Here is a 341,580-nt window from a genome sequence, read left to right as displayed (position 1 = left end):
ACGCGTGTATTTAGATACGCTACATAAATTATAAGCTGAACCTTTGGTAAAATGCAGTTAACTGTTGCTGAGCTTGGTTTGAAGGAATTAATTTAAAGTTAATTTTTTCGCCAGGCCTCATTTGGCTTAAGCGAAATAAGTCTGTTTGAATGATAGTGCCTAAAACTGGATAACCGCCCATGGTTTGCCGCTCTTTCATTAATATGATGGGTTGTTCGTTTTCAGGAAATTGCACCATACCATAAGTAACGGGCATTGATAGCAAACAATGGCTACGCAATTGTCTTGAAAGTAGTGACTCGGTAGCTGCTGGCTTTTGTAAATGGGTAACGCTCAGACGATACCCCATGCGATTACTATCAGGTAAAACACTATATTTTGTGTTCAAAAATTTTTGTTGCTGTTTATGGCCCATTTTTAGGAATAAACTGCTGGGTATCATACGAATGGTGAGTTCTTTTTGGGGATAAAATTGTTCAGGTAGGGCAGTTGGCGTATTTGAAGCTAATAGTTTGTCTGCTTTTTTCTCAGAAAGCTCAGTTAATGTTTTAGCTTGTGGTGTAAAAAATAATTTGCTGCCAACAGTTAATTTTTCTCCCATAAAGCCTAAGGCCATTTCATTTATTGTTTGTGCATAACTGCCTAGCCAAGGTTGTTGTGTTTGTTCACAAGTAAAACCTTCGAATACAGCAAGGTAACTATGCAAACCCGCTTTTGGCATTGCCAAGTCAAGTATATCGCCAGCCTGTAGATGAAAACTTTGCCAAGGTTTAATTGCAACATGGTTTATTTTAGCTTGGCAATCAGCACCTGTTATCGCAATTGTACAGGCAGATTTGGCTTCAAAATTTATTTGACCTAGGGTAATTTCGATTGCCGCACAGCGACTTTGTTGATGACCTTGTTCAAGCGAAATATCATTAGCCGTTAATTGCTCGCTAATCAATTTGTTGGCACTAAGAAAAGCAAATTCATCGGCGGCGCCACTGGCACTAAAACCTAAATGTTGGGCATTCAGGCGACCAAGATCTTGAATACTTGCCTGGCCATTGATACTGATAATTTCCAGATGATGTTGGCTCATGAATTTATACCTTGTTTTAGCGTAATAAATTCAGCTTTTGTGATGGCATAAAATTTTACATTTTGTCCAACGTTTATAGCGGCATTAAACTCACCATTTTTGCTTGTAAACATAGGCAGTGGCGTTAGGCCAATAACATGCCAACCACCTGGACTTTCAATCGGGTAAATGGCACTTTGCTGTTCAGCAATGGCAACCGCACCTTGAGGCACTTTTAAACGTGGCGAAGACTTTCTTGGTAAATGAAGCGCTGTCGGTAAGCTGGCGAGATAACAAAAGCCCGGTGTAAAGCCTAAGGCGTAGCCATGATAAGTTTGAGCACTGTGCTGTTTAATAACCTCGTCCACCGACATGTTACAGCGCTGTGCAACATCCGCTAGATCCCATTGTTGTTCAGTATCATAGTAAACAGGGATATTGATACAGTCATCATTTTGTTGACTTAGTTCTTTAGTTACTGGTTTATAATCACGACTCTTTACTTGGTTGTGTAAGTTATTTTGCTGATGTTTGGCTAGAGCACTAATTTTATCAATAAGCTGAGCACTGGTGGTTAATTGCAAGTTGAAATAAACCATTAAGCAATGATAACTGGCTACCGACTCTACAATCAGCGCATTTAATTGCTGGGTAATAATTGTTTGAAAGGCGATAATTTCATTATGTTGTGACAGTGATATTTTTGCTTGCCAGCTAAGTAATAACGCATTTTCCGCGACTACTTCAATGGTAATTTCGGTTTTATGCATATCGTAAATTTCAGCACTTTGTGACGCATTTTTCATTATATTATGACTTATGTTTTCTATCTTCTAATGACTTGTTACGCATTCATTTGTGCATTTTTTTGCGAGTCAATAGTTGCTCGCAAAGCTTTGATCATCGCCAAGGCATTGGGTGTATCGCCATGAACACATAATGCATCAATATGAAATTGTAAGGGTTTTTGGTTAACGCTGAGTAAAGGCTTATTGTTAAGCAAACTTTTACAACGGCTAACGACATCTTGATTGTTACTTAATACCGCTCCTGCTGTTGAGCGAGATACTAACAAGCCGCTATCGAGATAGGCGCGATCTGCAAAGGCTTCATAATAGAGTGAAATATGATGTTTGCTGGCAATTTGATCAAATTTATCGATGTCGCTAATTGCTTGTATCATTAAAGATAGTGCTTGAGTCGTTTTTTTATTTAATTGCGCAATAGCGATACACAAATTTTCAAACAACGCTATGTCTTGCATCATATCGTTATACAAAGCGCCATGCGGTTTAACATAGGAAAGTTGAGCATTTTCGGCTGAACACAGAGCTTGTAAAGCACCTATTTGATATTGCACATTGGCGATTAATTCGCGTTGAGATAAGTGCATTGACTGACGGCCAAAATTTTCCACATCGGGATAACTTGGGTGTGCACCAATAATTACCTGATATTGTTTTGCTAGTTTAATGGTTTTTTTGATCGTTAAGGGGTCTGAGCCGTGAAATCCACATGCGATATTGGCCATATCAATTAATGGCATAATATCGGCATCGTTATTCTCTTTAAACTCGCCTAAATCACAATTTAATTTCATAATACCTAGCCTTATTAATCATCAGCAATATGTCGACGCTGCCTTGCAGGGTGACTTATCACCACATCAGTAAGGGGAGTACAGCAACAACTTAAGATATAACCTTGTTGTTGTTCTTGGTCAGATAAGCCGTCTTGACAAGTTTGCTCTACTTCACCTTGCTCTAACATTACCTTGCAGCTGCCACACATACCGGCGCGACAAGAATATGGCAGTATTAAGCCTGCATCTTCGCCTTGCTCAAGCAATGTTTGGGTATTATTTCCAGTAATGGTTTTATTAAAGCTACTGAATGTTAGTACGGGTTTACTTGTTTTTATGCTCAAGACTGTTTCCTTTTCCAGTGTGGGTTTTATGTCATTTGAAGTGGGGTTAACCGACGACTTATTGCTGAGAGTAAAAGTAGGGGCTGTTTGGCGTTTTATTACTTCAACCTGATCACCCTGTTTAATTTGGCCTTGATTAAGTGCCACTAAATTTTGCCCAAATAAAATATCACCATTAGCTAATTGGCGAAATTTTTTGAGTGTTTTTAAAGGCTCTTGCTGTGGACTTTTTTCACCTGTTTCAGGGGTCACTGTGGTAAAAATACAGCGAGTGCAAGGTTTAGTTATTTCAAACTCTACTTCACCAATGCGAATATGCTGCCAAGTATCTTCAGCAAAAGCTTCACAGTTATTCACAACAATATTGGGTCGAAATTGTGCCATCGAAATTTTATGCGTTTCAGGCTTATACCGGTTATTTAAACTATCCAGCGATGCTTGTGAGAGCAGCAGTAAAGGGTAGCCGTCTGCAAATCCAACTTGGCTATTTTTGTTTTTCACGAAGCGCTGAGAATCAGCGCCAAAAAACAGTAATTGGCAAGGTTGTTTGAGATAACGAGTAAACCACTGATTAATGTTGCTATTGCATTGTTGTGCATTAATGGTGTCTTGCCACACAGTTACCGCAATATAGTTTTGGCTAAGTTGCTGGTATTCAATCACTAAAGCTGGCATATCTGGTGCCGTGATAATAATGCCCTTTGCCGTTAAGTTTGCCTGAATTAAGCACAAGTTAGGGTGCGTGCGCGCAGTGATAAACGCACCATTGTCGGTAGCAATAACAAAACGACGATCACAAGCTAAACCAAGCTCTTCAACCCAGCTATTTGACAACTCAATACCTGCACTAGATTTTATAGGATAAATATTGATATTTTGTAGAGTGGCTTGGCTCATGAGCTCCCTTACTATTTTAAATGATGGCGTTAATGGTAACGCTAATTTAGAGAATGATGAACTTAACTTTTCCAATTAAGCCATTCATATTGCGATAAGTGTTAATGCCCTTGATAGTGGGCAAAATGCCATGATTTTGCAATATGTATTTTTCTTAGATTAAGGTATATTGAGCCCATTGTAATTTAAACCTTAGCGCTAACGAGAAAAAGTTGTGTTAGTGCTAACAGAATGGGCTTTTATGCATCTTCATATCTTAGGTATTTGCGGTACTTTTATGGGCGGTATTGCCGCTATTGCCAAACAAATGGGTTTTCGTGTTTCAGGTTGCGATGCTAACGTTTATCCGCCAATGAGCACTCAGCTCGAACAATTGGGTATTGAATTAAAATCAGGCTACTTAGTGGAACACTTAGCAGATGAGCCTGATTTAGTTATTGTTGGTAATGCCATGGCACGTGGCAACCCAATGGTAGAATATATACTCGATAGAAAAATTGCCTATACCTCAGGCCCGCAATGGCTATTAGACAACGTATTGAAAGATCGCTGGGTACTGGCAGTTTCAGGCACGCACGGTAAAACCACAACCAGCTCTATGCTAACCTGGATATTACAATATGCAGGTATGGAACCAGGTTTTTTGATTGGCGGTGTGCCGCAAAACTTTGATTGTTCGGCTCGTTTAGGTAATGCCCCGTTTTTTGTTATTGAAGCTGATGAATACGATACGGCATTTTTTGATAAACGCTCTAAGTTTGTCCATTACCGTCCGAATACGTTAGTGATTAATAATATGGAATTTGACCATGCTGATATTTTTAACGATATCAGCGATATTCAACGACAATTCCATCATTTAATTCGCATGGTGCCGAGTAATGGCTTGGTATTGTCTCCGAAAAGTGAAACCGCGATTACTGAAACTTTAGCCATGGGATGTTGGACACCGACCGAATTTAGTGTTGACCAAGATCATCAATCGTCTGGCTGGTATGCAGAAAAATGTATTGCCGACGGCAGTGAATTTATTGTCAGTTTTGAAGGTGTAAAGCAAGGACAAGTAAAATGGGGTTTGATCGGCGACTTTAATATCGACAATGGCTTAATGGCCATCGCAGCAGCGCGCCATGCTGGTGTACCAACTGCTGTTGCTATTGAAGCTTTAGCAAGTTTTGTTAATACAAAACGTAGATTAGAGCTAAAAGGTGAAGTGAATCAGGTCAGAGTTTTTGATGATTTTGCCCATCATCCCACCGCTATTGCAAAAACTTTGGCAGGTATGCGTGCTAATGTTGGTAATAAGCGCGTAATAGCGATATTAGAGCCAAGATCAAATACCATGAAATCAGGTGTGCATAAAGACACCTTAGCTAACTCGCTTGCTGACGCCGATATCGTTTTTGTATATCAAGGTGAGAAAGTAAAGTGGTCGGTTGATGCATTAATTGCTGACTGTAAACAACCTTGTTTTGTTGGTGATAATGTTGACCAAATGGTTGTTAATATTATAAAGCAAACTAAAGCTGGCGATACACTAGTTGTTATGAGTAATGGCGGCTTTGGTGGTATTCATGAGAAGCTATTATCAGCACTTAGTAAGCTATAATAGCTAAGGGAATTGGTATTGGTAAATGAACTCATTATTTATTTAGCAAGTATAAAGACCATTAGCATTAATTAACGATATCTTTAAGGTGTAGGTTTGCAAAATATAGCAACAACAATTAATAACAGTACTGAGTTTAATCAGAAAATAACCTTAGCTATTACAGGTGCCTCAGGCTCTGCTTATGCATTAAGGTTATTAGAATGTCTAGTCGCGGCAAATTATCAGGTGTACCTTTTGTGCTCAAGTGCTGCGCGAGTAGTTTTTGATACTGAAGTTGGCTTAAAAATACCCGGTTCGCCCGGCGCCGCTAGCCAATTTTTTATTGACAGATTTAAAGCTAAACCCGAGCAAATTATTGTTTTTGGCAAAGAACAGTGGTTTTCTCCAGTTGCTTCAGGCTCAGCAGCGCCAAAAACTATGGTAGTTTGCCCATGTTCTACTGGGACGCTTGCGGCAATTAGCCAAGGGATGAGTGATAACTTGATTGAGCGTGCGGCCGATGTAGTGATTAAAGAGCGCGGGCAATTAATTTTAGTGCCGCGTGAAACACCTTTTTCAACCATACATTTACAAAATATGCTGACGTTATCGCAAATGGGCGTAACCATTATGCCGGCAGCGCCAGGTTTTTATCATCAACCTGAAACGATAAATGATCTGATTGATTTTATGGTCGGTAGAATGCTTGACCATTTACGTATCGAGCAAGCTATTATGCCGCGTTGGGGCTATCAAGCTGGTACAGTAAACAAGTAAAGCGAGCAAAGTTGGCTTTATGTAGTCGAACTTGTTATCGATATTGTGTAATTAAACAATATCGATACACCTAACAGCCTATATTTAAGTTAAGGCTTAAACAAAGGCGTTAAGTAAAGCAATAAGTTAATTGTTGGCTAGTCCGCGTTTACACTGACTTTGCTTTTTGCTTTGAGAATTTTAATATCAACGCCGTCAAGTAACAGCATAACGTCTGCAAGTAATCTTTTAAGTTCAGTAACTTCAGTGGGAATACTTTTTTTGATTTTTTGCACGTAAGCAATAGCTTCGCGATTTTGGATAACGTCCAATAAAGCGCTTAATGTCTCGGTATCATCTGGGTCAATTGCAGGTAATTTTTTCTCACTAGCTGCATTGTACAGAGCATAAGTGGCCACTAAACTTGCTTGTGCTTCTTCAAGTCTTTTCATTAAAAATCATTCCTTGTTTTTATTGTTATGTTATATAACGGTTCTATTTTAAAGCGCGAGCTAGTGCTTTATTAGAACCTTTAGCTACCATACTGAAAAATAAAAATATTGTCTATTTTTTCTGCATAACGGCTAAGTTGTCTGAGTAATCTATCTAGTACGTTGTAACAGGTATTGAACGGCAAATAATGACTATTTATCGCATTCGACTTAAGTTTTTTGTAATGATGTGTTCTAGTAAGGTTATAACAATAATTGATATAGCTGATCAGGTTAAATGTATGTCTAGATTTACTACTCGTATAACGTCACTCGCTCTTAGCATTGCACTTGTAACAGGTGCAAGCCATCAAGCTTTTGCTGAAAATAATACCCAAGCAACAGCCGACAAGGCCACAACCGAAAAATGGTCGGTAAATAATCCACAAGGTGAATTTACCACCGCCAACATTGATGTTCGCCAAGGTACATGGATGAATGTTGATATAAGCCCTGATGGCAAAACCATAGTATTCGATTTACTTGGCGATATTTACACTTTGCCTATTGAAGGTGGTGAAGCCACGGCATTAATGACCGATATTGCATGGCAAATGCAACCACGCTTTAGTCCCGATGGTAAACATATTGCCTTTACTTCTGACGAAGATGGCGGTGATAACTTATGGGTCATGAATGCAGATGGTAGCGCGGGCAAAGCAGTTAGTTCAGAAACTTTTCGCTTATTAAATAGCCCTGCATGGTCACCTGATGGTAACTATCTTGTTGGTCGTAAACATTATACCGGTTCTCGCTCGCTTGGTGCTGGTGAAGTTTGGATGTACCACAAAACCGGTGGTAACGGTGTTATGTTAACTAAACGCCCGAATGAACAAAAAGATTTAGGCGAGCCTGCATTTTCACATGACGGTAAGTACGTGTACTTCTCACAAGATGCCACCCCAGGAAAAACTTTCCACTACAGTAAAGATTCAGAGAAGGGCATTTATAAGATTAAGCGTTTAGATCTTGAATCTGGCGAAATTAAAGTCGTTGTTTCTGGTAAAGGTGGCGCTATTCGCCCTGTTCCTTCTCCAGATGGCAAATACTTAGCTTACATTAGCCGAGATGACTTCCAATCTAACTTGTATTTGTACGACCTAACCAGTGGCAAAGAAAGTTTGATTTTTGAAAATTTAGATCGAGATATGCAAGAAACATGGGCAATTCATGGCGTGTATCCAAATATGGCTTGGTTGCCAAATAGCTCAGGTATGGTGTTTTGGTCAGGTGGCGAAATTAACAAGCTTGATCTTAAAAGCAAGAAAACTACCGTTATTCCTTTTCACGTTAAAACCGAGAAAAAAATACAAACAGCGTTACGCTTTCAACAAGATATTGATCAAGACAACTTTGACGTAAAAATGTTGCGTGATGTTGAGATATCACCCGATGGCAGCAAAGTCGTTTATGAATCAATGGGGCACATTTATGTGCGTAGCATTGATGATGGTAAAACCAAAGGAAAAGCTAAGCGTTTAACTAAACAGAAATCGCATTTCGAATTAAACCCTAGTTTCTCTCGTGATGGCAGATCCGTTGTTTACAGTACCTGGGATGATAAAGAACTTGGCGACATTCGCATGGTTTCTTCACGCGGCGGTAAAGGGCGTGTGTTAACTAAAGAGCCAGGTAAGTACGTAGAGCCAAGCTTTTCACCCGACGGAAAAACTGTAGTATTTCGCAAAGTTGCTGGCGGGTATATTACTGATCCTACATGGGGTTTAAACCCTGGTATTTACACTGTAGATGTTAAAAAAGGTACACCTAAATTAATTACAGAATCAGGCGCATTACCGCACTTTGGCGCTAAAAATGATCGTATTTATGTTTTACGAAACGGTGAAACACCACAACTAGTAAAAGTGAGTTTGCAAGCGTCAGCTGGCGCAGAGAAAGAGCAAGCGGTTTACCAAGGTAAGTTTGCGACTGAGTATAAAGTATCACCTGATGGTAAATACTTGGCTTTTGCTGAACGCTTTAAAGTGTTTGTAACGCCGTTTGTTGAGCGTGGCCAAGTGATCGATATTGGTCCAAAAGCAAAAAACTTACCCGTAGAGCAATTATCATTACGTGCAGGCGAAAGCATAAATTGGAATGGCGCATCTAATGAAATTTATTGGAGCTTAGGGCCAGATTTATATCAAGCCAGTGTTGCTGGTTTGTTTGATATCACTAATGAATCTGAGGTTGCTGACGCTGATAACACAGCTGAACCGGTTAAAACCTATTTAGGTTTTAAAGAAAAAGCAGATAAACCTTCAGGTCGTGTCGCTTTTGTTGGCGGTAAAGTGATCACAATGGAAGGTGAGCAAATTATCGACAATGGCGTTGTGGTTGTTGAAGGTAATAAAATCATTGCTGTGGGTAAAAATGGCGAAGTGGATATTCCGTCGAATGCCAAAGTGATTGATGTTGCGGGTAAGTCGATTATGCCAGGTTTAATTGATGCGCATGCACATGGTCCACAAGGTAGCGACGAAATTATTCCGCAACAAAACTGGAAAAACTATGCGGGTTTAGCCTTAGGTGTAACAACGGTTCATGATCCGTCGAACGATACAACCGAGTTTTTTGCCGCTAGTGAAATGCAAAAAGCCGGCGATATTGTTGGGCCGCGATTATTCTCTACTGGTAGCATTTTATACGGCGCTACTGCAGCCGGTTATACTTCACATGTTGATAGTTTAGATGATGCGAAATTTCATATTGAACGTTTGAAAAAAGCCGGTGTGTTCAGTGTTAAAAGCTACAACCAACCACGTCGTAACCAACGTCAACAAATGATACAAGCCGCTCGTGAGGCAGAAATATTAGTGGTACCAGAAGGCGGTTCACTGCTGCAACATAACTTGTCGATGATTATTGACGGTCATACAACGTTAGAGCACTCTATTTCAACAGCAAAAATTTACGATGATATTAAGCAGCTATGGTCGCAATCTGAAATGGCTTATACGCCAACTATGGGCGTAGCCTACGGTGGTATTTCAGGTGAACATTTTTGGTATGACACCACAGATGTGTGGAAGCACCCACGTTTGAGCAAATATGTACCGAGTGAGTTTTTAGACCCGCGTTCAATGCGACGCACAAAAGCGCCACACCATCATTACAACCACCTTAACGTGGCAAAAGTTGCCAAAGAGTTACAAGATTTAGGTGTAGTTGTTAATTCTGGTGGTCATGGCCAACGTGAAGGTTTAGCTATGCATTGGGAAATGTGGATGATGGCACAAGGTGGCATGTCGCCATTAGAAGCTATTCACACAGCAACCATGTCTTCGGCACATACCTTAGGTTTAGATAGCCAATTAGGTTCACTTAAAGTAGGTAAGCTGGCTGATATTTTAGTTGTAGATGGTGATGTAAGCACTGATATTCGTTTATCTGACCGTATTGTTTACACTATGATCAACGGCCGTTTATATAATGCCGACACGATGAATGAAGTAGGTAACTACGATAATAAGCGTGCTAAATTTTACTTTGAAAAATAAGTTTTAAATTTACCTCTCTAAAATAGCTAGATAAAGTCCAGAAAATCTGGGCTTTATCTATTCAAGTTATTTCTGCTCACACCTTGCTTTAGATTCACTTGAGTAAAAGCAACACTTACATTTATTAATTCTAGCGTTGTTAAACAAGCCAATATATTTCGCTTAATTTTGCAATAATTGCCATGATAATTTAAGTAAACCCCTACCCATACTTGACATTAAATAACAGCAACTTAAAATCAAACTTGACTACATCAATAGGTAACTTGATGTATCTCATCGAATCAGCCGACTTATTTCGCGTATGTAAACTTTAATAAGTCGGCGCTTATAAACTAAGGTTTAGCTATCGCTGCGCTAAATTTTTTTATTGTTTAGGTGACGAAGTATTATGCTAAACCAAATTTTCGAATTGTTTCAGTATTCAGAGACTAGCCTTTTGGCGGTTTCATCACATAATCCATGGCTAGTATTACTGTCAGTAACGATCGCCATCTTCGCATCATACATGGGGTTTCAGGTTGCTTCCCAAGCATCAACAGCTTCAATTTTTCGTAAGCACGTCTCATTATTAGTAGGCAGTATAGTATTAGGCTGTGGAGTGTGGTCAATGCACTTTATTGGCATGCTAGCACTTGAGTTGTGCACTTCAGTTACCTATAAGTTTGACTTAACGGCTGTTTCTGTTTTACCGGCTATTGTGGCTTCATGGGTCGCCTTGAATTTGATTACCCGTGAAAATATTAAAATGTCGCAGTTGGTATTAGGTGGAGTGCTCGTTGGTGCGGGTATTGGCACGATGCACTATGTCGGTATGGCAGCCATGGATATGTCAGTACTCCTTAGGTACGACATTTTTATGTTTTGTCTTTCAATAGTGGTTGCTGTGGTGTTAGCCATATTGTCATTATGGATAAGTTTTGGGCTCAAACAGTTTGGTGACACAAGCTTAAGCAAAAACATGAAAATGTTGATATCGAGTTCTGTAATGGGCGCTGCTATTTCAGGCATGCATTATACAGGTATGGCTGCAGCGCGTTTTGTGTTGCCACCAGGTCTTGAGATATCTAACCAAACCAACGCTATTTCGCTTTATCTTACTTTAGGGGTAACTGGAATTACAGTTATTATTATAGGTATGGTTTTAGCTGTTAATGTGCTTTTTAGTTATAAAGACAAATCTGTGATAGCTGAGCGCAATGAAAAGCGATTAACCGCAATTATGGATACCGCTATTGACGGTGTCATTACTATCGATGCATCAGGTAAAATCATCAGTATAAATAAAGCGGTATCAAAAATTTTAGGGTGGCAGGAAAGCGAGCTGCTTAATAGCAGTATCGGTATGATCGCTCCTGAATCTTTCCAGCATAATTTTAATCAATATATCGACAACTATATTGAAACTCGCCATGCAAAACTTATAGGCTCTGAGCATGAACTGGAAATCATCGCGAAGAATCAAGAAGAAGTGCCGGTGCTTTTGTCTATTGGGCATGTTGAATTAAATGAACAGCATTTATTTGTAATTTTTATTTCTGATCTACGGGAGCGTCGAGAGATGGCCGCAGAATTACAGAAAAAAGATACACTTATTCATGCCCTATTAAAAAATATTCCTGGTATTGTTTATCGTTGTTTTGACCGTTCTGGCTGGCCATGTATTTTTCTAAACGATGAAGTTGAAAAAATACTGGGTTATCCAAAAGAAGATTTTTTAATGCCTGAGCCAAAGCGTAGTTTAGCTGATTTTATTCATCCTGAAGACCTAGATAGAATTGAGTCGACAGATTTACGCGGCCCAGATGGCTTTTGTAATGAACATAGGTTTATCGATCGATATGGCACAATAAAGTGGGTACTCGCTTATGGTCGTGCAAGTAAAATTGACGACAGCGATGAATATTATCTTGATGGCTTCATTATGGATATTAGTGAGCGAAAGCAGATGGAATCTGAGCTGGTTTTAGCAAAAGAAGTCGCTGAAAAAGCCGCTGAAACTAGAGCGGCTTTCCTCGCAAATATGAGTCATGAAATTAGAACCCCCATGAACGCAGTTATTGGCTTTAGTGATATCTTATTAGATGACGAACTTAGTGCATACCAAAGAAAGCATCTTGGCACTATTAATCAGTCTGCCAAATCACTGTTACACATTCTTAATGATATACTCGACAGTGCGAAACTTGATAAAGGTAAAACCCAACTTGAGTATCGTGATTTTTCACTTGTTGAAGAAGTTGATGCTGTTGTTTCTACTTTGTGGTTACAAGCACAAAGTAAAGGTTTAGCGTTAACCTTGAATATTCACCCGAGTGTACAAGAATTCTATAATGGTGCGCCTGATCGTATCCGACAAGTGCTAACCAACATTATTGGTAATGCAATCAAATTTACTGAACAAGGCACAGTAAGTATTGATATTTTTCAGGCGGAAAATCACATGATAACTTTTGTGATTAAAGATACTGGCATTGGCATGACAGCATCACAACTTGCTACGATATTTGAAGCATTCTCTCAAGCTGATGAATCGATGAGTCGACGCTTTGGCGGCACAGGCTTAGGTACAACAATTAGTAAGCAGTTAGTAGAGTTGATGCAAGGCAGCATAAGCGCGACGAGTGTAGAAGGTGTAGGTTCAGAATTTACCTTCAGCTTGCCATTGAAACCTGCGATTAAGTCGGTTGAAAACTTAACCTCACATAAAATGGCCGCGATACCTAAGCTACGTATCCTTGTTGTTGATGATATAGAGCAAAATATTGATTTATTAACGTTAATGCTCAAGCGAAATGGACATGAAGTAATAGAAGCCCGCGACGGTGAGCAAGCATTAGTGCAGATGCAAGAAAATGAACTTGATATTGTATTGATGGATATTCAAATGCCGAAAATGGATGGTCTAACGGCAGCCAAACAGCGCCGACAATTTGAAGCACTTAATGGTTTAACTACGTTACCTATTATTGCGTTAACCGCCAGTGTATTACCGCAAGATAAAGCCTCGGCAGAACAAGCCGGTATGGACGGTTTTGCTAATAAACCCATCGACATGCAACAAATTAATCATGAGATATTAAGCGCACTTAATTTAGACAATGTCGCTCAAGAAAGTCATCAGGATATAGCGAGCACGGCGTTAGTTATCGATGTTAAAAAAGGTATGGAACTTTGGGGATCAAGAACGACTCTTTACTCAGAGATATCTCGTTTTCTCAAAGATGCTAAAACAGACGTTGTTCAACTTGAAGATATGCTAGAGCAACAAAATCTCCAACAAATATCTATGATATCTCATAAACTCAAAGGCGGTGCAGGTAATCTTTCGCTTAATCGATTTATGCTGAGCTTAGGCGCTTTAGAACAGTCAAGTAATGATCACAATGTGGAGCTAATTGCTGAAAATATTGCGAAAGTTATTGCTGAACTTCACCAGGCGGTAAATTGCCTTAATAAAAAAGATATTGAGCAAGCAGCGGTGGCTTTGCAACCACTAGAAAACAGTGAAAATAGTAATGAAGAGCTGATTGAGATTTTGCAGCAACTTACCCCATATGTCAGTAATAATGAATTCAATGACGCGCTTTTGGATAAGCTTCAAAGCCATGTGTCTTCTAAAACTATTGAAATTAATAATATTATTGATGCATGTGAAAACTTTGAGTTTACTCAAGCACTTGAGCAAATTGAATCTTTGATTGAAACCCTTAAGCCAAGTTCGTCATAAAAATAAAGGAATAAACACAGTGCAAAAATCAAATAAAAGTATTTTAGTTGTTGATGATGAACCAACCAATTTGCGTGTACTTAATCAAATACTCAATGACAGCTATAAGTTAATTTTTGCTAAAAGTGGCCAAGAAGCTTTACGCTTGATTGAAAAAGAAGCCCCTAACTTGATTTTACTAGACGTTATGATGCCTGATATGACGGGTTATGAAGTTTGTGAACATCTAAAGCAAAAAAGTCAGTTTAAATCGATCCCCATCATCTTTATTACAGCATTAAGTGATCCTGAAGATGAAGCCAAGGGCCTAACTCTTGGTGCTGTAGACTACATCTCAAAACCTGTTTCGCCAGCCGTTGTTAAAGCTCGAGTTAAAACACACTTGTCTTTAGTTGATGCTGATGAACTTCGAAGTACTCGATTACAAGTGATCCAACGCCTGGGAAGAGCTTCTGAATATAAAGATAATGAAACAGGCATGCATATTATGCGCATGAGCCATTACTCTAAAATTATTGCTTTGGCCTACGGCTTCTCAGTAGAAGATGCCGATGATTTATTTAATGCCGCGCCGATGCATGATATTGGAAAAATAGGTATTCCAGATAGCATTATGCTTAAACCTGGCAAGCTCACTAATGAAGAGTTTGTTGTGATGAAAAATCACCCTGTCATAGGGGCTGAAATATTAGGCGAGTCAGACTCAGAGTTAATCGCTTTGGCAAAACTGGTTTCTTTAACACATCATGAAAAGTGGGATGGAACAGGCTACCCTAACCAGTTGAAAGGCGAAGATATTCCCATTGAAGGCCGTATCGTTGCCTTGGCAGATGTTTTTGATGCACTAACCAGTGTTAGGCCATACAAAGATGCTTGGACAGTTGAAGCAGCGATGGAGTTGATAAACAAAGAGAAAGGCAAGCACTTTGATCCGCAACTTGTGGAGATTTTTGAACCACTACTTGAGCAAATTCTTGAAATAAAAGAGCGTTGGAAAGACTGAGGGCTGTAATTTCTACTCGTAACAAATAGATACCGTTTTACGTAAGTCTAGGTATTTAAGTAACTGGTAGATAGCCAAATAGTCCTTAAATCGACAGAATGTTTGTTATATCCCATGTATGTAAATCCATTATCTTACTCTTAGTTAGGTTCTTTAAAGTAGCTAACTTTTGCAGAATGCAATTACTCTTGATGTCTATGGTCATGTAATTATAAGTTAGTTATTTCATTCCTGAGTTAACTTCATGCATTGTGAGCTTATTTAAATGATTAACTTCATTAGGCTTTTGGTTATACTGAAATTAACTAAAGATTTATAAAATCAGTAAAAAGGAAACGAGTATGGATAACAAGATATCAATTGGCATTAGTAGCTGCTTATTGGGTCATAAAGTGCGATTTGACTCGGGCCATAAAAACAACTCATACATAAATAATACCTTAAGTGAGTATTTTGATTTTATTCCCTTTTGCCCAGAAGTTGATATTGGCTTAGGTATTCCTCGTGAAACCATTAGATTAGTTCTGCTCGAGGATAAAGTGCATTGTGTAGGTTCAAAAAATCCGGATTTAGATGTAACAGAGCGACTTAAAGATTGTGCTGAGGAACAAAAAACATGGCAGCAAAACTTGAGTGGTTATATCTTGAAAAAAGACTCGCCTAGTTGCGGTATGGAACGAGTGAGATTATACAAAGGTGATATGCCTGATCGTATTGGTGTTGGAATTTACGCTCAAAAGCTCATGGAGAATTATCCAAATTTACCGGTTGAAGAAGAAGGGCGTTTGGGTGATGCAATATTGCGTGAAAACTTTATTCAGCGAGTGTTTATTTATGCGCGTTGGCAAAAACTAGCGGCAGAAGGTTTTTCAATAAAAGCGCTGAACGACTTTCATGCCCAACATAAGTATATTTTTATGAGTCATAACCAAGCTATGGCTAAAGAGTTAGGGCATTGGTTAGCGCAAGCCCATGGCGAAGTGCCTAGTGAAGTAATGCCGCAATACTTAACAAAAATGATGACGTTATTAAAATTAAGAGCTTCTCGAAAAGGTCACGTAAATACGTTACACCACTTGCAAGGTTATTTGAAAAACTTTATCAGTGCCGATGACAAAGCTGAGTTGGTTGATATTATTGATCAATATCGTAATGGTTTGCTGCCACTGATTGTTCCTATAACATTATTGCGCCATCACTTTAGACGTTTTCCAAACGACTACATTACCGATTCATATTATATGAAACCTCATCCTAAAGAATTGATGCTATTAAATAGTTTATAAAATGGCTTGAGGAAAGCGTATTGAAAATTGAAGTGGTTGAAAACCCAGAGACCGAGTTAATTGCTTTTTTAGATAAAAAAATAGCTGAATTTAACTGGGCTCATTGGGAGGTAAGTGAACGTAAAGCAATTGCAGTACAGCTAAAAGCTGAAAACGGTGATGTCATTGCTGGCGCCGCTGGGCGTACCTTCGGCGATTGGTTAATGATCAACACCTTATGGGTCTCTGAAACACTACGCGGCCAACAGGTGGGTAGTAAAATATTACATGAAATTGAACAGGCTGCGCAGGCCAGAGGTTGTAATAAAGCCTTACTCGATACCTTGAACTTTCAAGCTATGCCATTTTATGAAAAATACGGCTATCAAGTGCAATGGACACAGCAAGGCTATCCAAAAACTGGTTGCAGATATTATATGATGAAAAATTTAACACCTTTGCAGAGCGACTTGTAATTTATGTATAGCGGAAAATGCTTATGTGGCGCGGTTGCCATTAGCGTGCACGGAATAATAAGCGATATTATCCATTGTCACTGTTCACTTTGTCGGAAAAACTCTGGCACAGCTTATGCCACCAATGGCTTTGTGAATCGTACAGATTTTATTATCGAAAAAGGTCATTCAGCGTTAAGCGCTTTTTCTTTTAAGCCAGGACGTACGCGTTATTTTTGTCAACATTGCGGAAGCCCTGTATATAGCAGTAATGAAGCTGATAAGTTAAGGGTTCGTGTGCGGCTAGGCATATTTGATTCTGATATTGCCGAGCGACCGATATCGCATAATTTTGTCGACTCTAAAGCCAACTGGGAAGAGTTTAATGCTGATTTACCGCATTATTCGACCTTCGAGCCCAGCCGAATTAAATAATTAGTACAGGAAAATTTTTTGATGAATATTGTGTTATTACTGAATAATGATATAGCCAGCAATTTAGCGTTAAATTTATTATTACCCGCGTTAGCACCACATAATATCAAGGTGTTTTTATCGAGCAAAGTGGGTGGTAATTCAACACGACCGCAAGCACTGCAAGATTTAGCGAGATTTGAACAGCATGATATTTATCAAGCTTTAGAGCAGCTTCCAAAGGTTACTGCTCAAAAGCTAATGTTTAAAACTTACCCAGAAATTGCTCAGCACCACGGTATTCAAATTGAAACTTTAAATCAGATAAACGCTGAACAAGGGATAGAAAAAATTCAGGCATTATCCCCTGATTTAATTATTTCCATTCGTTATGGTGTTATTTTGAAAAACCCGATTATTGCCCTGTCAAAACACGGCGTTATTAATTTACATTCTGGTAAGTTGCCCGATTATCGCGGTGTTATGGCGACGTTTTGGGCATTGTTAAATGGTGATGAAGAGTTGTCGACCAGCTTGCATTTTATCGATGATAGCTCTATAGATACAGGCCGAATTATTAATAACTCAACGCTAGCGGTGCAGCAAAATAAATCTTATCTTTGGCATGTATTGTCTTTATATGTTGGCGGTTGCCAATTAATTGAACAAGCGATTGAAACACTAGATAACGACGGTAAAATTATCACTAAAAATCAGGGAAGTGCAGGTGAGTATTATACTTTCCCAAGCGCTGAGAAAATAACTGAGTTTAGCGCCAGATTTGGTCCATTGTATCAACCAAGTGACCTTGTTAATTTACTCACTTCATTAAAGCAAGGTGAGTAGCTAGCATTAATCATTGAGTTTGAGCTTAAGTTTAAATAAAAGGAAAAAATATGAGCATAGTACGGGTAAACGAATTTACTGCCGCAGCAGAGAAATCATCAGAACTTTATACATTTTTACAAACATTGGTGCCTTATATTTCATCTGCGAAAGGTTGTATTTCATGTGAATTGTTAAAACATAATGAGCATAGTGATCAGTTTATGATGATCGAACGTTGGGATGAAATAGAAAGCCATCAACTTGCCATTACCGATTATCCACAAGATAAGATGCAAGCCGCAATGAGCTTATTTGGTGCAGCGCCAAAAGGAACATACTACAAAGAAGGCTAAACCAGAAGCTAGGTAACCAGGACTCTGGATAAGCAGTACTTGCTCAATCCTCCCTTTTAAGCCATTACCTGCGTTAAAACGTCGATAAATAGCCCGCTATTCATAAACGTTTTGCCTTGGAAATGGCATAAAATGAAGCATTGATGGTGTAAATTCGTGATATTCACCTTACTATAGCATTTACTTTACCACCTAAGCTTTTGATTCACTTGAGTATCAAGTACTCATTATCCAGAGTTCAGGTTAGGCAATATTGTTGGTGATGTTATTAACAGGCTTTAGGCTATTTCTATTTTTTATGGAGCAAGATTAATATGTTAAAAGTGCTTTGGTTAACCTTGTTTTTTATTGTCTTAATTTGGTCAGGCATTGGGCCGAAAGACCAATTTACTTGGTTTTTAGAAGTATTACCGGCCATTATTGGCATAGTGTTAATGGCGATAACGTTGAAGAGTTTTCCATTAACGCGGCTACTTTATAACTTTATTTTATTACATTGTATTGTATTAATGGTTGGCGGACATTACACCTACGCAGAAGTACCGCTGTTTGACACTATTGCCAATTGGCTGGGCTCTGAGCGTAATAACTACGATAAAGTTGGGCATTTTTTCCAAGGTTTTGTTCCCGCTTTATTAGCGCGTGAAATTCTTATTCGCAAAGGTATTGTTAATGGAAAGGCTTGGCTAAATGTTATTATTGTTGCTATTTGCTTAGCTTTTAGTGCCTTTTATGAGTTAATTGAGTGGTGGGTTGCGGTTGCTTCCGGTGAGAATGCAGAAGCATTTTTAGGTACTCAAGGGTATGTTTGGGACACGCAATCAGACATGGCTTTGGCGTTAGTTGGCGCTATTATTTCATTGATTGTTTTAGCTAAATATCATGATCGCCAATTAGCTAAAATACGCGTCAAACCTTAGTGCTTTTATCTAACACTGTTACTGAAAAGTAAGCGCTTAACATTTAAGGTTACTCATGAAAGTGAAGCTATTATTTATAATTATTACACTATTTTCGCTTGTGGCTTGCAGCTCTTTTTCTGTGAGTAATCAAGGCGCAAAAGTTACTGTTGGCAAAAAGGTTGAACAACCTAATGTTATTGTGAATGGTCAAGTTAACGATATTGACAAGCCCTAGCGTTATAGCTGCTCTAGGGCTTTAATATTAGCTATGCAGGTAAGCTATGCAAGTAAGCTTTGCACTGCTGTTTTTAATTGCAGCGCTAGCGCTGTATTAGTTAATTGAGCTTGTTCGGCATCAAAGTTATCAAAAAAGCTGGGTACCGATAACGATGCTTTTACATCGCCTGCAAAGTAAGGCGCAGATCCTGTGGCCGCGGCTAATACGCTTGCTGCTCCGCCTGGTCCTGGAGAGGTTGAGAGTAAAAGCATAGGTTTGCTTTGAAAAAGTTTTTGATTGATGCGTGAGGTCCAATCAAATAAATTTTTATAAGCCGCGGTGTAACTGCCGTTATGTTCAGCAAATGAAATAATAATGGCGTCACTTGCTCCCAACTTGTCAAAAAAAGCTTTTGCCGCTTCAGGTTGGCCTAATTCAGCTTCTTTATCTTGGCTAAAAAGTGGCATTTCATAATCGTTTAAATCAAGCACTTCTAAATCAATATCTGTTTTAATTTCAGTAGCTAACTTGCCAGCGTACTGAGCAAGTTGTTTGTTAATAGATTTGCTACTGGTGCTGGCTCCGAATGCGACAATTTTCATATTTCTACCTTAGTTTGTGAGGTTTTTTAACGCTTTTAATAACATTACTCTACAGTGTGACAAAAGTTAGGTAAAATAGTTTTAATCGAATGTAGAACATAAACATTATTAACTGATCTTATTTAGGATAGCTAGTGTCAAGTTACGAAAAACGTCTCAACAAATATATCAGCGATTCAGGTTATTGTTCGCGCCGATTTGCCGATAAGTTAATCGAAAACAATCGTGTAACCATTAATGGCAAAGTGCCCGAGCTTGGCACTAAAGTGGTGTTGGGCGATAAGGTTTGTGTAGACGGTAATGAGATTAAAGCCAGTGCTAGTAATCATACCGACCGGGTTTATATCGCTTATAACAAACCCGTTGGCATTACCTGTACTACTGAGCGCCATGTTAAAGGTAATATTATTGATGCTATTGGTCATACTAAACGTATATTTCCTATAGGCCGCTTAGATAAACCATCAGAAGGCTTGATTTTTCTCACCAGCGACGGTGATATTGTTAATAAAATATTACGTGCTGAAAACGCCCATGACAAAGAATATATTGTCAAAGTAGACAAACCTATTAGCGAGCGCTTTATTGAGCGCATGTCAAAAGGTGTACCGATTTTAGGCACTATTACTAAGCCGTGTATTGTTAAACCTGAGAGTAAGTTTGTTTTTCGTATCATATTAACCCAAGGGTTAAACCGTCAAATTCGACGCATGTGTGAATACCTCGATTATGAAGTTACTGAATTAAAGCGTTCACGTATTATGAAAGTTGAGTTGGGTACTTTACGTCCTGGAGAATGGCGTGATTTAACCGCCAACGAAATGGCTGAAATTACCACTGCGGTAGCCGGATCGCGGAAAACAGCGCTTGATGATGATTATATTGAAAACGGCGCCGATGCAGGTAGTGATACTGAACAAACGAGTGACGAAGCACCGGCCAAGGTAAACATTGCTGATATTAAACATGCGAGTAAAAGCATTGTTTCTAAATCACCGGCGTCTTCACGTAGTTTAACGCGCATAGATGTTAACAAACCTGCAGAGAAGCCTGGTGGTAAAAAACGCTTAAGTTTGAAAAAGAAAGACTAGTAAAGCCCTGAACTTAAGGTGTGAACTTAAGCTATGAACGTAAGTGAGGATATTTAATGCATGTTCCTGAAAAGTGGCGTTTAGATAAGCAGTCAGATATTTATGCTTTTATTGAAAAATATAGCTTTGCTACGTTAGTTTCACCGTCATTACAATCGAGCCATTTGCCCTTAATGTTAGATAGCGATAAGCAGTATTTAATTGGGCATTTTGCGCGTAGCAATCCGCATTGGCGTGAGTTTGTTGAGGATACAAATCAACAACATTTAGTGATCTTTAATGGGCCTCATGGTTATATTTCACCTACCTGGTATGCCAATAAACCCGCCGTTCCAACTTGGAATTATGCGGTAGTTCATATTAAAGGCAGTGCTGAAATATTAAGTGCTGTTGAAACTGCTAAAGCGCTAGATTTATTGATGGCTAAATATGAACCTGCACTTCTAGACACACGCGAGGTAGTTACTCCTGAGTACCAAGAAAAATTAGCTCATGGCATTGTCGGCTTTAAAATTTCAATGGATGTAATTGACGCTAAAGCTAAGCTTGGGCAACATCGTACAAAAGCAGATCAACAAGGAGTAACGGCGGCCTTAAGTAAATCTTCATCCCCTGATCATCAAGCTTTGGTTAACTACATGCAAGCATTAAAGCTAGGTGTTGGTTAGCTAGTAAGTATTTGATAATTTGTAGTTATTTATAACTTAGCTATAGCTTAGTTATCACTTACCCAAAGCTTATCAAGGGCTTACTCAGAGCTTATCCAAGGTTTATACACAGCTTGTTTATTGCCGTCATATCTTCACTACACCAGTATTTAGCGAGTAATGTTTTAACCGCTAGTTTTTCAAATTCAATAAATTCGCCGGTGAATATTGGTCGGTTAATACGGGTGAATTTTTTGGCCAATCTTGCGTGGTAACCGTTGAAAGCATTTGACGGCTTATCTCAATAATATCAACATTAAAAGGCAATAAACTAGCGCGCAAAGCTAAAGCACGCTCAGCTATTTCATCGTTGTTAGGTAGCGGCTTAGCACTGGCTAATATAATGCGGTTGCTGTTGTTATTATTTTTAACATTGAAAAAATCACCAAATACAGATTTATAGGTCGCTGACTCGTAGTTATATAAGCGACTTACCGAAAATGTATTTGCTGCTAAAACACCGTTTTCACTGAGTAAATTTTTAACTTCTTGTAAAAATTCTTGAGTCATTAAATGCTCAGGTATGTAGTCACCGTTAAATGCGTCGAGAATAATCCAATCGTATTGCTGCTTTTTTATCGATTCGCGCTTTATAAAAATGCGTCCGTCTTGCGCTACCGCTGTAATGTGGTCGTTTTCGAAAAAACTAAAGTAATTGCGCGCGACTTTAATTACCGCTGGGTCAATTTCGACATTGGTAATAATCGCCTTAGGGTAGATCTGGTGTAAGGTGTTCGACATGGTGCCGCCGCCTAAACCAATAATTAAAATGCGATCAGGATTCGGGTTAATTAATAAACTGGAGAAAAGCATTTTAGTATAGTTAAAAACTAAGCGTTGTGGATCGTCAACTAACATACAGCTTTGTTGAGTTTTAGAGCTTCTAACGTTAAATTTTAAGCAGCGTAAACCTTTGTTCTCTTCCACTAATATATTGCGGTATAACGAACGCTCACTGTGAATAGTTTTGGCCAATGTTGGTGTGCTGACCATTGAGCCCATCACTAAGCCACTGATAATAACAAAGGTAAAAATAAACTTATTCATGAGCTGTGCCTTGCTGATTAAGTACATTGCTATCGCGACCATGCTTCTGTTGATTCACACGATTAAACACCATAGCACTAACGCCAAGTAAAATTAGTACCGTACTACAGACCATAATTATGTCGTTAACCTCGAACAGTAATACTAAATAGAAAGAGGTAATTATTGTGCCTAACGCACTGCCCAGTGTTGATACAAAGTAGAGAAACCCAGCGACCTGGCCGCTTTTATCTTTATCAGTAACCAGCAAACGTACGGAATAGGGCGAAATCATACCGAGTATTACGGTAGGAATAAAAAATAATGCCATGGATGCTAATAACGAACCATATCGTGTATCTTCAATGGCGAGAAATATTGCCTCCATTATCCATTGCGAAGAAAAAGCCACTGGCAATACAGTAATACCCGCACAAATAAATATTAATCCGTAACGGTTTAAAGAGGCGTTTTTTGTTGATAGCTTACCGCCGGCTAAATAACCCAATGATAAACTCAACATAAATACCGTAATGATACTGCCCCAAATATGTACGCTACTGCCAAAAAACGGCGCTAAAATTCTGCCACCTAACAGCTCAATACTCATGATACAAAAGCCACTACTAAAGGCTAATAAATAGATTAAAGGGTTTTGCCAAGGCGAATTATTATTATTTATTTTTGTCATTAACTTACTGCTTTATTCTTGGTATTTAATCGATAAGTTATCTTATACCAATTGAATTAAGAAAGTGAGTAATTATAAGTAGGTAACCTGAACTCTGGATAAGCAGCACTTGCTCAATCCTCCCTTTTAACCCTTTATCTGCGTTAAAACATCGATAAATAGCTCGCTATTCATAACCGTTTTGCCTTGAAAACGGCATAAGATGAAGCATTGATGGTGTAAATTCGTGATGTTCACCTTGCTATAGCATTTATTTCACCACCTAAGCTTTTGATTCACTTGAGTATCAAGCACTCATTATCCAGAGTTCAGGTTAGGTAATGTAAACTCAGAAAATCAGGTGAGCGAAATGTGCTTTGCGGATATCGAAATAGCACTTCATTGCTTAATAATAAAGTAGTCGAATATATCCTTGCTTGCTTGCTTGCTTGCTTGCTTGCTTGCTGGCTGGTTAGTGCGTAGTTAGCTATTAAAAATAGAGGGTTAGCATTGTGCTGAGATAAAGGTCACAGAACATAGAGTTTAGGAACAAAAAAGGCTTGTTAGAAAAACAAGCCTTTAACATGCATCAGACAGTAATTTTCAGCAATTTTAAAATCAAAAATTGCTTAGGTAAGTTACTCATGTAAGTTACTTATTTAGCCTTTTTATCTTTAGCAACCGTGTTGCTAGCTAATAGCGGCTTTAAGAATCTCGCGGTATGCGAACTCTTATATTTTGCCACTTGTTCTGGAGTGCCAGTAACCAGTATCTCACCGCCACCGCCACCGCCTTCAGGACCTAAATCAACAATCCAGTCAGCCGTTTTAATTACGTCTAAATTATGTTCAATAACCACTAAGGTATTGCCTTTATCACGTAAACGATGAATCACTTGTAGTAGTTGTTTAATATCGTGAAAGTGCAAGCCTGTGGTGGGCTCATCTAAAATATATAAGGTTTTACCGGTATCACGTTTTGATAACTCTTTCGCCAATTTAATCCGTTGTGCTTCACCACCCGATAAAGTAGTGGCTGACTGTCCAAGCTTAATATAGCTTAAACCTACGTCTACTAACGTTTGCAGTTTACGTTTTATTGCAGGAATAGGCGCGAAAAATTCAAAAGCGTCTTCAATGGTCATATCTAGCACTTCATGAATGCTCTTGCCTTTGTATTTTACTTCTAAAGTTTCACGGTTATAGCGTTTACTTTTACAAACGTCACAAGGTACGTAAACATCAGGTAAAAAGTGCATTTCAACTTTGATTAAACCGTCGCCTTGGCAAGCTTCACAACGTCCGCCTTTGACGTTAAAACTGAAACGTCCTGGCTTATAACCACGTGAACGCGACTCTTGTGTGGCGGCAAAAATGTCACGAATAGCGGTAAAAATACCGGTATAAGTGGCAGGGTTAGAACGCGGTGTTCTGCCTATTGGGCTTTGATCTATATCGATAACTTTATCGAGTAAGTCTAAACCTTTAATTTCTTTATATGGCGCAGGTTCTTGTGTGGTAGCACCGTTTAATTCAATGTGAGCTAACTTATACAAAGTGTCGTTGATCAGCGTTGATTTACCTGAACCAGAAACCCCGGTAATACAGGTCATTAGGCCATTAGGAATAACTAAGTCGACATTTTTTAAGTTGTTACCAGTAGCACCTTTTAATTCAACAACGTTCTTTTTGTCAAAAGGCACTCTGCTTTTAGGTATTTCAATACCTTCTCTACCGGAAAGGTATTGACCGGTTAGTGAGTCTTCACACGCAAGAATGTCATCAACGTTACCTTCTGCAATAATATGGCCACCATGCACACCTGCTCCAGGGCCAATATCAATTACGTAATCGGCAGCGCGAATAGCATCTTCGTCGTGTTCAACCACAATAACGGTATTGCCTAAATCACGTAAATGAATCAGCGTTTCTAGCAAACGTTCATTGTCACGTTGATGCAAGCCAATAGACGGCTCATCTAATACGTACATAACACCCACTAAACCCGCACCAATTTGGCTCGCTAAACGAATACGTTGTGCTTCACCGCCTGATAATGTGCCAGCAGCACGCGATAGGTTGAGGTAATTTAACCCTACGTTAACCAAGAAGCCGAGTCGATCACAAACTTCTTTAAGAATTTTTTCTGCTATTTGGCCTTTTTGCCCGGTTAACTCTAAGCCTTGGAAAAAAGCTAATGCATCAGCAATGGCATATTCTGCTACTTCAGGTAACGGCGTATCGCCAACAAAAACGTTACGTGCTTCTAGTCGTAAACGGCTACCATGACAATCAGGACAACTTTGGCTATTAAGGTATTTCGCTAACTCTTCACGAACCGCGTTTGACTCCGTTTCGCGATAGCGGCGATCCATATTATTTAAAATACCTTCAAACGGGTGTTTGCGAATAACAATGTCACCGCGATCGTTCATATATTTAAATTCTATTTCTTGCTTGCCGCTGCCTTTTAAAATTAATTGCTGAGTTTTTTTATCTAGCTCATTAAAGGCTAAATCAAGCGAAAACTGATAATGATCAGCCAAGGCTTGTAACATTTGAAAATAATAAAAGTTGCGTTTATCCCAACCCCGAATAGCGCCACCGGCTAAACTTAGTTCTGGGCTAGTAATAATTCGACTTTCATCAAAAAATTGCTGATTACCTAAACCATCACAGGTTTGACATGCCCCTGCAGGATTGTTGAAGGAGAACAAGCGAGGTTCTAATTCTTGCATGCTATAACCACATTTAGGGCAAGCAAAATTGGCAGAAAAGACTAATTCTTCTTTTTTAGGATCATCCATAAAGGCGACTTTTACTGTACCAGAGGTCAGTGAAAGGGCGGTTTCAAAAGATTCAGAAAGGCGTAATTGAATGTCTTCACGTACCTTAAGGCGATCAACAACCACTTCAATGGTGTGCTTTTTTTGTAATTCTAAGCTTGGTGGATCTGAAAGGTCACAAACTTCGCCGTCGATACGGGCACGAATATAGCCTTGAGCCGCGAGGTTATCTAATAATTTAGTATGTTCACCTTTACGGTCTTGCAACACCGGGGCAAGCACCATAACTTTGGTGCCTTCTTCTAGCGCTAATACGCGATCAACCATTTGAGAAATGGTTTGTGCAGCAAGCGGTAAATGATGGTCTGGACAACGAGGCTCACCAACACGCGCGTAAAGTAAGCGTAAATAATCATATATTTCGGTGATGGTTCCCACGGTTGAACGCGGGTTATGCGAGGTTGACTTTTGCTCAATTGAAATAGCAGGAGACAAACCTTCAATGTGATCCACATCGGGCTTTTCCATTAAAGATAAAAACTGGCGAGCATAAGCAGAAAGCGACTCTACATAGCGTCTTTGTCCTTCGGCGTATAAAGTGTCAAAGGCTAATGAAGACTTACCTGAGCCCGAAAGGCCGGTAATAACAACTAACTTATCGCGAGGAATATCTACATTAATGTTTTTCAAGTTATGAGTGCGAGCACCCCTGACTTCAATTTTTTTCATAATGACTTTTGACCAATTTAACGCCCGGGTTTGTGATACGAGATTATCGTAAACAAAGATCAGACTGAATCTAAATTATCTTATGTCTCAGTAACATTTTACATAATGATTAACGATATAATACGCGCTAAACTAAGTTGTTTTTATCGTTAATGATACCAAACGTAGCGTTGTTCTGAACATAAAGTTGGAACCGAATATTATCGCACAATTTTTAGTCCAAATTCATCTTAAATCTCTGTTTTTGTTCATTCGATTGCCGTGTTAATATGTGCGCGTTTATATCTTCCCTACAAAATTAGAGTTTAAGTTTCATGAGCGTATCCGGTTTAAATAATATCGAGAAGAAAGCCGCATTATCATTGGCGTCAGTGTTTGGCTTGCGCATGCTAGGCTTGTTTATGATCTTGCCCGTTTTTGCCATTTACGGTGAGCAACTTATTGGCTATAGCCCTATTTGGCTTGGCGCAGCTATTGGCGCTTATGGTTTAACGCAAGCTTTGTTACAAATTCCAATGGGAATTTTGTCAGACAAATTTGGACGTAAACCTGTTATTTTAACCGGTTTAGTCATTTTTTTACTTGGTAGTATTGTCGCCGCCATGTCAGACACTATTTATGGCGTGGTATTTGGCCGAGCTTTACAAGGAACCGGTGCTATAGCGAGTGCCATTCTTGCATTAGCGGCTGACTTAAGCCGAGAAGAGCAACGTCCTAAAGTGATGGCAACCATTGGCATGTTCATTGGTCTTTCGTTTACTATCGCCATGATTATTGGCCCAATAGTCGCACAAGCGTTTGGGCTAAGTGGCTTATTCTGGTTTATCGCCTTGTTAACGATATTTGCCATGCTGACCATTCAATTTATTGTCCCCAATTCTATAAATACCGCCCCTAAAGGCGACAATGTTGCTTTGCCATCAAAATTAGGCAGCTTAATTCGTGACAATCAATTGTCGCGTTTAAATTGGGGGGTATTTATTTTACACATGGCGTTAACGGCATGTTTTGTTACTTTACCCAAACAATTTGTTGCTAATGGTTTAGCGCTAGAACAGCATTGGCAGCTTTATTTACCGACGTTAATTGGCTCATTTTTCTTAATGGTGCCATTTATGATCATCGGCATGAAAAAGCAAAAAGAAAAGCAAATGTTTAGTGCGGCGGTTGCCTTGTTAACCTTGGCGCTATTATTACTTTGGTATTTACCGACTAGTTTGTTTAGCTTAGTTGTATTGGTAATGATGTTTTTTACTGCTTTTAATTACTTAGAAGCCACTATGCCGTCAATATTATCGCGCATAGCCCCTGCCGGTGTTAAAGGCAGTGTGATGGGGATTTATTCAAGTAGCCAATTTTTAGGAGCTTTTGCTGGTGGTATTTTAGGTGGCTTTGTTGCTGGCGAATTTGGTGAGCAAACTATATTTTTGGTGACCGGTTTATTTGCTTTAGTTTGGTTACTTTTAACCTTAGGTATGAAACCCTTGAAAAAATCGAAAGCTTATAGTTTTTCAACCAGTATTATTAGCGATGAAAAAGCGGTTGAAGTAGCACAAAAGCTGAGTGAAATGCCGGGTGTTATTGAAGCAACCATTATGCATGAAGAAGCTGTCGCTTATTTAAAAGTAGACGATAAAACGGCTGATCTTGTGAGTATTAAAGCGTTATTAAATCAATAAATAAAGGTTAATATTAACCTAGTTAGCCGGATAATAGGCTTTAAAATACCGCGGTGATGAAATCTGTAATATGCTTTTCGGCTATTTGCATATTAACTTCATCATCTAACTCTTTTCCGACTAATGCATTGCCTAACGGCGACTCTGGCGTAATAACGACAATATTTAAAATGTTATTGTTTGCCAGAGTAAGTTTACAACGATAACCACCGGCAACAGGTGCTAGAAAAAACCACTGCTGTTTATCTATATCTTTTTCTAATTGTATAACCGCACCAACATTTACTTTTAATTTGGTTTCTAATGCTTCAAGCGGAATACTTTGTAAGCGTTTAATAGCAAATTTTATCTCATCTACCCGCCTAGATTGACCTTCTGCCAAGTAACTTTGCTCTATGGCTAAGGTATCGTATTGTGTTTCTGCCACCGACTGATCGTCAGTAGCCGCTTTATGTGCGTTGTTAGCCGCAATTAAAGTTAACGATAACTCTTGCTGTAACTGAGCGGTTATTTGCTCAATAATTATTTTTTTGTCGATGTTAATATCGCTTCTCCAACGTACCGCTATTAATTTCTCAAGCGCAGCATACTCAAATTATAAAGAAAGTAAACTTGTGCTTTTCAAAGCAGATATTTTTTTATATACGCACTCCTATCTGACAGGTGTCAAAATAAAGCTTGAATTTTAGCTTACTAGCAGATATTTTATAATCTGATAAGTTTAAGCAAAAATATAAACTACCTTTATATTCCTTAGCTATAAATTAATATAACCATTAAAAGTGACTTAATATGAATGATAATGCTGCCTTTCCACATTTATTAGCGCCATTAGATTTAGGCTTTACCTCTTTAGCTAACCGAACGTTAATGGGCTCTATGCATACCGGCCTGGAAGAAGAAAAAGGTGGCTTTGACAAGCTCGCTGCATTTTATAAAGCTCGCGCTAAAGGCGGTGTTGGGCTTATTGTTACCGGTGGTATTAGTCCTAACATGCGTGGTCGCCTAGCTCCTTTGGGTTGTGAACTCAGTAAGTTTTGGCACGTAGCTAAACATAAAAAAATTACCGATGCCGTGCACGAATACCCAACTAAAATTTGTTTGCAGCTATTACATGCCGGTAGATATTCGTACCACCCATTTAGTGTGTCTGCTAGTAAAGTAAAATCTCCCATTAACCCATTTACCCCAAAAGCTATGTCGGTGCGCGAAATCAAAGGCACGATTAAAGACTTTGCCCATTCTGCAAAACTGGCGAAAAAAGCAGGCTACGATGGTGTTGAAATTATGGGCTCTGAAGGTTATCTCATTAACCAGTTTAGCTGTGTAAAAGTAAACAAACGTACTGATGAATGGGGCGGCAGCATTGAAAACAGAATGCGTTTAGCCATTGAAACTATTCGTGCTGTTCGCGCTAGCGCAGGTGACGATTTTATTATTATTTTCCGTTTATCTATGCTTGATTTAGTGGATGGTGGTAACAGCTGGCAAGATGTTGTAACCATGGCTAAAGGTGTTGAAGCGGCAGGGGCAACATTAATTAATACCGGTATTGGTTGGCATGAAGCTCGCGTTCCTACCATCTCAACATCAGTACCGCGCGCGGCATTCACTTGGATCACCGAGCGAATGAAAAAAGAAGTGTCAGTACCTTTAATTACCACAAACCGTATCAATACCCCTGAAGTGGCAGAAGAAATATTGTCTTCAGGACAAGCCGACATGGTATCGATGGCACGCCCATTTTTAGCTGATGAAAACTTTGTTGTGAAAGCGGCGGCCAATAAAAGTGATGAAATTAATACCTGTATTGGTTGTAACCAAGCCTGTTTAGATCACGTGTTTAGTCAAAAACGCGCCTCATGTTTAGTTAACCCAGTTGCTTGTTATGAAACTGAACTGACTTTTGTAAAAACCAATAACAAGAAAAAAATTGCGGTAGTGGGTGCTGGGCCTGCTGGTTTAGCGTTTAGTGTTTATGCGGCTCAGCGCGGCCATAGTGTTGAAATATTCGACCGTGGTAGTGAAATTGGCGGGCAATTTAACTACGCCAAACAAATACCTGGTAAAGAAGAGTTTTATGAAACGCTACGTTATTTCAATAAACAAATTGAGCTGTTAGACGTTAAGTTGCATTTAAACCAGCAACAAAGTGCAGAGCAATTAGCGGGTGCGGGTTTTGACGAAATAGTGTTAGCCACAGGTATTGTACCAAGAGCATTAGACATTAAAGGTATTGAACACGAAAAAGTTAAATCCTACATTCAAGTACTACGTGATAAAGAACCTGTGGGCAAACGTGTAGCCATTATTGGTGCCGGTGGTATTGGTTTTGATGTTGCTGAATTCTTGGTAGAAGAAGAGTCGCTAACCACCAATGCTGACAAATGGTTAGCCAGTTGGGGTGTCGACAAAGCCTATCAAGAAAATGGTGGGTTATCGGGTAAAATGGCACATGAAGCGCCAAATCGCGAAGTGTACTTACTGCAACGTAAAACCACTAAAGTGGGCGCGGGCTTAGGTAAAACCACTGGCTGGATCCATCGTGCAACCTTACAGAAAAATGGCGTACAAATGATAGCGGGTGTGTCTTACGACGAAGTAAATGATGAAGGCTTAGTTATTTCCATTGATGGCGAGCAGCAAACGTTGAAAGTAGACAATGTGATTATTTGTGCTGGGCAAGAGTCTGAGCGTAGTCTTTATAAGCAGTTAGAAGCACAAAACGTTAATGCTCACTTGATTGGCGGTGCAAATGTTGCTGCTGAACTTGATGCAAAACGCGCGATAAGACAAGCGGCAGAACTGGCCGCGAAAATCTAAGCTAATAACGCAATAAGTAAAACTGAAATGCCATGAGCCTTATATAATTAATGCTCATGGCAATTTATCTGAAAATTCAATAACTGATCACAAAGACAATAATTTAAATTGAAATAATCATTAACTTATCAAGGTCTAATGATATGCTTACAAAAAGCATTTTGTAGATAACTAATAGATAAGAGTGACTATGACGCTAATATTCAACCCCGCAATTGCTATTTCGAACTCACTCAGGTTTAAAGCTAAATTTTCTCTCTTAGCCTTAATGTTTTATCTGCCACTGATCGCTAGTTTCATTTGGATTGTTAAACAACAATTCCATAATCTCAATCAATATCAATTAGAATTATCGGGCAATACTCAGATCAGTGCTATCGTTGAGCTCGAACAAGCGGTTGGAAATATTCGTTTAAGTCAAAATCGTAGCAATGATATTACTCAGAAAATTGAGCAACTAACGTTGCCCGAAAATAATAAGCAAACCTTGCTTGTGGGTTGGCAAAACTTACGCGTTAGCGAGCGGAAATTTAATGACTTTTCGATGTTTTACGATAAAACATTCGCCGAGCGAGAAAACTTAGCAGCAGTAAGTGGTTTGTCGAGAGAGCCAGATCCACAAGCTTTTTATCTTGCTGAAGCGGCGTTGATAAGAATGCCTGCCTTAGTTGAATACACCGGCAGGGTTAAAGACTTAACAATCAGTATTATTAGTAATAACGGTTTTAGTGCTGAAACATATACTTTGCTAGTTGCTTTAGATAATCGTTTAGATGAACTACAGCTACAGTACGCAAAAACTATTGAACAACTTAAACGTGTTGCCCCTAACATGTTTAATAACTACTTATCGCAATATGAAAATGTAAAGCAATCGGTAGACAATTATCAGGCATTACTGCGTAGCGAAGTTATTAATCCTGATAGCATTCAATGGCGTGCCGCTCAAGCCAAAAGCTTAGGAGATGCGCAATACAAGCAGCAGCAAGAATTAATGGTTTTGTCAGATAAACTTTTAGTTGATCGTATTCAACAGTTAAAAAATAGTGGCGTGCAAGCATTGTGGTTATTATCGGTAATACTTGTGATTATTATGTTGGCGATAAGCTATTTATTGGTGGGTATTTACCAGTCGTTAAGTGAAAATGTAAATAAAATAAACTTAGCCGCAGAGCGATTAGGTAATGGTGACTTCTCATTTAATATTAGCAGCAGTGCGAAGGATGAGCTTGGCGATATTACTCGTCGTTTTAGCCAAATGCAGCACAAAATTCATACATTATTATCGAGAGTTGCTAATGATGTTTCGGTACTAAAATCGGCAGCAGCTAATATTAATAGCCTAACCGAAGCGATGGAAAAAAATATTGCCCTACAGCAGCAAGATACTCATCAAGTTGCTAGTTCTATTAATCAAGTTAATGATTCTGTGCAAATAATCTCATCAAATACGGCGGACGCTAAAATCCTGACAGAGCATGCATACACAAGTGTTAATCATGGTGAAGAAGTTATAAGTGATACTGCCAATGTAATCACCGCTATATCTTCTCAAGTAAATGCTTCCGCTGAAGTTATCAATGAGCTCGCGTTGCATAGTAGTGAGATTGGTAAGTTTGTTAATGTGATCAGAGAGATAGCAGATCAAACTAACTTATTAGCATTAAATGCCGCAATAGAAGCGGCACGAGCAGGAGATCAAGGTAGAGGTTTTGCCGTTGTTGCTGACGAAGTGCGAACATTAGCGGTTAGAACACAAGATTCTACCAGTGAAATTCAACGCATTATCGAACAGTTACAGTTAGGTACCGGCCGTTCAGTTGAAGCGATGAAAAATGGTGTTGAACAGGCTGAGCAAGGCGTTGAAAAAACCGCACTAGTGGCTGATGCCTTTCAACAGGTCAGTCAGAGTGTTACTGAAATAGTTTCAGCAACCACTCAAATATCAAATGCTGTTGAGCAACAACGAAATATGGTGATTGGTATTACAGGAAACACCCATGATATTGCTGAAAGTACTGATAATTTGTTACAGTCAGCTGAAGACGCCGCAAATGCCGGTGCTAATATTTCTCAACTTGCAGAAGATCTTGCGGTACAATTAGCGCAGTTTACTCTGAAAAAATAATTATCTAGGCAGAATGAATAATAATAACACACAGAAATTTTCCATTACGCACGCAGGCAACCGTTAATATGGTTGCCATTAATACTATGGTTGGGATAGCTGCTACAGATATCGAAATTGCCAATTCAGCTGCTGATTTTAAACAATTACTATTGGCAGAAATTTCCCAAGCCACCACTCGTATCTACATTTCTGCGCTTTATATACAAGACGATGAAGCCGGCAGAGAAGTGCTAGCCGCTTTATATCAAGCTAAGCAAAAAACGCCATCATTAGATATTTGCTTATTCGTAGATTTTCATCGTGCACAAAGAGGCTTAATTGGTGATAAAGAATCTGGCGGTAACCGTGACCTTTACTTAGCGCTTGAAAAGCAACACAAAGTATCTATTAAGATTTATGGTGTACCCGTTAAGCGTAAAGAATTACTGGGCGTTTTACACTTAAAAGGCATGGTAGTTGACAATGTATTGCTTTACACCGGCGCCAGTATTAATGATATTTATTTACAGCAAACAGAGCGTTATCGCCTCGATCGCTATTATCGTTTAAACAGTCAGGCTTTAGCAGATAACTTTTGTGAATACTTGCAACGCTGCTTTATTGAACCCGCATTGGCTCCGCTATTAAATCAAGGTGATGTCCCCAATGCAAAAAGAATAAAGCGTAAAATTGTTCGCTTAACTAAGTTATTAAAAGCGGAAAAATATAAAGCTTTTAACACGCAAAAGCCTGACAATAATATCGAAGATATTCAAGCGTCTATGCTGGTAGGTTGTGGCCGCCGAGGCAATCAGCTAAATCGCGCTATTAGAGATTTAGTGCGCAATAGCCAAGAGTCGTTAGTTATTTTTACCCCTTATTTTAATTTACCTAAGCCTTTGCTCAGAGACTTAGATGCGGCACTAAAACGTGGTGTAAAAGTTACTTTAACGGTGGGTGATAAAAAAGCCAATGACTTTTATAACCCTGATGAAACCACTTTTTCAACCGTTGAAATAGTACCTTATATTTATGAACGTTTACTGGTGAGCTTTTTATCTCGTCGTCAAAAATTTCTCGATAATGGAAATTTGTCACTGAGGTTGTGGCAGCATGATAGCAACAGCTTTCACTTGAAAGGCATAGTGGCAGATAATCGCTATCACTTATTAACGGGAAGCAATTTAAATCCTCGGGCTTGGTCGCTTGATTTAGAGAATGGTATTTTACTCGATGATGAAAAAGGGCAGTTAGCGGATAAGTTTAATGCCGAATTTCAACGTATTACCGAGCATACCAAAATTATTCATAATATCGCTGACATTGAAAGCTTGCATAATTACCCCGATAAACCGCGTAAATTATTAAAACGTTTACGAATGACGCAAATCGACAGGCTATTAAAGCGGTTCCTATAAAAACAGTATTTATAGCAAGTTGAATATTTAGTTGCTCATTTAAAATGTGAAATGAGCAACAACCACGTTATAAAGTTTATAAGCATAATAACTAGTGACCAAATTTTATGCCTGGTAATTATCTGTTTTTATGATTGTTAGGTATTACAGTGTTAATTTTTCACTGGTGCTATTCTATTGCTGAGCCGTTTATTTTAATGATATTAAAGTATCAAGCTGGGCGTGTTGATATTCCTCATCGTTAATGAAGTATTGCTTTATTTCGTTACCGGAAACTAACTTGATAATTTCTTGGTCATAATGCGCTTGTAGCTTTTGCCCTTTCTCTGATTGTGTAAAAGCTAAATATAAGCGCTCTTCTGGGCCAATGACTTTATGGCTATATTGGGTTTTAGGGTCAGCTAAACCTAAATTAGTGTGATAAGTAACAGCGACATCTACGCGTTTTTTTTCAATTAGCTTAGCAATATTATCGATATAATCTACACCATAAAAGCGGGAATTCTTAGGTAAAAACTTTTGTAGTTCGTAATCTTTTCTCCCTGCAATTGTTAATCCGGCCAGGTCGTTAGCTTGGCTTATATTGTGCTTACTTTGATCATAAATTGCATAGAGAGGGTATTCAATATCAAGGTGGTATTTGGGGAATAGTAATTGCCGATTTTTATGTTTATAACTTCCAACGATCATGTCTGCTCGGCCCGTTTCAACTAGGCTTAAAGCGCGACTCCAGCTGGTAGATATAAACTCTAATTGATAGTCTTTGCCATAAATTGCTCTAACAATATCCCAATATGTACCTGTGCCATCAGCATTGGTATATTCTTGCCACTCCTCGCTAGCAACTATTAGTACAGGTAATTGCTTAGCAGTAGCACAGTGGCTGATAAAAAAAGCAGCAATACATATAAGTATTTTATCCATAAGTTATTGATTTATTTCCATATAATTTATATTGTTTTTTATTGTTGTGACAAGCTGCTTTTTTGCACAATATTTACTATAAACTAATATAAAAACAGTACAACAACTATACTAACTCGTAGTATATATTTGTTGTGCTGGGTTATAGCTCATCCAAGAGGTTAATACGTACTTGTTTGATGAAATAGGTATATTTCCACGGTGTGTATGGGTAAAACCACATGGAGCAATAATCATGCTGCCGGCTTTGGGCTTAATAATTTTATTCTGATAATAAAACTCTGTTTCGCCGCCTTCTTCCACGTCATTTAAATAAATAATAAAAAGTAGCACACGATGCAATGCTTTGTTATCGCCTAATTGTGGGTATATTTCCGAGTGCCAATAGCCATAATTACCTTTACCTTGCTCATAACTTTGCGCGTTAACTGGCGCTAAATTAAATAAATACTTAATTAAATTAAATAAGTTTGGTTTGCCAACTTCTTCAAAATTATCAACAGTTAATAAAACCGGTTGTTTAGTTTTAGGGTGTTGAACTGTAAGTGCAATACCGCCAATTAAACTGAAAAAATATTGACTAATATAGTCGGTAATTTGCTTACTGCAAGCTTGTAAAATGGTTTGTAGTGCCGGCTGAAATTCAGCATGTTGATTAAGATAAATGTCTTGGCTGAGCTTTTTCGTTGTATCGACACCGCCGCCCGTTCTTCCTGCCACTTTATGTTTACTGTTTTCAAAGTCTTGAATGAACTTTGCACAAAATTCTGGGCTAAGCGCATTTGGGTATACTTCAATAAAATCTGTCATGTTTATTTTCTTATTATTAATCGTAGTGCAGCTAATCTGTGTTTAGCATACAACAAAGCGCTAGTAATTTAATTACCTTGTTGCAAAATCTCTGTAGAATGTTTGAATAAAGTATATTGTAAGGTGCATTTAGCAGTTTTAATTACTGGCTATCAATGCATACCTGATCCCAAAAGATGTAGAGAGTTATCATGATAAAAGAAAGTATAAAACCAAGATTTTGTGAAACTGATGGCCTAGGTCATATCAACAATACCGTAGTTGCACAGTGGTTTGAAGGTGCAAGAGATCCAGTTTTTAAATGGTTTACACCAGATTTAAGTTTAAGTAATTGGAAATTGATTTTGGCTAAAACCACAGTTGAGTTTCATGCAGAATTACAATATGGCGCTGAAGTAGAATTAAAAACGTATATCAGCCGGATCGGAAATAGCTCGTTTGATGTTTATCAAGAAGCTTGGCAAGACGATAAAAAGTGTGCTTCTGGCACTGCCGTTATGGTGCACTTTGATCATAAGAATAAAAAGTCTCAAAAAATTTCAGCGGCAACAATCGATACGATGAAAGCGAATTTTATTGAGCTATAAATTGCTAAAAGCTGCATTGTTGATATGTGAAACCGCCTCTATATATTATGGCTATCTAGCAAGTTAATAACCTCGTGATTGAGCAGTAATATATAGATTCAGGTATGTGGCAATTTAGACATAAGTGATAAAATATTTCAGAAAAATAGTGTAAACCTAGCGTAATTATTTACCCGTAGTGGTAGAATCTGAATATTGTTATTAAAAATAAATATTCTGAGCGAGCCCACGCTTAGGTAGTGTTAAATATGTAAAGTCTCACTTTACTGTAAATATAGGATTTTGTTCATGGCTGGTGTCAATAAAGTAATAATTTTAGGTAACTTAGGGAAAGACCCTGAAGTACGTTTTATGCCTAACGGTGGTGGGGTTGCTAACCTTACTATTGCAACTTCTGAAAGTTGGAAAGACAAGCAAACCGGTGAACAAAAAGAAAAAACAGAATGGCACCGCGTAGTAATGTTCGGTAAATTAGCAGAAATCGCTGGCGAATATTTAAAGAAAGGCTCTAAAGTTTATATTGAAGGCGCTTTGCAAACACGTAAATGGCAGAACCAACAAGGCCAAGATCAATATACTACTGAGATTGTAGTTCAAGGCTTTAACGGCACAATGCAAATGCTAGACTCACGTGGCGGTAGCGGTGCTGGCGCAGGCGGCTTTAACCAACAAGCACCTCAACAGTCTGGCGGTTTCCAGCAGCAAGCTGCAGCACCTCAACAAGGTGGTGGATTTAATCAGCAAGCAGCACCACAACAAGCTTATAACAAACCGGCACAACAAAGCGGTGGTTATCAACAACCTGCTCAACAGCAACAAAACTCTCAACAGTCTGGTGGGTATCAACAGCAATCTGGTGGATACCAGCAGCAGTCGTCTCAACAGTCAGGCGGTTTTCAACAAAATGCTCCTAAGGTAAACCCACAAGAGCCAACGATTGATTTTGATGATGATATTCCGTTTTAAATCATAGTTGATTCGGATATTACAACTAGAAAAGGTGAGCTTGTGCTCACCTTTTTTCGTTATATAGTTTTATTTTTTAGTTAAACCATACCAAGTTGAGTAATTAATTAGCTGTTCATTTTTAATTATAAAAACGAAGGCCACTTCATTAATCCAATGAGTATAAATTGATTAGCTGGATATAAATAAGCTAATAACTAAGAAAAGTAGAGGTATTGAATAGAGCGTAGGTTTATAGTTTAAAACGATTTGGTCAATTGGCTATTTAACCAAATTTTAGCCATTTCAATTGAATCGAAAGATTTGTTTTTTAACCCAGCTTGACTATAAGCTTTTTGAAAAATACTCTCGGCAATTGCCGGTGACTCGCTCAAACAAGAGTAGATTGCTAAAGCTTTTGTTTGACCAGTGCTAACAAGTTTTACATGATAATCTAAAGCGTTTTTTGTGGCTAATGGCAGGCCTCTTAAAATGAGTAATACTGCGAAGTTCTGGCTATCAACATTGTTAATAATAATGTTTGTAAGATCAACGTGCATTTTTTTAAAAAACTCTATATTCCATGGACCAGTCGCATCAATAGATATAATGTTTCCTTCTACAGTAAAGCTGCATTGTCCGTGTGGAAGAAAGTCTGCTTTCAAGTTGTTACCTATAGTTTATTAATTATGGCTTATCAATAGCTTCTTTAAAGCTATCTGTAAAGTTGGATATTGGAACTTAAAGTGGTTATTTAACAGTTTGGTCGGTAATACATTCTGCCCATATAATACCAAATCGGCGGATTCTCCTAATAATAATCGCAATATAAAAGCCGGTACTTTAAATAAGCAAGGTCGACTAAGTACAGCACTTAGGGTTTGAGAAAACTCTTTATTCGTTACTGGCATAGGTGCTGTTGCATTTATCGGCCCAGCGAGTTCAGTTTGATAAATTGTGGCTAATAACACGGCAACCATGTCATCAATATGTATCCACGACATAAATTGTTTACCACTAGCAATAGGACCACCCAAGCCGAGCTTAAAGGGTGGTAACATTTTCTGCAACGCACCACCATTATTGGCTAATACTATTCCGGTGCGAATAAGGCAAACACGTGTATCTTCTGATTGAGCTTGCTGCGCTATTGCTTCCCATTTTTGGCAGACATGATGACTAAATTCATCGTGTATGTTTTGATGACTCTCATCGATAGGCAAAGAGCCTTGACGGCCATAATACCCTATAGCACTGCCAGAAATAAAGCTATGGGGTGGTCTAATCGCTTGTTGAATTTTATCAACTAAATCTTGAGTTATTTTCCAACGACTTTGGCAAATAATTTGCTTTTGTTTACTTGTCCATCTTTTATCAACAATAGCTTCACCGGCTAGATTTACAACGACATCTAGATCATTAAAGTTAATATCGTTAAGCGAAGTCACTAACTCAATATGAGGCGGTAATAATTTTTTGCTTAACTCAATACTACGAGTTAATACAATAATGCGTTTAGCATTTAAGTGTTCGATCAGTGCTTGCCCTATTAGGCCACTACCACCGGTGATCAAAATGTTCATTGTGGCTCCTTAGTTACCTTAATTATACAGTCAATGTAAAATTAAGGATCACATACAATGTCGCAAGCTTGTATTGAACTATAGCAGATGAAGGTGGCCATAAATAAAATTAGAGCAATAAAAAAGCTCCCTAAGGAGCTTCTATTTACTACATAAGTAGATGATAAAACTTAGTAGTAGGCGTCTTCTTTGTTGTGTGCTTGAGGGTCTTCGATAATATCTTCAAAGCCGACTTCAAAACTGTTGTTGTTATCAGTATTTGCCATGTAAATGGTGCGGGTTGAGCCATCAATCCAAGTAACGGTGCCGCTACCTTTTTTACTACCGCATTTCATACCAATATGTATGTCGTTAAACTCCATCGTTTCCTCCTCGTTAATTGTCGAAAATTAAACCGAACTTTCGATTAAGCAAACACTGTTATTTGTTAGAATGATTAATATATTAATAGTTCAAATATTCCGCAAATAACGTGCTTTTTTTCGACGGGAACGTTTTATTATAGAGAGAAAAATATTCAAATCTAGTTATTTTTAAGGTTTGGTACTGATACCTAAAACTGCCTGCTTGCTAGCCCCTGTAACTGCTGGAATGTTACCGAAAATATTTTTATCAAATGCCAGTGCTAACCAGGCAAAAGCCATTGCCTCTAGTGAATCACTATTAATATTTTTTGTATGAGTATTCACTATTGAATGCTTGGTAAGTCTCTGTTTTAAAAGTGAAACCAAGTAGTTGTTCTCAATGCCACCACCACAAATGTATACGTCAGACTTCGTACTTAGTTGATGAATTTGTTGGGCAATACTTTCCGCGGTTAAAGCGGTTAGTGTTGCTTGAATATCTGCTGGTGACAACGTGCTATTATCAGTAAATTCTGCTAACCATTGGGCATTAAAATATTCACGGCCAGTGCTTTTAGGTGCTGGTTGAGTAAAGTAAGCGTCGCTTAACATTTCCTGTAATAAAATCGCACAAATGGTACCTGAACTTGCCCATTGGCCTTGTGGATCGAAGCGTCCTGATTGATGCTGTGAAAACCAGTAATCCATTAATGCATTACCTGGTCCGGTATCAAAACCTGTGGTTTTATGAGAGGCATTAGCAGGAAGAAAAGTAATATTTGCGATGCCGCCAATGTTAACCACAAACACGTCTTTTTCAGGTGAACCAAAAATTGCTTGATGAAAAGCCGGTACTAAAGGCGCGCCTTGGCCGCCTAACGCAATATCTTTTGTTCTAAAATCGCCAACCACACGTATATCGGTTAATAAGGCTAATGTTTGTAAACAGCCTATTTGCAAAGTAAAAGGTGATGTTATTTGTTGATTTTTAACAGGCCTATGGCGAATTGTTTGCCCATGACAACCTATTGCAGTTATATCTGTTGCAGACAAGTTTTCTTGTTTTAAAAAACTTAAAATAGCGTGTGAAAATTGCTGCGCTAACTCAACATTTAAACTGCCTGCGCAATCTATTTCATTGTCGCTGGCGTTATACAAGCGCATTATTTTCTGCTGAGTAGGGTTATCGTATGCTTGATAATAGCTAGCGAGTAAGTTCGCTCCGTTAGCGTGCTGAGCTTGGTTATGATCAAACTCAACTAACGCGAGATCAATTCCATCAGCGCTAGTACCAGACATTAGGCCGATATAGCGAACTTTATTACTCATACCATTACTCGCATCAGTACTCATATTAATCAGCGTTACTTGAATTAGCGGGTAAATCTAGCAACATATCTCTCGAACTAGCAAGCTCGGCAAGGCGCTGAGCTGCTATAGCATCAAATTTTTTCTTATATTTACTGCTAATAGGTTTAGCATCAGGCAGTTTTACTGTTCTTGGATTACGGTGCACGCCATTAAGTAAAAACTCGTAATGTAAATGCGGTGCTTCAGACATACCCGTTGAGCCAACATAGCCAATGACTTGTCCTTGTTTTACTCGCTCGCCTGCTTTTACTGCGCGTTTAGAAAAGTGTAAATACTTAGTCACAATGCCATTACCATGCTGAATAAAAACGTAATTACCATTGTATTTATTGTAAGTTGAATGGGTAACTTTACCATTGCCCGCTGCAACAACAGGCGTACCTCTTTTCGCTGAATAGTCGGTACCGTTATGTGCTTTCCAGCGCTTTTGAATTGGATGAAAACGCTTAGGTTTAAAGTTTGAACTAATATAACGAAAGTTTACCGGTGCACGTAAAAAAGCTTTACGCATGCTGTTACCTTCTGATGAATAATACTCATCGTCGGTAAAGCGAATAGCAGTAAATGTTTCTCCTTGGTTAATAAACTCCGCCGCGACTATTTTTCCAGTACCAATGAAGTCACCTTCAACATATTGATTTTCGTAGATAACATTAAAACTATCACCTTCGCGTATATCCATGGCAAAATCTATGTCCCAACCAAACACATTAGCTAAGCTGATAATTTGGCCGTCATTTAAACCCGCAGATGAAGCAGCGTTCCAAAAGTTAGATTTAATAATACCTTGGGCAATAGCCTCTCGAATTTCAACCGTTTTGCTTTCTTTGTAAGCGTGATATTGCTGATTTTGCAAATTAACAAACAAGGTTTCATTTTTAGACAACGGATACTCAAGGGAAACCAACGTACCTTCATTGTCTTTACCCATACGAATAATATCGCCAACGTTGAGTTTTTTTAGTAATTCGCTTTCTTCACCTTTAGCAGTAATAACGTTATAGGTTGTGGTAGCATTTAACCCATTTCGTTTGAATATTTTTGCTAGTGAATCGCCACTTCTTACCGTAACGGCTTGCCAAGTTAATTGAGCAGCATCTTCTTCAATATTACTGGGTAAATCGGGGGCAGGACCTTGGTTTATTTTTAATTCTTCAATTGGCGGTACTGGCAATTGAATGTTGTTAGTAACTTCAGCATGGTTACTTTGTTCAGGCATCGCAACTTGATGGCGTTCACCTATTTTAAATTCACCGCTATTGTTTGATGATACTTGCTTACTATTTTCTAACGGTACCATGAATAAAATCAGTACTATTGCAGCACATGACATAATTATTATTTGGTGCTGTTTTGGTAAGGCAAAATATAAATTTTTTATATTTTTCAAAAAGCTAAGACCCATAAATGACATTATAATACGAAAACTATCGTCTACTATAACAAAATAATATCATCGTAAACAATGATAGGGTTTTCACCACAGTTAAAATTACAGTAGAATTCGACAATAAATTATTCTTATTTAAAAAAATATCTTTGTTGGAGCCTAGTAAATGTCAGATGTAAGCCAAGCGTTTGCGGAATTAAAACGCGGTGCGGAAGAAATTCTGTTAGAAGATGAATTGTTAGAAAAGCTTAAGAAAGGTAAGCCGCTTAAAATTAAAGCGGGCTTTGATCCTACAGCACCTGATTTACATTTTGGCCATACAGTTTTAATTAATAAAATGCGTCAGTTTCAGCAACAAGGCCACGAAATTATTTTTCTAATTGGTGACTTTACCGGCATGATCGGTGATCCAACAGGGAAAAATGTTACACGTAAGCCGCTAACAAAAGAAGATGTATTAGCAAACGCTGAAACCTACAAAGAACAAGTATTTAAAATATTAGATCCTGCAAAAACCACCGTGGCTTTTAATTCTACTTGGATGGAAAAACTGGGTGCTGCGGGCATGTTAAAACTTGCTTCACGTCAAACCGTTGCACGTATGATGGAACGCGATGATTTTAAAAAGCGCTACAACGGTGGCCAAGCTATTGCTATTCATGAATTTATGTATCCGTTAGTACAAGGTTGGGATTCTGTTGCATTAGAAGCTGATGTTGAATTAGGTGGTACTGATCAAAAGTTTAATTTATTAATGGGCCGTGAGCTACAAAAATCTGAAGGCCAACGTCCACAAACCGTGCTAATGATGCCGTTGTTAGAAGGTTTAGATGGCGTACAGAAAATGTCTAAATCTTTAAATAACTATATTGGAATAACCGACGCACCAAACGATATGTTTGGTAAAATTATGTCTATTTCTGATGATTTAATGTGGCGTTACTATGAGTTATTAAGCTTTAAACCGATTGACGTTATTAATGGTTATAAAGAAGGTATAGCCGGTGGTGCAAACCCTCGAGACGTGAAAATTGATTTAGCGAAAGAGTTAATTGAACGTTTTCATGACCAAGAAGCAGCTGAAGCGGCACATCAAGAATTTATTAATCGTTTTCAAAAAGGCGCAGTACCTGACGATATAGCAGAAGTTGAAGTGACTACTGAAAATGGTGAAATTGCCATCGCTAATTTACTAAAAGAAGCCGGTTTAGTCGCCAGTACCTCAGAAGCTATGCGTATGATAAAGCAAGGTGCAGCGAAAATTGAAGGTGAAAAAATTGTTGATAACAAGCTAGTAATAAATGCCGGTACATCAGCAATCTACCAAGTAGGTAAACGTAAGTTTGCTCAGGTTAGCGTTAAGTAAAATTACTAAATGCAGAGCTTGATAAAAAAACCAGTAAATTTACTGGTTTTTTTTGTTAAAAATATAATGGCAATAAGCATTTATGTAGTATTCAGTGCTTATTTTAGAAGATAGCATTGGTGCTAAAGAGTTGTAATTTAGTAATAGCTAGGTAATCTAACATTATTATTTTTTAGTAGAGTTACCATGATAAATCATCGATTACTTAGCAGCTTAGCATTTCTTATTATCCTTTCATCTTGTTCTGTTACTCAAGTTGCTACTACGTCTTTTGGTGATGGTTTTGATTTTTCTGGAGTCAAAAGCTACAGCACGTATGGTCGTAACTCTACCTTCGGTGATTTACAAAATATTAATGGCGCGATTCGTAACAATATTGAATTAACAATTGAGCAAGGCCTTGATGAAAGAGGGTTGCGTTACCAGCATGTTGAAAGTGCCGATATAGTGATTGCTTATCATCTACTGAATAATAAAGTCGGTGAATTTAAACGCTATAATCAGCAAATAAAATATTGTGGTTATTGTTTAAATGCCGACAAAAATTCGCGTAGTGAATTAGAAAAAAAATTTAACCCAGGTAGTTTAGTTATTGATATTATTGACCCGAAACGCCAACGATCTGTTTGGCGAAGTGTATATCCGTTAAACTTTAAAGCGCAAGATAATAGCCAAGAAATTCATGATAAAATTAATCGCGCGATTAAAACTATGTTGCTCGACTACCCAGGTGGTAAAATACAAGTCAAAAATTAAATCTAAAAGGAGTGGTGACATAATGGCAAAATGGGTCGCTATTACACTGTTTGCGTTAACTTGTTTCATGGTTATTTTACTTAGCTTAGGCTACATGTTGTCTGAGAATGAAAAATCTACCACTGAGCTGAAAGAGCAATTAGCGCAACAGATACAGCTTAATCAGAAAAAAGTGCATCAACGAAATAACCTTAAAACTTATACCAGCAATGTTCAGGCTGATATAGCGCCAACGCAAACCGATGCTGAAATAATGCAAGCGTTTGAAAGCGCGCTTATCAACAACTTAACTTGCGTAACTGCAGCACAATGTCAGGTGGTGACAGTTAAATTTAAAAATACTCACTGTACCTTAGCCAGTAATATTATTGGTGCATCACAATTGAGTAAAATAGCCACGCACACCATTGCAATGGATAATTGCCCAAGTGTAAGTTCGCCCCATCAATTAGCTTGTCAGCAAAATGTTTGTAGTTTAGTTAAGTAATTTAACAGTGTGTTGTTCATGCTTCTTGTGTGAACAATAAATCTTGGCGGCGTGGTTGTCGTGTTTAATATAATTTGGGTATATAATAACGCATTGTTTTTTATAAATTGTATGTAATATGAATTTTCCAGATGACGAAACAGGCCAAGTATTAGCTGAAATGCAAGCTGCTGGTATTAATTTAACCGAAATGCATAACGTTGTGTTTTTCCAGTTATTTGAACAAGAGATGCAAGCAAAAGCAATGGTTGAGCATTTAGCCGCGCAAGCCCCTGACATGCAAGTAACAATTGAACCAGATGAAATGCCTAATGTTTGGGACGTAAACTGCACAGTAAAGATGATCCCAAGTTACGAGGCTATAGTGGCACAAGAGGCTGAGTTTGAATTGTTAGCCGCTAAATTTAAAGGCTATAACGACGGTTGGGGGGTTGAAGCTTAATAAGCTTAAACGTGGTACTTTACTTACCTCAATGCAATTCCATTAGCTTTAAAGGCCTGCCTTTAGGTTTGTAAATTGAGCAGATATATTAATATGGGGGGCTTTTTTACGGTTTTATAGAATTGATAAAAACCGTCAGAAAAATATCTATCATTACGTAATATTTGTGATATTAATAATACTCCAAAAATATCTGGCTAAGTTTTCATAAATTTAGCCTTCAGTAATAAAGTGTTATCGACACAAGGAGTGTTAAATCATGCTTAACAAATATTTATATTTCCCCCTGCTCGTTATATTAAGTGCTTGTGGAGCTAACCAACCGCCCCCATACCAACAAGACAGGCCCCCTGAAACTCGTGACCAATATAGTGGTGCAGAAGGGTTAAAACAGCAGCAAAAAGATCAAACTCACCTGATGAATAAAGAGTTAGCTGATAAATGTACTGCTGCCAAAATTGATTTGGCAATGGCAGAGCAAGAAAAAAACACTAAAGAAATTCATCAACAAATTGGTCTAATCAACAGTAATTGTGTTGAAGAAGAATAAGCTTATTTAAATTTAATTAAGTGCTTCTTTAGTAACGGGAGGTATTCTTTGGTTGCTCGCTTCTTAAGTGATTTTGTTTTTAATAATAGCTCTTTACCTGTTGATGAGATCACTTTGTGGTTTTTTATATGGTAAAGGTAAAGTAAATTGACTGGCGAAGTTCGCATTATTTTATTCATTTTAATTTAACGAATAGATATCTATCAAGCAGTTCAATATAATAACTTGCAATTGGCAAACGACTTTTAACTAAATCGTTGCTGCTTATCAACCTTCTATCAGTGAGAAGTTAATGACTTTGAACCTAAAAACTAACCGTGGTTTTACGCTAATCGAACTCGTTGTGGTGATCGTTATTCTAGGTATTTTAGCCGCGACGGCTGCGCCTAAATTTATTAATATTAAAAGTGATGCCGTTATTGCAAACCTTAATGCATTAGAAGGCTCTATAAAATCAGCAAATCAGCTGGTGTATTCAAAGTCTATTGTACAGGGGGAGCTTATTGGCGAGGGAGTTATTGCCCTTGGCACGCTCAACATTGATACCTTTTATGGCACATTAAAAGCTGACTCTCAAAATGTTGTTAATGCTATTGATGCGTCTTTTACTGTAATTTCAAACCCTACCGATTCATTTACTACTAACTGGGGAATTTATAAAGTGCCTAATGCTGGCGTACAAATTTTTCCAAATGGCTATGATATTTCAAGTGGTTGCTTGTTGTATTATATTGAAGCCGACGCAGATAATTCAGCATTTTATTCACAAACCACTAATGGTTGCTAACGCTGATAAATACTTGTTATTAACAACTATGCAAACAATAAACTAACTCACTGTATTGGCAGTAATGAGTTTCAATGTTTAGCAATCTCAGCTCTTCATGTCTAATACCAATTGATTTAATGAATCGATCAATTTTAAACGAGGATAAATTTTCAGTAGCAAGGCGCTTGATTGATTCTTACATGGATGTAAGTCATTAGAGCAATGTAGGAGCATATTGTCGAGCAATAGCAGGCTATTGGGATTGAAAGCAACGTAGATATTGGATATTTAAACCGCTTTATAATGATCGATTGTTTATATCAATTGGTATAAGTTATCCGTGGTGAAATTGCTTAAGTTAAAGCACGTAAGATAAAGTAACTTAAGAAAATATAAATTAGTTACCATTAAAAGTAGTAATTTTACTTACGGTTTTAAACGTTTACATTAATTGGCTATAAGCACATATAATGTCATCAACATTTTCTTTACCACCTTGTTGAATACGTTTGTAGTGATTAAGTGTTTTGGCTAAATATTGTTTAACTACATGTGCTTGTTGAGTGCTTTTTGCTTGCCAAATATCATCTCCTATAGGGCTTATAGGTTTATTTACTTTACTGTTAGTCTCATGACATGTTTTGCTTATTGTTGAGGCTAATATCACTTCATAATAGCGACCATTATCTGCTACTAGCGCTTCGTTTTTTAAACTGCATTGCAGTGCAATTAATTTTTTACGTAGAGCATATTGTTGATTAACAGGGCATAGTAAAAAGTCGATTTTAAGATCAGGAAACTGTTGGCAAATATCATTAATGAAATTAATCATTAAATCGCCACCAACACCGGCAATAATAACTAAGTGAGAGCCTTGATACTTTCGCAAAGGTAGTGTTGAAACATCTATACAGTGTGTTTGCCAGTGCGAAGTAGTATTTTGGTAGAACTGTTGTAATTTACTTTCTACACTAGCGATTAGCGCTGGCACTATATCTACAAAATGTACATTCGGCGCTGCTTGCTGTGACAATAAACTTGCCCCTAAAAAGCCATGATCACAACAACAATCCCAAATGTGGGTATAATCGCCAGTTACCATTTGTTCTATCTGCTTTAACCTTTTACTGAGTTTCAACTAACTTTTCCTAATCTCTTGTTATCTTATTGCATTGTAATGTTTTTATTCCACTTTGCTAGGTAGCTGACTTTAAGAAATATTGCCGTTCTGGTATTGAGAAAAATTTCTTGTAAAATAAGTGGGTAATTTTAAAACCCTTAGGTTGTTATGTTTACTGAAAACCCAGAAGACTTTATCAATAACTCATCAATCGGCATTCATGTGGTATCGACTAAAGGGATTATTGTTTATGCCAATGAATGTGAGCTTGACGTTTTAGGCTATAAAAAAAGCGAATATGTTGGACATCATGTATCAGAATTTCAGATTGATAGTGTGTGCTTATCGGATATGATGACACGATTAAAGCGCTTTGAAATGCTGAAAAATTACCCTGCAAAGGTGCAAGGTAAATCTGAAATAAAATATATTATTTATAACTCGAGCGTTTATGAAGAAAACAACGAATTTTTGCATACCCGTTGTTACGGTACTGAAGTTGATAAAGTCATTTATGACGTATTTGTCAAACATTGTGATTATATAAAGCAGTAGCCAAATAATGTCATTTGTTGTTGTAATCTAGTTATATTTGGTTAGTAATTTACCTTATCAATAGCGTTTTTTACTCACTAAAATATCAAGAGTCTGAGGTTAACCCTAAGCTATCTCTTAATTTTTCTAAGTTTTTATGACTACTGACGAATAAAAGTTTATCACCCGCGTTGAGCGACTTTACATCTGCGGGAATACTACATTTGTCGCCACTGTTTACCGTAACTAATTGGCATTGTTTCGGAAGTTCAGCATCAGCAAGTGACTTAGGGCAGTTTTCATCAAGAGTAAGTTCGACAAACTGAAGATCTCCATCTAAATAGGCCGACCTGAGCATACCATCGCGCATCTCGCTCATGTTGACTATTTCTCTTGTCAGTTGTTTATTGGTGAAAATAACACCGTCCATTTCAAGGTTATGACAAACCGGCTCAAGCTCGTCGTCTTCTACTCTAACAATTACTCTTTTAAAACCCATAGTTTTTGCAACCTGTGCTGCGAGTAAATTGTCGGTATCACTGTCAGAAAGGCATATTAAGGCATCGGTATTTTTCGCACAGGCTTCTTCTAAAAACTTAGGCTTAGCCCCGTCACCTAAAATAAAACCACAGTCGATATATTCACTTAACACATCAATTTTATCTTGATCTTTTTCTATAATAACCACTTCATGATCGCGCTTAGTGAGTTCTGCTGCACAGTGAGAGGCCAAAGAGCCGCCTCCGATAATTACCATTCGCATTGTGTTTAACTCCTTCTCTTACCTATCCAAGTTGCCGGGAGCAATAAAACAATAATAGCTACAGTTTCTACTCTTCCTAGTAACATGTTAAAAATTAATACCAGCTTTAAAGGGGTAGGTAGTTCTGCAGATGTTAAGCCGCTAGACACCCCAGCAGTTCCGAGCGCAGATGTTACTTCATAAAGAGACTCTATTGGCGGCATGCCATAACCCAGAAAGATTAACCAACTGCCAACGAGAAAGACTAAATAACCGCAAATAACTGCTAATATGTTTTCTATTGTTAAGTAGTCTACCCTTTTACCGTCTAAGCGCAAATGTAGCTGCGAATGTACACCACTGCTGGCGCGTCGTAAAAACATTTGCATGGCTTTAAACAATACTAATAATCGATAAATTTTTATGCCACCAGCGGTACTACCTATGCCGCCGCCAACAAACATACAAGCACAAATTAACAACATGGCAGCGCTACCAAAGGGTAAAATATCAGATGAAGAAAAACCGGCGGTTGTTATCGCAGATATGGTATTAAAATAAGCTTGTCCAATGCTAGCTTCACCTCCAGATAAGTTAACCAAAGCGAAAACGGCTAATGGTACAAAGGCTACCAGTAAAAGTAGGCATCGTAATTGAGGATCTCTGAAGCTAGCGCGAAGTGAAGATATAGTGGGACGATAATAAAGGTGTAATGAAATCGCGCCGAGAATTGAAATAATAGAAACTATCCACTGCTCGCTAATGCCATATGAGGCAAAGCTGTCGTCTCGGTTGGCAAAGCCACCGGTAGAAACAGCAGCCATTGCATGTACTATAGCGTCAATGAGTGAGCTACCAGCGAAAAGTAATGCACCAATACCTATAAAAGTTAATACAGCGTAAACCACTAAAATACGTTTAGCATGGCCACGCGTACCACCAATATGCGAGTCTACATCGGCAGCATCTGCACCAAACATTTTTGTTTCTATACCTGGTTGGGTGTGAATAGCGAGTGCGAGTACGATTACGCCTAAACCACCCACCCATTGCATCCAACCTCGTGCAAACAAAAATGCAATGGGTTTGTCTTCAACAGAAGATAGGGTTGAGAGACCAGTGGTTGTTACCCCTGAAACTGTTTCAAACCATGCGTCAATAAATGACATGTTGTATTGCAACATAGGCAGCGTAAAGAGTAATGATGAAGTAATAAAAACTAATGCAGCAACGGCGAGTGTTTCATTACGTTGGAGTTGCTTAACGCGCTTAATTTTCCGACTAAGGGCGTAACATATAGCGCATATTATCGCGATAGCTAAATAAGCCAGTGTTACAGGATATTGTCCACTGGCGAGTGATACGCTCATTGGAACCAACACCAGCAGCCCCATTAAACCGAGTAGTTCGAAAAGGTGTTTACATACTGCCTGAGGACGGGCCGCGAAGAGTAAACTTATTTGACCTTTAGAGCTGACATGAGCTGAACTGTTCGACAATTTTATTCCTTATTTCTATACGCTTAATTTTTGTTTTTATAAATGTCTTCTATTTAGTGTAAAGTAAGTTTATGCATTATGCTTTAAGATAACGCATGAGTTTATTAAACATATTCGTGATTTAAAAAAATAAATAACACTTAAGGATTAAATTTATGTTTACAGGTATTTTAGGACTTATACATTTAATTATCGCAATTTGGGCGATTCTTAGTATTTTAAAATCAAGCGCATCAACAGCAGAAAAAATTGTTTGGGCGTTAGTGGTATTGCTATTCCCTGTTATTGGTTTAATTATCTGGTTTTTAGCCGGACCCAAATAATAATCGCAGCTTCAAGATAAAAAAAACCAGTAATTCGTTGTTAGATTACTGGTTTTTTTGTTTTAAGTACACGTAATATCTAGTTTAAATATTGTTTGCTACTTTGTATTTTTATATTTAGCAGTATGAATAATAACAAGTGCAATGCAGCCTAATATTGCTGTAGCAATACCAATGGGCTTACCGTAATCGCTTGATAAATTAAAGCCTATAGCTGCGGTCATAATATAAGAAACGGTTACGGCTGTTGCGATAACTGCAGGTATACTAGTGATCCAATGGAAAGTACCGCGGTCAAATAAGTATTTCGTTGCAAGCCAAAGCACACTGGTAGATAGCAACATATTTGAGAAAGCAAAGTAACGCCAAATAACCGTAAAGTCGAGCTTTGTCATAAAATACGCAATGGTTAATATCGGTATGGCGAGCAATAATCGATTACGCATGCTTTGCGGTATATTAAAAGCGTCAACTATAGTTAAGCGCAGTGAACGAAAGGCTGTATCACCAGAGGTAATAGGGAAAACCGCTACGGCAATAATTGCCATAATTCCACCGAACACACCAAGATAACTATTAGCAACATGGTTAACCACTAACCCAGGACCACCAGCATCGAGCAGTGCTTTTAATCCGGCATAACCTTCAGGAAATGCCGCAATGCCGGCAAGTGCCCAAACACAGCCTACAACACCTTCACTGACCATAGCGCCATAATAAACAGGGCGTACATATTTTTCGTTGGTTAAACAACGAGCAATAATAGGGGCTTGAGTAGAATGAAAACCACTTATAGCACCACAAGTAATAGTAATAAACAGTAGCGGCCAAGTGGGTAAACCATCAGGGTTTGGTGTTAAAAAGTCGTGCGCATGATCGGCTTCAAAATAAGCTAAGAAATCGCCCGTCATGGGTAAATGTGGCGCATTTATTAAAAGTGCAATGGCGATTGAAATCGTCATAACAATCATTAATAAGCCGAAAACCGGGTAAAATTTAGTGATTATTTTATCAATGGGTAATAAGGTTGCTAAAAAGTAATAGCCTAGAATAGCCAATACCCAGAAAGTATTATTGGCTAAAATGGTGCCTTCAAAAAAATCTAAATTACTGAGTAAGCCCGCAGGACTCATGATAAATACTACGCCAACAAAAAATAGCAACATGGCAGTAAATATCAACATAAAGCCTTTGAAAATAACGTTGTAATATTTTCCTGCTATTTCAGGTAGGCTTTTGCCATCTTCCTTTATGCTCATAACCCCAGAGAAAAAATCATGAACCGCGCCACCTAAAACGTTACCGAGCACGATCCAAACTAAAGCGATTGGGCCATATAATGCCCCTAGTATTGGTCCAAATATTGGACCAACTCCGGCAATATTGAGAAATTGAATTAAAAAAGCACGAACAGGGTGAACAGGTACATAGTCAACACCTTCGCTAAAACGCTTTTGTGGTGTATCAACAGTGGAGTCTAAGCCTGCTTGTTTTTCGACAAAAGGGCTATAAAATTTGTAACCTAGTATTAAGATGGTGAGACAGATAAAAAAGATAATCATAAAGCTCGTTCTCTTGTGTATTTATATAATGAAGCGCGTGAGTTATCGCTAGATTTTGCACATTTTAATTAACCGGCGAACTGTAACAAAAGCCAAGGGCCTTAACAATAAGACGTTAGGCTAATATATTGTTTAAAAAATCTCATGATGTAAACGTTTTGTATCATATATAGACTCTTTTTGAACACACTTGCTTTAATTGTAGTTTTAACATGGTCGCTTAATCTATGATTATATTGTTTAGAGTTTATGCATTCATTATCTACAAGCTGTCATAATAAATATGTTGCTTGCTGCTATATAAATTACTTAAGATGGCCTTCATAGGAGCTTAATTAATCTATATTTTTATTAAGCTATTTTGACAGTTAGTTGTTAATTTAAGGAGTTGGTGATGCCGACAAATAAGCATAAACGAAAAGCTTCTGCGCATAATAAATCTAAAAAGTTAAAAAATGCTCAAACACCAGGCCTCATTACATCGCACCCGAAAATATTTATTTATGTTGGCTTATTCTTTATCGCCTTAGGTGCATATTTTATGGCATTTGAAGCTCAAAGTAATGCCATGTTTGGACTTGCTATGCTTCTGCTAGTTAGTGGAGCGGCTACATCTATATATGCTAATTTTTCGGTACCTAAATTGCGTAAATAATTGCACCTTATTATTATTATTTAACACCGATAGCGGCTTAGAAAATAAAAGCTATCGGTAAATTTCATGTTTATTAGTTATCACCTACCTTCGCGCTGAATCGTTAAGTTTATATCTGTATGACTTAACAATAGGTTAGCGTGCACTTTTATAGCCTTGGCGTTTATAGCTTCTGCTTTTTAAATTACCGCCCGTTGGTAAAAAATCACCTCATCACTAAATATCGGTCAAAAAAACCTTAAAGTCGTAAAAAACACTTCTCATTTACAGTTAAAATTCTCAACATTTTGAAATTTAAGGTAATAAAATTTGGAATGCTCTTTGCTAAAACATTTAAAGTAATAAAATTAAAAATTAAAGAGTTAGGTATGAATAAAAATGAAATCGCTGGTGTTGAGAGTGTATCAACACGTTCAAATGTTATTTTAGCCAATATCGCTAAATGTTGGTTTGCCGTTGCTGTTATCGGGCAATGGATTATGGTCTATTACGTCATTGCTCATTATGGCGGTGAATTACTTGCAGGTAATACTGATGTTTTGGAATCACCGAATGGTCATCAGTCAGGATTAATTGCATTGATTCTTCATGTAATAATTGCGGTAGTTACTATGGGTTTTGGCCCCTTGCAACTCATCCCCAAAATTCGAGAAAAATTTCCTAAATTTCACCGAATAAATGGGCGTATTTATCTCGTTACTATTTTTATCGGCAGCATTTTAGGGTTATACCTTGTTTGGGGTTATGAAAAAATGCCAGGTGGCCACGCTATGTTTGTTGCAATGAATATCATGGTGTTACTTATCATTACCTTTGCCTTTCTCACTTTACGCAATGCAATTGCGCGTAACATTGTACAGCATCGTCAATGGGCTTTGCGTTTATTTATGGTGGTGAATAGTGGCTGGTTTTTTCGTGTGGGCTTAATGGCTTGGCTTTTAATTCATCAGGCGCCAGTTGGCTTCGACCCAGAAACCTTTGAAGGTCCTTTTATTATTGCTTTAGCATTTGCACAGTACCTTTTACCACTAGCTTTACTGGAGCTATATTTTTGGGCGCAGCAGAAAACCGATTTAAAAGTAAAGTATGGCGTTTGCATAATACTTATTTTGGCAACGTTATTAATGGCTGTAGGTATTTTTGGTGCGGCGGCAACTATGTGGTTACCTAAAGTCTAAATTTTAAGTAACACGGTAATTATTATCTGCTTTATTGATTATTTTTTGCTGCCCTCGTCGGGTTCAATAATTTCAAAGGCTGGCAGTGTTACACGCCAATAAATGGCAGCTAAGCGTAAAGCTAAAGCCCCTAGTATTGCGCCTACGATGGCAAAGTGTTGTGGTAGCTCGATATAAGTAAAAAGGGTAAATAATGCGCCGCCTAAAATAGCCGCGGTGGCGTAAATTTCTTGTCGTAATATCATTGGGATAACGTTACAAAGTACGTCACGGATCATACCACCGGCAACGCCTGTTACCATGCCTAATAAAATGGCAACGGGTACAGCCGCGTCTAAGCTTAAGGCTTTTTCTGTGCCCAATACTGCAAATAAAGCAAGCCCAAAAGCATCGGAAACCAACAAGAATCGCTTAGGAATACGCTTCGGGCATCGTATAAAAATGATAGTGAGCGCCGCTGTAGCTAAAATAACATATAGATATATTGGATTTTTGACCCAAAAGACGGGGGTTTGAAGAATTACATCGCGAATAGTGCCGCCGCCAATAGCGGTAACCGCAGACAAAACAGCCACGCCAAAAGGATCAAGTTGATAACGACCTGCCATTAATGCCCCTGAAAAAGCAAAAACAATCACACCAAAGAGATCGAGCCAATAAAGTAATTCTAACATGTGAACAGACGCTTATTTTACTATGGGTAAGTCAGCTGCTTGCCAAGCATTCATGTCGCCATCAAGGTGGCGAAGATCGCTAAAACCAGCAGCGCGTAAATCATTTTCTGCGCTGGTAGCCCGGCGACCTGAGCGACAATGCACCACAACGGTTTGATCTTTATAAGCCATTATTTTGCTAAGGTTTGCGTTAATTTCATCATGGCTAATATTAATCGCACCAGCAATATGACCTTCAGCAAATTCATCAGCGCTGCGTACATCTAAAACAAGGGTTTTATTGGCAGGCGTAGCCATTAAAGTTAATAGGGCTTGTTGTGAAATAGGGGCTGTTTCCTCTGCAAAAGCGAGAAAAGTAAACAAGCTTAATAAAATAACCAAAGTTAATTGAGTAAGTTTCATAAAAACGCCTTGTATAAGTAAAACAAAGTTTAGATTAATGCCGACAGTTTACCTTAATTACTGTAATAACAAAGATCTTTAATTACAGGCGAACGAGCTAACTATTTCGTTTTAATGTTATTGAATAACACCAGAGATAGCATAAGAGGTAACAGCTAGAAGTAATACCAATAAAAGTAACAGATAGAGGGCATAATTTACCCGTTTACTGGCATGAATAATATCAGTGGCTTGCGGTTGTCTCGCGTGGTCATTAAAGCTAGCTTTGCGCACCTTGCTACCGCCATACATGGCAACACCACTGAGCTTTATTGCTAAACCTAAAGACAATATATGCAATAAAATACTGTTATTTGTTTGGAAAAATTTACCACGTATTAAACGCCAATAGAGCAAAGTATTTTGCCCTACAGTACCGAGTAAAATAACCAAAGCAAATATTCGCGATGGTAACCATTGCAGTAAATTTACAATATGGTTAATCGCAGCACCAAAGTGTACAAAACGATAAATTTTTATGTTCCATGCGTAATGCATTTCTAATAATAGTCGAAACGCTAATGCTGCTAATGGTCCAAAGAAAATAAAATAAAAACCAACACACACTAACAGTTGCGAACTCTTTAATACTTGCATTTCAATACAAGCTTTACTTATCCCTAATGGTGACATTTGTTCAGTATCGCGCAATAAAAGTGGGGCTACTTTCTGTTTAGCTTGGTAGGTATTGTTGGCAACTAGTTCGCGAGCAATGGCTTTATTTGTTGTTGTTAAGCCAAAGTTTCCTAAGGCGAAATAAAGTAAAAACGCTTGCCAAAGCCATTGTATTTCAATGAATACTTCAAATAACCACAAAATAGCGACTATCGGTAGTAAAGTAATGAGTATGGCGATTAAGCCTGAAATATTTTGTTGGCGCGCACTGTTACTCGGTTTACTTACTTTATCAGCCAGGCGTTGACAATAAAAATTGAAAAAAGCTAAGGGTTGTTGAGTAATAAACTGACTAACCAATGCTTTTAAAGCGATCACTAATAATAAGGTGATCACCGCAGAATACAAATACGGGCTAGTTAACATATTACTCAGGGTTTGCATTAGTTTAACGACTTTTCTTTTAGCGCATCAAGCATGCTGATAACTAACTTTGACGAGTTAACTGAGGCAGTTTCTAAATATGCTTCAAAAGATGTTGGAGACTCTTTTCCTGCAATATCAGACATTGAGCGAATCACCACAAATGGCGTATTGAATTGATGACAAGTATGCGCAATAGCGGCGCCTTCCATTTCAACAGCGGCCATGGTAGGGAAGTTGGCTCTAGCTTTCGCTATATCGTCATCTTTCGTCATAAATGTGTCGCCAGTGGTAATTAACCCGATTAAGGTTTGTACGTTTTCAAGCGAGCTTATGCCTATTTTTGCTGCTGCAACCAATTCTGGATGAGGAATATATGCGGGCGGGTTAGCGGGTAGTTGACCAATTTCATAACCAAAAGCGGTTACGTCGACATCGTGATAACGCACTTCTGAGCTAATAACAATATCGCCGACTTTAAGTGACTGTTCAAAACCACCTGCAGAACCCGTATTTACAACATAGTCAGGCTGAAATTTATCAATAAGTATTGCTGTTGCTAATGCAGCCGCAACTTTACCAATACCCGATTGTACAATCACGACTTCAGAGCCATTTAATTGTCCCTGATAAAAGGTATAACCTGCATGTGTTGATGTTTCGCAATTGTCTAATTTTGCTTTTAAAATGGCAACTTCAGGCTCCATTGCGCCAATAATACCTGCTTTCATTAATGTTAATCCTGTAAAAAATTTTGACGACTACAATGCGCCAGAGTTGATGGGCGGATTATAGCGCGACTTTTGCATATCAACAAAAAAAGCAGACTTATCTGTCTGCTTTACATGCGATGAACTACTTTTTTAATGAGGCAGTGCAGCGGCTTGATTTGCTGAAAGTTGCCCAGCTAATGCAGGGGTATCTTTTGTTAACATAGCATGCGCAGCTGTAGGCGATAATGCGCCAGTAGGTCTTGGGCGAGCTTTTACTAAAGGCGCAGGAATAATTCGGCCTTTTACTTGCGGTGAAGGTGCTTTATTACCTAATATTCGACTGTTAATACAAGCACGAATTTCATCTATGGTGTAATTGGCTTTTACTTTAATGCGAATATGCGGAATGGCTGCAGCTTCAAGTGCACCACTAACAAACCAATCTTTTTTAACTTTATAACCTTTGCCTTGTGTATCGACTAAATCTATTACGCCAAGCATCTTCATGCTGTCGCGTTCGCAAATTACAAAGTCTAAATACTTGCTATGAGCATTATTTGAGGCTGTTTGCCCTGCGCGTTTTGATACGCCATTACGAACGCTAACAATATCAGCTAGCTTTACACGATTGATAATACGGTATCTTGAGCCCATTGCTTGCTCAACAAGGTTTTGAAAGTTTTTTTCTGCGGGGGTAAATAGTGCAGTTTTACGATCGAAAGGAAAGGGAAAGCTATTATCGTTCAAGCGGCTCGCAAGCATACCAACAATAACAATTAGGCTGATCATGGCAAATAGAATAAGTTCCATATACATCTCCGGCAGTTCAATTTCTTGACGTTTATCTTAGTTAACTTGATAAAGCAAAAAATGAGCCAGAGATGATGCCACTAACACGTTAGTGAGTTAATAATAGTGATTATCGATATTGCTTTTATTAACTCACTGATTTTAAATGGTTAGTTTTCTAACTGATAAGAAGCTACTTTGGGTATTTCGCGGCTAATGCGCTATAAAGCTGTTGCTGAAAGTCGTCAGCACTCGTGTCGAGTGTAGTAACCAAGTTAGCTAGTACTTCGTTGTCTTCTTCACCGTGCCATATTTTGATGTAGCTGCCTTCTTTATAGCCATGGTCTTGACGGAAAAAGTTTAACGTGTTTTTTCCAACATATTGACGAAAAAGCTCATCTAAATCCATTGCCATTAAGCGCATACAATCAGCAAGTGCAATAGCATTAAATGCTTTGTCAGTGACGGCTGCAGAAGCAAGGCTTTCTAAGGCGATTTTAAAGTCTTGTTGGCCGCTGCTTTGGGTTAATTCGGTCGCTAAAGTTTCGGTAATGCTTTCTATTGAATCACCAGACATTAATCGTAAACTTAAGCCAAAATGGAAAATATCGACTAACTCTAATTGTACCTGAGCAACGTCAATTTCTTGGTGTTTCCACCATTTCCAACCGTGATGATCTAACATTTCGGCACACTCAACCCAAATGGCACGATACCATTCGTAATTGTTATCTCGCCAAGTCTCGCTAACACGTGAATTCATGGCATCTTGCATGGATAACATTTGGGTAATTTGGTTTTTTGCTGTGCTTAGTAAATCGCTCATGGTTTTCTCTATTCTAGTCAATTAGGTGGGTGATCAATTTTGGCTGTTGCAAGAATAAACTAATAAGCATTGGGGTTAAAGTCTTGTCCGATTAATGGCATCATATATTCATTAAAATTTATGTTGAGGTTCGGTTTTGACAGCACAAGTTACAGGTAAAGTTTCTAACGAAGTACAAAGTGAAGCAATGCGTATTGCTAAAGGAACGCAAAAAAAGTCACAAACCAAAGAGCAAACCAAATTAATTGCTCAAGGTATTGAAAAAGGTATAAGCGAGTATAAGAAACAACAAAAAGCAAAATCTCGTGAACGTGATAAACAGCGTAAAAAAACTGTGGCAGCAAAAGCTAATGCTCAAGTAACAGAGTCCACACCATTAGATAGCCAACAACAAGACGTAACTATGGGTAATAAACTTCTGAGTGTTTTACCTTGGCTGTTGTTATTAGCGAGTTGGGGGTATTTTTTACTGTCAAATTAGCTCCCGATTAACTCGCTAAGTTTTGCACCATTATCTTAATTACAAATATTAATAACAAAACTTAATGGCAAAAGACGCGTTTTCGCGTGTTTTGTATTGCTGCTATTGCTGCGCCTAAATAATACTTTTAACGCGGCGATAAATGAATACCCGCTATCATGCAACGAATAGAACCACCGGCGAGTTCTATGGTACTAACGTCAATCGGTACAAGCTTTGCACTTTTCTCTATTAACTTGCTTTGCTCAGTGGTTAAAGCATTATAGGCCGTTGTTGATAAAGCCAAAATTCGGCCATTAGAAGATTTTAATTCAATAGCGTTACCGCAAAAATGAGAAATTTGCGCTTCGCTCAGTTCAATAACGTCACGACCTGATGCTTGAAAGCGTTGAATAATTTCTTCTCGTCGCGGTGTGTTTGTGATCATACTCGGCGCCATTAAAACAAACTCTGTGGCAATACACATTAAAACGTTGGTGTGATAAACACTTTCGCCTGCGCTATTACTGGCATCAAACAACATAGGTTCATAATTAAAGTGCGTGCAAAAACGTTCAAGTGCTAATGAGTTAGCGCGTTTTGACTGCACGGCATAAGCAACACGATCAAGATGATCAAGTACCATGGCACCAGTTCCTTCGAGATAAATATGGTCTTGCTCTAATCCTGAGTAATCGACAATGTCTTGTACTCGATAGCTTTGCTTTAGCATGTCTATAATGTCGCTTCTTCGCTCTAAACGACGGTTTTGTGCATACATAGGATAAATAGCAATATGGCCACCACTGTGCGTTGAAAACCAGTTATTTGGAAACACTGAGTCAGGCGTTTGCGTACTTTCATCTTCAAACATATGTACTTTTATACCTTGGCTTTCGAGTATTAATTGCGCTTGGCTGATTTCTTTATAGGCCAACTCGGCAATGCGCTCAGGCGATTGAGTTAACTCAGTTGCCTGAAAGCTATTATCTGCCATGGTTTCTGGGTTTGGGAGGAAGTGATGCAGCCTGATCATGACAACACTGCTAGGCGCTTGTGGATTTATAATGCTCAACGGAGTTTTCTCAATTAAAACGAAAGTAAGTCGGTAGTGTAATTTTAATTTTTGTTAGTTAAAATGCCATTGTTACTATATTTTTGCGTTATTTTTTATCATTTTGTAAGGTTTAAATGTCATTATGTCAAATTCAGCCTAAGACCCTATCTGCACGATCAATTAGACCAACAATTAATTTCATTATTACGTGAAGATGGCAGAGCATCGGTGTCAACTTTGTCTAAACAATTAAAAGTATCACGCGGCACAGTACAAAATCGCATTGAGCGTTTAGTATCGTCGGGGGCTATTTTAGGCTTTACGGTTAGAGCACATGAGGCGATAGAGGCGGGGTCTGTAAAAGCTATTATGCTGATAGAGGTTGTTGGCCGTTCAACCACACAAGTTATTAAGGCACTAAAGGGCTTACCTCAATTGACTAAGTTACATACCACTAATGGCTCATGGGATTTAGTGGCTGAGCTTCACACCAGTAACTTGATTGAGTTTGACCATGTATTAGCGCAAGTTCGGATGATCGAAGGCGTACTCAATAGCGAAACCAGTATTTTATTAACCTCGGCTTAGTTACATGGGCTTAGCTCCACGGCCTTGTTATTTATTTAGCTTGATGAGTTTTAGCTTTAAAAATTAATACTGATAACGCGCGCTTAACCATGCATTGGTGTTGTTTTCGAGTTGCCCGAAAAAAGAAAAATCATTTCTACCAAAAAACACATTCGCGCCAGTACTAAATAACCATTGATCATTGTATTGATAATTAACTGAAGGTTTAAGGTAACCGTCTTTATCGCTAGGAGAATAAAAGGCAAACATTGAATAGGTGAGTGTTTGTCTTAGGGCGCGATAGTTTAGACGTAAAGTTAACAAATGACGATTTTCAGCCACACGTTGATCAGGTGTTTGGCTGTTGGCTTTCAATGCTTGATAGTGCTTAGTTCGCTCAAGATAATACTGCATACTGGCCGTTAAATTTTTTGCTAGCTCTCGTTCATAGCCAATTAAAAGTCTATGTTGGCCATTGGCGATCATATCATTCGTACCTTGATTATCTTCAGTGCTGTTATAGCTAGCGTACTCTGCATTGAAAATACCGCCTTTAAAAGGTGCTGATGCGCTAACTCCCCAGACATTAAGCTTTGGAAAATAACTTTGGTATTGCGAACTAACTTGGCTTGAAAGCTTCGTACCTTGTGGTGTTGGCCAATAACCTTGATAGCCATATAACGCAACTTCAACATTATTTAGCTGAGTTTTTAAGCGAGCTGACCATTGTGATTTATGATTTTTTTCGACTGAAAATCCATTAGCAGGGGCAATTATTTGCTGCACTTGTGGCGAATAAAATGAGAAGCGCTCGCCGTTAATATAGTTGTCTGAGGTAAATTCAGGTGTCCATACTAAGGAAAAACTCACCGCCTTATAAAACCAGTTAGTTCTGACACTGTTCGTTGGTGCCTTTAAGTATTCATCAGCGCGGCCAGAAAAAAATGACTGCCAATCTTTGGCAAATAAATCGTTGAGGAATAAGTAATCTCCCGTGCCCCAGGTTAATACTTGCCGACCTGCTTTTATGTCGACAAAACTAAACGGGCTGGCACTCAGGCTAAGCTCTCGGGTTTGAAAAATAGTTTTTGCGAGCACGTGGTCATAATAACTGTCGAGCTTGCCTGTGGCATCGAATAACTCATGGCTGTAGTCAATATTTACTCTAGCTCTTACTTCGCTAAGCGATGTGCTCTTTTGGCTAACATTAGCTTGTAAAAACTGCCCGTGAGCTGCTTCTATAAAACCTGTTACTTGCCATGGTGAAGCTTGCGGCTCATCTGCCCATTCGTCTGCCCAGTTATCGTTATTGGCATTGCTAGCACTTTCGCTATTTGCACTTGCGTTTACACTAACAAGTATCAACAACACATTAAGCAGTAGCGCTTTAATTCTCGCTAAATTACTAATAATCGTTCACCTTCTAAAATATTGCGTAAGTGACTAGTCTAACCACGCTTTTGGCGGTGTGCGCATACTGCGTTCACTGAAAATATTGTCAGGTAAGCCAAGGTTATATTTTACATTACGAAATTGCATTTCGGTGTAGCTGTTATTGTTCAGGTTAGTAATACGCGACTTTACTACAGTAGCAATGCCGTCAATTTCTTGCACTTGTAGTACTGTCATTTTGCGAATAGCACGATCGTTGTGATCATAATAAGTTGTTTCTATTGGGAGGGAATTCTGCTTATCAATTGTGACAACATAGTGATTAAACTCAACACTTTGTGGATCTTTTGGGATAGCTTTAATGGTATAGGTGCTGCTATCTTCACTGTCTAATGAAAAATTATCTTCATTAGGATTACGACCTGAAACATCTTCATAGTAAAAGTGCGAGCCAACAAAAGACGTACGTTTATCGCCAGCCGAAATACGTTTTACTAGGTCAAGTGCGGGTAAAAACAACCAACGATTGTCATCGCTTTGTAGCTGTTTTTCTACTCTAAATACCGTGTCTTTAACGTTACTTGGTTTTGAAAAAAACACCAACATCGTTTGATCACCAAGGTCTTGCACATCTTTGCGTAAAATGGTGAATTGTCGCATTTGGCGATTACCGTTTTCATCAACAATAATCATACGCGCTTCAGCACTGCCATCTTCGCCAGCATAATAAGAAGCGAGATTCGCGCGGTCTATTATATTTTTAACGGTTAAATTTTCGGTTTTATTCGTTATATTTATTGGCGTAGTTTTTATTGCTGAAATTTTACTTTCTTCAGCATGTAAGTGGCTTTGGCAGGCCAGAAATAAACTCAAAGTTAGCCAAAGAGAATGGCTATGCTTTATTGCTTTTATCATTTTATTACTTAATTTAATGCTCATAATATTGTCCTTATAAATTCGCTCATGCTTAACCGGCTTGGCGCTTAGTGGTTAACGTTAGTAAAGCTGGCAGCAATACTAAGGTCACTAAGGCAGATAAAATCATAATACTCGCTAAGAAAAAACCTACGGTGATATAAGGCATAAGCGGTGATAATAACAAAGGCGTAAAGCCAACCGCGATTACAATGGCATTGCGAGCAATAGCACGACTTGGCTCTTGAAACATCGCGCTTAAGGCGACACGTAGACTTTGCTTTTCAGCTTCAAGCTCGCGCACGCGTTGAATAAAATGTATAGCAAAATCAATTGATAAACCTAAAGTTAATGCGGATAAAACTGCAATGGGCATGTCATAAGCTTTACCAAACCAGCCGACTAATCCGTAAATCATGGTGATAGTAAAGGTCAGCGGTAACATGGCTAAAATACCGTACTTTACTGATCTAAAGAGCAACATCATCATGATAAATACAATCACAAAAGATGAAAGTAGGCTGTCTATCATGCCGCTAACCATAGCATCTTGCCAAACAACATTAAGGTATGATTTTCCTGCCCATTGATGCTGAACATTCAGTGGCGGCGGATTCTCGCTAATATAGGTATCTACCCAGTTAACTACCTTAGCCATGTGCTGATTGTCTCCGCTGGTCATTTGCAGCCAAAGCAGTGTGCGTTGAAAATCAGGGCTGACAAAGTGCCATAAATCTTGTGGGCGATGCGAAGATTGAAACTGCAACAAGGTTTGCGCGACTCCATTACTGCTACTTGGGATCATGAAATCTTTATCTTCGCCAGAGTTAAGTTCGCGATTTACTGTGCTAATAATATCGGTCAAGCTGTTTACCTTGCCTACATCACCATTATTAACTATAGCGCTTTGCAAATCAGCTAACCAATTTAACATCGCCGGGTCAGTAAATATTTTTTGTGAATTATTCGCCTGTTCGCTAATGTTATAAAGTTGTTCGAGCCAAGCTTGTTCCTCAACGTTAGCTGTAAAACTAAAGTCATCAAGTAGCATTAATAAATCTGCTGTGAAGAAGCTGTTTTTTAGATTTTTTTCACGCTTTAGCCATTGTTGATGAGCTTGTAAAATGGCTGTTTTGGTTGCGCCGTTATTCGCCGTATCAAGTATGCTATTAAAATTGTCTAGGGCAACTTGTTGTTGCAAGTTGTTATTACTAAAGACGAGCCATGCGTCATAGGTGCCGGCAAAGTGTTCATTAAGTACTTTATCGGCAATACGTATTTCATGATCTGCTTTGAACCAATTTACTGGGTTGTCGTTGATAATAATACGGTTAACACCCACTAAGCTGAGCACAAAAAAGGCAATAAAAGTGATTAAAATAAGTTTGGTTCGTTTAACTGAAAAAGCGCCTAGCTTTTCTAAACTGCTTGCTAATCGACCTTTTTTCTCCATCAGCTGAACGGCGCGTTGTAATTTAACTAATGTTTCGGGTTTCATACGAGCGATGTACGCGGGTATAAAAGTAATGGTTAATACAAAGGCCAATAAAATTCCGCTGCCGATGAAAGCGCCAAATACTTTCACTGGTGGAATAGGTGTTAGCATGAGTGAATAAAAGCCAACAGCTGAGGTAATTGAAGTAAATAACATTGGCTTGTATAAATGGTCCATGACTTTTTTTATGGTTTTTGAAGCATCATCGCCGGCTTTAAAGCGGTCAGCAAACTCTGATAAAATATGGACTGAATCGACCACCGCAATCGGCATTAAAAATATCGCGATCATTGACGACATAATATGCACGGTAAAACCAAAGCCAATTAAACTGCCCATAATAATTAATACTGTTGCCATGGCAACGATCATAGGGGCAATAATTAATGCAATATTACGAAAGAAAAACCAAAGTAAAAAGAAAATAGCTAAACCGGCAAGTGGCGCCGCTACGCCCATTTGTACAAACATTTCGTAGCCAAATTGATCTTCAGCAACGGGTAACCCTGTTATATGAAACGCTAAGTCGCTTTGTGTCACAGCTGAAATGTTAGTCGCTAAAGCTCGAATTTGCTCTGCAATAACATAGCTTTGGTCTTTAGAAATAATCGGTACATATATAGCAATAGCTTTGTCATCGCCAGAAACTAAGGTGTTACTTAACATGGGTAAGCGTTTAACGGCTTGCTGAATTTTTTCGCTTGCTTTTATTGTGGTGGGTGCTTGCTTCATAAGGTATTCGAATTGAATACCTTGACTAATTCCCTGCGCGTTGGTTAATTGACGAATATTATCAACAACGGTTAATGACAATAAATCGGAGGAGATAACGCCCTCTATTTTTAAAATATCGTCAGTTAATTGTTCGACTATTTGTAATGTGTTCGGGCTAAAAATTGTAGTATTGCTGACTAAACCCACGACGATCATATCGCGCATTAAAAAATCAGTTTTTATTTGATTATGAAAAATACGGGCAGGCGCTTCTTGGCTCAACATATTTTCGGGGTCGGTATCAATAATAATTTTTGGCAACATCGCTAGACTTAACAAAGTTATCAGTAATACTATGCAATAAATTACCAAGGGTTTTGTGATGGCAAAATTCAATATTCGTTTGTAATTCAAAACTTTTCCTAACCTCGATTGTTGAACAAAATATACAGGGCAAGTTATATTAGATAAATGTAATGTACTTTTATATTAGCAGTATCTAATGTAATATCCAACAAGAATTAAATTTAAGTGTTTTTTATAGCTAAAGTTAGCTTTTACAAACAATAACAGTGAGTGGTGTATGACAGAGTTAGCAGCAATTGATTTAGCTGAAATGCGAGCTAATGCAGGGCAGGCAGCTGATGTATTAAAAGCAATGAGTAATCAAAATAGGCTGTTAATTTTATGCCATTTGGGTGAAAAAGAAATGTCGGTAACTGAGCTAAATAACTTTGTAGATTTAAGCCAATCAAGTTTATCGCAGCATTTAGCAAGGCTACGCCAAGACAAGTTAGTGAAAACACGACGTGAATCACAGACTATATTTTACAGTATCGCTAATCCTTCGGTGGTGAAATTGATCAGTTTTTTACACAGTGAATTTTGTAAGCAATTATAATTAACCGATGAAAAGTTTAATCATGACTAAATAGTTTTTTCCTCACCATAGCGCGGTATGCTTTTGGCGTAATACTTAAGGTTTTCTTAAAAAGCCGAGTGAAATTTGCTTGGTCTTGGTAGCCCACTTGAAACGCAATTTCTTGAATCGATAAATTACTCGCAGCTAATAGCTCTTTTGCCGTTTGTATTTTTAGTTTTTGCCAATATTGTGTGGCATTAATACCAGTTGCTAGTTTAAATCTGCGGGTAAACGAACGCTGACTTATATCAAATTGCTGAGCAATATCATTTAAGGTTAATTCAGAGTTCAGATTGGTTTTCAGCCAGAATTGAATTTGACTAATTAATTCGTCAGGGTGGCGATCAACCGCTCCCTCCAAATAGCGTTGTTCTTCATAAGGTTTTCTTATTTCATGAGAAAAATTACGTTCTACTTGTTGCGCGGCATTTTGCCCATAAATTTGAAATATAATATGAACTACAATATCAGCTAAGGCATTAACACTGGCTGCGCAATACGTGCGTTCAGACTGGGTAATAAAAAAGTCAGGCTTGAGATCAACTTTTGGGTAATCACGTTTAAATTGCTCAACATAATGCCAATGGGTGGTAGCGGGGTGGTAATCTAAAATTCCGGCTTCAGCCATCAGGCACACGCCGGTTCCGCCACCTATTAATGTAGAGCCTTGTGCCCAAATATGACTCAACCATTTTAGCATTTTGGGTTGCTTAGCTATGGTTGGTCGAGGGTTACGCCATAAGCTAGGAATAAATGCAAAATCAGGGCGTTGAGCATGTTCAATGTCAGTATCGGGCATGAGTTTAATTAAAGCGCGTGTAGATATTGGCTGTATGGTTTCGGCAACCATTTGAATGGATAATCGAGGTGCATTACGGTTTTCTTGTAGCGCAACAGCCTCACCTGCTCTGAGCATCTCTACGGGTAAACTAACACTAGTGGTTAACATATGATCATAAACGAGCAAAGCAATGTTAATGGCGTTGGGTTTACTACGTTTAAGTTTTACTTTCATTATTATATGATGCTCTTTTATAGTTTGGCTATTTTGACATGTTTTATGGCTGTTTGTGCATATTATTTTTTTACGTTAACTCTTACACTGGCGTCATAAATATTAAGTGTTAATTTTAAAGAGATTTTTCATGACTGCGTTACCTATTATTATTGGCATGGGTGGCATTAATGCCGCTGGTAGAACATCATTTCATCAAGGCTTTCGCCGTATTGTTATTGATAAATTGAATGCTGAAGCTCGCCAAGAGACTTTTGTTGGCCTAGCAACATTAATGAATTTGTTAACTAGCCAAGATGGAAAGTTAATTGATGCTGAAGGTAGTGCGGTTGATAAAGCGAACGTTGAGCAGCGTTTCGGTGAAGAAATTTTAGCAGGTACTTTGATCCGTAAGATTGAAAAAGAACATTTTGATCCTGACGCAACACCTTGGCAGCAAAAGCTGACTATGGATGTTGGCGTTAACGGTATTGTATTTGAAACCCGTGCGCGTGATTTACCCAGCCCACTTCCACGCTCTTGGAGCGTAACTGAACTTGCAGATAAACGTGTTCGTGTTGAAATTGCTGGCGAAATTGAAGTTAAGCATGACTCAACTCGTGATAACCCAATAAAAGCCGCGGGACAATTTCCTACTGGTTTTAAACCGGCAAGCCTTTATAACAGTCGTTACCAACCTCGTGGTTTACAAGCCACTATTTTTGGCGCTGCCGATGCTATTCATTCTACGGGTTATAGTTGGAATGAAATTGTCGATAGAATTAGCCCAGATGAAATTGGCACTTACTCCGCCTCTGTATTTGGACAAACTCAAGCCGAAGGTTTTGGCGGTATGATGCAGAGCCGACACCAGGGTGAGCGTGTATCAACAAAGAATTTAGCGCTTGGTTTAAATACCATGTCGACAGACTTTATCAATGCTTATGTTACCGGCAGTGTTGGTACAACATTCACGTCTACCGGGGCATGTGCAACTTTTCTTTATAATTTAAAAGCCGCGGTACAAGATATTCAAGCGGGTCGTATTCGTTTAGCTATTGTTGGTAGTAATGACTGTGCAGTAACACCTGAAGTTGTTGAAGGCTTTGGTAATATGAGCGCATTAGCGAATGAAGAAGGCTTGAAAAAAATTGATGGTAATGGTGTTGCTGACCATCGCCGCACAAGTCGTCCATTTGGCGATAACTGTGGTTTTACTATCGGCGAAGCCGCTCAGTTTATTATTTTAGTCGATGATGAATTGGCACTTGAATTAGGTGCTAATGTTTTAGGATCAGTGGCTGATGTTTTTACTAATGCTGATGGCATTAAGAAATCGATAACAGCGCCGGGACCTGGTAATTACATTACTATGGCGAAATCGGTTGCTTTGGCTAAGTCTATTGTTGGCGAAGAAGCCGTTCAACAACGAAGCTTCATTCTTGCGCATGGTTCAAGTACACCGCAAAACCGTGTTACTGAGTCATTAATTTACGACCGAGTAGCGAAAAGTTTTGATATACATAATTGGCCAGTAGCAGCGCCAAAAGCTTTTGTTGGTCATACCATTGGCCCAGCAAGTGGCGATCAAGTGGCAATGGCCTTAGGCGTGTTTGCTCACAATATTATGCCGGGCATTACTACGATTAATAAAGTGGCGGATGACGTTTATAACGAGCGTTTAAACATTGCCACCGAGCATTGGTATTGTGACAATATGGACATTGCCTTTATCAACTCTAAAGGTTTTGGTGGTAATAACGCCACAGCAACTCTATTGTCACCTGCTGTAACTCTAGCTATGATGGAAAAACGCCATGGCAGTGAAGCGATAGCAAGTTATCATGCTAAAGCTGATGTTGTAGAGCAAGCGAGAATTAAATATCAAGCGCAAGCTGACAATGGTGACTTTCAAATTATTTATCGTTTTGGTGATGGCACGTTGATGGATGATGATCTTAACATTACTGATGAAGACATTAGTGTGAACGGGTTTGCGAATAAAATTGTGTTACCGACAATAAATCCATTCGCTGATATGACTTAACTATTATCATAGCTCAGTTAGTTTTCTTTAAAGCCCTGCAATAGTATTGACAGGGCTTTTGTATTTAATGCACTATAAAACCTCACAAAAAAATTCCCAGGCTGAAAGTAACCCAAGATAATTGCTTTTTAGGGTTTTACTGTTTAGCACACTTTTCTGAATGACTTGTTTATACTTTCGTTATTTAATGGCGATAGTACTGGTAAATATATATGACCATAGCGCCAATTAAGGTTGCTCTAAAGCTTGAAGAAGAAGTTGAAGTAGATAAAACCACGCCATTTCGTTCATTTTTATTAGCTTTGAGCTTAGGTTTACTCGGTGCTTTGCTTAATTTTTTCCCTATCGAGCTTGCTCATAGTATCGCTTTAGTTATTGGTAATCTTGCTTTCATTATTGCAGCCGCTTATCTTCGGCCAGCACTGACATTATTATGTGCATTTATTTGTGTTGCTCCGCTATTCATAATGTGGGGACATCCTTTTGGTTTTATAACCTTTGGCTGTGAAGCGCTATTTGTTTCTTATTTACGTGGAAGAGGTTGGTATTTACCAACGGCCGATTTCTTATACTGGCTAATTATTGGGATGCCGATAACGGCAATATTATTATGGATTAATGCTTCTGAGTCGCAAGAGTATTTGCTTTTTACTGTTTTTAAACAAGGTATTAATGCCGTTTTTTATACTGCATTAGCCGTTATCATGATTTTTGTTTTTAGCGATAAACTCAATGGTTGGGTAAAATCTCAACAACCTAAGTTACAGAAAAACCTTAAGCAGTATTTACATTATATTTTATGGATAATGTCAGCATTTTTTGTCGTAGGCGTTTGTCTTTTTTTAAGTCGAAATATAAATGACATACAGCAGCAGCAAATTGAAGACAAGCTTGAGATTAGTAGCCAATATTTAGGTCAAATTGTAGAGAATTATGTTGAAGATCATAAAAACGCGATTGTCCAAGCTTCCCTTGAGTTATCAAGTATTGAGCCAAGCCTCTATCAGGAAAATTTAGCTAAGGTACATCAATTATATCCAGGTTTTATCACTATGCTAGTGGCTAACAAAGAAGCGAACATAGTGGCAACCTCGCCTTTGTCTTTAATGACAAACTTACCTAAAGGTGTGGCGAATGTTTCAGATCGCAGTTATTTTGTTGAAGCATTCTATGAACAGTCAGTTTTTATCTCACCCGCATTTCTTGGCAGAGCATTTGGCTCTGATCCAATTGTTGCGATCAGCGCTCCTATTTATGGTGAAAATGAAGAACAGCCCATAGGCATTGTTGAAGGTTCGTTAAACCTTAACTTATTTAATAAAATTAATAGATATTCATTAAATGATCGTGAATTGGACGTAGTCTTAACCGATGAAAATGACAATGTTATCTATGCTGAATCGAATATCGCCACCACTAAATTGGCGAAATTAAACTTTACGCTTGACGAGACAGATATTAAACACAACTTAATCGTTCTTGGAGCTAATAATTCAAAAAACAAACGTTATTTATTCCGCAAAATTACACTCAATAACGGTTGGAAAATATTGGTACTTATTGAGCATAAACAAGTGCTAATGTTAATTGAACAACAATATTTAACTATATTTGTCTCGTTATTTTTAATTTTTATTTTAGTGGTTTTATTAGCAAATCAAATTGCCAATACTTTAAATAAACCGTTAGCTTTTGCTTTAAAAGAACTTGCACACGGCGATGGTAAGACAGGTTTTAAAGCAATACCTTATGATGCGCCGAGTGAATTTTTAACTTTATATGATGAACTACAGCAGTCAAAAACAAAACTACTACGACAGCAATTCATTCTAGAAGACAAAGTTAATAAGCGTACCCAAGAACTAAATAAAGCAAATATAGCGTTAAAAGAGCTAGCCAATAAAGACAGCTTAACAGGCTTGTATAATCGACGTTATTTGGAAAATAAGTTTAGTGAGCTACAAGCAATATTGTCACGTAATAATGCCGATATGGTTGTAGCTATGCTAGATTTAGATCATTTTAAACAGCTTAATGATGAATACGGACATTTGATTGGAGATAACTGCTTAGCCTATATAAGCGATGTAATGAAACGTAAGTTTGATCGTCGCAGCGATATTGTTGCTCGCTTTGGTGGTGAAGAATTTATAATTGTTGCGCAATCTAATGACAATAACGGCGTGTTACAGATGCTTGAGGAGTTTCGAGAAGAAGTCGAACAGCATAGTTTTCCTCATGATAGCCATAACTTTGTCAATATTACTATCTCAATTGGCACAATAACGGCTAAAGCAAAGCTTTCTGCTAATATTGACGACTGGGTTAGGCTCGCCGATGAACAGCTTTACCATGCTAAAAACCGAGGCCGTAATCAGTTATCTAATAATAACTTAACTGGTGCCAGCTTAAATTAAATAGCGATAAAGCCAAGTGTTTTTCTTATTATTTGCATATTAAAGCGTTAGCCATATTTACGTTATAACAAGTCTGGCATATAAGAATTATTGTTCCACTGCATAGAGGGATTGTCGTGGACTTTAAATGAGTGTGGAGAAGCAAGGTAATGATTTAAGTCACTTTAAAATGCAGTTTAAACTACATTTTAAAGTGATTAATGAAATGTCTAATGAATGGTTTGTGGAAACTTATGCTTCTTTCACTTGTGCTGTCATCACAAAGTCAAGAATACCAATGGCCGCTTTTCGACCTTGATCAATCGCAGTAACCACTAAATCTGAACCGAGTACCATATCACCACCAGCAAAGATATTTTCTTTACTGGTTTGTAAAGCAAAGTTAGTGTTGTCGGCGGCAATTACACGACCTCTAGCATCTACTTCTACGCCAGCATCTTTCATCCATTGTGGTGGACTTGGCATAAAACCAAAAGCAATAACCACAGCGTCAGCAGGCATGATGAACTCAGAGCCTTCAATCGCTTCTGGGTTACGTCGACCTTTAGTGTCTGGAGCTCCCAGTTGCGTTTTAATAAACTTAACGCCACAGGCAGCACCATTATCGTCAACGGCAATGTCAATGGGTTGAATATTAAATTGAAAATCAACACCTTCCTCTTTCGCGTTTTGTACTTCACGCGGTGAACCTGGCATGTTGGCTTCGTCACGACGATAAGCACAAGTTACTTCGGTTGCGCCTTGGCGAATCGAGCTGCGAACACAATCCATAGCCGTGTCGCCACCACCCAATACCACAACTTTTTTACCCGAGAAGTTTACATAAGGCTTAGCATTGGCATTGCCATCTTCTTGTGACAGCTTCATCAACTTTTGGGTATTAGCAATTAAGAAGTCTAATGCATTATAAACACCCGGCGCTGACTCATTTTCAAATCCGCCTGTCATATCTGTATATGTACCTAGCGCAAGAAATACTGCGTCAAATTCATTACTGATATCTTCAAAACTGATATCAACACCTACATTGGTATTCAAACGAAACTCAATACCCATGCCTTCAAGTATTTCTCTACGGGTTTGAATAACGTCTTTTTCTAATTTAAAAGACGGAATACCAAAGGTAAGCAAACCACCAATTTGAGCGTGTTTGTCATATACCACGGCTTCTACACCGTTTCTTGTTAATACGTCAGCACAGGCGATACCAGCAGGTCCTGCGCCTATAATTGCAACACGTTTACCTGTAGCAATAACTTGAGATAAATCAGGCTTCCAGCCTTGAGCGATAGCGGTGTCAGTAATGTACTTTTCGATATTGCCAATAGTCACTGCACCAAAGTCATCATTTAGAGTACAAGCTGACTCACAAAGCCTGTCTTGTGGGCAAACACGGCCACACATTTCAGGTAAACTGTTGGTTTCATGGCACAGATCAGCTGCTTCCATTATCTTTCCGTCAGTTACTAGTTCTAGCCACTGCGGAATATAGTTATGTACTGGACATTTCCATTCACAATATGGATTACCACAATCTAAACAGCGGTCGGCTTGACCTGCGCTTTGATCTTCACTCAATGGTTGGTAAATTTCGACAAAATTAATTTTACGCTGTTCTATCGCTTTTTTAGGCGGGTCGATGCGTTTAACGTCGATAAATTGATAAATATTTTTACTCATTAAAAAGCTTCTCCAATCGTGTTCTTATTATTGTGCTTGAACACGAAGTTCTGCAGATGAACGGCTACGATGACCCAATAGGGTTTTAACATCAACGGCCTTTGGCTTAATCAACTTAAATTGTGGTGCATACGAGTCGAAATTAGCTAAAATTTCTTCTGCTCTTAAGCTACCTGTTTCATCTAAGTGTTGATTAATAATGCCACGTAAATGTTCTTGATGGATATTAAGTTCGTCTATGGCTAACATTTCTATAGATTCGTTATTAAGACGTATTTCTAAATCGTCTTGTTCATCTAAAACATAAGCGAAACCACCTGTCATACCAGCACCGAAGTTAACCCCAACTTGGCCTAAAATAGTCACTATGCCGCCAGTCATGTATTCACAAGCGTGATCACCCGTACCTTCAATAACAGCATGACATCCCGAGTTTCTTACTGCGAAGCGTTCTCCTGCTCGACCGCAACCGTACAACTTACCACCCGTAGCACCGTATAAGCATGTATTACCCATTATCATGGTTTTGTGGCTTAAATATTCAACGCCTTTTGGTGGTTTAATGGTTAATTTACCACCGGCCATACCTTTACCAACATAGTCATTGGCATCGCCGGTTAATGTCATTTCTAGACCACCAGCATTCCAAACACCAAAACTTTGACCTGCAGTACCATTTAAAAAGACTTTAATTGGGTTTGCTGCCATACCTTGATCGCCATGTTGTCGAGCAATTTCACCTGACAATGACGCGCCAACTGAGCGGTCAGTGTTTTGTATGCTTAATCGGTATTCACCACCATCGCTATGCGCTATTGCGTCAGTAGCTAATGACAGTAAACGTTGATTTAACTCACCTTTATCGAACGGTTCATTTGTATCCGTTTGGTGTAATGCTGTATCTTCACCAGCAATTACCGGCGCAATAATAGGACGTAGATCTAGCTTTTGCTGTTTAGCGGTAATACCGGCTAAAGGCACAAGTAAATCTGTGCGGCCAATAATCGCGGTTAAGCTCTCAACGCCCAAACTAGCTAATATTTCACGTACATCTTGAGCAATAAATTTAAAATAATTCATTACTTGATCTGGCAAGCCTTTAAAGAATTGTTCACGCAGTACTTCGTCTTGAGTCGCAACACCTGTAGCACAGTTATTTAAATGACAAATACGAAGGAATTTACAACCTAGTGTCACCATAGGTGCTGTACCAAAACCGAAGCTCTCAGCGCCTAGAATTGCCGCTTTAACGATATCAATGCCAGTTTTTAAACCGCCATCAACTTGCAATCGTACCTTATGGCGTAAACCATTTGTGACTAGTGATTGGTGTGCTTCAGCTAAGCCAAGCTCCCATGGACAACCCGCATATTTAACTGAAGTTAATGGACTTGCACCTGTACCACCGTCGTAACCTGAAATAGTGATAAAGTCAGCGTAAGCTTTCGCTACACCTGAAGCAATAGTACCAACACCCGGGCCAGAAACGAGTTTGACTGAAATTACCGCTCTTGGGTTTACTTGCTTCAAATCGAAAATCAGCTGTGCTAAATCTTCAATCGAATAAATATCGTGATGCGGAGGTGGCGAAATTAAGGTAACGCCAGGTACTGAAAAACGAAGTTTTGCAATTAATGGTGTTACCTTATCGCCCGGTAACTGACCACCTTCACCAGGTTTTGCACCCTGGGCAACTTTAATTTGTAAAACGTCGGCATTAACTAAGTAATGCGGCGTAACACCAAATCGGCCAGAAGCTATTTGTTTAATGCGAGAGTTTTTAACCGTGCCAAAACGACGTTCGTCTTCTCCACCTTCACCAGAATTTGAAAAACCACCAAGACGGTTCATCGCAATAGCAAGTGCTTCATGTGCTTCTGGGCTCAATGCACCAATTGACATAGCGGCACTATCAAAGCGTTTAAATAGCTCGGTATCTGCTTCAACGGCTGAAATATCAATCGGTGTTTGGTCGTCTTTTAAGGCAAGTAAATCTCTTAATGCGGCCGCAGGACGATTGTTTACATGATCAGCGAATATTCTATAATCACTATAATCACCACTGCGCACAGCTGCTTGTAAGGTACTGACAACATCAGGGTTATAAGCGTGATATTCACCACCGTGAACATATTTTAGTAAGCCACCATGACTCATTTTTTGATGAGGTAAAAAAGCTTTTCGTGCAAGGTTAATGTTGTCTTGTTCTATATCTGCAAAGTCTGCACCTTGAATACGGCTAGGTAAATCAGGGAAACAAAGCTCCATAATGTTACTATTTAAGCCAATAACTTCAAAAAGACCCGCACAACGGTAACTGGCTATGGTGGAAATACCCATTTTCGATAATATTTTTAACAGGCCTTTATTAATACCTTCACGATAATTAACCACGGCTTCACGCGCAGTAAGGTCAATTTGTTTGTCTTCAACTAATTGTTCAATCGTTTCAAAAGCTAAGTATGGATAAACTGCTGTAGCACCTAAACCAAATAGTACGGCAAACTGATGCGAGTCACGCACCGAGGCAGTTTCAACAATAATGTTAGAGTCACAGCGTAATTGCTTGTCAACTAAACGTTTTTGTACAGCGCCAACAGCCATGGCAGCAGGCATAGGTAACATGCCTTTTGCTATATTACGGTCTGATAATATTAAGATAACCGTATTTTTGTCTCTCACTAATACTTCTGCTTCGTCACATAAACGAATAACCGCGGCTTCTAAGCCTTCTGCTTGGTCATAATTTAAGGCTAAAGTATCTGAACGATAATGCTCAGGATCTAGCTCACGTAGTTGTTTTAAACCGGTGTACATTAATACCGGAGTGGCAAATAAAATACGGTCGGCATGACCGGTTGTTTCATTAAAAACATTGTGCTCACGGCCAATACAAGTACCTAGTGACATAACATAGCGTTCGCGCAGCGGGTCAATCGGTGGGTTGGTTACTTGCGCAAATTGCTGGCGGAAATAATCATAAAGTGAACGCGGTTGGCTTGATAATACAGCCATTGGTGTGTCGTCACCCATTGAACCTGTAGCTTCTTGGCCATTTTCCGCTAATGTTTTTACCACTTGATGAATCTCTTCATAACTGTAGTTGAACATTTTATGATATTGAGCGATTTCTTGATCGCTAAAGATTCGTTGACCAATTAAGCGGGCATCGAGTTTATCGAAAGGCACTAAACGACGAATATTATTATCTAACCATTCTCGATAAGGGTGGCGAACTTTAAGTTCATTATCGATCGCGTTAGAGTTGAAAATTTTGCCCGTGTAAGTATCAATGGCAAGCATTTCACCTGGGCCTACGCGGCCTTTTTCGACAACTTCATCTTCACCGTAATCCCAAATACCCACTTCAGAAGCTAACGTGATAAAACCATCGCGGGTAATTACGTAGCGCGCTGGTCGCAGGCCATTTCTATCTAAGTTACAAGCAACATGACGGCCGTTGGTTACCACAACACCCGCGGGACCATCCCATGGCTCCATATGCATAGAGTTAAATTCATAAAAGGCTTTTAAATCGTCATCCATTAACGGATTACTTTGCCACGCAGGAGGCATTAATAACCGCATGCCACGGAAGAGGTCCATACCACCGGCCATAAATAACTCAAGCATGTTATCTAATGATGAAGAATCTGAACCGCTCTCGTTAACAAATGGAGCAGCATCTTGTAAATCAGGTAATAAAGGTGATTTAAAGCCGTGTGTTCTTGCTCGACTCCATTGGCGATTGCCTTTAATGGTATTAATTTCACCATTATGAGCTAAGTAGCGGAACGGCTGTGCTAAATGCCATTGTGGTGAAGTATTGGTTGAAAAACGCTGATGAAATAGGCAGATGGCAGTTTGCATACGAATGTCAGCAAGGTCTAAATAAAAATTCGGTAAATCTACCGGCATCATTAAACCTTTATATATAGTAACCAAGCAGGACAAACTTGCTACGTAAAAACGTTCATCATTGATGCGTTTCTCGGCACGTCGTCTTGCCATATATAACCGACGCTCAAGATCGCGATTACGCCAACCTGTCGGAGCATTAACAAAAATTTGTTCGATAGCAGGCAAATTGCCTTTAGCAATTTCCCCTAAAGTAGTGGTGTCAGTTGGAACTTCTCTCCAACCCACTAATGAAAGAGTTTCATTTGCTAACTCTTCTTCTAGAATTTTTTTACTGGCACTCGCTAAAACCGGATCAGGGTTAAGAAAAACCATACCTACAGCGTATTTTTTACCTAATTGCCAATTATTCTCTTCTGCGACAGCGCGAAAAAAACTGTCGGGCTTTTGCATTAACAAACCACAACCATCACCCGTTTTGCCATCGGCAGCGATACCGCCACGATGTTGCATACGGTCTAAGGCTTGAATGGCCGTCTTTACGAGTTTATGACTTGTTTCACCGTGTTGATGGGCAATAAGACCAAAGCCACAATTGTCTTTTTGATATGTATGATCGTAAAGTTGCATTATCTTTATCTTCTCCTAAAAGGCCTCGGCAGTTTGATTTAATGAGAATGGAATAAAATTATACTTAAAGTGCATAAATAGTCCCGAATTCTTAGCGAGGAACCCCTTACATTAAACATTTAATACACCAACGTCAATCTGAATAGAGTAAATGCTCGTAATTATTTTACATTTTTACTCGCAATATAAGAATAATAAGGCGTTAGTGTGATCATATCATTAAAAAAAGCTAAAAATATTGGTGTTTTATATCGATTTAAAAGTTTAATACTCAATATTTTGTAATTTTATTACATTACTGTGATGTAAAATAAAAAATACTTATAATATTTTGTATTCACTATTTATTCACTGTTATAAGCCGCTATTATATGGTTTTTAGCTATTATGTTGATTAAATACTTGTTCTACTTCGAAATAAGACGAGCTGAAAACCACGAAATAATGTAAGTCAGCGCATCAAGTAAAGATGAAAACATCAATTTTGTACAATAACAATTGTGCTTTAGTAACATATTAGCGTAATTTTTCTATTTTTATACTCAACAGCAGCTATCGATTTGATAACTGTTGAAATGTACGAGCGGATTTTTTTTGAGCTGAATTTTGAAGACAAAAAAAATCCCCTACTATCGAGATAGTAGGGGATTTTTAAGATTTAATGAGTTATTTAGTTATTTAGTTATTTAGTTATTTATTTAAGGTTGGTAACCGTCTGCTAACCCTTTGGTTGTTACACTGACAGCATCATGAGCATGTAATGACTCTAAATGATTAATACGTAACCAAAAGTCATCAAACTGCTCAGTAGCATTCATGGTGTACTGCAAACGGCGAGCAGCATCTTCACAAAACATTAAGTTTTGACCATTCAAACGAGCGAACTCTTGCTCATCTTCGCGTTTCACCGCTGCTTGTACTGGCGTTTTAAGTGAGTTTTCAATTGAATCAACAATATCGGTAATCGGGAATTCTGTTGTGGCGTTGTTTAGTTTAACTTTTACTTCAGCAACCGAACGTTGGCTATGTGGGGTTGCCACAATACCTTCAGTCGTACCAAGCCACTCATGTACAGAAGCTAAGTCGGCATCTGCTTGGTCAATAAACCTTTCTTTAAAGGCCTGTTGAATTAATTGACGAGCTAAAGCTGCAGAGCATGGACAAGTTGACGAGTAAGGAACATCAACCGTGAGCTCTATATCAAGTACACCTTTATTTAAACGGCCGGTAATAGTAACAGGGTATGCTTTCCAGCCTTGTTTACCACTGATTAAAGACTTGCGACGTAGATGATAATCAAAACTAAATTTAACTTTTGCGTTATCGCTAAGATCTTCATGGCTGCTGATAAAACCGTCTAACAAAGTCACTAAACTTTGATGAGTTAAAACATCCGAAGTTGAAAGTTCGTCAATTTGTAAATACAAGCGCGACATATGAATGCCTTTAGCTTTCGGCTCTTTAAGGTTTACAAAGGCATCGATATGGGCTGAAACCATACGTTCAGATTGGCCTTTTGAGGCAACCATGATAGGCATTTCTATATTACTCATGCCGACCCAATCCAAAGTCCCCTCAGTTTGTGCTGTGGTGTGATTTGCTATATCAGGCATTAATGTTGGCATTTTGACTCCGCTATTCGCTGTGCACTAAGTAAAGGGCTATCTATGGTAACTTCAGTACTTAGTAAAATTATAATCGGCATTAGTATCGTAAGAATTGCGATAGTTTTCACAAATATTTTGAAAAGTAGTGAAATATAATGCAGTGACCCTGAAAAAGGCGGCTATTTTGAACGAAATATCTGCTAAAAGCAATGTTTGTAATAGCCAGCTTGAGATTGTTCTAGTATATGGTAGTTGCAATTAATATCTGTTATAAATTGTTGCTTAATATGAAAATATGATGGTAATAATGGTTTTTTCAGTTAGCAGAAAAAATCATCCAATAAAAAAACGATATAGTTAAACTTTTTTGTTATATAGGAGGCTTCATGGGCGCAACTAAGCACCTAGATTTAACGTTAATAGATGGTTATTTAGAGGCGTTAGATATTAGTGTAATCAAGCAAATGTTAGATTTATATGTTGAACAGTCTTCATTGTATATGGTGGATATTCAACATGCGGTCAATAGTGATGATAGTAAAGCATGGCAAGAACATTGTCATAAAATGAAAGGATCAGCGGCGAGCGCAGGTTTAAAACTAGTACACCAAAAATTAGTTTATTTAGAAAAAACAGGTGAAAATAGTGATTATAAACAACAGCAGATTCAAGAGCTTTTAGCGCTTAATGGCGAAGCTATTAATGAATTCCAACAATGGTTGCTTGATAATTAATTTAATAAGTTAAAATTGTTGTAGTGATTTTTCAGAAAATTGAAATTTAAGTTCGCACAAGCAGGGTAATTAATACCCTGCTCAGAGCAGCTTAATCTATTTGACCAATAAAACGGTAACCTTCGCCATGTATTGTGTTGATTAATTCCTGAGCGTTTTCAACTGATTCAAAGTGCTTACGAAGGCGTCGAATAGTTACATCAACAGTTCGGTCATTTTCACGTAAATCTCTACCGGTCATTTCTTTAATTAATTGCTGGCGAGTAACAATTTTTCCCGCATTCGCTATAAGTAAACGAAGGGCTCTATATTCGCCACGAGGAATCGAGATTACGGTATTATCTGGCGTAGTAATTTTTCGTGAGTTACCGTCAAGTGACCATTGATTAAAGTTTACAATGGCGTTATTACCTTCACTTTGGCTTGATGACATTCGATTTAATATATTTCGTGCTCGAATAGTTAATTCGCGTGGGTTAAAAGGTTTAGTCAGGTAATCATCAGCGCCTATTTCTAAGCCTAAAACTTTGTCGATATCACTATCGCGACCGGTTAGAAAAATTAAACCTAAGTTATTATTTCGTGTTAATTCACGCGCGAGTAAAAGGCCGTTTTTTCCTGGTAGATTAATATCTAAAATGACTAAATTAATGATATTACTTTTTAGGGCGCGCTCCATGCTCTCGCCGTCTATTGCTTCTGACACTGTATAACCTTCAGCTTCAAATAAATTTCGCAGGCTAAAGCGTGTTACGTCTTCGTCTTCTACGATTAAAATATGAGGTTTTTGCATGTTCTTTGTCCAGTTCTGTCAGAATAAGCTCGTATTCTGATTGAGTTTAGGGTGTTTTTTATTCCAAGCTTTCACTCGTCAACCACCGAAAAGCAACAAAATATCGACTAATGTTATAGACGCTAATGTTATAGAAGCTAATGTTAAAAAACAATCAATAGCATAACAATAAAGCGGTTTTTATCGATATGTATACTTTGTGTAGTTAACCTGAGCTCTGGATAATGAGTGCTTGATACTCAAGTGAATCAAAAGTTTAGCTGGTAAAGTAAATGCTATAGCAAGGTGAACATCACGAATAGACATCATCAATACTTCATTTTAACGCAGATAATGGGTTAAAAGGGAGCTTTGAGCGAGTACTGCTTATCCAGAGTTCAGGTTAGTTAACAACAGTATAGATTTAGCTCTGGTTAAATTTAGTAAAGCAGTGGCTAAGATTTAAAATTTTTATACATAACAATTACCGTTCGCTTTTAATTGTTAAGCATTAATTAAACGGAAAATTTATTTCAATACTCACACCTAAATTTAATTCACTGCTCAGTACTATTGAACCACCAAGTGCTTGAGTAACTAAATTATAAACCAAGTGCATGCCTAATCCACTTCCGCCTTCACCACGCTTAGTTGTAGTAAATGGTTCGAAAACTTTATGTTTGATGGATTCATTTACACCGACCCCATCATCTTTAAAAAGAATGTTGAGCTGATTACTTAAAGACATAACAGTGATCGAAATACGTCCCTGATCTTTGCCTTCAAAACCATGTATAACAGAGTTCATAATCAAATTAATTAATATTTGATTAATAGGTCCAGGTTTACTCGTAATATTTAAACTGTCAGGGCAATCAATATCAATGATATAAGGCAAGCTATGTAATTGTGGCCTCAAAGTTAGCAGTACTTCATTTAATAACTCTTTTACGTTAAACGTTCGCGTGTCTTCACTTGATTGGTCAACCGCTACTTTTTTAAAGCTGGAAATAAGATCGGCAGCGCGATTAAGGTTGCGATAGATAATGGCAATATTCTCAGAGCCGTCATTCAAAAATTTCTTAAGTTGGCTAGATTTTAATGTTTTGTTGTCAAAAGCGGTTTTAATTTCATCTAATCTATCCGCTAATAGGGTAGAAGCGGTTACACCAAGGCCAATGGGGGTGTTTACTTCATGGGCAACGCCAGCAACCATATCGCCAAGCGAGGCCATTTTTTCACTTTCAACGAGCTGACTTTGAAACTGGTGTAGCTTTTCAAGCGTAGAAAGCAATTCTTGATTCGATTCTTTTAACGCTTGAGTACGTTTATTTATCTTGTTTTCAAGTTCTTGTGAGTGCTCTAAACTTTGTTGCTCAGCGGTATCTAACTTTAATATTCTTTTTTCCATGCGAGCAAAAAGAATATTGATATTACGCGAGAGAATATCAGCTTCGCGATAAGGCATAGCTTTACAAGCTTGTAAGAAATTTCTTTGTCGTGAAGCCTGTTGTACTGTGCTAGCCAATGAATAAAAGGGGGCGCTTAGATAACGCTCAAGCCGAAGAGCTATAAAAGTAGCGATTAAAGCAACGATACACACAACAATAAAACTAATGATTATTAACTGATCTCTGATCTGAGTCATATTTTCATTATTGCTTTGTAGGTATATATAACCAATTGTTGTATTTTCTGATTTGATCGGTTGCATATACTCTAAGTATGTATCTGTATATTTTGGTGTTTGTAAATTGATTATACTGCTAGATTTTTCTGCTATGGCCGTGCGTTGTTGATTACGCTTATAACTATAAAAAAGCGTCGGCTTTTCATCCTGGTTACCTAATTTGTAAATATGAAGATAATTTAAATTAGGGACATGCGAGGGCAGAGTGAAATTATCAAGTAAAGCCTGACGCTTAGCATTAATGATATAGGAAATACTTTCATTACCTAAAACATCTGCCCAATGTTTAATCTGTGAAACTGAGTTGGCCTTGAAACTATCGTTATATTTTAGGCTTACTATAGTAATGCTTAAAATAGATAACAATGAGATAGCACCTATGATAAATATCAGGCAGATTCGACGAATGGACCAAACAGGTTGGGTTGTTGGCATGAAGCACTATACTCAATTATTATGGTGATTAACTGATTGTAGAAAACCTTATTGCTTTCAACAATCATTTTGTCAGAGTTATTTTATTTTCTAGTATTTAAATAGCATTGATAAACTGCAAAACCTTTTTTAATAACTAAGGTTTTTGTGTCACCTATCGCTTTCTCCATAATGGGTAAATATTTTAAAAAACTATTCGCGACAACAGTAATACTACCTTTGCTGGATAGGTTTTGCTTGATCTGAGATAAAAACTGCTCTGTTGCAGCATAATGTGTTTTTACCCCTTGGTGAAACGGAGGGTTCGAAATTACAAAGTCATAGCTATTTTTAACATCAGATAAGCTATTTGAAGCAATATACTCACCACTTAATTGGTTTAAACCTAAGGTTGTTTGTGCCGAGTGCAATGCTAAGGCACTAACATCAACTAAGGTTAGTTTTGTTGTAGGATGCACGGTACCGATATAGGCTGCAATTACCCCAGCGCCACAGCCAAAATCTAATACTTTGCCGCTTATTATTTCAGGTAAATTTTCCAGTAAAACTTCGGTACCAACATCTAGAGAATTTTGACTAAACACACCAGGTAATGCGGCTATTTTTAGGGTTTTTTCTTGTACCTGAATTGAATAGTATTTATAAAAGCTTTGTAGATCGAAACTTGGTAGTGACGTTTTAAACTTAGCGATATACATTAAGCAATGTCGGGCAGCGTCGGCTTTATTACAATAATCAAGATAGTCTGTCCCAAGTTTGTCAGCCGATTTAACACCGCCTTTATTTTCACCAACAATAACGATAGTGGCATCTTCAGTCATTGAATTAGCTAACATTGCTAGGGTAAAAGCGAACTCAGCCTTGCTTTTAGGGAAATGAATTATCGCCATATCATGTTTGTGTTTGGCGGCATACTCAACACAAAAATGAGCACTAACCTTGGCATTATTTAATTGCTGACAAGCTTTATATTGGGCATAGTTTGTGTGGTAACTATCAATACTTGCTCCACTATGTTGGCTGAGGTATTGAGCAATAATACCGTGGTCCTCAATATTAACCAATAGAGGTCTTGTTGCTGATAAGCCGTCAATATTGCGTATTAATAATTGATTAATGTTACTCGTAGCCATTAAATTACCCGTCTTCGTGAAAGTATTGTTATTGTTTGAGCTTAGCCTTTTAAAGCGAGACGTGGCTGAGTAAACAAAATTATGTCAATGAAACTAAGTCAATAAAACTAAGTTAAATGAAACATATTGAAATGAATTATCTTATTTAAACATAATTCATTTATCTCGCTAAAATTAATATGTCATAATGCGGCGCATTCTACGCGAATAAAATTATCTCGCCATCATTAGTCCATAGGGAATTAACTATTTTTAATAAAATGTTATTGCGACTAAAAATAAAATGGTTACAAAGCCATTATCGAACAAAAATATTGATTTTTCGTTATTTTTTCATTGGACGTTTTTTAGGCCAAAAATCAAAAGCGGAAGTTTACCTTTCACTAAATGATCCACATAGCTTTATGCTAGTACAAATGCTATCTCGTTTAGAAACGAATTATCATCTTAATTTTAAAGTGCTTTTTATTTGGGGAACTTTACCCGGCATTACCATTTGTCCAAAACTATATCGTCAATGGGCAATTAAAGATGCTAATTTAACCGCAGCACAATTTAACTTAATTGAAATTATAGACGAGCCTACATCGGCTTCTTTAACCACAGGACAACAGGCTTGGCAATTACAAGTTAATAATATCGCCAATGCAGAGCAAATCTTTATAAATACTTGGGGTAATAAGTTCGAAGAGCACTTTCAAACCTCAACCCCGACTATTAATCATCAAGTTAAAAACCAACTTCGCTTAAAAGCAAAAGGGCATTACGCCCCAGCAAGCATTTTTTTTGCAGGTACTTGGTATGTAGGGGTTGAACGTTTATATCACTTTGAGCGCCTGTTAAAAGAGCTCCTATTAATAGATGAATTAAGTGAAGTGTTAATGACAACACAACCACTAGATTACGCTGTTAAGCCACAACCTTTTCCACATAAAATAGTGGATATTCATGCTGGCAAAACAGTGAGTGAGTCGGTTGCTCCGATAGTAATATATTTGTCTTTGCGAAGTCCTTATTCTTATTTGGGTTTTGTAAAAGCTATTGCTCTCGCAGAGCGATGTCAGGTTGAACTAGTCATTAAACCTATTTTACCGCTATTGATGCGTGGCGCGCCTCTTCCACTCGTTAAGCAAAAATATATTTATCTTGATGCTTTTCGTGAAGCTAAAAAGTTAGGTATTGAGTTTACCGGTTTTACAGATCCATTAGGGACTGGTGTTATTAATGCTTATCGTTTATTTGCTTGGGCGCAGCAACAAGGTAAAGCTGTAGAGTATATGTTGGCTTGCTTTAAAGCGATTTATGTTAGAGGTATCGACTTAGCTAATCATGAAAACCTTGAAGATATTTTTAAAGAGTTATCGCTAAATATCGAAGATGCCTATGCTTATCAAGAACAGCACGACTGGCAGCAGTGGGCAGACATAAACCAAATTGATTTAACTAACCTTAATTTATGGGGCGTGCCTAGCTTTAGTTACGGGAATGCTAGTTATTGGGGGCAAGATAGAATTCCAGCCTTGGAGAAGGAAATAAATTACCTTCGACATAGTTAACCTGAACTCTGGATAAGCAGCACTTGTTCAATGCTCCCTTTTAACCCATTTCCAAGGCAAAAAATGAAGCATTAATGGTGTCTATTCTTGATTTTCACCTTGCTATAGCATTTACTTTACCAGTTAAGCTTTTGATACTCCGTTTTAACCCATTGTCTGCGTTAAAAAGTCGATAAATAGCGTGCTATTCATCAACGTTTTGCCTTGGAAATGGCGAAAAATGAAGCATTAATGGCATCTATTCGTGATGTTTACTTTGCTATAGTGTTTACTTTACCAGCTAAGCTTTTGATTCACTTGTGTATCAAGCACTCATTATCCAGAGTTCAGGTGAGTTAAATTTAATTGTTAATATAGACGTAGAGCTCTATTGACTGTACTTATATTTAAATGTTTTAATATTGCAGTCCCTTATTCCAGTGAGATTAATCATCAAAGGTTAATTATCACTAATATAGGGCCAGAAGAGGAGCGTTAGCCAGGTAATTATTGTGAAGAGATCAAACTCTAGTGAGCAATAGTGAGGGGGTATAACGCCGAGGTAATTATATTTTTGATGATGTAATTATCGGTTGTTAAGACTTAATTATATATAGTTATGTTAAGTTTTTTATTTTACGAACTAAATGAGCTCGTAAAATACTAGGTTGAATCCTTGCAACTGTCACCTAATAGGTGGAGAGCTTCTGGCCTTTGTTAAGGCCAAATTTCGTCCTTGAAATTTTGCCTCTACAAGCGCCTATAAGTTCTCCGAACGACAAGAGTTCGAGAGAAATGAATCAAAACAATTCGAAAGAAAAACCACAAATATCAGATCAACCTTTGGTTTGGACTGCACTCATAACGCCATTATTTGATAATGACGAAATTGACTACGACAGTTTACACAAACTAGTTTTACAGCAAAACTCCGCCCAAAATGGCATTTTATTACTTGGCAGTACGGGGGAAGGACTGGCATTAACTGCGACAGAGCATTTAAGTATTGTTGAATACGTTTGTGCTATGGCGTTACAAGTGCCGATCATGGTTGCCGTTGGGGGTTATAACCTAAACGAGCAACTTGCTTGGATTGCCAAGTGTAATTCCTTGCCAATAGATGCTTATTTGCTTGGTAGCCCTATTTATGCAAAACCAGGTCCTGTCGGACAAAGGTTATGGTTTAACAGCCTACTTGATGCGGCTAACTTTCCTTGTATGCTTTATAACGTGCCTTCGCGTAGTGGTGTGGAAATTTCAATTTCGACACTGCAAGCATTACAAAATCATAAAAATTGCTGGGCATTAAAAGAAGCCAGTGGTGATCTTCATAAGTTACTCGCCTATAAAGAACATTGTCCTGAGCTAGCATTATATAGCGGCGAAGATGCCATGATGCCTTATCTTGCCGGCGCTAAGGTTAAGGGTTTAGTGTCTGTATGTGCGAACGTTTGGCCAATGGCAACTCGACAATATGTAGCGATGGCTTTAGCACATCAAAATGAGGGACTTTTCCCGCTTTGGCATAAAGCAATCGCCGCACTATTTCAGGTGGCAAGTCCCATCCCTGTAAAGGTGTTAATGGCTGAACTGAAAACAATCAGCAGTGCGCAATTACGCTTACCTTTATCTCATAAAGAAATTGCTGAGAAAAATGCCTTGCTTGAAGTAAATCAAACAATTCAACAATGGCTTGAGGCCAACGCTAATCATCCTTTAGCCCATGTACACTCAATCGAAAGCATTTGCAGTGTAAGCGAACTACATTATTCAACCCCCACTAACTTACGAGAAGTAAATTCATGAACTGGCAACAAACATTAGCAGACTTAGAAACAGGTAAAACTAGATCAGCACAACAAAATAACGATGGCTCTTGGCAAGTAAATACCGACGTAAAAGAAGCAATTTTAGCGGCATTTAAAGCAGGAGAAAATATTGAGTTTGACGGAGCATACAAAGGCTTTGTTGATAAACATAATTTACCTGCGCGTGAATTTACAGTCGCCGACCAAGTAAGAATGGTGCCGGGTGGTTCGTCAGTTCGTCGTGGTGCTTATATTGCGCCTGGCGTAATTATTATGCCGCCAGCTTATATTAACGTTGGAGCATTTGTAGATACTGGCACCATGGTTGATAGCCACGCATTAATCGGTTCATGTGCGCAAATAGGTAAAAATGTGCATGTTTCTGCGGCGGTACAAATTGGTGGGGTACTTGAGCCTATTGGTGCTAGTCCAGTAATCATTGAAGATAATGCTTTCTTAAGTGCTGGCGTAATTATTGTTGAAGGTATAGTAGTGAAAAAAGGTGCGGTGTTAGCACCAGGCGTATCTTTATCAGCTTCAGTGCCAGTGTATGATTGTGTAAACAACCTGATGTTAGATAAAGGTGCAGATATTCCTGAAAATGCGGTAGTTGTGCCAGGTACGCGCCCTGTTAAAGGCGGTTGGGCTGAGCAACAAGGGCTTAACATGGCTTGTGCGTTAATTATTAAGTATCGTGATGAAAAAAGTAATGCAGCTTTAGAGCTTGAATCTGTATTGCGCTAGGAACTAAAAATGACTGCAATGTTAAACAAAGCAACTCGGCCAAATTGGCTGAGAAATTCTGTTATTAAATCACTTATCGAGTATCAGCAAACTCAGCAAAGCGGTGCTGAGCTCATTGAAGATGAAGTTGGCTTTTTTCTTTATGATTTAGATTATCTAGAGCAGCATTTGTCCAAGTTGATACAACAAGATGTGATTAAACTTTGGTTTGCTGTAAAAGCCAATCCATTATCACGGGTAATTTCTACCTTAGCTGAACAAGGTTTTAATTTTGACGTTGCGAGTCAAGGTGAGCTTAGCCAAGTGTTAGGACAAAATATTCCTGCTGACAGAATACTTAATACGGGACCGGCAAAGTCAAAGCAGCAAATGAAAGCATTCTTAACGCAAGGAGTTAATACTTTTGTTGTTGAAAGCTTGAACCAATTGCAATGGCTGAACGAAGCAGCAAGTGAACTATCTTGCCAACCCCAAGTGTTACTTAGAGTTCAATTACAGTGGGCTGAAGGTGAGAAAAATCCATTAGGTGGTAATGAAGTCACCGCCTTCGGTTTATCTTGCCAAGAGTGGCAAACCATTAAAGTTACCGACTTTCCGGCTTTAAATATTAATGGCTTGCATATTTTCCAATGGGGAAACATGTTGAGCAATCAGCGCATGTTTGAACTTTGGTCACAAATGGTTGCCCCTTTGCTTTCATTGGCAGAGCAATTAGAAATGACGCTTGAAGTGTTAGATTTAGGCGGTGGCTTAGGCGTAGACTATTTGCAAACTGGGCAAAACTTAAGTTGGGAGCAAATAGTTGCTGATTTAGCAAAAATAAAAAAACGTGCTGGTGTAAGCGAACTTTGGTTAGAGTTAGGACGCTTTGCGGTTGCAGAAATGGGTTATTACGTTACATCAGTGGTTGATCGAAAACAAAATTTCGAGCAACAGCAGTTAGTACTTGCTGGTGGCATTAATCATCTAATTCGCCCTGCTATTACTGAACAACCTTTTCCTGTGGCTATGGTTCGAGAGTCAACAGCAAGCCCTAGTGCTTTTGATTTACACGGGCCGCTTTGTACCAGTTTAGATAAACTAGGAACTTTGGCAATAGCTAATGATGTGGGCATTGATGACCAATTAATTTTTGGTTTAGCCGGCGCTTATGGGTTTACTGAAAGTATGCCATTTTTCCTTTGTCATCCAATAGCGGCTGAATATGTTATTGAACAAGGTAAAATTGAGCAAATACGTGTAGCTCAACCGGCTACTTGGTATTTACGTTAGTATGGTCAACACCTAACTTAAGGTTAACTATGAATTTAATTAGCAAAGAGGTCATGCATGTTGGTGAAATGGCCAGTGGGGCAGCACTTACGGTACCCGTTTATCGCATTAAAGGTAGCGGCCAAGGGCCTAACGTGTATATTCAAGCCAATATGCATGGCGCAGAAGTACAAGGTAATGCGGTTATTTTTCAGCTGTTAGAGTTGTTAAAAAACATTGAATTAAAAGGCAGTATTACACTTGTGCCTTATGCAAACCCTGTCGGCTGCAATCATAAAAATGGAGAGTATACGCTAGGACGGTTTGACCCCATTACCGGGGTAAACTGGAATCGTATGTACCATTTTGACGAAAGTATTATTGAGCCGTTTGCTCAAGCGCATTTAACTCAGTCAAATGCCGAAATAGCGCAAGCTTTTCAAGCGTTAATGGTTGAGCAAGTATCACAAAAACTCAATCACACGGTATACGGAATTACGACAGGTCAACGTATTGCATACCAGCTGCAGTTGTTAGCGCATCAAGCCGATCTTGTCTTAGATCTACATACCGGGCCAATATCAAGTAAGCACTTGTATTGCCCTGATTATGCCAGAGCAAGTGCTGAGTATTTTGATATCCCCCATGTGCTATTTATCCCAAATGGCTTTGATGGCGCACTGGATGAAGCCACCTTTTGTCCTTGGTGGTATTTACAGTCAAAACTTGCTGAGTTAGGTCGAGATTTTCCGATCACAAAAACGGAGTCTAATCAGGGAATAAACGCGATTATTAAAGAGAGCTTTACGGTAGAGCTTGGTTCACAAGAGCAAATTGATTTAGATGTTGCCCATGAAGATGCGTTAGGTATTTTAAGTTATTTACAATACCAAGGTGTCATTAATACTGAGCAATATCAGCCCAAAGCCATGACAAGATATAGTTGTTTATTAGAGGACTACAAAGCGCTGTATTCGCCAATGGGTGGTATGGTGGATTATCTCGCTGAATTTGGAAAACCTTTACCTGCTGGTGAACCTTTAGCGCGGATTCTTCGCATGGACAATTACGGTGACGGCGATCCTTTGCACTATATCAACTTAGATCACAGTGTTATTCCTATTTTGCATTTTGCCTCGGCGAGTGTAAATCAAGGTACAGAGCTTTATAAAGTATTTAGTAAGTACAGTATTTTATAATGACCAAGATTTAAAAACAAAAACGCCTTGATTTTTGATAGTATCAAGGCGTTTTTTACATTGTTTTGGCATTTATATTGTTTTAAAAAACTACGTGCTCTTTTAAATAAGCAAATAAATCACGGTAATGCTTACCCACTTTTTCAGCTTTGTGCTCTTTTTTCGCCTGGCGCACTAGCTGCCTCAGCTTTTGTCTTTCCATGCTAGTATATTCAGCGAGTAATGCTTCAATAGGCTCATTACCTTCTGCGATAAGCTCATCACGCATCTTTTCAAGTTTTTCAAACTTAACAGACTCTTGCTGATGTTTATTTGCCATAACATCCATTGCTTGTTTTATGGGCTCAAGATCTGTTTCAGCTAATATTTTGGCAATGTGGCGAACATGGCGACGTAAAGCTTCATGCTTATTGGTAATTTTGTCCGCTAATAACATTGCGGCCTTCAAATCATCAGATAAAGGTAATTTGCTGCGTTGATGTTTCGACATTTTGACGAGGACAAGACCAAAATCTTGCAGTCGATGCATTTCGCGTTTTATTTCCGACTTACTTAGTAATTCTTCTTCTAATTCATCGATATCGTTAGCAGAGTGGGGCATAATGTTAAGTATTAAAGTGATAATTACCTATAGTATACAACAAAGCAGGAGCAGCAAAAACATTCCTGTAGTTTGTATCGATAAAATATGAGAAATAATTTACCTATGAGCGATTCTGATAGTATCCAAATGCAAATAGAACACGTTAAAAAGCGTGTAAATGACGCCATGTCTATGGCTAAATCACTGGGAGCCGATGGTGCTGAAGTAGCAATGAGTCGTCAACAAGGCTTGAGTGTGAGTACACGCCTAGGTGAAGTTGAAAATGTTGAATTCACTAATGATGGTGGTTTAGGGATTACTGTTTATAAAGGTGGTCGTAAAGGTAGTGCTTCAACAGCGGATTTATCTGAGAAAGCCTTAAAGCAAGCGATTGAAGCGGCGGTTAATATCGCAAAATATACTTCAGTTGACGAATGCTCGGGCATGGCTGATAAAGAACTCTTAGCCATGAATCCGCCAGATTTGGACTTATATCACCCGCAAGAGTTAACCACAGAGCAAGCTATTAGCTTAGCAAAAGAATGTGAAGATACCGCTTTAGCTTATGACAAACGCATTACTAATTCAGATGGTGCTACCTTAGCAAGTTTTGAAGGTTTTAAAGTTTACGGTAATAGTCATGGGCAAATCGTAGGCTACCCAAGTACACGTCACAGTTTAAGTTGTGTGATGATCGCCAATGAAGGTGATGATATGCAGCGCGATTACGCTTATACCGTTAGTCGTGAATTTAATGCCATGGAAAGTGCCGCTAAAATAGGCCAGCAAGCTTCTATCGAAGCATTGTCAAGATTAGGTGCGCGTAAATTAGCAACCACTAAGGTGCCTGTTATGTTTCGTGCTGATATTGCCAATACACTTTTTGGGCATTTTATCGCTGCGATTAGTGGTGGCAACTTGTATCGTAAATCGTCATTTTTAATGGATTCAATAGGCAAAAAAATCTTTCCTGAGTTTTTAAGTATTAGCGAACGTCCACATTTGAAAAAAGCTTTAGCCAGTGGCGCATTTGATGCTGAAGGTGTTGCGACTATTGATCGTGAAATTATTACTGATGGCAATTTAGCTACTTATCTTTTAACCAGTTACTCAGCCCGTAAAATGGGCCTACAAACAACCGGTCATGCTGGCGGAATTCATAACTGGCAACTTGGTATTCAAGGTGAAGGCAAAGGTGGTAATTTTGATGCGATGTTAAAAACTTTAGGCACGGGCTTATTAGTCACTGAATTAATGGGCCAAGGTGTTAATGTTGTTACTGGCGATTATTCAAGAGGTGCAGCAGGTTTTTGGGTTGAAAATGGTGAAATCGCTTATCCAGTGGATGAAATTACCATCGCCGGTAAATTACAGGATATGTTCTCAGGTATTGTCGCAATAGGTAACGATACCGATATGCGGGGTAGCATTCGCACCGGTTCAATTATTATTAATGAAATGCAAATAGCAGGAAGCTAACAAAAAAGTTTCAAGTTATGAGCTGTAAGCTGTCAGTAAAAGGCAGCTTGTCTAACGGATAGCTTTAAACTGAAAGCTATCTTTTGTATTTACTGAAAGCTGACAGCTTAAAACTGTCAGCTTTTTTATTACCCTAACATTAACGTTGCTGTGCCTAAAAAGGCGAATATACCTACTACATCGGTTACGGTTGTTAAAATAACACTGCCGGCTAATGCAGGGTCAATGTTCATTTTTTTCAGCATAAGAGGCACGGTAACACCAGCAATACCGGCCGCGGTCATGTTCATTAGCATCGCAAAAGCGATAATGGCGCCTAGCATAAGATCTTGCTGCCAAATGGCTACCACTGAAGCAATTAATACTGCCCAAATTAAACCATTAAAAAAGCCGATGGCTAACTCTTTATATAATAGTATTCGTGAATTACTTTCACCAACATGGCCAAGTGCCATACCACGAATAACTAGCGTTAACGTTTGATTACCAGCAACACCCCCCATACTAGGGACAAGCGAATTAAGCACAGCTAAAATAGCCAATTGATTTAAAATACCTTCAAACATACTCGAAACAGCAACGGCCATTAGCGCAGTAATTAAATTCACGCCTAACCAAATAGAGCGGCGTTGTGTACTTTTTAGCACTGGGGCAAAGGTATCGGCTTCGTCATCTAAACCCGCCATACTCATCATGGAATGCTCGGCTTCTTCACGAATAATATCAACGACATCATCGACTGTAATACGGCCAAGCAGGCGACCTTCGTGATCAATTACTGGTGCAGAGAACCAATCGTAACGTTCGAATAACTGCGCAACATCTTTTTCGTTTAGATCCGCGGTAATCGCTTGAATATCTTTATCTATTAGGTGTGAAATAATAGTTTCGGCTTTAGCGGTTACTATGGATGATAAAGAAACTGCACCGATGAAATGATCTTCACGGTCAACAACATAGAAAGAGTCGGTTGCTTCTGGCAACTTGCCGCGTAAACGTAAATAGCGTAACACCACATCTACCGTAACATCGGGCCGAATAGAAATGGTATCGGTATTCATGATACCGCCGGCAGTGTCTTCTTCGAATGAGAGCGCTGTTTCTACACGGCTGCGATCCTGCCAGTCCATGGCGTTCAATACTTCTTGATAAACAGTGTCAGGTAATGTTCTGAAGACTTCTGCTAAATCATCAACGTCCATACCTTCTGCAACGGCAGCAAGCTTTTCAGGGTTAATGTTTTTAAGAATACTTTTTCGAACTTCTTCGTTGAGTTCTTCGAGTACGTCACCATGATGATCAGCATCAATTAACTGCCAAAGCGCCATTCGGCTTTTGCTAGGAGACGACTCTAAAAGTAGGGCAAGATCGTATGCCGGCATGTCTTGCAGTAATTTTCTGACATAGACAAACATACCGCTATCGAGGGCAGTATTTACCTGTTGTAGGCGTTGATGACTGTATTCTTGTTCGGAAACTTCCGGCATATTTTTACCTTTTGCCGCTACAAAAATGAAAACTATTAAAGATAAATTTGTTGTCGGGTGTTATTTACGGCTGTGCTAATTACAGCTGACGTTGACCCAAACAGTTAAATGGCCTCAATTATAAAAGGCTATTATTAACGTTCTATTAAATGATGCCTATTGGGTAAAAATTCGATTAAATCAAAATGTAAAGTATTTCGATTTTTCAGGCAGCGCCTATTATGAATATGCTTGAGGTAATTCGATTGTGCTAAATTACCAACTTTAACGATAAGTTAGCTAATTCATTATTTTATAGGGTATCGAATGTTAATATTTAACGGGTTGAGTTTACCGTAATTTTTGATATTTCGCAGCTTTTTTATTGACTTAACAAAGTATTGAATTAATCGAAGTACTGTTATTCAGCTTCATCAAATTTATTACTAAACAGTTGGCAAACTTCATCGAGAGCAGATTCTGCATCTTCACCGGTGGCCACTACTTTAACGGTTTTTCCTTGCGCGCCGGCAAGCAACATCAAGCCCATAATACTATTTGCATCTGCATGATTTTCATCTAATTCAATAGTGACTTTAGCGGTGAATTTTTGGCTCAACTGTGCCAGTTTAGTTGCCGCTCGGGCATGTAGCCCAAGCTTGTTAATAATTAATACATTGCGACTGGCTTGTATATTCATCAGCGTTAGCTACTAGCAACAGGTAAGTCACGATGACGAGACTGTACGTCTTTACGTTCTTTACGCAGATTATTTGCAAGCAGTTCAGTAATATATACGGAACGATGCATACCGCCGGTACAACCAATAGCAATGGTAATATAACTACGGTTATTTCTTTCTAAGTGCGGCAACCAAGTCATCATAAAGCTATTAATTTGCCAAATAAATTTAGTGACTATGGGTTGGCTAGCGAGGAAGTCTTGTACTGGTTTGTCTAAGCCGGTGTAGCCTTTAAGTTCTTTATCCCAAAATGGGTTTGGTAAAAACCGTGCATCAAAGACATAATCTGCATCTTGTGGTACACCATGCTTAAAGCCAAAAGATTCGAAAACTACCACCATAGAACCCGATTTTTTACCTAAAACCCGTTCTCTCACTAAGTCAGCTAGCTGGTGTGGAGTTAATTGGCTGGTATTGATATATAAATGTGCACGACTTGCAATAGGTTCAAGCAGCTTTTTCTCTAACGCCATTGCTTGATCTAGGGCTATATTTTGTCTAATAAGTGGATGCAAACGACGAGTTTCACTGAAACGTCGAATAAGGTCGCTATCATCAGCATCGAGATATAGAAGGCTTAATTCAACGGCGTTTGGCAAATACTCAATAATTTCTGGAACATCGTTTGGATCAGCGGGTAGGTTTCGAACATCTAAGCTTACGGCAACAGTTTCATAATCATTAATAACGGTATGAATTAAAGCCGGCAATAAATTGACCGGTATGTTATCAACACAATAGTAGCCTAAATCTTCTAATACACGCAGCGCAACACTTTTACCTGACCCTGAACGGCCACTGACAATAATTAATTTCATTGAGGTTTAACTCGCCTGTTGAATTAACTGAAACAATTCTTGGTTATTTTGACATTTACGCACTTTTTTACAAAATTGCTTTTCACGAAATATTTTAGCAATACTTTGCAGAGTACATAGGTGATTCTGACATTCGTTTTCAGGCACAAATAGCGCGATAAAAATATCTACAGGGCGATTATCTATAGCGTCAAAGTCAATGGGCTCTTCTGTTGTAATAACAACGGCAACCGGTTGACAGGTATTGTCTATGCGTCCATGTGGTATTGCTATGCCATTTCCTATACCTGTTGTACCCATTCTCTCGCGCTTTACAAGGCTCTCTAAAAGCTGAAATGTATCATGTTCAGGCAATTTTTCGGCAGCCAGACTACTTAAGTATTCTAGAATACGTTTTTTACTGGAACCCGGAGCAGCACAAATAGTGCAGTCTAGAGTTAAGATGTCTTGCAACTTCATAAACTTATAAAACCTAAAGCGACATGGCGCTAATGTTTGTTGATTTTGCCTTTGTATTTCAATATTTGGCGATCTAATTTATCAATTAATGCATCAATTGAAACATACATATCATTATGCTCCGCTTTCGCATGTACTTCTGAGCCACTTAAATGCACCGTTGACTCAGCAATTTGATTTAACTTTTCTACGGTTAAAACCACATGAACATTATTTATATGTTCAAAATGGCGCTCCAGTTTCTCGAACTTTTCATTTACATAATCACGTAATGAGTCGGTAACATCGACATGGTGTCCACTAAGATTAATTTGCATATGCTTAATTCCTCTTTTGGGTGAATGCAACCGCCTACAGTAAGCTTTTACGTTGATTTGATGGCGGTATGGAAAGTGACTCTCGATACTTGGCAATGGTACGCCTTGCTACCTTTATACCTTGCTCTGCTAATACATCAGCAATTTTACTATCACTTAATGGTTTTGCAGGTATTTCTGCGGCGACAAGTTTTTTAATCAGTTCACGAATAGCAGTTGATGAACATTCACCACCATTTTCGGTACTTACATGGCTTGAGAAGAAGTATTTTAGCTCGAAAATTCCCCGGGGTGTATGCATATACTTCTGTGTAGTAACACGAGAAATAGTTGATTCATGCATATCTACGGCTTCGGCAATATCATTTAGAACCATAGGGCGCATAGCTTCAGGGCCATGTTCAAAGAAGCCTTGCTGGCGCTGTACAATACAATTAGACACTTTTAATAGGGTGTCGTTTCTGCTCTCTAGGCTTTTGATAAACCATTTAGCTTCTTGTAAATTTGAACGAATAAATTGGCTATCTGCAGATGATTTCATCGTGCGAGACATAGCTGCATATTGCTGGTTTACCGATAACTTTGGCGCGGTATCTGGATTGAGTTCAACGGTCCAGCGGCCATTTTTCTTTTCAACAGATACGTCAGGAATAACATATTGTTCTTCACTTTTGATTACGCTATCACCCGGACGAGGGTCTAAAGATTGGATTAAACGGATAACTTCGCGTAATTGATCTTCCTTTATGCGTAATTTACGCATAAGCTGGCGATAATCACGATTACCAAGTAAGTCGATAAACTCGGTAACGGCTAGTTTGCTTTCAGCGAGCCACGGCGTATCTTTTGAAAACTGGTTAAGTTGAATAAGCAAACATTCAGGAATTGAGCGAGCAGCTACTCCAACCGGGTCAAAAACATTGATTCGTTTCAGTACAGCTTCAATCTCGTCGAGCTCTACATCATCAATGCCAACACTTTCTAGTATTTCTTCTGCGCTAACGGTTAAGTATCCTGCTTCGTCTACGGCCTCAATAATAGCAACAGCAATGGCTCTATCGGTATCGCTAAAAGGAGTGAGCTCCATCTGCCAAATTAGGTGGTCTTGTAAGGAATCTTTAGTTTCACCCTGATAGGTGTAGTCTTCTGAAGCAACGCCCACACCGCCACTACTCGCACTTGCGCTGAAATTGTCATCCCAGGTTGTATCACCGTTTAATTCTTCAGGAATGTCAGTTTTTGCTAAGCCTTCTGAAGAGCTTATCTCATCAATTGTTGGTGCAGAGTCTTCGCTGCCATCTGATGATATTTCAGCACTCTCATTAACACCTGCAGAGTAACCTTCTTCGAGGTGATCAGGAGTACTTTCTGAATTATTATCTGGCGATTCGTCAACTTCAAGGAGTGGATTACTTTCAAGAGCTTCTTGAATTTCTTGTTGTAAATCCAAAGTTGATAATTGCAACAGCTTTATAGCCTGCTGCAATTGCGGGGTCATCGTTAATTGTTGTCCGATACGGAGTTGCAGAGTAGGACGCATTTACGTTTTCATTTCCCTGTTCAAGTACATGATAGTATTACCGCGTGATTATGTTACTCACTATAACGTGAATTGTTCACCTAGGTATACATCTCTTACGTGTTGATTTGCAAGTATTTCATTAGAGTTTCCCTCTGCGATAAGCTCACCATGACTAACAATATAAGCATGCTCACAAACATCAAGAGTTTCTCTAACGTTATGATCGGTAATTAAGATACCGATGCCGCGTTCTTTTAAGTGTAGGATAATTTTTTTTATATCACCTACCGAAATAGGGTCAACACCCGCAAAAGGTTCATCAAGCAGGATAAACTTTGGATCTGCAGCTAATGCTCGTGCTATTTCAACGCGTCTGCGTTCACCGCCAGATAAACTCATACCTAAGTTGTCTTTGATATGACTGATGTTAAATTCTTCGAGTAAATGTTCAAGCTTTTCTTCTCGCTCTACATCATTTAATGCTTTACGCGTTTGTAAAATGGCCATAATGTTGTCATAAACCGTAAGTTTACGAAAAATTGAAGCTTCTTGAGGTAAATAGCCAATACCTTTTCGAGCACGCTCATGCATTGGCAACAAAGTCAGATCTTCATCATTTAATACTATGGAACCACTGTCGTTATTGACTAATCCAACAATCATATAAAATGAAGTAGTTTTACCTGCGCCATTAGGTCCTAATAAACCAACAATTTGCCCAGCAGAAACTTTCATACTGACATTTTTAACGACTTTTCTGCCTTTATAAGCTTTAGCAAGTCCGGTGGCTGATAAGGTTGAAATAGACATTTACTCTTGCTTTTCCTTAGATTTTTTTGGCAATTCAGTTTTATTTTTAGGTTGTAGCACAGTTTCAACTTTGGCATTTTCTAAACTTTCGGCATTCACATACTCAGTTTCAAAGTTATAAGTAATTTTACTGCCGCTAACTTCACTGCCTTCTTGACGCAGCAAAGCATTACCAGAAATTACAACGGTATTTTTGTGTGGCTCATATCTAATTTCATTTGCTTGTAAGTTGATTGGGCTACCGTCTTGCAATGTCTGTTCAAAAGTTGCTGGAGAGCCTTTAGCAATATAAATTTTATTATCGCTTTCGTTTTGAGTGATTACCTGAACGAGCTCGGCATTAATGGTAAGCGAACCCTGGGAAATAATAACGTTATCAATATAACTGAATATTTTATTTTTTAGATCCGCAGCTTGTCGCGACGAAGAAATTTTAATTTCTTGGTCTACGTTGAATTTTTCTGCACTTACTAGCGGCATTAATATTACGCATGCAGTTATGCCAATAAGGCTATTTTTTAATTTTTTTATAAATGGTTTGTACATGTTCGGTCAATGTCATCTGTGTTGTGTTTAAGTCTACAATTAATCCTGAGCCATACATAGTAAATCCTTTACCTAATATTAAGATAGTCTGCTCTGAGCTGATAATATTCGTTTTAAGATCCATTTCTAAATTTTTTCCGTGTACTTCCTGTATTAAACTTTCTTCATCAGTCGCGATTAAACGTACGCGATTTTTTAATTTTACACGATTGTTGTTATACAGTGTGCCTTCATTAGCGCTTATCTGCCATGTTGGTTTGTTATTTTTTGGGTATAAGGTATAACGAGGGTATTCAAAATGGGTTACTTCTAGCTGCGCATAGTGCTCCATGCGTTGGGCTTCAACATTATAAGATAATGCGCCAGTCGACTTGTAAACGTCGCTGTTGAGGTTTTCAGCAATAAATTCTGGGTTATTAGCAACTTCTAGAGTGCTACTGGTTTCTTTCTTAGCTCCGAACCATTCAAGTAGGGCGTAGGTTGTTAACGCTAGGAGAAAAAGTGAAATTGTCGCAATGGTTATGCGATTCATATACTTGCACCTGTTGCATTGGCTAATGTACCTTGACTTTGCATGATAAGATCACAAGTTTCACGCACTGCACCAAAACCACCTCGGGTATAAGTGATGTAATCACACAGGTTTACTATAGCTGGGTGGGCATCATTAACCGCTATGCTAAAGCCAACATAATTAAGGCAGTCAAAATCAGGCATGTCGTCGCCAATGTAAGCCACTTGTTCGGGCATTAACTTTAATGAGGCGATCATTTTTTTCAATGCTGGTAGTTTGTTTTCTTCACCTTGCACTATGTGTTTAACGTTTAAGGCGCTCATACGAGTTTGTACAATGTTGGATTGTCTGCCTGTGATCACTGCAACATCAACACCACTGGCTCCTAGGGCTTTTATGCCGTAACCATCTTTGGTATGAAAAGCTTTTAGCTCTTCGCCATTGTTACCTAAATAAATGCGGCCATCAGAAAAAACACCGTCAATATCACAAACAAAGAGTTTTATTTTTTCTGCTTTTTGCCACGTACTTGATGCAACTTTACCGTATAAGCTATTCAAAATTACAACACTCCAGATTTTAATAAGTCATGCATATTCATTGCGCCAATAGGGTGATTATTTTCATCGACGATAATTAAACCATTGATTTTTTTATCTTCCATTATTTTTAATGCTTCAGCAGCAAGCATATCTTGTTTGGCAACCAATGGCTGCTTAGTCATTACACTGGTAATACTATCTTGATGAATGTTAATTTCAGCGTCTAGAATACGGCGCAAGTCGCCATCAGTAAATAAACCCACTAACTTATTCTGAGCATTAACCACTGCTGTCATTCCTAAACCCTTCAATGACATTTCAACTAAAGCATCTTTTATTTTAGCACTTTCTACTACTGTTGGCAGACGTTCATCTTTGTGCATTATGTCAGCTAAGCGTAATAATAACCTTTTACCCAGACTACCACCGGGATGGGATAAGGCAAAATCGTCAGCGGTAAAGCCGCGTGCATTAAGTAAGGCCACTGCTAAAGCATCGCCCATTACTAGGGTAGCAGTAGTACTTGATGTTGGTGCTAATCCCAACGGGCAAGCTTCTTGAGATACTTTTACGCAAACATGTGTATCGGCGAGTTTAGCCAGCGTAGAGTCAGGTTTACCTGTCATGGCAATTATTTTCGCACCTATACGTTTAAGCACAGGAATAATTGCTAAAACTTCACCTGTTTCACCAGAGTTAGAAATGGTTAATACAACATCGTCTATGGTTACCATGCCAAGGTCGCCATGGCTTGCTTCTCCTGGGTGAACAAAAAATGACGGTGTACCTGTACTCGCTAAAGTAGCCGCAATTTTACCGCCAATATGCCCAGATTTTCCCATGCCAATAACGATTACTCGACCTCGACAGCTAAACATTAGTTCACAAGCTTTTGCAAAATCGTCGTCGATATACTGTGTAAGCTCAGCAATAGCTTGTTGCTCAATGTTAATTACATTGAGTGCTAATTGTTTAAAGTTTTTCATTACATAAAACCAATTTCTTAGGCGTTAATTTGGCTAAAAAGAAGCACTTGATAACCAATGAATACAGCTAATAATAATAACCCTTTCGCGCGCGTGATGCGAAACTTTCCGCCACGGCTAAAACAAAGAATAAACAATAAGAATGTTGTTGCTAGCATAAATGGGGCGTCGCGACTTGCTGCCGCGTTATCAATATCACCCGGAGCAATTAAACCAGCCAGCGATAATACCGCTAATATATTAAATATATTTGAACCAATAATATTACCCAGTGCTAAGTCGTCTTCTTTTTTGATGATACTCATAATACTGGCAGCTAACTCAGGCAAACTTGTACCAATAGCAATTACGGTTAAGCCAATAACCAAATCACTAATACCAAATGCTTTAGCAATAAAAATAGAAGAATCTACAAGAAAGCTTGCACTTAAAGGCAGTAAAATCATACCAACAATAAGCCATATCACTGAGTGTTTAGTGCTCACACCATCAGGAACTTCTTGCTCGGCTTCGAGCACCATTTTATCGTCAATTGGATTTTCTTTTGCACGTTTTAACGTCACAAATAGCAAGGTTGCAATATAAACAACAAAACCAACGATCAAAATAAGACCTTCATTAAAGCTAAAATTACTATTAGCTAACATGTAGGTTGCGATGGCTGTAATAACAAGGATTAGTGGAATTTCGCGTTTAATTGTAGATGAAGACACTGTTAAAGGATTAAATAGTGCGGTTAAACCTAAGACTAAGGCAATATTGGTAATATTAGAGCCAATTGCGTTACCAATAGCGGTATCAGGGTTTCCTTGCAATGAAGCGGTAGCTGCAATCATCATTTCAGGCGCAGAAGAGCCCATAGCAACGATGGTTAAACCAATAATCATTGGAGAAATACCAAGGTTACGCGCTAATGCTGAAGCACCAAATACAAATTTGTCTGCACTCCACACTAAAATAATTAGTGAAAGTAATAAGATCAAAATTTGAATTAACATTCAAAACTCCTGTTGGGATAAATAAAATAGTTGGTAATTTCGCTGCTATGGTTAAGCTTTATATTTATGAGCTGGCATTGCCTAACTAGCTAATATACCTATAAACAGTTAAAAATTTCCGAATTATATATGGGTACTTTTGTATAAGCGCGAACAATTCATATTGTTCTTGAGTACTCACCTACATTTAACTTACTTACATAATAATTTATTTGTTATTAAAAATGGGATTATAAACCAATGATGTTGATTGATAACAGCCAATTAATAATCATTTAATGACATTATATTGTGCAGCGGGCAGTATAAACTTTTTCTGATATTATTGGCACACAGATTCAACATAATATTTGTGAAATATTTAGCTAGAACTTAAATTTACCTCGCTGTTAGCATTACACTCATGTTTTGTTTTTATAGTGCCGTGTATTTATAGCATTTACACAGGCCACGTTACATATGATTACATTTGCATACTTTTACTTACTCTTTTCCTATTAAATATTTATTAATTTGTAATGACTGACGTGTTGCGCTGCGTTAGAATTCTAAAATATAAGCAATAATTAACCTGGTGTTATCTCTAACAATATGTCTGAAACTTTAGTTAATATTAAAAACATGACTTTTAAGCGTAACGAACGTGTTATTTATGATGGCATCAGTTTGTCTATTCCTAAAGGTAAAGTGACAGCAATAATGGGGCCTAGCGGTATTGGGAAAACAACCTTGTTGCGACTTATTGGCGGACAAATAAAACCAGAATCCGGACAAATTTTATTTGACGGTCACGATATCCCTAAACTCTCTCGCAATGCTTTATACGAAGTACGTAAACGCATGAGTATGCTTTTTCAAAGTGGCGCCTTATTTTCAGATATGAGCGTGTATGACAATATCGCCTTTCCTATTCGAGAGCATACTGAATTAGCTGAAGATGTGATTGAGAAAATGGTGCTAATGAAATTAGAGGCTGTTGGCTTACGTGGCGCAAGAGATTTACGCCCGAGTGAACTCTCTGGTGGTATGGCTCGTCGTGCAGCACTTGCACGTTCGATTGCCCTGGATCCTGAGCTGATTCTTTATGATGAGCCTTTTGCCGGGCAAGATCCTATTTCGATGGGCGTCATAGTGCGTTTGATTCGTGAATTAGGCCAAGCTTTAGGGCTAACGTCGGTTGTGGTTTCACATGACGTACCTGAAGTAATGAGTATTGCCGATTATATTTATATTATTGCGGAACAAAAAATTATTGGTCAAGGTACGCCAGAAGAAATTTACGCTCAAACCTCACCATTAGTTCAGCAGTTTGTTAAAGGTGAAGCTGATGGTCCTGTACCATTTCATTATCCTGCTGCTTCCTACCGAGAAGAATTAATTGGCCAAGGAGTTGAAAAGTGAACCAACTACAACTTTTTGGTCGTACGATAATCGAGCAAATATCAGGTTTAGGTCGAGCGTTGTTAATGCTAGCATCTGCATTGATGCACGTGCCTAATCCGCGCAAAGGTTTTCCGTTATTAATGAAACAACTATATTCAGTAGGTGTTTTATCTTTAGTTATTGTTGTCGTGTCAGGCTTATTTATTGGGATGGTTTTGGCATTACAGGGCTATACTATTTTAGTGGGATATGGCGCTGAAGCTAGTTTAGGGCCAATGGTTGCTTTGTCATTATTACGTGAGCTTGGCCCTGTTGTGGCTGCCTTATTATTTGCTGGCCGGGCAGGATCTGCATTAACGGCTGAAATTGGTTTAATGAAAGCAACCGAGCAACTTTCTAGTCTTGAAATGATGGCGGTTGATCCTCTTCGTCGAGTTATTGCTCCTAGATTTTGGGCTGGTTTTATAAGTTTACCTTTATTAGCGGCTATATTCTCAGCTATTGGTATTCTAGGTGCACACCTTGTAGGGGTTGACTGGTTAGGTGTTGATAGCGGCACATTTTGGTCGGTAATGCAGTCGCAAGTATCATTTGAAAAAGACATTTTAAATGGCATTATTAAAAGTTTGGTATTTGCTTTTGTTGTGACTTGGATCGCTGTTTATAAAGGGTATTCTTGTGAGCCAACTTCAGAAGGTATCAGCAGAGCAACAACTTCAACTGTGGTACAATCATCACTATTAGTTTTAGGCTTAGATTTTGTATTAACCGCGTTAATGTTTGCAAATTAGAATAAGCAACGTGGTTATTTAGTTAAATAATATTTGAATTTGGTGGAAGACATGGCGTCGAAAAAAATAGAGTTATTGGTCGGATTATTTGCAGCTATTGGAATTGCTGCATTATTAATGCTAGCGTTAAAAGTAGCCGATAGCGGTATATCAGGCAGCGGTAGCACTTATCAACTGTATGCTAAATTTGATAATATTGGTGGCTTAAAAGTACGTTCACCAATAAAAGTGGGTGGTGTTGTTGTTGGTCGAGTCAGTAATATTTCGCTCGATAGAGACGATTACACACCGGTTGTTACCTTAGATATATTTTCTGAATATAATAATTTTTCAGAAGCAACTTCAGTGTCTATCTTAACCGCAGGTTTACTCGGTGAGCAATATGTTGGCTTATTGCCTGGTTTTATCGACGTATCTGTAGAGACTCTACAGCCCGGTGATTATATTGAAGATACTAAGCCGGCGCTAATACTAGAAGAGCTAATCGGGCAATTTTTATTTGGTCAGGGCAGTGGTGATTAATGATGAACAATTTGATCAAAACTTTTATTTTAGGTATTACCTTATTATCCAGTGCAGCAGGCATAAGTGCAGAGCAAGTTAATAAGAAAGACCCTTACGAAATGATCCAAAAAGTTGCTGATATAACTTTTACGCGCTTTGCGAATGAACAAGCAGCAATAAAAGTAGAACCTAATTTATTAAAAAATATTGTTCGTGAAGAACTAATGCCTTATATAAATTATCAGTATGCAGCGTATAAAGTTATTGGCAGCAACTTTAAAAAAACAAATAAAGAAGAACGAGCTAAGTTTGTTCCTGCATTTCGTGAATATCTTATTACCTCGTATGCACAGGTTTTTACCTTATACAATAACCAAAAGGTTGAGTTTTCCCCTGCAGAAGATTTTTCTGAAGAACGTGTAGTTTCTGTAAAAACCAGTGTTATAGAGCCAGGCCGTGAACCTATCGACATTTCTTTTCGGGTTCGTAAGCATAAAAAAACAGGCGAATGGAAAGCTTACGATATGGTGGCTGAAGGTATAAGTTTGCTTGACAGCAAACAGGCAGAACTCAGTAGTTTGATTCGTCAAAAAGGCTTACCGCATGTAACCGAAATGCTTAAAGAAAAAAGTAAGAGAAACATTGAGTTCAAACAATAATTTGAATGAGTTATTTTGTAGTATAAATAAAATAACGTATTAAAGGCTGTTAATAGATTAAAATGATAAATGTTCAACAAACGGATCAAAAAGCAATTTTTAGTGGTGCCTTAACGCGTGCTACAATAACCCGTACATTTGATAAACAATTCCGTCCATTGGTCAATGGTAAATCTATGACTATTGATTTGGCGAAAGTAAATCAAATTGATACTGCTGGCTTAGCATGGATCTTATTATTAATAGAATTAGCAGCAACTAAAGCTTGTGAAATTACTTTGATTAATTTGCCTGATGACTTGATAAAGTTAGCCAAATTAAGCGCAGTTGATACGTTATTACCGACAGAAAAAAATTAATCTAGACGCTATTTGGAGCAAAAAGTGGAAGTAAAAGATATAGAAAAACTCATTACCGATGCGGTTGAGTTAGACGAAATTCATGTAGCATTTGATGGTTCACAGTGCAAAATTATTGCCGTTGCTGATTTTTTAGGTGACTTGAGTCGTGTAAAAAAACAGCAAACAATTTATGCACCTTTAACACAAGTTATTAATGATGGTCTAATACACGCGGTTTCTATTAAAACGTTCACAACGTCGGTTTGGCAACGTGAAAAAATGTTTAACTTACCTCTTTAATACACCTAAACAAAAAAGAATATTCTCTTGGACGCATTTAAAATTATTGGTGGGCAACCACTACACGGTGAAGTAACTATTTCTGGCGCAAAAAATGCGGCATTGCCTATTCTAATGTCGGCATTATTATCCGAAACGCCAGTTACATTTTCCAATGTACCAAAACTTAATGATATAGAAACAACCGTTAAACTTTTGTCTCAATTTGGCGCAAAATGCCATTGGGTAAGTGAAAGTAGTTTGATGATAGACGCCAGTAATATTGACCACTGTCGCGCGTCTTACGAGCTAGTAAAAACAATGCGGGCTTCTATTTTAGTGCTAGGGCCTTTGCTTGCTCGCTTTGGTCATGCCGAAGTGTCTCTACCTGGTGGCTGTGCGATTGGGGCTCGACCTGTAAACCTTCATATTCATGGTTTAAAGTTAATGGGCGCAGATATAGACGTTGAAAATGGTTATATCGTTGCTCGCAATGCCGGTCGACTTAAAGGTGCAACCATTTTTATGGATACCGTTAGTGTTACTGGCACAGAAAATTTAATGATGGCAGCAGCGTTAGCAGATGGCGTTACTATTATCGAAAATGCAGCGCGTGAACCTGAAATTGTTGACTTAGCTAATTGCTTAAATAGTATGGGAGCCATCGTTTTAGGTGCCGGTACCGATACTTTAACCATTACAGGTGTAGAGAAATTACAAGGTGAAAGCTATTCAGTGATGCCTGATCGCATAGAAACAGGTACGTTTTTAGTTGCGGCAGCTGTAACACAAGGCAAAGTAAGGTGTTTAAATACTGATCCTAAAGCTTTAGATGCTGTACTGAGTAAGTTGCAAGAAGCGGGTGCGTCGATTACCACAGGTGATGACTGGATCGAACTTGAAATGACCTCTAGACCAAAAGCGGTTAACATTCGCACTGCGCCTCACCCAGCATTTCCAACTGATATGCAGGCACAGTTTGTTGCATTGAATGTTATTGCTGAAGGTACTGCAACTACAACAGAAACTATTTTCGAAAATCGTTTTATGCATGTGCCTGAGCTACAGCGAATGGGTGCTAAAATTAGTCTTGAAGGCAATACGGCTATTAGCACGGGGGTTGAGCAATTAAATGGAGCTCAGGTTATGGCAACAGATCTTCGAGCCTCTGCAAGCTTAGTGATTGCCGGTTTAATTGCCACGACAGAAACCCAAGTCGATCGCATTTATCATATTGATCGCGGCTATCAAAAAATTGAAGATAAACTGCAAGCATTAGGTGCAAATATTACACGAATTAAAGCCAGTTAGTTTGTAGGAACTTTAAAAATATACATTAAAAAATCCCAGCTCATTGCTGGGATTTTTGTTTATAGATTCTTTATTGCGAGTAATTAGAAAGGTATTGGCTTTGGCAATGAGATATTATTGTTTTGGCACTTCTGCAATGGTGACGGGTAACGTCAACAATTGATTATTACGAGATACCATAAAAGTTAAAATACTGCCAGGAGCTGCTTCAGCTACGACATCTAAGCCCTGTTTTGCATTTTGTAAGCGAACATCATCAATTTGATAGACCACGTCTCCAGACTGTAACCCAGCTAATTGAGCGGGGCTTCGAGGCGTGATTGCACCAATAATAAAACCTTTAAGGTTGGTGACTGAGTCGTTTGCATCTACTCCAAGCCAACCACGAACCACACGGCCATGCTCTATAATTTTCAACATAATTGTACGAGCTAATTGATAAGGAACAGCAAAAAATATTCCTTGGATATTGAGGTTAGGATTAGCTTGGGTAAATTTTCTTGAATTAATACCCACTAACTCACCATTAGAGTTAATAAGCGCACCACCTGAGTTACCTTCGTTAATTGCAGCATCCATTTGAAGGAATTGTAAATAACTTGAGCTGAGCCCGCTTTGTCCGGTCGCACTAACAATACCTTGAGTAACCGTTTGACCAAGATTTAAAGGGTTACCTATTGCTAGGACAACGTCACCCACTTGTGATGTGAGCGTACTAATTTGGGGTATTACCGGTAAGTTGTTGTCTTGTACTTTTAAAACTGCGAGATCAGTTAACGTATCATAACCAATAAGTTCAGCATGAAGCTCTTGACCACGCTGTAATACAACTACAATTAGGTCAGCACTTTGAACAACATGGTAATTAGTTAAAATGTACCCTTGCTCATGCATAATAACGCCACTACCTAAGCGAGTAACTTTACGCGGTTGTCGGCCATAAGTAGGGTTAACTTGAATATCTTCAGTGTATATATTCACAACAGCAGGGCCTGCTAAACGAACAGCTTTGGCATAAGATAAAGGTTGTTGGCTAGTTTCTGTGGAAGAAAATACTTTCCAAGGCACAATGTTTTGTTCTCGTAGTTCAGGCACTAATAACAGTAAAACTACAGCAAACATGACACCATAACTGGCTGAGCGAAAGATAAACTTAAGGGCATTGATTATTTTCAACGGAATTATTTTTATTGGTCTATTTTTTGTAGATTAACATAAACCCTTTGTCGTTATAAAGTTTTCTGTAAAGAATGTAGAAACATACATTTAAATCTATCTTAAGATCATAATGCGTGAGTGAAAGTTTGAATAAAAGAGGCTTGCTAGCTTAATATTATATCTATTTAGACATAGTTATAGACTGAAAAATTAAGCGGTTGAGAACTATAAAATAACAACTAAGGGTTTTGAAAGCTAGTTATTGAACTTTAGCGTAGTTTAAGCATTATCATATCGTTAAGCTACGCTGTTGAAAATAAACTTATTAATGACCAGGTAACAACTAATTAAGCTGATGAAACTTATTAAACTTAATAATAGCGGTTAGTTCATGGCCATACTCAGCACCTTTTTCAGAGTAGCGATCTAACTTTTTAACCAATGCGAAAGGATCATCGGTTTTCATTTTTAGCACCCTGAATTCTTTATAGGCATCATTTCTAGCAATTGTTCGATAGTAATCACTAATAGACTCTTTCACTGAGGAATATTCTTTGACCCAAATGGTTTTATCCCCTCGTTTTTTTAAAGCGGCTATTCGAGGCTCGTCTTCATCAAAAGACCAAACACCAAATATGTTGTATGCCTCTCTAAAAAAACGTGATGTAGCCCAAGAGCTTTCCATTGCTGCTTGAGCAATAGCAATGCTTTTGGGATGCGGTTTAAGTTTTCTTAATAATTCGGTATCGCTTTTTGCTTTATATTCTACTTTTAATTTGGCTATTCTATCAGTGTTGTTACCTGATTTAAGCGATGTTGCCACATCGTTGTACTGCAGCATAAGATCATCATAAACCTCGTCAACAGCAGGTATTATAAGTGCTTTAAAGCGTGCCTTTTTTTCTTGTACTGTCATTTGAGGTAAAGAGGTATCTTTTGCGGTATAAAAATAGATGGCTACACTAACAAGTGATATAGAAGTAAGTACAATTAAAATTTTTATTTGGTACGCGGTAAATTTCATATAAAACCTTTCATTAAATTGTAGATTACAAGATTACTTATAATAACACATAAGTGCTATCTCCCTAATAATTGCTGATAACTAATGCAAGCTAAGCTCTATCGTTGAAATAATGGTCATTGATTAAAAGGTTAATCAAGCTACGGATATTAATGTAAATGGCGATTATGCCGTATAGACCTAAAACAGGAGGAAGGTGTATTTTGAGTAGACGTTATGGTGTTGTTGGTTAAGATTTTAAAATAAAAAGCCTGTCGATAGACAGGCTTTTACTTGAAATTAATGACTATAGATACTGATTAATTAAGTTTAGCCGATTAACGTATCATCAAAAATAACGATGAGTTATTACGTTGAACATTTAAAGCAAAAACGCCTTTGTGGTCATTTAAATAGCTACGTAACTCACCAATATTATTGATACGTTGGCGGTTAATCCCGTTAATAATATCACCTTTGCGCAAGCCTACAGCAGCTGCAGGGCTATTATCTGCAATCTCTGCAACCACAATACCATTACCCTGATCATTGTTCTCTAGTTCTGCGCCATCTAACATACGATGTAAGCTTACCGCTTCAATTTTAGCCATTTCAGACTTTTTCAAGGTTACATTATAGGTTTTCTCTTTACCGTCTTTTCTAATCACGGTAATTTTTATTGTTTTTCCTGCCCCTATTGAACCAATTTTTCCTCTAAGTTCGTTAAAGGTTTTAATCATTTTACCGTTGATTTTAGTAATAACATCACCAGCACGAATACCAGCATCGTCAGCAGCTGAATCTTTTGTTACTTGTTCAACAAACGCACCTTGATTGACTTCAAGCTCCATTGCTTTTGCAATTTCACTGTTAACACTTCGACCTGCAACACCTAAAACACCACGTCGAACTTCACCAAACTCAATTATTTGATTAACTAAGTTTTGTACCATGTTACTTGGAATTGCAAAGCCAATACCTACATTGCCACCATTAGGTCCTAAAATTGCGGTATTAATACCGATAAGCTCGCCACGTAAATTTATTAAGGCCCCACCAGAGTTTCCGCTGTTAATTGCGGCATCGGTTTGAATGAAGTCTTCGTAATTTTCTATATTTAGACCACTGCGGCCTAATGCACTAACAATACCTGAAGTTACCGTTTGACCTAGGCCAAATGGGCTACCGATAGCAACCGCGAAATCACCTACTCGTATACGATCAGAGTCAGCTACTTTAACGGCAATTAAGTCATCGGCATCTATTTGAAGTAAAGCAATGTCACTCGCTTCATCGCCACCTATTTTCTTAGCTTCAAGTTGACGGCCATCTTTTAGAGTTATTTGAATCTCGTCAGCATCGTTTATTACATGACTATTAGTAACTATATAACCTTTATCAGCATCAAGAATAACTCCCGAACCTAAACCACGAAATTGCCGTTCTTTTTGTTGACCTTGGTTTTGTCGCGGGTTGCCGAAGAAAAATTTGAAGGCATCGGGGACCCGCTGTTCTACTTCATGAGTACCACGAACAGATATCAGCACAACGCCAGGTGTTACCTGTTCCAACATAGGAGCAAGGCTTGGCATTGTTTGACCATTTAAAGATTGGGGCATTGCAGCTTGAACGGGTAAGCTTGCCATGGCGATAGTAGAGGAAAGTAAAACAGTATTAATTAAAACTGATAAATTTTTCATATAACAGAAAACTCCTAATTAAATAATTTATAAGTAACAGGATTAAGGCTTACAGCGTTAGCACTAATCCTGTTACTTTCACCCAATAGAAGACAGAGAATAAAAAAAATGGTTCCTAGCTATTTGTAACACTTTGTTTCTTGTCATCAAATAAGCCGCTTGGCGCACCAGAATAATCTAGCGGGGCTTCAGAGGCTGTTTCGTCATTTTTACGCGAATTTTTGTCATGGCGTAAATTAACGGTTTGCGCTAATTGCTCTTGTGTTTCTTTAGAGAAAAAAGGCATGTTTTCAATATTTTCAGGGGTAGCTTGTTGCAACAATTGCGTACTTTGTGCCATTTGAGCCATAGCGACTTGGCAAGTACTATTCATTTGCTCGAGTAAACTTGTTGAATTTTCAAGATGCTCTGCGACATCTAATTTATATTGTGCTAATTCTGATTCACTTTGACTGGCTTTTGCAGCAAGTTTTTGTGTTTCCTGTGCTGATGAAAAAAGCGTTCTGTTAACAAAAAAGCCGACAAGTGCACCAACGATAAATAGTCCAAGACCTAAAAGAACATTCATATTTTTATACCTTCATTGTATTCATGGAAAAAATTAGAGAAAATAACCTTCAATCCAATGTAATATAACGTGCTTCACGCTACTTTCCTAATGAATATATTTACTAACAAATATTTTTCAAGAGTAGTTTGTCCAAAGATTATAAAAATAAAGTTAGACCTTATTAGATGGCAGTTAAATGATTAAATTATCTCCTATTGCAAAATACACTCAAGATTTGACGCGCGATGACTTTCATTTTGACGCGGCTCAAGAAAATGCAGTTAAAAACTTGCAACGCCTTTATGACGATTTAATCAGTCAGCCTTTACCGGTTACGGGCTTTAAAAAAGTTTTGAATAGTTGGAAGCGTGTAGTTGCAAAGCCGGAAATTAAAATTGTAAAAGGTATTTATTTTTGGGGTGGAGTTGGTCGTGGAAAAACTTATCTCGTCGATACATTTTATGATTGCCTGCCTTTTAATAATAAAATGCGAGTGCACTTCCACCGCTTTATGCACCGAGTTCATGAAGAGTTAAAAACATTACATGGGCAGTCGGATCCATTAAAAGTTATTGCTAAACGTTTTGCTGATGAAACATGCATTATTTGTTTTGATGAGTTTTTTGTATCAGATATCACAGACGCGATGATCTTAGGGACTCTATTTGAAGAACTATTTGCACATAATGTTACGTTAGTTGCTACGTCAAATATTATTCCTGATGAATTGTATCGTAATGGTTTGCAGCGCGAACGTTTCCTGCCTGCAATAAAGTTGATCAATGAATGTTGTGATGTGATTAACGTTGATAGCGGCGTTGACTACCGACTTCGTACGCTAGAACAAGCTGAATTATTTCATTTCCCATTAGATAAAAAAGCGGATGAAAACTTAAACCATTACTTCCAGCAACTAGCTATAGAGGCTGGTCAAATGGGTAAAGTTATTACCATTAATAACCGGCCTTTGGCTACGGTGCAAGAGTCAGTTGGAGTTGTTCATTTTGAATTTTCGACTTTGTGTGAGTCAGCACGTAGTCAAGGTGATTATATGGAACTAAGTCGCTTATACCACACGGTATTATTAGCTAACGTAACGCAAATGGGTGTAGACAATGATGACAGTACACGCCGGTTTATTGCTTTAGTTGATGAGTTTTATGAGCGCCATGTTAAATTAATTATATCGGCAGAAGTTGCGTTAGAGGAGTTATATGTAGATGGTCGTTTAACTTTTGAGTTCAAACGCTGTTTAAGCCGTTTACAAGAAATGCAGTCATACAGCTATTTAGCAAGTGAGCACTTACCTTAATCGTTTTAATTTTCAAGAGTAATACTCATTAGCTTTCACTCGTTAATTCAGTAACATATAAAAATCAATCTAGAATGAAATGGAATTCAAAAAAATGATTAAGAATAAATTGATTCAACTTGGCACCGCATTAGTTGCTAGTGTTGCGATAAGTGTCTCGGCGCAGGTTAATGATAACCCGTTTAGACACACACTTGAGATCACACAAAAGTATTTGCCAAAAGCACTTAAATCTATGTGGCAGAGCGAACATTTAGTTTGGCGGGCACAGTTGTTTAACTCTGCCTGTAATGAACAAGCGTTAGGCGTGTCGAGTGTCATTAACGCTAGCTTTGGATTATTCAATCAATATATTATTGATCAAGCAATAATGAACAAAGAACTCGCAAACGGTGATGAACAGCTAATATTACAAGATAGTAATAAATTATATTATCTACTCTTTAGTCAAATTTATACTTCGGCCTATAAAAAGCGTTTACAAATAATTAAACAATATTACCCAGATATCAGTGAGGAACTATGTCTACACGCACTGACATTGGCTGAAAAACATCCTACTGATGATCAACCAATATTACCTTGGCAATCAACGGAAAAGGCAGAAAAAAATACTTGGCGAGCCGATTTATTTTCAATGCGTGTAGTTTACAAGCATTTTATTAAGGCTTTTTATGACCGACAAAAATCATTTGCTGAAATTATTGATGCTGAGTTATACGCCATAATTACAGAAGATAAAAAAGCAATATTAGCACTGTCTGACATTAGTTATAGTCACCAATACTCCGCTTTATTAATGAATAATATCAATAAAGCTTATCAAAAAAGAACGGGTAAAAACTTAACGGATAAAAATTATCGGCCAATATATGCTCAAACGGCAAGTATGGTCGCCACTCAAGCTTATAAACTTGGAACGTTTTCTGCCTTCATGCAAATTAAAGAGCTTTACCCTGAAATATTCCCCAAAATTGAGGCTCATATGGCCGATTATATTAAATTACAGCTAAGTGCCTTAGCGCAAGATAAAAACCGGTTAAACGCCGCATTCAATAATCATTAACTAAATATTCATATTTTTACAAATAAGAGCGAAAAGATTAAAAAATAGGCGTGATCTTTTCAACGTTGTTCTGTATAATCCTGCCTCCCTACGTTACAAAGCTTGTTCTTTTTCCAGAGGACTGGCAACGGACTCGATGCTCGAAGGGGCAATAGCGTAGTCTTTTAACGGATAACTTGAGGTTTTCTTAAGTTATTATTTAAGTAACATTTATATAATTGGGTTTTTTAATGAAAACTTTTGTAGCTAAACCAGAAAGCGTACAACGCGAATGGTTCTTAGTGGACGCCGAAGATAAAACTTTAGGTCGTATCGCTACTGAAATTGCAAGCCGTTTACGTGGTAAGCATAAAGCAGAATATACTCCTCATGTAGATACTGGCGATTACATCGTTGTTATCAATGCTGAGAAAGTAAAAGTAACAGGTAACAAAGCGAAAGGTAAAATTTACTACTCGCATACAGAATTTGTTGGTGGTCTTAAGCAAATTAGTTTTGAAAAGCTAATCGAAAAAGCTCCAGAGCGCGTTATTGAATTCGCAGTTAAGGGTATGTTACCTAAAGGTCCTTTAGGTCGTGAAATGTTCCGTAAGCTTAAAGTTTACGCGGGTACTGAACATAAACATACAGCACAACAACCACAACTTTTGGAGCTTTAAGCAATGGCTGATAATCAATATTACGGTACTGGTCGTCGCAAGAGCTCAACGGCTCGTGTGTTCATGAAAGCTGGTAACGGTGCAATCACAATTAACAAGCGTGACATTTCTGTATACTTTGGTCGTGAAACGGCTCGTATGGTTGTTCGTCAACCATTAGAGTTAGTTGAAATGTTAGAAAAGTTTGACTTTAACATCACTGTAACTGGTGGTGGTATTTCTGGTCAAGCTGGCGCAATTCGTCACGGCATCACTCGTGCATTAATGGAGTTCGATGAAACTTTACGTAGCGGTTTACGTAATGCTGGTTTCGTTACTCGTGATGCTCGTAAAGTTGAACGTAAGAAAGTTGGTTTACACAAGGCTCGTAAAAAGCCACAATTTTCAAAACGTTAATATTTACGTTATGTATTTCAAAAACCGGCTTTTGCCGGTTTTTTTATGTCTAAATTTTAATAAATAGCTAACTTTATACCATCTGTTTTTTAACTATTATGCTTTATGCCACTCATTAACGAGCGAACATACTTATTGCTCACTTCTGAATAATCTTCCATTTAAATTACCTTGTTGCGCCGCATTAAAAAATGTTGCTATAGCTAAATCCTGCGGTCTGAACTTAAATCCATCTTTTAGATTAATTAAATTAAAATTTAAAACTCAATCAGATTGAAATGATTGTTTACACCAAAGAATATGAATTTATTCATGCATCATAGCTTAAGAGACGGCTAGCTGTTTATGGGCTGAGGGGGGAAGATTGTATAGCGCTGAAGTTAGGTTTAGTTTTTACAACAAATTTTTGATTGTTAAATCTATTATAAGTCTCGATTAGCTTATAAAGTTAGTCCTACCGGAATACGATATTAATTATGCCCAATTAGTGACGTTTAACTTGGTAATTGGGCAGTGAAGCACTAATTCGCTTAGACTTTAAATTGATTAACTACTTTTGATAGCGAGTTGGATTTTTCTGATAGATTAACTAAACTTGTTTGCATTGTGGCGGATACATCAACAGTCTCATCAGTAAGTCCTCTAACGTTTTCAATGTTTTTAGATACTTCTTCCGCGACATTAGCCTGCTGTTCAACGGCTTGAGCTATTTCAAAGGTTTGACTTTGGAATTGACCAATTACCTCAGCAATATCAACTAATACTTGCTGTACTTGATGGGTAAGCTGAACGCTACTCTCTGCCTCTAAACAGCTAGACTCCATAACACTAACTGCATTAACCGCTGTTGCTTGAAGTTCATCAATGATGCGTTCAATGTTGCTGGTAGAGTCTTGTGTTCTGGAAGCTAATGTTCTAACTTCATCAGCAACAACAGCAAAACCTCGTCCTTGTTCTCCAGCTCTTGCAGCTTCTATTGCTGCATTAAGGGCTAGTAAATTGGTTTGTTCAGCAATACTGCGGATCACTGTAACAAAGTCGCCAATTGTCTGGGTACCAGACTTAAGCTGTTGTACTACTTGTGAAGCATTATCAACGTTATTAGATAGCTTTTGCATACCTATAGTTGCTTGATTAACAACATCGGAGCCTAATGCTACTTTTTCCTCGGCACCTATAACCAATTTTTTTGAATAATTAGTATTTTCGGCAATATTAATGCTCGTTTGAGCTAATTCGGTGGCGGCGGTGGCAACCAAGTCAATTTCACGTTTTTGTCCCTCGACAATACCAATGGTATCTTTACCTATTTTTTCGGCAGATTCACTTGATGAAGTTACATCTTTAGTAATAGTAATGGTCTGTCTAACCAACTGTTGAATAGAATCAACAAAGATATTAAATTCATCAACTAATTGACCTATCTCATCTTGTTTTAAAGGAGGAATTCTTTGTGTTAAATCACCATCCCCTTCAGCAATATCTTTCATGGCATTTTTAAGCAGAGTTATGCGTTTAACAAAAGGTAAAACAGTTAACCATACTACGATAGCAATCATAATAATAATGGCTACAACAATAGCGAAAGACGACCAAAAAGCATCTTCTACAGGCTGAGTTATTAATTGCTCAGGGACTAAAAAGCCAAGCTTCCAATTCATGGCTGGGTAGTCAGTTTTTACTTGATTAAAAATAACTTCATAATCGACTCCGCGCCATGTTACTTGTGCTAAACCGTTAGCATTATTAGCCAGTGTAGATTGTAACGTTGCAAAGCCTGCGCTATTGGTAAAGTGACTATCAATTACTGACATGGAGTCACCAGCTTTAAACTCATCATTAAAGCCTGGGAAAAACACTAATTTGCCTGTGTCTGTGATGAGAAAAGCTTCACCTTGGTTTTTATATTTAATAGGGGCGAGTAAGTTTTGACCTATGGTGGTAATTAAGATGTCCATACCACCAATACCTAAAAGTTTGCCATTAGGTAAATAGTAGGGAGAAGTTATTGTTGCTGAAACTGAGCCATCGTTGTTGTCTACCGCAGGGTCAGTAACATGCATTTTTGCTTTTGTTAGTCCGTCTTGCCACCAAGGTCGGCGATTTGTAAAGTACTCAGCATCGTCGTAACGACCATTAAGATCGAAATACTCATGGGTATTTTCACTACCAAAGAAAACACTTTTTATTGCGCTGTCTTGTTCTGAAAAGTACTTAAAGTAACGTGTGACATCTTGGTACTGTTTATTATCGTCAATATTGGAAAGTCGTGTGTCGTATGTTGTAAACCAATCGATAACGAGCGGATTAGCAAATATGCTATGGTTGATTTGCCCTTTAGCAATAAAGAACTCTTTCACTTTTGTAGACTGTAGACTTACAATATTTTCAATATCAGAAATAAGTTGTTTTCTTGTATTATCGCTTACGTTTGATAACAAAAAAAATGAAGTAACGACAAGTAATACAGTAACTGCGCTTGATATAGTAATCACTAATTGACGCATAATTGAGCGACTAAGAAAATTGAACATACTAAGTAATACCTAATGAGTTTATTTTTATTATTAAGTGCGTAAATTGTTCAGTATTTAACTGATTCTTATATGTTATCGGTAATATTTTAGAAAACATAAGCACTTACAGAAAACAATACCATGTGTTTTACTTTATGGCTATATGTTGCAATATGCTGTTGAGTAAATTTGGAATAAAAAAAAGGATGCCTAAGCATCCTTTAATAGATTAGTTATAAATAACTATTTCTTTTTAGCTGCCGCTTCACGCTCTTTAACTTCAGCAATTACTGCTTCAGATACGTTATTCGGACAAGGTGAGTAGTGAGAGAATTCCATAGAGAATTGACCACGACCTGATGTCATTGTACGTAAAGATCCGATGTAGCCAAACATTTCTGAAAGTGGTACGTCAGCTTTGATACGAACACCAGAAACACCAGCGTCTTGACCACCGATCATGCCACGACGACGGTTTAAGTCACCAATAACATCACCAACGTGATCATCAGGCGTAAACACATCAACTTTCATGATAGGTTCAATTAACTGAGCACCAGCTTTTGGAATTGACTGACGGAAAGCACCACGAGCAGCAAGCTCAAATGCTACAGCAGATGAATCGACTGCATGGAAGCCACCATCGTATAATTCAACTTCAACGTCAAGTACAGGGAAACCAGCAAGAACACCAGTATCCATCATGCCTTTGAAGCCTTTCTCAATAGCTGGGAAAAATTCTTTTGGTACATTACCACCAACAACTTTAGATGAGAATGTAAAGCCTGAGTTTGGCTCACCAGGACGGATGATGTAATCAATTTTACCAAATTGACCAGAACCACCTGATTGTTTCTTATGCGTGTATGAATCATCAATTTCTTGAGTGATTGTTTCACGGTAAGCAACTTGAGGTTTACCAACAACTAGATCAACACCGTAAGTACGTTTTAAAATATCTACTTTGATATCTAAGTGAAGTTCACCCATACCAGATAAAATCGTTTCACCTGAATCTAAGTCAGTTTCAACTTGGAATGTTGGATCTTCTGCAACCATTTTACCGATAGCAATACCCATTTTTTCCGTTGAACCTTTATCTTTAGGTGTTACAGAAATAGAGATTACTGGCTTAGGGAATACCATCGCTTCAAGAATGATTGGGTGTTTCGGATCACATAATGTATGACCTGTTTGAACGTTACTCTTCATACCTACAATCGCGATGATATCACCAGCTTGTGCAGACGTTAGTTCGTTACGGTCATCAGCTTGCATTTCACACATACGGCCAACACGTTCAGTTTTCCCTGTTGCAGCATTAAGTATGGTGTCACCTTTCTTCAATGTACCAGAGTAGATACGTACGAAAGTTAAGGTACCAAAACGGTCATCAGTGATTTTGAATGCTAACGCTTTGAATGTTTCATCTGCAGAAACGATTGCGTGCTCACCAGTTGCGTTACCTTCTTCATCAGTAAGAGGTTGAGGATCAACATCTGTAGGAGATGGTAAGTAATCAACAACGGCATCAAGCAATAATTGCATACCTTTGTTTTTGAATGCAGAACCACAGTATGTAGGGAAGAACATGATTTCACGAGTACCTTTACGGATACACGCTTTAATTTGTTCTTCAGTCGGTGTAAGTTCACCTTCTAAGTATTCCATTAATAAATCTTCATCTGCTTCTAATGCAGTTTCGATTAATTGCTCACGATACATAGCTGCATCATCAACCATATCAGCTGGAATATCTTCAATAGTGTAGTTTTCAGGAAGACCTGTGTCATCCCAGATGTATGCTTTTTGAGTTAAAACGTCTACAACACCTACGAAGTCATCTTCTTCACCAATTGGTAAAGTCATAATAAGTGGGTGAGCACCTAATACGTTTTTAACTTGATCTGTTACACGGTAAAAGTTAGCACCTAAACGATCTAATTTGTTTACGAAGATTAAACGAGATACTTTCGAGTCGTTCGCATAACGCCAGTTAGTTTCTGATTGTGGTTCAACACCGCCAGAACCACAGAACACGCCAACACCGCCATCAAGTACTTTTAGTGAGCGATAAACTTCAACCGTGAAATCAACGTGACCAGGAGTATCGATAACGTTGAAACGGTGATCTTTCCAAAAACAACTAACTGCAGCAGACTGTATAGTAATACCGCGCTCAGCTTCTTGTTCCATGAAGTCAGTCGTTGACTCACCGTCATGAACTTCACCTGTTTTATGGATCATACCGGTTAATTTAAGGATACGTTCAGTTGTTGTGGTTTTACCCGCATCAACGTGAGCGAAGATACCAATGTTTCTGTATTTAGATAAATCTGCCATTGCGTTACTCTATTTATGAAAATGAATTGTTGAAAATTTGCGCGCGAGTATAACATTACTTAACTAAAATCGACATAAAAAATTATTGAAGTTTAAAAAGTTTTCACTAAGACCATATAAAAACACCAGTTTTGTACCTATTTTGGCTACTTTTTAAAATACAAAAGTTAAGATTAATTAGTTCTGCTTATATATAGATAAAAATAATAGTGATACTCCCTTATTTGAGATTGTAAATTGAATAAGAGAAAGTGAGCTATAAAATAAAATGTGAAGAGAGAAGATTAAATTGTAAATGTAAAGAAATCCGAGTTGTTTAGTTATTTAAAAAACCTAGAGATAAAATACCCCCTCAAATAATAGATTGTTCCAATGGTGAACATTAGTACTTAAAAAGTAGTCATTTATTTGCTCGATAAATGACATAAGATAAAACTATATAAAACCTTAAAATAAACAGTTGAAATTATCGTCAAGCTCTGTATAATTCGCCTCCACGTTGAGCTCGTCTCAGTGTGTTTTTTAGTTAATGTATTAACTTTTCAAGCTAGTCTTTAAGTTAATAATTAACATACAGCAACTCCGATAGGGAGTTGAATGGTAAATATAGCGATACTCCCCCCTTTTATACAAAAAGGTGATGGGCAGTATTTTGTTGTTCTTTAAAATGGGGATTTGTCTTAATGTCAAATCAAAGAATTCGCATTCGTTTGAAAGCGTTCGATCATCGTTTGATTGATCAATCAACAGCTGAAATCGTTGATACTGCTAAACGTACTGGCGCACAGGTTCGTGGTCCAATTCCACTTCCTACACGCAAAGAACGTTTCACTATCTTGACTTCACCACACGTTAACAAAGATGCTCGTGATCAGTACGAAATTCGTACTCACAAACGCATGATTGATATCGTAGAACCAACTGAAAAGACTGTAGATGCTTTAATGCGTTTAGATCTTGCAGCTGGTGTTGACGTTCAAATCAGCTTGGGTTAATAGGAGTTTTAACATGACTATAGGTCTAGTTGGACGTAAAGTGGGTATGACTCGCATCTTCTCTGAAGATGGCGTATCTACTCCTGTAACCGTCCTAGAAGTTGAAGCGAACCGTGTTGCTCAGGTTAAAACTGTTGACAACGATGGTTATTCAGCGCTTCAAGTTACTACGGGAAGCAAAAAAGCTAACCGTGTTAACAAGCCAACAGCCGGTCACTTTGCAAAAGCTGGTATCGAAGCAGGTCGCGGCCTGTGGGAATTCCGCTTAAATGCAAATGAAGGCGAAGATTTGGTAACTGGCAGTGAAATCACTGTTGAGTTATTCAATGACACGAAATTAGTAGATGTTACTGGCACCTCTAAAGGTAAAGGTTTCCAAGGTGGTATTAAGCGTTGGAATTTCTCAATGCAAGATGCTACGCATGGTAACTCACTATCTCACCGTTCAAACGGTTCGATAGGTATGTGTCAAACACCAGGTCGTGTTTTCAAAGGCAAAAAAATGTCTGGTCACATGGGTGCTGCGAAAGTAACTACGCAAAACCTTGAATTGGTTCGTGTTGATGCTGAACGTAACTTGCTCCTTATTAAAGGTGCGGTTCCAGGTGCAATCAACGGTAGCGTAATCATCAAACCAGCTGTTAAAGCCTAGTCCAGGAGATTTGTGATGGAATTAGCATTAAAAGACGCTTCAGGCGCTCTTGAAGTTTCTGAAACAACTTTTGGACTTGAGTTTAATGAAGCTCTTGTACACCAAGTAGTAGTTGCATATGCAGCTGGTGCTCGTGCTGGTACTCGTGCTCAAAAGACTCGTTCAGAAGTTAGTGGCGGTGGCGCAAAACCATGGCGTCAAAAAGGTACTGGCCGTGCACGTGCTGGTACTAGTCGTGGTCCAATCTGGCGTACAGGTGGTGTAACATTCGCTGCTAAGCCACAGGATCACAGCCAAAAAGTTAACCGTAAAATGTACCGTGGTGCGATTAAAAGCATCCTTTCTGAGTTAGTTCGTCAAGAACGCTTAGTAGTGGTAGAAAATTTTGCAGTTGAAACACCAAAAACTAAAGAATTAGTAGCTAAACTAAACGGTTTGGAGTTAAAAGACGTATTAATCGTTACTCCAGAAGTTGATGAGAACTTGTTCTTATCTGCACGTAACTTATATAAAGTTGACGTACGCGATGTAGACGGTATTGACCCAGTTAGTTTAGTTGGTTTCGAAAAAGTTTTGATGACTGCATCTGCAGTTAAACAACTTGAGGAGATGTTAGGATGATAAACGAAGAACGTTTACTGAAAGTGCTTTTAGCACCAAACATTTCTGAGAAAAGCACAATGGCCGCTGAAGCAAACAACACAGTTGTTTTCAAAGTTGTTACTACTGCTACTAAAGCTGAAATCAAAGCTGCTGTTGAGAAACTTTTCGAAGTTTCAGTTGATGGTGTTCGCACATTAAATGTTAAAGGTAAAGTTAAACGTACTGGTGCTCGTACTGGTCGCAGAAGCGATTGGAAAAAAGCATACGTTACACTTGCTGAAGGCAGCGACATCGACTTCGTCGGCGCGGAATCATAGGAGTTTACGAAAATGGCTATAGTTAAATGTAAACCTACTTCTCCGGGTCGTCGCCACGTTGTTAAAGTGGTTAACACGGAGTTGCATAAAGGTAAGCCTTACGCACCATTATTAGACACTAAGTCTAAGTCTGGTGGTCGTAACAATAATGGTCGTATTACTGTTCGTCACATTGGTGGTGGACATAAGCAACATTACCGTATTGTCGACTTTAAGCGTAATAAAGATGGTATCCCTGCAAAAGTAGAACGTTTGGAATATGATCCAAACCGTAGTGCAAACATCGCACTAGTACTTTACGCAGATGGTGAGCGTCGTTACATCTTAGCCCCTAAAGGCTTAAAAGCTGGTGATGCAATCCAGTCTGGTGTAGATGCTCCTATTAAAGCGGGTAACACTTTACCACTACGCAACACACCATTAGGTAGTGTTGTACACGCAATCGAACTTAAGCCAGGTAAAGGTGCTCAAATTGCACGTGCTGCTGGTACTTATGCTCAGTTAGTAGCGAAAGACGGTGCATATGTCACTTTACGTCTTCGTTCTGGCGAAATGCGTAAAATTGAGTCAGATTGTCGTGCTACTTTAGGTGAAATCGGCAACGCTGAACACATGCTTCGCTCTTTGGGTAAAGCTGGTGCTTCACGCTGGCGCGGTGTTCGCCCAACTGTTCGTGGTGTTGCCATGAACCCAGTTGATCACCCACACGGTGGTGGTGAAGGTAAAACATCAGGCGGTCGTCATCCGGTCTCACCTTGGGGTGTACCAACTAAGGGTTACAAGACTCGTTCTAACAAGCGTACCGATAAATTTATCGTACGTCGTCGTACTAAATAATAGTACTTATAATTAAAGAGGAATCACCATGCCACGTTCTCTCAAGAAAGGTCCATTTATAGACCTACACTTGTTGACGAAGGTAGAGACAGCGGTGGAAAGCGGGAATAAAAAGCCAATTAAGACTTGGTCCCGTCGTTCAATGATCATCCCTACGATGATCGGATTGACCATTGCCGTCCATAATGGCCGTCAACACGTACCTGTATTTGTAACTGATGAAATGATCGGACACAAATTAGGTGAATTTGCACCAACTCGTACTTACCGTGGCCATGTCGCGGATAAGAAAGCGAAGAGATAGGGGAAATAAGATGGAAGCTATTGCTACACATAAATTTGCCCGTGGTTCAGCGCAAAAAGCACGTTTAGTTGTGGATCAAATCCGCGGCTTACATGTTGAAAAAGCACTTGAAATCTTAACATTTAGCAATAAATCTGCTGCTGTTTTGGTTAAAAAAGTACTTGATTCAGCAATTGCTAACGCAGAACACAATGAAGGTGCAGACATTGATGAGCTTATCGTTAAAACTATTATGGTTGACGATGGCCCAACAATGAAACGTATTAAGCCTCGTGCGAAAGGTCGCGCGGATAGAATCCTTAAGCGTACAAGTCACATCACTGTGATTGTATCTGATAACTAGGAGATATTAGAATGGGTCAAAAAGTCCATCCAAATGGTATTCGCTTAGGTATCACGAAACCTTTCGCGTCTACTTGGTTTGCAAGTAACAAAGATTTCGCAGGTAATTTACACGGTGACCATTTGGTTCGTGAATATTTAACTGAACAGCTTAAGCGTGCTTCATTATCGAAAATTGTAATTGAACGTCCTGCTAAATCTATCCGCGTTACAATTCACACGGCTCGTCCGGGTGTTGTAATCGGTAAGAAAGGCGAAGATGTTGAGAAATTACGTTTAGCAGTTTCTAAAATTGCTGGTGTTCCTGCTCAAATCAACATAGCTGAAGTACGTAAGCCAGAAATGGATTCGCAGCTAGTTGCAGACAGCATTGCTAGTCAATTAGAACGTCGTGTAATGTTCCGTCGTGCGATGAAACGTGCTGTACAAAATGCTATGCGTTTAGGCGCTAAAGGTATTAAAGTACAAGTAAGTGGTCGTTTAGGCGGTGCAGATATTGCACGTGCTGAATGGTATCGTGAAGGTCGTGTTCCATTACACACTTTACGTGCTGACATTGATTACTCAATTGCCCGCGCTGATACCACCTATGGTGTTATCGGTATCAAAGTTTGGATCTTTAAAGGTGAAGTAATTGGCAACATGCCATTACAAGCTGAGCAACCAGCAGCTAAGCCTAAAAGAAAACCTAACCGTAAGACCAGTAAGTAGAGGAATAAGTAATGTTACAACCAAAACGTACTAAATTCCGTAAGCAATTTAAACTGCGTAACCGTGGTCTTGCACACACTGGTAGCTCAGTTAGCTTCGGTACTTTCGGGTTAAAATCAATGGAACGTGGTCGTATGACTGCGCGTCAAATTGAAGCGGCTCGTCGAGCAATGACTCGTCACGTGAAGCGTCAAGGTAAAATCTGGATTCGTGTATTCCCTGATAAGCCAATTACCAAAAAACCTCTTGAGGTTCGTATGGGTAAAGGTAAAGGTTCAGTGGAATATTGGGTATGCCAAATTCTACCTGGTCGTGTTCTTTATGAAATGGAAGGTGTGTCGGAAGAGTTAGCGCGTGAAGCATTTGCTTTAGCCGCAGCTAAACTTCCTTTCAAAACAACTTTCGTAACTAGAACGGTGATGTAATGAAAGCAAGCGAATTGAAAGAAAAAAGCATTGAAGAGCTAAACGCTGAATTGCTTGAATTGCTACGCGAACAGTTTAACTATCGCATGCAAGCAAGCACAGGCCAATTAGCACAAACTCATTTGCTAAGAACTGTACGCCGTAATATCGCGCGTGTTAAGACTATCATAACTGAAAAGGCAGCTAAGTAATGAGCGAAGCAAAAGTTCGTACAATACAAGGTCGTGTCGTCAGTGACAAAATGGAAAAGTCTATCACTGTCCTGATCGAACGTCGTGTTAAGCACCCTATATACGGTAAGTTCATGACCCGTTCAACTAAGTTGAAAGCGCATGATGAAACTAACCAATGTGTAACAGGTGATTTAGTATCTATTCGTGAATGTGCGCCAATCTCTAAGTCTAAATCTTGGACATTGGTAAGCGTATTAGAAAAAGCTTAATCGCTTGATCTGATTCACAATAAGAACTTTCAAAAAGGCTCTGCTTCGGCAGGGCCTTTTTTATTGGTCAAAATGTAAAGTTATATAAAGAAATTAAATAACCAGTATTCTTATTTAGTTTTTTAAATAAATAGCAATTGATGAGATTAAATTAAGCTGACAACATCAGTGTTTATCTTGTTTACATCAAGGTTGATAATAAAAGTGGTTATTTTTTAGCTAAATAAAGTATCACTTTTTAATAACCGGTGTTATAATCTCGCGCCCGCTCGTTGTGAGTGGGATTTAGAAGGCAGTGACGGGTCAAATTTCTGGCCTTGAATTTAATCTTTTATAAGATAATTTAGCGGAGACATATTAAATGATCCAAATGCAATCACAATTGAACGTAGCTGATAACAGCGGCGCTCGACGTGTACAATGTATAAAGGTTCTTGGTGGTTCGCACCGTCGCTACGCACGCATTGGTGACATCATTAAAATTGCAGTGAAGGAATCAAATCCTCGCGGCAAGGTTAAAAAAGGTGATGTTCTTACTGCAGTAGTGGTGCGCACTAAGAAAGGTGTTCGTCGTTCAGATGGTTCTACCATCCGTTTTGACGAAAATGCGGCTGTAATGTTAAATGCTAACTTACAACCAATTGGTACTCGTATTTTCGGTCCTGTGACTCGTGAACTTCGTAATGAAAAGTTCATGAAAATTGTTTCACTTGCACCAGAAGTACTATAAGGAGTCACGATAATGGCATCTAAGATTCGTCGTGATGATGAAGTAATCGTACTTGCAGGCAAAGACAAGGGCAAAACTGGTAAAGTGACCAAAGTTCTTGTTGAAGAAAGCAAAGTATTTGTTGAAGGTATCAACTTAATCAAGAAGCACACTAAGCCTGTACCTCAGTTACAGCAGCCTGGTGGAATTGTTGAAAAAGAAGCACCTTTAAATGTATCCAACGTTGCGATTGTTAACCCAGCTACTGGCAAAGCAGATCGTGTTGGTTTTAGAGATGAAGACGGCAAAAAAGTTCGTTTCTTCAAATCTAATAACGAATTAATTTAATTGGAGTAAACGATGGCGAAACTGCATGATTTTTACAAAGATACAATTGTAAGCGAACTTCAAAAGAAGTTTGAATACAAAAGTGTCATGCAAGTCCCTCGGATTGAAAAGATCACCCTTAACATGGGTGTTGGTGAAGCAATTGCTGATAAAAAAGTATTAGAGCACGCCACAAATGATCTTACTGCAATCTCAGGTCAAAAACCTGTCACGACAGTAGCACGCAAATCAGTTGCGGGCTTTAAAATTCGTGAAGGCTACCCTATTGGCACAAAAGTAACTCTACGTGGCGAACGTATGTGGGAATTTTTAGAGCGTTTAATCTCTATTTCTATTCCTCGTATCCGTGATTTCCGTGGCTTAAATCCAAAGTCATTCGATGGTCGTGGTAACTACAGCATGGGCGTACGTGAGCAAATCATTTTCCCTGAAATCGAATACGATAAAATCGATAAGATTCGCGGAATGGATATCACTATCACTACAAGTGCGAAGAATAACGAAGAAGGTCATGCTTTATTGACTGCCTTCAACTTCCCATTTAAGAAGAAGGTGTAGAGTTATGGCTAAATCGTCAATGAAAGCTCGTGAAGCAAAAAGAACCAAGTTAGTTGCTCAATATGCTGAAAAGCGTAGTGCACTAAAAGCTATCATCTCTGGTGTTAATTCTTCTGAAGAAGAACGCTGGGATGCAGTACTGAAACTTCAAGCATTACCTCGTGATTCGAGCAGTAGTCGTCAACGTAACCGTTGTAACATTACTGGCCGTCCACATGGTTACTTACGTAAATTCGGCTTAAGCCGTATTAAATTACGTGAAACTATGATGCGCGGTGAAGTTCCAGGTCTTAAGAAAGCTAGTTGGTAATTCACGGGAGTAAATGGTTATGATGACTGATCCTATCGCGGACATGTTTACACGCATCCGCAACGGTCAATCTGCAGCAAAGTCTGCAGTTACAATGCCATCTTCTAAGGTAAAAGTTGCACTTGCCAACTTGCTTAAAGAAGAAGGTTACATTTCAGATTTTTCAGTTTCAGGTGATGTAAAACCTGAACTAACTGTTGAATTGAAATATTTTGAAGGTAAAGAAGTAATTGAAGTGATCAAACGTGTTTCACGTCCAGGTCTTCGCGTATACAAAGGTGCTCAAGAGCTTCCTAAAGTATTAGCAGGTATGGGTATCGCTATTATTTCTACTTCTAAAGGTCTAATGACTGATCGCGCCGCTCGCAATGCGGGTCTTGGCGGTGAAGTTCTTGGTTTCGTAGAGTAAAGGAGCAGAATATGTCTCGTGTCGCAAAAGCACATGTCGCAATCCCTGCAGGCGTTACTATTACGTTATCAGGTCAAGACATTAAAATTAAAGGTCCAATGGGTGAATTATCTCACACGATCCATAGCGATGTTGTTGTTTCTCAAGAAGAAGACAATCTTATCACTAATATCGTTGCTGATGTTAAAGGCGCTTGGGCTCAAGCCGGTACTGTACGCTCTTTAATCAATAATATGGTTGAAGGTGTAAGTAAAGGTTTTGAAAAGAAATTATTGTTAAACGGTGTTGGTTACCGTGCTAAAGCTGCAGGTAAGTCTTTAAACTTATCTTTAGGCTTTTCACATCCGGTTGACCACGCAATTCCTGAAGGAATTACTGTTGAAACTCCTAGCCAAACTGAAATCATACTGAAAGGTGCTGATAAACAGTTGGTCGGTCAAACTGCAGCGAACATTCGTGCATACCGTAAACCTGAGCCTTATAAAGGTAAAGGTATTCGTTATAGCGATGAGAATGTACGTCGTAAAGAAGCTAAGAAGAAGTAGGGTAATACTATGGATAAGAAAACATCTCGTTTGCGCCGCGCTAAACGCGCTCGTGCAAAAATCAGCGAGTTGGGTGCGAATCGTTTAGTTGTATTCCGTACTCCTCGTCATATTTACGCGCAATTGATTGCACCAACAGGTTCTGAAGTAATCGCGTCAGCGTCTACTTTAGACAAAGAAGTTAGTGCTCAGTTAGAAAAAACAGGTAACGTTGAAGCAGCTACGGCTGTAGGTAAAGCAATTGCAGAACGTGCAGTAGCTAAAGGCATCACTAGTGTTGCTTTTGACCGTTCAGGTTTCCGTTACCATGGTCGCGTGAAAGCGTTAGCAGATGCAGCTCGCGAAGCTGGTCTTCAGTTTTAGGGGTTGATAATGGCTAATCATAATCAAGAAAACTCACAACAAAGTGATATGGCTGAAAAGCTAATCGCAGTTAACCGTGTATCAAAAGTGGTTAAAGGTGGTCGTATTTTCAGTTTCACAGCACTAACCGTAGTTGGTGATGGCGCTGGTCGCGTTGGTTTTGGTTACGGTAAAGCACGTGAAGTGCCTGCTGCAATCCAAAAAGCAATGGAAAAAGCACGTCGTAACTTAGTAACCGTAGATTTGAAGGGTACTACTCTTCAGCATGTCGTTATCGGCAAGCACTCTGGTTCAAAAGTTTACATGCAACCCGCTTCTGAAGGTACAGGTATTATCGCCGGTGGCGCGATGCGTGCAGTACTTGAAGTTGCAGGCGTACAGAACGTATTGTCTAAGGCATACGGTTCTACTAACCCAATAAACGTAGTTCGCGCTACTGTTGCTGCTCTTGCGAATATGCATTCGCCTGAAGCTGTTGCAGCAAAGCGTGGCAAAAGCGTTTCAGATATTCTGGGGTAATTGAGCATGGCTAAAACAGTTAGAATAACTCAGTTAAAAAGTTCTATCGGTCGTTTACCGAAGCATAGAGCTACATTAAAGGGTCTTGGTTTACGTCGTATCCGTCAAACAGTAGAGTTAGAAGATACTCCATCTGTACGCGGTATGATTAATCAAGTATCTTATATGATTAAGGTGGAGGATTAATAATGCATTTAAATACTTTATCTCCTGCACCAGGTGCTAAGAAAGCCAAGAAACGCTGTGGTCGTGGTATTGGTTCTGGCATAGGTAAAACAGGTGGTCGTGGTCACAAAGGTCAGAAATCTCGTTCTGGCGGTAGTGTTCGTCCTGGTTTCGAAGGTGGTCAAATGCCATTGAAACAACGTTTACCTAAGTTTGGTTTCACGTCACGTAAATCTTTAGTTCGCGCTGAAGTACGTTTACATGAACTAAACAACATCACAGGTGATGTTGTCGATATCTTTGCCCTGAAAGATGCTAACTTAATCACACGTAATATTGTGTCAGTGAAAATCATGCTTTCTGGTGAAATCACTCGTCCAATTACTGTACGTGGTTTAGGTGTTACTAAAGGCGCTCGCGCAGCTATTGAAGCTGCAGGCGGAAAAATCGAGGAATAGTACAGGTTATGGCTACACCAGGAATTGATAATAAAGCAAAAGGCGGATTGTCTGAGCTTAAACAAAGATTGTGGTTTGTATTCGGTGCACTTATTGTGCTTCGTTTGGGAACATTTGTGCCAATCCCTGGTATTGACGCCGCTGTATTAGCTCAGTTGTTTGAACAACAAAAGGGCACCATTGTAGAAATGTTTAACATGTTCTCTGGTGGTGCACTTGAGCGAGCCTCTGTATTGGCACTTGGTATTATGCCGTACATCTCAGCTTCAATCATTATGCAATTGCTTACGGTTATGCACCCGGCAATGGCAGAGTTGAAAAAAGAAGGTGAAGCTGGACGACGTAAGATCAGCCAATACACCCGCTACGGCACTTTAGTTCTAGCGACTGTACAATCAATTGCAATAGCAAGAAGTTTACCGGGAATGATGCCAGGTCTAGTAATGGACGCAGGTTTCGGATTCTACTTTGCTGCGGTAGTAAGTTTGGTTACTGGTACCATGTTTTTAATGTGGTTAGGTGAGCAAATTACTGAACGTGGTATTGGTAACGGTATTTCAATCTTGATCTTTGCAGGTATAGTAGCTGGTATGCCGTCAGCTGTTGGTCAAACAGCAGAAGCGGCGCGTCAAGGTGAATTGCACTTATTAGTATTATTGCTAATTGGCGTAATTATATTTGCTACAACTTTCTTTGTTGTATTTGTGGAACGTGGTCAACGACGTATTGTTGTTAACTATGCTAAGCGTCAGCAAGGCCGTAAGGTTTTCGCTGCTCAAAGCACACATTTACCGTTAAAAGTTAATATGGCAGGTGTTATTCCACCAATCTTTGCATCAAGTATTATCTTGTTTCCAGGCACGCTTGCGAGCTGGTTTGGTCAAGGTGAAGGTATGGTTGCTGATTTCCTACAAGAAGTATCAATTGCTATTTCTCCAGGACAGCCGCTATATGTAATGTTACTTGCAGCAGCGATAATATTTTTCTGTTTCTTTTACACGGCTCTTGTATTCAACCCGCGTGAAACAGCAGATAACCTGAAAAAATCCGGTGCGTTTATTCCTGGGATTCGTCCTGGTGAGCAAACGTCAAAATATATAGATAAAGTGATGACTCGTTTAACCTTAGCTGGTGCGATGTATATTACCTTTATCTGTTTGGTACCTCAGTTTATTATTATGGCATGGGACGTTAATTTTTACTTTGGCGGAACATCACTATTAATTATAGTAGTTGTAATAATGGACTTTATGGCACAAGTACAGACTCATTTGATGTCTCATCAATATGATAATGTACTTAAAAAAGCAAACCTTAAAGGCTACGGTCGTTAGACTGGGCCCTTAGGTAACGGAGTATATAAAATGAAAGTACGTGCATCCGTAAAAAAGATTTGTCGTAATTGTAAAGTTGTTAAGCGCGCTGGTGTAATTCGTGTAATTTGCGAAGAGCCAAAGCATAAGCAACGTCAAGGCTAAATCTTTAAGCAGTAGCATTATGCAGATAAGTCTGTATAATGCCGCTTCGATTTGCAAAGAAATGCGGCTGGTTGAGTATCCTAACGGGCTTTTCAACTGGTAAATTTTAAATTAAAAATAGGAGATGTGTTTAGTGGCCCGTATCGCTGGCATTAACATCCCTGATCGTAAGCATGCAGTAATCGCCATTACTGCGATCTTCGGTATCGGAGCAACACGTGCGAAAGCAATTTGTGTTGCAACTGGTATTGCAGAGTCAACTAAGATCAGTGAATTGGACGAAGCTCAAATTGATTTGCTTCGTGCAGAAGTGGATAAATACACCGTAGAAGGTGATTTACGCCGTGAAGTTTCAATGAACATTAAACGTCTTATGGATTTAGGTTGTTTCCGTGGCATTCGCCACCGTCGCAGTCTTCCTCTACGTGGTCAACGCACTAAAACTAATGCGCGCACCCGTAAAGGTCCTCGTAAGCCAATTAAGAAGTAAGAGGAACTAGACAATGGCTAAAACACCTGTACGTACGCGTAAACGCGTAAAAAAACAAGTTGCTGACGGCATGGCTCATATCCATGCATCTTTCAACAACACAATCGTAACTCTTACAGATCGTCAAGGTAACGCCTTATCATGGGCGACTGCTGGTGGTTCAGGTTTCCGTGGTTCACGTAAATCTACTCCATTTGCTGCGCAAGTAGCTGCAGATCGTGCTGGTAAAGCTGCACAAGAGTTTGGCTTGAAGAATATTGAAGTGTTCGTTAAAGGTCCGGGTCCAGGTCGTGAATCTGCTATCCGTGCTTTAAATGCTGCTGGTTTTAAAATCACCAACATTACTGACGTTACACCTATTCCTCATAATGGTTGTCGTCCTCCTAAGAAACGTCGCGTTTAATCGTACTTTTTTTAGGATAGTTGGAGAAAGAAAATGGCTAGATATTTAGGTCCTAAGTTAAAGCTTAGTCGCCGCGAAGGTACAGATTTGTTCCTTAAAAGCGGTGTTAGAGCAATTGACACTAAATGTAAAATCGAAACAATACCAGGTCAACACGGCGCCCGTCGCGGTCGGTTGTCTGACTACGGTATTCAACTTCGTGAAAAACAAAAAGTTCGTCGTATATATGGCGTACTAGAAAAACAATTCCGCAACTACTATAAAGAAGCGGCTCGTCTAAAAGGCAATACAGGTGAAAACTTGTTGCAACTTTTAGAGAAACGTCTTGATAACGTAGTATACCGTATGGGCTATGCAAGCACTCGTGCTGAAGCTCGTCAACTAGTTAGCCACAAAGCTATCGTAGTTAACGGTGTTGTTGTTAATATTCCATCTTTCACTGTTAAAGCCGAAGATGTAGTTTCTGTACGTGAGAAGTCTAAAACTCAAGCGCGTATTATCGCAGCTTTAGAATTAGCTGAGCAACGTGAGAAGCCAGTTTGGGTTGAAGTAGATAACAAGAAACTTGAAGGCGTATTTAAACGCGTTCCTGATCGTTCTGACTTGTCTGCCGAAATTAATGAACAGTTGATTGTTGAACTTTACTCTAAGTAAAGTTGCACTTTAAGAGAGGACATAATGCAGGGTTCTGTAACCGAATTCCTTAGACCACGATTGGTTGATATCGAAACTGTTAGCGCTACTCGTGCTAAAGTAACTTTAGAGCCATTAGAGCGTGGTTTTGGTCACACTTTAGGTAATGCGTTACGCCGCATTCTTTTATCTTCAATGCCGGGTTGTGCTGTAACTGAAGTTGAAATTGACGGTGTACTTCATGAGTACAGCAGTAAAGAAGGTGTGCAAGAAGACATCATCGAAATACTGTTAAACCTTAAGGGACTAGCTATAAGTTTAGAAGGCAAAAATGAAGCTGTTCTTACCTTAACTAAGTCCGGTGAAGGCCCTGTAACGGCTGCCGATATCCAACATGATGGTGATGTAGAAATTGCAAATCCAGCTCATGTAATCTGTCATTTGACAGGTGATGGCTCTATCAGTATGCGTATAAAGGTTGAAATGGGACGTGGTTATGTTCCTGCTTCTGCCAGACGTGATGCCGAGGAAGAAGATCGTGCAATTGGACGTTTGTTAGTTGATGCTTCATTCAGTCCCGTTGTAAGAATTGCCTATGATGTTGATTCTGCACGTGTTGAACAGCGTACAGATTTGGACAAACTGGTTTTAGACATGGAAACTAACGGTACGTTAGACCCTGAAGAAGCAATTCGTCGTGCTTCAACAATTTTAGCTGAACAGTTAGATGCGTTTGTAGAACTTCGAGATGTAACTGAAGTTGAGCCAAAAGAGGAAAAACCACTGTTTGATCCTATTTTGCTTCGTCCTGTTGATGACCTTGAACTTACTGTTCGTTCAGCAAACTGCCTAAAAGCAGAAGCAATTCAATATATTGGCGATTTAGTACAGCGTGCTGAAGTTGAGCTTCTTAAAACACCTAATTTAGGTAAGAAGTCTTTAACTGAAATCAAAGACGTTTTGGCGTCTCGTGGTTTGTCTCTAGGTATGCGCCTAGAAAACTGGCCACCTGAAAGCATAGCTGATAACGACTAAGTCGATCATCGTTTTTTTAATAGTTGAGAGAAGGATTAACTTATGCGCCATCGTAAAAGCGGTCGCCAGTTAAACCGTAATAGCAGTCATCGTAAAGCGATGTTCCGCAATATGGCAAGCTCTTTAGTAAAGCACGGTTTGATCAAAACTACTGTTGCTAAAGCTAAAGAACTACGTATGGTTGTCGAGCCACTGATCACATTGGCTAAAACCGACAGCGTTGCAAATCGCCGTTTAGCATTTGCTCGTACACAAGATAAAGAAGTAGTAGGTATTTTATTTAACGAACTTGGTGCTCGTTACCAAGAACGCCCAGGTGGATATACTCGCATTTTAAAATGTGGTTTCCGTACTGGTGATAAAGCGCCTATGGCTTACGTTGAGTTAGTTGACCGCCCAGCAGCTGAAGAAGCCGCTGAAGTAGTTGAAGAAGTTAGCGCAGAAGCATAATTTAGTATTCGTACTAAGTTTATTCTGAAAGAATTAAAAGCGGAGCTTAGGCTCCGCTTTTTTGTTACTGTAATAAAATTGTTAAAATTATAACATCAGGTTATAGCTTGACCCTTCTATAAATACCTCGTATAACAATTGTCCATACATTTTAAGGTTGAACTACTATGTCGTCACGTAATCCTATTATTGCAGTTACCGGTTCATCTGGAGCTGGTACTTCTACGACAACTGAATCGTTTGAACATATTTTCAGATCTTTAGGCATTACATCTGCGACAGTCGAAGGAGATAGCTTCCATCGATATTCACGCCAAGAAATGGACATGGAAAAACGCAAGGCCAAAGAACAACAACTTAAAATTAGTTATTTTGGTGATGCAGCGAATGATTTTGATGCCCTAGAAAAGTTATTTAAAGACTACTCTGAAACCGGTAAAGGTAAAATGCGTCGTTATTTGCATACTTTTGACGAAGCTGTGCCATATAACCAAATGCCCGGAACATTTACGCCTTGGGAAGAATTAGGTGATGGTACCGACTTGTTGTTTTATGAGGGCTTACATGGTGGCGTTGTCACAGAAAAAAATGATGTAGCTAAACATGTAGATTTATTAATCGGTATGGTGCCTATTGTAAACCTTGAATGGATCCAAAAAATTATTCGCGATACTAATAAACGCGGTCATAGCCGAGAAGCCGTTACTCAGAGCATCGTTAGAAGTATGGAAGATTATATTTCATTCATAACCCCACAGTTTTCGAGAACACATATTAACTTTCAACGAGTTCCAACGGTTGATACCTCTAATCCATTTAGCGCTAAAGCAATTCCTACCTTAGATGAAAGTTTTGTTGTTATTCGTTGTAGAGATGCCAGTCAGCTAGACTTTCCTTACTATTTGAGCATGATCGATGGCTCATTTATGTCTCGCATGAATACTTTAGTTGTTCCTGGCGGTAAAATGGGCTTAGCAATGGAATTATTACTTACGCCATTAATCAAAGACTTAATGTTGAAGAAAACTGAGGCTAACAAACAACTAGATTGGATGAGTGATTTATAAATCTTAGCTGTTATCAAAAATTTATAAATCATTGCTAACAGCCAAAATGTAAACTTATTTTAAGTTGTTTATTTGATATTCGTGGGTAATATTAACTGACTTATTAAGCATTAAAGCGACTGAGCAGTATTTATCTGCAGACAAATTTACAGCACGTTCTACATGTTTTTCATTTACATCATTTCCTTCGATAAGAAATGTTAAATGAATATCTGAAAATAGTTTAGGAACGCTATCAACACGGGTGGCAGATATTTCAACACTGCAGCCAGTAATTTTCTGACGTGCTTTTTCTAAAATACTAACAACATCAACTGATGAGCAGCCACCTAGAGAAATCAAAACACTCTCTAAAGGACTCGGGGCTATAGCGCCAGCGTTTGCATCTAATACTATTGTATGACCACTTTCAGAAGTACCGATGAATAATTCATCGCCTATCCATTTTACCGTAGCTTTCATTAAGACTAACCTTAAGTTGAGATTTGACTGAATTCTAACTATTTAAAATATTTTATACTAGTGCACTCATTCTTTATAATACTGTGCAGACTAATTTAATGTCCATGTCGGTATAGGTTTTAGGTACAATTCCAATGTAATTTAAAGTCCAAATATGTCATTTTTGCACTTGTATAACCAGTGATTGAATTATATCTTTTGTTAATTGTAATAACTAAATCATCGCTATTGAACAGATAATTAATCCCTTTAATATTGTACTTTCAGCTTTCTTCTATATTGATTTAATTAAATAGCTGGGTGCGATCAATTGATACTAAAATATTTGTCCTGCTATTTTAGGTGCTTGCACATTAATATGCTGAAATTATTTGAATATTTAATAAGGTTGTTAGAAAATTAATAACCAGTTTCTCGCTTTAAAGTTTTTAGCAAGATATATTGATAATTGATAGATGAGAAAACCTACTAATGCGAATAGTTTTTATTTAGCGCGGGTGACCATTAAGAATTAACTTTTACTGCCATAAACCTGCATGGAAACGGTTAATTACCTTGTAAAAAACAAGGGTTTTCTTTATTATCAGAACAATTTTTTTTTCGTTGATTTAGTCGAACAACAATCTTCACAGTAACTAAGTAGTTTACTTAGTCCTGTGTTGTTGTATTAGCTAGATAATTATTGGAGAGTTTGAATGAGCAATGCGCCTGTTAACAACGGCCGTCGACGCTTTCTAACTGCTGCTACTTCGGTAGTTGGTGGTGTTGGTGTTGTCGGTGTGGCTGTGCCTTTCATTGGGTCTTGGAACCCTAGCGCGCGTGCGAAAGCCGCAGGTGCGCCGGTTGAGGTCAATGTTAGTAAGATAGAGCCAGGTCAATTAATACGTGCTGAATGGCGCGGTAAACCTGTCTATGTAGTTCGTAGAACAGAAGAAATTCTATCGAGTCTTAGTGCACATGATGGTCAATTAAAAGATCCTCAATCAGAAGTGCCTCAGCAGCCTGTTTATGCTACCAATGCATTCCGTTCAATTAAGCCGGAATTTCTAGTAGCCTTAGGTGTGTGTACTCATTTAGGTTGTGCTCCGACATATCGCAAAGGCGACTTCGAACAAGAAGTCGCAGGCGTTAAAGACGGTTTCTTCTGTCCTTGTCATGGTTCAAAATTTGATATGGCGGGTCGTGTATTCCAAAGTGTTCCAGCACCAACTAACTTAATGGTTCCTGAACACTCATTTCCTAACGATAGTACTTTGCTAATCGGCGTATCTGAAGGAGAAGCATAATGTTTGCTAATTTAATGGCTTGGATCGAACAGCGTCTGCCTCTAATGGATGCAATGAACAAACATGCCGCTCAATATCCTGCACCAAAGAATTTTAACTTTTGGTATGTATTTGGTATTTTAGCGAGTGTTGTTTTAGTTAACCAATTACTAACAGGTGTTTGGTTGACAATGAACTATGAACCTTCAGGTGACGGTGCATTCGCGTCAGTTGAATATATTATGCGTGATGTAGATTACGGTTGGTTGTTGCGTTATATGCACTCAACAGGTGCTTCTGCGTTTTTCGTTGTTGTATACATGCATATGTTCCGTGGCATGATGTACGGTTCGTATCAAAAACCGCGTGAATTACTGTGGTTGTTTGGTATGTTAATATTCCTAGTGCTAATGGCTGAAGCCTTTATGGGTTACCTATTACCTTGGGGTAATATGTCATACTGGGGCGCACAAGTAATTATTTCTATCTTTGGTGCAATACCTTTAATAGGTGATGATCTAACGTTATGGATCCGTGGTGACTATGTTATTTCAGGTGCAACGTTAAACCGTTTCTTTGCTTTACACGTTATAGCACTACCATTAGTGTTAGTTGTATTAGTTTTCCTTCATATTCTAGCTTTACATGAAGTCGGTTCAAACAATCCTGATGGCACTAACATTAAAAAGCCAAAAGGCAGTGTACCTCCTGAAGAGCAAAGTAAATTTACTTTCCATGAACAATATACGAAAAAATACGATATTGTCGACGCTATCCCTTTCCACCCTTACTACACAGTGAAAGATTTAGTCGCGGTTGTTATTTTCCTCATTGTATTTTGTTGGGTCATGTTTTTTGCACCAGAAGGTGGTGGCTACTTCATTGAGGCGCCGAACTTTGAACCAGCAAATGGCTTGAAAACACCTGAGCATATCGCTCCAGTTTGGTACTTTGGCCCGTTCTATACAATTTTACGTGTTATTCCTGATAAGTTATTAGGTGCTATAGGTATGTTCGGCGCGATTATCGCCTTATTCATGCTACCTTGGTTTGACCGCGGTACAGTTAAGTCGTTACGTTACCGTTGTACAGCTCACACTGTAAACCTTGTTCAGTTTGCCATTTGTTTTATTGTTTTAGGTGTTTTGGGTACATTACCTGCAAACCCGTTAAACAATATGATTGGTGCAATTGCTAGTTTCGGTTACTTTGGATTTTTCGTTGCTATTTGGATCTACAGTAAAAATGAAAAAACTAAGCCAGTTCCAGAGAGGGTGACAGGATAATGAAAAAATTTATTTTAGCAGTTTTAGCTGTGCTACCTATGCTAGCGATAGCCGCTGGACCTAGTATAGATTTAGATAAAGCTAATAATGATTTACGTGATAAAGAGTCTTTAAAACGTGGCTTTGAAGCTTACATTAATAACTGTTTAGCGTGTCATGAATTAAAATACCAACGCTATAATCGCACTTTTGCTGATTTAGGTATTTCTGACGAAGATGGCGCTGCCAATTATATGTACACTGGCGAGAAGGTTGGTGATCATATAACTAATACCATGCCAGGCAAAGAAGCGGCTAAATGGTTTGGTAGTACACCACCAGACTTAACACTTGAAGCTCGCTTTAAAAGCCCTGACTGGATTTACACTTATTTGCGTTCTTTCTATGTTGATGAAAGCCGTCCATTCGGTGTAAACAACAAAGTATTTAAAGATGTTGGTATGCCACATGTACTACAAAGTCTTCAAGGTGTTCGTACAATGGATGAGCACGGTAACCTTTCTGAGGCTACTGGTGGGTCTATGACCACCGAAGAATATGATGAATTTGCACGTGATTTAACCAACTTCTTAGAATATACTGGTGAACCAAACAAGCTTGAGCGCGAAAGCTTAGGTTATTGGGTCATTGGTTTCCTATTTATCCTGTTATTCTTTGCTTACTTACTGAAGAAAGAATACTGGAGAGATGTACACTAATTATTAATATTTTTAATACAGTGTAAACGTTAGATATTACTGGGGGCTTTGGCCCCCTTTGTTAGTTTTTTTAATTAAAGATTTTTGGAGGCATTATGGCCATAGCCGCAAACAAACGCTCTGTTATGACTTTATATTCGCATGCAGATGATATGTATAGTCATCAAACCCGCATTGTGTTGGCAGAGAAGGGTGTCGGTGTAGACATCCATTTGGTTGACTTAGCCGATTTACCTGAGGATTTAATTGATTTAAACCCTTACGGAACTGTGCCGACGTTAATTGACCGCGAATTAGCACTTTATGAAGCATCAATTATTATTGAATACTTAGATGAGCGTTTTCCTCATCCACCACTAATGCCGGTATATCCAGTGTCACGTGGTCGTAGTCGTTTAATGATGCATCGCATTGAGCAAGATTGGTATAGCCTTGCTAAAACAATCTACAATGGTCCTGCCGATGCAGCGGCTAAAGCTCGTCAAGAACTTAAAGAAAGCTTATTAAGTGTTGCACCTATTTTAAACGAAGCTCCTTACTTTATGAGTGAAGAGTTTAGCTTAGTAGATTGTTACTTGGCACCGTTATTATGGCGTTTACCAGTAATGGGTATTGAGCTTGAAGGTGAAGGTTCTAAAGAACTGAAATCTTATATGTTGAAAGTATTTGAACGTGAGTCATTTCAAGCATCTTTAACTGAGTCTGAGCGTGAATTACGCTTTGGCGCACCGGTTTAAGTACGAAAGAATGACAAACACGATGACATCAACTAAGCCTTATATTGTTAGGGCTTTTTATGACTGGATCTCAGATAATGGCTTAACACCTTACATCGTAGTAGACGTTAATGTTTATGGCGTTATGGTGCCAATGTCTTATGTTAATGACGGTCAAATTGTGTTGAATGTATCTCTTTCTGCAGTTGGTAGTATTTCTATGGTTGGAGATACTATAGAACTTAGTGCTCGCTTTGGTGGCAAACTAGAACATATGAGCGTGCCTTATGGCGCGATAGCTGCCATTTATGCCAAAGAAAATGGTGCTGGTACTTCGCTAGAAATTGAGCACCCTATCGAAGACGATATAGTTGAAGCACCCGTAAAGCCAGAAGCAAAAATATCTTCGGTGAAAGCGGTAGACAGCAAAGTCGATGGCAAAACATCAGGTACAGATAGTTCGGGTCAAAACTCCAAAGCGAAAAAGCCAAGCTTGTCAGTAGTAAAAAACAAGCAAGACTAGTTCGGTTGCGATTTGATTCTTTAACTGTCTAATCTAACGGCCTATTAAATCTAGAAAGCCAGATTAACTAGTACAGTTATTCAAGCATTAGAAGTTAAAAAAGGTAAGCATAATGCTTACCTTTTTGTTTTCTAGCAACTACAAAATTTGTAATTAAGCTATTTAATTCAAGCTATAGCTTAGCGAAACAACGATCAGCGGCTGCCAAAGTAAATTCAATTTCAGCCTCACCGTGGGCTGTTGAAACAAAACCTGCTTCAAATGAAGATGGTGCTAAATACACGCCTTCCTCTAACATCAAATGAAAGAATCGATTAAACTTCTCACCGTCACAAGCCGTGGCTTGCGCAAAACATGTGATGTCTGTTTCAGTGGTAAAAAAGAAGCCAAACATTGCACCGACATAGTTAATGGCTAATGATACCCCGTTTCTTTCTGCGGCAGCCTTCAAGCCCATTGCTAGCTTTTCGGTTGTATCACTAAGTAATTGATGCTTATTACCTTTACAGAGCTCGTTAAGCGATGCTAAACCTGCAGCCATAGCGATAGGGTTACCTGATAGCGTACCGGCTTGATAAACAGGCCCAACAGGCGCAATATAGTCCATGATTTCTTTTTTGCCACCAAATGCGCCAACAGGCATGCCACCGCCGATCACTTTTCCAAGTGTAGTTAGGTCTGGCACTATATTGTAATAGGCTTGTGCACCACCTAAAGCAACACGAAAGCCAGTCATAACTTCATCGAAGATTAAAACGCTGCTGTATTGATCACAAATAGCACGTAAGCCTTCTAAAAAACCGGCTACTGGTGGTATACAGTTCATATTACCTGCAACGGGTTCGACGATAATACAGGCAATGTCATCACCAAACTTTTGGAAAATCTCTTTAACTTCTTCAATATTGTTATAGCTAACCGTTAATGTGTGTTTTGCTACGTCTTCAGGTATACCGGGTGAACTTGGTACGCCCATAGTTAGCATGCCCGAGCCCGCTTTAACTAAAAGAGAGTCAGCATGACCATGATAGCAGCCTTCAAATTTTAATATTTTATCACGTCCGGTAAAGCCACGTGCTAACCGAATGGCACTCATGGTAGCTTCAGTACCAGAACTCACCATACGTAACCTCTCCATAGAAGGAACAATTTCACGTACTTTTTCAGCCATAGTTATTTCTAACTCGGTAGGTGCGCCAAAGCTTAGGCCACTTTGTGCTGTTTCAATGACAGCTTCTAAAATAGCAGGGTGGTTATGGCCTAATATCATTGGACCCCAAGAACCTACATAATCGACATACTTCTTGTCTTCAGCGTCGTAAATATATGCACCTTGGGCCTTTTTAATAAATAACGGAGTACCACCAACGCTATTAAATGCTCGAACGGGAGAGTTTACGCCACCAGGAATTACGCCTTGGGCTTCAGTAAATAATTGCTGAGAATTTTTTGTCATAATGTTCTACTCATTGTTAATGTAACCTACAGTGAGGTTAAAATTAGTATTTATTTGTGTGCCAGGTAACCGGCTTTTCATAATGGCTAAGTCTATTTTCAACACCTAAGCTCAGGGCAAATAAAGCCATACGCACTAATACCCCATTTTGCGCTTGGCGAAATATAGCTAAATTATCAAGATCATTTAAATCGATATCGAGTTCATTTGCTTCAGCACGAGAGTCGCGTGGTAACGGGTGCATTATTACCGTGTGTTGATGGCAGTATTGTTGATAAATTTGTCGGTTTAAACTGAAATGACCGCGGTACAAATCAGCTTCATCTTTACTAGCAAACCGTTCTTGCTGAATGCGAGTTTGATAGATAACATCACACGCTAAGTTACCTTCAATTTTGTCCGTCATCACAACTTCATGGCCAGCGTTAGTGAGAGCATCTACAACACTGTCTGGCATTTGTAATGCTTTTGGTGCAATCATGGTGACTTTAATATTATTGTATAAGCTGATTAATTTAGATAATGAATGTACAGTTCTACCGTGCTTAAGGTCGCCCATTAGTACAATATTCAGACCATCAAGCCCCATATCGTAGCGTGCCATTTCTGACTGAATGGTAAATAAATCTAATAAAGCTTGAGTCGGATGCTCGTTCGCACCATCGCCTCCATTAATAACTGGTACACTGCTCCCTTTAGCAAATTCTGCAACCGAGTGCATTGCAGGGTGGCGCATGGCTATTACGTCAGAATACCCGCTAATCACACGTGCAGTATCAAATAAAGATTCACCTTTGGATAAGGACGAGTTTTCCTGGCCTACGGTTTCTCTAACAAAGCCACCTAATAAATTAAATGCTGTGCCAAAACTAACGCGTGTTCGAGTGCTAGGTTCAAAGAATAGATTACTTAAAATGGCACCATCAAGCACATGACAGCGTTTTTTTCGCATGGCATATGGCGCCATTAGCGTTGAAATCTCTAGAATACGGGAAATACTTTCTCTATCGAACTGCGATACAGATAAGATATGGTTTCCTTCAAATTTCATCATAGATAATACCTAAATTATAAACAGATCTACCAATGCAAATATTCGCTAATTGGTATATGGCTTTATTCATATTAAATAGTGAGCTGTTGTTTTCAAACGACAGCGAAAATTCGCTGCGAAATATAGCACAAAAGTCAAAAGCAAAATATGTATTATCTAATTTGTCCTAATGTTTCTGTTTGCTATTTAGCCAATACTCAAAAAGGCTTTACATAAACTAAAATTATGATGGCGAGCATCAAAATAACGGGGATTTCATTAAAAAATCGATAAAACTTTCCAGAACGTGTGTTTTTGTCTGCCGCAAAAGTGCTAACCAGTTTAAAACAATAGCCATGGTAGATCAGTAATAACACAACTAAACTAATTTTAATGTGTAACCATTTAGCGGCAACAAACCAAGCATAGCCATATTGAATAATAATTGCGATACCAAGTAATACGGTGAAAATAGCGAAAGGCGTGATGAAATAAAGTAAGCGCCGCTCCATACCTTTAAAGTGATGCTGAACTAATGGCTCGTTTGATTCCGCATGATTAACAAAAATACGCGGCAAGTAGAATATACCAGCAAACCAAGCAACCATAAAAAAAACATGAAAAGCTTTAAGCCAAAGAATGGTTGTCATTTATTGGTTTTTCCTTTTAAGAGGTACGAGCGAATATAGTCAAAGGTAATTATACCCATAATTTGCTCAGGATTATCTTGATATATATAAACTCCACCTTCTCTTTGTTTAACTAATAATAAGTAAGCTTCTGCCAATGTTGATTGACTCGAAAGAGGTATAAGCAAATGTTTTTCTATTGCAGGAGTATCATCAATATTATTGGTAGTTTGCTGATAAAAAACAAAACCATTTTTTTCACCTGGACCAGTGACTTTACAAATAAGCTGATCTTTTTGTGCTTGATTCGCTAATGCGGAGGTAATGGCTTCTTCATTTGGGTCTTTTAACAAGGTAAAGTTTTCATCCATAACCCCGATCACCCCAATACGTTGCAATGACTTTTCAAGCGGAGGTCTTCGATAAGGAAGACCTTGTACTTCTAGTTGCATAATAAAAATCGAGCGATTTCCAAAAAATTGTCCTGAGAAAACACAAGCGCTAGTGATCACAACCATAGCAGGGACAATAATTTCAATTTGGTTAGACATTTCTACTACACAAAGTAAGGCTGCTAAAGGGGCATTGAGTGTCGCGGCCATAAAACCTGCCATGCCCATTAAAGCAAAGTCGCTGGCGGAAATATCACTGTTCATAAAGTACGTAGCGACAACAGAGCCACAAATACCAGCAATTGCACCAATACCTAGGATAGGACCAATAATGCCACCCGGTATACCTAAACCCAAAGCAAAAATGGTCATGAGTATTTTAGCTACTAATAAACCTAGCAATAACTGTAGCTCAAAATTATTTTGCAAAGAAAAATTAATGGCACTTAGGTCAGTGCCCATTGCATGAGGCACAGCATAACCAAAAGCCCCTGTAATTAATGCTGCGGTTAATATACGCGGAACAATATGAAAACGAGCACTATGTTTTATAATTAGAATTAAGTGGCGATTAAATACAAATGCAATAACACCCAATACCATGCCTAGTAAGGCTAAAGAAAAATAATGGTCAGTAGTTAACGTTATAGCAATAAAGTGGCCAAACTCATGTGAGGGACCAAAGATACTACTGGTTGTCAAAGACCCAACAATTGCAGCAATCATAACAGGAATAAAAATATGCACTTTATATTCCCTTAAAATAACCTCCATAACAAACAACACAGCCGCCACAGGCGTATTGAAACAAGCAGCAATGCCCGCTGCAATGCCACAAGCACTTAAACTTCGAATTGCGTTATAAGGTAAATTTAGTTTATTGCCGATATAGCTGCTACATGCTGCGCCTAAATGAACAGCAGGACCTTCTCGACCAACCGAAAAACCTGAAATAAGAGCGACAGCACTGCCAATGAATTGATTAATGGTGTTACGAAAAGGAATTACACCATTTGCAATTTTTAAGCGATGCAACACAAAGGGAATACCACTTCGAATATACTTATAACCCGTAAGCCAAGCAAAAAAGAGAATAACGGCTGCACCAATTATGGGTAATAGGAAACGACTTAAAGCAGTTAAACTGTTATAGTCATCTTTTTCGTTCATAAAAAGTGATTGAACGCCTTCAATGGCGAATATGAAAAGCACCACCAGCATTGCCGATGCAAAACCTCCAATGGCCGCTAATAAGCATAGCTGCCAAGATGTTTGGGGGAGAGCAAGACGCTTTTTAAGCTGAATGATTGTCTTCATATTGTATTATTTTTATTGGGCATATTTACAGACACTCTGGATATCATAATACTTTTCAAATGAATTGGTTAGCAAAAATAAATTTCAACACGATAGTAAAACGCTTAGGAGCATTTAGATCAGCGATTTTACTTTTAGTTATAGTCTCTATATTACTATTTTGTGGATATCGCCTTGGTAATTTTTATCATGGTTATCAAACGCAAACATTGGCACAACAACAAACTAGATTAGACTTTATTTATCAACAATTAGTAGACAAAACTCAGCGTATTAATACTTTAGAAGTTGAACTAGAAGTTGAACGTATGGCGAACAGTCGCAGCCAGGAAACGTTAAAGTCAATTGAGCAAGCGCATTATCAAGTAAAAAAGGAGCTGGCTTTTTATGAAAAAGTTATGGCACCGGAAAAACAAGCTAATGGTTTAGTTATTGATGGGGTAAGTTTGACAAAATCAGAGAGCCCAAATCATTATCGTTTTCAAGTGGTGCTTGTACAGCAACTATTGCGTAAACGTTATGCTAAAGGTTACGTTGAACTGTCAATCACAGGTAGTTTAGATAATAAACCAAGCAGTATTGCTTTATCTCAGTTATCTACATTAGAGAAAAAAGACTTATCGTTTAGCTTCCAGTACTTCCAAATTATCTCTGGGGAGCTTACTTTGCCAGAAAATTTTATACCTGAGACTATTCATGTTGCTGCGATATTAACTAAAAGTAAATGGCAACAATACAACCGTATCGATCAAAGTTACCCATGGTCCAAAAGTCTAGATAATATTACCCAGAGTCAGCCATAATACTTGACTAAAACAGTCAAGTTTAAGATAATTACCCTAGTTAACCTGTATTAAGTTGAGTTTTATGTCAAATCCTGAATTACCGATTAAATTTTCCGACGCTGCGGCGACTAAAGTATTGACGTTGATCACCGAAGAAGAAAACCCAAACTTGAAATTACGTGTTTACGTTACAGGTGGCGGTTGTTCTGGTTTTTCTTATGGCTTTACTTTTGATGAAAAAGTAAATGATGGTGATATGACCATAGAAAAACAAGGTGTTACTATGGTGATCGATCCAATGAGTTTACAGTATTTAGTTGACGGCGAAGTTGATTATATTGAAGGCTTAGAAGGTAGCCGTTTCTTAGTAAACAACCCTAACGCAACAACCACATGTGGTTGTGGTTCTTCATTCTCTATTTAATGAACAATAAGTTTTTGCAAAAGCCGACACAACGTCGGCTTTTTTGATCTTTAAATAAGCTGACATTCGGGTTAATCATCAAACAAACTACAGACTTATAAATAGAATCTACAAAGGTCATTATTTATGTGTTTAAGGGCAGTAAATCTTTACAATTACTGCATATTTTTAATCAGTATTATCAGCTGATTCAAGTGAATTCATTGTAAGTTCATCGGCTTTTATAGATACTTACCATTAATGGCAAACTGAAAAAACAATTGATTTAAGGAAAAACATGAGCTCAAAAATAAAATTAATTACCAGTACCTATTTAGCTTTGTTAATAAGCGCGAGTAGCTTATTTGCATCAGCGCAACAATTAAGTACTGAACAACAAGCGCAAATGAATTCGCTTAAAGACACGGCACTGCAGTCTGATTTATCCTACCAATTAATCGAATCTCTAACCACAGAAGTGGGGCATCGATTAATGGGCTCTGAAGGTGACAAAAAATCAATTGTTTGGGCAATAAATAAAATGAAAACCTTAGGGTTTGATAAGGTTTGGTCTGAAGACGTTACGGGTAGCTATTGGTTACGTGGTGAAGCAAAAGCGCGCATAGTAGCTCCTTATCCACATGACTTAGTGGTTTTAGCACTTGGTGGTAGTATTGCTACGAAAAAGGAAGGTTTGACCGCTGATGTTGCCCATTTTGAAACATTTGCTGATTTAAAAGCCGCGCCAGATAATAGCCTTAATGGTAAAATTGCGTTTGTTTCTTATCAAATGGATCGCGATATTGACGGCGAAGGATATGGCCCCGCAGTTGGTACACGCGTTAGCGGTGCTGTAGTGGCGGCACAAAAAGGTGCGTCAGCACTTGTTATGCGCTCAGTTGGAACTGACAATAATCGTACGGCTCATACCGGAGTTATGCGTTACAAAGAACAAGTGAGAAAAATTCCGGCAGCAGCATTATCTAACCCTGATGCTGATTTGTTAGTGAACCAACTTAAACGTGGTAAAGCAGTAAGTTTGTATCTGCATATGACCGCTAGAACGGATGCAGAAGTTGTTGCAACATCTGCAAATGTTATTGGTGAGTTTACCGGTAGTGAGTTTCCAGAAGAAATTGTTTCTTTAGGTGCCCATTTAGATAGCTGGGATGTAGGCACAGGCGCGTTAGATGATGGCTTAGGCATAGGTATGGTTATGGCAGCAGCACATCATATTGGCCAATTACCTGAACGCCCTAAACGGACTATCCGCGTTATCTTATTTGCCGCTGAAGAAGTAGGCTTATTGGGGGCAAAAGAATATGTAAAAGTGCATAAAAATAATATGAATTCTCATGTTATTGGTGCTGAATGGGATTTTGGTATAGGTCGTATCTATAAAATGACCCCAGGTGTTGGTGCACAGTCACTTAATGCTATACGAGAATTAGCACAGTATTTAGCACCTTTAGGTGTTGCATTATCGCCTGAGAACAACGCAAAAGGGCAATCTGATATGAGCGCATTAAGTGATGCTGGTATGCCAAGCATTGATTTCGCTCCAGATGGCTCTAACTATTTTGATTACCACCATACTGAAAATGATACTTTAGACAAAGTTGATCCAGCAGCGTTAAAAGTTAATACCGCTATTTATACTATGTATGCTTACTTTGCTGCTCAGGCAATGGTCGACTTTAGAAAATAAACAGTTACTCGTAAGGGTTAATATATTTGATACTAGCCCTTTTCAAGGTAAGCTTTAGTGATTAAAGCTTACCAATACACTGTTATAAATCTATTACAGTGGTTATCCTTCTTGTAATAAAAATTCGATTATACGATTGTGATCAATATCATAATCTACTGGATTTACGCCTCGAATAATAAAGTCGGCTTCTTTCGCTAAATCAATATTCTTAGCCATAATGTATCGGTGATATTTAATATTATAGAAGCAGCGCACTTTAGGGTTAATAGGGTCGTCTTGATTTCTTCCTTCAACGATCGCTAGGCGGTGAGAGTTAAGCTCTACAATACTGCCAACAGGATATACGCCCAAGCACTTAATAAATAAATCAACGAGTCTTGGCATTAGCTTACCGTCAAGTGCTAAGCCTCTTAAGATACCGAATGCTTTAATTGGACTATAATTTTTTTTATAGCAGCTCTCTGCTGTTAGCGCGTCAAAAATATCACATATGGCGATCATGGCACCGTAGTTTGAGATATTATCTTGATGCAATTTTTGAGGATAACCTGAACCGTCTAGGCGTTCATGGTGGAGTGCCGCAACCTCTAAGCTTAGCTCAGAAATATCCGGAATAGCTTTAATAATATCAATGGAATGGTTGACATGTTCTTTAATCACTTCAAATTCTAGTTCGGTTAATTTATCTACTTTATTGAGCAGTTTATCAGGGACTTTAATTTTTCCTATATCATGCAAAAATGCGCCAATAGCAAGCTGTTGAGTAATATCACGATCTATTTTTAAAAAACGCGCAAAAACTGTCATAAGCACAGAAACAGAGACAGAGTGTTCCAATAAATACTGGTTCTTGTCACGAATATTTATTACGCAAACCAAAGCATCAGGGTTTTTAAATATTGCGGTAATAATGTGATTTGTCACCTCAATAATAGGTGCAAGATCAATCGGTCGGTTTTGTTGAGCATCAAGCAATATTTGTTGCTGAATTTGTTTTGATTGCTTAAAAATTTTTTTAGCTTTGGCAACTTCGAGGATTAAAGGCCCAGGCTTTTCTAATTGTTCTGGTAGGTTTGTATTGAGAGCTTCATCTATGGTTTTTGTCGTATCAATTAATACCGAGTTAACCCCCTTAGCTTGTAAACCGATAATAATGTCATTGCTTTTAATATGCCCAGCGCGGGCTAGGTTATATGTACCTTGCTGTTCAACAATATCGACAACAAAATGGCCTTTTTTTAAATCATTGATACTAACTTTTATTATCATAATACAATTATTTAGAACAGATACCTTAATAATAGTCCTTGGTTAATAAAAGGAAATTTATTTTTGCAGAAAAGTTTAATTTATAACTTAAACACCATGCCATTGTTGGCTTTTTTATTGATGTAGAGGTTCTTATCGGCGGTTTTTAATAGTTCGTCCATGGTTTCAGCACCACTGCTTGCAGCAGCACCACAACTAATACTCACCGGCAATCGGCCATTTTGGTACGGCATAGGGTTATTATCAAAAAACTGACATAAACGATCACTAGCTTGTTCGGCTTCTAAAAGTGTTTGACTCGCAAGCACAACAACAAATTCATCACCGGCATAGCGAAAGCATTTATCGTTTTCACGAACGAGTTCCTGTAGTTGTGTCGCCACATAAGTCAAAACTTTGTCTCCGCAATCATGGCCGTAAGTATCATTTATTATTTTAAATTTATTACAATCAATAAATAACAATGAAAAGGGCACGCCATATCGACGTTGTCGAATCAATTCTTCAGCGATACAAACTTCCATTAAACGGCGGTTAGCGACACCTGTTAACCGGTCATAATGCGCCATATATTGAAGTTGCTCTCGAATTAATACATTCGACAAACAAAGACTGACTTTGACCGCGAGTTGCTCTAGATGAAAAGTCCCTAAATCTTGATGAAACCGTTCAGGTGACTTATCAGTAAATAATAAACTGCCGAATAATTTACCTTCTAAAGATAATGGTGTTAACGCTGCCGATTTTGCACCAACTAACAATGATTTTGGCACTATGGTGTCTAATTGCGCTAGTTGATTAGTCAACATTGGCTTCTTGTCTATGTGCAGTAAAGTTAATTTTTTGGCAGATATTTGAGAAGTGTTTTTTTGATGCCAATTAGATTGCAAATTACCATTGATCAGATAACTAATAGGCGTAGGATCTGCAAGCAGCAATGAAATACCAGACAATTGAAATTTAGTTTGAATTAAACCAAGTAAACGTTCTAAAAGCTCCTCGCTAGATTGACAAGCAAGTACTTCTGTTTCTATTTCGAATAGCTTACGGGCAATACTTTCGTTGACTTTCGAATTTTCAATTAGTTGATGAATTTGCGACATTAAACGCGCTCAGATTGCTCAGATCTTCACCATTGTTATATTTTATCTTTAAGAGTGCAAGTATATTCCAAGTTGTAGGAGAGCATTTAGCAACAAACATTCAACAACAAAGCGGTCGTGTGCAAAATTTGACAGTATTTAATGGTATTATATTTGCTTGTTAGACTCATTAGTTAAGCTAAATTTTTGACTCATGCGAGCAGCGAGTTTTTCTGTTTGTTGTTAAACTTTTTATTAAAAGCGATACCGCTGAATGAACTTAATAATTATTTTTTAAGTTAATTAGGTAACTGGTCGATACATAATGAAAGAGATAAAAAACACCATAGTACAAAGAGGTAATATGCGAGCGACACAAAAACTACTGATAGCAACTTTACTATCTTTTACACAGTTTCTAAGTGTTTCGGCTGCTGAGTTAACGGCTGTGCAGATTTATAGTGATAATGTGCTACTTGATTTAATTAAAGAAAATAAACACCTAAGCCAAGTTGTTATTGATGATTGCCAATTAGTACAAGATATTGAAGCGCGTGCGGTAAAGTCGCAAATGCCGTCGTACCAATTCCTTTGGGGTGATATGCTAGCTTATGGCGTTTGTGTAAAAAAAGATGTCCCTCTAGGTTTGCATTATATGCAAGCATCGGCTGATCAAGGATTAGCTGAAGCCCTAGAGCAATTAGGGCGTTATTATCATATTGGCAAGTTTGTACAAGTCGATGTTAATCAGGCTATTACTTTTTTAAAGGAGTCTGCGGCATTAAATAATTTAAAAGCTCAGCTTAGGTTAGCTGACTTGTATCTAGCTGGACATGGCAGCCCGTTAGATTTTCCACAGTTATACAGCCAATTGCATCAATCTGTTACCGATGATAAAAAAGAGCACAAAGCTATCGCACAGCATTTGGCTAAATTAGTGCAAAAAATGCCTGAACGAGTAGTTAACGCGGCCAGTAACGGAAAGTATTAACTTCTTGGGTTGGCAAAATAATACACTGACTTGTTGTGGTCTCAAACATTTATCTTACTTGGGTATAGCGTTAATCTACGATATACTACAAAAAAAACCATTATCGAATAAATGTGACCGAAAAAGACCCACACAAACAGCGTGAAGCTGACAAATATGATAAACCTGTAGCAAGTCGTGAACTGCTATTGTCGCTGATCGAAAAATCAAACATCCCACCTACTTTTAAAGCCATTATTAAGCAATTAAAGTATACCGATGAAGATATGCAAGTTGGGGTAAAGCATCGCTTACGAGCTATGGAAAATAGCGGCCAAATTGTCTTTAATAAATTTAAACAATACACCATAGCCAAACGTAGCGATGTGCTAACAGGCAAGGTTATTGGGCACCGTGATGGTTTTGGTTTTTTTACACCTGATAATGGTGACAAAGATTTCTATATTTCTTCTTATGAAATGAAGCGTGTTATTCACGGTGATATTGTTGAAGCAATATTAATCGATCGCACCGACAGAAAAGGTCGCAAAGAAGTTAAAATACTCGATGTTATTAAACCTCGAACTGCCGGCGTAGTTGGGCGATTTTATGTTGACCATCATATTGCTTGTGTTGTGCCAGACGATGCACGTATTCAACAAGATATTCTGATCCAACCAGATAAAAAAATGGGCGCACGTCACGGCGAAGTTGTTGTGGTTAATGTTACTCAAAGACCGACAAAACGTTCGAATGCCGTGGGTGAAGTAATTGAAGTCCTCGGTGAGCATATGGCTCCGGGTATGGAAATTGAAATTGCCTTGCGTGAGCACGACTTACCAAATCAATTTTCGCCTGAAGTTATAGCTGAAGTGAGCGGTATTGCTGATGAAGTTGAAGAGTCAGCAAAAGCACCGAGAGTAGATCTACGTGACTTACCCTTAGTTACCATAGATGGCGAAGATGCGCGAGATTTTGATGACGCCGTATATTGTAAACCTAACCCTAATGGTGGTTGGACTTTATGGGTTGCAATTGCTGATGTCAGTTATTATGTTCGAGATAAAACCGCATTAGACGAAGAAGCTATTTCTCGTGGCAATTCTGTTTATTTTCCTAGCCAAGTTATTCCTATGCTGCCGGAAAAACTTTCTAACGGTCTTTGTTCACTAAACCCAGACGTAGATCGTTTATGTATGGTTTGTGAAATGACCATTAGTGCGGCCGGTGATTTATCAGACTCTAAATTCTATCCTGCGGTTATGCGCTCTAAAGCACGTTTTACTTACAGTAAAGTCGCGACAATTTTAGGTGTAAACCCTGAGCAAAAAGACGAAGATTATCGCGCCGAGTTACGCAGCCAATATCAAGCGCTGATCCCAGATTTAGATAACTTAAATGCTATGTATCATGTGCTGAGTAAAGCGCGTACAAAACGTGGTGCTATTGCTTTTGAAACCACTGAATCTCAGTTCCTCTTTAATAGTGACCGAAAAATAGCATCTATTGTGGCTATGGTGCGTAACGACGCTCATAAAATCATCGAAGAATGTATGATTTTAGCTAACGTTGCCACGGCCGAATTTATTGAAAAACATAAAAAGCCGGGTTTGTTTCGTGTACATGATAAACCGAGCGAAGATAAATATAATAACTTTCTCAGTTACGTTAATGAGCTTGGGCTTGACCTGTCATCTATGGGTGAACGAAAAGAGCAACCTGAGCCAAAAGATTATTGCCATATCTTAGAAAAAATAGCCGACCGTACTGATCAAGAGCTTATTCAAACTATGCTATTGCGTTCTATGCGCCAAGCGGTTTATCAAAGTGATAATATTGGTCATTTTGGTTTAGCATTGCCATCATATAGCCATTTTACATCGCCAATACGTCGCTACCCTGATTTAGTCGTGCATCGTGTCATTAAAGCTATTTTAGATGAACAAGCAAAAGATGAAGCTAATGCTGGCGCGCATAATTACACGCCTGAAGCTGTAATCGAGTTAGGTGAACATTGCTCTATGACTGAACGCCGTGCAGACGATGCAACTCGCGATGTTTCAGATTGGCTTAAATGTGAATATATGCAAGATCACGTTGGCGATACCTTTACCGGCGTAATATCTACCGTGACTAACTTTGGCTTATTTGTTCGATTAGCTGATTTACACATTGAAGGCCTAGTTCACATTACCTCACTTGGTCATGACTATTATCATTTTGATGATGTACGTATGTGCTTAACCGGTGAAAATAGCGGCGCTAAGTATCGTATTGGCGATACAGTAGAAGTACAAGTTGCTGCGGTTAACCTAGATGAGAAAAAAATTGATTTAGCCCTCGCTGGCGCTAACGCTGTTATTAAGCGTGCTAAGCCAGCAGCGAAAAGCAAAAGCTCGGATAAACATAAACGCGGTAAACGTTCGGCAGATAAATCAGCATCAAAAGAAGCGAAAGCTAATTTTAATGAAAAAGCCAAGCCAGCTAAAAAATCAGCTAAAACAGGCGACAAAACTACAACCAAAGCTAAAAAGCGCAAGGCAAGAAAAAAACGTCCAGGTAAAAATGCACGTAAATCTGCTGAATAAATTGTAGTAATGAATGATAACGGCTAGAACGGTAATTCTTTTATAAGCTTAGCCGTTAAACTTGTTTATATTGTCATGCGTTTAGCTACAGCGAAATATCTTACCTGTTTAGCTCACGATTGAGTCAAACGAGAATAAAGTAATTAATAGAGAAAGAATTAAGTTTATGGCGAAGCAAGAAGAATTAGTATTTGGCATTCATGCCGTAAAAGCCTTAATGGAACATGCACCAGAAAGGTTTATCGAATTATGGTTACTCAAAGGTCGTGAAGATGACCGTTTAATGCCGATTATTAATCTAGCGCAACAATACGGTATCTCAGCACAAATGGCTAATCGTAAAGTGCTTGATGATAAAAGTGAAGGCGAACAACATCAAGGCGTAGTGGCTCGAGTGAAACCTGGTAAAGTATTTACCGAAGCTGATATAGAAGATATTCTTGCTGAGGCGGAGCGCAAAGATCAAGCGCCATTTTTGTTGATACTCGATGGCGTTACAGATCCACATAACTTAGGTGCTTGCTTGCGTAATGCTGATGCAGCAGGTGTGCAAGCGATTATCGTACCAAAAGATAATGCTGCTCGTATAACAGCAACCGTTCGAAAAGTAGCTGTTGGTGCTGCGGAAAGTGTGCCATTAGTACAAGTAACTAACTTGTCTAGAACCATGAAAGCCTTACAACAAATGGGCGTTTGGATCATCGGAACTGCGGGAGAAACCGATACTTGTCTTTACGACATAAAGCTAGCTGGCCCAATGGCATTAGTTATGGGCGCAGAAGGTAAAGGCATGCGTCGTTTAACCCGTGAAAATTGTGATCAATTGGTGAAATTACCGATGGCTGGTAGTGTTTCAAGCTTAAATGTATCTGTGGCAACAGGTATTTGCTTGTTTGAAATAGTACGTCAGCGTCTTCAGAGCTAAATTTAGTTAGCTCAAACGTTAATAATAAAATTTTTAGATTTTAATGGATGCCATATTCAAAAGGATATAAGGAAATAAAATGAAAAAAGCTGTATTTGCACTTGTTGTACTTGTTTGTATTGGTTTAATTGGACCTAAACTGGTTGGTGGTATTGTTGAAGAAAAGTACCAAGATATTACTAACCGTCTTAACGAAAATCCGTCAATTGTAATAACTGAGCATAATTTCACTCGCGATTGGTTTTCGGGTCAAGCGGTTAGCACAATGAAATTCAAAGATGTTGAATTAGATGATGTCGATATTATTGTTACCGAACAACTGAACTTTGGTCCATTTATTTTTGCTGATAATGAGTTTACCCTTGCACTAGCTAAGTCAGTTGCAGGTATTGACGTTGAAGTTACCAACATAGATGAAACCGATAAAAAAGAAATTGCAGCACTTATTCAGCAATTAAATGAAAAACTTTCAATAACTTCAGTGATAAATTATCGTTTTAATTACACCACACATATAGTGCTAGATGCTATTGAATTTGAACAAGATGGTAGTCAAGTTAATATAGGTGTACTAGAGAGCGAGTTTACACTTAGCGACGAGAAATACCTTGAAGGCTATATAAACTGGGCAGGTCTTGACTTCAAAGGGCCTGATATGAACGTACAAGTATCTCCACTTACAACAACATTTACTCAAGAAGTTATTAGCGGTGATTATTATGCTGGTAATGCAATCGCAGCAGGCGATCTCTCAATGCAATTGAGCAACATCATCGCCAAAGATAATAATGGTAATGAATTACTGAACATTGAGCACTTAACCTTTTTTGTAGAAACTGCAATTGAACAAGGCTTAATGAATTTACATCTCAAATATGCTGCAGATAGTATAAAAGGCGCAGGCCAAGAACTTGAGAAATTGAACTTTGATCTTGCGCTGAACAAGTTAGATCCACAAGTATTGATTGAACTGAATGAATTGGGAGTGAAAATGCAGCAAGATCCTGCAAAAATCGAGCAGTTTAGTCAGCAATTAACTATGGCAGCGACAAAGCTATTAGCGAAAGACCCTGAAATTAATATTAATGACTTGAGTGTTGTTACGGCCGATGGTGTTATCAAGTCTGAACTAAAATTGGTTATTGATCATACGTTATATGACCAAGCAAACCCGATGAGCATTATTGCCGCAATAAATGCAGATGCTAAAGGTGTTGCGCCATTGCCATTTTTTCAAAAGCTTGGCTTAGCGGGCATGATTGATATGTATGTTGAACAAGGCTTCATTATAAAAGAAGCTGATCAACTTTCGTTTGCTGCTCAATTTATGCAAGGGCAATTAACGATTAATGGCAACGTTATCACGATGTAAAATTTCATTATTTTAATTAGTTAAAAAAGAGTCACTTAGGTGGCTCTTTTTTTATGATGCGATTAATTGTGAAATACAAACTAGTGCTTGCCTTTGTTGCTCATTTTCCCTACAATACGCGTCCTTAATTCAGCCTGAACTTTTGTTCCTTGCCTCAACTGGTGTTGGCTGAGCCAGATAATGAGGCTACAACCGTAAGGAGCTCGTAATGCGTCATTACGAAATCGTATTTATGGTTCACCCTGATCAGAGTGAACAAGTACCAGCTATGATTCAGCGTTACAGTGACATCGTCACTAATGTTGAAGGCAAAATCCACCGTCTAGAAGACTGGGGTCGTCGCCAATTAGCTTACCCAATCAATAAATTGCACAAAGCACACTATGTTCTAATGAACATTGAAGCGCCACAAGCAGCTATTGATGAATTAGAAACTTCTTTCCGTTATAACGATGTTGTTATTCGTAACATGATCATGCGCACTAAAGACGCGGTTACTGAAGCTTCAGCTATGGCTGTTGCTAAAGAAGACCGTCGTGATGAGCGTCGCGAAGTGAAGAAAGAGGTTACTGAAGCACCAGCTACTGAAGCAACAGATGCCGAAGCACCAAAAGCAGAAGAAGCTGCGAGCGAAGAATAAGTAACCTGTGACCGTTTCTCAGTCTATGAATAATAGCGTTGAGAATTGCCTAGTTTTGACCGGATATGTGGTAAAACCACCTAAAACGTCAACTAGCCCAGCGGGTATTCAGCACTGTCAATTTTCAATGGACCATAAGTCTATACAAAATGAAGCAGGCATGAACAGACAAGCGTTTGTTCGAATACAAGTTGTTGCAACCGGCAAAGTGTCACAACACTTAACTCGTGATTTAATTGAAGGCTGTAATATTAAAGTGACTGGTTTTATTAACCGTCATGAATCTAGAAACGGTAATCCGCTTTTAGTCTTACATGCCCAACAAATTGAAATGATTTAATTTAGGCTCTCACTGATTAAAGTGATTTTCATTTTAAAAAGTAAGCCATTTTAGGAGAAATCCATGTCTCGTTTTTTTAGACGTCGCAAGTTCTGCCGCTTTTCAGCGGAAGGTGCTGCTGCAATCGATTATAAAGATACAGCTGTACTAAAAAACTACATCACTGAAAGTGGTAAAATTGTTCCTAGCCGTATCACTGGTACAAGCGCTAAATATCAACGTCAACTTGGTCGTGCGATCAAGCGTGCTCGTTACTTAGCATTATTACCATATACTGATTTACATAAGTAACCTAATAAGGGGTTTTGAAAATGGAAGTAATACTTCTTGATAAAATCGCCAAATTAGGCGGCCTTGGCGACAAGGTAACAGTTAAATCTGGTTACGCTCGTAACTTTTTATTACCAAAAGGCAAAGCTGTTTTTGCCTCTAAAGCAAACGTTGAGCACTTTGAAGCTCGTCGCGCTGATTTAGAGAAAAAACTTGCTGAGCAACTAACTGCTGCTCAAGCACGTGCTGCTAAATTAGCTGAATTAGCTGAAATCACTATCGCTTCTAAAGCAGGTGATGAAGGTAAATTATTCGGTTCAATTGGTACTCGTGATATTGCTGATGCAATCACTGAAGCTGGCGTTGAAGTTGTTAAAGCTGAAGTTCGTTTACCTTTAGGTAGCATCCGTGAAACAGGTGAATTCGATATCGTAATTCACGTGCATAACGATGTAGACACAACAATTAAAGTTGTTGTTATTGCTCAAGCTTAATCGCTAAAAGTAATCGTCTGATAAAAACCTGAATTCGTCATGAATTCAGGTTTTTTTATGCGAAAAATAAACTCAGCCAAAAACCAGGAAGTTACTTATGAAGTGACTTATATAGTATCCTGAAAATTTGGCTTTTAATGAAAGTTCCTTGCAGCACTAATGGTATTTTAATTAAAAATTTATTAGATGAACATCTTCAAGTATTTATACTACACTTGAGTAAATATAGAGATAAAGAAAGTCACTTAACATGATGGATGTTAAGAAGAGTTAAAACAAAGACTAGGCTATGGAGTGTTAATGTTATCAAAAACTAAGCAACAAGAAAAAATTACACTTAAAGCGTTATTTTTGTCAATAATAACCTTATACATCTTCGTGTGTTTGTTTTCTATTATCGCTGTTTATCAAACACAAAATAACCAACATAATACCCTTGAAGCCTTAAAGTTAAATGATCAGCAATTGCATAATCTTGCAAGTGCCCCTGTAATGTATAGCAGCGTTATAGGGAAGTTAGTCATGAAAAAACAAGTAAACTCCCGCTTATTACCTATAACGAATAGCCGTTGGTACTTGAGCTTCTTATCACCTTTTACTATCGTATTTTATTCACCGTTATTCTGGTTGTTTACTTTAGTAACGTTAATAAGTGGTTTAATTTTATATAACAGGTTTAAACAGCAAATAGCCATAAGTATTCGACCAATTAAAAAATTAGAAAACTGGGCTAATTTATCGATTATTCAAGGCTTTTCTAATCGTATTGATATTGATCATTCATTAAAGGAAACTTATGCAATTACTTCTGCCATTCATCAGTTGCAACAACAAATAAATGACAGCATAACTAGCGAAACGGAATGGGATCAAAACATTCGTTCAAGCGCTTTATTAGATCAAGACACTCGCATTGGAAACCGAGCGTATTTTGACAATAGATTGCAAGCATTCTTGAAAGAAGAAGATGTACAAGGAGCAGTACTTTTAATTCAATTTAAAGAAATAGAGTTAGTTCATAACCTGCATGGATATCAGCAAGCTTTATCCCTTCTGTTAACGTTAATTCAAGTCACAAAACAAAGGTTACAAGGTCAACCCAGTTACTTTCTTGCGCGCCATAGTGACTATGAGTTATCTCTACTACTGCCTAATTTTTTCGTGCAAGAAGTTGAGCAACTTGCTGATAGATTACTGAAAAATTTTCAAGCGGTTGTTAAGCCTATAGGGATTAACCAAGAAGAGTTTGTGCATATAGGTATTAGCTATTTTAATAATGCTCAGCTGCCGTATCAAATAATGTCTGAAGCCGATATGGCACTTCGTTCTGCTCAGCTACAAGGGCCTTCGCAATGGTTTATGTTCGAAGCGGGTGAGTTAGAAGTAGTAAAAGCAAAGGGTTCACTTAAATGGCGAACTTTTCTTAGTGCAGCGATCAAGAGAAATGGTTTTGTTATTTTCTTTCAGCCTGTTATTGCCAGTGACAGTGCAGAAATATTACACCATGAGGTATTGTCTAAGGTAAGAGATAAAAATGGCGCCTTGATTAATGCACGTGTTTTCATTCCTATGGCAAAGAAATGTGGTTTAACGATGCAAATAGACTTGCTTATTCTCGAACAAGTTTGCCGTGTTTTATCTCATGAACCTGACCAGCAATATAGTTGTAGTATTAATATTTCATTAGACTCGCTTTTATCGGTTGGATTTACAGATAAATTTATTGCCATATCGCAGCGATTTCCTGCAGTAAAAGGAAAATTACTGATTGAAATTAGTGAGTATCAACTTGTCAGTAATATAACAGAATTAGCACCAGCGTTAGAGCAGTTAAATAACGCTGGCATGAAAATTATTGCTGATAAAGTTGGTCAATACGTAGTAAGTGCTAACTATATAAATATTTACCCCATTTATGCGATGAAATTACACCGAAGCATTGTGCTCGATATAGATAAAAAAACTGAAAACCAAGTGTTTATTCAGAGTTTAAAAACCTTAGTCGCGGCTAAAAGTATTGCTGTATATGCGCTAGGTGTTGAAAGGAAAGCGGAGTGGCGAACACTTTTGCAGCTTGATATAAAAGGTGGTCAAGGGCACTTTTTTACTGAACCGGTGGCACAGGTAGCAAAGGCCATTCATCTTGATTAAGTATGCCACGTTCAAACATGCCGGCTAAACCTTGTAAGCCGCCGGTGTGCAGCAATACAATCCGATGATGCTCTGGAAAGTAACCTGACCCTATAAGATCAAGCAGTGCTAAAACCATTTTACCTGAATAAACAGGCTCAAAATCGATACCCACTATATTACTAAAGCTACGTATATTATCAGCATCGTTGAGGCTGAATTTTGCATACCCTCCTCGGTGAAATTCATGGGCAATACGCCAATTTTCCCAGGTCTTATTTTGCTCTCCTAATAAGGACTGCACTTCCTGCTCTAAATAATCTTGTTGTTTTAGTACTGCGATACCTAATAAGTTATGTTTAGCATTGTCGGCTAAAACTAAGCCAGCAAGCGTACCACCACTGCCAACCGGTGTCATCAGCGTATCAAACTCACACTGCTGGTTAAGTTCATCAATCACCTCACCAACGCCTCGAAGCGCTAATGAGTTACTTCCACCTTCGGGAATAATAAAGTGGTCCGGGTATTCTTGCTGCAATTGCTTTAAATAAGCTTCATTATCTCGCATACGATAGGTTTTACGATCAACAAATGTTAATTGCATATTCCAATGCTTTGCCCAGGCTAACGTATAATTATTTTGATTATTTTCTTCGCCACGAATAATGCCAATAACTGGCAGTTTATGTTGCAAACAAGCAAAGGCACAGGCATGAATATGATTAGAAAAGCAACCACCAAAAGTAATAATACCTTTAGCACCAATAGATTTTGCATGTTCTAAATTGTATTTAAGTTTACGCCACTTGTTACCTGAAATAATATGATGGATCTGATCGTCACGTTTAATATGAACAGTTAATTTATGTTGAGTAAATAGCGGGTGAGTTATAGCTTGTAAAGCTGAGAAATTGGACATAAGTTTGTAACTCAAAATAATGAAGTAATTAAAACACTTGCACCGAAAACAGAATCAGCGATAATGGCTTTATGGTCAAATAAAATTAGAATAATAATATCGCTTAATGTCAATTATTACACGGATCAAAAATATTTTCTCAACAGCAAAATCAACTGAGATAGTTGGTGTCGCATTGCGACAGCAATCGATTAGCTATTTTTCTAAAAACGGTAATAAAGATAAAGGTGAAGTTGTTGAAAATAAAGGCAATTCGGTTGCCGTCGCTTTAAAAGACTTAGTTAATCGTCATAAGTTCCCAGGCCAGTGCCAATTGGTATTAGCGCATGCCCACTCTCAAATAGTGCAGGTAGACAAACCTAAAGTACCTGATACTGAAATGAATGCAGCCTTGAAATGGCAAATCAAAGATTTGGTCAGTATTTCACCTGAAAATATGGTTTTAGATTATTTTGATGGTCCAACTCTTGCCGGCGGCCATGAAAAAATTAATGTTGTGTGTGTTCCTAAAAGTGACTTAATTGAGTTGGTTGCAACCTTTACTGATGATGATTTAAATATTAGTAGTATTACTACTGAAGAATTTGCCTTTGCAAGCTTGTTACCCATACAACAAGATGCCGTTTTATTCGTTTGCCAACAGCCGAATGAAGAAATTAACCTATTAATTGTTAAAAATGGCCAGCTCTTCTTTAGTAGACGTTTACGTGGCTTTGCACAAATTGCCAATAAAACTGAAGATGAATTAAGTATGGGGGTTATCGATACGTTAAGTTTAGAAATTCAACGTTCTACTGACTATTTTGAACGACAGTTAAAGCAAGCGCCTATCAAAGCAATTGAAATTTTACTGCCCTTAGAGCAAGAAGCTTTTCTAGCACGTAAATTGGCTGAAAATACCAATGTAGAAGTAAAACTATTTGCTATGGCAAGTTCATTAGAAAACTATAGAAGCAGTGCGGTTGCTGTTGGAGCAACGCAGTTAAATTTTATGGAGCCAAATTAAAATGGCTAAACATTCAATCAACTTATTGCAAGCTGATCTATTACCTATAAAAGCGTTATGGACACTGACTCGTGTTGTTACACTTTGGGGAATAGCCTTAGTAGTAATGCTCGGTTTAATATTCATTACTCAATGGCAAGTCAATAACGTTAAAGCTGAACTTGATAGCGTAAATGCGATTAATGCCGCTCAAACGACAGAACTAAAAAGCTTAGAATTAGCTATTAGTAAAAACCGCCAAGATACTAAGTTACTCGCTCAGTTAAATACAATTAAACTTGTTATTGCTAATAAAGAGCACTTACACCAACAATTAACCGACCCATCTAAAACGTATAGCGCCGGTTTTTCTAGTGCTATGGTTGAGTTATCAGCGCTGCATGATAAAAATATTAGTTTACAAAGAGTTAATATTGGTCATGGTAATATGACTTTTGCGGGGCTAGCTCGAACACCTGATGCCGTGCCTAATTGGCTGTCTGGTTTCGAATCATCAACATTTCTTTCAGGAAAGCGATTTATTAATTTTTCTTTAACTGAAAATGAACAAAAATTAACTGAGTTCGTTGTTAGCTCTGCACCATCTAAAGGAGAGTAGTGCTATGTCTCAGTGGTTAACTTATAGTGAAAAATTTAATAATACGACACCTCGAGAGCAGTACTTAATTATAGCCTCGGGCTTAGTCGCTGTGATTTTTGTTTTGTATAGTTTATTTTTAGATGAACCTATCCAAAACATTGGCAGTTACAAAGAACAAACAATTAAAGCTCAACAAGATATTGAAAGTAAAAAAGGTTCTATTCAAGTTTTAAAGCAAGCACTAAGTGAAGACCCCAATACTGCGTTGAAAAGAGAGCTTTCTCAATATCAGGCTAAGCTCGGAGATGTTGATAAAAAACTCCTTGAATTAACTTCTGACTTAATCGACCCCATTCAAATGCGTTTTGCCTTAATTAAGTTACTTAAATTACAAAAAGGCGTGAAATTACTTTCATTTGAAGTGTTACCAGCAAACCCTGTAACTGAAGATAAGGTCATAGCTGATGATGAAAATGAAACCGAACAAACTATTGAAAAAAATAATACTTCAACGGTTAAAACGCGTGATGTTCAGTCGCAACCAGCGCAATTACGTTTATACAGGCATGGCATAAAAATTAAACTGCAAGGTCAATATTTCGAATTAAAAGATTACTTAACCCAATTGGAAAGTTTATCTTGGAAGTTTTTCTGGCAAGAATTTGATTATCAACTAAAAGCCTATCCAGTGAGTGAACTTGAAATTGAAATTTACAGCTTAAGTACGTCACAGGAGTTTATTGGTGTATAAAATCATACTTGTTTTATGCTTCTTATTTATATCTAACTATGTAAATGGTCAGCAAATAGATCCAACGAGACCTTTTGGCGAAATAGCGACTTCGAATAGTAGTGAGAAGAATGCCACTTTAGTTTTGCAATCAATTATCGAAAGCAATAAGAAAAGAAAGGCGATTATTAATGGCCAAGCGCTTAGTGTTGGTGACAAATACAATGGATTTAACTTGATTGCAATTAGTAAAAATGGGGTGGTGTTAGATTCACCACAGGGTAGAATGGAATTATCATTATTTTCCGGTGTAATAGCGAACTCAAAATGAATAAAATAATTATGAATAAAAAACACCAAATGAAATTATTATGCTGCTCGGCGTTTATCGTACTTGTGGGTTGTCAATCAGCGCCAAAACCACCAACAGATGTTACTCAAGCGTTAGATAAGGCTATTGAACAATCTAAACAGCCTAAAGCACCTAAACCGCTGCAAGCTCTACCAAATTCTGTTCGACAAGAACTTATGCAGCAAGAAATTCAGCAAGCTCGCCATGGACTATTGGCTGAAAAACGCTTAGAAATTGCTGCGAGTGGTGTTGCTGCGGATCAATTTTTTGCTGCGATAGTAGATGACTCATCATACAGCATTGCTGTACATCCAGACGTTAGTGGCAATATTACACTGAATTTGAAAAACGTGACGCTTGATGAAACGTTAGACGTTGTTGAATCACTATATGGTTATGATATTCGACGAGAAGGGCGGGTTATTCAAGTTTATCCGGCAGGCATTCGTACTGAAACTATCCCTTTAGATTACTTATATGTTAAACGCCGTGGTATTTCTAGTACCAGTATTAATTCTGGCGGTGTTTCTGAAAACGATCCTGATAGTAGTAACTCGAGCGGTAATAGCAGCAATAACAATAATAACAATAATGGTGGAAGCAATAACGGACAAAGCGGCAATAGTAATCAAAACAGTAATAGCGGTGTAAATATTTATACCGAAAATGAATCTGATTTTTGGTTAGAGTTAAAAGAGACATTAACAGCTTTAGTGGGTGATGAAGAAGGTCGATCTGTTATTGTATCTCCGCAAGCCGGTTTAGTAACCATTAAGGCACTACCTGCTGAAATAGCTGCTGTTAAACGCTTTATAGAAAGCACCGAGGAACACTTGCGTCGTCAGGTTATTATTGAAGCGAAGATTATGGAAGTCACCTTAAATGATGATTACCAACAGGGTGTTAAATGGGACCAAGTATTAGGACACATTGAAAGTACCGATATTGGTTTTTCAACTACGGGGAATATTGTTGGCAATACAATTTCTTCGGCAGTAGGTGGTGTAACTAGTTTAAGTTTCTTGAATAAAGACTTCAGTGGCGTGATTGATCTATTATCAACTCAAGGTAATGTACAAGTACTTTCAAGCCCTAGAATTACCGCAACAAATAACCAAAAAGCGATTATTAAAGTTGGTGAAGATGAATATTTCGTCACTGATGTTTCGAGCACAACCACTACAGGTACTTCAACCACGACTACACCAGAGATTGATTTAACACCTTTTTTCTCAGGGATAGCGCTTGATGTAACGCCACAAATTGATGCTAATGGTGAGGTTATTTTACATATTCACCCATCAGTAACTATTACTGATGAGCAAACTAAAACAATTAGGTTAAGCGACCAAGACATAATCTTACCCCTTGCGCAAAGTAGTGTAAGAGAGTCAGATACCATCATACGTGCGAGATCAGGCGAAATAGTGGTTATAGGTGGTTTAATCGAAACGCGCAAAGTTGATATTGAGTCTAAAACACCTTTCTTTGGTGACATTCCGGTGATGGGCTCATTATTTAAAAGTAAAAGCGAATCAGTACAAAAGAAAGAGTTAGTTATTCTACTTAAGCCGGTTGTAATTGGTCATGATACTTGGAAAAACCAACTTCAAGACGCACGTGCTTTGTTAAAGCAATGGTTTCCAGAGGATCCAGACGCAAACACTAGTAACAATTAAGTTATAACTTATGTACTTGTACCATTTTGGTCTAAGGGAGTTACCTTTTACCCTGACCCCAAATACCAGTTTTTATTTGGGCTTAGAGTCACATAATGAAGCGCTGGCGGTATTACTTACAGCGCTAAAAACTGGCGAGGGTTTTATCAAAGTTGTCGGTGAAGTCGGCACTGGTAAAACCTTAATGTGCAGAAAGTTATTGAACGAAATTCCAGACCACTTCGTTACTGCCTATATTCCAAACCCGTACTTAAAACCTGATGAATTACGACGAGCAGTAGCGGTTGAACTCGGTGTAAAGCAAGCTCAAAGTATGTCGCTGCAGCTGTTAACTCAGCGTATTCAGCAAAGGTTATTGGAGTTGCATATTCGAGGGCATTCTGTGGTGTTAATTCTCGATGAAGCACAAGCTCTGCCTTCTGAAAGCTTAGAAGCATTGAGGCTCTTTACCAACCTTGAAACAGAAACACGCAAGTTATTACAAGTTGTGTTGTTTGCTCAGCCTGAATTAGATGAAAGGTTAGCAGAAAAAGCGTTTAGACAGTTAAAACAACGTATTACTTTTTCTTACAAGTTACGTGCAATGAATGCGCGTGAAGTTGATTATTATATTCAACACAGGTTACAAATAGCGGGTCATAAAGGGGAAAATTTATTTAGTCATTCATTGGCGAGCCAAGTTGCAAAAGTGAGTGGTGGTATACCTAGGCTTGTAAATATTATTTGTCATAAAATGTTAATGCTAGGCTATGGTCAAGGCAGCTATAAATTGACTAAAAAACATTTAAACTCTGCAATACAAGACACCGAAGGTTTGCAGATTCAGTCATCAAGAAAATTTTACATAATCAGTTTATTATTAGCTGTTACTTGTATTGGTTTGTACATTTCACGGGATATTTTTGGATTGCTAGCATGAGTGTAATAAACCAAATGTTAAAAGACTTAGACAAGCGACAGAGTGATCAGCAAGGTAGCGCTAATGTTGCTATGCCTTTCACCGAAAAAAGATCATCGTCAAAAATTATGCTTATGATTGTCGCAGTTATCGTTGTTTTTAATGTTATTGGTTGGTTTGGCTGGGAATTGTACAGTGAGAATCAACAATTAAAACTTCAAGCGCAGCAGGAAAAAGGCCACGTTAATCTGCTGACTTATCCGTCAATTGAATCATCAAGTAATAACACAGAAGTAAACACTAAGCCTGCGACTGAATATAAACCTACTCAAGAAACTAAAGTCGTTGAGATCGACCGAGAAGATGTTAGTACTTTAAAAGCGACAGCTAATTCTGCGCCGTCGGTTACTCAGACGGAACAAGTTGTTGATGTTGTAGCAGAGCCTAGTAAAGTAGAAAGTATCGCTACGGTAGATAAGTTAACTGTCTCGATGGGAGAAAAAAATGACACTGTGGTTATTGTTGCGCCGATTAAGCCTGTTGTAGAGGTTGCAGTAGTTGAAAAACCTGAACCCATAGCCAGTGAAGTTAAATCAAGCCTAACCATTTCGCGTTCTCAATTATCACCAAAAGCTTTAGCTGCAAATAAAATAACTCAAGCTGAAAAAGCAATGGAACGTAACGATCTTGCAAGCGCCGAGTCATTGTTTGAAGAAATACTGATGTTGACTCCTGCACACGAAACAGCACGTAAACAACTCGCTGCATTGTGGTATGGAAAAAAATATTATCAAGATGCTATTAACTTATTATCTCAAGGTATTGCCATAGCGCCACAGGCTGAAGAAATGCGTTTGATGAGTGCTAGAATCTATTATGAACAGGAACGAACAAGACAAGCTTACAATATATTGAAGCCGATTAACCTAAGTAATAGTGTCGAAATACAAACGTTATTAGCTAATGTGTCAGCCGAGCTAAACGAACATGAAAGTGCTATATTTTCGTATCGTAAGTTGATAACACAAGAGCCAGAAGTAGGTCGTTGGTGGTTAGGTTTAGCCGTATCTTTAGATAGCTTAGGCAAGTTTGTACCTGCAATAGATGCTTATAAAAAATCTATAACACAGAATAATTTATCAACGAGTGCAATGCAATTTGCTCAACAGCGCCTGATAGAGTTAGGAGAATAATATGGCAGCACCTAAATTAAAAATGCGTTTGGGCGATTTACTTGTTCATGAACACATTATTACCAATGAACATCTAATGCAGGCTTTAAATAGCCAAAAAACAACAGGAAGAAAGCTTGGTGATACCTTAATTGAATTAGGTCATATCAGTGAACGACAGTTACTAGAGTTTTTTGCTCAACAATTAGATGTACCTTTTTTAGATATCAGCCAACGTAGAATTTCTTCTGAAGTCGCTTTGTTATTACCTGAAGTACATGCAAGGCGTTTACGTGCCATTATTATAGAAGACCAAGGCGACTCTGTGCTGATAGGCATGAGCGACCCAGCTGACTTAAGTGCATTGGATCAGCTTGAACAAATGTTAGCACCAAAGCGTTTGAAGCTTGCTGTTGTAATGGAGACACAACTATTTAATGCTTTTGACGGCTTATATCGTCGTACAGCTGATATTGAGTCTTTTGCTAGTCAACTTGAGGAAGAATATGATCAAAGTAGTGACTTTGACTTGTCAAATAACTTTCTTGAGGAAGGCGGAGACGCGACGGTTGGTAAATTATTGCAATCAGTGTTCGAAGATGCCGTACAAATGCGCGCATCAGATGTTCATATTGAACCAGACGAAAAAGCGCTACGTATTCGTCAACGTATTGATGGCGTATTACAAGAAAATATTCTCAAAGAAAATAAAATTGCATCAGCAATGGTATTGCGTTTGAAGCTGATGGCAGGACTTGATATATCAGAAAAACGTTTACCACAAGATGGCCGATTTAATTTAAAAATTAATGGACATAACATTGATGTTCGTATGTCTACAATGCCGGTTCAATATGGCGAATCAGTCGTTATGCGTTTACTTGATCAGTCTGCTGGCATGTTGTCTTTAGATGAAACCGGTATGCCTGAGCATTTCGTCAAACGTATCCGTCATCAAATTTCACGTCCACATGGTATGGTGCTAGTTACAGGACCAACCGGTAGTGGTAAAACTACCACTTTATATGCAGCGTTAAGTGAACTTAATAAAGCGAGTAAGAAAATAATCACTGTTGAAGACCCGGTTGAATATCGTCTACCACGCGTTAACCAAGTACAAATAAACAGTAAAATTAACCTCACATTCTCCAGTGTACTAAGAACGGCATTACGACAAGATCCAGATATTCTAATGGTCGGCGAAATGCGTGATAAAGAAACTGTAGAAATAGGTTTACGAGGCGCATTAACCGGTCACTTAGTCTTATCAACTTTGCATACTAACGATGCTATTACGAGTGCTTTACGACTTTTAGACATGGGCGCAGCCGGTTTCTTAGTGGGGAGCTCATTACGAGCCATTATTGCTCAGCGCCTGGTGCGTAAAGTATGCGACAGTTGTCGACAAGTTTATCAACCCGAAGAACAAGAGTTAATGTGGTTGTCTAACCTGGTTGATGAAAATGTTAACGCTATTGAGTTTAGTCATGGTCGAGGCTGTCAAACTTGTCAATATACTGGTTATAAAGGTCGTATTGGTGTTTTTGAGTTATTAGAAATGAACGAACCTATGATGGCCGCTTTAAAACGCGATGATACAGAAGCGTTTACGCAGGCTGCGAAACAACACCCAGAATTTAGGCCTTTAGCTTTAGCGGCATTTGATTATGCTAAGCTAGGAATTACAAGTGTTGAAGAAGTACTTCGATTAGTAGAAACCATTGACGTTACAGGGTAAATAATAACATTATGCCAGCATTCAATTATATTGGGCGAGATGCCAGTGGTAGCCAAGTTAAAGGTGCTATTGAAGCAGCAGATTCAACTATGGCTGCCGAGCAATTATCTCGCAGGCGAATTATTCCAATATCAATAGAAAATGCTAGTAAATCCGAAGATGCAGAAACCTCTAATAATATTGACCTAAACGAATTGTTAGGATTCAATCAAGTTACGCTTGATGATTTAATCGTATTCTGTCGTCAAATGTATGCGCTAGTAAAGTCTGGTGTGCCTATTTTAAGAGCCATTAAAGGTATGGCAGAGTCGAGTACCTCTGTAAAATTAAAGTCAGCCTTAACCGATATATCATCTCAATTAGAAGGTGGCTTCCCGCTTTCTACAACATTGCACAAACATCCTAAAATATTTACACCATTATTTGTCTCTCTAGTACATGTTGGTGAAAATACGGGTAACCTTGATGATGCGTTTCTTAAACTTGCTAATTATTTTGAGCGAGAGCAAGAAACCAGAAAACGCATTAAAACAGCACTACGTTACCCAAGTTTTGTCTTAATTGCGCTTGTTGCCGCATTAGTTATTTTAAACATCTTTGTTATTCCAACCTTTGCCAATATGTTCAGTAAATTAGGTGCTGACTTACCATGGGCTACAAAAATGCTGATAGCGAGTTCAAACTTTTTTCTTGATTATTGGCCGCATATGCTTATTGGCAGTATTGTTGGTTTTTTCGTTTTAAGAAATTATTTAAGAACACCTTCAGGTATGTATTTATGGGATAAGAGAAAATTAAAATTACCCGTAGTAGGCGGTGTAATAGAACGTTCTATTTTGTCACGTTTTGCACACAGTTTTGCCATTATACTTAAAGCAGGTGTTCCAATGACTTCTGGCTTATCGCTGGTTGCCGATGCAGTTGATAATACTTATATGCGCGAAAAAATCTTAACAATGAGAAGCAGCATTGAAAGCGGCGAAAGTCTATTGCGCTCAGCGGCTACCAGTACATTATTCACCCCGTTAGTACTTCAAATGATCGCTGTTGGTGAAGAAACCGGGCGAGTAGATGAACTGCTAGCAGAAGTTGGGGATTATTACGAACGTGAAGTTGATTATGAACTAAGCACATTAACCGCTAGAATAGAACCTATTATGATTGCAATTGTAGCCGCCATGGTACTTGTGTTAGCGCTAGGCATATTTACTCCAATGTGGAACATGATGTCAGCATTCCAAGGTAAATAGCGATGCTTTATTCTTATGAGAAAACATCATGACATCACTACAAGTGGCTGAAAAAAATGAGAAGTCGTTAACTGAAACGCTTGTTGTTGTGGTGTTAGTCGCTTCGTTAATGGCCAGCTTTCTATTTTATTTTTTTAAGCAGCAAGAGCAACTCACGCGAGCAGGTTTCGAAACATTAGCACAGGTATTTTCAGCACGAATTAATGGTACACATGCGCAGTGGTTTATGGATCAAAAGCCTAACTACATAGTTATTGAAAGTAGTAATATTCAACCGGATGGAAGTGATAAAATAAAAGTGCCGATGAATAAAAAAGGTTGGATAGAGCCAGCAGACGAATTCATGCTATGTCAGCGTATTTGGCAAATTGTTATGGAGGCTCCCTTGATATACATGAAGCAGCCAATTGGTGCCGTGTTAGTTGAACATAAAAATGAAGTAGTGCAGTATTGTCAGTATAGTTTACCTAGTGGGGAATACTTCACTTACCAACAAAATAATGGCAAGGTCAGTGAGGTTAAACAAGCATACTAGGCTTTATGTGTTGGATATAATTTGTTGTGTAGAATTTGGAAGAGAAATAAAGTCGACTAAGTAAGTGACTTTACTAGTATTTCGTTGTTAGAATCTAAGTAATATAATTGTTAAGGGGTTGTTATGAATAAGCAGTCAGGTTTTACCCTCATAGAGTTAGTTATTGTTGTTGTAATTTTAGGCTTTTTAGCAGTAACTGCTATTCCTAAATTTCTCGATTTAACTGACCAAGCTAAACAAGCCAATATTGAAGGAATGGCTGGTGGTTTTGCTACTGCAGTTTCTTTAGCTCGCGCTCAATGGGAAGCTGAAGGACGACCAAAGGATTCTGATAGTAAAAATTCGGTAGATTATGATGGTACATTGTTAGTGCTAACTACTGAAGCAACGGGCATTCGCCCTGGTTATGTTGTTTCTTCAGTGGCTGGCGGTGGCAGTGGCTCTACATTAGGAGGTGGCTTCACTTCTGATAACTGTGTTGATATTTGGCAAAGTATTTTCCAACAGCCCCCTCGTATTACTGATGCTATTGCAACATTAAATAGTAATAATAGTATTGATTACTTAGCGGCTAAATCAGGCACAGGTGCCACAACACTTTGTCATTTTTATTTAAAAGAAACATTAAATAAAGACGGAGATAATTTTACAGACCCAGGCACAGCGACAACTACTGGTAATAGCTTTACCTATCAACCAGCGGACAGTTCGGTCGTTGTTTACATCAACAATAATTAATTTTTAAAATAAAGGCTCACGTTATGAAGAAGTTAACAAGTAATAGTTTAAATGCACAAAAAGGTTTTACATTAATTGAATTAGTCGTTGTAATTGTAATTTTAGGTATTCTTGCTGCTACAGCTGCACCTAAATTTATTGATTTAACTGGCGATGCTAGACGTTCTGTTATGGAAGGCGTTCAAGGCAGTATTAACAGCGCAGTTAATTTAGCCCACGCTAAAGCATTAGTTCAATCTGAAACTGGTGCTACGGGATCTATCCAAATTGGTACTAAACATTACGCACTTGTATTTGGTTACCCAGCGGCTGTGCCGGTAGGTAATGGTTCTGCGGCTGATGCAGGTCTTGGTATCTCAAGCCTAATAGAGCTTGAAGACGGCAGTGACATTAGTTTTTCAGAAGCATCTCCTAATGTTGTAACGCACGCTGGTACTCCAGACAGTGGTGTTTGTACATTATCTTATACCAATGCAACCGATGCTGAAACAGCACCTGGTTTAGCGGCAGTTTTAACAAGCTGTTAGGTCATTCACTATTAAATCAAGGAGAGCTTAGCTCTCCTTTTTTTTTGCGCTGATTTTACAGAATAAGTTTGGTTAATGGTTAGATGTTGCCTATAAACGTTTAGGATTGAGCGCTATTAGCTTTCATAAAAAAAGTGCTTGATATTTTTTAGATTAATTATGCTAATTAGATTAAGCTAACAAGATAGCGTTTGTCGAAAAAGTTTAACTATTTTAGCGGTATAGTAACTTACTCAAAGCAATTAAAGGTATGTAGTATGAATTCCAAAGGGTTTACCTTAATCGAGTTAATTGTGGTTATTGTTATTTTAGGTATTTTAGCTGCAACGGCAGCACCTAAATTTATTAATTTAAAAGCTGAGGCACAAACATCGACATTAGAAGGTGTAAAAGCAACTATGCAAGGTGCAGCAGCGTTACTTCATACTAAATCTTTAGTTAAAGGTAACCAAAAGCAGCCTACGGGTACAATTAACATTGGCGATGGTGGTGGGTTTAGTAACAATGGCGAAATTTTTGTTCGGTATGGCTATCCATTTGCAAAGTTGAGTGATTGGAAGCGCCTTATTAAACTTGATGATAATTTTAGTTACCTAGTGGTGAACTCAACATCAGAAAATACATTAATTATTTATCGCAGTGAAAACGCACAACCTACCAGTTTTGATGATCCATGTATGCTGTATTATCGAGTGGCAAATGACGAAAACTCACTGCCAACCTTTACATTAAATGAATGCGTCTAGAAATAAAAAATGAGTGAGGCAGTATAGTTGGCAAATACTAAATTCATAAGTAGTACACCATATATATCCTCTCGAGGTTTTACCTTGATCGAGTTGATTATTGTCATTATTATTTTAGGTATTCTCTCCGTGACCGTAGTGCCAAAATTTCTCACCTCTAAAGGTTTTACAGAGTTTGCATATCGTAGCGATGTTATTGCAAAGCTACGGTTAATTCAGACTAAGGCAATGCAGCAAACCAATAGCACTTATTGTCATAGCGTATTAGTAACTGCAACAAAATTAGGTACGCCAGATAATTGCTCAACTACGCCAAGTTTTGCTTCTGCATGGCAAGATAGTGCCTCAAAGATTCAGGTAGACAGTAATGACAATATTACGTTTACAACTAACTTTTCTGGCAATACATTCAACTTTGATAGTCTGGGGCGACCTTCTTGTAATGCCCCTTGCATAATTACTATCAATGGCGAGCAAAGTATAAGTGTACAAATAGAGGCAGAGGGCTATATTCATGCGCTCTAGTAGCAAAAAATCATCATTGTTCAATGCTTTCTCCAACAGTTTTCAGCAAGGCTTTACTTTAATTGAAACCATTGTAGGCATAGTTGTGCTATCTATCGCTTTCTCAATATTTACCACGTTAATTTTCCCGCTTGCAAACCAAAGCGCAGAACAGGTACATCAAATTAAGGCTGCAGAGCTTGGTCAATCAATGATCAATGAAATTCTAGGTAAAGCCTTTGATGAAAACTCAGAAATGTCAGGTGGTTATTATCGTTGCGGAGAAGACCAAAATAATGACGGCGAAATTAAATCAGCTGATAACGAAACATGTTCTACAGTTTTAACAAATGAAGAGGGTAATGAGAGAGAGCTCTTCGACGATGTTGACGACTATAATGGCTTGTCGTTGATTGAAAGTTCGCTGGGTGATAGTGATTCGTTAGGTGACATGTATGTTGGTTACCAAATCAACGTAGAGGTTATTAACGACAGTGATTATGATGGTGATAGTGATGGAGCCGATAATAACTATACCGCCAAACTTGTGACCGTTACTGTAACAACCCCGCAAAATTTTGATTTTGTTTTTTCTGTTTATCGGGTGAATTTCTAATGTCTTTAAGACGAAAGCATCAACAAGGCTTTACTTTAGTAGAGCTAGTAACCGTTATAGTAATTTTAGGTGTGCTAGCGAGTAGTATTACCTCTTTTTTACGTTTCGGTACTAAAAGCTATACCGATGCTGCCGATCGAGAGGCATTAATTTCTACCGCTAGGTTTGTTGTTGAAAGGCTAAATCGTGAAGTAAGACATGCACTACCTAATAGTATTCGTACCATTGGCGATAATAATCAATGTTTAGAGTTTGTCCCAATAGATAAAAGTGCCATTTATTTGGATATTCCGGTTGCGCCAGAAGCAGCAACTAACAGTGTTGAAGTCGTTATGTTAGAAGAGCCCCTTAAAACGACAACTGAGCATGTAGCCGTTTATGCACTGAACAGTGGCGATATTTATAATACGGCATCAGGTGTTATTGAGGCTTTCGCTTCAGTAAATAACTCTGGCAACAAACAAACGCCTTCAACCATAAACTTTGCAAGTAATACCTTGTTTAACGCAGAATCTCCCACTAATAGACTATACTTTATTGAAACGCCTGTGAGTTATTGTGTTGAAAGTAATGCTGTTTTTCGTTATCAAAATTATGGTTTTTCTAACTACGCGAGTAATGGCCAACCAAACTTAGGCTCTACAACTGCCCGTATATTAATGGCCGAGCATGTTGCTAATTACTCATCTGCTGGCAATATTGCGCCATTTAGAACTTTTCCGGCAACATTGCAAAGAAATGGCTTAGCGCTAACGAGATTAAAGTTTGTGCTTAATTTAGAGGAGATTGTATTTAATAATGAAATACAAGTACCTAATGTCCCATAAACAACCTCAGAGAATAATAAAACACTCACATTCTTTTCTGCGTAGATCTACGCAAAAGGGTAGTGCATTAGTTATCGCCATTTTTATCATTATTGTTTTGTCGGCACTCGGCGCTGCTTTAGTAAACATGTTAGATTCAAGCCAAGAAGGTGTGGCATATGAAGTTTTAGGCACGAGAGCTTACACAGCCGCACAAAGTGGTTTACAGTGGCAATTATCTGAAGCTTTTCCTTTGGGGAGTAATGCAATATCTTGTAAGAATCAAGCAGATATAAACAGTTTAACGCCCAACTTTGTTAATGTGCTAGGATTAAAACAGTGCAGTGTCAGCGTAACATGCTCTGATTTTGAACTAGATAATGTGCGCTATTATTCCATTTCTAGTACAGGGCAGTGTACAATAGACGGTGAGAAAACATCGAGAACAGTAGCGGTAGAAGCACGAAGTCTATAACTGTTAGTTTTTTTTACACTTTATCTGAATGCAAACGTTTTATAAAATTTTTATAAAAATAAGCTTATGATTTTTATTGCTTTATTTTTATTGGCATAAAATATGCTTTGAAAGTTGTGATTTAAATTATCATCAAAGCAAATATACAAATGATGCTGTTTTTCATTAATCGAGGTTTTATAATGATCAAGTATATATTCACATTAATTATTGCACTTTTCATGTTCATTTCTAACTCAGCTTCGGCGGGGTTGATTACTACAGATCTTACAGAAGATACCTATATTTCATATGGGGGCTATGATTGGACTTGGGCTTCACCTGTAAATGTCACCAATTATGTTGTTAATGACTTTCAAAATGGTCAAAGAACCAATGAATTTAAAAATGCTGATTTTCATGCTGGATGGATGGAAATTGTAAACACCGCAAATAATCCTGACCTAGAAAGTTTATTTTTAGATTTAGAGCTATCAGATTTTATCGATGTTAATAATGTCATAATTAGCTCGGTATCGTATTGGAATACATTGTTTACTGACGTTGATGTTACACAATTTAACGAACGCTTAGGTAAAAAAAATGACCAAGGTGATGATCAATTTTTTAATTACGAAACTTTCTATGTTCGTGCATCTAACACACAAGCTCCGGCTACTGTGCCAGAGCCAACAACATTATTTATTTTCGCAGCAAGTCTGGCTGGTTTCGCACTACGTCAACGTAAAACTAAGTAATTGAAATATGCTTAAGTAATTGAAAAATGAGTTCACTAAAGCCCGCTAACAGCGGGTTTTTTTTGCATTATTATCGAGTTAGTGGCTTTAAATAGACTTATGAAAACGGTTTGATTTTTTATCACCCTCAATTTAATTACCAACTTAATTCCTGCGCAGTAATCAAGCCCAATAGAGCGGCACTGTTAAATTACACGTCTTGAGCTTGAGTCGAGTTCAGCATAAGCTTAAATTTAAATATTTAATACGTTGGTTATTATTAACTAATTCGATATCACCATTTTTTTAAGTTATTGTTAATTATGTTTATTTTTATTTTTTCTGAGCGATGGGGCTTTATTCCTCCGCATTTTATAAATTGTGATAGGATTAAATAGACAATATTTAGTATTTTTGTAAATCAAAACTGTAGCGCTAAGGTTGGTATGATGATTTTATCAAGATGGTTTCTAGCTTTTATTATCACGGTTATTTCAGTTTTCTCTAATCCGCTTATTGCTGCACTTTGTCCTGCCGTATTTCCTGATGTTATTGCCACTCATGGTACGCAAGAAGTTGATAGTAATATTACTTTTGGTAGAGCGGCACAAGTTAAAAATAACCCTGACACCATTTTAACTACTCGCGCCATACAATTCACTAGCACTCCATTTTTTCCTACTTGCGATAGTATTGAATGCACAGCATCTAATACGTCTTCGGCTACTTCCAATCCTGCATTTGATGAAAATAACAGCTCACAAGATGTTAGCGTTATAGATGGTGGTTCTATTACTTTTGGGATTAGGGGACTTAATAAATATCGAAATGTAAATATTAATATTATCGACACCAATGCAGATCCTAAACCCGTACCAAATTTTGCAACCTTAAATTTCGGCAGTGGCTATGATAGTTATCATTTTAAGCAATTTAATTTAGGGGTTAACACCACGCTTAATCTTTTGGCGGGTAAGAGTTATTTTTTTGAAGAATTAACCATTCAAGAAGCGACAACCATTAATGTGGTTGGTGATGGTACCGCCATTGTTTACGTTAAAAAAGCGTTAACTTTTCCAGCTGATACTCAAGTTAACTCGCCGATTAAAGCCAGTGGAGATGTAACTAAACTGGTTATGCATGTTGATAATAATACGGTATTGAAAAGCGGTGTAACTTTTTCAGGCGCACTTTATGCTAAAGATCTTACCTACACTTCAGCAAGTTTTTTATACGGTGTTTCAGCAGGAGAAAAGGTTATTATAGAGGAAGGCTCTTTACTTACTTACGATGCAAGAGTTTTTGATGCTGAATTTGGACGAGTTTGTGGGCCAGAGCCTGAGGCAATAATACCTATTGCAAATTTTAAGTTTGATGAAAAAGAGTACGCTGATGTTAGTGGCGAAGTTAAAGACAGCATTGGAACTTTTCATAGCAGAGCAAAATTTTCTCAGCCTGTTGAAGGAAAAGTTTGTCGGGCTATCGATTTATCAGCAACAGGCACCAGCGACTATGTTGTGCTTGATGAGGCGGTATTAGATGGTCGTTCTGAGTTTAGTATTTCTGTTTGGGCAAAAACGGCAAAAACAGGTGCTCAAAGCATAGTGTCAGGTGCAACATCAGGCAGTAATAATGAACTGATAATGTGGTTTACTAATGCCACTCGTTTTAGGCCTTATTTACAAAACACGCAAAATGGTACCTTGCCAATATCTTCAATAGCAGGAGATACATGGCGTCACTTAGTGTGGACACACGGTAATAACCAAAGCTGTTTGTTTATCGATAAAGTTCCCCAGGGTTGCTTAAATCAAACGACCAGCGTGCTATCAATTCAAAGCTTAATTCTAGGACAAGAGCAAGATAGTGTCGGCGGTCGTTTTTCAGCAGCGCAAGCTTACAACGGCTTATTAGATGAGTTAGTGATTTTTGATAAAGTTATCGAACAAAGCCAAATCGATCAAATATATGAATTTCAGGACAATGGTTTAGGACTTGATGGCGAGCCTATTTCTTGTGGTAATGATCCCATCCTTCATTACTCGATGGAGGCATTGTTATGGAACGGCAGCCAAGGTGAAGTGATTGATGAAACAGGTAATTATAATACCAAAGCTGAAAATGGTGTTACTACGGCTAATCAAGCCCCAGCGTTAACTGGCAATCCAGGAACTTGTCGTTATGGTGATTTTGATGGTGTTGATGATTTTATTCAGATTAATGATGACCCAGTGTTAGATTTACAAAAAGAGCTGAGTGTTAGTGTTTGGATTAATCCCAAAACACTGCCGCAATCAGGTTTGAAAACGATTGTTTCTAAGGATGAAAACTATGAATTTCATCTAAATTCATCGGGTGAAATTCTTTGGTGGTGGCAAACACAATCGTTTACAACGTCGGGCGCAGGTATAACAGCAGGGAATTGGTACCATATATCAATAACCTACAAAAGTGGTAAACAAGTAATATACGTCAACGGTGTTGAGAAAGGCTCTAGAACTCATACTGGAGACTTAATTCTCAATAATGATCCGATACAAATAGGGCAGGATCAAGGTGTTCAGAGCCGTTTTTTTTCTGGTTACATTGACGAGGTTTTCATTTTTGATAATGCACTATCTTCAACAGAAGTTAATGCCATTTATAATATGCGACACGCATGTGCCGAGCCGGTTATTCATCATTACGAGATTGTACATGATGGAAATGGCCTAACTTGTGACGCTGAAGCCATTACCATTAAAGCTTGTACCAATAGTAACTGCTCAGTAGAAAGTACCGAGTCGGTAAGCTTAAATTTCAATATCATTAGCCCCACAACAGGCACGACAATCAAAGCTACACCTACTTTCACAGGTAGTACAATCGTTAACTTAAGCCACACAATTGCCGAAACAGTGACCTTAACGATTGATGATGCTAGCATCGCAGCAAGTAACGCCGTTGAATGCTCTGGTTTTGGCTCTAGTTGTGAAATGACTTTTGCTGATGCAGGCTTTCGATTTCTTTATGAGGATAATAATAGCGAAACAATTGCTCCACAAACAGCCGGTGTTGAATTTAATGAAACATTAAAATTGCAAGCGGTTAAAAATAATAATGGTGTTTGTGCCGGCATTTTTAACGGCAATGTTAACATTAGTTTGTCACAGCAAAATATTACACCAGACTTAGCCTTTAATGCCGGTTTAGCATTTCAAACAGGCGGTGATAATATAGCGAAACATCCACAATATTCTGATAATGTTATTTTGGATTTTGGTAACGATAGTATTGCAATTATCCCTTCGCCTAGATATTTAGATGCCGGTAAAATTCGCTTAAATGCGAGATACACGAGCGGTAGCATTGCCATTGTAGGTAGCTCGAATGATTTTTGGGTAAAACCTGCTAATTTTGATATATCAGCAAGTTACTTAAGCGCCCCTTTAAATGGTAATACTGCGTTAAGTACAACAACACATAAAGCTGGAGAAAATTTCAACTTAAGTGTTAAGGCGCTTAATTTTGACGGTCAACCAACACAAAACTACCGACAATCTGATGGCCAGTTACAGCTCAAAGTAACACGTACCGCACCAGTATTAAATTCAACGGTAGATGGCATATTTACTTATGCTGCAGGGCAGAATATTACGACTTCAACCAACGCGAACTTTCAGGACGCTAGCTTAACTAGCTTTACCGAAGGCGATAAAGGCGAGTCTGTTTTTAATGCTGCGCAATTTAATGAAGTGGGTATTATTAATCTTGATATTCAAGATGTTAATTATGGTGGTTTAGGTAGTACCCAAGGGTTAGTGTCGGCTTTAGCTGTCAGCGTTGGGCGTTTTACCCCTGCTTACTTTAAACAAAGTGTCAAAGAAGAGCATACAGGGAAGTTAGATAATTTTCACAGTACAATAGGTAGTTGTGCTATTGCTGATTGGGCATATAGCGGCCAAAAAACTAGTGATAATAAAGGCACTATTTCATATAGCATAGAGCCAAAAATAACGATTACAGCTTATAATGCGCAAAATGAAGTAACTCAAAATTATACTTTAGGTGAGCCTGAAAATTTTATGAAGTTGCTAGCCAGTGGCGTCGATACTATTGCGCCGACTAACGATGATGTGCAACAAGTTGTTGATAGTGTTGCTGGCAACCCTGTAGGCATAACTTCTGCAATGGAAATCGGTACGTTAAGTGCAAGTATTGATGATGAAGGCGAGTTCAATGCCGGCGAATGGCTTTATACTTTTTCTGTTAACGACCACTTTAGTTATGATCATAACGATACAAGTTTACTACAGCCTTTTGGTGCAATAATTCCACTTGTTACAGCGCAAGTAGAAGACAGCGATGGTATTTTATTGAGCACGGATACTGGTTCGGCAGAAAAGCTACTGATAGAAGGCGTTGAAATTCGGTTCGCTCGCATGGTGCTTGAAAACTCTTATGGATCAGAAAAAAGCCAATTACGAGCACCACTCAATATTGAAATTTATGATGGTACTAACTTTATCACTCATAGCGCAGAATCTTGTTTAACAACACTTATTGCGGATAAAAAATCTGGCGCTAAATATTCGGGTAATATGGATCTTTGGGATTATCGTTTAATTGATATTGATACAGATGCCATTCAGGTTGGAGATACCACCGCGAGTGTTTCAGGTATTTTTGAGTTAGGCATACAGAATCAATTGCTATTTAGTCGCCCAGATAAACAAGGCATGCTTGAGTGGGAGTATGAAGTACCTGATTGGTTTAAGTTTAAATGGGATGCGCTAGATACAGGTTCTGACAATAACTTTTATGATGACAATCCTAGCGCCTTATTAAGCTTTGGTATTTATCGTGGAAACGACCGTATTATTTCATGGCAAGAAATTGAAAAATAAAGCATTAATTAAGCTTCGACCTATAACAATAGCTATATTGAATTGCGCAATATAGCTATACTTTATGCTGAGTTTATTTATAAATATCTATTTTAGTTATTGAGTGATTAAATTACTTGCTCGACTATTAGCATTTTCTAAAAGTGCTTCCTCGGCTAACATAGATTCTTCTTTTTGCGTTTTCAATAACTCGGTTTCAGCGCCATTTTGAATATTATTCGCATTTTGAAGTAATTGATTTTCATTTTCAATACGTTGATTTTTAACTGATAACTGAAGTTCTTTGTCAAGTAACTCTACTTGCTTTTGTCGCTCTTTTACTAATTCAGCTTCATCTAAGGTTAGAGTTTCATCTAAGGCTATAGCTTCATTTACTGCATTATTATCCATCGTATTCGACTTATGCTCTGGACTACAGCCGGCGATTAAAAAAATAATTACACTTCTTTTGATTACTGCGATGTACATTCACTATGCCTTCTAAGATGAAATAACTAAATAACATGTTATTATTGCATGAAATATTATAAAAAGCAGAAAGGTAAGTATTAGTCACTGAGTTAATTAAACGAATTACAGTGGTTTTATCGATAATATTAAGGTTATTTATGTCAACTCATTCATGAATTCAACACTTCAAATTATCTCTACATTGCCTCACCAAGTTACAATTTCAGATTAAAGGTTACAACACATATGCAGCAGGGAACCTTCATTCCTTATATGAAAAAGATCATTGTAATAGCTTGTTTATTGACTAGTTATGCTTATGCCGATGCTTTATCTTCATCAGACATCACCCTGATTGACTCGCAATATAACAGTACAACATGGGCAGCAGAAAACTTACTCGATAATGATCCCTCAACACGTTGGCTATCACGCTCTCAAAGTAATAATTTAAACTTTCAATTATCAGAAAGTAACGGTGCCATGTGTTTTAATGGCTTCGAATTAACTAATTATGGCGGCGATGATCGGGGTGTAAATCAATTTGTATTATTGAGCACTGAAGATGAAGGCCTAAGTGCAAACGCAGGTTCAGCAGGTTGGAAGCCCATGATTGCTGATGAAAACCCGGTAGGCTATCTAGATTATTTAAGTTGGGCGCAAGGGGCTCGACTAGTATCTGTTGATGCAGAATATAACTCTACCTCTTATTCAGCAGAAAACATTAATGATGGTGACCGGTATTCTCGTTGGCTGTCTCGTAAATCTAACAATGTTATAGAATATAATTTTGATACAGACTGGGATGGATCAGCTGGTAATGGTATTACCATTAATGAACTCGAAATAACCAACTATGGAATAGATGATCGTTCGGTTAAACAGTTTCAAGTTGAAATTACTTATGATGGTTCAACTTGGCAAAAATTACAGGTTCCAGGTACCGCCGCTGGCGATGAAGAGTATGTTTATACTCGCTTCCAAGATGGTGGAGTTCTCGGTGCCATCGACAGCCAATATAATACAACTAGTTACCATGCTGAAAACATGCAAGATGGTGATCAAAATTCTCTATGGTTAAGTCGCAAAGGTAATAACACTATTGAGTTTACCTTCGACCCTAACAACAATGGTATAACGGGGGCAGAAGGTGACTCTGCAGATGTTTTTACCCTAGACAAAATTAACATTGAGAACATTGGCAATAATGACCGCTCAGTGAAGCAGTTTCAAGTTGCCGTTAAAACGCTAGCAAATCCTGATTGGCATAAAATTAATGTGCCAAGTGCGATAATTGGTGAGGAAAACTATAACTTCGCCATGTCACATCATGGTGGCACCTTGGTTAAAATTGATAGCGAATATAATTCAACGAGCTTTGGTGCTAAAAATATTCATGATGGCGACCAAAACACAAGGTGGTTAAGTCGTAAAAGCAATAATGAATTGGCTTTTCAATTTGATGCAGATGAAAACGGTACCCTTGGCGCAGCAGAAGACCTTTTTACCCTAAACAGTATTTACTTACGAAACTATGGCAATGACGATCGAGCAATTCAACAATTTCAGCTAGCAGTTAAAACTAGCGACAACCCTAATTGGACGAAAATTAATGTTCCAGGTGCCAGTATTGGGCAACCCGATTATAATTTTGCTATGTCACATCACGGTGGCAAATTAGTTAGCATTGATAGTGAATATAATACTACAAGCTATGCCGCGAAAAATATTCATGACGGTGATCAAAATACATTCTGGTTAAGCCGTAAAAGCAATAATGAATTAGCCTTTCAATTTGATGCAGATGAAAATGGTTCTCTCGCCTCAGCTGAAGATCTATTTACGTTAGAGCAATTTTATTTAGTTAACTATGGCAACGATGATCGTTCAATCAAAACATTTCAAATTGCAGTAAAAACAAAAAGCAACCCTAACTGGTCGAAAATAAATGTGCCTGGCTCAACTGCAGGAGAAGCTAATTATAACTTTGCTTTAGCACAACAAGGAGGCATGTTAACGGCTATCGACAGTGAGTATAACTCAACAAGTTATGGTGCTAAAAATATTCATGACGGTGACCAAAATAGCCTATGGCTGAGTAGAAAAAGTAATAACACATTAGACTTTCAATTTGATGCTAATGAAGACGGTATTCAAGCAGGCGCGGAAGATCTTTTCACTCTAGAGAGCTTTTACTTAGTTAACTATGGGAGTAACGATCGGGCAATTAACAAATTTCAGGTAGAAGTTAAAACGTTAGCTAATAGTAATTGGACAAAATTACCAGTATCCAGTGCCGGAACAAATACGCCTAACTATAACTTCGCCTTAGCAGCAAATGGCGGTAGTTTAACTGGAATTGACAGTGAGTATAACTCAACAAGCTATGGTGCTAAAAATATGCACGATGGTGATAACAGTACCCGTTGGCTTTCTAGAAAACAGACCAATACTTTATCATTTAGTTTTGACAGTAACTTTGACGGCATTGCTGGCGATGCGATCAGCATTGATACCATTTCACTGATTAATTATGGCAATAATGATATCTCAATACAAACTTTTGAAGTTGATATTCAAATTTCAGGCGGTGCCTGGCAAACCATAGAGGCGCCGTCAGGTGGTACTATATTTACTGCAGCTATGAATAGTAACCAACAAAATTGGACTATAACACCGCAAAGTAATGTAACCGCTCTTCGCCTTAGAACATTGTCAAACTACGGGGATGCAACCTACACGGGTGCGATAGAGTTTAAAGTAATAGGCACCTTATCGGGGCAGTTATATACCTATTCTGCAGCTATGCATGATAATGGCGAAACCTTTACTATTGCATCAGCTGATCAGCCGGTTGGTGTAACAAATGTGCGATTTAGAACTATTACTAACTATGGTGATCCTTCTTTTATCGGTGCTAAAGAGCTTAAGCTTAGAGGTACGTCAGTAAATGGGTCTAAAACCTTTACGGCCGCAATGCATAGAAACGGCGAAACATTCACCCTTGATAGCAACGATGTACCTGAAGACGTTACCGACGTAAAATTAATTACTATAAGTAATTATGGCGATCCTTCATTCGTAGGAGCAAGAGAGTTAAAGCTGCTAGGACCATCAGTGACGGAAACGAAAACTTTTGTCGCCGCTATGCATGACAATGGTGAAAGCTACATATTAGATGATGTTGATATTCCAACTCAAGTTACCGATGTGAAACTCATTACTATCAGCAACTATGGCGATCCAACATATGTTGGCGCTAAAGAGTTTAAAATACAGGGGCCTTCGGTCACTGAAACTAAAACCTTCATCGCCGCTATGCAAAGTAACCTAGAAAGCTTTCAACTTGATATTAACGACATTCCTATAGATGTAACCGATGTTAAATTAATTACTATTAATAATTATGGCGATCCTTCGATTACGGGTCTTCGAGAATTTGAAGTTGTAGGTAAGTCAGTAACAGCCGCGAGCACGTTTAATTTACCAATGACTTCAACACCTTTTAAAATAGTGCTTGATGATGAAGATACGGTTTCTGGCGTTATTGGTGCGCGTATTGTTACGATTAAAAACCATGGCGATCCTTCTATTACTGGCTTAGCCGACTTTAAATTGTTAGGTGAGGCAATTACGCCAAGCTACATTTTTACTGCGGCAAATATAACACCGGCACAAACGTTTAATTTTACGCCCGTTAACGCTAAAATTTTTCGTTTTCATAGTATGAATAATCATGGCGATAGATCATTCACCGGTGCTGCCGATTTCAAATTAAATAGCAGTTTCTGTGCGAGTCCTATCGCTAATTTTCAGTTTGATCAGTGCAGCTACATTGGCTCAGGCAATGAAGTAATTGATCAACTAGGGAATTATTCTGGAACAAGTCATAATGGTGTTAACACAAGCTATGATGCAAAAATTGAAAAAGCATTAGCCATTAGCGATGCGCTTCAACATGTACAAACCAGTATTCCCTTACCGGCTGATTTTAGTGTTTCAACTTGGTTTAAAAAGCCAACAGATACCGCGGGCAATCGTTACTTTATTCTAGGCGCAATGGCCGCAGGTGGCGATTTACTGTATCTCGATCGAAATAATAGTTGGCGTTGGGGAGTTTATGACGGTGATACCAGAAGAGCAATTAATGGTAACTATAGCTTTAATAGTATTAATAATGATTGGCATCATTTGGCATTAATTTATAGTAATGAACAAACAAGTTTATACATAGATGGCAGTTTTGTTGAAACGATAAATTTAGCGCCCGCTGGAACATTGAAATTTATCGGTACATCTTTCGATGATGTTAGTTCAAGTAACCCGCAAGGATTTAGAGCACCCCTAGATGAGTTTATTGTTTTTGACAGTGTCTTGACTGCTGACGACGTGACTAGAATTTATAATAACCAGTCAAAGAACAAAAACTATGATGGCTCAACTCGAGCAGCAAGTGATTGTGCACGCATTCATCATTTCGAAATAGGCCATGATGGCCGAGGTTTAACGTGCGCGCCTGAACCTATTACGATAAAAGCCTGTGTTGACATTGACTGCACAACTGAAAGTACAGAATCAGTTAGTTTAGACTTCAATATAACCAGTCCAGTAAGCGGTTTAGTAACTAAAGCGACCCCTACTTTTACCGGTAGTACCCATATTAACTTCGGTCATACCACCGCTGAAACCATTATTTTATCTATAGACAACGCCAGTGTAGCAGCCAGCAATGCTGTTGAATGTTCTGGGTTCGGTACAAGTTGTGATATGTCTTTTGAAGATGCAGGCTTTAGGTTTCTTTACGGAGATAGCAATAGTGAAATTATTAGTCATCAAACAGCCGGTAAAATATTCAGAGAAACCTTAAAGTTACAAGCGGTAAAGAATAATAATGGTGTGTGTGAAGGCATATTTAATGGCGAGGTCAATATCAGTATTGCTCAGGAAAATGTTACGCCTGACGTTTCGTTTAATGCCGGCTTAGCATTTCAAACAAGTAATACTAATATCGCGAAGTATCCACAATTTAGCGATAATGTATCGTTGAATTTTGGTAATGACAGTATTGCCATTATTCCTACACCTAATTACTTAGACGCGGGTAAGATTCGCTTACATGCAAAATATACTAATGCTGATATTTCAATATCAGATAGCTCAATCGACTTTTGGGTGAAACCAGCTCGATTTCAGCTTTTGGCTACTCATGCTACAGAGGAAATAAAGGGTAATAGCAGTACAAGTACAATCACGCACAAAGCGGGTGATAGCTTTAATTTTAAGGTTGAAGCGCTTAACTTAGCCGGTGATTTAACACAGAATTATCGTCAAGCTGATGGCCAGTTACAAATGACGGCTTATAAAGTTGCACCAAGGCTTAACGGAAGTGTTGCAGGGAATTTTACTTTCGCCCCAGGGCAGACTATTCAAGCTGAGACTAAAAATGTTGTACTGAATAGCTTTAGCGAGAATGTAAAAGGCCAATCGTTATTTAATGGTGCTCAATACGATGAAGTTGGGATCATTCATATAGACTTGCAAGATATTAATTATGGTGGCCTAGGCAATATCAATGGTTTAGTTACTGCAAGCAATTCAACGGGTGCACAAGGGATAGATATTGGTCGTTTTACACCAGCCTACTTTAAACAGTCAGTAAAGGAAGATCATAAAGGTAATTTTGATGCCTATGCTTATCCTGATGCTGTCGGTGTTTGTGCATTTTCTGATTGGGCCTATACCGGGCAACGTACCAGTGAAGACAAAGGTGCCATTGCTTATAGCCTTGCACCAAAAATAACGATAACAGCCTACAATGCGAACAATGAAATTACGAAAAACTATACCTTAGGAGAGTCTGAAGGCTTTATGAAGTTAACGTCATCAGGAATAGACATTACTTTGCCAACACATGACGACAGTCAGCCAATGGTTGGAAATATACCTGATAACCCTGTTGCTTTAACTGCTGAAATGGAGTCAGGTAGCTTAAGCGCAAGTATTGATGACGATCGTAATTTAATTCCAGGTGAGTGGCTTTATACTTTTTCTGACAGTGACCATTTTAGTTATAACCATAATGATACAAGCTTATTGGCACCCTTTGATGCAAAAGTACCTTTTGTGACAGAGCAAATAACCGATACCGATAATATTAGCTTATTAACTGAGCCTACAACGAATATAGTTGATGAATCTGCCATTGAGAAATTTACCACTGGCGGGGTAAATATTCGCTTTGCTCGTATGGTATTAGACAATGCTTATGGCTCAGAAAATGCTAAATTAAGAGTGCCAATGAGCATTCAGGTTTATGACGGAACAAACTTTAATGAGCATCAAGATGAAAGCTGTTTAGCACCGCAGGTAGGCAATAAAGTGGCAGGTGCAAAATACTCAGGAAACATGAATCTTTGGGATTATCGTTTGCTGGATATAGGCAATGATGCAATACAAGCTAGTCATACCGAGGCAAGTATTTCTGGGCTTTTTATTAACGGTCGACAAAATCAATTACTTTATGCCGCTCCGGCACAACAAGGTGCACTGGAATGGGAATATGAAGTGCCAAGCTGGTTGAAATTTAAATGGAACGACATTGATACAGACAGTGATGGTAATTTTTACGATGACAATCCTAGTGCGCTATTAAGTTTTGGTATGTATCGAGGCAACGACCGCATAATTTCATGGCGCGAAGTGGTGAATTAGTTCGTCATATTATTTGTATTAGAGCAAAGGTAGGAATTTGAGCGAGCAAACCATGGTTTAGCTTCACTAATAACAAAAATATCTTAAAATTTAATGATATTTTTGTTATTGAAATAACACAAGTACTATAGTCTGCGGTATGATAGCGTGTTAATAATACAAAATATCATTTGTAAGCTATGTGTAAGTTAAGCAATGCTTGCAAATTCAGCACAATAATATTCTGGCAATTTGTTGCCTAGGTGATGTTTAAAGGACATTTCGACAATATGTTTAAGAAATTACGCGGCATGTTTTCTAACGATTTATCAATCGACTTAGGAACCGCAAATACCCTGATTTATGTAAAAGACCAAGGCATAGTTTTAGATGAGCCTTCAGTTGTTGCTATTCGTCAAGACCGTTCTGGTGGCTCTAAAAGTGTAGCCGCTGTAGGTACTGCTGCCAAACAAATGTTAGGCCGTACTCCTGGGAATATTGAAGCAATTCGACCAATGAAAGATGGCGTTATTGCTAACTTTTTTGTTACTGAAAAAATGTTGCAGTACTTTATTAAACAAGTGCACAGCAATAATTTTTTACGACCTAGCCCACGTGTTTTAGTGTGTGTTCCTTGTGGGTCAACACAAGTAGAGCGCCGTGCAATTCGTGAGTCGGCATTAGGTGCTGGCGCACGTGAAGTCTATTTAATTGATGAGCCAATGGCTGCAGCAATTGGCGCTGGAATGCCAGTATCAGAAGCTACCGGTTCAATGGTGGTTGATATTGGTGGTGGTACGACTGAAGTTGGTATTATTTCACTCAATGGTGTGGTGTATTCTTCTTCAGTTCGCATTGGTGGTGATAAGTTTGACGATGCCATAATCAATTACGTTCGTCGTAATTTTGGTAGTTTAATTGGTGAAGCAACTGCTGAGCGCATTAAACATGAAATTGGCTCTGCTTATCCAGGCGAAGAAGTGATTGAAATTGAAGTACGTGGCCGCAACTTAGCCGAAGGTGTACCGCGTAGTTTCACGTTAAATAGCAATGAAATATTAGAAGCGCTTCAAGAGCCTTTAACCGGTATAGTTAGTGCTATTATGGTTGCCCTAGAACAATCACCTCCAGAATTAGCGTCTGATATTTCAGAGCGCGGCATGATCCTAACGGGTGGTGGCGCATTACTTAAAGGTTTAGACCGTTTATTAATGGAAGAAACCGGTATCCCTGTTGTTGTTGCTGATGACCCATTAACTTGTGTAGCTCGTGGTGGCGGTAAAGCGATTGAAATGATTGATATGCACGGCGGCGATTTATTCTCATACGAATAAAATACTAAATTAGTATTTATACAAGTTTAATTTATGAATCCTATCTTTAAGCATGGACCGGCCCCGCAGCACCGACTTATTTTGGTGCTGCTTTGTTCTGCGGCATTAATTTTTTTCGACCATAAAATGAATAGCTTCGAGTCCGCCCGAGGCTTTTTGCAATCTATGGTTAGCCCTTTACAATATTTAGCTACCGCGCCCAAACAAATGATGAACTGGGCGGCAGAAAATATTGTTACCCGTCGTCAGCTTATTGATGACAATGAACAATACAAAATCAACGAATTAGTCTTCCATGAACAGGCTTTACAATTAGATATTGTTAAGCGTGAAAATAATCGATTACGAGCCTTACTGGCTTCACCGGTTCGAAGCGATGCCAAAAAAATGGTTGCCGAAATTCTTGCCGTTGATAGTGATCCTTATACCCATCAAGTAGTCATAAACCGTGGTGCGAATGATGGCGTGTACGAAGGCCAAGCCGTTATTGACGATGAAGGTATTGTTGGCCAAATTTTGCATGTGGGTACTAGCAGCAGTCGGGTGCTACTGATCACTGATGTTACTCATGCTGTGCCAGTAAGAATTAGTCGCAATGGCTTACGCTTAATCGCGAGTGGTGTTGGTGTGATAGATCGCTTAACACATAACCATGTTCCTCACAGTAGTGATATTCGCGTAGGTGATTTATTAGTAACCTCTGGCTTAGGCAGTAAATTTCCTGAAGGTTACCCTGTAGCAAAAGTTTCTTCGGTTATTCAAGATGAATCACGAGCCTTTTCTCAAATTCAAAGCCAACCTGTTGCTAAGATTGATCGCTTACGTTATGTGTTATTGTTATGGCCAGAACAGCCTAATGAGCAAAAGCCAATAGCAGCGGAAAGTTCGCCAAATAAAAAGGCAGAAAAACAATGACCATAGCAAGTCGTTTAATTATTCTTCTGACATTTTTAGTAGCATTAATGGCTAGCATTATGCCTTTGCCATTAAGTGTTGATGCTTTTCGACCTGACTGGGTATTAGTGGTTTTACTGTATTGGTGCTTGGCATTACCTTCTCGCGTCAACGTTATTTCTGCTTGGGTGCTAGGTTTTATTCTCGATGTACTGCTAGGTTCAACTTTAGGTGTACATGCTGGCGCAATGGCTATTGCGGTTTACATAGTTGCCGGTAATTTTCAAAAAATACGCAACTTTTCGGTTTGGCAACAAGCACTTATTGTTGGAGTACTATCAGCGTTATATCACTTAATTGTTTTTTGGCTGCAACGATTTTTAACCGATGCAGTTTTTTTACCGAGCTATTTATATCCGGTATTCACAACCATAATCCTCTGGCCTTGGGCTTTTTTACTTTTACGTAAAATAAGACGAAATTTTAGAATTAAATAACATGTCTACTACTTTGATTTTAGCGTCGCAATCACCGCGTCGAAAAGAATTACTCGAACAACTAGGTTATCAATTTACTTGTTTACCAGCTGACATTGATGAAAGTGTTCTACCTCAAGAATCACCAAAGCAATATGTTGCCCGTTTAGCCGTTGAAAAGGCGAGTGTTATTGCCCAACAATATGACGAAAATGTTGCGGTATTAGGCTCAGATACTAGTGTGGTCTTTGGTACTAATATTTTAGGAAAACCGGCATCGCTTGATGAATGCATCGCTATACTCAGTATGTTATCGGGTAATTCACATCAAGTTATTACTGCTGTTGCTGTAGTAAAAGGTGAACGTAGTGAAGTTATTGTGGTCAGAACTGAAGTAGATTTTAAAGTACTGAGCGAACAAGAAATAATTCGCTATTGGCAAACTGGTGAGCCGCAAGACAAAGCAGGTGCTTACGGTATTCAAGGAATAGCAGGCCAGTTTGTTAAACAAATTCGCGGCAGTTATTCAGCAGTGGTTGGCCTACCTTTATATGAAACTGCACAATTACTGTCGGCATTCGGCGTACACTCTTCAATAACAAAAGACTAAACGGGAAGCGAAATGAGCGGTGAATTACTTATCAATGTTACACCAAGCGAAACCAGGGTAGCATTAATCGAAAACGGTTCACTGCAAGAAGTTCATATAGAACGTGAAGCTCGTCGTGGCTTAGTAGGTAATATATACCTAGGTAAAATTATCCGTGTATTACCCGGTATGCAAGCCGCTTTTGTTGACATAAATTTAGGTAAAGCTGCTTTTCTGCACGCCTCAGATATCAATTCTAAATTAATTTTAAATGAAGAGCATAATAGCGACCAGGTGCCAGACATTAGAAACTTGGTTCACGAAGGGCAATATATTGTTGTGCAAGTTGTTAAAGACCCGCTTGGCACTAAAGGCGCTCGATTAACTACTGATATAACCATAGCAGCGCGATACTTAGTGTTAATGCCTGATGCTAGCCATGCCGGTATATCACAACGTATAGAAGATCCCGCAGAGCGCAAACGACTGAAAACTATCGTCACACCTTATTGTGGCAAAAACCATGGCTTTATTGTCAGAACAGCGGCTGAAGGCGCAGGTAAAGATGAGCTAGAGCACGATGCTGAATTTCTTCGTCGTGTGTGGGCAAAAGTCATTGAACGAAAAGAACGTAAACAAACCAAAGACCCAATTTACCAAGATTTATCTTTAGCATTTCGCATGTTAAGAGATTTTGTTGGTGTATCACTCGAACGTATTCGGGTTGACTCAAAACTCACTTATGAACAATTAGTTGAATTTACCACTGAGTTTGTCCCTAATCTAACTTCTGTACTCGAATATTACCCAGGCGAACGGCCAATTTTTGATTTGTTCGATGTTGAAAACGAAATACAACGTTCGCTGCATCGTAAAATAGAATTAAAGTCAGGTGGCTCGTTAATCATAGATCAAACAGAAGCTATGACTACCATTGACATAAATACCGGTGCATTTGTTGGGCATCGTAATTTAGAAGAAACCATTTTTAATACTAACATTGAAGCAACGCAAGCCATTGCCCGCCAACTTAGGTTGAGAAACCTAGGTGGTATTATTATTGTTGATTTTATAGATATGCATGACAAAGAACATCAACGCCGTGTTTTACATAGCTTAGACGTTGCCATGTCAAAAGATAACGTGAAATACAGTATATCTGGGTTTTCTTCACTAGGGCTAGTTGAAATGACCCGCAAACGTACGCGTGAAAGTTTAGAGCATATTTTATGTGGAGAATGTGACGTTTGTCATGGCCGAGGCTATATGAAAACCGTTGAAACGGTTTGTTTTGAGATTTTACGAGAAATTGTGCGAGTAAATCGCGCTTATGATGCAGATAAATTTATTGTTTATACCTCTGCTTCAGTCAGTGAATCACTTGAGAATGACGAATATCATAACCTAGCTGAGCTTGAAGTATTCATTGGTAAGCAAATTAAAGTACAAACAGAAAACATGTATAATCAAGAACAGTTTGATGTGGTAATGATGTAGCTATAACTGAGACTTCACAAGCAGTAATCAAGTCAATTTAAGTAAAGTAAAGGTATGGCCAAAACGTAATGAGTGTTTCCACGGTACTAAATAGATGGCTTAAACGTCTGTATAAACTACTTGCAGTGTTGTTAGTAGTTTTTGCCGTGTTAATTAGTACATTACGCTTATTTTTACCCTACGCGCATAATTATCGTGAAGATGTTGAAGATTTTTTAAATAATAGCTACAACAGCAATATTTCAATTGGCTCATTAGCTATGGGTTGGGGCAAATCAGGCCCGACATTAATCAGTAGACAAGTTGAGCTTTTAGCTGGTAATAACAGTCAAATTTATATTGATAACTTAGCGGTTGAACTCGATTTTTGGCGCAGTATTCGAACAAGGCAATGGGTGACAACAGACTTTGTTATCTCAGGTGCTGAGTTGGACTTTGAACAAGTAAGCTTAGCAAACTCCGACGAAGAACTTGATGAAAAAGCTAGTGAAGATAATTTACTGGATTCACTTTCAGCCATATTTTTAGAGCAAATTTCTCGTTTTTCTATTCGCGATAGTCATGTACTTTATCGCACATCGTCGGGTACGCGCGCTTTTACCATAAATGAATTATTTTGGGTTAACAAAGATGACCGTCATAGAGCTAACGGCACGGTTATTGTTGATGGGCTTAGCTCAAATAACCTGAAGGTCTTATTAGATTTTAAAGGACCTAAGTTTGATAGATTAAGTGGCCAAGCTTACCTTGAAGCTAACGAAATCGACATTACTCCCTGGTTAGGGCGAGTTTTAGCTATTAAAGACGCAAACACACATTCAGCAATTAATTTTAATGCTTGGTTAACTGTTAACGCAGGTCAACCTGAACTTATTCAGTTCGCCTTAGGAAAAAATGAAATTATTTGGCAACATCAAAACAAGGCACAAACTTTTGAAGTTGTTGGTGGTGATATTCAAATAAAGGTGTCTGAATCATTAGCATTTAGCGCAGTAACATCGCCAATTACGGTGAAACGAAACGGCGTAGAAACCAATAAAATATCATTAACAGCCAATGCGAATGATGAAAATATTTATGGCTATATCAATGCCATAGAACTTGCCAGTTTTGAGGGGATATCGCCACTTTTATCCGATGATGTTGGTCTTGAAAAATTACTCTTTGATCTTGACGCCGTTGGTCGAGTTGAAGATATATATTTTCGCACTAATGCCAATGACACGGCATTTACCGCAAGCTTTAATGATATTGATAGTCATTTCAGTCAAGGTATACCAGGTATTGATAATGTCAGTGGCGAGCTTGTTTATGCCAATAATCAACTGCAAATATCGCTAAATGCAGTTGATGGGGCGCTTCATTTTGATAAACACTTTAAATATCCTATTCCGTATACGCGCTTACGTAGTTTGATCAATGCTAAATTTCTAGCTGATGGCTGGCAGCTTTCGGTGGAAGATATTGCCTTTACGTCACCACAAATATCGTTAACAGCCGACCTAGCCGTTAATAGTGTAAAAGATACACCTGCGAGCATGGCATTGTTAGCCAGCGTGAGTAAAGGCGATGCTAAATTTGCGGAATACTTTTATCCGCATTTATTAATGGGTGATAACTTAGTTAACTACCTCAACGGTGCTATCATCGAAGGAAAAGTTAACCAAGCATTGGTTTTATTTAATGGTCCACTACAAAGCTTTCCATTTAATAACAACGAAGGTATTTTTGTTGTAAATGCAGAATTAGCAGAAAGCACCTTTAGGTTTGACCCTGAGTGGCCAGCAATAGAAAGCTTTTCAGCTAACCTTAACTTTACCAATAATAGTATGCTCATTACTGGCCGCGAAGGCACGTTAACGGGTATTGATGTTACCGGTGTTGAGGCAGCAATTGCTGACTTAGCTGGTGAAGGTGTATTAACCGTAGATGCCAGTTTTACACAAACACAGCCACAATTAGTTAGGCAATTAATGAACGCTAGCCCAATGCAGGATTCGGTTGGAGCAATCTTAGACCAAGTGATTGTTTCGGCGCCTATCGATGGCGATTTTTCATTAATACTGCCCTTAGCAACACCTGAAAATGTAATAGCGAAAGGCCATGTAGATTTTAAAAATAATGCCGTGGCACTGCAAACGCCAGCAATGAACTTCAAACAAGTTAACGGTCGCCTTGATTACCATAATGATAAAATAACAGCGACTGGCGTTAAGCTTGATTGGCGGGGTATGCCATTAACAATAAATGTAACAGCACAGCAAAAATCTGAACTTTATAACGTTAACATTGAAACTTTAGGCCAATGGCAAACCGAGCAGTGGCAAGCGCAATTACCTGAAGAATTGATTAAATATGTTAATGGTAAAGTTGCTTGGCAAGGCATGCTTGAGCTTGAATTTATTGGCGAACAATTTTTTTATGACTATAAAATCACCCCTAATTTAGATGATGTAGCGCTGGCGCTGCCATTACCCTTTAGTAAAGCTGCAGAGCAACCCATTACAGTTAATTTACATGCTTTTGGCGATGACAAAAGTAGCACTATCAATGCTAGAGTAGGTAACAATATTAACTTTTATGGATTACTAGAACACCAGAAACAGCAGTTTTCATTAGCGCATTTGGTCTTAGGTAAACAACAATCTTGGCTGCCTACACAAGGGTTTAATATAACGGCGGATTTAGTGGATGCCGATTACCAAGAATGGCAGCCATTAGTAGTAGATATACTGTCAGCAGTAAATGCTGAGGTAAGCGAACCGAATTTAGCTAAGCCGCCATCAAATAACTTAGCCAGTGTTGAAGTAACGCAAGCAAGTTTGTTTTCTATCCCTGAAAAGATACACGGACAAGTAGCAAACTTAAATGTTTATGGGCATAACTTTCAAGAAATTAACTTTGACTTTGTTCCTCAACCAAATTGGTGGCTACTGGATATTAATGCCAAAGAGCTTAGAGGCTCAGCCAAGTTTTATCCTGACTGGTTATCGCAAGGAATAGATATAGATGCTGATTTTATTCACTTAATTACCACTCAGCCTGAAATCGAGCCAGCAGCAAACATCGACAATACGCGTGAAGATATTGCGCAGATCACTGCTGTGACACAAGCCGATAATCTAGAGAGTAATAAGCCAAAAGAAAATATTCCCACAGCGGATACTGAAAATACTCAAGCAACAACCAATACTAACTCAGACGGGGAAGTGTTGAGCGCTGCTCCACAGAAAGCCCCCACTATTATTGACCAAGAAAGTAATGCAGAAATATTTACCGCCTTCCCGCCATTGAAGGTTGCCTGTGCTAGTTGTAAATTTGATAGCTTTGACTTTGGAGAGGTTAACTTCACTATAACGCGTGAGAATAACGACACACTGCTACTGAATAACTTTAAAGCGAACAGGGATAAAAGTAGCCTTGTTTTTGATGCGAAGTGGCAACTAAATAGCAGCCAATCTATTACCTCAATTAAAGGCAGTTTAGCGACGAATAACGTTGCACGTGAAATTGAAAATATAGGCTTAGTGTCGATTATAAAAGACAGTGGGGTAAATATGGATTATGACCTTACTTGGCAAGGCGGCCCACATGACTTTGCCATGGCCACACTTAACGGTGCATTATCTACAAGCTTTAATGATGGCTATTTAGCTGATGTTGATGATAAAGGCGTTCGTATATTTTCATTTTTAAGCCTGCAGTCGTTGGTGCGTAAGCTCAGTTTCGACTTTAGAGATATTTTCAGCGATGGCATGTTCTATAGTGAACTAAAAGGTGATTTCTCTTTAAAAGATGGCGTAGCTTATACCGATAATGTCTTAATGAAAGGTGCCGCTGGCGACTTAAGTGTTGTCGGTAATACCAACTTAAACAATAGCGAATTAGATTACCGGATGACTTATAAGCCAAATTTAACTTCTAGTTTGCCCGTGCTAGCTTGGATAGCGACTTTAAATCCAGTAACATTTTTAGCTGGTGTTGCACTTGATGAAGTGATCACATCTTCAGTTATCGCGGAAATAAATTTCGAAGTAACAGGTAACTTGGATGAACCACTATTTAAGCAAGTGAGCAGAAAAAATAAAAACATTAGTGTTGGCAAATCATCACCACCTAAAATAGTCGATAAGCTACCAGAGAGCGATAGTGGTTTATCTGGCTCAGAAAACCCAATAGAACCTAATCCTGAAAGTGATAACTTTGATGGATCTTGAACATGGCAGTAAAGTAATGCAAATTTGTGCAATTCAAATGACCTCAAGCACTAATGTCGATGACAATATTAGTGATATCGAGCAACAATTATTAACCCTAGAACAGGCTGAACAACAATTAGTTGTTTTACCAGAATGCTGTTTATTTTTTGGGGGTAAGGACCTAGCTCAATTAACCTTAGCGCAAGAGCATCAAGCAAAAGGTAGTTTAAGAGTCAAACTTGCCGCACTAGCAAAAAAATATAATGTTTTTTTAGTGGCTGGTAGTATTCCTGTGTTATCTAATATTGCTGATAAATTTACCAATACTTGTTTTGTTTTTTCTCCTGATGGAGAAGAACTCACCAGTTATGATAAAATTCACTTATTTGATGTTGCGGTAGCAGATAACGAAAAAAATTACTGTGAATCTCGCTACGTTAAAGCGGGCGACCATGTTAGCGTAGTTGATGTTGCTGGTGTTAAGATCGGCTTATCTATTTGCTATGATTTACGCTTTCCTGAATTGTTTCGACAATTATCTCAGCAGGGAGCAAAAATTATTACCGTACCTAGTGCCTTTACCCGTGTAACTGGTGCTGCGCATTGGCAAACATTATTACAAGCTCGTGCAATTGAAAATCAAGTTTATATTATTGCTGCAGGTCAAGAAGGCGTGCATTTAAATGGCCGTGAAACTTGGGGCCACAGTATGATTATTAGCCCTTGGGGCGAAATCCTGACCCAGCTAGATACGGGTAAAGGTATAATTTGTGCTAAATACCAAGCAGAAGAATTAGACAAGGTGCGTAAAGCTATGCCTGTTGCCACTCATAATCGTTTTAAAAATAAGTTGATGTCGTATGAATAATGTTGAGACTGAGCTCTTAGCCAATAGTAAAATTGATGAAAGTATGTTGATGGATACCTTGGATAATATCTTCCAACGTAAAATTGATTTAGCCGATTTATACTTTCAATCTAGCAGTCATGAGTCTTGGATGTTAGAAGATGGTATTGTCAAAGAAGGCTCTTATAACATTGAGCGTGGCGTAGGTGTTCGCGCTATTTCAGGTGAGAAAACGGGCTTTGCCTACTCAGATGATATTTCTCCAGCGGCATTAAAAAAAGCTGCCGATGCTGCTAAAGGTATCGCTATTGCCGAAAAGTCTGCACGAGTACAGGTTTTTGATGGCAAAACAATGCAACAAAACCCAATGCTTTATAAAGTTATGGATCCGTTGGCAAGCTTACCTCAAGAGCAAAAAATTACGCTTTTGCATGAAGTAGAAGCGCATGCCCGCAGTGTGGATAAACGTGTTAAACAAGTTATTGTTAGCTTGTCAGGTGTATACGAAAAAATATTAGTCGCCGCTAGTGATGGTACTTATGCCACTGATATTCGACCATTAGTACGACTTAATTGTTCAGTACTAGTTGAAGAAAATGGTAAGCGAGAGCGTGCTAGTTCAGGTGGTGGTGCGCGTACAGACTATAGTTATTTCTTCGAATTAGACAATAACAAGCCACGCTATTTAGCTTATGCTGAAGAGGCCGTTAGACAAGCTTTAGTTAACCTAGTTGCTATTGATTCACCAGCCGGTTTAATGCCGGTTGTACTTGGGGCAGGTTGGCCTGGCGTTTTATTGCATGAAGCCGTAGGGCATGGCTTAGAAGGCGACTTTAACCGTAAAGGCTCTTCTGCGTTCTCGGGTAAAGTAGGTCAAAAAGTTACTTCTGACTTATGTACTATTGTTGATGATGGCACTATGGCTAATCGTCGTGGTTCAGTCAGTATTGATGATGAAGGTACGCCGGGACAATATAACGTATTGATTGAAAAAGGCGTGTTAAAAGGCTACATGCAAGACAAGCATAACGCAGGCTTAATGGGCGTTAAACCCACAGGTAATGGTCGTAGAGAATCTTATGCCCACTTGCCTATGCCACGTATGACAAACACTTATATGCTAGCGGGTGAGCACAAACCTGACGATATTATTAAGTCAGTTAAAAAAGGTATTTACGCCCCTAACTTTGCTGGTGGGCAAGTCGACATTACCTCAGGTAAGTTTGTTTTTACTAGCTCAGAAGCTTATTTAATAGAGAATGGCGAAATTACTTCACCTATAAAAGGGGCGACCTTAATTGGCAGCGGTCCTGAAGCAATGAAAAGTGTCAGCATGGTCGGTAATGACTTAAAGCTTGATGCTGGGGTGGGTGTTTGTGGTAAAGACGGACAAAGCCTTCCAGTAGGCGTTGGGCAGCCAACCTTGAAAATTGACGAAATGACTGTAGGCGGTACACAGTAAATCAATAAAACTTACTGCGAACTTCTTTGGTTTAATCTATTTTTTGAGAAGGCTTTCGTTTAATGACTTTAGTTAGTGCATAGATTAGAGCATAGGTTAGTACATAGCTTAGTGCGTAAGTTAAGTCATAAGCTAAGTCAGCTATATTCCTAATAGCTATTTCGCCACTGTTAAGTAACGCACAAAAAAAAGCCCGTAAGGGCTTTTTTTAATGGTTTTGCAGTGAAGTCAGTGCAGTTTATTTCAAGCGTATACCGTTTGCTTCTATGGTGATTTTGCCATTTTTCATTAAGTTACCTACCGTAGCTTTAAAGGTCTTTTTACTTACCCCTAAAACTCGTTTAATCAATTCAGGATCACTTTTATCATGCAACGGACTAAAGCCGTCATTTTCAGCAATATGAGCTAATAATTTTTCACTAAAGTCTTTTACTTTACCTTCGCCAGGGCGAGTTAACGAAAGATCAATACGGCCGTCTTCTCGAACTTGCTTAATATAACCTGTAATTTTTTTACCTGTACGTAATGGTTTAAAAATTTCATTATCGTATAGTAAGCCCCAATGCAGATCATTAATAATAGCTTTAAAGCCTAGATCTGTTTTAGAAGCGATGGTTAATTTAACTTTATCCCACTTTTGATATTCTGCTGGCCAAATATCAATAAATTTGTCGAGTTTACTTGAAGCAACTAAGCGATCGGTTGTTAAATCGAGGAATATTCTCACCAGGTAATATTTTCCCACTTCCATTTCGCTATGTTGCTGGTTGTAAGGAACAAGTAAGTCTTTTGGTAAACCCCAATCAAGAAAGGCGCCCATTTTGTTTACTTGGCTAACTTTTAACGAAACAAATTCGTCAACTTCAGCAAAAGGTTTTTCGGTTGTTGCAACAATACGATCTGCGGTATCGGCATAAATAAAAACCTTAATCTCACTGCCTATTTGGCAATCTTCAGGTGCAAAGCGATTAGGTAATAATAGCTCACCTAAATCATTCGCATTTAAGTATGCGCCTTTATCTGTTATTGCTACTACAGGAAGAGTGTTGTATTTGCCGATGCTTGCCATATGGTTTCTTGAGGTCAGTTAACTTGCGGCTATAATAACCGATTTAGCAGTAAGTTAACTATAACTTTCCATGTTGTAGCGATTTTTTATTTAGCGGTATTAATCTTTGCTTGAATATTTAATTTAGTTTCAATGTATTCACTATGACGTAAATGTAATAAATCAGCTATTTTGCGAATGATATGCTCTTCAATACTAGCGAGCTCGCCATCAGCGTACGCAACTTGCCACAATAACGTTAACATTTTAATGCGTTGCTCTAGACTGTAGTGTTGGTTTATTTTAGAAGTAAACTGATAAAAATCAGTGGCATTTTCACAAAGTACGAGTGCGTGCTTTACTATTTCTGTTACTTCCGCTGGCGTTAATTGAAATTGGCTTGAAATAATATCGTTTAATTTTTGCTGTTCTGCACTATCAAGTTGACCATCAGCTAGCATAACTTCACATAATAAAACACTACAAGCAATTTCGAGGCTTATTTCATGCGCTTGTGAATTTTCTTGAGCGCCTAAGCTTTGAAAAAATGCATTAATTTTTGACAACATAAATTATCCTCCAATGAAATTACTATTGATTTTAAAGTATTTACTTTCAGGTACAAGTCATCAAAGTATGTATTTCGTCACCAATATGTAACTTTGTGAAAAAGCCTAATGTTAATACTTGATGTTAGTTAATAACCTGAACTCTGGATGATTATTGCTTAATACTCAAGTGAATCAGAACCTTAGGTGGTAAAGTAAATACTATAGCAAGGTGAATATCACGAATTTACACCATCAATGTTTCATTTTATGCCATTTCCAAGGCAAAACGTTTATGCAGAGCGAGATATTTATCGACGTTTTAACGCAGATAATGGCTTAAAAAGGAGCATTGAGCACGTGCTGCTTATCCAGAGTTTAGGTTAAATAAATAGTCAGTAGTGTTTTCTGGTGTCGGCGTACAGTAATCTTCAAGCCTTCGCTGTAAAGTAAGCGAATATCATAATAATGAACTTTCCAGAGAAACCCTATAAGCAGAAGCATGCAGTTAATATTTGTTGTCGCATAGCCGCTATTAATTAAATGTTAATGTATTTATAGTTAACATTAAAAAACGAGTACTTTTAATCATCCTGATTAATAGTGTGGGCAAGTAGTCATATCGACTAAAAAATTTTAAAAAATAAATTATTTGGTGAAATAAACCAATTATTTATTTTTAGTTACATTTATTTTTGTAAGTTAATAATTGCAAAAATAAAAATAATTTCACCTATCTGTTTGTTTTGTATTGTTTTTTGGTGTTAGTCTTTAGCGGCACTTAAAGTCGGCTCGAATTTTGTAATAAGCATTTACAACTTTGTTAGTTTTTGTAGCCAATAAATTATGTATCCTATTGCTAACTAAACTAGAAATTTTTGAATTTAGATTTTATGAGGACGTCATTGTGACACGGAAAAAACAAATAATTATACCAATTGTCATTCTAATTGCTGGTTTATTAATTTTCTTTGTATTTTCGAGTATGAAAAAACCGCCTGCAGAAAAAGAAGAAATTGATAATACGCCTATTGTGTCTGTTGAATCGATTTCACTTTCGCCAATGACTTTAGATGTAGACTCATACGGGGTAGTTAAGCCTAAATACGAAACAGAATTAGTCGCACAGGTTAGCGGGCAAATTGTTGAACTGTCTGAAACGTTTGTTCGTGGTGGCTTTGTCAAAGAAGGGCAGTTATTAGCCCGCATAGATCCGAGTGATTATGAAGCGGCACTTATAGAAGCGGAAGCAACTATGGCATCGGCTCGCGCTTCGCTCGAAACAGAGCGAGCACAAGGCCAAGTGGCGAAAGAAGAATGGAAGCAAATAACAGATACATCTCCAACAGAATTAAGTTTGCGTAAACCGCAATTAGCACAAGAAATTGCTCGAGTTAAATCTGCGCAAGCCTCAATATTACGTGCTAAACGTAACCTAGAACGTACAGAGATTAGAGCACCGTATGATGCTATGATAGATAGCCGTAATGTCGGCTTAGGTTCATTTGTCGGTACAGGTAGCATGGTTGGCAAGTTATTAGGCACAGCCATTGCTGAAGTACGACTTCCCGTTGCAGACAATCAATTACAATTCTTGATCAATCAAGGTGAAGATGCCACGGTTAATTTAACGGGTACTTTTTCAGGTCTTAAAACACAATGGAGCGCTAAAATTGCTCGTGGCGAAGGTGTCATTGACGATACCAGTCGAATGAGTTATCTCGTTGCTGAAATTCATGACCCTTATGCTTTAGTACAAAAAAATGATCAAACGCCATTGCGTTTTGGTTCGTACGTTAAAGCCAAAGTACTGGGTATCGAAATAGCTCAAGCGGCTAGCGTACCTCGCTACTTAGTTAATGATGGCCGCGTTGCTTTAATGAATAATGAGTCGAGATTGCATTATTCACCTGTCACTATTGTTCGTCAAGATGGCCAAAATATCATAATTTCAAGTGGTATAGCTGATGGAGACAAGCTTATTGTTTCGGCGCTTGATTACCCAATTGATGGCATGAAGTTAGCTTTGATTGACGATAAAAAAATTAAACAGGATGAGCAAAACCCAGAAGATGAAAACAGTGAATCACAAGTGGCACAAAATGACACTGGCTCAGGGGAATAATCATGACAACGGTAACGCCTAAAGAAAAGCCGGAAATTGATCACAGTATTGACACCAACGTCGGCATAATCGCTTGGTTTGCCCGCAATAGTGTTGCAGCTAACTTATTAATGATTTTTATTTTAGTGGGTGGCTTGCTAACCATTCAAACCATTAACAAGCAAATGTTTCCGCAAGTTAAGATCAACTGGATTTCTTATAATGCACCTTATCCAGGAGCTGCACCACAAGAAGTGGAAGAAGGGATAACCATTAAGATTGAAGAGGCATTGGAAACAATACAAGGCCTTAAACGCGTTATTACTTATTCAAACAGAAACTTCTCTAATGGTTGGTTTGAAGTTGAACTCGATTATGATCCCCAGGTAGTGCTTGAAGAAGTTAAATCTGCGATAGATTCAATTTCTAGTTTTCCTGATGGTATGGAGCGCATAAAAGTAGAGCGTGAAAAATTTCGTCAAGAAGTGATGTATTTAAGCCTATATGGCGATTTAAGTAATAGTGAATTGAAAGAGCTTGGCCGTAAAGTTCATAATGAAATTCAACAGTTACCCATGGTCAATATATCAGAGTTATATAGTGGCTTAGCTTACGAAATATCTATTGAGGTAAGTAAAGACAAGCTGCGTGAATATGGCTTGAGCTTTAATAGTATTGCTAATGCAGTGCGTAATTATTCTCGCAACATGTCGGCTGGGCAAATTCGTGCAGAAAATGGCTACATTAACTTGCGTGTAGAGAACCAAGCTTATCGTGGTCATGAATTTGAACAAATCCCGGTTGTAACCTTAGCAGACGGTACAAGAATCGTTTTAGGTGAAATCGCTACCATTAACGATGGTTTTGAAGAAGGCTTACAATATTCAAAGTTTAATGGCGAAAATTCAGTGACCTTATTTATTGGTGCTGCTGATAATCAAAGTATTACAGGTATCGCCGAAGTCGTTAAAAAATATGTAGAGAATAAGTCTGAGACTTTACCTCAAGGGGTGAAATTAGAAACTTGGGTAGATATGACTTATTACCTCGAAGGGCGTTTGAATATGATGGTAGACAACATGAAAAGTGGTGCCGTATTGGTATTTATCATGTTGGCATTATTTCTTCGTGTACGTTTAGCTTTTTGGGTAATGATGGGCTTACCGGTATGTTTCCTTGGCACATTGCTGGTTATGCCGCTTGAATTTGTCAATGTTACGATTAATGTTATTAGCCTCTTTGCTTTCATTTTAGTACTCGGGATTGTGGTAGATGACGCCATTGTGATGGGAGAAAGTGCTCATGATGAAATTGAAGAGCATGGCCATAGTACTGACAATGTTATTCGAGGTGTAAAGCGTGTTGCCATGCCTGCAACATTTGGTGTACTGACCACCATCGCTGTATTCTTGCCATTTCTTTTTGGTGAGGGACCTTCTTCAGCGTTCGGTAAAGCAATTGGCTCGGTTGTTATACTTTGTCTTATTTTCTCATTGATAGAGTCTAAACTTATTTTGCCAGCGCATTTGGTTAAAATGAAAATGAAAGCTTTCAACCCGAGAAACCCAATCGACAGACTGCGTGCTTGGATTGATGTAAATTTAAAGAAATTTATTGATAACTATTATAGCCCGGCCTTAGCGGTATTTATTGAATATCGATATGCAATACTCATGTTTTTTATCAGCTTAATGCTCATAAGTGCGGGTTTATTTAGTGGTGGTTTTGTTCGCTTTGTTGGCCAGCCAAAAATTCCGCATGATTTTCCACGTGTGACTGTGGAAATGAATGTTGATGCATCTGAAAAAGCGACCTTAGAAACACTGTTAAATATTCAAGGGGTAATAAACCGTATTGATAAAGATATTGAAGCTAAATATGGCAATTCAATGATCTCTGATATGCAGGTTGATTTACGCACGAGAACCAGTGGTCAGCTTATGGTTAAGCTAGTGGTACCTGAACTTCGTCCTATTAATACATTTGAGTTAGCCGATTTATGGCGAGAAGCTATTCCTAATTATCCTGGCGTTAAGTCCTTCACTATAGGTGATAACTTATTTGGTGGTGGCCGCGATGATGGTGATATTGCTTTTAGATTAGAAAGTAAAAATGATGCGCAATTACTTGCTGCAGCGAAAGAATTAAAGCTGAAACTTAATTCTCTTAAAGGCATAGGAGATGTTAATGACAGCCGTCAAACAAGCGCTAAAGAAGTGCAGTTTGCATTAAAACCATTAGCCTATAGTTTGAATTTATCGTTAGCAGATATCGCCTCGCAAGTGGGTTATAGTTTTTACGGTTTAGAGGCTCAACGTATATTACGTGATACTGAAGAAGTTAAGGTAATGGTACGTTACCCGCTTGAACAACGAAGCTCTGTTGGTCATGTAGACGATGTTATGATCCAAGCCCCGAATGGCGCTGAATTACCTTTGTCGGAACTAGCCACGATTACGCTTCAAGAAGGTGTTACACGCATACGCCGTGAAAATGGTAATCGTACGATTAATGTTTGGGCAAGTGTCGACGCTGAACAAGTAGAGCCGTTTAAAGTTGCTAATGACATTCGTGATAATTTCATTCCTGATTTATTAAGAAAATATCCACAAGTGCAAAGTGAGGTTACCGGCAGTATTCAAGAAGAAATGGAAAGCGCTGATAGCCAGTTGCGAGATTTTGTTATTTCTTCAATGATTATATTCTCACTGCTAGCCATACCGTTAAAGTCTTATTCTCAAGCTATGATGATAATGGTGGTAATTCCGTTTGGTATTATAGGTGCAGTGCTCGGCCACTTTATCTTAGGAATGGATTTAAGTGCCTTATCAGTAATGGGGATTTTAGCCGCCGCAGGGGTGGTGGTGAATGACTCCTTAGTTATGGTTGATTATGTTAACAACGCCAGAAAACGTGGTGTTCGCCTTAAAGATGCGGTAATGCATGCGGGCAATAAGCGCTTTAGAGCCATTATGCTAACGTCAATAACGACTTTTATTGGTTTAGTGCCGATTATCTTCTTTGAAGTTAGCGCTCAAGCACAAATTGTTATACCTATGGCGGTGTCGTTAGCATTCGGCGTATTGTTTGCAACCATAGTGACCTTAGTGCTAATACCTTGTCTTTATCTTATCGTTGAAGATATTAAAGGCTTATTCAAGCGTAAGAAAACTTCATCGCAAGTTAAAGCATCTATGCTAGATAATGCAAAAAGTTAAATAAATCTAGCGACAAAAAGCTAAAACTAAAAAGCCATCACTTTGTGATGGCTTTTTTTTATTAACTAATCCGTTCCAAGCTATATTAAGCTTTTTTGGAAAAGGCTATTAGATGTTATTTAACGCCTAACTCTCTTAATCGCTCTAACAAGTAACTTTCATGCGTGTGTTTATCTGACAAAACCACTTCGTTACGAGGATGTAAAAATAGCGGTAAAGATATACGAGATTTTGTCGCATTTTCACCTGTTGGGTTGACTACTCGATGGCTCGTTGAAGGAAAATAACCTTGTGAAGCTTCTTGCAACATATCGCCAATATTTACAATAAGGTGACCAAAATCTGCAGGAACATCTAGCCACTGTCCATCTTGCGCTTGTACTTGTAAACCGGGCTCGTTAGCGGCAGGTAAAATGGTTAATAGGTTAATATCTTCATGTGCTGCTGCGCGAATAGCACCTGGCTCTTCCGTACCTTGTAGCGGAGGATAGTGGAGTATTCTTAACAAGGTATTAGGCGTGTCCATTATCATATTCGATAACGGCTCTGAATAATGCTTTGTAACTTCTGCCGGACTATATTTTTCAACCCAATCTAGCAGTTCACTGGCTAGATCTGAGGCCATTTTATAATAAGTTAGAATATCTGACTTTAGTTGCTCAGGAATGCGGCCCCAAGGATAAACATGATAATATTCTTTAATATCTTTTTTAGTATGGCCCTTAGCGGTTTCTGAAATTTCAGAGCTAAAGTAGCCATCTTGTTTTTCAGGATCAAAAGCAAATTCTTTTTTTTCTTCTTGCGAGAAGAAGGTATACCAATCTTGATATATTTTATCTACTAAAGCCTGTTGAATAGGGTGATTAGTTAATACACCAAACCCTGTATTGCGCAGACTTTCTACGAATTTTTTTGCGGCGTCTTCAGCGCGATAATCAACAACTTGTACTTGCATATTTTTCCCCTAATACAATAATCTTAATGCTTAATCTTTATTTTTACGTATTATATACCAAACTTAAAGGAAGTGAATGAATTCAATCATTGTCAATAATGAATGAATCACATTAACGCCCTTTTTTCTGCAAAGTTGTATAGCAATAATCTCGTCGTTAGCGGTTTTTATTTATGCCGAGTCGTTTTAATAATATTCAAAAAAAGTAATTGTTTGTTATTAAGTAAGTTTATTTAAAAATAAGAGTAGTAGAATGATAAAAAATCTGACTTTAATGATTTCCTCAGTAGTGCTTTTTTCGGCATGTAGTTCCAATGATAACGCTTGTGAAGATGTCACACTAGCTTCAGAGCAAGTGCAGCAATGCCAGTCATTACATAAACAAATAATTAATGCGAAAAATAAACCTATAATCCGTACTGAGTTGGAACGAAGATATCAGCAAGATTGTATCGATATTCGCTATTATCGAGACGATAAACAAGTAGGGGTTTGTGGTAATAAAGAGGAAATCGAAGAGCTACAGAAACTTAACAAATAAAACAATAGCTTAGATGGATTTTTTGCTAGATATTTGTTACTTTTATCAGTGTTAAAAGCACTAAGGTCATTTACATGATCTATTTTATAAAGTTTACCCGTTTAGTATGGTGAAAAAGTTGACAGACCCATTAGACCCCGTTGATCCATTAACTAATTCAGATGTAGATTTAGCCGTAGAATCGATCGCCTTGCTAAAAAAATATCAAAAGCTTCAAGATCGTTATACTGCTTTATTAAAATTGAATCAACTTTCTATTGACTGTGCCGATTTAAATGCACTATTTGAGCAAGTTCACCACTCTATTGCTTCAGTAATGAGAGCCAACAACTTCTATATTGTAATGTATGATCAAACCTTATCTACGTTGGAGTTGGTTTATCATGTAGATGAAAAAGATGATCTAGCACTTGGTGTTTATCCTATTGATCACTTTGATGGCTCAATGACAAACTATGTTATAGATAGTCGAAAAGCTTTATTAGCTACACCGGAAGTTGTAGCCCAATTAGAGCAAGCCAACAAAATTAAATCTGTTGGCGAAGATAGCATAGATTGGCTTGGTGTACCTTTAATGAGCGATGGCTTTGTGATTGGTGTTATGGTAGTTCAGAGCTATTCAGCCGACATGCGTTATCAAGAGTCAGACCGAGATTTATTAGAGTTTACAGCCCAGCACATAGTAACCGCTTTAACACGCTTACAAGATAGAGGTCGCTTACAATCAGCCGTTGATGCTCGCACTAAAGAATTAATGCATCAAATTCGTGATCGTGAAAAAGCAGAGCTATTACAAGAGTCTTTGTATCGTATTTCAGAGTTAACCAACGACCCTGATTTAGATATTGATAAATTCTACAGCTTAGTTCACAACATTGTCGGGCAGTTAATTAACGCCGAAAATTTTTATATTGCTAAATATAATGCTAAAAGCGATGAATTGTTTTTTGCCTATTTTCTTGATCAGCAATTTGATGATAACGATGACCATTACCAAGCTCGAAAACTTTCAAATCGCTTTACAGAGTTAGTATTAAGAAGCTCTGAAACCATATTACTTGACCAAGAAACTATGCTCGACCTTTATCATAAAGGCATAACAGTTAAGCCAGAAGCAGACGTAGTATCTTGGCTTGGCGTACCCTTAATTCATTCGGGTAAGTTACTTGGTGCTATGGTATTGCAAAGCTACGAACCTAAAGTTTATTTTAACGAGCAAGATGCTGAATTATTAAGGTTTGTGTCACGACACGTTGCATCTGCCATGAATCGTCGTGAAATCTCTGATGACGAAAGAAAAGCTCATGAACAACTTGAGCATCAAGTAAAACTTCGAACCCATGCGTTAGAAGAAGAAATAAAGCAACGTAAAGATGCTGAAGAGAAACTCAAACATGCCGCCTCGCATGATATTTTAACCGGCTTACCTAATCGAGCTATTTTCATCGATCTTTTAAATCGCGCTATTGCGCGTAATAAACGCCACCCAGAATTTAAGTTTGCCATATTATTTCTTGATTTAGACCGATTCAAAGTTGTAAACGATAATTTAGGTCATCATGCCGGCGATGATTTGCTAAAAGAAATATCTATCGCCTTAAAAGATGTCATTCGAGATAAAGATACGGTGGCACGTTTAGGCGGAGACGAATTTGTCATTTTAGTTGAAGATATAGAAAGTGAAATAAGCACGTATGAAATTGCTAAACGTATAACAGAACTACTTTCTTTACCTTTTACAATTGAAAATCAGACTGTTTTTATCGGCACCAGCATTGGCGTATTATTTAATAACATGCGCTATGAAAATGCAGACACTATGTTAAGAGATGCAGATATCGCTATGTATCACGCCAAAGACAAAGGCAAAGGTCGCTTTGAAGTGTTCGATTCTAGTATGCACAGCAAAGTTCAAAATGCGATGTCTCTGGAAACAGACTTGCGCGAAGGTATTGATAATGGTGAATTTACGCCATACTTTCAACCAATAATAGCAATGTCTGATGGCAAAATAGTTGGCTTTGAAGCACTAGCACGGTGGGAAAGCCCGAAACGAGGCTTTGTTTTTCCGAATGACTTCATTCCGCTAGCAGAAGAAACTAATTTAGTGATGGCAATTGATTTTCAAATTCTTGAAAAGTCATGTCGACAATTAATGCTTTGGCAAAAACAGCTTGGAGTAGAGCACCTGTATGTCAGTTGTAACTTATATTGTAATCATTTCTTTAATGTTAGTTTACCGCAAGATATTCAAAATATTATTGATATAACGGGTGTAGAGCCTCATCAAATTCGTGTTGAACTAACCGAACGAGCCTTACTAGAAAACAGTGAAGTTGTACTAGATAACATGCGAGCATTGAAAGATTTGGGCGTTACCATACTGCTTGATGACTTTGGTACAGGTTATTCGAGTTTAAGTTATTTACATCGCTTCCCAATCGATGTGTTAAAGATTGATCGTTCTTTTATTCATAATGTTCACCAACGGGGTAATCACCAAGCGATAATTAAAACCATTATCGATTTAGCGGCTAACTTAAATATGGCAACAATAGGTGAAGGCATAGAGAACGCAGCCGATGCACAATTATTAAAAACCATGGGCTGCGTTTTTGGCCAAGGTTATTACTATTATAAGCCTTTACCGGGTCAAGAAATTAAAAAGCTATTAATAGACAAAAATTAACATTTAATCTGATACATAACTGAGCTACTACGAATCCTTTAATAAGTAACCTGAACTCTGGATAATGAGTGCTTGAAACTCAAGTGAACCAAAAGCTTAGGTAATAAAGTAAATGCTATAGCCAGGTGAACATCACGAATAGATATCATCAATGCTTCATTTTATGCCATTTCCAAGGCAAAACGTTTATGAATAGCGCGCTATTTATCGACGTTTTAGCGCAGAAAATGGCTTAAAATGGAGCATTGAGCAAGTGCTGCTTATCCAGAGTTCAGGTTAAGTATATTATTGACGGATTTTTGATATAAAAGCGTGTTTTATTTTTAAATCATTCAAGCTAAGTCTACTCATTTCTTTCCGCAAAACCGTGGCAGAGAATATATTGACAGTATTAAGGTTTTCACGATAATTTACGCTTAAAGCCAACCATTAACTTTACTATAGATAGACAAATGATGAGCAGCAAACCTAGAACGCTTGATCGTATTGATTTAACCATTTTAGACATATTACAAAAAAATGGTCGCATATCTAATAACACGTTAGCACAGCACGTTAACTTAAGTGCTAGCCCATGTTTAGAACGTGTTAAACGCCTCGAACAAGAAGGCTACATTGAACGATACGGTGCTTTTTTAAATGCCAGTAAATTAAAATGTGGTATGACGGCTTTCATTCAGGTGACGCTAGATCGGACAACAGCAGATATATTCAATAAATTTAGAGCTCAGGTTATTGAAATAAAAGAAGTTGCCGAATGCCATATGGTCGTAGGTGGTTTTGATTATTTACTTAAATTACGCTTTGAAAATATGGATGCTTATCGTGTATTACTCGGGAAAATTGTTGAGCTACCAGGTGTATCACAAACCCATACTTATGTCGTTATGGAACATGTAAAACGCCACTCAGGTATTCCTATTTTTTGAACAAAAAATCAGCGATGCAAAGTTATAGTAACACCCAATCACTTCAAGTGTGTTTGCTTTTCGCATTGCGTGCTAGTTTTTTTAGATAACACTCGATATAGTGTCTTAAGACGTTTTTTAGCTTTTTATATGATGGTTTAATTAAAAAAGCTGAGATGTAATTATTAAAATATAAATACCAAGTTTATTCGTTATCTTGGTAAAAGTTAATGAGACACCATGAATATATTCCCACCAAAAATGTTCCATAAAACTAGCCTTGTTGCCTTCGCTTTCATCGCATTATCAGCTTGTAATAAGTCAACAACGCCAACAGAAGTTAGTAGCAATGAAAGCTTAGTTAACGAGCAAAACATCAAAGCACATATTGAATTTCTTGCTGATGACACTCTTCAAGGTCGAGATACCGGCAGTGTTGGATATCAAATCTCAGCTAACTATGTAAAATCATATTTTAAACAATTAGGTTTAACGCCAAAAGGTAGCAATATTGGTGAGTCTCAAGGCTTTGAACAACAAGTACGCTTTCGTAAATCTTATCTTGTTGATGGCTCGGCAAGTGCCGTTGTTCATGGTTTAAAAGGTGATACTGAACTTGAGTATGTGACTCAGTTTTTGATGTCAGGTTCTAGTTTAAAAAATGAGAGTATCATTAAAGCGCCAACTGTATTTGTAGGTTATGGGGTTATCTCTGATGAATTTGGCTATAACGATTATGAAAACATTGATGTTAAAGGAAAAATTGTAGTAGCACTAACAGGGAGACCTGATGACTTACCTTCTGAAGAAGGAGCGCACATAGGCTCAAGCGCAGAGAAAAGTCGCCATGCTGCAGAACGAGGCGCAGTAGGTTTTATAACTATTCATACACCAAAACGAGAATTAGTCAGAAGTTTTGAAAAATCTTCAAAAAATGCTAGCGCGCCACGCCTAAGTTGGTTAAAAAAAGATAACACGCCATTTGGTAAACACCCAGAAATAATCTCAAGTGCATATATTCAGCAAGATGCAGCGAAAGCACTGTTTGAAGGCGCTGAGTTTAATTTAGCTGATATTTATACCGCAGACACTAATAATACGGCAATTCAAGGTTTTAACTTACCGCACCAAGTAACCTTGAAAAATCGCTCGCGTCATGAGCAAATTACTAGCCCAAATATCATTGCGGCAGTAGAAGGAAGTGATGAGAAATTAAAAAATGAATATGTTGTTTTTAGTGCTCACTTAGATCACATTGGCATAAGTTCGCATGGCGATAACGAAGATAAAATTAACAATGGGGCGCTTGATAATGCATCAGGTGTTGCTATTTTGCTTGAAACAGCAAGGTTATTAGCTGAAATGCCAGTAAAACCGAAACGTTCAGTATTATTCGTTGTTGTTACCGGTGAAGAAAAAGGTTTGTTAGGATCTAGCTATTTTGCAAATAACCCTACGTTGCCAGTAACGCAACTTGTTGCGAATGTTAACTTAGATATGCCGTTAATTTTGTATCCATTTGCTGATGTTATCGCTTTTGGTTCGACTCATTCAACATTAGGTGAAATTGTAGCAACAGCGGCAAATAAAATAGATATAGAATTGAGTGAAGACCCAATGCCTGAACAGGCACTATTTACTCGCAGTGACCATTACAGTTTTGTAAAAGCGGGTATACCTTCAGTATTTTTGATGACAGGTTTTAAATCGACAGATGAAAATATCGATGGTGGTGCCGTATTTGGCGACTTTTTGAAAAACCATTACCATCAACACAGCGACGAAATAACATTACCAATTAATTATCAAGCCGCGGCTAACTTTGCGCTAGTAAACATGATGATAGGTTTAGAAATAGCAAACCAAACTGAACGACCGCAATGGCATAAAGGTGACTTTTTTGGCCTAACATTCGCACAATAATATTGACTAAAAATTGTCGACACTTACTTTAGGAATAACTAAATAATGAATGCCCTAGAATATGCCCAACAGGCAAATGGTTCTTTTGCGTTACCAGACGCGTGTTTTAAAATAAAAGCATTAATGGAAGACGACGACTCCACAATCGAAGATTTCGCTAACGTGATCAGTGTTGATCCTTCAATGACATCACGTTTGTTGCAAATTGCCAATAGTGCAATTTATAGCTTTCCTGGCGAAATAAGTACTATTTCACGAGCGATTACTATTATTGGAACGCAAGCCATTTACAACATGATGTTAGTCGATGTTGCAGCAACAGCGTTTAAGCATTTCTCAAGTAACTCGATTGATTTAAAACGCTTTTGGCACATGAGCGTTTTTTGTGGTTTAGCCACTAAAAACTTAGCAATAACTGCGGGTATACGAGATATAGAGCGCTTATTTGTCGCGGGTTTACTGCAAAATTTTGGCGAGCTGATTGTGGCAAAAATATCGCCAGAACTTGCTCAACAATGTGAAGCTTACAATACCGACTTATTACCTTGGCAATTACAACAGCAAGTGCTGGGCTTTACTTATACTGAAGTGTCGGCCGAGTTATTAAAAATTTGGCAAATCCCTGAAAAAATAATTTTGCCGATTCGCCATTATAACAACGCGCATAACATACAAATTAATAAAGATGTACAGGTGCTTTATTTAGCATCGAGATTAGCCTTAGTGGAATGTCATCCTGATGAATTTAGCTATGACGACAGCATTGATGCACAAATATGTAATACCTTAAAAATATCAACAGGAGATTTAGAGGCTGCGGCTAAATTCGCGAACATAGAAACGGAAAATATCCTTAATATAATGAATGCTAATTTTTACGGGTAATCAGGCTAGCAGGTGCAATTAATACGATACACCTGCAAACAATTGACGTTTATTAAAAGCAAGACTTTGGAAAAGAAGCTTGTTAGCATCAACTGGTTATCCACCTTAATAAAAGTGGGCGCTGTGAATAAAAATTATAATTATTAGCCCTATAAAAATACAATGAAGGACACTTATGAGTACAGAAAGAGAGCATTTTAGTTCCCGCTTAGGGTTCATTTTAGCGGCTGCAGGCTCAGCCGTTGGTATTGGTAACTTGGTTGGCTTTCCAGTAAATGCCGCTAAAAATGGTGGTGGTGCATTTTTATTAATGTACGCTCTTTTCGTATTTTTTATCTGTTTACCTGTAATGGTTGCTGAAATGGCCGTAGGCCGAAAAACAGCTAAAGAGCCTGTTGGCGCTTATAAAGAGTTAAGCGGTGGTAGCAGAGCATGGGGTGCTGCAGGGTTTTTAGGTGTACTAACGCCATTTATGATTGCTGTATTTTATATGGTATTAACGGTATGGATTTTTGGCTATATCGCATTAACCCTAAGCGGTAACTTAGACTATCTTGCCAGTAGTAATGGTTTTGGTGAGTTTGTAAATAGCCCTTATATTTTTGCTGGTATGGTGGTTGTAGCCGGTATTGTTAACTTTATACTGGTTGCCGGTGTTAAAGACGGTATTGAACGTGCATCTAAAATATTAATGCCGACCCTTTTCATTATGTTACTGCTTATGGTGGTGTATGTTTTAACCTTAGACAATGCGCTTTTAGGCGTTAAATTCTTTTTAATTCCAGAGGTTTCTAAAATTACCCCTGCGGTGATAAATGGTGCGCTATCACAAGCGTTTTTCTCTTTGTCATTAGGTATGGGTATTTTAATTACTTACGGCTCTTATATTGACCGTAAAACCGATATTGTCGGCTCTGCAAAACTGGTCGCGTTAACCGATACTGCTGTCGCATTTACAGCTGGCTTGATGATTTTACCGGCAGTGTTTTCTTTTAATCCTAATGTTAACCCTGCAGAGTTAAGCGATAGTTCTGTTTCGTTAATCTTTACATTTTTACCTAAAATATTTTTAGCACTGCAAACGTCTATTGGTTATATCGGTGCAAGCGCAGTAGCAGCCTTCTTCTTTATATTGGTATTTTTTGCTGCAATAACATCATTGGTTTCGATTTTAGAAGTGCCGGTATCTTATTTAGTTACTGAGAAAAAACATAGTCGTAAGAAAGCGTTATCTATTTTGTTGATGACAGCAGGTGTATTAACTGTTTTCGCTACCTTGTCTTTTGGTATGGCATCTTATTTCACTGAATTTACCTCTTATGCTGGAGGAACACGTTCATTTTTCGATGTAATTTACGATGTTTTTTACGACACGATATTACCACTTAACGGTTTCTTGTTATGTGTTTTTGTGAGCTATCGCTGGAAAAGGTTACAATTATCTGAAGAGTTGTCGGTAGGTAATGCAAACTATAAAGGCTCATGGGTTGAAAAATATATTAATTTCTCTCTAGGAACATTTATCCCCGTTGTAGTCTTCGGTATTTTTATTAATACAGTTATGCAAAAGTTCTTTAACTACAGTATTTTTGGTTTTTAGCCTGTTTTTAGTGCATAGCGCTTGAAAATAAAATTGTACAAGCATGATACCTAAGGCCGGATAATTTGTTATTATCCGGCCTTATTTTTTCTAGCGAGAGCACCTTAAAATGATTGAATTTATCCAACCATGTAACTTCGATGAAAGCCAGCGGTTATTTCATGGACGTGGACATGCATATCCTGAGCTTTCGCATGTCAATATTGATTGGTTTGAACCCATTATTTTAATTACTTTATATCAGGAAGTTGAAGCCGATTGGCTAGCTGAACAAGTTGCACAGTTACGCACGTTAACCGATAGATGCCAATCTATTCAAGTGCAATACCGTTGTAGAAAATTTGCACCCTGTGAATTAGCTTGGGGTAAAGATATTAGCCATTTAACGGCATTAGAGCATGGCTTGAAATACCACATTAGTTTAGGTAAAGCTCAAAATTCAGGCTTGTTTCTCGATATGCGCAATGGCCGAGAATGGGTTAAAACACATAGCGAAAATAAACGAGTATTAAACTTGTTCTCTTATACTTGTGCATTCTCTGTTGCAGCTTTAGCTGGCAACGCAAGTAAAGTAGTTAATATTGATATGAGCAAAAGTTCATTAAGTAAAGGCCGCGAGAATCATCGACTGAATAAGCAAGATCTTGATAAAGTTATTTTTGAAGGTGTTGATATTTTTAAGTCTTATGGCCGGTTAAAAAAGCATGGCCCTTATCAGTTATTAATTTCTGATCCGCCATCTTTTCAAAAAGGCAGTGTTGATATTGAACGAGATTATAAGAAGATTATTCGACGCTTACCTGATTTAATGTCAGAAAATGGTGATGTATTGTTATGCTTAAACTCGCCAGAACTCAATATTGACTTTTTATTGGCAGAAGTCGCTAGAGAATGCCCAGAGTGTGAATTTCAATATCAACTTAAAGCGCCGGAGGTTTTTAAAGAAGCCCATGAAGGCAAAGGTTTGAAGTGTTTGTACTTTATTTATAAGCCAAACGTTTAAGTGCTATTTTGCTTGAGTAACTGGTTGGCTCAAGCAAATAACTACTCTAGTCATTACGATATTAATTTACTAGTTGATTACGACTCGCGCGGCTAACAAAATTAAAAAACTGCCGGTAATTTTATCAACAATATGGCTATGCTTCTTTAGCTTTTCTAATATCGGCCCTCGTGAAATAGTAAAAGTAATAATAACATACCAAAGCATGTCAATAATGCCAACCGTAGCTGTCATCACGCCTTTTTGCTGCCACCCTGCATCAGGTTCAACGAACTGGCTAAATAATGCTAAGAAAAAAATGGCTAATTTAGGGTTGAGAAAAGCAATTAAAAAGCCGTCTCGCCAACCATTAATCGTTGGGTCTATAGCCCCATTTTTTTGATCAAACTGAATGTTTTGCTGCTTACTCATTAAGGCTTTAATGCCTAAGTAAAGTAGAAAGGCAGCGCCAGCATATTTTATGCTCGCAAATATTATCGGTGATTGTACTATCAGTAAGCCAATCCCCGTAGCGGTGATGGCGGCATATAGTGCAACACCAAAGCCATGGCTAATCGCGGTGGCATATCCTTGGTAAGCACCACCATTTAAGGTGTTTTTTATCACTAAAGCAAGGCTAGGTCCTGGGGAAAGGGCACCAAGGATACAAATTGCTACAAGAGATAACCATAAATGAAATTCCATATTTTAAAGCCTTATGGGGATAATTAATTGATTAGCTAGGGTGTATGTCTAATACGTAAGAAACTGGCAAATTTTGGCACACCTCGTTGCGTTTTACCAATGTATTTATAGGTTACTACACTGCCTATTTTAGGTGGGTGCTCACGTTCAAGATCAGAAAATCCGCTGCCTATTTTAAAAACTATACCATCAGGCGTTCTAACTTTAATTGCGCCAAGTAACCCACTGTATTTACCTTTGCCCGGTAAGTGCGCTATCACCACTGCTTCAGCATCTTGATGCTGTTTAAGCTTTAGTAAATTTTTAGTACGGCCACTTTGATAATTTGCATTTGCAAGATGGAGCATTAAGCCTTCACCATGATCGCTAACGACTTTGCTAAGCCAAGCCGTTAGGTTTACATTATTTGATACTTTTTTTTGTTCAATCATAAATAGGTGGGCTGAACTGCTCTTTTCAATTAGTAACTTCATCATGGATATTCGCTGTGTAAAATTTCCTGATTGGTGCGGTAAATCGAAAATCATTAACTTGATATTTTTCCAGCACAACTTATTTGATTTTTTACGCCGAATACAGGCGCTGATTTGTTCGAACTGTCCTCTAGCGCTCCACAGTTCACCCTCCATTGCCACTTTGGGCCAATGTTCGACAAACCACTTTGGTGGGCTTAAGTTATTACCACTGCGAGTTATTAGCTTTTCACCGGTCCAATATCCACGAACGCCATCGAGTTTCTCACTAACCCAATAATCGTTAATATCAATACTACTGTCATATTTAGTGGCGTGCTGCAGCGGTGGTTTGTTTGGTTTATTTTTATCGAGAACCACTTGCTGTGCATACAAATTGGGTAATATCGAGATAAGACAAAAAGCACAAATAAAATTATGGTAGTTAATTAAATGAAACATCCGTGTTCCTTAATTTATATTGAGTTTTAAAGTTTTAAAGTTTTAAGCAGTGTTTTCTGCTTTGTTCAGCACAGTATAGATGTATTTGAGGAGAATACTTTTTAACTTCGCATTGTCGATATCAATGCTTGCTGTTTATTCAACAGTAAAACTCGGGTCGATTTTTTCAAAATTTTGACTACACTCTGGCTTACTAAGGAATTCAATGGATGAAAACCGATGCAAAAATTAATCACTTTAAGCTTAATACTAACCTGTTTTTTATTTTCTCATATCGCAACTGCTGGTAAAAAACACTGTCAAGGATATCGAAATAAACTCGATAATGTTCAAGCGCAGCAGCGACAATCGAACTCAAATAAACGTAGCCTAAGCTTAGCTAACAAGGAAGATAAAGCTCGTAAAACTTGGTGGCAATGTGAAACCGGTAAGCTTAAACCTAAGCTTAAGAAAAAAAGTAAGAAAAAAAAATTAAAGCAGAAAAAAATAAGCGCGCCCAAGCCGATAAAAATGTTGGCAAAGCAAAAGCCAGACACACCACTAAAACCCTTAATGCCTTTTGCGGGTGAGCAACCGGTTGAATTGCGATCTAGCGATCAATATAAAAAGTTACAAGCTTGGTTGGCGTTTTATCAGCCGGCAAAAATGTGTGCTCGACCAAAGTCTACGCAACAGTTTGCCGCGTGCGTTGAAGATAAGCGCCGTCAACAGGCTGAATTTGAGAATAGCTATTAAAAAACTCTTGTTATTTAGACTATTATCTTGCCTTTTACACCACTCTTTTTCCTATATTTAAAATTCGGGTTTATTAAAGGGCTGATAAATAAGTGGAATTTATTTTGGAATGCTCTTTGCTTTAGGTTATGCAAGAGATAAACATTCACTTTAAGGTTTGATATGACCCATTATTTACCCGAAAAAATAAAACGAATAGCACTCACTTTATTAGGTTGCATATGTTTATTATTAGGCATTGTGTTTATTTTGCTACCAGGCCCTGCGGTAATATTTATTCCTTTAGGCTTAGCTTTATTAAGCTTGGAGTTTGATTGGGCTAAAGTGTGGCTAAAAAAAAGCCAAGGTTATTTCCGCCAGGCTGCAGTAAAAGCCGATCAAACGTTATATTGGTTAGGTAAGAAGTTACGCTCTTAAATACTATGCTATAGAAAAATTTTATTGCCGGAATTAATCATCGGCTGCTAATAAATACTAACGAAGTAGAGGTTAAATAACCTGAACTCTGGATAAGCAGCACTTGCTCAATGCTCCCTTTTAAGCCATTTTCTGCGTTAAAACGTCGATAAATAGCGCGCTATTCATAAACGTTTTGCCTTGGAAATGGCATAAAATGAAGCATTGATGATATCTATTCGTGATGTTCACCTGGCTATAGCATTCACTTTATTACCTAAGCTTTTGGTTCACTTGAGTTTCAAGCACTCATTATCCAGAGTTCAGGTTAAATAAAATGAGTAATTGGTTTTAATTGCCATTACTCATAGTTTTTAAAAGTATTAAGAGGCTCAACTATAATTGCTAGGTTTAACGGGTTAAGCTAACAGCGCTTATTATTTACTTTTGTGCGAAATATTGTGCTTTAGTATCATTGTATTGGGTAACAATATTATCAATAGTATCTTGGCAATAATCTCGTAAACCACTTAAAAGCATAAACTTTTTACCGTGTCCGATCACCACACTATTTGAAACTAAATCAAATGATAGACAGGCATTCCCGCGCTTACCGTCTATATCTAATGTTGTAGAAGATAACTTTAATGTAATGTCTTGAAAGTCTAAATTATCGAGATGAATTGACATGCTTTCGTACATAATCATCGGGCGGGCCGGGTTGATCATTACCTGACAATCTTTCATTAATTCAACCAATATATGTGGGAATGTATGGCCTGAAAACTCGACGTAAGCACGTGTTAATGCTGAAATTGCCTTGCTATCTTTTGTGCTGTTTCCAGCAACAGACATATTTAAATATTCTTTTTGATTATCGTCGATAATGCTTGCTGATTGCGCTATTTCTGTTGGAATAATTAACGTTGTCGTGTCAGTTACCATGCCAGAAAACTTAAAACTCATTTCTTGATGTAAACCTGCACGCTCTAAAATTAATGAAAACAGTAAGTCTCCTGGAACACAAAAGCGTTTTGCTTGTATGTCATGCAAAGGATTAAAATCGTCAGCAATTTGTTTTGCAAAATCGCTCGCCTGTTGACGTGTGAAACTAATTTTATCATCCGTAATTCGGCAATAATTCTCTAAAAACATGGCTATTTGTCATCACTTTAAGCTGTTGAAATCGGCGCCATTCTATCAGTATGCTAAATTAAAATCGAAACTTATTAATGTTTAATAGACAAAGCAGACCAGTAATATTGGGCTTTAGAGCGAAGGGTTATTATTCTACTAATGGATTAAGCACGTAACTAGAAACGAGCTGTTCTTTATTTTTTTTGCTCAATTGCTTTAGTTGATATTCTCGGCGGCTAGCCTGCTGACGGTTTGGTTGCGACTCTGCATAGGCTAAAACAACAGGGCGGCGAACACGAGTATATTTGGCCGCCTTTTTGTTGCATTCGTTGTGTTCAAGTAAACGCCGTTCTAATGACGTCGTTATACCCGCATATAGGCTGTTATCAGCACAGCGAAGAAAATAAACATACCACATAAAATTTAATGTCTAGTTAGTGAGCGACTAAGATATTTTCGCAATTTTTTCCTTGTTTTTCGAGGTATTATTGAATTAAAGCTAGCTGCTAGAAGTTGATTTTTATATTATTAGCCACTGAAAGTCACAAAAGGTTGAGATATGTTGCAAATAGAAGCGGGTGCTCTGCGCAAAATGAGAGCGGATTTAGATGAAAACGGTACGGTAAATTATCGTATGGTATTAGGCGAGCAAGAAGTCGAATTAAATCCACTAATTTCAAAGCACCTAACACTGAATTTTAATGGCCATATCGTTTGCCTGCATTGTAGTAGAAAAATTAAAAAAAGTTACTCTCAAGGTTATTGTTATCCTTGTATGCAAAAACTCGCCCAATGTGACATGTGCATTATGAAACCTGAAACCTGTCATTTCGAGCAAGGTACTTGTCGAGAACCTGAATGGGGAGAAAGCAACTGTATGATCCCTCATTATGTTTACTTAGCTAATACCTCAGGTTTAAAAGTAGGTATTACGCGCCATACACAAATTCCAACACGATGGATAGATCAAGGCGCAACTCAAGCATTACCTATTTTTAAAGTGAGTACTCGCTTACAGTCGGGATTGGTTGAAATAGCTTTAGCTGAATTCATTGCAGATAAAACCAATTGGCGTGCAATGCTCAAAGGTAGTGCTGAAAATATAGACCTAAAAGCTATTGCCCAAGAGTTGAAACCTAAAATAGCAGAAAAGTTAGCAAGTATTAGCCTTAAGTATGGTGAAGATGCGGTTATCGCTTTAGATGAAAACGTTGTTGATTTACATTTTCCAGTGCAACAATATTTAACTAAGATTTCATCTTTTAACTTCGATAAAACGGCTGAGGTTTCTGGAACATTACTGGGCATAAAAGGGCAGTATTTAATTTTTGATACTGGTGTTATTAATATGAGAAAATTTACCTCTTATCATGTTAGCTTGCAGGTAAATTAAATATTTTATTTGAAATAACATAAGCTAGACTGAGTTTAGAACGTGAGATTATATTTCAGTCTAATTAATTACCCCACGAAGAGTTTTTAGGATCATTATGATGAATGTGAACGATTATGCAGAACAGGCGAGTGAAATATTTGTATTGTCAGATTCATTTATTCGTATAAAAGAGTTAATTGACGATGATAGCTCTACGATTGACGATATTGCCGACGTAATCATATTAGACCCTGCATTAACCAGCACTATATTAAAGCTCGCTAATAGTTCACTTTTTAGCTATCCGGGTAAAATTGATACCATCTCTAAAGCGGTATTAGTGTTAGGCATTACTGAGGTATACAATTTAGTCATCGCATTTTTCACTAGTCGTGCTTTTAAAGCCCTAAACGTTGAACAAGACTACTTGGATGACTTCTGGTGTAAGAGTGTTGATTGTGCCCTTATCGTTAAATATCTCGGGGTAAACCTTAGGATCCCAAACGCAGAACGCCTATTCATCATTGGATTGCTGCATAATTTAGGTGAGCTTGTTATTCAACAGCTTTCTCCGGAAAAGGCGTTAGTTGCCAATAAATTTACTGCAACAGAGTTACCGTGGGATAAGCAATTACAAACACTCAACTTTACCTACGGTGAATGTGCAGCTGAGTTATTAAAACAATGGCAATTGCCATTTAGTATTATCGAGCCTATTCGCAACCAAGATAATAGCGACTTTACTTACAGCACAGATGAAATAAAACTACTCTACTTATCAAAAAGAATTATGTTAAGTCAATTTGATTGCAGTGCACATGACACTGAGTTGTTATTTACTGAAGATGCTATGCAACAGTTACCTATTACTGACGAAATGCTGCAAGGAGCGATTAATTATTGTGATTTTGAACGTTTAACTATTTTATCGATTATAAATCCAGGCGCAGCCACTATTTTTTAGCGGCTAGTGGCCATTATCCTACGCTATAGTTTATATCTTAGTTAGTAGCTTAACCTATGTTGAATTTAAGCAAGGTTAAGCTTTATTGAACGACTCACATGCTGGTCAATTGTGCGATATAATTTCGAGGATTTAGCTAACCTTAACAAAATTAATTACTTAGAATACCTCTCTAGACATTATCAAATTTACTGTTTTTTTGACAGTTCCCCCCTCATTCCCTAACCTAACGTTTTCTGAAACTGAGTATGCTTTGCTGCAGCGCGTTACTTTTTTAATTAATTACTATCTTCAACAACATTCTATCAGTAGCTACTTTATAACCGCTAGGTAACGGCGTAAATATTGCACCAGTTGCTCACAAATCAATTTTATTCGCACTATTGTGGTGCGCCCTTTTGAATGCAAAAACCTCTAACGCATTGTTTTTTATAGTTAATATTCTTTGGCACAAAGCTTGATAAGTAATAATCAATAATAATTAAGGGAAAATAACATGAAACTAGTAAGCGCAATTATAAAGCCATTCAAGCTTGATAATGTCAGAGAGGCTATTTCTGAAATTGGTATTGAAGGGTTAACCGTAAGTGAAGTTAAAGGTTTTGGTCGTCAAAAGGGCCATACCGAATTATATCGTGGTGCTGAGTACCAAGTAGACTTTCTTCCGAAAGTAAAACTTGAAATCGCCGTGAATGATGAATTTGTTCAAAGATTAGTTGATGCAATAGCAGAAGCTGCACATACCGGTAAAATTGGTGATGGCAAAATATTTGTTTATGACCTTGAACATGCTGTACGAATTCGTACTGGCGAACAAGATGTAGAAGCGATCTAGGAGATAATCATGGAACAAAATATTTTTCAACTTCAGTACGCAATGGACACTTTTTATTTTCTAATTTGTGGTGCTTTAGTTATGTGGATGGCTGCTGGTTTTTCAATGTTAGAAGCCGGCTTAGTTAGAGCTAAAAATACCACAGAAATTTTAACGAAAAACGTCGCACTTTATGCCATCTCTTGCATGATGTACTTATTTGTTGGTTACGACATTATGTACGGTGGCGGTATGTTTTTATCGGGCATAGAAACTGTTGACCCAGCAAAAGTGTTAGCTGATTTTTCTGCAAGAGAAGACGGTTTCACCGGTGGGGCAATATACTCAGCCGCTTCAGACTTCTTTTTCCAAGTAGTATTTGTGGCAACGGCGATGTCTATAGTCTCAGGTGCTGTTGCTGAGCGTATGAAATTATGGGCATTTTTAGCGTTCGCGGTAGTATTAACAGGTGTTATCTACCCAATGGAAGGAAGCTGGACTTGGGGTGGTAATGCGGTATTCGGTTTGTATACATTATCTGACCTTGGTTTCTCAGATTTCGCTGGTTCAGGTATTGTTCATATGGCTGGTGCAGCCGCAGCTTTAGCCGGTGTTTTATTATTAGGTGCTCGTAAGGGTAAATACGGTAAAAATGGTCAAATAAACGCGATACCAGGTTCAAACTTACCTATGGCAACCTTAGGTACATTTATTTTATGGATGGGTTGGTTTGGCTTTAACGGTGGTTCAGTTTTAAAACTTGGCGATATTGCTAGCTCACATTCAGTTGCTATGGTTTTCTTAAACACCAATGCTGCTGCCGCTGCAGGCGCTGTAGCTGCATTAGTGTTTGCTAAATTACTCTTTAAAAAGGCCGATTTAACTATGGCACTTAACGGCGCATTAGCAGGTTTAGTGGCAATTACTGCAGAACCTTCTACGCCAACACCTATGCAAGCCACTTTATTTGGTGCTATAGCAGGTATTGTTGTTGTATTATCAATCATCGGCTTAGACAAAATTAAGATTGATGATCCAGTTGGTGCTATTTCTGTACACGGTGTTGTGGGCTTACTAGGTTTATTATTAGTACCAGTAACAAACAGCGGCTCAAGCTTTAGCGGTCAATTAATTGGTGCAGCAACAATTTTTGTCTGGGTATTTGCAACGAGCTTAGTAGTTTGGTTTATCTTGAAGAAGTTAATCGGTATTAGAGTAAGTGAAGATGACGAGTATGAAGGCTGTGATAAGTCTGATTGTGGCATGGAAGCGTACCCTGAGTTTACCCGTGGCTAAGTCGCGATAACAGTTAATTTAAAAACCAATAAGCCTGTGTACTTAACTACACGGGCTTTTTTTACAAGATTAATAGCCTAATCTTGCGTGATAAAACAGTTTAACCTTGAAATATTTTTCAAAGTTTACTGCCATTAGTCATAAACTGTGTAAAATTAGGTATTAATCGATTTGTTTAAGAGTGGATCTTACATGGCAAGAGAGCAGTTTGGTGTTTGTGCAGAGCCTAGCCTTCATGGTTATTATTTATTGTTTAATGCTGTAGATGATAACAACTTATTTTTACGTAAAGCACTGTCACGTTTGCCAGCCTTATTTGATAAGTATGCTGATCGCTTTTCAGAAGCTAATTTAGCGGGTGTTATTGCGATTGGCACAAGTTTTTGGGATGAACTTTACCCAGAGGGTAGACCAAAGCATTTACGTCAATTTCCAGAAATGGGCATTGAAGATAGAACGGCACCAGTGAACAATTATGATTTGTATATTGAAATTCGCAGTGACCGCGCTGATGTAAACCATATAGTGGCCACCAAAGTCTGTCAGCTATTGGCAGATAGTGTTGAATTAGTCGAACAAGTTCGGTCTTTTCGCTTTTTAGATGGGCGTGATTTAACAGGTTTTGTTGACGGAACAGAAAACCCAAGAGGTCATCACCGACGTAGCGTTGCGCTGATAAATGAAGAGCAAGACCCTGAGTTTTCTGCCGGTAGTTATTTACATATTCAGCGCTACCGTCATAACTTAAATTTGTGGAACTCATTAGAAGTTAAAGAACAAGAAGATGTTTTTTCTCGAACGAAAGTAAACAATGAAGAATATTCAGAAGAAAACAAAGCACCAACGTCACATATTAAACGCGTTAACTTAAAAGATAGCGAAGGTAACAGCCTGGAAATATTACGCCAAAGCATGCCTTATGGTGACATGAAATTACAAGGGCTATTTTTTGTCGCTTATTGTCATTCACCAGAACCATTTGAGTTGATGCTAAAAAGTATGATAGCTGGCGATGCGCATGGCCATAGTGATCATATGCTTAAATATACCCAAGCTGAAACCGGCGCCGCATTCTTTGTGCCTAGCTTAAACATTCTTGCAAAACTTGGTGAGTAGTGTTTCTGAGGTTTAACGATAGAAAATTAATATAGCAGAGTGAGTAGAGCAATTTCACATAATTTTAACGGTGTTTGAGGCTATTCGATCTGCTGCCCTCTGGTTTCAAAAACCACTTAATTAATTGCATTTAATGAGTAACAAATATTTAATTCAATTAATTAAGTCAGTTGGGTAAATCACTTAAGAAAGCGGTTAAGTCAGATTTTTTAAAAATAGCGCTTCAAGTTTAGAAATAGTTTGCTTAATCGCTTTGACGTCAGTCGGGGCAATAAAAATAGTATCATCACCTGCAATTGTACCTAAAACACCGTCACTTTTACTTAAGCTATCGAGTAAGCGAGCAATTAGTTGCGCTGCGCCTGGACTTGTTCTAATGATTATCATCACGTCATTGTGTTCAATATCAAGCACAAGCTGTTTAAGTGGGCTTTTTGCTGTTGGCATGCCTAACTCAGCAGGTAAGCAGTAAACCATTTCTTGACGAGCATTACGGGTGCGCACCGCACCAAACTTGCTCAGCATACGAGATACTTTAGATTGGCTGATATTTTCAAAGCCTTGCGCCTTTAAAGCATCGGCAATATCACCTTGAGAACTAAACTGCTCTTGGTTTAATAAATCTTTGAAAGCTTGTACTAAAGCTTCCTGTTTGTGTTGTCCGCTCATATAGGTCCATTAAGTAATAAAATTATGGTCGACTATTGTTGGTTAATAATATTTAAATTATACCTAAGTATTATTTCACAATTTTTATTATACGTTATCCTTATAGTTCAATACAGACGAATAACACTAACTCAATTAAGTATTGACTCGTTCAGCGGGAAATATATTGAATAGAATTAGTATAAACATTGTTTTTTGGCTAGTTATAATATATCTTTTGGCCGACAAATTTTTTACGTAATTACTCAAATTTTCGGAGACATCGAATGAAAGTTGCTGTGCTAGGCGCTGCTGGCGGAATCGGCCAAGCGTTATCTTTACTATTAAAAACTCAATTACCTGCAGGTTCTGAGCTATCTTTATATGACGTTGCACCAGTGGTTCCAGGTGTTGCCGTAGATTTATCACACATCCCTACAGCGGTAAAAGTTGCTGGTTTTGGTGCTGACGATTTAGCCGGTGCTCTTACAGGTGCTGATATTGTAATCATTCCTGCTGGTATGCCACGTAAGCCTGGTATGGACCGTGCTGATTTATTTGCTGTTAACGCAGGTATTATTAAAACTTTAGCAGAAGGCATTGTTGCTAACTGTCCTAAAGCATTAGTTGGTATTATTACTAACCCTGTAAACGGGACTGTGCCAATCGTTGCTGAAGTATTCAAAAAAGCGGGTACTTACGATAAAAACCGTGTTTTTGGTGTAACTACGCTAGACGTAATTCGCTCTGAAGCATTCATTGCTGAATTAAAAGGTTTGAATGTAAGCGAAGTTAAAATCCCAGTAATTGGTGGCCATTCAGGTACAACAATTTTACCACTTCTTTCACAAGTTGAAGGTGTTACTTTCTCTGATGAAGAAGTTGCCGCTTTAACACCACGCATTCAAAATGCTGGTACTGAAGTTGTAAACGCTAAAGCTGGTGGCGGTTCTGCTACACTTTCAATGGGCGCTGCTGCTGCTCGTTTTTGTTTATCTTTAGTAAAAGGTTTACAAGGCGAAGATGTTGTTGATTACGCTTACGTTGAAGTAGAAGGTGGCGATGCACCGTTCTTTGCTCACCCAGTACGTTTAGGTGTTAATGGTATTACTGAAATTTTACCATACGGCGAGCTAAGTGCTTTTGAAGAAAAAGCTAAAAACGACATGCTTGCTACATTAAATGCAGATATTAAAGAAGGTGTTGATTTTATCAACGGCTAGTCTTTAACATCTTGCTAAAAAAACCGCGTTTACGCGGTTTTTTATTGCCCAATTTTTATAAAAATACGGCTAAATATACAGCGCTTAAATATACCGGGACGATCTTTTCAGCGACAAAATAGTAATTCGGTACAGTAATAGGTAAAATGCATACAACTCCATTATTTATCATCTTAATATGACCCAGCCCTTTAATTATCAAACAAGCTTTATCTTAGACAAATCTCATTTTAGCGAATGTTTCGATGAATCTGTAACAGTGCAAACACCTTGGATCTTATATCGTAAAGGTTTGATCTTAATGTTAGTAGGTATGCTGTTAGTCATGTTTTCAGAGCTAAACCCTTATGCTGCTTGGTTTATTTTTTCGTTGGGCATATTAGAACTGGTCAGTAGTTATTATCGAAAATCATGGTGGGTTGCTCGTCAAATGTTGAGTAAAGTGGCTAAAGCAGAAGTTAAACTTGCTATAGATCAAGATAGTATTCACATTTCATCTTTTTATAATGATAATAATATGAAGTTCAGTGATATTGAGTTAATTACTCCAACAGAAAATGGTTGGTTAATCAGCCATAACAGCAACAGGCATTATATTTCTAACCGTTGCCTGGATAAAGCGACTAAAGATTTTTTGCAGTCGAAAGTTAGTCAATAAACTGCTCTTGGCTCGAGCATATTTTTTAATATGTTTATATGAATTAAAATAGTTAACTTATAAGCTAAATTTCATAAAAGTTGAATGAGAATAGTTCGCAAAAACCTTGACAGCGATAGGTATCTTGATTAGTCTTGCGGCAACTTTAAATTCATTAATTTTCTTATTGTTTAGGCGGGCTTCATGTTGAATAAAATTTGGTTTTCTTCTTTTGTTTTAGTTGCAGTTTTAGCAACAAGTTTTAATATTTTCGCCAGCGATGATGTGAATGTTTACTCATACCGTCAGCCATTTTTAGTTGAACCACTGTTTAATGAGTTCACCAAAGAAACGGGTATAAAAGTGAATGTTGTTTTCGCTAAGAAAGGTATGGCTGAGCGATTAGAGCGCGAAGGCGAATACAGCCCGGCAGATATTTTATTAACAACAGATATTAGTCGCCTAATTGAGTTAAAAGATAAAAACTTATTGCAAGCCGTTCAATCGCCTGAATTAACCTCAGCAATCCCTGTACAATTCAAAGCAGCAGACAATACTTGGTATGCGTTAACCACTCGAGTTCGTAATATTTACTCAGCAAAACGATTAGGTAAAATTGATGTTAACTATGAAGACTTAGCGGATGAAAAGTATCGAGGAAAAATTTGTACTCGCAGTGGCAAGCACCCGTATAACGTGGCATTAGTTGCTTCAATGATCGCAGAACATGGCGAAGCAGAAACCTTAACTTGGTTAGAAAAAGTAAAAGCTAATTTAGCGCGTAAACCTCAAGGTAGCGATCGTGCACAAGTGCAAGCTATTCACCAGAACTTATGTGACATTTCACTAGGTAACAGTTATTACTTTGGTAATATGCTAAATGATGAAAAACAAAAGGTATGGGCAGATGCGGTTTATATTAACTTCCCTAATCAACAAAATCGTGGCGCGCATGTGAATATTTCCGGTATGGCAATGGCAAAATACGCACCGAATAAAGCCAATGCATTAGCATTAATGAACTTCCTTGTTTCAGAGCCAGCACAAAAAATGTATGCCGAAACTAATATGGAATACCCTGTTCGTCCAGGTGTGCAGCCTTCTAAATTAGTTGCTTCTTGGGGCGAATTTAAAGCGGATACACTTTCACTTGAAACCATCGCTAAGCACCGAAAAGCAGCGTTAATTTTATTAGATAAAGCACAATTTGATCTCTAGCGTTTCAAATGCCGAGTTAACGGCGTGATTATTGGCAATACCAGTACCAGTTGGAAATTTTTCAGCTGGTTTTTTGCTTTAGCGTTAATCTCGCCCATAGTCGTTATGCTCGTCGGTAGTTTAAATAACGCTGGCGATTTGTTTTCACACTTATGGGCAACTGTTTTACCTGAATATATTCAAAACACACTTGTCTTAGGCGTATTAGTTGCGCTGCTTTCATTTTTTTTTGGTGTACCGGCAGCTGTTCTGATTAGTCAAACGAATATTGTTATGGCTAAGCAGCTAAGATGGTTACTAATGCTTCCCTTAGCCATGCCTGCATATTTAGTGGCTTATCTATACACAGATTTATTTGATTATGCTGGCCCAGTGCAGCGTTTGTTACGTGCATGGTTTAATTGGCAATCTCCAAACGATTATTACTTCTTTGATATTCGAACCTTAGGCGGCGCAGCTATTGTCATTTCATTAGTCATGTTTCCTTATGTTTATATGCTTACACGTACTGCTTTTGAGCAGCAAGACAGAAACCTGCTCAGAGCTAGTCGCTTATTAGGCTGTAGTGAACGACAAAGCTTTTATAAAATTGCACTTCCCTTAGCACGCCCAGCTATTGCTATTTCGTTAACCTTAGTGATTATGGAAACACTGGCTGACTTTGCCACAGTACAATATTTTGCTGTGAATACCTTAACTACTGCTATTTATGATACTTGGCTAGGATATGGTGACTTTGGCGCTGCTAATGCATTAGCTAGTGTGTTAATGCTATTTATTTTATTTATTGTGGTCGCCGAGCAGCGTGCAAGAGCTGGGCAGCGTCATCAATCAAGCAGACCAAATGCAAACCAAGAACGAAAAAAACTGTCTTTAACTCAGCAAATATTCGGCAGTATTTTTTGTTGGTTTTTAGTATTGGCTGGATTTTTATTGCCACTGACTTTACTCATTATCATGGCAATAGATTATGCTGACTACCCGCAACTTATTGCGTTAATTGCTACCGGTAAAAATAGCCTTGAAATTGCGATTTACAGTGCAACTATCGCCACCTTAATTGCGCTAACCTTGGCTTTATTTCATCGGTTACATCAAAGTCGTTCGCGTATGATCCCGTTGCAAATTTCTGGTTTTGGTTATGCCATTCCCGGTACCGTACTTGCTATGGCGATGCTAGCCACTTTTGGACCGTTAGATCATGCGATTAATGATGTTGCTAAAGGGGTTGGTTTACAAGCACCAGGGCTAATATTATCGGGTACGGTTTTTGCTATCATTTTTGCTTTTGTTGTACGTTTTTCTGCTATTGCAAATGGCACGATTAACGCAGGGATAAGTCAAATTCCTAAATCGCTAGATCTTGCGCCGGGCAGCTTAGGCGTAAAAACCTTACCGGCTATTTTTCGGGTGCATCTACCGTTATTAAAATCATCAATTTGGGTTGCATGGCTTTTAGTGTTTGTTGAGGCCATGAAAGAGCTACCTGCTGTGTTATTATTACGGCCGTTTAATTTTGAAACCTTAAGTACACAAATTTATCAGCTAATTTCTGACGAACGCTTAGAGCAAGGTGCGTTAGGGGCTATTTTGATCGTATTGTTTGGCTTATTACCTATTATTTTTCTCAACCGTCAGAAGGACAGTTAGTGCAATCACTTATTAATATTGAAAATTTAACGGTTGAATTACAAGCTAAAATAATTTTATCAAGTGTTGATCTCTCATTAGAAAAAGGCGAGATTTTAGGGCTGGTTGGGCCAAGTGGATGTGGTAAAACTACCTTACTTAATACTTTAGCGGGTTTTATCGCACAAAGTACGGGCATTATTGAAATAAAGCCTACTAATACAGCGTCTATAGAAATAAGTATCAATAATATGCTGCCTGCAGAGCAGCGCAATATTGGTATGATTTTTCAAGATTACGCATTGTTTCCGCACTTAACCGTTAATGAAAATATTTGTTTTGGACTAACCGCTTTAGCTAAAACAGAACAACAAAACCGTTGTGCAGAGTTATTGACCTTGCTTGAATTATCAGAGTTTTCACAACGTTTCCCTCATCAGTTATCTGGTGGACAACAACAGCGTGTCGCTATTGCAAGAGCGTTAGCACCGCAGCCTAGTTTGTTATTGCTCGATGAGCCCTTTTCGAATATTGATGCTAGATTGCGCAATGAGTTAATGATCGAGATAAGACAGTTATTAAAGCGCCTTGGCATGACCGCTATTTTTGTTACTCATAATAAAGATGAGGTCTTTACCTTTGCCGATAAAATTGCCGTAATGCATCAAGGGCAAGTATTACAAGTAGGTTCTCCTGCAAGTGTTTGCCAACAGCCGAATAGTTGGCAGGTTGCTGACTTTCTGCAGTTGGGTAGTTGGTTACCTGCTTCATTAATAAATAATAACAATAAGCCGTCTGTGCGCACGTTAATTGGTGAACTTGATGAACAATATATTGAGCATCATGCGTTGGGTAACCTTGCTAAGCAAGAAAGTAACAATCAATTGTTGATTAAACCAAATAATATCGAGCTATGTCAGCTGCAAAAAAATAATGTGGTCATCGAACATATTAGTGTTACCGAGCAAGGCTTTCACTATTTATTACGCAGTATTGAGCAAAATACGGAGTTATCCTTTTCGCAGTTAAGTTATTATAGCCAAGAACTTCATGCATTAGGGGATGCACTTTCAGTGCGATTAAAAGCTGATAACTTCCACTTATATGCGGTTGAAAATAACCACTTGTAGGGTAAATTTAGTACCACTGTCGCCGATCTGTGACAGTAAAACATCATTCTAAGTGAAAAATAATTAATTTTTCAGAGCAAATTGGGCAAGCGATCCACAAAAGCCCACAAATTCATTCACTTCCCTAAAAGCCTTTATTTTCTAGGCACTCAGCGCGATCAAATTACAAAACTTTGCTTGACATAAGTTTACTTTACTCACTAAACTGTACCATTGTGGGGAAAAGTGGGAATAAGTGGATCAACAGAGATCCCAAATAAACAAAGTGGATTATGTACAGAGGCACTAGCGCAATAACGCTCGACAGCAAAAATAGAATCACGATACCTACAAGGTACCGCGAGGAGCTGTTTGCCGATTGCCAAGGAAAAATGGTTTGTACTGTTGATATTCAACATCCGTGTTTATTACTTTACCCGCTCCCTGAATGGGAAGAAATAGAATTAAAGCTTTGTGGTTTATCGAGTATGAATCCGCAAGAGCGACTTTTACAGCAAGTGTTATTAGGTAACGCCTCAGATTGTGAAATAGATAAAAGTGGTCGTTTATTAATTAATGGGCCTCTGCGACAACACGCCGGTTTAGAAAAAGGCTTAATGTTAGTTGGGCAGTTAAGAAAGTTCGAAATCTGGAGCGAAAATGCCTGGCAAGCACAAATGCAGCAAGGTATTGCAAAAATTCAGTCAGGTGAAATAGAGCTCACTGACCGATTACTTGATTTGTCGTTATAACAAATCTCGCAACAAAATAATGAAAACAAAATGGTGTCAATAAACACATAATGCAACACGATAATGCACATATTTCAGTACTACTTGCCGAGTCAATTACAGGGCTTGCGATTAAACCAGATGGTATTTATATCGACTGTACTTTTGGGCGCGGTGGACATTCGGGATTAATTCTTGAAAACCTAGGCCCTAATGGGCGTTTAATCGCGATTGACCGTGATCCATCTGCAATAGCTGCAGCTCAAAAATATGCTGATGATAAGCGTTTTGTTATTGAACATCATGGTTTTGCTGACTTAGCAATGATTGTTGAGAAGCATCAGTTAGTTGAAAAAATTGACGGTATTCTATTGGATCTTGGAGTGTCTTCGCCACAACTTGATGAAGCAGAGCGTGGCTTTAGCTTTATGAAAGATGGCCCGCTTGATATGCGCATGGATACCTCACGTGGCCAAACTGCAGCAGAATGGCTAGCCGTTGCTGATGTTGAAGATATTACTTGGGTACTACGTACTTTTGGTGAAGAAAAACATGCATGGCGCATTGCAAATGCCATTGTTGACGAGCGTGAAGTTACCGCATTAACACGCACCGGCCAATTAGCACAGTTAATTAAAAAAACTGCACCACAAAGAGAAATTAAAAAACATCCGGCAACACGAAGCTTTCAAGCCATTCGTATGTATATCAATAGCGAATTAGAGCAAATAGAGAAAGTATTGTCGGCGTCTTTGTCGGTATTGGCTACTGAAGGGCGTTTGGTTGTTATCAGCTTTCATTCGCTTGAAGATCGTTTAGTAAAACAGTTTATGAAAAAGCATTCGCAAGGTAAAAAAGTACCACGCGGTATGCCAATCAGCGAAGAAGAACTAAATAAAGGTAAAAACTTGAGTTTAATTGGTCGTAAGTTAAAGCCAAGTAAAGATGAAGTGGAAGAAAATGTGCGTTCTCGTAGCTCAGTACTTAGAGTTGCTCAGAGATTAGCGCGCTAACTTTGGCGCTTGAGTATGGCAACCCAGAAAGTTGTGTTAGCACTTGATATTTGGCATGACATTCGCCGACATATATTGATTTATGGCATTTTGTTATTGGTATTAATTTCAGCATTTTCGGTGATTTACTTCACGCACTTAAATCGACTGACGACCAGTAAAATTGAAATGCTACTCAGCGAGCGTGACACTTTAGAAAACGAATGGCGTAACTTGGTTTTAGAGCAAAATAGTTTGGCAGAACATAGTGCGATTGAAAGCAGTGCAGAAAAGCAACTGAATATGACAAGACCAGACTCAAGCTCGGAAATTATTATTAAATTACCATGATTTATTAGCACGGGTAGGCAATGAAAAAATCAGCACAGTATAATCCAAACACGGTAGCATGGCGTTTTTACGTTGTGCTAGGCGCTGTTGTGCTGATTTATGCTGGCTTAATGGCTCGTACCGCTTACATACAGGTATTTGAACCTGACATGCTAAAGAAGCAAGGTGACAACCGCTCGCTTCGCACTAATACTAAAACAGTACAACGAGGCTCAATTGTAGATCGTAATGGCAACGAGCTAGCGGTAAGTGTTCCAGTAGAAACCGTTTGGGCTGATCCTAAAATTATTTTCGATACTAACGCTTTGGCAATGACTGAACATTGGCAAGCATTAGCTGACGTATTAGGACAAGACGTTAACAAGCTCAAAGTACGTGTAACTAAAAATCCAACTAAACGTTTTGTTTATATCGAACGTAAAGTCGCGCCAGCAATGGCAAACTATATTCAAGAATTAAAAATTCCGGGTATTCATTTACGCAAAGAATCTAAACGTTTCTACCCTGCCGGTGAAATAAGCGCACATATTGTTGGCTTTACCAATGTTGATGATAAAGGTATTGAAGGGGTTGAGCGAGTTTATGACCAACTGTTAACGGGTGAAGACGGTGAGAAGCAATACCGTAAAGATGCCAAAGGTCGCAAAATTGAAATTGTCTCTGTAAAAGCATCAACACAAGCTAAAACAATTACCTTGAGCATCGACCAACGTGTTCAAGCACTTGCTTATCGTGAACTAAAAGGTGCCGTTAAAGCCTTTAAAGCAACTTCGGGTTCAGCCGTTGTTACTAATGTTAATACGGGGGAGGTTTTAGCCTTAGTTAACAGCCCTTCATATAATCCAAATAACCGCTCAGGTGTGGCTATTCATCGCTTTCGTAATCGGGCGATTACCGATATCTATGAGCCAGGTTCAACTATGAAGCCATTAACCGTGTTAACGGCTTTAGAATTTGGTAGCGTGAAAAAAGATAGTATTGTAGATACTTACCCAGGCTGGATGCGCTTAGGCGGCAGTCGTGTTTCTGATCCTCGCTATTTAGGCAAAATTTCATTAGCAGAGTTGCTCGTGCATTCTTCAAATATGGGCACGACTAAACTGGCCTTATCGGTACCTAAAGATTATTTAATTGATAAGTTTTTTGATGCTGGCTTCTCTGAAGATACCGGCACAGGCTTAGTTGGCGAAAGTTCAGGCATGATGCATGACAGAGCACGATGGTCGAAATTTGAGTTAGCAACGTTATCATGGGGTCATGGTGTAGCCATTACGCCAATTCAGCTGGCACGGTTCTATACAACCTTGGCTAATGGCGGTATTAAAACACCACTTACTATTTTAAAACAAGATACAGAATCACTAGCAAAGCTAAAACATGAACGTATTTTTTCAGCTGAAAACAGCCAAAATGTTGTAGAAATGCTTGAGCATGTAGTTGACGAACATTATACCGTAGCTAAAGTTGACGGTTATCGTGTTGGTGGAAAAAGTGGTACAGCAATTAAAGCATTTGCCGGTGGTTACGGTAATGACTATGTTGGTTTATTTGCCGGGGTTGCGCCAATATCTGATCCAGAAATTGCTGTAGTGGTGGTAATCGATGACCCAGGTGGTGATTTATATCACGGTGGTGAAGTTGCCGCTCCGGTGTTTTCTCGAATTATGAAGGGAACGCTGCGGCTACTCAATGTTCCGCCTGATGCGAACACCAGAATTACTTCGGTTCAAACCGAGAAAAAAATTAAAACTACCCCTAAGGAGCGTGACCATGTTTGATCACGCTTTAGACGTTTCTAATAACGCCAAAAATTATACCGCTATTAAGGCGGTTTTGCGCTTGGGTAAAATTACACTTTCAACCACTGATTTGGCGCAGCTTAAAGCACACTTGGCTCAGCAAAATTCTGCATCTAAAGCTGATTTAGTTAACGATACACGCGCTTTAAAATCGGGAGATGTATTCTGTGCGGTTATTGGCAGCTTACGTGATGGTCGCGAATATGTAGCTCAAGCGATATCAGCAAATAGTGCAATGATATTGCAAGAAACTACCGATATTACTGAGCACGGGCAATTGACATGGTTAGGACAAGCTTCAGGCCTAGAAACCCCGATATTAAGCTACTTTGCGCTTAACAATAATTTATTTAATGTTGCAAAAGTGTTTTATGGTGAGCCACAAAAGTCGTTGAACATTATTGGTATTACTGGCACCAATGGTAAAACCAGCACAAGCCAAATTATTGCTAATTTACTCGATTATTGCCAGAAAAATTGCGCTGTTATTGGCACTAATGGCGCCGGTAAGCTAGCCAACTTGCAAACCATTGAAAACACCACGCCGGGTGCTACCGAATTGCATCAATTATTGGCGTTATTTTCGAACAACAAAATAACCGATGTAGCTATGGAAGTGTCGTCGCATGCTTTAGCGCAAAAACGTGTTGATGCAACATTATTTAAGACCGCTGTCTTTACTAATTTGAGTCGTGATCATTTAGATTATCACCACACAATGGCTGCCTATGCTGATGCGAAAAAAGCGATATTTACTGGTGATAATAAGCAAGTAGCGATAATTAATGGCGATGATCCTCAAGCGAAAACATGGTTAGAGAATTGGCCGTCTACACAAGCTGTTGTAGTTTATGGTCGCGATGAAAACGTTGCCAACTATCAACGCTTCGCACAGGCAAAACAAGTTAAACACTCCGCTACTGGCGTTAGTTTCCAATTAGTAACTGAGCAAGGCGAATGTGAAATTCGAAGCCGTTTACTTGGTGACTTCAATGTTGAGAATTTGTTAGCGGCAATTGCAGTGTTAATGGTTGAAAAAATAGACTTAATAACAATCGCTGAAGCCATTACACAACTCGAACCGATTATAGGTCGTATGGAAGCATTCTCTGGCACAGCTAAACCTACCGCTGTTGTTGACTACGCTCATACTCCGGATGCCTTAGCGAGCGCTTTAGATGCTTGTCGTTTACATTGCCATGGCAAGTTATGGTTAGTTTTTGGTTGTGGTGGCGATAGAGATGTAGGTAAGCGTGCGCTAATGGCTCAGGTTGCTGAAAATAAAGCGGATCACATTATTATTACTAACGACAATCCTCGCAGTGAAGATCCTGAAGCAATAGCGGCAGATATTATTGCCGGTTTCACCAAAAATACAGGTTTTGAAAAAATCCTTGATAGAACAACGGCGGTACTAACGGCGTTGGAAAAAGCAGATGCTGATGATGTGGTGCTTTGTGCCGGAAAAGGTCACGAAGATTATATTATTTTCGGTACGCAAAAACACCATTATGACGAACGTGCCGTGGTACAAAGCTTTTATTCTGCACAGTCAGAACAAGCAGCAGAGCAAGGGGTAACATTATGATAGCGTTAACCTTAATTGAACTTGCACAAGCGGTTAATGGCGAGTTAATCGGTGAGAATATCACCATTAATGCCATTGGTACTGACAGTAGAGCACTGAGTACAGGTGATGTCTTCTTAGCATTACAAGGCCCAAATTTTGACGGCCATAAATTTTTAACGCAAGCGGCTGAATTGGGTTGTAGTGCGGCAATCGTGCAAAAAGCACAAGCAGATCTGTCTATTCCTCAAATCATTGTTAAAGACACTCACAAAGCATTAGGTGAAATAGGTGCTTATGTGAAAGCGAAAGTAGCGCCAAAAACTGTAGCTATTACTGGTAGTAGTGGCAAAACCACTGTGAAAGAAATGGTGGCAGCTATTTTAAGTCGCTTAGGCAATGTATTGGCGACAAATGGTAACTTCAATAACGATATTGGCGTGCCTTTAACCTTGCTGCGTTTAGAAGCTCAACATGACTTTGCGGTTGTGGAATTAGGCGCAAACCATATCGGTGAAATCGCATATACTTCAGCACTGGTAAAACCCGATGTGGCCATTATTAATAATATTGCTGCCGCTCATTTAGAAGGCTTTGGCGATTTATGTGGTGTAGCGCGTGCTAAGGGTGAAATTTTTTCTGGTTTAACGGCTGGTGGCGTAGCAATTTATAATCAAGACACGCAATGGGCTGACAAGTGGCAATGGCGTTTAACAGATAAAAAAGTATTACGTTTTTCATGTAAAGATATTGCTGACTGTTATAGCCAACAAGAAACGCTCGACGAAAATGGTTGTGCGAATTTTACCTTAACAACCTCTTTGGGAAATACCTCCATTAAGTTAACTGTGCCAGGGCATCACAACGTATGTAACGCTGTAGCCGCGGCAACTATTGCTTTAGAGTTTGGTGCAAGTTTAGACGATATTCGTTTAGGGCTAGCGCAAATGAGTGAGGTAAAAGGGCGTTTAAACTTACATCAACTTAATCACCAAACTAAGTTAATTGACGACACCTATAACGCGAATGTCGAATCAATTAATGCCGCGTCAGATTTACTCGCCAGTTACTCCGGTCGCAGGATTCTTATTCTGGGTGATATGGGTGAATTAGGTGGAGAAGCGCGTCGATATCACCAAGAAGTAGGTGAACATGCAAAAAGTAATCAAATCGACGACTTACTCACGCTAGGTGTGTTAAGCCAAAATGCCTCAGATGCCTTTTATCAAGGGCAGCAAGAGCAATCTCAACATTTTAGTAGTAAAGAAAATTTATTGTCACGATTACAACTGTTACTTCAGGGTGAAGAACAGCCGGTGACTATCTTAGTAAAAGGTTCACGCAGTGCTCATATGGAATACGTAGTAGCTGATATTATTCAATGGCATAACAGTCAAGCTATTCAGGAGCAGGCATAATGTTACTTTGGTTAGGTGAGTATCTCACCCAGTTTTATTCATTTTTTAACGTCTTTTCGTATTTAACGTTTCGAGCGATTATATCTACGCTTACCGCGTTGATTATCTCATTATATTTTGGCCCTAAATTAATCCGTGCCTTGCAGAATATGCAAATTGGTCAAACGGTTCGAGACGATGGCCCAGAAAGTCATTTAGTTAAATCAGGTACGCCAACCATGGGCGGAATTTTAATATTAGCGTCAATAGCGGTGAGCGTTTTATTATGGGCTGATTTAACTAATGCCTACGTTTGGGTGGTGCTATTTGTATTATTGAGTTTTGGACTAATTGGCTTTGTAGATGACTATCGCAAAGTCATTCGCAAAGACTCTAATGGCCTGATTGCCCGCTGGAAGTACTTTTGGCAAACCGTAATTGGTTTAGCGACCGCGATATTTTTATATTGGTTTGCGCAAAGCCCTGAAGAAACAACGTTACTGATCCCTTTTGTGAAAAATGTTTTACCACAACTTGGCTTACTTTATATCGGCTTAGTGTACTTCGTTATTGTCGGTACAAGTAACGCCGTTAACTTAACTGATGGACTTGATGGTTTAGCTATTGTGCCAACCATTATGGTGGCAGGGGCGTTTGCAGTATTTGCTTACATGACAGGTAATGCAAACTTTTCTGAATACTTACACATTCCACACATTGCTTTAGCGAGTGAACTGGTGGTGGTATGTACGGCCATTGTGGGCGCAGGCTTAGGATTTTTATGGTTTAACACTTACCCAGCACAAGTTTTTATGGGCGATGTGGGCTCGTTGGCTTTAGGTGCAGCACTAGGTGTTATTGCCGTGTTGGTTAGACAAGAGTTAGTTTTATTTATTATGGGTGGTGTATTTGTTATCGAAACATTGTCGGTAATTTTACAGGTGGGATCATTCAAGTTGCGTGGTCAGCGCATCTTCCGCATGGCACCTATTCATCATCATTACGAATTAAAAGGTTGGCCCGAGCCAAGAGTGATTGTTCGCTTTTGGATAATTTCTTTAGTGTTAGTGTTGATTGGCTTAGCCACTCTGAAATTAAGGTAAATATAAACGCGTGAATAAACAATTGCATCAGTCGGTAACGACGCAATTAGCAAATAAACGAATCGTGATCTTAGGTATTGGGATCACGGGATTATCGTGCGCGCGTTTTTTACATCATCATGAACTAGCCTTTGCGGTTAACGATAGCCGAGACATGCCGATTTCACCGGGTGACTTTAAACATCAATTTGCTGAAAATACTTTAGTTTTAGGTCGCTGGGATCAAGCGCTTATTGCGCAAGCAGAAGTGTTAATTGTTAGCCCAGGTATCGATATCAATGAACCGACTATTAGTAACGCTATTAATAAAAATTGTGATGTTATTGGTGATATAGAACTATTTTGCCGATTAAGTGATACACCGATAATTGCCGTAACCGGCTCAAACGGTAAATCAACCGTGGTGTCGATGCTAAATTATGTCGGTAATGCGTTAGGCTATTGTGTGCAATTAGGCGGTAATATTGGCTTGCCAGTACTTGATCAAATAGAGCAACCAAACGTTGATTTTATTGTGCTGGAGTTATCTAGTTTTCAATTAGAAACCGTTAAAAGCATGAAGGCATTAGCAGCCACGGTATTAAATGTCAGTGATGATCATTTAGATCGCCATAAAACTATCGATAACTATAGCGCTATCAAACAAAAGATTTATCACAACGCCACTTACGCCCTGTTTAACCGCAACGATAACTTAACGCAGCCCAATAGTGATATTACCCAAGCTAGCCAGTTAAGTTTTGGTCATGATTCAGCACAAGATAACAACTTTGGCTTAGCTAATATCGATAATGTTCACCATTTAATGCAAGGCTCAACCGCGTTATGTGCTTTAGCTGAGTTACCATTGCAAGGTATTCACAATGCGGTTAATTATTTAGCGGTATTAGCGTTAGGAAAATGCGCAGGTTGGGATATTCCAGCCATGTTAGCCAGTTTAATGACCTTTAAAGGCCTTGCACATCGCTGTGAAGTTCTCGACACAACTGACGGAATTCGTTGGGTTAACGATTCAAAAGCAACCAATGTAGGCGCAACTCTGGCTGCTATTGAAGGCTTATCACCAAGCTTACAAAACCATAAACTAATTTTAATTGCTGGTGGTGATGGTAAAGGGGCAGATTTTACACCGCTTACTCAAGCATTAACCCAGCATGTTGACTATTTAATAACGCTTGGTAAAGACGGACGCGCTATTGCTTCATTGCGCTTGCCTAATCAAGATGAAAAAACAGTACACGTTGACTCATTATCCGCCGCAGTCGCATTAGCTAAAAAGCACGCTATTAAAGGCGATATGGTTTTACTATCACCTGCTTGTGCAAGTTTAGATATGTTCGCTAATTATGTTGAACGTGGTGTGGTATTTATCAAGTCAGTATTAATGTCAAAGGAGTCTGTGTAATGTCAGTCTCTTTTGCCAATTTGTCACAGTGGACATTACCAAGCTGGCTTCAAGTGGAATCTCGCTCGGTTGCCACCTTTGACCGAGGATATGTACTACTTGCACTGAGCATGTATATGATCGGCTTAATTATGGTAGCAAGTTCCTCTATGCCAGTTGCTGAACGTATATTTGATAACCCATTCCACTTCATTGTTAGACATATGGTTTATATCGTCTTGAGTCTAGGTGTTGCGGCCCTAACATTACAAATACCCATGCAGCGCTGGCATGAATACAGTAGTAAATTACTGCTAATGGCCATTGTTTTGTTAGTGATTGTGCTAGTGGTTGGCCGAAATGTTAATGGCTCTACACGTTGGATAGCAATTGGCCCTATTACTATTCAAGCGGCAGAGCCTGCGAAACTATTTTTCTTCTGTTATTTGTCAGCTTATCTCGTCAGAAGGCGTGATGAAGTAATGGAAAATGTCAAAGGCTTTGCTAAGCCTCTTGTTGTTTTTGGTGCGCTAAGCGGCTTGTTACTGATGCAGCCTGACTTAGGTACCATTATCGTGATGTTTGTTACAACCTTTGGCTTATTATTTTTGGCAGGCGCAAAGCTTTGGCAATTTATTGCTATTTCAGGTGTCGGTATCACTTTGCTGTCAATGTTGGCTTACTTCTCGCCCTATCGTTGGGCTAGGGTAACGGGCTTTCTTGACCCATGGAAAGATCCATTTGGTAGTGGTTATCAGTTAACTCAATCGTTAATGGCTTATGGTCGCGGCGAAACCTTTGGTCAAGGTTTAGGTAACAGTGTACAAAAGTTAGAATATTTACCTGAAGCACATACCGATTTCGTTATGGCAGTATTAGCTGAAGAAATGGGTTTTATTGGTATTAGCGTTATTTTGTTATTGAGTATGACCTTAGTATTTAAGGCGTTATTACTCGGTAGAAAAGCGGTTAATCAAGAGAAATATTTTGAAGGTTTTTTTGCCTATGCGATTGGTATTTGGTTTTGTTTCCAGGCGGCAGTAAATATTGGCGCAAGTGCTGGCATAGTGCCAACCAAAGGATTGACCATGCCGCTTATTAGTTATGGCGGAAGTTCAATGATCATCATGACCATGTCAGTGGCTGTGTTAATCCGTATTGATCACGAAATAAGATTACAAAGTATTCAAGCAACCAGTCGCGCGACGGGTACACATAAAAGTACTAAGAAGAAAGCAAGTAAAGTGAAAAAAACAAAAATTATCGAGGGCGAAAATGACTGATCAAGTAAGTCATGATGTTAAACGTCCAACTCTGTTAGTAATGGCAGGCGGAACCGGCGGGCATATATTCCCGGGTATTGCTGTGGCTGATGCATTAGCTAAACAAGGATGGAATATCCATTGGCTTGGCACAGCTCAGCGAATGGAAGCTGAGCTAGTCCCTAAAAATGGCTACCCCATTTCATTTATTAATATGGCCGGTGTGCGCAATAAAAACTGGCAAACCTGGCTGAAAACACCGTTTAAAATTTTGCAATCAGTAATGCAGTCGATCAAAATTTTACGCAAAGTTAAGCCCGATGTTGTACTAGGCATGGGCGGATATGCAAGTGCTCCTGGTGGAGTAGCAGCCTGGGTTTTAGGTATTCCGTTGGTGTTACATGAACAAAACGCTGTTGCTGGTATGAGCAATCGCTTTCTTTCATATATCGCAACCACAACGTTAAGCGCATTTCCGGGGGCATTTAGTCAACGCGTTAGCTCAAAAGTTGTGGGTAACCCATTACGCAGCGATATTATTGCGATTAAACATACCGTGCCTGAGCAACCGGCTACCAGTAAAAAAGTGCTGGTTGTTGGTGGTAGTTTAGGGGCAAAAATACTGAATGACGTTGTTCCGCAAGCAATGAACCAAATTAAAGTACAAAGTATTGATGTTTGGCATCAAACCGGCGGTGGCAACGAACAAGCGGTATTGAAAAGTTATCAAGATTACGGTCTACCTGAAGAAAAGGTCAAGGTAACAGAGTTTATAGACGATATGGCAGCTGCCTACGAATGGGCCGATGTTGTTATTTGTCGAGCAGGTGCACTTACTGTATCGGAATTAGCCATGGCGGCAAAGCCAGCGATATTCGTACCTTTACCTCATGCGGTAGATGATCATCAAACCAAAAACGCGATGTATTTAGTTAATTGTGGTGCGGCAAAGCTAATCGCACAAAAAGAATTTAACGGTACAACCCTTGGGCAAATGCTTAACAGCTTGTTTATATCTGACAAAGTTGTGCAGCAAATGTCTAAAGCAGCACATAATGCTGCCCATGCTGATGCCACAAACTTGGTTTCATCAGCTTGTATCGATGTAGCAAAATTATGAGTAATACAATGACAGCAGTAAATAGCAACAATAACGGTTCTAATATGAGCAACAACAGGGTGCCAGAAATGCGCCGTGTTAAAACCATCCACTTTGTTGGCATTGGTGGCGCAGGTATGGGCGGAATTGCTGAAGTATTGTTAAATGAAGGCTATCAAATTACCGGCTCAGACATTGGTGAAAATCAGGTTGTTAAACGCTTAATCGCTCTTGGAGCAAACGTTACTATTGGTCATCACGCTGATAACGTTAGCGGGGCAAGTGTGATTGTGGTATCAACAGCGATTGATCCTGAAAATCCAGAATTAGTCGCTGCACATGAACAACGTATTCCTGTGGTACGCAGAGCAGAAATGCTAGCAGAGTTAATGCGTTTTCGACATGGTATTGCCATTGCCGGTACTCATGGAAAAACTACCACTACAAGCTTAATCGCCAGTATTTTTGCGCAAGCAAATTTAGATCCTACCTTTGTTATCGGTGGCTTGTTAAACAGTGCCGGTACTAATGCACGTTTAGGGAGCAGCCGATATTTAATTGCTGAAGCAGATGAAAGTGACGCGTCATTTTTACACTTACAACCTATGGTCTCGGTGATCACTAATATTGATGAAGATCACATGGAAACCTACGAAGGAGACTTCGAAAAACTTAAAGATACCTATATTGAGTTTTTACATAACCTGCCTTTTTATGGTTTAGCGGTTGTTTGTTTAGATAACCCAGTGGTGCGAGAAATTTTACCGCGTATTAGCCGCCAAGTAATTACTTACGGCTTTTGCGAAGATGCCGACGTAAGAGCAACTCAATATCAGCAATCGGGTGGTATGAGTTCATTCGTGGTTGAGCGTCAAGACAGCGCACCTTTAGCTATTAGTGTTAACTTGCCAGGTGAGCATAATGTGTTAAATGCCCTAGCGGGTGTTGCCGTTGCCATTGATGAAGGTGTTGACGATATTGCCATTCAACAGGCCCTACAAGGTTTTGCAGGTATTGGTAGACGCTTTGAAAAACTGGCTGAATTGCAAACACCACAAGGCGAAATGATGTTAATTGATGATTACGGTCATCATCCAACAGAAGTTAAAGCAACCATATCTGCTATGCGTAAAGGTTGGCCTGAAAAAAGGTTAATTATGGTATTTCAGCCGCACAGATATTCACGTACTCGTGATCTGTATGAAGACTTCGTTGAAGTATTATCGGAAGTCGATTGCTTATTCTTACTCGATGTTTATGCCGCAGGCGAGGCACCCATTGCCAATGCTGACAGTAAAAGCTTAGCGCGTAGTATTCGATTGCGTGGCCAAATAGAGCCTATATATGTGAGCGACAGCGACAAATTAGCAGAATTAATTGCAGCACAACTACAAGATGGTGACATGGTTATTACTCAAGGTGCAGGCAATATTGGCGCTATTGCTCGAAATTTAGCAGCAGATAAAAAATTAAAGGTGGCCAATTAATGAAACCTTTATTGGAACAAAAATTAGCCGTGTTATATGGCGGTACATCAGCAGAAAGAGACGTGTCATTAAATTCTGGTATCGCGGTTGCTAAAGGTTTAGAATCCGCAGGTTTTGAAGTGCAACTTATTGATACCAAAGGTTTCTGTTTAAGTGAGTTAGATAAATTAGCTATCGATCGCGTGTTTATTGCATTACATGGTCGAGGTGGTGAAGACGGCTGTGTTCAAGGTGCATTGGAGTATATGAATATTCCATACACAGGCTCTGGCGTTTTAGGCTCTGCGTTATCGATGGATAAAATTCGCAGTAAGCAAGTATTTCAGGCTTTAAATTTACCAACAGCAGCGTTTGCCATTGTTGATAAAGCTCAATATCAAATGGCAGATGCAGCAATAATTTTGCAACAGCTTGGTAACGTGGTCATGGTAAAACCAGCTCACGAAGGCTCTAGCATAGGCATGTCTAAAGCTAATAATGCTGATGAATTACATCAGGCACTTGTTACAGCCTTTAACTATGACCAGCAAATATTGGTAGAAGCATGGGTTCAAGGACCTGAGTATACCATCGCGATATTAGGACAAACGGCATTGCCTGTTATTCATATGGAAACGCCAAACGACTTTTACGATTACGATGCGAAATATAAAGCGAACACAACGCAATATCACTGCCCTTGCTCATTGTCAGAAGAAGATGAAACTGAACTGCAATCAATAGCATTACAAGCGTTTAATGCTACAGGTGCTAAAGGTTGGGGGCGCGTAGATGTTATGCGAAACAATCAAGGACAATGGCAGATATTAGAAGTCAATACCGTGCCGGGTATGACAGAAACATCATTAGTACCCAAAGCAGCAAAAGTATTTGGTTTAAGTTTTAGCGAACTAGTGACAAAAATTGTTGCATTGAGCGCAGAAGGTAGCGTGTAAATTATGGCAATTGCCGCAGAACAGCAACTTCCTTTAAGGGAAGAAATATCAAAGCTGCATTGGTCTTTTTGGCTCGGTGTTGCATTTTTTGTTGCGGTTATTGTTGGTATTTTAACATTTGGCTTTTTTCTGAATAAAAAAATGAGTGCAGAAGAGTCTGCACCGGTAACTTCTATTGCGATAGCCGGCGAAATGCCGTATACAACGCGGGTTGATATTGAAGGCGCCATAGAAAAAGTTAATTTGGGTAATTTTTTCAATCTAGATGTAAACGATGTTCAACAGAAAGTTGCCTTGTTGCCTTGGGTTTACTCGGTATCTGTACGTAAGAAGTGGCCGAATGAATTAAAAATATATGTCGTTGATCAAAAGCCTATTGCGCACTGGAATGGAGACTTTTTAATAAATGCTAATGGTAAGGCTTTTCAGGCGGATGTTCAGCGCTTAGTGAAAAAATTACCGGCGTTTTATGGCCCTGAAGGTAGTGAGCTAATTGCTTTAGAAAACTTTGTTAATTTGAATAAGTTATTAGATTTTAGCGAATTAGCGATTGATGAATTAGTACTGACCGAGCGTTTTGCTTGGCAGCTTATCTTAAATGATGGCGTTACCATTAATTTAGGACGTGATAATCGCGTAGAGCGCATACAGCGTTTTATGGATATTTATCCCGAAATTAAATTGCAAAAAAAGGAAGGTCAACAAGTTGATTATGTTGACCTGAGATACGATACCGGTTTAGCCGTTGGTTGGAAGACCGCGAATAATAAAGAAAGAGTTTAGCCTTAATGTCAAAAATAACTGAAAGAAATTTAGTGGTTGGATTAGATATTGGAACGTCAAAAATTTCAGTAGCTGTTGGCGAAATAACGCCTGATAACCAACTCAGTATCGTAGGGGTTGGAAATCAACCTGCACGAGGCATGGATAAAGGCGGTGTTAATGACTTAAACCTCGTTATTCAGTCAATTCAACGTGCAATTAACGAAGCTGAATTAATGGCTGATTGTCATATAACTTCAGTATATCTTGGCATTTCTGGTAAGCATATCAGTTGTCAAAATGAAAACGGTATGGTGCCAATTAACGACAAAGAAGTATTGCAGGACGATGTAGACAACGTAATTCATACTGCGCGATCAGTCCCAATTTCTGCTGAACGTCGCATGCTACATGTACTGCCTCAAGAATACAGTATTGACTGTCAAGACGGCATAAAAAGCCCAATTGGTATGTCTGGTGTAAGAATGGAAGCCAAAGTGCATATTGTAACCTGTGCAAATGACATGGCAAAAAACATTGTTAAATGTGTTGAACGTTGTGACTTAAAGGCAGATCAATTAATTTTTTCTGCCCTTGCTTCTAGCTATGCTGTTTTAACCGATGATGAAAAAGAGCTCGGCATTTGTGTGGTTGATATGGGCGCTGGCACTATGGATATTGCCGTATTTACCGGTGGCGCTTTACGTCATACCGCGGTAATTCCTGTAGCTGGTAACCAAGTAACTAGCGATATTGCAAAGATATTCCGTACACCATTAAGTCACGCAGAAGACATTAAAGTGCAATACGCTTGTGCTTTGCGCCAAATGGTTAGCATGGAAGAGAATATTGAAGTACCTAGTGTTGGCGGACGCCCAGCGCGTTCAATGTCTCGTCATACTTTGGCTGAAGTTGTAGAGCCTAGATATCAAGAGTTATTTGAGCTAATACAAGAAGAATTAAGAGAGTGTGGTTTAGAAGATCAAATCGCAGCGGGTTATGTATTAACCGGCGGTACCGCAAAAATGGAAGGTGTAGTTGAGTTTGCAGAAGAAGTATTTCAAATGCCAGCTCGTATAGCTCAACCTTCTGATGTCTGTGGATTGAAAGAGTATGTAAATGACCCAACGTACTCGACAGTGGTAGGTTTGTTGCATTACGGCATGCAAGCTAGTCAGCAACAAAATAAAGAACAAAAGAAAAGCGAGTCAGTTGGCAGTATTGGTTCGAAAATACTGGCTTGGTTTAAAGGCGAATTTTAATTAGTGGCAATAGCGACTACTTAAAAATGAAGAAAAGAGTTTTGGTGGAACAAAACGTAATAAAAATCGGAGATAATAAAATGTTTGAATTAATGGAAGATCATAACGAAGAAGCAGTCATCAAAGTAATAGGCGTTGGTGGCGGTGGTGGTAATGCAGTAGAGCACATGGTTTTACAAACCATCGAAGGTGTTGAGTTTATTACTGCAAATACTGACTCGCAAGCATTACGCAACTCGGCAGCTAATGTAACTTTGCAACTAGGCCATGATGTTACAAAAGGTCTTGGCGCAGGCGCAAACCCAGAAATTGGTCGTCGTAGTGCAGAAGAAGATAGAGACACAATTAAAGAAGCACTAAAAGGTGCTGATATGGTATTTATCGCAGCCGGAATGGGCGGCGGTACAGGTACAGGTGCAGCACCAGTAGTAGCAGAGATCGCAAAAGAAATGGGCATATTAACTGTGGCGGTAGTCACTAAGCCTTTCCCTTTTGAAGGTAAAAAACGCATGAACTATGCGGATCAAGGAATTGAGTTTTTATCAAAAAATGTTGACTCATTGATCACTATTCCAAATGAAAAGCTATTAAAAGTATTAGGCCCAGGCACGAGTTTATTAGATGCATTTAAAGCCGCAAATGATGTTCTATTAGGTGCGGTTCAGGGTATTGCTGAACTTATTACTCGCCCAGGTCTAATCAACGTCGATTTCGCCGATGTAAGAACCGTGATGTCTGAAATGGGTACGGCTATGATGGGTTCAGGAACCGCATCAGGTCCAGACCGTGCTGAAGAAGCAGCTGAAGCCGCAATTTCAAGTCCGTTACTTGAAGATGTAGACTTAGCTGGCGCTCGTGGTATCTTAGTTAATATTACTGCCGGTATGGATATCAGTATTGATGAGTTTGAAACAGTAGGTAACATGGTTAAAGCGTTTTCATCAGAAAATGCCACGGTTGTTGTTGGTGCAGTAATCGATCCTGAAATGACTGAAGACTTACGAGTAACGGTTGTTGCTACAGGAATTGGCGCAGAGCGTAAACCAGATATTACTTTGGTTAACCCAACTCCAGTTGCTGAACCACAGGTGGTTGGTGGTGATTATATCCCAAGTGCACAACCTGAGTTATCAGCTAGCCCAGTTACTATGCCTGAAGCAAATGCTCAAGCTCAAAAAGTAGCAGCGACAGAGCTTGATGACTACTTAGATATCCCTGCATTTCTAAGAAAACAGGCTGACTAATTGCCCTAAAAATGCTTTAGTAATAATGCTAAAAAAGTTGGAATATTGATTTTGTTAGGCTTTTTTGATATATTACGTCTCCGCTGAAATCAGTGGCGGCTAATAAATATAAAATATAGGCTTAAGAAGGCTATTTATGATTAAACAACGTACATTAAAAGAAAGTGTCTCTGCCATAGGCGTAGGGTTACACAAAGGTGAAAAGGTGCAGATCACTCTCCGTCCTGCGCCTGCTAACACCGGTATTATTTTTCGCAGAGTTGATTTAGCTCCTGTTGTCGATATCCCCGCGACACCAGAAGCTGTGGGCGAAACTACCCTATGTACCTGTTTAGTGAATGAGCAAGGTGTTCAGATTTCCACCGTCGAACATTTGCTCTCTGCCGTTGCAGGCTTAGGTATTGACAACCTGATTGTTGAGGTTGATTCACCTGAGATTCCAATTATGGATGGCAGTGCTTTACCCTTTGTATACTTAATACAGTCGGTAGGTATTGCAACATCAAATGTTGCCAAACGCTTTTTACGCATTACTAAAACTATTCGTGTTGAAGAAGGCGATAAATGGGCTGAATTAAAGCCTTATGAAGGATTTCGTGTAAACTTTGCCATTGAATTCGAACATCCAGTGATCGTAAATACTTGTCAAGCGATGAGTATGGACCTTTCAAGCTGTTCATTTATCAAAGAAATTAGTCGTGCACGTACCTTTGGTTTTATGAAAGACATTGAATTTTTACGTTCTCATAATTTAGCGCTAGGCGGCAGTTTAGAAAATGCCATTGTATTAGACGAATATCGCATGCTAAATAAAGATGATCTTCGTTACGATGACGAGTTCGTAAAACATAAAATTCTTGACGCCATTGGTGATTTATACATGAGCGGTGTAAGTATTTTAGGTGAACTTAATGCCTTTAAATCGGGTCATGCTTTAAACAACATATTATTACGTGAAGTGTTTAAGCAAGTAGATTGTTGGGAATGGGTAACATTTGAAGACGCTACAGAGTCTCCTATCCAGTACCAAGAAATCGAAGCGACATCGTTCTAACGATTACCTTATTACGGCATAAGCAATTAAAACCAGTCAATGACTGGTTTTTTTATAGCTAAAAATAATAATCAAAATAAAAGTTATAGCGAAAGTTATAGATAAAATAAATAAGTTTTCGTCGGAAATTTTAAGTTAAGAACAGGCAATCGTAATGGCTTTGCTCGGGATTAATAATTAGAGATAACCCGAACGCTGAATAATGAGTGCTGCTTATCTTGTTATGGTTCGATGAAACTCTAAACTTATTTTTTAGCGTGGGCAGCTAACTTTTCAAGTTTTTTACGCAAACTATCAGGAGCCGTTTCAGCAATTTTTAATAAATGGGCGGCCGTTGTGGCTGAAATGGTTGAGTTAATTGCATTGGGTATTATGGTTTTTTCGGGAGCTTTCTGCCGAAAAGGTGTAATTTTGATCTCTACTTGATTATAAACATTGTCAGTTACTCTGATTAACTCTCGGCAGATATTTATTTTTTCAAATTGTAGTCGTTGGCTCCAAACGGCAGAATTAACTTCTATAACGATTGCATTAGCCCTGAAATTGGCTATTTTCCACACATCCGCTGGTAGGTCGGGGCAGATTTGTCGTACAATGTCTGACAATACTGTTAAAGAGTTGGTTTTTGCGGCTATTTGTGCCAAAGTGCCTGACGTTGAATTAAACAGCGCTGACATATCTGTAGGGATTTTAGATTTTCTTGCCATAAGTCAGCTCTAAACTATGAATGAATTATGAGTTTAACATTACTATACCGTGGAAAGAACGTTAGATTTTCAATGAAGCTAAATAAGCTACATTGGTTATCTGCAATAACAGCCTTTGCGCTAGTTTCTGGCTTTATTGTTCATTTAGTTGTTTCTGCCGATGATGTACCTAAAAATCCAATCTATGGCATGTCTAGTTTGCCTGATAACGACACTCCTAAGGTCAATAGCCAAGTAACAGCAGTTACGATGAAATTGGCTGAGTTGCAAAGTCAGGTGCTGCGATTAAATGCGCTTGGAGATCGATTAGCAGAAGAAGCTAATATTCCAGACAACGAATTTAATTTTCAGCAATCTCCACCAAGTGGTGGCCCAATGATTCAAAGTAGTGAGGATAAGCAAGAAAGCTTAACTGATTTGCTACTCAGTATAACAACATTGGAAAAAACCTTAGCACATGAAGAAAAACAATTAAAAATGCTTGAATCTGTCAGTTTTGGTCACCATATAGAAAATACAAGGTATCTGTCTGGTCGACCAATTGTTAAAGGTTGGTTGTCTTCGTACTACGGTATTCGCAAAGACCCTTTTAGTGGCAGAGCAGCCATGCACAAGGGGGTTGACTTCGCCGGGAAAGAAAATGCCGATATTATTGCTACCGCTTCAGGTGTCGTAAGTTGGGCTAGTGATCGATACGGTTATGGTAAATTAATTGAAATTAATCATGGCGATGGCTTAAAAACGCGTTACGGACACAATAAAGATATACTCGTTTCGGTTGGCGATGTAGTTAATAAAGGACAAGTTATTGCTAAAATGGGCAGTACAGGCCGTTCAACAGGTCCACACGTGCACTATGAAATTTTACGTAATAATAAGCAAATAGATCCAAAAAGATACGTTTATCGAAAAGCAAAAGAATAGCGTAAACACTAATTTCAGTTGTTTAAAATACTGCTGCGATTACAATACTAAGTAAGTTTATGTGGTCGGCTCTACCGATCATTTTATTTTCAGCGGAAGATTTTCTTCTCAATATGGTTTAACACGATGTTTGTAAGTTTAATGACAAAATTGTTCGGCAGTCGTAATGATCGATTACTGAAACAAATGCAAAAAGAAGTAAGTAAAATAAATGCACTAGAACCTGTTTTTGAAGCACTCAGTGATGAAGAACTAAAAGCAAAAACAACTGAGTTTAAAGAACGTGTAGAAAAGGGCGAAGAGTTAGACGCTATTCTTCCTGAAGCATTCGCTGTAGTTCGTGAAGCCAGTAAACGTGTATTTGGCATGCGCCATTTTGACGTACAAATGATCGGTGGCATGGTACTAAACTCGGGTAAAATTGCAGAAATGCGTACCGGTGAAGGTAAAACACTTACCGCAACATTGCCGTCTTACTTAAATGCCTTAACGGGTAAAGGTGTGCATGTAATTACGGTGAACGACTATCTTGCCACGCGTGATGGTAACTGGAGTCGTCCATTATTTGAATTTTTAGGCATGACCGTTGGCTGTAACATTGCCGGCATGGCTCCTCAAGATAAGCAAGCCGCTTATAACTCAGATATTACCTACGGTACTAACAACGAATTTGGTTTTGATTACTTGCGCGACAACATGGCTTTTTCGCCAGAAGAACGTGCGCAAAAACCATTAAATTTCGCCGTAATTGATGAAGTTGACTCTATCTTAATTGATGAAGCACGTACGCCACTTATTATTTCTGGCCAAGCAGAAGATAGTTCAGAGCTATATCGCAACATAAACCTTGTGGTACCAACGCTTGTGCAACAAGAAGAAGAAGATAAAGAAGGTGAAGACAGCACGGGTGACTTCACTATTGATGAAAAAGCAAAACAAATTTATTTGACTGAATTAGGTCAAGTTCATATTGAAGAAATCATGATAGAAAAAGGTTTGATGCAGCAGGGAGATTCATTATTCTCGGCAGCTAACATTACTTTATTACATCATGTTATGGCGGCATTGCGTGCGCACAAATTATTTCAAAAAGACGTTGATTACATCGTAAAAGACGACGAAATTGTTATTGTAGACGAGCATACCGGTCGTACAATGGAAGGTCGTCGTTGGTCTGAAGGTTTACATCAAGCGGTTGAAGCTAAAGAAGGTGTAAATATTCAAAACGAAAATCAAACTTTGGCTTCAATTACCTTCCAAAACTTTTTCCGTATCTATAACAAATTATCAGGCATGACAGGTACAGCTGATACTGAAGCGTTCGAGTTTAACCATATTTATGGTTTAGAGACTGTAGTTATTCCAACTAACCAACCTATGGTACGTAAAGATTTACCTGATTTAATTTACTTAACCGCTGAAGAAAAGTTTGAAGCTATTTTAGATGATATAAAAGATTGTGTTGAGCGCGGGCAACCCGTGTTAGTCGGTACTATTAGTATCGAAACATCAGAGTTTCTTTCGTCGTTTCTAAAGAAAGCAAAAATTAAGCATAAAGTGCTTAATGCTAAGTTTCACCAACAAGAAGCTGAAATTGTTGCTGACGCCGGTAAAATTGGCGCGGTAACTATTGCTACCAATATGGCTGGGCGTGGTACCGATATTGTATTAGGTGGTAATTTAGGCACAATGCTAGAAAAGCTTGAAAATCCAAGTGAAGATAAAATTGCGCAAGTTAAAGCTGCATGGCAAGAAGAGCATGAAAAAGTATTAGCTGCTGGTGGTTTACACATAGTTGCAACCGAACGCCATGAATCTCGTCGTATTGATAACCAGTTACGTGGTCGTTCAGGTCGTCAAGGTGATGCCGGTTCAACGCGTTTTTACTTATCAATGGAAGACGGTTTGATGCGTATTTTCGCTTCAGAACGTATTACAAACATGATGCGTAAACTGGGCATGGAGCGCGGCGAAGCCATTGAGCATCCTTGGGTAACTAAAAGTATTGAAAACGCACAACGTAAAGTTGAAGGCCGTAACTTTGATATTCGTAAGCAATTGCTAGAGTTTGATGATGTATCAAACGACCAACGTAAAGTTATTTATGAGCAACGTAATGAATTAATGGACGAAGCTGATATTGCCGACGTTATTAAAGCGATTCGTGTTGATGTGGTAAACGGCTTAATTGCTCAACATATTCCACCACAATCTATGGAAGAAATGTGGGATATTGAAGGCTTAGAAGAACGTCTTAAAGGTGAACTTACCCTTGAATTACCTCTAGCTAAATGGTTAGAAGAAGACAAGAAGTTACATGAAGAAACTTTGCGTGAGAAAATATTAGCGGCGGTTGAAACTAGCTACACTGAGAAAGAAGAGATGGTTGGCGCCGAAGTGTTACGTCAATTTGAAAAAGCGGTAATGTTACAAAGTTTAGACTCGCACTGGAAAGAGCACTTGGCGGCCATGGACCATTTACGCCAAGGTATTCATTTACGTGGTTACGCGCAAAAGAATCCAAAGCAAGAATTTAAACGCGAGTCATTTGAGTTATTTGCCGAGTTGCTTGATAACTTAAAATACGACGTTATTGGTATTTTAAGTAAAGTGCAAATTAGAGCTGAATCTGATGTGGAAGCTGTTGAAGAACAACACAGAAAAGCAGACGAAGCGCCAAAAGAGTTCAAGCACGAGTCAACTTCAGAGCCAGAGCCGGCAGCTATGCCGCGTGTTGGTCGAAATGAAGCTTGTCCATGTGGCTCAGGTAAAAAATATAAACAGTGTCACGGTAAATTAACCTAATCACTTGATATAACGAGTTAAGTCGTAATTGTATTTTAATGCCAGTCAATTGACTGGCATTTTTATATTCAAATTTTGTAAGTATCAACCAACCGTTTGTTGTAAATCAGTTTTATACTTTAAACTCATAGCATTGAGAACTTTGCAATAATAAGCAATGTCTTATTATTGGCAATGAATCGGTACTTGGTTGAATAATAATAAATAGAAAAAGCTCAAGGATTTAAAATGACAAAAGTTGTGCATGTAGCGGTTGGCGTGATCAAACGCGAAGATAAAATCTTTCTTACTAAACGTTTAGCCGCGAGTCACCAAGGCGGTAAGTGGGAATTTCCTGGTGGTAAAGTAGAAGCAAATGAAACTGTGCATCAGGCACTTCATAGAGAGCTAAAAGAAGAAGTTGCTATTGATACATTGTCTTGTACGCCACTAATGCAAATTAGCCATGATTACGGCGATAAAAAGGTATTATTAGATGTGTTTGTTGTAGATAACTTTACCGGTGAAGCAAAAGCTTTAGAAGGTCAACAATCAGGTTGGTTTGCATTGTCGGAGTTTGAAGGTTTAAATTTTCCTGCTGCTAATCAGTCAATTATCGAAAAGCTAAACCAAGTATATCAGTAACAAGTGAATATATTGTGTTAATAATTTTGTAGCACAATATATTCAACAGTTGTCTTAGCAAGTTAGCTATAAACTGGCTTATACCAATTGATATAAAGAATCGATAATTCTAAAGCGGTTTACATATCCAGCATCTACGTTGCTTTCAATCCCAATAGCCTGCTATTGCTCGACAATATGCTCCTGCATTGCTCTAATGACTTACATCCATGTAAGAATCAATCAAGCGCCTTGCTACTGAAAATTTATCCTCGTCTAAAATTTATCGATTCATTAAGTCAATTGGTATTATTCAGGTTCAACAAAAAATTTATTGTGCTGTAAAAATTCTGCTTCTAAGGCGTCGAGCATTTCTTCGTTCAGTTCAACAGCACCTTGCACAGGTTGGCTTATTTTATGATTTTCATCAGCCCAATCACCAATATCAATCAGCTGACATCGTTTACTACAAAATGGTCGATACTGACTCTCTTCTTGCCAAATAACTTCTGTTTTACAGGTGGGACAAGCAACTTTTAAGGTCATAATACACAATACTAACAGGGAAAATTATGTGCTTATTATAGAAGAATTTCACATAAGCAGCTAGCGCTGAAAAAGAAGTTTTAAACTGACAGCTCAAAACCGATAGCTGACAACTAATGACTGACAACTTTGTAATTAATTAGCAGCGAGCTAAATGAAATTTTGTGGCTTGCTTAGCATATTTTCGACCTGCCTCGTTGCAGGGCATCATAAAGCGAATAGAGTAACGAAAACGGTTGCCGCTAATGGTTGGGTAGAAAGGCAGGCCGTTTGCTACTTTTATACGAATAAGAATTAAGCCTTCACCATTATCTTGAAAAAAACCGCTTTCAGTAGTTATTTCTTTAAACTCAGCACGTTGGCGAACAAACATAAGATTCAGCGCTAGCGCCGCGTTAATTTGCTCAAGCATCGAAAGCCAGTGTCTACATTGTGCTGCGACTTCTGTACTCGGTTGATTTAACCAAAACTGTAATTGAGGCAAGTCAAAATGCGAGCTGCCGCCTTGAATAGCAAAACGTTGCTTTAAACTAGTTAAAAATTTATCTGTTTTTAACTGTAACCATTGCGCGGAATGCACTTTTAGCTTACTTGATAGCTGAACGGTTTTTTGCAAATTATCTTCTAGGGCTGCATTGTTAATGTCGGGGACTTGTGACCAAACCACTAAACTTTGTTCGAGCTTTTCTAAATCCTTGATTAAATCACCGCGAATATCGTTACGCTCTAAAGTATCTAAAATAGCAAATAAAGCATTAAAAAATACGCTGTGGCTGGTTGTCATATTATAATTTAGACAATCAGAAGCTTGAGCAAATAATTGCTCTAGTTTTAAGTAGTTTCGTATCCGCTCATTAAGCGGATGTTCATATAATATTGCGGTCATTTATTCGAAACTTTGTTTGAAACGATTGAAGGTCATTGCTTTATAGTAACTATAGCACAGGTAAATGGCGAATTTTTTATGTAAACAGCCGTTTACAATTAGCCAGTTTAAGTGCTTAACCACTGTGCTTTAGCGCTAAGATACGGTACTTTTGATCTAGTGCTATTACCTGTTGTTGAATTTCTTCTAGGCTAATATCTTGGTTGTTAATAACATCATCTGCAAAGCTAAGGCGTTGTTTGCTCGACATTTGGCTGGCAATAATGCGTTTAATTTCAGCCACAGAGCTAGGATCGCGCTCAGCAGTGCGAGCAATCTGATTCGCTTCGTCGATATTAATAACTAAAACTCGGTTAACTAATTTTTGTAAGTTATTTTCTATTAATAGTGGCGCAACTAGCACGCAGTAATTGCTTTTTGCTTCTGATATTTGAGAGAGAATATCTGTTCTAATTAACGGGTGCAATAAATTGTTCAGCCATGTTTTATCATCACTATTACTAAATATTCTGCTACGAAGTTTGGTTCTATCTAATTCGCCAGTTGGGGTTATAAAGTCTGGGCCAAAGTTAGCTTTAATTGCAATTAGCGCTTTGCTACCAGGCATAACAACGGTTCGCGCGGCAATATCAGCATCAATAATATCAATGTTTAGTTTAGCGAACATATCGCTGACAGTTGTTTTACCACTGCCAATTCCACCCGTTAAACCAACGATAAATGTAGACATGTAAGCGCCTTTTTTCAGTTTTGAGCGATCAGTTTTAATTAGCTTAAAGGTTTTATCTCTTTAGTTAAGCGATTTAAGTTAGGGTGCTTAAATACCAAGACCAAATACCATTTCCCCAAAGTAAAGTAATCCAACCTGCAATGGCTAAGTAAGGGCCAAAAGGAATGGCTTGTTCACGCTGGTGATTTTTAAACACCATTAAACTGATGCCAATTATCGCACCAACCGCCGAAGCCATTAAAATAAGTAATGGCAGCAATTGCCAACCTATCCAGGCACCAAAAAGCGCAACAAGCTTAAAATCACCATGGCCCATACCTTCCTTGCCAGTGATAAGTTTAAATAACCAAAAAATGCTGAATAAACTCATGTAGCCAACAACTGCGCCAATTACCGCGTCATTCAAAGGCACTATGGCACCATCAATATTAACCAATAAACCCAACCATAAAAGCGGCAAAGTTATTTGATCAGGTAATAGCATGTGATCAACATCAATAAGGGTTAAACAAACCAAACCCCAGGTTAATACTAGCAGCATCAATGTGGTAAAAGTAACGCCATAATGTGCTGCAATAACCACGCTTAATATCGCAGTGGTAAGTTCAATCAAAGGGTAGCGTAGCGAAATTTTAGCTTTGCACTGGCTACACTTGCCACGTAATAATAACCAACTAATTACCGGAATATTCTCGTAAAAGCGTATTTTATGTTGGCATTTAGGGCAACTAGAACTGGGTGTTGATAGGGTAATAGGGTTTTCGTTAGTTTGTATTGGTTTGGCTAACTCATCGGCTAAAAATTCACGACATTCGCTTTTCCAACCTTGCTCAAGCATTTTAGGTAGGCGATAAATAACCACATTTAAAAAACTGCCTATTAACAAAGAAAAAACTACCACAATAGTGTAAAAATAAGCAGGGGAGTTGGTCATCAATGTAATTATATCGCTCAAGAGTTTTGCCTCAAAATTAAGTGAATCTATCGTGCTAAATAAAATGCTAAATAAAGTGCTGGTTATATCGATAAAAAAAAACGATGACCAGCATCGTTTTTTTATTTTATTTTATAACATACAAGGAAGTAAACCTTTAAACCACCATACCAATTTGGAATATCGGTAAATACATCGCAATGATCAAGCCACCAATAACGACACCTAAAACAGCCATTATCATAGGTTCTAGTAAGGTGGTTAAGTTATCAACCGCGTTGTCTACTTCTTGCTCATATACGGTTGCTACTTTAGCAAGCATGTCGTCAACTGCGCCCGACTCTTCACCTATAGCAACCATTTGAATAACCATATCAGGGAATATAGCGCAATTTCGCATGGCTAAATTCATTTGCATACCTGAGGTTACTTCAGCACGTATTTCTAAAATAGCATCACGAAACACCGCATTGCCTGAGGCTCCCGCGGCAGACTCTAGTGCATCAGGTAAAGGTACACCGGCAGCAAACGTTGTTGAAAGGGTTCTGGCATAACGGGCTACGGCAGCTTTTTTTAATACATCACCAACAACAGGGACTTTTAATATCTTTTTATCTACGCTATCACGAAAACTTAGGCTTTTAGCGTGTGTTTTTTTGAAAAGATAAATAGAGAGGAATATGCCGGCAAGACCAAAGTACCAATAGGCCTGCATAAACTCAGAAATGGCAAGTACCAGTAAAGTAAAACCAGGCAACTCTGCACCAAAGCTATCAAATATATCTTTAAATACAGGTACAACAAAGATTAACAATACGGCAGTGACTACAAAGGCTATCACTAGTACCGAAATAGGATAAGTCATGGCTTTTTTAATTTTAGCTTTTAATGCCTCTGCTTTTTCTTTATAGGTTGCGACACGATCATAAATAGTTTCAAGCGCACCAGATTGCTCACCTGAATTAACTAAATCACAATATAAATCATCAAAGTACTGTGGGTGCTCACGTAAACATTCCGATAGAGGAATACCCGATTGTAGCTTATTACCTATGGTTCCTAGTAGTTTTTGCATATTAGCATTGTTATGGCCAGAACCTATCATTTCAATAGTTTGCACTAAAGGAACCCCGGCACCTAACATAGTGGCTATTTGGCGTGTAACTACAGCAATATCAGCAGGCGTTATTTTTTTATCGCCACCCATACCAAATAAAGGTTTCGCTTTTTTACTGATTTTACCGGGTGTTATACCTTGTTTACGTAGCTGAGCTTTAAGCTCTAAAACACTGCTGGCATTAAGCTCACCACTTACTTTCTTACCTTTACGATTAAGCCCTTGCCACTTATAAATATCAAGCGCTTTAATCTTAGTCTTTTTATCTTTTGTTTTTGTTGAAGAAACAGCCATTCGCATAACCTAATTATTAGTGACTTTTATGTCTTTGTTAGAGCACAGCTTATCGTTGGCGCTTTTATAACTAATTTTAAGCTGGATAATACAATCAGCTTATCGCTAAAATTCGAGATAAGCAATTACTAGCAGTTTGTTTAGCAGATTACATTAATAGTAATATTTTAAGTATATAAGTAACTTAGAAATAAATTAAGCGTTAGTTACTCGATTAACTTCTTCTAAACTGGTTACGCCTTGTGCGGCTTTTTCTAAGCCAGATTGGCGTAGGTTGTTATAGCCTTCTTTTTGACATTGTGCGGCTATTTCTAAAGAGTTAGAGCCGGTCATAATTAAGTTGGCGGTAACATCGCTAATTTTTATTACTTCGTAAATACCGACACGGCCTTTATAACCGCCAGTACAAAGATCGCACCCTACAGGTTTAAATAATTTAATCTCTGAAAGTTGTTCAGGTAAAAAGCCCTGTGCGAGTAGTTCATTTTCTGGAATGTGTTCTTCTTCTTTACATTGAAGGCATAAACGACGTGCCAGTCGCTGGGCAATAATAACAGAAACCGAACTAGCAACGTTATATGAAGGTACACCCATATTTAATAAACGCGTTAAGGTTTCAGCCGCTGAATTAGTATGTAGGGTAGATAAAACTAAGTGACCGGTTTGTGCGGCTTTAATGGCAATTTCAGCGGTTTCTAAGTCACGAATCTCACCTACCATAACAATATCGGGATCTTGACGTAAAAATGAACGTAATGCGCTAGGGAAGGTTAAGCCAGAACGGGTGTTAATTTGTACTTGGTTAATACCGTCAAGGTTAATCTCAACCGGGTCTTCCGCGGTTGAAATATTACGCTCTTCGGTATTTAAAATATTTAAGCCGGTGTAAAGAGATACGGTTTTCCCTGAGCCTGTTGGCCCAGTAACTAATATCATGCCTTGTGGCTGTGCTAATGCTTCCATGTAAATTTTCTTTTGCTCAGGTGCGTAACCGAGCATGTCGATACCTAGCATGGCGCTTGACGAGTCAAGAATACGCATTACTATTTTTTCGCCCCACATAGTAGGCAGGGTACTGACACGAAAGTCTATCGATTTCTTTTTCGATAAAGCAAGTTTTATACGGCCATCTTGGGGAACACGACGCTCTGCAATATCTAATTTCGACATTACTTTTAATCGCGCGGCCATACGAGAAGCAAGCGAAATTGGCGGCTTAGCCACTTCGTTTAAAATGCCGTCGATACGAAAACGAATACGGTAAGATTTTTCATAAGGTTCAAAATGTAAATCTGACGCGCCTTTGCGAATAGCATCGAGTAATATTTTATTAATATAAACTACAATAGGGGCGTCTTCTTTGTCACCGCCCCCGGTATTGTCTTCTTCTTGTCGTTCTTCTTGAACATCAATGCCCGCTAATTCTTCTGCATCCATGTCAGAAATATCCAGGGCATCACTGTCTTCTTCTAATATTTTCTCAATACAGGCTGCAAGCGCAGTTTCGTTAGCAAGCACTAACTCGGTAGAAAAGCCGGTATTAAATTGAATTTCTTCTAGGGCATCAAGGTTTGTTGGATCAGACATGGCAACAAATAAAACTTTGCCACGTAAATATAACGGTAGTGCATGGTGCTTACGTATTAATTTTTCGTTACGTACACCTTCAGGCACTAAGCTAGTATCAAAATTAGCGAGATCAATTAGCGGACAGCCAAAACTACGGCATAAGGTGTTAGCAATAGCTTCTGCATTAATGTTTTTATCTTCAACTAAATAACGAATAAACGGTTTTTTTTGTTGGATAAAATCTACACTAATATTCTCTGCTTTGTCGCTAGGCACAACATTGTGCTTAGTTAAAGCAGAGAGCAGGCTTGATTGTTGGTGAAGTCCTTTCATAGATCTCTTAATAAAACTATTAATAACTGCAAGTTACAGTGTAACTATTTTAGTTAAGAAAAACAAAAAACAATTTTCATTAATTTTAGGTATAAAAAAAGCTCCCAAAGGAGCTTTAATAATTATGCATGTATATTAGCAAAGATTATTACAGTTATCTGTCCAAACGACTTTACCAGCACCGTATACAGCAGTTAAAACATAATCTTGGCCTACTGGATTAACAACAGTAATAGCACCATTTTCATTATCTGTAACAACCCATGCAGTAGATGTAACATTCTGAGCAGCTACAGCAGCATCATCTGCAGGAACGCCGTTATTACCAGCGGTACAGTTTGTTAACCCAGCTTCAATTTGTGAGCAAACTTCAACAGCTGTTTTAATTGAACTCCCAGCTAAAACAACTTCACTATATCGTGCTTTTTCTGTGTATTGTTGATAAGCAGGCAGCGCTACCGCTGCTAAAATACCGATAATCGCTACCACGATCATTAATTCAATAAGAGTAAAACCTTGCGCTTTTTTCATTGTATTTAGTTTTTTCATTTTAAGTATTCCATACATAATTACAGGGGCTGAATTGATACTGCGACAAAATTTGCCAAATGTAAAACATTGTTACCATATTTTTTAATTTTTTTTGGGTTTTAGCTGTTTTTAACGCTTAATTGCTAAAATTTATGGTGTTTAACAAGATTTTAACTTAAAAGCGTAAGGTTTACTTTAGTGAAAAATGTGGAGGTTTTAGGGCTTAATTTTAAAAATTAAATTTTTATATGATTATTAGGTTGTGAGGTTTGCATTAAAATTAAGCAGACTTTTGTTTTAAAAGCCTGCTTTATGTTTAATAACAATTCATCATTAACTTTGTTATCAAAGTTATCAAAGTTATCCATTAAACAAAGCGCATTGAAAGATCGACTGCTTGCACATGTTTTGTTAAAGCGCCAACCGAAATAAAATCTACCCCTGATTTCGCGTAATCTTTAAGTGTGGCTAAAGTCATGTTGCCAGAAACTTCTAATTTTGTATGACCGGCAGATATTTCTGCGGTTAAATTAACCGCTTGTTCGATCATTTGGGTACTAAAGTTATCGAGCATAATAATGTCAGCACCAGCATTTAACGCCTGAGTTAATTCATCGATACTCTCTACTTCAACCTCTACGGTTTTATCCGCATGATTAATACGAGCGGTGCTAATGGCTTGTTCAATGGAACCACAAGCCGCAATGTGGTTTTCTTTAATTAAGAAGGCGTCAAACAAACCAATTCTATGATTAACACCACCACCACAAGTTACCGCGTATTTTTGTGCGTTACGAAGGCCAGGTAAAGTTTTACGGGTATCAAGTAATTTGGTTGTAGTACCTTCAAGGTGTTTAACGTACGAGCTAGTAATGGTTGCTGTACCTGAAAGGCTTTGTAAAAAGTTTAATGCGGTACGCTCGCCGGTTAATAAAATACGGGCATTGCCGGCTAATTCAAATAGCGTGGTATTGGCGGTAACGTGTTGTCCGTCGTTTACAAACCAAGTGATTTTGGTCTTGGTGTTGTAAATGCTATCGAGCTGTTTAAACACTTCATTAACCCAAGCAACACCACATATAACACATTCGTCACGGCTGATAATGTTGGCTACTGCTTGGTTTTCTGCAGGAATTAGCTCAGCAGTAATATCGCTGCTATTGGCGAGTTCGTTATAGTCGTTTACACCTAAGTCTTCACATAATGCCCAAGTAACGGTTTTGGTGATATCGTTTAATAATGATGCTGGTAACATTTAATACTGCTCTCGTAAAATTAGTTGTTTTCCGGTTTGGCTAAATTCTACTCTTTTTAGGGCGCTCATGCCCAACAGAATTTCATCAGCCGCCATACTCGGGTTGATATTCGCCGCGACATTATACAGATAGATATTGCCAATGCGTAATTCATTTATTTGTGTTTGATAAACCGTAATTGTGCCATTAGCCGTTTGCACGCGCATTTGGCCTTGTGGCTCTAAAGATAAGTTTTTTGCGATATGAGCTGGAATTGAAACATGCGTAGCACCAGTATCAAGCAAAAAGGTAACTTGCGAACCGTTAATCGTGCCATTAGTAACATAATGGCCTTGGCGATTTTGTTGCAAGGTAACCGCGGCTTTACCATTCGCTTGTAATGAAAGTTGCGGCGTTTCGTTTGGGTTATATTGCTGGTCTAACACATCTTGAAAAACAAACACTAATAATGCAATGCCAATAATCCAAGCTATCCAGACAAAGCTTTTGCCAAAATTTGTTGAGGTGTTACTTTTAGTCATATACGCCCAATAATTAGATTAATATATTTTCTTGTTCTGATGATAACTTTACTATGTAATAGTGCTTTGATAAACAAGGTGTGAAGTATTGTATGTCATTTCTGCAAAATAATGAGCAAAGTAGCCCTGAACTGCGCATTAAGGCGGGTTGGTTAAATAGTGCTGAAATTCAGCGTTCTAGTCATTTTGAGCCTCGAGCTAAAAATGAAGCTATAAACCTGTTGGTTGTGCATAATATTTCCCTACCTCCGGGGCAATTTGGTGGTGATCACATTACCCACTTTTTTCTCGGCAAGTTAGACCCCAGTATTGATCCCTATTTTGAGGGGATATGTAACATTCGTGTTTCTGCGCACTGCCTAATTAAACGTGATGGACATATTGTTCAATATGTTTCGTTCAATGATAAAGCATGGCATGCAGGTGTTTCAGTTTACCAAGGTCGAGAAAAATGTAATGACTTTTCTATTGGTATTGAGCTAGAAGGTACAGACGATATTCCTTATACTAAAGCACAATATCAACAACTCAGTAATTTAAGCCAATGTTTGATTACTACGTATCCGGCACTAAAAAATAATATTGTTGGACATAGCGACATAGCACCAGGTAGAAAAACAGATCCCGGTGAAGCCTTTGATTGGCAACATTTTCAAACGTTACTAGATAGATAAAAAAAACAGCTATCAGTAAAAGATAAAGCTATAAGCTGTCAGCTGTCAGCTGTCAGTAAAAGATGAAAAATTAGTAAATAAGCTTTAAGTTTTGAGCTATCGAAAAGAAATATTAGTGAGACAAATGATATTAGAGCGTTGGCAATAACTGATAACTTAAAACTGACAGCTTACAGCTAAATTCTTACAGCTTCACTACAATAACTTTAATACATATGGATAATTACAAATGAGCTTAATTAGTTTATTAATTGCTTTAGCTGCCGAACGTTACTTATCTTCAAGTGCGTGGCAGTTTTCTACTTTATATCAGCGATATATGGCGCTAATTAAGCGCACAAAGTTACTTGCTGATTTTAAAAACTCTACAGTGCAAAGTTATGCGGTTATTTTTATTCCAGTGATCGCTTGTTATTTTTTACTTGAGCAAATTGATAACGCCTTGCTCTATCTAATAGCTTCAACACTCATATTAATTGTTTGTTTTGGTTGTATGAAAACCCGTGACGCTTATAAAAGTTATTTAGTTTCAGCGCTTAAAGGCGAGTTAACCAGTTGTGAGCTGCAGCAGCTGCAATTACAGCAAGATAAAAACATTGCCAGTATGGGCTTTGGTCAAACAATGGTTTGGTTAAATTATCGTTACTTTATCGCCGTTATGTTGTTTTTTGTATTATTTGGTCCGGCAGGCGCACTTTTTTATCGCTTACTTACCACGGTAAATGAATGTGCAAATGATCAAGAAACTAGTGAAGTTAATAAAGCAGATGAAAGCGTTGAAACTAACGAAAATGCGCTAGATAACAAAAGCAGACAAGAAGTTTGCCAAAATAATCAGCAGTTATTGTTTTGGGTAGATTGGCTGCCAGTAAGGTTAGTTGCTTTTGGTTATATGTTTGTTGGTCATTTTTCTAAGGCTATGCCGGTTTGGCTTGAAAACTTATTTGAATTTGAAAAGCCACCAAGCAAAGTCTTAATAGCTGTTGCGCAAATGTCTGAAGACTTTATGGTAGATGCCGGTGACTGCACCGCTGAGCCTTGCTTATTGGTTAAATTAGCCAAGCGTACCTTATTATTATTTTTAGTGATTATTGCTGTGCTTATATTAACAGGCATACTCTCGTAAGACCTGCTTATGTTTTTGGCTGATAGTTTTTGTATCAGCCAAAACTACTACCTACACCTATTCGTTTATACTTCCTAATTCAAAATACCTAGATTTATTTTAACCTGAACGCTAGATAATGAGTGCTTATCCAGCGTTCAGTTTTTTTTAATCATTAGATCATTCAGCGGCTATTGTTAGTGTTGGGTATGCTATCTCATGGTGTTATCCCAATCGAAATAAATAATCGTTCATTTTAAGGCGGTTTACATCGTCAATAACTTATTACATTTGGTATTAATGCAAAAGCGCCGCAATAAAAATTATTCATAAAGAATCTGAAAAATCAGTGTGTATATTTACTCATTGATTTCGTTATTTTTATTTTATTAGTTTTGCAGTTTATACCTACAGTTAGTGGCTTTTTTGATTGTTGATATATTATCCACTGTATTTACAACAGCGACTGTATTTGATACATTACATCTCAAACAATCTAATGGTAAGACCAATTTACCATATGATTTCGAAATTGAGCTAATGAATTTAGATACGTTTTATCTGAATAATTAAGGGTTATGAATGTCGATTCCGACTATTGAAAAACCGGTTAAGCAAGCAAAGCTGTCAGATATAATTCTGGCGCAGCTTGAGACAATGATCCTTGAAGGTAGCTTAAAACCGGGCCAAAAATTACCAGCCGAGCGCGAACTAGCAAAACAGTTTGACGTTTCTCGACCATCATTGCGCGAAGCCATTCAAAAGTTAGAAGCTAAAAGTTTAGTTACCCGTCGCCAAGGTGGCGGTACCTTTGTCAGCGAGAAAGTGCTGAGCGGGTTCTCTGATCCATTATTTGCCCTAATGGCAAACAATAAAGAATCGCAATTTGATTTATTAGAATTTCGTCATGGCATTGAAGGCATGTCAGCTTATTATGCGGCTATGCGAGGCACTCAAGCAGACTTTGATGAAATTCAACGCAAACATGACAATATAGGTACAGCGCAACTTGAAGATAGTTATCGCCTTGAAGCTGAAGCTGTGTTTGAGTTTTACATTGCAATATGTGGTGCAAGTCATAATGCGGTTATTTTACATTTAGCTACCAGTATGGCGCCATTGTTGATTGATAACATTGAGAAAAATTTAACAACCTTAGCTAAGCGACCTGACGTGTTTAGCAGAATATCTGACTACCGTACGCGTTTAATGAGTGCGATTGTTAGTGGTAAACCCCAAGCGGCTTGGGGAGCTAGCCATCGACATTTAGCGTTTATTGAAGAAGTGCTATTAAAAATGTCGCAGGAAAATAGCCGCATGGAGCGGTCAATAAGAAGAATGAAAAGAGCAAGAATGGATACTTAATTGAAGATGAAAGTGGCTCAATATGCCCTGTAATCATTTAAAAAGTATTTAAGAGATAAGAAACAATACGAATTAAGGTTATCTGCTTAAAATCAGCTATCTTTAAACAACTAAATTTACTTAACAAATAACAATATGGAGACTAAGTAATTATGTCTGAGCTCCCAAATCAAGATATTGATTCAATGGAAACCCAAGAATGGTTGGAATCAATGGAGTCTGTGTTAGAAAATGAAGGCCCTGAACGCGCTCATTTTTTACTTGAAAAGTTAATCGATAGAGCCCGTCGTAGTGGTACACATTTACCGTTTGACGCCAAAACTGCTTATGTAAATACTATTCCTCCAGGGTTAGAGCCGCATATGCCAGCTGACCAAACAATTGAAGCGCGTGTTCGTGCTGCTATTCGTTGGAATGCTTTAGTATTGGTTTTACGCGCTTCTAAAAAAGATTTAGAACTTGGTGGTCACATTGGTAGTTTTGCCTCTTCTGCTATGTTGTACGATGTAGGTTTTAACCACTTCTTTAGAGCGGCGTCTGATAAAGACGGCGGCGATTTTATTTTCGCTCAAGGTCATATTTCTCCTGGTATTTATTCACGTGCATTCTTAGAAGGGCGTTTAACTGAAGACCAAATGAATAACTTCCGCCAAGAATGTGATGGTAAAGGTTTGTCTTCGTACCCTCATCCGCATTTAATGCCAGACTTTTGGCAGTTCCCAACGGTTTCAATGGGTTTAGGTCCATTACAAGCTATTTACACTGCCCGTTTCCTTAAGTACTTAACTGATCGTGGTATTAAAGACTGCTCTGAGCAACGTGTTTACTGTTTCTTAGGTGATGGTGAAACTGATGAGCCAGAATCATTAGGTGCTATTGGTTTAGCAACACGTGAAGGTTTAGATAACTTAACATTTGTTATTAACTGTAATTTACAGCGTTTAGATGGTCCTGTTCGTGGTAACGGTAAAATTATTCAAGAACTTGAAGGTACATTCCGTGGCGCAGGCTGGGAAGTCGTTAAAGTTATTTGGGGTTCTTACTGGGATGCACTTATTGCCCGTGACACCTCAGGTAAATTATTGCAACTAATGAGCGAAACTGTTGATGGTGAATACCAGAACTGTAAAGCTAAAGGTGGCAAGTATACGCGCGAAAACTTCTTCAATAAGTACCCTGAAACAGCGGCACTAGTGGCTAATATGTCAGATGAAGATATTTATCGCTTAAACCGTGGTGGCCATGATCCTGTTAAAGTTTACGCGGCATACAAACGTGCAATGGAAACAAAAGGTCGTCCAACCGTTATTTTAGCGAAAACCGTTAAAGGTTTTGGTTTAGGTGCATCAGGTGAAGCATTAAATATTGCACATAACGTTAAGAAAATGGACGTTGATTCACTTAAGCATTACCGTGACCGTTTTAACATTCCGGTAAGTGATAATGATATTGCTGACCTTCCTTTCTTCAAATTCCCAGAAGATAGCGAAGAATACAAATACATGAAAGCGCGTCGTGAAGCCTTAGGTGGTTCATTACCAGCACGTCGTGTACAAGCTGAAGAGTCGCTTGATATTCCAGCATTAAAAATATTTGAACCTATTTTGAAAGGCTCAGGTGAGCGTGAAGTATCATCAACAATGACTTTTGTTCGTGTACTTAATAGCTTATTAAAAGACAAGAAAATCGGTAAGCGTATTGTGCCAATTATTCCTGATGAAGCACGTACTTTTGGTATGGAAGGTTTATTCCGCCAAGTAGGTATTTATGCTAGCGAAGGGCAAAAATACGTACCACAAGATGCTGACCAAGTTGCTTATTACCGTGAAGACAAAAAAGGCCAGGTACTACAAGAAGGTATTAACGAATTAGGTGCTATGGCGTCTTGGGTTGCTTCTGGTACGTCTTACTCAACGTGTAATGCCACGACAATTCCATTCTACATTTACTATTCAATGTTTGGTTTCCAACGTGTTGGTGATTTAGCATGGGCTGCTGGCGATAGCCAAGCGCGTGGTTTCTTATTAGGTGCAACAGCCGGTAGAACAACACTAAATGGTGAAGGTTTACAGCATCAAGATGGTCATTCACATGTACAAGCAGGTTTAATTCCTAACTGTGTTACTTATGATCCAACTTACGGTTATGAAATTGCAGTTATCGTACGTGAAGGTTTACGTCGCATGTATGAAGAAAATGAAAATATATTCTTCTACTTAACGTTAATGAATGAAAACTATCAACACCCGGCTATACCAGAAAACAAAACAATTGAAGATGAAATCATTAAAGGTATTTACCAACTTGAGCGCGTTGAAGCTAAAAAAGCGAAAGCGAATGTTCAATTAATGGGGTCAGGTACAATTTTACAAAAAGTACGTGAAGCAGCACAAATATTGTCAGCTGATTACGGTATTTCAAGTGATGTATATTCTGTTACTTCATTCAACGAATTGGCACGCGAAGGCCAAGAAGTAACACGTTGGAACATGCTACACCCTGAAAGCAAGCAAAAAACTGCTTATATTTCTAAGGTAATTACAGCTGATAATGGCCCAGCAATTGCGGCAACAGATTATGTTAAAAACTATTCTGACCAAGTACGTGCATACATTGATACTGAGTATCGTGTATTAGGTACTGACGGTTTTGGTCGCAGTGATAGTCGCGATAATTTACGTCAACATTTCGAAGTAGACCAAAACTACATTGTTGTAGCTGCTCTTTTTGAATTGGCAAATCGTGGTGATATTAAACGTACTGTCGTAAGTGAAGCAATTAAACGCTTTAACATTAATGCTGACAAACTTAATCCGCTTTACGCGTAATTAAGTCGAGATAAGGAATTAAGAAATGTCTGATATTGAAAAAATTCTAGTCCCAGATGTCGGTGGCGATGAAGTAGAAGTTATCGAAATATGCTTTGCAGTTGGTGATAGTTTAGAAGCCGACGAAGGTATTATTACTGTTGAAACAGATAAAGCCTCAATGGATATTCCTGCACCATTTGCAGGTGAGCTTGTGGCGCTTTCTGTGAAAGTTGGTGACAAAATTAAAGAAGGCGATGTTATTGCTGAAATGAAAGGTGCTGCAACAAGCAGTGCCGATGAAGCACCAAAAGAAGCAGAGCCAGAGCAAAAAGCTGAACCAAAAGCTGAACAAGCTGAAGCGCCTGCTGAAGAAAAAGCACCGGCAGCTGCAACAAGTAGTGAAGTTATCGAAATTGCGGTACCTGATATTGGTGAAGATGGCGAAGTTGACGTAATTGAAGTGCTAGTGGCTGTTGGCGATGTAATCGAAGCTGAAGATGGCTTGATTACACTAGAAACTGATAAAGCCACTATGGACGTGCCTTCACCGCACGCCGGAACGGTAAAAGAAGTTTTCATTAGTACCGGTGATAAAGTTAAGCAAGGCTCAATTGTTATTAAGCTTGAAACTTCATCAGGTGCGCCTGCTGAAACAAGCTCAACGGCAGAAGCTCCAGCAGAAACACCAGCACCTGCTGCTAGCAGTGAAGTTATCGATATTGCTGTTCCAGATATTGGTGAAGACGGTGAAGTTGATGTCATCGACGTACTCGTTGCTGTTGGTGATGTTATTGAAGCGGAAGACGGTTTAATTACTTTAGAAACCGATAAAGCAACAATGGATGTACCTTCGTCACATGCTGGCACGGTAAAAGAAGTGTTGATCAGCACGGGTGATAAAGTTAAACAGGGCTCTATTGTTATTAAGCTTGAAACTTCGTCGGGCGCACCTGCACAAGAAGCTCAAGCAGCTTCTGCTCCAGCGGCCAAAACAGCCACGGTTGCAACGCCAGCACCTTCTGCTAAAAAAGCAGCGCCTGTACCGCATCACCCACAAATGGGCTTAACTAATGCGAGTGCTATTTACACATCACCTTCTATTCGTCGGTTGGCGCGTGAGTTTGGTGTTGATTTAACTTTAGTTAAAGGTTCTGGACGTAAAGGCCGTATTTTAAAAGAAGATGTTCAGTCATATGTTAAATATGAATTGTCGCGTCCGAAAGCTAATGCAGGAAGTTCAGTAGCGTCAGGTGAAGGTGGTTTACAAGTTGTTAGTGCTAAGCAAATTGATTTTTCTAAGTTTGGTGAAATTGAAACCAAAGCATTAACCCGTATTCAGAAGATTTCTGGACCATTTTTACATCGTAACTGGGTAACTATTCCACATGTTACGCAGTTTGATGAAGCGGATATCACGAATGTTGAAGCCTTTCGCAAAGAGCAAAATGTTATTTGTGAAAAGCAAAAGCTTGGCTTTAAAATTACCCCTCTTGTGTTTATTTTAAAAGCCGCAGCAGATGCCTTGCGCACCTTCCCTGTGTTTAACTCTAGCTTGAGTGAAGACGGTGAAAGCTTAATTCTTAAAAAGTACATTCACATTGGTGTTGCTGTTGATACACCTAATGGTTTAGTTGTGCCGGTAGTACGTGATGTTGATCAAAAAGGTATTCACCAGTTATCACGCGAATTACTTGAGATCAGTGTTAAAGCACGCGATGGCAAGCTAAAAGCAAGTGATATGCAAGGCGGCTGTTTTACTATTTCAAGCCTTGGTGGTATTGGCGGTACGGCATTTACGCCGATTGTTAATGCACCTGAAGTAGCTATTTTAGGTGTTTCTAAATCAGAAATGAAACCTAAGTGGAATGGTAAAGACTTTGAGCCTAAGCTAATGTTGCCATTATCTATGTCTTACGACCATCGTGTAATTGACGGTGCGCTAGCGGCACGCTTTACTGTGCACCTAGCAGGCGTTATGAGTGATATAAGAAAATTAATTTTATAGTGCTGCTATACAGCATTTAAAATTAGGCATTGATATGAAACAATAAGTTGGCAGAATGAAATAACCGTTGAATTATTTCATTTTTGCCAACGTTTCATTAATAATTGCGGATTAAAGATAGCGATCCTTGTACGCTTTAAGTAAAATTGCGGCAAGTAAATATCGAAAGTGCTAAAAATATTAATTGTTTACACCTTTAATAAACGTTTGGCAAATACAAGCTGGCATAACCAGCACTTAACACATTAATTTTGAGGTTAGCATGAGCAACGAGATTAAAACTCAAGTAGTCGTTTTAGGGTCAGGCCCTGGTGGTTATTCAGCAGCATTTCGCGCAGCAGATTTAGGCTTAGATGTTGTATTAGTAGAAAAATACGACAGTTTAGGTGGTGTATGTTTAAACGTAGGTTGTATTCCTTCAAAAGCATTACTTCATATTGCTAAAGTAATTGATGATGCTAAAGATATGGCAGCACACGGTGTTACTTTTGGCCAACCTGAGATTGATTTAGAAAAAATTCGTCAATGGAAAGACAAAGACGTAGTAGGTAAGCTTACGCAAGGTGTTGGCGGTATGGCCAAAATGCGTAAAGTTAAAACGGTAACAGGCTACGGTAAATTTACTTCAGACAAAACAATTGAAGTAGAAGGCAAAGACGGCAACACAACAATTACTTTTGAGAATGCTATTATTTCATGTGGCTCTTCTGTTGTTGACTTACCATTTATTCCTAATGATGACCCACGTGTTATTGATTCAACTGGCGCACTAGAACTTAAAGATGTTCCTGCAGAAATGCTAGTTTTAGGTGGCGGTATCATAGGTTTAGAAATGGGCACAGTATATAGCTCATTAGGCTCTAAAGTTTCAGTTGTAGAATTTGCTGACCAACTAGTGCCAGCTGCTGATGCAGATATTGTTAAAATTTATACAAAATACAATAAGCCACGTTTCGAATCAGTAATGTTGTCAACTAAAGTTGTTGCTGTAGATGCGAAAGACGATGGTTTATACGTAACTTTCGAAGGCAAAAATGCGCCTGAAGGCCAAGTACGTTACGACAAAATTTTAGTTGCTGTAGGGCGTAAGCCAAACGGTCACTTAGTTGCTGCTGATAAAGCTGGCGTAAATGTTGATGAGCGTGGTTTCATCAATGTTTCAAAAGAAATGCGCACTAACGTGCCTCATATTTTTGCTATTGGTGATGTTGTTGGCCAACCTATGCTTGCGCATAAAGCAGTACATGAAGCACATTGTGCAGCTGAAGTTATTTCAGGCAAGAAACACGAATTTGACCCACGTTGCATTCCTTCTATTGCTTATACTGATCCTGAAATGGCATGGGTTGGTGTTACTGAGCGTGAAGCAAAAGATCAAGGTTTAAACATAGAAGTTTCTAACTTCCCATGGTCGGCTTCAGGTCGTGCGATTGCTTCAGCACGTACTGAAGGTAAAACTAAGCTTATTTTTGAAAAAGAATCTGGCCGAATTTTAGGCGGTGCCATTGTTGGTATTAATGCCGGTGAATTATTAGGTGAAGTTTGTTTAGCTATTGAAATGGGCGCAGATGCTGAAGATATCGGTTTAACGATTCATGCTCACCCAACACTAAATGAATCAATTGGTTTAGCAGCAGAAATCTTTGAAGGTTCAATCACTGATTTACCTAATGTAAAAGCAGTTAAAAAGAAAAAGTAATGAGTTAAGCTAACGCTTACACCTTGCTTTATTTCTCTCTAAAAGCCAGCTGAATTAGCTGGCTTTTTTGTCATTAAAAAATAATATCAAATGTAATAAGTTATTAACCAATTTTAAGCGAGGATAAATTGTTCAATAATAAGGCGTTTGATTGAGTATTAGCAGGCTATTAGGATTGAAAACAACGCAGTTATTGACGATTTAAACTGTCTAAAAATGATCGATTATTTATTTTAATTGGTATAATAGAGGATAAACCATGTTTTCTACATTATTACTGGCTATTGCAATTGCCTTGATAATTGAGGGCTTAATTCCCGCACTTTTCCCAAATAAATGGCGTGCATATGTTCTAAAATTAGCCAATGAACCTGTTAGTGCCATTCGCCAAGTAGGCATTTTTTTAGTCATTATCGGTCTTGTAATGTTTTGGATGGTAAATTAATTACTTTGCTAACCCTTCACTATTACAGGCTTTTTTTTTATCGCGCTAAAAATCAACAATTATTGCTTGGACTCAATATTGATATTTGATAGAATCCCCGCCTAATTTTCTTACCAATATGTGAACATGGGTAAAAACGTCGTAGTTCTGGGCACCCAATGGGGTGACGAAGGTAAAGGTAAAGTCGTAGACTTACTTACTGATAAAGCAAAATATGTAGTGCGCTATCAAGGTGGCCACAATGCGGGTCATACACTAGTCATTAACGGTGAAAAAACCGTTCTACATCTTATTCCATCAGGCGTATTACGTGATAACGTAAAATGTTTAATCGGAAACGGTGTTGTTCTTTGTCCAAAAGCACTTATGACAGAAATGGCAATGTTAGAAGAACGTGGCGTACCTGTACGTGAACGTCTTTTAATAAGCGATGCATGTCCGTTAATTCTTCCTTACCACAATGCTTTAGATGCAGCGCGTGAAAAAGCACGTGGTAGCAAAGCTATTGGTACTACAGGCCGTGGTATTGGGCCAGCTTATGAAGACAAAGCTGCTCGCCGTGGTTTACGTGTTGGTGATTTATTTTGTGCAGACTCTTTTGCTGCAAAATTAAAAGAAATTATGGAATACCATAACTTTGTTTTAACAAATTACTACAAAGCTGAGCCAGTGAGTTACGAAGAAGTACTTAGTGATGCAATGGCCGTTGCTGAAGTGATAAAAGGCATGGTTGCCGATATTTCAGAAATGCTAGACCAAGCGCGTAAAGCGGGTGACGCTATCATGTTTGAAGGCGCGCAAGGCACATTACTTGATATCGACCACGGTACTTATCCATACGTAACATCGTCTAATACAACTGTTGGTGGCGTAGCTACTGGTAGTGGTTTTGGTCCGCTTTACTTAGATTACGTACTTGGTATTACAAAAGCATACACAACACGTGTTGGCTCTGGTCCATTCCCTACGGAATTAGACGACGAAGTAGGTCATCACTTAGGTACCGTAGGCCATGAATTTGGCGCTACAACTGGCCGTGAACGTCGTTGTGGTTGGTTTGACGCCGTAGCAATGCATCGTTCAGTACAAGTAAATAGCATTAGTGGCTTTTGTTTAACTAAGTTAGACGTTCTAGACGGCTTAGAAACATTAAAAATATGTACAGGCTATAAAACCGCTGAAGGCGATATTATTACTGTACCGCCAACTGCTGCTGAGGGTTACGAGAAAATTACCCCAGTATATGAAGAAATGCCAGGTTGGAGTGAAACAACAGTAGGCGCTACTTCTGTAGATGCTTTACCCGCTAATGCAATTGCTTATATTAAGCGAATTGAAGAAATTACGGGTGTTCCTGTTGATATTATTTCAACTGGTCCAGATCGCGTTGAAACTATGATTTTAGTTAACCCGTTTGACGAGTAATTAATATCTAACGTTACAAGCTTAAAAAAAACCACCTTCTAGGTGGTTTTTTTATGTGTAGGATTTAACTATTTCATGCAAACATCTCTGTGAGTATCTTAGAAAGTTAGTGCCTATTTTCTTCATTAACCATTAACAGCTACCACAACAAAGGTTAAGCAATAACCCGTCATAGAAAGCCTTCAATATACTCTGCAAATATCAATGGAGCTATATTCGTATTGGTTAATGTTTCAACTGATATATAATTACAATGTAACAGGTTAACCAGTGATAATGTGTGATAAGATCGGCGCGCGTCACAACTGTGTAAACTCTTAAAGTACGCTGTGGCTAAATTCTGTTAATCGTCATGAAATAATACAAGCACACTTATATTTATAAGTAATACAACTGACACAAACTCTTAGTTTACTTTTAAATGCATTATGAATTGATAGTGAGCTCTAATTGCTTTTTTTCTATAAATAGTGGGCGTAATATCTTGACTATTCAGCTCAATTATATGAAAAACGTTTATATTAAAGCTATATTTATTATAGCTTGTAGCTAATTAATATATACAAAATAGCTTGAACTCAACCAAGATATTGCAATAGTATGTTTAATGACATTATTAGAAAATTTAATTAACCGGCAGGCTCTCGCATCAGACTTATATACTAGGAAATAACATGACAGATCTTCGACAACAAGCACTTGATTATCACCAATACCCAACTCCGGGTAAAATTAGTGTTGAATTAACTACGCCGGCTGAAACCAGCCAAGATCTCTCGCTCGCCTATAGTCCTGGTGTTGCTGAGCCAGTACGTGCTATTGCAGAAAATCCTGATGATGTTTATAAATACACCGGTAAAGGTAATACCGTTGCTGTTATTACTAACGGTACAGCGATTTTAGGCTTAGGTAATTTAGGACCTATGGCTTCTAAACCAGTAATGGAAGGTAAAGCGCTATTATTTAAACGTTTTGCTGGCATTAATTCTTTCGACATTGAAGTAAAGCATAAAACGGTAGAAGACTTTATCAGTACTGTTGCTAATATTGCAGACAGCTTTGGTGGTATTAACTTAGAAGATATAAAAGCGCCTGAATGTTTTGTCATTGAAAAAGCGTTAATTGAACGCTGTAAAGTTCCTGTATTTCATGATGACCAACACGGTACGGCCATTGTAACTGCTGCAGGTATGATAAATGCGTTAGAAATTCAAGGTAAAGAACTTCGCCTTGCCAATATTGTTTGTATGGGCGCAGGGGCTGCGGCAATCGCTTGTATGGAATTATTAATAAAGTGTGGTGCTCAGCGTGAAAAAATTTATATGCTCGATACAAAAGGTGTAATTCATACCCGACGTGACGATTTAAATGAATATAAAAAATTATTTGCGAACAATACAGACAAACGTACGTTAGAAGAAGCTATTGACGGTGCAGATGTATTCGTTGGTGTGTCGGGACCGAATGTTTTATCGTCTGAGCACGTTAAATTAATGGCTGATAAGCCGGTAATTTTTGCTTGTTCGAACCCTGATCCTGAAATTAAGCCAGAGCTAGCATTAGCAACGCGTGACGATTTAATTATAGCGACAGGTCGTTCAGACTATCCAAACCAAGTCAATAATGTGCTTTGTTTCCCATTTATTTTCCGTGGCGCATTAGATGTGCGTGCACGTACTATTAATGATGAAATGAAAATTGCGGCGGTACACGCCATTCGTACATTAGCAAAAGAACCTGTACCAGCAGAGGTTCTCGATGCAAGTGGTAGTAAAAGCTTAAGCTTTGGTAAAGACTATATTATTCCTAAGCCTATGGATTCACGCTTGCGTTCGGCTGTAGCTATTGCGGTTGCCCAAGCTGCGGTTGATTCTGGTGTAGCAGCGCTAGCAATGCCTGAAGACTATAACGGCTAATTATTCATGCATAAATCAGCAGAGCAACTTTTGTGCTGAGTATTGTTAATCGTATCAAGGGAAGCTCAGGCTTCCCTTTTTGTTATTTATATTTCTGGGCACTGTGAACGAAAATCTTCATAATTTAAACCTAGCGCTAAAAAAACATCTAAATAAATGTGCTCAGTTAATCAAGTAAGCTAGATCCAAGCCATCGCTTAATTAACAGAGTAACGATGAATTACAGGGTTTGATAAAACGACCAATAAGTTGGTATTATTGTCAATCTAAGCCACGGTATATCGTGGCGTATTCAATGTTCAGTATTTGGCCTAAATTATCGCCGTAATTTGAGCTTAGTCTTTCATTTAGGAAAATGTATGGATAAAGAAATAAAAGCCTACCTTGCTGACTCTGAGATATTACTCAACGCGGTTGGTGAAGGTATTTATGGTCTCGATATAAACGGTAATGCAATTTTTATTAACTCAGCAGCAGAAGCCATGACAGGCTGGTCTAGTGCTGAATTATTAGGGAAAAACATTCATCAATTCCATCATCACAGTTATAGCAATGGTGAGCATTATCCAGCATGTGATTGCAAAATATTTAATACGGCCCTTGATGGTATTTCTCGTCAGGTAGCGGGTGAAGTATTTTGGCGTAAAGATGGTAGTAACTTCCCTGTAGAATATACAACACGTGCGGTTTATAAAAATAATACTATTGTTGGCGCTGTTGCTGTATTTAGAGATGTGAGCCAACAGCAACAAGTTGAACTTGCACTTCGCAGTGCACTTGAAAATGTGCAATCGTTAACTGAGCAGTTACAAGCAGAAAATACCTACCTACAAAGTGAGTTAGCTCAAACCTGGTCACCTACGGGCTTGGTGGGTAAAAGTCCTAAAATGATGGAAATGCTGTCGCAATTAGAGTTAGTTTCACAAACTGATAGTACCGTATTAATTTTAGGTGAAAATGGTACAGGTAAAGAGTTGGTTGCACGAAACATACACGCCTTGAGCCAACGTAAAAACTCTACCATGGTAAAAGTTAATTGTGCCGCATTTACACCAAGCCTGCTTGAATCTGAACTGTTTGGTCATGAAAAAGGTGCTTTTACCGGGGCTACTTCGCGTCGCAAAGGCCGTTTTGAGTTAGCTAATGATGGTACCTTGTTTCTCGATGAAATTGGTGAATTGTCTCTAGAGGCACAAGGTAAGCTATTGCGGGTACTACAAGAGCAAGAGTTTGAACGAATTGGCGGTAGTGAAACTTTAAAGGTAGATATAAGAATTATCGCAGCGACTAATCGTGATTTATTGGCAATGCTAGATCAGGGTACTTTTAGAATGGATTTATTTTATCGACTAAATGTATTTCCGATCACTGTGCCACCGTTACGAGAGCGTTATGAAGATATTCCACTGTTATCACAAGCTATTATCGGTACGTTAAATAAAAAGTTAGGAAAAAATATCAGTGCTATTAGTAACCGAAGCTTATCGCAACTCATGCAATACTCTTGGCCTGGGAATATTAGAGAATTACAAAACTTACTTGAACGAGAGATGATCCTAACCCAATCAACCGTGTTAAATTTTAATTTTAAAACCAGCAATAAAACTTTGCTGCCACCGGTAATTGAAACCTTAGCGCAAGTTGAAGCACGCTATATATTGAGCGCATTAAAATTAACTAAATGGCGTATCGGTGGAGAGTCGGGTGCTGCAAAGCAATTAGGTTTACCTGAAAGTACCTTGCGATCTCGGATGAAAAAATTGAAAATTGTACGGCCGAACGGATCTTTTTAATTATAAAGATAAACCCTTATAGGCACGATATATCGTTGTTGCGTGATATATCGTGTATTTTTTGTGTTTATATTATCAATTTTTTCCTTAAAGTTACTATTAAACAACGGCTTAACTTGTTTTTTTGTTGTTGGATCAAATTTTGCTATAGCAGGTTATCTTAACCTTAGCTCAGTAGCACTCTATGAAGTTCGATTTTAAAGCAGAAGATTTGATCATTAAACCATACAAATCTGAATCCTCAGTTTATGTTCGTAAGCAAAAAGGCACTTATCAACGTATTCGACAATACACAGGTTTGATATTTGTTTTAGTTTTTATTTTACTCCCTTGGTTAACGTTTCAAGGGCATCAGGCAATTTTGCTAGACATTGGCAGACAGCAGTTTCATTTCTTTTCACAAACCTTCTTCCCACAAGACTTTGTCATTTTAGCGGGATTGCTGCTGGTTAGTTGTTATTTACTTTTCTTTTTAACGACTTGGTTAGGTCGTATATGGTGTGGCTACACTTGTCCACAAACGGTATGGACTTTTAGTTTTATTTGGGTCGAAGAGTGGTTAGAAGGTAGTCGTAATCAGCGTATTAAACGTGACGAACAGCCAATGACCTTAAATACCTTCACAAGAAAGTTTACCAAACACTTGATTTGGGGCTTGATAGCGTTTTTTACCGCGACAACATTTATGAGTTACTTTCTACCAGCCCATGAGTTGTATCTTGATCTACTACAATGGCAATGGGATAACCTAACAACGTTTTGGGTGCTATTTTTTGCAGTCTGTACTTATGGAAATGCAGGGTGGCTGCGTGAAAAAATGTGTATTTATATGTGCCCGTATTCACGCTTTCAGTCAGCGATGTTCGATAAAAATACACTGCTTGTAGCCTATAACAAATTACGTGGCGAAAATCGTGGCGCTCGCAAGCGTAAAGAAGATCCAAAAGCGTTAGGCTTGGGTGATTGTGTCGACTGTAATCTTTGTGTAGAAGTTTGCCCGGTGGGTATTGATATTCGCAATGGCCTGCAATATGAATGTATTAACTGCGGTGCTTGTGTTGATGCTTGTGATCAAACCATGGAAAAGTTTAATTATGCAAAAGGCCTGATCAGTTATACTAGTGAAAATGCATTACAAGGTAAAAAAGTAAAATTGTTGAGACCAAAAATTATAGGCTATGGCGTTTTGTCACTACTGGCTATGGCGTATATGGTTTTTACTATTCAAGTACGAGTGCCGATTGAATTTTCAATTTTACGTGATCGCGGAACCTTATTTCAGCTCGACTTTAAAGACAATGTAACAAACAGCTATTTATTAAAAATAACGAACAAATCAAAAGTTGATCGCCAATTTACAATTAATGTATTGGAGAAAAGTGTCAGTTTAAGCGTTGATGATAATGTGCAGATAAAAGCTGGAGAAATCGCGAGCGTACCGATAAAATTAACCATGACGCCAGACAAAATTAGACAAAAAATTTCACCCGTGACATTGAGTGTCGCCGTTGAAAATATGCCGGAAGTTAGCATTATCAAAACAACAAAATTCTTTTCTAACTAATTTTGTAAGATTGTTAAGGTCATTATACTTGAGACCTTTAAATATTAAGTCGTGGTTATTTTAGTGATAATTCAAGCCACAATAACCACGGCTTAGCTGGTAACTAAAGCAGAATTGTTTAACAGAAGCCGATTAACATACGCCATTTAACAGAAGTAACTTAAAAATGACTAAAACAATCAAGCAACGTATTGCCAATATCGCCCTAGTAGTGGAAAACTATGATGATGCAATTGAATTTTATACCCAAAATCTTAACTTTGAGCTTATTGAAGATACCGACTTAGGCAATGGAAAGCGTTGGGTACAAGTTTCACCCCCTAATGCGGAAGGTACGAATATATTATTAGCGAAAGCGAGTAATGAACAGCAACATCAGTCAATCGGTAACCAAGCTGGCGGGCGGGTATTTTTATTCCTACAAACTAATGATTTTTGGCGAGACTATGAGCACATGAAAAGCCAAGGTGTTGAGTTTACCGAACAGCCACGCGTTGAAGATTATGGCACTGTGGTGGTGTTTAAAGACTTGTATGGCACGAAATGGGACTTACTACAGTTGAATGACTCAAGCTTTTAACTTTAACGTCATTATGCTGTTAATCTGGCCAGATAACCTAAGCCAAGATAAACTAAGCCAAGAGAACTTAAGCTCAATAATTAATTGAATATTACACTTAACGGCAATAAAAAAGGCGCTTTTAGCGCCTTTTGTCATTTATAAACCTAAGGGTTTATATCCCATTAATTTTCTGTTTCTTCTTCAATGTCAGTTTCGTATTCACTAAAGTCAGTTACACCTTGTGCTTCTAAGGCTCTGCGAACACTTGCTGGTAATTTTTGTGTGTTGTCTTTAGCCAAATCACTATCGTCAGGTAATGGTTGGCCAGTAAACGCGTGTAAAAACGCTTCACATAAAAGTTCACTGTTCGTAGCATGACGCAAGTTATTAACTTGGCGGCGTGTTCGTTCATCAGTAAGTACTTTTAACACACGTAAAGGGATAGACACGGTGATTTTTTTTACTTGTTCACTTTTCTTCCCGTGTTCGGCGTAAGGGTTAAGATACTCGCCATTCCACTCTGCCATGAATATTCCTCTATGCTTAATTAATTGCGATAAACTTATAGTTAGCGCATCTGGTATACCAGTTAGCAACTAGTTTTATCTTACTTGTTAATTTTACTGGTTGTGGGGCGCGAGTCAATAACGAATGTGTAGAAGTTTAGATGTCTAAAGTGCTTGACCGCGAACTTTAAACCGTTTAGATTGATAGACGTCCAAACATCTATATAGAATATGTTCAATCTGGAGTTCACATGAGCGAGAAAAAAATTGCCACTACCGCAGTTCGCGCTGGTATAAATAGCGACCAACATCATGGTGCTGTTATTCCTGCGATTCATCTTTCAAGTACCTATGCACTGAAGGGCTTTAATGAAAAAGGGCAATTTGATTACTCGCGAACGGGTAACCCAACACGAGCCACTTTTGCCAGTGCTATTGCTGAATTAGAGCAGGGCGCTGTTGGTATAGTTACCAGTACGGGCATGTCAGCCGTTCATCTTATTTGCCAACTATTAAATACTGATGACACCATTGTTATTCCCCACGACTGTTATGGCGGAAGTTTTCGACTATTTACCCATCTTGCTAAACGTGGCCAGTTTAACTTAATAGTGGTTGATCAAAATGATCAAGCCGCGTTAAGCAATGCGCTGGCGGAAAAGCCCAAATTAGTATTGCTAGAGTCTCCAAGTAATCCGCTATTACGCTTAGTTGATATTGCTGCGATAACGGAACAAGCTCATCAAGTAGGTGCGTTAGTGGCAGTTGATAACACCTTTTTGTCACCCGCTTTACAGCAACCTTTATTATTAGGTGCCGATATAGTTTTTCATTCCACCACGAAATATATAAATGGTCATAGTGATGTGGTTGGCGGTGTTTTAGTGGCTAAAGACCAAGCGTTAGGCGAGGAGCTTGCATGGTGGGCCAACTGTATTGGCATTACGGGTTCAGCATTCGACAGCTATTTAGCCTTACGAGGTTTGAAAACCTTACCGCTTCGAATGAAACAACATCAAATTAACGCGAATGCGGTCGCTAAATTTTTACAACAGCAAACAGCGGTTGAACAGGTGTACTTTCCTGGCTTAAGCGATCATCCACAACATGAACTTGCCAAAAAACAACAATATGATTTTGGTGCAATGATGAGTTTTGAACTTAAAGGTGGTGTTGAAGCGGTTAAAGTATTATTCGATAAGTTAAAGTTTTTCACACTTGCACAATCGCTAGGTGGTGTTGAAAGTTTAATAAGTCACCCTTCTACCATGACTCATGCCGGTATGGATATTGAATCACAACTAGCGGCGGGCATTACTCAGTCATTAGTGCGAATTTCTGTTGGTATTGAAGATATTGACGATATGATTGCTGATCTTTCTCAAGCACTTGATGCAAGCCAAGCCTAAATTCGTTCTGAAAAGTTGGCCATGGCATTTTTATGAATGGCCAATTTTAAGTGTATAAAAAGTAAAACTTAAATCTGGTATGACAATCTCAGTCAAACCTGTGGTAAAAAAATGATAGATTCAAATGTAGCGGTAAAGCCAAGTTCGACAAACAATAAGTTAGCAAAAGTTGCCTGTAATGTGCATAAATTTGGCGGTAGTAGTTTAGCCACCAGTGCTTGTATTGAACGTGTTGTTGATATTATTCGTCAGCATTGTCAAATAAACGATATTATTGTGGTATCTGCTAATGGCAGTACTACCGATGCCTTATTTAATATCTATCAACGCGCACTGGCATTAAAAGAAGCTAGCTCACTTAATAAAGAAAACAGCATAAGTAATGAGCTAATTACTCTCAAAGAAGCTTTACTAGCAGCGCTTAGCGATTTAAATACCATGCAAGCCTCGCTCATTAATGAATTGTTAAACCCAACGAGCGCCGCCAGACTGAACAATTTATTAACGAATGAAATTGCAACGAGTGCACAACATTTGCAAGAGGATCCCCAAGGTTATCAAAACGATTTATTAGCCTTTGGTGAAGTATGGTCAGCACGTTTGTTATCAGCAGTATTAAGTGAAAGCGTTTGCCCAAGCTATATACTAGATGCAAGAGACTTTCTGTTAATTAATAATGAAAAAAATAGCACAGTTGACTACAACGCAAGCCAAGTTGCATTCTCTGACCTTAGACAGCCAAATCAACTAGTTATAGTGACTGGTTATATAGCGCGTAATCAAGAACAGCAAACCTGTACATTAGGCCGAAATGGCAGTGACTACTCTGCCACCATCATGGCGGCACTTTCACAAGCACGTAATGTAACGCTATGGACCGATGTTGATGGCATTTATAGTGCTGATCCGCGCATTGTACCTTCAGCGCGAAAGTTACATCGTTTACCTAACGCTGTGGCTAACGAACTAGGACGCTTGGGTAATCCAGTTTTACATGCAAAAACCTTACAACCTTTAACTAATCATAATACCCATTTACATGTTGCAAGCAGTTTTGCACCTGACATCAGCGGTACTGAAATTGGTAAGTTTGGTGAAATAGCAAAACAAGAGCTGTCAGTTACCAGCTTAAATGATTTAATTTTAGCTAAGTCTTCTAGCTTTTTAGCTAAATCAGGCGAGTTAGCCGTTAGCGAATTTTCGCCGATTTGCTATAACCTAGACGAAGGCTACATAGTCGTTACTCAAGCTCAACAAAAGTCGGTTAGTCAATGGCTAGCAAGCCACGATACAGAGGTTACTTTCAAGCCCGTGGCAATTATTGCGATTGTAGGTCATAGCGTGGCAAAACAGGGCGATATGCGTGCTAGATTTAAACGCGCGCTTAAACATCAACCTACATTGCACTTTTTGCATTCTTTTAATGAGCACAGTTATATTGCGATATTACCTGAACTTTGCTCAAGTGAAATACTTAATAATGTGCACGCAGATATGACTAAAGATGCTAAAAACATTGCATTAGTTGTGGCGGGTTTAGGTAATATTGGTGAACGTTTTTTAACTATGTTGCCAAAGCAAATAGCACGAGTTTCAGGATTAGAAAACGTTCATTTAGTTGGCTTGGTAGGTGCGAGTAAAGCACTAATAAATACTGATGGTATTGATGTAGCTAATGCATTGAAGCTTTATCAAGAGCAAGCTCAAGCCTATGATAGTAAACAACTCTTGGCATGGTTAACCAGTCATCCGTACGATGAATTAGTTATTGTTGATATTACACCTAGTGAAGTATTTAGTCAGTTATATCATGAGTTCTTTGCTCGTGGCATACATGTCATTGGCGCTAACAAGTGGGCCGCTTCGTCAAGTACTGAAAACTATCAACAATTGCTTTCAACAGCAGCAAAAAATAATAGTATTTGGCTTGGCAATACTACCGTAGGTGCGGGTTTACCGATTAACTCTTCGATTAAAGAACTATTAAATAGTGGCGATAAAATTTCAGAAATTTCAGGTATATTCTCTGGCACATTATCGTGGTTATTTCAGTATTACGACGGTGTTAAGCCTTTTTCAACCTTGCTATCTGATGCTTTATCGCAAGGCATTACAGAGCCAGATCCAAGAGAAGATTTATCAGGCAGAGATGTACAGCGAAAGTTATTAATACTAGCGCGTGCTGCTGGCTTTGAACTGTCATTATCAGATATTAACTGCCAAAGCTTAGTTCCTGAGCCGTTACGTAATATTTCTTTAACAGAGTTTTTAGAGCGAACGTCAGAGCTCGACGAAATGTTTTTATCACGCTTAAAGCAGGCACAAGATAAAGCTTGCGTGATACGTTATGTTGCTAGGTTTACTTACGACAATGAAAAAATTATGGCGAAAGTAAGTTTGGAAGAATTGAGTGAAAAAGACGCTTTTGCACAATTAACCCCGTGCGATAACGTATTTCAACTTAAAAGCGAATGGTATCAGGAAAACGCCCTGATTATTCGAGGCCCAGGCGCAGGGCGAGATGTAACGGCTGGCGGTATTCATGCCGACTTGGTCACCATTTGTCAGCGCTTAAATCATCGTTATCAGCAAGTAAAAATTAAAGGCATAAATTAAAGGTATAAATTAATAGCAAAAATTTAGTGTTTAAATTATTCCGAGTTAATGAATGTACTGAAGTCGGTGTGTAAATACGGAATAAATGTCGAGTAATAAAAAAGTGTAGCTGGGCTTTAACCCATCTACACTTTTTTGTTTGTTAAACTCTTAAACTCACAAGCGAGTATTGTTTAGAAAGATTTACCGATACTAAATACTAAGTTTTCATCGCTTGTAGTGCCGGCGAGTTCTTTTGAGTTAGATACTACAGCAACACCAACATCAAAACCTGAAACTTCAGTACCGTAACCTACTTCAAAGTAATCGCCGTCAAAGTCTTTACCCCAAGTACCGTATGTAGCATAAAAACCTTCATGTTCAACAGTGGCAGATAAGAAGTCATAATCTTGGTCTGGACCTGCTTCAACTTCCCACTCACCAACATTATAAGAAACAGAGAACATACCGTAGCTTAAGCCTAAGTTAACTTCATTATAAGAGGTGTCAAAATCACCGGTATATTGGTAAGTTGTAAAACCAAGGCTATAACCTAAACCATTGTCTAATTCGCCACCGTAGCCGCCGTAAAGATCAATTTCTAGGCCTTCTTGAACATCTGCAGCCCAAGCACCTACGTAAAAACCACTATTTTCATAATCTACACCAGCACTTGCAGAGGCTGTATCTGTTTGTACAATACCACGGAAAATATATTGTGATACCACACCCACATTAGCACTTAAGCCTTCAACTTCAAGCGCTGATACTGAAGTAGAAGCCAATGCTGAAGTTGCTAGTATAATAGAGGTCGAAAGAGAGATTATTGATTTTTTCATGTTTTAGTCCACTAAGTTTTTATAATTGTTATAACTATTGCAAAGACAGTGCCTGAGTGTTTGTTTTTATTGCAAGTCTTTATTTATCAGATGTTTAAGGTCGATTTTCTGGCACTTAAATTCATCTTTAAGTAAGCGGTTGTACTGAATTGGTGCAATTAAAATGTCTTGTGTACAAAAAAAGTGCATCAGATATTAGAAACAGCAATTTTTAAGCGCTAATATATTGGCATTGAACAAGCGCTTGAAATACAAATGGTGATTTGTTTAAAGGAATACGGTTATATCGACTTTTGTGGCTGATCTAAGTCGCAAATTTTCTACATTTAAGTTAAAGTAGCGCAAATTTTGTCAAGGTAATTACTATGTCTGATTTTCTTATTGCTCCATCGATCTTATCGGCTGACTTTGCTCGTTTAGGTGAAGATGTTGTCAACGTACTTAACGCTGGCGCTGATGTTATCCATTTTGATGTTATGGACAATCACTTTGTGCCAAACCTTACTTTTGGTTCAATGATCTGTAAGTCATTAAGAGACTACGGCATAACGGCGCCTATTGATGTGCACTTAATGGTTAAGCCTGTTGATAGCTTAATCCCAGACTTTGCTAAAGCAGGGGCCGATATTATTACGTTTCACCCTGAAGCTAGTGATCATATCGATAGAACCTTGCAGCTAATTAAAGACCATGGTTGTAAAGCTGGCTTAGTATTAAACCCAGCCACACCGTTACATGTTTTAGATTTTGTGATGGATAAACTCGACGTTATTTTATTAATGTCAGTTAATCCAGGTTTTGGTGGTCAGTCGTTTATTCCTACTACGCTAGACAAATTACGTTTGGTACGTGAAAAAATAGATGCCAGTGGTTTCGACATTCGTTTGCAAGTAGACGGCGGCGTTAAAGCCGATAATATTGCTGATATTGCCAAAGCAGGCGCCGACATGTTTGTGGCCGGTTCAGCGATATTTTCAAAGCCAGATTATAAAGTTGCCATTGATGAAATGCGTGCAGAACTAAATACTGTAAAATAATTAATAGATTAAATAATAAAGAAAACTTCAAGGATAAAAAATGAGTAAACCTATTGTATTAAGCGGCTGCCAGCCATCAGGCGAGTTAACTATTGGTAATTATCTCGGCGCGTTAAAGCAATGGGTAAGCATGCAAGATAGCCATGAATGTTATTATATGTTGGTTGATCAACATGCCATAACGGTTCGCCCTGACCCAGAAGCATTGCGCAAAGCAACCTTAGATGGCTTAGCATTATACTTAGCCTGTGGTGTTGACCCAGAAAAAAGTACCATCTTTATTCAATCTCATGTGCCAGAGCACGCACAATTGAGCTGGGTATTAAATTGCTACACTCAAATGGGTGAGCTTAATCGCATGACCCAATATAAAGATAAGTCATCTAAATCTGAAGCTAACATGAACTCTGGTTTATTTACCTATCCGGTATTAATGGCGGCTGATATTTTGTTATATGGCGCTAATCAAGTACCTGTTGGCGATGATCAAAAGCAACATTTAGAGTTAGCCCGTGACATTGCAACACGCTTTAATAATTTACATGGTGAAACTTTTAAAGTACCAGAGCCTTATATTCCTGAGTTTGGTGCGCGTGTAATGAGCTTGTTAGAGCCGACTAAAAAAATGTCTAAATCTGATACTAATCCGGGTAACTTTATCGGTTTATTAGAAGATACTAAAAAGATAACCAAGAAAATTAAACGTGCAGTAACTGACTCAGACGAACAAGCTAATATTTATTTTGATATTGCTGAAAAGCCAGGCGTGTCTAACTTATTGTCATTATTGTCTTGTACCACAGGCAAAACCGTTGAAGAACTTGTTCCTGAATATGAAGATAAAATGTATGGTCACTTAAAAGGTGATGTTGCAGAAGCCGTTGTCGCTTTACTTGCGCCCATTCAAGAACGTTATCATCAGTTCCGTAATGACCAAGCATATTTAGATGAAGTTATGCGCAAAGGTGCAGAGAAAGCCTCTGCTCGTGCTAGCAAGTTACTTGCTGAGGTTTATCAAGCGGTTGGTTTTATCGCTAAACCATAACTAAACCATAACTAAACCATAACTAAGCCATAACTAAACCTTAACTCAACTTGAGTTAAATTTTAGACACCCTGAAAAATCTAAAAAGCCGTCGTATTTACGACGGCTTTTTTATGAGTAAAGCTCAAGTAATAGAGACTTTATTCATTTACTCTTTACTGTCTTCTTGTGCGCTTTTAGTCGCCTTATCAAAGAGCTTACTGGCGTCATTGACAAATGTTTCAACATTGCTGCTTGGCGCGAAAATAAATGCTGGCGACATAATGGTGGTATCAAACTGCGGACGCGGATTAAAATCAGGCTGTTTACTCATTTGGATAATAAAACTGCCACCAAAGAGTAAAAGTATTAAACATGAGGCAACAACATTTCTTCTGCGTAAAGTCATATGAAAACCTACATAGCAATTTAGCCAAAATAACCCAAAAGCTAGCAGTAGCGGAATAATAGTTAACAGCCAAAGCATAGAGAAGTTACTAGAAGTATTAAAATGTACTATGTTTTCAAAAATATCACTGAGCCACATTAAATTAAAAAAGATAAAGCTAATACCCATTTGGGTCCAAAAACGTGCATCGTGTTTGGTTAAGTGCGACACCAAGGCAATGCCTGCAGGCCATAAAGCAAAACCTAATGTTAAGCCGATAGTCGGAACGAGCATTTGCGTTAAAGAAACCTCGTTAGCATTGTTTAAATTAATAATCCAACCGCCAATAAAGGCAAATAAAGTCATGCTAAGTGCAAGTACTACTGGATGACGAGCTAAATTAATTAAACTCTCGAACGGACTAATCGCAATACTTTCAGCAACTGGGTGGCTTGGAAAAACAAAGCGCACTTGGCTTTTGCCAATTGAAATAATATCGCCTGAGCTTACCTTGTGCTGAATAACGTTTTCTTTACTGCCTTCAAGAAAGCTACCATTAATAGAACCTTGATCATTCACCAACCAGTGCTCACCATTAAATTGTAATTGCAAGTGCTCAGGGCAAACATGTGGGTCGCTAACAATAATGTCGTTATCGTAACCTCGACCAATTGTAATAGTGTTAGATGCAAATTTTTGGCGACTTAAAAGCTTATGACCATGGCTGATTTCTTCAATAATTATTTCCATGAAACCGACTCCATAAATTTAGCTAAAAAGGCAAGTGAAGTTTCTTGTGCAACACCGGCAATAGTAAAGTGGCTAAGCAATGCATATTGTTCGTGATCAATTGATATAGCGATATAAAGTACGTCATACAACTCAGGGAAGTCTTTATAAGCGCGAGTGCAAAACACGGCTTTGTTATTTATATTACTGGTTTGAGGCATAACAAGGTCATGGTGACATTGATATTCTGTTACATCATCTTTACCCGCTAGGTTTCCAGGGGCAACTTGGTTAAGTTGACGTTCAAAGATATGATAAAACTTTGTGCTGCCAATTTTATCTGATTCCATATATCGGTACTCCATTTCAAGAGAGCCAGTAAAAAAGTCAGCAGAAATATAGGTGTTTTCATCTAAATCGCAATTGGCAACTGCGGCCATAATTTGCGCGTCAGCTTTATCAGAATTTGACTCACCCCAACAGCGCACAAAAGGTACGTCAATTGTCGGAATTAACCCTCGACCTAATTGTTTTAATTGCCAATCACTATTCATAATGGTGGTAATGAGTTTTTCTTGATTCTGCATAAGTTGCGCAGCCATTTGTTGCTCAATACTTGTTGGTGGGCTTTCTTGATATTGTTGATAAAGCGCAAGTAATTTGTCGTGCGGAACTAAAAAACCAATTTGATTACCCGATGTAGCCACATTAATACCAACGACTTGCGTAGCTTTATTAACGACAGGGCCGCCACTCATGCCAGAGTTAACTGAGCCTGTAAAATGAATGCGGTCGTTAAATGATTCGTTTTTTAAGCCATTGTATGTGCCAGGCACTACTATCATGCCTAAGTCATGCGGGTTACCTAAAGAGTAAAGCTCTTCACCTTTAGTGGGTGGTTGCTGTGCTATCTCAAAAAAAGCCATTTCATTAGGCACTTCACGTTGAACAATGGCGAGGTCGTTAATTACATCAACGCTTTTTAACGTCAGCGCGGCCTTGTTACCTTTATTGTCTAAATATTCAATGGTGTATTTGTGAGGATGACGGGCAAAGCCAGAAATAACATGATAATTAGTCGCAATAAGACCGTCGCTGCTAATTTGAAAGCCTGAACCAATTGAAGATTTTTCACCACTGGCTTTGTCGATTAACCTTATTTGATAAAGCGATGGGGCCAACTGTTTAAAAATTTCTTCGGCCTGCTCAACTGCGAAACTTAATGTGCTAAAACACATAAGTAGCAGAGCAAAAATAGATTTCATTGAATATCCTTTTTTATTATTACTTTAGGAACTGTTTGATATTTAGGCAAAGCAGTACTTGTATGGTTACCATTGTGCCAGTGTAATCAAATTTGTCATCTTTTATCCGATAAAATACCTGTTTTGTCTGTTGCGTAGCTTGGCCTGAATAATGTCATATAAAAACGTTACTGTTTATTGGCTGTGATATTACAAGCTAACTAACATATTTCCACAGTAGAAGAGTTGCTTAATAACTTGCACTAACTCATGGGTTAGTCGCCATATACATTGCAAAATATAGTGGTAGGCACTCACAAGTATCTAACAAACTAAAATTCATAGTTTAATCTAATTAATAGCGAGCAATTCTTTTCACATAAGCTAAATTCATTATTTAAGTCTATTATTAAAATATTGAAGTTACAGGATTTCGTCTCGTTATGAATGCAAAAAAAGCGATAAGCGCATTAAGTCACGAATATATTGTTAATGACTCGCTGCATCAATTATTTGATGCGGTTAATGCTATTTCTGTACAAGGGTACGATGAAGAACGACGTGTAATTTATTGGAATAAAGGTAGTGAGTTACTTTATGGCTTCACCAAAGAGGAAGCTACCGGTAAAAAAATAGAGAACCTTATTATTCCAAAGCCGATGTGTGAGGTTGTTATTGTTGCACATTCAAATTGGGTTAAGAACAATGTTGAGATCCCTGCAGCAGAGCTTACTTTACATAATAAGCATGGCGATAATGTATCTGTTTATTCAAGCCATGTCATGTTTACTAATCAATATAATAAGAAACAAATGTATTGTATTGATATTGATTTATCCGATGTTATAAAAGCGCAAGAACAAGTAACGTTTAAAGAGCACATGCTTGAAACTATATTCAAAGCTATACCGGATTTGTTCTTCTTGATGGAAAGTGATGGCACCATTTTAGATTATCACGCCAGTAACAAAAGCGATCTTTATGCAACGCCAGAAAGTTTCATTGGCAAAAACATGTCAGATGTTTTACCCAAAGAGGTTGGAAACAAGTTTCATATTCATCTTGCTAAAGCATTAAATCAAACAAAAATGATAACGTTTGAATACGAATTAACGTTGGAACATGGCGTGGCATATTTTGAAGCTAGGGTTAATTACTTATCAAAATATCAACAGCTAGTTGTTATTATTCGCGATATTACAGAGCAACATAAAGCGGCGGAATTAATTCGGCATCAAGCTTACTTTGATAGTTTAACCTTATTACCTAATCGATTTTTAGCATTAGATCGCTTAACGCAGATTCTAAATGAAGCTGAAAGAAGTAATGAGCAAGTTGGTGTGCTTTTTCTTGATCTAGACGATTTCAAAAAAGTAAATGACTCTCTAGGCCATGAAGTTGGTGATAAGTTACTAATAGAGTCGGCTAAACGACTGCAAAATGTGCTACGAAAAGAAGATACTGTGGGCCGTTTAGGGGGTGATGAATTTATTATTCTTTTAAGAAATTTAAATGAACATCATAATGCACTGTCTATTGCAGAAGTGTTGCTGAAAACCTTTAGAGAGCCCTTTAATATAGATGATAGAGAATTAATATTAACTTTGAGTATTGGTATTGCGCTTTATCCTGTTAACGGCGTTATCGCCTCAGATTTATTACGCAATGCTGATACTGCTATGTATCAAGCTAAAAGCTTAGGCCGTAATACCTATTCTTTTTTCACCCAAGAAATGAATATAGTTATGCAACGCCGCTTTGCAATTGAAGAACAGATGCACGGAGCGCTAGAACGTAACGAGTTTGAGTTATATTATCAACCACAGTTTGATTTGAGCAGTAATAATATGATTGGTGCCGAAGCTTTGCTACGTTGGCACAACCCTACCTTAGGTAACGTTACACCAGACGAATTTATTCCAATCGCCGAACACACTGGGCTTATAGTGCCTATGGGACAATTTGTGGTAAAACAAGCCCTAGAGTTTCTGAGTAATTGGCAGCATAAACAAAATAAAAAATTTACCATGGCGGTTAACTTGTCTCCGCGCCAGTTTAGAGATAAAAAGCTGTTGAGTTTAATTAAAAAAACTATCAATAATCTAGGCATTGATTTTAAAGACTTTGAACTGGAAATCACTGAAGGTGTTTTGATGGGAGGGCAAAGATACATTAAAGATGCTTTACTTGAAATTAACAGCCTTGGCATAAAACTCTCGATGGATGATTTTGGTACAGGTTATTCGTCATTAAGTTATTTACGACAATATAATTTCGATGTTTTAAAAATTGATCGAAGCTTTATTAGTGGTATTACAATCAATAAATCGGATTGTGACTTAGTAAAAGCCACGATTGCAATGTCTCATAGTTTAGGACTTTTAGTGGTTGCAGAAGGCGTAGAAACTAAAGAGCAGCTTGTTTTATTGAAAGAGCTAGGGTGTGATTTTGTACAAGGGTATTATTTAAGTAAACCAATAACTGGAGAACAACTGATTGATATAAATGCTGATGTTAATTTTAACGTTAATTGAGAGAATTCAACGTAGTTATTTGCTTAATTAAAATGATGGTTATATAAGTTGTCGTTGTGCTGACGTTGGAGTATTATTTAATGATAATAGTTATCATTTGTAGGGTTTGCATGGCTCATTTGATGTTATACAAGTAGCCTCAACTCAGCTGACTATTATTTGGGTCATTAGTTATGGTTACTTTCACTCAGTACCCTTTAGATTTATTTATTGAATGGCAATTATGTTGCCATTGTCGTCAATTAACTTATCAATACAGAGTATTTAAAAACTCATTTTAAGGTGAAATTAACATTATGGACAACATACAAGCTAGGCGTTATTTGCTCGATAAAGCTGGAACAATTGAAAATTTTCCTTTCGGTGAGGATGTCAGTGTATTCAAAGTAAAACATAAAATGTTTGCCACCTTATCGCTGGGTAATGGCAATGAAAAAGGTACTCAAGGTAAAATGGCTGGACATTACTGTGTTAATTTAAAGTGTGATCCTGAAGAAGCGGTAATGTTACGTGATATTTTCAGCGCGGTAATCCCTGGTTATCATATGAATAAAGCGCAATGGAATACCGTGATTTTAGATGGCTCAATTCCATCAGGAGAAATTGAGCGCATGATCGATAACTCGTATAGCCTAGTGGTGAGTAAAATGCCTAAAAAAGATCAAACCTCTATATTAATACATCTATAACTTAATAGCTTGCTCTGCTTTAAAGCATGTAAGCTGTTATAGAACGCCATTCGTTTAAACACGAGTGGCGTTTTTTATTTTATAAAGAACAGGATTTTTAAGTTTTTTAAGTACCGCTCTTAGATATGACTTTAGTTTGGTTTTTCTGGCACTTATTTGGATTAAACTCTAATTCTTCTCGTCCCTTTGTTTAAATGACTTATTCAACAATATTATGTTTAGGACAATCGTAAAACTCCATCCAATTTATTTTTTCTTAGCCTTTTAGCAAATGATGAATCTAGCTACATAATATAATTATTTAATCAAGTCGCGCTAAAAAACTATTTTCAGTATAAAACGGTAAAATATTCTTATATAAGTTAGTAGTTTAAAGAATTTTTAATAAATACTAGAGTACATATCAATATTCAATTGTTGTTTTCTACATTATTTCAGCTACTTTTATAAGCAGCTATTTAAGGATAAATAACAAACCACATTAAGGATGATGTATGAATAATATCTATGTAACACTTATAAAAAATTATCTATTGACGATATTCCTATCTGCCTTTGCACATAACGCTATAGCAGTAGAGGCAATAGCACCCATTGTCGAATGGGAGAAAAAACAGAATGCAGAGCAGCGGCTTGAAGTATTTGGCGATGACTTCTTAGGTGATGCTATCGACCCACACACGGGTACCCTTATATTTGATCAAACCGATATTAACTTACCGGGTAATTCGCACTTACCTGTCACTTTATCAAGAAAACGAGCATCAGGCTTCACTTATAAAGATGGTGTAGATGCTGAATTTGGTGACTGGACTTTGTCAGCTCCACGGATCAAAACTACATCATTAGATGCTAGACCATGGGTAGGACAAAGGTGCTCTAAACCAACTAATCAAATTTTGAGTACTTTCAATTATGGCACAAAAGGTAACTTAACAAGTGTAACTACAACAGGCTATTCAAACGGCGTTCAGTTAGAAGTACCAGGACAAGCTAGTCAGCAAATCATAGAAAATAATGGTGTAGCAATTTGGCCAAGTGCTGCTAAAAAAGTAACTGTTAAAAATTGGTATTTTACTTGTTCTACTGCAACTGATGGTGGCGAAGGGCTTATAGGTCATGCGCCTAATGGTGACATTTATAAGTTCGACTACGCCTATGTTTTAGACTCACCCAAAATGGGGTTTGTTGGTGCTAGTCCTCTTGAAAGAAATGTTTATATTCTAGCGGCTAGCCAAGTTAGCGATGTTAACGGGAATTGGGTCAAGTACCAATATGACTCACTTAACCGTTTAAAGGCAATTTATGCTAACGATGGTCGTCGTATTGACCTTAATTACTCGGGTAGTTCTAAACTCATTCGATCAGCGAAAGCGGCTAGCGAAACATGGTATTACAATTATCGGATAAATAATTTTCCAAGAACTGATTGGATGCCATATGCTGGACAACCATTGCGCGGCCAAGTGTTATCTCGAGTTACACAACCTGACGGTCATTATTGGTCATTTAACTTAGATTTAATGACTGGTACTTCCGCACCTAGTGGTATTCGTTGTCATAAATGGTCACGTATGGTTTCATTAACACATCCTTATGGTGCAACGGGTACTTTTGTATTAAAAGATACTGAACATAGACAAATTTTCGCTCGTCAAGCTCGAAGAACTGAAAAATGTCCAGATATTGAACCAGGTTTGCCTCCACGTGGTAACCCAATTATACCTTTAGATGATGACGTAACAACTTCAACAATGGCCGTAATCAAAAAAAGTGTTACAGGACCATCATTAACACCAGCTACTTGGGTTTATCAATATGAGGGTGACAAGGGACCTACGGGTTCATCGTCATCTGACAGAACTAACTGGACGAAAGTATCAGCACCAGAAGGTCACTATACCTATTACCATGCTTGGATTAGTGAACCATTAGGTGGCAGGCTTGTTAAAAAAGAAACTCGATTATCAAGTGCTGGTACAGTTAAAAAAACTGAGCAATACACATATCTAAAAGAAGTAAGTGTTGGGATATCACCTATTATAAAAGCACCAGGGCCAGGTGACGCTAAAAACCCTATTCACACGACAAAAATTGTTACTCAACAAGATGGCGATACCTATACTCAAGAGTTTGGCTTTATTACTAGCCATAGTTCGTCGCTATACTCTTACGCTAATCCAGTGATGAAGTCAGTAAAATCAAATGTGTCGACGTTAGCACGCGTAACGCTGACAGAATATAGCCATAACAAAAGCAAATGGATATTAGGATTACCTAAAAAACAAACGGTTAATAATAGGGTTACTCAAGAAAACACTTATAACTCTTTAGGAAAAAAGATTAGCGAGCAACGTAATGGTGCACTTTTTGCTACTTATAGTTATCATGCAGATGGCACTTTTTCTACAGCTAAAGATGCCAATAACCGCACGTTAAAAGCCTCTTTGTATAAGCGTGGAACACCTCAAAAAGTAACGCGAGCTGACGGTAAAAGTGTTTATCAAAATGTTGATGATTTCGGTCGCATAAGCTCTATAACTGATGCGCTAGGTAATACGGTTAGTTATACTAGAGACAGTATGGGAAGGCTCGTTACTGCAGATCTGCCAGGGAATTGGTCTAATGTAAATCATCATTATAATTTTAATGGTAGCCCAAATCATACCATCACTAAAGGTAACGCCAGAACAACCATCACTTATGATGCTATGTTTCGACCTTTATTGGTTGCCACTAAAGATACCTTAACAAATAAGTCTACGTATATTAATTATACGTATGACAGTGCTGGAAGAGAGGCTTTTGCATCATTTCCTTCAGCTAGCTCAACTTCTACAGTAGGTATTACTTCTGAATATGACGGGTTAAATCGATTAACTAAAAAGCGCGAAACTGTTTATCCATATGCAACTACATTAACCCGATACTATAGTGGTCATCGTCGTACAGAAACGGATCCAGACGGCAATAAAACAGATTACTATCATTATGGTTACGATGGTGCTAATTACAAAGACGTTAAGTCACAACATTCGCCACTAGGAATACAAACAGATATTAATAAAAATGTTTGGGGTGAAATAACATCAATTAAACAGTGGGGCAGTCAAGGAAGTGGCGGCTCATCTGGAGGTGATATTGGTGATGGCTCTAAAGGTGGTTCGGTTATTATCCCTGTAGCACCAACTAATCCTGGCGATAAAAAAATTAAGCCGCCGGGAATATATTTACCAAAAGATCCAAATAGTGCGACTACAAGTGCGTATGCTAATAACCAAAGCACAAGTACCTCAGGAAGCAATGCAGCAGCTAGTATTACTCGACGTTATTATTATGATCAAAACCGTCGTTTATGCCGAATTAGTGAACCTGATGTTGGTGACACGCTATATCAATACGACGCTTCTGGTTGGTTAACGGCTTATCAAAAAGGTGCAAATAGTGGAAATACCTGTTTATCACCAAGTGGTAATGCAAAAGTAACACTTTTAAGAGATGCTGTTGGGCGTATAACTAAGCGCGATTTTTCATACCACTTAACACCAGACATAAATAAAACCTACGACGCTAATGGTAACGTTTTAACGGTCAGTCGAAATGGCATTAATTGGCTTTATACCTATAACTCACTTAGCTTACCTACATCTGAACAACTTAACGTTGATGGGCGTCAATATGCTTTAGCCTATGGATACAATTCTGCAGGGCAAATGTCATCAATGACTTACCCAAGCGGTAAAACCATTAGCTATAATCCCGATGGTTTAGGTCGACCTCGACAAGCTAATTATGGTGGAACTTATTATGCGAGTAATATTCAATATCATGCTAGTGGCCAAGTAAGTCGTTTAAACTACGGTAATGGGCATCTTTATCAACAACTACTAAATGAGCGCTTATTACCAGCACGTTTGCTAACCAGTAAAGGCAGTATTAAAGCGATAGACATGAGTTACAGTTATGACAAACGAAAACTCACTACATCAATAATCGATGGTGCCATAAGTAACAATAACCGAGTAATGAGCTATGACGCGTTAGAACGAATTACCTCTGCTTCAGGGCCATGGGGTAATGGTCAGTTTAGTTATGACAGCATTGGTAATATCCTCACTAAAGATTTAGGATCTCGAAGTATTGAACTCAGTTACGATAGCGATAATAGACTTAATCGTTCAGTTGATACCGGTGGTTTAGGCGGTAATACAGGTACAAGAGACTTTGACTATGATAGCCGTGGTAATACAATTACTGCAGGTAATTTAAACTTTACCTTTGATTATGCTGACCAGCCTACTTCTATGTACGGCGGGGGTATATCAGGCACTTATCAATACGATGGTAACTTGAAACGCGTTAAGGCGACGATTGCGGGTAAAACTATATACAATGTGTATAACCTTGCTGGTAAGTTAATTCATATAGATAACATAAGTACGAATAAACGAACTGACTATATTAGCGCAGGCAGTATGACGGTTGCGAGGGTTGAAAATAACACCCCAACTTACGTGCATCACGATAGTTTAGGCAGCCCCGTAGCAGGCACAAATGCTTCAGGAGCAATATTATGGCGAGAGCGTTATACGCCCTATGGTATAACACTTGATAATGCTGAAGCTAATAACGATCAAGCAGGTTATACGGGACATATTAAAGACAGTGATACTGGTTTAGTTTATATGCAGGCACGATACTATGATCCAGTTATCGGGCGTTTTTATTCCAATGATCCGGTTGGTTGGGTTCCTAGAAATCCGGTACACTCTTTTGGTAGATACACATATGCGAATAATAACCCTTATAAATATACTGACCCGACAGGTATGGAAGGTGCAGATACTTTTGAAAAAGAAATCATAAAACCTGAATATAAGGAAATAGAAGTTACTTTTGATGTAGTATTATCAATGGAAAAAACTGATGGTTCAACTACTTCAACCAGTACGGACGGCACTACATCAGACAGTGAAACAATTAATATTGATGGACCAATATCATTTGGCTCTAGCACAGATAAAGCAACAGGGGCAACAACCCAGAGTGTAACTTTTGGTAAACAAGTTGGCACAGATGATTTAAATGTTACTCCATCAATATCAGCCGACTCAAATGGTGATCTTACTGGTGCAGTTCAAGTGAAAGTTGGACCAGCGGGTGTCGCTGTTCAGGGAAAGGTTCCAGCTTCTGGTATCATTCACACCATTAAAACATTCGTTAGTAAGGCTAACGATACTTTAACAACCTCACCATCGGGAAGGTAGATATAATGAAAGCATTATTATATTTTTTTGTCATTTTTTATTGCGTAATAGGGTTAGCCAAAGAGCAGAATATTAATAGTGAAAATTCTCTTACTATAAAATATGAAGAGCTTAAAAAGGCAGCTTTGGATGGAGACATTAATAGTCAGTATGAAATATTTAACTTTGTTAGTAGTAATAAGCCTAAATTAAATGAAAACCTTACTGAAGCATTTAAGCTTATGATTAAAGCTGGTGAGGCTGGGCATACCGAAGCACAATTTACTATTGGTTATATATATCAAAAGGGAAGCTTACTGAAAAAAAATAGTGATGTTGCCCTTGGTTGGTTATTAGAAGCGGCTAAGAAAGGCCATAAAAGAGCACAACTTCTTGTTGGCAGGAATTATTCTGTTAGAGCTATAGATGCAACAGATGAAAAAGGTAAAAAAGAGAATGAGAAACTAGCTATATATTGGTTTGAAAAATCAATTACAGATAAGTCTTTGATAGCCATAAAACACTATGGAATATATCTTTTCATGATTGATACATTTTCTTCTAAAGCAGATAAGTTGCTAAGCCAAGCTGCTGAAAGTGGTGATTCTGAAGCGATGTACTGGCTAGGAAAAATGTTTGCTCATCGATGGAGTGATAACAGAGGGAATACTGAGTTTGAACTTGCCCATTCATGGCTCGAAAAAGCTAAACAAAATGGGTATAAATCCCAATCATTTATTGATGAGTTAGATGAAAAGAAAAAAAACTATCTAGAAGGATTAGCAAAAGAGAATAGTCAGGAAGAATAACTCATGCAATTTCATGATTGATACATTTTCTTCTAAAGCAGATAAGTTGCTAAGCCAAGCTGCTGAAAGTGGTGATTCTAAACTAAGAAAACCCCACGACATTATCTCAGGTGAGTTATGGCTACGCCAAGGAAGCAGCAAATTAGTTTAGTAAACACCCCGTATTATCATTGTGTGGCGCGTTGCGTTCGACGCGCTTTTTTATGCGGTGAAGACACCTTATCAGGACAAAGCTTTGAGCACCGCCGAGAATGGATAGAAGAGAAGTTACACTTTCTCAGCCAAGAAAAATTAACAAAGACATATATGGACGCTTCCTTGATGTCAAGCCGAGCTTAAGTGAAACATAAGAAAATATCTTCTGTTTTACATGGCTGATCTGAACTATTTTCAATCTACTGTTTAGGATGACAGGCTCTGTGCTTGCTTAAAGCAAACTGTACTGACATATATTCGAGCTATGGCTTGTTATCCATGCTCCAGATGAGTTGCGAACTAGAAGTACCTTTAAACATTGAACACTCAAACGCGCTTTATGCACTTGTCCTATCGCAGGCTTTGTTCTAGTTGGCTAGTGCCTTTTTATTTCATCTTGTAAACAACAGTCTTGAAAAGTTAAACCTTAAAAATTAGGGACTATCTAGCTGCCTAAACACTCACACAGGCTCAAAGCCTTTGTCCTAGACAGGCTAGCTAGATAGTAAAACGGGTAATAATTCATGCCACACCCCTAATCACTTGAGGTGTGTAATGGCATTGCTTTTGTAATAATGTCCACATGATACGTGCTAATTTGTGCGCTGTTGCTACAGCGGTGCAATTGAACGTTTTTCTTGCTCTTAATTGAAAATTAACAAAGACACCCATCGTTATTTTTTGAACCTAAAGCCCCGCAAGGGACTTTATTTTTGGCTGCTTTTGGAGCCAAAGAGGTGATGTACCTCGGTTTCTGAAGTATTTAGAATGAGTTTCTCTTTAATTCTAAGGAGATAGGATTAGGTCAACTGTTAAAATAAAAGGTACAGGTATGACAAATACAAGCACAATAAACTCTAACACTAGTGTTGAGCATGATCATGAGCTCTAATATAGGGCTATATGCTATAGCAACAATATTTTCTTTTTTACTTATTTTTATTATAAAAGAGAAAAGGAAGTTTTTACTTATTGTTTCAATCTGGTTTTTGCTTCTTGGTTTTATAACCATTAATACAGAGCAAGGTAAAAGTTATGATGGGTTGTCGACATTGCTTTTTACTATCGCCAGTATTAGCTATGCTATTCGACACTTGATTAATAATCGTGAACGGTGAAGTTAACTATAGAAAAAACTTAAAGTACACAGAGCTGGCAAGAAAATGAGTTCATTATTGAGTCGGGTCTGCATGAAATCGGCTTTAATTATGTTAAAGATGGCAGTGTAAGCCAAGGAGAAGATGCTGCATTTATTGATAACGTAGTATTTTCTGCCAATTAACACTATTATCTACAATGAAAGTGGGTAACATGCTCACTTTCATTTATTGTCATATGTGTAATGTGTATTTAATTAATTTTGTTGTATATGGGATTGTATGAATAAACTTAACGTATTGGTTCTATTGCCGCTGGCTATGCTTTTGGGTTGTGCACAAAATATTGAAACGCCAAATGGCGCATCGCAATGGGACTTTGATCACGAAGTGCAATTTAAACAAACTGATTTAGAAAACGGTAAAGTTAATCTACAAGTTATTGCTAAGCAAAATACTGAGTTTAGTAAGTTAGCTACTTTTTTAATGCGTAGATCATTACGTATTTGTAAAAGTTATGGTTTTAAAATTGAAGTGCTTGAAGGGGTTGAGCGCTTTGATGATAAGTTAGCGTTTCCAAATATGATCATGCCGTCTTTATCTGCCAATATAGAGTGTTCAAGTATAGTTACTGAAAAATAATGTCTCAGCTGTTGAACCAAATTCATTAATTAGCTGTTCATGATTATTCATGAAAAAGTAGAACACTAAATTAATCAAATTGATGTTATAAAAAAGGGTTACTTTACAATGTTGTAAAGTAACCCTTTTGTTTTATGACGATTAATTTTCTAACTTTTTTACGGTAAGTAAAATTAATTTATTTAAACCTAGCTTGGATCAGCAATTTTCACTGCAGCAGTACCTAGCGTTGTTAATGCTTCAACTGGTGGCGCAAAATCTGTAAGGTTAATACCGTCTACAGCACTTTTGTATTCAGCTAAAGTCGGGAAACGACCTAACATAGAAGAAAGCACAACTAATGGTGTTGAACCCAATAGTGATTCACCTTTTTTCTCAGTAGTATCTGCTACTACACGACCTTGGAATAAGCGTGTAGACGTAGCAATTACCGTGTCACCAGGTTCAGCTTTTTCTTGGTTACCCATACATAAATTACAACCAGGGCGTTCTAAGTACATGATGTTCTCATACTTAGTACGTGCTGAATTTTTCGGGTTTGAATCGTCAAATTCAAAGCCTGAATACTTCTGTAGTATTTCCCAGTCGCCTTCAGCTTTAAGTTCGTCAACAATATTGTATGTTGGCGGCGCTACAACTAATGGTACTTTAAATTCAATAGTGCCGTTTTGCTTTTCAATATTACGGAACATTTGCGCAATAATTTGCATATCGCCTTTATGAACCATACATGAGCCAACAAAACCTAAATCAACCGTTTTACCTTCGTAGAAAGAAACAGGGCGAATAACATCATGTGTATAACGCTTAGATACATCATCGTTGTTTACATCTGGATCGGCGATCATTGGTTCATCGATTTGGTCTAAATCAACAACAACTTCTGCTGAGTATTTAGCATTTGTATCTGGTCTTAGTGCAGGTGAAGTACCAGACTTAACCTCGTCAATACGTTTATCAGCTAAAGCAATTAAACCATGAAGCGTTTTCGCTGGGTTTTCCATGCCTTTATCAATCATGATTTGGATGCGACTTTTCGCTAATTCAAGTGATGCAATTAAGGTATCATCTTGAGAAATACAGATTGAAGCTTTTGCTTTCATTTCTGCAGTCCAATCGGTAAAAGTAAATGCTTGGTCAGCCATTAACGTACCAATGTGTACTTCGATTACACGACCTTGGAATACGTTTTCACCGCCAAATTGCTTCAACATTTGCGCTTGTGTTGCATGAACAACGTCACGGAAATCCATGTATTTTTTCATATGACCTTTAAAGGTCACTTTCACTGATTCAGGGATTGGCATTGCAGACTCACCCGTTGCCAGTGCAATTGCTACCGTACCTGAGTCGGCACCAAAGGCAACACCTTTAGACATACGTGTATGCGAGTCACCACCAATGATAATAGCGCGGTCGTCAACGGTAATATCATTCAATACTTTGTGAATAACATCCGTCATTGCCGGATAAACACCTTTAGGATCACGTGCTGTGATTAAACCAAACGCGTTCATAAAGCTCATTAACTTAGGCGTATTCGCTTTTGCTTTACTATCCCAAACAGATGCTGTGTGACAACCTGATTGGAAAGCACCATCAACAATTGGCGATATAGTAGAAGCAGCCATTGCTTCTAATTCCTGACATGTCATAGGGCCAGTAGTATCTTGCGAGCCGACAATATTTACTTTAACACGAACGTTTGAGCCTGCGTGCAATGGTGAATCAGATAAAACACCCACAGCATTACGGTTGAATATTTTCTCAACAGCGGTTAAGCCTTGGCCTTCATGCGAAATTTCTTTTGAAGATGCATACACGCTTACAGGTTTAACACCTAAAGCTTCTGTGGCAAATGTTTGTAGTTTCTTACCAAACGTTACAGCATATGACCCACCAGCTTTCATGAATTCCATTTTCTGTGGCGTAAAGGCTGAAGATATATCAGCAAGCTCTTGGTCGCCGTTAAATAATTTATGCGCTTTGGTATCAATAGTTAATACAGTACCTGTAGCTACTGAGTACAATTCTTCCAGTACGGCATCACCATTTGCGTCAACAACGGTATTACCACTTGCGTCCACTTTCTTAACCCAATTTTTAAGGTCAATACCAATACCACCTGTTACATCAACCGTTGTTAGGAAGATTGGAGCGATACCATTTGTGCCAGCAACAATAGGTGCAATGTTGATAAAAGGTACGTATGGACTTGCTTGCTTACCGGTTAATAGTGCAACGTTGTTAACACCCGACATACGCGATGAACCAACACCCATAGTGCCTTTTTCTGCGATAAGCATAACTGTCGCATTAGGGTGCTTAACTTGTAATGCTTTAATTTCTGCTTGCGCTTCTGGCGTGCTCATACATTGACCATGTAATTCACGATCTGCACGAGAATGAGATTGATGACCTGGAGATAATAAATCTGTTGAAATATCACCTTCACCAGCTATATAAGTAACAATTTCAATTTTCTCGTCTATTTCAGGCAGCTTTGTAAAGAACTCAGCGTGTGCATAACTGGTTAAAATATCTTTAGCAATGGCGTTACCGGCTTTATATGCTGCTTCAAGACGAGCAGTATCAGCATCGTATAAAAATACTTGGGTCTTTAATACTTCTGCGGCAGGTTGTGCAACTGATGCATCGTCAGATAAAGCTAAATCAAGTAGTACTTCTACTGAAGGGCCGCCTTTCATGTGAGAAAGCAATTCAAAGGCAAATTCAACTGAAATTTCTGCGACTGAAACTTCACCAAGAATAATAGCTTTTAAGAATTTAGCTTTTTCGCTTGCGGCACTTGTAGTACCAGGTAAAGTATTATAAATGAAGAAATTCAGTGACTCAGCTCTGTACTCGTTGCCTTGATCTTTAATTTGTTCAATAATTTCAGCCAATAACTCAGCGCTATCAATCGGCTTTGGTGCAAGACCTAGCTCATTCTTACGATTTTCAATTTCTGCGATATATTCTAAATACAGACTCATTTGATTCCCTCTCTGACTTATTTACTAATAACAATGTAACTCATCATAGCTAAGCATAACTAAGTATTGTTGAATTTGGTCGATTATCGCAAGAAAACTTCTATAGAATATCTATGAAGTACCCCTTGGTTATTGATCAATTACAATTTCTTCGTACAAAGTCTAATCGCAAAGATTAATAGTGCCCAGCAATGTAAAAAATTTGGCTATATTCTACCTGAATTTTTCAGGACTAGTAATCACTTGGTTTAATAAGCACTATTCATGATGTGTATATGTGGTAGAAAGAACGGTTATACTGGTTGGTCTTGTTTGCTTACTTACTGATAATATTTTGAAAAATAACAATTAAGTCTTGGGGCTTTCTTCACAGTAATAGGTTTCATTAAGTGCAGATATGGCAATGACTACATTTACTCTTAACCTTATTGAACATTGGGCAAAAGAATTAACGTAAAAATGTTGTGCTAGCGATATTCTTTTACTCAAAAGCATAGAAGATTTACGTTATTTTTTACCCAGCTTGGCTTTAACTGCTTGCATATGTTCGCGAAAGCTTTTATCAAAATTTGACTCACCACAATTAAAAAATTGTGTGGATGAACCTTCGCTTAACCCGTAAGCACTCATGTCTTGTGTTACCGAACATAACCCATCTTCCCCTTTGGTAATCGCTATTCCTGCGCCCATGTTTTTAGTGTTTTGTTCACGTATTTTCTCTTCATCTTTTAAGGGAACTGAATGGGGAACAGCTTTTACTGTAGGGTTAAAAATAGAAGGAGGCTGTGCATCTTGGTATGGGTTATCTACAGCTAAAGTTGCCTTATTCTTTAACTGACTGCGTAACCTTTGTAATTGTGTAAAGCTATCAAGTTTTTTATTTTTAGGTAATGGAATAGGAGCGGGTGAAGGTGCGGTTTCAGCGGGCGGTGCAGTTGAGCCCAGTATTGAATTATTCGTTGTAATCTCAGCTTGACTGAACGCCGGCTTTATTAACGTATTGTTGCTCGCTTTGTTAATAGTTTTCTCGTTCGATTTATTGATTTTTTTAGCAATTGAGTTGGCTTTTGGCTGATCATTATTAAGCGGTTTTTCTTCAATGTTTTGGGTTTTGCTTAGCTTTTCTACCACGTCTTTTTTTACTATCTGTGTTAGAGGTTTGGCAGCACTTGGGGCATAGTATATAAAGCTTTTTATCGGGGCAGGGTGACTAATTTCTTTAACTGGTTTTTGCTGATTTGATTGAGTGCTAATAATTAAAAGTAAGATAATGCCGTGAACAACAAGGGAAAATAAAATGGCAAGGTAAGTTCCTTTTTGCACGGTAATATCAATGTTGGCTAGCTAAGTGGTAATTTATAGACGATATATCTGTTCGTAAGTTCAATTGTAGTTCAACTTAGTTTCTTATTTTATTAGTTATAGCTTGAATATCGCCACTGTCTGATAGCGACTTTAAAGCGGCTGACAATTGCGTAATGTTATCTCTTAATGGTGATTTACGAGATACCACGATATAAGAGCTTACCGTTTTATCATATACAAACTTTGCTAAATTAATTTTGGTTTTATAAACGTCTTGGTCAACCCAGGGCGTTATGGTTTCTTCACGCTCAAGAAAGGTATCAATACGACCTTTTAATAACATATCAACAAGTTGCTGATAATTAATTAGCGGGACTTTTGTAAGTTGTGTGTCGTGATCGAATTTATCAAAATATGAAGCGCCTCTTAATACACCTACTTTTAAAGGTAGTAAATCTTGATATTTATCGAGCACTATATTGCTATCAGAACGAATATAAAACTGTAATGGTAAGTGTTGAATTTTAATCGGCGGCTCAAGGTAATGAAGGAACTTTTCTCGGTTTTCTGTTTTACGGATCGCAATCATCATATCTGCTTGTCCATTTTGTAAAAATGCAAAACAGCGAGCAGGTGGGCAATATATAAACTTTGTTTTTGTTGCCATTTTTTTTGCTAATAAATTGGCAATATCAATATTCTCGCCAACAAATACGCCGTCGACGATATCGGAAAATGGCGGCTCAATATACATAGCAACTGTTATTATTGGTAAAGGCTGTGATGTGGCTTTTATTGAGATAATTAAAAATAACAAGCAGCTATGTAAAATAGCCAATATTTTTAATGGTAATTTTTGAGCTAAGCGCATGATTACGGGAGTGAAGTTAATGTTATTATTTATGATAAACCGTCTCCTTATTACATCAAAGAAAGCATGTACATTTTATTACGCTTGATAATCTTGTATTAAAAACTGGGTGTTTGCTACAATTAACAGTGATCACGATTATAGCAATGTCTTTGTTATTATTAGAAGCTATTCTGTAAAATATTAGTAGGTTTATAGGATTGTCGAAACAACTATCTAACTAAATATCAATAGATTACACCATCATTTTACGTCATTTAATTCTAGTTAGTGACGAAAAAACAAAATTCGCCCTAAACATTTTCAGAACGAGGTAGGTATGGAATATCAATTTATAGATGATCCACTAACAGGTAGTGCTATTGCTAAGTTTTCGCTTGATCATGAAGTTATTGGTCCTTGGTTAGAGGTTGAGGTTGGCACTAATACGGAAAAGCTTAAACAACTGCTGTCTGCTATGGCTGATATTGAAGCAGAGAAGCAAACTGAAATTACCATTACTGGTAACGAGTATACAGTTGTTTTTAATCGAGGTGATGTAACAATTCAAACCAATGCAAGTATGGATGGGTTAGAAATTTTACCCGACTCTTTGATTGAAGAAGATATCGATTTTGATCAACAAGACTCTGCTTCCTGCGGCCATGAAGATTTTCGAGAGTTACTGCTTTCCTGGGCCAAGTTTGTCGAGAAAAAGTAACATTAAAAAATAAATGCTTTCATCTAAAAACTACCAGCCCATGGAGCTGAGCCAGCTTATTATTTCTTTCGTTAAGCTTCCCTTAGGATAATAACCGATCATTTGATTATTCAGCTGCTTTTGTCGAAAGTATATTTTCATCGATTTTTTGGCCAAATCTTTTCTTAATGTTGCGTTAGCGTGCACTAAATAATGGTCACGCTTTAAGGTTAAATCGAGTATTGGGTAATCTGTATCAGCCATTTGCTGCGCGAGTTTTTCACTGGCTGGTTGTGTTGGCATATAGCTGCTAAGCATAACCATTGCTGCAGGTGAGCCGACTAACCCTTGTTGATAAATATCAAGCAATACCGCGCTATTACTACCCTCTGCAATAACAATAATTGCCCCAGGGTAACCTTTTGCTTGTTCAATGGTCGCGAGCATAATTTCAGCAAAATCTTTACTGTAACTAGCAAGTGTTTCAGTATCTTGCGTTTGTCTTTCTGCTGCTGTTAATGCCTGCGAAGGATAACCTTGAGGTTTGTTTGGCGGATGTAAGGTTATCGTTGTCCAACCTTTTGATGGCATATTTTTACGCAGTTGATTAAGCGCATTGGGCGTTGCTATGCTTTGTTGCCAATCTGGAATTAGCACCATAATACCTTTGTTAACAGGCGTGGTGTATTCATTAGTTGCGGTTAGATAACTGTTTGAACCAACAACTAATGGGCTAATTTTTTCTTGTGCTAAATAATGTTTTATATCTTGTTGTTGCTGTTGAAAAATATCTACAGGTGGGTTGATAACAACTTGGTGTTGATGGTCGTCTTTAGGTGTTTTTTCTTTTGTTGCATCGGTGTCTGTTGGTGATATTTCTGCATTAGCAGCTTTAGTATTACTTTCAGCAGCTTTAGTATTACTTTCAGCAGCTTTAGTATTACTTTCAGTAGCTTCAGTTGAGCTGCTATCCACGTTTAGCGTTTTTTCTATTTGTTGCTCTTGTGATTCTTGGCTGGCCTGAAATGGTAATGCGTAAGCAATATTCACCTGAAGTGAATATACAGCTAAGCATATGAACAAAACGAAGGGAATTATATTCAAACGCATAAAAAAGTTTTCCTCAAACTGTTAATGGTCAGTGCTGCAACTTTATTATAAGCCTGTAAGTGTATATCGTCGCTAACGAAAGTTTCTTTAATTATTCAACGTAATTTTTAGTATTAATCAAAGGGACAGTCTTTAGTAAAAGTTAAGGTTTTCTCGCTTACGGGATGCGTTATTTGTAGCATTTGAGCATGTAATTGCAAGCGACTACTCGCATTTAAAGCTAGCGGATGTGCATAAAGTCGGTCGCCAATAATGGGGTGACCTAAACATAACATATGCACTCTTAACTGATGAGAACGACCTGTGACGGGGGTTAGCGCTAACAGTGTGGTTATTTGGTTGTCATTATTTGCATCGTAACTTAATACTCGATAATGGGTTAATGCTGCTTTGCCTTGTTCATGGTCAACTTTCTGTTTAGGTCTATTGGGCCAATCACAAATTAAAGGTTGATCGACAGAGCCCTGTGAATTTTCAACTTTTCCAAATACGCGCGCAATATAACTTTTTTGGGTTAGCCTTTTCTCGAATTGACGACTTATATTAACGTGGGCTGGCTTGTTTAACGCCAGTAAAATAATACCCGAAGTGGCCATGTCTAAGCGATGTACTACAGTGGCTGTTGGCAGCACTTTTAGCACTCTGTTTTGTAAACAATCTTGATGCTCGGGTAAACGCCCCGGTACAGTCAATAATCCGCTAGGCTTGTTAAGCACAACAATATCGTTATCTTGATAAATAATATCAAGATATGGGCTCATAGGGGGTTGATAAATAAAGTCAGGGTTAGCAGCCATCTTGTGGGGTTCCTTTTGAAGGTGTCTTAAACAAAAGGCTACACTAAGTGTAGCCTTTATATTGTTGCGCTTTCTATTCAGTAACTAAAAACTAGTTGCTAACTACTATTAAACGAACCGCTTCAAATTGAATTTTAGCTTTTTCAATATAGTCTGCTAAAGCACTTTTTTGCATTAAAATAAAATCAACTTCTTGCTGACGTACGCTTGGGTTTATTGCTTTAAGTGCTGTTAATCTTTGATGCTCTTCATCCATGGCTTCTTGCATTCCAGCAAGTGCTTTTGCTTGTATGGTTGCCGTTTGTTGTTCGGCATGTGTTTCAGCTTTAGCCACTAATGGCGCTATTTGGCTTCTTAGTGCTTTAACTAGTTGTAAGGCTACTTGCTTTTTCACTGGTGATAGTTGTTGATCTAACACAGCTTCGCTCACTTTATCAGCAAGGTTATTACCATTTTTATCCACCAATATACGAATAGGTGTTGTTGGTAAGTAACGACCGAGTTGTAAGTTACTTGGCGCAATAGCTTCTAGAGTAAAAATACACTCTAAGAAGAATGTCCCGGCTGGCAGCGCAGGGTTCTTAAGCAAACCAATACTTGAATTACCCGTTTCGTCAGACAATACCAAGTCCATCGCGCCACGAACCATAGGGTGGTCCCAAGTAATTAGCTGATAGTTTTCAACGGCTAATGCGGTTTGGCGATTAAAGGTTATGGTTGTACCGTCTTCAGGTAAGCATGGGAAGTTAGCACACAACATATGCTCAGAAGGTTGCAAAGCAATGGCATTATCAGCTTTATCATCTTGTTGAATGCCAAAAACATCTAATATCTGGAACATAAATTGTGGTAAATGAATTTGTTGATCTAATTGCTCAATTTTTTCCACTAAAGCGTGGGCTTTACCTTGGCCAGAAGAATGTAATTCAAGTAACTTATCTCGACCTGATTCTAGATCTTGTTTGATCGTTAAGTGTTTTTCATGGCTTTGTTCAATCAAAGTTTCAGCTTCTTTGGTGTCCCAACTCGCGCTCAACGCTAAATCGAATAAGGTTTCACCGAAAGCATTAAATACTGCATGGCCAGTAATACAGGTATGCTCAAAGGCATTTAAAGATTGCTTGTACCATTTAAACAGTAAGCTTTGTGCCGAGTCTTCAAAATAAGGCACATGAATTCGAATAGTTTCAGTTTGTCCAATACGGTCTAAACGGCCGATACGTTGCTCTAGTAAGTCAGGGTTACGCGGTAAATCAAATAATACTAAATGGTGCGCAAACTGAAAGTTACGGCCTTCGCTACCAATTTCAGAACATAGCAGTACTTGGGCGCTATCTTCATCTTGGGCAAAGTAAGCGGCAGCGCGATCACGTTCAAAAATACTTAAACCTTCGTGAAATACTGCTGCACGCATGCCTTCTTTAACACGCAAGGCTGATTCTAGGTCGATAGCCGTTTGTGCATTGGCACAAATAACTAACACTTTTTCTTTTTTCAGCGATTGTAACAGCTCGATTAAGTAGTCAACGCGTGGGTCAATATCATACCAATCTTCATGGCTGTCTAAGCTGAATAACGTTTCAGGGGTAAAAATGAGTTTTACTTGTGGTTGCGCTTTTAAATCTTCAGCGGTCCCCGAGAGTAATAACTCATTAATGGCTTCTTGATAAGCATCAGGCATAACCAGCGGTGTTGAGTGTAACTCACGCCCAGGGAAGCCTTTAATAGTATTGCGACTGTTACGAAATAGAATACGACCTGTGCCATGGCGATCTAAAAGCTGGTCAAGAATATGTTGTCGAGCATTTTTTTGCTCTGTTATATCAGCATGATTTATTGCTGCAATATGTGCGCTAACATCAGCTTCACTTAATAATGTGGTTAGCGTTGTTACTTGCTCATTAGCCAATGGTTCATCGGTAATTAATGTATTAGCAGCATCTGCAACTTCAGTATAATGCTGTTCTTCTTCGGTAAATTTTTGATAATCGAAAAAGCGATCAGGGTCAAGCAATCGTAAACGAGCAAAATGACCTTCGTGACCTAGCTGATCAGGTGTTGCAGTTAATAGTAAAACCCCAGGAATAGTTTGTGCTAATTGCTCAATACATTGGTATTCAATACTGGCATTATCTTGCTGCCAATTTAAATGATGTGCTTCATCAACCACCATTAAATCCCACTCTTCATCAATCATCGCTTCATACCAGCGAGGATTTTTAGTGATAAAACCAAGGTTTACAAGTACCAATTGCTCTTGGCTAAAGGGATTTTCGCCTTCGCCATTATCTGAAGTTTCTTCACAGCGACTTTCATCAAAAATACTAAACGGCAGATTAAAACGGCGTAACATTTCAACCAACCATTGGTGCATTAATGATTCTGGCACAATAATAAGTACACGTTTAGCGCGACCGGTAACTAGCTGTTGATGAATAATTAAACCTGCTTCAATGGTTTTACCTAAACCTACTTCATCAGCTAGCAACACTCTTGGGGCAAAGCGGCTGCCCACTTCTTCAGCAATGTATAACTGGTGAGGAATTAAACTAACACGACCACCGCTAAGGCCTGTTAAATCTGATTGTTGTTGGCTAAATTGATGATGTAAACAGTCTTTTCTTAAACGAAACCAATCAAGGCGATCAATCTGGCCATTAAGTAGGCGATCATGCGGTTTGTTAAATTTAATAAAATGATCAATCATCATTTCTTTAATTGAACTCGCTTCACCTGTGTCTTGCCTAACACCAAAGTAAGTTAATAAGTTGTTTTTTTCTTCTGAATATTCAACGGTTAGCGTCCAGCCTTCATGGCTTGGAATGCTGTCTCCTTCGTTAAAAATAACGCGCGTTAAAGGTGCGTTATCCATAGCATATTGTCTCGCATCCCCTGTTGCCGTAAATACGATAGTTACAAAACGACCTTCGACAGCGGTAACGGTGCCTAGCCCTTGATTTGACTCACTATCACTAATCCAGCGTTGCCCAGGGTAAAATGACATAAACAAAAACTCCAACTCATTAACTCGCGTAAAAATACGCGTAAAAAAAAGGCGCTATAATATCGTTAATCATAGAAGTGATCATTAAATAATTCAGCTAAAAGGTAGTTTTTTTGCTGAAATTTTACAGATTTGGGGGTTGTATTAATTTACATAACCTGAACTCTGGATAATGAGTGCTTGAGACTCATGTGAATCAAAAGCTTAGGTGGCAAAGTTAATCTTATTGCAAGGTGAACATCACGAATAGGCATCATCAATGCTTCATTTTATGCCATTTCCAAGGCAAAACGTTTATAAATAGTGAGCTATTTATCGACGTTTTAACGCAGGTAATGGCTTAAAAGGGAGCATTGAGCAAGTGCTGCTTATTCTGAGTTGAGGTTACATAGCATTCACAGTAGTAATAATGTACTTAATACAAATTTAATTAATTCAAAAAAGCTGCTTGCTTGCAGATAAATAAACTGTAAAGTGGTTATTAGCTTAATAGAAAAGCTAATTCTATGATTGTAAAAGCAATGATAGAAACGAACGAAGCAATAAATTATTTTGGTGAGATAAGTTATCAATCTTTTGTGGTTTTTCGCAGTATTTTCTAAACAAGTATTGCTGTGAAACCTTCAACTTGGATAAGGATTTCATATGACAATAAATAAAATTATTTACGTTTTAGATACCAATATATTATTACACGAACCTTTCGCTTTCCTCTCTTTCAAAGAACACGATGTTGTAGTACCCATGACGGTTTTAGAAGAGCTAGACTCTATTAAAGACCGCAATAAAGATGTAAGCCGAGATGCCCGCATTGCCATCAGGGCACTAGAAGATACCTTAGTTAACGCTTCACCAGAGCAAGTGCTTGCCGGCGTTAAGCTACCGCAAAATAATGAACAACACCCAAGTGGCTGTTTATCTATTTTTAACGACTATGCGCTTGATGAAAGTAAAGTTAAGCTGTCGTTTAATGAAAATGACAATCGCATTATTAGTGCAGCCATTCATTTACAAGCTACAAACCCAAACAATAAAGTAGTACTGGTTACCAAAGATATTAACATGCGTTTAAAAGCGAAAGGCGCTGGGCTTGCTTTTGTTGAAGACTATCGCACCGATCAGCTTATTGACGACATTCAATTTTTAACCAAAGGTTATCACGAGTTTACCGGTGATTTTTGGCAGCATGTTAAGGAGTGCGAAAGCGAAACCCAAGGCCGTAATACCACTCATTATATAAAACGAGACTTATTACCTAATAGTTATATTAATGAATACTTAATAGATGAAGGCGAGCACTTTGCAGGGAAAATTACTGGCGGAGATCATGAGAAACTCGCCATAGCAGATTTAAGCCGAGAGCGCTTAATGGCGAAACAAGCTTGGGGTATTCATCCAAAAAATATTTATCAGGGTATGGCGATGGATGCGCTACTCGACCCTGCTATTGATTTAGTGATTCTTACAGGGCCAGCAGGTTGTGGTAAGACAGGTATTACTGCAAGCTTTTTTTCAATATTTGTGCAGACCTATCTACAGACCTTATTCTTACTGAAGAAATTGAGTATTTATAACAAGCTCAGATCTAATCTCTCTAACATGTCATTAAGTGTGACTTAAAGAACAGAACCATTAATCAATAAATATAAATAACGGATTTAACCTGCAAGAAGGCACAAACAAAAATAATAAACCTAAGGTAAATCTAAAATGCTAATTAATGAAAATCGTTCTCAAAGGAGAACTAAAATGAATAATCTAAGTGAACACAGAAACCCAAGAGTATTAGATACATCGGCACTAGTTCATGATCCAAAGTCATTGCTCGCTTACAGTGAAGATGTATACATCTGTCTAACAGTTTTAGAAGAGTTAGATAATTTAAAAGAAAGAACCAATAAATCGGTAAGTGCTGATGCTCGTGTATGTATTCGTATGCTTGAAGACATAATTAATGGGCACAGTGCAGAAGAAATGGAAGCAGGTATTCCACTGCCTTCTACTGAAACAGCTAAAAGAGGCAAGTTGTTCATTGGTATTGATACTCAATTGGACATGGCAAAAGAATTAAAGCACACGATAGGTAGCGATGCTGACAATAGAATAATTAACTATGCACTGCATCTTCAGAAAGAGTTAGATAAAGACGTTACCATCGTTAGCCGCGACATCAATATGCGATTAAAAGCTCGAACTGTTGGTGTTATGGCTGAAGATGTATCCGTTGATAATCAAATCGCAGATATAGATTTGCTTTATACAGGCGTACAAGCCTTTGAAGGTGATCTTTTTGATCGAATTGAATCAGATAAAGATTTCAAAGTCTCAGGAGAGGTTTATACATTCCCAATCAGCTTGTTCAACGATGAAGTTCAGCCAAACATGTATTGGTACGATGAAGCCGGACACATTGGCCGGATTTCAGAAGTGACTGATACTGAGGTATACACAAAGTTATTGCCTCGTAAGCAAGAAAAGGTATGGGGCATATTGCCAAAAAATCAGCGTCAGGCGGTAGCTTTAAGCCAATTAACAGACCCTTACTATGACTTAAATATCATCCTTGGCCCTGCTGGCTCCGGAAAAACTTTTTTGGCAGTTGCTTCGGCGCTGCATCAAGTATTGGAGTTGAAAAAGTACAAAAAAATTGTTGTGGTGCGGTCAAGAGACTTTATGGATGACGATCCCGGATTCCTTCCGGGTGATTTAACTGAAAAATCGATGCCTTTGCTTGCAGGTATTACGGATGCACTTATCTCGATGCACTCTGATGATAATCATGAAGGAAATATTCATGCAACAGTTGAGCATGTGATTGAAAAAGCCAATATAGAATTTACTAGCATGGCTTACTTTCGGGGCCGTTCAATAGACGATGCTGTGTTAATCATTGATGAAGCTCAAAACATGACTAGAGCGCAAATCAAGGGTATGTTAAGTCGTGGAGGTAAAAATTGTCGGACTATTGTATTGGGTAACCTAGCCCAGATTGACGATAAGTTTGTAACACCTGCTTCGTCTGGTGCAAGTGCGGCTGTTAATGTGTATCGTCATTATGAAAAAGGATCAGTGCTGATTTTTGATGAAGTAGAGCGTAGTAGCTTGGCTGAATTCACTGAAAAGAATATGTAGGCATCAAACTACCATTCACATTTCCTTATAATATTGCGACAATAGCCACTGCTTTTTGCAGTGGCTTTTCAGAGAAGCCAGTTTCCACACATGCGGACGAAATGGATTTACTCTGGGTTTAAAAGATTAATCATACATTGAAGATGTAATGACTTGGGTGCTGTGGACCTTAGTTATTATGTTTTGGTGTGCGTATGTCTTTTGAATCAGAAGCGCTTATAAGTAATATAAAGCGTCAGGCAAAGAGGTTGTCAAAAAAGTTATCAATTCCCCTTGGGCAGGCCCAAGAAGGAGTATCTATTTGTCTATACGGCTGTGACAGTTACAGTGATTTACTAGTAAAAATAAAAGCTGAATCTTTTGACAATCCATTGATAGTACTTTCCGCTCTCTCACCAAACTCGGAAATATTTTTAGTAAAAATATTGGCTAGCCACCTAGATAGCATCATCGGAAATTTTGAAAAAAAATTTCCCGGCTCCAATATAAATGAAGAATTGGTCATATCCCTTTTTGGGCTTAGCTTTTCAGAGTTTAAACTCAAAATATCTACATAAATTTGTACAAATACGTAAGTTGTCATTTTGTTTTTTGGCGATATTATAAGATGAAGGCTGACCGGACAGCCTACGCCTACGCATATTTTTTTCGTTAAAAATATGAGCAGTGAAGCGGAGCATCCGAAAAATTTGGTGATTCAAATAGTCAGATAAACAGTGTGTTAGTAGGCCATTGTTTGTTTGCAAGCACTGTTTGGAGAACTATATGATCTCGCTATACCAATTAAAGAATAAGCTTAACAAACAAGCTAAAGAGTTTGCTGAGTTATTAGAGTTTCCTGATCTTTACGCACAAGGTCTGTGGGCTAGAGGTGTTTATAACAGCCCTCATTTTTCTGATACCCATAATTGTCTCACTGAGGTGTTTGAACAGGAAAATCTGGATTCAATTCTAAAGCACGATTCCCTGAAATACTTGATGATCAATGAATATGATGATCAAGAAATCATTGAGTCGCTTCATAAAGAAATTGAGTCAATGGCAAACCGCATTGAAAGCCTGATGCTGGTAGATATCGAAACATTAGAGTTAGTTTCAGTGATCTACCAAGCTTTAGGGTTACCTGAAGATGCCAAGTTTATTGTAAATACAGGAGCTGACTTCCGCTTAGAGTGGCGACCATACTTTGATGCCTTTGATGATCCGTTGATAGTTCAATATGCAGATTTAAAAGTTCATGGTTGTTATTTCAGGCTCATCGCTTCAAAGTTTCCGTTTGAAAAGCTTTCCTTGGATAACATTAAAAAATACATGTACATCAATCATGTAAACCATGATGGTGAATTCGAAGGCTGTATATCTGACGGAAATAGCTTTTCGAAACATGAACATTGGCTGATGTTGACACTCGAACTATTCAACAGCGGCAAAGTAAGCAAGACTCAGTTCAGTCCAACAACCTTCAAAATCGAGGGCATGCGTTATTTGGTTTATGGCTTCCCACTGGTTCCTTCCTATGTATCTGATTGGCACAAACCCGATTTATGTCTACAGGTCAAAAACGTAGATGGAGATCAAAAGTTTACTATTCGTATAGACCAGCAGAGCTTAATTTTCTATGCCCGTCGCGTTGATACCAATTTTTTTAACACCATAGATTATGAAAAATACATTTCGTTGTATCAATCTAGTGTTCTGTCACATTTTGATGCTGACAAGAATTTACTAGAAGTCGATGGGGTTAAATATCTAAGTTTTTTTCGCCCGTTTAGCATTGAGGATAACAAGGAAGCACAAGCATGAGACCAAAAATCAAACTGACTAACGCCACACTTATCTCAATTCAATCTGATACAGAGGAAAAAGTTGAACAGGTGCTTTACGCCACATTTGCTGAAGATAGTGATTGCGGTAAAAAGGGAGAAGTTTTGTTCACAACAAAAGTTATCGAAATCAATGGCCTTGAGTTCCGAACTTTTGGTGCTGACTTTTATACCTTAGATGCTGAACCAAAAGAGTTTGATGTAAATGTATTTGAGTTCAATTTAATGCATGAGTGTATGTATTCTCCAAATGAGTTATTAGAGTTGCGAGATATGCTCCCTGCTAGCTATTAGTAGGGAGTAACACATGGATAAAACATTTTTAAAGGATGCCTACATAGTCTCAGTCTATGACTATAAAGAATTTGAAAAATCATTTATTGGCGAGTTTTTATCAGGGGTGGTTATTGACGATGAAACATTCAGATTTCGGCCATTTGAGCAAATAGTAACTTCAAAGATTATTAGCAAAACTGCTGTCGAGGATAAACTAGAAATAACCACACATAATGGGAGTTACTATGTGATTGATGTTGACCACAAGTTAATTGATATTTCGTTTGTTGAATTGGTTGTTATGAGAGCAGGAGCTTATTCGGCAGATCGAGTTTTAGAAATGAGAGAGCAACTTAAGTCTCAACATAAAAGTCATTAAATAACGAAAATAAGGAGTCTAGAATGACTTCAACAAATTCAATATTCGATCAGATTAGTAATTTTACGTAATAGCTAGCTTTTTAGTGATAGCAATAAAGCGAAGCTTCCAATTCATATTCCTTGATTCGGAAGCTTCACAATTGATGAAAATTGAATTAGCGGGATAACTCCTCAATTTTCTTTTTGGAGAACCAGCGATATAAAACAGGCAAAACAAACAATGTGAGTAATGTTGCTGTTATCAAACCACCAACTATAACACTTGCCAGTGGTCGTTGTATTTCAGCTCCTACACCATTTGACATTAACATCGGTATTAAACCTAATGCAGATGTTATTGCTGTCATAAGAACAGGTCTCAAACGAGAAGTTGCTCCTTCAAAAACAGCATCAGTGACTTCTAAGCCATCTCTAATTCGCTGGTTTATACTTTCAACCATAACCACACCATTTAACACTGCAACACCAAATAGTGTAATGAAGCCAACGGAGCTTGGTACGGACAAGTATTGCCCAGAGAAATATAAGGAGAAAACACCACCGATAACAGCTAATGGGACATTAACTAAAATCAACATGGCTTGACCAACTGAGCCAAATGCGAAGTAAAGCAAAAGAGCAATTAGCGCCAAAGATAAAGGAACCACTATAGCTAACCGTTGTTGTGCTCGTTGTTGACTTTCAAATTGACCACCAATGGCAACAGAGTAGCCAGCAGGTAAATCGACTTTCTCGGCGATTACTTGTCTGATATCGGCAACAACACTGCCCATATCTCGATTCTGTACGTTGGCTTGGATAACAACACGTCGTTGCACATCATCTCTTCTCACTTGCGGAGGGCCTGACTCAAAAGAGATTGTTGCAACATCACCAAGACGAACCCAAGCCCCTGTTGGAGACTGAATGCGAATATCAGAAATAGCTTCTTTATTACTACGATATTCTTTTTCTAAACGCACATATATATCATAACGCTCATTCCCGTTGATGATTTGTCCTGCTTCAACTCCACCTATACCATCTCGTATCACTTCCATTATATCACCGACCGATAGGCCAAAACGTGAAAGCTCTTGTCTGTTTGGCTTTACAACTAATTGAGCTTCACCAGCTATTTGTTCAAGCGCAACATCTCTAGCGCCTTCAACTTCTTTAATTGCCGATTCTATTTCTTGCCCTTTAACTGCCAATTGATTGAGGTCTGGCCCAAACAGCTTTATCGCTAGTTGTGCTTTTACACCAGATAGTAACTCATCTACACGGGTGGCAATTGGTTGAGAAAAGTTCAGTAAAAGTCCCGGAAACTCTTCAAGCGATTGTTCCATTTTGTTTTGCAGTTCATAACGGTTTGAAGCACTGGTCCACTCGGATACAGGTTTAAGTCCGATATAAATCTCGATGTTATTAACTGGTTCAGGATCGCCGCCAATATCAGGTCGCCCGATACGGCTTAGCGCATAAGTAACTTCAGGAAATGCCATCAACTTTTCTTCTAATATAGGTGAAACCATCAATGCAGTATCTAAACTAGAAGAAGGAGCAAGAGTTGCTCTTAAGTTAATTGTTCCTTCTTCTAGCTCTGGAACGAATTCAGTACCTATGTAAGGTATAATTGAAAAAGCCGAAACAACCATAATTAGCGAGGTAACAACAATTAACTTGGTACGTTTAAGTGCAAACTTAAGCCCCTTTTTATATAGCTTATCTAAAGGTTTAACGACAAAGCTTTCTCTTTCTTTTATGCCTTTTTTGAACATGAAAGTGGCGAGTGCTGGTACGATAAACAAGGCAACAACAATAGCTGAAATGATGGCTAAAATAATACTAATTGCCATTGGCTGGAATAATTTTGCTTCGACGCCTTCAAAGCTAAACAAAGGCAAGAACACGACTAAAATGACAGAAGCAGCAAAAAATACTGGGCGAGCCACTTCTTTGCCTGCTTGTTTTAGCCGCAACTCGATACCATGATCATCTTTTTCTATTGCAAAGGGATCAGTATCATCACTAGGAACACGTGCTTCTACACTTTGTTGGTGTGTTGAATCAGGGTGGTTTAAATGTTTAAACATATTTTCAACCATGACCACTGAGCCGTCCACAAGCATACCAATAGCTACGGCAATGCCACCTAGTGACATAAGATTGGCAGAAATTCCCCACCAAGCCATGATCATTAATGCAATACCTACCGATATTGGAATGGAAATAAGAACAAGAAACGTTGCTCTTAAATTCATTAAGAACAGGGCAAGCACGATACAAATAAAGATAAAGGCAAGTGCTAGTGCATTGACTACAGTACTGACAGCTTGTTCGATTAAATCAGCTTGATCATAGAAGGGTTCGAATCGAACACCTTTAGGTAATGCCTGATTGATTAGTGGAATTCGTGCATTAATACCATCAATGGTTGCTTTTGTATTGGAACCCATACGCTTGAGTACAATGCCTGATACAACTTCACCTAGGTTTTCAACTTTTCCTTCGGACGTTTTACGGGTCATAGTGACCGCACCTTGTCGAATTTCACTACCTAGTTCAACTTTGGCGACATCAGAAACCGTCACAACAGTACCATCTACGGTTTTTACAGGTACTTGCTTAATGTTGCTAATGCCTGCTTCACCACTTTCGAACCAACCCGTTCCTCGAATAACAAGCTGCTCTTGTCCTCGGTTCATATACCAACCGCCAACGTTGGCATTGTTACTATCAAGTGCATTAACGATATCTTCTTGCGACAATCCATATGCAAGGAGCTTAGAGGGAGCTATGTTCACTTGATATTGCCTAACATTACCTCCGAAAGATAAGACATCTGTGACACCATCAACTGGCATAATTAGCAATTTGATTATCCAATCATTGAGGCTTCTGAGCGCCATTGAGTCATATCCTGCGTCTTTATCTGACACGAGCAAGTATTGAAATACTTGACCTAACCCAGACGTATTTGGTCCCATTTCAGGCGTACCTACACCGTCAGGTATCAACTCTTTTGCAGCTTGAAGCCGTTCAAAGACGAGCTGCCGTGCAAAATAGATATCAGTCCCTTCTTTAAAAACGACAGTAACGCCAGACAGCCCCGTTTTGGAAATTGAACGTACTTGTTCAACATCAGGTAACGCATACATGACCGCTTCAATCGGATAAGTGATGAGTTGTTCTACTTCTTCTGCGGCAAGCCCCGGCGCTTCTGTATTAACCGCGACTTGAACATTAGTCACATCAGGGAAAGCATCCAAGTTCAGTTTTGGGATCACCATTATTGCGCCAACAATAGTGGCAAATAAGGCAATCAAAATAAGGAGTCGGTTGTTTACAGACCAATCTATAATTTTATTAAACATAGCGGCTCTCCTTAATGGTTATGCGGATCAAATCCGCCTTTAGCTATTTCAGAAGCAACAAAAAACGCTCCTTGAGTGACCACACGAGTACCACTTTCTAAACCAAATATTTCTCTGAAATTACCTAGAGAACGACCTAACTCAACCTCTGTCGCTTTGAATTCACCGGGATGATCCTCAACAAATACGGTCCAATCTCCGTCCGCACTTCTAATTAGCGCTTCTTCTGGAACGGCCATAACTTTTTGTTCAGTGGCAAATTGGAAATATACTTTAACAAACATGCCTGAATGGAGATTGTCATCTGCATTATTAACACTTAGGCGAATGATTCGAGTTCTAGTGATGGGATCAATCGTGTGGGCTTCCTGAATAACTTTTGCCTTATAATCCTCTCCTTCTAATTTAACTATTGCCGGAGAGTTGATTGATAGATTGAGCTTTTTGTTGGGTGATACTTTAGCTTCCACCCACAGCTTATTTTCATCTGCCAAAAGCATGATAGTATCACCCGCATCGACTCGTTGGCCTTGGGTGAAGTCATCTTGTAAAACTACTCCTTCTCGCTGAGCTACTAGCGAATATTGGCCAAACGAAGTTATGTCTTTATTTGATATGTCTTTTATAGCTTTTTCAGTTAACCCTAGTGCGATAAGTTTTCCGTATGTGGCGTTAAATGTGGTTTGAGCCTGAAGTAAACGACTTTCACTTACTGTTTTGTTGCCTAATTTCTTTACTCGCTGCCATTCAGTTGACGCAATCAAGTAGTCAGCTTGAGCTTGAGCCATTGCTTCACTAAATAGGGTGACCAGCTTTTGTCCTTTTTCTACGTGTTCACCGAGTGCAGTATGTCTGCTTATTATCACTGACTCGGTACGGGGAGAAACGACATAGCTGCTATAACCATCTACTTTGACCTCTCCGGGCGCATAGATTGTACTGAATTGATAATCAGGTCTTATGCTTTGAACTTTAATATTGGCTAGTGACATTTTTTGAGGGCTTAGAGTAATACCTTCTTCATGTTCCTCTTCAGTTTCTTTATTTTTGCTCTCTTGGTCGTGACCATGTTCGTCATGTTCTGTGTCTTTTTCAGAATGGTTGCCTTCATTTTCCTGATGGCCTTCTTCTACATGATTTTCTTCACTTTCCGAGTGTTCGTGTTTATGTTTTTTGGGATTTGCTGTTACAGGTTCAATTGTATTTACTTGTAGAGCATACACTTCACCGCTTAATGTCCCACCTAAAAAAAGTCCACTAATTACTATTGCTAATAATTTTTTGCTAAATAATGTATTCATTTTTTTACCTATATTCTTTTAACGTTTAAGATTTCTAATTGCCGTTTTAACTAATTAAATCTTAAACTTAGATAATTGACCCATGCTCCAAATGAAGGCTATTTCAGAGAGTCTAAATTGTTTTTCTAGTTGAATGCCTGAGTGCAATCCATCAGCTCTTTGGCTCAACGCTATTAGATAGTCTGAAGTATTGATGTCTCCAGCCTCCCAACGAGCGTTTAGCAACCTCGCGCTATTATCAATTCGGTTTTGCATAAGGTTTTGCCATCGCTGATAGTATTTTTTACTGATCATGAGGGATTCATAGTTGGCCTGAGCTTCAAAAGAGCATTTTCGATAAATGGATTGGAAATAAGCTTCCGCAGCAACGGCTTCTGAATATGCCGCTTTAGTAGCATCGGAATAGTTATTTCTGATATTCAAAGGCATAGAGAATGTTAAGCCAACGATATTATCGTCACTATTTTTTCCTGCGCTAATCCCTATGGTGGGATTAGCTTTATTCTCAATGGTTGTTAGTTGTGCTTTAGCTTGTTGCTCTTTCCATTTTGCTTTAGCGAATTGTACTTGGGGGTGTTGTTCAATCCATTCAGCTTTGTATGAATAGTTTTCAACATCGAAATCAATAGAGATTTTACTGGCTAACTCTGGTGTCCAATCAGGCAGCAGCTCTTTAACTTTAACCTCAGCATTTTTTAGCTCGATTTGATCTTCAGCTATTTCACTAAAAACTTGAGACAAGTTTAAGTAAACCAGCTCAGCATCTAGAGGCTCAAGTATTCCCGCCTTTTGTTTGTCTTCCACAATACTAAGTAAGGTTTGCAGTTGACTTTCTCTCTCCGTAGATAGCTGTGCAGTATCTTTCGCTGATTGCCAATTTGTCAAAGCAATTAACGCATCGGCCTTTTTTGAATCGATTAAATTCAATAAGTGCTGCTGGCTGGCATAAAGAGTTATCTCGCCAATTGACGTATTGGCAGAGCGTTTATCCCAAAAATCAATGGTCTGACTCAAACCGATTGAATAGTTATTAAAATCACCTTCTTTCTCAAAACTTGCGTCAAGCTCAGGGTTATATATTGCCTGAGTTAAGCTTTTTGCATGATGATTGCTTGCGATTAACAACTCTCTTGCTTCAATTATTTCGGGATCTTTATTTATTTGTGTGTCTAACCACGACTCACTTTTTTGCTTGCTGTAAGCGGCATATGAAATACTTACAAGCAGGCAGAATGACAGGCAAGTGCCTGTATTTTTTATATATTTATACATAAGACTTCTTAAATTTTAAGTATTAATCATCTCTCATTTACCGATTTTTAATCGATAAATGGACGGATATAAATTTAGAAATTTAAGAAATAGGAGGGCGTAATATAGCGTCTAAAAATTCTTTTGTTTGATCGAATTGATAAGGTATTAGGTTGTTGTTATATAACTTTGTTGCACTATTTGAATTGCTAATTAATATCCAAGATAAGTGGCTGCCGCTACAATGACCACAATGATGACAATCCTTGATATCATGAGGTTCATCATCAGCGTTTTCATTTAAAATATCGCGATCAACTTTATGGTCATGTTGAGTTTGCAGGTGCTCTACATCGATTTGATGATTCTCAGAAGTTGCAGACGCAATAGAGCTTATCGATTGTAGAACAATCGAAAGAACTAATATTATCCTTAAAGCAACAGTGAAATTCAAAATAGACACCCATAAAATTGTGAGATAAAACTATAACAAGAAGCGACAGTTGAGACTAGCTCTATGTTTCTTTTTCATGCTCATCTCTGCAAGTTTCTTTGGGAAACTCAAACTCAATGGTTGTATGAGACAAATGATATTCTGAAAGTTCAATTGCGATAGTTTGTTTTAATGCCACGAGTTCATTCACACTTGAGTTTTTAGATAACTCCAAATGAGCTGTTAGTACATGACTTTCTCCGTCTAACGACCAAAAGTGCATGTGATGAACCCCATTAACTTCAGGTAATTGAATTAAAGTTTGTTTGATATTTTGTTGAGTTTCTTCATCTGGTGCGGCTTGAAGAAACAAAACAAGTGTAGATTTTAGATTTCTGAAAACATTAAATAAGATAAATAATGTAAAACCAATTGATAGCAGTGGGTCTAGTATTGGCAGTTCTACAAATAACAATACAATTGAAACAATTAGAACAGCGACCCAACCGAAAACATCTTCTAGTAAATGCCAAGTTAGTACTTTTTCATTTAAAGTTTCACCAGCTTTTAATTTGAATACGGCATATCCATTGACGGCAACACCGAGTATCGCAAGCCCTAACATTCCTTCAACCACAGGCATTTCAGGGTTAGATAACCTTGGAATTGCTTCAAACAACACCCAAATTGAGCCAATTACTAACACAACGCCATTTACCAATGCCCCGAACAGTGTAAGTCGGCGGTAACCATAGCTGTATTTATCTGGCGCTGCTTTGTTTGAAAAACGACTTAATATCCATGCAAAGCCAATCGATAAACTATCTCCTAAGTCATGCACCGCATCAGCCATAATAGCGGTACTGTTGGTGAGCCAACCACCAATAAATTCGATGATCGTAAAGGTAACATTCAGAAAAAATGCCCAACCAATTCTGTCGTCTGTTCCATGTTGATGACTATGACTATGACTATGACTATGACTATGCATTTTGTACCTCCAGCGCTTTATTTTTTCTTAGATTAGTGACATTGAAATTTATTAGGTGGCGGATCACTTTTTGATACATCCAGCGTTTGACTCCAGACAAATTAGTGCCTTTTTCAAGGTAAAACTCATCAGGGGAATTATAAAGTCCAAAGTCGTCGTGAATCCCTTCTTTTTGAATATATGTGTCGGTTCCGCGCCAATCTGTATCTGGTGATGAAAAACATTTTGTTGCAACACCATAACCACAGAAATTGTCTTTTATTTGATTAAACTTTTGCTGTATTGAAGTGAGATATTGATTATCTAAAATAAAGCCCTCTAAATTGATCCAACGTCCTTCAAAGTAAACTTCAACCCAACTGTGAATAATGTATTTGGGCGCTAACCAAAAGACATAGGTAGGAATAGCTCCTTTTTGTAATTGCTGATCTATTGTAAACCCGTGAAATCGGCACTGAATTCCTAATCCACGTAATAAGGCCATTAAAAGGTTGCCCTTAGTGTTGCATTGCCCGTATCCGTCAGATAAAACTTCACTTGCGGAAATATCGTCGCTTTCGTTATAGCCAAATAGTATTTCGTCTTTTACAAACTGATAAGCAGTGCCAATCTTGTTGTAGTCATCAAGCTCATGCCATTTTCGCTCTGTTATTAATGATTGGATAGTGGGGTGTTCAAAATTGACTATCTCAGTTTTTTTAAGATATTCTTGATTCATAAGAGCTTCCTTACCTTGAATTGCAGCAGGTTGATTGTTTATTTTTTATCTGATACTTCAGATGTATATTGAGCCGATACTAATTCTTGTTTGGCATCCGTTAATATCATGTAAGCGCCTCGAAGAATTAACATTGAAATGATGCTAGCAATAACAATATCAGGCCAGCGTTGTTCTAGCACCATGACAAGTATGCCAGCGAATACGACACCAAGGTTTGCGATCACATCATTAGCTGAAAATATCCAGCTAGCCCTCATATGCACTTCATCATTGTTGTGTTTTCGTATAAGCATCAAACAAATGACATTAGCGATTAAAGCCACAGAACCAACTCCAATCATAAACCAAGAATGAGGCTCACTTTCTCCAACTATTCGTCTAGCTATATCGAGAAAAATTAGAACCCCTAACCCCAATTGGAAATAACCACTAACTAATGCTGCATTAGCTTTATGTTGGATTGACTTCCCCACGGCATATAAGGCAATGGCATAGACGATAGCATCAGCTAGCATATCTAACGAATCAGCAATTAATGCGGTTGATTCAGATAACCAACCTAAACCAATTTCAAATACAAACATCGTGGCATTTATAGCTAAAAGCCAATAAAGCACTGTTTTTTGTTGGTCATCTTTTAATTCTACTTCACAGCCACAACCGCTCATTTTTTAACTCCGCCTTACTTGTATAATTCAAGTGTAAAACCTATAGTAACTATAGAGTCAAGTTTAAAAAGGAAATATTATGAAAATAGGTGAATTATCGAAAACATCCGGTTGTTCTATACAAACTATTAGATTCTATGAAAAAGAAGGATTACTTTCTGATCCAGAGCGTACAGAAGGTAACTTCAGGTTGTATGACGTTACCGCTTTGAAGCAATTAGAATTCGTAAAACATTGTCGCAGTCTCGATATCTCTCTTATAGATATTAAACGTCTTATCGACCTAAAAAATAAACCAGAGGAAAGTTGCTCAAGTGTAAATGCGCTGATTGCGCAACAATTAGCTTTGGTAAATAAACGCATGAAAGAATTAAAAGCCTTAAAAAACGAATTACAACAAATGGCTAGTACGTGTAATTCTGATAATACCATTGAAGGGTGTGGGATAATTAAGTCATTAGATAGCTAAAGTGATGTATAAAAGACTCTTTTTTAACTCACCTTGATTATTGATACAGGCTAATTAATAGTTATTTTCTTACCCACACGAACAGATTTGAGTTCCCCGACAAACTCTCTCAACTAACAATACAGATTTGTCGCTAGTATCGTGAGCACCTAACGTGACCATTTTGAGTCTATGAGACATTAAATTAATGTCATTAAGGACGTATTGTTTATCAATAAGCGAGCATACTCCTTCGCTGTATATCAATACCTTTGACGGGGATGTATATGCATTTACAAGATAAACGAGTCAGAATTAGAGATGTATCAACCATGTGCACTGGTATAACTTTTGACTACTAACCGTCAAATGAGATTATGAATGCTACATGTACCCCTTTGAAAAAACTGACGATAATCAAATATTCATAAATGTTTACACAGTATCAATTTACTTAGTCGAAAATTTACATTAGTATTGGAGTTGTGTATTTGTAAGAGAATTTTATGTCTAAAGCATTTTCAAAAGTCTTAGTAATAACGTTTATGCTGGTTGCCTTTGTAGGGCAAGCATTTGCGTATTCTGCTATGTCTTGCGAAATGTCGTCAGGTTCTCACGAGTCACACATGAACATGGATCATTCCAAGATGAGTCATCATGAAGGAATGAACCACGGTGAAATGAATAAAAGCAGCAATGGTCAAACAGAAGATTGTTGTGATGTTGAATGTGTTTGTCCTGCAAATGCTTGTTCATCTACTACAGTCCTAAATTCCAGTATTGATTCGACAGATATTCAAATATTGAGTGAATCTGTAGCTGCTCTGCAATCTAAACAACCTCATTCAATTTCCACTTCCCTTTATCGTCCACCGATTTTTGCCTAATACAGGATTAGTGCGCCCAAATTTCGCGCACATGTAATAAATTTTTCTGTTAGTCAATATAGCGTAGTAGCGCTATAGATATTTTCCAGCGATGTCTGGGGGCAAAAATGATCAATAAGTATTTAAAAATAGCAGTTTTAATGCTGCTTTCACCTGCGTTTGCAAACGCTAATGAACATAACCATACAGACAATCACGACGTAACACCTTTAGAGTTAATCGTTTATAAAACCCCTACTTGTGGGTGTTGTAAAAAATGGATAACTCATATTGAAGACGAAGGGATCGTTGCGCATTCCAAAGATTTCCGAAACATCAGCAACATCAAAACTAAGTATGGTATCAAGCCTAATTACCGTTCCTGCCACACGGCAGTGAGTAGAAACGGATTTGCCTTTGAAGGTCACGTACCTGCTAAATTTATTCAGCAGTTCTTATCAGAAGAGCACCCGAATGCGATTGGGCTTTCAGTTCCAGCAATGCCAGTTGGCTCTCCCGGTATGGAAGTCGGTGACCGCTTTATGCCATACAAAGTGTTAATTCTATTTAAAGATGGAACGAGTGAAGTCTATGCAAAAGTTAAGACATACGAGGAGCAATTCTAATGAAATTGAACGCTTCAAACCTTACGTCACTTTCAACTGCACTAATACTCGGCTTATCTGTATTCTCAGTTCAAGCTGAGAAAGTAGTGTCGCTTGAACAAGCTATCACCTTGGCTCAGCAAAATGATCCTTGGCTTCATGGGAGTCGGTTAAAACAAAGTGCGGTTGAAAATAGAAGTATCGCTTCAGGTACTTTGCCTGACCCCAAAGTATCACTTGGGATAATGAATTTACCAACAGATACTTGGGACTTAGATCAGGAAGGAATGACTCAACTAAAGGTTGGTGTTTCTCAAATGTTTCCTAGAGGTGATAGTTTAAAGATTAAACAAGAGCAATTAAAAATTGAGTCAACGAAATTTCCACTGCTACGAGAGGATCGTAAGGCTAAACTGATAAGCCAAGTATCACAACTTTGGTTAGATGCTTACTTAGCCCAGAAAACTATTAAATTGATTGAAGATGATTGGTCTCTCTTTGAGCAGATGGCGGAAGTGGCTAAAGCTAGCTATTCAAACGTTGTTGGTAAAACTAGACAGCAAGATGTTATTCGTGCTCAATTGGAAATAGTGCAGTTAGATGACAGATTAACTTCGCAAAAGCAGAAACTAGAAACGACAATCGCTCGCCTTAATGAGTGGCTTCATATTTACGATGCTGACCGATTGAATGAATCATTCAACTTTGACGCGCAACCATTAGAGTTTAGCGTCTCAAAAGAATTGCCTTCGATTCAATTGAATAATCCAACAGTCCTAAAAGCATCTAATTACTCAAGAAATCTATTGGCTCAGGAGCTTTCGAATCACCCAGCCATACTTGCAATTGATATAAAACGCAAAGCTTCAGAAAAAGCAGTTGAGTTAGCTAAACAGCAATATGAGCCGCAATGGGGTGTTAATGCTAGTTATGCCTATCGTGACAATATGCCCTCTGGTGATAGCCGAGCTGATTTATTTTCTGTTGGAGTAACGTTTGATTTGCCGTTGTTCACTGAGAATAGGCAAGATAAGCAAGTTGCAGCTTCTATTGCTGATTCAGAAGCTGTAAAAACCGAGAAATTATTGCTAACAAAACAAATGATCAGTGCGGTGGAAAAGGAGCTTAGACAGCTTAAACGTTTATCTGATAGACAATCTATTTATCAAAAACAACTCCTTAAACAAACTCATGACCAAGCGGAAGCGTCTTTGACGGCTTACACCAATGATGATGGTGATTTTGCCGAAGTTGTTCGTGCAAGAATCGCAGAATTAAACGCCAGAATATCAGCCTTAAGAATTGATGTTGACGCACTTAAAACAGTAGCTCGCATCAACTATTTCTTTGCGCATTCTCAATCTAACTCAAATGCTGAACATAAGCCAATGCACACTTCGCACAGAATGAATCAGCACTTTGGAGAAAAATAATGTCAACGAATACTAAAACACCAAATTTGAAACTAGTTGCCGCCATCATCATTGGAGCAGCACTAGGTGCTGGAGCATTGAGCTTATATCAAGGTGCAGGTTCAAACAGCAATGCTGATGAAGCAACATTAGCAGAGAAAAAACCGCTGTATTGGGTTGCACCGATGGATTCTAATTACCGCCGGGACAAGCCCGGTAAGTCGCCTATGGGTATGGATTTAATTCCTGTGTATGAGGAGGAATCATCTGGTGATGACTTTGGCCCCGGAGCCGTAAAAATCGCGCCTCATGTAGTGAATAATCTTGGGGTTCGCACTGCTCCTGTTGAGCTTAAAAATATGCATACTGAAATCTCAACCGTAGGTTACGTTCAATATGATGAAGATAAGCTAATTCATATCCACCCACGTGTTGATGGTTGGATTGAAAAGCTCTACGTCAAAGCAGCAGGTAATCCTGTAGAGAAAGAGCAACCTCTTTACACGCTTTATTCTCCTCAGTTAGTTAATGCGCAAGAAGAGCTGTTAATAGCGTTAAAACGCAATAATAGCTCTTTAATTTCAGCAGCCAAAGATCGCCTTAAAGCGTTACAGCTTTCAGCAGACTTTGTTCAAAAGCTAGAAAAGACACGAAAGGTTCAGCAAACAATCACTTTTTACTCACCACAAGCAGGTGTTGTTGATGGTTTGAAGATTAGGGAAGGTTTTTATGTAAAACCGGGAAACACCTTATTAAGCATTGGTCAGTTAGATCAAGTTTGGGTTGAAGCAGAAGTGTTTGAACGTGATGCGGCTTTGATTAAAGAAGGATTGCCAGTATCAATGACTCTGGATTATTTACCGGGTGAGGACTGGGCTGGTGTTGTTGATTATGTCTATCCAACGTTGAACAGTAAAACTCGTACTCTTAGAGTGCGATTGAAATTCGACAACACAGATTACCAGCTAAAACCAAACATGTTTGCACAAGTCTCTATTCACGCTAATCAATCTGATAGCACGATACTCGTACCTAAAGAAGCCGTCATTCGCACAGGTAAACAAGACAGAGTTGTACTTGCCTTGGGGGATGGGCAATTTAAGTCTATCGAAGTGACGATTGGCCGGGTTGATATCGACAGCATCGAAATATTAGACGGCTTAAATGAAGATGACGTTGTGGTGACATCAGCTCAGTTCTTGATTGATTCTGAATCAAGTAAAAGCTCTGACTTTAAACGAATGACTCATGATGAAGTGCCTAACTCTGTTTGGATGCAAGGTGATGTTAATAGTGTTATGGCAGGACACCGTATGGTTAATATTTCGCATGGCCCTGCTGAAGCTTGGGACTGGCCTGAGATGGTTATGGATTTTACTGTGGCTGAAAAAGTCGATATTGACTCATTAAAGTCTGGGCAATCTTTGCACTTTGAAGTGAGTAAAACCGAAGATGGTGGATATGAAATTACTGGAATTCATATCATGAGTGAGCCTGCTGATATGAGTGAAGAAGTATCTTTGGCAACGGTATCTGGTCTTATTAATGACATTAACATTGATATGCGAACATTGAATATTAGCCGAGGGCCAATAGAGAAATGGGATAGACCTGCTGCGACGATGGATTTTATCGTCGCGGACAATATAGAAATAGTTGATTTCAATGTTGGTGATAATGTCACTTTCACTTTTGAGGTTAGAGATGACTTAGTTATCACTGACATTTCTCTTGAATCAGATGAACAACACGGCAAGGAAAATAAAGCTGCTGTTGATCATTCTAATCATTAAGTGGGGGAAAAATAATGATTGAATCAATTATTAGATGGTCTATCGGCAATCGCTTCTTTGTTTTGTTGATTACCTTAATTGTCGCGTTTGGTGGTTTGTACTCATTACAAAAAACGCCAGTAGATGCACTCCCAGATCTTTCTGATGTGCAGGTGATAATTAAGACGAGCTATCCGGGACAGGCACCACAAGTAGTGCAAGATCAAGTGACGTTTCCCCTTACTACAGCGATGTTGTCAGTACCGGGAGCGCAAACTGTTCGTGGTTACTCATTTTTTGGTGATTCCTACGTCTATATCATTTTTGATGATGATACTGATTTGTATTGGGCTAGAAGCAGAGTACTTGAATACTTAAGCCAAGTAGCATCAAGCCTGCCTGATTCAGCAAAGCCTCAATTAGGACCTGATGCAACAGGTGTGGGCTGGGTATACATTTATGCTTTAACAGATAAGTCTGGAAACCATGACCTAAGCCAATTAAGAAGTATTCAAGATTGGTTTTTAAAGTATGAACTACAAACTGTTCCGGGCGTGTCTGAGGTTTCCGCCGTTGGCGGTATGGTTAAGCAATATCAGGTACAAGTCGATCCAGATAAGTTAAGAGCTTATAACGTGCCGTTAAGTCATATCCAAATGGCACTTAAACGAGGCAATAAAGAAACTGGCGCATCTGTTGTGGAAATGGCGGAAGCTGAATACATGGTTACTGCTACGGGATATATTCAATCAGTTGGAGACATAGAGAAAATTCCACTTGGTATTAACGAACAAGGCACGCCATTGCGTATTGGTGATGTTGCTACCGTTAATTTAGGGCCTCAAATGCGCCGTGGTATAGCAGAGCTTAATGGTGAAGGCGAAGTTGTTGGTGGTGTTGTCGTTATGCGTTTTGGTGAGAATGCCCAACAAACCATAAACGGTGTAAAAGAAAAACTTGAATCGCTTAAATCTTCTCTACCAGAGGGGGTGGAGATTGTCCCTGTTTATGACAGATCGAAGTTAATAGATCGTGCTGTTGATAACCTTTGGAGCAAGTTGCTAGAGGAGCTTGCAGTCGTTGCTATTGTCTGTGTTGCTTTCCTATTTCATCTTCGATCATCAATTGTAGCTGTTGTCACTCTGCCATTAGGTATATTGGTGTCGTTCATCATCATGTATATGCAAGGCATCAATGCCAACATTATGTCTTTAGGTGGTATCGCTATTGCGATCGGTGCGATGACTGATGGCGCAATAGTGATGATTGAAAATATGCATAAGCATATGGAAAAAACACCGCTAACAGATGAAAACCGTTGGCAAATAGTAGCTAAGGCTGCGAGTGAAGTAGGTCCTGCTTTATTTTTTAGCTTGCTGATCATTACAGTCTCATTCTTACCCGTTTTTATCTTGGAAGCGCAGGAAGGCAGAATGTTTTCACCGCTTGCCTATACTAAAACCTATGCAATGGCTGCATCAGCAGGCTTGGCGATCACATTGGTGCCTGTTTTGATGGGCTACTTTATTCGAGGCAAAGTTGTTTCTGAAAAGAAAAACCCGTTAAACCGATTATTGATTGCTATCTACATGCCTGTTTTAAAGCAAGTGATGAAGTTTCCAAAATCGACAATAGTAGCAGCAATATTAGTGACTATCGTTGGCTTTTGGCCTGTAGATAAAATTGGTAGTGAATTCATTCCGCCATTGGATGAAGGCGATCTCATGTATATGCCTACTACCTATCCCGGTATTTCAATTGGTAAAGCAAGGGAGTTATTGCAGCAAACAGACAAGCTTATTCGCACTGTGCCAGAAGTTGAAACTGTATTTGGTAAAGTAGGAAGAGCTGAAACTGCAACCGATCCTGCACCTTTAACCATGATTGAAACCTTTATTCAGTTGAAGCCACAAGAACAGTGGCGAGAAGGTGTGACTACTGAATCGTTAAAAGCTGAGTTTGATAAATTGGTTAAGTTTCCGGGCTTAACAAATGCTTGGGTTATGCCAATCAAGACCCGAATCGACATGTTAGCTACAGGCATAAAAACGCCTGTGGGTATTAAAGTCGCCGGACCAGAGCTTGATGTGATTCAGGAAATCGGCCAACAAATAGAGCAAATTTTACCCGAAGTTACAGGCACAGCATCAGTTTACTCAGAGCGAGTTGCAGGTGGACGATATATCAAGGTTGATATTTCACGCGATAAGGCAAGTCGCTTTGGGTTAAACATCGAAGATGTTCAACAAGTGGTTTCTACAGCTATTGGTGGTATGAACGTTACCCAAACGGTAGAAGGTCAAGAGCGTTACCCTGTTAACTTACGCTATCCGCAAGACTATCGAGACTCTCCTGAGCAGCTATCACGATTACCTGTTGTAACACCAAATGGACAACGCATTGCACTAGGTGATGTCGCAGATATCCGAGTAGAAAATGGTCCGCCGGGGATTAAGAGTGAAAATGCTCGATTAAATGGCTGGACGTTTATCGATATAGACGGTGTTGACGTAGGTACTTATGTTGAAAGTGCAAAAATACACTTGGCTAATAATCTAAAACTACCAGCCGGTTATTCAATTACTTGGGCTGGGCAATACGAATATATGGAAAGAGCGAAAGAAAAGCTCACCTATGTATTGCCTTTAACACTCGCCATTATTGTTATTCTACTTTACTTAAACTTCAGAGCGTTTAGCGAAGTGGCTATCATCATCGTGACTTTGCCGATGGCAATGATTGGTGGCTTATGGTTGATGTATCTAGAAGGATTTAACTTCTCTGTGGCTGTTGGCGTGGGCTTTATTGCGCTGGCTGGTGTTGCTGTTGAGATTGGCGTGATAATGCTGGTTTATCTCAATCAAGCACTTGCTGAGCTGAAGGAAAAAGCCGAGGAGCGAGCAGAAGCCATCTCAGATGATGCCTACCAAGATGCATTATTGCAAGGTGCTGGTTTGCGTGTGCGTCCAGTAATGATGACGGTAGCCACAATCATTATCGGCTTAATGCCTATTTTATATGGTACAGGAACTGGCTCAGAGGTAATGAGTCGTATTGCTGCACCAATGGTAGGTGGCATGACAAGTGCTGTACTGCTAACTCTAATTGTGCTTCCAGCAATTTATTCAATCGTTAAAAAGCCTGAAGTAAATGCCTTTAACAAAGGACTGTCTAACTTGGAGCTAGATAATAATGCTTAGCAAAGTTAGAAAGTATCACAAATGGCTTATGGCATTTGTCGGAATACAACTTCTGTTCTGGTCTATAACTGGCGTGTATATGGTGACTATGGATATTCACTATATACATGGCGAGTCCTTAGCTAAGAGTGAGGAAGTCAAAATAGATTTAGCAAGAGTGGATTACTCCATTGCAGAACTTGCTGCTGATTACCCAGAAGCTAGCCAAGTCACGCTTACTCAAAGCATGGGCCGTCCCTTGTATTCTTTTATTAATGGAGATCAGGGGAAAGTAGCAATTGACGCTAAAACTGGGGCTGTTCGTCCACCTGTTGATGAAGTCAAAGCTAAAGAAATCGCGCAATACCATTACGCAATGAATCATGAAATCAACGGCATAAGGCTGATTCAATCAATCACAGATATGCCTGCTGAGTTATCTCCAAGACACTTACCCGTTTGGAGAGTAACGTTTGACCAATTCGCCACTCCGACATTTTATATCAGTCAACAAACAGGCGCACTTGTTGCCAAGCGACATGATTTCTGGAGGTTGTTTGATTGGATGTGGCGTTTCCACATTATGGATTATGATGATGGTGAAAATGTATCTAACTGGTTTTTGTTCTTGGTCGCAACTCTAGGTCTAATGGGCGCAATTACTGGCGCTGTATTGACTTATTATCGAGTGCTTTCCCCAAATAAAAAGGGAGTCATTTGATGCGACTATTTAAGTTGAATACTACGTTACACAAATGGCTTTCTTTATTTGTTGGTTTACAACTGCTTATTTGGTTGGGAACGGGTCTTTACTTCAATTTGATGGATCACAGTAAAGCCAGTGGTAATGAGCTTAGAGTTCATTCTCATCATGAAGGTAACATTACAGACTTTAGATTTATCCCTATTAAAGACATTACTAATGAAGCACCTCAAGAAGTAAAACTTATATGGATTTTACATCAGCCTTACTATCATTTTGTGTTCGATAAGGGCCAGCATAGCTACCAAGAACTTCACTCAAAGCTATTTGATGCTTTAACAGGAAAGCCATTTAACCTGTCTGAAGAACAAGTACTAACTTTGGCAAAAAACTCCTATTCAGGTGAGGGCAAGCTAACTACACCAGTGTTATCTCAGCCCCCATTTTCTGATCACGTAAGGCAACAAAATCCTATGTGGCAAGTTGTCGTTGAGGATGAGAATAATACAACTATTTATTTAGATAGTATTACAGGCCAAGTGCTTCGCCATGCCAATGATGATTTCAGGCTAAAAGATCTGATGATGAAGCTTCACTTTATGGACTATGGCAACTCTGGAGGGTTTAACCATTGGTTGATCATTGCATTTGCTTTTTCAACGCTATTACTTTCAGTTACTGGCGTAACTTGGCTGATACAGCAATATCAAAACGGTTTTCTGAAGCCTGTTTGGAGTAGCAACAAGCAAAAAGTGGCTGTGACCTTTTCCAATGAAAATACCATTACTGACATTTCAGCAACTGGTTACTCAACAGTATTAGAAGGATTAGCTAGTTCACATGTTTACCTTCCGTCAAGTTGTGGTGGAGGCGGTACATGTGGCAAATGCATGTTCTTAAGTTCAACTCAATTACCTATCACACTTTCTGAGCAGGAACATTTATCAGATGAGCAGCTTAAGGAAGGCTATCGGTTAGGATGTCAGCACAGATTCTCTGAAATTAGCTCAATTGAAGTTAATACGGATCTCAATATTGAAAATCATGAGCTAGTTGTGGTTGCGACTAACTTCATTACTCCTTTTATCAAGGAAGTGAAGTTTAAGGTGAAATCAGGCAAACAATTGGCATTTAAAGCTGGAGCATATATGCAATTTGAAGTGCCAGCAGGGATGAATAGCCTACGCCCAGACGATATGCCTGAGAACTTTGAAAAATACTGGGAAAGTTATTCTCATGGAAAGTTTTCACATGACGGCGCAACTCGCCATTACTCCTTGGTTAACTTTGATCAAGAAACAGATGAGCTAACCTTCAACATCCGCTGGCAAACGGCTAAGGATGGTTATAATGCAGGTATAGGTTCAAGCTATTTAGGGTCACTCGAAGTTGGTGAAACGATAATCGCAAAGGGTCCTTTTTCTGACTTTTACGCTACTTCAGATAAAAAGGTTCCTCGCATATTTATTGGCGCTGGCTCAGGGATTGCTCCACTCAGAGCTATCATTTTTGAACAGTTGAAAAAACGTCAAGATGAAAGTAATTTGACTCTCATCTATGGTGCGAGAACTGAAGATGATTTGCTGTACCGCGATGAGTTGAACTCATTGAGTGAGCAGCATAAAAACTTTTCTTATATTCCTACACTTTCTAACCCTTCAGAACAATGGCAAGGGCATTCTGGCTATGTACAGCAAGTACTTCTGCCGTATTTGAGCCAGAAAGTAAAATTCCTGTCTACAGAATTTTACTTGTGCGGCCCAGAAGCAATGATGAGTGAAGTGGAACAAATAATTACTGATGTTGGTATACCCAGTAATCAAATTTTCAAAGACAAATTCAGTCGTTAATACATAATTTAAATAGAGGTAAATATGAAAATATTAATTAAATTTTTAACCGTAATCAGCATTGTTTTTAGTAGTGCGGTGTTCGCGCATGTTCATCTTGAAAAAAGTGTGCCTGCTGATAATGCAATGTTAATGAAGACTCCAGAAGAGTTAACGTTGGCATTTAGCAAAGAGGTTCGTGTAGTCAAAATTACATTGAAAAATAAGCAAGGTAAAAAGGTTAAATTTGGCTTCAAGCCTACTAAAGAAGCCAGTGCTGAATTTACGTGGAAACTACCGAAACTAATACCTGCTAACTATGTTGTTGATGTGACTTTCTTAGGAAAAGATGGGCACAAAATGAAAGATAGCTTTGCCTTTATGGTTCACTAAGCACAAAGAGTAACAGCGATGGAAATGTATATCTGGAATACAGTCATTGTACTGTCAAAAATTGTATTTTACGTCGGTTTTGCCTGCATTTCTGGGTATACATTTTTCAGGCAAGTTTTTGAGCAAAGTGAGTCTCATAATAACTTGGCAATAGCGAACTTAAAATGGATAAGAGGTTCAATAGTCATCGCTTTGCTTGCAAATGGTGTTTGGTTCTTCGCTAGTACTGGCGCGATGGCAGAAGAAGGCATTCAAGGGGCATTATCCCCCGATATGTTGGCTATTATTTGGGACTCATCTGTCGGTGATGGAACTTTACTTAGAGGTCTTGGATTAGTTCTAGCGATATTCGCGATAACGTTACACCTTAAATTCCAATCTGTTGCGCTGAGCAATAGCATAAAACAAAGCTTGTTAGGGCTTAGCCTTATAGTACTTTCCTACACCTTTAGCTTGTTCGGTCATGTATCTGAACTAGGAGTGTTCGAAAAAGTATTGTTGATGCTCCATGTGCTTGTTATGGCTTGGTGGTTCGGA

General features: G+C 38.4%; 305 protein-coding genes, 4 pseudogenes and 1 riboswitch. Of the genes and pseudogenes, 207 read left to right on the top strand and 102 right to left on the bottom strand.

Going from position 1 to position 341,580, the window contains the following annotated elements; genetic code table 11:
• Window positions 1-28: 28 nt before the first annotated feature.
• From AC27H3_RS04235 to AC27H3_RS04220, 4 genes are read right to left on the bottom strand one after another with little or no spacing between them, the layout of a single operon-like run.
• The gene (locus AC27H3_RS04235; protein ID WP_487103973.1) at window positions 29-1,084 is read right to left on the bottom strand and encodes a 5-oxoprolinase subunit C family protein; all 1,056 of its coding nucleotides are present in this window, start codon (window positions 1,082-1,084) and stop codon (window positions 29-31) included.
• Complete coding sequence (pxpB, locus tag AC27H3_RS04230) at window positions 1,081-1,869, bottom strand: 5-oxoprolinase subunit PxpB (RefSeq protein WP_487103971.1); 789 nt, start codon at window positions 1,867-1,869, stop codon at window positions 1,081-1,083. Before pxpB ends, AC27H3_RS04235 begins: the two co-directional genes overlap by 4 nt.
• Before the next feature lie 38 nt (window positions 1,870-1,907).
• Window positions 1,908-2,663 (bottom strand): 5-oxoprolinase subunit PxpA, encoded by a 756-nt coding sequence (locus AC27H3_RS04225; RefSeq protein WP_487103969.1) that lies wholly within the window; start codon window positions 2,661-2,663, stop codon window positions 1,908-1,910.
• Between the two features lie 14 nt (window positions 2,664-2,677).
• Entirely contained in the window at window positions 2,678-3,886 is a 1,209-nt protein-coding gene (locus tag AC27H3_RS04220; protein WP_487103967.1) for a YcbX family protein, read from the bottom strand.
• 241 nt (window positions 3,887-4,127) lie between these two features.
• Here AC27H3_RS04220 and mpl point away from each other — a divergent pair, with 241 nt between their 5' ends.
• Complete coding sequence (mpl, locus tag AC27H3_RS04215; RefSeq protein ID WP_487103965.1) at window positions 4,128-5,495, top strand: UDP-N-acetylmuramate:L-alanyl-gamma-D-glutamyl-meso-diaminopimelate ligase; 1,368 nt, start codon at window positions 4,128-4,130, stop codon at window positions 5,493-5,495.
• Window positions 5,496-5,591: 96 nt separating this feature from the next.
• Window positions 5,592-6,254, top strand: a complete 663-nt coding sequence (locus AC27H3_RS04210; RefSeq protein WP_487103963.1) for a flavin prenyltransferase UbiX — start codon at window positions 5,592-5,594, stop codon at window positions 6,252-6,254.
• Window positions 6,255-6,391: 137 nt separating this feature from the next.
• Here the strand turns inward: AC27H3_RS04210 and AC27H3_RS04205 are convergent, their stop codons facing one another.
• Entirely contained in the window at window positions 6,392-6,685 is a 294-nt protein-coding gene (locus tag AC27H3_RS04205) for a hypothetical protein (protein ID WP_487103962.1), read from the bottom strand.
• Window positions 6,686-6,966: 281 nt separating this feature from the next.
• Here AC27H3_RS04205 and AC27H3_RS04200 point away from each other — a divergent pair, with 281 nt between their 5' ends.
• The 10 genes from AC27H3_RS04200 (at window position 6,967) to AC27H3_RS04155 (ending at window position 19,409) form a co-directional block, all read left to right on the top strand.
• The gene (locus AC27H3_RS04200) at window positions 6,967-10,224 is read left to right on the top strand and encodes an amidohydrolase family protein (protein WP_487103960.1); all 3,258 of its coding nucleotides are present in this window, start codon (window positions 6,967-6,969) and stop codon (window positions 10,222-10,224) included.
• A gap of 391 nt (window positions 10,225-10,615) precedes the next feature.
• Window positions 10,616-13,954, top strand: a complete 3,339-nt coding sequence (locus AC27H3_RS04195) for an MHYT domain-containing protein (protein ID WP_487103958.1) — start codon at window positions 10,616-10,618, stop codon at window positions 13,952-13,954.
• A 10-nt stretch (window positions 13,955-13,964) separates the two neighbouring features.
• Window positions 13,965-14,957 carry a response regulator gene (locus AC27H3_RS04190; RefSeq protein WP_487103992.1) on the top strand — a complete coding sequence of 331 codons (993 nt, stop codon included), beginning with the start codon at window positions 13,965-13,967 and terminating at the stop codon, window positions 14,955-14,957.
• 341 nt (window positions 14,958-15,298) lie between these two features.
• A complete protein-coding gene (locus AC27H3_RS04185; protein WP_487103956.1) occupies window positions 15,299-16,243 on the top strand; it encodes a YbgA family protein in 945 nt (314 codons plus the stop codon).
• A 20-nt stretch (window positions 16,244-16,263) separates the two neighbouring features.
• Entirely contained in the window at window positions 16,264-16,698 is a 435-nt protein-coding gene (locus AC27H3_RS04180; protein ID WP_487103954.1) for a GNAT family N-acetyltransferase, read from the top strand.
• Between the two features lie 3 nt (window positions 16,699-16,701).
• On the top strand, window positions 16,702-17,112 hold the full coding sequence (locus tag AC27H3_RS04175; RefSeq protein ID WP_487103952.1) for a GFA family protein: 411 nt from the start codon (window positions 16,702-16,704) through the stop codon (window positions 17,110-17,112).
• A gap of 21 nt (window positions 17,113-17,133) precedes the next feature.
• On the top strand, window positions 17,134-17,937 hold the full coding sequence (locus tag AC27H3_RS04170; protein WP_487103950.1) for a formyl transferase: 804 nt from the start codon (window positions 17,134-17,136) through the stop codon (window positions 17,935-17,937).
• A 50-nt stretch (window positions 17,938-17,987) separates the two neighbouring features.
• Window positions 17,988-18,272, top strand: coding sequence for a putative quinol monooxygenase (locus AC27H3_RS04165; protein ID WP_487103948.1), 285 nt, complete (start codon window positions 17,988-17,990; stop codon window positions 18,270-18,272).
• 314 nt (window positions 18,273-18,586) lie between these two features.
• Window positions 18,587-19,192, top strand: coding sequence for a DUF2238 domain-containing protein (locus tag AC27H3_RS04160; RefSeq protein ID WP_487103946.1), 606 nt, complete (start codon window positions 18,587-18,589; stop codon window positions 19,190-19,192).
• Between the two features lie 55 nt (window positions 19,193-19,247).
• Complete coding sequence (locus AC27H3_RS04155; protein ID WP_487103945.1) at window positions 19,248-19,409, top strand: hypothetical protein; 162 nt, start codon at window positions 19,248-19,250, stop codon at window positions 19,407-19,409.
• Between the two features lie 44 nt (window positions 19,410-19,453).
• Here the strand turns inward: AC27H3_RS04155 and AC27H3_RS04150 are convergent, their stop codons facing one another.
• The gene (locus tag AC27H3_RS04150; RefSeq protein ID WP_487103943.1) at window positions 19,454-19,993 is read right to left on the bottom strand and encodes an NADPH-dependent FMN reductase; all 540 of its coding nucleotides are present in this window, start codon (window positions 19,991-19,993) and stop codon (window positions 19,454-19,456) included.
• A gap of 134 nt (window positions 19,994-20,127) precedes the next feature.
• On the opposite strand from AC27H3_RS04150, the gene rluF reads away from it, so the two are divergent.
• Window positions 20,128-21,084, top strand: a complete 957-nt coding sequence (gene rluF, locus AC27H3_RS04145) for a 23S rRNA pseudouridine(2604) synthase RluF (protein ID WP_487103941.1) — start codon at window positions 20,128-20,130, stop codon at window positions 21,082-21,084.
• Between the two features lie 56 nt (window positions 21,085-21,140).
• A complete protein-coding gene (locus AC27H3_RS04140; protein WP_487103939.1) occupies window positions 21,141-21,752 on the top strand; it encodes an FMN-binding negative transcriptional regulator in 612 nt (203 codons plus the stop codon).
• A gap of 171 nt (window positions 21,753-21,923) precedes the next feature.
• Here AC27H3_RS04140 and AC27H3_RS04135 read toward each other — a convergent pair whose 3' ends face one another.
• The 3 genes from AC27H3_RS04135 to uvrA all read right to left on the bottom strand — a co-directional run bounded on the left by AC27H3_RS04135 (window position 21,924) and on the right by uvrA (window position 27,001).
• On the bottom strand, window positions 21,924-22,793 hold the full coding sequence (locus AC27H3_RS04135; RefSeq protein WP_487103990.1) for a spermidine synthase: 870 nt from the start codon (window positions 22,791-22,793) through the stop codon (window positions 21,924-21,926).
• Window positions 22,794-22,830: 37 nt separating this feature from the next.
• A complete protein-coding gene (locus AC27H3_RS04130; RefSeq protein ID WP_487103937.1) occupies window positions 22,831-23,508 on the bottom strand; it encodes a fused MFS/spermidine synthase in 678 nt (225 codons plus the stop codon).
• A 634-nt stretch (window positions 23,509-24,142) separates the two neighbouring features.
• Entirely contained in the window at window positions 24,143-27,001 is a 2,859-nt protein-coding gene (gene uvrA, locus AC27H3_RS04125; protein ID WP_487103935.1) for an excinuclease ABC subunit UvrA, read from the bottom strand.
• Window positions 27,002-27,315: 314 nt separating this feature from the next.
• Between uvrA and AC27H3_RS04120 the strand changes: the two genes are divergently transcribed.
• Entirely contained in the window at window positions 27,316-28,680 is a 1,365-nt protein-coding gene (locus AC27H3_RS04120; protein WP_487103933.1) for an MFS transporter, read from the top strand.
• 40 nt (window positions 28,681-28,720) lie between these two features.
• Here AC27H3_RS04120 and AC27H3_RS04115 read toward each other — a convergent pair whose 3' ends face one another.
• Window positions 28,721-29,107, bottom strand: coding sequence for a hypothetical protein (locus AC27H3_RS04115; RefSeq protein ID WP_487103931.1), 387 nt, complete (start codon window positions 29,105-29,107; stop codon window positions 28,721-28,723).
• Window positions 29,108-29,472: 365 nt separating this feature from the next.
• Between AC27H3_RS04115 and AC27H3_RS04110 the strand changes: the two genes are divergently transcribed.
• From AC27H3_RS04110 to pssA, 3 genes are all read left to right on the top strand, one after another.
• Window positions 29,473-31,503: an oxidoreductase gene (locus AC27H3_RS04110; protein ID WP_487103929.1), complete on the top strand. Its 2,031-nt coding sequence runs from the start codon at window positions 29,473-29,475 to the stop codon at window positions 31,501-31,503.
• Between the two features lie 190 nt (window positions 31,504-31,693).
• Window positions 31,694-33,631 carry a methyl-accepting chemotaxis protein gene (locus AC27H3_RS04105; RefSeq protein WP_487103927.1) on the top strand — a complete coding sequence of 646 codons (1,938 nt, stop codon included), beginning with the start codon at window positions 31,694-31,696 and terminating at the stop codon, window positions 33,629-33,631.
• Window positions 33,632-33,699: 68 nt separating this feature from the next.
• Entirely contained in the window at window positions 33,700-35,031 is a 1,332-nt protein-coding gene (gene pssA / locus AC27H3_RS04100; protein WP_487103925.1) for a CDP-diacylglycerol--serine O-phosphatidyltransferase, read from the top strand.
• Between the two features lie 189 nt (window positions 35,032-35,220).
• Here the strand turns inward: pssA and AC27H3_RS04095 are convergent, their stop codons facing one another.
• A complete protein-coding gene (locus AC27H3_RS04095; protein WP_487103923.1) occupies window positions 35,221-35,955 on the bottom strand; it encodes a substrate-binding periplasmic protein in 735 nt (244 codons plus the stop codon).
• Between the two features lie 111 nt (window positions 35,956-36,066).
• Window positions 36,067-36,765, bottom strand: coding sequence for a 2OG-Fe(II) oxygenase (locus tag AC27H3_RS04090; protein ID WP_487103921.1), 699 nt, complete (start codon window positions 36,763-36,765; stop codon window positions 36,067-36,069).
• A 191-nt stretch (window positions 36,766-36,956) separates the two neighbouring features.
• Here AC27H3_RS04090 and AC27H3_RS04085 point away from each other — a divergent pair, with 191 nt between their 5' ends.
• Both AC27H3_RS04085 and ssb read left to right on the top strand, forming a co-directional pair.
• Window positions 36,957-37,352 (top strand): acyl-CoA thioesterase, encoded by a 396-nt coding sequence (locus AC27H3_RS04085; protein WP_487103919.1) that lies wholly within the window; start codon window positions 36,957-36,959, stop codon window positions 37,350-37,352.
• Window positions 37,353-37,640: 288 nt separating this feature from the next.
• Window positions 37,641-38,318: a single-stranded DNA-binding protein gene (gene ssb / locus AC27H3_RS04080; protein WP_487103918.1), complete on the top strand. Its 678-nt coding sequence runs from the start codon at window positions 37,641-37,643 to the stop codon at window positions 38,316-38,318.
• A 239-nt stretch (window positions 38,319-38,557) separates the two neighbouring features.
• Here the strand turns inward: ssb and AC27H3_RS04075 are convergent, their stop codons facing one another.
• From AC27H3_RS04075 to AC27H3_RS04055, 5 genes are all read right to left on the bottom strand, one after another.
• Window positions 38,558-38,962, bottom strand: coding sequence for a hypothetical protein (locus tag AC27H3_RS04075; protein WP_487103916.1), 405 nt, complete (start codon window positions 38,960-38,962; stop codon window positions 38,558-38,560).
• 18 nt (window positions 38,963-38,980) lie between these two features.
• Window positions 38,981-39,880 carry a TIGR01777 family oxidoreductase gene (locus AC27H3_RS04070; RefSeq protein WP_487103915.1) on the bottom strand — a complete coding sequence of 300 codons (900 nt, stop codon included), beginning with the start codon at window positions 39,878-39,880 and terminating at the stop codon, window positions 38,981-38,983.
• 170 nt (window positions 39,881-40,050) lie between these two features.
• Complete coding sequence (locus AC27H3_RS04065; protein ID WP_487103914.1) at window positions 40,051-40,242, bottom strand: hypothetical protein; 192 nt, start codon at window positions 40,240-40,242, stop codon at window positions 40,051-40,053.
• A 171-nt stretch (window positions 40,243-40,413) separates the two neighbouring features.
• A complete protein-coding gene (locus AC27H3_RS04060) occupies window positions 40,414-41,577 on the bottom strand; it encodes an anhydro-N-acetylmuramic acid kinase (protein WP_487103913.1) in 1,164 nt (387 codons plus the stop codon).
• Between the two features lies 1 nt (window position 41,578).
• Window positions 41,579-42,985: an OapA family protein gene (locus AC27H3_RS04055; RefSeq protein ID WP_487103912.1), complete on the bottom strand. Its 1,407-nt coding sequence runs from the start codon at window positions 42,983-42,985 to the stop codon at window positions 41,579-41,581.
• Between the two features lie 166 nt (window positions 42,986-43,151).
• Between AC27H3_RS04055 and tyrS the strand changes: the two genes are divergently transcribed.
• The 6 genes from tyrS to AC27H3_RS04025 all read left to right on the top strand — a co-directional run bounded on the left by tyrS (window position 43,152) and on the right by AC27H3_RS04025 (window position 47,373).
• Window positions 43,152-44,351 carry a tyrosine--tRNA ligase gene (gene tyrS, locus AC27H3_RS04050; protein WP_487103911.1) on the top strand — a complete coding sequence of 400 codons (1,200 nt, stop codon included), beginning with the start codon at window positions 43,152-43,154 and terminating at the stop codon, window positions 44,349-44,351.
• Window positions 44,352-44,537: 186 nt separating this feature from the next.
• Entirely contained in the window at window positions 44,538-45,107 is a 570-nt protein-coding gene (locus tag AC27H3_RS04045) for a DUF4136 domain-containing protein (protein ID WP_487103910.1), read from the top strand.
• Window positions 45,108-45,129: 22 nt separating this feature from the next.
• Window positions 45,130-45,594, top strand: a complete 465-nt coding sequence (locus tag AC27H3_RS04040) for a hypothetical protein (protein ID WP_487103909.1) — start codon at window positions 45,130-45,132, stop codon at window positions 45,592-45,594.
• A gap of 118 nt (window positions 45,595-45,712) precedes the next feature.
• A complete protein-coding gene (locus AC27H3_RS04035; RefSeq protein ID WP_487103907.1) occupies window positions 45,713-46,036 on the top strand; it encodes a ribonuclease E inhibitor RraB in 324 nt (107 codons plus the stop codon).
• A gap of 259 nt (window positions 46,037-46,295) precedes the next feature.
• On the top strand, window positions 46,296-46,586 hold the full coding sequence (locus AC27H3_RS04030; RefSeq protein ID WP_487103905.1) for a hypothetical protein: 291 nt from the start codon (window positions 46,296-46,298) through the stop codon (window positions 46,584-46,586).
• A gap of 292 nt (window positions 46,587-46,878) precedes the next feature.
• Window positions 46,879-47,373, top strand: a complete 495-nt coding sequence (locus AC27H3_RS04025; protein ID WP_487103903.1) for a pilus assembly FimT family protein — start codon at window positions 46,879-46,881, stop codon at window positions 47,371-47,373.
• Between the two features lie 424 nt (window positions 47,374-47,797).
• Here the strand turns inward: AC27H3_RS04025 and AC27H3_RS04020 are convergent, their stop codons facing one another.
• Window positions 47,798-48,493 carry a tRNA (adenine(22)-N(1))-methyltransferase gene (locus AC27H3_RS04020; RefSeq protein ID WP_487103901.1) on the bottom strand — a complete coding sequence of 232 codons (696 nt, stop codon included), beginning with the start codon at window positions 48,491-48,493 and terminating at the stop codon, window positions 47,798-47,800.
• 150 nt (window positions 48,494-48,643) lie between these two features.
• Here AC27H3_RS04020 and AC27H3_RS04015 point away from each other — a divergent pair, with 150 nt between their 5' ends.
• A complete protein-coding gene (locus tag AC27H3_RS04015; RefSeq protein ID WP_487103899.1) occupies window positions 48,644-49,030 on the top strand; it encodes a PAS domain S-box protein in 387 nt (128 codons plus the stop codon).
• Window positions 49,031-49,115: 85 nt separating this feature from the next.
• On the opposite strand, the gene AC27H3_RS04010 is transcribed toward AC27H3_RS04015, so the two are convergent.
• Window positions 49,116-49,772: a potassium channel family protein gene (locus AC27H3_RS04010; RefSeq protein ID WP_487103897.1), complete on the bottom strand. Its 657-nt coding sequence runs from the start codon at window positions 49,770-49,772 to the stop codon at window positions 49,116-49,118.
• A 5-nt stretch (window positions 49,773-49,777) separates the two neighbouring features.
• Entirely contained in the window at window positions 49,778-51,250 is a 1,473-nt protein-coding gene (locus AC27H3_RS04005; protein ID WP_487103895.1) for a TrkH family potassium uptake protein, read from the bottom strand.
• A gap of 155 nt (window positions 51,251-51,405) precedes the next feature.
• Between AC27H3_RS04005 and AC27H3_RS04000 the strand changes: the two genes are divergently transcribed.
• Window positions 51,406-51,573 (top strand): PLD nuclease N-terminal domain-containing protein, encoded by a 168-nt coding sequence (locus AC27H3_RS04000; protein ID WP_085300997.1) that lies wholly within the window; start codon window positions 51,406-51,408, stop codon window positions 51,571-51,573.
• Between the two features lie 98 nt (window positions 51,574-51,671).
• Here AC27H3_RS04000 and AC27H3_RS03995 read toward each other — a convergent pair whose 3' ends face one another.
• Window positions 51,672-53,135, bottom strand: coding sequence for a carbon starvation CstA family protein (locus AC27H3_RS03995; RefSeq protein ID WP_487103893.1), 1,464 nt, complete (start codon window positions 53,133-53,135; stop codon window positions 51,672-51,674).
• Window positions 53,136-53,529: 394 nt separating this feature from the next.
• On the opposite strand from AC27H3_RS03995, the gene AC27H3_RS03990 reads away from it, so the two are divergent.
• Both AC27H3_RS03990 and AC27H3_RS03985 read left to right on the top strand, forming a co-directional pair.
• Window positions 53,530-53,790: a hypothetical protein gene (locus tag AC27H3_RS03990; protein ID WP_487103891.1), complete on the top strand. Its 261-nt coding sequence runs from the start codon at window positions 53,530-53,532 to the stop codon at window positions 53,788-53,790.
• Between the two features lie 368 nt (window positions 53,791-54,158).
• Window positions 54,159-54,968: a DUF2306 domain-containing protein gene (locus AC27H3_RS03985; protein ID WP_487103889.1), complete on the top strand. Its 810-nt coding sequence runs from the start codon at window positions 54,159-54,161 to the stop codon at window positions 54,966-54,968.
• A gap of 38 nt (window positions 54,969-55,006) precedes the next feature.
• Here the strand turns inward: AC27H3_RS03985 and AC27H3_RS03980 are convergent, their stop codons facing one another.
• The 6 genes from AC27H3_RS03980 to AC27H3_RS03955 all read right to left on the bottom strand — a co-directional run bounded on the left by AC27H3_RS03980 (window position 55,007) and on the right by AC27H3_RS03955 (window position 59,449).
• The gene (locus tag AC27H3_RS03980) at window positions 55,007-55,642 is read right to left on the bottom strand and encodes a trimeric intracellular cation channel family protein (protein ID WP_487103887.1); all 636 of its coding nucleotides are present in this window, start codon (window positions 55,640-55,642) and stop codon (window positions 55,007-55,009) included.
• Between the two features lie 12 nt (window positions 55,643-55,654).
• Window positions 55,655-56,044: a rhodanese-like domain-containing protein gene (locus AC27H3_RS03975; RefSeq protein WP_487103885.1), complete on the bottom strand. Its 390-nt coding sequence runs from the start codon at window positions 56,042-56,044 to the stop codon at window positions 55,655-55,657.
• Between the two features lie 117 nt (window positions 56,045-56,161).
• Window positions 56,162-57,142 carry a cobalamin biosynthesis protein CobD/CbiB gene (locus AC27H3_RS03970; RefSeq protein WP_487103883.1) on the bottom strand — a complete coding sequence of 327 codons (981 nt, stop codon included), beginning with the start codon at window positions 57,140-57,142 and terminating at the stop codon, window positions 56,162-56,164.
• Complete coding sequence (gene mtnN, locus AC27H3_RS03965; RefSeq protein ID WP_487103881.1) at window positions 57,142-57,852, bottom strand: 5'-methylthioadenosine/S-adenosylhomocysteine nucleosidase; 711 nt, start codon at window positions 57,850-57,852, stop codon at window positions 57,142-57,144. The genes AC27H3_RS03970 and mtnN overlap by 1 nt, the downstream gene beginning before the upstream one ends.
• Window positions 57,853-57,984: 132 nt before the next feature.
• Window positions 57,985-58,644, bottom strand: coding sequence for a DUF2726 domain-containing protein (locus AC27H3_RS03960; protein ID WP_085301005.1), 660 nt, complete (start codon window positions 58,642-58,644; stop codon window positions 57,985-57,987).
• Between the two features lie 172 nt (window positions 58,645-58,816).
• Window positions 58,817-59,449: a dUTP diphosphatase gene (locus AC27H3_RS03955; RefSeq protein ID WP_487103879.1), complete on the bottom strand. Its 633-nt coding sequence runs from the start codon at window positions 59,447-59,449 to the stop codon at window positions 58,817-58,819.
• Between the two features lie 187 nt (window positions 59,450-59,636).
• Here AC27H3_RS03955 and AC27H3_RS03950 point away from each other — a divergent pair, with 187 nt between their 5' ends.
• On the top strand, window positions 59,637-59,930 hold the full coding sequence (locus AC27H3_RS03950) for a DUF2956 family protein (protein WP_487103988.1): 294 nt from the start codon (window positions 59,637-59,639) through the stop codon (window positions 59,928-59,930).
• Window positions 59,931-60,057: 127 nt separating this feature from the next.
• Here AC27H3_RS03950 and ctlX read toward each other — a convergent pair whose 3' ends face one another.
• Window positions 60,058-60,945, bottom strand: coding sequence for a citrulline utilization hydrolase CtlX (gene ctlX / locus AC27H3_RS03945; protein ID WP_487103986.1), 888 nt, complete (start codon window positions 60,943-60,945; stop codon window positions 60,058-60,060).
• Between the two features lie 189 nt (window positions 60,946-61,134).
• Here ctlX and AC27H3_RS03940 point away from each other — a divergent pair, with 189 nt between their 5' ends.
• Complete coding sequence (locus AC27H3_RS03940) at window positions 61,135-61,554, top strand: Lrp/AsnC family transcriptional regulator (protein ID WP_487103984.1); 420 nt, start codon at window positions 61,135-61,137, stop codon at window positions 61,552-61,554.
• Between the two features lie 63 nt (window positions 61,555-61,617).
• Here the strand turns inward: AC27H3_RS03940 and AC27H3_RS03935 are convergent, their stop codons facing one another.
• The 3 genes from AC27H3_RS03935 to AC27H3_RS03925 all read right to left on the bottom strand — a co-directional run bounded on the left by AC27H3_RS03935 (window position 61,618) and on the right by AC27H3_RS03925 (window position 66,373).
• Entirely contained in the window at window positions 61,618-62,904 is a 1,287-nt protein-coding gene (locus AC27H3_RS03935; RefSeq protein WP_487103877.1) for a hypothetical protein, read from the bottom strand.
• 72 nt (window positions 62,905-62,976) lie between these two features.
• Window positions 62,977-63,864 carry an outer membrane lipoprotein-sorting protein gene (locus AC27H3_RS03930; RefSeq protein ID WP_487103875.1) on the bottom strand — a complete coding sequence of 296 codons (888 nt, stop codon included), beginning with the start codon at window positions 63,862-63,864 and terminating at the stop codon, window positions 62,977-62,979.
• Between the two features lie 28 nt (window positions 63,865-63,892).
• The gene (locus AC27H3_RS03925; protein WP_487103873.1) at window positions 63,893-66,373 is read right to left on the bottom strand and encodes an efflux RND transporter permease subunit; all 2,481 of its coding nucleotides are present in this window, start codon (window positions 66,371-66,373) and stop codon (window positions 63,893-63,895) included.
• A 259-nt stretch (window positions 66,374-66,632) separates the two neighbouring features.
• Between AC27H3_RS03925 and AC27H3_RS03920 the strand changes: the two genes are divergently transcribed.
• Window positions 66,633-66,950 carry an ArsR/SmtB family transcription factor gene (locus tag AC27H3_RS03920; protein WP_487103871.1) on the top strand — a complete coding sequence of 106 codons (318 nt, stop codon included), beginning with the start codon at window positions 66,633-66,635 and terminating at the stop codon, window positions 66,948-66,950.
• A gap of 16 nt (window positions 66,951-66,966) precedes the next feature.
• On the opposite strand, the gene AC27H3_RS03915 is transcribed toward AC27H3_RS03920, so the two are convergent.
• Window positions 66,967-67,986, bottom strand: a complete 1,020-nt coding sequence (locus tag AC27H3_RS03915) for a GlxA family transcriptional regulator (RefSeq protein WP_487103869.1) — start codon at window positions 67,984-67,986, stop codon at window positions 66,967-66,969.
• Between the two features lie 130 nt (window positions 67,987-68,116).
• On the opposite strand from AC27H3_RS03915, the gene AC27H3_RS03910 reads away from it, so the two are divergent.
• Both AC27H3_RS03910 and AC27H3_RS03905 read left to right on the top strand, forming a co-directional pair.
• Complete coding sequence (locus AC27H3_RS03910) at window positions 68,117-70,012, top strand: beta-ketoacyl synthase (RefSeq protein WP_487103867.1); 1,896 nt, start codon at window positions 68,117-68,119, stop codon at window positions 70,010-70,012.
• A gap of 212 nt (window positions 70,013-70,224) precedes the next feature.
• Complete coding sequence (locus tag AC27H3_RS03905; RefSeq protein ID WP_487103865.1) at window positions 70,225-72,429, top strand: sensor domain-containing diguanylate cyclase; 2,205 nt, start codon at window positions 70,225-70,227, stop codon at window positions 72,427-72,429.
• 231 nt (window positions 72,430-72,660) lie between these two features.
• Here the strand turns inward: AC27H3_RS03905 and AC27H3_RS03900 are convergent, their stop codons facing one another.
• The 3 genes from AC27H3_RS03900 to folE2 all read right to left on the bottom strand — a co-directional run bounded on the left by AC27H3_RS03900 (window position 72,661) and on the right by folE2 (window position 80,222).
• Complete coding sequence (locus AC27H3_RS03900; protein ID WP_487103863.1) at window positions 72,661-74,109, bottom strand: FAD-dependent oxidoreductase; 1,449 nt, start codon at window positions 74,107-74,109, stop codon at window positions 72,661-72,663.
• 27 nt (window positions 74,110-74,136) lie between these two features.
• The gene (gene gltB / locus AC27H3_RS03895) at window positions 74,137-78,597 is read right to left on the bottom strand and encodes a glutamate synthase large subunit (protein ID WP_487103861.1); all 4,461 of its coding nucleotides are present in this window, start codon (window positions 78,595-78,597) and stop codon (window positions 74,137-74,139) included.
• Window positions 78,598-79,295: 698 nt separating this feature from the next.
• Window positions 79,296-80,222, bottom strand: coding sequence for a GTP cyclohydrolase FolE2 (gene folE2 / locus AC27H3_RS03890; RefSeq protein ID WP_487103859.1), 927 nt, complete (start codon window positions 80,220-80,222; stop codon window positions 79,296-79,298).
• A gap of 368 nt (window positions 80,223-80,590) precedes the next feature.
• Here folE2 and AC27H3_RS03885 point away from each other — a divergent pair, with 368 nt between their 5' ends.
• Window positions 80,591-80,938 (top strand): Hpt domain-containing protein, encoded by a 348-nt coding sequence (locus tag AC27H3_RS03885; protein WP_487103857.1) that lies wholly within the window; start codon window positions 80,591-80,593, stop codon window positions 80,936-80,938.
• Between the two features lie 91 nt (window positions 80,939-81,029).
• On the opposite strand, the gene arcA is transcribed toward AC27H3_RS03885, so the two are convergent.
• The 3 genes from arcA to AC27H3_RS03870 all read right to left on the bottom strand — a co-directional run bounded on the left by arcA (window position 81,030) and on the right by AC27H3_RS03870 (window position 84,968).
• Complete coding sequence (gene arcA / locus AC27H3_RS03880; RefSeq protein WP_487103855.1) at window positions 81,030-81,731, bottom strand: two-component system response regulator ArcA; 702 nt, start codon at window positions 81,729-81,731, stop codon at window positions 81,030-81,032.
• A 490-nt stretch (window positions 81,732-82,221) separates the two neighbouring features.
• On the bottom strand, window positions 82,222-83,835 hold the full coding sequence (locus AC27H3_RS03875) for a sensor histidine kinase (protein ID WP_487103853.1): 1,614 nt from the start codon (window positions 83,833-83,835) through the stop codon (window positions 82,222-82,224).
• Between the two features lie 83 nt (window positions 83,836-83,918).
• Window positions 83,919-84,968: a methyltransferase gene (locus AC27H3_RS03870; protein ID WP_487103851.1), complete on the bottom strand. Its 1,050-nt coding sequence runs from the start codon at window positions 84,966-84,968 to the stop codon at window positions 83,919-83,921.
• A 314-nt stretch (window positions 84,969-85,282) separates the two neighbouring features.
• Here AC27H3_RS03870 and AC27H3_RS03865 point away from each other — a divergent pair, with 314 nt between their 5' ends.
• From AC27H3_RS03865 to AC27H3_RS03845, 5 genes are all read left to right on the top strand, one after another.
• Complete coding sequence (locus tag AC27H3_RS03865) at window positions 85,283-86,524, top strand: DsbA family protein (RefSeq protein ID WP_487103849.1); 1,242 nt, start codon at window positions 85,283-85,285, stop codon at window positions 86,522-86,524.
• Window positions 86,525-86,980: 456 nt separating this feature from the next.
• A riboswitch (Lysine riboswitch) is annotated at window positions 86,981-87,218 on the top strand.
• Window positions 87,219-87,298: 80 nt separating this feature from the next.
• Window positions 87,299-88,309, top strand: a complete 1,011-nt coding sequence (gene dapA / locus AC27H3_RS03860; RefSeq protein WP_487103847.1) for a 4-hydroxy-tetrahydrodipicolinate synthase — start codon at window positions 87,299-87,301, stop codon at window positions 88,307-88,309.
• Window positions 88,306-89,055 carry a 2,3,4,5-tetrahydropyridine-2,6-dicarboxylate N-succinyltransferase gene (locus tag AC27H3_RS03855; protein WP_487103846.1) on the top strand — a complete coding sequence of 250 codons (750 nt, stop codon included), beginning with the start codon at window positions 88,306-88,308 and terminating at the stop codon, window positions 89,053-89,055. The genes dapA and AC27H3_RS03855 overlap by 4 nt, the downstream gene beginning before the upstream one ends.
• 9 nt (window positions 89,056-89,064) lie before the next feature.
• On the top strand, window positions 89,065-90,327 hold the full coding sequence (locus AC27H3_RS03850; protein ID WP_487103844.1) for a PLP-dependent decarboxylase: 1,263 nt from the start codon (window positions 89,065-89,067) through the stop codon (window positions 90,325-90,327).
• A gap of 29 nt (window positions 90,328-90,356) precedes the next feature.
• Entirely contained in the window at window positions 90,357-91,505 is a 1,149-nt protein-coding gene (locus AC27H3_RS03845; protein WP_487103842.1) for a succinylglutamate desuccinylase/aspartoacylase family protein, read from the top strand.
• Window positions 91,506-91,587: 82 nt separating this feature from the next.
• On the opposite strand, the gene yjgA is transcribed toward AC27H3_RS03845, so the two are convergent.
• Window positions 91,588-92,106, bottom strand: coding sequence for a ribosome biogenesis factor YjgA (gene yjgA, locus AC27H3_RS03840; protein WP_487103840.1), 519 nt, complete (start codon window positions 92,104-92,106; stop codon window positions 91,588-91,590).
• A 105-nt stretch (window positions 92,107-92,211) separates the two neighbouring features.
• On the opposite strand from yjgA, the gene pmbA reads away from it, so the two are divergent.
• The gene (pmbA, locus tag AC27H3_RS03835; RefSeq protein WP_487103838.1) at window positions 92,212-93,567 is read left to right on the top strand and encodes a metalloprotease PmbA; all 1,356 of its coding nucleotides are present in this window, start codon (window positions 92,212-92,214) and stop codon (window positions 93,565-93,567) included.
• A 128-nt stretch (window positions 93,568-93,695) separates the two neighbouring features.
• Here the strand turns inward: pmbA and mgtE are convergent, their stop codons facing one another.
• From mgtE to AC27H3_RS03775, 12 genes are all read right to left on the bottom strand, one after another.
• The gene (mgtE, locus tag AC27H3_RS03830) at window positions 93,696-95,054 is read right to left on the bottom strand and encodes a magnesium transporter (protein ID WP_487103836.1); all 1,359 of its coding nucleotides are present in this window, start codon (window positions 95,052-95,054) and stop codon (window positions 93,696-93,698) included.
• A 400-nt stretch (window positions 95,055-95,454) separates the two neighbouring features.
• The gene (locus AC27H3_RS03825) at window positions 95,455-95,733 is read right to left on the bottom strand and encodes an HPr family phosphocarrier protein (RefSeq protein WP_487103834.1); all 279 of its coding nucleotides are present in this window, start codon (window positions 95,731-95,733) and stop codon (window positions 95,455-95,457) included.
• Between the two features lie 5 nt (window positions 95,734-95,738).
• Window positions 95,739-96,593: an RNase adapter RapZ gene (rapZ, locus tag AC27H3_RS03820; RefSeq protein ID WP_487103832.1), complete on the bottom strand. Its 855-nt coding sequence runs from the start codon at window positions 96,591-96,593 to the stop codon at window positions 95,739-95,741.
• Between the two features lie 6 nt (window positions 96,594-96,599).
• The gene (gene ptsN, locus AC27H3_RS03815) at window positions 96,600-97,052 is read right to left on the bottom strand and encodes a PTS IIA-like nitrogen regulatory protein PtsN (RefSeq protein ID WP_487103830.1); all 453 of its coding nucleotides are present in this window, start codon (window positions 97,050-97,052) and stop codon (window positions 96,600-96,602) included.
• 29 nt (window positions 97,053-97,081) lie between these two features.
• Window positions 97,082-97,369 carry a ribosome hibernation-promoting factor, HPF/YfiA family gene (gene hpf, locus AC27H3_RS03810; protein ID WP_085301029.1) on the bottom strand — a complete coding sequence of 96 codons (288 nt, stop codon included), beginning with the start codon at window positions 97,367-97,369 and terminating at the stop codon, window positions 97,082-97,084.
• A gap of 34 nt (window positions 97,370-97,403) precedes the next feature.
• Window positions 97,404-98,909 (bottom strand): RNA polymerase factor sigma-54, encoded by a 1,506-nt coding sequence (locus AC27H3_RS03805; RefSeq protein ID WP_487103828.1) that lies wholly within the window; start codon window positions 98,907-98,909, stop codon window positions 97,404-97,406.
• A gap of 60 nt (window positions 98,910-98,969) precedes the next feature.
• Window positions 98,970-99,701: an LPS export ABC transporter ATP-binding protein gene (gene lptB, locus AC27H3_RS03800; RefSeq protein ID WP_408607650.1), complete on the bottom strand. Its 732-nt coding sequence runs from the start codon at window positions 99,699-99,701 to the stop codon at window positions 98,970-98,972.
• Window positions 99,702-100,181, bottom strand: coding sequence for a lipopolysaccharide transport periplasmic protein LptA (gene lptA, locus AC27H3_RS03795; RefSeq protein WP_487103826.1), 480 nt, complete (start codon window positions 100,179-100,181; stop codon window positions 99,702-99,704).
• A gap of 31 nt (window positions 100,182-100,212) precedes the next feature.
• Complete coding sequence (gene lptC / locus AC27H3_RS03790; RefSeq protein WP_487103824.1) at window positions 100,213-100,779, bottom strand: LPS export ABC transporter periplasmic protein LptC; 567 nt, start codon at window positions 100,777-100,779, stop codon at window positions 100,213-100,215.
• The gene (gene kdsC / locus AC27H3_RS03785) at window positions 100,776-101,324 is read right to left on the bottom strand and encodes a 3-deoxy-manno-octulosonate-8-phosphatase KdsC (RefSeq protein ID WP_487103982.1); all 549 of its coding nucleotides are present in this window, start codon (window positions 101,322-101,324) and stop codon (window positions 100,776-100,778) included. Before kdsC ends, lptC begins: the two co-directional genes overlap by 4 nt.
• Window positions 101,324-102,289, bottom strand: a complete 966-nt coding sequence (locus AC27H3_RS03780; RefSeq protein WP_487103822.1) for a KpsF/GutQ family sugar-phosphate isomerase — start codon at window positions 102,287-102,289, stop codon at window positions 101,324-101,326. The genes kdsC and AC27H3_RS03780 overlap by 1 nt, the downstream gene beginning before the upstream one ends.
• Before the next feature lie 17 nt (window positions 102,290-102,306).
• Window positions 102,307-103,287, bottom strand: a complete 981-nt coding sequence (locus AC27H3_RS03775) for a calcium/sodium antiporter (protein WP_487103820.1) — start codon at window positions 103,285-103,287, stop codon at window positions 102,307-102,309.
• A 591-nt stretch (window positions 103,288-103,878) separates the two neighbouring features.
• Between AC27H3_RS03775 and mlaF the strand changes: the two genes are divergently transcribed.
• From mlaF to murA, 7 genes are all read left to right on the top strand, one after another.
• Window positions 103,879-104,688, top strand: a complete 810-nt coding sequence (gene mlaF, locus AC27H3_RS03770; protein ID WP_487103818.1) for a phospholipid ABC transporter ATP-binding protein MlaF — start codon at window positions 103,879-103,881, stop codon at window positions 104,686-104,688.
• Window positions 104,685-105,461 carry a lipid asymmetry maintenance ABC transporter permease subunit MlaE gene (gene mlaE, locus AC27H3_RS03765; protein ID WP_085301037.1) on the top strand — a complete coding sequence of 259 codons (777 nt, stop codon included), beginning with the start codon at window positions 104,685-104,687 and terminating at the stop codon, window positions 105,459-105,461. The genes mlaF and mlaE overlap by 4 nt, the downstream gene beginning before the upstream one ends.
• A gap of 51 nt (window positions 105,462-105,512) precedes the next feature.
• The gene (gene mlaD / locus AC27H3_RS03760; RefSeq protein ID WP_085301038.1) at window positions 105,513-105,983 is read left to right on the top strand and encodes an outer membrane lipid asymmetry maintenance protein MlaD; all 471 of its coding nucleotides are present in this window, start codon (window positions 105,513-105,515) and stop codon (window positions 105,981-105,983) included.
• Window positions 105,983-106,624 (top strand): MlaC/ttg2D family ABC transporter substrate-binding protein, encoded by a 642-nt coding sequence (locus AC27H3_RS03755; RefSeq protein ID WP_487103816.1) that lies wholly within the window; start codon window positions 105,983-105,985, stop codon window positions 106,622-106,624. Before mlaD ends, AC27H3_RS03755 begins: the two co-directional genes overlap by 1 nt.
• A 62-nt stretch (window positions 106,625-106,686) precedes the next feature.
• A complete protein-coding gene (locus AC27H3_RS03750) occupies window positions 106,687-106,983 on the top strand; it encodes an STAS domain-containing protein (protein WP_487103814.1) in 297 nt (98 codons plus the stop codon).
• A gap of 24 nt (window positions 106,984-107,007) precedes the next feature.
• A complete protein-coding gene (locus tag AC27H3_RS03745; RefSeq protein ID WP_085301040.1) occupies window positions 107,008-107,265 on the top strand; it encodes a BolA family protein in 258 nt (85 codons plus the stop codon).
• Between the two features lie 27 nt (window positions 107,266-107,292).
• The gene (gene murA, locus AC27H3_RS03740) at window positions 107,293-108,555 is read left to right on the top strand and encodes a UDP-N-acetylglucosamine 1-carboxyvinyltransferase (RefSeq protein WP_487103812.1); all 1,263 of its coding nucleotides are present in this window, start codon (window positions 107,293-107,295) and stop codon (window positions 108,553-108,555) included.
• Between the two features lie 114 nt (window positions 108,556-108,669).
• Here murA and AC27H3_RS03735 read toward each other — a convergent pair whose 3' ends face one another.
• The 4 genes from AC27H3_RS03735 to AC27H3_RS03720 form a co-directional block, all read right to left on the bottom strand.
• On the bottom strand, window positions 108,670-109,677 hold the full coding sequence (locus tag AC27H3_RS03735) for a trypsin-like peptidase domain-containing protein (protein ID WP_487103810.1): 1,008 nt from the start codon (window positions 109,675-109,677) through the stop codon (window positions 108,670-108,672).
• A 379-nt stretch (window positions 109,678-110,056) separates the two neighbouring features.
• A complete protein-coding gene (locus AC27H3_RS03730; protein ID WP_487103808.1) occupies window positions 110,057-110,737 on the bottom strand; it encodes a glucosaminidase domain-containing protein in 681 nt (226 codons plus the stop codon).
• Window positions 110,738-111,054: 317 nt separating this feature from the next.
• Entirely contained in the window at window positions 111,055-112,416 is a 1,362-nt protein-coding gene (locus tag AC27H3_RS03725; RefSeq protein ID WP_487103806.1) for a Do family serine endopeptidase, read from the bottom strand.
• 115 nt (window positions 112,417-112,531) lie between these two features.
• Entirely contained in the window at window positions 112,532-112,984 is a 453-nt protein-coding gene (locus tag AC27H3_RS03720; RefSeq protein WP_085301045.1) for a Z-ring associated ZapG family protein, read from the bottom strand.
• 178 nt (window positions 112,985-113,162) lie between these two features.
• Between AC27H3_RS03720 and zapE the strand changes: the two genes are divergently transcribed.
• From zapE to rpsI, 4 genes are all read left to right on the top strand, one after another.
• Window positions 113,163-114,278 (top strand): cell division protein ZapE, encoded by a 1,116-nt coding sequence (gene zapE, locus AC27H3_RS03715; protein WP_487103804.1) that lies wholly within the window; start codon window positions 113,163-113,165, stop codon window positions 114,276-114,278.
• A 94-nt stretch (window positions 114,279-114,372) separates the two neighbouring features.
• Window positions 114,373-115,344, top strand: coding sequence for a hypothetical protein (locus AC27H3_RS03710; RefSeq protein WP_487103802.1), 972 nt, complete (start codon window positions 114,373-114,375; stop codon window positions 115,342-115,344).
• Window positions 115,345-115,574: 230 nt separating this feature from the next.
• On the top strand, window positions 115,575-116,003 hold the full coding sequence (rplM, locus tag AC27H3_RS03705; RefSeq protein ID WP_085301048.1) for a 50S ribosomal protein L13: 429 nt from the start codon (window positions 115,575-115,577) through the stop codon (window positions 116,001-116,003).
• Between the two features lie 3 nt (window positions 116,004-116,006).
• Window positions 116,007-116,399, top strand: a complete 393-nt coding sequence (gene rpsI / locus AC27H3_RS03700; RefSeq protein ID WP_085301049.1) for a 30S ribosomal protein S9 — start codon at window positions 116,007-116,009, stop codon at window positions 116,397-116,399.
• A gap of 530 nt (window positions 116,400-116,929) precedes the next feature.
• Here rpsI and AC27H3_RS03695 read toward each other — a convergent pair.
• Window positions 116,930-118,933 carry a methyl-accepting chemotaxis protein gene (locus tag AC27H3_RS03695; RefSeq protein ID WP_487103800.1) on the bottom strand — a complete coding sequence of 668 codons (2,004 nt, stop codon included), beginning with the start codon at window positions 118,931-118,933 and terminating at the stop codon, window positions 116,930-116,932.
• Window positions 118,934-119,158: 225 nt separating this feature from the next.
• A complete protein-coding gene (gene fusA / locus AC27H3_RS03690) occupies window positions 119,159-121,258 on the bottom strand; it encodes an elongation factor G (protein ID WP_487103798.1) in 2,100 nt (699 codons plus the stop codon).
• Between the two features lie 683 nt (window positions 121,259-121,941).
• On the opposite strand from fusA, the gene rpsJ reads away from it, so the two are divergent.
• From rpsJ to AC27H3_RS03545, 29 genes are all read left to right on the top strand, one after another.
• Window positions 121,942-122,253 carry a 30S ribosomal protein S10 gene (gene rpsJ / locus AC27H3_RS03685; RefSeq protein WP_070375080.1) on the top strand — a complete coding sequence of 104 codons (312 nt, stop codon included), beginning with the start codon at window positions 121,942-121,944 and terminating at the stop codon, window positions 122,251-122,253.
• 13 nt (window positions 122,254-122,266) lie between these two features.
• Window positions 122,267-122,905, top strand: a complete 639-nt coding sequence (rplC, locus tag AC27H3_RS03680; protein WP_085301052.1) for a 50S ribosomal protein L3 — start codon at window positions 122,267-122,269, stop codon at window positions 122,903-122,905.
• Between the two features lie 15 nt (window positions 122,906-122,920).
• Entirely contained in the window at window positions 122,921-123,526 is a 606-nt protein-coding gene (gene rplD / locus AC27H3_RS03675; RefSeq protein ID WP_085301053.1) for a 50S ribosomal protein L4, read from the top strand.
• Window positions 123,523-123,825 (top strand): 50S ribosomal protein L23, encoded by a 303-nt coding sequence (gene rplW, locus AC27H3_RS03670; protein ID WP_108457343.1) that lies wholly within the window; start codon window positions 123,523-123,525, stop codon window positions 123,823-123,825. Before rplD ends, rplW begins: the two co-directional genes overlap by 4 nt.
• Before the next feature lie 12 nt (window positions 123,826-123,837).
• Window positions 123,838-124,662: a 50S ribosomal protein L2 gene (gene rplB, locus AC27H3_RS03665; RefSeq protein ID WP_085301055.1), complete on the top strand. Its 825-nt coding sequence runs from the start codon at window positions 123,838-123,840 to the stop codon at window positions 124,660-124,662.
• 28 nt (window positions 124,663-124,690) lie between these two features.
• Window positions 124,691-124,966: a 30S ribosomal protein S19 gene (gene rpsS, locus AC27H3_RS03660; RefSeq protein WP_081151044.1), complete on the top strand. Its 276-nt coding sequence runs from the start codon at window positions 124,691-124,693 to the stop codon at window positions 124,964-124,966.
• 10 nt (window positions 124,967-124,976) lie between these two features.
• Window positions 124,977-125,309, top strand: coding sequence for a 50S ribosomal protein L22 (gene rplV, locus AC27H3_RS03655; RefSeq protein ID WP_081151045.1), 333 nt, complete (start codon window positions 124,977-124,979; stop codon window positions 125,307-125,309).
• An 11-nt stretch (window positions 125,310-125,320) separates the two neighbouring features.
• Window positions 125,321-126,019, top strand: coding sequence for a 30S ribosomal protein S3 (gene rpsC, locus AC27H3_RS03650; protein ID WP_487103794.1), 699 nt, complete (start codon window positions 125,321-125,323; stop codon window positions 126,017-126,019).
• An 11-nt stretch (window positions 126,020-126,030) separates the two neighbouring features.
• Complete coding sequence (rplP, locus tag AC27H3_RS03645) at window positions 126,031-126,444, top strand: 50S ribosomal protein L16 (RefSeq protein WP_085301057.1); 414 nt, start codon at window positions 126,031-126,033, stop codon at window positions 126,442-126,444.
• Entirely contained in the window at window positions 126,444-126,635 is a 192-nt protein-coding gene (gene rpmC, locus AC27H3_RS03640) for a 50S ribosomal protein L29 (RefSeq protein WP_085301058.1), read from the top strand. Before rplP ends, rpmC begins: the two co-directional genes overlap by 1 nt.
• Entirely contained in the window at window positions 126,635-126,886 is a 252-nt protein-coding gene (rpsQ, locus tag AC27H3_RS03635) for a 30S ribosomal protein S17 (protein ID WP_273311607.1), read from the top strand. The genes rpmC and rpsQ overlap by 1 nt, the downstream gene beginning before the upstream one ends.
• A 361-nt stretch (window positions 126,887-127,247) precedes the next feature.
• Window positions 127,248-127,616, top strand: coding sequence for a 50S ribosomal protein L14 (gene rplN, locus AC27H3_RS03630; RefSeq protein ID WP_070375069.1), 369 nt, complete (start codon window positions 127,248-127,250; stop codon window positions 127,614-127,616).
• A gap of 12 nt (window positions 127,617-127,628) precedes the next feature.
• The gene (gene rplX, locus AC27H3_RS03625) at window positions 127,629-127,943 is read left to right on the top strand and encodes a 50S ribosomal protein L24 (protein ID WP_085301060.1); all 315 of its coding nucleotides are present in this window, start codon (window positions 127,629-127,631) and stop codon (window positions 127,941-127,943) included.
• Window positions 127,944-127,955: 12 nt separating this feature from the next.
• Window positions 127,956-128,501 carry a 50S ribosomal protein L5 gene (gene rplE / locus AC27H3_RS03620; protein WP_085301061.1) on the top strand — a complete coding sequence of 182 codons (546 nt, stop codon included), beginning with the start codon at window positions 127,956-127,958 and terminating at the stop codon, window positions 128,499-128,501.
• A gap of 4 nt (window positions 128,502-128,505) precedes the next feature.
• On the top strand, window positions 128,506-128,811 hold the full coding sequence (gene rpsN, locus AC27H3_RS03615) for a 30S ribosomal protein S14 (protein WP_085301062.1): 306 nt from the start codon (window positions 128,506-128,508) through the stop codon (window positions 128,809-128,811).
• A 19-nt stretch (window positions 128,812-128,830) separates the two neighbouring features.
• Complete coding sequence (gene rpsH, locus AC27H3_RS03610) at window positions 128,831-129,220, top strand: 30S ribosomal protein S8 (protein ID WP_101685897.1); 390 nt, start codon at window positions 128,831-128,833, stop codon at window positions 129,218-129,220.
• Between the two features lie 11 nt (window positions 129,221-129,231).
• A complete protein-coding gene (gene rplF, locus AC27H3_RS03605; protein WP_085301063.1) occupies window positions 129,232-129,765 on the top strand; it encodes a 50S ribosomal protein L6 in 534 nt (177 codons plus the stop codon).
• A 9-nt stretch (window positions 129,766-129,774) separates the two neighbouring features.
• Complete coding sequence (gene rplR, locus AC27H3_RS03600; RefSeq protein ID WP_085301064.1) at window positions 129,775-130,128, top strand: 50S ribosomal protein L18; 354 nt, start codon at window positions 129,775-129,777, stop codon at window positions 130,126-130,128.
• Between the two features lie 9 nt (window positions 130,129-130,137).
• On the top strand, window positions 130,138-130,647 hold the full coding sequence (rpsE, locus tag AC27H3_RS03595) for a 30S ribosomal protein S5 (RefSeq protein ID WP_085301065.1): 510 nt from the start codon (window positions 130,138-130,140) through the stop codon (window positions 130,645-130,647).
• A 6-nt stretch (window positions 130,648-130,653) separates the two neighbouring features.
• Window positions 130,654-130,833 carry a 50S ribosomal protein L30 gene (gene rpmD / locus AC27H3_RS03590; RefSeq protein ID WP_085301066.1) on the top strand — a complete coding sequence of 60 codons (180 nt, stop codon included), beginning with the start codon at window positions 130,654-130,656 and terminating at the stop codon, window positions 130,831-130,833.
• A 2-nt stretch (window positions 130,834-130,835) separates the two neighbouring features.
• Window positions 130,836-131,270, top strand: coding sequence for a 50S ribosomal protein L15 (gene rplO, locus AC27H3_RS03585; RefSeq protein ID WP_077287467.1), 435 nt, complete (start codon window positions 130,836-130,838; stop codon window positions 131,268-131,270).
• An 8-nt stretch (window positions 131,271-131,278) separates the two neighbouring features.
• Window positions 131,279-132,604 (top strand): preprotein translocase subunit SecY, encoded by a 1,326-nt coding sequence (gene secY / locus AC27H3_RS03580; protein WP_081179730.1) that lies wholly within the window; start codon window positions 131,279-131,281, stop codon window positions 132,602-132,604.
• Window positions 132,605-132,634: 30 nt separating this feature from the next.
• Window positions 132,635-132,748: a 50S ribosomal protein L36 gene (gene rpmJ / locus AC27H3_RS03575; protein ID WP_085301067.1), complete on the top strand. Its 114-nt coding sequence runs from the start codon at window positions 132,635-132,637 to the stop codon at window positions 132,746-132,748.
• Between the two features lie 133 nt (window positions 132,749-132,881).
• Window positions 132,882-133,238 (top strand): 30S ribosomal protein S13, encoded by a 357-nt coding sequence (gene rpsM / locus AC27H3_RS03570; RefSeq protein ID WP_077287460.1) that lies wholly within the window; start codon window positions 132,882-132,884, stop codon window positions 133,236-133,238.
• Window positions 133,239-133,251: 13 nt separating this feature from the next.
• Window positions 133,252-133,641 (top strand): 30S ribosomal protein S11, encoded by a 390-nt coding sequence (gene rpsK / locus AC27H3_RS03565; protein WP_076420861.1) that lies wholly within the window; start codon window positions 133,252-133,254, stop codon window positions 133,639-133,641.
• 33 nt (window positions 133,642-133,674) lie between these two features.
• Complete coding sequence (gene rpsD, locus AC27H3_RS03560) at window positions 133,675-134,295, top strand: 30S ribosomal protein S4 (protein WP_077287458.1); 621 nt, start codon at window positions 133,675-133,677, stop codon at window positions 134,293-134,295.
• Between the two features lie 24 nt (window positions 134,296-134,319).
• Complete coding sequence (locus AC27H3_RS03555; RefSeq protein WP_085301068.1) at window positions 134,320-135,309, top strand: DNA-directed RNA polymerase subunit alpha; 990 nt, start codon at window positions 134,320-134,322, stop codon at window positions 135,307-135,309.
• Window positions 135,310-135,351: 42 nt separating this feature from the next.
• On the top strand, window positions 135,352-135,759 hold the full coding sequence (gene rplQ / locus AC27H3_RS03550; RefSeq protein ID WP_085301069.1) for a 50S ribosomal protein L17: 408 nt from the start codon (window positions 135,352-135,354) through the stop codon (window positions 135,757-135,759).
• A gap of 167 nt (window positions 135,760-135,926) precedes the next feature.
• Window positions 135,927-136,826, top strand: coding sequence for a phosphoribulokinase (locus AC27H3_RS03545; RefSeq protein WP_487103786.1), 900 nt, complete (start codon window positions 135,927-135,929; stop codon window positions 136,824-136,826).
• 54 nt (window positions 136,827-136,880) lie between these two features.
• Here AC27H3_RS03545 and AC27H3_RS03540 read toward each other — a convergent pair whose 3' ends face one another.
• Entirely contained in the window at window positions 136,881-137,288 is a 408-nt protein-coding gene (locus tag AC27H3_RS03540; protein WP_487103784.1) for an OsmC family protein, read from the bottom strand.
• Window positions 137,289-137,983: 695 nt separating this feature from the next.
• On the opposite strand from AC27H3_RS03540, the gene petA reads away from it, so the two are divergent.
• From petA to AC27H3_RS03515, 5 genes are all read left to right on the top strand, one after another.
• A complete protein-coding gene (gene petA, locus AC27H3_RS03535; RefSeq protein WP_085301072.1) occupies window positions 137,984-138,574 on the top strand; it encodes a ubiquinol-cytochrome c reductase iron-sulfur subunit in 591 nt (196 codons plus the stop codon).
• The gene (locus AC27H3_RS03530) at window positions 138,574-139,839 is read left to right on the top strand and encodes a cytochrome b (RefSeq protein WP_487103782.1); all 1,266 of its coding nucleotides are present in this window, start codon (window positions 138,574-138,576) and stop codon (window positions 139,837-139,839) included. Before petA ends, AC27H3_RS03530 begins: the two co-directional genes overlap by 1 nt.
• Complete coding sequence (locus tag AC27H3_RS03525; protein ID WP_487103781.1) at window positions 139,839-140,537, top strand: cytochrome c1; 699 nt, start codon at window positions 139,839-139,841, stop codon at window positions 140,535-140,537. The genes AC27H3_RS03530 and AC27H3_RS03525 overlap by 1 nt, the downstream gene beginning before the upstream one ends.
• 95 nt (window positions 140,538-140,632) lie before the next feature.
• Entirely contained in the window at window positions 140,633-141,274 is a 642-nt protein-coding gene (gene sspA, locus AC27H3_RS03520; protein WP_487103779.1) for a stringent starvation protein SspA, read from the top strand.
• A gap of 10 nt (window positions 141,275-141,284) precedes the next feature.
• The gene (locus AC27H3_RS03515; protein WP_487103777.1) at window positions 141,285-141,776 is read left to right on the top strand and encodes a ClpXP protease specificity-enhancing factor; all 492 of its coding nucleotides are present in this window, start codon (window positions 141,285-141,287) and stop codon (window positions 141,774-141,776) included.
• 172 nt (window positions 141,777-141,948) lie between these two features.
• Here AC27H3_RS03515 and hemL read toward each other — a convergent pair whose 3' ends face one another.
• The 4 genes from hemL to AC27H3_RS03495 all read right to left on the bottom strand — a co-directional run bounded on the left by hemL (window position 141,949) and on the right by AC27H3_RS03495 (window position 146,603).
• A complete protein-coding gene (hemL, locus tag AC27H3_RS03510) occupies window positions 141,949-143,232 on the bottom strand; it encodes a glutamate-1-semialdehyde 2,1-aminomutase (RefSeq protein ID WP_487103775.1) in 1,284 nt (427 codons plus the stop codon).
• A gap of 43 nt (window positions 143,233-143,275) precedes the next feature.
• Window positions 143,276-144,286, bottom strand: a complete 1,011-nt coding sequence (locus AC27H3_RS03505) for an aspartate carbamoyltransferase (protein WP_487103774.1) — start codon at window positions 144,284-144,286, stop codon at window positions 143,276-143,278.
• Window positions 144,287-144,483: 197 nt separating this feature from the next.
• The gene (locus AC27H3_RS03500) at window positions 144,484-144,915 is read right to left on the bottom strand and encodes a CopD family protein (protein ID WP_487103772.1); all 432 of its coding nucleotides are present in this window, start codon (window positions 144,913-144,915) and stop codon (window positions 144,484-144,486) included.
• Window positions 144,912-146,603: a chloride channel protein gene (locus AC27H3_RS03495; RefSeq protein ID WP_487103770.1), complete on the bottom strand. Its 1,692-nt coding sequence runs from the start codon at window positions 146,601-146,603 to the stop codon at window positions 144,912-144,914. Before AC27H3_RS03495 ends, AC27H3_RS03500 begins: the two co-directional genes overlap by 4 nt.
• Before the next feature lie 59 nt (window positions 146,604-146,662).
• Between AC27H3_RS03495 and AC27H3_RS03490 the strand changes: the two genes are divergently transcribed.
• The 3 genes from AC27H3_RS03490 to AC27H3_RS03480 all read left to right on the top strand — a co-directional run bounded on the left by AC27H3_RS03490 (window position 146,663) and on the right by AC27H3_RS03480 (window position 149,499).
• Complete coding sequence (locus tag AC27H3_RS03490) at window positions 146,663-147,406, top strand: DUF6776 family protein (protein WP_487103768.1); 744 nt, start codon at window positions 146,663-146,665, stop codon at window positions 147,404-147,406.
• Window positions 147,407-147,470: 64 nt separating this feature from the next.
• On the top strand, window positions 147,471-147,812 hold the full coding sequence (gene erpA / locus AC27H3_RS03485) for an iron-sulfur cluster insertion protein ErpA (RefSeq protein ID WP_085301081.1): 342 nt from the start codon (window positions 147,471-147,473) through the stop codon (window positions 147,810-147,812).
• 277 nt (window positions 147,813-148,089) lie between these two features.
• Complete coding sequence (locus AC27H3_RS03480; protein ID WP_487103766.1) at window positions 148,090-149,499, top strand: M20/M25/M40 family metallo-hydrolase; 1,410 nt, start codon at window positions 148,090-148,092, stop codon at window positions 149,497-149,499.
• Between the two features lie 102 nt (window positions 149,500-149,601).
• Here AC27H3_RS03480 and AC27H3_RS03475 read toward each other — a convergent pair whose 3' ends face one another.
• Together AC27H3_RS03475 and AC27H3_RS03470 are read right to left on the bottom strand one after the other, a co-directional pair.
• Window positions 149,602-150,771, bottom strand: a complete 1,170-nt coding sequence (locus AC27H3_RS03475; protein WP_487103764.1) for an HD-GYP domain-containing protein — start codon at window positions 150,769-150,771, stop codon at window positions 149,602-149,604.
• Between the two features lie 80 nt (window positions 150,772-150,851).
• Complete coding sequence (locus AC27H3_RS03470) at window positions 150,852-151,874, bottom strand: GGDEF domain-containing protein (RefSeq protein ID WP_487103762.1); 1,023 nt, start codon at window positions 151,872-151,874, stop codon at window positions 150,852-150,854.
• Window positions 151,875-152,178: 304 nt separating this feature from the next.
• On the opposite strand from AC27H3_RS03470, the gene AC27H3_RS03465 reads away from it, so the two are divergent.
• The 9 genes from AC27H3_RS03465 to AC27H3_RS03425 all read left to right on the top strand — a co-directional run bounded on the left by AC27H3_RS03465 (window position 152,179) and on the right by AC27H3_RS03425 (window position 161,603).
• The gene (locus AC27H3_RS03465) at window positions 152,179-152,844 is read left to right on the top strand and encodes a tetratricopeptide repeat protein (protein WP_487103760.1); all 666 of its coding nucleotides are present in this window, start codon (window positions 152,179-152,181) and stop codon (window positions 152,842-152,844) included.
• A gap of 113 nt (window positions 152,845-152,957) precedes the next feature.
• The gene (rnr, locus tag AC27H3_RS03460) at window positions 152,958-155,411 is read left to right on the top strand and encodes a ribonuclease R (RefSeq protein ID WP_487103758.1); all 2,454 of its coding nucleotides are present in this window, start codon (window positions 152,958-152,960) and stop codon (window positions 155,409-155,411) included.
• Between the two features lie 166 nt (window positions 155,412-155,577).
• The gene (rlmB, locus tag AC27H3_RS03455) at window positions 155,578-156,336 is read left to right on the top strand and encodes a 23S rRNA (guanosine(2251)-2'-O)-methyltransferase RlmB (protein WP_085301086.1); all 759 of its coding nucleotides are present in this window, start codon (window positions 155,578-155,580) and stop codon (window positions 156,334-156,336) included.
• 79 nt (window positions 156,337-156,415) lie between these two features.
• A complete protein-coding gene (locus tag AC27H3_RS03450) occupies window positions 156,416-157,708 on the top strand; it encodes a DUF945 family protein (RefSeq protein ID WP_487103756.1) in 1,293 nt (430 codons plus the stop codon).
• 208 nt (window positions 157,709-157,916) lie between these two features.
• The gene (gene rpsF / locus AC27H3_RS03445; protein WP_487103754.1) at window positions 157,917-158,348 is read left to right on the top strand and encodes a 30S ribosomal protein S6; all 432 of its coding nucleotides are present in this window, start codon (window positions 157,917-157,919) and stop codon (window positions 158,346-158,348) included.
• 7 nt (window positions 158,349-158,355) lie between these two features.
• Window positions 158,356-158,688, top strand: a complete 333-nt coding sequence (gene priB, locus AC27H3_RS03440) for a primosomal replication protein N (protein WP_487103752.1) — start codon at window positions 158,356-158,358, stop codon at window positions 158,686-158,688.
• A gap of 63 nt (window positions 158,689-158,751) precedes the next feature.
• Entirely contained in the window at window positions 158,752-158,979 is a 228-nt protein-coding gene (gene rpsR, locus AC27H3_RS03435) for a 30S ribosomal protein S18 (RefSeq protein ID WP_077283912.1), read from the top strand.
• A 20-nt stretch (window positions 158,980-158,999) separates the two neighbouring features.
• Window positions 159,000-159,452, top strand: coding sequence for a 50S ribosomal protein L9 (gene rplI / locus AC27H3_RS03430; RefSeq protein ID WP_085301090.1), 453 nt, complete (start codon window positions 159,000-159,002; stop codon window positions 159,450-159,452).
• 300 nt (window positions 159,453-159,752) lie between these two features.
• A complete protein-coding gene (locus AC27H3_RS03425) occupies window positions 159,753-161,603 on the top strand; it encodes an EAL domain-containing protein (protein WP_487103750.1) in 1,851 nt (616 codons plus the stop codon).
• Here AC27H3_RS03425 and AC27H3_RS03420 read toward each other — a convergent pair.
• On the bottom strand, window positions 161,557-162,501 hold the full coding sequence (locus AC27H3_RS03420) for a 1-aminocyclopropane-1-carboxylate deaminase/D-cysteine desulfhydrase (protein ID WP_487103749.1): 945 nt from the start codon (window positions 162,499-162,501) through the stop codon (window positions 161,557-161,559). The two genes, AC27H3_RS03425 and AC27H3_RS03420, sit on opposite strands and share 47 nt — an antisense overlap.
• Before the next feature lie 106 nt (window positions 162,502-162,607).
• Between AC27H3_RS03420 and AC27H3_RS03415 the strand changes: the two genes are divergently transcribed.
• From AC27H3_RS03415 to AC27H3_RS03325, 19 genes are all read left to right on the top strand, one after another.
• A complete protein-coding gene (locus AC27H3_RS03415) occupies window positions 162,608-163,507 on the top strand; it encodes an MSHA biogenesis protein MshI (protein ID WP_487103747.1) in 900 nt (299 codons plus the stop codon).
• A 1-nt stretch (window position 163,508) separates the two neighbouring features.
• A complete protein-coding gene (locus AC27H3_RS03410; RefSeq protein WP_487103745.1) occupies window positions 163,509-164,105 on the top strand; it encodes a PilN domain-containing protein in 597 nt (198 codons plus the stop codon).
• A gap of 4 nt (window positions 164,106-164,109) precedes the next feature.
• Window positions 164,110-164,838: a hypothetical protein gene (locus AC27H3_RS03405; protein ID WP_487103743.1), complete on the top strand. Its 729-nt coding sequence runs from the start codon at window positions 164,110-164,112 to the stop codon at window positions 164,836-164,838.
• Entirely contained in the window at window positions 164,828-165,148 is a 321-nt protein-coding gene (locus AC27H3_RS03400; protein ID WP_487103741.1) for a hypothetical protein, read from the top strand. The genes AC27H3_RS03405 and AC27H3_RS03400 overlap by 11 nt, the downstream gene beginning before the upstream one ends.
• Window positions 165,145-166,848, top strand: coding sequence for a pilus (MSHA type) biogenesis protein MshL (mshL, locus tag AC27H3_RS03395; RefSeq protein WP_487103739.1), 1,704 nt, complete (start codon window positions 165,145-165,147; stop codon window positions 166,846-166,848). The genes AC27H3_RS03400 and mshL overlap by 4 nt, the downstream gene beginning before the upstream one ends.
• A 10-nt stretch (window positions 166,849-166,858) precedes the next feature.
• Window positions 166,859-167,767: an ExeA family protein gene (locus AC27H3_RS03390; protein ID WP_487103737.1), complete on the top strand. Its 909-nt coding sequence runs from the start codon at window positions 166,859-166,861 to the stop codon at window positions 167,765-167,767.
• Window positions 167,764-168,939: a tetratricopeptide repeat protein gene (locus AC27H3_RS03385; RefSeq protein WP_487103735.1), complete on the top strand. Its 1,176-nt coding sequence runs from the start codon at window positions 167,764-167,766 to the stop codon at window positions 168,937-168,939. The genes AC27H3_RS03390 and AC27H3_RS03385 overlap by 4 nt, the downstream gene beginning before the upstream one ends.
• A gap of 1 nt (window position 168,940) precedes the next feature.
• Entirely contained in the window at window positions 168,941-170,656 is a 1,716-nt protein-coding gene (locus tag AC27H3_RS03380; RefSeq protein ID WP_487103733.1) for a GspE/PulE family protein, read from the top strand.
• Between the two features lie 11 nt (window positions 170,657-170,667).
• Entirely contained in the window at window positions 170,668-171,906 is a 1,239-nt protein-coding gene (locus AC27H3_RS03375; RefSeq protein WP_487103731.1) for a type II secretion system F family protein, read from the top strand.
• 28 nt (window positions 171,907-171,934) lie between these two features.
• Window positions 171,935-172,441 (top strand): hypothetical protein, encoded by a 507-nt coding sequence (locus AC27H3_RS03370; RefSeq protein WP_085301101.1) that lies wholly within the window; start codon window positions 171,935-171,937, stop codon window positions 172,439-172,441.
• Window positions 172,442-172,564: 123 nt separating this feature from the next.
• Entirely contained in the window at window positions 172,565-173,179 is a 615-nt protein-coding gene (locus AC27H3_RS03365; protein WP_487103729.1) for a type II secretion system protein, read from the top strand.
• 23 nt (window positions 173,180-173,202) lie between these two features.
• The gene (locus tag AC27H3_RS03360; protein ID WP_487103727.1) at window positions 173,203-173,706 is read left to right on the top strand and encodes a type II secretion system protein; all 504 of its coding nucleotides are present in this window, start codon (window positions 173,203-173,205) and stop codon (window positions 173,704-173,706) included.
• 257 nt (window positions 173,707-173,963) lie between these two features.
• Window positions 173,964-174,452: a type II secretion system protein gene (locus tag AC27H3_RS03355; protein WP_487103726.1), complete on the top strand. Its 489-nt coding sequence runs from the start codon at window positions 173,964-173,966 to the stop codon at window positions 174,450-174,452.
• Between the two features lie 27 nt (window positions 174,453-174,479).
• Window positions 174,480-174,977, top strand: coding sequence for a prepilin-type N-terminal cleavage/methylation domain-containing protein (locus tag AC27H3_RS03350; RefSeq protein ID WP_487103724.1), 498 nt, complete (start codon window positions 174,480-174,482; stop codon window positions 174,975-174,977).
• Window positions 174,967-175,572, top strand: a complete 606-nt coding sequence (locus AC27H3_RS03345) for a type IV pilus modification PilV family protein (RefSeq protein WP_487103722.1) — start codon at window positions 174,967-174,969, stop codon at window positions 175,570-175,572. The genes AC27H3_RS03350 and AC27H3_RS03345 overlap by 11 nt, the downstream gene beginning before the upstream one ends.
• Window positions 175,572-176,399 carry a PulJ/GspJ family protein gene (locus AC27H3_RS03340; RefSeq protein WP_487103720.1) on the top strand — a complete coding sequence of 276 codons (828 nt, stop codon included), beginning with the start codon at window positions 175,572-175,574 and terminating at the stop codon, window positions 176,397-176,399. The genes AC27H3_RS03345 and AC27H3_RS03340 overlap by 1 nt, the downstream gene beginning before the upstream one ends.
• Window positions 176,389-176,853, top strand: a complete 465-nt coding sequence (locus tag AC27H3_RS03335; protein ID WP_487103719.1) for a PilX N-terminal domain-containing pilus assembly protein — start codon at window positions 176,389-176,391, stop codon at window positions 176,851-176,853. Before AC27H3_RS03340 ends, AC27H3_RS03335 begins: the two co-directional genes overlap by 11 nt.
• A 182-nt stretch (window positions 176,854-177,035) precedes the next feature.
• A complete protein-coding gene (locus AC27H3_RS03330) occupies window positions 177,036-177,590 on the top strand; it encodes a PEP-CTERM sorting domain-containing protein (RefSeq protein ID WP_487103717.1) in 555 nt (184 codons plus the stop codon).
• A gap of 428 nt (window positions 177,591-178,018) precedes the next feature.
• Window positions 178,019-182,455, top strand: coding sequence for a DUF6701 domain-containing protein (locus tag AC27H3_RS03325; protein ID WP_487103715.1), 4,437 nt, complete (start codon window positions 178,019-178,021; stop codon window positions 182,453-182,455).
• Window positions 182,456-182,551: 96 nt separating this feature from the next.
• Here the strand turns inward: AC27H3_RS03325 and AC27H3_RS03320 are convergent, their stop codons facing one another.
• On the bottom strand, window positions 182,552-182,923 hold the full coding sequence (locus AC27H3_RS03320) for a hypothetical protein (RefSeq protein WP_487103713.1): 372 nt from the start codon (window positions 182,921-182,923) through the stop codon (window positions 182,552-182,554).
• A 255-nt stretch (window positions 182,924-183,178) separates the two neighbouring features.
• Between AC27H3_RS03320 and AC27H3_RS03315 the strand changes: the two genes are divergently transcribed.
• From AC27H3_RS03315 to tldD, 9 genes are all read left to right on the top strand, one after another.
• Window positions 183,179-189,616 (top strand): DUF6701 domain-containing protein, encoded by a 6,438-nt coding sequence (locus AC27H3_RS03315; RefSeq protein WP_487103712.1) that lies wholly within the window; start codon window positions 183,179-183,181, stop codon window positions 189,614-189,616.
• 269 nt (window positions 189,617-189,885) lie between these two features.
• Complete coding sequence (locus AC27H3_RS03310; RefSeq protein WP_081148217.1) at window positions 189,886-190,929, top strand: rod shape-determining protein; 1,044 nt, start codon at window positions 189,886-189,888, stop codon at window positions 190,927-190,929.
• Between the two features lie 33 nt (window positions 190,930-190,962).
• Window positions 190,963-191,844: a rod shape-determining protein MreC gene (gene mreC, locus AC27H3_RS03305; protein WP_487103709.1), complete on the top strand. Its 882-nt coding sequence runs from the start codon at window positions 190,963-190,965 to the stop codon at window positions 191,842-191,844.
• Window positions 191,841-192,320: a rod shape-determining protein MreD gene (mreD, locus tag AC27H3_RS03300; RefSeq protein ID WP_085301114.1), complete on the top strand. Its 480-nt coding sequence runs from the start codon at window positions 191,841-191,843 to the stop codon at window positions 192,318-192,320. The genes mreC and mreD overlap by 4 nt, the downstream gene beginning before the upstream one ends.
• A 1-nt stretch (window position 192,321) precedes the next feature.
• Window positions 192,322-192,909 carry a Maf family protein gene (locus AC27H3_RS03295; protein WP_487103707.1) on the top strand — a complete coding sequence of 196 codons (588 nt, stop codon included), beginning with the start codon at window positions 192,322-192,324 and terminating at the stop codon, window positions 192,907-192,909.
• Window positions 192,910-192,921: 12 nt separating this feature from the next.
• Window positions 192,922-194,385 (top strand): ribonuclease G, encoded by a 1,464-nt coding sequence (rng, locus tag AC27H3_RS03290; RefSeq protein WP_487103705.1) that lies wholly within the window; start codon window positions 192,922-192,924, stop codon window positions 194,383-194,385.
• 68 nt (window positions 194,386-194,453) lie between these two features.
• Complete coding sequence (locus AC27H3_RS03285) at window positions 194,454-198,602, top strand: YhdP family protein (protein ID WP_487103703.1); 4,149 nt, start codon at window positions 194,454-194,456, stop codon at window positions 198,600-198,602.
• Window positions 198,592-199,452: a carbon-nitrogen hydrolase family protein gene (locus AC27H3_RS03280; protein WP_487103701.1), complete on the top strand. Its 861-nt coding sequence runs from the start codon at window positions 198,592-198,594 to the stop codon at window positions 199,450-199,452. The genes AC27H3_RS03285 and AC27H3_RS03280 overlap by 11 nt, the downstream gene beginning before the upstream one ends.
• The gene (gene tldD, locus AC27H3_RS03275) at window positions 199,445-200,893 is read left to right on the top strand and encodes a metalloprotease TldD (RefSeq protein WP_487103699.1); all 1,449 of its coding nucleotides are present in this window, start codon (window positions 199,445-199,447) and stop codon (window positions 200,891-200,893) included. Before AC27H3_RS03280 ends, tldD begins: the two co-directional genes overlap by 8 nt.
• 238 nt (window positions 200,894-201,131) lie before the next feature.
• On the opposite strand, the gene AC27H3_RS03270 is transcribed toward tldD, so the two are convergent.
• On the bottom strand, window positions 201,132-201,962 hold the full coding sequence (locus AC27H3_RS03270) for a CvfB family protein (RefSeq protein WP_487103697.1): 831 nt from the start codon (window positions 201,960-201,962) through the stop codon (window positions 201,132-201,134).
• Window positions 201,963-202,048: 86 nt separating this feature from the next.
• Complete coding sequence (locus AC27H3_RS03265; protein ID WP_085301120.1) at window positions 202,049-202,510, bottom strand: tellurite resistance TerB family protein; 462 nt, start codon at window positions 202,508-202,510, stop codon at window positions 202,049-202,051.
• Between the two features lie 886 nt (window positions 202,511-203,396).
• Between AC27H3_RS03265 and AC27H3_RS03260 the strand changes: the two genes are divergently transcribed.
• Both AC27H3_RS03260 and AC27H3_RS03255 read left to right on the top strand, forming a co-directional pair.
• Complete coding sequence (locus tag AC27H3_RS03260) at window positions 203,397-204,614, top strand: efflux RND transporter periplasmic adaptor subunit (protein ID WP_487103694.1); 1,218 nt, start codon at window positions 203,397-203,399, stop codon at window positions 204,612-204,614.
• A 2-nt stretch (window positions 204,615-204,616) separates the two neighbouring features.
• A complete protein-coding gene (locus AC27H3_RS03255) occupies window positions 204,617-207,811 on the top strand; it encodes an efflux RND transporter permease subunit (RefSeq protein ID WP_487103692.1) in 3,195 nt (1,064 codons plus the stop codon).
• A gap of 115 nt (window positions 207,812-207,926) precedes the next feature.
• On the opposite strand, the gene AC27H3_RS03250 is transcribed toward AC27H3_RS03255, so the two are convergent.
• Complete coding sequence (locus AC27H3_RS03250; RefSeq protein ID WP_085301122.1) at window positions 207,927-208,766, bottom strand: isopenicillin N synthase family dioxygenase; 840 nt, start codon at window positions 208,764-208,766, stop codon at window positions 207,927-207,929.
• A gap of 253 nt (window positions 208,767-209,019) precedes the next feature.
• Between AC27H3_RS03250 and AC27H3_RS03245 the strand changes: the two genes are divergently transcribed.
• The 7 genes from AC27H3_RS03245 (at window position 209,020) to AC27H3_RS03215 (ending at window position 218,315) form a co-directional block, all read left to right on the top strand.
• Window positions 209,020-209,307 carry a hypothetical protein gene (locus tag AC27H3_RS03245; RefSeq protein ID WP_487103690.1) on the top strand — a complete coding sequence of 96 codons (288 nt, stop codon included), beginning with the start codon at window positions 209,020-209,022 and terminating at the stop codon, window positions 209,305-209,307.
• 118 nt (window positions 209,308-209,425) lie between these two features.
• Entirely contained in the window at window positions 209,426-211,996 is a 2,571-nt protein-coding gene (locus AC27H3_RS03240) for an EAL domain-containing protein (protein WP_487103688.1), read from the top strand.
• Window positions 211,997-212,448: 452 nt separating this feature from the next.
• Complete coding sequence (locus tag AC27H3_RS03235) at window positions 212,449-212,925, top strand: winged helix-turn-helix transcriptional regulator (RefSeq protein ID WP_487103686.1); 477 nt, start codon at window positions 212,449-212,451, stop codon at window positions 212,923-212,925.
• A 219-nt stretch (window positions 212,926-213,144) separates the two neighbouring features.
• Entirely contained in the window at window positions 213,145-214,827 is a 1,683-nt protein-coding gene (locus AC27H3_RS03230; RefSeq protein WP_487103684.1) for a M28 family metallopeptidase, read from the top strand.
• A gap of 45 nt (window positions 214,828-214,872) precedes the next feature.
• Entirely contained in the window at window positions 214,873-215,712 is an 840-nt protein-coding gene (locus tag AC27H3_RS03225; RefSeq protein WP_487103682.1) for an HDOD domain-containing protein, read from the top strand.
• 175 nt (window positions 215,713-215,887) lie between these two features.
• Entirely contained in the window at window positions 215,888-217,312 is a 1,425-nt protein-coding gene (locus tag AC27H3_RS03220) for a sodium-dependent transporter (protein WP_487103680.1), read from the top strand.
• Window positions 217,313-217,421: 109 nt separating this feature from the next.
• Complete coding sequence (locus tag AC27H3_RS03215) at window positions 217,422-218,315, top strand: class I SAM-dependent methyltransferase (RefSeq protein WP_487103678.1); 894 nt, start codon at window positions 217,422-217,424, stop codon at window positions 218,313-218,315.
• 69 nt (window positions 218,316-218,384) lie between these two features.
• Here AC27H3_RS03215 and AC27H3_RS03210 read toward each other — a convergent pair whose 3' ends face one another.
• Both AC27H3_RS03210 and AC27H3_RS03205 read right to left on the bottom strand, forming a co-directional pair.
• Window positions 218,385-218,999 (bottom strand): LysE family translocator, encoded by a 615-nt coding sequence (locus AC27H3_RS03210; RefSeq protein ID WP_487103676.1) that lies wholly within the window; start codon window positions 218,997-218,999, stop codon window positions 218,385-218,387.
• A 35-nt stretch (window positions 219,000-219,034) separates the two neighbouring features.
• The gene (locus AC27H3_RS03205) at window positions 219,035-219,913 is read right to left on the bottom strand and encodes a DNA ligase (RefSeq protein ID WP_487103674.1); all 879 of its coding nucleotides are present in this window, start codon (window positions 219,911-219,913) and stop codon (window positions 219,035-219,037) included.
• A 219-nt stretch (window positions 219,914-220,132) separates the two neighbouring features.
• Between AC27H3_RS03205 and AC27H3_RS03200 the strand changes: the two genes are divergently transcribed.
• Window positions 220,133-220,648 carry a hypothetical protein gene (locus AC27H3_RS03200; RefSeq protein ID WP_487103672.1) on the top strand — a complete coding sequence of 172 codons (516 nt, stop codon included), beginning with the start codon at window positions 220,133-220,135 and terminating at the stop codon, window positions 220,646-220,648.
• 162 nt (window positions 220,649-220,810) lie between these two features.
• On the top strand, window positions 220,811-221,065 hold the full coding sequence (locus AC27H3_RS03195) for a PGPGW domain-containing protein (protein WP_487103670.1): 255 nt from the start codon (window positions 220,811-220,813) through the stop codon (window positions 221,063-221,065).
• Window positions 221,066-221,485: 420 nt separating this feature from the next.
• Here the strand turns inward: AC27H3_RS03195 and AC27H3_RS03190 are convergent, their stop codons facing one another.
• Both AC27H3_RS03190 and AC27H3_RS03185 read right to left on the bottom strand, forming a co-directional pair.
• Window positions 221,486-222,199 carry a DUF3581 family protein gene (locus tag AC27H3_RS03190; protein ID WP_487103668.1) on the bottom strand — a complete coding sequence of 238 codons (714 nt, stop codon included), beginning with the start codon at window positions 222,197-222,199 and terminating at the stop codon, window positions 221,486-221,488.
• A 130-nt stretch (window positions 222,200-222,329) separates the two neighbouring features.
• A complete protein-coding gene (locus AC27H3_RS03185) occupies window positions 222,330-222,599 on the bottom strand; it encodes a GIY-YIG nuclease family protein (protein ID WP_487103666.1) in 270 nt (89 codons plus the stop codon).
• Between the two features lie 174 nt (window positions 222,600-222,773).
• On the opposite strand from AC27H3_RS03185, the gene AC27H3_RS03180 reads away from it, so the two are divergent.
• From AC27H3_RS03180 to AC27H3_RS03160, 5 genes are all read left to right on the top strand, one after another.
• A complete protein-coding gene (locus tag AC27H3_RS03180) occupies window positions 222,774-223,574 on the top strand; it encodes a DUF2797 domain-containing protein (protein ID WP_487103980.1) in 801 nt (266 codons plus the stop codon).
• A gap of 97 nt (window positions 223,575-223,671) precedes the next feature.
• Complete coding sequence (locus AC27H3_RS03175) at window positions 223,672-224,520, top strand: HDOD domain-containing protein (protein WP_487103664.1); 849 nt, start codon at window positions 223,672-223,674, stop codon at window positions 224,518-224,520.
• 496 nt (window positions 224,521-225,016) lie between these two features.
• Window positions 225,017-225,355, top strand: coding sequence for a P-II family nitrogen regulator (locus AC27H3_RS03170; protein ID WP_085301138.1), 339 nt, complete (start codon window positions 225,017-225,019; stop codon window positions 225,353-225,355).
• A gap of 9 nt (window positions 225,356-225,364) precedes the next feature.
• Complete coding sequence (locus AC27H3_RS03165) at window positions 225,365-226,630, top strand: ammonium transporter (RefSeq protein WP_487103661.1); 1,266 nt, start codon at window positions 225,365-225,367, stop codon at window positions 226,628-226,630.
• 192 nt (window positions 226,631-226,822) lie between these two features.
• The gene (locus AC27H3_RS03160) at window positions 226,823-227,746 is read left to right on the top strand and encodes a Dyp-type peroxidase (RefSeq protein ID WP_487103659.1); all 924 of its coding nucleotides are present in this window, start codon (window positions 226,823-226,825) and stop codon (window positions 227,744-227,746) included.
• 195 nt (window positions 227,747-227,941) lie between these two features.
• On the opposite strand, the gene argR is transcribed toward AC27H3_RS03160, so the two are convergent.
• A complete protein-coding gene (gene argR / locus AC27H3_RS03155) occupies window positions 227,942-228,415 on the bottom strand; it encodes a transcriptional regulator ArgR (protein ID WP_487103657.1) in 474 nt (157 codons plus the stop codon).
• Window positions 228,416-228,681: 266 nt separating this feature from the next.
• Here argR and mdh point away from each other — a divergent pair, with 266 nt between their 5' ends.
• The 21 genes from mdh (at window position 228,682) to lpxC (ending at window position 252,639) form a co-directional block, all read left to right on the top strand.
• Window positions 228,682-229,617, top strand: coding sequence for a malate dehydrogenase (mdh, locus tag AC27H3_RS03150; RefSeq protein ID WP_487103655.1), 936 nt, complete (start codon window positions 228,682-228,684; stop codon window positions 229,615-229,617).
• Between the two features lie 178 nt (window positions 229,618-229,795).
• The gene (locus tag AC27H3_RS03145; RefSeq protein ID WP_487103653.1) at window positions 229,796-230,275 is read left to right on the top strand and encodes a YcxB family protein; all 480 of its coding nucleotides are present in this window, start codon (window positions 229,796-229,798) and stop codon (window positions 230,273-230,275) included.
• 183 nt (window positions 230,276-230,458) lie between these two features.
• A complete protein-coding gene (locus AC27H3_RS03140) occupies window positions 230,459-231,472 on the top strand; it encodes an extracellular solute-binding protein (protein ID WP_487103651.1) in 1,014 nt (337 codons plus the stop codon).
• 24 nt (window positions 231,473-231,496) lie between these two features.
• Window positions 231,497-233,122 carry an ABC transporter permease gene (locus tag AC27H3_RS03135; RefSeq protein ID WP_487103649.1) on the top strand — a complete coding sequence of 542 codons (1,626 nt, stop codon included), beginning with the start codon at window positions 231,497-231,499 and terminating at the stop codon, window positions 233,120-233,122.
• The gene (locus AC27H3_RS03130; RefSeq protein WP_487103647.1) at window positions 233,122-234,231 is read left to right on the top strand and encodes an ABC transporter ATP-binding protein; all 1,110 of its coding nucleotides are present in this window, start codon (window positions 233,122-233,124) and stop codon (window positions 234,229-234,231) included. The genes AC27H3_RS03135 and AC27H3_RS03130 overlap by 1 nt, the downstream gene beginning before the upstream one ends.
• 272 nt (window positions 234,232-234,503) lie before the next feature.
• Window positions 234,504-234,962 (top strand): division/cell wall cluster transcriptional repressor MraZ, encoded by a 459-nt coding sequence (gene mraZ, locus AC27H3_RS03125; protein WP_085301145.1) that lies wholly within the window; start codon window positions 234,504-234,506, stop codon window positions 234,960-234,962.
• A gap of 50 nt (window positions 234,963-235,012) precedes the next feature.
• Window positions 235,013-235,954, top strand: a complete 942-nt coding sequence (rsmH, locus tag AC27H3_RS03120; protein ID WP_487103644.1) for a 16S rRNA (cytosine(1402)-N(4))-methyltransferase RsmH — start codon at window positions 235,013-235,015, stop codon at window positions 235,952-235,954.
• Window positions 235,955-235,969: 15 nt separating this feature from the next.
• Window positions 235,970-236,284, top strand: coding sequence for a cell division protein FtsL (gene ftsL, locus AC27H3_RS03115; RefSeq protein WP_085301147.1), 315 nt, complete (start codon window positions 235,970-235,972; stop codon window positions 236,282-236,284).
• A gap of 20 nt (window positions 236,285-236,304) precedes the next feature.
• Window positions 236,305-238,062: a peptidoglycan D,D-transpeptidase FtsI family protein gene (locus AC27H3_RS03110; protein WP_487103642.1), complete on the top strand. Its 1,758-nt coding sequence runs from the start codon at window positions 236,305-236,307 to the stop codon at window positions 238,060-238,062.
• On the top strand, window positions 238,055-239,671 hold the full coding sequence (locus tag AC27H3_RS03105; RefSeq protein WP_487103640.1) for a UDP-N-acetylmuramoyl-L-alanyl-D-glutamate--2,6-diaminopimelate ligase: 1,617 nt from the start codon (window positions 238,055-238,057) through the stop codon (window positions 239,669-239,671). The genes AC27H3_RS03110 and AC27H3_RS03105 overlap by 8 nt, the downstream gene beginning before the upstream one ends.
• Window positions 239,668-241,068, top strand: coding sequence for a UDP-N-acetylmuramoyl-tripeptide--D-alanyl-D-alanine ligase (locus tag AC27H3_RS03100; protein WP_487103638.1), 1,401 nt, complete (start codon window positions 239,668-239,670; stop codon window positions 241,066-241,068). Before AC27H3_RS03105 ends, AC27H3_RS03100 begins: the two co-directional genes overlap by 4 nt.
• The gene (mraY, locus tag AC27H3_RS03095; RefSeq protein ID WP_487103636.1) at window positions 241,068-242,150 is read left to right on the top strand and encodes a phospho-N-acetylmuramoyl-pentapeptide-transferase; all 1,083 of its coding nucleotides are present in this window, start codon (window positions 241,068-241,070) and stop codon (window positions 242,148-242,150) included. Before AC27H3_RS03100 ends, mraY begins: the two co-directional genes overlap by 1 nt.
• A 10-nt stretch (window positions 242,151-242,160) precedes the next feature.
• Window positions 242,161-243,555 (top strand): UDP-N-acetylmuramoyl-L-alanine--D-glutamate ligase, encoded by a 1,395-nt coding sequence (gene murD, locus AC27H3_RS03090; protein ID WP_487103634.1) that lies wholly within the window; start codon window positions 242,161-242,163, stop codon window positions 243,553-243,555.
• On the top strand, window positions 243,555-244,817 hold the full coding sequence (gene ftsW / locus AC27H3_RS03085) for a cell division protein FtsW (protein ID WP_487103632.1): 1,263 nt from the start codon (window positions 243,555-243,557) through the stop codon (window positions 244,815-244,817). Before murD ends, ftsW begins: the two co-directional genes overlap by 1 nt.
• Complete coding sequence (murG, locus tag AC27H3_RS03080) at window positions 244,810-245,916, top strand: undecaprenyldiphospho-muramoylpentapeptide beta-N-acetylglucosaminyltransferase (protein WP_487103630.1); 1,107 nt, start codon at window positions 244,810-244,812, stop codon at window positions 245,914-245,916. The genes ftsW and murG overlap by 8 nt, the downstream gene beginning before the upstream one ends.
• A gap of 44 nt (window positions 245,917-245,960) precedes the next feature.
• Window positions 245,961-247,382 carry a UDP-N-acetylmuramate--L-alanine ligase gene (gene murC, locus AC27H3_RS03075; RefSeq protein ID WP_487103978.1) on the top strand — a complete coding sequence of 474 codons (1,422 nt, stop codon included), beginning with the start codon at window positions 245,961-245,963 and terminating at the stop codon, window positions 247,380-247,382.
• Entirely contained in the window at window positions 247,382-248,317 is a 936-nt protein-coding gene (locus AC27H3_RS03070) for a D-alanine--D-alanine ligase (RefSeq protein ID WP_487103628.1), read from the top strand. Before murC ends, AC27H3_RS03070 begins: the two co-directional genes overlap by 1 nt.
• A gap of 3 nt (window positions 248,318-248,320) precedes the next feature.
• The gene (locus AC27H3_RS03065) at window positions 248,321-249,100 is read left to right on the top strand and encodes a cell division protein FtsQ/DivIB (protein ID WP_487103626.1); all 780 of its coding nucleotides are present in this window, start codon (window positions 248,321-248,323) and stop codon (window positions 249,098-249,100) included.
• 5 nt (window positions 249,101-249,105) lie between these two features.
• Window positions 249,106-250,341 carry a cell division protein FtsA gene (gene ftsA, locus AC27H3_RS03060; protein ID WP_487103624.1) on the top strand — a complete coding sequence of 412 codons (1,236 nt, stop codon included), beginning with the start codon at window positions 249,106-249,108 and terminating at the stop codon, window positions 250,339-250,341.
• A gap of 80 nt (window positions 250,342-250,421) precedes the next feature.
• Window positions 250,422-251,585, top strand: coding sequence for a cell division protein FtsZ (ftsZ, locus tag AC27H3_RS03055; RefSeq protein ID WP_487103976.1), 1,164 nt, complete (start codon window positions 250,422-250,424; stop codon window positions 251,583-251,585).
• Between the two features lie 136 nt (window positions 251,586-251,721).
• Window positions 251,722-252,639 (top strand): UDP-3-O-acyl-N-acetylglucosamine deacetylase, encoded by a 918-nt coding sequence (gene lpxC, locus AC27H3_RS03050; protein ID WP_487103622.1) that lies wholly within the window; start codon window positions 251,722-251,724, stop codon window positions 252,637-252,639.
• A 245-nt stretch (window positions 252,640-252,884) separates the two neighbouring features.
• Here the strand turns inward: lpxC and AC27H3_RS03045 are convergent, their stop codons facing one another.
• A complete protein-coding gene (locus tag AC27H3_RS03045) occupies window positions 252,885-253,346 on the bottom strand; it encodes a DUF721 domain-containing protein (protein ID WP_487103620.1) in 462 nt (153 codons plus the stop codon).
• A gap of 27 nt (window positions 253,347-253,373) precedes the next feature.
• Between AC27H3_RS03045 and AC27H3_RS03040 the strand changes: the two genes are divergently transcribed.
• From AC27H3_RS03040 to mutT, 3 genes are all read left to right on the top strand, one after another.
• Window positions 253,374-254,270, top strand: a complete 897-nt coding sequence (locus tag AC27H3_RS03040; RefSeq protein ID WP_487103618.1) for a M23 family metallopeptidase — start codon at window positions 253,374-253,376, stop codon at window positions 254,268-254,270.
• 126 nt (window positions 254,271-254,396) lie between these two features.
• On the top strand, window positions 254,397-257,075 hold the full coding sequence (gene secA, locus AC27H3_RS03035) for a preprotein translocase subunit SecA (RefSeq protein WP_487103616.1): 2,679 nt from the start codon (window positions 254,397-254,399) through the stop codon (window positions 257,073-257,075).
• Window positions 257,076-257,303: 228 nt separating this feature from the next.
• Window positions 257,304-257,699, top strand: coding sequence for an 8-oxo-dGTP diphosphatase MutT (gene mutT / locus AC27H3_RS03030; RefSeq protein ID WP_487103614.1), 396 nt, complete (start codon window positions 257,304-257,306; stop codon window positions 257,697-257,699).
• Between the two features lie 288 nt (window positions 257,700-257,987).
• Here mutT and yacG read toward each other — a convergent pair whose 3' ends face one another.
• The 9 genes from yacG to AC27H3_RS02985 form a co-directional block, all read right to left on the bottom strand.
• Complete coding sequence (gene yacG / locus AC27H3_RS03025) at window positions 257,988-258,224, bottom strand: DNA gyrase inhibitor YacG (protein WP_085301161.1); 237 nt, start codon at window positions 258,222-258,224, stop codon at window positions 257,988-257,990.
• Window positions 258,225-258,363: 139 nt separating this feature from the next.
• On the bottom strand, window positions 258,364-259,110 hold the full coding sequence (gene zapD, locus AC27H3_RS03020; protein ID WP_487103611.1) for a cell division protein ZapD: 747 nt from the start codon (window positions 259,108-259,110) through the stop codon (window positions 258,364-258,366).
• A gap of 115 nt (window positions 259,111-259,225) precedes the next feature.
• The gene (coaE, locus tag AC27H3_RS03015; RefSeq protein WP_487103609.1) at window positions 259,226-259,840 is read right to left on the bottom strand and encodes a dephospho-CoA kinase; all 615 of its coding nucleotides are present in this window, start codon (window positions 259,838-259,840) and stop codon (window positions 259,226-259,228) included.
• Between the two features lie 73 nt (window positions 259,841-259,913).
• Window positions 259,914-260,795 (bottom strand): prepilin peptidase, encoded by an 882-nt coding sequence (locus AC27H3_RS03010; protein WP_487103607.1) that lies wholly within the window; start codon window positions 260,793-260,795, stop codon window positions 259,914-259,916.
• 136 nt (window positions 260,796-260,931) lie between these two features.
• Window positions 260,932-262,185 (bottom strand): type II secretion system F family protein, encoded by a 1,254-nt coding sequence (locus AC27H3_RS03005; protein ID WP_487103605.1) that lies wholly within the window; start codon window positions 262,183-262,185, stop codon window positions 260,932-260,934.
• Between the two features lie 195 nt (window positions 262,186-262,380).
• Complete coding sequence (pilB, locus tag AC27H3_RS03000; RefSeq protein WP_487103603.1) at window positions 262,381-264,087, bottom strand: type IV-A pilus assembly ATPase PilB; 1,707 nt, start codon at window positions 264,085-264,087, stop codon at window positions 262,381-262,383.
• Window positions 264,088-264,222: 135 nt separating this feature from the next.
• Entirely contained in the window at window positions 264,223-264,636 is a 414-nt protein-coding gene (locus AC27H3_RS02995) for a pilin (protein ID WP_487103601.1), read from the bottom strand.
• Between the two features lie 349 nt (window positions 264,637-264,985).
• The gene (gene nadC, locus AC27H3_RS02990) at window positions 264,986-265,873 is read right to left on the bottom strand and encodes a carboxylating nicotinate-nucleotide diphosphorylase (RefSeq protein WP_487103600.1); all 888 of its coding nucleotides are present in this window, start codon (window positions 265,871-265,873) and stop codon (window positions 264,986-264,988) included.
• Entirely contained in the window at window positions 265,874-266,395 is a 522-nt protein-coding gene (locus tag AC27H3_RS02985; RefSeq protein ID WP_487103599.1) for a retropepsin-like aspartic protease family protein, read from the bottom strand.
• Between the two features lie 92 nt (window positions 266,396-266,487).
• Here AC27H3_RS02985 and ampD point away from each other — a divergent pair, with 92 nt between their 5' ends.
• The 12 genes from ampD (at window position 266,488) to AC27H3_RS02925 (ending at window position 283,776) form a co-directional block, all read left to right on the top strand.
• A complete protein-coding gene (gene ampD / locus AC27H3_RS02980; RefSeq protein WP_487103597.1) occupies window positions 266,488-267,069 on the top strand; it encodes a 1,6-anhydro-N-acetylmuramyl-L-alanine amidase AmpD in 582 nt (193 codons plus the stop codon).
• Window positions 267,070-267,298: 229 nt separating this feature from the next.
• Window positions 267,299-268,195: a beta-lactamase regulator AmpE gene (gene ampE / locus AC27H3_RS02975; RefSeq protein WP_487103596.1), complete on the top strand. Its 897-nt coding sequence runs from the start codon at window positions 267,299-267,301 to the stop codon at window positions 268,193-268,195.
• A 576-nt stretch (window positions 268,196-268,771) separates the two neighbouring features.
• The gene (gene pdhR, locus AC27H3_RS02970; protein ID WP_101685900.1) at window positions 268,772-269,539 is read left to right on the top strand and encodes a pyruvate dehydrogenase complex transcriptional repressor PdhR; all 768 of its coding nucleotides are present in this window, start codon (window positions 268,772-268,774) and stop codon (window positions 269,537-269,539) included.
• Window positions 269,540-269,691: 152 nt separating this feature from the next.
• Window positions 269,692-272,367: a pyruvate dehydrogenase (acetyl-transferring), homodimeric type gene (aceE, locus tag AC27H3_RS02965; RefSeq protein ID WP_487103594.1), complete on the top strand. Its 2,676-nt coding sequence runs from the start codon at window positions 269,692-269,694 to the stop codon at window positions 272,365-272,367.
• A gap of 25 nt (window positions 272,368-272,392) precedes the next feature.
• Window positions 272,393-274,354, top strand: coding sequence for a pyruvate dehydrogenase complex dihydrolipoyllysine-residue acetyltransferase (gene aceF / locus AC27H3_RS02960; protein WP_487103592.1), 1,962 nt, complete (start codon window positions 272,393-272,395; stop codon window positions 274,352-274,354).
• A gap of 262 nt (window positions 274,355-274,616) precedes the next feature.
• Window positions 274,617-276,053: a dihydrolipoyl dehydrogenase gene (lpdA, locus tag AC27H3_RS02955; protein WP_085301173.1), complete on the top strand. Its 1,437-nt coding sequence runs from the start codon at window positions 274,617-274,619 to the stop codon at window positions 276,051-276,053.
• A gap of 259 nt (window positions 276,054-276,312) precedes the next feature.
• On the top strand, window positions 276,313-276,498 hold the full coding sequence (locus tag AC27H3_RS02950; RefSeq protein ID WP_085301174.1) for a DUF2065 domain-containing protein: 186 nt from the start codon (window positions 276,313-276,315) through the stop codon (window positions 276,496-276,498).
• Between the two features lie 126 nt (window positions 276,499-276,624).
• On the top strand, window positions 276,625-277,923 hold the full coding sequence (locus AC27H3_RS02945) for an adenylosuccinate synthase (RefSeq protein WP_085301175.1): 1,299 nt from the start codon (window positions 276,625-276,627) through the stop codon (window positions 277,921-277,923).
• A gap of 674 nt (window positions 277,924-278,597) precedes the next feature.
• On the top strand, window positions 278,598-279,839 hold the full coding sequence (locus AC27H3_RS02940) for a malic enzyme-like NAD(P)-binding protein (RefSeq protein WP_085301176.1): 1,242 nt from the start codon (window positions 278,598-278,600) through the stop codon (window positions 279,837-279,839).
• Between the two features lie 359 nt (window positions 279,840-280,198).
• Window positions 280,199-281,632 carry a sigma-54 interaction domain-containing protein gene (locus tag AC27H3_RS02935; RefSeq protein ID WP_487103589.1) on the top strand — a complete coding sequence of 478 codons (1,434 nt, stop codon included), beginning with the start codon at window positions 280,199-280,201 and terminating at the stop codon, window positions 281,630-281,632.
• 184 nt (window positions 281,633-281,816) lie between these two features.
• Window positions 281,817-283,196, top strand: coding sequence for a cytochrome c oxidase accessory protein CcoG (ccoG, locus tag AC27H3_RS02930; RefSeq protein ID WP_487103587.1), 1,380 nt, complete (start codon window positions 281,817-281,819; stop codon window positions 283,194-283,196).
• Window positions 283,197-283,362: 166 nt separating this feature from the next.
• A complete protein-coding gene (locus tag AC27H3_RS02925; RefSeq protein ID WP_487103585.1) occupies window positions 283,363-283,776 on the top strand; it encodes a VOC family protein in 414 nt (137 codons plus the stop codon).
• Between the two features lie 164 nt (window positions 283,777-283,940).
• On the opposite strand, the gene metJ is transcribed toward AC27H3_RS02925, so the two are convergent.
• Window positions 283,941-284,285, bottom strand: coding sequence for a met regulon transcriptional regulator MetJ (gene metJ, locus AC27H3_RS02920; protein WP_487103583.1), 345 nt, complete (start codon window positions 284,283-284,285; stop codon window positions 283,941-283,943).
• A 230-nt stretch (window positions 284,286-284,515) separates the two neighbouring features.
• On the opposite strand from metJ, the gene metB reads away from it, so the two are divergent.
• Both metB and metL read left to right on the top strand, forming a co-directional pair.
• Window positions 284,516-285,673 (top strand): cystathionine gamma-synthase, encoded by a 1,158-nt coding sequence (gene metB / locus AC27H3_RS02915; RefSeq protein WP_487103581.1) that lies wholly within the window; start codon window positions 284,516-284,518, stop codon window positions 285,671-285,673.
• A gap of 111 nt (window positions 285,674-285,784) precedes the next feature.
• Window positions 285,785-288,289, top strand: coding sequence for a bifunctional aspartate kinase/homoserine dehydrogenase II (gene metL / locus AC27H3_RS02910; RefSeq protein WP_487103579.1), 2,505 nt, complete (start codon window positions 285,785-285,787; stop codon window positions 288,287-288,289).
• 173 nt (window positions 288,290-288,462) lie between these two features.
• Here metL and AC27H3_RS02905 read toward each other — a convergent pair whose 3' ends face one another.
• Window positions 288,463-289,107 carry a TorF family putative porin gene (locus tag AC27H3_RS02905; protein WP_085301183.1) on the bottom strand — a complete coding sequence of 215 codons (645 nt, stop codon included), beginning with the start codon at window positions 289,105-289,107 and terminating at the stop codon, window positions 288,463-288,465.
• A 365-nt stretch (window positions 289,108-289,472) separates the two neighbouring features.
• Here AC27H3_RS02905 and rpe point away from each other — a divergent pair, with 365 nt between their 5' ends.
• Window positions 289,473-290,144: a ribulose-phosphate 3-epimerase gene (rpe, locus tag AC27H3_RS02900; RefSeq protein ID WP_085301184.1), complete on the top strand. Its 672-nt coding sequence runs from the start codon at window positions 289,473-289,475 to the stop codon at window positions 290,142-290,144.
• A gap of 40 nt (window positions 290,145-290,184) precedes the next feature.
• On the top strand, window positions 290,185-291,189 hold the full coding sequence (trpS, locus tag AC27H3_RS02895) for a tryptophan--tRNA ligase (RefSeq protein ID WP_085301185.1): 1,005 nt from the start codon (window positions 290,185-290,187) through the stop codon (window positions 291,187-291,189).
• Between the two features lie 148 nt (window positions 291,190-291,337).
• Here trpS and AC27H3_RS02890 read toward each other — a convergent pair whose 3' ends face one another.
• Both AC27H3_RS02890 and AC27H3_RS02885 read right to left on the bottom strand, forming a co-directional pair.
• Complete coding sequence (locus AC27H3_RS02890; protein WP_487103577.1) at window positions 291,338-292,306, bottom strand: FHA domain-containing protein; 969 nt, start codon at window positions 292,304-292,306, stop codon at window positions 291,338-291,340.
• Window positions 292,297-293,550: a S1 family peptidase gene (locus tag AC27H3_RS02885; protein ID WP_487103575.1), complete on the bottom strand. Its 1,254-nt coding sequence runs from the start codon at window positions 293,548-293,550 to the stop codon at window positions 292,297-292,299. Before AC27H3_RS02885 ends, AC27H3_RS02890 begins: the two co-directional genes overlap by 10 nt.
• Before the next feature lie 422 nt (window positions 293,551-293,972).
• On the opposite strand from AC27H3_RS02885, the gene AC27H3_RS02880 reads away from it, so the two are divergent.
• The 6 genes and pseudogenes from AC27H3_RS02880 to AC27H3_RS02855 form a co-directional block, all read left to right on the top strand.
• The gene (locus tag AC27H3_RS02880) at window positions 293,973-296,063 is read left to right on the top strand and encodes an EAL domain-containing protein (protein ID WP_487103573.1); all 2,091 of its coding nucleotides are present in this window, start codon (window positions 293,973-293,975) and stop codon (window positions 296,061-296,063) included.
• 296 nt (window positions 296,064-296,359) lie between these two features.
• Window positions 296,360-296,752: an MmcQ/YjbR family DNA-binding protein gene (locus tag AC27H3_RS02875; RefSeq protein ID WP_487103571.1), complete on the top strand. Its 393-nt coding sequence runs from the start codon at window positions 296,360-296,362 to the stop codon at window positions 296,750-296,752.
• A 494-nt stretch (window positions 296,753-297,246) separates the two neighbouring features.
• Complete coding sequence (locus AC27H3_RS02870; RefSeq protein ID WP_487103569.1) at window positions 297,247-302,019, top strand: RHS repeat domain-containing protein; 4,773 nt, start codon at window positions 297,247-297,249, stop codon at window positions 302,017-302,019.
• A gap of 5 nt (window positions 302,020-302,024) precedes the next feature.
• Window positions 302,025-302,807, top strand: a complete 783-nt coding sequence (locus AC27H3_RS02865) for a tetratricopeptide repeat protein (RefSeq protein ID WP_487103567.1) — start codon at window positions 302,025-302,027, stop codon at window positions 302,805-302,807.
• 13 nt (window positions 302,808-302,820) lie between these two features.
• On the top strand, window positions 302,821-302,958 hold the full coding sequence (locus tag AC27H3_RS02860) for a hypothetical protein (protein ID WP_487103566.1): 138 nt from the start codon (window positions 302,821-302,823) through the stop codon (window positions 302,956-302,958).
• Window positions 302,925-303,089, top strand: a pseudogene (locus tag AC27H3_RS02855) (Type I secretion system protein TolC); the annotation flags it as partial. The gene AC27H3_RS02860 and the pseudogene AC27H3_RS02855, both read left to right, overlap by 34 nt.
• A 435-nt stretch (window positions 303,090-303,524) precedes the next feature.
• Here AC27H3_RS02855 and AC27H3_RS02850 read toward each other — a convergent pair.
• A pseudogene (locus AC27H3_RS02850) lies at window positions 303,525-303,653 on the bottom strand (IS110 family transposase); the annotation flags it as partial.
• 728 nt (window positions 303,654-304,381) lie between these two features.
• On the opposite strand from AC27H3_RS02850, the gene AC27H3_RS02845 reads away from it, so the two are divergent.
• Entirely contained in the window at window positions 304,382-304,741 is a 360-nt protein-coding gene (locus AC27H3_RS02845) for a hypothetical protein (RefSeq protein WP_487103564.1), read from the top strand.
• Window positions 304,742-304,929: 188 nt separating this feature from the next.
• Here AC27H3_RS02845 and AC27H3_RS02840 read toward each other — a convergent pair whose 3' ends face one another.
• The 3 genes from AC27H3_RS02840 to AC27H3_RS02830 form a co-directional block, all read right to left on the bottom strand.
• Complete coding sequence (locus AC27H3_RS02840) at window positions 304,930-307,737, bottom strand: bifunctional aconitate hydratase 2/2-methylisocitrate dehydratase (RefSeq protein ID WP_487103562.1); 2,808 nt, start codon at window positions 307,735-307,737, stop codon at window positions 304,930-304,932.
• A gap of 507 nt (window positions 307,738-308,244) precedes the next feature.
• A complete protein-coding gene (locus tag AC27H3_RS02835; RefSeq protein WP_487103561.1) occupies window positions 308,245-309,060 on the bottom strand; it encodes a hypothetical protein in 816 nt (271 codons plus the stop codon).
• 76 nt (window positions 309,061-309,136) lie between these two features.
• Window positions 309,137-309,796, bottom strand: a complete 660-nt coding sequence (locus AC27H3_RS02830) for a substrate-binding periplasmic protein (protein ID WP_487103559.1) — start codon at window positions 309,794-309,796, stop codon at window positions 309,137-309,139.
• Between the two features lie 436 nt (window positions 309,797-310,232).
• Here AC27H3_RS02830 and AC27H3_RS02825 point away from each other — a divergent pair, with 436 nt between their 5' ends.
• Window positions 310,233-310,613, top strand: a complete 381-nt coding sequence (locus AC27H3_RS02825; RefSeq protein WP_487103557.1) for a YacL family protein — start codon at window positions 310,233-310,235, stop codon at window positions 310,611-310,613.
• Window positions 310,614-310,643: 30 nt separating this feature from the next.
• Here AC27H3_RS02825 and AC27H3_RS02820 read toward each other — a convergent pair whose 3' ends face one another.
• The 3 genes from AC27H3_RS02820 to rapA form a co-directional block, all read right to left on the bottom strand.
• Window positions 310,644-311,702 carry a DUF3530 family protein gene (locus tag AC27H3_RS02820; protein WP_487103556.1) on the bottom strand — a complete coding sequence of 353 codons (1,059 nt, stop codon included), beginning with the start codon at window positions 311,700-311,702 and terminating at the stop codon, window positions 310,644-310,646.
• 113 nt (window positions 311,703-311,815) lie between these two features.
• Complete coding sequence (locus AC27H3_RS02815) at window positions 311,816-312,499, bottom strand: pseudouridine synthase (RefSeq protein WP_487103555.1); 684 nt, start codon at window positions 312,497-312,499, stop codon at window positions 311,816-311,818.
• A gap of 91 nt (window positions 312,500-312,590) precedes the next feature.
• Window positions 312,591-315,503 (bottom strand): RNA polymerase-associated protein RapA, encoded by a 2,913-nt coding sequence (gene rapA, locus AC27H3_RS02810; RefSeq protein ID WP_487103553.1) that lies wholly within the window; start codon window positions 315,501-315,503, stop codon window positions 312,591-312,593.
• Window positions 315,504-316,148: 645 nt separating this feature from the next.
• On the opposite strand from rapA, the pseudogene AC27H3_RS02805 reads away from it, so the two are divergent.
• The 6 genes and pseudogenes from AC27H3_RS02805 to AC27H3_RS02780 all read left to right on the top strand — a co-directional run.
• A pseudogene (locus AC27H3_RS02805) lies at window positions 316,149-316,994 on the top strand (PIN domain-containing protein); the annotation flags it as partial.
• Between the two features lie 258 nt (window positions 316,995-317,252).
• Window positions 317,253-318,635 carry a PhoH family protein gene (locus AC27H3_RS02800; RefSeq protein WP_210560111.1) on the top strand — a complete coding sequence of 461 codons (1,383 nt, stop codon included), beginning with the start codon at window positions 317,253-317,255 and terminating at the stop codon, window positions 318,633-318,635.
• Window positions 318,636-318,829: 194 nt separating this feature from the next.
• The gene (locus AC27H3_RS02795) at window positions 318,830-319,192 is read left to right on the top strand and encodes a hypothetical protein (RefSeq protein ID WP_064435646.1); all 363 of its coding nucleotides are present in this window, start codon (window positions 318,830-318,832) and stop codon (window positions 319,190-319,192) included.
• Window positions 319,193-319,400: 208 nt separating this feature from the next.
• Complete coding sequence (locus AC27H3_RS02790; protein WP_064435647.1) at window positions 319,401-320,438, top strand: hypothetical protein; 1,038 nt, start codon at window positions 319,401-319,403, stop codon at window positions 320,436-320,438.
• Complete coding sequence (locus tag AC27H3_RS02785; RefSeq protein ID WP_064435648.1) at window positions 320,435-320,752, top strand: hypothetical protein; 318 nt, start codon at window positions 320,435-320,437, stop codon at window positions 320,750-320,752. Before AC27H3_RS02790 ends, AC27H3_RS02785 begins: the two co-directional genes overlap by 4 nt.
• A 13-nt stretch (window positions 320,753-320,765) precedes the next feature.
• Window positions 320,766-321,113: a hypothetical protein gene (locus AC27H3_RS02780; RefSeq protein ID WP_064435649.1), complete on the top strand. Its 348-nt coding sequence runs from the start codon at window positions 320,766-320,768 to the stop codon at window positions 321,111-321,113.
• A 157-nt stretch (window positions 321,114-321,270) separates the two neighbouring features.
• Here AC27H3_RS02780 and AC27H3_RS02775 read toward each other — a convergent pair whose 3' ends face one another.
• From AC27H3_RS02775 to AC27H3_RS02745, 7 genes are all read right to left on the bottom strand, one after another.
• Window positions 321,271-324,471, bottom strand: coding sequence for an efflux RND transporter permease subunit (locus tag AC27H3_RS02775; RefSeq protein WP_064435650.1), 3,201 nt, complete (start codon window positions 324,469-324,471; stop codon window positions 321,271-321,273).
• Between the two features lie 11 nt (window positions 324,472-324,482).
• Window positions 324,483-325,772, bottom strand: coding sequence for an efflux RND transporter periplasmic adaptor subunit (locus tag AC27H3_RS02770; RefSeq protein ID WP_064435651.1), 1,290 nt, complete (start codon window positions 325,770-325,772; stop codon window positions 324,483-324,485).
• 54 nt (window positions 325,773-325,826) lie between these two features.
• On the bottom strand, window positions 325,827-327,044 hold the full coding sequence (locus AC27H3_RS02765) for a TolC family protein (RefSeq protein WP_064435652.1): 1,218 nt from the start codon (window positions 327,042-327,044) through the stop codon (window positions 325,827-325,829).
• Window positions 327,045-327,126: 82 nt separating this feature from the next.
• Window positions 327,127-327,486, bottom strand: coding sequence for a hypothetical protein (locus tag AC27H3_RS02760; RefSeq protein WP_244731664.1), 360 nt, complete (start codon window positions 327,484-327,486; stop codon window positions 327,127-327,129).
• A 52-nt stretch (window positions 327,487-327,538) separates the two neighbouring features.
• Window positions 327,539-328,447, bottom strand: coding sequence for a cation diffusion facilitator family transporter (locus AC27H3_RS02755; protein ID WP_064435654.1), 909 nt, complete (start codon window positions 328,445-328,447; stop codon window positions 327,539-327,541).
• Window positions 328,440-329,165: a transglutaminase-like domain-containing protein gene (locus AC27H3_RS02750; protein ID WP_064435655.1), complete on the bottom strand. Its 726-nt coding sequence runs from the start codon at window positions 329,163-329,165 to the stop codon at window positions 328,440-328,442. The genes AC27H3_RS02755 and AC27H3_RS02750 overlap by 8 nt, the downstream gene beginning before the upstream one ends.
• 38 nt (window positions 329,166-329,203) lie before the next feature.
• Window positions 329,204-329,836 (bottom strand): cation efflux transmembrane domain-containing protein, encoded by a 633-nt coding sequence (locus AC27H3_RS02745; protein WP_064435656.1) that lies wholly within the window; start codon window positions 329,834-329,836, stop codon window positions 329,204-329,206.
• 79 nt (window positions 329,837-329,915) lie between these two features.
• Here AC27H3_RS02745 and cadR point away from each other — a divergent pair, with 79 nt between their 5' ends.
• The 10 genes and pseudogenes from cadR to AC27H3_RS02695 form a co-directional block, all read left to right on the top strand.
• Window positions 329,916-330,305, top strand: coding sequence for a Cd(II)/Pb(II)-responsive transcriptional regulator (gene cadR, locus AC27H3_RS02740; RefSeq protein WP_064435657.1), 390 nt, complete (start codon window positions 329,916-329,918; stop codon window positions 330,303-330,305).
• A 485-nt stretch (window positions 330,306-330,790) separates the two neighbouring features.
• The gene (locus tag AC27H3_RS02735; RefSeq protein ID WP_064435658.1) at window positions 330,791-331,171 is read left to right on the top strand and encodes a hypothetical protein; all 381 of its coding nucleotides are present in this window, start codon (window positions 330,791-330,793) and stop codon (window positions 331,169-331,171) included.
• A gap of 107 nt (window positions 331,172-331,278) precedes the next feature.
• Window positions 331,279-331,776, top strand: coding sequence for a DUF411 domain-containing protein (locus AC27H3_RS02730; protein WP_487103548.1), 498 nt, complete (start codon window positions 331,279-331,281; stop codon window positions 331,774-331,776).
• Entirely contained in the window at window positions 331,776-333,188 is a 1,413-nt protein-coding gene (locus AC27H3_RS02725) for a TolC family protein (protein WP_487103546.1), read from the top strand. Before AC27H3_RS02730 ends, AC27H3_RS02725 begins: the two co-directional genes overlap by 1 nt.
• Entirely contained in the window at window positions 333,188-334,960 is a 1,773-nt protein-coding gene (locus AC27H3_RS02720) for an efflux RND transporter periplasmic adaptor subunit (RefSeq protein WP_487103545.1), read from the top strand. Before AC27H3_RS02725 ends, AC27H3_RS02720 begins: the two co-directional genes overlap by 1 nt.
• A gap of 14 nt (window positions 334,961-334,974) precedes the next feature.
• Window positions 334,975-338,139 carry an efflux RND transporter permease subunit gene (locus AC27H3_RS02715; protein ID WP_487103543.1) on the top strand — a complete coding sequence of 1,055 codons (3,165 nt, stop codon included), beginning with the start codon at window positions 334,975-334,977 and terminating at the stop codon, window positions 338,137-338,139.
• Window positions 338,132-338,839, top strand: coding sequence for a hypothetical protein (locus AC27H3_RS02710; protein ID WP_064435662.1), 708 nt, complete (start codon window positions 338,132-338,134; stop codon window positions 338,837-338,839). The genes AC27H3_RS02715 and AC27H3_RS02710 overlap by 8 nt, the downstream gene beginning before the upstream one ends.
• Window positions 338,839-340,671 carry a 2Fe-2S iron-sulfur cluster-binding protein gene (locus AC27H3_RS02705; protein WP_487103541.1) on the top strand — a complete coding sequence of 611 codons (1,833 nt, stop codon included), beginning with the start codon at window positions 338,839-338,841 and terminating at the stop codon, window positions 340,669-340,671. The genes AC27H3_RS02710 and AC27H3_RS02705 overlap by 1 nt, the downstream gene beginning before the upstream one ends.
• 24 nt (window positions 340,672-340,695) lie before the next feature.
• On the top strand, window positions 340,696-341,043 hold the full coding sequence (locus tag AC27H3_RS02700; RefSeq protein ID WP_487103539.1) for a copper resistance CopC family protein: 348 nt from the start codon (window positions 340,696-340,698) through the stop codon (window positions 341,041-341,043).
• 18 nt (window positions 341,044-341,061) lie between these two features.
• A pseudogene (locus tag AC27H3_RS02695) lies at window positions 341,062-341,580 on the top strand (copper resistance D family protein); the annotation flags it as partial.

It is taken from the genome of Colwellia sp. NW0002-52-1, assembly GCF_057550865.1.
The sequence above is the reverse complement of the archived record's forward strand: the minus strand, read 5'-3'. Positions and strand labels throughout refer to the sequence as shown.

Coding starts and splice junctions, on each gene's coding strand:
- AC27H3_RS04235 (WP_487103973.1), bottom strand. CDS start 1,084: ATGAGCCAACATCATCTGGAAATTATCAGTATCAATGGCCAGGCAAGT.
- pxpB (WP_487103971.1), bottom strand. CDS start 1,869: ATGAAAAATGCGTCACAAAGTGCTGAAATTTACGATATGCATAAAACC.
- AC27H3_RS04225 (WP_487103969.1), bottom strand. CDS start 2,663: ATGAAATTAAATTGTGATTTAGGCGAGTTTAAAGAGAATAACGATGCC.
- AC27H3_RS04220 (WP_487103967.1), bottom strand. CDS start 3,886: ATGAGCCAAGCCACTCTACAAAATATCAATATTTATCCTATAAAATCT.
- mpl (WP_487103965.1), top strand. CDS start 4,128: ATGCATCTTCATATCTTAGGTATTTGCGGTACTTTTATGGGCGGTATT.
- AC27H3_RS04205 (WP_487103962.1), bottom strand. CDS start 6,685: ATGAAAAGACTTGAAGAAGCACAAGCAAGTTTAGTGGCCACTTATGCT.
- AC27H3_RS04200 (WP_487103960.1), top strand. CDS start 6,967: ATGTCTAGATTTACTACTCGTATAACGTCACTCGCTCTTAGCATTGCA.
- AC27H3_RS04195 (WP_487103958.1), top strand. CDS start 10,616: ATGCTAAACCAAATTTTCGAATTGTTTCAGTATTCAGAGACTAGCCTT.
- AC27H3_RS04185 (WP_487103956.1), top strand. CDS start 15,299: ATGGATAACAAGATATCAATTGGCATTAGTAGCTGCTTATTGGGTCAT.
- AC27H3_RS04175 (WP_487103952.1), top strand. CDS start 16,702: ATGTATAGCGGAAAATGCTTATGTGGCGCGGTTGCCATTAGCGTGCAC.
- AC27H3_RS04170 (WP_487103950.1), top strand. CDS start 17,134: ATGAATATTGTGTTATTACTGAATAATGATATAGCCAGCAATTTAGCG.
- AC27H3_RS04165 (WP_487103948.1), top strand. CDS start 17,988: ATGAGCATAGTACGGGTAAACGAATTTACTGCCGCAGCAGAGAAATCA.
- AC27H3_RS04160 (WP_487103946.1), top strand. CDS start 18,587: ATGTTAAAAGTGCTTTGGTTAACCTTGTTTTTTATTGTCTTAATTTGG.
- AC27H3_RS04155 (WP_487103945.1), top strand. CDS start 19,248: ATGAAAGTGAAGCTATTATTTATAATTATTACACTATTTTCGCTTGTG.
- AC27H3_RS04150 (WP_487103943.1), bottom strand. CDS start 19,993: ATGAAAATTGTCGCATTCGGAGCCAGCACCAGTAGCAAATCTATTAAC.
- AC27H3_RS04140 (WP_487103939.1), top strand. CDS start 21,141: ATGCATGTTCCTGAAAAGTGGCGTTTAGATAAGCAGTCAGATATTTAT.
- AC27H3_RS04135 (WP_487103990.1), bottom strand. CDS start 22,793: ATGGGCTCAATGGTCAGCACACCAACATTGGCCAAAACTATTCACAGT.
- AC27H3_RS04130 (WP_487103937.1), bottom strand. CDS start 23,508: ATGACAAAAATAAATAATAATAATTCGCCTTGGCAAAACCCTTTAATC.
- uvrA (WP_487103935.1), bottom strand. CDS start 27,001: ATGAAAAAAATTGAAGTCAGGGGTGCTCGCACTCATAACTTGAAAAAC.
- AC27H3_RS04120 (WP_487103933.1), top strand. CDS start 27,316: ATGAGCGTATCCGGTTTAAATAATATCGAGAAGAAAGCCGCATTATCA.
- AC27H3_RS04110 (WP_487103929.1), top strand. CDS start 29,473: ATGAATGATAATGCTGCCTTTCCACATTTATTAGCGCCATTAGATTTA.
- AC27H3_RS04105 (WP_487103927.1), top strand. CDS start 31,694: ATGACGCTAATATTCAACCCCGCAATTGCTATTTCGAACTCACTCAGG.
- pssA (WP_487103925.1), top strand. CDS start 33,700: ATGGTTGCCATTAATACTATGGTTGGGATAGCTGCTACAGATATCGAA.
- AC27H3_RS04095 (WP_487103923.1), bottom strand. CDS start 35,955: ATGGATAAAATACTTATATGTATTGCTGCTTTTTTTATCAGCCACTGT.
- AC27H3_RS04090 (WP_487103921.1), bottom strand. CDS start 36,765: ATGACAGATTTTATTGAAGTATACCCAAATGCGCTTAGCCCAGAATTT.
- AC27H3_RS04085 (WP_487103919.1), top strand. CDS start 36,957: ATGATAAAAGAAAGTATAAAACCAAGATTTTGTGAAACTGATGGCCTA.
- ssb (WP_487103918.1), top strand. CDS start 37,641: ATGGCTGGTGTCAATAAAGTAATAATTTTAGGTAACTTAGGGAAAGAC.
- AC27H3_RS04070 (WP_487103915.1), bottom strand. CDS start 39,880: ATGAACATTTTGATCACCGGTGGTAGTGGCCTAATAGGGCAAGCACTG.
- AC27H3_RS04065 (WP_487103914.1), bottom strand. CDS start 40,242: ATGGAGTTTAACGACATACATATTGGTATGAAATGCGGTAGTAAAAAA.
- AC27H3_RS04060 (WP_487103913.1), bottom strand. CDS start 41,577: ATGAGTACTGATGCGAGTAATGGTATGAGTAATAAAGTTCGCTATATC.
- tyrS (WP_487103911.1), top strand. CDS start 43,152: ATGTCAGATGTAAGCCAAGCGTTTGCGGAATTAAAACGCGGTGCGGAA.
- AC27H3_RS04045 (WP_487103910.1), top strand. CDS start 44,538: ATGATAAATCATCGATTACTTAGCAGCTTAGCATTTCTTATTATCCTT.
- AC27H3_RS04040 (WP_487103909.1), top strand. CDS start 45,130: ATGGCAAAATGGGTCGCTATTACACTGTTTGCGTTAACTTGTTTCATG.
- AC27H3_RS04035 (WP_487103907.1), top strand. CDS start 45,713: ATGAATTTTCCAGATGACGAAACAGGCCAAGTATTAGCTGAAATGCAA.
- AC27H3_RS04030 (WP_487103905.1), top strand. CDS start 46,296: ATGCTTAACAAATATTTATATTTCCCCCTGCTCGTTATATTAAGTGCT.
- AC27H3_RS04025 (WP_487103903.1), top strand. CDS start 46,879: ATGACTTTGAACCTAAAAACTAACCGTGGTTTTACGCTAATCGAACTC.
- AC27H3_RS04015 (WP_487103899.1), top strand. CDS start 48,644: ATGTTTACTGAAAACCCAGAAGACTTTATCAATAACTCATCAATCGGC.
- AC27H3_RS04010 (WP_487103897.1), bottom strand. CDS start 49,772: ATGCGAATGGTAATTATCGGAGGCGGCTCTTTGGCCTCTCACTGTGCA.
- AC27H3_RS04000 (WP_085300997.1), top strand. CDS start 51,406: ATGTTTACAGGTATTTTAGGACTTATACATTTAATTATCGCAATTTGG.
- AC27H3_RS03995 (WP_487103893.1), bottom strand. CDS start 53,135: ATGATTATCTTTTTTATCTGTCTCACCATCTTAATACTAGGTTACAAA.
- AC27H3_RS03990 (WP_487103891.1), top strand. CDS start 53,530: ATGCCGACAAATAAGCATAAACGAAAAGCTTCTGCGCATAATAAATCT.
- AC27H3_RS03985 (WP_487103889.1), top strand. CDS start 54,159: ATGAATAAAAATGAAATCGCTGGTGTTGAGAGTGTATCAACACGTTCA.
- AC27H3_RS03980 (WP_487103887.1), bottom strand. CDS start 55,642: ATGTTAGAATTACTTTATTGGCTCGATCTCTTTGGTGTGATTGTTTTT.
- AC27H3_RS03975 (WP_487103885.1), bottom strand. CDS start 56,044: ATGAAACTTACTCAATTAACTTTGGTTATTTTATTAAGCTTGTTTACT.
- AC27H3_RS03970 (WP_487103883.1), bottom strand. CDS start 57,142: ATGCAAACCCTGAGTAATATGTTAACTAGCCCGTATTTGTATTCTGCG.
- mtnN (WP_487103881.1), bottom strand. CDS start 57,852: ATGAAAGCAGGTATTATTGGCGCAATGGAGCCTGAAGTTGCCATTTTA.
- AC27H3_RS03960 (WP_085301005.1), bottom strand. CDS start 58,644: ATGGAACTTATTCTATTTGCCATGATCAGCCTAATTGTTATTGTTGGT.
- AC27H3_RS03955 (WP_487103879.1), bottom strand. CDS start 59,449: ATGAGCGATTTACTAAGCACAGCAAAAAACCAAATTACCCAAATGTTA.
- AC27H3_RS03950 (WP_487103988.1), top strand. CDS start 59,637: ATGCGTATTGCTAAAGGAACGCAAAAAAAGTCACAAACCAAAGAGCAA.
- ctlX (WP_487103986.1), bottom strand. CDS start 60,945: ATGATCAGGCTGCATCACTTCCTCCCAAACCCAGAAACCATGGCAGAT.
- AC27H3_RS03930 (WP_487103875.1), bottom strand. CDS start 63,864: ATGAGCATTAAATTAAGTAATAAAATGATAAAAGCAATAAAGCATAGC.
- AC27H3_RS03925 (WP_487103873.1), bottom strand. CDS start 66,373: ATGTTGCCAAAAATTATTATTGATACCGACCCCGAAAATATGTTGAGC.
- AC27H3_RS03920 (WP_487103871.1), top strand. CDS start 66,633: ATGACAGAGTTAGCAGCAATTGATTTAGCTGAAATGCGAGCTAATGCA.
- AC27H3_RS03915 (WP_487103869.1), bottom strand. CDS start 67,986: ATGAAAGTAAAACTTAAACGTAGTAAACCCAACGCCATTAACATTGCT.
- AC27H3_RS03910 (WP_487103867.1), top strand. CDS start 68,117: ATGACTGCGTTACCTATTATTATTGGCATGGGTGGCATTAATGCCGCT.
- AC27H3_RS03905 (WP_487103865.1), top strand. CDS start 70,225: ATGACCATAGCGCCAATTAAGGTTGCTCTAAAGCTTGAAGAAGAAGTT.
- AC27H3_RS03900 (WP_487103863.1), bottom strand. CDS start 74,109: ATGAGTAAAAATATTTATCAATTTATCGACGTTAAACGCATCGACCCG.
- gltB (WP_487103861.1), bottom strand. CDS start 78,597: ATGCAACTTTACGATCATACATATCAAAAAGACAATTGTGGCTTTGGT.
- folE2 (WP_487103859.1), bottom strand. CDS start 80,222: ATGCCAACATTAATGCCTGATATAGCAAATCACACCACAGCACAAACT.
- AC27H3_RS03885 (WP_487103857.1), top strand. CDS start 80,591: ATGGGCGCAACTAAGCACCTAGATTTAACGTTAATAGATGGTTATTTA.
- arcA (WP_487103855.1), bottom strand. CDS start 81,731: ATGCAAAAACCTCATATTTTAATCGTAGAAGACGAAGACGTAACACGC.
- AC27H3_RS03875 (WP_487103853.1), bottom strand. CDS start 83,835: ATGCCAACAACCCAACCTGTTTGGTCCATTCGTCGAATCTGCCTGATA.
- AC27H3_RS03870 (WP_487103851.1), bottom strand. CDS start 84,968: ATGGCTACGAGTAACATTAATCAATTATTAATACGCAATATTGACGGC.
- dapA (WP_487103847.1), top strand. CDS start 87,299: ATGAATCAAAACAATTCGAAAGAAAAACCACAAATATCAGATCAACCT.
- AC27H3_RS03855 (WP_487103846.1), top strand. CDS start 88,306: ATGAACTGGCAACAAACATTAGCAGACTTAGAAACAGGTAAAACTAGA.
- AC27H3_RS03850 (WP_487103844.1), top strand. CDS start 89,065: ATGACTGCAATGTTAAACAAAGCAACTCGGCCAAATTGGCTGAGAAAT.
- AC27H3_RS03845 (WP_487103842.1), top strand. CDS start 90,357: ATGAATTTAATTAGCAAAGAGGTCATGCATGTTGGTGAAATGGCCAGT.
- yjgA (WP_487103840.1), bottom strand. CDS start 92,106: ATGCCCCACTCTGCTAACGATATCGATGAATTAGAAGAAGAATTACTA.
- pmbA (WP_487103838.1), top strand. CDS start 92,212: ATGAGCGATTCTGATAGTATCCAAATGCAAATAGAACACGTTAAAAAG.
- mgtE (WP_487103836.1), bottom strand. CDS start 95,054: ATGCCGGAAGTTTCCGAACAAGAATACAGTCATCAACGCCTACAACAG.
- AC27H3_RS03825 (WP_487103834.1), bottom strand. CDS start 95,733: ATGAATATACAAGCCAGTCGCAATGTATTAATTATTAACAAGCTTGGG.
- rapZ (WP_487103832.1), bottom strand. CDS start 96,593: ATGAAATTAATTATTGTCAGTGGCCGTTCAGGGTCAGGTAAAAGTGTT.
- ptsN (WP_487103830.1), bottom strand. CDS start 97,052: ATGAAGTTGCAAGACATCTTAACTCTAGACTGCACTATTTGTGCTGCT.
- hpf (WP_085301029.1), bottom strand. CDS start 97,369: ATGCAAATTAATCTTAGTGGACACCATGTCGATGTTACCGACTCATTA.
- AC27H3_RS03805 (WP_487103828.1), bottom strand. CDS start 98,909: ATGCGTCCTACTCTGCAACTCCGTATCGGACAACAATTAACGATGACC.
- lptB (WP_408607650.1), bottom strand. CDS start 99,701: ATGTCTATTTCAACCTTATCAGCCACCGGACTTGCTAAAGCTTATAAA.
- lptA (WP_487103826.1), bottom strand. CDS start 100,181: ATGCCGCTAGTAAGTGCAGAAAAATTCAACGTAGACCAAGAAATTAAA.
- lptC (WP_487103824.1), bottom strand. CDS start 100,779: ATGAATCGCATAACCATTGCGACAATTTCACTTTTTCTCCTAGCGTTA.
- AC27H3_RS03780 (WP_487103822.1), bottom strand. CDS start 102,289: ATGAAAAACTTTAAACAATTAGCACTCAATGTAATTAACATTGAGCAA.
- AC27H3_RS03775 (WP_487103820.1), bottom strand. CDS start 103,287: ATGTTAATTCAAATTTTGATCTTATTACTTTCACTAATTATTTTAGTG.
- mlaF (WP_487103818.1), top strand. CDS start 103,879: ATGTCTGAAACTTTAGTTAATATTAAAAACATGACTTTTAAGCGTAAC.
- mlaD (WP_085301038.1), top strand. CDS start 105,513: ATGGCGTCGAAAAAAATAGAGTTATTGGTCGGATTATTTGCAGCTATT.
- AC27H3_RS03755 (WP_487103816.1), top strand. CDS start 105,983: ATGATGAACAATTTGATCAAAACTTTTATTTTAGGTATTACCTTATTA.
- AC27H3_RS03750 (WP_487103814.1), top strand. CDS start 106,687: ATGATAAATGTTCAACAAACGGATCAAAAAGCAATTTTTAGTGGTGCC.
- AC27H3_RS03735 (WP_487103810.1), bottom strand. CDS start 109,677: ATGTTTGCTGTAGTTTTACTGTTATTAGTGCCTGAACTACGAGAACAA.
- AC27H3_RS03730 (WP_487103808.1), bottom strand. CDS start 110,737: ATGAAATTTACCGCGTACCAAATAAAAATTTTAATTGTACTTACTTCT.
- AC27H3_RS03725 (WP_487103806.1), bottom strand. CDS start 112,416: ATGAAAAATTTATCAGTTTTAATTAATACTGTTTTACTTTCCTCTACT.
- AC27H3_RS03720 (WP_085301045.1), bottom strand. CDS start 112,984: ATGAATGTTCTTTTAGGTCTTGGACTATTTATCGTTGGTGCACTTGTC.
- zapE (WP_487103804.1), top strand. CDS start 113,163: ATGATTAAATTATCTCCTATTGCAAAATACACTCAAGATTTGACGCGC.
- AC27H3_RS03710 (WP_487103802.1), top strand. CDS start 114,373: ATGATTAAGAATAAATTGATTCAACTTGGCACCGCATTAGTTGCTAGT.
- rplM (WP_085301048.1), top strand. CDS start 115,575: ATGAAAACTTTTGTAGCTAAACCAGAAAGCGTACAACGCGAATGGTTC.
- rpsI (WP_085301049.1), top strand. CDS start 116,007: ATGGCTGATAATCAATATTACGGTACTGGTCGTCGCAAGAGCTCAACG.
- AC27H3_RS03695 (WP_487103800.1), bottom strand. CDS start 118,933: ATGTTCAATTTTCTTAGTCGCTCAATTATGCGTCAATTAGTGATTACT.
- fusA (WP_487103798.1), bottom strand. CDS start 121,258: ATGGCAGATTTATCTAAATACAGAAACATTGGTATCTTCGCTCACGTT.
- rpsJ (WP_070375080.1), top strand. CDS start 121,942: ATGTCAAATCAAAGAATTCGCATTCGTTTGAAAGCGTTCGATCATCGT.
- rplC (WP_085301052.1), top strand. CDS start 122,267: ATGACTATAGGTCTAGTTGGACGTAAAGTGGGTATGACTCGCATCTTC.
- rplD (WP_085301053.1), top strand. CDS start 122,921: ATGGAATTAGCATTAAAAGACGCTTCAGGCGCTCTTGAAGTTTCTGAA.
- rplW (WP_108457343.1), top strand. CDS start 123,523: ATGATAAACGAAGAACGTTTACTGAAAGTGCTTTTAGCACCAAACATT.
- rplB (WP_085301055.1), top strand. CDS start 123,838: ATGGCTATAGTTAAATGTAAACCTACTTCTCCGGGTCGTCGCCACGTT.
- rpsS (WP_081151044.1), top strand. CDS start 124,691: ATGCCACGTTCTCTCAAGAAAGGTCCATTTATAGACCTACACTTGTTG.
- rplV (WP_081151045.1), top strand. CDS start 124,977: ATGGAAGCTATTGCTACACATAAATTTGCCCGTGGTTCAGCGCAAAAA.
- rpsC (WP_487103794.1), top strand. CDS start 125,321: ATGGGTCAAAAAGTCCATCCAAATGGTATTCGCTTAGGTATCACGAAA.
- rplP (WP_085301057.1), top strand. CDS start 126,031: ATGTTACAACCAAAACGTACTAAATTCCGTAAGCAATTTAAACTGCGT.
- rpmC (WP_085301058.1), top strand. CDS start 126,444: ATGAAAGCAAGCGAATTGAAAGAAAAAAGCATTGAAGAGCTAAACGCT.
- rpsQ (WP_273311607.1), top strand. CDS start 126,635: ATGAGCGAAGCAAAAGTTCGTACAATACAAGGTCGTGTCGTCAGTGAC.
- rplN (WP_070375069.1), top strand. CDS start 127,248: ATGATCCAAATGCAATCACAATTGAACGTAGCTGATAACAGCGGCGCT.
- rplX (WP_085301060.1), top strand. CDS start 127,629: ATGGCATCTAAGATTCGTCGTGATGATGAAGTAATCGTACTTGCAGGC.
- rplE (WP_085301061.1), top strand. CDS start 127,956: ATGGCGAAACTGCATGATTTTTACAAAGATACAATTGTAAGCGAACTT.
- rpsN (WP_085301062.1), top strand. CDS start 128,506: ATGGCTAAATCGTCAATGAAAGCTCGTGAAGCAAAAAGAACCAAGTTA.
- rpsH (WP_101685897.1), top strand. CDS start 128,831: ATGATGACTGATCCTATCGCGGACATGTTTACACGCATCCGCAACGGT.
- rplF (WP_085301063.1), top strand. CDS start 129,232: ATGTCTCGTGTCGCAAAAGCACATGTCGCAATCCCTGCAGGCGTTACT.
- rplR (WP_085301064.1), top strand. CDS start 129,775: ATGGATAAGAAAACATCTCGTTTGCGCCGCGCTAAACGCGCTCGTGCA.
- rpsE (WP_085301065.1), top strand. CDS start 130,138: ATGGCTAATCATAATCAAGAAAACTCACAACAAAGTGATATGGCTGAA.
- rpmD (WP_085301066.1), top strand. CDS start 130,654: ATGGCTAAAACAGTTAGAATAACTCAGTTAAAAAGTTCTATCGGTCGT.
- rplO (WP_077287467.1), top strand. CDS start 130,836: ATGCATTTAAATACTTTATCTCCTGCACCAGGTGCTAAGAAAGCCAAG.
- secY (WP_081179730.1), top strand. CDS start 131,279: ATGGCTACACCAGGAATTGATAATAAAGCAAAAGGCGGATTGTCTGAG.
- rpmJ (WP_085301067.1), top strand. CDS start 132,635: ATGAAAGTACGTGCATCCGTAAAAAAGATTTGTCGTAATTGTAAAGTT.
- rpsK (WP_076420861.1), top strand. CDS start 133,252: ATGGCTAAAACACCTGTACGTACGCGTAAACGCGTAAAAAAACAAGTT.
- rpsD (WP_077287458.1), top strand. CDS start 133,675: ATGGCTAGATATTTAGGTCCTAAGTTAAAGCTTAGTCGCCGCGAAGGT.
- AC27H3_RS03555 (WP_085301068.1), top strand. CDS start 134,320: ATGCAGGGTTCTGTAACCGAATTCCTTAGACCACGATTGGTTGATATC.
- rplQ (WP_085301069.1), top strand. CDS start 135,352: ATGCGCCATCGTAAAAGCGGTCGCCAGTTAAACCGTAATAGCAGTCAT.
- AC27H3_RS03545 (WP_487103786.1), top strand. CDS start 135,927: ATGTCGTCACGTAATCCTATTATTGCAGTTACCGGTTCATCTGGAGCT.
- AC27H3_RS03540 (WP_487103784.1), bottom strand. CDS start 137,288: ATGAAAGCTACGGTAAAATGGATAGGCGATGAATTATTCATCGGTACT.
- petA (WP_085301072.1), top strand. CDS start 137,984: ATGAGCAATGCGCCTGTTAACAACGGCCGTCGACGCTTTCTAACTGCT.
- AC27H3_RS03530 (WP_487103782.1), top strand. CDS start 138,574: ATGTTTGCTAATTTAATGGCTTGGATCGAACAGCGTCTGCCTCTAATG.
- AC27H3_RS03525 (WP_487103781.1), top strand. CDS start 139,839: ATGAAAAAATTTATTTTAGCAGTTTTAGCTGTGCTACCTATGCTAGCG.
- sspA (WP_487103779.1), top strand. CDS start 140,633: ATGGCCATAGCCGCAAACAAACGCTCTGTTATGACTTTATATTCGCAT.
- AC27H3_RS03515 (WP_487103777.1), top strand. CDS start 141,285: ATGACAAACACGATGACATCAACTAAGCCTTATATTGTTAGGGCTTTT.
- hemL (WP_487103775.1), bottom strand. CDS start 143,232: ATGACAAAAAATTCTCAGCAATTATTTACTGAAGCCCAAGGCGTAATT.
- AC27H3_RS03505 (WP_487103774.1), bottom strand. CDS start 144,286: ATGATGAAATTTGAAGGAAACCATATCTTATCTGTATCGCAGTTCGAT.
- AC27H3_RS03500 (WP_487103772.1), bottom strand. CDS start 144,915: ATGACAACCATTCTTTGGCTTAAAGCTTTTCATGTTTTTTTTATGGTT.
- AC27H3_RS03495 (WP_487103770.1), bottom strand. CDS start 146,603: ATGAAGACAATCATTCAGCTTAAAAAGCGTCTTGCTCTCCCCCAAACA.
- AC27H3_RS03490 (WP_487103768.1), top strand. CDS start 146,663: ATGAATTGGTTAGCAAAAATAAATTTCAACACGATAGTAAAACGCTTA.
- erpA (WP_085301081.1), top strand. CDS start 147,471: ATGTCAAATCCTGAATTACCGATTAAATTTTCCGACGCTGCGGCGACT.
- AC27H3_RS03480 (WP_487103766.1), top strand. CDS start 148,090: ATGAGCTCAAAAATAAAATTAATTACCAGTACCTATTTAGCTTTGTTA.
- AC27H3_RS03475 (WP_487103764.1), bottom strand. CDS start 150,771: ATGATAATAAAAGTTAGTATCAATGATTTAAAAAAAGGCCATTTTGTT.
- AC27H3_RS03470 (WP_487103762.1), bottom strand. CDS start 151,874: ATGTCGCAAATTCATCAACTAATTGAAAATTCGAAAGTCAACGAAAGT.
- AC27H3_RS03465 (WP_487103760.1), top strand. CDS start 152,179: ATGAAAGAGATAAAAAACACCATAGTACAAAGAGGTAATATGCGAGCG.
- rlmB (WP_085301086.1), top strand. CDS start 155,578: ATGGCGAAGCAAGAAGAATTAGTATTTGGCATTCATGCCGTAAAAGCC.
- AC27H3_RS03450 (WP_487103756.1), top strand. CDS start 156,416: ATGAAAAAAGCTGTATTTGCACTTGTTGTACTTGTTTGTATTGGTTTA.
- rpsF (WP_487103754.1), top strand. CDS start 157,917: ATGCGTCATTACGAAATCGTATTTATGGTTCACCCTGATCAGAGTGAA.
- rpsR (WP_077283912.1), top strand. CDS start 158,752: ATGTCTCGTTTTTTTAGACGTCGCAAGTTCTGCCGCTTTTCAGCGGAA.
- rplI (WP_085301090.1), top strand. CDS start 159,000: ATGGAAGTAATACTTCTTGATAAAATCGCCAAATTAGGCGGCCTTGGC.
- AC27H3_RS03425 (WP_487103750.1), top strand. CDS start 159,753: ATGTTATCAAAAACTAAGCAACAAGAAAAAATTACACTTAAAGCGTTA.
- AC27H3_RS03420 (WP_487103749.1), bottom strand. CDS start 162,501: ATGTCCAATTTCTCAGCTTTACAAGCTATAACTCACCCGCTATTTACT.
- AC27H3_RS03415 (WP_487103747.1), top strand. CDS start 162,608: ATGTCAATTATTACACGGATCAAAAATATTTTCTCAACAGCAAAATCA.
- AC27H3_RS03410 (WP_487103745.1), top strand. CDS start 163,509: ATGGCTAAACATTCAATCAACTTATTGCAAGCTGATCTATTACCTATA.
- AC27H3_RS03405 (WP_487103743.1), top strand. CDS start 164,110: ATGTCTCAGTGGTTAACTTATAGTGAAAAATTTAATAATACGACACCT.
- mshL (WP_487103739.1), top strand. CDS start 165,145: ATGAATAAAATAATTATGAATAAAAAACACCAAATGAAATTATTATGC.
- AC27H3_RS03390 (WP_487103737.1), top strand. CDS start 166,859: ATGTACTTGTACCATTTTGGTCTAAGGGAGTTACCTTTTACCCTGACC.
- AC27H3_RS03385 (WP_487103735.1), top strand. CDS start 167,764: ATGAGTGTAATAAACCAAATGTTAAAAGACTTAGACAAGCGACAGAGT.
- AC27H3_RS03380 (WP_487103733.1), top strand. CDS start 168,941: ATGGCAGCACCTAAATTAAAAATGCGTTTGGGCGATTTACTTGTTCAT.
- AC27H3_RS03375 (WP_487103731.1), top strand. CDS start 170,668: ATGCCAGCATTCAATTATATTGGGCGAGATGCCAGTGGTAGCCAAGTT.
- AC27H3_RS03370 (WP_085301101.1), top strand. CDS start 171,935: ATGACATCACTACAAGTGGCTGAAAAAAATGAGAAGTCGTTAACTGAA.
- AC27H3_RS03365 (WP_487103729.1), top strand. CDS start 172,565: ATGAATAAGCAGTCAGGTTTTACCCTCATAGAGTTAGTTATTGTTGTT.
- AC27H3_RS03360 (WP_487103727.1), top strand. CDS start 173,203: ATGAAGAAGTTAACAAGTAATAGTTTAAATGCACAAAAAGGTTTTACA.
- AC27H3_RS03355 (WP_487103726.1), top strand. CDS start 173,964: ATGAATTCCAAAGGGTTTACCTTAATCGAGTTAATTGTGGTTATTGTT.
- AC27H3_RS03345 (WP_487103722.1), top strand. CDS start 174,967: ATGCGCTCTAGTAGCAAAAAATCATCATTGTTCAATGCTTTCTCCAAC.
- AC27H3_RS03340 (WP_487103720.1), top strand. CDS start 175,572: ATGTCTTTAAGACGAAAGCATCAACAAGGCTTTACTTTAGTAGAGCTA.
- AC27H3_RS03335 (WP_487103719.1), top strand. CDS start 176,389: ATGTCCCATAAACAACCTCAGAGAATAATAAAACACTCACATTCTTTT.
- AC27H3_RS03330 (WP_487103717.1), top strand. CDS start 177,036: ATGATCAAGTATATATTCACATTAATTATTGCACTTTTCATGTTCATT.
- AC27H3_RS03325 (WP_487103715.1), top strand. CDS start 178,019: ATGATTTTATCAAGATGGTTTCTAGCTTTTATTATCACGGTTATTTCA.
- AC27H3_RS03320 (WP_487103713.1), bottom strand. CDS start 182,923: ATGTACATCGCAGTAATCAAAAGAAGTGTAATTATTTTTTTAATCGCC.
- AC27H3_RS03315 (WP_487103712.1), top strand. CDS start 183,179: ATGAAAAAGATCATTGTAATAGCTTGTTTATTGACTAGTTATGCTTAT.
- AC27H3_RS03310 (WP_081148217.1), top strand. CDS start 189,886: ATGTTTAAGAAATTACGCGGCATGTTTTCTAACGATTTATCAATCGAC.
- mreC (WP_487103709.1), top strand. CDS start 190,963: ATGAATCCTATCTTTAAGCATGGACCGGCCCCGCAGCACCGACTTATT.
- mreD (WP_085301114.1), top strand. CDS start 191,841: ATGACCATAGCAAGTCGTTTAATTATTCTTCTGACATTTTTAGTAGCA.
- AC27H3_RS03295 (WP_487103707.1), top strand. CDS start 192,322: ATGTCTACTACTTTGATTTTAGCGTCGCAATCACCGCGTCGAAAAGAA.
- rng (WP_487103705.1), top strand. CDS start 192,922: ATGAGCGGTGAATTACTTATCAATGTTACACCAAGCGAAACCAGGGTA.
- AC27H3_RS03285 (WP_487103703.1), top strand. CDS start 194,454: ATGAGTGTTTCCACGGTACTAAATAGATGGCTTAAACGTCTGTATAAA.
- AC27H3_RS03280 (WP_487103701.1), top strand. CDS start 198,592: ATGGATCTTGAACATGGCAGTAAAGTAATGCAAATTTGTGCAATTCAA.
- tldD (WP_487103699.1), top strand. CDS start 199,445: ATGAATAATGTTGAGACTGAGCTCTTAGCCAATAGTAAAATTGATGAA.
- AC27H3_RS03270 (WP_487103697.1), bottom strand. CDS start 201,962: ATGGCAAGCATCGGCAAATACAACACTCTTCCTGTAGTAGCAATAACA.
- AC27H3_RS03265 (WP_085301120.1), bottom strand. CDS start 202,510: ATGTTGTCAAAAATTAATGCATTTTTTCAAAGCTTAGGCGCTCAAGAA.
- AC27H3_RS03255 (WP_487103692.1), top strand. CDS start 204,617: ATGACAACGGTAACGCCTAAAGAAAAGCCGGAAATTGATCACAGTATT.
- AC27H3_RS03250 (WP_085301122.1), bottom strand. CDS start 208,766: ATGCAAGTACAAGTTGTTGATTATCGCGCTGAAGACGCCGCAAAAAAA.
- AC27H3_RS03245 (WP_487103690.1), top strand. CDS start 209,020: ATGATAAAAAATCTGACTTTAATGATTTCCTCAGTAGTGCTTTTTTCG.
- AC27H3_RS03235 (WP_487103686.1), top strand. CDS start 212,449: ATGATGAGCAGCAAACCTAGAACGCTTGATCGTATTGATTTAACCATT.
- AC27H3_RS03230 (WP_487103684.1), top strand. CDS start 213,145: ATGAATATATTCCCACCAAAAATGTTCCATAAAACTAGCCTTGTTGCC.
- AC27H3_RS03225 (WP_487103682.1), top strand. CDS start 214,873: ATGAATGCCCTAGAATATGCCCAACAGGCAAATGGTTCTTTTGCGTTA.
- AC27H3_RS03220 (WP_487103680.1), top strand. CDS start 215,888: ATGAGTACAGAAAGAGAGCATTTTAGTTCCCGCTTAGGGTTCATTTTA.
- AC27H3_RS03215 (WP_487103678.1), top strand. CDS start 217,422: ATGATTGAATTTATCCAACCATGTAACTTCGATGAAAGCCAGCGGTTA.
- AC27H3_RS03210 (WP_487103676.1), bottom strand. CDS start 218,999: ATGGAATTTCATTTATGGTTATCTCTTGTAGCAATTTGTATCCTTGGT.
- AC27H3_RS03205 (WP_487103674.1), bottom strand. CDS start 219,913: ATGTTTCATTTAATTAACTACCATAATTTTATTTGTGCTTTTTGTCTT.
- AC27H3_RS03200 (WP_487103672.1), top strand. CDS start 220,133: ATGCAAAAATTAATCACTTTAAGCTTAATACTAACCTGTTTTTTATTT.
- AC27H3_RS03195 (WP_487103670.1), top strand. CDS start 220,811: ATGACCCATTATTTACCCGAAAAAATAAAACGAATAGCACTCACTTTA.
- AC27H3_RS03190 (WP_487103668.1), bottom strand. CDS start 222,199: ATGTTTTTAGAGAATTATTGCCGAATTACGGATGATAAAATTAGTTTC.
- AC27H3_RS03185 (WP_487103666.1), bottom strand. CDS start 222,599: ATGTGGTATGTTTATTTTCTTCGCTGTGCTGATAACAGCCTATATGCG.
- AC27H3_RS03180 (WP_487103980.1), top strand. CDS start 222,774: ATGAGAGCGGATTTAGATGAAAACGGTACGGTAAATTATCGTATGGTA.
- AC27H3_RS03175 (WP_487103664.1), top strand. CDS start 223,672: ATGATGAATGTGAACGATTATGCAGAACAGGCGAGTGAAATATTTGTA.
- AC27H3_RS03170 (WP_085301138.1), top strand. CDS start 225,017: ATGAAACTAGTAAGCGCAATTATAAAGCCATTCAAGCTTGATAATGTC.
- AC27H3_RS03165 (WP_487103661.1), top strand. CDS start 225,365: ATGGAACAAAATATTTTTCAACTTCAGTACGCAATGGACACTTTTTAT.
- AC27H3_RS03160 (WP_487103659.1), top strand. CDS start 226,823: ATGGCAAGAGAGCAGTTTGGTGTTTGTGCAGAGCCTAGCCTTCATGGT.
- argR (WP_487103657.1), bottom strand. CDS start 228,415: ATGAGCGGACAACACAAACAGGAAGCTTTAGTACAAGCTTTCAAAGAT.
- mdh (WP_487103655.1), top strand. CDS start 228,682: ATGAAAGTTGCTGTGCTAGGCGCTGCTGGCGGAATCGGCCAAGCGTTA.
- AC27H3_RS03145 (WP_487103653.1), top strand. CDS start 229,796: ATGACCCAGCCCTTTAATTATCAAACAAGCTTTATCTTAGACAAATCT.
- AC27H3_RS03140 (WP_487103651.1), top strand. CDS start 230,459: ATGTTGAATAAAATTTGGTTTTCTTCTTTTGTTTTAGTTGCAGTTTTA.
- mraZ (WP_085301145.1), top strand. CDS start 234,504: ATGTACAGAGGCACTAGCGCAATAACGCTCGACAGCAAAAATAGAATC.
- rsmH (WP_487103644.1), top strand. CDS start 235,013: ATGCAACACGATAATGCACATATTTCAGTACTACTTGCCGAGTCAATT.
- ftsL (WP_085301147.1), top strand. CDS start 235,970: ATGGCAACCCAGAAAGTTGTGTTAGCACTTGATATTTGGCATGACATT.
- AC27H3_RS03110 (WP_487103642.1), top strand. CDS start 236,305: ATGAAAAAATCAGCACAGTATAATCCAAACACGGTAGCATGGCGTTTT.
- AC27H3_RS03105 (WP_487103640.1), top strand. CDS start 238,055: ATGTTTGATCACGCTTTAGACGTTTCTAATAACGCCAAAAATTATACC.
- AC27H3_RS03100 (WP_487103638.1), top strand. CDS start 239,668: ATGATAGCGTTAACCTTAATTGAACTTGCACAAGCGGTTAATGGCGAG.
- mraY (WP_487103636.1), top strand. CDS start 241,068: ATGTTACTTTGGTTAGGTGAGTATCTCACCCAGTTTTATTCATTTTTT.
- ftsW (WP_487103632.1), top strand. CDS start 243,555: ATGTCAGTCTCTTTTGCCAATTTGTCACAGTGGACATTACCAAGCTGG.
- murG (WP_487103630.1), top strand. CDS start 244,810: ATGACTGATCAAGTAAGTCATGATGTTAAACGTCCAACTCTGTTAGTA.
- murC (WP_487103978.1), top strand. CDS start 245,961: ATGAGCAACAACAGGGTGCCAGAAATGCGCCGTGTTAAAACCATCCAC.
- AC27H3_RS03070 (WP_487103628.1), top strand. CDS start 247,382: ATGAAACCTTTATTGGAACAAAAATTAGCCGTGTTATATGGCGGTACA.
- AC27H3_RS03065 (WP_487103626.1), top strand. CDS start 248,321: ATGGCAATTGCCGCAGAACAGCAACTTCCTTTAAGGGAAGAAATATCA.
- ftsA (WP_487103624.1), top strand. CDS start 249,106: ATGTCAAAAATAACTGAAAGAAATTTAGTGGTTGGATTAGATATTGGA.
- ftsZ (WP_487103976.1), top strand. CDS start 250,422: ATGTTTGAATTAATGGAAGATCATAACGAAGAAGCAGTCATCAAAGTA.
- lpxC (WP_487103622.1), top strand. CDS start 251,722: ATGATTAAACAACGTACATTAAAAGAAAGTGTCTCTGCCATAGGCGTA.
- AC27H3_RS03045 (WP_487103620.1), bottom strand. CDS start 253,346: ATGGCAAGAAAATCTAAAATCCCTACAGATATGTCAGCGCTGTTTAAT.
- AC27H3_RS03040 (WP_487103618.1), top strand. CDS start 253,374: ATGAGTTTAACATTACTATACCGTGGAAAGAACGTTAGATTTTCAATG.
- secA (WP_487103616.1), top strand. CDS start 254,397: ATGTTTGTAAGTTTAATGACAAAATTGTTCGGCAGTCGTAATGATCGA.
- mutT (WP_487103614.1), top strand. CDS start 257,304: ATGACAAAAGTTGTGCATGTAGCGGTTGGCGTGATCAAACGCGAAGAT.
- yacG (WP_085301161.1), bottom strand. CDS start 258,224: ATGACCTTAAAAGTTGCTTGTCCCACCTGTAAAACAGAAGTTATTTGG.
- zapD (WP_487103611.1), bottom strand. CDS start 259,110: ATGACCGCAATATTATATGAACATCCGCTTAATGAGCGGATACGAAAC.
- coaE (WP_487103609.1), bottom strand. CDS start 259,840: ATGTCTACATTTATCGTTGGTTTAACGGGTGGAATTGGCAGTGGTAAA.
- AC27H3_RS03005 (WP_487103605.1), bottom strand. CDS start 262,185: ATGGCTGTTTCTTCAACAAAAACAAAAGATAAAAAGACTAAGATTAAA.
- pilB (WP_487103603.1), bottom strand. CDS start 264,087: ATGAAAGGACTTCACCAACAATCAAGCCTGCTCTCTGCTTTAACTAAG.
- AC27H3_RS02995 (WP_487103601.1), bottom strand. CDS start 264,636: ATGAAAAAACTAAATACAATGAAAAAAGCGCAAGGTTTTACTCTTATT.
- nadC (WP_487103600.1), bottom strand. CDS start 265,873: ATGTTACCAGCATCATTATTAAACGATATCACCAAAACCGTTACTTGG.
- AC27H3_RS02985 (WP_487103599.1), bottom strand. CDS start 266,395: ATGACTAAAAGTAACACCTCAACAAATTTTGGCAAAAGCTTTGTCTGG.
- ampD (WP_487103597.1), top strand. CDS start 266,488: ATGTCATTTCTGCAAAATAATGAGCAAAGTAGCCCTGAACTGCGCATT.
- ampE (WP_487103596.1), top strand. CDS start 267,299: ATGAGCTTAATTAGTTTATTAATTGCTTTAGCTGCCGAACGTTACTTA.
- aceE (WP_487103594.1), top strand. CDS start 269,692: ATGTCTGAGCTCCCAAATCAAGATATTGATTCAATGGAAACCCAAGAA.
- aceF (WP_487103592.1), top strand. CDS start 272,393: ATGTCTGATATTGAAAAAATTCTAGTCCCAGATGTCGGTGGCGATGAA.
- lpdA (WP_085301173.1), top strand. CDS start 274,617: ATGAGCAACGAGATTAAAACTCAAGTAGTCGTTTTAGGGTCAGGCCCT.
- AC27H3_RS02950 (WP_085301174.1), top strand. CDS start 276,313: ATGTTTTCTACATTATTACTGGCTATTGCAATTGCCTTGATAATTGAG.
- AC27H3_RS02945 (WP_085301175.1), top strand. CDS start 276,625: ATGGGTAAAAACGTCGTAGTTCTGGGCACCCAATGGGGTGACGAAGGT.
- AC27H3_RS02940 (WP_085301176.1), top strand. CDS start 278,598: ATGACAGATCTTCGACAACAAGCACTTGATTATCACCAATACCCAACT.
- AC27H3_RS02935 (WP_487103589.1), top strand. CDS start 280,199: ATGGATAAAGAAATAAAAGCCTACCTTGCTGACTCTGAGATATTACTC.
- ccoG (WP_487103587.1), top strand. CDS start 281,817: ATGAAGTTCGATTTTAAAGCAGAAGATTTGATCATTAAACCATACAAA.
- AC27H3_RS02925 (WP_487103585.1), top strand. CDS start 283,363: ATGACTAAAACAATCAAGCAACGTATTGCCAATATCGCCCTAGTAGTG.
- metJ (WP_487103583.1), bottom strand. CDS start 284,285: ATGGCAGAGTGGAATGGCGAGTATCTTAACCCTTACGCCGAACACGGG.
- metB (WP_487103581.1), top strand. CDS start 284,516: ATGAGCGAGAAAAAAATTGCCACTACCGCAGTTCGCGCTGGTATAAAT.
- metL (WP_487103579.1), top strand. CDS start 285,785: ATGATAGATTCAAATGTAGCGGTAAAGCCAAGTTCGACAAACAATAAG.
- AC27H3_RS02905 (WP_085301183.1), bottom strand. CDS start 289,107: ATGAAAAAATCAATAATCTCTCTTTCGACCTCTATTATACTAGCAACT.
- rpe (WP_085301184.1), top strand. CDS start 289,473: ATGTCTGATTTTCTTATTGCTCCATCGATCTTATCGGCTGACTTTGCT.
- trpS (WP_085301185.1), top strand. CDS start 290,185: ATGAGTAAACCTATTGTATTAAGCGGCTGCCAGCCATCAGGCGAGTTA.
- AC27H3_RS02890 (WP_487103577.1), bottom strand. CDS start 292,306: ATGGAAATAATTATTGAAGAAATCAGCCATGGTCATAAGCTTTTAAGT.
- AC27H3_RS02885 (WP_487103575.1), bottom strand. CDS start 293,550: ATGAAATCTATTTTTGCTCTGCTACTTATGTGTTTTAGCACATTAAGT.
- AC27H3_RS02880 (WP_487103573.1), top strand. CDS start 293,973: ATGAATGCAAAAAAAGCGATAAGCGCATTAAGTCACGAATATATTGTT.
- AC27H3_RS02875 (WP_487103571.1), top strand. CDS start 296,360: ATGGACAACATACAAGCTAGGCGTTATTTGCTCGATAAAGCTGGAACA.
- AC27H3_RS02870 (WP_487103569.1), top strand. CDS start 297,247: ATGAATAATATCTATGTAACACTTATAAAAAATTATCTATTGACGATA.
- AC27H3_RS02865 (WP_487103567.1), top strand. CDS start 302,025: ATGAAAGCATTATTATATTTTTTTGTCATTTTTTATTGCGTAATAGGG.
- AC27H3_RS02860 (WP_487103566.1), top strand. CDS start 302,821: ATGATTGATACATTTTCTTCTAAAGCAGATAAGTTGCTAAGCCAAGCT.
- AC27H3_RS02845 (WP_487103564.1), top strand. CDS start 304,382: ATGAATAAACTTAACGTATTGGTTCTATTGCCGCTGGCTATGCTTTTG.
- AC27H3_RS02840 (WP_487103562.1), bottom strand. CDS start 307,737: ATGAGTCTGTATTTAGAATATATCGCAGAAATTGAAAATCGTAAGAAT.
- AC27H3_RS02830 (WP_487103559.1), bottom strand. CDS start 309,796: ATGTATATTGAGCCGCCATTTTCCGATATCGTCGACGGCGTATTTGTT.
- AC27H3_RS02825 (WP_487103557.1), top strand. CDS start 310,233: ATGGAATATCAATTTATAGATGATCCACTAACAGGTAGTGCTATTGCT.
- AC27H3_RS02820 (WP_487103556.1), bottom strand. CDS start 311,702: ATGCGTTTGAATATAATTCCCTTCGTTTTGTTCATATGCTTAGCTGTA.
- AC27H3_RS02815 (WP_487103555.1), bottom strand. CDS start 312,499: ATGGCTGCTAACCCTGACTTTATTTATCAACCCCCTATGAGCCCATAT.
- rapA (WP_487103553.1), bottom strand. CDS start 315,503: ATGTCATTTTACCCTGGGCAACGCTGGATTAGTGATAGTGAGTCAAAT.
- AC27H3_RS02800 (WP_210560111.1), top strand. CDS start 317,253: ATGAATAATCTAAGTGAACACAGAAACCCAAGAGTATTAGATACATCG.
- AC27H3_RS02795 (WP_064435646.1), top strand. CDS start 318,830: ATGTCTTTTGAATCAGAAGCGCTTATAAGTAATATAAAGCGTCAGGCA.
- AC27H3_RS02790 (WP_064435647.1), top strand. CDS start 319,401: ATGATCTCGCTATACCAATTAAAGAATAAGCTTAACAAACAAGCTAAA.
- AC27H3_RS02785 (WP_064435648.1), top strand. CDS start 320,435: ATGAGACCAAAAATCAAACTGACTAACGCCACACTTATCTCAATTCAA.
- AC27H3_RS02780 (WP_064435649.1), top strand. CDS start 320,766: ATGGATAAAACATTTTTAAAGGATGCCTACATAGTCTCAGTCTATGAC.
- AC27H3_RS02775 (WP_064435650.1), bottom strand. CDS start 324,471: ATGTTTAATAAAATTATAGATTGGTCTGTAAACAACCGACTCCTTATT.
- AC27H3_RS02770 (WP_064435651.1), bottom strand. CDS start 325,772: ATGAATACATTATTTAGCAAAAAATTATTAGCAATAGTAATTAGTGGA.
- AC27H3_RS02765 (WP_064435652.1), bottom strand. CDS start 327,044: ATGTATAAATATATAAAAAATACAGGCACTTGCCTGTCATTCTGCCTG.
- AC27H3_RS02755 (WP_064435654.1), bottom strand. CDS start 328,447: ATGCATAGTCATAGTCATAGTCATAGTCATAGTCATCAACATGGAACA.
- AC27H3_RS02750 (WP_064435655.1), bottom strand. CDS start 329,165: ATGAATCAAGAATATCTTAAAAAAACTGAGATAGTCAATTTTGAACAC.
- AC27H3_RS02745 (WP_064435656.1), bottom strand. CDS start 329,836: ATGAGCGGTTGTGGCTGTGAAGTAGAATTAAAAGATGACCAACAAAAA.
- cadR (WP_064435657.1), top strand. CDS start 329,916: ATGAAAATAGGTGAATTATCGAAAACATCCGGTTGTTCTATACAAACT.
- AC27H3_RS02735 (WP_064435658.1), top strand. CDS start 330,791: ATGTCTAAAGCATTTTCAAAAGTCTTAGTAATAACGTTTATGCTGGTT.
- AC27H3_RS02730 (WP_487103548.1), top strand. CDS start 331,279: ATGATCAATAAGTATTTAAAAATAGCAGTTTTAATGCTGCTTTCACCT.
- AC27H3_RS02725 (WP_487103546.1), top strand. CDS start 331,776: ATGAAATTGAACGCTTCAAACCTTACGTCACTTTCAACTGCACTAATA.
- AC27H3_RS02720 (WP_487103545.1), top strand. CDS start 333,188: ATGTCAACGAATACTAAAACACCAAATTTGAAACTAGTTGCCGCCATC.
- AC27H3_RS02715 (WP_487103543.1), top strand. CDS start 334,975: ATGATTGAATCAATTATTAGATGGTCTATCGGCAATCGCTTCTTTGTT.
- AC27H3_RS02710 (WP_064435662.1), top strand. CDS start 338,132: ATGCTTAGCAAAGTTAGAAAGTATCACAAATGGCTTATGGCATTTGTC.
- AC27H3_RS02705 (WP_487103541.1), top strand. CDS start 338,839: ATGCGACTATTTAAGTTGAATACTACGTTACACAAATGGCTTTCTTTA.
- AC27H3_RS02700 (WP_487103539.1), top strand. CDS start 340,696: ATGAAAATATTAATTAAATTTTTAACCGTAATCAGCATTGTTTTTAGT.